General features: G+C 64.5%; 404 protein-coding genes, 4 tRNA genes, 3 pseudogenes and 1 riboswitch (1 of these 412 only partly in view). Of the genes and pseudogenes, 202 read left to right on the top strand and 209 right to left on the bottom strand.

The genetic code is table 11. The annotated features are described in order from the left end of the window. On the bottom strand, window positions 1–2,524 hold the 5' portion of the coding sequence (locus AC0L2O_RS05125) for a ligase-associated DNA damage response DEXH box helicase (RefSeq protein WP_473368923.1). It extends 53 nt beyond the left edge of the window; the window shows 2,524 of its 2,577 coding nt (coding positions 1–2,524); the start codon lies at window positions 2,522–2,524; its stop codon lies beyond the left edge, outside the window. A gap of 489 nt (window positions 2,525–3,013) precedes the next feature. Here AC0L2O_RS05125 and AC0L2O_RS05120 point away from each other — a divergent pair. The 3 genes and pseudogenes from AC0L2O_RS05120 to AC0L2O_RS05110 form a co-directional block, all read left to right on the top strand. Beyond that, window positions 3,014–3,097, top strand: a pseudogene (locus AC0L2O_RS05120) (hypothetical protein); the annotation flags it as partial. A 58-nt stretch (window positions 3,098–3,155) separates the two neighbouring features. Beyond that, window positions 3,156–3,293 carry a hypothetical protein gene (locus tag AC0L2O_RS05115; RefSeq protein WP_473368922.1) on the top strand — a complete coding sequence of 46 codons (138 nt, stop codon included), beginning with the start codon at window positions 3,156–3,158 and terminating at the stop codon, window positions 3,291–3,293. Between the two features lie 22 nt (window positions 3,294–3,315). Then, window positions 3,316–3,735 (top strand): YfgM family protein, encoded by a 420-nt coding sequence (locus tag AC0L2O_RS05110; protein ID WP_473368921.1) that lies wholly within the window; start codon window positions 3,316–3,318, stop codon window positions 3,733–3,735. Window positions 3,736–3,766: 31 nt separating this feature from the next. On the opposite strand, the gene AC0L2O_RS05105 is transcribed toward AC0L2O_RS05110, so the two are convergent. Both AC0L2O_RS05105 and AC0L2O_RS05100 read right to left on the bottom strand, forming a co-directional pair. Continuing rightward, window positions 3,767–4,996 carry an ABC transporter substrate-binding protein gene (locus AC0L2O_RS05105; RefSeq protein ID WP_369720587.1) on the bottom strand — a complete coding sequence of 410 codons (1,230 nt, stop codon included), beginning with the start codon at window positions 4,994–4,996 and terminating at the stop codon, window positions 3,767–3,769. 115 nt (window positions 4,997–5,111) lie between these two features. Continuing rightward, window positions 5,112–6,038 carry a class I SAM-dependent DNA methyltransferase gene (locus AC0L2O_RS05100; RefSeq protein WP_473368920.1) on the bottom strand — a complete coding sequence of 309 codons (927 nt, stop codon included), beginning with the start codon at window positions 6,036–6,038 and terminating at the stop codon, window positions 5,112–5,114. A gap of 64 nt (window positions 6,039–6,102) precedes the next feature. Here AC0L2O_RS05100 and AC0L2O_RS05095 point away from each other — a divergent pair, with 64 nt between their 5' ends. From AC0L2O_RS05095 to AC0L2O_RS05080, 4 genes are all read left to right on the top strand, one after another. After that, window positions 6,103–7,137, top strand: a complete 1,035-nt coding sequence (locus AC0L2O_RS05095; protein ID WP_473368919.1) for a ligase-associated DNA damage response exonuclease — start codon at window positions 6,103–6,105, stop codon at window positions 7,135–7,137. Then, window positions 7,134–8,795: an ATP-dependent DNA ligase gene (locus AC0L2O_RS05090; RefSeq protein WP_473368918.1), complete on the top strand. Its 1,662-nt coding sequence runs from the start codon at window positions 7,134–7,136 to the stop codon at window positions 8,793–8,795. Before AC0L2O_RS05095 ends, AC0L2O_RS05090 begins: the two co-directional genes overlap by 4 nt. Before the next feature lie 413 nt (window positions 8,796–9,208). Beyond that, window positions 9,209–9,514, top strand: a complete 306-nt coding sequence (locus AC0L2O_RS05085) for a DUF6460 domain-containing protein (RefSeq protein WP_354227191.1) — start codon at window positions 9,209–9,211, stop codon at window positions 9,512–9,514. Window positions 9,515–9,595: 81 nt separating this feature from the next. Continuing rightward, window positions 9,596–10,921: an MATE family efflux transporter gene (locus AC0L2O_RS05080; protein WP_473368917.1), complete on the top strand. Its 1,326-nt coding sequence runs from the start codon at window positions 9,596–9,598 to the stop codon at window positions 10,919–10,921. A gap of 101 nt (window positions 10,922–11,022) precedes the next feature. On the opposite strand, the gene AC0L2O_RS05075 is transcribed toward AC0L2O_RS05080, so the two are convergent. Both AC0L2O_RS05075 and AC0L2O_RS05070 read right to left on the bottom strand, forming a co-directional pair. Beyond that, window positions 11,023–12,120, bottom strand: a complete 1,098-nt coding sequence (locus AC0L2O_RS05075) for a quinone-dependent dihydroorotate dehydrogenase (RefSeq protein WP_473368916.1) — start codon at window positions 12,118–12,120, stop codon at window positions 11,023–11,025. Beyond that, complete coding sequence (locus AC0L2O_RS05070; protein ID WP_369720582.1) at window positions 12,117–12,461, bottom strand: DUF952 domain-containing protein; 345 nt, start codon at window positions 12,459–12,461, stop codon at window positions 12,117–12,119. Before AC0L2O_RS05070 ends, AC0L2O_RS05075 begins: the two co-directional genes overlap by 4 nt. Window positions 12,462–12,664: 203 nt before the next feature. On the opposite strand from AC0L2O_RS05070, the gene AC0L2O_RS05065 reads away from it, so the two are divergent. Beyond that, complete coding sequence (locus tag AC0L2O_RS05065) at window positions 12,665–13,318, top strand: S24 family peptidase (protein WP_473368915.1); 654 nt, start codon at window positions 12,665–12,667, stop codon at window positions 13,316–13,318. Between the two features lie 281 nt (window positions 13,319–13,599). On the opposite strand, the gene AC0L2O_RS05060 is transcribed toward AC0L2O_RS05065, so the two are convergent. The 5 genes from AC0L2O_RS05060 to AC0L2O_RS05040 all read right to left on the bottom strand — a co-directional run bounded on the left by AC0L2O_RS05060 (window position 13,600) and on the right by AC0L2O_RS05040 (window position 18,029). After that, window positions 13,600–15,243: a lysine--tRNA ligase gene (locus AC0L2O_RS05060; RefSeq protein ID WP_473368914.1), complete on the bottom strand. Its 1,644-nt coding sequence runs from the start codon at window positions 15,241–15,243 to the stop codon at window positions 13,600–13,602. A gap of 151 nt (window positions 15,244–15,394) precedes the next feature. Further along, complete coding sequence (locus AC0L2O_RS05055; RefSeq protein WP_473368913.1) at window positions 15,395–16,339, bottom strand: transporter substrate-binding domain-containing protein; 945 nt, start codon at window positions 16,337–16,339, stop codon at window positions 15,395–15,397. Between the two features lie 245 nt (window positions 16,340–16,584). Then, a complete protein-coding gene (locus AC0L2O_RS05050; RefSeq protein ID WP_369720578.1) occupies window positions 16,585–17,175 on the bottom strand; it encodes an SCO family protein in 591 nt (196 codons plus the stop codon). Window positions 17,176–17,199: 24 nt separating this feature from the next. Beyond that, window positions 17,200–17,394 (bottom strand): hypothetical protein, encoded by a 195-nt coding sequence (locus AC0L2O_RS05045; protein ID WP_473368912.1) that lies wholly within the window; start codon window positions 17,392–17,394, stop codon window positions 17,200–17,202. Between the two features lie 113 nt (window positions 17,395–17,507). Then, entirely contained in the window at window positions 17,508–18,029 is a 522-nt protein-coding gene (locus AC0L2O_RS05040; RefSeq protein WP_473368911.1) for a hypothetical protein, read from the bottom strand. Between the two features lie 262 nt (window positions 18,030–18,291). Here AC0L2O_RS05040 and AC0L2O_RS05035 point away from each other — a divergent pair, with 262 nt between their 5' ends. The 3 genes from AC0L2O_RS05035 (at window position 18,292) to AC0L2O_RS05025 (ending at window position 20,949) form a co-directional block, all read left to right on the top strand. Beyond that, window positions 18,292–19,950: an FAD-binding dehydrogenase gene (locus AC0L2O_RS05035; protein ID WP_473368910.1), complete on the top strand. Its 1,659-nt coding sequence runs from the start codon at window positions 18,292–18,294 to the stop codon at window positions 19,948–19,950. Between the two features lie 169 nt (window positions 19,951–20,119). Beyond that, on the top strand, window positions 20,120–20,470 hold the full coding sequence (locus tag AC0L2O_RS05030; protein ID WP_473368909.1) for a RidA family protein: 351 nt from the start codon (window positions 20,120–20,122) through the stop codon (window positions 20,468–20,470). Window positions 20,471–20,571: 101 nt separating this feature from the next. Next, window positions 20,572–20,949 (top strand): nuclear transport factor 2 family protein, encoded by a 378-nt coding sequence (locus tag AC0L2O_RS05025; protein ID WP_409191542.1) that lies wholly within the window; start codon window positions 20,572–20,574, stop codon window positions 20,947–20,949. Between the two features lie 193 nt (window positions 20,950–21,142). Here AC0L2O_RS05025 and AC0L2O_RS05020 read toward each other — a convergent pair whose 3' ends face one another. The 11 genes and pseudogenes from AC0L2O_RS05020 to AC0L2O_RS04970 form a co-directional block, all read right to left on the bottom strand. Beyond that, window positions 21,143–21,991, bottom strand: coding sequence for an amidohydrolase family protein (locus AC0L2O_RS05020; RefSeq protein ID WP_473368908.1), 849 nt, complete (start codon window positions 21,989–21,991; stop codon window positions 21,143–21,145). Window positions 21,992–22,005: 14 nt separating this feature from the next. Then, window positions 22,006–22,137 (bottom strand): annotated as a pseudogene (locus tag AC0L2O_RS05015) (aldo/keto reductase); the annotation flags it as partial. 90 nt (window positions 22,138–22,227) lie between these two features. Then, complete coding sequence (locus AC0L2O_RS05010; RefSeq protein WP_369720568.1) at window positions 22,228–23,160, bottom strand: sugar-binding protein; 933 nt, start codon at window positions 23,158–23,160, stop codon at window positions 22,228–22,230. An 89-nt stretch (window positions 23,161–23,249) separates the two neighbouring features. Next, window positions 23,250–24,320 (bottom strand): ABC transporter permease, encoded by a 1,071-nt coding sequence (locus tag AC0L2O_RS05005; RefSeq protein WP_473368907.1) that lies wholly within the window; start codon window positions 24,318–24,320, stop codon window positions 23,250–23,252. Further along, window positions 24,321–25,079 (bottom strand): ATP-binding cassette domain-containing protein, encoded by a 759-nt coding sequence (locus tag AC0L2O_RS05000; RefSeq protein ID WP_409191539.1) that lies wholly within the window; start codon window positions 25,077–25,079, stop codon window positions 24,321–24,323. Between the two features lie 12 nt (window positions 25,080–25,091). Continuing rightward, window positions 25,092–26,414, bottom strand: coding sequence for a xylose isomerase (gene xylA, locus AC0L2O_RS04995; RefSeq protein ID WP_473368906.1), 1,323 nt, complete (start codon window positions 26,412–26,414; stop codon window positions 25,092–25,094). Then, window positions 26,415–27,869: a xylulokinase gene (xylB, locus tag AC0L2O_RS04990; protein WP_473368905.1), complete on the bottom strand. Its 1,455-nt coding sequence runs from the start codon at window positions 27,867–27,869 to the stop codon at window positions 26,415–26,417. It lies immediately after the preceding gene. Between the two features lie 107 nt (window positions 27,870–27,976). Continuing rightward, a complete protein-coding gene (locus AC0L2O_RS04985) occupies window positions 27,977–29,023 on the bottom strand; it encodes a LacI family DNA-binding transcriptional regulator (protein ID WP_369720563.1) in 1,047 nt (348 codons plus the stop codon). Between the two features lie 99 nt (window positions 29,024–29,122). Continuing rightward, entirely contained in the window at window positions 29,123–29,587 is a 465-nt protein-coding gene (locus tag AC0L2O_RS04980) for a GNAT family N-acetyltransferase (protein WP_473368904.1), read from the bottom strand. Between the two features lie 10 nt (window positions 29,588–29,597). After that, window positions 29,598–30,179: a helix-turn-helix domain-containing protein gene (locus tag AC0L2O_RS04975; protein ID WP_473368903.1), complete on the bottom strand. Its 582-nt coding sequence runs from the start codon at window positions 30,177–30,179 to the stop codon at window positions 29,598–29,600. 230 nt (window positions 30,180–30,409) lie between these two features. After that, window positions 30,410–30,483, bottom strand: a tRNA-Gly gene (locus AC0L2O_RS04970). Between the two features lie 178 nt (window positions 30,484–30,661). On the opposite strand from AC0L2O_RS04970, the gene AC0L2O_RS04965 reads away from it, so the two are divergent. From AC0L2O_RS04965 to AC0L2O_RS04945, 5 genes are all read left to right on the top strand, one after another. Further along, the gene (locus AC0L2O_RS04965) at window positions 30,662–31,240 is read left to right on the top strand and encodes a methylated-DNA--[protein]-cysteine S-methyltransferase (protein WP_369720560.1); all 579 of its coding nucleotides are present in this window, start codon (window positions 30,662–30,664) and stop codon (window positions 31,238–31,240) included. A gap of 9 nt (window positions 31,241–31,249) precedes the next feature. Further along, the gene (locus tag AC0L2O_RS04960) at window positions 31,250–32,089 is read left to right on the top strand and encodes a helix-turn-helix transcriptional regulator (RefSeq protein ID WP_473368902.1); all 840 of its coding nucleotides are present in this window, start codon (window positions 31,250–31,252) and stop codon (window positions 32,087–32,089) included. A 57-nt stretch (window positions 32,090–32,146) separates the two neighbouring features. Then, window positions 32,147–32,506 carry a VOC family protein gene (locus AC0L2O_RS04955; RefSeq protein WP_409191532.1) on the top strand — a complete coding sequence of 120 codons (360 nt, stop codon included), beginning with the start codon at window positions 32,147–32,149 and terminating at the stop codon, window positions 32,504–32,506. 139 nt (window positions 32,507–32,645) lie between these two features. Beyond that, window positions 32,646–33,047 carry an SRPBCC family protein gene (locus AC0L2O_RS04950; RefSeq protein ID WP_409191531.1) on the top strand — a complete coding sequence of 134 codons (402 nt, stop codon included), beginning with the start codon at window positions 32,646–32,648 and terminating at the stop codon, window positions 33,045–33,047. Between the two features lie 100 nt (window positions 33,048–33,147). Then, window positions 33,148–33,600: a hypothetical protein gene (locus tag AC0L2O_RS04945; RefSeq protein WP_473368901.1), complete on the top strand. Its 453-nt coding sequence runs from the start codon at window positions 33,148–33,150 to the stop codon at window positions 33,598–33,600. Here AC0L2O_RS04945 and AC0L2O_RS04940 read toward each other — a convergent pair. The 4 genes from AC0L2O_RS04940 to AC0L2O_RS04925 form a co-directional block, all read right to left on the bottom strand. Beyond that, entirely contained in the window at window positions 33,597–35,042 is a 1,446-nt protein-coding gene (locus AC0L2O_RS04940) for an MATE family efflux transporter (protein WP_473368900.1), read from the bottom strand. The two genes, AC0L2O_RS04945 and AC0L2O_RS04940, sit on opposite strands and share 4 nt — an antisense overlap. A gap of 167 nt (window positions 35,043–35,209) precedes the next feature. Then, window positions 35,210–36,262: a hypothetical protein gene (locus AC0L2O_RS04935; protein ID WP_473368899.1), complete on the bottom strand. Its 1,053-nt coding sequence runs from the start codon at window positions 36,260–36,262 to the stop codon at window positions 35,210–35,212. A gap of 122 nt (window positions 36,263–36,384) precedes the next feature. Continuing rightward, window positions 36,385–36,795 carry a PAS domain S-box protein gene (locus AC0L2O_RS04930; RefSeq protein WP_369720553.1) on the bottom strand — a complete coding sequence of 137 codons (411 nt, stop codon included), beginning with the start codon at window positions 36,793–36,795 and terminating at the stop codon, window positions 36,385–36,387. 107 nt (window positions 36,796–36,902) lie between these two features. Beyond that, window positions 36,903–38,039: a 2'-deoxycytidine 5'-triphosphate deaminase gene (locus AC0L2O_RS04925; RefSeq protein WP_473368898.1), complete on the bottom strand. Its 1,137-nt coding sequence runs from the start codon at window positions 38,037–38,039 to the stop codon at window positions 36,903–36,905. 77 nt (window positions 38,040–38,116) lie between these two features. Then, window positions 38,117–38,196, top strand: a riboswitch (SAM riboswitch). 73 nt (window positions 38,197–38,269) lie between these two features. Here AC0L2O_RS04925 and AC0L2O_RS04920 point away from each other — a divergent pair. Continuing rightward, the gene (locus tag AC0L2O_RS04920) at window positions 38,270–39,457 is read left to right on the top strand and encodes an O-succinylhomoserine sulfhydrylase (protein ID WP_369720551.1); all 1,188 of its coding nucleotides are present in this window, start codon (window positions 38,270–38,272) and stop codon (window positions 39,455–39,457) included. A gap of 124 nt (window positions 39,458–39,581) precedes the next feature. On the opposite strand, the gene AC0L2O_RS04915 is transcribed toward AC0L2O_RS04920, so the two are convergent. The 3 genes from AC0L2O_RS04915 to AC0L2O_RS04905 are packed head-to-tail and all read right to left on the bottom strand — an operon-like array spanning window position 39,582 to window position 42,649. After that, the gene (locus AC0L2O_RS04915) at window positions 39,582–40,583 is read right to left on the bottom strand and encodes an SGNH/GDSL hydrolase family protein (RefSeq protein WP_473368897.1); all 1,002 of its coding nucleotides are present in this window, start codon (window positions 40,581–40,583) and stop codon (window positions 39,582–39,584) included. 12 nt (window positions 40,584–40,595) lie between these two features. After that, on the bottom strand, window positions 40,596–41,378 hold the full coding sequence (locus tag AC0L2O_RS04910; protein ID WP_409192767.1) for an SGNH/GDSL hydrolase family protein: 783 nt from the start codon (window positions 41,376–41,378) through the stop codon (window positions 40,596–40,598). Next, entirely contained in the window at window positions 41,378–42,649 is a 1,272-nt protein-coding gene (locus AC0L2O_RS04905; RefSeq protein ID WP_473368896.1) for an OpgC domain-containing protein, read from the bottom strand. The genes AC0L2O_RS04910 and AC0L2O_RS04905 overlap by 1 nt, the downstream gene beginning before the upstream one ends. Before the next feature lie 195 nt (window positions 42,650–42,844). Between AC0L2O_RS04905 and apaG the strand changes: the two genes are divergently transcribed. After that, the gene (gene apaG, locus AC0L2O_RS04900) at window positions 42,845–43,237 is read left to right on the top strand and encodes a Co2+/Mg2+ efflux protein ApaG (RefSeq protein WP_473368966.1); all 393 of its coding nucleotides are present in this window, start codon (window positions 42,845–42,847) and stop codon (window positions 43,235–43,237) included. 145 nt (window positions 43,238–43,382) lie between these two features. On the opposite strand, the gene AC0L2O_RS04895 is transcribed toward apaG, so the two are convergent. The 3 genes from AC0L2O_RS04895 to AC0L2O_RS04885 form a co-directional block, all read right to left on the bottom strand. After that, complete coding sequence (locus tag AC0L2O_RS04895) at window positions 43,383–44,390, bottom strand: Hsp33 family molecular chaperone (RefSeq protein ID WP_369720546.1); 1,008 nt, start codon at window positions 44,388–44,390, stop codon at window positions 43,383–43,385. A gap of 249 nt (window positions 44,391–44,639) precedes the next feature. Next, window positions 44,640–45,563, bottom strand: a complete 924-nt coding sequence (gene argF / locus AC0L2O_RS04890) for an ornithine carbamoyltransferase (RefSeq protein WP_473368895.1) — start codon at window positions 45,561–45,563, stop codon at window positions 44,640–44,642. Then, window positions 45,563–46,771 carry an acetylornithine transaminase gene (locus AC0L2O_RS04885; RefSeq protein WP_473368894.1) on the bottom strand — a complete coding sequence of 403 codons (1,209 nt, stop codon included), beginning with the start codon at window positions 46,769–46,771 and terminating at the stop codon, window positions 45,563–45,565. Before AC0L2O_RS04885 ends, argF begins: the two co-directional genes overlap by 1 nt. Window positions 46,772–47,219: 448 nt before the next feature. Here AC0L2O_RS04885 and AC0L2O_RS04880 point away from each other — a divergent pair, with 448 nt between their 5' ends. Beyond that, a complete protein-coding gene (locus tag AC0L2O_RS04880; RefSeq protein WP_409191523.1) occupies window positions 47,220–47,729 on the top strand; it encodes a GcrA family cell cycle regulator in 510 nt (169 codons plus the stop codon). A gap of 234 nt (window positions 47,730–47,963) precedes the next feature. Here the strand turns inward: AC0L2O_RS04880 and phoB are convergent, their stop codons facing one another. The 10 genes from phoB to AC0L2O_RS04830 form a co-directional block, all read right to left on the bottom strand. Next, window positions 47,964–48,671 (bottom strand): phosphate regulon transcriptional regulator PhoB, encoded by a 708-nt coding sequence (phoB, locus tag AC0L2O_RS04875; protein ID WP_369720542.1) that lies wholly within the window; start codon window positions 48,669–48,671, stop codon window positions 47,964–47,966. Window positions 48,672–48,693: 22 nt separating this feature from the next. Then, a complete protein-coding gene (phoU, locus tag AC0L2O_RS04870) occupies window positions 48,694–49,410 on the bottom strand; it encodes a phosphate signaling complex protein PhoU (RefSeq protein WP_369720541.1) in 717 nt (238 codons plus the stop codon). A gap of 11 nt (window positions 49,411–49,421) precedes the next feature. Further along, complete coding sequence (pstB, locus tag AC0L2O_RS04865; protein ID WP_409191522.1) at window positions 49,422–50,243, bottom strand: phosphate ABC transporter ATP-binding protein PstB; 822 nt, start codon at window positions 50,241–50,243, stop codon at window positions 49,422–49,424. Continuing rightward, on the bottom strand, window positions 50,240–51,085 hold the full coding sequence (pstA, locus tag AC0L2O_RS04860; protein ID WP_473368893.1) for a phosphate ABC transporter permease PstA: 846 nt from the start codon (window positions 51,083–51,085) through the stop codon (window positions 50,240–50,242). The genes pstB and pstA overlap by 4 nt, the downstream gene beginning before the upstream one ends. Before the next feature lie 4 nt (window positions 51,086–51,089). Next, window positions 51,090–52,079: a phosphate ABC transporter permease subunit PstC gene (gene pstC / locus AC0L2O_RS04855; protein WP_473368965.1), complete on the bottom strand. Its 990-nt coding sequence runs from the start codon at window positions 52,077–52,079 to the stop codon at window positions 51,090–51,092. A 144-nt stretch (window positions 52,080–52,223) separates the two neighbouring features. Continuing rightward, window positions 52,224–53,234: a phosphate ABC transporter substrate-binding protein PstS gene (pstS, locus tag AC0L2O_RS04850; protein WP_409191521.1), complete on the bottom strand. Its 1,011-nt coding sequence runs from the start codon at window positions 53,232–53,234 to the stop codon at window positions 52,224–52,226. Between the two features lie 143 nt (window positions 53,235–53,377). After that, window positions 53,378–54,676, bottom strand: a complete 1,299-nt coding sequence (locus AC0L2O_RS04845; protein ID WP_473368892.1) for an ATP-binding protein — start codon at window positions 54,674–54,676, stop codon at window positions 53,378–53,380. Window positions 54,677–54,708: 32 nt separating this feature from the next. Next, window positions 54,709–55,764, bottom strand: a complete 1,056-nt coding sequence (locus tag AC0L2O_RS04840; protein WP_369720536.1) for a putative bifunctional lysylphosphatidylglycerol flippase/synthetase — start codon at window positions 55,762–55,764, stop codon at window positions 54,709–54,711. Window positions 55,765–56,238: 474 nt separating this feature from the next. After that, window positions 56,239–56,535 carry a hypothetical protein gene (locus tag AC0L2O_RS04835; RefSeq protein WP_369720535.1) on the bottom strand — a complete coding sequence of 99 codons (297 nt, stop codon included), beginning with the start codon at window positions 56,533–56,535 and terminating at the stop codon, window positions 56,239–56,241. 2 nt (window positions 56,536–56,537) lie between these two features. Next, on the bottom strand, window positions 56,538–57,932 hold the full coding sequence (locus tag AC0L2O_RS04830; protein ID WP_473368891.1) for an OmpA family protein: 1,395 nt from the start codon (window positions 57,930–57,932) through the stop codon (window positions 56,538–56,540). Window positions 57,933–58,096: 164 nt separating this feature from the next. On the opposite strand from AC0L2O_RS04830, the gene AC0L2O_RS04825 reads away from it, so the two are divergent. Both AC0L2O_RS04825 and AC0L2O_RS04820 read left to right on the top strand, forming a co-directional pair. Beyond that, window positions 58,097–59,155: a polysaccharide deacetylase family protein gene (locus tag AC0L2O_RS04825; RefSeq protein ID WP_473368890.1), complete on the top strand. Its 1,059-nt coding sequence runs from the start codon at window positions 58,097–58,099 to the stop codon at window positions 59,153–59,155. A gap of 225 nt (window positions 59,156–59,380) precedes the next feature. Further along, the gene (locus tag AC0L2O_RS04820) at window positions 59,381–60,181 is read left to right on the top strand and encodes an SDR family oxidoreductase (RefSeq protein ID WP_473368889.1); all 801 of its coding nucleotides are present in this window, start codon (window positions 59,381–59,383) and stop codon (window positions 60,179–60,181) included. 199 nt (window positions 60,182–60,380) lie between these two features. Here AC0L2O_RS04820 and boxB read toward each other — a convergent pair whose 3' ends face one another. The 4 genes from boxB to AC0L2O_RS04800 all read right to left on the bottom strand — a co-directional run bounded on the left by boxB (window position 60,381) and on the right by AC0L2O_RS04800 (window position 66,270). After that, complete coding sequence (gene boxB, locus AC0L2O_RS04815; RefSeq protein ID WP_473368964.1) at window positions 60,381–61,817, bottom strand: benzoyl-CoA 2,3-epoxidase subunit BoxB; 1,437 nt, start codon at window positions 61,815–61,817, stop codon at window positions 60,381–60,383. A 158-nt stretch (window positions 61,818–61,975) separates the two neighbouring features. Next, a complete protein-coding gene (gene boxC, locus AC0L2O_RS04810) occupies window positions 61,976–63,664 on the bottom strand; it encodes a 2,3-epoxybenzoyl-CoA dihydrolase (RefSeq protein ID WP_473368888.1) in 1,689 nt (562 codons plus the stop codon). 83 nt (window positions 63,665–63,747) lie between these two features. Next, complete coding sequence (locus AC0L2O_RS04805; protein ID WP_473368887.1) at window positions 63,748–64,599, bottom strand: alpha/beta fold hydrolase; 852 nt, start codon at window positions 64,597–64,599, stop codon at window positions 63,748–63,750. Between the two features lie 129 nt (window positions 64,600–64,728). Then, window positions 64,729–66,270, bottom strand: coding sequence for a benzoate-CoA ligase family protein (locus tag AC0L2O_RS04800; RefSeq protein WP_473368886.1), 1,542 nt, complete (start codon window positions 66,268–66,270; stop codon window positions 64,729–64,731). Window positions 66,271–66,408: 138 nt separating this feature from the next. Here AC0L2O_RS04800 and AC0L2O_RS04795 point away from each other — a divergent pair, with 138 nt between their 5' ends. Both AC0L2O_RS04795 and AC0L2O_RS04790 read left to right on the top strand, forming a co-directional pair. After that, the gene (locus AC0L2O_RS04795) at window positions 66,409–67,317 is read left to right on the top strand and encodes a helix-turn-helix transcriptional regulator (protein WP_473368885.1); all 909 of its coding nucleotides are present in this window, start codon (window positions 66,409–66,411) and stop codon (window positions 67,315–67,317) included. A 4-nt stretch (window positions 67,318–67,321) separates the two neighbouring features. Then, window positions 67,322–67,714 carry a group II truncated hemoglobin gene (locus tag AC0L2O_RS04790; protein WP_473368884.1) on the top strand — a complete coding sequence of 131 codons (393 nt, stop codon included), beginning with the start codon at window positions 67,322–67,324 and terminating at the stop codon, window positions 67,712–67,714. A 6-nt stretch (window positions 67,715–67,720) separates the two neighbouring features. Here AC0L2O_RS04790 and AC0L2O_RS04785 read toward each other — a convergent pair whose 3' ends face one another. Beyond that, complete coding sequence (locus AC0L2O_RS04785; protein ID WP_473368883.1) at window positions 67,721–68,506, bottom strand: IclR family transcriptional regulator domain-containing protein; 786 nt, start codon at window positions 68,504–68,506, stop codon at window positions 67,721–67,723. Between the two features lie 108 nt (window positions 68,507–68,614). Here AC0L2O_RS04785 and AC0L2O_RS04780 point away from each other — a divergent pair, with 108 nt between their 5' ends. From AC0L2O_RS04780 to AC0L2O_RS04770, 3 genes are all read left to right on the top strand, one after another. Further along, entirely contained in the window at window positions 68,615–69,973 is a 1,359-nt protein-coding gene (locus tag AC0L2O_RS04780; RefSeq protein ID WP_473368882.1) for an aromatic ring-hydroxylating dioxygenase subunit alpha, read from the top strand. Window positions 69,974–70,102: 129 nt separating this feature from the next. Next, the gene (locus tag AC0L2O_RS04775; protein WP_473368881.1) at window positions 70,103–71,539 is read left to right on the top strand and encodes a glutamine synthetase family protein; all 1,437 of its coding nucleotides are present in this window, start codon (window positions 70,103–70,105) and stop codon (window positions 71,537–71,539) included. Between the two features lie 289 nt (window positions 71,540–71,828). After that, a complete protein-coding gene (locus AC0L2O_RS04770; protein ID WP_473368880.1) occupies window positions 71,829–72,197 on the top strand; it encodes a hypothetical protein in 369 nt (122 codons plus the stop codon). A 171-nt stretch (window positions 72,198–72,368) separates the two neighbouring features. Here AC0L2O_RS04770 and AC0L2O_RS04765 read toward each other — a convergent pair whose 3' ends face one another. The 7 genes from AC0L2O_RS04765 to AC0L2O_RS04735 all read right to left on the bottom strand — a co-directional run bounded on the left by AC0L2O_RS04765 (window position 72,369) and on the right by AC0L2O_RS04735 (window position 77,759). Next, window positions 72,369–73,082 carry an ABC transporter ATP-binding protein gene (locus AC0L2O_RS04765; protein ID WP_369720523.1) on the bottom strand — a complete coding sequence of 238 codons (714 nt, stop codon included), beginning with the start codon at window positions 73,080–73,082 and terminating at the stop codon, window positions 72,369–72,371. Next, on the bottom strand, window positions 73,075–73,842 hold the full coding sequence (locus AC0L2O_RS04760; RefSeq protein WP_409191507.1) for an ABC transporter ATP-binding protein: 768 nt from the start codon (window positions 73,840–73,842) through the stop codon (window positions 73,075–73,077). The genes AC0L2O_RS04765 and AC0L2O_RS04760 overlap by 8 nt, the downstream gene beginning before the upstream one ends. Further along, window positions 73,835–74,779, bottom strand: coding sequence for a branched-chain amino acid ABC transporter permease (locus AC0L2O_RS04755; RefSeq protein ID WP_473368879.1), 945 nt, complete (start codon window positions 74,777–74,779; stop codon window positions 73,835–73,837). The genes AC0L2O_RS04760 and AC0L2O_RS04755 overlap by 8 nt, the downstream gene beginning before the upstream one ends. After that, window positions 74,776–75,693, bottom strand: coding sequence for a branched-chain amino acid ABC transporter permease (locus tag AC0L2O_RS04750; protein WP_473368878.1), 918 nt, complete (start codon window positions 75,691–75,693; stop codon window positions 74,776–74,778). The genes AC0L2O_RS04755 and AC0L2O_RS04750 overlap by 4 nt, the downstream gene beginning before the upstream one ends. A gap of 374 nt (window positions 75,694–76,067) precedes the next feature. Next, window positions 76,068–76,286, bottom strand: coding sequence for a hypothetical protein (locus AC0L2O_RS04745; protein WP_369720520.1), 219 nt, complete (start codon window positions 76,284–76,286; stop codon window positions 76,068–76,070). Between the two features lies 1 nt (window position 76,287). After that, the gene (locus tag AC0L2O_RS04740) at window positions 76,288–76,947 is read right to left on the bottom strand and encodes an acyl-homoserine-lactone synthase (RefSeq protein WP_473368877.1); all 660 of its coding nucleotides are present in this window, start codon (window positions 76,945–76,947) and stop codon (window positions 76,288–76,290) included. An 83-nt stretch (window positions 76,948–77,030) separates the two neighbouring features. Beyond that, a complete protein-coding gene (locus AC0L2O_RS04735; protein WP_369720518.1) occupies window positions 77,031–77,759 on the bottom strand; it encodes a helix-turn-helix transcriptional regulator in 729 nt (242 codons plus the stop codon). A gap of 164 nt (window positions 77,760–77,923) precedes the next feature. Between AC0L2O_RS04735 and AC0L2O_RS04730 the strand changes: the two genes are divergently transcribed. From AC0L2O_RS04730 to AC0L2O_RS04690, 9 genes are all read left to right on the top strand, one after another. Further along, window positions 77,924–78,100, top strand: coding sequence for a hypothetical protein (locus AC0L2O_RS04730; RefSeq protein ID WP_369720517.1), 177 nt, complete (start codon window positions 77,924–77,926; stop codon window positions 78,098–78,100). A 236-nt stretch (window positions 78,101–78,336) separates the two neighbouring features. After that, a complete protein-coding gene (locus AC0L2O_RS04725) occupies window positions 78,337–79,275 on the top strand; it encodes a LysR family transcriptional regulator (RefSeq protein WP_409191503.1) in 939 nt (312 codons plus the stop codon). 134 nt (window positions 79,276–79,409) lie between these two features. Continuing rightward, the gene (locus tag AC0L2O_RS04720) at window positions 79,410–80,288 is read left to right on the top strand and encodes a shikimate dehydrogenase (protein ID WP_473368876.1); all 879 of its coding nucleotides are present in this window, start codon (window positions 79,410–79,412) and stop codon (window positions 80,286–80,288) included. A 57-nt stretch (window positions 80,289–80,345) separates the two neighbouring features. Further along, window positions 80,346–81,476 carry an ABC transporter substrate-binding protein gene (locus AC0L2O_RS04715; RefSeq protein WP_409191501.1) on the top strand — a complete coding sequence of 377 codons (1,131 nt, stop codon included), beginning with the start codon at window positions 80,346–80,348 and terminating at the stop codon, window positions 81,474–81,476. A gap of 103 nt (window positions 81,477–81,579) precedes the next feature. Further along, the gene (locus AC0L2O_RS04710) at window positions 81,580–82,455 is read left to right on the top strand and encodes a branched-chain amino acid ABC transporter permease (RefSeq protein ID WP_409191500.1); all 876 of its coding nucleotides are present in this window, start codon (window positions 81,580–81,582) and stop codon (window positions 82,453–82,455) included. Beyond that, window positions 82,452–83,450, top strand: coding sequence for a branched-chain amino acid ABC transporter permease (locus AC0L2O_RS04705; RefSeq protein ID WP_369720512.1), 999 nt, complete (start codon window positions 82,452–82,454; stop codon window positions 83,448–83,450). The genes AC0L2O_RS04710 and AC0L2O_RS04705 overlap by 4 nt, the downstream gene beginning before the upstream one ends. Next, window positions 83,447–84,190, top strand: a complete 744-nt coding sequence (locus AC0L2O_RS04700) for an ABC transporter ATP-binding protein (protein ID WP_473368875.1) — start codon at window positions 83,447–83,449, stop codon at window positions 84,188–84,190. The genes AC0L2O_RS04705 and AC0L2O_RS04700 overlap by 4 nt, the downstream gene beginning before the upstream one ends. A 13-nt stretch (window positions 84,191–84,203) precedes the next feature. Next, a complete protein-coding gene (locus tag AC0L2O_RS04695; RefSeq protein WP_473368874.1) occupies window positions 84,204–84,941 on the top strand; it encodes an ABC transporter ATP-binding protein in 738 nt (245 codons plus the stop codon). Then, window positions 84,938–86,809, top strand: a complete 1,872-nt coding sequence (locus tag AC0L2O_RS04690; RefSeq protein WP_473368873.1) for a bifunctional sugar phosphate isomerase/epimerase/4-hydroxyphenylpyruvate dioxygenase family protein — start codon at window positions 84,938–84,940, stop codon at window positions 86,807–86,809. Before AC0L2O_RS04695 ends, AC0L2O_RS04690 begins: the two co-directional genes overlap by 4 nt. A gap of 185 nt (window positions 86,810–86,994) precedes the next feature. On the opposite strand, the gene AC0L2O_RS04685 is transcribed toward AC0L2O_RS04690, so the two are convergent. After that, complete coding sequence (locus AC0L2O_RS04685) at window positions 86,995–88,167, bottom strand: ABC transporter substrate-binding protein (protein WP_473368872.1); 1,173 nt, start codon at window positions 88,165–88,167, stop codon at window positions 86,995–86,997. A 385-nt stretch (window positions 88,168–88,552) separates the two neighbouring features. Between AC0L2O_RS04685 and AC0L2O_RS04680 the strand changes: the two genes are divergently transcribed. Continuing rightward, the gene (locus tag AC0L2O_RS04680; protein WP_473368871.1) at window positions 88,553–88,981 is read left to right on the top strand and encodes a hypothetical protein; all 429 of its coding nucleotides are present in this window, start codon (window positions 88,553–88,555) and stop codon (window positions 88,979–88,981) included. 397 nt (window positions 88,982–89,378) lie between these two features. Here AC0L2O_RS04680 and AC0L2O_RS04675 read toward each other — a convergent pair whose 3' ends face one another. Both AC0L2O_RS04675 and AC0L2O_RS04670 read right to left on the bottom strand, forming a co-directional pair. Continuing rightward, entirely contained in the window at window positions 89,379–89,591 is a 213-nt protein-coding gene (locus AC0L2O_RS04675) for a hypothetical protein (protein WP_473368870.1), read from the bottom strand. Then, window positions 89,588–90,499, bottom strand: a complete 912-nt coding sequence (locus AC0L2O_RS04670; RefSeq protein WP_473368869.1) for an IS1595 family transposase — start codon at window positions 90,497–90,499, stop codon at window positions 89,588–89,590. The genes AC0L2O_RS04675 and AC0L2O_RS04670 overlap by 4 nt, the downstream gene beginning before the upstream one ends. Before the next feature lie 226 nt (window positions 90,500–90,725). On the opposite strand from AC0L2O_RS04670, the gene AC0L2O_RS04665 reads away from it, so the two are divergent. Then, window positions 90,726–91,991, top strand: a complete 1,266-nt coding sequence (locus tag AC0L2O_RS04665) for an NAD(P)/FAD-dependent oxidoreductase (protein ID WP_369720508.1) — start codon at window positions 90,726–90,728, stop codon at window positions 91,989–91,991. A gap of 136 nt (window positions 91,992–92,127) precedes the next feature. Here AC0L2O_RS04665 and AC0L2O_RS04660 read toward each other — a convergent pair whose 3' ends face one another. Together AC0L2O_RS04660 and AC0L2O_RS04655 are read right to left on the bottom strand one after the other, a co-directional pair. Further along, complete coding sequence (locus AC0L2O_RS04660) at window positions 92,128–93,339, bottom strand: ABC transporter substrate-binding protein (protein WP_473368868.1); 1,212 nt, start codon at window positions 93,337–93,339, stop codon at window positions 92,128–92,130. A gap of 11 nt (window positions 93,340–93,350) precedes the next feature. Further along, window positions 93,351–94,571: a cytochrome P450 gene (locus tag AC0L2O_RS04655; protein ID WP_473368867.1), complete on the bottom strand. Its 1,221-nt coding sequence runs from the start codon at window positions 94,569–94,571 to the stop codon at window positions 93,351–93,353. A gap of 83 nt (window positions 94,572–94,654) precedes the next feature. On the opposite strand from AC0L2O_RS04655, the gene AC0L2O_RS04650 reads away from it, so the two are divergent. Beyond that, window positions 94,655–95,158 carry a MarR family winged helix-turn-helix transcriptional regulator gene (locus AC0L2O_RS04650; RefSeq protein WP_369720505.1) on the top strand — a complete coding sequence of 168 codons (504 nt, stop codon included), beginning with the start codon at window positions 94,655–94,657 and terminating at the stop codon, window positions 95,156–95,158. Window positions 95,159–95,524: 366 nt separating this feature from the next. Here AC0L2O_RS04650 and AC0L2O_RS04645 read toward each other — a convergent pair whose 3' ends face one another. Continuing rightward, entirely contained in the window at window positions 95,525–97,375 is a 1,851-nt protein-coding gene (locus tag AC0L2O_RS04645) for a feruloyl-CoA synthase (RefSeq protein WP_473368866.1), read from the bottom strand. Window positions 97,376–97,779: 404 nt separating this feature from the next. Between AC0L2O_RS04645 and atzF the strand changes: the two genes are divergently transcribed. After that, window positions 97,780–99,588, top strand: coding sequence for an allophanate hydrolase (atzF, locus tag AC0L2O_RS04640; RefSeq protein WP_473368865.1), 1,809 nt, complete (start codon window positions 97,780–97,782; stop codon window positions 99,586–99,588). Between the two features lie 113 nt (window positions 99,589–99,701). On the opposite strand, the gene AC0L2O_RS04635 is transcribed toward atzF, so the two are convergent. The 10 genes from AC0L2O_RS04635 to ugpB (AC0L2O_RS04590) all read right to left on the bottom strand — a co-directional run bounded on the left by AC0L2O_RS04635 (window position 99,702) and on the right by ugpB (AC0L2O_RS04590) (window position 111,073). Beyond that, the gene (locus tag AC0L2O_RS04635) at window positions 99,702–100,424 is read right to left on the bottom strand and encodes a GntR family transcriptional regulator (protein ID WP_473368864.1); all 723 of its coding nucleotides are present in this window, start codon (window positions 100,422–100,424) and stop codon (window positions 99,702–99,704) included. A gap of 4 nt (window positions 100,425–100,428) precedes the next feature. Then, the gene (hpxZ, locus tag AC0L2O_RS04630) at window positions 100,429–100,821 is read right to left on the bottom strand and encodes an oxalurate catabolism protein HpxZ (RefSeq protein ID WP_473368863.1); all 393 of its coding nucleotides are present in this window, start codon (window positions 100,819–100,821) and stop codon (window positions 100,429–100,431) included. Between the two features lies 1 nt (window position 100,822). Further along, window positions 100,823–102,217: an AtzE family amidohydrolase gene (locus tag AC0L2O_RS04625; RefSeq protein WP_473368862.1), complete on the bottom strand. Its 1,395-nt coding sequence runs from the start codon at window positions 102,215–102,217 to the stop codon at window positions 100,823–100,825. Next, a complete protein-coding gene (locus AC0L2O_RS04620) occupies window positions 102,214–102,396 on the bottom strand; it encodes a DUF4089 domain-containing protein (RefSeq protein WP_369720500.1) in 183 nt (60 codons plus the stop codon). The genes AC0L2O_RS04625 and AC0L2O_RS04620 overlap by 4 nt, the downstream gene beginning before the upstream one ends. A 19-nt stretch (window positions 102,397–102,415) precedes the next feature. After that, the gene (locus tag AC0L2O_RS04615) at window positions 102,416–104,146 is read right to left on the bottom strand and encodes a dipeptide ABC transporter ATP-binding protein (protein ID WP_473368861.1); all 1,731 of its coding nucleotides are present in this window, start codon (window positions 104,144–104,146) and stop codon (window positions 102,416–102,418) included. 103 nt (window positions 104,147–104,249) lie between these two features. Then, window positions 104,250–105,149 carry an ABC transporter permease gene (locus AC0L2O_RS04610; RefSeq protein WP_473368860.1) on the bottom strand — a complete coding sequence of 300 codons (900 nt, stop codon included), beginning with the start codon at window positions 105,147–105,149 and terminating at the stop codon, window positions 104,250–104,252. Between the two features lie 9 nt (window positions 105,150–105,158). Further along, window positions 105,159–106,172: an ABC transporter permease gene (locus AC0L2O_RS04605; protein ID WP_369720497.1), complete on the bottom strand. Its 1,014-nt coding sequence runs from the start codon at window positions 106,170–106,172 to the stop codon at window positions 105,159–105,161. A 257-nt stretch (window positions 106,173–106,429) separates the two neighbouring features. Then, entirely contained in the window at window positions 106,430–108,052 is a 1,623-nt protein-coding gene (locus AC0L2O_RS04600) for an ABC transporter substrate-binding protein (protein WP_473368859.1), read from the bottom strand. A gap of 393 nt (window positions 108,053–108,445) precedes the next feature. Then, the gene (locus AC0L2O_RS04595) at window positions 108,446–109,405 is read right to left on the bottom strand and encodes an aminoglycoside phosphotransferase family protein (RefSeq protein ID WP_473368858.1); all 960 of its coding nucleotides are present in this window, start codon (window positions 109,403–109,405) and stop codon (window positions 108,446–108,448) included. Between the two features lie 279 nt (window positions 109,406–109,684). Further along, the gene (gene ugpB / locus AC0L2O_RS04590; RefSeq protein WP_473368857.1) at window positions 109,685–111,073 is read right to left on the bottom strand and encodes a sn-glycerol-3-phosphate ABC transporter substrate-binding protein UgpB; all 1,389 of its coding nucleotides are present in this window, start codon (window positions 111,071–111,073) and stop codon (window positions 109,685–109,687) included. Between the two features lie 142 nt (window positions 111,074–111,215). On the opposite strand from ugpB (AC0L2O_RS04590), the gene AC0L2O_RS04585 reads away from it, so the two are divergent. From AC0L2O_RS04585 to AC0L2O_RS04540, 10 genes are all read left to right on the top strand, one after another. Next, window positions 111,216–112,226, top strand: a complete 1,011-nt coding sequence (locus AC0L2O_RS04585; protein ID WP_473368856.1) for a TRAP transporter substrate-binding protein — start codon at window positions 111,216–111,218, stop codon at window positions 112,224–112,226. 6 nt (window positions 112,227–112,232) lie between these two features. Beyond that, window positions 112,233–114,311 (top strand): sensor histidine kinase, encoded by a 2,079-nt coding sequence (locus tag AC0L2O_RS04580; protein WP_473368855.1) that lies wholly within the window; start codon window positions 112,233–112,235, stop codon window positions 114,309–114,311. Continuing rightward, a complete protein-coding gene (locus AC0L2O_RS04575) occupies window positions 114,281–116,026 on the top strand; it encodes an ATP-binding response regulator (RefSeq protein WP_473368854.1) in 1,746 nt (581 codons plus the stop codon). Before AC0L2O_RS04580 ends, AC0L2O_RS04575 begins: the two co-directional genes overlap by 31 nt. A 19-nt stretch (window positions 116,027–116,045) precedes the next feature. Then, entirely contained in the window at window positions 116,046–116,783 is a 738-nt protein-coding gene (locus AC0L2O_RS04570; protein ID WP_473368853.1) for a response regulator, read from the top strand. 440 nt (window positions 116,784–117,223) lie between these two features. After that, on the top strand, window positions 117,224–117,835 hold the full coding sequence (locus tag AC0L2O_RS04565; RefSeq protein WP_369720488.1) for a sigma-70 family RNA polymerase sigma factor: 612 nt from the start codon (window positions 117,224–117,226) through the stop codon (window positions 117,833–117,835). A gap of 487 nt (window positions 117,836–118,322) precedes the next feature. Further along, on the top strand, window positions 118,323–119,021 hold the full coding sequence (locus AC0L2O_RS04560; protein ID WP_473368852.1) for a cytochrome c biogenesis CcdA family protein: 699 nt from the start codon (window positions 118,323–118,325) through the stop codon (window positions 119,019–119,021). A gap of 29 nt (window positions 119,022–119,050) precedes the next feature. Beyond that, window positions 119,051–119,614, top strand: a complete 564-nt coding sequence (locus AC0L2O_RS04555; RefSeq protein ID WP_473368851.1) for a thioredoxin family protein — start codon at window positions 119,051–119,053, stop codon at window positions 119,612–119,614. Window positions 119,615–119,697: 83 nt separating this feature from the next. Further along, window positions 119,698–120,672: a hypothetical protein gene (locus tag AC0L2O_RS04550; protein ID WP_473368850.1), complete on the top strand. Its 975-nt coding sequence runs from the start codon at window positions 119,698–119,700 to the stop codon at window positions 120,670–120,672. Window positions 120,673–120,913: 241 nt separating this feature from the next. After that, the gene (locus AC0L2O_RS04545) at window positions 120,914–121,507 is read left to right on the top strand and encodes a L,D-transpeptidase (RefSeq protein ID WP_473368849.1); all 594 of its coding nucleotides are present in this window, start codon (window positions 120,914–120,916) and stop codon (window positions 121,505–121,507) included. A 110-nt stretch (window positions 121,508–121,617) separates the two neighbouring features. Then, window positions 121,618–122,655 (top strand): amino acid ABC transporter substrate-binding protein, encoded by a 1,038-nt coding sequence (locus AC0L2O_RS04540; protein ID WP_473368963.1) that lies wholly within the window; start codon window positions 121,618–121,620, stop codon window positions 122,653–122,655. A 262-nt stretch (window positions 122,656–122,917) separates the two neighbouring features. Here AC0L2O_RS04540 and AC0L2O_RS04535 read toward each other — a convergent pair whose 3' ends face one another. Both AC0L2O_RS04535 and AC0L2O_RS04530 read right to left on the bottom strand, forming a co-directional pair. Beyond that, complete coding sequence (locus tag AC0L2O_RS04535; RefSeq protein ID WP_473368848.1) at window positions 122,918–124,057, bottom strand: acyl-CoA dehydrogenase family protein; 1,140 nt, start codon at window positions 124,055–124,057, stop codon at window positions 122,918–122,920. A gap of 159 nt (window positions 124,058–124,216) precedes the next feature. Beyond that, window positions 124,217–125,431, bottom strand: a complete 1,215-nt coding sequence (locus AC0L2O_RS04530) for an acyl-CoA dehydrogenase family protein (RefSeq protein WP_473368847.1) — start codon at window positions 125,429–125,431, stop codon at window positions 124,217–124,219. A gap of 158 nt (window positions 125,432–125,589) precedes the next feature. Between AC0L2O_RS04530 and AC0L2O_RS04525 the strand changes: the two genes are divergently transcribed. Together AC0L2O_RS04525 and AC0L2O_RS04520 are read left to right on the top strand one after the other, a co-directional pair. Then, on the top strand, window positions 125,590–126,135 hold the full coding sequence (locus AC0L2O_RS04525) for a carboxymuconolactone decarboxylase family protein (RefSeq protein ID WP_473368846.1): 546 nt from the start codon (window positions 125,590–125,592) through the stop codon (window positions 126,133–126,135). Window positions 126,136–126,245: 110 nt separating this feature from the next. Continuing rightward, window positions 126,246–126,740, top strand: coding sequence for a VOC family protein (locus AC0L2O_RS04520; protein ID WP_369720479.1), 495 nt, complete (start codon window positions 126,246–126,248; stop codon window positions 126,738–126,740). Between the two features lie 132 nt (window positions 126,741–126,872). On the opposite strand, the gene AC0L2O_RS04515 is transcribed toward AC0L2O_RS04520, so the two are convergent. Together AC0L2O_RS04515 and AC0L2O_RS04510 are read right to left on the bottom strand one after the other, a co-directional pair. Next, window positions 126,873–128,108 carry an MFS transporter gene (locus AC0L2O_RS04515; protein ID WP_473368962.1) on the bottom strand — a complete coding sequence of 412 codons (1,236 nt, stop codon included), beginning with the start codon at window positions 128,106–128,108 and terminating at the stop codon, window positions 126,873–126,875. 223 nt (window positions 128,109–128,331) lie between these two features. Continuing rightward, complete coding sequence (locus tag AC0L2O_RS04510; RefSeq protein ID WP_473368845.1) at window positions 128,332–129,591, bottom strand: MFS transporter; 1,260 nt, start codon at window positions 129,589–129,591, stop codon at window positions 128,332–128,334. 197 nt (window positions 129,592–129,788) lie between these two features. Between AC0L2O_RS04510 and AC0L2O_RS04505 the strand changes: the two genes are divergently transcribed. Beyond that, entirely contained in the window at window positions 129,789–131,858 is a 2,070-nt protein-coding gene (locus AC0L2O_RS04505) for a prolyl oligopeptidase family serine peptidase (RefSeq protein ID WP_473368844.1), read from the top strand. A gap of 201 nt (window positions 131,859–132,059) precedes the next feature. Here AC0L2O_RS04505 and AC0L2O_RS04500 read toward each other — a convergent pair whose 3' ends face one another. Beyond that, window positions 132,060–132,731 (bottom strand): DUF938 domain-containing protein, encoded by a 672-nt coding sequence (locus AC0L2O_RS04500; protein ID WP_409191475.1) that lies wholly within the window; start codon window positions 132,729–132,731, stop codon window positions 132,060–132,062. A 232-nt stretch (window positions 132,732–132,963) separates the two neighbouring features. Here AC0L2O_RS04500 and soxX point away from each other — a divergent pair, with 232 nt between their 5' ends. The 10 genes from soxX (at window position 132,964) to AC0L2O_RS04450 (ending at window position 140,733) form a co-directional block, all read left to right on the top strand. After that, window positions 132,964–133,320: a sulfur oxidation c-type cytochrome SoxX gene (gene soxX, locus AC0L2O_RS04495; RefSeq protein ID WP_369720474.1), complete on the top strand. Its 357-nt coding sequence runs from the start codon at window positions 132,964–132,966 to the stop codon at window positions 133,318–133,320. Window positions 133,321–133,342: 22 nt separating this feature from the next. After that, entirely contained in the window at window positions 133,343–133,828 is a 486-nt protein-coding gene (soxY, locus tag AC0L2O_RS04490) for a thiosulfate oxidation carrier protein SoxY (protein ID WP_473368843.1), read from the top strand. 11 nt (window positions 133,829–133,839) lie between these two features. Next, a complete protein-coding gene (gene soxZ, locus AC0L2O_RS04485; RefSeq protein WP_369720472.1) occupies window positions 133,840–134,151 on the top strand; it encodes a thiosulfate oxidation carrier complex protein SoxZ in 312 nt (103 codons plus the stop codon). Then, the gene (gene soxA, locus AC0L2O_RS04480) at window positions 134,151–135,014 is read left to right on the top strand and encodes a sulfur oxidation c-type cytochrome SoxA (protein ID WP_369720471.1); all 864 of its coding nucleotides are present in this window, start codon (window positions 134,151–134,153) and stop codon (window positions 135,012–135,014) included. The genes soxZ and soxA overlap by 1 nt, the downstream gene beginning before the upstream one ends. Further along, a complete protein-coding gene (locus AC0L2O_RS04475) occupies window positions 135,011–135,316 on the top strand; it encodes a hypothetical protein (RefSeq protein ID WP_473368842.1) in 306 nt (101 codons plus the stop codon). Before soxA ends, AC0L2O_RS04475 begins: the two co-directional genes overlap by 4 nt. Before the next feature lie 54 nt (window positions 135,317–135,370). Then, window positions 135,371–137,122 carry a thiosulfohydrolase SoxB gene (gene soxB, locus AC0L2O_RS04470; protein ID WP_473368841.1) on the top strand — a complete coding sequence of 584 codons (1,752 nt, stop codon included), beginning with the start codon at window positions 135,371–135,373 and terminating at the stop codon, window positions 137,120–137,122. A gap of 53 nt (window positions 137,123–137,175) precedes the next feature. Beyond that, a complete protein-coding gene (locus AC0L2O_RS04465; protein WP_473368961.1) occupies window positions 137,176–137,607 on the top strand; it encodes a DsrE family protein in 432 nt (143 codons plus the stop codon). Between the two features lie 306 nt (window positions 137,608–137,913). Beyond that, entirely contained in the window at window positions 137,914–138,954 is a 1,041-nt protein-coding gene (locus AC0L2O_RS04460) for an MBL fold metallo-hydrolase (protein ID WP_473368840.1), read from the top strand. Window positions 138,955–139,040: 86 nt separating this feature from the next. Then, a complete protein-coding gene (locus tag AC0L2O_RS04455) occupies window positions 139,041–139,196 on the top strand; it encodes a hypothetical protein (protein ID WP_369720468.1) in 156 nt (51 codons plus the stop codon). A gap of 337 nt (window positions 139,197–139,533) precedes the next feature. Further along, window positions 139,534–140,733, top strand: coding sequence for an MFS transporter (locus tag AC0L2O_RS04450; protein WP_473368839.1), 1,200 nt, complete (start codon window positions 139,534–139,536; stop codon window positions 140,731–140,733). Between the two features lie 185 nt (window positions 140,734–140,918). Here AC0L2O_RS04450 and AC0L2O_RS04445 read toward each other — a convergent pair whose 3' ends face one another. Next, the gene (locus AC0L2O_RS04445; protein WP_369720466.1) at window positions 140,919–142,253 is read right to left on the bottom strand and encodes an MFS transporter; all 1,335 of its coding nucleotides are present in this window, start codon (window positions 142,251–142,253) and stop codon (window positions 140,919–140,921) included. 143 nt (window positions 142,254–142,396) lie between these two features. Between AC0L2O_RS04445 and AC0L2O_RS04440 the strand changes: the two genes are divergently transcribed. From AC0L2O_RS04440 to AC0L2O_RS04425, 4 genes are read left to right on the top strand one after another with little or no spacing between them, the layout of a single operon-like run. Further along, window positions 142,397–143,050, top strand: coding sequence for an ABC transporter ATP-binding protein (locus AC0L2O_RS04440; protein WP_409191467.1), 654 nt, complete (start codon window positions 142,397–142,399; stop codon window positions 143,048–143,050). Then, window positions 143,047–145,509 (top strand): ABC transporter permease, encoded by a 2,463-nt coding sequence (locus tag AC0L2O_RS04435; protein WP_473368838.1) that lies wholly within the window; start codon window positions 143,047–143,049, stop codon window positions 145,507–145,509. The genes AC0L2O_RS04440 and AC0L2O_RS04435 overlap by 4 nt, the downstream gene beginning before the upstream one ends. Continuing rightward, on the top strand, window positions 145,499–146,581 hold the full coding sequence (locus tag AC0L2O_RS04430; RefSeq protein ID WP_473368837.1) for a lipocalin-like domain-containing protein: 1,083 nt from the start codon (window positions 145,499–145,501) through the stop codon (window positions 146,579–146,581). The genes AC0L2O_RS04435 and AC0L2O_RS04430 overlap by 11 nt, the downstream gene beginning before the upstream one ends. Before the next feature lie 27 nt (window positions 146,582–146,608). Continuing rightward, window positions 146,609–146,995 carry an MAPEG family protein gene (locus tag AC0L2O_RS04425; RefSeq protein WP_369720462.1) on the top strand — a complete coding sequence of 129 codons (387 nt, stop codon included), beginning with the start codon at window positions 146,609–146,611 and terminating at the stop codon, window positions 146,993–146,995. Between the two features lie 159 nt (window positions 146,996–147,154). On the opposite strand, the gene AC0L2O_RS04420 is transcribed toward AC0L2O_RS04425, so the two are convergent. The 3 genes from AC0L2O_RS04420 to AC0L2O_RS04410 form a co-directional block, all read right to left on the bottom strand. Next, window positions 147,155–148,345 (bottom strand): ABC transporter substrate-binding protein, encoded by a 1,191-nt coding sequence (locus tag AC0L2O_RS04420; protein ID WP_473368836.1) that lies wholly within the window; start codon window positions 148,343–148,345, stop codon window positions 147,155–147,157. A gap of 273 nt (window positions 148,346–148,618) precedes the next feature. Beyond that, window positions 148,619–151,789: an efflux RND transporter permease subunit gene (locus AC0L2O_RS04415; protein WP_473368835.1), complete on the bottom strand. Its 3,171-nt coding sequence runs from the start codon at window positions 151,787–151,789 to the stop codon at window positions 148,619–148,621. Continuing rightward, window positions 151,786–153,003: an efflux RND transporter periplasmic adaptor subunit gene (locus AC0L2O_RS04410; RefSeq protein ID WP_473368834.1), complete on the bottom strand. Its 1,218-nt coding sequence runs from the start codon at window positions 153,001–153,003 to the stop codon at window positions 151,786–151,788. The genes AC0L2O_RS04415 and AC0L2O_RS04410 overlap by 4 nt, the downstream gene beginning before the upstream one ends. 395 nt (window positions 153,004–153,398) lie before the next feature. Here AC0L2O_RS04410 and AC0L2O_RS04405 point away from each other — a divergent pair, with 395 nt between their 5' ends. The 7 genes from AC0L2O_RS04405 (at window position 153,399) to AC0L2O_RS04375 (ending at window position 161,963) form a co-directional block, all read left to right on the top strand. Further along, window positions 153,399–154,553, top strand: coding sequence for an iron-containing alcohol dehydrogenase (locus AC0L2O_RS04405; protein ID WP_473368833.1), 1,155 nt, complete (start codon window positions 153,399–153,401; stop codon window positions 154,551–154,553). Window positions 154,554–154,571: 18 nt separating this feature from the next. Beyond that, on the top strand, window positions 154,572–156,122 hold the full coding sequence (locus AC0L2O_RS04400; protein WP_473368832.1) for an AMP-binding protein: 1,551 nt from the start codon (window positions 154,572–154,574) through the stop codon (window positions 156,120–156,122). A 358-nt stretch (window positions 156,123–156,480) separates the two neighbouring features. Next, window positions 156,481–158,079, top strand: a complete 1,599-nt coding sequence (locus AC0L2O_RS04395) for an ABC transporter substrate-binding protein (protein WP_369720456.1) — start codon at window positions 156,481–156,483, stop codon at window positions 158,077–158,079. A gap of 43 nt (window positions 158,080–158,122) precedes the next feature. After that, window positions 158,123–159,070 carry an ABC transporter permease gene (locus tag AC0L2O_RS04390; RefSeq protein ID WP_369720455.1) on the top strand — a complete coding sequence of 316 codons (948 nt, stop codon included), beginning with the start codon at window positions 158,123–158,125 and terminating at the stop codon, window positions 159,068–159,070. A 9-nt stretch (window positions 159,071–159,079) separates the two neighbouring features. After that, window positions 159,080–159,973 (top strand): ABC transporter permease, encoded by an 894-nt coding sequence (locus AC0L2O_RS04385; RefSeq protein WP_473368831.1) that lies wholly within the window; start codon window positions 159,080–159,082, stop codon window positions 159,971–159,973. Continuing rightward, window positions 159,973–160,980 carry an ABC transporter ATP-binding protein gene (locus AC0L2O_RS04380; protein ID WP_473368830.1) on the top strand — a complete coding sequence of 336 codons (1,008 nt, stop codon included), beginning with the start codon at window positions 159,973–159,975 and terminating at the stop codon, window positions 160,978–160,980. Before AC0L2O_RS04385 ends, AC0L2O_RS04380 begins: the two co-directional genes overlap by 1 nt. Continuing rightward, entirely contained in the window at window positions 160,977–161,963 is a 987-nt protein-coding gene (locus tag AC0L2O_RS04375; protein WP_473368829.1) for an ABC transporter ATP-binding protein, read from the top strand. The genes AC0L2O_RS04380 and AC0L2O_RS04375 overlap by 4 nt, the downstream gene beginning before the upstream one ends. A gap of 138 nt (window positions 161,964–162,101) precedes the next feature. Here the strand turns inward: AC0L2O_RS04375 and AC0L2O_RS04370 are convergent, their stop codons facing one another. From AC0L2O_RS04370 to AC0L2O_RS04340, 7 genes and pseudogenes are all read right to left on the bottom strand, one after another. Then, on the bottom strand, window positions 162,102–164,078 hold the full coding sequence (locus AC0L2O_RS04370) for an acetyl/propionyl/methylcrotonyl-CoA carboxylase subunit alpha (protein ID WP_473368828.1): 1,977 nt from the start codon (window positions 164,076–164,078) through the stop codon (window positions 162,102–162,104). Then, window positions 164,075–165,691, bottom strand: a complete 1,617-nt coding sequence (locus AC0L2O_RS04365) for an acyl-CoA carboxylase subunit beta (RefSeq protein WP_473368827.1) — start codon at window positions 165,689–165,691, stop codon at window positions 164,075–164,077. The genes AC0L2O_RS04370 and AC0L2O_RS04365 overlap by 4 nt, the downstream gene beginning before the upstream one ends. Window positions 165,692–165,783: 92 nt before the next feature. Beyond that, window positions 165,784–166,650 carry a beta-keto acid cleavage family enzyme gene (locus tag AC0L2O_RS04360; RefSeq protein WP_473368826.1) on the bottom strand — a complete coding sequence of 289 codons (867 nt, stop codon included), beginning with the start codon at window positions 166,648–166,650 and terminating at the stop codon, window positions 165,784–165,786. 199 nt (window positions 166,651–166,849) lie between these two features. After that, window positions 166,850–167,650: an AraC family transcriptional regulator gene (locus AC0L2O_RS04355; RefSeq protein WP_369720450.1), complete on the bottom strand. Its 801-nt coding sequence runs from the start codon at window positions 167,648–167,650 to the stop codon at window positions 166,850–166,852. Between the two features lie 299 nt (window positions 167,651–167,949). After that, window positions 167,950–168,606 (bottom strand): glutathione S-transferase family protein, encoded by a 657-nt coding sequence (locus tag AC0L2O_RS04350; protein ID WP_369726602.1) that lies wholly within the window; start codon window positions 168,604–168,606, stop codon window positions 167,950–167,952. Further along, window positions 168,606–168,773, bottom strand: a pseudogene (locus AC0L2O_RS04345) (acyl-CoA dehydrogenase family protein); the annotation flags it as partial. The pseudogene AC0L2O_RS04345 and the gene AC0L2O_RS04350, both read right to left, overlap by 1 nt. A gap of 169 nt (window positions 168,774–168,942) precedes the next feature. Beyond that, the gene (locus tag AC0L2O_RS04340; RefSeq protein ID WP_473368825.1) at window positions 168,943–170,079 is read right to left on the bottom strand and encodes an acyl-CoA dehydrogenase family protein; all 1,137 of its coding nucleotides are present in this window, start codon (window positions 170,077–170,079) and stop codon (window positions 168,943–168,945) included. A gap of 270 nt (window positions 170,080–170,349) precedes the next feature. On the opposite strand from AC0L2O_RS04340, the gene AC0L2O_RS04335 reads away from it, so the two are divergent. Beyond that, window positions 170,350–171,900 (top strand): acyl-CoA synthetase, encoded by a 1,551-nt coding sequence (locus AC0L2O_RS04335; protein WP_473368824.1) that lies wholly within the window; start codon window positions 170,350–170,352, stop codon window positions 171,898–171,900. Window positions 171,901–171,976: 76 nt separating this feature from the next. On the opposite strand, the gene AC0L2O_RS04330 is transcribed toward AC0L2O_RS04335, so the two are convergent. Further along, on the bottom strand, window positions 171,977–172,747 hold the full coding sequence (locus tag AC0L2O_RS04330) for a helix-turn-helix domain-containing protein (protein ID WP_369720447.1): 771 nt from the start codon (window positions 172,745–172,747) through the stop codon (window positions 171,977–171,979). A 186-nt stretch (window positions 172,748–172,933) separates the two neighbouring features. Between AC0L2O_RS04330 and AC0L2O_RS04325 the strand changes: the two genes are divergently transcribed. The 5 genes from AC0L2O_RS04325 to AC0L2O_RS04305 all read left to right on the top strand — a co-directional run bounded on the left by AC0L2O_RS04325 (window position 172,934) and on the right by AC0L2O_RS04305 (window position 180,101). Then, window positions 172,934–175,195: a marine proteobacterial sortase target protein gene (locus AC0L2O_RS04325; RefSeq protein ID WP_473368823.1), complete on the top strand. Its 2,262-nt coding sequence runs from the start codon at window positions 172,934–172,936 to the stop codon at window positions 175,193–175,195. A gap of 172 nt (window positions 175,196–175,367) precedes the next feature. Further along, on the top strand, window positions 175,368–175,937 hold the full coding sequence (locus tag AC0L2O_RS04320) for a class GN sortase (RefSeq protein WP_473368822.1): 570 nt from the start codon (window positions 175,368–175,370) through the stop codon (window positions 175,935–175,937). A 60-nt stretch (window positions 175,938–175,997) separates the two neighbouring features. Beyond that, on the top strand, window positions 175,998–176,714 hold the full coding sequence (locus tag AC0L2O_RS04315; RefSeq protein ID WP_369720445.1) for a DUF1614 domain-containing protein: 717 nt from the start codon (window positions 175,998–176,000) through the stop codon (window positions 176,712–176,714). Between the two features lie 236 nt (window positions 176,715–176,950). Further along, window positions 176,951–179,170 carry an acetate--CoA ligase family protein gene (locus AC0L2O_RS04310; protein ID WP_473368821.1) on the top strand — a complete coding sequence of 740 codons (2,220 nt, stop codon included), beginning with the start codon at window positions 176,951–176,953 and terminating at the stop codon, window positions 179,168–179,170. A gap of 100 nt (window positions 179,171–179,270) precedes the next feature. Then, the gene (locus AC0L2O_RS04305) at window positions 179,271–180,101 is read left to right on the top strand and encodes an MlaD family protein (RefSeq protein WP_473368820.1); all 831 of its coding nucleotides are present in this window, start codon (window positions 179,271–179,273) and stop codon (window positions 180,099–180,101) included. A 68-nt stretch (window positions 180,102–180,169) separates the two neighbouring features. Here the strand turns inward: AC0L2O_RS04305 and AC0L2O_RS04300 are convergent, their stop codons facing one another. The 8 genes from AC0L2O_RS04300 to urtA form a co-directional block, all read right to left on the bottom strand. Next, window positions 180,170–181,210, bottom strand: coding sequence for an aliphatic amidase (locus AC0L2O_RS04300; RefSeq protein ID WP_473368819.1), 1,041 nt, complete (start codon window positions 181,208–181,210; stop codon window positions 180,170–180,172). Between the two features lie 44 nt (window positions 181,211–181,254). Further along, complete coding sequence (locus AC0L2O_RS04295) at window positions 181,255–181,632, bottom strand: FmdB family zinc ribbon protein (protein ID WP_473368818.1); 378 nt, start codon at window positions 181,630–181,632, stop codon at window positions 181,255–181,257. A gap of 92 nt (window positions 181,633–181,724) precedes the next feature. Further along, the gene (gene fmdA / locus AC0L2O_RS04290; RefSeq protein WP_409191450.1) at window positions 181,725–182,954 is read right to left on the bottom strand and encodes a formamidase; all 1,230 of its coding nucleotides are present in this window, start codon (window positions 182,952–182,954) and stop codon (window positions 181,725–181,727) included. Between the two features lie 27 nt (window positions 182,955–182,981). Continuing rightward, window positions 182,982–183,671, bottom strand: a complete 690-nt coding sequence (gene urtE, locus AC0L2O_RS04285; protein WP_473368817.1) for an urea ABC transporter ATP-binding subunit UrtE — start codon at window positions 183,669–183,671, stop codon at window positions 182,982–182,984. Window positions 183,672–183,930: 259 nt separating this feature from the next. Continuing rightward, window positions 183,931–184,686, bottom strand: coding sequence for an urea ABC transporter ATP-binding protein UrtD (gene urtD, locus AC0L2O_RS04280; protein WP_369720439.1), 756 nt, complete (start codon window positions 184,684–184,686; stop codon window positions 183,931–183,933). 172 nt (window positions 184,687–184,858) lie between these two features. Beyond that, the gene (gene urtC / locus AC0L2O_RS04275) at window positions 184,859–186,001 is read right to left on the bottom strand and encodes an urea ABC transporter permease subunit UrtC (RefSeq protein ID WP_473368816.1); all 1,143 of its coding nucleotides are present in this window, start codon (window positions 185,999–186,001) and stop codon (window positions 184,859–184,861) included. 18 nt (window positions 186,002–186,019) lie between these two features. Beyond that, entirely contained in the window at window positions 186,020–186,946 is a 927-nt protein-coding gene (gene urtB / locus AC0L2O_RS04270; RefSeq protein ID WP_409191447.1) for an urea ABC transporter permease subunit UrtB, read from the bottom strand. Between the two features lie 149 nt (window positions 186,947–187,095). Continuing rightward, window positions 187,096–188,355 (bottom strand): urea ABC transporter substrate-binding protein, encoded by a 1,260-nt coding sequence (gene urtA, locus AC0L2O_RS04265; RefSeq protein WP_369720436.1) that lies wholly within the window; start codon window positions 188,353–188,355, stop codon window positions 187,096–187,098. Between the two features lie 166 nt (window positions 188,356–188,521). Between urtA and AC0L2O_RS04260 the strand changes: the two genes are divergently transcribed. Both AC0L2O_RS04260 and AC0L2O_RS04255 read left to right on the top strand, forming a co-directional pair. Beyond that, window positions 188,522–191,893, top strand: coding sequence for a hybrid sensor histidine kinase/response regulator (locus AC0L2O_RS04260; protein WP_473368815.1), 3,372 nt, complete (start codon window positions 188,522–188,524; stop codon window positions 191,891–191,893). Further along, complete coding sequence (locus AC0L2O_RS04255; RefSeq protein WP_369720434.1) at window positions 191,877–192,806, top strand: response regulator; 930 nt, start codon at window positions 191,877–191,879, stop codon at window positions 192,804–192,806. Before AC0L2O_RS04260 ends, AC0L2O_RS04255 begins: the two co-directional genes overlap by 17 nt. Before the next feature lie 225 nt (window positions 192,807–193,031). Here the strand turns inward: AC0L2O_RS04255 and AC0L2O_RS04250 are convergent, their stop codons facing one another. Both AC0L2O_RS04250 and AC0L2O_RS04245 read right to left on the bottom strand, forming a co-directional pair. Further along, window positions 193,032–194,534: a flavin-containing monooxygenase gene (locus AC0L2O_RS04250; RefSeq protein WP_473368814.1), complete on the bottom strand. Its 1,503-nt coding sequence runs from the start codon at window positions 194,532–194,534 to the stop codon at window positions 193,032–193,034. Window positions 194,535–194,657: 123 nt separating this feature from the next. Continuing rightward, entirely contained in the window at window positions 194,658–195,416 is a 759-nt protein-coding gene (locus AC0L2O_RS04245; protein ID WP_473368813.1) for a S1 family peptidase, read from the bottom strand. 109 nt (window positions 195,417–195,525) lie between these two features. On the opposite strand from AC0L2O_RS04245, the gene AC0L2O_RS04240 reads away from it, so the two are divergent. Beyond that, the gene (locus AC0L2O_RS04240; protein ID WP_369726601.1) at window positions 195,526–196,161 is read left to right on the top strand and encodes an HAD-IA family hydrolase; all 636 of its coding nucleotides are present in this window, start codon (window positions 195,526–195,528) and stop codon (window positions 196,159–196,161) included. Window positions 196,162–196,283: 122 nt separating this feature from the next. Here the strand turns inward: AC0L2O_RS04240 and mtnA are convergent, their stop codons facing one another. The 3 genes from mtnA to AC0L2O_RS04225 form a co-directional block, all read right to left on the bottom strand. Beyond that, window positions 196,284–197,393: an S-methyl-5-thioribose-1-phosphate isomerase gene (gene mtnA, locus AC0L2O_RS04235; RefSeq protein ID WP_369720431.1), complete on the bottom strand. Its 1,110-nt coding sequence runs from the start codon at window positions 197,391–197,393 to the stop codon at window positions 196,284–196,286. Window positions 197,394–197,411: 18 nt separating this feature from the next. Further along, window positions 197,412–198,287 (bottom strand): S-methyl-5'-thioadenosine phosphorylase, encoded by an 876-nt coding sequence (locus AC0L2O_RS04230; RefSeq protein ID WP_473368812.1) that lies wholly within the window; start codon window positions 198,285–198,287, stop codon window positions 197,412–197,414. Window positions 198,288–198,562: 275 nt separating this feature from the next. Next, complete coding sequence (locus tag AC0L2O_RS04225; RefSeq protein WP_473368811.1) at window positions 198,563–198,835, bottom strand: phosphopantetheine-binding protein; 273 nt, start codon at window positions 198,833–198,835, stop codon at window positions 198,563–198,565. Window positions 198,836–199,191: 356 nt separating this feature from the next. Between AC0L2O_RS04225 and AC0L2O_RS04220 the strand changes: the two genes are divergently transcribed. The 3 genes from AC0L2O_RS04220 (at window position 199,192) to AC0L2O_RS04210 (ending at window position 202,383) form a co-directional block, all read left to right on the top strand. Further along, complete coding sequence (locus AC0L2O_RS04220) at window positions 199,192–200,409, top strand: acyl-CoA dehydrogenase family protein (protein WP_473368810.1); 1,218 nt, start codon at window positions 199,192–199,194, stop codon at window positions 200,407–200,409. Window positions 200,410–200,490: 81 nt separating this feature from the next. Further along, complete coding sequence (locus AC0L2O_RS04215) at window positions 200,491–201,471, top strand: amino acid--[acyl-carrier-protein] ligase (RefSeq protein WP_473368809.1); 981 nt, start codon at window positions 200,491–200,493, stop codon at window positions 201,469–201,471. Between the two features lie 36 nt (window positions 201,472–201,507). After that, entirely contained in the window at window positions 201,508–202,383 is an 876-nt protein-coding gene (locus tag AC0L2O_RS04210) for an acyl-CoA acyltransferase (RefSeq protein ID WP_369720427.1), read from the top strand. A gap of 47 nt (window positions 202,384–202,430) precedes the next feature. Here AC0L2O_RS04210 and AC0L2O_RS04205 read toward each other — a convergent pair whose 3' ends face one another. Next, entirely contained in the window at window positions 202,431–204,125 is a 1,695-nt protein-coding gene (locus AC0L2O_RS04205; RefSeq protein WP_473368808.1) for an EAL domain-containing protein, read from the bottom strand. Window positions 204,126–204,347: 222 nt separating this feature from the next. On the opposite strand from AC0L2O_RS04205, the gene AC0L2O_RS04200 reads away from it, so the two are divergent. Beyond that, window positions 204,348–204,608, top strand: coding sequence for a hypothetical protein (locus AC0L2O_RS04200; protein WP_473368960.1), 261 nt, complete (start codon window positions 204,348–204,350; stop codon window positions 204,606–204,608). A 7-nt stretch (window positions 204,609–204,615) separates the two neighbouring features. Here the strand turns inward: AC0L2O_RS04200 and AC0L2O_RS04195 are convergent, their stop codons facing one another. The 3 genes from AC0L2O_RS04195 to mtgA all read right to left on the bottom strand — a co-directional run bounded on the left by AC0L2O_RS04195 (window position 204,616) and on the right by mtgA (window position 206,439). After that, on the bottom strand, window positions 204,616–205,254 hold the full coding sequence (locus tag AC0L2O_RS04195) for a hypothetical protein (protein ID WP_409191439.1): 639 nt from the start codon (window positions 205,252–205,254) through the stop codon (window positions 204,616–204,618). A gap of 163 nt (window positions 205,255–205,417) precedes the next feature. Beyond that, window positions 205,418–205,600 carry a 50S ribosomal protein L32 gene (gene rpmF, locus AC0L2O_RS04190; protein ID WP_007598106.1) on the bottom strand — a complete coding sequence of 61 codons (183 nt, stop codon included), beginning with the start codon at window positions 205,598–205,600 and terminating at the stop codon, window positions 205,418–205,420. A 158-nt stretch (window positions 205,601–205,758) separates the two neighbouring features. Beyond that, window positions 205,759–206,439, bottom strand: coding sequence for a monofunctional biosynthetic peptidoglycan transglycosylase (gene mtgA / locus AC0L2O_RS04185; RefSeq protein WP_369720424.1), 681 nt, complete (start codon window positions 206,437–206,439; stop codon window positions 205,759–205,761). A 161-nt stretch (window positions 206,440–206,600) separates the two neighbouring features. Between mtgA and AC0L2O_RS04180 the strand changes: the two genes are divergently transcribed. After that, a complete protein-coding gene (locus AC0L2O_RS04180) occupies window positions 206,601–207,524 on the top strand; it encodes a polyprenyl synthetase family protein (protein WP_473368807.1) in 924 nt (307 codons plus the stop codon). A 7-nt stretch (window positions 207,525–207,531) separates the two neighbouring features. Then, a complete protein-coding gene (locus tag AC0L2O_RS04175; protein ID WP_369720422.1) occupies window positions 207,532–208,218 on the top strand; it encodes a DUF1345 domain-containing protein in 687 nt (228 codons plus the stop codon). 53 nt (window positions 208,219–208,271) lie between these two features. Here AC0L2O_RS04175 and AC0L2O_RS04170 read toward each other — a convergent pair whose 3' ends face one another. Together AC0L2O_RS04170 and AC0L2O_RS04165 are read right to left on the bottom strand one after the other, a co-directional pair. Continuing rightward, on the bottom strand, window positions 208,272–210,101 hold the full coding sequence (locus AC0L2O_RS04170) for a caspase family protein (protein ID WP_473368806.1): 1,830 nt from the start codon (window positions 210,099–210,101) through the stop codon (window positions 208,272–208,274). Between the two features lie 176 nt (window positions 210,102–210,277). After that, window positions 210,278–210,706, bottom strand: coding sequence for a GFA family protein (locus AC0L2O_RS04165; RefSeq protein WP_473368805.1), 429 nt, complete (start codon window positions 210,704–210,706; stop codon window positions 210,278–210,280). Window positions 210,707–210,800: 94 nt separating this feature from the next. Between AC0L2O_RS04165 and AC0L2O_RS04160 the strand changes: the two genes are divergently transcribed. The 3 genes from AC0L2O_RS04160 to AC0L2O_RS04150 all read left to right on the top strand — a co-directional run bounded on the left by AC0L2O_RS04160 (window position 210,801) and on the right by AC0L2O_RS04150 (window position 213,866). Beyond that, window positions 210,801–211,175 (top strand): nuclear transport factor 2 family protein, encoded by a 375-nt coding sequence (locus AC0L2O_RS04160; protein WP_473368804.1) that lies wholly within the window; start codon window positions 210,801–210,803, stop codon window positions 211,173–211,175. A 185-nt stretch (window positions 211,176–211,360) separates the two neighbouring features. After that, on the top strand, window positions 211,361–212,218 hold the full coding sequence (gene bla, locus AC0L2O_RS04155) for a class A beta-lactamase (protein ID WP_473368803.1): 858 nt from the start codon (window positions 211,361–211,363) through the stop codon (window positions 212,216–212,218). Window positions 212,219–212,258: 40 nt separating this feature from the next. Continuing rightward, entirely contained in the window at window positions 212,259–213,866 is a 1,608-nt protein-coding gene (locus tag AC0L2O_RS04150) for a Na+/H+ antiporter (protein ID WP_473368959.1), read from the top strand. A gap of 170 nt (window positions 213,867–214,036) precedes the next feature. On the opposite strand, the gene AC0L2O_RS04145 is transcribed toward AC0L2O_RS04150, so the two are convergent. From AC0L2O_RS04145 to AC0L2O_RS04120, 6 genes are all read right to left on the bottom strand, one after another. Continuing rightward, the gene (locus tag AC0L2O_RS04145) at window positions 214,037–214,816 is read right to left on the bottom strand and encodes an N-acetylmuramoyl-L-alanine amidase (RefSeq protein WP_473368958.1); all 780 of its coding nucleotides are present in this window, start codon (window positions 214,814–214,816) and stop codon (window positions 214,037–214,039) included. A 36-nt stretch (window positions 214,817–214,852) separates the two neighbouring features. Then, on the bottom strand, window positions 214,853–216,190 hold the full coding sequence (locus AC0L2O_RS04140) for a Rieske 2Fe-2S domain-containing protein (protein ID WP_473368802.1): 1,338 nt from the start codon (window positions 216,188–216,190) through the stop codon (window positions 214,853–214,855). Between the two features lie 73 nt (window positions 216,191–216,263). Continuing rightward, window positions 216,264–217,160, bottom strand: coding sequence for a TauD/TfdA dioxygenase family protein (locus AC0L2O_RS04135; protein WP_473368801.1), 897 nt, complete (start codon window positions 217,158–217,160; stop codon window positions 216,264–216,266). Window positions 217,161–217,426: 266 nt separating this feature from the next. After that, on the bottom strand, window positions 217,427–218,710 hold the full coding sequence (gene ispG / locus AC0L2O_RS04130) for a flavodoxin-dependent (E)-4-hydroxy-3-methylbut-2-enyl-diphosphate synthase (protein ID WP_409191436.1): 1,284 nt from the start codon (window positions 218,708–218,710) through the stop codon (window positions 217,427–217,429). A gap of 12 nt (window positions 218,711–218,722) precedes the next feature. After that, a complete protein-coding gene (locus tag AC0L2O_RS04125) occupies window positions 218,723–219,676 on the bottom strand; it encodes a DMT family transporter (RefSeq protein ID WP_473368800.1) in 954 nt (317 codons plus the stop codon). A 35-nt stretch (window positions 219,677–219,711) separates the two neighbouring features. Then, window positions 219,712–220,206, bottom strand: a complete 495-nt coding sequence (locus AC0L2O_RS04120) for a Fur family transcriptional regulator (protein WP_369720414.1) — start codon at window positions 220,204–220,206, stop codon at window positions 219,712–219,714. A 155-nt stretch (window positions 220,207–220,361) separates the two neighbouring features. Here AC0L2O_RS04120 and AC0L2O_RS04115 point away from each other — a divergent pair, with 155 nt between their 5' ends. From AC0L2O_RS04115 to AC0L2O_RS04105, 3 genes are read left to right on the top strand one after another with little or no spacing between them, the layout of a single operon-like run. Continuing rightward, window positions 220,362–220,844, top strand: coding sequence for a MarR family winged helix-turn-helix transcriptional regulator (locus tag AC0L2O_RS04115; RefSeq protein ID WP_473368799.1), 483 nt, complete (start codon window positions 220,362–220,364; stop codon window positions 220,842–220,844). After that, entirely contained in the window at window positions 220,837–222,000 is a 1,164-nt protein-coding gene (locus tag AC0L2O_RS04110) for an HlyD family secretion protein (protein WP_369720412.1), read from the top strand. Before AC0L2O_RS04115 ends, AC0L2O_RS04110 begins: the two co-directional genes overlap by 8 nt. Window positions 222,001–222,004: 4 nt before the next feature. Beyond that, window positions 222,005–223,561, top strand: a complete 1,557-nt coding sequence (locus AC0L2O_RS04105; protein ID WP_369720411.1) for an MDR family MFS transporter — start codon at window positions 222,005–222,007, stop codon at window positions 223,559–223,561. A gap of 161 nt (window positions 223,562–223,722) precedes the next feature. Here AC0L2O_RS04105 and AC0L2O_RS04100 read toward each other — a convergent pair whose 3' ends face one another. From AC0L2O_RS04100 to pcaF, 6 genes are all read right to left on the bottom strand, one after another. Then, window positions 223,723–224,787 (bottom strand): phosphotransferase, encoded by a 1,065-nt coding sequence (locus AC0L2O_RS04100; RefSeq protein ID WP_473368798.1) that lies wholly within the window; start codon window positions 224,785–224,787, stop codon window positions 223,723–223,725. 73 nt (window positions 224,788–224,860) lie between these two features. Continuing rightward, window positions 224,861–226,552 carry a methyl-accepting chemotaxis protein gene (locus tag AC0L2O_RS04095; protein WP_369720409.1) on the bottom strand — a complete coding sequence of 564 codons (1,692 nt, stop codon included), beginning with the start codon at window positions 226,550–226,552 and terminating at the stop codon, window positions 224,861–224,863. A gap of 262 nt (window positions 226,553–226,814) precedes the next feature. Next, window positions 226,815–227,417 (bottom strand): protocatechuate 3,4-dioxygenase subunit alpha, encoded by a 603-nt coding sequence (gene pcaG, locus AC0L2O_RS04090; protein WP_473368957.1) that lies wholly within the window; start codon window positions 227,415–227,417, stop codon window positions 226,815–226,817. 13 nt (window positions 227,418–227,430) lie between these two features. Beyond that, a complete protein-coding gene (gene pcaH, locus AC0L2O_RS04085; RefSeq protein ID WP_369720408.1) occupies window positions 227,431–228,132 on the bottom strand; it encodes a protocatechuate 3,4-dioxygenase subunit beta in 702 nt (233 codons plus the stop codon). Between the two features lie 131 nt (window positions 228,133–228,263). After that, entirely contained in the window at window positions 228,264–229,157 is an 894-nt protein-coding gene (locus AC0L2O_RS04080; protein WP_369720407.1) for a dioxygenase family protein, read from the bottom strand. A gap of 116 nt (window positions 229,158–229,273) precedes the next feature. Beyond that, window positions 229,274–230,482 carry a 3-oxoadipyl-CoA thiolase gene (pcaF, locus tag AC0L2O_RS04075; protein ID WP_369720406.1) on the bottom strand — a complete coding sequence of 403 codons (1,209 nt, stop codon included), beginning with the start codon at window positions 230,480–230,482 and terminating at the stop codon, window positions 229,274–229,276. Between the two features lie 216 nt (window positions 230,483–230,698). Between pcaF and mutS the strand changes: the two genes are divergently transcribed. Continuing rightward, the gene (gene mutS, locus AC0L2O_RS04070; protein WP_473368797.1) at window positions 230,699–233,437 is read left to right on the top strand and encodes a DNA mismatch repair protein MutS; all 2,739 of its coding nucleotides are present in this window, start codon (window positions 230,699–230,701) and stop codon (window positions 233,435–233,437) included. 123 nt (window positions 233,438–233,560) lie between these two features. Here the strand turns inward: mutS and AC0L2O_RS04065 are convergent, their stop codons facing one another. From AC0L2O_RS04065 to AC0L2O_RS04040, 6 genes are all read right to left on the bottom strand, one after another. Further along, entirely contained in the window at window positions 233,561–235,237 is a 1,677-nt protein-coding gene (locus AC0L2O_RS04065) for a methyl-accepting chemotaxis protein (protein WP_473368796.1), read from the bottom strand. Window positions 235,238–235,604: 367 nt separating this feature from the next. Then, window positions 235,605–236,414, bottom strand: a complete 810-nt coding sequence (locus tag AC0L2O_RS04060) for a hypothetical protein (protein ID WP_369720404.1) — start codon at window positions 236,412–236,414, stop codon at window positions 235,605–235,607. A 180-nt stretch (window positions 236,415–236,594) separates the two neighbouring features. Next, complete coding sequence (locus AC0L2O_RS04055; RefSeq protein WP_369720403.1) at window positions 236,595–237,104, bottom strand: OsmC family protein; 510 nt, start codon at window positions 237,102–237,104, stop codon at window positions 236,595–236,597. A gap of 52 nt (window positions 237,105–237,156) precedes the next feature. Then, window positions 237,157–237,942, bottom strand: a complete 786-nt coding sequence (locus AC0L2O_RS04050; RefSeq protein ID WP_473368795.1) for an ABC transporter ATP-binding protein — start codon at window positions 237,940–237,942, stop codon at window positions 237,157–237,159. 3 nt (window positions 237,943–237,945) lie between these two features. Further along, entirely contained in the window at window positions 237,946–238,791 is an 846-nt protein-coding gene (locus tag AC0L2O_RS04045; protein WP_473368794.1) for an ABC transporter permease, read from the bottom strand. Window positions 238,792–239,017: 226 nt separating this feature from the next. Further along, window positions 239,018–239,989, bottom strand: coding sequence for an aliphatic sulfonate ABC transporter substrate-binding protein (locus tag AC0L2O_RS04040; protein WP_473368793.1), 972 nt, complete (start codon window positions 239,987–239,989; stop codon window positions 239,018–239,020). A 186-nt stretch (window positions 239,990–240,175) separates the two neighbouring features. Here AC0L2O_RS04040 and AC0L2O_RS04035 point away from each other — a divergent pair, with 186 nt between their 5' ends. After that, complete coding sequence (locus AC0L2O_RS04035; RefSeq protein ID WP_369726595.1) at window positions 240,176–242,965, top strand: [protein-PII] uridylyltransferase; 2,790 nt, start codon at window positions 240,176–240,178, stop codon at window positions 242,963–242,965. 23 nt (window positions 242,966–242,988) lie between these two features. On the opposite strand, the gene AC0L2O_RS04030 is transcribed toward AC0L2O_RS04035, so the two are convergent. Beyond that, entirely contained in the window at window positions 242,989–243,519 is a 531-nt protein-coding gene (locus tag AC0L2O_RS04030; RefSeq protein WP_473368792.1) for a methylated-DNA--[protein]-cysteine S-methyltransferase, read from the bottom strand. A gap of 38 nt (window positions 243,520–243,557) precedes the next feature. On the opposite strand from AC0L2O_RS04030, the gene AC0L2O_RS04025 reads away from it, so the two are divergent. Continuing rightward, window positions 243,558–243,974, top strand: coding sequence for a DUF1304 domain-containing protein (locus AC0L2O_RS04025; RefSeq protein WP_473368791.1), 417 nt, complete (start codon window positions 243,558–243,560; stop codon window positions 243,972–243,974). A 229-nt stretch (window positions 243,975–244,203) separates the two neighbouring features. Then, complete coding sequence (locus AC0L2O_RS04020) at window positions 244,204–245,430, top strand: ABC transporter substrate-binding protein (RefSeq protein WP_473368956.1); 1,227 nt, start codon at window positions 244,204–244,206, stop codon at window positions 245,428–245,430. A 137-nt stretch (window positions 245,431–245,567) separates the two neighbouring features. Here AC0L2O_RS04020 and AC0L2O_RS04015 read toward each other — a convergent pair whose 3' ends face one another. Next, window positions 245,568–245,993: a DUF1330 domain-containing protein gene (locus tag AC0L2O_RS04015; RefSeq protein WP_473368790.1), complete on the bottom strand. Its 426-nt coding sequence runs from the start codon at window positions 245,991–245,993 to the stop codon at window positions 245,568–245,570. A 167-nt stretch (window positions 245,994–246,160) separates the two neighbouring features. Between AC0L2O_RS04015 and AC0L2O_RS04010 the strand changes: the two genes are divergently transcribed. Beyond that, window positions 246,161–248,371: a transglycosylase domain-containing protein gene (locus AC0L2O_RS04010; RefSeq protein WP_473368789.1), complete on the top strand. Its 2,211-nt coding sequence runs from the start codon at window positions 246,161–246,163 to the stop codon at window positions 248,369–248,371. 347 nt (window positions 248,372–248,718) lie between these two features. Here the strand turns inward: AC0L2O_RS04010 and AC0L2O_RS04005 are convergent, their stop codons facing one another. The 4 genes from AC0L2O_RS04005 to AC0L2O_RS03990 all read right to left on the bottom strand — a co-directional run bounded on the left by AC0L2O_RS04005 (window position 248,719) and on the right by AC0L2O_RS03990 (window position 252,983). Further along, a complete protein-coding gene (locus tag AC0L2O_RS04005) occupies window positions 248,719–249,558 on the bottom strand; it encodes a M48 family metallopeptidase (protein WP_409191422.1) in 840 nt (279 codons plus the stop codon). A gap of 217 nt (window positions 249,559–249,775) precedes the next feature. Beyond that, window positions 249,776–251,104 carry a polyhydroxyalkanoate depolymerase gene (locus AC0L2O_RS04000; protein WP_369720393.1) on the bottom strand — a complete coding sequence of 443 codons (1,329 nt, stop codon included), beginning with the start codon at window positions 251,102–251,104 and terminating at the stop codon, window positions 249,776–249,778. Between the two features lie 121 nt (window positions 251,105–251,225). Then, window positions 251,226–252,044, bottom strand: a complete 819-nt coding sequence (locus tag AC0L2O_RS03995; protein WP_473368788.1) for an ABC transporter permease — start codon at window positions 252,042–252,044, stop codon at window positions 251,226–251,228. 135 nt (window positions 252,045–252,179) lie between these two features. Further along, window positions 252,180–252,983, bottom strand: coding sequence for an ABC transporter ATP-binding protein (locus AC0L2O_RS03990; RefSeq protein ID WP_473368787.1), 804 nt, complete (start codon window positions 252,981–252,983; stop codon window positions 252,180–252,182). 124 nt (window positions 252,984–253,107) lie between these two features. On the opposite strand from AC0L2O_RS03990, the gene AC0L2O_RS03985 reads away from it, so the two are divergent. Continuing rightward, window positions 253,108–254,418, top strand: coding sequence for an ActS/PrrB/RegB family redox-sensitive histidine kinase (locus AC0L2O_RS03985; RefSeq protein ID WP_473368786.1), 1,311 nt, complete (start codon window positions 253,108–253,110; stop codon window positions 254,416–254,418). A 117-nt stretch (window positions 254,419–254,535) separates the two neighbouring features. Then, window positions 254,536–255,090, top strand: a complete 555-nt coding sequence (locus AC0L2O_RS03980) for an ActR/PrrA/RegA family redox response regulator transcription factor (RefSeq protein ID WP_369720389.1) — start codon at window positions 254,536–254,538, stop codon at window positions 255,088–255,090. A gap of 153 nt (window positions 255,091–255,243) precedes the next feature. Here the strand turns inward: AC0L2O_RS03980 and AC0L2O_RS03975 are convergent, their stop codons facing one another. After that, complete coding sequence (locus tag AC0L2O_RS03975) at window positions 255,244–255,735, bottom strand: MmcB family DNA repair protein (RefSeq protein ID WP_473368785.1); 492 nt, start codon at window positions 255,733–255,735, stop codon at window positions 255,244–255,246. 237 nt (window positions 255,736–255,972) lie between these two features. Between AC0L2O_RS03975 and AC0L2O_RS03970 the strand changes: the two genes are divergently transcribed. Beyond that, window positions 255,973–257,646 carry an alpha-amylase family protein gene (locus AC0L2O_RS03970; RefSeq protein WP_473368784.1) on the top strand — a complete coding sequence of 558 codons (1,674 nt, stop codon included), beginning with the start codon at window positions 255,973–255,975 and terminating at the stop codon, window positions 257,644–257,646. A gap of 137 nt (window positions 257,647–257,783) precedes the next feature. On the opposite strand, the gene AC0L2O_RS03965 is transcribed toward AC0L2O_RS03970, so the two are convergent. Then, window positions 257,784–259,388: an alpha-amylase family glycosyl hydrolase gene (locus AC0L2O_RS03965; protein ID WP_473368783.1), complete on the bottom strand. Its 1,605-nt coding sequence runs from the start codon at window positions 259,386–259,388 to the stop codon at window positions 257,784–257,786. A 173-nt stretch (window positions 259,389–259,561) separates the two neighbouring features. Here AC0L2O_RS03965 and AC0L2O_RS03960 point away from each other — a divergent pair, with 173 nt between their 5' ends. Next, a complete protein-coding gene (locus AC0L2O_RS03960) occupies window positions 259,562–260,254 on the top strand; it encodes an MBL fold metallo-hydrolase (protein WP_473368782.1) in 693 nt (230 codons plus the stop codon). A gap of 153 nt (window positions 260,255–260,407) precedes the next feature. Here AC0L2O_RS03960 and AC0L2O_RS03955 read toward each other — a convergent pair whose 3' ends face one another. The 3 genes from AC0L2O_RS03955 to AC0L2O_RS03945 all read right to left on the bottom strand — a co-directional run bounded on the left by AC0L2O_RS03955 (window position 260,408) and on the right by AC0L2O_RS03945 (window position 262,438). Continuing rightward, a complete protein-coding gene (locus AC0L2O_RS03955; RefSeq protein WP_473368781.1) occupies window positions 260,408–261,586 on the bottom strand; it encodes an extracellular catalytic domain type 1 short-chain-length polyhydroxyalkanoate depolymerase in 1,179 nt (392 codons plus the stop codon). A gap of 95 nt (window positions 261,587–261,681) precedes the next feature. Next, window positions 261,682–261,864 carry a hypothetical protein gene (locus AC0L2O_RS03950; RefSeq protein WP_473368780.1) on the bottom strand — a complete coding sequence of 61 codons (183 nt, stop codon included), beginning with the start codon at window positions 261,862–261,864 and terminating at the stop codon, window positions 261,682–261,684. Between the two features lie 19 nt (window positions 261,865–261,883). Then, window positions 261,884–262,438 carry a hypothetical protein gene (locus AC0L2O_RS03945; RefSeq protein ID WP_473368779.1) on the bottom strand — a complete coding sequence of 185 codons (555 nt, stop codon included), beginning with the start codon at window positions 262,436–262,438 and terminating at the stop codon, window positions 261,884–261,886. Between the two features lie 164 nt (window positions 262,439–262,602). Between AC0L2O_RS03945 and AC0L2O_RS03940 the strand changes: the two genes are divergently transcribed. The 3 genes from AC0L2O_RS03940 (at window position 262,603) to AC0L2O_RS03930 (ending at window position 266,036) form a co-directional block, all read left to right on the top strand. Continuing rightward, window positions 262,603–263,157, top strand: coding sequence for a hypothetical protein (locus AC0L2O_RS03940; protein WP_473368778.1), 555 nt, complete (start codon window positions 262,603–262,605; stop codon window positions 263,155–263,157). A 124-nt stretch (window positions 263,158–263,281) separates the two neighbouring features. Further along, complete coding sequence (locus AC0L2O_RS03935) at window positions 263,282–264,517, top strand: LLM class flavin-dependent oxidoreductase (RefSeq protein WP_473368777.1); 1,236 nt, start codon at window positions 263,282–263,284, stop codon at window positions 264,515–264,517. Between the two features lie 142 nt (window positions 264,518–264,659). Next, entirely contained in the window at window positions 264,660–266,036 is a 1,377-nt protein-coding gene (locus tag AC0L2O_RS03930; protein WP_473368776.1) for a cytochrome P450, read from the top strand. A gap of 98 nt (window positions 266,037–266,134) precedes the next feature. On the opposite strand, the gene AC0L2O_RS03925 is transcribed toward AC0L2O_RS03930, so the two are convergent. Next, window positions 266,135–266,977, bottom strand: coding sequence for an SDR family NAD(P)-dependent oxidoreductase (locus AC0L2O_RS03925; RefSeq protein ID WP_369720379.1), 843 nt, complete (start codon window positions 266,975–266,977; stop codon window positions 266,135–266,137). A gap of 179 nt (window positions 266,978–267,156) precedes the next feature. Here AC0L2O_RS03925 and AC0L2O_RS03920 point away from each other — a divergent pair, with 179 nt between their 5' ends. The 5 genes from AC0L2O_RS03920 to AC0L2O_RS03900 all read left to right on the top strand — a co-directional run bounded on the left by AC0L2O_RS03920 (window position 267,157) and on the right by AC0L2O_RS03900 (window position 274,888). Then, a complete protein-coding gene (locus AC0L2O_RS03920) occupies window positions 267,157–268,122 on the top strand; it encodes a sensor histidine kinase (RefSeq protein WP_409192760.1) in 966 nt (321 codons plus the stop codon). 406 nt (window positions 268,123–268,528) lie between these two features. Beyond that, the gene (locus AC0L2O_RS03915; RefSeq protein WP_409191409.1) at window positions 268,529–270,259 is read left to right on the top strand and encodes a putative bifunctional diguanylate cyclase/phosphodiesterase; all 1,731 of its coding nucleotides are present in this window, start codon (window positions 268,529–268,531) and stop codon (window positions 270,257–270,259) included. A 302-nt stretch (window positions 270,260–270,561) separates the two neighbouring features. Beyond that, window positions 270,562–273,675 (top strand): bifunctional diguanylate cyclase/phosphodiesterase, encoded by a 3,114-nt coding sequence (locus tag AC0L2O_RS03910; protein ID WP_473368775.1) that lies wholly within the window; start codon window positions 270,562–270,564, stop codon window positions 273,673–273,675. 1 nt (window position 273,676) lies between these two features. Beyond that, a complete protein-coding gene (locus tag AC0L2O_RS03905) occupies window positions 273,677–274,720 on the top strand; it encodes a sensor domain-containing diguanylate cyclase (RefSeq protein ID WP_473368774.1) in 1,044 nt (347 codons plus the stop codon). A gap of 91 nt (window positions 274,721–274,811) precedes the next feature. Continuing rightward, window positions 274,812–274,888 (top strand) — tRNA-Arg (locus AC0L2O_RS03900). Here AC0L2O_RS03900 and AC0L2O_RS03895 read toward each other — a convergent pair. Together AC0L2O_RS03895 and AC0L2O_RS03890 are read right to left on the bottom strand one after the other, a co-directional pair. Continuing rightward, complete coding sequence (locus tag AC0L2O_RS03895) at window positions 274,859–275,218, bottom strand: hypothetical protein (RefSeq protein WP_473368773.1); 360 nt, start codon at window positions 275,216–275,218, stop codon at window positions 274,859–274,861. The two genes, AC0L2O_RS03900 and AC0L2O_RS03895, sit on opposite strands and share 30 nt — an antisense overlap. Window positions 275,219–275,606: 388 nt before the next feature. Next, window positions 275,607–277,094, bottom strand: a complete 1,488-nt coding sequence (locus AC0L2O_RS03890) for an amidase (RefSeq protein ID WP_473368955.1) — start codon at window positions 277,092–277,094, stop codon at window positions 275,607–275,609. 245 nt (window positions 277,095–277,339) lie between these two features. Between AC0L2O_RS03890 and AC0L2O_RS03885 the strand changes: the two genes are divergently transcribed. Further along, window positions 277,340–279,103, top strand: a complete 1,764-nt coding sequence (locus tag AC0L2O_RS03885; protein WP_473368772.1) for a winged helix-turn-helix domain-containing tetratricopeptide repeat protein — start codon at window positions 277,340–277,342, stop codon at window positions 279,101–279,103. Window positions 279,104–279,408: 305 nt separating this feature from the next. On the opposite strand, the gene AC0L2O_RS03880 is transcribed toward AC0L2O_RS03885, so the two are convergent. From AC0L2O_RS03880 to AC0L2O_RS03855, 6 genes are all read right to left on the bottom strand, one after another. Next, window positions 279,409–279,702, bottom strand: a complete 294-nt coding sequence (locus AC0L2O_RS03880; RefSeq protein WP_369720367.1) for a hypothetical protein — start codon at window positions 279,700–279,702, stop codon at window positions 279,409–279,411. Between the two features lie 216 nt (window positions 279,703–279,918). Next, window positions 279,919–280,647, bottom strand: a complete 729-nt coding sequence (locus tag AC0L2O_RS03875) for an SDR family oxidoreductase (RefSeq protein ID WP_369720366.1) — start codon at window positions 280,645–280,647, stop codon at window positions 279,919–279,921. A 42-nt stretch (window positions 280,648–280,689) separates the two neighbouring features. Beyond that, window positions 280,690–281,376: a DNA-3-methyladenine glycosylase I gene (locus AC0L2O_RS03870; protein ID WP_473368771.1), complete on the bottom strand. Its 687-nt coding sequence runs from the start codon at window positions 281,374–281,376 to the stop codon at window positions 280,690–280,692. Between the two features lie 99 nt (window positions 281,377–281,475). After that, window positions 281,476–282,216 carry a di-trans,poly-cis-decaprenylcistransferase gene (locus tag AC0L2O_RS03865; protein ID WP_473368770.1) on the bottom strand — a complete coding sequence of 247 codons (741 nt, stop codon included), beginning with the start codon at window positions 282,214–282,216 and terminating at the stop codon, window positions 281,476–281,478. A 29-nt stretch (window positions 282,217–282,245) separates the two neighbouring features. Next, a complete protein-coding gene (locus tag AC0L2O_RS03860; RefSeq protein WP_369720363.1) occupies window positions 282,246–282,620 on the bottom strand; it encodes a transcriptional regulator in 375 nt (124 codons plus the stop codon). Next, window positions 282,607–283,224, bottom strand: coding sequence for a hypothetical protein (locus tag AC0L2O_RS03855; RefSeq protein ID WP_369720362.1), 618 nt, complete (start codon window positions 283,222–283,224; stop codon window positions 282,607–282,609). The genes AC0L2O_RS03860 and AC0L2O_RS03855 overlap by 14 nt, the downstream gene beginning before the upstream one ends. Window positions 283,225–283,426: 202 nt before the next feature. Here AC0L2O_RS03855 and AC0L2O_RS03850 point away from each other — a divergent pair, with 202 nt between their 5' ends. Next, complete coding sequence (locus tag AC0L2O_RS03850) at window positions 283,427–284,668, top strand: S1C family serine protease (protein WP_473368769.1); 1,242 nt, start codon at window positions 283,427–283,429, stop codon at window positions 284,666–284,668. Window positions 284,669–284,835: 167 nt separating this feature from the next. On the opposite strand, the gene AC0L2O_RS03845 is transcribed toward AC0L2O_RS03850, so the two are convergent. From AC0L2O_RS03845 to AC0L2O_RS03830, 4 genes are all read right to left on the bottom strand, one after another. Next, window positions 284,836–285,573: a DUF899 domain-containing protein gene (locus AC0L2O_RS03845; RefSeq protein WP_473368768.1), complete on the bottom strand. Its 738-nt coding sequence runs from the start codon at window positions 285,571–285,573 to the stop codon at window positions 284,836–284,838. 22 nt (window positions 285,574–285,595) lie between these two features. Then, a complete protein-coding gene (locus tag AC0L2O_RS03840; RefSeq protein WP_369726593.1) occupies window positions 285,596–285,973 on the bottom strand; it encodes an SRPBCC family protein in 378 nt (125 codons plus the stop codon). Further along, a complete protein-coding gene (locus tag AC0L2O_RS03835; RefSeq protein ID WP_409191399.1) occupies window positions 285,940–286,335 on the bottom strand; it encodes an ArsR/SmtB family transcription factor in 396 nt (131 codons plus the stop codon). The genes AC0L2O_RS03840 and AC0L2O_RS03835 overlap by 34 nt, the downstream gene beginning before the upstream one ends. A 227-nt stretch (window positions 286,336–286,562) precedes the next feature. Further along, on the bottom strand, window positions 286,563–287,537 hold the full coding sequence (locus AC0L2O_RS03830) for a Bug family tripartite tricarboxylate transporter substrate binding protein (protein ID WP_409191398.1): 975 nt from the start codon (window positions 287,535–287,537) through the stop codon (window positions 286,563–286,565). A gap of 281 nt (window positions 287,538–287,818) precedes the next feature. Between AC0L2O_RS03830 and AC0L2O_RS03825 the strand changes: the two genes are divergently transcribed. Continuing rightward, a complete protein-coding gene (locus AC0L2O_RS03825; protein ID WP_473368767.1) occupies window positions 287,819–289,399 on the top strand; it encodes an AMP-binding protein in 1,581 nt (526 codons plus the stop codon). Window positions 289,400–289,493: 94 nt separating this feature from the next. On the opposite strand, the gene AC0L2O_RS03820 is transcribed toward AC0L2O_RS03825, so the two are convergent. From AC0L2O_RS03820 to AC0L2O_RS03810, 3 genes are all read right to left on the bottom strand, one after another. After that, window positions 289,494–290,588, bottom strand: a complete 1,095-nt coding sequence (locus AC0L2O_RS03820; protein WP_473368766.1) for an HD-GYP domain-containing protein — start codon at window positions 290,586–290,588, stop codon at window positions 289,494–289,496. A 416-nt stretch (window positions 290,589–291,004) separates the two neighbouring features. After that, a complete protein-coding gene (locus tag AC0L2O_RS03815; RefSeq protein WP_473368765.1) occupies window positions 291,005–293,299 on the bottom strand; it encodes a xanthine dehydrogenase family protein molybdopterin-binding subunit in 2,295 nt (764 codons plus the stop codon). Beyond that, window positions 293,296–293,787 carry a (2Fe-2S)-binding protein gene (locus tag AC0L2O_RS03810; RefSeq protein ID WP_369720354.1) on the bottom strand — a complete coding sequence of 164 codons (492 nt, stop codon included), beginning with the start codon at window positions 293,785–293,787 and terminating at the stop codon, window positions 293,296–293,298. The genes AC0L2O_RS03815 and AC0L2O_RS03810 overlap by 4 nt, the downstream gene beginning before the upstream one ends. 504 nt (window positions 293,788–294,291) lie before the next feature. On the opposite strand from AC0L2O_RS03810, the gene AC0L2O_RS03805 reads away from it, so the two are divergent. The 3 genes from AC0L2O_RS03805 to AC0L2O_RS03795 all read left to right on the top strand — a co-directional run bounded on the left by AC0L2O_RS03805 (window position 294,292) and on the right by AC0L2O_RS03795 (window position 296,285). After that, window positions 294,292–295,056 (top strand): alpha/beta fold hydrolase, encoded by a 765-nt coding sequence (locus tag AC0L2O_RS03805; protein ID WP_473368764.1) that lies wholly within the window; start codon window positions 294,292–294,294, stop codon window positions 295,054–295,056. A gap of 25 nt (window positions 295,057–295,081) precedes the next feature. Next, complete coding sequence (locus AC0L2O_RS03800) at window positions 295,082–295,429, top strand: hypothetical protein (protein ID WP_473368763.1); 348 nt, start codon at window positions 295,082–295,084, stop codon at window positions 295,427–295,429. 181 nt (window positions 295,430–295,610) lie between these two features. Continuing rightward, window positions 295,611–296,285, top strand: a complete 675-nt coding sequence (locus AC0L2O_RS03795) for a dienelactone hydrolase family protein (protein ID WP_473368762.1) — start codon at window positions 295,611–295,613, stop codon at window positions 296,283–296,285. Window positions 296,286–296,306: 21 nt separating this feature from the next. Here the strand turns inward: AC0L2O_RS03795 and AC0L2O_RS03790 are convergent, their stop codons facing one another. After that, entirely contained in the window at window positions 296,307–296,513 is a 207-nt protein-coding gene (locus tag AC0L2O_RS03790; RefSeq protein WP_473368761.1) for a hypothetical protein, read from the bottom strand. Here AC0L2O_RS03790 and AC0L2O_RS03785 point away from each other — a divergent pair. After that, entirely contained in the window at window positions 296,512–296,994 is a 483-nt protein-coding gene (locus tag AC0L2O_RS03785) for a hypothetical protein (protein WP_409191391.1), read from the top strand. The genes AC0L2O_RS03790 and AC0L2O_RS03785 overlap by 2 nt on opposite strands. 18 nt (window positions 296,995–297,012) lie before the next feature. Here the strand turns inward: AC0L2O_RS03785 and AC0L2O_RS03780 are convergent, their stop codons facing one another. The 3 genes from AC0L2O_RS03780 to AC0L2O_RS03770 form a co-directional block, all read right to left on the bottom strand. Beyond that, on the bottom strand, window positions 297,013–297,747 hold the full coding sequence (locus AC0L2O_RS03780; protein ID WP_409191390.1) for a polysaccharide biosynthesis/export family protein: 735 nt from the start codon (window positions 297,745–297,747) through the stop codon (window positions 297,013–297,015). 257 nt (window positions 297,748–298,004) lie between these two features. Further along, window positions 298,005–298,661: a peptide-methionine (S)-S-oxide reductase MsrA gene (gene msrA / locus AC0L2O_RS03775; RefSeq protein ID WP_369720326.1), complete on the bottom strand. Its 657-nt coding sequence runs from the start codon at window positions 298,659–298,661 to the stop codon at window positions 298,005–298,007. A 139-nt stretch (window positions 298,662–298,800) separates the two neighbouring features. Next, entirely contained in the window at window positions 298,801–299,118 is a 318-nt protein-coding gene (locus tag AC0L2O_RS03770) for a hypothetical protein (protein WP_045006011.1), read from the bottom strand. 435 nt (window positions 299,119–299,553) lie between these two features. On the opposite strand from AC0L2O_RS03770, the gene rpsT reads away from it, so the two are divergent. From rpsT to AC0L2O_RS03715, 11 genes are all read left to right on the top strand, one after another. Beyond that, window positions 299,554–299,820 carry a 30S ribosomal protein S20 gene (gene rpsT / locus AC0L2O_RS03765; protein ID WP_148737091.1) on the top strand — a complete coding sequence of 89 codons (267 nt, stop codon included), beginning with the start codon at window positions 299,554–299,556 and terminating at the stop codon, window positions 299,818–299,820. Between the two features lie 68 nt (window positions 299,821–299,888). Continuing rightward, window positions 299,889–300,332 (top strand): hypothetical protein, encoded by a 444-nt coding sequence (locus AC0L2O_RS03760; protein ID WP_473368760.1) that lies wholly within the window; start codon window positions 299,889–299,891, stop codon window positions 300,330–300,332. 765 nt (window positions 300,333–301,097) lie between these two features. After that, entirely contained in the window at window positions 301,098–302,510 is a 1,413-nt protein-coding gene (dnaA, locus tag AC0L2O_RS03755; RefSeq protein ID WP_369726592.1) for a chromosomal replication initiator protein DnaA, read from the top strand. A gap of 383 nt (window positions 302,511–302,893) precedes the next feature. Continuing rightward, complete coding sequence (gene dnaN, locus AC0L2O_RS03750; RefSeq protein ID WP_473368759.1) at window positions 302,894–304,012, top strand: DNA polymerase III subunit beta; 1,119 nt, start codon at window positions 302,894–302,896, stop codon at window positions 304,010–304,012. 128 nt (window positions 304,013–304,140) lie between these two features. Further along, entirely contained in the window at window positions 304,141–304,506 is a 366-nt protein-coding gene (locus tag AC0L2O_RS03745) for an endonuclease domain-containing protein (protein ID WP_473368758.1), read from the top strand. Between the two features lie 86 nt (window positions 304,507–304,592). Further along, complete coding sequence (recF, locus tag AC0L2O_RS03740; protein ID WP_473368757.1) at window positions 304,593–305,741, top strand: DNA replication/repair protein RecF; 1,149 nt, start codon at window positions 304,593–304,595, stop codon at window positions 305,739–305,741. A gap of 97 nt (window positions 305,742–305,838) precedes the next feature. After that, window positions 305,839–306,582 carry a hypothetical protein gene (locus tag AC0L2O_RS03735; protein ID WP_473368756.1) on the top strand — a complete coding sequence of 248 codons (744 nt, stop codon included), beginning with the start codon at window positions 305,839–305,841 and terminating at the stop codon, window positions 306,580–306,582. Between the two features lie 162 nt (window positions 306,583–306,744). Then, window positions 306,745–307,206, top strand: a complete 462-nt coding sequence (locus AC0L2O_RS03730) for a hypothetical protein (protein ID WP_473368755.1) — start codon at window positions 306,745–306,747, stop codon at window positions 307,204–307,206. 283 nt (window positions 307,207–307,489) lie between these two features. After that, window positions 307,490–309,925: a DNA topoisomerase (ATP-hydrolyzing) subunit B gene (gyrB, locus tag AC0L2O_RS03725; RefSeq protein WP_473368754.1), complete on the top strand. Its 2,436-nt coding sequence runs from the start codon at window positions 307,490–307,492 to the stop codon at window positions 309,923–309,925. 272 nt (window positions 309,926–310,197) lie between these two features. Continuing rightward, window positions 310,198–311,493 carry a UDP-N-acetylglucosamine 1-carboxyvinyltransferase gene (gene murA, locus AC0L2O_RS03720; RefSeq protein ID WP_473368753.1) on the top strand — a complete coding sequence of 432 codons (1,296 nt, stop codon included), beginning with the start codon at window positions 310,198–310,200 and terminating at the stop codon, window positions 311,491–311,493. 214 nt (window positions 311,494–311,707) lie between these two features. Next, window positions 311,708–313,102, top strand: a complete 1,395-nt coding sequence (locus AC0L2O_RS03715) for an MATE family efflux transporter (RefSeq protein WP_473368752.1) — start codon at window positions 311,708–311,710, stop codon at window positions 313,100–313,102. A gap of 58 nt (window positions 313,103–313,160) precedes the next feature. Here the strand turns inward: AC0L2O_RS03715 and AC0L2O_RS03710 are convergent, their stop codons facing one another. Continuing rightward, window positions 313,161–314,276, bottom strand: coding sequence for an FUSC family protein (locus AC0L2O_RS03710; protein WP_369720318.1), 1,116 nt, complete (start codon window positions 314,274–314,276; stop codon window positions 313,161–313,163). A gap of 122 nt (window positions 314,277–314,398) precedes the next feature. Between AC0L2O_RS03710 and AC0L2O_RS03705 the strand changes: the two genes are divergently transcribed. Continuing rightward, window positions 314,399–315,766: an MmgE/PrpD family protein gene (locus AC0L2O_RS03705; RefSeq protein WP_473368751.1), complete on the top strand. Its 1,368-nt coding sequence runs from the start codon at window positions 314,399–314,401 to the stop codon at window positions 315,764–315,766. A gap of 182 nt (window positions 315,767–315,948) precedes the next feature. Here the strand turns inward: AC0L2O_RS03705 and AC0L2O_RS03700 are convergent, their stop codons facing one another. Both AC0L2O_RS03700 and AC0L2O_RS03695 read right to left on the bottom strand, forming a co-directional pair. After that, window positions 315,949–317,376, bottom strand: a complete 1,428-nt coding sequence (locus AC0L2O_RS03700; RefSeq protein ID WP_473368750.1) for a serine hydrolase domain-containing protein — start codon at window positions 317,374–317,376, stop codon at window positions 315,949–315,951. A gap of 146 nt (window positions 317,377–317,522) precedes the next feature. Further along, a complete protein-coding gene (locus AC0L2O_RS03695; protein WP_473368749.1) occupies window positions 317,523–318,584 on the bottom strand; it encodes a helix-turn-helix domain-containing protein in 1,062 nt (353 codons plus the stop codon). 268 nt (window positions 318,585–318,852) lie between these two features. On the opposite strand from AC0L2O_RS03695, the gene AC0L2O_RS03690 reads away from it, so the two are divergent. The 3 genes from AC0L2O_RS03690 to AC0L2O_RS03680 all read left to right on the top strand — a co-directional run bounded on the left by AC0L2O_RS03690 (window position 318,853) and on the right by AC0L2O_RS03680 (window position 323,201). Next, window positions 318,853–319,770, top strand: a complete 918-nt coding sequence (locus AC0L2O_RS03690; protein ID WP_473368748.1) for a pirin family protein — start codon at window positions 318,853–318,855, stop codon at window positions 319,768–319,770. Window positions 319,771–319,833: 63 nt separating this feature from the next. Next, a complete protein-coding gene (locus AC0L2O_RS03685) occupies window positions 319,834–320,748 on the top strand; it encodes a phosphoribosylaminoimidazolesuccinocarboxamide synthase (RefSeq protein ID WP_473368747.1) in 915 nt (304 codons plus the stop codon). Window positions 320,749–320,990: 242 nt separating this feature from the next. Continuing rightward, the gene (locus tag AC0L2O_RS03680; RefSeq protein WP_473368746.1) at window positions 320,991–323,201 is read left to right on the top strand and encodes an SLC26A/SulP transporter family protein; all 2,211 of its coding nucleotides are present in this window, start codon (window positions 320,991–320,993) and stop codon (window positions 323,199–323,201) included. A 25-nt stretch (window positions 323,202–323,226) separates the two neighbouring features. Here the strand turns inward: AC0L2O_RS03680 and AC0L2O_RS03675 are convergent, their stop codons facing one another. From AC0L2O_RS03675 to AC0L2O_RS03660, 4 genes are all read right to left on the bottom strand, one after another. Next, window positions 323,227–325,170 carry a serine hydrolase gene (locus AC0L2O_RS03675; RefSeq protein WP_473368745.1) on the bottom strand — a complete coding sequence of 648 codons (1,944 nt, stop codon included), beginning with the start codon at window positions 325,168–325,170 and terminating at the stop codon, window positions 323,227–323,229. A gap of 133 nt (window positions 325,171–325,303) precedes the next feature. Further along, on the bottom strand, window positions 325,304–326,446 hold the full coding sequence (locus tag AC0L2O_RS03670; RefSeq protein ID WP_473368744.1) for a helix-turn-helix domain-containing protein: 1,143 nt from the start codon (window positions 326,444–326,446) through the stop codon (window positions 325,304–325,306). Between the two features lie 21 nt (window positions 326,447–326,467). Next, window positions 326,468–327,961, bottom strand: a complete 1,494-nt coding sequence (locus tag AC0L2O_RS03665) for an NAD-dependent succinate-semialdehyde dehydrogenase (RefSeq protein WP_473368743.1) — start codon at window positions 327,959–327,961, stop codon at window positions 326,468–326,470. A gap of 109 nt (window positions 327,962–328,070) precedes the next feature. Next, the gene (locus tag AC0L2O_RS03660) at window positions 328,071–328,391 is read right to left on the bottom strand and encodes a hypothetical protein (protein ID WP_369720312.1); all 321 of its coding nucleotides are present in this window, start codon (window positions 328,389–328,391) and stop codon (window positions 328,071–328,073) included. Window positions 328,392–328,724: 333 nt separating this feature from the next. On the opposite strand from AC0L2O_RS03660, the gene AC0L2O_RS03655 reads away from it, so the two are divergent. Both AC0L2O_RS03655 and AC0L2O_RS03650 read left to right on the top strand, forming a co-directional pair. Next, window positions 328,725–329,918, top strand: coding sequence for a serine hydrolase domain-containing protein (locus AC0L2O_RS03655; RefSeq protein ID WP_473368742.1), 1,194 nt, complete (start codon window positions 328,725–328,727; stop codon window positions 329,916–329,918). A gap of 9 nt (window positions 329,919–329,927) precedes the next feature. Next, window positions 329,928–331,751: an AMP-binding protein gene (locus tag AC0L2O_RS03650; RefSeq protein WP_369720310.1), complete on the top strand. Its 1,824-nt coding sequence runs from the start codon at window positions 329,928–329,930 to the stop codon at window positions 331,749–331,751. Window positions 331,752–331,902: 151 nt separating this feature from the next. Here the strand turns inward: AC0L2O_RS03650 and AC0L2O_RS03645 are convergent, their stop codons facing one another. Then, complete coding sequence (locus tag AC0L2O_RS03645) at window positions 331,903–332,904, bottom strand: adenosine kinase (RefSeq protein WP_473368741.1); 1,002 nt, start codon at window positions 332,902–332,904, stop codon at window positions 331,903–331,905. 124 nt (window positions 332,905–333,028) lie between these two features. Between AC0L2O_RS03645 and murJ the strand changes: the two genes are divergently transcribed. The 3 genes from murJ (at window position 333,029) to AC0L2O_RS03630 (ending at window position 336,501) form a co-directional block, all read left to right on the top strand. Next, window positions 333,029–334,585, top strand: coding sequence for a murein biosynthesis integral membrane protein MurJ (gene murJ / locus AC0L2O_RS03640; protein WP_473368954.1), 1,557 nt, complete (start codon window positions 333,029–333,031; stop codon window positions 334,583–334,585). Window positions 334,586–334,666: 81 nt separating this feature from the next. After that, window positions 334,667–335,719, top strand: a complete 1,053-nt coding sequence (gene trpS, locus AC0L2O_RS03635; RefSeq protein WP_473368740.1) for a tryptophan--tRNA ligase — start codon at window positions 334,667–334,669, stop codon at window positions 335,717–335,719. Between the two features lie 212 nt (window positions 335,720–335,931). Then, entirely contained in the window at window positions 335,932–336,501 is a 570-nt protein-coding gene (locus AC0L2O_RS03630; protein ID WP_473368739.1) for a NifU family protein, read from the top strand. 23 nt (window positions 336,502–336,524) lie between these two features. Here the strand turns inward: AC0L2O_RS03630 and AC0L2O_RS03625 are convergent, their stop codons facing one another. Then, a complete protein-coding gene (locus AC0L2O_RS03625) occupies window positions 336,525–336,809 on the bottom strand; it encodes a hypothetical protein (RefSeq protein WP_473368967.1) in 285 nt (94 codons plus the stop codon). Here AC0L2O_RS03625 and tsaB point away from each other — a divergent pair. The 12 genes from tsaB (at window position 336,699) to AC0L2O_RS03565 (ending at window position 347,664) form a co-directional block, all read left to right on the top strand. After that, entirely contained in the window at window positions 336,699–337,394 is a 696-nt protein-coding gene (gene tsaB, locus AC0L2O_RS03620; RefSeq protein WP_473368953.1) for a tRNA (adenosine(37)-N6)-threonylcarbamoyltransferase complex dimerization subunit type 1 TsaB, read from the top strand. The two genes, AC0L2O_RS03625 and tsaB, sit on opposite strands and share 111 nt — an antisense overlap. Continuing rightward, a complete protein-coding gene (gene rimI, locus AC0L2O_RS03615) occupies window positions 337,391–337,876 on the top strand; it encodes a ribosomal protein S18-alanine N-acetyltransferase (RefSeq protein WP_473368738.1) in 486 nt (161 codons plus the stop codon). The genes tsaB and rimI overlap by 4 nt, the downstream gene beginning before the upstream one ends. Window positions 337,877–337,913: 37 nt before the next feature. After that, entirely contained in the window at window positions 337,914–338,369 is a 456-nt protein-coding gene (locus tag AC0L2O_RS03610; protein WP_473368737.1) for a Fur family transcriptional regulator, read from the top strand. A 76-nt stretch (window positions 338,370–338,445) separates the two neighbouring features. Continuing rightward, window positions 338,446–339,126, top strand: a complete 681-nt coding sequence (locus AC0L2O_RS03605; protein ID WP_473368736.1) for an HAD family hydrolase — start codon at window positions 338,446–338,448, stop codon at window positions 339,124–339,126. Window positions 339,127–339,317: 191 nt separating this feature from the next. Continuing rightward, window positions 339,318–340,715, top strand: coding sequence for a tRNA (N6-isopentenyl adenosine(37)-C2)-methylthiotransferase MiaB (miaB, locus tag AC0L2O_RS03600; RefSeq protein ID WP_473368952.1), 1,398 nt, complete (start codon window positions 339,318–339,320; stop codon window positions 340,713–340,715). 64 nt (window positions 340,716–340,779) lie between these two features. Further along, window positions 340,780–341,778, top strand: a complete 999-nt coding sequence (locus tag AC0L2O_RS03595; RefSeq protein ID WP_369720303.1) for a PhoH family protein — start codon at window positions 340,780–340,782, stop codon at window positions 341,776–341,778. Between the two features lie 61 nt (window positions 341,779–341,839). Next, on the top strand, window positions 341,840–342,337 hold the full coding sequence (ybeY, locus tag AC0L2O_RS03590; RefSeq protein ID WP_409191372.1) for an rRNA maturation RNase YbeY: 498 nt from the start codon (window positions 341,840–341,842) through the stop codon (window positions 342,335–342,337). Window positions 342,338–342,350: 13 nt separating this feature from the next. Then, entirely contained in the window at window positions 342,351–343,469 is a 1,119-nt protein-coding gene (locus AC0L2O_RS03585) for a hemolysin family protein (RefSeq protein WP_473368735.1), read from the top strand. Beyond that, a complete protein-coding gene (gene lnt, locus AC0L2O_RS03580; protein WP_473368734.1) occupies window positions 343,466–345,115 on the top strand; it encodes an apolipoprotein N-acyltransferase in 1,650 nt (549 codons plus the stop codon). The genes AC0L2O_RS03585 and lnt overlap by 4 nt, the downstream gene beginning before the upstream one ends. 186 nt (window positions 345,116–345,301) lie before the next feature. Continuing rightward, the gene (locus tag AC0L2O_RS03575; protein WP_369720299.1) at window positions 345,302–345,715 is read left to right on the top strand and encodes a helix-turn-helix domain-containing protein; all 414 of its coding nucleotides are present in this window, start codon (window positions 345,302–345,304) and stop codon (window positions 345,713–345,715) included. A gap of 84 nt (window positions 345,716–345,799) precedes the next feature. Continuing rightward, on the top strand, window positions 345,800–346,957 hold the full coding sequence (locus AC0L2O_RS03570; RefSeq protein WP_473368733.1) for a M20 family metallopeptidase: 1,158 nt from the start codon (window positions 345,800–345,802) through the stop codon (window positions 346,955–346,957). Next, a complete protein-coding gene (locus AC0L2O_RS03565; RefSeq protein ID WP_473368732.1) occupies window positions 346,954–347,664 on the top strand; it encodes a tRNA (guanine(46)-N(7))-methyltransferase TrmB in 711 nt (236 codons plus the stop codon). Before AC0L2O_RS03570 ends, AC0L2O_RS03565 begins: the two co-directional genes overlap by 4 nt. On the opposite strand, the gene AC0L2O_RS03560 is transcribed toward AC0L2O_RS03565, so the two are convergent. Continuing rightward, complete coding sequence (locus AC0L2O_RS03560; RefSeq protein WP_409191367.1) at window positions 347,661–348,743, bottom strand: DUF2336 domain-containing protein; 1,083 nt, start codon at window positions 348,741–348,743, stop codon at window positions 347,661–347,663. The genes AC0L2O_RS03565 and AC0L2O_RS03560 overlap by 4 nt on opposite strands. Window positions 348,744–349,113: 370 nt before the next feature. On the opposite strand from AC0L2O_RS03560, the gene rimP reads away from it, so the two are divergent. The 4 genes from rimP to infB all read left to right on the top strand — a co-directional run bounded on the left by rimP (window position 349,114) and on the right by infB (window position 354,966). After that, the gene (gene rimP / locus AC0L2O_RS03555) at window positions 349,114–349,869 is read left to right on the top strand and encodes a ribosome maturation factor RimP (RefSeq protein ID WP_473368731.1); all 756 of its coding nucleotides are present in this window, start codon (window positions 349,114–349,116) and stop codon (window positions 349,867–349,869) included. A gap of 2 nt (window positions 349,870–349,871) precedes the next feature. Further along, window positions 349,872–351,482 (top strand): transcription termination factor NusA, encoded by a 1,611-nt coding sequence (gene nusA, locus AC0L2O_RS03550; RefSeq protein ID WP_409191365.1) that lies wholly within the window; start codon window positions 349,872–349,874, stop codon window positions 351,480–351,482. Window positions 351,483–351,505: 23 nt separating this feature from the next. Beyond that, window positions 351,506–352,189, top strand: a complete 684-nt coding sequence (locus tag AC0L2O_RS03545) for an RNA-binding protein (protein WP_409191364.1) — start codon at window positions 351,506–351,508, stop codon at window positions 352,187–352,189. A 71-nt stretch (window positions 352,190–352,260) separates the two neighbouring features. Then, the gene (infB, locus tag AC0L2O_RS03540) at window positions 352,261–354,966 is read left to right on the top strand and encodes a translation initiation factor IF-2 (protein WP_369720292.1); all 2,706 of its coding nucleotides are present in this window, start codon (window positions 352,261–352,263) and stop codon (window positions 354,964–354,966) included. On the opposite strand, the gene AC0L2O_RS03535 is transcribed toward infB, so the two are convergent. Beyond that, the gene (locus tag AC0L2O_RS03535; protein WP_369726802.1) at window positions 354,933–355,259 is read right to left on the bottom strand and encodes a hypothetical protein; all 327 of its coding nucleotides are present in this window, start codon (window positions 355,257–355,259) and stop codon (window positions 354,933–354,935) included. The genes infB and AC0L2O_RS03535 overlap by 34 nt on opposite strands. Here AC0L2O_RS03535 and rbfA point away from each other — a divergent pair. The 4 genes from rbfA to pnp all read left to right on the top strand — a co-directional run bounded on the left by rbfA (window position 355,176) and on the right by pnp (window position 359,473). After that, on the top strand, window positions 355,176–355,553 hold the full coding sequence (gene rbfA / locus AC0L2O_RS03530; RefSeq protein ID WP_473368951.1) for a 30S ribosome-binding factor RbfA: 378 nt from the start codon (window positions 355,176–355,178) through the stop codon (window positions 355,551–355,553). The two genes, AC0L2O_RS03535 and rbfA, sit on opposite strands and share 84 nt — an antisense overlap. Further along, the gene (truB, locus tag AC0L2O_RS03525) at window positions 355,550–356,671 is read left to right on the top strand and encodes a tRNA pseudouridine(55) synthase TruB (protein ID WP_473368730.1); all 1,122 of its coding nucleotides are present in this window, start codon (window positions 355,550–355,552) and stop codon (window positions 356,669–356,671) included. Before rbfA ends, truB begins: the two co-directional genes overlap by 4 nt. A 2-nt stretch (window positions 356,672–356,673) precedes the next feature. Further along, window positions 356,674–356,943, top strand: coding sequence for a 30S ribosomal protein S15 (gene rpsO, locus AC0L2O_RS03520; RefSeq protein WP_369720290.1), 270 nt, complete (start codon window positions 356,674–356,676; stop codon window positions 356,941–356,943). A 373-nt stretch (window positions 356,944–357,316) separates the two neighbouring features. Then, on the top strand, window positions 357,317–359,473 hold the full coding sequence (gene pnp, locus AC0L2O_RS03515; protein WP_473368729.1) for a polyribonucleotide nucleotidyltransferase: 2,157 nt from the start codon (window positions 357,317–357,319) through the stop codon (window positions 359,471–359,473). 221 nt (window positions 359,474–359,694) lie between these two features. Here pnp and katG read toward each other — a convergent pair whose 3' ends face one another. Further along, window positions 359,695–361,863: a catalase/peroxidase HPI gene (katG, locus tag AC0L2O_RS03510; RefSeq protein WP_473368728.1), complete on the bottom strand. Its 2,169-nt coding sequence runs from the start codon at window positions 361,861–361,863 to the stop codon at window positions 359,695–359,697. 114 nt (window positions 361,864–361,977) lie between these two features. Here katG and AC0L2O_RS03505 point away from each other — a divergent pair, with 114 nt between their 5' ends. The 4 genes from AC0L2O_RS03505 to AC0L2O_RS03490 all read left to right on the top strand — a co-directional run bounded on the left by AC0L2O_RS03505 (window position 361,978) and on the right by AC0L2O_RS03490 (window position 365,132). Continuing rightward, window positions 361,978–362,904 carry a hydrogen peroxide-inducible genes activator gene (locus tag AC0L2O_RS03505; protein ID WP_473368727.1) on the top strand — a complete coding sequence of 309 codons (927 nt, stop codon included), beginning with the start codon at window positions 361,978–361,980 and terminating at the stop codon, window positions 362,902–362,904. Between the two features lie 6 nt (window positions 362,905–362,910). Then, a complete protein-coding gene (locus tag AC0L2O_RS03500; RefSeq protein WP_473368726.1) occupies window positions 362,911–363,366 on the top strand; it encodes a GNAT family N-acetyltransferase in 456 nt (151 codons plus the stop codon). A 260-nt stretch (window positions 363,367–363,626) separates the two neighbouring features. Beyond that, on the top strand, window positions 363,627–364,421 hold the full coding sequence (locus AC0L2O_RS03495; RefSeq protein WP_473368725.1) for a hypothetical protein: 795 nt from the start codon (window positions 363,627–363,629) through the stop codon (window positions 364,419–364,421). Window positions 364,422–364,535: 114 nt separating this feature from the next. Next, entirely contained in the window at window positions 364,536–365,132 is a 597-nt protein-coding gene (locus AC0L2O_RS03490) for a glutathione S-transferase family protein (protein WP_473368724.1), read from the top strand. Window positions 365,133–365,276: 144 nt separating this feature from the next. Here AC0L2O_RS03490 and fabI read toward each other — a convergent pair whose 3' ends face one another. The 3 genes from fabI to fabA all read right to left on the bottom strand — a co-directional run bounded on the left by fabI (window position 365,277) and on the right by fabA (window position 367,977). Further along, window positions 365,277–366,074, bottom strand: coding sequence for an enoyl-ACP reductase FabI (gene fabI, locus AC0L2O_RS03485; protein ID WP_473368723.1), 798 nt, complete (start codon window positions 366,072–366,074; stop codon window positions 365,277–365,279). A 118-nt stretch (window positions 366,075–366,192) separates the two neighbouring features. Continuing rightward, entirely contained in the window at window positions 366,193–367,416 is a 1,224-nt protein-coding gene (gene fabB / locus AC0L2O_RS03480) for a beta-ketoacyl-ACP synthase I (RefSeq protein WP_473368722.1), read from the bottom strand. A gap of 39 nt (window positions 367,417–367,455) precedes the next feature. After that, window positions 367,456–367,977 carry a bifunctional 3-hydroxydecanoyl-ACP dehydratase/trans-2-decenoyl-ACP isomerase gene (gene fabA / locus AC0L2O_RS03475; protein WP_007603915.1) on the bottom strand — a complete coding sequence of 174 codons (522 nt, stop codon included), beginning with the start codon at window positions 367,975–367,977 and terminating at the stop codon, window positions 367,456–367,458. Between the two features lie 364 nt (window positions 367,978–368,341). On the opposite strand from fabA, the gene irrA reads away from it, so the two are divergent. Beyond that, window positions 368,342–368,833, top strand: a complete 492-nt coding sequence (irrA, locus tag AC0L2O_RS03470) for an iron response transcriptional regulator IrrA (protein ID WP_369720283.1) — start codon at window positions 368,342–368,344, stop codon at window positions 368,831–368,833. A gap of 178 nt (window positions 368,834–369,011) precedes the next feature. Here irrA and AC0L2O_RS03465 read toward each other — a convergent pair whose 3' ends face one another. After that, a complete protein-coding gene (locus tag AC0L2O_RS03465) occupies window positions 369,012–369,542 on the bottom strand; it encodes an SH3 domain-containing protein (protein WP_369720282.1) in 531 nt (176 codons plus the stop codon). A 322-nt stretch (window positions 369,543–369,864) separates the two neighbouring features. On the opposite strand from AC0L2O_RS03465, the gene AC0L2O_RS03460 reads away from it, so the two are divergent. Beyond that, complete coding sequence (locus AC0L2O_RS03460; protein WP_473368721.1) at window positions 369,865–370,866, top strand: 2-hydroxyacid dehydrogenase; 1,002 nt, start codon at window positions 369,865–369,867, stop codon at window positions 370,864–370,866. A gap of 82 nt (window positions 370,867–370,948) precedes the next feature. Here the strand turns inward: AC0L2O_RS03460 and AC0L2O_RS03455 are convergent, their stop codons facing one another. Further along, window positions 370,949–371,863 carry a LysR family transcriptional regulator gene (locus tag AC0L2O_RS03455; protein ID WP_473368720.1) on the bottom strand — a complete coding sequence of 305 codons (915 nt, stop codon included), beginning with the start codon at window positions 371,861–371,863 and terminating at the stop codon, window positions 370,949–370,951. A gap of 118 nt (window positions 371,864–371,981) precedes the next feature. On the opposite strand from AC0L2O_RS03455, the gene AC0L2O_RS03450 reads away from it, so the two are divergent. Further along, window positions 371,982–372,989 (top strand): aldo/keto reductase, encoded by a 1,008-nt coding sequence (locus tag AC0L2O_RS03450; RefSeq protein ID WP_473368719.1) that lies wholly within the window; start codon window positions 371,982–371,984, stop codon window positions 372,987–372,989. 11 nt (window positions 372,990–373,000) lie between these two features. Here the strand turns inward: AC0L2O_RS03450 and AC0L2O_RS03445 are convergent, their stop codons facing one another. Next, complete coding sequence (locus tag AC0L2O_RS03445; RefSeq protein WP_473368718.1) at window positions 373,001–373,804, bottom strand: HesA/MoeB/ThiF family protein; 804 nt, start codon at window positions 373,802–373,804, stop codon at window positions 373,001–373,003. A 217-nt stretch (window positions 373,805–374,021) separates the two neighbouring features. On the opposite strand from AC0L2O_RS03445, the gene AC0L2O_RS03440 reads away from it, so the two are divergent. Further along, window positions 374,022–375,383, top strand: a complete 1,362-nt coding sequence (locus AC0L2O_RS03440) for a peptidoglycan-binding protein (RefSeq protein WP_473368717.1) — start codon at window positions 374,022–374,024, stop codon at window positions 375,381–375,383. Between the two features lie 3 nt (window positions 375,384–375,386). Here AC0L2O_RS03440 and ggt read toward each other — a convergent pair whose 3' ends face one another. Further along, entirely contained in the window at window positions 375,387–377,066 is a 1,680-nt protein-coding gene (gene ggt, locus AC0L2O_RS03435) for a gamma-glutamyltransferase (RefSeq protein WP_473368716.1), read from the bottom strand. 236 nt (window positions 377,067–377,302) lie between these two features. Here ggt and AC0L2O_RS03430 point away from each other — a divergent pair, with 236 nt between their 5' ends. After that, complete coding sequence (locus tag AC0L2O_RS03430; RefSeq protein WP_473368715.1) at window positions 377,303–378,043, top strand: nucleotide-binding protein; 741 nt, start codon at window positions 377,303–377,305, stop codon at window positions 378,041–378,043. 232 nt (window positions 378,044–378,275) lie between these two features. Here AC0L2O_RS03430 and mutM read toward each other — a convergent pair whose 3' ends face one another. Beyond that, window positions 378,276–379,157: a bifunctional DNA-formamidopyrimidine glycosylase/DNA-(apurinic or apyrimidinic site) lyase gene (gene mutM, locus AC0L2O_RS03425; RefSeq protein WP_473368714.1), complete on the bottom strand. Its 882-nt coding sequence runs from the start codon at window positions 379,155–379,157 to the stop codon at window positions 378,276–378,278. 81 nt (window positions 379,158–379,238) lie between these two features. Here mutM and ubiE point away from each other — a divergent pair, with 81 nt between their 5' ends. From ubiE to AC0L2O_RS03365, 12 genes are all read left to right on the top strand, one after another. After that, complete coding sequence (ubiE, locus tag AC0L2O_RS03420; RefSeq protein ID WP_473368713.1) at window positions 379,239–380,000, top strand: bifunctional demethylmenaquinone methyltransferase/2-methoxy-6-polyprenyl-1,4-benzoquinol methylase UbiE; 762 nt, start codon at window positions 379,239–379,241, stop codon at window positions 379,998–380,000. Further along, complete coding sequence (gene ubiB, locus AC0L2O_RS03415; RefSeq protein WP_473368712.1) at window positions 379,997–381,571, top strand: 2-polyprenylphenol 6-hydroxylase; 1,575 nt, start codon at window positions 379,997–379,999, stop codon at window positions 381,569–381,571. The genes ubiE and ubiB overlap by 4 nt, the downstream gene beginning before the upstream one ends. 56 nt (window positions 381,572–381,627) lie before the next feature. Next, complete coding sequence (coaBC, locus tag AC0L2O_RS03410) at window positions 381,628–383,079, top strand: bifunctional phosphopantothenoylcysteine decarboxylase/phosphopantothenate--cysteine ligase CoaBC (protein ID WP_473368711.1); 1,452 nt, start codon at window positions 381,628–381,630, stop codon at window positions 383,077–383,079. Beyond that, complete coding sequence (gene dut, locus AC0L2O_RS03405; protein ID WP_473368710.1) at window positions 383,076–383,534, top strand: dUTP diphosphatase; 459 nt, start codon at window positions 383,076–383,078, stop codon at window positions 383,532–383,534. Before coaBC ends, dut begins: the two co-directional genes overlap by 4 nt. Window positions 383,535–383,909: 375 nt before the next feature. After that, window positions 383,910–386,426: a sensor histidine kinase gene (locus AC0L2O_RS03400; RefSeq protein WP_473368709.1), complete on the top strand. Its 2,517-nt coding sequence runs from the start codon at window positions 383,910–383,912 to the stop codon at window positions 386,424–386,426. Beyond that, entirely contained in the window at window positions 386,423–387,943 is a 1,521-nt protein-coding gene (gene tsaE, locus AC0L2O_RS03395) for a tRNA (adenosine(37)-N6)-threonylcarbamoyltransferase complex ATPase subunit type 1 TsaE (RefSeq protein ID WP_473368708.1), read from the top strand. The genes AC0L2O_RS03400 and tsaE overlap by 4 nt, the downstream gene beginning before the upstream one ends. An 87-nt stretch (window positions 387,944–388,030) precedes the next feature. Next, the gene (locus tag AC0L2O_RS03390; RefSeq protein WP_473368707.1) at window positions 388,031–388,348 is read left to right on the top strand and encodes a PilZ domain-containing protein; all 318 of its coding nucleotides are present in this window, start codon (window positions 388,031–388,033) and stop codon (window positions 388,346–388,348) included. A gap of 124 nt (window positions 388,349–388,472) precedes the next feature. Next, on the top strand, window positions 388,473–389,195 hold the full coding sequence (locus AC0L2O_RS03385; protein WP_473368706.1) for a nucleotidyltransferase family protein: 723 nt from the start codon (window positions 388,473–388,475) through the stop codon (window positions 389,193–389,195). A 220-nt stretch (window positions 389,196–389,415) separates the two neighbouring features. Next, window positions 389,416–392,562 (top strand): double-strand break repair protein AddB, encoded by a 3,147-nt coding sequence (gene addB, locus AC0L2O_RS03380; RefSeq protein WP_473368705.1) that lies wholly within the window; start codon window positions 389,416–389,418, stop codon window positions 392,560–392,562. Beyond that, window positions 392,556–396,065: a double-strand break repair helicase AddA gene (gene addA, locus AC0L2O_RS03375; RefSeq protein WP_473368704.1), complete on the top strand. Its 3,510-nt coding sequence runs from the start codon at window positions 392,556–392,558 to the stop codon at window positions 396,063–396,065. Before addB ends, addA begins: the two co-directional genes overlap by 7 nt. A 62-nt stretch (window positions 396,066–396,127) precedes the next feature. Beyond that, entirely contained in the window at window positions 396,128–396,448 is a 321-nt protein-coding gene (gene trxA, locus AC0L2O_RS03370) for a thioredoxin (RefSeq protein ID WP_007598398.1), read from the top strand. 145 nt (window positions 396,449–396,593) lie between these two features. Beyond that, complete coding sequence (locus tag AC0L2O_RS03365; protein ID WP_473368950.1) at window positions 396,594–397,607, top strand: ATP-dependent DNA ligase; 1,014 nt, start codon at window positions 396,594–396,596, stop codon at window positions 397,605–397,607. 81 nt (window positions 397,608–397,688) lie between these two features. Here AC0L2O_RS03365 and AC0L2O_RS03360 read toward each other — a convergent pair whose 3' ends face one another. From AC0L2O_RS03360 to aroA, 15 genes are all read right to left on the bottom strand, one after another. Further along, window positions 397,689–398,132: an SRPBCC family protein gene (locus tag AC0L2O_RS03360; protein WP_473368703.1), complete on the bottom strand. Its 444-nt coding sequence runs from the start codon at window positions 398,130–398,132 to the stop codon at window positions 397,689–397,691. A 76-nt stretch (window positions 398,133–398,208) separates the two neighbouring features. After that, complete coding sequence (locus tag AC0L2O_RS03355; protein WP_473368949.1) at window positions 398,209–398,949, bottom strand: metallophosphoesterase family protein; 741 nt, start codon at window positions 398,947–398,949, stop codon at window positions 398,209–398,211. 135 nt (window positions 398,950–399,084) lie between these two features. Beyond that, window positions 399,085–400,428: a bifunctional folylpolyglutamate synthase/dihydrofolate synthase gene (locus tag AC0L2O_RS03350; RefSeq protein WP_473368702.1), complete on the bottom strand. Its 1,344-nt coding sequence runs from the start codon at window positions 400,426–400,428 to the stop codon at window positions 399,085–399,087. Further along, a complete protein-coding gene (accD, locus tag AC0L2O_RS03345) occupies window positions 400,425–401,366 on the bottom strand; it encodes an acetyl-CoA carboxylase, carboxyltransferase subunit beta (protein WP_409191341.1) in 942 nt (313 codons plus the stop codon). Before accD ends, AC0L2O_RS03350 begins: the two co-directional genes overlap by 4 nt. 111 nt (window positions 401,367–401,477) lie before the next feature. Then, window positions 401,478–402,314 (bottom strand): tryptophan synthase subunit alpha, encoded by an 837-nt coding sequence (gene trpA / locus AC0L2O_RS03340; protein WP_473368701.1) that lies wholly within the window; start codon window positions 402,312–402,314, stop codon window positions 401,478–401,480. Beyond that, the gene (trpB, locus tag AC0L2O_RS03335) at window positions 402,311–403,528 is read right to left on the bottom strand and encodes a tryptophan synthase subunit beta (RefSeq protein ID WP_409191340.1); all 1,218 of its coding nucleotides are present in this window, start codon (window positions 403,526–403,528) and stop codon (window positions 402,311–402,313) included. Before trpB ends, trpA begins: the two co-directional genes overlap by 4 nt. After that, window positions 403,525–404,184: a phosphoribosylanthranilate isomerase gene (locus AC0L2O_RS03330; protein WP_473368700.1), complete on the bottom strand. Its 660-nt coding sequence runs from the start codon at window positions 404,182–404,184 to the stop codon at window positions 403,525–403,527. Before AC0L2O_RS03330 ends, trpB begins: the two co-directional genes overlap by 4 nt. Window positions 404,185–404,264: 80 nt before the next feature. Then, window positions 404,265–404,657 (bottom strand): DUF1049 domain-containing protein, encoded by a 393-nt coding sequence (locus AC0L2O_RS03325; protein WP_473368948.1) that lies wholly within the window; start codon window positions 404,655–404,657, stop codon window positions 404,265–404,267. Between the two features lie 70 nt (window positions 404,658–404,727). After that, a complete protein-coding gene (locus AC0L2O_RS03320; protein WP_007598410.1) occupies window positions 404,728–405,033 on the bottom strand; it encodes an integration host factor subunit beta in 306 nt (101 codons plus the stop codon). A 181-nt stretch (window positions 405,034–405,214) separates the two neighbouring features. After that, window positions 405,215–406,195 (bottom strand): signal peptide peptidase SppA, encoded by a 981-nt coding sequence (gene sppA / locus AC0L2O_RS03315; RefSeq protein ID WP_369720264.1) that lies wholly within the window; start codon window positions 406,193–406,195, stop codon window positions 405,215–405,217. Between the two features lie 248 nt (window positions 406,196–406,443). Further along, on the bottom strand, window positions 406,444–408,147 hold the full coding sequence (gene rpsA, locus AC0L2O_RS03310; RefSeq protein WP_369720263.1) for a 30S ribosomal protein S1: 1,704 nt from the start codon (window positions 408,145–408,147) through the stop codon (window positions 406,444–406,446). Window positions 408,148–408,413: 266 nt separating this feature from the next. Beyond that, window positions 408,414–409,052, bottom strand: coding sequence for a (d)CMP kinase (gene cmk, locus AC0L2O_RS03305; RefSeq protein ID WP_473368699.1), 639 nt, complete (start codon window positions 409,050–409,052; stop codon window positions 408,414–408,416). Window positions 409,053–409,057: 5 nt separating this feature from the next. Beyond that, window positions 409,058–409,465, bottom strand: a complete 408-nt coding sequence (locus AC0L2O_RS03300; RefSeq protein ID WP_473368698.1) for a hypothetical protein — start codon at window positions 409,463–409,465, stop codon at window positions 409,058–409,060. After that, window positions 409,443–409,934: a hypothetical protein gene (locus tag AC0L2O_RS03295; RefSeq protein ID WP_473368697.1), complete on the bottom strand. Its 492-nt coding sequence runs from the start codon at window positions 409,932–409,934 to the stop codon at window positions 409,443–409,445. Before AC0L2O_RS03295 ends, AC0L2O_RS03300 begins: the two co-directional genes overlap by 23 nt. 124 nt (window positions 409,935–410,058) lie before the next feature. Continuing rightward, window positions 410,059–411,396 (bottom strand): 3-phosphoshikimate 1-carboxyvinyltransferase, encoded by a 1,338-nt coding sequence (gene aroA / locus AC0L2O_RS03290; RefSeq protein WP_473368696.1) that lies wholly within the window; start codon window positions 411,394–411,396, stop codon window positions 410,059–410,061. Window positions 411,397–411,554: 158 nt separating this feature from the next. Here aroA and AC0L2O_RS03285 point away from each other — a divergent pair, with 158 nt between their 5' ends. Together AC0L2O_RS03285 and AC0L2O_RS03280 are read left to right on the top strand one after the other, a co-directional pair. Then, window positions 411,555–411,962, top strand: coding sequence for a TIGR02300 family protein (locus AC0L2O_RS03285; RefSeq protein ID WP_473368695.1), 408 nt, complete (start codon window positions 411,555–411,557; stop codon window positions 411,960–411,962). 66 nt (window positions 411,963–412,028) lie between these two features. Then, window positions 412,029–412,104: transfer RNA gene (locus AC0L2O_RS03280), tRNA-Ala, on the top strand. 91 nt (window positions 412,105–412,195) lie between these two features. Here the strand turns inward: AC0L2O_RS03280 and AC0L2O_RS03275 are convergent. Further along, window positions 412,196–412,654, bottom strand: a complete 459-nt coding sequence (locus tag AC0L2O_RS03275) for a MarR family winged helix-turn-helix transcriptional regulator (protein WP_409191337.1) — start codon at window positions 412,652–412,654, stop codon at window positions 412,196–412,198. Between the two features lie 154 nt (window positions 412,655–412,808). Between AC0L2O_RS03275 and AC0L2O_RS03270 the strand changes: the two genes are divergently transcribed. The 8 genes from AC0L2O_RS03270 to AC0L2O_RS03235 all read left to right on the top strand — a co-directional run bounded on the left by AC0L2O_RS03270 (window position 412,809) and on the right by AC0L2O_RS03235 (window position 420,214). After that, window positions 412,809–413,234 carry an organic hydroperoxide resistance protein gene (locus AC0L2O_RS03270; RefSeq protein ID WP_045004850.1) on the top strand — a complete coding sequence of 142 codons (426 nt, stop codon included), beginning with the start codon at window positions 412,809–412,811 and terminating at the stop codon, window positions 413,232–413,234. A gap of 206 nt (window positions 413,235–413,440) precedes the next feature. Continuing rightward, window positions 413,441–414,646 (top strand): CaiB/BaiF CoA transferase family protein, encoded by a 1,206-nt coding sequence (locus AC0L2O_RS03265; protein WP_473368694.1) that lies wholly within the window; start codon window positions 413,441–413,443, stop codon window positions 414,644–414,646. Between the two features lie 357 nt (window positions 414,647–415,003). Beyond that, on the top strand, window positions 415,004–416,320 hold the full coding sequence (gene ugpB / locus AC0L2O_RS03260) for a sn-glycerol-3-phosphate ABC transporter substrate-binding protein UgpB (RefSeq protein WP_409191335.1): 1,317 nt from the start codon (window positions 415,004–415,006) through the stop codon (window positions 416,318–416,320). Window positions 416,321–416,368: 48 nt separating this feature from the next. Continuing rightward, window positions 416,369–417,250, top strand: coding sequence for a sn-glycerol-3-phosphate ABC transporter permease UgpA (gene ugpA / locus AC0L2O_RS03255; RefSeq protein WP_473368693.1), 882 nt, complete (start codon window positions 416,369–416,371; stop codon window positions 417,248–417,250). Further along, complete coding sequence (gene ugpE / locus AC0L2O_RS03250) at window positions 417,250–418,098, top strand: sn-glycerol-3-phosphate ABC transporter permease UgpE (RefSeq protein ID WP_409191334.1); 849 nt, start codon at window positions 417,250–417,252, stop codon at window positions 418,096–418,098. The genes ugpA and ugpE overlap by 1 nt, the downstream gene beginning before the upstream one ends. Before the next feature lie 6 nt (window positions 418,099–418,104). Beyond that, window positions 418,105–419,184, top strand: a complete 1,080-nt coding sequence (locus tag AC0L2O_RS03245) for a sn-glycerol-3-phosphate import ATP-binding protein UgpC (protein WP_473368692.1) — start codon at window positions 418,105–418,107, stop codon at window positions 419,182–419,184. A gap of 280 nt (window positions 419,185–419,464) precedes the next feature. Beyond that, window positions 419,465–419,890, top strand: coding sequence for an Hsp20 family protein (locus tag AC0L2O_RS03240; protein ID WP_007598583.1), 426 nt, complete (start codon window positions 419,465–419,467; stop codon window positions 419,888–419,890). A gap of 51 nt (window positions 419,891–419,941) precedes the next feature. Further along, entirely contained in the window at window positions 419,942–420,214 is a 273-nt protein-coding gene (locus AC0L2O_RS03235; RefSeq protein WP_369720252.1) for a BQ00720 family protein, read from the top strand. Between the two features lie 96 nt (window positions 420,215–420,310). Here AC0L2O_RS03235 and AC0L2O_RS03230 read toward each other — a convergent pair whose 3' ends face one another. From AC0L2O_RS03230 to AC0L2O_RS03220, 3 genes are read right to left on the bottom strand one after another with little or no spacing between them, the layout of a single operon-like run. Beyond that, window positions 420,311–421,849: an AMP-binding protein gene (locus AC0L2O_RS03230; RefSeq protein ID WP_473368691.1), complete on the bottom strand. Its 1,539-nt coding sequence runs from the start codon at window positions 421,847–421,849 to the stop codon at window positions 420,311–420,313. Window positions 421,850–421,905: 56 nt separating this feature from the next. Beyond that, window positions 421,906–423,036, bottom strand: coding sequence for a DUF5938 domain-containing protein (locus AC0L2O_RS03225; RefSeq protein ID WP_473368690.1), 1,131 nt, complete (start codon window positions 423,034–423,036; stop codon window positions 421,906–421,908). 37 nt (window positions 423,037–423,073) lie between these two features. Next, the gene (locus AC0L2O_RS03220) at window positions 423,074–423,877 is read right to left on the bottom strand and encodes an SDR family NAD(P)-dependent oxidoreductase (protein WP_473368689.1); all 804 of its coding nucleotides are present in this window, start codon (window positions 423,875–423,877) and stop codon (window positions 423,074–423,076) included. Between the two features lie 280 nt (window positions 423,878–424,157). On the opposite strand from AC0L2O_RS03220, the gene AC0L2O_RS03215 reads away from it, so the two are divergent. After that, window positions 424,158–424,796 (top strand): TetR/AcrR family transcriptional regulator, encoded by a 639-nt coding sequence (locus AC0L2O_RS03215; RefSeq protein ID WP_369720248.1) that lies wholly within the window; start codon window positions 424,158–424,160, stop codon window positions 424,794–424,796. A gap of 373 nt (window positions 424,797–425,169) precedes the next feature. Here AC0L2O_RS03215 and ptsN read toward each other — a convergent pair whose 3' ends face one another. From ptsN to AC0L2O_RS03175, 8 genes are all read right to left on the bottom strand, one after another. After that, window positions 425,170–425,631: a PTS IIA-like nitrogen regulatory protein PtsN gene (gene ptsN / locus AC0L2O_RS03210; RefSeq protein ID WP_011083550.1), complete on the bottom strand. Its 462-nt coding sequence runs from the start codon at window positions 425,629–425,631 to the stop codon at window positions 425,170–425,172. 239 nt (window positions 425,632–425,870) lie between these two features. After that, window positions 425,871–426,482: a ribosome hibernation-promoting factor, HPF/YfiA family gene (hpf, locus tag AC0L2O_RS03205; protein WP_369720246.1), complete on the bottom strand. Its 612-nt coding sequence runs from the start codon at window positions 426,480–426,482 to the stop codon at window positions 425,871–425,873. A 133-nt stretch (window positions 426,483–426,615) separates the two neighbouring features. After that, a complete protein-coding gene (rpoN, locus tag AC0L2O_RS03200; RefSeq protein WP_409191330.1) occupies window positions 426,616–428,229 on the bottom strand; it encodes an RNA polymerase factor sigma-54 in 1,614 nt (537 codons plus the stop codon). A gap of 91 nt (window positions 428,230–428,320) precedes the next feature. Then, window positions 428,321–429,334 (bottom strand): LPS export ABC transporter ATP-binding protein, encoded by a 1,014-nt coding sequence (gene lptB, locus AC0L2O_RS03195; protein ID WP_409191329.1) that lies wholly within the window; start codon window positions 429,332–429,334, stop codon window positions 428,321–428,323. 219 nt (window positions 429,335–429,553) lie between these two features. After that, on the bottom strand, window positions 429,554–430,279 hold the full coding sequence (locus tag AC0L2O_RS03190) for an LptA/OstA family protein (RefSeq protein ID WP_473368688.1): 726 nt from the start codon (window positions 430,277–430,279) through the stop codon (window positions 429,554–429,556). Between the two features lie 5 nt (window positions 430,280–430,284). Further along, entirely contained in the window at window positions 430,285–431,007 is a 723-nt protein-coding gene (gene lptC / locus AC0L2O_RS03185; protein ID WP_473368687.1) for an LPS export ABC transporter periplasmic protein LptC, read from the bottom strand. A gap of 160 nt (window positions 431,008–431,167) precedes the next feature. Next, a complete protein-coding gene (locus AC0L2O_RS03180; protein WP_473368686.1) occupies window positions 431,168–431,782 on the bottom strand; it encodes a ribonuclease D in 615 nt (204 codons plus the stop codon). A gap of 110 nt (window positions 431,783–431,892) precedes the next feature. Beyond that, complete coding sequence (locus AC0L2O_RS03175) at window positions 431,893–433,218, bottom strand: UbiA family prenyltransferase (protein WP_473368685.1); 1,326 nt, start codon at window positions 433,216–433,218, stop codon at window positions 431,893–431,895. 287 nt (window positions 433,219–433,505) lie between these two features. Here AC0L2O_RS03175 and AC0L2O_RS03170 point away from each other — a divergent pair, with 287 nt between their 5' ends. Beyond that, window positions 433,506–434,777 (top strand): MFS transporter, encoded by a 1,272-nt coding sequence (locus tag AC0L2O_RS03170; RefSeq protein WP_473368684.1) that lies wholly within the window; start codon window positions 433,506–433,508, stop codon window positions 434,775–434,777. 112 nt (window positions 434,778–434,889) lie between these two features. On the opposite strand, the gene AC0L2O_RS03165 is transcribed toward AC0L2O_RS03170, so the two are convergent. After that, window positions 434,890–434,976, bottom strand: a tRNA-Leu gene (locus AC0L2O_RS03165). A 148-nt stretch (window positions 434,977–435,124) separates the two neighbouring features. Here AC0L2O_RS03165 and AC0L2O_RS03160 point away from each other — a divergent pair. Beyond that, entirely contained in the window at window positions 435,125–436,090 is a 966-nt protein-coding gene (locus AC0L2O_RS03160) for a complex I NDUFA9 subunit family protein (protein WP_473368683.1), read from the top strand. Window positions 436,091–436,284: 194 nt separating this feature from the next. Here AC0L2O_RS03160 and AC0L2O_RS03155 read toward each other — a convergent pair whose 3' ends face one another. The 3 genes from AC0L2O_RS03155 to AC0L2O_RS03145 all read right to left on the bottom strand — a co-directional run bounded on the left by AC0L2O_RS03155 (window position 436,285) and on the right by AC0L2O_RS03145 (window position 439,362). Then, complete coding sequence (locus tag AC0L2O_RS03155; protein ID WP_473368682.1) at window positions 436,285–437,025, bottom strand: SDR family oxidoreductase; 741 nt, start codon at window positions 437,023–437,025, stop codon at window positions 436,285–436,287. Further along, entirely contained in the window at window positions 437,022–438,353 is a 1,332-nt protein-coding gene (locus AC0L2O_RS03150) for an FAD-binding oxidoreductase (protein WP_473368681.1), read from the bottom strand. Before AC0L2O_RS03150 ends, AC0L2O_RS03155 begins: the two co-directional genes overlap by 4 nt. Before the next feature lie 202 nt (window positions 438,354–438,555). Further along, entirely contained in the window at window positions 438,556–439,362 is an 807-nt protein-coding gene (locus AC0L2O_RS03145) for an undecaprenyl-diphosphate phosphatase (RefSeq protein WP_473368680.1), read from the bottom strand. A gap of 169 nt (window positions 439,363–439,531) precedes the next feature. Between AC0L2O_RS03145 and AC0L2O_RS03140 the strand changes: the two genes are divergently transcribed. The 3 genes from AC0L2O_RS03140 to AC0L2O_RS03130 all read left to right on the top strand — a co-directional run bounded on the left by AC0L2O_RS03140 (window position 439,532) and on the right by AC0L2O_RS03130 (window position 442,332). Then, window positions 439,532–440,224 (top strand): glutathione S-transferase family protein, encoded by a 693-nt coding sequence (locus tag AC0L2O_RS03140; protein ID WP_369720235.1) that lies wholly within the window; start codon window positions 439,532–439,534, stop codon window positions 440,222–440,224. Next, entirely contained in the window at window positions 440,173–441,348 is a 1,176-nt protein-coding gene (queG, locus tag AC0L2O_RS03135) for a tRNA epoxyqueuosine(34) reductase QueG (RefSeq protein ID WP_473368679.1), read from the top strand. The genes AC0L2O_RS03140 and queG overlap by 52 nt, the downstream gene beginning before the upstream one ends. 186 nt (window positions 441,349–441,534) lie before the next feature. Then, window positions 441,535–442,332, top strand: a complete 798-nt coding sequence (locus AC0L2O_RS03130) for an acyl-CoA thioesterase domain-containing protein (RefSeq protein ID WP_473368678.1) — start codon at window positions 441,535–441,537, stop codon at window positions 442,330–442,332. 126 nt (window positions 442,333–442,458) lie between these two features. On the opposite strand, the gene AC0L2O_RS03125 is transcribed toward AC0L2O_RS03130, so the two are convergent. Continuing rightward, window positions 442,459–443,241: an alpha/beta hydrolase gene (locus AC0L2O_RS03125; protein WP_473368677.1), complete on the bottom strand. Its 783-nt coding sequence runs from the start codon at window positions 443,239–443,241 to the stop codon at window positions 442,459–442,461. Window positions 443,242–443,492: 251 nt separating this feature from the next. Here AC0L2O_RS03125 and infC point away from each other — a divergent pair, with 251 nt between their 5' ends. Then, window positions 443,493–444,032, top strand: a complete 540-nt coding sequence (infC, locus tag AC0L2O_RS03120) for a translation initiation factor IF-3 (protein ID WP_369726583.1) — start codon at window positions 443,493–443,495, stop codon at window positions 444,030–444,032. Between the two features lie 63 nt (window positions 444,033–444,095). Here infC and AC0L2O_RS03115 read toward each other — a convergent pair whose 3' ends face one another. Next, window positions 444,096–444,494: a hypothetical protein gene (locus AC0L2O_RS03115; RefSeq protein WP_473368676.1), complete on the bottom strand. Its 399-nt coding sequence runs from the start codon at window positions 444,492–444,494 to the stop codon at window positions 444,096–444,098. A gap of 274 nt (window positions 444,495–444,768) precedes the next feature. On the opposite strand from AC0L2O_RS03115, the gene rpmI reads away from it, so the two are divergent. Then, on the top strand, window positions 444,769–444,969 hold the full coding sequence (gene rpmI, locus AC0L2O_RS03110; RefSeq protein WP_008539890.1) for a 50S ribosomal protein L35: 201 nt from the start codon (window positions 444,769–444,771) through the stop codon (window positions 444,967–444,969). A gap of 81 nt (window positions 444,970–445,050) precedes the next feature. Continuing rightward, window positions 445,051–445,410 (top strand): 50S ribosomal protein L20, encoded by a 360-nt coding sequence (gene rplT / locus AC0L2O_RS03105; protein ID WP_369720230.1) that lies wholly within the window; start codon window positions 445,051–445,053, stop codon window positions 445,408–445,410. An 8-nt stretch (window positions 445,411–445,418) separates the two neighbouring features. On the opposite strand, the gene AC0L2O_RS03100 is transcribed toward rplT, so the two are convergent. Beyond that, complete coding sequence (locus AC0L2O_RS03100; protein WP_473368675.1) at window positions 445,419–445,847, bottom strand: hypothetical protein; 429 nt, start codon at window positions 445,845–445,847, stop codon at window positions 445,419–445,421. Window positions 445,848–445,999: 152 nt separating this feature from the next. On the opposite strand from AC0L2O_RS03100, the gene pheS reads away from it, so the two are divergent. The 3 genes from pheS to pheT all read left to right on the top strand — a co-directional run bounded on the left by pheS (window position 446,000) and on the right by pheT (window position 450,146). Beyond that, entirely contained in the window at window positions 446,000–447,082 is a 1,083-nt protein-coding gene (gene pheS, locus AC0L2O_RS03095) for a phenylalanine--tRNA ligase subunit alpha (RefSeq protein WP_473368674.1), read from the top strand. Window positions 447,083–447,294: 212 nt separating this feature from the next. Continuing rightward, window positions 447,295–447,741: an endonuclease domain-containing protein gene (locus AC0L2O_RS03090; protein WP_473368673.1), complete on the top strand. Its 447-nt coding sequence runs from the start codon at window positions 447,295–447,297 to the stop codon at window positions 447,739–447,741. Further along, window positions 447,738–450,146, top strand: coding sequence for a phenylalanine--tRNA ligase subunit beta (pheT, locus tag AC0L2O_RS03085; protein WP_473368672.1), 2,409 nt, complete (start codon window positions 447,738–447,740; stop codon window positions 450,144–450,146). Before AC0L2O_RS03090 ends, pheT begins: the two co-directional genes overlap by 4 nt. Window positions 450,147–450,287: 141 nt before the next feature. Here pheT and AC0L2O_RS03080 read toward each other — a convergent pair whose 3' ends face one another. Then, on the bottom strand, window positions 450,288–451,676 hold the full coding sequence (locus AC0L2O_RS03080; protein ID WP_473368671.1) for a flavin monoamine oxidase family protein: 1,389 nt from the start codon (window positions 451,674–451,676) through the stop codon (window positions 450,288–450,290). A gap of 189 nt (window positions 451,677–451,865) precedes the next feature. Between AC0L2O_RS03080 and AC0L2O_RS03075 the strand changes: the two genes are divergently transcribed. Next, the gene (locus tag AC0L2O_RS03075) at window positions 451,866–452,849 is read left to right on the top strand and encodes a YiiX/YebB-like N1pC/P60 family cysteine hydrolase (RefSeq protein ID WP_473368670.1); all 984 of its coding nucleotides are present in this window, start codon (window positions 451,866–451,868) and stop codon (window positions 452,847–452,849) included. The last annotated feature ends 160 nt before the right edge of the window (window positions 452,850–453,009 follow it).

The raw sequence follows: 453,009 nt of genomic DNA, 5'->3' as shown, positions 1-453,009 counted from the left end.
CTCCAGCTTCGCCATAAACTGACTCGCGGCCGATTTCCAGCATCACGGGGACGGCGAGCGGGGAGACGTGGTCGAGTTCCCGGTGGGTGATGCGGCCCTGGATGCGGGTGAGCATGTCGCCGAGGCGGCGCAAATCGAGCAGGCCGGTGGCGGCATCGGCGCGGGCGGCGCGCAGCAGCACGTGATCGGCCTGGTGCTTGCGCAGGACGTCGTAGACGAGATCGGTCGAGAACAGCACCTGGCGGCGGCTTTTCTCCTCGCCGGTGTGACGGCGCGCGATCAGCCCGGAGATGATCGCGCAATTGCGGAAGGTGCGCTTCATCAATGCGGATTCGGCGAGCCAGGCTTCGAGGTCGTCGCCGAGCATATCTGGATCAAACAGCGCGTTGAGGTCGATCCTGCCGTTGCGGATCATCGACGACATGTCGCCCAGCGCCCAGATCGCCACCGCATATTCGTTGGCGACGAAGCCGAGCGGACGGGCGCGGGCGCGCTCCAGCCGGCGCGTCAGGAGCATGCCGAGCGTCTGGTGCGCGAGGCGTCCTTCGAACGGGTAGAACACGATGTAGTGCTTGTTGGCACGCGGAAAGCTCTCGACCAGGAGCTCGCGCACCGCGGGGACGCGCGACACGTCCTTTTGCTGCGACAGCCAGTCGCGCACCTGCTCCGGCAAGCCATTCCACGCGCGACCATCATCGAGCAGGCGGCGCACGCGTTCGGCGAGATAGGTCGAGAGCGGAAACTTGCCGCCCATATAGGACGGCACCTTCGGATCCTTGTCGTTGGCGCGGGAGACGTAGACCTGATCCTCGACCAGGGTTTCGTAGCGCACGACTTCGCCCGAGAACACGAAAGTATCGCCAGGGCTGAGGCCCTCGATGAAGGCTTCCTCGATCTCGCCGAGCAATCGCCCGCCGCGCGCGATCACGCCGGTCGAGCCGGTGGCTTTTCCCGGGCCGCCGCCGCGCGAGCGCACCAGGCGCACCTTCAGCATGTCATCCTCGACGATGGTGCCGACATTCATGCGATAGCTCTGCCGCACTTTTGGATTGGCGACGCGCCAGCGCCCCTCCTTGTCCTGCTTGATACGGGCGAAGCGCTCATAGGTCTTGAGCGCATAGCCGCCGGTGGCGACGAAATCGACGACGTCGTCGAAATCCTGCCGCGTGAGTTCGGCGTAGGGCGCGGCGGTGCGGACCTCGTCATAGAGCTCGTCAGAGAGAAACGGTTCGCCGCAGGCGCAGCCGAGCACGTGCTGGGCCAGCACGTCCAGTGCACCAATCCGCAGCGGCGGCGTGTCCTGCGCGTTCTCGGCGATAGCATCGATCGCCACGCGGCATTCCAGCACTTCGAAGCGGTTGGCGGGCACCAGCACGGCGCGCGAGGCTTCGTCGAGACGGTGATTGGCGCGGCCGATCCGCTGCATCAGCCGCGACGATCCCTTCGGCGCGCCGATATTGACGACGAGATCGACGTCGCCCCAATCGACGCCGAGATCGAGCGAGGAGGTGCAGACCACGCCGCGCAGCTTTCCTGCCGACATCGCGTCCTCGACCTTGCGGCGCTGGGCGACATCGAGCGAGCCGTGATGCAAGGCGATGGCAAGGCTGTCGTCGTTCATGCGCCAGAGACTCTGGAACAGCATCTCGGCCTGGCTGCGGGTGTTGACGAACACCAGCGTGGTCTTGTTCGCCTTGATCAGCTCATAGATTTCGGGAAGCGCATGGCGCGCGCTGTGCCCGGCCCAGGGCAGCCGCTCGCGTGTGTCGAGCATCTCGACCAGCGGCGGCGCGGCGCCGCCGGCGATGACGATGTCGGCCGACTCGGGCCTGTCCTTTGGCTGCGGCACCAGGAAGCGCGCCAGCGATTCGGGCTCGGCCACCGTCGCCGACAGGCCGATCGCGCGCAGCTGCGGTGCCAGCCGCCACAGCCGCGCCAGCCCGAGCGACAACAGATCGCCGCGTTTGGAGGTGACCAGCGCATGCAGCTCGTCCAGCACGATGCGTTTCAAGGAGGCGAACAGGAACGGCGCGTCGTCCGAGGAGAGCAACAGCGCAAGCTGCTCCGGTGTCGTCAGCAGAATGTCCGGCGGGTAGCGCCGCTGCCGCTGCCGCCGCGACACCGGCGTATCACCGGTGCGGGTCTCGATCTTGATCGGCAGCCCCATCTCGGCGACCGGCCGCTCCAGATTGCGCGCGATGTCGACGGCCAGCGCCTTCAGCGGCGAGATGTAGAGCGTGTGCAGGCCGCCGCTGCGCTGCAGGCTTCGGCCGGTGGAGACTACGGATTTCGCGGAAGGGACAGGCGCAGCGCTCAGCTCCACCAGCGTCGGCAGAAATCCCGCCAGCGTCTTGCCGGCCCCCGTCGGTGCGATCAGCAGCGCGCTAGCGTCGTCGCGCGCCTTTTCCAGCAGCGCCAGTTGATGCGCGCGCGGCGCCCAGCCGCGGGCCGCGAACCATTGCTGGAAGCGCTCGGGCAGCAGCGCTGGCCTCTCGGCCGGGATTTTGAGGATGCGGGGCGGCACGGCATCACAGGTAAGCCGCGGGAGTGGCTTCGTCGAGGGGGACGGAGGCGTTGCCCGCCGCGGGAAGAAATTTTGGCGGGACCTGTCGAAAGCGGCTCTGCCCGGACGTCTTTCACGCAAGCGGGCCGTGGCGGTTCGCTACGCAAGACGGGATCGGGCCATGAGCAGGCGTCGGCGAGGCAAAGCTCTGTTGTGTTACTACGTCATTCGGGCCTGGCTTGCCTGCACCACGCCATGCGTCGCCGAGACCGCAGAAGATGCCGTATGGCGCGGCAGCCATTCCGTAGAGGCCAGCTCGGTTCGCGGCTCTGACGGCTCGGAAAAAAGTTTTGCCCGGTGTCGATTCGGCCTGCCGGCGGGCGTCTCCTCTGCGGAGTCGCACATTGCGGCCCATTGACCTAAATTTCGAGACGAGAGGAACCAGACATGAAATATGCACTGCTGATCTCATACCGGACGAACGACTGCGCCTGATCTTCATCTGCTGCCATCCGGCGGTCGCGCCGGATTCGCGCGGCGCTGACGCTGCGTCTGGTTTGCGGCCTGACCACGAACGAAATCGCGCGCGCCTTTCTGATCGAGGAGACGGCGCTGGCGCAGCGGCTGGTCCGGGCCAAGCGCAAGATCGCCGATGCGGCCGTGCCCGTTCGAATTGCCGGCGCCGGAACATTGGGACGAGCGTCTCGAGGCGGTGATGTCGACCGTCGAGGTCGCCTATTCCAAAGCCCATGAGGATGCCCTCGCAAGATCCGGCGCTTTGGCGCCGTGACCTCGTGGACAAGGCGGATGGCTTGCTGGCGGTGGCCGTCCGGCTGTCTCCGAACACGCCGCGAACGCTTCAGGCTAGACTGCAGGCCTGTTGGTGCTCGCGCACGGATCGCAGCGAGCCCGCGCCATGGGACCGCATCAAGCAGATTTATGACCTGCTTCTCGGCGTCCGCGACGATCCGATCGTGCGTCTGAACCGGATCGTTGCGGTTGCCGAGCTCGACGGCGCAGATGCGGCGCTGGCCGACCTCGATACCCTCGATGCGAGAGGCCTGCAGCAGTTCGGCCCGTACCATGCGGTCCGCGCCGACCTGCTGGCCCGCCTCGGACGCGTAGCGGAGGCGGGCGCGGCCTATCAAGCCGTCCTTGCGCTCGAGCCGCCGCCGGCGGAGCGGAAATGGCTCGCCGACAGACTTGCCGAGCTGTCGCGCACACTTCACTGATGCGCGACGCACGGCAGCTTGCGGCTGGCGTCTACTCCGTCACGGGCCTGTCGGAAACGTCCCAGTCCTTACCGTTGAAGGCCTGGATGAACAGCGTCTTCATCGGCGTGTAGTCGTCGGGCGTGTAGCTGTAGCTGACGCCGTCGAGGAAGAAGGGCGAGTGGAAACCGTCGAGGGTCGAGGCCTGCTTGAGCACGTTTTCGCGCGTGAGCTCGTCGCCGCAGCGGCGCAGGATCTCGCCCATGGTGACGGCCTGGCCGTAGCCGGCATAGGCGATGGTGTTGTCGGGAGCGACGTTCGGCAAATAATTCTTGCGCAGCTCCTCGAACGCCATCGGGCCGGGATCCTTTTCCCAACGGCCGGGCCCCGCATCCTTCGAATAGCTGATCGCAACGATGTCCTTGGCATTTTCGAAGCCGGCGGCATTGAGGATGGACTTTCCGGTCGAGCCGGCCGAGAGCAATTGCAGCGGCTTCCAGCCGAGCTCGGCCACCTTGCGGATCGACTGCGACGATGCCTTGCCGGTCGAGATGTTGTAGAAGACGTCGGCGCCCGACTTGGAGAGATTGATGAGCTGGGAATCCACCGTCGGATCGGTCAGATCATAGGTCTGCTCCATGATCACCTGCGCGGTGCCGCCGGCATCGGCCAGCACCTTCTTGAACGGACCCAAGAAGTCGCGGCCGAAATCGTCGTTCTGGTAGAGGATGCCGACCTTGGCGTTCGGCTTCACATTGACGACGTGCCGCCCCAGGATGCGCGCTTCGGTCGGATAGAGCGGCAGGCCCGCCATGGTCCATTTGAACTCCTTGGGATTATTCCACTTGGATGCGCCGGTGTTGAGCAGGAGCTGCGGCACGCCCTTGGAGTTGAGGTATTTGTGCACGGCGGTCTGCGGCGCGGTGCCGAGCGAACCGTAGAGCGCCAGCACCTCCTCCTGCTCGACCAGGCGCCGCGTCGCCTCGACGCATTTCGGCGCGCTGTAGGCGTCGTCCATGGTGAGGAATTTGACCTTGCGGCCGTTGATGCCACCCTTCTCGTTCAGCATCTGGAAATAGGCTTCGCCGACACGGCCGAGCACGCCATAGAGCGAGCCGGGACCGGAATGCGGCACGGTCTGCCCGATCTTGATCTCGGTGTCGCTGGCGCCCGGACCGTATTTCTTCTCGGCGGCCCAGACGTAAGGGGCGGGCAGGACGGATGCGGCGATGGCGGCGAGCGCGGCAGCGCTGACGTCGCGCCGCGATGGATTCTTGGTCATGTTGTTTCTCTCCCTGGTGCGCGCATTGTGCTGGTATCGCCGCACGGCTCGCAAGTGGGAAGTCGTCGCTTTGCGACGCAATGACGCTAAATTGGTAAAGCCGTAGCGCCTGGACTCAAGTTTTCTCGGCCACGATGACCAGGCCGCGCACCGGCTCGTTGTTCTCGATGCGCGGCGAGGCCGCTTCAAGTGTCAGGAGCTTGAGCCCGGCCCGGGCGATCGCGCCGCGCACATATTCCGCTGCATGGGCATAGCGCAGGCCCTCACCGAGAACGATGCCGCTGCCGCCATGCGTCTCCAGCGTGAAGGCGAGCACGCCGCCGGATGCCAGCACGCGTCTGGCTTCGCCCAGCACCGGCGCGAGATCGGAGAGGTAGACGAACGCATCCGCCGCGACGACGAGGTTCGCACTCGCGTCAGCCTTGCCGCGCAGGCCTTCGATCATGTCGGCGACCTCGAGCTCGGCATAGAGCTCCGTCGCACGCGCCTCCTTGATCATCCCCGGCGACAGATCGATGCCGGTGAAATGATCGACTTGCTTGGCGAAGGCGGCCGCCGCAAGCCCGGTGCCGCAGCCAAGATCGATGGCGCGCTTGAACAGAGCGGGCTTGTTCGCGGCGCCGCGCGCAGCCAACACCGCCTTGAAGATCAGCGACGGCGCGCGGTAGCCGAGATCGTTGATCAGGACAAGCTCGAACCGCGGCGCATATTGGTCGAACAACGCCTGCACATAGGCCTTGGGCATTTCGGAGAGTTGCGCGTCGCCGAGGCGTATCAGATGCAAATGGGCGCCATGCTGGTCGTCGGGATCGGACTCGCGCGATTTTCGAAAGGCCGCGATGGCTTTGTCGCGTTCGCCGAGCAGGCTGCGGATTTCGCCGAGCGTGAACCAGGCCGACGTGAAGTTCGGCGTAAGCTCGAGCGCCTGCTCGAGCAGGTCGGCGGCGGCGGGCAGATCGCCCTTGAGCTGGAGGTCGCGCGCGAACTCGAAGCGGCGGTCGGCCATGAGATCGCCGGAAGACTGGAACAGGCGGAGCGGCATTGGGAACCAGGGAGCAGAGCGGCGGGTGACTCGAACGCGCGTGGGTGCAACCTATATAACAGGCATGCGTCCGCAAGACATCCTGCTGCCAGTTACTGCCGGCCTGTGCTGCAAGCCCGGCGGCTTCCACATCGACCCTGTCCGCCCCGTGGAGCGGGCCGTGATCACCCACGGCCATTCCGACCACGCCCGCGCCGGCCATGGCGCGGTGCTGGCAACGCAGGAAACGCTGGACATGATGCGGCTGCGCTATGGCGACCACTTTGCGGGATCGACCCAAGCCGTTCGCTATGGCGAGGAGATCCGGCTAGGCGATGTCAGCGTGAAATTTCGCCCCGCAGGCCACGTGCTGGGCTCGGCGCAGATCGCGGTGACCTGCAAGGACACCTGCATCGTCGCCTCCGGCGACTACAAGGACGCGCCCGATCCGACCTGCGCGCCGTTCGAGCTCGTGCCCTGCGACGTCTTCATCACCGAGGCCACGTTCGGACTGCCGGTGTTTCGCCATGGCGATGCCGCCGACGAGGTGAAGAAGCTGCTCGCCTCGGTGGCGTTGTTTCCCGAACGCGCGCATCTCGTCGGCGCCTATTCGCTCGGCAAGGCCCAGCGCGTGATCGCACTGCTGCGGCAGGCCGGCTACGATTCGCCGATCTATCTGCATGGCGCGATGGAGAAGATCACGCATTACTATCAGAGCCGCGGGATCGCGCTCGGCGAGCTGCGAGCTGTGACGGGCATGAAGAAGGCCGCGCTCGCCGGCACCATCACGCTGGCGCCGCCGTCGGCGACGGCAGATCTCTGGACCCGGCGCTTTCCCGATCCCGTCACCGCGTTCGCCTCTGGCTGGATGCGCGTGCGCGCCCGCGCGCGGCAGCGCGGCATCGAGCTGCCGCTGGTGATTTCCGACCATGCCGATTGGGACGGCCTCACCGCCACGATCGCCGCGACCGGGGCCGGCGAGATCTGGGTCACCCACGGCCAGGAAGACGCACTGGTGCATTGGTGCCAAAGCAAGGGACTTCGCGCGCGGCCGCTCGATCTGGTCGGCTATGGCGAGGAGGAGAGCGAGGTGCAGCTCGTCGGCGAGGCCGAGGCATGAACCGCTTCGCCGAGCTGCTCGACCGCCTCGCCTACGAACCCGGCCGCAACAACAAGCTGCGGCTGATCACCAGCTATTTTCGCGAGGTCGGCGATCCCGATCGCGGCTATGCGCTGGCGGCGCTGACAGGGGCGCTTAGCTTCAAGCACGCCAAGCCCGCGCTGATCCGCGACCTGATCTCGTCGCGGACTGATCCGGTGCTGTTCGGGCTATCCTGGGACTATGTCGGCGATCTCTCTGAGACGGTGGCGCTGATGTGGCCGAAAACCGTGATGGCCGCCCACAACAACCCGCCGCCACCAAGTCTCACGGAAGTTGTCACTACACTCCGCACGCTCGGCAAGACCGAGATGCCGAAGCAACTCGAACGCTGGCTCGACGAGCTCGATGAAACCGGCCGCTGGGCACTGCTGAAGCTGGTCACGGGCGCGCTTCGCATCGGTGTGTCCGCGCGTCTGGCAAAAACCGCAGCCGCGGCGCTTGGCGACAAGGACCCGCATGAGATCGAGCTGATCTGGCCGGGGCTTAGCCCGCCCTATCTCGACCTGTTCGCCTGGCTGGAAGGCCGCGGCGAGAAGCCCGTCAACCGCGATCCGGCGCCGTTCCGCCCCGTCATGCTGGCGCATGCGATCGAGGAGACCGACTTCCAGAACCTCGATCCCGCCGACTACATCGCCGAATGGAAATGGGACGGCATCCGCGTGCAGGCGGTGGCAGGCCGCGATGCGCGCGGCCACATCACCGCCCGGCTCTATTCGCGCACCGGGGAGGACATCACGGGAAGCTTCCCGGATCTGGTGCCGTCGCTGCGCCTGCCCGGCGCGATCGACGGCGAGCTGCTGATCCTGCGCGAAGGTCGCGTGCAGAGTTTCAACGTTCTGCAACAGCGCCTCAACCGCAAGATCGTCTCGCCGAAGCTGATCAAGGAATTCCCGATCCATCTGCGCGCCTATGATCTGCTCGGCGACGATGAGAACGATCTGCGCGAATTGCCGTTCGCGGAACGGCGCGAACGGCTGGAAAACTTCATCGGCAAGCTCGACGATCCCCGCATCGACCTGTCGCCCACGGTACCATTTGCAAGCTGGGAGGCATTGACCGCGGCACGCGCCGATCCCGCAAGCGCGGGCGCCGGCGAGGATGCAGAGGCCGTCGAAGGCGTGATGCTGAAACGGCGCGACGCGCCCTACCTGCCCGGACGGCCGAAAGGCCAATGGTGGAAGTGGAAGCGCGATCCGCATATCATCGATGCCGTGCTGATGTATGCGCAGCGCGGCCACGGCAAGCGCTCGTCGTTTTATTCCGATTACACGTTCGGCGTCTGGACCCATAGCGAGAACGGCGACGAACTGGTGCCGGTGGGAAAGGCCTATTTCGGCTTCACCGACGAGGAACTGCTCCAGATCGACCGTTTCGTCCGCCGCAACACCACCGAAAAATTCGGCCCCGTCCGCCATGTCGTGCACGAGGCGGACAAGGGGCTGGTGCTGGAAGTCGCCTTCGAGGGCCTTCAGCGCTCGCCGCGGCACAAATCCGGTGTCGCGATGCGCTTTCCCCGGATCAGCCGCCTGCGCTGGGACAAACCGCCGCGGGAGGCGGATAGGCTGGAAACGCTGGAAAGGATGTTGAAGGCTGAGGCAGCGGAGGTCGAGGCGTGAAGCGTCTCGCGAGAGGGCATCAAATTGTCTCAGAGCGAAGGTGCGCCCCCTCGCCCGCGTGCGCAGGACGATCGCATTTGAGCGCGAGCTCCCTGCGGCCGATCCTTCGAGACGCGCGCAAGAGCGCGGTCCTCAGGATGAGGGCGGAGTGCGCGGTAGCAGTTTCCGCCGCCGATGCCGCTTAGCCTCATCCTGAGGAGACCGCGAAGCGGTCGTCTCGAAGGACGAGGCGCGCGCTCAGGCCGGCCAACAGCATATGCGCTCAGCCCTGCCCGCTTGCGGGGAAGGTCAGCGAGCCCGCGGCGTGCCCCACCGAATTAAAATCCCGTAAGCCGATTGACGCACCGTTGCGGGTTCCCCATGTGCGTCGCCGTGCCCTATAATGGGTCGAATCCAACGAGGAGTTTTTTGCGATGGCCCACGACGTCAGAGATTTGCCGGCCGGCCGCAGTGACGGCCTGAACCGGTTTCTCGGCGGCTCGCCGCTGGCGGTCGCATTTCGGCTGATCCTGCTCTCGATCCTGGTCGGCGTCGTGCTGGCCGCGATCGGATTCGATCCCTGGAATATCATCTACAGCATCCGCCTCTTGTTCCAGCGTCTGTGGGATCTCGGCTTCGACACCGTGAACTGGCTGTGGCGCTACTTCCTGCTCGGCGCGGTGATCGTGATCCCGATCTGGCTGTTGATGCGCGTTTTCGGCACACCGCGCGGCAGGTAGCTTAAGAGCGCGCGGGCGATGCAATTGCGCCATGTCGGCCGTGATGGTGCAATCGGGCGGCGGGTCGGGTAGACGCAAGCGATGCACGCGCCCGTTCATCCCAAAGTCGGCTCCCGCCAGGTGTTCGCCATCGCCGGACCCGCGATGGTCGCGAACCTGACCACGCCGCTGATCGGCGTGGTCTCGACCACCGCGATCGGCCGGCTCGACGATGCCACCCTGCTCGGCGGCGTCGCGATGGCCTCGGTGATCTTCGACTGCCTGTTCTGGCTGTTCGGTTTTCTGCGGATGAGCACGCTCGCCTTCACTGCGCAGGCGCTCGGCGCCGGCGAAACAGGCGAGCTGACTGCGATTCTGATGCGCGGCTTCATCGTCGCAGGTGTGATCGGCGCCGCGCTGATCGCGCTGCAATTGCCGCTGACCGCCGCATTGTTCGACCTGATGGGCGGCAGCGAAGGCGTGACGGGCGCGGCCAAAACCTACGTCATGATCCGGATCTGGTCGTCGCCGTTCGCCTTCGCCAACTATGTCATTCTCGGCTGGCTGGTGGGACAGGCCCGCGCCAATCCGGCGCTGCTGCTTCAGATCCTCGTCAACCTCATCAACATGATGGCGACGATCTTGCTGGTGCTGGTCTATGATTTCGGCATTGCCGGTGCGGCGATCGCCGCGCTGCTGTCGGAGACGACCGGCTTCGTGCTCGGCATGATCGTCTGCCGTCGCTATGCCCGGAGCGGCTTTGCCGTGCCGCGTGCGACATTGTTCGACCGGGCAAAGCTGATGCGGCTGCTGGCGGTGAACTCCGACATCATGATCCGCACCGCGGCCCTGATCGTCGTGTTCCTGTTCTTCACGGCCAAGGGCGCGCGCGCCGGCGACGTGACGCTCGCCGCCAACTCCGTGCTCAACAATTTCCTGCTGGTCAGCGCCTTCTTCCTTGACGGTCTTGCCAACGCGGCGCAGCAACTCTGCGGCCGCAGCTTTGGCGCGCGCGACGCCAAGGGATTTGCGGACTCGACCCGGCTTGTGCTGCTCTGGGGCCTCGGCTTCGCGATCGTGGTCGCGGTGCTGTTCGCGCTGTTCGGGCAGAACCTGATCAACTTCATGACCGCGAGCGAGGACGTCCGCCACAGCGCGCGCGACTTCCTGGTGTTCATCGTGCTCGCGCCGGTGCCCGGCGTATTCGCCTTCGGCTTCGACGGCATCTATGTCGGCGCGACCTGGGCGCGCGAGATGCGCAATCTGATGCTGGCTTCGCTCGCGATTTTCCTGGCGGCGTGGTGGGCGCTGCAATCGTTCGGCAATGCCGGACTGTGGTGGGCGCTGATCGCGTTCTACGTCGCGCGCGGCGGCTTGCAGGGCGCGCGCTATCCGGCGCTGTTTCGGGCGACGTTTTCGAAATCGTAGAAGAGCCGTAGTCCGGATGGAGCGCAGCGCAATCCGGGGCCGTCGCGTGCGCGCATCAACTCCCGGATTGCGCTGCGCTCCATCCGGGCTACGAGACCGCGCTACATCCCGGGCCAGTCTTCCGCCGTCAGCGTCGCCGCGTCGGCGCCGACGATCTCGGACAGGGAATCCCGGCCGGTGCGCAGCAGGGTCGAGCTCAAATCGCGCTTGATCTCGTCGACGAGGCCGAGGCCCTTGTAGACCAGCGAGGAATAAAGCTGGATCAGGCTCGCGCCGGCGCGGATTTTCGTCAGCGCTGCGCCTCCGGAATCGACGCCGCCGACGCCGATCAACGGGAATGCGCCCTCGACGCGCACATAGGTCTCGGCGACCATGCGGGTCGACAGGCGGAACAGCGGCCGGCCGGACAGGCCGCCCTGCTCCTTGGCGCGCATCTGCTCGCGCAGCGTGCCCGGCCGCGCGATGGTCGTGTTCGACACGATCATGCCGTCGACACGGCGCGAACGGGCGACCTGCACGACATCGTCGAGCTGGGCCAGGCTGAGATCCGGTGCGATCTTGAGCAGCACCGGCGTGTCGCCGGCCTTTTGCCGGACCCGCTCGCGCGCATCGATCACCTTGGCGAGGAGATCGTCGAGCAGCGCGCCTTCCTGCAGATTGCGCAAGCCGGGCGTGTTCGGCGAGGAGACGTTGACGGTGAAATAGCTCGCGACCGGCGCAAAGGTCTCGATCAGCTTGACGTAGTCGCCGACGCGGTCGGGCGAATCCTTGTTGGCGCCGACGTTGACGCCGACCAGGCCGCCATTCTGCGCGCGCGCGGCGAGCCTGCGCAACGCGACCTCCGCTCCGGCATTGTTGAACCCCATGCGGTTGACGACGGCCTCGTCGCGCTCGAGGCGAAACAACCGCGGCCGCGGATTGCCGGCTTGCGGTTTCGGCGTGACCGAGCCGATCTCGACGAAGCCGAAGCCGAGCCGGAGCAGCGCGTCGGGCACTTCCGCGCTCTTGTCGAAGCCCGCGGCCATGCCGACCGGATTGGGAAAATTGAGCCCGAACGCGCGCACCGCGAGCTTGGGATCGTCCGGCCGCGGCTTGCCCGGCGGCAGGAAGCGCAGGCCCTGGATCGCCAGGCGATGCGCATCCTCCGGATCGAGCCAGCGCAGCACCGGCAGCGAGAAGGCGTCAAACGCGCGGATCACGGCAGAAGCTCCGGAACGTCGTGGCTGCCGTCGGAGCGCATGTTGAGATTGATCACAGAGATCACCGCACCGAGATCGAGTTCGCCATAGAGATGCGGGAACAGCTCGTCATTGCGCGAGCGCTCCCAGCGCAATTCGCCGCCGAGCGCATCGCCATCGACCTCGACCAGGAACAGCGCGCGCTGCCCGAAGAAATGCTTGCGCAGGGTCTCCGGAACCTGGGAGGCGGTCGAGAAATGGATGAAGCCGTCGCGCGCGTCGTCGGCGCTGCCGCGATACACGCCCTGCCGCTCCGCCTCGCGCCAGGCCGAAGCCGGACAGATTTTGTAGATCTTGACCACCGGTTGCGGAGTCCTGTTTGCCCGTCGAGTCAGTTCGTTGAGTCTTCTGGGGTTTTTCGTCTCTAACGGGTCTTCAAATCCCGGGCGCGACCGTAAAGGCCGCATCTCGCGAACTCAAGACTTGGCCTCGCCTCTTGCGCGAAAAACGGAAAACCGGTTGATTTGAGGATAGTTTTCCTGAGTTGCGACGGGCTGGACCATCCATGGTCAGGCAGGCCAAAGCGCAGAGGATGCTGACCCACGACCAGATCTGGGGCGCGCTGGATCGGCTGGCGGCGCACGCCGGGCTGTCGCCGTCCGGCCTTGCCAAGCGCGCCGGGCTCGATCCCACCACGTTCAACAAGTCCAAGCGGGTCACCTCCGATGGCCGCGAGCGCTGGCCCTCGACCGAATCGATCGCGAAGGCGCTGGCGGCTGCCGATTCGTCCCTGGAGAGCTTCGTCAGGCTGATCGGCGACGGCGCCGGTGATGGCCGCGGCGTGCCGCTGCTCAGCCTCGCGCAGGCCGGCGCCAGCGGCGCCTTCGACGAATCCGGCTTTCCATCCGGCAAGGGCTGGAGCGAGATCGCGCTTCCCAGCGCGGAGGACAGCCACGTGTTTGCGCTCGAAATCTCAGGTGATGCGCTTCAACCCGCCTATCGCGATGGCGACGTCGTCCTGGTCTCGCCCGGCGCACCGATCCGCAAAGGCGACCGCGTGGTGGCGAAGATGCGGGCGGGCGAGGTGGTGATCGCGACGCTGAAGCGCCGCACCGCGAAGGCGCTGGAGCTGCAGCCGCTCGGTGCGACGCCGGCCGAGCGGACCGTCGCGGCGAGCGAGGTGGCGTGGATCGCGAGGATCGTGTGGGCGAGCCAGTGAGGAGGCGCAACACGCGGCAAAAACTCAGTGTCGTCCTGGCGAAAGCCAGGACCCATTACCCGAGGGAGATGTTGTCGCGCGAAGTAAGCAACTCCCATTCCCCGTAACCATATCCGACGGTGGCTATGGGTCCTGGCTTTCGCCAGGACGACGATAGGGAGATAGGTGCGCCTGCAACGGAGGTCCGTAGCCTGGATGGAGCGAAGCGCAATCCGGGACGGCTGATGCAAGTCGAGAAGAACCCGGATTTCGCTACGCTCCATCCGGGCTACACGTCCCTCTCACGCACTCCGCGCCAGCGCGCCGTCGATCATGTTGATCGCGTTCTGGATACCGTACACCGCTACGAACGAGCCGAAGCGCGGTCCTTTCTCCTGCCCCAACAGCACCTGGTAGAGCATATTGAACCAGTCGAGCGTCACGCCGGGGCGGCCGTCCTTGCCCTTCTTGACCTGGTCCAGGAAAGGCTCGCGGCGGCCGATCTCGTACACCACGTTCTGGATCTCCTCGGCTGAGGCGTCCTGCGGCAGCTGCGACAGCGCATCGCGCAGATCCTGCAACGCGGCGCGCTCGGTGTCGGTCGGTTCGCGGAACTGCTTGGTCGGCGCAACGAAGTCGCGATAATAATTGATGGCGTAGCCGACCATCGCATCGAGCTTCGGGTGCGTCTGCGGCGACACGCCGGGGCGGTAGCGGCCGATGAAGCCCCACAGCGTTTCGGCATTCTCCGCATTCGACGACGACACCAGCGTCAGCAGCAGCTGGAAGGTGACGGGCATGTCGCCCTTCGGCGGATGGCCGCTGTGGACGTGCCAGACGGGATTGCCGAACTGCTGCCTGGCGTCCTGCCTGGCAAAGCCGTCGATGAACTGCTGGTAGTCGTCGACGTTGCGCGGGATGACGTCGAAATACAGCCGCTTCGCCGCCTTCGGCTCGCGATACATGAACAGCGACAGCGATTCCGGCGAGGCGTAGCGCAGCCATTCGTCGATGGTGAGCCCGTTGCCCTTCGACTTCGAGATCTTCTGGCCCTTCTCGTCGAGGAACAGTTCGTAATTGAAGCCTTCCGGCGGCGTGGCGCCGAGCGCCCTGGCGATCGCGCCGGACAGCTTCACGGAGTCGATCAGGTCCTTGCCGGCCATCTCGTAGTCGACGCCGAGCGCAACCCAGCGCATCGCCCAGTCGGCCTTCCACTGGCACTTGACGTTGCCGCCGGTGACGGGCGTTTCGACCTCCTGGTTGGTGTCGGGATCGACATAGGTGATCGTGCCGGCGGCGACGTCGCGGCGGATCATCGGCACCTGGAGCACGACGCCGGTGGTCTTGCTGATGGGGAGGAACGGCGAATAGGTGGCGCGGCGGTCCGGCCCGAGCGTCGGCAGGATGATCGCCATCACCTGATCGTAGGCGGCGAGCATTTTCAACAGCGTCGCGTCGAAACGGCCTGATTTGTAGTAATCGGTCGAGCTCGCGAACTCGTAGTCGAAGCCGAAATGATCGAGGAAGGCGCGCAGGCGGGCGTTGTTGGCCGCGCCGAACGACGGATATTCGTTCGAGAACGGGTCGGGCACGGCGGTGAGCGGACGTCCCAGATACTGCGCCAGCAGATCCTTGTTCGGCACGTTGTCCGGCACCTTGCGGAAACCGTCCATGTCGTCGGAGAAGGCGAGCAGGCGCGTCTTGATCTTGTCCTCGGTGAGCACGCGGAAGGCGTGACGCACCATCGAGGTGCGCGCGACCTCGCCGAACGTGCCGATATGCGGCAGGCCGGACGGACCGTAGCCAGTCTCGAACAGCACCTCGTCCTTTGGCGATTTCTTCAGCCGCGCGACAATCGCCTTCGCCTGCTCGAACGGCCAGGCGTTGGATTGTTCGGCGAGCGCGCGCAGATCGCTGGGACTCATGTGGGGATCGATAACGGACATCAAGGGGCCTCCGGGCCGCGGAAAATAGCGATTTCCCGGCAGAATGCAAAAATGGACTTGATCGTCATTCCGGGGCGATGCGCCAGCATCGAACCCGGAATCTCGAGATTCCGGGCTCGCGCTTCGCACGCCCCGGAATGACAATCGATGGCTAAAACGGGCTCACCGAAAAATACCGCAGCCACAAATCGGTGTAGCGGCCTTTTTCCCAGACGCGGAACATCGCCCAGTTCAGCGCCTGGCGCAGCACGTCGTTGCCTTTGCGGACCGCGATGCCGATGCCCTCGCCGAAGAAGCGGCTCTCGACGAAGGGGCCGCCGGAGAAGGCGCAGCAATCGCCGGAATCGGTGCCGTTGATCCAGAACGCCAGCGAGATGGCGTCGCCGAAGATGAAATCGACCTCGCCCTTGCGCAACGCTGCGCGCATGGCCTCATCATTGGGATAAGGGTGCAACTCGGCGTCGGTGAACATCGCCTTGAGGTAGGCTTCGTGCGCGGAGCCCGCGATGACGCCGACCTTCTTGCCCTCGAGATATTCGGGCCGGATCTCCGGCATCACCGCGTCTTTGCGCGAGGCGAAGCGCGCCGGCACGCGGTAATAGGGATCGGTGAAATCGACGCGGGCGCGGAGCTGCGGGCTCACCGCCATCGAGGCGATCACGGCATCGCCCCGGTTGGAGGTGAGCGCATCGACCAGCGTCTCGAAGCGGCGCATCTGTACGGTGCAGGTGACCTTGATCTCCTCGCACAGCGCGCGGGCGAAATCGACGTTGAAGCCGGCCGGGTTGCCGTCTGCGCCGGTGTAGTTGAACGGCGGATAGTCAGTCTCGGTCAGGAAGCGGATCACGGTCAGGCGCGACAGGTCCGGCCGCTCCGGACGTCGCCGCGGGTCCCAAAAACCGGGCACCGCCTGCGGGGCGGCTTGCGGGCGCGGCTGAGGCGCGGCTTGCGGCGCCGCCGGGGGCTGCTTGGCCGGCGCCTGGGCGTTCGCGCCGGGCAATCCCGCCAGCAGGCAAGCGCCGGCCGCCAGCCCGAGCAGGACGCGGTGCATGATTTTGGGCGATGCGGCCATCGGCGGGAAATGAACGAATTTCATTGGGATCGGAGGGCCTTATAGACCATCCCGCCGGGAACGCGAACGGGGATTGCGGCCGGGGTGCGCTCCCTCCCCCGCTTGCGGGGGAGGGTCGGGGAGAGGGGTCTTGCCACAGAGGGATAATCCCCCAGAGGAGAGAACCCTCACCCGGCGCGCGGGACGATGCTTCGCATCGCCCGGAGGCGCCGACCTCTCCCGCAAGCGGGAGAGGTTACCGAGTACGCCGCGCGATCAGTCCGCCGAACCTACAAATACCGCTTCAGCTCGGTCGCCGCCTCTTCGGGGCTCCGCTTCAGATTGAAGGGCGAGACGAAGTGGCCGTCGCGGTCCATCAGATAGATCAGCGCGGTGTGGTCCATGGTGTAGTCGCCGTCCTTGGTCGGGACCTTCTTGGCGTAGACCCGGTAGGACGTGATCACCTTGGCGGTCTCTGCGGGATCGCCGCTCAGGCCCTCGAGATGCGGATCGAAGCTCGAGAGATAATCCTTCATCGTCGCCGGCGTATCGCGCTCGGGATCGACCGAGATGAAGACGGCGTTGACCTTGTCGGCATCCTTGCCCATCGCGCGCAGCACTTCCGAGAGTTCGAACAGCGAGGTCGGGCAAACGTCGGGGCAGTGGGTGTAGCCAAAGAAGATCAGCGTCGGCTTGCCCTTCAGGCTCGCGTCGGTGACGGCCTTGCCATTCTGGTCGGTGAGCTGGAACGGGCCGCCGATCGCGGCGGGCTGCGCCACCTTGCTGACCCCGCCCATCGCCCAGAACAGCACGAGCAGACCGACGACGAGGCTTGCGGCGAAGGCGGTCGCGATCACCAACGGACGGGCGGTGGAGCTCATGAGCGGAAAATTTCCTGTCGCGGGTCAGAAGCAGGCGGCAAAGCCGGTCCTGATCATTTCGAAGAACACCTGGCTGCCGTAGTGGAACCAGAGCGCCAGCGCTCCGAGCACGATCAGCCCACCGACGCCTGCGCCCGCGAACAGCAGCATGGACGCCGCCCGGCCGGCAGTGGACGAATTGTCCTGTAACGGATGCGCGGGGTGCAGTGGTTGAGCCATCAAGATGATCGGGACAATGATCGGCCGGAAGCGCCGGGTTCCTGCCCTTCAAATAGGCTTTGGCCCGCCGGCGGACAAGCGCCGCAGGCGGGTCAAGGATCACGTCGCGCTGATCAGTGCAGCAACTGCCCCCGGGCGGACTCCAGACCTTCCGCTGGCGGAGGAGATCCGCGCAAAGGCCTGGTGGCCGCGGCCTGTGCGTCGAGGTAGCAGGGCTTGTACATGGACTGGAGCTGCCTGCCCCTCAGGAACAGCATGTGCGGGGTGAGGCCGCCGCGCTGGCTGATCCAGCGCTTCACCTGCGAGGGGTACATCGCATAAAGCATCTGGGTCGCTTCGGCATTGGTCACGGCGCGGCCGTTGCTGCCGAAATCCCAGGCGGCGTGGAAGCCGAGCGTCGCATGCGAGGTGACGCAGATCCGGTCGCGGGGAATGGCGCCGAGGACGATGGTGCAGGCCGAGGCGCAAAGACCGTCGATGATGACGGTATCCCCGGACTGGCGCAGATCCTGATATTTGTCGACGTAGGTTCCGATCCGGCCGCCGCGGTCATCCGCGATCCGAACCACTGCGTGAGAAGCCCCCATACACGCGATCAGCAGAACCGTCGCGAGCAACCCCGTCAGAAACTTCATTATCCCCCGCCCCAGTCGAATTCGAATCTGTGTGTCAGGTGGTGATGCAGGCACAGCGTCTGTCGACTCTGCGGTTTTGTCTAGGCACGCTGGCTCGTTCAAAACAAATTCAAATCCAGTGTTGCGTCGGCGCTGCACTTGGCAGGTATTCGCCCCCAAGCCCGGTCCCAAACTGGAACAAGTTAACGATGTCTTACGCGACAAGCCCTTGATCTCAGCTGCAACCGCCGGCTTCAATCCGGATAACTACAGGGGGGAACTCATGAGCGAGCAGACGGACGTCGTCATCGTCGGCGCGGGATTATCGGGACTGGTGGCCGCGACCGAGCTCGCCGACGCGGGCAAGCGCGTCATCGTGGTCGATCAGGAGGGCGAGCAGTCGCTCGGCGGCCAGGCGTTCTGGTCGTTCGGCGGATTGTTCCTGGTCAATTCGCCGGAACAGCGCCGGCTCGGCATCAAGGACTCCTACGAGCTTGCGATGCAGGACTGGCTCGGCACCGCCGGCTTCGACCGCGACGAGGATCTCTGGCCACGCAAATGGGCGGAGGCGTATGTGGCGTTCGCGGCGGGCGAAAAGCGCGACTGGTTGCGCGCGATGGGCCATCGCAGCTTTCCCGTGGTCGGTTGGGCCGAGCGCGGCGGCTATGACGCGATGGGCCACGGCAATTCGGTGCCGCGCTTTCACGTCACCTGGGGCACCGGGCCGGGTATCGTCGAGCCGTTCGAGCGCCGGGCGCGCGAAGCCGCCAGGAGCGGCCGGCTGACGTTCAAGTTCCGCCATCGCGTCGATGCGCTCTCGATTACCAACGGCACGGTGGATGGCGTCAGCGGCGCCGTTCTCGCGACCGACGATTCAGAGCGCGGCAAGAGTTCGGCGCGCAATGTGGTCGGCGCGTTTGCGCTGAAGGCGCAGGCCGTGATCGTCGCCTCCGGCGGCATCGGCGGCAACCATGAGCTGGTGCGGGCGAACTGGCCGAAGCGGCTGGGCGAGCCGCCGAAATTCATGATCTCCGGCGTGCCGGAGCACGTCGACGGCCGCATGATCGGCATCACTGAAAAGGCCGGCGCGCGGCTGATCAACCGCGACCGCATGTGGCACTACGTCGAGGGCATCCAGAACTGGTCGCCGATCTGGCCGCGCCACGGCATCCGCATCCTGCCCGGCCCGTCCTCGATGTGGTTCGACGCCACCGGCACCCGGCTGCCGGCGCCGCTGTTTCCCGGCTCCGACACGCTCGGCCAGCTGCAATACATCATGTCGACCGGCTATGATTATTCCTGGTTCATCCTGACGCAGAGCATCATCAAGAAAGAATTCGCCTTGTCGGGATCGGAGCAGAATCCCGATCTCACGGGCAAGAGCTGGCGCATGACCTTACGCCGCGCCACCAACAAGGGCGCGCCGGCGCCGGTCGAGGCATTCAAGCGCCATGGCGTCGACTTCATCGTGCGCGACAAGATCGAGGATCTCGTCGCGGAGATGAACAAGCTCGCCGGCAACGATCTGCTCGAGATCGCACATGTGAGGACGCAGATCGAGGCGCGCGACCGCGAGATCGCCAACCCTTACGTCAAGGACGCGCAGGTGATGAACATCCATAATGCGCGGCGCTACATCGGCGACAGGCTGATCCGCACGGCGCCGCCGCACCGCATCCTCGATCCGGCACAGGGCCCGCTGATCGCGGTCAAGCTCAACATCCTCACCCGCAAGACGCTGGGCGGCTTCGAGACCGACCTCGACTCGCGGGTGTTCGGCGAGGACGGCCGGATCATCCCCGGACTCTACGCGGTCGGCGAAGCCTCGGGCTTCGGCGGCGGCGGCATGCATGGCTATCGCTCGCTGGAGGGCACGTTCCTCGGCGGCTGCCTGTTCTCGGGCCGCAACGCGGGCCGCGCCACGGCGAAGGCGATGGGATAGATCATGCGACGGTGGATGCGGGCGTCTCTTGCGGCGCTCGCCGCCGCCACGGCTGCATCCAAGGCCGCGCATAAAGGCCGCGCATGCATGGCACGCGACGCATGCGCCGCCGGGGTGGCACAGCGCAAGTCGCTGGGCTAGACAGGGCCGCCATTTACAGGAGATCCCAATGAGCATTCAGCGTTTTGAAACCGGCCCGCGCATGAGCCAGGTGGTCGTGCACGGCGACACCGTCTATCTCGCCGGTGTCGTCGCCAACAACGCCGCCGGCGAAAGCGTGACCAAGCAGACCCAGGACATCCTGGCGACCATCGACGGCCATCTCGCCAAGGCGGGCACCGACAAGTCGAAGCTGCTGTCGGCCACGATCTACATCACCGACATGAAGACGTTCCAGGAAATGAACGCGGTGTGGGACGGCTGGGTCTCCCCCGGCAACACCCCGGCGCGCGCCACCGTCGAAGCCAAGCTGGCGGCGCCGCAATACACCGTCGAGATCATGGTGACCGCGGCGAAGTAAAATATTCACGCGCGCTGATGACCTGCGAGGTAATCGATCAGCGCGCGTGAACCTTCGATAGTGACGGTCAGCCGAACACGGCGCCATCGAAGGAGAAGACCATGACCGACCCCATCACCGTCGCCCGCCGCTACATCGATGTCTGGAACGAGCGCGCCCACAATCGCCGGCGCGAACTGCTCGCCGAGAACTGGACCGCGGATGCGAGCTATGTCGATCCCCTGATGAAGGGCGACGGCCATGACGGCGTCGACGCGCTGATCGCCGGCGTGCAACAGCGCTTTCCCGACTTCAAGTTCAAGCTGATCGGCGAGCCCAGCGGCTACGGCGATCACGCGCGCTTTCACGTGCGTTTTTCCTGGGGCCTCGGCCCTGATGATGTGGACAGCCCGATCAAGGGCACCGATTTTGCCGTGCTGAAAGACGGCCGGATCAAGAGCATCACGGGATTCCTGGATCAGGTGCCCGCCGGCGCGTGAGGAAAGCGATGCGCGTTGCTGCGCCCTCTCCCCTTGTGGGAGAGGGCGGCTCTGCTGGGAGACACAGGCTCACTTGGGTGAGGGGTTCTCGCCGCGCATGATCATGCGAGTGAGACTTGCGGAGAGAGACCCCTCATCCGGCGCTTCGCGCCACCTTCTCCCACAAGGGGAGAAGGGAAACCGAGCACATGGCCTACACGATCGCCAACCGATACGCCGCCTTCGCATTCACCCCGAACGCCTTGTCCCGCGCCTGCGGCCCGAGCTTCGCCAGGCACGTCTCCAGCGCGCTCTTGATCTCGCCATAGCTCCCCGCCAGCAAGCACACCGGCCAATCGGAGCCGAAGATCAGGCGATCCTCGCCAAAACATTTCGCGGCGTGCTCGACGAACCGAAACAGCCGCTCGGCATCCCAATCGTTCCAGGCCGCTTCCGTGGCCAGCCCCGAGATCTTGCACCAGACGTTGCCGCAGGCAGCAAGTGCCGCGATGTGATCCGCCCATTCCGGGCTCCAGCCATCGGCGATCGGCGGCTTGGCGGCGTGATCGAGCACGAAGCGCGCGTGCGGAAACGCCTGCGCGGTCGCGATCGCGGCCGGCAGTTCGCGGGTCCGGACCAGGAAATCGTAGGCGAGATCATGGGCGAACACCGCGGTCAGTCCGCGCCGAACGTCCTCGCGCAACAGCCAATCCGGGTCTGGCTCGTCGTGCACCTGGTGGCGGATGCCGACCAGCTTGTCCCCGCCCCGCATGACGCGCAGACGATCGAGCGTTTCGCCAACCCAACCATCAGTCAGGTCGACCCAGCCGACGACACCAGCGACGAAAGGCGTGTCGCGCGCAATGCGCAGGAATTGCTCGGTCTCAGCGAGCGCGGAGCGGCACTGCACCAGGATGCTCGCGTCGATGCCGTTTGCTTTCAACAACGGGCCGAGATCGGCGGGAGCGAAGGCGCGGCGGATCGGCGCGAGTTCCGGCGCGTCCATCCAGGGATAGTCGGCGTGCGTCGGGTCCCAGAAGTGCTGGTGGGCGTCGATGATCATGGCTCACGCTCCGCCCCCAGCGACCAGGCACGCTCCAGCGTCGCCTCCGCATCGGCCGCGCTGACCGGCGTAAACAATCCGCCGAGCGGAGCGGAACCGAGGCCGATTGACGTAACGTCGACGGAGCCTAGCCGCGATCGTTTCATTCCCATTCGTTCGAACTTCCGATTGATCTCTCCCGCTTGCGGAAGCCGCAAGCGGGAGAGGCTCTCAGGAGCGAGGGGCTGGGGCCGCTCCTACTTCAGCATCTTCGCAACGTTGTCCTTGGTCACGAGATCGAGGCCGGTATAGATGATCTCCGGCACCTTCTGGCCCTTCTTGATCGCAAGCAGAGTGTCCATCGACTTCTCGCCCATCTCGAACGGGCGCTGCCCGGTCAACGCGTTGGAATAGCCGTCGCGCAGCAGTTCGAGCTGCATCTTCAGCGTATCGGCGACGACAAGGGTGAACTTGCCGGCGTCGATGTCCTTCTTGTTCTTGTTGACGAAGGCCTTGTAGCCTTCGGGCGCGAACATCGGCCAGCCGCCGACCGGCACGATCGCCGCGAGGTCGGGCGTCGCAGTACGCAGGTCGGCCATCTGCTGAACCGCAAGCGCGGAATCGTCGTTGCAGAAGGTCGGCGAACCCGAGACCTCAACCCATTTCGAACCCTTGAGCGCTTCGCGCACGCCGTCGACGCGCTCGGCGAGGTTCTTGGCGCCCGGACCGCCGGAGACCATGGCATATTTGCCGCCCTCGGGCCGGAGCTGGAGCAGCTGCTTGCCGAGTGCGAGACCGAAGTCCTTGTTGTTGGTGCCGATATAGGCGAGGCGCTTGGAGCCCGGCGCATCCGCGTCAAACGTGATGACGGGGATACCGGCTGCGGCTGCCGCGTCGATCGACTTGGTCATCGCCGCAACGTCGGCGACCGAGATCGCAAGCCCATCCACCTTCTGCGTGATGAAGTCCTGGATGATCTGCGCCTGTGTCGCCGGCTCGTGCTCGATCGGCCCCTTGTAGATACATTCGACGTTGCCGAGCTCCTTGGCGCGCTTGAGGCAGCCGTCGCGCGCCACGTCGAAGAACGGATTGTTCATCGCCTTGGGCACGACCGCGAACTTGTAGGTCTGCGCGAATGCCGGCGTTGCCATCATCGCGACGGCCATGCCAGCCAGAAGTAGTTTCCTCATAGTTTCCCTCCACACTGTGATGCCTATCCTTTGAAACTTTCCGGGAGGCGGATAGACGATAAATCGTTATTCTCCCGGAAAAGTCGTTCTCAAGTCATGCGCGACCGGATCCGATCGACCAGCACGGCCAGGATGATGATCACGCCCACCAGCGTCTGCTGCCAGTACGAGTTGACCTGCGCGAGCACGAGGCCGTTGCGGATCACCTCGAGCAGCACGCAGCCGACGATGGCGCCGAGCGGCCCGCCGACGCCGCCGGCAAGGTTGGCACCGCCGATGACGGCCGCGGCGATCACGTTCAGCTCGTACGAGGTCGCCATGTTCGCGGGCGCCGATCCGAGCCAGCCCGAGATGATGATGCCCTGCAGCCCCGCGGCCAGCGCGCAGACCACATAGACCTGGATCTTGACGCGCACGACCGGGATGCCGGTCAGCTCGGCCGCCTTCTCGTTGCCGCCGAGCGCGAAGACATGGCGGCCGAACGAGCTGTGATGCAGCACGACCGCCATGATCGCGGCGAGGATCAACAGGTAGATGAACGGCATCGGCACGCCGAGTATGTCGCCCGAGGTGAGCGCATAAAAATAGTCGGCATCGGGGCCGCCCGGGAAGCTGCCGCGACCGTTCGAGACGACATAGGCGAGCCCACGCACGATCGAGAGCATGCCGAGCGTGGTTACGAACGGCGACAGTCCCAGCACCGCGATGCAGAAGCCGTTGACGAACCCTACGAGCAGCGCGACCAAAAGCCCGGCCAGCACCGACAGCAGCAGGATCAGGCCCGGCACATTGGCGATCGCAGTCTTACCGTCGGCGGCTAGGTGGACGAGCGGCGATCCGGGCGCCGACAGCTCGACCATGACCATCGAGGTGATCATGGCGGAAAAGCACATCATCGAGCCGACCGAGAGGTCGATGCCGCCGGTGATGATGACGAAGGTGATGCCGAGGGTAGCGATGGCGATGAAGGAAAAGTTCTTCGCCACGTTCTGCATGTTGCCTTCGGTGAAGAAATAGGGGCTCGCAAAATGCATGACCACCAGCAGCACCGCCAGCGCGACCAGCACGTAGCCGGTCTGGGAGGCGAAGATGCCGCGCTGCCACCATCTGATCTTGCCGATGTTCGAGAAGGTGATCGGAGATTCCAAGGGCATCGCCATTTACGCAGCCTCCTTCGCGCCGGTGATGAGGGCGGTCACCTCCTCGGGGCTGGTGTCCCGGATCGGCTTGTCGGCGCGCTTCTCGCCGCGACGCATGACGATAACGCGGTCGCAGACCGCGAACACGTCGGGCATACGGTGTGAGATCAGCATCACTGCGACGCCCTGTTCCTTCAGGCGATGGATCAGGCCGAGCACCTGCTCGACCTGACGCACCGAGATCGCGGCCGTCGGCTCGTCCATCATCACGAGCTTGGCGTTGGAGAGCCGGGTGCGGGCGATCGCGACCGCCTGGCGCTGGCCGCCCGACATCAGCTTGACGAGATCATGCGGCCGCGTTTCGGAGCGCAACTCGCCGAATAGCTCGAGCGCGCGCGCCGCCATCGCCTTGTGGTCGAGCAGCGACAACGGGCCGATCTTGCGCTTGAGCTCGCGGCCGAGGAAGACATTGGCCGCGGCGGTCAGATTGTCGGCGATTGCGAGATCTTGATAGACCACTTCGATGCCGACGGTGCGGGCATCGATCGGACGAGAGAAATGCACCGGCGAGCCGGCGAAACGGATCTCGCCATGGCTGGGACGGAAATTGCCGGCGATGATCTTCACCAGCGTCGACTTGCCGGCGCCGTTATCGCCCATCAGGCCGACGACCTCGCCGGGCTCGACCCGCATGTCGACGTCGTGCAGCGCGCGGATCGCGCCGAACTCCTTGCCGATGCCCGTCAATTCCAGGACGGGGGTTGCGTCGGGCGTACTCATGATCGGCCTCGTTCAAACATAGCGGTTGACCAGCGATTCCAGATATTCCTGCCGTCCCGAGCGCGGCTGCGGATCGAAGCCGGAGCCTAGCGCGCGGTCGGCGAGATCGGCGAGCGTACGTTGGCCCCCAAGGATAGCGCGGCCTTCGGCTCCCGCCCACCCCGCATAACGTTCCGCGAGCGGCGCCGCGAGCGCGCCGGCATCGAGCATGTCGGCAGCGGCCAGCAACGCCCGCGCGCAGGCATCCATCGAACCGACATGGGCGTGGATCAGGTCGTCCGGACCGATCGATTGGCGCCTGATCTTGGCGTCGAAATTGAGGCCGCCGGTAGAGAAACCGCCGCGCTGCAGCAGCTCGTGGAACACCAGCGCCAGCTCCGGCACGTTCATGGCGAACTGGTCGGTATCCCAGCCGAGCAGATCGTCGCCACGATTGATGTCGAGCGAGCCAAAGACACCGAGCGCCTCGGCGAGCGCGACCTCGTGGTGGAACGAGTGGCCGGCAAGGATGGCGTGGTTCTGCTCGATGTTGAGCTTGACGTCCTGCAACAGATCGTAACGCTGGAGAAAGCCGTAACAGGTGGCGACATCGAAATCATATTGATGCTTGGTCGGCTCCTTCGGCTTAGGCTCGATCAGGAGCGGGCCCTTGAAGCCGATCTTGTGCTTGTGCTCGACGACCAGCGACACGAAACGACCGAGCTGGTCGAGCTCGCGCTTGAGATCGGTGTTGAGCAGCGTCTCGTAGCCCTCGCGCCCACCCCACAACACGTAGTTCTGGCCGCCGAGCCGGTGCGTCACCTCCAGCGCGGCGCGGACCTGGCCGGCGGCGTAGGTGAAGATTTCGGGGTCCGGATTGGTCGCCGCGCCGGCCATGTAGCGGCGGTGGGTGAACAGGTTCGCGGTGCCCCAGAGCAGGCGAACCTTGCTTGATGCCATCTTCTGTTCGAAAAGATCGGCGATGGCATTGAGGTTCGCGACCGACTCCGCAAGCGAGTTGCCTTCCGGCGCCGCATCGACGTCGTGAAAGGTGAAGAAGGGCACATCCAGCAGGCGGAACAGTTCGAACGCGATGTCGGCCTTGGCCCGCGCCATGGCCATCGGGTCGGTGCCGTGATGCCAGGGGCGCAAGAACGTCTCGCCGCCGAACGGATCGCCGCCGGGCCAGCAGAACGAATGCCAGTAGCAGACGGCGAAGCGCAGATGGTCTTCGAGCCGGCGGCCATGCACAAGCCGGTCCTTGTCGTACCAGCGGAAGGCAAGTGGGCTCTTGGCGTCCTTGCCTTCAAAGGCAATCGGCGCGCTTGCGTCGAAGAATTTGGCTGACACGTTCACTTAAGCACGCTCCTTCAAGGCGGGATAGAGATTACGCCAACGGCCATAGGCCTCGTCATAGGCGGGAACGACGGATGCGCGAGGGGCGAAGGTTGCGAGCCGCCGCGGGCGCGTGCAGACCTCCGCCGGGTCTTCGCCGGTGACAGCAAGCCGGCCAAGCCGCGCCGCACCGAGCGCCGCGCCCACCTCGCCTTCCTCGACCCGGTGAACGGGAATGCCGAGCACGTCGGCACAGATCTGCGCCCATAGCGGCGAGCGCGAGCCACCGCCGACGAGATCGACCTCGGCGATCGGCCCGCTCGCCGCACTCAGTGCCGCGAGATTGTCGCGCGCCGCGAAGGCGACACCCTCGAGCACGGCCTGAACCATCTGGGCGCGCCCGGTCGCACCCCGCAGGCCCACGAAGGCCCCGCTCGCGGCGGCGTCGTTGTGCGGTGTACGCTCACCGTCGAGATAGGGCAGGAATTTTATCGGGCTCGGCCCGTCGACGCGTTCGCCGAGCGGCGCCAGCAGCGCCGCGGCGGGCACGTCCATGACGCCGGAAAGCCAGGCGAGCGAGGCCGCGGCCGACAGCATCACGCCCATCTGGTGCCACAGGCCGGGCAGTGCGTGGCAAAAGGCGTGCACGGCCGAGGCCGGTGCCGGCGCAAAGCGATCGGTGACGCGGAACACCACGCCCGAGGTTCCCAGGGACAGAAACGCATCGCCCGGCGCGATCGCACCGAGCCCGATCGCGCTCGCCGCGCAATCTCCGGCGCCGCCGGCGACCACGACCTGGTTCGCCATGCCCCAGCGCTGGGCCAATTCCGGCGCGAGCACCGCGCTCGCCTCGCTGCCCTCGACGAGACGCGGCATGTGGTGGAGATCGAGACCGGTGGCATGCAGCAGCAGGGCCGACCAGCGGCGTCGGCCGACATCGAGCCACAGCGTGCCGGCGGCATCGGACATGTCCTCGACCATCTCGCCGGTGAGGCGGAATCGGACATAGGCCTTCGGCAGCAGCACCTTTGCGACACGTTCGAAGATTTTGGGCTCGTGCCGCGCGACCCAGAGCAGCTTTGGCGCCGTGAAGCCGGGCATCGCCAGATTGCCGGCAATGCCGTGAAGCGACGGACAGCGCCGCGTGAGTTCGCCGCATTCGGCCTGCGAGCGGCCATCGTTCCAGAGGATCGCTGGCCGCAGCGGGCGGCCGTCCTCACCGAGCAGCGTCGCGCCATGCATCTGGCCTGACAGGCCGATGCCGCGCACCTGCGCGACCTCACGCGGATGGTGGGCCGCGAGATCATCGACCGCGCCGATCGCCGCATCGACCCAGGCATCGGAATCCTGCTCGGACCACAACGGCGCGGGATGCGAGAGCGCAAGCTCGCGCGCGGCTGTCGCGACGATCGCGCCGGCTTCGCTCACGAGCACCGCCTTCACACCGGACGTGCCGATGTCCATTCCGAGATACACGCCGTCCTCCCTTTCGTTTCCGTTGCGGCGGGCGAGCTTGCGTCGCCTCTTCCCGCAACGGCGGTTTTGAAACTCGCGCCGTTCAGCCCATCGTTTGCTCCCTGGGCTTACGGCAGATTGTCCCTCATCACGATGTCGATCCTGATCTTCTCCTGTTCGCGCAAGATCGGCTCGCCGCGGGCGAGCGCGAGCAGCACGCGCACGGCGGCGCGCGCCTCGTGTCCCGGATTCTGCGAGATCGCGGCATCCATCACGCCCTGCAACAACAGCTTTCGCGTCAGCACCGTGACGTCGTGCCCGACGAACACCACCTGCTTGTCGCGCCCGGCATCGCCCAATGCGTTGGCGACACCCTGCGTGCCGGCGCCGACGTTATAAAGCCCGACAATGTCAGCATGCTTGCCCAACAGCCGCGCCAGAAGCTGCTCCGTACGCGCGTCCTCATCGCGCCCTTCCAGCACAGGCAGTACGCTGAGACCTGGAAATTCCGAGGCCATTACCTGGTTGAAGCCGAAAATGCGCTCGGCGTGGTCCCGCAGGCCCTGCGAGCCGGCGACGATCGCGACCTTGCCGGATCTTTGTCCGGCCAGTCGCCCAACCAGCGCGCCGGCGGTGCGGCCGGCGGCGATGTTGTCGATGCCGATATAATGATGGCGGCGCGACGAGGGCACGTCGGACACCAGCGTCACCACCTTGCTGCCGGCATCGACGAGATCGTTGATCGCGGCGCGGACGCGGGGATGGTCGAGCGCCACCACCGCAACGCCGTCGTAATCTCCCGACAACGCTTCCAGCGAGGCCGCAAGCACGGACGGATCGAACACATCGGTTGCGACCGTCTCGACATGGAGGCGGCGGGCCGAGAGCCACGCCGACATCTCGCCGAAATAGTCCTCGATCTGCTGCATGAACGGGTTCGGCCCCGACGGCATCACGAACGCAAAGCGGCGGGCGCGGCCGCGGGCCAGCTCGGCTGCGGCCACATGCGGCTGGAACGCGTTGCGCGCGATCGTCTCCTGGACGCGACGGACCGTGTCCGGCCGCACGCCCGGGCGGTTGTGCAGGACGCGATCGACCGTCGCGAGGCTGACGCCCGCCTGGCGGGCGATATCCTTCAGCGTCAGCGCGGTCGCCGTGAGCGTGTCCTGGGCCATGGCGGAACGCTAGCAGAGGTTTTCTGAGGTACGCAACTCATTTTGAGGGGGACGACGTCATTTTCGGACCGGTCTGTGCCGAAGGCGCAGCGTGCCGAGTCAGCCGCCGCTCAGATCGAGCGTCAAGAACAGGCTGTTGGGGTCCTCGGCATAGCCCTCGAATGGACCGCACGGGACAAAGCCGTGCGCCTGGTACAGCGCGTGCGCCGGCTTGAAATAGTCCCACGATCCGGTTTCGAGGCTGAGCCGATGCAAGCCGCGTGCGCGGGCCTCCGCAATGATATGGCGCAGCATCTCGCCGCCATAGCCGCGCCGCCGCGCGGTTTGCAGCGTATGCATCGACTTCACCTCGCCATACGCCGCCGACAGCGCCTTCAGCGCACCAGTGGCGACCAGCGTCTCGCCGTCCCAGCCGGTCCAGAACGCGACCTCTGGCGCACGAAGCCCGGCGAGATCAAGCGCATGGGCGCTGCCCGGCGCGGTCTGCGCCCGCGCGGCCGCAACGTGATGGTCGAGCAGCGCGACCACGCGCGGATCAAAGGTGTCACCGGTGCGTATCTGCATCGTCAGGGCCTCACATCTTTCCGTAAGAGGTGCCGCGCCGCGTGATGATGACGTAGCGCGCATCCTGTCTGGTTTCGTTCTCGAAGGTGACCGCGCGCATCACGTCGAAATCCAGACAATCGCCCTCGCGCAGGCGCACCGTCTTGGCATCGATATGCACGGCGATCGTGCCTTCCAGCATCAGGAGTTGCTGGGTAAAGGCGTTGCGGCCCCAGGGGCTGTAGGGCACCCGCGCGCCGGCCGGCATATCCACGACAATGACCTCGATGCCGCTCGCCGCATCGGTCGGCGAGGCGTGGCGCCGGCGATAACCGCTGTCGGGATCGCGCCAGAGCGGCTGGTCGGCAAGCCGCACCAGCCGCTCTGGCGATTTCTCGGCGAGCGCCACCACATCGCTCAAGGACACGTCGAGCGCTGCGCAGAGCTTGTTGAGCAGCGACGCCGTCGCACTGCTCTGCGCCCGCTCCACCCGCCCGATCATGGCCCGGCTCACGCCGGAGCGCGCCGCGAGCTCGTTCAGCGTCATGCCGGCTTGCGTCCGCACCGTCTTCAATCGGCGACCGATCGCGCGGTCGAGCTTTTGCTGATCCATGACCTCTGATCCGAACGTTGCCCGGCGCAAGGACCGCATCTGCCGGCGCATGAGGGAGCTTAGCGCGGGCAGCGGCGAACGCCGGGAGCGAGAGGCTAATATATTGGAATGTTGGCGCGGTGCGCGACGACAACATCCGTGCCCCTCTCCGCTGAAACTTCGAAGGGGCATCCTGTTCGCGCTGTCGAAAGATCAAAGTCCTGCGAAGCGCCCTGCCACAAGGCAGGGATTGGAGCGGGCGAAGGGAATCGAACCCTCGTATGCAGCTTGGGAAGCTGCCGTTCTACCATTGAACTACGCCCGCGGGATGCGCGGTGGCCGACGCTCGCTTTGATTACCCGAGACGGCGCCTTGCGCCAAGCGCTTTGGCGCGCCCGGCCGGACGGTTGTTAACGTCCTGGTAAGATTCCAGGTGCGCCGGATTGTGGCGGTGTTATGATCGCTGCCGGGTTGAGAAGACGTACAGCGTGTGGGGCGTGCGCATGGTGGGGCGTGCTTACGCAATATTCGACACGGCCATAGGCCGCTGCGGCATCGTCTGGAGCAATTCCGGCGTGGTGGCCGTGCAATTGCCGGAGGCGCGGGAGATCGACACCCGCCGCCGGATCTTCCAGGTCCATCCCGAGGCGCGCGAGCAGCCGGTTCCGCTCAATGCCGAGCTTGCGATCGAGGGCATCGCGGCGTTGCTGCAAGGCAGCGACCCCGATTTTTCCGACGTCAGCCTTGATTGCAGCGACGTGCCCGTCTTCAACCGGCGGGTCTACGAGTACGCCTGCACCATCCCGCGCGGCGAGACGCGCACCTATTACGAGATCGCCAAGGCGCTGGGCGCCTCCGGCGCCGCGCATTCGGTGGCGCAGGCGATCGCGAAAAACCCCTATATGCTGATCGTGCCCTGCCACCGCGTGCTGGAGACCGGCAACTACGCCGACCGGCAATCGCCTTACGGCGGAGTGATCTCCAAGCGGCGGCTGCTCGCGCTGGAGGGCGCCCATCCGGTCGCCAGCAAGACGCTGTTCGAAGTGCTGCTGCCGGTTGCCCCGCCGAGGTCTCCCACCTAGATAGCCTGGATGGATGCGACCACGCTGTTGACGTCACGATCGATGACGGTCTCCGAGTTCCGCTGCGATGCGGGACCGGGCGATGAGCCATTCGCCGAATGTCGCTCCGGTCATTCCATCGCCTATGTCCGCGCCGGCAGCTTTGGCTGCCATTGCCGCGCAGGGTTCTTCGAGCTGGTGGCGGGCTCGGTGCTGGTCGGCGCTCCCGGCGACGAATACACCTGCACGCACGAGCATGTCAGCGGCGACGTCTGCCTGTCGTTCTTCTTCGAAGAGGAACTGGTCGAGGCGCTGGGCGGGCGGCGCGAGGTCTGGCAGGTCGGCGCGACGCCGCCGCTGCCGGAACTGATGGTGCTGGGCGAATTGGCGCAGACGGCGGCGGATGGCAACAGCGACATCGGCCTCGACGAGGTCGGCCAGATCCTCGCCGGCCGTTTTGTCGATGTCGTCTCGGGCAAGCCGCGCAAAGCTGCGCGGCCTTCGGCGCGTGATCGCCGCCGTGCGGTGGAGGCGGCGCTGTGGATCGACGACAATTCACATGGCGAGATCGACCTCGAACAGGCCGCACGCCAAGCCGGCCTGAGCCCGTTTCATTTCCTGCGGCTGTTCTCGCACGTGCTTGGCGTCACTCCGCATCAATACCTGGTGCGCTCGCGGTTGCGGCACGCCGCGCGTCTGCTCGCCGACGACGCCATCGCGGTCACCGATATCGCCTATGACGTCGGCTTCGGCGACCTCTCCAACTTCGTCCGCACTTTCCATCGCGCGGCCGGCGTCTCGCCGACCAAGTTCCGGCAGGCCTCGAAGGGCGGACGCAAGATTCTCCAAGAGCAGCTCGCCCTGAACTGACTAGATTCGTCTCCAGCGCGCGCCATCACGCGGCGCGCTTGGCAAATGGAGACGATCATGTACGACCACATCGGATTGCGGGTTGCCGACCTCGATGCCGCCACCCGCTTCTACAGCGCGGTGCTGGCGCCGCTCGGCTACGTGCTGTGCTCGAGCGGCGACGGTTACGCCGGTTTTGGGCCGAAGGGCGAACCAGCGCTATGGCTGCATCTGAACAAAGGCCGCAAGGCCGACGGCGCCCACATCGCGTTTCGCGCCCGCAATCACGACGCGGTCAAGGCGTTCCACAGCGAGGGGCTGAAGAGCGGCGGCCGCGACAATGGCGGCGCCGGCCCGCGCAAGGATTACAGCCCGACATACTACGCGGCGTTTCTGATCGATCCGGACGGCAACAATGTCGAGGCGGTTTCTGTGTAGAAGCCGCGCGCACGAGCACTCGTAGGGTGGGCAAAGCGTAGCGTGCCCACCATCGCGTGCGACCGTGGCGATGGTGGGCACGGCGCGCGAAGAGCGCGCCTTTGCCCACCCTACGAACTTCTCAATCAAGGACACCTTCATGGCTTCCATCCACAACGACATTCCTCTCAACGCTTCCGCCCACGACGTCTGGGACGCGGTGCGCGATTTCGGCGCGCTGCATCGGCGGCTGGTGCCAGGCTTCGTCACCGCATGCTCGGTTGACGGCGATGCGCGCATCGTTACCTTCGCAAATGGCTCGGTGGCGCGCGAAGTGCTGGTCGATTGCGACGAGGCTCGGCAGCGGCTGGTTTATGCCATCAACAACGAGCGCCTGAAGCACTACAGCGCCTCGGTGCAGGTGATCGCGGAGAGCGAAGCGAGGTGCCGCCTGGTCTGGATCATCGACATGCTGCCGAACGAGCTTGCAGCTTACGTCCAGGAGCAGACCAAGGAGGCCGTGATCGCGATGCACAAGGCATTCCCAACCGCCGCTGCGTGATCTTTCTCACGGAGCCCTGCCCTCATCGACCGTAACCATGCCCGCGTGCGTCCGGTCGGCTCCGCTCTCCCGGCGGCGTCACGCACGCGAGGACCATGCCATGAGAGGTGCTGACAAGGTGATCTGCCAGGCAGCCGCCGTGCTGCTGTTGCTGTCCGTCACGGGCGCGCCGGCAAAGGCGCAATTCGCAGGGTTCGGCGGCACAGGCGCCGGCGGCGAGGACATGATGACGCAGATGGCGCCGATGCTGGAGATGATGAAGGCGAAGATGGGCAAGCGCCGCTTCGCCATGATGATGCATACCATGGGCCCGATGATGAGCCGCATGATGGAGAACGGCGGCGGCGGGATCGGCGGCATCATGGGTGGCGGCGGTATGGGCGGCGGCTTCAGTGCGCCCAGTTACGGCGGCTACGCGCCGATGGGCGGAGGCGGCGACATCATGGGCATGCTCGGCGGTTCCGGCGGTGGCGAGATGATGGCGATGATCCCGCAATTGATGCGGCTCGCCAATGTCGGTGGTGGCGGCCACCGCCGCCATAGAAATCGCTAGTCAATCGCTGCCGACAGCGCCGGGCGAACGGCGGGCTTCTTCTCCCGCGGTCCCCAGCGTGTCAGCACCACGCTCGAGCATGACAGCAGGCCGAGCACGACCATCGAGCTCGCGGCGAGCCAGAAGAAGTTTTGCGCGGTGGCGTCGTGCGTCGACAGCCACCAGCCGCAAGCGGCGATGTAGATGAGGCGCGCGGTCTGCGCCAGCACCGGCCCGATCACCTTGGCCGCGCCTTGCGACGAGAAATACATCGTCGAGGCAAGGCCGATGAAGGCATAGAACGGCGCCACCGTCGACAAATATTGATGGCTTGTGGCGCGCACCGTTGCGCTGTCGGTAAAAATATTGACCCAAACGTCCGGGAACAGCGCGACCAGGCACGCCGGCGCACCGACGGCGACGAACGCGGACGCACCTGCGATCCAGGCGATGCGCCGGGCGCGCGCGATGCGGCCGGCGCCGATCGCCATGCCGATCATCGGCACCGAGGCGATGCCGAACGAGAATGCGATCGACGTCAGCAGGAATTCGAGGCGCGCGCCGATGCCGTAGCCGGCGAGGATCGCGGTGCCGAATTTCGCCAGCATGTGGGTGAAGATCGAGATCGTCAGCACCGATTGCAGCGGCGAGAAGCAGGCGATCGCGCCCACTTTCAGGATATCGAAGAACATCGCCCACTGGATGCGAAGCCCGCGCAGCTTCGGCACGACGCGCGCGCGGCCGGAGAACAGGTACCAGCCCATCACGCAGATGTTCATGGAATAGGCGATCAGCGAGCCGGCCGCGACGCCGCGCATGCCGAACTGCGGCACCGGCCCAAGCCCGAGCCCCAGCGTCCCGCCAAGCACGACCTGCCAGACCGCTGAATTGAGGATCAGCAGCGACGGCAACTTCATGTTGCCGGTGCCGCGCAATACGCCCGCCATGGTGTTGAGCAGCCAGGGCAGCACCGCGCCGCCGAAGAACACCTGCGTGTAGGCGACCGCATGAGCCAGCACATTGCCGCGACCACCGAGCATCTCGAGTACCTCTGGTCCGAAGATCAGCATGCCCAGCATGAAGACGAGGCCGAAGGTGATGCCGATCAGCAGCGCATGCGCGGCGAGGGTGCCGGCGCGTTCGCGATCGCCGGCGCCGAGCGCACGCGCGATAGCGGAAGCCACCGCGCCGCCCATGGCGCCGCCGGACATGGTCATGGTCAAGATCACGGTCGGAAACACCAGCGCCATCGCAGCCAGCGCCTCGACACCGAGCCGTCCGATATAGGAAGTCTCCGCGATCACCACGCAGGTGCCGGCGGAGAGCGCGACCACGTTCGGCCAGGCGAGCCCGAGCAGCGTGCGCAGGATCGGACCGTCGGTCAGCGCGCTCCTCATCGGCCGCGGAGGCGGCGGCAACGGACGCTCTTGTTCATCGACCGGGATTTCGGCGATGTCGGACATTTCCTCTCCCGGGCACAAGCGCCATTTGCGGCGCGGCAATGACTAGGTGTGCCAATTGATTGGTTCGCGCAAAACGCGCAACGACGGGCTTGTTAGCACGGCACGCAGCGATTCCTCCTGCGTCAGGTGCAGGCGTGCCCTGCGGCAGCGCATTTCAAGTGGTGGAATTACTCGACGGTCCAGACCAGCGGCGGGCGACCACCCTTCGCCGGACGCAGGTGCACGCTGATATGGCGGCCGCAACCAGCAGCCAGGCCCTCGAACAAGCCCTCCAGCACCTTGGTGCAGGCGGGGTGATAGTCGGCGACATCCTCCATCAGCTTCCAGCTGTGCTGGCTGAGTTCGGACGTGCCTTCGGACTCCGCCATGTGGACCGCGTCGTCCTGAGCAGCGAACAGCGCACCGAGGAATGACGCGAACTCGCGCGCCCCGCCACGACCCATCGCGAGTGCCCCGGCAGTGTCGTCGAAGAATTGCATGCCGATGAGCTTGCCGGTCAGGCGCAGCAGGTAGCCGGCATCTTCCGGGCCGAACAGTTGCACCATCACCGGCGCGGCAGTGCGGACGTATTCCATCGCATAGTTGCGATAGGCTTTCTCCAGCCGCGGTTTCGGCCAGCTTGCGACCGGCAAAGCCGGAGCCGCGGCCACATCGAACAGCGGCGCTTCGAGATGCCGCGCATACACGAGCCGCTGGTCGAGTTCGAGCGGTTGGTCATGTTGATAATAATAGCCCTCGAGCCCGTCTTGCCCATCGACGCTCTGCTTGGTGCAGACGAAGCCGAGCCTGAGATCGCCGAGCGCGACGCCATTGTTGGCGTGCCAGCCGCGCAGCATCGCGCGGCTGACCTCGCCGGGCACGCCGCAGATCGCCGGCCCCTTCCAGATCCAGCGCGGCGGCGGATAGCGGATCCAGGCTTTGCGGTCGCTCTCATGCATGTATTCGACATGCACGCCGCCGATCCAGTTGGAGAGATAGTGATATTGCGCAGCCGCGACCGCCGGCGGCAGATGGCTGAGCCCGAGCTTTTCGAGTCCGGGCAGGAAGCGCTCCTGCTGCTGGCGGCGAAACACGCGAAAGACGAACTCCGCGGCATCCGCCGTGCCGCGCCGCGTGACGACGGTGAGGATCAGGCCGGTGAAGTAGGCGTGGTAGAGATCGGCGACCGCGCGCCAGCGTGTCCATTCGGCTTGCTGCGCGGAGTCTGCGGCGGCGGTCATGTTCGCTCCCGATCGTTGTTTTGATCGAGTGTGTCACTGCATTCGCCGACACACAACCTGAGCGGCACGCATGACACCCTGCACGCCGCCCGCCAATTCCGCATCACGAGTTGTGCGCAGCCTTAGTTTTGCGCAGCTTTGGCCGCGCGCTCGCGCTCGATGCGCTCGGTCACGTCGCGGGCCATGGCCACCGATCCCTGCACTGCTCCGCCGGCGTCGCGCACCAATGCGAAAGTCATCTCGATGTAGAGCTTGCGACCGCTCTTGTGCAGCGCGCGGGTCAGTGTAGGCCGCCCGGCCAGCCTCATCGCGCCGCTGGCAAGCGCGGCCTCAAAGCCTTTCCAGTGCGCGGCGCGCAGATGTTCGGGAATGATCAGGTCGAGATTTTGGCCTAGCGCTTCCTCGGCGGAGAAGCCGAACAGTGCGCACGATGCGCGATTCCAGCGCATGATCGTGCCGGAGCGATCCGAATAGATCAGCGCGTCCGCGACGTCGTCGAGGATCTTTGCATCGAGTTCAGGTTGATCTGTCATCTCGCCACCTCGGACGAAATGTAGCCCGGATGCAGCGCAGCGCAATCCGGGTTCTGCTTCCCGGCGAGGGTTCCCGGATTTCGCTGCGCTCCATCCGGGCTGCGGAATTAAACCCGGAAATGCTTGCTCAGCTTCAGGCCCTGCGCCTGGTAGTTCGAGCCGATGCGCTGGCCGTACATGGCATCGGGGCGCGCCAGCATTTTCTCATAGACGAGACGGCCCACGATCTGGCCGTGCTCGAGAATGAACGGCACTTCGCGCGAACGCACTTCAAGCACGGCACGCGATCCGCGCCCGCCGGCACCGGCATAGCCGAAGCCGGGATCGAAGAAGCCGGCATAATGCACGCGGAATTCGCCGACCAGCGGATCGAACGGCACCATCTCCGCGGCGTAGTCGGGCGGGACCTGCACGGCCTCTTTCGAGGCGAGGATGTAGAACTCGCCGGGATCGAGGATCAGACGACCATCGGGACGCGCCGCGATCGGCTCCCAGAAATCATCGACCGCATAGCCGGCGCGACGATCGACATCGACCACGCCGGTGTGGCGTTTGGCGCGATAGCCGACGAAGCCGCCGCTCTTCTCGCCGGAGAGATCGACCGACACGGCGACGCCACCGGTCAGATCGGCATCGTCGACGTCGACGAGACGCTCGGCCGCGTGCAGCGCCTCGAGTTCGTCGATGTTGAGGATGGCGTCTCCGGTTCGGAAGCGCACCTGGCTGAGGCGCGAGCCCTCGCTGACCAGGACCGGAAACGTCTTCGGGCTGATCTCGGCATAGAGCGGGCCGTGATAACCGGCGCCGATCATGTCGAAGCGGCGGGTGCCATCCGCGATCACGCGGGTGAAGACATCGAGCCGGCCGGTGGAGCTTTTCGGGTTTGCGGCCGCGACAATCTCCGGCGGCAGCGCAAGGCTTTCGAGCAGCGGCACGATGTAGACGCAGTTGGTCTCCAGCACCGCACCGTCAGCAAGGCTGAATTCGTGCAGCTTCAACTCGTCGATGCGCTCGGCCACCGTTGCGCCGGGGCCAGGCAGGAAGCTCGCACGGACACGGTAGACGATGTCGCCGAGACGAAGGTCGAGGCTCGCGGGCTGGATCTGGCTTTCGACGAAGTCGTACGAAGGCAGGATGAGCCCCGCTTCCGCCATCGCCGCGATCATGCGGTCGGGCAGGATACCATTGGCGTCGGCGGCAACCGTGAACGTCAACCGGGGGTCCTCATCAGGGGGTGCGTGCATCCAGACATGCAAGATACAGTTTTTTACGGCTAGCCGATGGATGTCTTGACGGAAAGGGTATTGCGGAATAAGAGCATGACTTATCCCGTGGTGATTTGAGCCGGCCGGCTTGCAGCCACGTTAAATAAATCGCTAAACAGGCCGGGGACCTCTGTGATCCCGGCCAGTGGAGATTTCCAGGCCGGTTTTTTTGTGACCATTTTCGACAAGATGGTCATGCGGAGGTACCTATGTCGAAGTCGCCTGCCAACTACCGTCCCGATACCCGCCTGGTCCATTCCGGCACGCTGCGCTCGCAATATGGCGAGACGTCCGAGGCGCTGTTCCTGACCCAGGGCTACGTCTACAACAGCGCCGAGGAATGCGAGGCGCGGTTCAAGGGCGAGGATCCCGGCTTCATCTATTCGCGCTACTCGAACCCGACCATCGCAATGTTCGAGCGCCGCATGATCGAGCTCGAAGGCGCGGAGGCCGCCCGCTCCGCCGCGACCGGGATGGCCGCGGTGACAACCGCGATCCTCGCGCCGCTGAAGTCCGGCGATCACGTGGTGGCTTCGCGCGCCCTGTTCGGCTCGTGCCTCTACGTCATTCAGGATCTGCTTCCCCGCTACGGCATCGAGACCACGCTGGTCGACGGCTTCGACCTCGACCAGTGGCAGCGCGCGCTCAAGCCGAACACCAAGACGTTCTTCCTGGAGAGCCCGACCAATCCGACGCTCGACGTGCTCGACATCCCCGCGATTGCCGAGATCGCGCACAGCGGCGGCGCGCGCCTCATCGTCGACAACGTGTTCGCAACGCCGATCTGGCAGAGTCCGCTCGCGCTCGGTGCCGACGTCGTGGTCTATTCCGCGACCAAGCACATTGACGGCCAGGGCCGCTGCCTCGGCGGCGTCATCCTGTCTTCGGAAGCCTTCATCGCCGAGCACATCCACAATTTCATGCGCCAGACCGGCCCGTCGATCTCGCCGTTCAACGCCTGGGTCCTGCTCAAGGGCCTGGAAACGCTGGCGGTGCGCGTGCGCGCGCAGACCGAGACGGCGGCACGCATCGCCGACGTGCTGGCGAGCCATCCGAAGATTTCGCGACTGGTCTATCCCGGCCGTGCCGATCATCCGCAGGCGGAGCTGGTGAAGAAGCAGATGCGCGGCGGCTCGACGCTGGTCGGCTTCGAGGTCAAGGGCGGCAAGCAGGGCGCGTTCCGCGTGCTCAACGAGCTCAAGCTCGCCAAGATTTCCAATAATCTCGGCGACGCCAAGAGCCTAGTGACGCATCCGGCCACTACGACCCATCAGCGGCTGAAGCCGGACGATCGCGCCGCGCTCGGCATCAGCGAGGGCTTCATCCGCTTCTCCGCGGGGCTCGAGCATCCGGACGATCTGATCGAGGATCTGACCGCGGCGCTGGAGAAGGCGTAAAGGGCGCCAAGGGCTCGGAATCGTGGCGTGGGCAAAGCGAAGCGTGCCCACCAAACACAATCACATTGACGATAGATGGTGGGCACGGCGCGCAAAGAGCGCGCCTTTGCCCACCCTACGACACCTACATCGGCCGGTAGGTCCGCACATCCGCCGGCACGTTTACGCCGAGCTTGATCTGGCCGACCGAGTGGATGATGTCGTCGCCGAGCAGCTGGGCGAAGCAGGCGTAGCCCCAATCGTTCATGTGCAAGCCGTCGGAGATCACGAAGCTCTCGACCGGAATCGCCTGCTTCTCGTGCCAGTCGCGCATCACTTCGAAACGCGGGAAGATGCCGACGTGGCGGAGCTCGGCGACCTTACCGAGCAGCTTCACCATTTTTCCGGCGCTCTCCGCGCGCTGCGTCACCTGCGGCGAATATTGCGGATCGACCAGCACCACGTCGGTGCCGCCGCCGGCCTGGATGCGGGAGATGCCGTCCCCGACCATCTTGGCGGTATCGCCGGGATCGAGGTTGCGCAGCACGGCATTGGTGCCGACCTGCCAGATCACGAGATCCGGATGTACGTCGATCACCTCCTTCTGGAGGCGCTTCATCATCTCGGGCGCGTCCTCGCCGCCGACGCCGGCATTGATGACGGAGATGTCGGCGGTCGGATACTGCCGGCGCAGCTGCGCGGCGAGACGGTTCGGATAGTTGAAGTCCGGTGAGCTCGCGCCGTAACCTGCGGTCGACGACGAGCCGAACGCGACGATCACGACCGGCTTTCCGGCGACGAGCTTGTTCGCGACATGCGGCAGCGAGCCCATCGCCTTCGCTGCGCCCTTCGGCGCCAGACAGGGTACGCGGCTGAAGATGTCGCCAGCGGATTTCGCGACCTGCTTCACTTTATCGATGGCGCGCGAGGTGAGGCCGCGCTGCTCGGCAGGCGGCTGGCTGGCCGCAGCGGCCGTGGTCTGGGCTGATGATGCAGGAGCGGGATCAGCCGTCTGTGCCGGGGCCGGCGTTGCTTGCGCGGCTTGTGCGTGAGCTGGTGCCAGCGAGACCGGCGCCAGCAACAGCAGCGCCGCCGCTGCGGCTGCAGCCAGCCATGTCGTCAGGCAAAAAGGGCGGAGAGAACTCATTAACGCTAGACCTCAATTTTGCTGCTGGGCCGGCTCCAGATGGGCAGCGTCGATCACGAACTGCGCCAACGCCCGGCCAAGGCAATCATGGACCTGCTTCGCCAGTTCAGGCCCGCGGGACGGGCTGAACAGGTCGAACTGGCCCTGATCATTCCACTGCCGCATGATCGCGAAACGGTCGAACAGCGGCACATCATGCTCCTGCGCCACCACCCGCAAATTGTCGAGATAGGGCGGCGCCGAGATCATGGTTTCGGTACGCGGGCTGTACTGCAAATTCATCAACACGACGTCAGCCCCCGCATTTTGCAACGCAGTAACCCCGTCGGTCACCGCGCTGCGAAAATCCTCGGGATCAATGGATCGGATAGCATCTACCGTCCCGGTCTGCCAGATGACCAAAGTAGGTGCTTTTGCTTCCATCAGCTTAACAAAGGTGGTCGCGGCCTCCTCCGCGGTTCTCTTGCTCTGTATTTCTACGGAGACGTGCACGGCTTCCGATGGCGGCAGCTTCTCCTTGAGGATCATCTCCATGCGCGCCGGATACGAGCTGCTCTCCGACGATGGAATCGTCGTTGAGCGACTGCCGATCACGAGAATTTCGAGCGGTTTGCCGGCCTTGATGGCCTCGGCCACCTTGGGAAGGCGGCTTTCGCTGGTGAGCAGATAGGACGGCAATTCGCAGGCTGCGGGCGCGGCAGGCTCGGCGGCTGGCGCAGCATCGTTCGCACGCGCCGGGGGCGCGGCGAGGCACCCGCATACCAGCATCAGGCTCAGGAGAACCTTCGCCTTCATCAGCCCCCTCCGGCCATATCGGCGCTGCCGACGGCGCTTTTGTTTTTCGACCCGCTCTTGTCGGCCACGCGCTTGTACCACGAAATGACCCATGCCATCGCCCACATGATCAGGATTCCGGAGAGACTAATCAGCGCGTGCATGGCCGGTGCCCCTGAGACCTCGGCCAGGATGAAATGGCCGGCAAAGGCCAGGAAGACGCCGAGGCAGAATATCTCAAGGGAATGCTGGCCGCACACGATCAGCGGGCGCAGCCACGGTGATTTCAGGCCCGGCCAGTCCCGCGGCAGGAAGCGCACGGTGAGCGCGGCCAGCGCCAGGAAATGCGTGAAGCGCAGCACGTCAAGGTCGGTCTTGTCGATCGGATACATCCACTGCTCGAGCCGCTTCGGCATGAACTGCGAGAGCTGCGGCACGTACCAGGTCAGCGTGACGTAGAACGCCGCGACCAGATAGGCGATCGAGATCCACATCGTGACCGGGGACACCAGAATGCGAGACATGCGGCGCGCGCCCCCGAGCGCGCACCATGCCCCGAACACGAACAGCAATTGCCAGGCCAGCGGATTGAACGCCCAGAAGCCGTTCGGATAGGCCGAGAAATAAAGGTCGTATTGCCAGGTCAGCGCGTAGAGCAGGACCGAGAAGCCGAGCGTGAGGTCGGGCTTCCATTTCATCGACCACAGGATCAAGGGCAGCGCCAGCATCAGCACGATGTAGAGCGGCAGCACGTCCATGTTGACGGGGCGAAAGCGCAACAGCAGCGCCTGCACGATCGTGACGTCGGGCTGCTTGAGAAAATCCATGATGCCCATCTCTTCGGTGTAGAGCGGGTTCTCGAAGCTGGTCGCGACGTAGGAGATTTCGGCGAGGAAGATCGTGAACAGGAAGACGTGGGCGACATAGATCTGCCAGACCCGGCGCAGGATGCGCGCAGTGGCGATGACGACGCCGGACTCCAGCATCGCACGGCCGTAGACGAAGGCGGCGGTGTAGCCGGAGATGAAGATGAAGATTTCGGTGGCGTCGCTGAAGCCGTAATTGCGGATCGTGAACCAGGTGAGCAGGTTGGTCGGCAAATGGTCGATGAAGATCAGCCACAGCGCCAGCCCACGGAACAGATCGAGCCGCAGCTCGCGCTCGCCGATGACGGGCAGCGTGATGGCCGGCGCGCCGGCGCGCAGCTTGGCTTCCACGGCTCTCGCTTCCACGGGCTTGGCACCCGCGGTTCCCGCGATCGTCGATCCCGTCACTTGATCGGCAATGGTCATCGGGGGCCCAAAACCCTTCTGCAAATCGCGACGTGGGAGGAGTGTACAGGTCCAGTCGCCGCCTCGCAAAGCGGCCGGATCACATAAGGTGCAATTCCCTAGGCGTGTACTTCCCTGCCAATTCTGGCGGCACGATGTCGCGAAAGGCGGTTGCGGCGTTTGGTTCCCGTCCAGGATTTCGTTATGATGGCAGCCATGTACCGCGCCATGACCCGCCAGATCGAAGTCACCGTCGAGCCGAACTTTGTTCCGGAGGAGTCGTCGGCCGACCTCTCGCGCTATTTCTGGTCCTACACCATCGTGATCACCAATGCCGGCAACGAGACCGTGCAGCTCAAGCGGCGGCACTGGATCATCACCGACGCCTCCGGCCGGCAGCAGGAGGTCAAGGGTGAAGGCGTGATCGGCGAACAGCCCACCCTGGCGCCCGGTGAGAGCTTCGAATACACCTCCGGCGTCCCGCTCACGACCGCCTCCGGCTTCATGACCGGCCGCTACCAGATGGTCAGCGAAAGCGGCGAGCGTTTCGAGATCGACGTGCCGACGTTCTCGCTGGACAGCCCGGACAACAAGAGGGTGTTAAACTAGCCTACCTGTCATTCCCCGCGAAGGCGGGGAATCCAGCACGCCGCGGCCTATCGGCTCGATCACTGACGTTTCGGAGTACTGGATCGCCCGATCAAGTCGGACGATGACACCGAATGCGTGCCTCGCAATGACGGAGAATGACCCCTTACGCGTCTTCCACGCCCGCATCATGCGGTGTGAATTCATACACCGAGCTACAGAACTCGCAGGTCACCACGACCTTGTCGTCCTTGACCATCGCGGCGCGATCGTCGGGCGAAAAGCTCTTCAGCATCGAAGCGACCGCATCACGCGAGCAGGAGCATTGCGCTTTCAGGCTCAGCGGCTTGAACACGCGGACGCCGCGCTCATGGAAGAGGCGATAGAGCAGCCGCTCACCGGAGAGATCCGGATCGATCAGCTCGACGTCCTCGACGGTCTCGATCAGCGAGCGCGCCTCGACCCAGGCATCGTCCTCGGCGACGCTGTGCACTTCGATGCCTTCGGGCGCATCGCCGGGATGCAGGTCGGCCTGCCGCGCGCGCTCCGGCGCCTTCGGCAAAAACTGCATCAGCATGCCACCGGCGCGCCAGCGATGCTTGCCGCCGTCGTTCGAGCGCCACTCCTCGCCGACCGCGAGGCGGACGCGCGTCGGGATCTGCTCGGAGCGCAGGAAATATTCGTGGGCGGCGTCCTCCAGGCTGCCGCCGTCGAGCGCGACGAGGCCCTGATAGCGGCTCATGTCTGGCCCCTGGTCGATGGTCATGGCGAGATGGCCGTGGCCGAGCAAGGCGCCGGAATCCTTTGCCCCGGTAAGGCGCGAGGCGTCATAGCGGGCATAGGCGCGCAAGCGATCCGGCGCGTTGTAGTCCACCACCAGGAACGACACCGGACCGTCGGTCTGGGCCTGGAGGATGAAACGGCCCTCGAATTTCAGCGCCGAGCCGAGCAGCGTCGTCAGCACGATGGCCTCGCCCAGCAGCTTGCCGACCGGCGCGGGATAATCGTGCCGGGTCAGGATCTCGTCGAGTGCCGGACCAAGCCGCACCAGCCGCCCGCGCACATCGAGCGCGTCAACCTCGTAAGGCAGCACTGCGTCATCGATCGGAACCGCGGATGGCGCGCGAACCGGGCCCTCGAGCCCGGTGTTCATGTCAGGGGATTGGGAAACCATGGCGCTTTATCTGGGGTCGGAGGAGGGAAATGGAAGGGGGGCGTGGAGCGCAGTGTTCCGGACAACGATTGGATCGCACGCAAGCACGGCAAACTCAGTGTCGTCCTGGCGAAAGCCAGGACCCATTACCCCAGGCAGGAGTTGCGGCATGGGATGGCAATTGCCGATCTTCGTCAAACGAAAGCCGGTGGTAATGGGTCCTGGCTTTCGCCAGGACGACGATCCAAACCTACTTCACCGCGGCCCGCGTTACTTCACCGCGTCGAAGCACCAGGCCAGGATACCCTTCTGCGCGTGCAGGCGGTTCTCGGCCTCGTCGAACACGACCGATTGCGGGCCGTCTATCACCTCGTCGGTGACCTCCTCGCCGCGATGCGCGGGCAGGCAGTGCATGAACAGCGCGTCGGGCTTGGCCAGCGACATCAGCTTCGCATTGACCTGGTAAGGCTTGAGCACGTTGTGGCGGTGCTGGCCTTCCTTGTCGCCCATCGACACCCAAGTGTCGGTGACGACGCAATCGGCGTCGCGCACGGCGGCTTCCGCATCGGTGCCGAGCACGATCGGCGCGCCGGTGGCCTTGATCCAGTCGCGCATCGGCTTCTTCGGCGCGAGCTCCGGAGGCGTTGCGACATTGAGCTGGAACTTGAAGCGCTCGGCCGCATGAGCCCAGGACGCCAGCACATTGTTGTCGTCGCCGGTCCAGGCCACGGTCTTGCCTTTGATCGGGCCGCGATGCTCCTGATAGGTCATGAGGTCGGCCATCACCTGGCAGGGATGCGATTGCCGGGTCAGGCCGTTGATGACGGGCACGGTCGCGTTCGCCGCGAGCTCCAAGAGCGCCTCGTGGTTGAGGATGCGGATCATGATGGCATCGACATAGCGCGACAGCACGCGCGCGGTGTCGGCGATGGTCTCGCCGCGGCCGAGCTGCATTTCCGCGCCGGTCAGCATGATGGGCTCACCGCCGAGCTGGCGCATGGCGACGTCGAACGACACCCGCGTCCGCGTCGAGGGGCGTTCGAAGATCATCGCCAGCGTCTTGCCTTCGAGCGGCTTGACCGGCTGATGCGCCTTCTGCTTCGCCTTCATGGCGGACGAGGCAGCGAGCATGCTCTCGAGCTCCGACAGCGGCAGCTCGTTGATGTCGAGGAAGTGCTTTGGTGTCTTGCTCATCAGCTTGCCGCCCGCTTGGTCTGGCCTGCCGAAATCGCGGTGCAGGCGCGCTCGAGCCGGGCGACGCCGTCCTCGATCTCCGCCTCGGTGACGACCAACGGCGGCAGGAAGCGCACGACATTGTCGCCGGCGCCGACGGTGAGCAGCTTTTCGTCGCGCAGCGCGGCGACGAGATCGGCGGAGGGCACCACGGCCTTGATGCCGATCAGAAGACCCTCGCCGCGGAGTTCGCTGACAACGTCGGGATGGCGATCGATCACGGAGGCGAGCTTCTGCTTGAGCAGCAGCGACATCTTCTGCACATGGTCGAAGAAGCCGGGCTTGAGCATGACGTCGAGCACCGCATTGGCCGCCGAGATTGCAAGCGGATTGCCGCCGAAGGTCGAACCGTGCGAACCGGGCGTCATGCCGGAGGCCGCTTCCGCGGTGGCAAGGCAGGCGCCGATCGGAAAGCCGCCGCCGAGCGCCTTGGCCAGCGACATCACGTCCGGCGTGATGCCGAAACGTCGATGCGCAAACAGGTCGCCGGTGCGGCCCATGCCGGTCTGCACCTCGTCGAACGCCAGCAACAGGCCGCGTTCGTCGCAAAGCTGGCGCAATGCGCGATAGAACGCCGGGGGCGCCGAACGCACGCCACCCTCGCCTTGAATTGGCTCGATCAGAATGCCCGCGGTCTGCGGCCCGATCGCCTTCTTCACTGCGTCGAGGTCGCCAAAAGCGACCTGGTCGAAACCGTCCATCGGCGGACCGAAACCTTCGAGATATTTTGCCGAGCCCGTCGCAGCCAGCGTTGCGAGCGTGCGGCCGTGAAAGGCGCCCTCGAACGTGATCATGCGATAGCGATCGGGGTGACCTTTCACGGCTTGATAGCGGCGCACGACCTTGATCACGCATTCCAGCGCTTCGGCGCCGGAATTGCAGAAGAACACGAAGTCCGCAAAGCTCTCACTGCAAAGGCGGGCCGCGAGCTTCTCGCCGTCCGGGCTCTGGAACAGGTTCGACATGTGCCAGAGCTTTGTGGCCTGCTCCTGCAATGCCTTCACCAGCGCGGGATGGGCATGGCCGAGCGCATTCACCGCCACGCCCGAGGTGAAATCGAGATAGCGATCACCGTTGGTGGCAATCAGCCAGCAGCCTTCGCCGCGCTCGAAGCCGATCTCGGCCCTGGCGAAAACGGGAAGCAAATGCGGCGCGGCGCTGTTGGTCATGATGGTCTCTTGGATGTTTCAGACGGCCTGAACGCGCCTTGCGCAGCGCATCATTGGTCCGGAAAACGAAACGTGCCGCCTTTTAAGGGCGGCACGTGTCACTATCTTATGCTTGGCATCACGGGTGTCAATGCCGCCGGAGAGCCTCGCGAAAGGCTGAATCCGTAGTCTTGCGGTGCCGAATTTGCGGGTTTTGGCCACGGAACATGTGGAAGCGAGTCGGCAGACTCTTGCGCGTGAGTCACGCCATATTGTAGCGTTTGGCTTGTCAGATACGACATCTCGTGCAGCGGTTCTGATCTCTAAGTCCTCATGTACCGGCGTAAGCGTTCGGGCGTTCTAGGCGCGCCCGACGAGCCTTAAGGGATTCTGACGGCACGGGTTTTTCGAGGCTTAGCATTCGCTGTGTGCCCCAGGATGGCTGGCGCGCGGCGAAGGAAAGGGTGCAATGACGGTTTTGACCTGGTCCGACGATCGCGTCGAACAGCTGAAAAAGCTCTGGGAGGCCGGACTTTCGGCCAGCCAGATCGCGGCCGAGCTCGGCAACGTGACCCGCAATGCCGTGATCGGCAAGGTGCACAGACTCGGCCTGTCCGGCCGCGCCAAGAGCCCGTCTTCAGCTGCTCCACGGCCGCGCAAGGCGCGTCCCGCGCAGCATATGATGCGGGTGACCCGCCCCGTCGCGCGCGGCAACACCGCGCTGGCGCAGGCCTTCGAGGTCGAGATGGAGGCCGAACCGGTCACCTACGACAACGTGGTGCCGATGAGCCAGCGGCTGTCGCTGCTTGAATTGAACGAGGCAACCTGCCACTGGCCGGTCGGCGATCCCTCGAGCGCGGATTTCTTCTTCTGCGGCGGCAGGGCGCTCTCGGGCCTGCCCTATTGCGCCCAGCACTCGCGCGTCGCCTACCAGCCAGCATCGGATCGCCGCCGTGCGCCGGTGAAGCCGTCGCGGTAAGGTCGTTCTGAGAGTCGTCACGCGACGGCGGCTCAACAAACTCGATGTCGTCCCGGACAAGTGCGCCTCAAGCGCGCGTAGATCCGGGACCCATAACCCACCGCAAGATGTGGTTACGGGGACTCGGAGTTAGCTTTTCGAGCAACAAGCACGCCCCTGTTGGTTATGGGGCCCGGATCTGCGCTTACGCTTGACCGGGACGACACTGAGTGTGTCGCCAAAACTTTGCAAACCCTACGCCTGCTCCGCCTTCGCAAAGCGATCATCCAGCGCATAGCCGGCGCCGCGCACGGTGCGGATCGGGTCCTGCTCGCGGCCGAGATTGAGCAGCTTGCGCAGGCGGCCGATATGGACGTCCACGGTGCGCTCGTCGATATAGATGTCGCGGCCCCAGACGCTGTCGAGCAGCTGCTCGCGCGAGAATACGCGGCCGGGATGCTCCAGGAAAAACTCCAACAGGCGATATTCGGTCGGGCCGAGATCGATCGGCCGGCCCGAGCGCGCCACACGCCGTTTGTCACGGTCGAGCTCGATGTCGCCAAAGGCGAGCACGGTGGCGAGCCGCTCGGGGCTTGCACGCCTGAGCAGGCCCTTCACGCGGGCCAACAGCTCGGGCACCGAAAACGGCTTGACGATGTAGTCGTCGGCGCCGGTCGCCAATCCCCGCACCCGCTCGCTCTCCTCGCCGCGCGCGGTGAGCATGATGATCGGCAACTGCTTGGTGTCGGATCGCGCCCGCAGCCGACGGCACAGTTCGATGCCGGAGAGGCCGGGCAGCATCCAGTCGAGCACGATCAGATCGGGAAGATGCTCCTTGAGACGGGTATCGGCGTCGTCGCCGCGCATCACCGTCTCGACGTCATAGCCGTCGCCTTCGAGGTTGTAGCGGAGAAGCTCGGTCAGAGCTTCCTCGTCCTCAACCACCATAATGCGTGCGCCCATGGTGCCGTCGCTCCTTGATGATTCAAATATTCGGGAGGGTCGTGGCGAAGGTTGTCATGTCGCCCTTCGGCCGCTTGTCGGTCATGGCCTGACCTTCGATCATGTAGAACACGGTCTCGGCGACGTTGGTGGCGTGATCGCCGATCCGCTCGATGTTCTTGGCGCAGAACATCAGGTGGATGCAGAACGAAATGTTGCGCGGATCTTCCATCATGTAGGTGAGGAGCTCGCGGAACAGCGAAGTGCAGATGGCGTCGACTTCCTCGTCACCCTTCCACACCGCCATGGCCGCCGGCAGATCGTGCGCGGCATAGGCGTCGAGCACCGACTTGACCTGTTGCTGCACGAGATCGGTCATGTGCTCGAGGCCGCGGAACAGCTTGAGCGGATGGAAATCGGTCTCCAGCGCCGCGACGCGCTTGCCCATGTTCTTGGCGAGGTCGCCGATGCGCTCGAGATCGGTCGCAACGCGCATGGCGCCGACGATCTCGCGCAGGTCGACCGCCATCGGCTGGCGGCGGGCGATCGTGAGCACCGCGCGCTCCTCGATGCGTCTCTGGAGCGTATCGAGCTCAGCGTCGGTGGTGACGACGCGCTGGCCGAGCGCGACGTCGCGGCGGATCAGGGCGTCGACGGAATCGACGATCATGCGCTCGGCGATCCCGCCCATTTCGGCGACCAGGCGCGTGAGCTCCTGGAGATCGGTGTCGAAAGCCTTTGCGGTATGTTCAGAACCCATGTCCCGTCTCCTCAGCCGAACCGGCCGGTGATATAATCCTGCGTGCGCCGATCGGTCGGCGACGTGAAGATCTTGCTGGTGTCGTCGAATTCGATCAGCTCGCCGAGATACATGAAGGCGGTCTTGTCGGAGACGCGGGCCGCCTGCTGCATGTTGTGGGTGACGATCGCAATCGTGTAGCTCTCGGCTAATTCCTGGATCAGCTCCTCGACCTTGGCGGTCGAGATCGGGTCGAGCGCCGAGCAGGGCTCGTCGAACAGGATCACCTCGGGTCGCACCGCGACCGTACGGGCGATGCAGAGGCGCTGCTGCTGGCCGCCGGAGAGCGAGAGGCCGGAGGCGTTGAGCTTGTCCTTGACCTCGTTCCACAACGCGCCGCCACGCAGCGCCTTCTCGACGCGGTCGTCCATCTCCGATTTCGATATCTTCTCGTAAAGGCGGATGCCGAAAGCGATGTTCTCGTAGATCGTCATCGGGAACGGCGTCGGCTTCTGGAACACCATGCCGACGCGGGCACGCAGCAGATTGAGGTCGAGCTTGGCATCGAGGATGTTGGTCTGGTCCAGCATGAGTTGACCGGTGGCGCGCTGGCCCGGATAGAGATCGTACATCCGGTTGAAGATGCGCAGCAGGGTCGACTTGCCGCAGCCCGACGGGCCGATGAACGCGGTGACGCGGTTGGCACCGAGCGTCAGGTTGATGTTCTTCAGCGCGTGGTGCTCGCCATAGTAGAAGTTCAGGTTGCGCACGGTCACCTTGGGGGGCGCCTCGGGCAGCACCGGCGCGTGCGGCAGTCCACCGGCCGCGCTCATCGATACGGACAGATCACTCATGTTGCGGTCCTCTCGGCGCCAAGAATGCGCGCGCCAATATTCAGGGCAAGAACGGTCAGGGTGATGAGCAGCGCGCCGCTCCAGGCCAGCTGCTTCCAGTAGGCATAGGGGCTCTGCACGAAGTTGTTGATGGTGACCGGCAGGTTCGCCATGGTCTTGTTCAGGCCCAGGCTGAAGAACTGGTTCGACAACGCGGTGAACAGCAGCGGCGCGGTTTCGCCGGCAACACGCGCGGTGGCGAGCAGCACGCCGGTGATGAGACCGGAACGGGCAGAACGATAGGCAATCCGCTTGATCACCAGCGAGCGCGGCAGGCCGAGCGCGGAGGCTGCCTCACGCAGCGCATTCGGCACCAGGAGCAGCATGTCCTCGGTCGTGCGCAGCACCACCGGGATCACGATCACGGCGAGCGCCAGCGCACCCGCGATTGCCGAGAAGCCGCGCATCGGCACCACCACTGCGCCGTAGATGAACAGGCCGATGATGATCGAGGGCGCCGAGAGCAGGATATCGTTGATGAAGCGGATGACCGAGGTCAGCCGGTCGTTGCGGCCGTACTCGGCGAGATAGGTGCCGGCGAACATGCCGAGCGGCGCGCCGATGCCGACGCCGATCACGGTCATGATCAGCGAGCCGACGATGGCGTTGAGCAGGCCGCCCTCGTTCGATCCGGGTGGCGGCGTATTCTCGGTGAAGAGCTGGAAATTGAGTCCGGCGAGGCCATTGTAGAGCAGCGTGATCAGGATCAGCGCAAGCCAAGTGACGCCGAACGCGGTTGCGGCGATGCAGAGCCCGCGGATGACGATGTCCTTGCGGCGGCGGCGGGAATAGATCGGGTTCATGGCTTCAGTTCCCCGCCCTCTTTTCCAGCCGCATCAGCATCAGCCGCGCCGCCGCGAGCACGAAGAACGTCAGCACGAATAGCAGCAGGCCGAGCAGGATCAGGCCGGACTGGTGCAGGCCGTCGCTCTCGGCGAATTCGGATGCGATCGCCGCCGAGATCGTGGTGCCCGGCGCGAAGATCGAGGGCGAGATGCGGAACGAGTTGCCGATGATGAAGGTCACCGCCATGGTCTCGCCGAGCGCGCGGCCGAGCGCCAGCATGACGCCGCCGATCACGCCGACCCGGGTGTAGGGGATCACCACGCTGCGGACGACTTCCCAGGTGGTGCAGCCGACGCCGTAGGCGGCCTCTTTCAGCACCGGCGGCACGGTCTTGAACACGTCGACCGAGATCGACGTGATGAAGGGCAGCACCATGATGGCGAGGATCAGCGCGGCGTTGAACAGGCTGAGATAGGACGGCGGGCCGGCGAAGATCGCGCCGAGCACGGGGACGCCGTCGAAGATCTTGATCATGAACGGCTGGAACGTGTTGGCCAGGAACGGGCCCAGCACGAAGAAACCCCACATGCCGTAGATGATCGAGGGAATGCCGGCGAGCAGCTCGATCGCCATGCCGATCGGGCGGCGCAGCCATTGCGGGCAGAGCTCGGTCAGGAAGATCGCAATGCCGAGGCCAACGGGAATGGCGATCAGCATCGCGATGAAGGAGGTGACCAGGGTACCGTACATCGGCCCGAGCGCGCCGAGCACGGGCGGATCGGCCGACGGCGCCCAGCGCTGCGTCCACAGGAACGCGAAGCCGTATTCCTTGATCGCCGGGAAGGCGCCGACAATCAGCGACAGGATGATGCCGCCGAGGATCAGAAGCACCGAGATCGCGCTCAGCCGCGTGATCCAGTAGAACGTGACATCGCCGAGCTTGAACGCGCTCAACGCCTTGGCGCGGTCATAAGGTCCGGCGTGGTCGACGATATCGCTCTGAACGGCCATCTCTGCCACGCCGATCCCCTGTACCAGATGATATACGCTTGTTGTCGCTCTTGCGCCCCGGATGCAGCGCGACGCTGATCCGGGGCCGAAGTCGTGTGGTCCGCAGTGCTACCTTCAGGTCGCACCGCGCTCGGAGAGAAGAGCTCAGCTCTTGATCTCGGCAGCCCAGGTCTTCTCGATCAGCTGGACGACGCTGTCGGGCATCGGGATGTAGTCGAGCTCCTCAGCCGCCTTGTCGCCGTTCTTGAAGGCCCAGCGGAAGAACTTGATGGCTTCCTGGGAGGCCGCCTTGTCGGTCGCGTCCTTGTGCATCAGGATGAAGGTCGCCGCCGTGATCGGCCAGGACTTGTCGCCGGGCTGGTCGGTGAGGATAACGTAGTAGCCCGGAGCCTTGGCCCAGTCGGCGTTGGAAGCGGCGGCCTGGAAGGCTTCGACCGTCGGCTGCACCGTCTTGCCGGCCTTGTTGACGAGGCCGGTATAGGTCAGCTTGTTCTGCTTGGCATAGGCGTACTCGACATAGCCGATCGAGTTCTTGGTCTGGCTGATGTTGCCGGAAACGCCTTCGTTGCCCTTGGCGCCGACGCCGACCGGCCACTCGACCGCCGTGCCTTCGCCGACCTTGCTCTTCCAGTCGGCGCTGGCCTTGGAGAGATAGTTGGTGAAGTTGAAGGTGGTGCCCGAACCGTCGGAGCGGCGGACCACGGTGATCGCGTCGGACGGCAGCTTGACGTTCGGATTGAGCTTCTTGATCGCCGGATCATCCCACTTGGTGATCTTGCCGAGATAGACGTTGGCAAGCGTCTCGCCGTCGAACACCAGCTCGCCGGGCTTGATGCCTTCGAGGTTGACGACGGGAACGATCGCGCCCATCACCATCGGCCACTGCGCGAGGCCGTCCTTCTCGAGCTGCTCGGGCTTGAGCGGCGCGTCGGTCGCGCCGAAGGTCACGGTCTTGGCCTGGATCTGCTTGATGCCGCCGCCAGAACCGATCGACTGGTAGTTCAGACCGTTGCCGGTCTCCTTTTTGTAGACGTCGGCCCATTTGGAATAGACCGGGAACGGGAACGTGGCGCCGGCGCCGGTGATGTCGGCCGCGAAGGCCGAAGTCGATGCGGCGACCATGCCGGCAACGACGATCGTCTTGAGGAAATTCATGCTGGTCTCCATACAGGGGAGCGAAGCGCATTCCGCGCCCGATCGCGCTCCCGTGCCGCCCCTTTAAGAGCGGTCGGCTGTGCTTTTACGAAGGTTTGGTGACAGTCCGATGACAGTCTTAACCCGCTGAAGCGGTTACGATTTCACGCGGAAGCCGCAGGCTTGGCCTGGGGAAAACAGGCGGTGAAAGTGGCGCCCTGTTTGGGCACGCTTTCGATCAAAAGCCGGCCGCGATGGCGGTTAAGAATATGTTTCACCAGCGATAATCCGAGCCCCGTCCCGCCCTGGGAGCGGCTGTCGCCGACGTCGACCCGGTAGAAGCGCTCGGTCAGCCGCGGCAGATGCTCGGGCGCGATGCCGGGGCCGAAATCGCGCACCATGACCCGGATTTCCTGAGTTCCATCAGTCGCCGGTGCCGCGGTCAGCGACACGATGATGCGGCCGCCGGAGGCGCCGTATTTGAGGGCGTTCTCGATCAGATTCTCGAACAGGCGCAGAAGCTCCTCGCGGTCACCGGCGATCATCACCGGCGCCTGCGGCAAATGGGTCTCGACATCGACCTGGCGCTCGCGCGCGAGCGGTTCGAGCCCGTCGGCGACCTGCAGGATGATCGGCAGCAGGTCGACCAGGGTGTCGGGCCGCACATGGGCCGACAGTTCCACCCGCGACAGCGACAGGAGGTCGTCGATCAGGCGCGCCATGCGGGTGGCCTGGTTGTGCATGATGCCGAGGAAGCGCTCGCGCGCCTTGGGATCGTCCTTGGCCTGACCCTGGAGCGTATCGATGAAGCCGGAGAGCGCGGCGAGCGGCGTGCGCAGTTCATGACTGGCATTGGCGACAAAGTCGGCGCGCATCTCCTCGACCCGGCGCAGCGGCGTCTGGTCGTGGAAGGTCATCAGCATGCATTTGTCGGCACCGCCGAAATTGGTCGGCACCGGCACCGGCGTGATAGTCAGCTCCATCCAGCGGTCGACCGGCACATGGTCGAGATAGGTCGTGCGCCGCGGCTCGCTGGTCGCGATCGACTCGCGCAGTGCCGTGATGATCTCCGGCGAGCGCAGCGCGAACTGGGCGAGTTCGTTCCGGCGCAGCGCCGGCGCAAGCTGGGCGGCGGCGGCATTGAGATGGATGACGCGGCCGGCGCGGTCGAGCAGCACCGCCGGATCCGGCATGCCGGCAACGACTGCGGCCACCGCCGCGCTCTCGACCGGATTGACGCGGCGGGTGTCCTCGCGCGAGGCAGCGGTATCATGCAGCCGCCAGGGAATGAGCGCCGCGGCCGCGATGCAGAGGAACACCGTCGCCGCCCGCATCACCGACAATTCGCCGAGCGAGACCACCACCGACAGCGCCAGCGCCGCGGCGATCAGGATGATGGTCGAGTGCCGCAGCCGGTCGGACCAGGGCTGGGCGGAGGGAGAAGATGGGGCGTCGATCGCCATCGGGGCGGGCTTCTCCTGGAGACTTGCGCCGGTCAGGCGCCGCTGTCGCGGCGCTCTCTCACATAGGCGGCTTTCGGCGCCGGACCTGGATCGAGCTTGAGCGCCGCCTGTTGCAGGCGTTTCGATCGAGCGCCGATGATAACTTCGCGAAACGTCAGCAAGATTACAGATATGACGAAGGGGGAAAGATAATAGAGGACCCGAAACAGCAGCATGCCGCCCAGCAGCTCCTCGCGGTCCATCTGCCAAAGCCCGACCAGCATGGCGGCGTCGAACACGCCGAGCCCGCCGGGCGAATGGCTGGCGAAGCCGAGCAGCGTCGCCGAGACGAAGATCACCGCGACCACGACGAAGCCGAGATTGGGCTCGTCGGGGACCAGCACGTACATGGCCAGCGCGCAGAAGCCGAGATCGATGATGCCGATGGCGATCTGCAGCAGCGTCAGGGGGCCGCCCGGCAGCACCACGGTCCAGGGGCCGCGTCCGACCACCCGCGGCTGGGTCCAGACCCAGACCACATAAGCGACCAGCCCCACGATGATCATCATCGCGAACGTCCGGTTCAGCCAGGGCGGAAGCTGATCGATCGCAGCCGCCGCCTCCGGATGATAGGAGATGCCGAGGCCCAGCACCGCGGCGTTCCCGAGCCAAAAGGTCAGGCCGGCGAGGAAGCAGATCTTGGCAACGTCGATCGCGTTCAGGCCGTGGGCCGAATAGATCCGGTAGCGCACCGCGCCGCCGGTGAAGACGCTGGCGCCGACATTGTGTCCGATCGAATAGCTGGTGAAGGCGGCAAGCGCATTGATGCGATAGCGCACGTGGGTATGGCCGATCGCGCGCGTGGCGAACATGTCGTAGAAGGTCAGGGTAAAATAGCCCGCCGCCACGAACAGCGCCGCCATCGCGATCTGGCGCGGCTCGGTGCTCTTGATCGCTTCGATCACCTCGTTGGTGTCGATGCCGCGCAGCATGTGGTAGAGCACATAGCAAGCGATGCCGATGACCGCGACGCTGATCGCAACTCCAAGCTTATGCAGGATTTGCTTCTGGCGCAGAAACGACATCGCTCTGCGTATGGCTACCAGCATCTAGACCTCGAACAACGCTTCAGCGGCCAGGGCGGCCGGCGGACAGGCGGACGACGCACAGGCACTCAACGAACCCTCGCCGCCGGCTCTGGCCTCGCGCATGCCCCTCGCCCCTCCACTAGCGCGTTTTCGGGCGGAGTGGAATTCGCCAATATGTACAAAAACACGTGCCTTCAATATTTTAGGCAGGTTTGCGGGCTTAGGGTGCACGGTTTGGCGCTTTCGGCGGCAAGGCTGACGCGAATCTCCATGGCGATCCTGCGCAGGGGCCATGAAATTTTGATGATTTCGGCCGCGCAATGTTCCGTCACGTTTTAAACTGACGTCAATCTATGGACCGCACCCGCCTGTTGAAAGAGGGGGCGATCCGACCGTTGGTCACTGACTTTCCGATCCGCCGAAATGTGAAGATGGGCTGGTGCTCCAAAACGGGGCCGGACAGCCGCCCGACAGCCCGCCCGCCGGTCCTCGGACTCAGGCCGGTGGCATGCTCCGCGAGACCACCCGGTCGCGCAGCAACGCACCGATCGTGCAGCCGACGAGATAGCAGGCGAACATCGTCAGCCCGAGGTCAAGCCAGTAGCCGAAGCGGCCCGGGACGACATGCGCGAAGGAGGCCGCGACCAGGCCGGCGGCGAGCACGGCCAGCCAGCGCGCGGTCACCTTCGAGGTGCCGTTGCCGCGCTGGACCACCGAAATCCAGCCCATTGCAAGGCCCAGCAGCAGCGAGCCGATCAACCAGCCCAAATGAAACGAGACCAGATACGGCATCCTCACCTCACCAGAAATTCAATGCGGCGGTTTTGCGCCTTGCCGTCGTCGGTCTCGTTGCCGGCAACGGGCTGGGTGCTGCCATAACCGACCGCGGTGAAGCGGTTGGCGGGCAGGCCGGCCTTGACGAGATAATCGATCACCGCCTGCGCGCGCTTTTCGGAGAGCGCCCGGTTGAAGCCATCTTCGCCATCGGAATCGGTGTGGCCGGCGACCTCGATATCGGTGGTGGGGCAACGCTGCGCCGTCTCGATCAGATGGTCGAGAATGCCGGTGGAATCGGGGTCGATGTCGGCGCGCTTGGGCTCGAAGCGGATCCTGCCCTTGGCCAGGAGCTCCGAGAACAATTGCTGGCAGACGCTGCCGTCGACCGGGCCTGCTGCGGGCTTCACCGTGATCTCGGGCTTGTACTGCCAGGCCTTGGGAAAGTCCTTGCCCAGGCCTGCGCGGATGTCGTTCGCGGCGCCTTCATACAGCGCGTCGCCCGACAGCTTCACCTCGCGGTCGGACACGACGAGCGTGCCGGTCGACAGCCGCGACAGCGCGCCAAGCGCCGCGACCACGGCGCTGTTGAAGGCACCGGGTGCACCGACGCTGGCCTTGAGATTGTCGACGACCTTCTCGTTGAAGAACTTTCGCGACGCGGCCGCCGCGATGGTGGCGTGGGCGTTGTTATCGGGCACGTAGCCGGTCAGCGTCAGCGTCGCTGCAACCGGGTCCTTGTAGGCCTGGAAGATGTAAGGCGGCGCCTTGATCTCATTGGCGGCGACCGAAAAACCTTCGGGCAGGTTTTTGAGCGCGGCCGCGATCGCCTCGCGCCCACCGATATCGCGCGCCATGCCGGACAGATTGACCTTGGTATCGGAGATCGTGATCTTGCCGTCCTTCAGCTTGCCGATCTGGTCGAGCAGGAGCATCGCGGCGGCCTCGAACCGCGGCGGCGCGCCGCGTGCCAGCCCCATCTGGTCAGCGACCTCGGCGCCACCGACATCCTTGCGCGCCGCCTCCGTCAGCCTGCCCTTCATCGACGGCAGCGGCGCGGAGCCGGACAGCGTCACCCGCACGACGTCGCGCTCGGCGTTCCAGACGAAAGGCTTGGCCTCGGCGACCAACCCGGTCGCGTCGTCGACGAGACGCACGCCGGGAACATTTTCGACCGCCGTGACCGCGTCCCGCCGCCCCTCCTCCGAGAAGGCGTCCGCGGCCAGTCTGACGTCCCGGCCGTCAACCGCGATCCGGGTCTTGTCCAGAACGGTGTCCTTGAGCGCGGCGGCGCTGCGTGCCGAGAGGTCCGCCTCGACCGGCAAGGTGTTGTTCCAGGCCGCAATTCCCCACATGAGGGCCAGCGGGATCAACCCCAGCCACCATTTGCTGGCCCACCTGAAAAGCTTTTGCATGCGACGACCCGAACTCTGGAACCGGAGACAAAACAAACCCTTGGCGGGCTGTCAAACCGGAAATGCCCCCCTCCGGGCGTCTTGCGCCGACAATTGGAATAACTTTTTCTTCAAGGGTGTCACCCTAAGTTGAGGGCGGAATGCCAGGGGGCGGCCATGCGGCCATGAAACAACTGCGTAACAACGTCATCCGCGCCGGCCTGGGGGCACTTTATTTCAGCGGGGCACACCATCTGTTGCGCCCGCTACTGTCGGGCGTCGGTGCCATTTTCATGCTCCACCGCGTGCGGCCGGCCCGTGAGGACGCGTTCCAGCCGAACCGGCACCTCGAAGTCGCTCCCGACTTCCTGCGCGCGACGCTGCGTCATCTGCGCTCGCGCGAGATCGACATCGTGGACATGGACGAGTTGCACGAACGGCTGGTGCAGGGCCGGTTCGACCGCCGCTTCGCCGCCTTCACCCTCGACGACGGCTATCGCGACAATCGCGACCATGCCCTGCCGGTACTGCGCGAATTTGATGCGCCCGCGACCGTCTATGTCGCCAGCGATTTCGCGGAGGGCACGGGACGGCTGTGGTGGGCCGCGCTGGAAGCCGTGATCGCCAGGACCGAGCAGATCGAGATCCAGATCGGCAATTCCGCGCTGCGGCTCGATGCAACCACGCCAGGTGCAAAGCAGGCGGCATTCGACCGCCTGCACGATTGGCTGCGCGCGCTGCCGGGCGAGCACGATCTCAAGCGCGAGATCGAGGCGCTTTGCGTCAAATACGGTGTCGACATGGCTGCGCTGTGCCGCGGCCTCTGCTTGTCGTGGGACGAGGTGAAACGGTTTGCCGCCGATCCGCTGGTGACGATCGGCGCCCATACCATCAGCCATTGCAATCTTGCCAGGCAGAGCGAGCAGGCTGCCGCAGAGGAGATGGCCGTGAGCCGCGCGCGGATCGAGCACGCGCTCGAGCGCCCCGTGCTGCACTTCGCCTATCCTTATGGCGACCGCGACTCCGCCGGGATCCGCGAATTCGCGCTGGCCGCATCGGCCGGCTTCAAGACTGCTGTGACGACACGGCCCGGCATGCTGTTCGCCGAGAATGCCGGCCACATGACCGCGCTGCCGCGCGTCTCGCTCAACGGCAACTACCAGGACACGCGGATACTGCCCGTGCTGACTTCGGGTGCCGCGACGGCAATGTGGAACGGCTTTCGGCGGTTTGCTGCGGCTTAACCGTCGTCCCGGCGAAGGCCGGGACCCATACCGCGTGATCCCTCGATTGCTTTTAATGCTAATCTCGAACGACCAGCCTTCGCCAAAGTTCTCCCTGGGGTTATGGGTCCCGGCCTTCGCCGGGACGACACCGAGTTGGTTGGACGGCTATCGCGTCTCGTGGTCGCGCCTTCCTTGACTCCCCTTCCCGCCCGCATCAAAACGTCCCCAACCAAGGGAGGCATCATGTTCAACGCTCTGTTCTCGCTCAAAGGCCGCGTCGCGCTCGTGACCGGCGGGTCGCGCGGCATCGGCAAGATGATCGCGGCGGGGTTTCTCAGTGCCGGCGCAGCGAAGGTCTACATCACCGCGCGGAAGGCCGGGCCGTGCGAGGCGACGGCGAAAGAGCTGTCAGCTCAATATGACGGGGAGTGCATCGCGCTGCCGATCGACATCTCGACGGTGGAAGGCTGCGACAGGCTCGCCTCCGAGATCATCAAGCTGGAGCCGAAGCTCGACATCCTCGTCAACAATGCGGGCGCTGCCTGGGGTGCGGAGTTCGACGAATTCCCGGAGAGCGGCTGGGACAAGGTGATGGACCTCAATGTCAAGTCGCTGTTCTTCCTGACCAAGGCGCTGGCGAAGCCGCTGCGCGCCGCGGCTTCGCGCGAGCGCCCCGCCAAGGTCATCAACATCGCCTCGGTCGACGGCATCTTCGTCAATCCGGGCGAGACCTATTCCTACGCCGCCAGCAAAGCCGCCGTGATCCATCTGACGCGACGGATGGCGACCAAACTGATCAAGGACAATATCAACGTCACCGCGATCGCGCCGGGCGCATTCAAATCCGACATGAACCGGGCCGCGCGCGACCATTCGGACGAAGTCGCAAAGCGCATTCCGGCGCGGCGCATCGGAACCGATGAGGACATGGCGGGGTTGGCGATCTATCTCGCCTCGCGTGCGGGCGACTACGTGGTCGGCAACACCATCGCGGTGGACGGCGGCGTGGTGTACGCGAACGCGGGGCTGGAGATCGCGGGGTAGAGGCGGCGCTCTCGCCGCACATTCAGCTGTCGTCCCGGCGAAGGCCGGGACCCATACCGCGTGATCTCGCGATGGCGGCTGGTAGGAGTACCGAACGACGAGTCTTCGCCAAACAACTCCCTGTGGTTATGGGTCCCGGCCTTCGCCGGGACGACAGATGAGTGTGACTCGCTGCCGTTGCGTCTCGCTAGCAGCCCCGCTACGACTCGATCTTCACGTACTCGAAATCGCCCGGCTTGTTGTCGATGCCGACTTTCGGCGGCGAGATCCAGGAGGCGAACTGGCCGGTCTCGGTGACGGGCTGCATCAGCGAGGTGATGAAGTCGCCGTCCGCGATCGAGGGCAGCCAATCGTCCTTGCGTTTCGCCCAGGTCGCATCGTCGATCAAAAGTCCATCCGGCGTGGCATGGATGTCCTTGAACTCGCCGATGTGACGGTGGAAGGCGACGTTGGGCAGCTTGAGCTGGAAGTCGTATCCCGCGGTCGAGATCACCTTGTTCCAGCGCAGCATGCCCTTGACGCAATCCTGGCTGTAATCGTCGCGCAGGCGCATGTTGAGCGCGGTCAGCGCCGGCTCATCCACCAGCTTGATCTCGCCGTCGATGAACTTGAGCACCGGATAGGTGGCGTTCTTGAGCTGGTGATCATCGTCGATCTGGGTTTCATGATAGCGGCCCTTGATACCGGTGTTGAAGGCGTTGGCCGCGTTGGTCGAGACTTCCGAGCCGAAGAGATCAAGTGACAGCGTATAGTGCAGGTTCAGCTTCTTCTGGATCGTCGGCAGATCGATCACACCGAGCGCGCGGACTTTCGCAATGTCGGTCGGATCGGAGATACCCGCTTCCTTCATCGCATCGCAGGTGCGCTGCACGACGCGGGTGATGCCGGTCTCGCCGACGAACATGTGGTGCGCTTCCTCAGTCAGCATGAAGCGACAGGTGCGCGACAGCGGGTCGAAGCCCGACTGCGCCAGCGAGTGCAGCTGCATCTTACCGTCACGGTCGGTGAAATAGGTGAACATGAAGAAGGACAGCCAGTCCGGCGTCGCCTCGTTGAAAGCGCCGAGCATCCGCGGCGAATCCGCGTCACCGGAACGGCGGCGCAACAAATCGTCGGCCTCCTCGCGGCCGTCGCGGCCGAAATATTTCTGGAGCAGGTAGACCATCGCCCAGAGATGGCGGCCTTCCTCGACATTGACCTGGAACAGGTTGCGCATGTCATAGAGCGAAGGCGCGGTCTTGCCGAGATGGCGCTGCTGCTCGACCGAGGCGGGCTCGGTGTCGCCCTGGATCACGATCAGGCGGCGCAGCATGGCGCGATACTCGCCTGGGACTTCCTGCCAGGCCGGCTCGCCAAAGTGCTCGCCGAACGGCACCACGCGGTTCTCTTCCTGCGGCGCAAGCAGAATGCCCCAGCGATAGTCGGGCATGCGCACGTAGTCGAACTTGGCCCAGCCGCGCGGATCGACCGAGTAGGCCGTGCGCAGATACACCAGCGATTCCTGAAAACCCTCCGGCCCCATGTCGCTCCACCAATCCATGTAGCCGGGATGCCAGCCTTCCAGCGCCTTCAAGACCTGGCGGTCTTCGGCGAGATTGACGTTGTTCGGAATCTTGGTCGAGTAGTCGACGTTCATGATGTTCATGGCCGTACTCCTTGCGATCTCTTCCGTCATGCCCGGCCTTGTACCGGGCATCCACGTTCTTGCTTTCTGAGCCAAGGACGTGGATGGCCGGGACATCTGTACGAAGACGCGCTTCGCGCTTTTGCCCGGCCATGACGCAGTGAATGTCGTTACACTCTCGTCATATCGAATTTCGGCTTCTGGCCGCTGCCGTAACGGCGCAGCGCGCCTTCTTCGCCGACCGCATTGGGGCGCTGGAAGATCCAGTTCTGCCAGGCGGTCAGGCGCGAGAAGATCTTCGATTCCATCGTCTCGGGGCCGACGAAGCGCAGGCTCGCTTCCATGCCGGTGAGGCTGTCCGGCGAGAAGCTGGCGCGCTCCTCCAGGAAAACGCGGACCTCGTCGTCCCAGTCGATGTCGTCGAGTGCGAAGGTGACGAGCCCGAGTTCTTCGGCGGCCTCGGCATCGAGAGTCGTGCCGATAGTGTCTTCCGCACGGTTCACATCGGATGGATCGGCCTGGAAGCGCGATTGCAGGCGCGTCAAGCCGTGGCTCATCGGATACGGGCCAAAGTTCATCGCGGAGAGCTCGATCGACGGCGGCGGGCGGTTGTCGCCCTGACGGGTGCCGATCAGCATATAGGAGCGGTCGGCGGCGAACACGAGCTCGGCGAGCGTACCGGCAAAGCACGAGCCGGGCTCGACCAGTGTGACCAGCGTACGCGAGGTGACGTCGATGCGCTTGAGCACGCGCTTCCAGTAATGGCGGATCTCGTTGACCAGCCAGTGGGTCTTATTGGTTTCGAGGAAGGCGTCGCAGGCGAGCACGTGGGCGCGGTCGCCGTGGCTCTTGAACAGCAGCATCGCGATCTCGAGCTCGTTGATGCGCAGGTGCAGGATGGCATCATCGAGCTCGCGTGCCACTTGCAACGGCCAGAACGCGGCGCCCTGCGCCATCATGCCGTCGATGTCGGCAGGCGGCGCGGTCTCCGGCGCCTTGATCGAGATGGTGGCGATGCGGGCAGCGCGGTCGATGTCGACCGTGACGAAGCCATAGCGCAGGCTGGTCGCGTCGATCACGCGCTTGAGCGGCGTCAGCGCAACGCCTTTGCCGCTGCCATTGCGCTTCGAGGCCGCCGCAAACTCGCGGGCGCGCTCGGTGATCTTGGCCTCCAGTTTCGAATTCGGCGCGATCTCGTCGACGAGACGCCATTGCACGGCGCGCTTGCCCTTCACGCCTTCCTCGATCGTGCAGAAGAAGTCCGCGTGGTCGCGGCGCACCTTGCGCTTGTCGACGACGCGGGTCAGTCCGCCGGTGCCCGGCAGCACCGCAAGCAACGGCACCTCGGGGAGCGCAACCGCCGACGCGCCATCGTCGGCGAGCATGATGTGGTCGGTGGCAAGCGCGAGCTCATAACCGCCGCCAGCGGCCGAGCCGTTCACAACCGTGATGAAGCGCTGGCCGGAATTCTCCGAGGAGTCTTCCATGCCATTGCGGGTCTCGTTGGTGAACTTGCAGAAATTGACCTTGTGGGCGTGGGTCGAGCCGGCGAGCATGCGGATATTGGCGCCGGCGCAGAACACACGGTTCTTGGCCGAGCGCATCACTACGACCTTCACCTCGGGGTGCTCGAAGCGCAGGCGCTGGACCGCGTCCGCGAGTTCGATGTCGACGCCGAGATCGTAGGAATTGAGCTTGAGCAGATAGCCCTCGAACAGGCCGCCATTCTCGTCGACGTCCATGGTCAGGGTCGCAACGTCACCCTCGACCGCGAGCTTCCAGTGCCGGTACCGCGACGGGTCGGTCTGGAAATCGATGAATGTCGCGCCGCCTGCGAGGCGCCGATCTTCCCCGGCCATGGGCCACCCTTGAGCTTGATTTTGATCTTCGGTTTAAACCGTTAGATGCACAATAGTGCATATTCGTGAGCGCGTCTACCCCGTTATCGAGACGTACATGCATTTTGTTTCATGTCTTGTTGTTTCATGTCTTGTTGTTTCATGTCTTGGCGCAGGGCCGCTGCTGCAAATTGCTCAATCGCGTCAAGCGTCTGCCCCGGAGCTTCGCGATGCGGAGAATGCGCAGCGCCTGAAAGGACTTTCAAATCGACCGGGCAATAGCATTCTTGCTGCGCGATCTCGGCCTGACGCAGCGTCCCGTACTGGTCGTCCACGCCTTGTAGGACCAGCACGGGAACGCGGATGTAGGCGAGATATTCCGAGATGTCCCAGGCGCGGAATGCCGGATCGAGCCAGGCGCCGTTCCAGCCATAGAAGGCGTTGTCGACATCCTTGTGCCAGCGCGCGAGTTTTGGCCTGAGGTCCGTGGTCTCATAGGCGGTCTTGATCGCCGCGATCGACAGCACCGAGATGTCCTCGACGATGAAATGCGGCGCCATCAGCACGAGGCCCCGGAGCCGGTGATCCTGATGCGCGCCCGCATAGATCGCCGCGATCGATGCGCCGTCGGAATGGCCGAGCAACAGGCCGCGCTTGAAGCCGATTGCGTCAAGGACCTTCGGCAGCACGTCGAGCGCCTCGCGCTCCATATAGTCGAGCGGCCGCGGCAGTATCACCGGGCTCGACTGGCCATAGCCCGCACGCGAGTAGGCGAAGATGCCGGCGCCGGTCGCCTCCCGAAGTTTTTCCGGGAATTCGCCCCACAGCCCGACCGAGCCGAGCCCTTCATGCAGCATGACGATGCTCGGCGCGTCCGCAGAATGCGGCGCCAGCCATTTGTATTCGAGACTGGTGTTGCCGATACTAAGGAAGCCGGTGGGGGTGAGGTCGGTCATGCTGAGTTTCCAATTCACTCCGTCATTCCGGACAACTCGCAAAGCGAGTTGATCCGGAATCTCGATATTGTCTTTGCGGCTCGAGATTCCGGGTTCGATGCTTCGCATCGCCCCGGAATGACGAGCTGACTAATTCGCCCCGTCGCGCAATTTGAACCGCTGGATCTTTCCCGTCGCCGTCTTCGGCAACGACTCCACCACGTCGATCCAGCGCGGATATTTCCAGGGGCCGATCTTCTGCTTGACGTGCTCCTTCAGCATCTCCTGCAACTCCGTCGTCTTTGCGCCGGGGCGCAGCACGACGAAGGCCTTGGGCTTGAACAGGCCCTCCCGATCGGCCTCCGGCACGACGGCGGCCTCCAGCACGGCCGGGTGCGTGATCAACGCGCTTTCGACCTCGAACGGGGAGACCCAGATGCCGGAGACCTTGAACATGTCGTCGGCGCGGCCGCAGAAGGTGTAGCGGCCCTCAGTGTCCCGGATGTATTTGTCACCGGTGCGGGTCCACGGTCCTTCAAAGGTGCGGCGGCTCTTGTGACGCTGATTCCAGTAACCCTCGCCGGCGGAGGGCGCGTCGACCAGCAGTTCGCCGACTTCGCCGTCAGCCACGTCCTGGCCCGCTTCATTGACGAGCCGGACCGCATAGCCCGGCACTGGCTTGCCGGACGAACCATATTTGATGTCGCCGGGCGCGTTCGACAGGAAGATATGCAACAGCTCGGTCGAGCCGACACCATCGAGGATGTCGACGCCGAAGCGGGCCTTCCAGCTGTTGCCGACGGATTCCGGCAGCGCCTCGCCGGCGGAGGTGCAGATGCGCAGCGATTTGCCGCCACGCTCGTTCTTCATCGCCTCGTCGTTCAGCATCGCCGCGAACAGCGTCGGTACACCGTAGAAGATCGATGGATTATAGCGATTCATCAGGTCGAACATCCGCGCCGGCGTCGGCCGCTCGCTGTTCAAAATCGTGGTGGCGCCGACCGACATCGGGAAGGTCAGCGCATTGCCGAGGCCATAGGCGAAGAACAGCTTTGCCGCGGAGAGGCCGATATCGGTCTCGCGGATGCCCAGCACCTGCTTGGCGTAGGTGTCGGCCGTCGCCTGCAGGTTGGAATGCAGATGGCGCACGCCCTTGGGCATGCCGGTTGAGCCCGACGAGTACAGCCAGAACGCCGGCTCGTCCGGATGCGTCGCGGCCGTCGCGAATCGATCGCTTTCGCGCGCGAGTTCTTCAGCGAGCTGCTTGTGGCCGTTCATCTTGGCGCCGGACACCACGACATGCTCAAGATCCGGCATCCGGCCGACCACATCCTTGATGACGGGATAGAGCGCTTCGGACACGAACAGCACGCGCGCGCGGCAGTCCGCGAGGATGTAGGCGTATTGATCCGCGGTCAGCAGCGTGTTGAGCGGCACCGGCAAAATGCCGGCGCGGATCGCGCCCAGAAACACGATCGGGAAATCGATCGTATCCAGCATGATCATCGCCACGCGCTCTTCGCGGCGGGCGCCGAGACGGCGCAGCATGTTGGCGGCGCGGCAGGTCTGCTGTTGGAGCTCGCCATAGGTGAGCCGCGAGACGGTGTCGTCGAACACGACCTTGTCGCCGCGGCCCTCCTCGACGTTACGGTCGAGCAGCCAGGTCACCGCGTTGTAGGATCCCTCGCTCACGGTCGTCTCCCCCGAATTTAGAATTATAATTCATAGAAAGACACTGCATTGGCTTGCTGTCAATGCTATCACGCATTATGTTTCATTAAAATGCGCCGCAGGACATCCTTTAAAGAAGGCACCCGTTAAAGAAGGCCCATGACCGACAGTCCCGACGCCGAATCCCGCTTCCTCGAACAACTCGGCCAGCGCGTGCGCACGATGCGCGCACTGCGCGGCATGTCGCGAAAAGTGCTCGCGAAGGTTTCGGGCATATCGGAGCGCTATATTGCTCAGCTCGAAAGCGGCAAGGGCAATGTCTCCATCGTGCTGCTGCGCCGGGTGTCGGATGCGATGGGCGCACATCTGGAAGACCTCCTGCCCTCGGCCGATCCGACACCGGACTGGCAGATGTTTCGCGACCTGCTGCGAAAGGCGACGCCTGCCCAGATCGCGCAAGCCAAGGATCTGCTCGCCGGCGGCAGCGCATCGACGCCGCGCCGCGCGCCGTTCTGCGGCATCGCGCTGATCGGCCTGCGCGGCGCCGGCAAATCGACGCTCGGCAAGATCTTGGCGAAGAAGATCGGCTGGAGCTTCGTCGAGCTCAACAAGGAGGTCGAGCAGCAAAACGGTCTCTCGGTCGCCGAGATCATCGCGCTCTACGGCCAGGAAGGCTTTCGCCGCATGGAGCAGGCCGCGCTCCAGCAGCTTCTCGCCCGCAACGAGCTGATGGTGCTGGCGACCGGCGGCGGCATCGTCTCGGAGCCCTTGACGTTCGACCAGATTCTCTCGTCGTTCTACACGATCTGGCTGAAAGCCGAGCCGGAAGAGCACATGGCTCGCGTGCGCCGCCAGGGCGATCTGCGGCCGATGGCGGATGACCGCTCCGCGATGGCGGAACTGCGCAACATCCTGCTCAGCCGCGAGCCGCTATATGCGCGCGCGACGGCGGTGGTGGATACGGCAGGGCTGTCGGTGGACGCCGCCGCCGCACGGCTGATCGACGCGGTGCGCCCGGTGCTGCAAAACGAAGCCCGCAGCTTCGGGCTGCGCAGCGTGGCGCTGTAGATATATGACCGACAGCGATGTCACGACTTCGATGTTCGAGCGGATCGGCGGCAGCGCCGCCATCGACCTTCTGGTCGATCGTTTCTACGACCGCATGGACACGCTGCCGGAAGCGAACATCATCCGCGCGATGCATGCGGACGACCTCGGCCTGATCCGGGACGTGCTCAAGCGCTATCTCACCGAATGGACCGGCGGCCCAAAACTGTACTCAGTCGAGAAGGGCCATCCGCGACTGCGTCAGCGCCACATCGGCTTTGCCATCGGCGACGCCGAGCGCGACGCCTGGCTGCTCTGCATGCGCGGGGCGCTGGAGGAGACGGTTCTCGATGCGGCAGCGCGACAAGACCTCGATCGCGCCCTGTCGGGCCTCGCCGACTGGATGCGCAACCGCTAGCCACGCTCACAATAGCTGCGAGCGCACCCATTCCGCGCCATCGCGCAGCAAGGGCAAAAACCGCTCGATCAACTCCTGCGCCGGCACGCGATCGACGTGGGCGCCCATGTTGATGGCGGCGACGATGACATTGTCATAGCGGCGCACGGGGACGGAGATCGAGCGAAAATGCGGCTCGGCTTCGCGGTCGACCAGCGCATAGCCTTGCACGCGGTCGGCGACAATGCGCGCGAGCAATGCCTTGGGCTCGGTCACCGTCTGCGGCGTCAGCGCCTCGCGCTTCATTCTCTTCAGGCGTTCGAGAAGTTCGATATCATCGAGTTGCCCGAGCATGGCGCGGCCGACCGAGGTGCAGAAGGCCGGCAACCGATAGCCGATCTCGAGTCCGCTCGAAAACACCCGCGCCGGGCCACCACGGGCGATGAACACAACGTCATCGCCATCGAGCACTGCGAGCGAGGAGATTTCGTTCGCCGCGGTCGCGACACGATCCAGCACCGGTTGCAGCACCGTGACAAGCTGGTTGGACCGCAGATACGACGCCGCGAGCGTCAGCACATGGGGCGTCAGCGAGAACAGTTTTCCATCGCCGCTGACAAAACCGCCGTACTGGAGCGTCAACAGCATGCGCCGCGCGGTTGCGCGCGGAAGACCGGCGGCGCGGGCCAGATCGCTGAGCGTCATCGGGCCCGCATTGGTGCCGAAGCACTGCAGCAGGCGTAGCCCGCGATCGAGACTCTCGACGAAATCCGCCGCGCGTTCGTCGCTCTCGCTCCGCTTCAGCTTGGGCATGTCGGGACATTCCTGCAAAATAGTGCTTGCTGCCGGATCAAGGCATGTCATAATTCGCCCATTCGTTCAATAGGCGAACAAACGTCACTCCACGAGGATGCACTCGCCATGATGAGCCAGGAGCAGAACGACCTAATCACCCGCACCGGGACGAAGGAGCCCTGCGGCAGACTGATGCGCAGCTATTGGCAGCCGGCGGCGCTGCTCGATGAGCTGGAGGGCGCGCGGCCGATCCGTCCCGTCAAGCTGCTCGGCGAGAACCTGGTCCTGTTCCGCGACGAGAGCGGACGCTACGGCCTGATCGACCGCCACTGCGCGCATCGCGGCGCCGACCTCGCCTTCGGACGGCTCGAGCATGGCGGCCTGCGCTGCGCCTTCCACGGCTGGCTGTTCGACGCGACCGGCCAGTGCATCGAGACCCCGGCCGAGCCGAACGACTCGAAGCTCTGCCAGAACGTCCAGCAGCGCTCATATCCGGTGGTGGAGAAGAGCGGCATCCTGTGGGCTTATCTCGGCGAGGGCGATCCGCCGGCCTTTCCAGAACTCGACTGCTTCATCGCACCCGGCACGCACACCTTCGCCTTCAAGGGCCACATGGCCTGCAACTGGCTGCAGGCGCTCGAGGTCGGCATCGATCCCGCGCATGCGTCCTATCTGCATCGTTTCTTCGAGGACGAGGACACCTCCACCGCCTACGGCAGGCAGTTCCGCGGCGCGTCCGCAGGTAGCGACCTGCCGATGACGAAGATCCTGCGTGAATTCGACCGCCCGATCATCAATGTCGAGCACACCGAATACGGACTGCGGCTGATTGCGCTGCGCGAGATCGACGAGGAGCGTACCCATGTACGCGTCACCAACCAGCTGTTCCCGCACGGCTTCGTCATTCCCATGAGCACGGAGATGACGATCACGCAGTGGCACGTCCCGATCGATGACGGGAACTGTTACTGGTACGCGATCTTCACCAGCTACGCGAACCCGGTCGACAAGCAGAAAATGCGCGAGCAGCGGCTCGAGCTCTACGAGCTGCCCGACTACAAATCGCGCAAGAACAGCGGCAACGATTACGGTTTCGATCCGCACGAGCAGCAGACCGCGACCTACACCGGCATGGGCAGCGACATCAACGTGCACGACCAGTGGGCGGTGGAGTCGATGGGCGCGATCCAGGACCGCACCAAGGAGCATCTCGGCACGAGCGACAAGGCGATCGTGCAATATCGCCGCCTGCTGCGGCAGGAAATCGAGAAGGTCGTGGGTGGCGAGAAGCCGATGCTGTTTCTCGACGCGGCCAACGCGCGCAGCATCCAGGGTCCGGCCACCATGGACGGCATCGGGCCGACGCGGGGCTGGGAAACCTACTGGATGGAAGTCGACGTCAAGCGCCGCCGCGGCGCCCCCTGGACCGCACCGGTGCCGAAGGAGATCGCGGAGAATGTGCATCGGCTGACGGCGGCCGAGTGACGATCGTGCTCGGCTCCCGTAGGGTGGGCAAAGGCGCAAAGCGCCGTGCCCACCATGCTTCCACGAAGGCGATAGACGTGGTGGGCACGCTTCGCTTTGCCCACCCTACGGCAGTTGGGGAGTGAAAAAGTGACTTTCGTCGCGCGACATGCGCTGTGGTCGGACGAGCAGAGGGACGCGGCAACTCGGATGCGTCGTATCGTCGAGGAGAAGAAACTCGAGGTCATCCGCCTCGCCTTCCCCGACCAGCACGGCATCTTGCGTGGCAAGACCATCATCGCCGCCGAGGCGCTCGCTTCGCTCGAGAGCGGCTGCTCCATCACCACGACGATGCTTGCGAAGGACACCTCGCACCGCACGGTATTTCCGGTGTTCACCGCCGGCGGCGGGTTCGGCATGAAAGAGATGGAAGGCGCGGCCGACGTGCTGATGGTCGCCGATCCCACAACTTTTCGCGTGCTGCCATGGGCGCCGGCAACCGGCTGGATGCTGTGCGATCTCTACTTCGCGAACGGCCGTCCCGTGCCGTTCGCGACGCGTGGGATTTATCGCAAGACGCTCGATGAGCTCGCGAGCCGCGGCTACGATTTCGTCGCAGGTCTCGAGGTCGAATTCCACATCTTCAAGCTCGACGATCCGCATATGCGGCCCGAGGACGCCGGCCAGCCCGGGACGCCCCCGTCGGTGAGCCTGCTCAGCCACGGCTATCAATATCTCACCGAGCAGCGCTTCGATCAGATGGAGCCGGCGTTGGAAATCCTGCGCCGCGACATCGTCGCGCTGGGGCTGCCCTTGCGCTCGGTCGAGGTCGAGTTCGGACCGAGCCAGTGCGAATTCACCTTCGCGCCGAAAAAGGGGCTGGAGCCCGCCGACAACATGGTGCTGTTCCGCAGTGCCGTGAAGCAGATCGCGCGCCGCCACGGCTATCACGCCACCTTCATGTGCCGTCCGAAACTGCCGAACACGTTGGCGAGCGGCTGGCACCTGCATCAATCGATCGTCTCGCGCACGAGCGGCGAGAACCAGTTCATGGCGAAAGAGGGTGGCGAGCCGCTCAGCGCCTTCGGCCATGGCTATCTCGCCGGCCTGCTCGACCACGCCCGCGCCTCGACCGTGTTCGCCACGCCGACCATCAACGGCTACAAGCGCTATCGCTCCTATTCGCTGGCGCCGGACCGCGCGATCTGGGGCCGCGACAATCGCGGCGTGATGATCCGCGTGCTCGGTGGCGCCGGCGACGCCGCCACGCGCCTCGAGAACCGCGTCGGCGAGCCGGCCGCCAATCCCTATCTCTACATGGCTTCGCAGATTCTAGCCGGCCTTGACGGAATCGACCGCAAGCTCGACCCCGGCCCCTCCGCCGATACGCCTTACGAGACTAAGGCACCGCTGCTGCCGAAGAGCCTGCGCGACGCGGTCAGCGCGCTGAAGGACGATCCGTTCTTCCGCGAAAAACTCGGCGCGGAGTTCGTGGACTATTACACCCACATCAAGAATGCGGAGATCGACCGCTTCCTGGCCGAGGTGACGGATTGGGAACATCGGGAGTATTTCGAGATGTTTTGAGCCGGGTGCGCCTCACCTCCTCGTGAGGCGACTTCGTCCGCTCTGTTCCGACGACATTTGACCGCTCCCGACGAAGCCATTTTCCCTGCTCCGCGAAAACCGGCGGAAAGACAGCGGATGTAGGGTGACCACCGTGATCAACAATGGAGTTCGGTCATGTTCGGTCAATTATTCAGCCTGATCTATCGCCTGTCCTGCCGCGCCACCCTCATTGACATCGGCACGCACCGTTTGGCGCGCTAACGGGCGGCTTAGGTAAGACGAGCTGACCAAATAACGGGGATTTTCCATGCGCAAGCTGATCCTGATCGCAATTGTGTCGCTGTTCGCAACGCAGGCGCATGCCGGCGGCCCGCGAAGCCTCAGCCTCGCGGCGACCAACGCAAGCCAGCAGGCGGCCGAACAACCGGCCTCACCGCCGGCGGCCGCACCGCAGGCAACACAGGTCCCGGCGACGACGCCAGCGGCAAATGTCCAGACTGCGACCACCACACCCGCTTCAGCTCCGCCGGCAACAACAGCTCCGGCCGCGGCGCCTGCTCAGTCGACCGCTGCGCCAATTGCCAGGACGACCGAAACAGCCAAGCCGAAACGCCGGCAGCCGTCCACCGAGGCGCGCGTGATCCGCGAACTGCACCGGCATGGGATTTATTGGTGAGAGCCCGGATGTCGTCCTGGCGAAGGCCAGGACCCATTACCCCAGGAAGGGGTTTGGCGAGGACCGTTCGGTACTGATACCGTCCACAATGGACAGACCTCGCGGTATGGGTCCTGGCCTTCGCCAGGACGACACCGAGTGAGCGGCACCAGCGTGGCGCTCCTCACCGTCTCAAATCCCCAGATACTTATGCTGCAAATCCGGCTCGGCCATCAGCTGGTCCGACGTGCCGCTCCACACTGTCTTGCCGCGCTCGATGATGGTGTGGCGATCGCAGATGCGGGCGAGATGGTCGACATTCTTGTCGACGACCAGGATCGACTGACCCCGGCTTTTGAGCATCGACAGGCAGTTCCAGATCTCTTCGCGGATCAGCGGCGCCAGGCCCTCGGTCGCTTCATCCAAGATCAGGAGTTTTGGGTTGGTCATCAGCGCGCGGCCGATCGCGAGCATCTGCTGCTCGCCGCCCGAGAGCTGGTTGCCCATGTTGGAGGCCCGCTCGGCAAGGCGCGGAAACAGCACGTAGATCGCGGCCAAGGTCCAGGGATTGGCACTGCCAAAGCGGTCGGCTGCGGCGGCGACGAGATTTTCGCGCACGGTGAGGTTCGGGAAAATCTGACGCCCTTCCGGCACGAGGCCGACGCCGAGCTGCGCGATCCTGTAGGACGGAAACTGCCGCACGTCGGTGCCCGCGAAGCGAATGCTACCCGCGCGCGCCGGCGTCAGGCCCATGATGGAGCGGATGGTGGTGGTCTTGCCCATGCCGTTGCGGCCCATCAGCGAGACCATCTCGCCGGCTTTGATCGAGAGCGACAGGCCGAACAGCACCTGGGACAGGCCGTAGCAGGTCTCGATGCCGTCGACCTCGAGCAGCGCGTCAGCCATGATGCGTCACCACATGCTGGTCGCCGAGATAGGCGCGCTTGACGTCCTCGTTGGCGCGGATCGAGGCGGGATCGCCCGACGCAATTAGGCGGCCATAGACCAGCACCGAGATGCGGTCGGCGAGCGCGAACACCGCGGGCATGTCGTGCTCGACCAGCACGATCGAGACCTCCTTGCGCAACTCCTGGAGCAGCTTCACCATGCGCTGCGACTCGGTGACGCCGAGACCGGCCATCGGCTCGTCGAGCAGCAGCAGCTTCGGCTTGCTCGCCAGCGCCACCGCAAGCTCCAGCTCGCGGCGCTCACCATGGCTCAGTCTCGCCACGACGACGTCGGCGCGATGCAGCAGCCCGACGCGGTCGAGCGCTTCATGCGCGGCGTCGCGCAGGCCCTTCTCCTTGCGCGCATTGGCGAAGAAGCGGAACGAGTGGCCTGCATGCGCCTGGGCCGCGAGCGCGACATTGTCGGCCGCGGTGAAGTCGGGCAGCAGCGACGTGATCTGGAACGAACGCGCCAAGCCCAGCGCGCAGCGGCGGTAGGCCGGCAAATAGGTGATGTCGCGACCGCCGAGCGAGACGCTGCCGGAATGCGGCTCGAGATGTCCGGTGAGCTGGCTGATCAGCGTGGTCTTGCCGGCGCCGTTCGGGCCGATGATGGCGTGCAGCTCTCCGGCCGCGACATCGAGCGAGACGTTGTCCGTCGCAAGGATGCCGCCGAAGCGGCGCACCAGCTTTTCGACGCGGAGCAGGGGTTCAGCCACGGTTGAGCCTCCCGAGCAGGCCCATGATGCCGCCGCGACCGAACAGCACGATCAGCAACAACAGCGGGCCCATGATCAGCGCCCAATATTCGGTGATCTGCGACAGGAACTCTTCCAGCAGCAGATAGACCACGGCGCCCATCACCGGGCCGAACAGCGTCCCCATGCCGCCGAGGATCACCATCACCATGAGGTCGCCCGAGCGGGTCCAGTACATTACGGCCGGGCTGATGAAATCGGTGTTGTTGGCGAGCAGCGCGCCGGCAAGGCCGCACATCATTCCAGAGATAACGAAGCAGACCAGCTGGTAGCGCTTGGCCGGAAAGCCGATCGCTTGCATGCGTTGCTCGTTTGAGCGCAGTCCCTGCACGACAAGACCGAAGCGCGAATTGACGATGCGCCAGATCAGGAAGATGACGCCGAACAGGCAAACGAGGCAAAGATAGTAGAACTGGGTGCGGTTCGACAGGTTGACCAGCCCGGAGAAATCGCTGCGCTTGTAGATGGTGAGGCCGTCATCGCCGCCGTATCGCGCCAGCCCCGAGGCGACGTAATAGGCCATCTGCGCGAAGGCGAGCGTGATCATGATGAAATAGACGCCGCGGGTGCGCAAACTCAGCGCGCCGATCACCAGCGCATAAAGCGCGGACGCCGCGAGCGCGACCGGGAACTGGATGAAGCCGCTTCCGACGCCTTCCTGCGCCAGCATGCCGACGGCGTAACCGCCGATGCCGAGATAGGCGGCATGGCCGAAGCTCATCATGCCGCCAAAACCCATAATGAGGTTGAGGCTCGCCGCCGCCAGCGCGAGGATGACGATGCGGGTGAACAGCGTCAGGATGAAGATGTTGCCCGATACTTGCGAATACAGCGGCAACAGCACGAGGCCCGCCAGCATCAGGGCCGTGACGGCCTTTCTCACGGTGAAAGCCTTCATCGACGGTTGGCCGGAAACAGCCCCTCCGGCCGCACCACCAGCACGATCGCCATCAACAGATAGATCAGCATCGACGACAGCGCGGGCGCGGCGGTGGAAGCCGCGGCGCCGCTCAGCACCTGCCGCAGCAAATTGGGTAGGAAGGCGCGGCCGAGCGTGTCGATCATGCCGACGAAGATCGCGGCCAGGAACGCGCCGCGGATCGAACCGATACCACCGATCACGATGATGACGAAGGCGAGGATCAGGATGTTCTCGCCCATGCCGATCTGCACGGTGAGGATCGGCGCCTGCATCAACCCGGCAAGGCCGGCGAGCGCGGCCCCCAAGCCGAACACCAGCGTGTACAGCAGCTTGATGTTGATGCCGAGCGCGCCGATCATCTCGCGGTTGGAGGCGCCGGCCCGGATCAGCATGCCGATGCGGGTGCGCATCACGCCGAGATAGAGCAGCAACGCCACCAGCAGCGCCACCACGATGATGGCGAGGCGATAAGCGGGATAGTGAATGCCGGGCAGGATCGGCACCGGCACCGTAAGCCAGACCGGCAGCGGCAGCGCGAGACCAGCCGGCCCCCAGATCAGCCGCACCGCTTCGTTGAAGAACAGGATCAGGCCGAAGGTCGCCAGCACGTGGTCGAGATGGTCTCGCCCGTAGAGATGCCGCAGCGCCGTCATTTCGAGCACGATGCCGAGCACCAGCGTCGCGCCGAGCGCCAGCAGCGCGCCGAGCAGGAAGCTGCCGGTCCAGGCCGCAAAGGTCGCGGCGAAATAAGCGCCCATCATGTAGAGCGAGCCATGCGCGAGGTTGACGAGATCCATGATCCCGAACACCAGCGTCAGGCCGGCGGCGAGCAGGAACAGCAGCAGACCGAACTGCAATCCGTTCAAGAACTGTTCGACGACGAGCAGCATCAAAACTCTTTCAGGCGCACGCGGACGCCCGCCGATGTTCGGACACAGTCGCCATCAGTGAAAGAGCTCCCCCGCCTCTTCAAGGCCAAAAAATGGGTAATGGCAGTATCGTTCCGAGGCAAGAGCGATTCGACTCCAGACATGCACTTTGTTGCATGCCGCTGCATGTGATCGCGTGTGCGCCGCAAGAATGTTGCCGCCCGGGTGGGTCAGCCTGTCACACCCGTAGGCGAGCGGAAGCGACGCCGTCCTTCGGACGGCTATGCCGGCCATGACGCTGTGGAAGCTTCATCGCCCCGAACTCTCACGTCATATGCGATAGCCCTCCCCGTCGCCGGGAGAGGGTGCGAACCAGTTCAGAATAATGGATGCCTCTAGTGCGACGTCAGCTGGTGGGGAAACTCATCCGGCTCGGCGAACTCGGTGTTTGCGGTCGAGGCCTCCAGCGCCGCCATCCGGAACAGATAGGCAAGGGTTGCCAATCCGCTGTCTTCCGCCATCTGCGCCAGCTCGAGCGCCATGTCCGACATATACCCGAGATTTTCGTCCTTGATCTGCGCCATGATCTGGCTGTCCCGCATCATGTTCGACATCTCAGGCGCTCTTTCGTTGCGCGGTGGCAAGACCGCAGAGGTTGGCACGGGCGACGGCGTCCAGATGCGGGCCGTCCTGACGCACGACCGACACCATGCCGACGCGATCGTGCAGCGCGTCGACTGTCTCGCTGCGGATGTCGATGGTCGCCGCCATGGTCCATGCGCCCTCCACCAGAGCCGGCAGGCCAAGCGGCGTCACGACGAAGCCGGCCTCGTGGAAGCGCGGCAACCACCAGGTCTCCATGATCGCACTGACCTGCGCGATTCCCTGGTCGAGGCAGAACTCCTGCACGGCCGCCATGAGCTGCAGGTTGAGCGCGCCATCGCGGCGATCACGGACCACGAAATAGCGCGACCATTCCCACACCAGCGGATCCGCGGGGCAGCCGCGCACGGCCGCCAGATGCGGGAACACCTCGCTCATCATCGAGGGCTTCGTCGTCGGATAGAGCCGGTGGCCGCCAACGACGCGGCGGCCCTCCAGCGCAAGCAGATAAACGGTGTCCTCGTTGTCGTAGGAGTCGATCTCGCGGCCGTCCGGCTTGCGCAACGTCTCCCAGTGGCGCTCCTCGACGAAGATGTCGTGACGCAACCGGAAATGCTGATCGAGCACGTCCTCGTAAAGGTGACGGTTGACCGCGGAAATTGCATGAATCATGAAAACCCCCATTCGTCCCTCAATGGGGGGAGCCTCTGCGAAAACAGACAGGCTCGGTATTGGGAAATTTCCCAGTACGTCGCTTAGGGATTGATGATCTTGTGGCGTATCGCCAGCGCGACCGCATGCGTACGGTTGACGGCGCCCAACTTGCGCGCGGCAGTTGCGAGATGCTCCTCTGCCGTGCGCTGCGTGATGTGGAGGATCTCGCCGATCTCCCAGGCCGACTTGCCTTGCGAGGCCCAGACGATCACCTCGCGCTCGCGAGGGGTCAGGCGCGCCATCTGCTGCGGTGCCCGATCGAGCAGACGGCGAATGTGATCGAAGCCATACATCGCCATCAGGTGCAGGGCCGGCTTGCTGCGGGCGTTGAGATCCAGATGGATGCCGCCGAGCGAGACGGCCGCCTCATATCCGGTAAGCCCGTGAATCGGGACGATGAAGCCGCGCGACATGCGGAAATCGGAGGCGCGATTCATCACCTCTGCCGCTCCCGGATCGAGCTCGGAATCATAGGGTGCTTCCGACCACTCAAACGGGTTGACCGATTGCCGGCACATCCGCACCACCGGGTCGACGCGGTCGTAATTCTTGTCGGTGTAGAGGCTGAACCATCCCGCCGGCCAACGCTTGGCGAGCACCATCTGCTCGAACCGCTGATCGGGATTCGGCAATCCCGTCACGATGATGGTTTCGAAGCCGAAGCGCCCGAAGGCCCCTTCGAGCGCATTCATTGCGTCCGGAACCATACGATAGGCCTGCAGCCCTTCGATGAAGTCCAGCGCTTCCCGGCCATAATCCACGGCGGACATCGGTGCGTTTCCTGACCCTCGCCGCTCCGTATAGCACGTCTTTGGGGGCTGCCTCAATTCGCGCGTCCGTAGTTTGCCGGTGTGTCGCCTGCGCCAGGGATTTAACTACTTGTGGAGGAAGTGACGTCAAGTTACACCTACGCGCCTGAAGCGGGAAAGCCACGATGGAAGACGAGAACATCGCCCTCAACAGCGTGCTCGGTCTGGAATTGAACCGCGTGTTTTTTGCCGTCCGCGATACGGCAAACAAGCAGAAGATCATCGAGTTCGCGCGCGAAGTGCTGCAAGGCGAGCGCGACGAGCGGCCGGGCAGCGCGTCGCCGGAAGGACCGGCGAGCTGAAGCTACTCACAGAAGCGAACGGTGCGAATGCATCACGCCGCTGCGACTTCCTTTGCATTCGAATTCCTGATCAAGCCAACAACAATCCAACCGCGAAGCCGATTTCAATTCTCCGCTTCCGGGACACGGATGAATCCCGTCCGCTCCGTCCACCTCGACGCACACTTACCGCTGGATGACATCGCTTCTCTCGTGACATGATCGCGACCACGATCGTCTTTCGGGAAGTCCAGGACATGATGACGCTACGCCAGGTTGAAGTGATCCGGGCCGTGATGGTGACGGGCACCATTGGCGGCGCGGCGAAGCTCCTGAACGTGTCGGCGCCCGGCATCAGCCGTCTGGTCAAATACACCGAACGCTCGCTCGGCATCCGCTTCTTCCAGCGCCAGAACGGACGTTACTTCCCGACGCCGGAAGCCGAGAACATTTTCGAGCAGATCAACGGCGTCTACAAGAAGGTCGACGACCTCTCCGAGATCATCTCCAAGATCGGCCGCGGCGGCCTCTCGGAGCTGCGCATCGGCTCGGTGCCGAGCATTTCGCAGGTGATGGTGCCGCGCGCGATCGAACGGGTGCGGCGCCGCTATCCCGATCTCGGCATCGACATCAACATCCTCAAGCTCGAGGAGGCCATCGACTATCTCATGCTCGGCCGCGGCGAGTGCGTGGCGATGAGCTACCGGCTCGAACATTCCGGGCTCGACTTCATGCCGCTCGCCTCGGGCGAGCTCTACTGCATCGTGCCGCCCGGCCACGAGCTTGCCGGCCGCAAGCAGGTCTCGGCCGCCGAGATCACCCGCTATCCCCTGATCGGCATCGATCCCACCGATCCCTACGGACGGATCATGGCGGAGATGTTCGCGCGCCACCGGCTCGCCTACAACATCACCATCCGCGCCCGCTTCGGCACCACGGTGTGCGCGCTGGTGAAGGCGGGGCTCGGCATCGCCATCATCGACCAGTTCACGGTGGCCCATGGCGGCTACCCCGGGATCGAGCTACTGAAGATCACCGAGCCGACGCGGTTCGACACCTATATTGCGGTGAAGCGCGGCGCGCCGCTGTCGCTCCATGTCGAGTATTTCATCGAATCCCTGCGCGCCGAAATGCGCGCGGTCGAACCGTCCCGTAGCAACGGCAAGAGCGCTTCAACACGCGGACGCAAGAAATAACATCAGGTTAGGTTTGCCAGACAAATGGGTAATTTGTGTTAGGCGGGGGAAAGTCTATCGTTCCCCTTGGAATTGCGCGAATTTGGCGGCTAATGGCCGGAAATCAACGCTCATCATCAAGCGATAGTGGATCAATGTCAAAGCGCGGACCTGCCGCATCCAAGAAACTCCTGACCGGCCTGATCGGCGCCCCGATCGCCCATTCCGCCTCTCCCGCCATGCACGAGCGCGCCGCCGAGGCGCTCGGGTTGCGCGGCCACTACCAGCTCATCGAGGTTGCCGGAGCTGACGCGGCCGGGCTCCGCATAATGCTCGAGGGCGTGCGGCGGCTCGGCTTTGCCGGCGTCAACGTCACCTTTCCTTACAAGGAAGCCGTGGTTCCGCTGCTCGACGAGCTGGCCGCGACCGCGGCCACCATGGCCGCAGTCAACACCGTCGTCGTCAAGAACGGCCGGCTGATCGGCCACAATACCGATACCACCGGCTTTGCGCGCGCCGTCAAGCCGCTGCTGGCTCCTTCCGGAAATGCGGTGGCCGTGATTGGTACCGGCGGCGTCGGCAAGGCGATCGCCTTTGCACTGGCGAGCCTGAATGTGTCTGACCTCCGCATCTTCGACAGCGAGCCGGCGCGGGCCGAGAAACTCGCCGCGCTGCTGACCCGGCATGGCGGCGCGCGGGTGGCCGGAAGCGTCGAGGACGCGCTCGACGGGGCAACCGGCCTCGTCAACGGCACGCCGGTCGGCATGCTGCCGAACCGGGACATCCCGGTCCCGCCGGCGCTTCTGCGCGAAAACCTGTGGGTTGCCGATGCCGTCTATTCGCCGCTGATCACGCCGCTGCTCGCCGCAGCGCAAGGGATGGGCGCGCGGATCATGACCGGGCGCGAGCTTGCGATCTACCAGGCCGCCGACGCCTTCGAGCTGTTCACCGGGCTTGCACCTTCCACGGAGGTCATGGGAGAGGCTTTTGACGGCGTCATGGCGCAGCGAAGCTCGACTTACAACGCAGCGTAATCTAAGCGGCCGGACACAAGGCCGTCGACAAAACAGAAGAAACCAAGGAGGAATGAGATGAAATCCACACTACTGGCAGGCGCCCTGCTTGCCTTCGCCGCCGCAACCAGCGCCCACGCCCAGGCCATCAAGCTCGCCGACGTCGCCGAGCTCTCGGGCGGCGGCGCCACCGTCGGCACCAACTGGAAGAACGGCATCGACCTCGCGATCGAGGAGATCAACGCCAAGGGCGGCGTGCTCGGCCGCAAGCTCGAGGTCACCCACGCCGACTCGCAATCCAACCCGGGCGTCGCTCGCGCCCAGGTGCAGAAGGCGCTCGATGCCGAGCCCTACGTGCTGCTCGGACCCGGCTATTCCGGCTCGGTGAAAGTGACCGCGCCGCTCGCGGCCGAAGCCGGCATCACGCAGATCATGGGCGGCGAAGCCGCCGAGCTGACGCAGGCCGGAAACAAATTCCTGTTCCGCACCTCGTTCGGCCAGCAATCCTCGATGCCGAAAGTCGCAAAATACATCCACGACGACATGAAGGCGAAGACGGTCGCGGTGGTCTGGGTCAACAATGATTTCGGCCGCGGCGGACGCGACGTCGTGATCAAGGAGCTCGACAGGCTCGGCTCCAAGGTGGTCGCCGATCTCTCGACCGAGGCAGGCCAGGCCGATTTCGCTGCCGACGTCGGCAAGATCAAGGCCGCCAATCCCGATGCCGTGTTCGTCTATCTCAACGAGGAAGAGAGCGCGCGCATCCTCAAGGAGCTGAAACGCCAGGGCGTCACCGCGCCGCTGATGGGCGAGACCACGCTGATCGGCCAGAAGGTGATCGAGCTTGCGGGCGACGCCGCCAACGGGGCGCGCGGCCATGTCGGCCTCACCACCGACGCGCCGGTCGACCTCATCAAGGCGTTCCGCGACAGGTTTGCGAAGAAGTACAATTACGTGCCCGACCATAACGGGCTGAAGGGCTACCTCGCCGTCTACATGGTCAAGGCCACCACCGAGAAGATGGGCAAGGTCGATTCCAAAGCCTTTGCCGACACGCTGCACGGCCTGACCATCAAGGCCGCGGACGAGCCGGGCATTCTGATGGACGTCACCTTCGACCAGAATGGCGACATCGATCGCCAGAGCTTTCTGGTCGAGGTGGTCGAAGGCAAGCAAGTGGTGAAGCAGGTGCTGCCGAAGGTGAAGTGAGGCTCTCTTCCTCCCTCGCCCCGCCCTTCGCGGGGAGAGGGAGCGATAGATCTGAATTCGTGTCGATCCAGTTCACTCGGGCGCTGACGATCAAAGAGAACCCATGTCCAATCTGTTCGATCTTCTGGTCGCGGGACTTGCCACTGGCGCGATCTATGCGCTGGTCGCGGTCGGCTTCACACTGTTGTGGCAGACCTCACAGACCATCAATTTCGCACAAGGCGAGTTCGTGATGCTGCCGGCGTTCCTGATGCTGGCAGCGATGCATGCCGGCGCGCCGTTCTGGCTCGCGATCATCCTCGGCATCCTGCTCTCGATGATCCTGCTCGGCCTCGCCTTCAAGATGCTGCTGGTCGATCCGATGATGCGCCACGGCGTGCTGCCGCTCGCGATCGCGACCATGGCGCTGGCGATCGGCATCAAGGAGGCCGTGAAGCAGTTCTTCAGCGCGGAGGCGTCGCCGTTCCCCTCGATCGTGCCGACCGGCGACATCTCGGTCCTCGGCCATATTGTTTCGCTGCAAAGCATCAGCGTGCTTGCGCTCGCCATCCTCGCCGTGCTCGGCCTGACCACGCTGCTGAACCGCACCTCGCTCGGCCACCAGATGCAGGCGGCGGCGCAAAACCCGACGGTGGCGCGCATCATCGGCGTCCCGGTCGAGCGTATGATTCTGCTGACCTTCCTGATCAACGCTGTCCTGGTCGCGCTGGCTTCGCTGCTGATCACGCCGATTTACCTGGCAAAGTTCTCCTCGGGCGAGGTGCTGGGCCAGGCCGCTTTCATCGCGGCGATCGTCGGCGGCTTCAACCAGGTGCGCGGCGCGATCGCCGGCGGCCTGCTGATCGGCGTGCTCGACAATCTCGCGGCGTCCTATGTCTCGACGCAGTATCGCGCGGCGGTGCCGTTGATCTTCCTGATCCTCGTCATCCTGTTCCGGCCGCAAGGCTTGCTCGGCCGCGCCGAGGAGCGCACGGTATGACCGGCTTTGCCAAGCCTCTCAAGGTCGCGCTCGGGCTCGCCGTCATTGCCGGCCTGATCATCGTGCCCATGAACTTCAACCGCTACGGCCTGTTCATCCTGAGCCAGTGGGCGGTGATGACGATCGCCGCGATGGGGCTCAACCTCACGCTCGGCTATGCCGGTCAGGTTTCGCTGGCGCAAGGCGCCTTCGTCGGCATCGGTGCCTATGCGGCGGCAATCATGACCACGCATGGCTGGCCGCTGCCGGCCGCGATTGTGGTCGCCATTGCCTTGAGCTTCGCAGTCGGCTGGGTCCTCGGCTACCCCGCGCTACGCGTGCAACACCATTACCTTGCCTTCGTCACGCTGGCCTTCTCGACGCTCGCCTTCCTGGTGTTCCGCAACGAGAGCTGGCTGACCGGCGGTATCTACGGCATCTCCAATATTCCGCGGCCGCACATCTTCGGGATCGCGACCAACAAGCCGCTGCCCTTCTACTATCTCTGCCTCGGCTCGCTCGCGATCGTGTCGCTGGCGGTGTGGTGGTTGATCCGCTCGCCGTGGGGCCGCGCCTTCCTGGCGCTGCGCGAAAATCCGCTGCGCGCGCAATCGCTCGGAATCGACACAAGGCGCTACACGCTGATGGCGTTCGCGATCGGCTCGGCGCTGGGCGGTATCGCCGGCGCACTCTACGCGCCGCTGACGCAATATATCGATCCGGTGCCGTTCAACCTGTCGCTCTCGCTCGACCTCCTGATGATGGTAATCGTCGGCGGCGCCGGCTTTTACTTCGGCCCGTTCCTCGGCGCGATGATCGCAGTGCTGCTGCCGGAATGGCTGCGCTTCACGGAGGGCTATTATTTGATGCTCTACGCGGTCGCGGTGATGCTGCTCCTGATCTGGTCGCCGACCGGCATCCTGGGAATCCTCGACCGCTATCTCGCCGAGCGCCGCACCAAGGCCGCATCCGCGTTGCGCGCCGTCGCAAAGTCCCGAATGGAGACGGTGCAATGACCGCGGTGCTCGAAGTCACCGACATCAAGAAGAGCTTTGGCGGCATCACCGCGGTCGACGGCGTCTCCTTCGACGTCCGCGAAGGCGAGATCCTCGGCCTGATCGGACCGAACGGCTGCGGCAAGTCCACCTTGTTCAACTGCATTCTCGGCCAGCTCACGCCGAGCGGCGGCGAGGTCAAGCTCGACGGCAAGGTGGTCACGGGCTTGCGCCCCGCCGAGCTCAACAAGCTCGGCGTCAGCCGCACCTTCCAGCTGTTGCAGGTCTTTCCAAAACTCTCGGTGCGCGAGAACCTGATCCTCGCCGGGCAGGAGCACCAGGGCAACATGGCTTCGCGCCTGGTCGGTCGCTCCGACGCCGGGCTGACCGATATCGCCAACCAGATGATCGGCTTCTTCAAGCTCGACCACCTCGCCGCCGAGCCGGCCGGCGCTCTTTCCTACGGCCAGCAAAAATTGCTCGACGCCGCCATGGCCTTCATGGGCGGGCCGCGCCTGGTGTTGCTCGACGAGCCCGCCGGCGGCGTCAATCCCGCGATGCTGACGGGCCTCAAGGAGCGCCTGGTCGCGATCAACCGCGAGAAGAACGCCACCTTCGTCGTGATCGAGCACAACATGGAGTTCGTGATGTCGCTGTGCTCGCGCGTCATGGTCATGGCCGAGGGCAAGGTGCTGGCGATGGGACGGCCGGACGAGGTCCGCAACAACCCCGCCGTGATCGAAGCCTATCTCGGACATTAGGGAGAGCGGGAGCATGAGCAACACGATCCTCTCGGTTCAAAACCTCGTCGGCGGCTACGGTAAGATGACGATCCTGAACGGCACGAGTTTCGCCGTGCCGCAGGCCACGATCACCACCATCATCGGCCCCAACGGCGCCGGCAAGTCGACGGTATTCAAGGCGATCTTCGGCCTGTTGAAGCTGCGCGAGGGCAACATCATTTTTGCAGGCCGCGACATTACGAACTTGAGCCAGCGCGCGCTGCTCAATGCCGGCATCTGCTACGTGCCGCAGGGCCGCAACATCTTTCCCGAGCTCTCGGTCCGCCACAATATCGAGCTCGGCGGCGTCGCCGCGGGCAAGGGTATCGACCTGCCGAGGCGGATCGAAGCCGCGCTCGACCTGTTTCCGGCGCTTCGCCGCAAGTCCACGCAGCAGGCCTCGACGCTGTCGGGCGGCGAGCAGAAGCAGCTCGAGATCGCGCGCTCGCTGCTGCTCGAACCGAAGCTCGTGCTGATCGACGAGCCCTCGATCGGCCTGTCGCCGCTGATGGTGCAGCAGACCTTTGACATCCTCAAACGCTTGCGCGATGGCGGCGTCACCATTTTGATGATCGAGCAGAACGCGCGCTCGGCGCTGGAGATCTCCGATTTCGGCATCGTGCTCGAACTCGGCCAGACCCGCATGTTCGACGGAGCCAAGCGCATCCTGAACGATCCACGCATCGGCCAATTATTCCTGGGTGGCGCCATGGAGGACAACGCAGCATGAACAAGCGCTCGATCGCGACCGTTTCACTCTCCGGCGCGCTGGACGAAAAGCTCCGCGCCGCCGCATCCGCCGGCTTCGAGGCCGTCGAGATCTTCGAGAACGACCTGCTGTCGTTCGGCGCTGGTCCGCGCGACATCGCAAAGCTCTGCCGCGATCTCAATCTGGAGATCTGCGCGTTCCAGCCGTTCCGGGATTTCGAAGGCATGCCGGAGCCGCAGCGGACGCGCAATTTTGCCCGCGCCGAGCGCAAGTTCGATTTGATGCAGGAGCTTGGCACCGATCTGCTGCTGATCTGCTCCAATGTCTCACCACAGTCGCTCGGCGGCATCGACCGCGCCGCGGACGATTTCCGCGAGCTCGGCGACAGCGCGGCCAAGCGTGGCTTGCGCGTCGGCTACGAGGCGCTGGCCTGGGGACGGCATGTCAACGACTACCGTGACGCCTGGGAGATCGTGCGGCGCGCCGATCATCCGGCGATCGGAATCATCCTCGACAGTTTTCATGCGCTGGCACCGGGTTTTCCCACCCGCGCGATGGCCTCGATCCCGGGTGACAAGATCTTTCTGGTCCAGCTTGCCGACGCCCCGAAACTGGAGCTCGATATCCTGTCGTGGAGCCGGCACTTCCGCTCCTTCCCCGGTCAGGGCGACCTGCCGATCGGCGAGTTCATGCGGGCGATCGCGGCGACCGGCTATGCCGGCCCGCTGTCGCTGGAAATCTTCAACGACCAGTTTCGCGCCGGCTCCACCGCGCAAACCGCGGTGGACGGCCTGCGCTCGCTGATCCTGCTGGAGGACCAGCTTGCACCGGATTGGCCGAAGCGCGTCGGCGAGCCGCTGGCGCCGAAGGCGAAGAGCCGTGGCACCGGCTTCATCGAATTTGCGGTGAACGAGGCCAAGGCCGGCGAGCTCGCCCGCCTGTTCTCACAGCTCGGTTTTCGCAAGACCGGCAAGCACCGCAGCAAGGCAGTGGAGCGCTGGTCGCAGGGCAAGGTCGAGCTCGTGATCAATTCCGAGACCGACGGCTTTGCACATTCGCATTACGTCACGCATGGCCCCGGCGTCTGCGCCATCGCGCTCGACGTCGACGATGCATCCCGCGCCATGCAGCGCGCCGAGACGCTGAAGGCGCGCACCTTCTACCAGCCGGTCGGGCCGGGCGAGCTGGAAATTCCGGCGATCCACGGCGTCGGCGGCAGTCTTCTCTATTTCCTGGACCATGCCGGCAGGAACTGGGACACGGATTTCGAGCCGGTCGCAAGCGACGCCGCGGCCGACGCCCTGCTCGCCGTCGATCACATCGCGCAGTCGATGCCGTATGACGAGATGCTGTCCTGGCTGTTGTTCTACACCGGCATTCTCGACCTGAGGCGGTTACCGCAGATGGAGATCGCCGATCCAAGGGGGCTGGTGCAGAGCCAGGCCGTGATCAACGGCGACCGGAGCCTGCGCTTCGTTCTCAACGGCTCCTCCGCCAACCGCACGCTGCCGGCGCGCTTCATCTCGGAGTTTTTCGGCTCGGGCGTCCAGCACATCGCGTTCACATGCGAGGACATCTTCGCGACGGTCGCCGCGATGCGCGGCCGCGGCGCGGATTTCCTGGATATTCCCGCCAATTATTACGACGACATCGAAGCCAAGTACGACTTGGCCCCGGAACTCATGGCGCAACTTCGCGCCAACCACATTCTCTACGACCGCGAGGGCGACGGCGAATTCTTCCAGGTCTACACCCACATCTTCGACGAACGGTTTTTCTTCGAGATCGTCGAGCGACGGAATTATCAGGGATTTGGCGCCGCGAATGCCGGGATTCGGCTCGCAGCGCAAGCCCGCGAGGTCCGGCCGGTGAGCATGCCGCGGGTGTAGGTGCTCTTACCCTCTCCCCTTGTGGGAGAGGGTGGCTCGCCGCGTGGCGGCGAGACGGGTGAGGGGTTTTCTCCGCGTACACCTCAACATCAGTCACGCCCGCCGATAGAACCCCTCATCCGGCGCTTCGCGCCACCTTCTCCCACAAGGGGAGAAGGGGCTACGTCACTGGTGGCTGACTCAGCTCACTTCATCGGGCACTTGTCGTGGAAGCGGTCCTGGTCGTCGGTGACGATGGTGGCGGCGGTCTTCAGCGAGAGCTCGCCGCCGGCGCCCTTTACCACGTCCTGCAGATAGAAGTTCTGGATCGGGATGTGGTTGTTGCCGTATTTGAACGCGCCGCGCAGCGACTTGAAGTTGGCCTTCTCCATCTCGGCCTTCATCGCATCCTTCTTGCTGGTGTCGCCGCCCACGGCGACCACCGCGCTGTTGATCAGCTGCGCCGCATCATAGGCCTGCGCGCCGTAATAGCTCGGCCTGGCGCCCGGATATTTCTTGCGGTAGTCGGCGACGAACTTCTTGTTCTGCTCGTTCGGGAGATCGTTCACCCACTCCTGCGCACCGGGCACCCCGAACGCATTCTCCTTCTGCAACGGCAACGTCGTCTCATCGACGGTGAAGGCGGTGTAGAGTGGCATGGTGGTCTTCATGCCGGCCTGGACATATTGATTGAGGAATTGTGCGCCGGCCGCACCGGGATAGAACACGAAGATCGATTCGGCGCCGGAGGCGCGGGCTTTCGCCAGCTCGGCCGAGAAGTCGAGCTGGCTCGGCCAGACCGTATATTCCTCGCCCTTGATCTCGCCCTTGAAAGTGCTCTTGACGCCCGAGAGCATGTCCTTGCCTGCGGCGTAGTTCGGGCCGATCAGGAACACGCTCTTGACGCCATTCGCGTTCATGTAGAGGCCCATCGCGGCCGGCGTCTGGTCGTTCTGCCAGGAGGTCGAGAACACGTAAGGGCTGCAGAGCTCGCCCGCGAGCTGCGACGGGCCGGCATTGGCCGAGATCATGAAGGTCTGCGAGTCCACCGCGGTCTTGAGCGAGGCGAGCAGCACGTTCGACCAGATGTAGCCGACGATGAAGTCGACCTTGTCGGACTGCACCAGCTTCTCGGTCTTCTGCTTGCCGACATCAGGCTTCTGCCCGTCGTCCTCGTAGATCACCTCGACCGGCTTGCCGTCCATCTTGCGCCCGAGATGGTCCAGCGCGAGCTCGAACGAGTTGCGCATGTCGTTGCCGATGACGGCGGTCGGGCCGCTGAAGGTCGATACGAAACCGATCTTGATGGTGTCGCCGGCGAAAGCCGGGCTTGCCAGCGCCAGCGCAGCTGCGCCCGCCAGCCAGAATGCTGTCCTCATAACCACTCCCCTCCTCAATTCTCTTTGTCCCGGAAGCGGGGTGATCGCCGCCCCGGACTGGTCTCTTTAGAGCGCAAAATCTGTCGAGCCGCCAATGGCCTCGGCCCCTGCCCTGCACCATAATTCGCCCTGATCGTTAATGGCAAGAACTATAGTGGGACCTATATACGTGTGGACACTTGATTGTAATCGGAACCTGCATTCCAACACGTAGCCTCACATAGGAACGAACGGCGAATCGCATCCGCCATCGCTGATGGTCTGTCTTGCCACGAGTCAAGGCAGGTTCCCATTCTTCACCCTTTTAATTCGCTGGCTGATCCCTTGTATCCGTGGCTAGCGCGCTTATTATTAAGCTCGCGAGAACCATAAAGGCATCAGAAGCATGAGCACTCCCACACCTCTTGATGGCGAAATAGCCCAGCTCCATGCCGAGTTGGCTAAAGATCTTCGCTTCATTCGATTGAAGCAACTGGAACGGCTCCGGAACGAATATTTGTCATTGCCCTCTCCGACACCATCATCGGCGACGCACAACTCGGCGCCAGCCAGCGCAGACAGCAACGCTGGTGATGTTGAAGGACGGTCAGCAGGTCGTCGCCGTTCACCCGAACGCGAGGAGGCCCTCAAAGAGGCGCGATCGCTTCTGAGCGGCAAGACCGAACCGACGCGGCTCTCCGAGATCGACGCGCATTTGGCGGACAAAGGAATCCGGTTGGGCGGCAATGACCCGCTGAACAATTTGAGCGCGCTGCTCTCCACGTCGGGCCTGTTCACCGCGCATGGTCGCGCGGGATGGACCGTGACTCAATAGGATAGCGCGTGGAACAGTTTACCCGACTTAATCGCGGTCAAGGTCGGGAAAAGTATGGCCGGGTCAAGCGTCTGATCACGCTTGCCCGGCCTGACCGCAAATTGAACCGACCCTGGTTGAGAGAAGGCACAAGATCGCGGCTCCATATCGAAAGATAGCGATTTAACTGCTCAATTTCAACCGGGGTCTCCCTTCACTGGAGACCACGATGAGAACTCAGTTCCCCTTAACGCCACTAAAAGCTTCCTTCGCGAAGTACCTCGTGAGTGTGAATGGCTGGAGTCAAACAAAGACAGCCATTTATCTCGAACTCAACCAAGGCAGCGTTTCCCGCGCTATAAATGGAGTGCGACACCCGAACGCACCTCCGATCGACCCCGCTACCTATAAGAGTAAATCAGCTACCGTACTTACGTTTCCCAGCGCGTAAGGGATCATCAACTTTTTCGCCGGGCGGTCTCTTGCCGCCCGGCTTTTTCTTTTTGGGCCTTTTGGCAATATCATCTACTTCATTCGGGTTGGTCCCGATGAAGCGTTTCAAAGCCTCGTCAAATGGCATGTCGAGGCCGAACGGCGGGTCAGGTGGGGTTGCCTTGATCTTCTTATTCACGAGATCAGAACCTTGTACGGCATCGCGCCGGCAACGCATTCGAACAGATCGTTCATGCGGTCGGCTGGCGTCATGCTACGCCGATTGAGGCGCCAAGTCATTTCCTGCACATACTTTTGCAGATGCTTCTCGGAAACCCAATGGTGGGTGCCGACGATCTGGCGCTTGAGTAGCGCCCACACAGACTCAATGCTGTTCGTGTGAGCCTCGCCGCGCTTGAACTCACCCTGTTGGTGATTGAGCATATGGTGTTGTGGATACCCTTCCAAACGCTGGTAGACCGGATGCGTATCGGTCGCGAGCATTTCGGCATCGGGGGACACAACTTCCCGCACAAATTCATGCATGGTTGACTTGTTAGCGACGGGCAGCACCTTGGCGATGACTTCGCCGCCTCGCTCCACGGCGCCGATCACTGGCGTCTTGTCCCCAGAACCGCCCTTGGTGCCACTACGCCCCTTGTGACGATTGAGGGCCTTGCCGCCGACGTAAGTCTCGTCAACCTCAACGACGCCAGTCAGCGGCTTATTGAATGAACGCGTCCGCGCCGCGTGACGCAGGCGATGAAGGACGAACCACGCCGACTTCTGCGTGATACCAAGGTCCCGCGCCAAGGTCGTCGAAGCAATGCCCTTCGGATGGTTGGTTATGAGCCAGATCGCGCCAAACCAAATACGTAGCGGTAGCTTGGTATCCTGAAAGATGGTGCCGACCGTCACCGAAAATTTGCGGCTACAGCTGGCGCACTTGTACTTATTCTTTTGGGTCAGACCGTAGCACTTGTCATGTTCGCAGTACGGGCAAACGACGCGGTCGCCCCAGCGAATGGTCGTGAAATGATCGATTGCAGTCTGCGGGTCCTGAAAGGCGATCATCAGATCGGTTAGAGTTTTGAACTGCGTCAACATCGACTTTCCCCTTGTGCTGAGAAATATAAGGGAATTTTAGTTCGGTGTCAACACGTATATAGGTCCCACTATAGTTCTACTCCCTTCGGCGGCGCCTGCGGCGCTTTTCCGCGGGCGTCGATACGCATCGCCTATTCCACCATTGATGACGGCTATTGGACCGCGGACCAGTTTCCGCACTTAAATGATGGGCGAGAATGTCTCGTCAGACCCGAGGGCAGCTTCCATGACCACGACACCCCATCGCGTCGTTATCGTCGGCGCCGGCTTCGGCGGGCTGGAGACGACCTACCGGCTCGCCGGCAGCCCGGTCGCGATCACGCTGATCGATCGCCGCAACCACCATTTGTTTCAACCGCTGCTCTATCAGGTGGCAACGGCCTCGCTTGCGACCAGCGAGATTGCCTGGCCGGTGCGCCATCTCATGCGCGACCGGCGCGACGTGACGACGCTGTTTGCGACAGTGAGCGGCGTCGATGCCGGCAGGCGCGCTGTGCTGCTCGATGACGGCAGCGAGGTGCCATACGACACGCTGGTGCTCGCGACCGGCGCGCACCATGCCTATTTCGGCCATGACGAATGGGAGCAGTTCGCGCCCGGGCTGAAGACGCTGGAGGATGCGACGACTTTGCGCCGTCACATCCTGGTGGCGTTCGAGCGCGCGGAGCGCGAGACCGATCCAGCGCGACGCGCGGCGCGGCTGACCTTCGTCATCGTCGGCGCAGGCCCGACTGGGGTTGAGCTCGCCGGCACCATCGCCGAGATGGCGCATCACACATTGCCCGACGATTTCCGCAACATCGACACGCGAAAAGCCCGTGTGGTGCTGATCGAGGCAGGCCCGCGCGTGCTCGCCGGCTTTGCCGACGAGCTCTCGGCCTATGCGCAGGCGTCACTGGAAAAGATCGGCGTCGAGGTCGTGCTGGGCCAGGCGGTCACCGAGATCGACCGCGACGGCGTGGTCTATGGCGGCCAGCGCCTGAACGCGAAGACCAAGATCTGGGCCGCCGGCGTTCGCGCCTCGCCCGCCGCCGAATGGCTCGGCGTGCCGGCCGATCGCGCCGGGCGCGTCGAGGTCGAGCCCGACCTGACCATCCCGGGCCATCCAGAGATCTTTGCGATCGGCGATACCGTGACCATCAACGCCTGGAACGGCAAGCCGGTGCCCGGCATCGCGCCGGCCGCCAAGCAGGAGGGCCGCCATGTCGCCGAGAGCATCAAGGCACGCCTGCGCGGAGAGAACGCAGGGCCATTCCGCTACAAGCACGCCGGCAGCCTCGCGCAGATCGGCAAGCGGCTTGCGGTGATCGACTTCGGCCGCATCAAGCTGCGCGGCACGATCGCATGGTGGATCTGGGGCATCGCCCACATCTACTTCCTGATCGGCCTGCGCCACCGGCTCAGCGTCGCGCTGAGCTGGCTCTGGATCTACGCCCGCGACCAGCGCGCCGCGCGGTTGATCACGCAGGGAAGCAGCAAGGTGGTGGGCTGACGCTTGTTCGCCCTCGCCCCGTTCTTACGGGGCCGTGACGAGCTTCGCTCGCGCTGAGACGGTCGGGGTAAGGAGCCGCCTCCGCAAACTCCGGCCTCTCCCCGCAGGCGGGAGAGGCAAACGGTGCTGGCCGCCACTACTTCACCAATTCACAGCCACCTGCCGCCATCGAACGAAACGCCTGATCGGCAGGAATCGTCGAGACCAGCTTGTAATAGTCGTACGGATATTTCGACTCCTCCGGCTTCTTCACTTCGAACAGATACATCGGATGCACGACGCGGCCGTCCTGGCGGATGGCGGTATCGCCGAACAGCTTGTCTTTGCCTTTGAACTTCTTCATCTCGGGCACGACGTTCTTGGCATTGTCGCTGCCGGTCGCGGCGACCGCGTTGAGGTACGCGAGCGTGGCGGCATAGACGCCCGCCTGGTTACCGCTCGGCATCTTGCCATTCATGCCGGGCCGCGCGGCGAAGCGTTTTGCAAACGCCCGGGTGTCGTCGTTCATGTCCCAGTAGAAGGCCTCCATGAGCTGGAGCCCTTGCGCGACCTTGATGCCCATGCCGTGGACGTCGTTGATGAAGAGCAGGAACGCCACCAGCTTTTGCCCGCCCTGCTGGATGCCGAACTCAGCCGCCTGCTTCACCGCATTGATGGTGTCGCCGCCGGCATTGGCGAGCCCGATCACCTGCGCCTTCGAACCCTGCGCCTGCAACAGGAACGAGGCGAAGTCGGAAGTGCCGAGCGGATGTTTCGAGGAGCCGATCACCTTGCCGCCGTGCGCCTCGATGTATTTCTGTGCTTCGGCCTCGATGCCCTTGCCCAGCGCGTAGTCGACTGTGAGGAAATACCAGTCCTTGCCGCCGCGCGACATCATCGCGGCTGCCGTGGTGTTGCCGGTCGCCCATGCGTCGTTGACCCATTGGATGGTGTTGGGCGAGCAGGCCTTGCCGGTGAGATCGGAGCTTGCCGTCGACGAGGCCAGGAAGGTCATGCGGCTGTCGCGCAGCAGCGTGTTGATCGAGAGACCGACGGCGGAGTTCGGCACGTCGACGATAGCGTCGATGCCGTCGGCATCGAGCCACTTTCGCGCAATGGCGTTGCCCACGTCAGCCTTGTTCTGGTGGTCAGCATAAACGATTTCGACCTTGATGCCTTTGCCGCCGCCGTTGAAGTCTTCCGCCGCCATGCGCGCGGCCTCGACCGAGCCCATGCCATTGGTGTCCTGGAAGATACCGGAAATATCGTTGAGCACGCCGACACGCACGACATTGTCGGATATCTCGGCACTTGCGGCGCCGCTCACAAGGCTTGCGGCCAGCGCAAGCGTCCACTTCAGATGCTTCATGATTTCCCTCTTTAAACCGGCGTGATGGCGACGGGCAGGCTATCGAGCCCACGCAACGTGTTGTTGAAGCGACGCTTCGGTTCGCCCGTGATCTCGATCTTCGCGACACGGCGCGCCAACGCTGTCAGCATTGTCTTGCCTTCGAGCCGCGCCACGAGCTGGCCGACGCACATGTGAATCCCCGAGCCATAGCCGACATGGCCCGAGGTGCGGCGCGTGATGTCGTAATTGTCGGGATTATCCCAGCGTCGCGGATCGCGATTGGCGGCGGCGAGGAACATCAGCACTTTCTCGCCCTCGCCGATGCTCGCGCCGGACAGCTCGACCTCACGCGTCGTGGTGCGGAAGAATGTCTGCACCGGGCTCTCGAATCGCACTGCCTCCTCGAAAGCATTGCGCGCGAGCGTGAGATCGCCACGCAAGCGCCGCCACTGCTCCGGGAAGCGCGCGAGGCAATAGACGGCAGCACCGATGCCGTTGACGGTGGTGTCGAGGCCGGCCGACAAAAGCGAGCGCACCAGCAACGGCGCCTCCGTCGCCGTGATCGCGCCCTCGTCGACTTGGGCATGGATGCAGGAACCGATGCCGCCCGGCGTGAGATTGTCACGCTGGCACTGTGCGGTGACATAGGCCTGGTGCGGCGCCGAGCGCGCGATTGCCTCCTGGCGCAGCTCGTTGGGCGGACCGAAGGCGTTGAACACGACGCTCGCATAGGGGATGAGATGCTCGCGGCCATCCGGCTTCAGCCCCAACGCGTCCGGGAAGATCGAGAGCGGATAGGCTTCCGCGAGATCCGTGACCGCATCGAAACTGCGCTTGTCGAGAAGCACGTCCACCCGCGCCTCGGCCGCTGCCGCAAAACGGTCGCGCAGCCCCTTCATCACGGTCGGCGACAGCACTTTTGACAGCACGGCGCGAGTCCGCGTGTGCGCGGGCGGATCGGCTTCTAGGATCAGGCTCGGCGGCCGCCACGGCGTTTCCTTCTTGAAATCGGAGAGGCCGACACCGCGGCTGGAACAGAAGGTCGCGGGATCGTTCAGCACGGCATGGACCTCGGCGAAGCGCGCTACGCCATAGACATTCCACTTGTCGAGATAGACGACCGGCCCCGCCTCCCGCAGCAGCTCGTGCGTGGGATAGGGATCAGCAAAAAAACTCGTCGCAAAGGGATCGACGTCGAGATGGGGGACGACCGACGGACCGCTTGATGCTGGGGAGCCGGATGCGCTCATTGAAGTTCTCCCTCATTTTGATCTTGTGAAAGCTCGCCGCATACCCTTAGGTCTGCGAACATCCCGCGAGTCAGAATCCCGACATGCCGCCGCCTTCCAGACCTCGCCAGAAGCCTGCGCCCGCCGAGCTGGGACCGACGCTCGATCTCGACCGCTACGTCCCGGCGATCATCACCTTCATCGCCAACAAGCTGTCCAATAGCGCGACCGCGTTCTATCAGCGGCAGTTCGGCGTCAACGTCACAGAGTGGCGGATCATGTCGCTGCTGGCGATCGAACCGGGCATTCCGGCCTCCCGCATCTGCCAAGTTATCGGCTTCGATAAAGGCCCGGTGAGCCGGACGCTTGCCGGTCTGGAAAAGCGCGGGCTGGTGTCGATCCGCACCGATCCGAACGACGGCCGCACCCATTCGATCGCGCTGACGGCGAAGGGCCGCGCCGCCCACGATAAAGTCATCGTCGCGGCGCTGGAGCGCGAACGGCGGCTGCTGTCCTGCCTCGGCGAGGACGAGCGCGAGGTCCTGATCGGCCTGTTGCGCCGGCTGCATGAAAATCTCGGCGCGGTGACCGACGGCAGCGGGGCCTGACCGGTCGCGCATCAAGCGCGGTCCCCTATCGTTTCCCGTTATGCGCCGGCGTTTGCCGACGGCACCGATCCGGCCGAGCATTGCTTCCTCCGAGATTCGACGCAGCGGTTCTCCCGCCGTCATCTTGTCCGGAACGATGCACACAAATTAGTTGCTTAGGCAACAAAAGAATCCTGCAGGATAATGCGGCAGGTTTGCTGGCGTATTGGCGCGCTGTTTTCGGCCCCGTCATTGCGAGCGCAAGCGAAGCAATCGAGAATCCCTCTGCGGAAAGACTCTGGATTGCTTCGCTGCGCTCGCAATGACAACAGGGAGAGAGGTGGCCTACGGCCGCCCACCTAACGCGAAGAGCTGCCGTTTCAACTGCTACAGGCCAATCCACTCCTCCGAGGCATCATCATTCAACCGCGCCACAGCATCGGCACGGCGCGTGAGCACCGCGCGCTGGTTGATGTAGCCCTTGTCGGTGATCTCGCCGCCATCGACCGACGGCGGCTCCGCCAGCAGCAACGCGCGGGTGGCGTGGCCGGAGGAGTTGGCGCCCTGCTGCTTCAGCTTCGCGAGACCCTGCGCGATCGCGGTCCTGACCTTGTCATGGCCAAGTACATCATTGATGGCCGCCGCCTCGGGCAGGCCGGCATGTGCACGGCAAGCGGCAATGTTCGGGAAAACGAGGAAGCGCACTTCGTCTCCCCCGTGACCGGCCATGACGATATCCTGTGCGAGCGGCGCCAGCGCGGCAATGCCGGCGACGCGTAGCGTGCCGACATTGACCCAAGTGCCGGAATTGAGCTTGAAGTCTTCCGCGACGCGGCCGTCGAAGAACAGCCCGCGCTCGGGCCGCGCGGGATCGGCGAATTTCACGGCATCGCCGATCAGATAGAAGCCCTCCGCGTCGAAAGCCTGCTGCGTCAATTCCGGCGCCTTCCAATAGCCGGGTGTGACGTTGGGGCCGCGCACGCGAACCTCCAGCTTGTCGCCGGAGGGAACGAGCTTCAGCTCCGTCCCTGGAATCGGCACGCCGATATTGCCGGAGCGCTCGGCGAGAAAATGGCAGTCGGTTGCAAGCGGCGAGGTCTCGGTCGAGCCCCAGGCCGACACCATCGGCAGCGTGCGGCCGATGGTCTCGACGGAAAGCTGTTCGAGCGCATCCCAGAGGTTCTGCGGCAGTGCCGCGCCCGCATAGAAGGCGAATTTCACCTCACCGAAGAAACGGCGGCGCAGCTCCTCGTCGCCGCGCAGCGCCGCGATCAGCATGTCGAAGCCGCGCGGCACGTTGAAATAGACGGTCGGCATGACGCTTTTGAGATTCGCGAGCGAGGTTGCGAACAGGCCGGGCACGGGCTTGCCGCCGTCGATATAGAGCGATCCGCCATTGCGCAGCACGAGATTGAAATTGTGGTTGGCGCCAAAGGTGTGACTCCAGGGCAGCCAGTCGAGAATGACAAGTTCGCCCGGGCTCTGCGCGAGAAAGGTCCAGGTCTGCGCCTTGGCCTGCTGGCTCGAGGTCAGCATGCGCTGGGTGTTGACGACGGCCTTCGGCGTGCCGGTCGAACCCGAGGTGAACAGGAATTTTGCGATCGTGTCCGGCGTCACCGCGGCGAACGCTGTTGCGACGCCGGAAGTTTCCGGCGTTGCCGCGATGGTCCGGAACGCAAGCGCGTCGGCATCATCGGCATTGCCGCTGATGATCTCGGCCCGATGCAGAGGCTTGATCGCGGCCAGCGCCGCCGCGTACGGCCTGGTCGCGAAAACGTATATCGCGCCGGGCTGCAGCAGCGTGATCATGCTCTTGAGCTTATCGAAGTCCTTTGACATCAGCGAATAGGCTGGCGAGATCGCGGCCGAGGGCACGCCGACATGCTGGGCGGCAAGCGCGAGCAGCGCATGGTCGATGCTGTTGTCGGAGAGGATGACGAGCGGGCGTTCAGCACCGAGACCCTGCGCCAAAATCCACGATGCTGCCCCGCGCACCCGCCGCAGCGCCTGCGCGTAGGTGACGGTGGTCCAGGGTGCTTCGGCGTTGCCGCGCTCGGCGAGGAAGATCGTATCGGGTGCCTGCCGCGCCCATTGCTCGAGCCAGTCGCCGATGCAGCGCGCGCTGTCGCGCAAGGGCTCGGACGATCGGAGCACGATGCTGCCGTCGGCGCGATGCTCGGCGACAGTCTTTGGCGTGGCGAACAGGCTTGCAGCGTCACCGCGAAGGGCGGTTGTCATCGGTTTCCTCCTCGCCCGGCGAGCCGGGAGCGGCCGCAGCCTCGTCCCGGGCTGCTTGGCCATGAAGTTGAGTATAGCAATTATTGTCGTCCACAGCGGGATCAGCGCCAGCGGGCTGGGGATCGAGCGCGCCCGGCTGGTACGTCTGTTCGCCAACCTCGAACGACGAACCAGCAGCGGCGGCTCGAAATGCACGCCTGCTTCACCTGATCCGGACTGCCCACGATTTGAGCATATGCCCGGAACAGGGCGTCGGCCCGATAGTGCATGGGACAATCGAAATATCCACCAAGTCACTGATCCTTCTATAATATCCGGAACGGCGGGCGTGCCCGGATTCTGTACACAATGGCACATCGCTTGCTTCAATCCAGGTGAGGACACGTTGCCGGAGTTTTGTCACCATGGGGGCTGAGCAGCCTGAAACGATCGCCGCGATTGTGGCCGCACATCGCGCAGGCACGGTCACGCCGGCGCAGACGGTCGCGCGAACCTACCAGCGCGTCCGCGACCACAACGATCCCGCCGTCTTCATCAGCCTGCGCGACGAGACGGACGCGATCGCGGAGGCCGAGAAGCTTGCTGCGCGGCCAGACGCAGCAAACCTGCCGCTCTACGGCATCCCGGTCGCAGTGAAGGACAATATCGACGCGCTGGGCTTTCCGACCACGGCGGCCTGCCCGGCCTTCTCCTACACGCCGGCGCATGATTCCACCGCGGTGCAGCGCCTGCGCGCTGCCGGCGCGATCATCATCGCCAAGACCAATCTCGACCAGTTCGCGACCGGTCTTGTCGGCGTCCGCTCGCCCTATGGCATTCCCAAAAACGCGATCCGCGACGATCTCATTCCCGGCGGCTCGAGCTCGGGCTCGGCGACCGCCGTCGGCGCAGGCCTCGTGCCGCTATCGTTGGGGACCGACACAGCGGGCAGCGGCCGCGTGCCGGCCATGCTCAACAACATCGTCGGGCTGAAGCCGAGCCTCGGCATGATCTCGACCGCGGGCCTCGTGCCGGCCTGCCGCACGCTCGACTGCATCTCGGTATTCGCACTCACGGTCGACGATGCCGCGCTTGCGCTGTCGGTCATGGCTGGGCCGGACCAGGCCGATCCCTTCTCGCGCGACCGGCCGCTTGGCGCCATCACGCCGTTCCCGGCCAGGATGCGCCTCGGCGTGCCGCGCAACGGGCAACTGATCTTCTTCGGCGACAAAAAAGCGGAAGCGGCTTACGGCGAGGCGCTGCAGCGCTGGACGGCACTTGGCGCAACGCTGGTCGAGTTCGACCTCGAGCCGTTCTACGAAACCGCGCGGCTGCTCTACGAGGGGCCGTGGGTCGCCGAACGCTATCTCGTGATCCGCAATCTGCTCGCCTCGGCACCGGACTCGATCCATCCCGTCACCCGCGAGATCACCGCTGCCGGCGCGCGGTTGACGGCAGCCGAAACCTTCTCCGCGCTCTACCGCTTGCAGGGATTGCGCAAGATCGCCGAGCGCACCTTCACCAATATCGACGCGCTGGTGCTGCCGACGGCACCGACGGCGTATACGACCGCACAGGTGCTTGCCAATCCCGTCGAGCTGAACAGCCGGCTCGGGACCTATACCAACTTCGTCAACCTGCTCGACCTCTGCGGCCTCGCGCTGCCGGCCGCGATGCGTGGCGACGGCATTCCATTTGGGATCACGCTGCTCGCCCCCTCGGGTCGTGACGCGCTTCTCGCCAGCATCGGCCGCGTCTTCCACGCCGACACCAGGCTGACCCTCGGCGCCAAGGGCGTGGCGCAAGCCCCGCTGGCGCCGCTTCCCGAACACGTCGCCGACGAGATTCCGATCGCGGTGGTGGGCGCGCATCTCTCCGGCATGGCGCTGAACGGCGAGCTGAAGGCCCTCAACGGAAAGCTGATCGAGGCGACCACGACTGCGCCCGACTACAAGCTCTATGCGCTGCAGACCACGCCGCCAAAGCCGGGCATGCTGCGCGTCAAGGCCGGCAAGGGCGCATCGATCGAGCTTGAGATCTGGTCGCTGTCGTCATCGGCCTTCGGCAAGTTCGTCAATGCGATTCCTGCGCCGATGGCGATCGGCACGATCCGACTTGCCGATGGCCGCAGCGTCAAGGGCTTTCTTGTCGAGCCGGAGGTGCTGGGCGAAGCCCGCGACATCACCGCGTATGGTGGGTGGCGGAAGTATATGGCGGAAGCCGCGACAGCGTAGCTCTCGTAGGGTGGGCAAAGCGCAGCGTGCCCACCTTTTACATCAGCGGTGCGGATGGATCGTGGGCACGGCGCTTTGCGCCTTTGCCCACCCTACGGCACCGAGCGCGCAGCCTAAACCGACACCGCGTAAATCTCATACTCCCCGCGCACCAATTCGATATGCGCGCGCATCGCGGCCGCGGCGCCTTGCTTGTCGCCGCGCATAATGGAAACGACGACGCGGTCGTGTTCGGCTTGCGATTTGGCGAGGCGGCCGAGATTGCGGAACTGGGCGCGGCGGAACGGTTGCACGCGCACGCGCGTAGCGAGCGTGATCTCGGCGATGTAGCCGTTCTGCGAGCCGGCATAGATCGCATTGTGAAAGCGCTCGTTGACCTCGTGGAAGCGATCGGGATTGCCGGCGTAGCTCAACACGCGCAGCTCTTCATGGATGGCTTCGAGGCCGTGGCGCTCGGTGACAGACATGCGCTCGGCGGCGAGGCCGGCGCAGAGCGCTTCGAGCTCTGCCATCGCCTCGAACATGCCCGTCAGCCGCTCGAACGAGGGCTGCGCGACGACCGCGCCGCGATGGGCGCGCGCTTCGACCAGGCCGCTCGCGACCAGTTGACGCAGCGCCTCGCGCACAGGCGTACGCGACACGCTGAAGCGACGTGCGATATCGGTCTCGTCCAGCGGCGCGCCGGGGGCGAGAGCGCCGCGCACGATCTCATCCGCGAGCTGAAGACGCAGTTCCTCGGCGCGCGTGACTTTCTGCACCGAAGGCGACGCCCGGTCGACGCGCGGCACCACCGACTCGGTCGGCAGCGTTCCGGGCGGAAGATCGTCAAGCGTCATACGGTCAAATCTCTTTCGGCTCGTCGATGATGCTGACATGGGCGGCGACAACGCGCCAGCCCTCCGGGAAGCGGACCCAGGTCTGCATCTGCCGGCCGACCTTGCCGGGCAAGGTGTCCCGATAAAACAGGGTGGAGGCCACGGCCGTGTCGCGGCCGTAGCTGGTGATCACGGTTTTCGCGGTGCGGCGGTTGAGGCCGATCGGCGAGCGTCCGGCGCGGAAGCCGGAGATCGCCTCGTAGCCGTAGAGATTTTCACCGACGCCGTAGCGCAGCGTGCGGGGATCATTGCGGAAGAGCTCACCGAGCACAGCCACGTCGTTGGTGACCAGCGCCTGCTCGTAGCGCTCGAACGCCGCCTTCACTTCCGCAAGCACATCCGGGAGATCGACCTCCATCTCAAAATCCTCTCGGCGCGGGCGCCGACGCAACGCCCATCTGTTCCAATGCGTATGCGACGCGCAACGCGATGTCCTCGCGCCAGGGCGCGGCAATGATCTGCACGCCGATCGGCAGCGGCTCGAGCGGCACGGGCACCGCCACCACGGGCAAGCCGATGAACGAGATCGGCTGGGTATGGATACCGATATTGGCGCGCACCGGCAATTCGACGCCACCGAGATTGAAATTGACCTGACCGAGCTTCGGCGCGGTGCAGGGCGTTGCCGGCGCGAGCAGCACGTCCACCGACTTGAATATCTCCGCGAGTTGCGCGCGATACCAGCGGCGGAATTTTTGTGCGCGGTCGACCATCGGCGCCGGCACCATGGCGCCCGCGATCAGCCGGTCGCGCACCGCCGGATCGAAATCGTTCGGGCGCTTGCGCAGGCGATCGAGATGCAGCGAGGCGCCTTCAGTGGTGGTGATGACATAGGCCGCGGCGCGGGCGCGCGCGGCTTCGGGGATCTCGACGATTTGCGTCGCGCCGAGCGCCTTGGCGACCCGGCCCACGGCTTCTACGGCTTCCGGAAACAAATTGTTCTGGAAGTACCCGCCGGCGATCGCGATGCGCAGGTCGGAAACCGGATTGGCGAGCAGCGGCGTCGTCGGTTCGAGACCACGATTGGTGCAGGCCGCATCGTCGGCATCCGGCCCCTGCATCGCATCATACGCGAGCGCGAGGTCGGTGACGTTGCGCGCAAACGGACCGAGATGATCGAGGCTCGCGACGAACGGAAACGAGCGCGCGCGCGACAGCCGGCCATAGGTCGGCTTCAGGCCAAAGATGCCGCAGAACGACGACGGCACGCGAATCGAACCGTTGGTGTCCGATCCCAGCGCGATCGGCACCAGCGCGCCGCCGACGGCGCTCCCCGAACCGCCGGAGGAGCCACCGCTCATTCGCGTCGTGTCGTGCGGATTGCGCGAGGGGCCGTCATGCACGTTCTCGCCGGTGAAATCATAGGCGTATTCGCCCATGTTGAGCGCGCCGACCAGCACGGCGCCGGCGGCTTCCATGCGTTCAATCAAAGTGGCGTCGCGCTTGGCCGGTGCGAGATCGCGGTTGATCTTCGAGCCGGCGCGGGTCGAAAGGCCAGCAACGTCGAACAGGTTCTTCACCGCAAAGGGAACGCCGGCGAGCGGGCCGACCGTTTTGCCGGCGGCGATATCGGCATCGATCGCGCACGCCTTGGTGCGGGCGCGATCGGCCGTGACGGCGGTGAAGGAATTGAGGACGCCGTCGTGCTGCTCGATCCGCGCCAGCGCGGCATCGATCGAATCGAGCGCGGACAATTTGCCGCCGGCCACCGCCTTGGCGATCTCGGCAGCCGTTGCATCGGGCTTGGTGGTCATGGCAGCGCGAACACGGGCGCCGGCTCGGTCTCGTCCGGCAGCGCGAAATCGTCGACCATGCGGGCGAGCCGCAACGAGACATCGAGATTGGCGCGAATGGCAGGCCTCCAGGCCTCCTCGACCGGCAACGCCAATGCTTTCGCGACAGCGTCGATATAATCGTCCAGCGGTTCGGCCATCACGCTCCCAAACAGGCTCTCAGTGGACTTGCAACGGCGGATGCGGGATCGCCGTCAGCAGCTCCTTGGTGTAGTCGTCCTGCGGATCGCTCAACACCCTCTCGGAAGAGCCTTCCTCGACGATTCGACCCGACCGCATGACAATGACACGATCGCACAACAAGCGCACTACGTTCAAATCATGCGAGACGAACAGATAGCTCATACCTAGCCGCGCCTTGAGGTCCTGCAGCAGGTTCAGCACGACCGCCTGGACCGAGACGTCCAGCGCCGCCGTCGGCTCGTCCAGGATGACGAGCTTGGGATGCAGGGCGATGGCCCGCGCGATGCCGACGCGGGCCTTCTGGCCGCCGGACAATTGATGCGGGAAGCGATCCAGCAGGTTGAGCGGCAGGCCGACCATGGTGGCCAGCTCCTCGCAGCGGGCGCGGAGCGCGTCGCGGCCCCTGACGTCGCCGAGCTGCATGATCGGGTCGGCGATGGCGCGCACGGCGGTGAAGCGCGGGTTGAGGCTGTCGGTCGGGTCCTGGAACACCATCTGGATCCGGCTGCGCTGCGGCAGCCGGGCGAAGGAGGCGGGCTGAATGGCGCCGATGTCTTCGCCGTCGAACTGAACCAGGCCGGAGGTCTGGTCGAGCAACCGCATCACCATCATCGAGGTCGTCGATTTGCCGCAGCCGGATTCGCCGACCAGGCCGACGCTCTCGCCATGACCGATCGAGAAGCTAATGCCGTCGACGGCGCGGAAGACATCCGGCTCGACCGGCGGCTTGCGGCCGAACAATTTGCCGAGCGTCGCGGTGGCGCCCTGGCGGGGATATTCCTTGATGAGCTTTTCGATGAGGAGGAGGGGCGTCTGGCCGGCTGCGGCGGTCGGAGCGGATTCCGCGGGCGCAACGCTCGCGACAGCGGGCGTAGCGCCTTCCTCCTCCGGCAACAGATCCCGCAAGCTGACGCCCAGCCGTGGCGTCGCGCGCATCAATTTCTTCGTATAGGGATGCTGCGGGTTGGCGAAGATGTCGGCGGCTTTCGCAGTCTCGACCACGCGGCCCTTTTCCATCACCACCACGCGGTCGCAATAGGCGGCGGCGAGCCCGAGATCATGCGTGATCAGGATGGTCGACATCGACTTGCGCTTGGTCAGCTCGACGATCAGGTCCATCACCGCCTTCTGCGTGGTGACGTCGAGGCCGGTGGTCGGCTCGTCCGCGATCAGCAACTGCGGATTGCAGGCGAGCGCGAGCGCGATGACGACGCGCTGGCACATGCCGCCCGAAAGCTCGAACGGATAGGCGTGGTAGCGCTCGCGCGGCCGGGCGATCTTGACCTGCTCCAGCGCCTCGATCGCCTTCTCACCGCGATCGGCGACCATGGCCTGCTGCACATGGGTGCGCAGCACGTCCTCGATCTGGTCGCCCACTTTGCGGATCGGATTGAGCGCGGCGCGCGGGTTCTGGAAGATCATCGAGACTTCGCGGCCGCGCAGATCGCGCATCTGGTCTTCGGACGCGGCCTTGACGTCGATGCCGGAGAACATCACCGAGCCCTGGGCGATGCGGCCCGCGCGGTCGAGGATCCGCATCACGGCGTAGGACGTCACCGACTTGCCCGAGCCGGACTCGCCGACGATGGCCAGCGTCTCGCCCTTCGCGACCGAGATGTTGACGTGCTGCACGGCTTTGACGATGCCGCGGCGGGTGGTGAATTCGACGGTGAGGTCCTGAACGTCGAGCAGGGGCTGGGCGGTCATGGGTGCCTCCCCAATAAAAAGGTCGAAAACAACCCCATGCACAGTAGAATTGGATTGATTTTATTGGAGAATTTTGAGCGGAAATTTCCGCGTAACCCAGCCATCACGTCCTCCGCTGCGGGTCGACGATGTCGCGCAGGCCGTCGCCGAGGAGGTTGAAGCAGAACACGGCGATCATCAGCGCAAGCCCCGGAAACAGCGCGATCCACCATTCGCCGGAGACCATGAAGCCCGCGCCTTCGGCGACCATGATGCCCCATTCCGCGGTCGGCGGGCGAACGCCGAGGCCGATGAAGGAGAGGCCGGCGGCGTTGAGGATGGCGTAGCCCATGGTCAGCGACATCTGCACGATCATGATCGGCATGATGTTCGGCAAAATGTGCACCAGCAGGATGCGAAACTCGCCGTTGCCGGAGAGGCGCGCGGCCTGCACGAAACCGGCGTTGCGGCGGACGTTGGCCTCGGCGCGCGCGACGCGGGCATAGAGCGGGAAGTTCACGATGGCTGTGGCCAGAATGATGTTCTGCACGGTGTTGCCGAGCGCTGCGACGATGCCCATCGCCAGCACGAACAGCGGAAAGGCCATGATGGTGTCGGCGACGCGGCCGACGATGCGGTCGGTCCAGCCGCCGAAATAGCCGGCGGCGATGCCGGCGAGCCCGCCCATCAGGAACACCAGCACGACGGAGGCGACCGCAATGAACGTATCGAGCCGCGTCGCCACGACGACGCGGCTGAAGATATCGCGGCCCAATTGGTCGGTCCCGAACCAGTGCGCGGCGGACGGCGGCTTCAGCGACGCCGCGGTATCGGACGCCAGCGGATCATAGGGCACCACATAAGGCCCGAAGATCGCGGCGATGAGGATCACGATCAACAGCGCGAAGGCAAAGCCCGTGACCTTGTTCTCACCGAGGACGTAGCGGGTCTGCTCGATGAGCGCGACGAGTCCCGAGGTCCGCGCGGGGCCGACAGGTTCAACAGCAGGCGCAACGGAGCTCATTGTGTCCCCCTACCCTTCCAGCCGCACGCGTGGATCGATCACGCCATAGAGAATGTCGATCACGAGATTGAGCAGCACGTACATCACCGCCATGGTCAGCACGAAGCCCTGCACCGGCGCGAAGTCCGACGAGATCAATGCTTCCACCGCGTAGGAGCCGATGCCGGGCCAGGCAAACACTTTCTCCACCAGCACGTTGGCGCCCAGCAGGAACGAGAACACCATGCTGAGCGTGGTGATGACGGGCAGCATCGCGTTGCGGAAGGCGTAGGTGACGATGACGGTTGCCGGCGACAGGCCGCTGGCGCGCGCGGTCCGCACGAATTCCGACGATAGCACCGCCAGCATCGAGGCACGCGTCATGCGCGCGATCGGCGCCAGCGAGAAGATCGCCAGCGTCGTCGCCGGCAAGATGAGCTGGCTCAGCGCCGAGCGGAACGCCTCGAAGTCGCGGGCGATCAGCGTGTCGATCAGGTAGAAGCCGGTCAGCGTCGGCGGCGCGCTGTAGAACACGTCGAGACGGCCGAGCGGCGCGGGCGACCAGCCAAGCTGGAAATAGAAGACATAGACCAGCACTAGGCCGGTGAAGAACACCGGCAGCGAGACGCCGGCCGTCGTCGTCACCCGACAGAGATGATCGACCCATGATCCCGGCCGCGTCGCCGCAAGAACCCCGAGCGGGATCGCGATCACGATCGAGACGATCAGGCCGATCAGCGTGAGTTCAGCGGAAGCCGGCAGGCGATTGCGGATTTCCGCCGCGACCGGCTGGCCCGTGGTGAGCGAATTGCCGAAATCGCCATGGGCGAGATCGTTGGTGTAGCGAAAGAACTGCTCGATCAGCGGCTTGTCGAGGCCGAGCTTCTTGCGGATCTGCTCGACGGCTTCCTTCGTGGCGGCGGGGCCGGCGAAATACGCGGCGGGATCACCCGGCAGCGCGCGGGTCAGCAGGAAGGTGACGATGATGACCCCGATCAGCGACGGAATCGCGAACATCAGCCGCTTGCCGATCATGGTCAGCATGGGGCTGCACTCCTGATGTGGAAATGAGATAGCGCCGCACACTCCGCTGCGCCCCCTCTCCCCTTGTGGGAGAGGGTTGGGGTGAGGGGTAGCCCCAAGCGAGATCGGAGTTCGTGGCTACCCCTCACCCACCTCGCCGCTGCGCGGCGAGCCACCCTCTCCCACAAGGGGAGAGGGAATGAGAGAGTGGCGCCCACCTCACTCGATACCCGGAAGCCGGAAGATGCCGACGCGTCGCCGACGATCAGCATGCCCCCTCACCCCTTCGCCATCGCGCGATAATCCAGGCGGCGGTGGAACCAGTATTCGTATCCGCTGATGTTCTTCTGCATCGCGACGTTGACGAAGGGCTGGTACAGCGGGATGCGAGGGATGTCGCTGTAGGCGAGATCGACGAAGCCCTTCACGTCGGTGTCGTAGGTCGCCATGTCGCCGGTCGCGGCGGCGGTGCGCGCGCCATCGATCAGCTTGTCCATCGCCGCCGACTTGTAGCTCATGGTATTGAAGACGGAATTGTTGCCGTGATAGCACCAGTAGAAGAAGTATTCGGGGTAATCGAGCCAGCCCGAGAACACGTTGGTGAAGAGCGGCATCTCCTTCTTGTTCAACTCGGTGCGCCAGTTGGCGCCGGGCACCTTGTTGATGGTGGTCTTGATGCCGAGCTGCGCGAGTGATTCCTGCACCAGCACGCAGAGCGGCTCGTTGACGCCGGCAAAATTGAGGTCGAACGAAATCGTCGTCTCAAAGCCGTTGGCGTAACCGGCCTCGGCGAGCAGCGCCTTCGCCTTCGCCATGTCGGTGTTGTACTTGTGCGGCTGCGGCCAGGCGACCTCGGTCGGCTTGTCCGCAGCTGCGCCGAACATCGGATTGGCTAGACCGAACAGCACCGCGTCCATGATCTTCTGGTAGGGCAGCGCATAGGCGATGGCCTGCCGCACCTTCAGATTGTCGAACGGCGGCTTGGTCACGTTCATGCCGATATACTGGATGCCGTTGGAGAACGGCAGCGACACCACGTTAATCTTGCCGCTCGCCTTCATCTCCTGAAAATCCTTGAACGGCAGTTCGTAGGAGATGTCGGCGTCGCCGCGCTCCAGCAGCGCGCGGCGGTTGCCGGCCTGCGGCACCATGCGCCAGATCACGCGCTTGATCTTCGGCAGGGGGCCACCAACCCAATCCTCGTTGCGCTCCATCACGACTTCGGTGCCCGCGGTCCACTTCGTCACCTTGTAGGCGCCGGAGCCGGCGGTCTGCTGCTTGGTGTATTCGAGGCCCCAGGGATCCTTCTCGCTGGCGTTCTTCTTCACGAGCTCGGAATTGATGACGCAGGGCACGATCACGGCGAGATCGGGAATCGTCAGCCGATCTTTCTTCGCGAAATCGACCCGCACGGTGTTGTCGTCGATCACGACGAACTGCTCGGGCTTGGTCAGCGAGCCCGCGCTCATCTGGAAGGTCGGGAAGCCGCCGACGGTGACGGCGCGGTCGAGCGACCACTTCACGTCCTTGGCGGTGACCGGCGCGCCGTCGTGGAACTTGGCGTTCTTCTTCAGCTTGAAGGTGACCGACATGTCGTCGATCTTCATGTCGTCGGCGAGCTCACCCTTGAACTTGTCGCGGTCGTAATAGGGTACGCCGCCGGGGCCGCTCTTCATCTCGTGGCTGATCAGCCGGTCGTAGCAATTCCAGGACACCTCATAGCCGGGCACGTTGGTGCCGACACCGTGGATGTCGAGATTGTTGGGGCCGCCCTCGGACACGATCAGCAGCGTCTCCGAGCGTGCATCGGCCTTGGCCGAAGAGATCACGGCGGGCATCGCCGGAAGCGCCGCGCCAGCGGCCAATCCGGTGGCGGATTTCAGAAAATCGCGGCGCTTCATGAAAATGCTCCAACGCAAAAGTTTCTGGTTGGAACTGGATTCGCAAGGTTCATGCCAAGGCATAATGAGGGTTTGAACCAGCATAAGCCGCTGATATATTTACATGAAACAGCTATTGATCGGACCGTCGATCAAAGGCCAAGCTTTGGGGCGTTGCATACAAAGATGCGCATTTGCTTATAAAATAAGCTGAATTGAGCTTCGCTTGTTTGGCAGGCGGCTTATTGAACCGCCTTCGTCCTGGCGAAAGCCAGGACCCATTACCCCAGGAAGAAGTTGCGGCGCCAAGCTGGCAACCACGAGTCTTCGCAAAACCCCTCCGGGGGTAATGGGTCCTGGATCTGCGCTTCGCTTGTCCAGGACGACGGCGTTGATGAGGTCGGCAGCGGTGAATTACTCCGCCCAGATCAGCTCCTGGAGCTCGACCAGATCATTCGCCATCTGCTGCCAGCCCTCGATGCAGATATGGCTGTTGAGGTCGCTGGCCTGGTGCAGCAGCATCAGGGCCATTAGCCGCCGCTTGAGTGCGTAGTCCGGCGTCGCATAGCCGAAGCCTTCGAGCAGGCTGCGCACGCGGCCGGGCCGTCCCGCCGCCATGAAGGCGCTGGGGCCAAGCAGATCGTAGTCGCGCCATCCCGCCTTGACGTCGCCGAAGTCGAACAGGCCGGCGAGCGACCAGTCGCCGTCGTCGCAGGCCAGCAAAAAATTTTCTGGAATGTATTCGCCGATCAGAATCACCGGCGGCGCGTCCATGGGAATGAGCTCAGCGGCATCGCGCAGGAGATCGTCGAGGCCGGCGAGGAATTTCGGCGCAAGACCGAGCCGTTCGTGCCTGTCGCGGCAGCCCTGCATCTGCGCGCGCGTGAACGCATCCCAGCGCGGCTCGAGCTGCGCCAGCGGGCCGAGCGGTGCGCGCTGCACGGCGGCGATGGTCGCGCCGATCTGGCGCAGCACGCGCTCCTTCTGTGCTTCCGCGAGCTGCGGCCAGATCTCCGAGCCGAGCGTGCCGGCGAGGCGCGTGATGATCAGATAAGGCCAGCCGTCGCGCTCGCCTTCGGCAACGATCTCGGGAATCGGCAGGTGGAGGCGACCGGCAAGCTGTGTCAGCGAGCCGCGCTCGGAGACGAACTGGGCGCGCAACAACGGCGGGAAGAGTTTCACGATCAGCTTATCATCGAGGCCTGCGACGACGTTGGTGCCGGTCGAAAACACCTGCGGCGAACCGGCGTCGAGGCCGTGGCTGCGGGCGATGTCGAGCGCGATCGGCAGCCATCGCGCCGGATCGGAGCGAAAGGCGCGGAAGGTTTTTGAGTCGGTGAATGTCGGCAGTTGTTGCGACATAACATTGGTCATCGTTGCCCGCTCACCCCGGAGCGTTTTCGTTGATCTCGATGCGAGCCCAGGACGCGCTGCACCTCTCCCGCTTGCGGGAGAGGTCGACGCGTAGCGTCGGGTGAGGGTTTTCTCCTCTGGGGGAGTGTCCCATTGCGGAGACAACCCTCTCCCATAGCCGATGCTTCGCATCGGCGTCCTTTTTAAGAACGGCGGCCGTAGGCCGCCTATGCCTCCCCCGCAGGCGGGGGAGGGAGCGCACCTCGTCGGCGGCAATAGCGGAATCCAATGGCAAAATCGCTACCGCTCCGGGCTGGCGCGCTCGAATTGGCGCAGGAGCTTGTTGCCGCGTTCGACGGCGGACTCCAGCGCGGCTTGCGCGCCCTTCTGGCCGGCAAAGGCTTGCTCCAGCTCGTCCTCGATCACGCCGCGGATCAAGATGAAGGAGCCGAGCCGGATGCCCTTGGAATTCTCCGTCGGCGGATGCAGCGTGATCTCCTCGAACGAGATCGCGGAGCCCGGGTTGCGCTCGTAAAAGCCCTGCGCCCGCGTCAGCTCGAAAGCGGCGCGGGTGACCGGCAGGTAGCCGGTGTTCTGGTGCCAGGCGGCCTGCACGCCGGGCTGCGACAGATAGGCGAAGAACCGGGCCACGCCCTTGTATTCCTCACGGGGCCGGTCGCGCAGCACCCACAGCGTGGCGCCGCCGATGATCGAGTTCTGCGGCGCGTCCTTCACGTCCGGCCAGTACGGCATCATGCCGTAGCCGATCTCGAATTTCGAATTCGCCTTGATGTCGGCACGCGTCGCCGACGAGCCGATGAAGATGCCGCATTCGCCGTTCTGGAAGCGCGGCTCGGCCGCCTGGCCGCGGCCGCTATAGTCGAACAGTTTCGTCTTTTGCCATTCGGCGAGCTGGGCGACGTGCTTGACCACGACCGGATTGTTGATGGTCAGTTGTGCATCGAGGCCGGCAAAGCCATTCGCGCGCGTGGCCAGCGGCAGATTGTGAAACGCCGAAAAATTCTCGACATGGATCCAGGACGGCCACGAGGTGGTGAAGCCGCAGACCGCACCGTGATCGCGCAGGCGCTTTGCGGCGGCGCCGAGCTCGGGCCAGGTCTTCGGCGGCGTCTCCGGATCGAGGCCCGCGTCGCGGAACATGGTCTTGTTGTAATACAGGATCGGTGTCGACGAATTGAACGGGAACGACAACAGATTGCCGGCTGCGTCGGTGTAGTAGCCGGAGACGGCGGGAAGATAATCGCTGAGCGAGAACGGCTCGCCCATGTCGCGCATCATGCTGTAGACGGGATAGATCGCGCCCTTGGCCGCGGTCATGGTGGCGGTGGCGACCTCGTTGACCTGGACGATCGCGGGCTGGCTGCGCGAGCGGAAAGCGAAGATCGCCGCCGTCACCGTCTCGGTGTAGCTGCCCTTGTAAGTTGGTACGATACGGTAATCCGGCTGCGAGGCGTTGAAGTCGGAGGTGAGATTTTCAAGCTGCTTGCCAAGTTCGCCGGACATGGCGTGCCACAGCGCGATGTCGGTAGCGCGCGCCGGCGCGAGCGGCGCCAAGGAGAGGGCCAAGAAAGAGAGGGCGGCGATCTGCAAAAGGCGCAATGCTGAAATCAATTTGGCTCTTCCCTCTCGCGCGGCAAAAGGCGACCGATCCTGCTTAAGGCGCGGCATTCGCGGTTTCAACCGGGAATGAGCCGTGGCCGCGCCGCACAATCGCGCTGCCGGCGGACCGGGATGGCCTTCCCTTTACCATCTGCTAGATTGGATTGAACCTTTTCCTTCCGCCCTAGACTCCATCACCAAGGGGTTGAGTGTGCCAGTGTTGAACCGTGCCGAATTCTCGCGGACCGGGATGGTGTTCGTCGCGCTTTTGTTCGCAGCAGTCTCGATGGGCATGTGCGCGACGGGCGCGATTGCGCGCGAGTTCCGCGCTGCCGACACCCAGACCGAGGATTACCCCACCGTGCAGGCGCTGCGCTACATGGGCGCCGTGATCGCCGAGCGCACCGCCGGCCGCCACGAGATCAAGGTGTTTCACTCCCGCCAGCTCGGCGAGGAGAAGGAGACGATCGAGCAGACCCGGGCCGGCGCCATCGACCTCAACCGGACCAACGTGGCGCTGATCGGCAATTTCGTTCCGGCCATGAACGTGCTGGCCATGCCGTTCCTGTTCCGGTCCATCGAGCACATGCAGAAGGTGCTGGACGGGCCGATCGGCAGCGAGATCCTGAACAGCTTCGAGCCCTACGGCTTCGTCGGGCTCGCCTTCTACGATTCCGGGGCGCGCTCGATCTATAACGGGGTCCGCCCGGTGAAGAGCATCGCCGACCTCAAGGGTCTGCGGATCCGGGTGCAGCAATCGGAGCTGATGAGCGAGATGATCCGCTCGCTCGGCGCCGAGCCGGTCGAGCTGCCCTACGGCCAGGTGCTCACGGGCCTTGCGACCCATCTGATCGACGGCGCGGAGAACAACTGGCCCTCCTTCGTGACCACGGACCATTACAAATATGCCGGCTACCTGACGCTGACTGAGCACACGATGAGCCCGGAGGTGCTGGTGATCTCGCTCAAGGCCTGGCGCAGCCTGTCGGCTGAGGACCAGCAGATCTTCAGGGAGGCCGCGGCGCGCTCCGGCAATTTCATGCGCGAGAAATGGCGCGACCTCGAGGAGCAGTCGCAGCGCAAGGCGCAGGCCGCAGGCGTCACCATCGTCAGGGATATCGACCGCAAGCCGTTCGAGGACGCGATGGCGTCAATCTACGCCAAGGCCGGGCGCGATCCCGCCGCGGCCGCGCTGATCGAACGCATTCGCAAGGTGGAGTGAGGTTTTTTGGCTGCGCCCGGACACAGCGAGCTCGCAGACAGGCCGCCCGGCCCGATCGGGCGGCTGCGCGCGCGTCTGGTCGGCCTGCTGCGGGCAGTGCCGATCCGCTGGCGCATCCTGTCGATCGCGGCGCTGAACTCCGCCGTGGTGATCGTGCTGGTGGCGATGATCTGGAACGGCGCGCAGGTGCTGGGCTCGGCCTGGGACGACGTGCGCCAGGTGCGCGAATCCGACCGGATCCTGGCGCTGCTCGAAAGCGAGACCGGGCGCCTCCAGAACCTGATCCACCGTTATATCAACCAGCCGAGTCCGGACCTGTTCGCCGAAATCCTGTTGCTGCGCGAGGCGGTGCTGGGCACGCTGACCGATCGCGCCGCCAAGGACCCGATGCTGGCGGGCTCGGTCGAGGAGCTGGAGCGCACCACCGACCGCTTCCTCAACGGTTTTGGCGAGCTGCGCGCCGTGCAGGCGACCATCGCCAAGACCTATGAGGAGCAGGTGCAGGGCCCGGCCAGGGACATGGCGGGGCTCTACTCCATCATCGAGGGCGCCACCGGCCATCGCGACGCCTTGATCTGGCCCTCGCTCGGCAAGTCCCGCGAGGCCTTCACGGCGATGCTGGTCGCGGCCAATTCCTACTATCTGTCGCTGTCGCCGGGTGCCGCCGACGACGCGCGCCGCAACACCGAGACCATCGAGAAAACCATCCCGGTGATGATCGATCTCGCCGACAACGACCTCCAGCGCATGGCGCTGCAAAAGCTCGCGACCCGCACCACGGCGCTGCGCGAGGGCTTTGCAAAACTCTCCGAGCAATTGACCAGCCGCACCGACTTGCTGCGCAACACCATCGACGCCAGTCAGGCCGAGGCGATCGGCGCCATCGACGACCTCTCGACCAAGATGCGCCAGCGCGAGCAAAAGGCGCAGGCAACCTTCGACCGCACGCTGGCGGACATTTCGCGGCGGGTGCTGTCGATCGCCGTGATCTTCCTCGGCATCATCCTGTCCGCCGGCGTGCTGATCGCGCTGTCGATCCGGCTGCCGCTGCAGCAGATCATGGCGGCGATGCGCGCGATCACGCTCGGCGATCTCGGCCGCGCGGTGCAGGGCACCGGCGCCCGCGACGAGGTCGGCGCCATGGCCCGCGCGGTCGAGGTGTTCCGCGAGAACGCCATCGCCAAGCGCCAGACCGAGGACGAGCTGCGCGAATCCAAGGAGAAGGCCGAGAGCGCGCTGCTTGAGCTCAATGCCGCGCAGCAGAATCTGATCGACGCCGAACGGCTGGCGGCGCTGGGCGGCCTCGTTGCCGGCGTCGCCCACGAGGTCAACAACCCCATCGGCATCAGCCTGACCGTGGCCTCGAGTTTGGCCCGGCGCAGCGAAATGTTCGAGGCCCAGCTCAAGGGCGATGGCGGGCTGCGCCGCTCGCAGCTGGAGGAATTCGTGCAGTCGTCGCGCGACGCCTCGCAGCAGCTCGTCGCCAATCTCACGCGCGCCGGCGAGTTGATCCAGTCGTTCAAGCAGGTCGCGGTCGACCGCTCCCATGCCGAGCGCCGGCAATTCTCGTTGAGCGAAGCCACCGACCAGATCATCGCGAGCCTCAGGCCCGTGCTGAAGCGCTCGCCGACCACGCTCCAGGTCGACGTGCCCGAGGGGCTGCTGCTGGACGGCTATCCCGGCTCCTATGGCCAGATCCTGACCAATCTGTTCCTCAATGCCGCCAACCACGCCTTTGCCGACGGGCGGGCCGGCACCATCACGATCTCGGCGCGACCGCGCGGGACCGACGACATCGAGATCATCTTCGCCGACGACGGCGCCGGCATGACCCCCGACGTGCAGCGCCAGGCCTTTGACCCCTTCTTTACCACCCGGCGCAATGAAGGCGGCACGGGACTCGGCCTGCATATCGTCTATAACCTCGTCACCCAGCAGCTCGGCGGCCGGATGATGCTGGAATCCAAGCTGGGACAAGGCACTACTTTTCGCATTATCATGCCCCGGGTCGCCAAGGGCGCCACGCAAAGCACAGAGACTGACGGGACTTCTCAATGGCCGAACAGGACGATGTCCTCCACCTGATCGACGATACCGGGACCGCGCCGGAGGATACGGAGACGAGGAAGTGGAAGATCGCCGTCATCGACGACGATCCCGCCGTGCATGACGGCACGCGTTTTGCGCTCTCGGACTATTCCCTCAACGGCCAGGGCCTGGAAATCCTCTCGGCGCATTCCGCGGCCGAAGGTCGCAAGCTGATGGCCGCACACGGCGACATCGCCGCGGTGCTGCTCGACGTCATCATGGAGACGGATGTCGCGGGGCTCGAGCTGGTCGAGTTCATCCGCAACGAGCTCAAGAACGAGACCGTGCGCATCATCCTGCGCACCGGACAGCCCGGCCAGGCGCCCGAGCGCCGCGTCATCGTGCAGTACGACATCAACGACTACAAGGCCAAGACCGAGCTCACCGCCGACAAGCTGTTCACCTCGCTCACCGCGGCGCTGCGCTCCTACCAGCAGCTCGAACGCATGGTGCAGACCCGGCGCGGGCTCGAGATCATCATCGACGCCGCCTCGACGCTGTACGACTTCAAGTCGATGCAGCGGCTCGCCGAGGGCGTGCTGACCCAGCTCGCCTCGCTGCTCAATGTCGACTGCGCCGGCATCCTGGTTCTGCGCGACAATGGCGGGGTCGATCCCGAGCTGTCGGTGCTTGCGGGCAGCGGCTGCTACAGCCGCTTCATCGGCACGACGTCGTCGAAGGCGCTCGACCCCGATCTGCGCGCGATGGTGGAAGCGGCGTTCCAGGGCCGCAAGAATGAATTCGCCGACCACCGCAGCGTGATCTATTTGCGCACCGGTAGCGGCCGCGAGGTCGTGGTGCTGCTCCAGGCCGAACGCGAGCTGTCCGGGACCGACCGTTCGCTGGTCGAGATCTTCTCCAGCCGGCTCTCGATCGCATTCGACAACGTCATCCTCTATCAGCAGCTCCAGGACGCCAATACGCAGCTGGAAGACCGCGTCGCCCAACGCACCCGCGCGCTGATGCAGGCCAACCGCCGCCTCTCGGCGCAATGGCTGCGGCTGCAGCGCGCCAATGGCTTCAAGAACGAGATCTTGGGCACGGTCGCCCACGACCTCAAGAACCCGCTCGGCGTCATCCTCGGCCGCACCGAGATGCTGAAGGAGCTGATCTCGACCGGCGCGTCCGCGAGCGGCGTGAGCGCCCAGGTCGATCACATCCGCGATGCGACCAAGCGCCTGACCACCATGGTCGATCACCTGATCTCGGACGCGATGGCGGATGCCTTCGACATCACCATTCGCCGCGAGCCGGTCGACGTCGCGGCCCTGGTAAAGGAGGTCGCCGAGGCCAACCAGCCGCTCGCCGTCAACAAGCAGCAGACGATCAGCGTCACCGCGCCGTCCAACATCGTCACCATGTGCGACACCGACCGCATCCGCGAGGCGATCGACAACCTCATCAGCAACGCCATCAAATACTCACCAATGGCCGGCAAGATCATTGTCGCGGTGACCCATGAGGCCAACGACACCGTCATCCGCGTCACCGACGAAGGCGCCGGGCTGTCGCCGGAGGATCTCGGCCGCCTGTTCGGCCGATTCCAGCGATTGTCGGCAAAACCGACCGCCGGCGAGAGCTCGACGGGGCTTGGGTTGTCCATCGTCAAGCGTATTATCGACATGCATGGCGGCGAGGTGACCGCCGAGAGCGGCGGACCCGGCAAGGGATCGACCTTCACCATCACGCTTCCCGCGACTGAAATGCACTGAGCCGAAATGCTATGACCCCATGACCCAAAGCCAGCACATCATGATCGTCGACGACGAGGCCCCGGCCCGGGAGATGGTCGGCGATTACCTCAAGATGCACGGCTTCACCGTGACGCTGTGCGACGGCGGAAAGAGCTTGCGCGCCGCGATCGACGGCCGCATGCCAGATCTCGTCGTGCTCGACCTCAACATGCCCGAGGAAGACGGCCTCTCGATCATCCGCGACCTCAAGAGCCGCATCAACGTCCCCGTGATCATGCTCACGGCCACCGCAAGCCCGATCGACCGCGTGGTCGGGCTCGAGCTCGGCGCCGACGACTACGTGGCAAAGCCGTGCGAGCTGCGCGAACTGATGGCGCGCATTCGCTCGGTGCTGCGACGGAGCACGCCGCTCAAGCTCGCCGCATCCGAAGCGGCGCCTGCGAAATCCGACAAGGATCAATTGGTACGCTTTGGGACAAAATGGCTCGATCTCGAAGCGCAAGCGCTGCGCGACGACGAAGGCAACGAGCATCCGCTGACCGCGTCCGAGTTCGGGCTGTTGAAAGTGTTCGCGGCCAATCCGAAGCGCGTGCTATCGCGCGAGCGCCTGCTGGAATTGGCCAATGCGCGCGACGCCGAAGCCTTCGACCGCGCCGTCGACCTGCGCATCATGCGCATCCGCCGCAAGATCGAGCCCGACCCGACCAAACCCGCCGTGATCCGCACCATCCGCGGCGGCGGCTACCTGTTCTCGCCGGCCGGTGAGAAGGCGTAGGGGAGAGAGAGGACGTAGGGCGCGCGCGGCAAATTCCGCCGTCGTCCCGGCGAAGGCCGGGATCCATATCGCGTGATCTATCGGTGAATTGCACATGGTAGTACCGGGGAAAGCCTCTTCACGACCGGTCTTCGCAAAACGTCTCGCTGTGGTTATGGGTCCCGGCCTTCGCCGGGACGACGTCGGGATTAGTGCGGCGGCGAACACAAACACCCCAACTTCGTTCCTCACCCGCAAAACCGCCCGCCCCGTATTTCCCGTACGTTGAAATTCCACGCTTTTTTACCCCGGATGTTTCGTCGGCCCGTCTCCGACGAAACAATTTGACGGCGCACGAAACCATTTTCCGCTTTTGGTGCAGACGTCCCGAAACGTTGGCTCATTAACACTTTGGTCCAAGGAAACGCCGCTCGGTTGCGGCGCTACGGGGAGCCAAGTCAATGCCGAACGTCATCGCCATCAACGCCCAAGCCAGCCAGAGCATCATTGCCGCTCAGGCGACCTCGGACGACATGCTTCTCGAAAGCATTGCCGACGGCAACCGGACGTCGATGCACATTCTTTATTGCCGTCACAATGTGCGCGTCTACCGCTTCATCCTGCGCATCGTGCGTGACGCGACCGCGGCCGAAGACCTGGTTAGCCAGGTGTTTCTCGACGTGTGGCGGACCGCCGGCCAATTCCAGGGCCGCTCGCAGGTCTCGACCTGGCTGCTGTCGATTGCCCGCTTCAAGGCGCTCACCGCAATGCGCCAGCGCCGCTTCGAGGACATCGACCAGGAAGACGTGCGCCAGATTCCCGATGGCGCGGAGACGCCGGAGACCTCGCTCGACCGCAGCGACACCAGCGCCATCCTGCGCGCCTGCGTGGCAAAACTGTCGCCCGCGCATCGCGAGATCATCACCCTCGTCTACTATCATGAGAAGTCGGTGGAGGAGGTCGGGCAGATCATCGGCATCCCCCAGAGCACGGTGAAGACCCGGATGTTCTACGCCCGCAAGCAACTGGCCGAGTTGCTTAAGAGCTGTGGCGTCGAACGCTTCGCCGCCTGAAACACAAAGATTTCAAGGAGATAGGACCGGATTTCGGGCCCCATCAGCGGACACAAAAGAGTTACCGCCGACGAAACAATTGAAACAAAACACAACATCAGGCGGAAAAACTTCATCCCTATAAAGCTCACATACGGTTTCGCTTAAACCTCCCAAGACCTCCAACGACCCGGACGGGATGCCCCCCTCCGGGTCGTTTTGTATTTGGGGGCAAAGACGTAGCGGCAGGCTCCCGCCTCTCCCGCTTGCGGGAGAGGCCGACGCGCCCCGGGCGATGCGAAGCATCGTCCCGCGCGCGGCGGGTGAGGGCTGTTTCCTCTTGGGAAGTGTCCCATTGCGGAGGCACCCTCTCCCCTGCCCTCCCCCGCCAGCGGGGGAGGGAGCGCACCGAGGTCGCGGCACGACCGCCGTCACGAAGGCGTGACGCTCGTAACAATCCGCGCACCCACCCCGAACAACCCTCGTGACCCCCTTCACGAGTGGCCCGATGCTTGACCTGATCTTCGCTGTCCTTGCCGGCATCCTCACCATTGCCGCGCCATGCACGCTGCCGATGCTGCCGATCCTGCTCGGCGCCTCGATCGGCCACGCCGGCCGGCTGCGGCCCGCGATGATCGCGCTCGGTTTCGTGCTCTCGTTCTCCGCAACGGCGCTGCTGCTCGGCGCGCTCACACGGCTGTTCGATTTCGATCCGAACGTGCTGCGCGAAGCCGCCTCGATCCTGCTGCTCGGCTTCGGCCTGCTGATGCTGTGGCCGGCGCCGTTCGAATGGCTGTCGATCCGGCTCAATGGCTGGCTCGATCTCGGCAATTCCAGCGCCACGCAACGCGAGGGCGCGCTCGGCGGCCTCGTGCTCGGCACCACGCTCGGTCTGGTCTGGACGCCCTGCGCCGGCCCGGTGCTCGGCTCGATCCTGACGCTGGTGGCGACCTCGAACAACGCCGGCTGGGCGAGCACGCTCTTGATCGCCTACGCAATCGGCGCCGCAATTCCGATGCTGGCGATCGCCTACGGCGGGCAGGCCGCGACCACGCGCGTGCGCAGCCTCGCGCGCATCTCGCCCAGGCTTCAACAGGGCTTTGGCGTCATCGTGATCGCCTTCGCGGCCGCCGCCTACTTCCAGTACGACACGCTGATCGTGGCGTGGCTCACCGGATTCTATCCCACCGGTCAGATCGGCCTGTGATCATCCCAAACCCACCGGAGGAATGTTCCATGACGCCCAAGCTACTCGCCGTCTCCGCCGCGCTGCTGGCCTTTGCCGTGACCGGCGCCGTCATTCCCGGCATCTGCGACGAGGTCGCCAGCGCGGCGCCGATCACCGTCGCTGCCGCAAGCCAGCAGACCGCGCCCGACTTCACCGGCATCAATAACTGGTTCAACTCGAAACCGCTGAACCTCGCCGAGCTGCGCGGCAAGGTCGTGCTGGTGGACTTCTGGACCTATGGCTGCGTCAACTGCGTCAACACGCTGCCGCACGTCACCGACCTCTACGCCAAGTACAAGGACAAGGGCCTAATCGTGGTCGGCGTGCACACGCCGGAATTCCCGTTCGAGCGTTCGGCGTCCAATGTGCAGGCCGCGCTGAAGCGCCACGGCATCACCTATCCGGTGGCGCAGGACAACGATTCGAAGACCTGGAATGCCTACAGCAACCAGTATTGGCCGGCACAGTACATCATCGACCAGAACGGCAAGATCGTGTTCCAGCACGCAGGCGAAGGCCGCTATGACGAGATCGACCGTACGGTGGCGCGGCTCTTGAACGCCAACAGCTGACGTCGCATGCGGCGGCCGCCGATGTTGCTTGACTCCACGGACCGGTCCGTGGAGGTTCGCAACCGAAAAATCAGCCGCCCGCAATGGACGACACGACCGCCAGCAACGACATCCGCCTTCGTGAAGGCGCCTCGATCGCGCAGCGGCTGGTCATAGCCGGCTCTGCGGCGGCCGTTGCGCTGTGCTTCACGCCGGGACTATTCACGCACGATGCCCTGGAAGTTGTCATCTCCGCGGCGGCGCTGCTGCTCGGCGCGGCGTTTGTCGGCGGGATCATGCTGGCGCCCGCGGTGGTGTGGATCATCACGCCGGATGAAATCCTGATCGGGCAGCAACGTCCCTTCGGCAAGCTCCGCACCAGGATCGTCGCAAGAGACGACATCCGGGGATTGAAGGTTGCCGGCAGCAAGGCGGCCAAGGCCCGCTTCCAATTGGCCTTCACGCTGGCCTCGGGGGAGCGCCTGACCTCGCCGCCGATTTCCGACGTCACGCATGTCTGCGATACAGTGGCGCGGATCGCCGCGCAATTCGACGTTCCCGACGTCGAGGCGCCGGCCAATCCGCTCGACGCCAGCAATCCCGAGATGCATCTCGGCGACCCCGTCGAGCCGTTTTCCGCAAGGGACATCCGGATCGTTGCGCTGATCGTCGCCACATTGTCTGCCGTTCCCTACGCCTACCGGCTCTGGCGTGGCCTGTCACCGGGCCCGATCGACCTCATGCTGCTGCCGCTCGGCGCGATTGCCGCGTTCGCGGTTTACAGGTTTGCCAATCTCGCGACCGGCGCCTTCTGGATCATCCGGCGACGCGATATTCGCGTTGAACGCCTGTCGGGAGACGGCAAGCCGCGCGCCGACCATATCGAGGGACACGACGTGAAGACGATCACGGTCGAGCGGCGCGGCCGGTCCGAGGACGAGCACTGCATCGTCGTGATCCGATTGCGGTCGGGGCAAAGGTTTCGCAGCCCCCGCATCGGCTCGCGCAACGAGGCGCGCGCGGTGGCGGCCGAAATCGTCCGGCGACTCGGCATCGCGCCGGAGAGCAACCGGATTTAGCTGGCACACAGTAGCCTATGGTGAACGTTGATCTCACCGCGGGGGAGGGAGCGCACCGATTTCGCGGCGGCAATCTACGCTTTTCGCGCCATCCCCTGTTTGTGGCATTGCCCGGCTCCGTCAAAAAACCAAAGCATTCTCGTGACATAACGATTTGGCGCGCCATCAACTTGCCACGAAGCTGCCCCTGAGTTCAGATGGATCCTAACGATTTGCGCTGTGGCAGCGGGGAGAGCTTGAAATGACGGATTTTCGTCGCCTGACCGGGGCGTTGTTGGCTGCGATGGGCCTGATCCTGTCCGCGCCGCAAGCCTTCGCCCAGCAGCCCGACCGCGGCGACGAGCCGGGCCTGGTCGCCGACGATGCTTACGAGCTCGATCCGGAATGGCAGAAGCAGGTCGTGTACTACCGCACGACCGAAGCGCCGGGCACCATCATCATCTCGACCGCGGAGCGCCACCTCTATCTGGTGCAGCCGGGCGGGCGTGCGATCCGCTACGGCATCGGCGTCGGCCGCGATGGCTTCCAGTGGCAGGGGCTGGTGAGCATCAGCAACAAGAAGGAGTGGCCGGACTGGACACCGCCGCCGGAGATGATCCAGCGCCAGCCTTATTTGCCGCGCTTCATGGCCGGAGGCCCCGGCAACCCGCTCGGCGCCCGCGCCATGTATCTCGGCGCCACTGTTTATCGCATCCACGGCACCAACCGCCCCGATACGATCGGCACCAAGGTCTCCTCGGGCTGTTTCCGGCTGGTCAACCACGATGTCGCCGATCTCTACGATCGCGTCCCGGTCGGGACCAAGGTGGTCATCCGGCAGAAGCCTGAACTCTAAAGCCACTCGTTCGCGCATGATCGTTCCGGAAAGCCGCTTCGCACTTTCCGGATCATGCGTCCCACCTTCGCCAAAACTCCTTTTCCCGATTATTTCGAGAGAGCAACATGATGCGCACATTTCGAGGCGGCCTGCTGATCGGGCTCGCGGTCGCCGTGCTGGTCGCCGCCTTCGCCATCACCTACGAGTTCTATGACACCCGCACCTTGAAGCGCACCGTCCGCCGCGGCGAGGTGCTGTGCGGCGTCAACAAGGGCCTGCCCGGTTTCTCGATCCCCGACGACAAGGGCAACTGGACCGGTTTTGACGTCGATTTCTGCCGCGCGGTCGCCTCCGCGATCTTCGACGATCCGGGCAAGGCCAAGTTCGTGCCGCTCGACGCCAGCGAGCGCTTCAAGGAATTGCAGAGCCGTAAGGTCGACATCCTCTCCCGCAACTCGACCTGGAGCATGTCGCGTGAGCTTGAATACGATCTCTATTTCCCCGCCGTCGCTTATTATGACGGCGAAGGTTTCATGGTGCCGCGCTCCCGCAACAAGGAGACGTCGCTGGACCTCGCCGACAGCAAGGTCTGCGTGCAGTCGGGCACCACGACGGCGCTCAACCTCGCCGACTATTTTCGCGCCAACAACATGAAGTATGATGAGTTGAAGTTCGACAAGCTGGAAGACGTCGTGAAGGCCTACGACACCGGCAAGTGCGACACGCTCACCGCCGATGTTTCGCAGCTCTATGCGCTGCGGCTCAACCTCGGCAAGCCCGGCGACCACATGATCCTGCCGGACGTGATCTCGAAGGAGCCGCTCGCTCCCGTGGTGCGCCAGCGCGACGACGACTGGATGATGATCGTGAAGTGGACGCTCTACGCGATGATCAACGCGGAAGAGCTCGGCGTCACCTCGCAGAACATCGACGAGGCCCTGAAGTCGAAGAAGCCCGAGGTGATGCGGCTGGTCGGCACCGAGGGTAATTACGGCGAGCAGCTCGGCCTCACCAAGGACTGGGCCGTCCGCGTCATCCGCCACGTCGGCAATTACGGCGAGATGTACGAGCGCAACATCGGCGAGAAGTCGAAGCTGAAGATCCCGCGCGGCATGAACCAGCTGTGGAATGCCGGCGGCGTGCAGTACGCACCGCCGATGCGGTAGGAGTCCCCTCCGCCGTCATTGCGAGCGAAGCGAAGCAATCCAGAGTCTTTCCGCGGACAAAGTCTGGATTGCTTCGTCGCAAGTGCTCCTCGTAATGACGAGCTTGGGGCAGGCGCTTTCCCCCCTCTCAACTGTCATCGCCCGGCTTGACCGGGCGATCCGGTATTCCAGACCCGGCTGTGATCAATCGAGGGGCCGCAGCGTACTGGGTCGCCCGGTCAAGCCGGGCGACGACACCGCGTGTTAAACGACGCTCCGCGCCTCAATACCCCCGCGCGCGCGCCAGCTGCTCGGTGTGGTAATTGGCATCGCCAAACAGCTCCTCGCACACCCGCGCGCGCTTCATGAAGAAGCCGATGTCGAACTGGTCGGTCATGCCCATGCCGCCATGCATCTGCACGCCTTCCTGCACCGCGCGCGTGGCGGTGGTGCCGGCGCGGGCTTTTGCCACTGCGACGCTTGATGCGGCCTTGGCGACATCCGTATCGAGCGCTTGCAGCGCCTTCATCACGGCGGCGCGGGTGATTTCGATGTCGACATAGAGCTCGGCGGCGCGGTGCTGGAGCGCCTGGAATTCGCCGATCAGCTTGCCGAACTGCTTGCGGCTTTTGAGGTACTCGACGGTGCGGTTGAACACCTCTTCGCTCAAGCCCACCATTTCGGAGGCGACCGCGCCGCGGCCGATGTCGAGCACGCCGTCGAGCAAGGCAGCGCCCTGGTCGACCTCGCCGAGCACGCTGTCGGCATTGACCTCGACATTGGCGAGCTCGATGCGCGCCGCGTTGTGCGCGTCGACCATGATGGTGCGCTCGATCGCAACGCCTTTGGCCTTGGGATTGACCAGGAACAGCGTCAAGCCGTCGCGCTCGCCGGCAGAGCCTGCGGTGCGCGCGGCGACGATGAAGAGGTCCGCGACATGACCGTCGACCACCAGCGCCTTGGCGCCGGACAGCTTGAAACCGTTGCCGGCGCGCACGGCCTGCAAACTGGTCTGCAGCGGACGATGCTTTGCACCCTCGTCGATCGCCAAGGTCGCGAGCAGCGAGCCATTGGAGATCTTTGGCAGGTACTCCGACTTCTGCGCGGCGTTGCCGCCGCGGTTCAGCGCCGAGGCCGCGACCACGCCGGTGGCGAGGAACGGCGACGGCATCAAGGTGCGGCCGATCTCCTCCATCACGACGCCGGCCTCGACAAAGCCGAGGCCGCTGCCGCCGAACTCCTCCGGCACCAGCAGGCCGGCAAAGCCCATCTCGGCGAAGGAATGCCAAAGCTCCCTGGAGAAGCCGGTCGGATCCTTCGAGTCGCGCAGATGCCGCAGATGCGACACCGGCGCCTTGTCGCTGATCAGCCCGCGCGCGCTGTCGCGGAGCATCGATTGTTCTTCGGTGAGGACGAGGGCCATGGTGATGTTTCCGGTTCCGAAAATTATTTTGTCTCGGTCATTCCGGGCTGCGCCGTAGGCGGAGGCCCGGAATCCATCAAGCAGCAGAGTTGGTGGACGAATGGATTCCGGGTTCGCGACTCCGTCGCGCCCCGGAATGACGTGTGGTGAGAGTGTGCCTCACGCCCCCGGCAGATCGAGAATGCGCTTGGCGACGATGCCGAGCATGACCTCGGTGGTGCCGCCCTCGATCGAGTTGGCCTTGGTGCGCAGCCAGGCGCGCGGACGGGCGCCTTGCCTGGAACGCTCGCTCTCCCATTCCAGCGCATCAACGCCGCCGGCCGACATCAAAATCTCGTAGCGGCGCTTGTTGAGCTCGGTGCCGTAATATTTCATCGCCGATGAAAACGCCGGATGCGCCTGTCCTGCCTTGGCGAGATCGACCGCGCGCTCGGCGCAGGCCGCGAGTGCGGCTTCGTCGACGTCGAAGCTGGCGATCCGGCCGCGCAGCATCGCATCGTCGAGCTTGCCTTGCGCATCGGTGCCGATGGAGTCCGCGGCGATCTGGCCGAGCGGGCGGCCGACACCGCGCTCGCCCATGCCCGAGATCATCGCGCGCTCGTGCTGCAGCAGATATTTCGCGACGTCCCAGCCGCGATTGATCGTGCCGACCACGTGCGATTTCGGCACGCGGACATTGTCGAAGAAGGTTTCGCAGAACGGCGAGTACCCCGAGATCAGCAGGATCGGCTTGGTCGTCACGCGCTTCGAGGTCATGTCGAACAGGATGAAGCTGATGCCGTCATGCTTCTTCGCGGTTGGATCGGTACGCACTAGACAGAAGATCCAGTCGGCGTAGTTGGCGTAGGACGTCCAGATCTTCGACCCCGTGATGACGAAATCGTCGCCGTCGCTCTCGGCGCGGGTCTGGAGCGAAGCGAGATCGGAGCCGGCATTGGGCTCGGAATAGCCTTGGCACCAGCGGATCAGGCCCGCTGCAATCTTCGGCAGATGCTCCTGCTTCTGCGCCTCGTTGCCATATTTGAGCAGCGCCGGCCCGAGCATCCAGATGCCGAAGCTCGACAGCGGCGGGCGCGCGCCGATCTTTGCCATCTCCGCACGCAGCACCTTGTGCTCGGCCGCGCTCAGGCCGCCGCCGCCATATTGCTTCGGCCAGTCCGGCACGGTCCAGCCCTTGTCGCGCATGCGTTCGAACCAGATGCGCTGCGGCTCGGAGGCGAATTTCGCGTTGCGCCCGCCCCAGAACACGTCGGCATCCGATGTCGCGGGCTTGCGCATCTCCGGCGGGCAATTGGCCTCGAGCCAGGCACGTGTTTGCTTGCGGAATTCTTCGAGATCGGCGGTCTCGGAATCGCTGGTGTTTAGGTCAGTCATGGGTCGTTTCCATCCATCACAATCGACTTGTTGCGCACGACTCTGAGCCATCGCACTGCGGAATTCAACCTCTTCGATGCCGTACGGCGGCGCACGCCCGACGGCATTCGGCTATACTCTCCGCCGCGGCGACGCTTGAAAACAAAGAGGAAACAACGATGCGCCTGAAGCTTCTTTCGCCTGGCGAAATGAACGAGAGCCAGCGGCAGACCTATGACGAATCGATTGCCGGCAAGCGCGGCAAGCCGCCGCCGCCGATGATGGCGTGGCTCAACAGCCCGGAGATGGCCCGTCACGCCACGCGGCTCGGCGAAGTCTTGCGCTTCGACACAATGTTTCCCGCCAAGCTCTCGGAGATTGCGATCCTGGTGACGGCACGGCACTGGACCGCGCATTACGAATGGTACGCGCACAAGCGCCTCGCCCTTGCGGGCGGCCTGAAGCCGGACATCATCGACGCGATCCGCGACCGCCGCACGCCGGAGTTCGACGATCCCGTGGCCAGGATGATCTACGATGTGGCGAAGTCGCTGCATGAGGGCCACGGCGTCGAGAAAGGACTATATGACAAGGCCGTAAAGCTGCTCGGCGAGCGCGGCGTCGTCGAGGTGATCGGGCTGTGCGGCTACTACACGCTGGTGTCGATGACGCTGAACACGTTCGAGTTCGGGCTGCCGGATGGTGAGGTCTCGGAGCTCGCTTGATGGCCTGACCCGATGCGCAGTTTCGCATCAGGAAACGCTGGGTTTCGGGATTGGCCCGTAGCGCCACCCCGGGGTTCGCCCTATCTGGAGTTGGTCAATGGAGCAGCCACATGTCCCAGAATCCACCCGTGAATCCCGGCACCAGGATCGGTCACGTCCATCTCAAGGTCGCCGATCTCGATCGTGCGCTCGGCTTCTATTGCGGCGTGCTCGGCTTCGAGCTGATGCAGCGGATGGGCTCCGGCGCGGCCTTCATCTCCGCCGGCGGCTATCATCACCACATCGGGCTCAACACCTGGGAAAGCAAGGGCGGCTCGCCGCCGCCGCCGGGCACGACCGGGCTCTATCATACCGCGATCCTCTATCCGACCCGCCCTGCGCTCGCGGACGCGCTGCATCGCGTGCTCTCCGCCGGCATTGCGCTGGACGGCGCCAGCGACCATGGCGTGTCCGAAGCGCTGTATCTGCGCGATCCGGACCAGAACGGCGTGGAGCTGTATCGGGACCGGCCGAAGGAGCAGTGGCCGTTCGGGCCGGACGGCAAGCTTGCGATGATCACCAAGCGGCTGGACGTGGAGGAGCTGCTGCGACAGCGGGAAGTGTGAGGCTCCGCTGTCTCCCCGCGTCATTGCGAGCGCAGCGAAGCAATCCAGAATCGTGTCCGCGGAGACAGCCTGGATTGCTTCGTCGCGAGGGCTCCTCGCAATGGCGGAGTGTGTTGGGGCGCCGTCGCGGCTCTACGACGTCCTCGCGCTGCGCTCCCGCACCATGATCAATCCCGCCGCCACCACTTCCAGCGCAATGCAGAGATAGAATGGCAGCGCGTAGCCGCCGGAGATGTCGCGCAGGAAGCCGACGACGCCCGGGCCGAACGCATAGGTCACCTGGTTGATCGCCGTGTTGAGGCTGATCAGCACACCGAACGACGCAGAATCGAACTCACGCTGCACAATCAGCGACGGCAGCGTGATGAGGTTGCCGACCGAGAAGCCGAACACTGCGCAGGCCGCGATCAGCACGTAGTCATTGTGCAAATTGATGACGACGAGCAGCGCCGCGGCCTGGCTGAGGAACGACAACGCCGAGGCCAGGCGCTGGTTGAGGCGGTCGATCACCAGCGAGAACAGCACCCGGCCGATCACTGCCATCGCCGTCAGCACGGCGACCGCGACGGCGGCACGCTCGCGCCCGATGATGGGATCGAGGAACGAGATCAGGTGCACAATGAAGCCGACCTGGGCGAACAGCACCAAGGCAAAGGCGATCGTCACCGTGAGAAAGCCGACGTCGCGCAGTGCAGCTTTACGGATCTCCGCCGATGATTGCGGCTTCAGCTTCGTCGCCGCCTGCCAGCGATGGAGTTCGGGCGGACGGCCGACCGCCAACAGGATCACCGGCACGAGCAGCACCAGCATGGCGCCGGCAACGATCAACATCGCGTTCTCGAAGCCGATATGGCCAATCAAGCTCACCAGCAGCGGCACGCCGACGATGCCGCCGAAGCTGGCGCCGTTCAGTGCCAGGCTGATCGCCATGCCGCGCTTCTGGTCGAACCACAGGCTGATGGTGTTGGTGATCATGGCCAGGCTCGTGCCGGCCCAGCCGAAGGCGAGCACCGCGTTGGCGAGATAGAGCTGCCAGGGCTCGCGCACCGCGCCGATCGCGACCGCGGCGGCCGCCATCGCCAGCGTGCCGGCGATCAGGCAGAGCCGCGGGCCATATGTCCTGACGGTCTCGCCGACGAAGACGACGAGCAGCGCACCGAACAGATAGAAGAACGTCGTGCCCGAGGAGATCAGCGACGCCGGCCACCCCCGCGCGCGCTGAAGCTCGGCCACATAGACGCTCTGGCCGTAGAACCCGAGCCCCCAGCCGAAGGTCGCGAGCAGGAAGCAGACCGCAACGATGCGCCAGCCTTCGTAGCGGAGCGAGGATTCGTCGATTGGTGTGCCGTGACGGGGATTGTCGAGCATTGCGTACTCCGTCATGCCCGGCCTTGTGCCGGGCATCCACGTTCTGTCTTCGACGCCAAAGACGTGGATGGCCGGGACGAGCCCGGCCATGACGACATCTAATTAGTCGATCAAGAAAATCACTTCGACGGCGATCGAACTATCAACCCTGCTGACAGCCTCCTGCCAACCTATTGAGCATGATCTTTTCGGAAAACCCCTACGCACTTTTCCGGATCATGCGCTAGATCGCATCCGGGAACTCACCCATGGACGAACCCATGGCCGCGTTCAGCCGGGCCCTGCGGCGGCGGGCAAAGGAGGCGAACGAGAGCACCGCAAGGCCGAGCGCCGCCGGCGGGAACACCACCATGTTCACGGCCGACCAGCCGTAATTTGCGAGCAGCTGCCCCGACGAGAACGAGCCGATCGCCATCATCCCGAACACCAGGAAATCGTTGAAGGCCTGCACCTTGTTGCGCTCCTGCGGCCGGTGCGTCTCCAGCACCAGCGCGGAGGCGCCGATGAAGGCGAAGTTCCAGCCCACACCGAGCACGATCAGCGTCGCCCAGAAATGCATCGCGGTGATGCCGGAAAGACCGATCGTGGCAGCGCTTGCTTCGAGCAGCAGGCCCGCGGCGACGATCCTCTGTGCGCCGAAACGGGCGATCAGCGCGCCCGTGAAGAAGCTCGGGCCGTACATCGCGACGATGTGCCATTGAATGCCGAAGTTGGAATCGCTGACGCTGAGGCCGCACATCTTCATGGCGAGCGGCGCCGACGTCATCACCAGATTCATCATGGGATAGGCAATGACGCCGCACAGCGCGGCCGCGATGAAGCGCGGCTGGCGGACGATCGTCAGCAGAGGCCTCCCGCCGTGGAGATCCGCGGGCGCAGGCTTCGGCATGTCGACGCCCGCGACGATGCCCATCGCCACCAGCGCGACCGCGGCCTGAACCAGGAAGCTGAAGGCGAACAGATAAGGCGACCAGACATCCATGGTCCACTGCACGAGCTGCGGACCGAGCACGCCGGCGAACACGCCGCCCGCCATCACCCACGACACCGCCTTCGGCCGGTAGGCGGCGCTGGCGCCGTCGGCGGCGGCAAAGCGATAGGACTGCGCGACGGCGCCGTAGAGGCCGCCGAGGAAGGTCGCGACACAAAACAGCGCGAACGAGGCATGCAGGATCGCGAACGAGCCGAGCACGCCGGTGAGGACGCCGCAGCCGGTGCCGACGATAAAAGCCACGCGGCGGCCGAACCGGCGCGAGATCGCACCGGTCGGCAGCGTGCCGGCGGCCAACCCCACCACATACATCGAGATCGGCACGGTCGCGAACGACATGTCGGGCGCGAGCGTGGCGCCGACGATCGAGCCGGTGGCAAAGATCACCGCCGAATTGGCGCCGGTCAGCGCCTGGGCCGCGGCAAGGCGCACCACATTGGTGCGCACGCGGGCGTCGTCGGCGATTTCGTCGGCTGAGGTCAGGTCGATCATCGGCATTTCCGCCCCAAAGGGCCTTCAAGGGGCTCGTTGATTCCCGGCACTATGGAGAGGCGTGGGAGGGTGAGCAACCGGCGCAAATGGGCGCAGGCCATGCCTCTGACGCAATCGGACCGATGATACCGGGCCGCGGTCTTGACGGCTTGCGCTCGATCAAATCCTATCCGCCGCGACGTTTCGGAGTTTCGATCATGTCCATCGACGACAAGCCTACGCTTGACAAGCCCGACGACGATCCCTGGCTCTGGCTTGAGGAGATCGAAGGCGCACCGGCGCTGGATTTCGTCGAGCGGCAGAATCGTCTGACACTGCAAGCGTTCGGTGGCGCAGCATTCGAGCGCGACCGCGATACGCTCGCCGCGATCTACGATCGGCCGGACAACATTCCCTATGTGCGGCGTCGCGGCGGCTGGCTCTATAACCTCTGGAAGGACGCCGGCCATCCACGCGGCCTGTGGCGGCGCACCACGCTTGCGGAGTTTCGCAAGCCTGAACCGTCCTGGGAGATCCTGCTCGACATCGACCAACTCGCCGCGAGCGAGGGCGAGGACTGGCTCTTTGGCGGCGTGGCCGCGCGACCCCGAAGCCCGCGAGTCATTTTGAGCCTGTCGCGCGGCGGGAGCGATGCCGTCACGTTGCGCGAATTCGAGGTCGAGACGAAGAGCTTCGTGACTGATGGCTTCTTTCTGGCGGAAGCCAAGAGCAGCGTCGATTGGGTCGATGCCGACACGTTGCTGCTCTCCAGCGCACTTGGCGAGGGCATGGCGACGACATCGGGCTACGCGAGGACCGTGCGGCTGTGGCGGCGCGGGAGCAGCGTCGACCAGGCGCCAGTGGTGTTCGAGACGGCGCCCGACCATATGCGGGTTTATAGCTACGTCGACGACACCGTGCCGGCACAGCGTATCTGGTTCATCGACCAATCCGACTTCTTCAATTTTCGCTCCTCGATTGGCACCACAGCCGGCGCAATCGCAAAACTCGACCTGCCCAGCAACATCTGGATGCAAACGCACCAGGACTGGCTGTCGATCAAGCCGCGCGAGACCTGGTCGGTCGCGGGACACACTTACGCCGCCGACGCGATGCTCGGCATTTCGCTCTCCGCGTTTCTGGCCGGCAGCCGCGACTTCACCGTGTTGTTCGAGCCGGGATCGCGGCGGGCGTTACAGGGGTTTTCCTGGAGCGGCGGCAGGCTTGTGCTGTCCATCCTCGACGAGTTGCGGCCGGTGTTCGAGATCTGCACGCCGTCGGCAGCAGGCTGGAGCCGGCAGCGGCTGCAAGGACTGCCCGACATTGGCGTGGTCGACGTCTGGAGCCTCGATCACCACGAATCCGAGAGCAATGGCGATCTGCTTGCCAATGTGCAGGACCCGCTGACGCCGGCGTCGCTGCTGCTGATCGAGCGCGGCGTCGAAAGCCCGACCGTGCTGAAACAGGCGCCGAAGACGTTCAATCCCGATGGCCTCGTGGTGACGCAGCACGAGGCCATTTCGACCGACGGCGAGCGCATTCCCTATGTGCAGACCGGTCCCGCTGAGGAGACCGGCGATGCGCCGGTTTATATGACCGCCTATGGCGGCTTCGGACTCGCGGTGAAGCCCTATTACAACTCCGCTCTCGGCAAGCTGTGGCTGGAGCGCGGCGGCACCGTCGTGCAGGCGAATTTGCGCGGCGGCGGCGAGTTCGGCACGCGCTGGCACGATGCCGGCCGGCTCGCCGGCAAGACATTGTCGCACGATGATTTCGCGGCGGTCGCCGCCGATCTCGTGCGCCGCGGCGTCACCAAAGCGAAACGCATCGCGGCGCAGGGCGGATCGAACGGCGGCATTCTCATCACCAACATGCTGGTGCGCTACCCCGAGCGCTTCGGCGCGCTGTTCTGCACGATCCCGCTGATCGACATGCGCCGCTACACCAGGCTGCTCGCCGGCGCGAGCTGGATCGCGGAATATGGCGATCCCGACAAGCCCGAGCAGTGGGACTGGCTGAAGACCTACTCCGCCTATCACAATGCAAAGCCCGGACAGCCCTATCCGCCGATCCTGATCGCCACCACGCGGCGCGACGACCGTGTCCATCCCGGCCACGCGCGCAAGATGGCGGCAAAGCTCCAGGCGATGGGCTACGAGGCTTATTTCTACGAGCCGGAAGCAGGCGGCCACGGCTACGGCAAGGACAACAAGGAACGCGCCGGCTTCGAGGTGCTTGGATTTCAGTTTTTGAAGGACAAGATCGGGTGGCGCGATGGCGAGGCGTGACGGCGTCTCGAAAAGTGCAGGCCGCGGGCGCCGCTTACCTCTCCCGCTTGCGGGAGAGGTCGACGCGCCCCGGGCGATGCGAAGCATCGTCCCGCGCGCGGCGGGTGAGGGTTTTCTCCTCTAGGGGATGTCCCGTTGTTGAGACACCCTCTCCCCAGCCCTCCCCCGCAGGCGGGGGAGGGAGATCACTGCCTTCGTGGCTTAGCGCCCGAACACCAGCGTCAGATTGTTCGCGGGCATGTCTGTCGCTTCGATCAGGTTGAGGCCGACGCCTCGCGCCAGCTTCTCGACGTCGCTGAGATCGCGCACGCCCCAATCGGGATTGCCGTCGCGCAAAGAGGTGTCGAACACCGCGTTGCTGAGCGCGGTGTGCTTGCCGTCGCGCTTGAACGGGCCGTAAAGAAACAGCTTGCCGTCGGGGCGCAAGTAACGGCCGGCGCCGGCGAACAGGCCCTCGGCCACGGCCCAGGGCGCGATGTGGATGACGTTGGCGCAGAACACGGCCGCGAGGCTCTTCGGTCCCTGCCCGCTGTTCATCTCCGGGCACCAGTCGGGATCGGACAGATCAATCCGCAGCGGCGTGCGGATGTTTTGCAGGCCGGAATGCACCCGCCACGCCTCGATGCTCTTGACGTGCCGCTGGTTGAGGTCGCTGGGCCACCAGACGAGATCGGGCGTATGGCGGGCGAAATAGACCACGTGCTGGCCGGTTCCGCTGCCGACTTCGACTGCGTCGCCGGCGCTCCCGGCAAGGTGCTTGTCAAGCACCGCCCAGAGCGGCTCGTGATTGCGGTGAAAGGCCGGCGCATCGAGCCGGCCGTCGGATTCGACCCGACCGCCGTCCCTGCCAAATTCGACGACATAATCAGCCAATTGAGGTCCCCTGAAAACTGGAGAACGAAGATGAAAACAGAACGAGCGCCCAAACGCTCCAAAATCACCGGTCCGCGCCCACGGACCGAATCCCGAGCAAAATAATCCCTTCAGTTGCAATGCGGAAGATATTAACTCCATTTTGCAGCCCGCATAGTCTCGATTGTCAGGACATGCCGGGTGTGCTTTTGAGCACTATGTTTCCGTACCCGTAACGCTTCAGGACGACGCCTTGACCGCCTTTCCTTGCAAGCCGGCCCTGCTGCTCACGCTGGTCGCCCTCGCCAACTTGGCCGCCGCACCGGCATGGGCCCAGTCCGCTGTGGCCGAGGGCCAGAAACTCGCGTTCGACCGCGGCAAGGGCAATTGCCTGACCTGCCATGTCATCAAGGGCGGCGACCTGCCGGGAACGATCGGGCCGGAGCTGAAGGGCCTCAAGGCGAAATACCCCGATCGCAACGAGCTGGTCGCGATCCTGTTCGACGAGACCAAGCGCAATCCGCAGACCATGATGCCGCCGTTCGGCCGCAACCGCATTCTGACCGAACAGGAGATCAACGCGATCGTTGATTTCCTGCAAACGCTGTGACGGCCGGCCCAGGAGACCTGAGATGACCACATCCACCGAACCTCATCCGACGCGACGCCTGATCCTTCAGGGCGCGGCCTCGGTCGCGCTGATCGGGCTCGGCAATCTGCCGTTCGCGCCCGCGCGCGCCGCAGCCAACGACAAATATCCGGAAGAGGCGTTCAAGCTCAAGAACGAGGCCGACGCGATCAAGGCGCTCTACGGCAAGACCGCCGAGCCCTCCGACAAGGTCAAGCTCGATGCGCCCGAGATCGCCGAGAATGGCGCTGTGGTGCCGATCTCGGTGACGACGACGCTCGACAAGGTGACCTCGATCTCGTTCTTCGTCGCCGAGAACCCGAACGCACTCGCCGCAAGCTACAAGATTCCGGACGGCACGATCCCGGGCATCGCCAACCGGCTGAAGATGGCCAAGACCAGCAACGTGGTCGCAATCGTGGAAGCCGACGGCAAGCTCTACAGCGCGACCAAAGAGGTCAAGGTCACCGTCGGCGGCTGCGGCGGCTAAGGAGAACCGAGATGGCATCTACCATTCGCGTCCGTGCAACGTCCAACGGCGACATCACCGAGGTGCAGACGCTGATCCAGCACCCCATGGATACCGGCTTGGTCAAGGATTCCAAGGGCGAGCTGATCCCCGCGCACTACATCCAGGAGCTGAAATTCGAATGTAACGGCAAGGACGTTTTCGTCGCCAATTGGGGCACCGCCGTCTCCAAGGACCCTTACGTCAAGTTCAGCTTCAAGGGCGCCAAGAAGGGCGACGACCTCAAGATCTCCTGGACCGACAACAAGGGTGGCTCGGACACGACCACCGCGAAGATTTCGTGATGAAGGCCCGCTTCACTCTCCTATTTGGCTCCTTGAGCGCCGCCCTTGTCGCGGTCGCGCTCGCCTCTGCGGGCGTGAGCGCCGCCGACAAGGTCGACCCTGCCGCCGACGCAAAGGCGTTCCAGAACTTCTTCTTCCGGAAATTTCCAAATGTGAAGCACGAGGATTTCGTCAACGGTCCTTATTCCATGAACGAGGACATGAAGCGGCAGTGGCAGGAGAAGGAAGAGTTTCCGCCCTACGAGTTCGCGCTCGATGCCGGCAAGGAGATGTTTTCGACACCGTTCAAGAACGGCAAAACCTACGCCGATTGCTTCCCGAATGGCGGCATCGGCATTCGCCAGAACTATCCCTATTTCGACACGAAAGAAGGCAAGGTCGTCACGCTGGAGCTCGCGCTCAACCGTTGCCGCGAGGCCAATGGCGAGGCGCCCTACTCCTATGTGAAGGACGAGATGGCCTCGCTGACCGCCTACATGGCCTTCACCTCGCGCGGCAAGCCGATGGACATCAGGATTCCCGATGATCCCCGCGCGCTCGAGGCCTTCGAGAACGGCAAGCGCTATTTCTACACAAGGCGCGGCCAGCTGAATTTCTCCTGCGCGAGCTGTCATGTGCAGAGCCCGGGTGAGCGCATCCGCGCCGAGGTGCTGGCACCGGCTCTCGGCATTCTCAACGCAATGCCGATCTACCGCTCCGAATGGAGCGGCATGGGCACGACCAGCCGCCGCTTCATCACCTGCAACAGCCAGACCCGCGCGGTCCCGCTGGAGCCGCAGGCGGATGAATATCGGGACGTCGAATATTTCCTCTCTTACGTCGCCAATGGCCTGCCGATTTCGGGGCCGGGAGCACGGCCATGAAGCGGTCACTTGCTCTCGCCATGCTGCTTGCGCTGACCGTCGCGCCGCCCGTGCGCGCCGCAACCGAGGCGGACTACAAGGCGGCCTATGCCGCCGCAGAAGCCGCATTCAAGGAGGCCGCAGACCTGCGCAACCAGTGGACCACCACCGTCTCGACGCTGGCTGCCGCGAAGAAGGCCGCCGACAGCAGCGATTTCGACCGCGCCGTGGCGGCCGCCAAGGAGGCCGAAGCTCTGGCGAAAGCCTCGATCTTCCAGGCCAGGTCTGAAAAAGAGGCCTGGAAGGCCATGGAAATCCGCTAGACTAAATCGCAATGGAACCGTCGAACTGCCGAGAATAGGCGCGGAGAAACTTGGATGGCGATCCGCCGCCGCGATTTCCTGAAGAGCACAGCCGCTGCCGCCGCAACGCTCGGCGTGCCGCGGCTTGCGCGTGCCGCCGAGGCCGCGAGCATTTACGACATCGAGCGCTTCGGCAATGCGCGCATCCTGCACCTCACCGACACTCATGCGCAGCTCAATCCGGTCTATTTCCGCGAGCCCAGCGTCAATATCGGTATCGGCGAGATGGCAGGACGGCCTCCGCATCTGGTCGGCCGCGCGTTCCTGGAGCGATTCGGAATCCGGCCCGACAGTGCGGATGCGCATGCGTTCACCTGCGTGGAGTTCGAGAAGTCCGCAACCCGCTTCGGCAAGCTCGGCGGTTTCGCGCATCTGAAGACCCTGATCGATCGTCTCCGCGGCGATGCCGGCGAGAAGCACTCCGTGCTGGTTGACGGCGGAGATCTCTGGCAGGGCACGGGGCTTGCCAACATCATGCAGGGCCGCGACATGGTCGAGGCCGCCAACCTGCTCGGCGTCGAGGCGATGACGGGGCATTGGGAATTCACCTATGGCGAGCAGACGCTGCGCAACAATCTCGAGCGCTTCAAGGGCGAGTTTCTGGCGCAGAATGTGTTCCTGACCGAGGAGGCCGCGTTCAACGACGCCCCCGCCTTCGACAGAGCGAGCGGCCGCGTGTTCAAACCCTCGACGATCAAGGAGCTCGGCGGCTACCGCGTCGCGATCATAGGCCAGGCTTTTCCTTACGTGCCGATCGCGCATCCCAAGCGGTTCACGCCGGACTGGACCTTCGGCATTCGCGAGGAGGAGTTGCAGAAGCACGTCGATGCGTTGCGTGGCGCCGACAAGGTCGATGCCGTCATCCTGCTCTCGCACAACGGCATGGATGTCGACCTCAAGCTCGCGAGCCGCGTGACCGGCATCGACGTCATCTTGGGCGGCCATACCCATGACGCCGTTCCGCAGCCTGTTGCGGTGAAGAACCCGAGCGGCATGACGCTGGTCACCAATGCCGGCTCCAACGGAAAATTCCTGGCCGTGCTCGATCTCGCGCTCGACAAGGGCAAGGTCCGCGACGTCAAATATCATCTGCTGCCGGTCTATTCCGAGCTGCTGAAGCCCGATCCGGCGATGGCCGAGCTGATCGGCCGGGTGCGCGCGCCGTTCGCGACGGACTGGTCGGAGAAGATCGCAACACCCGACCGCCTGCTCTATCGCCGCGACAATTTCGCCGGCCCGGTGGACGATCTGATCTGCACGGCGTTGCGCACCGAGCTCGACGCCGAGATCGCGCTGTCGCCGGGCTTCCGCTGGGGCGTCACCGCACTGCCCGGCCAGCCGCTGACGATGGAGGATTTGCTCGCGGAAACTGCAATCACCTATTCCGAGACCTATGTGCAGGAGATGACGGGCGCAGAGATCAAAAGCGTGCTGGAGGACGTCTGCGACAATCTCTTCAACACCGATCCGTACTACCAGCAGGGCGGCGACATGGTCCGCGCCGGCGGTCTCAGCTACACCTGCACGCCGACCAATGCGATCGGCAGCCGCATCTCGGACCTGAAGCTCGACAGCGGCAAGACATTGCTCGCCGCCCATCGCTACAAGGTCGCGGGCTGGGCTTCCGTCAACGCGCAACAAGGCGCGCCGGCTTGGGATGTGGTGAGTAAATATCTGCGCTCCGGCCGGATGATGCCGGAGCGGCTCGGATCCGGCGTCACTCTGAAGGGCGTCGAGGGCAATCCGGGAATTGTGGGACAGGGGTGACGCGCTTGCAACTCTTTCGCGCGATCATGCTGGCGCTGTTGTCCTTGAGCGCGATGCCGCTGGCCGTGAGCCAGCAAGCGTTGGCGCAGCAGAGCTTGGCGCAACAGGTGCCGCTCCAGGACAAGCCGTTCGCAGAGCACAAGATCGTGCTGCAACTGTCCGACAATGACGCGAAGAAGCAGGCGCTGGTGCTGAGCGTCGCCAACAACCTCCTGAAGTTCTACGACCCGGACAAGGTCGCGATCGAAGTGGTGACGTTCGGTCCCGGCATCGACCTTCTGCTCGCCGGCAGCGACCGCCGCAAGCAGGTCGAAAGCCTGATCGCCCAGGGCGTCCGTTTCGACATCTGCCTCAACACCGTCGACACCATCGAACGGGAGACCGGAAAGCGGCCGGAGTTCATTCCCGCTGCCACGCCGGTGCAGGTCGGCGTCGGGCAGATCCTGTTTCTGGCGGAGAATGGCTACACGGTGGTGAGGCCGTAGCGGCCTTCCCGCGTCATACTCTCCCCGTCGTCCCGGCGAAGGCCGGGACCCATACAGCGTGATCTCTCGGTTGGGGCAGCAGGAGTACCGAACGACTGATCTTCGCCACACTACTGCCTCGGAGTATGGGTCCCGGCCTACGCCGGGACGACACCGAGTTTGTAGCTCCAGCTGCCTGCAGGCCTCGCCAAGCCCACCGCCCGCAATAAAACTCTTCTAAATGCTCCTGTTTCAACAGCACATTACTTCTCTTTCTGGCCCGCCCCGTAGTAGAATTTCAAAAATCAGTTCACGCCGGGCCTTGCCATGATCTTCCGCCAGCTCTTTGACAGCGTTTCGGGCACCTACAGCTACGTTCTGGCCAGCCGCGCTGGCGGCGAGGCGCTGATCCTCGATCCTGTGCTGGAGAAGGTCGACCGCTATTGCCAGCTGCTGCGCGAGCTCGACCTCAAGCTGGTCAAGGCGGTCGACACCCATTTGCATGCCGACCACGTCACCGGGCTCGGCGAGCTGCGCGACCGCACCCATTGCATGACCGTGATGGGCGATCAGACCAAGGCCGACGTGGTGGCCATGAGAGTTGCCGACGGCGACAAGGTGACCATCGAGGGCCTGTCGCTCGACGTGATGTACACGCCCGGCCACACCGACGATTCCTATTCCTATTTGATGGGCGACCGCGTCTTCACCGGCGACACGCTGCTGATCCGCGGCACTGGGCGCACCGATTTCCAGAACGGCTCCTCACGCGCCCAATATGAATCGATCTTCAACCGTCTGCTCAAGCTTCCGGACGAGACGATGGTGTTCCCGGCGCATGACTACAAGGGCGACACCGTCTCCACCATCGGCGAGGAGAAGCGCTACAATCCGCGGCTGCAAGTGCGCTCGGTCGACGATTATATCGAGCTGATGGCCAATCTGAAGCTGCCCAATCCGAAGATGATGGACGTGGCGGTGCCGGCCAACATGCATGTCGGGCTGCATCAGGAGGAACTGGAGAAAGAGGGGCGCGCGCTCAGCGCGGCGGAGGCGATTCGCATCCTCGGCCGGCCGGACCTGCTGCTGGTCGATCTGCGCGAGAGCAACGAGCGCGCCAAGCACGGCACGCTCGAGGGCGCGCTGCACACGCCCTATCCCTCCGTCGAGGAGAGCCTCAAGCCCGGCGGCATGCTGCGCGAGGTCGCGGCCGCGACCGGTCGCCGCATCGTGTTCTTCTGCGCGTTCGGCGAGCGTTCGGCGATGGCCGTCGCTGCGGCCAAGGACGCCGGCCTCACCAATACTGCCCACATCGCCGGCGGCATCGACGCCTGGAAGAAGGCGGGTGGGCCGGTGCTGTGCACCTGACCGCTGTGATCGCGGCTTGAGATAAGTCAGCAACCGCCTATGTTTTGCGGGTAGCATCGGATGCAGCATCACCGTCCGGAACAGCCATGGCCAAGACCGCCAAACCAGCCGAACCGCCCAAGAGGCCGGACGACAAGGCGAAGAAGCCTCCGCCGCCGCGCGACAACGACGACGAGTACGAGGACGGCGACATCGCCACGCCGAAGCGCGATCGATACGGGCCGGATGACGAGCCGTTGTGAGGCTAGCGGCGACGCGCGTTTTGACAACGCGCTCGCGCGACATCTTCCGTGTCGTCCCGGCGAAGGCCGGGATCCATACCGCGTGATCCTTCGATTGAGGTCGGTCGCAGTACCGAACGACGAGTCTTCGCCAAACCGCTCCCTGGGGTTATGGGTCCCGGCCTTCGCCGGGACGACATTGAGGATGGAGCTCGCGCTTCGCCGGGAGGGCGATGTGGAGGCGACCTGTCGACCCTCACGCCCCCACCCGCACTACCTGCCATGCGCCTGCGTTCATGGACAAATAACGGCTGTCCCCGATAGTTTGCGCTCCCCTCGGGAGTGAAACGGAACTGCAATGGTCGACGTTCTCGCCGCACCGCAACAGGGCAAGGCGGACAGCGCGCTGACCGGGATCTCGATCGCGCATTGGGTCAGCCATTTCCATCTGCTGGTCCTGCCGATGCTGTTTCCGTTCCTCAAGAGCCAGCTTGGGGTCGGCTATGTCGAGCTCGGCTTCGCGCTGACCGTGTCTGCGGTCGTATCCGGGCTGACGCAGGCGCCGACCGGCTATCTGGTCGATCATTTCGGTGCGCGCAGGATTTTGCTGGGTGGACTGACGCTTGGCGGGCTCGCGCTGATGCTGCTCGGTGTGCACCTGAGCTATGCCTCGCTGATCGCCTGCGCCGTGCTGCTTGGGCTCGCCAACAGCGTCTATCATCCCGCCGATTACGCAATCCTGGCCGAGCACATGGATGAGGCGCGGATGGGCCGCGCCTTCTCGATCCATACTTTTGCCGGCTATCTCGGCGGCGCGGTTGCGCCCGCGATCGTCGCTGCGCTGGTCACGGTGTCCGGCGGCGTCGGCGCGCTGATCGCGTCGGGTGTCATCGGCGTGCTGGTCGCCCTGCTGCTGGTCACCATGAACATTCCCGATGCCGGCGCGCACAAGAACAAGCCGGCCAGCGCGAACGCGCCGAAGCAGGCCGTGATCACCCCGGCGCTGATCACGCTGACCGCGCTGTTCATGCTGCTGAGCCTGTCGGTTGCCGGCATCAACAATTTCGGCGTGGTGGCGCTGATGAGCGGCTATGGCGCGTCCTACTCCGCCGCCAATGTCGCGCTGACCGCCTTTCTCGCAGCCAGCGCCGCCGGCGTGCTTGCGGGCGGCTTCCTCGCCGATCATACCGAGCGCCACGGCTATGTCGCAGCCGCCTGCTTTGCCGCGAATGCGGCCATCGTGCTCTTGATCGCGCTTGTGGCGCTGCCCGGCTGGGCGCTCACCGCGACTATGACCGCCGCGGGCTTCCTCTCCGGCGTGATCGCCCCCTCGCGCGACATGCTGGTGCGCAATGCCGCGCCTCCCGGTGCTGCGGGGCGCGCCTTCGGCATCGTCTCCACCGGCTTCAATCTCGGCGGCATCGTCAGCCCGCTGCTGTTCGGCTGGATCATGGACCAGAGTGCGCCGCACTGGGTGTTCGGCGCCTCGGTGATCTTCATGGTGGCAACGGTGGTGCTGTCGCCGTTCACGGAGCGGCGGGCGCAGGGCAAGGCGTAGCTACAAATTCAGTGGTCGTCCTGGCGAAAGCCCGGACCCATTACCCCAAGGAGCAGTTGTGGCGCGAGACTGGCAACTCTGAGTCTTCGCCAAACACCCCCCTGTGGTTATGGGTCCCGGATCTGCGCTCCGCTTCGCTGCGCTTGTCCGGGACGACAGGAGGTCTGAGGCGGCGCCAAGCCTTCTTACGTCGGCGACACCACACCCTTCAGCGCTGCGGCCTGCGGAACCGCACCGCGCGTCAGCCTGGCCTTCTCTGTGTTGGGCCAGAGCAGGAGCAGCCCGAGCAGGCCGGAGCCGACCATGATCACGGCATTGATGGTGAATCCGGTCATGTAGCCGTCGACCATGTTGCCGGCGCGCTGGATCACGGTGCCCATCACGCTGGGTGCAATGATGCCCGAGAGCGTATAGAGCGCGCCGTAGATCGCGAGGATCGCACCGCGCTGCGACGTCGGCGTGAATTCACCGAGCATCGCCGGGCACACGACATAGATCGCGCCGCAGAGCCCGGGGCCCACCACGAGCAACACGATCTTCAGGCCCACGCCGGGGACATACGGCATTGCCGCCAGGATCAGGCCGCCGATGATCAGCGGCACCGAGCCGAGCACGCCGCGCGAGACACGCGTCGTGTAGCCGCGCGCCGTCATCACCTGCGATATCCAGCCGGTCAGGATCACGATGGTCGCGCCGAACACCCAGGGCAGGATCGAGATCCAGCCGGCGTTCGATTGCGAGAAGCCGAGTCCCTTGATGATGAAGGACGTGAACCAGGTGAGGCCCAGCGACAGCGCCCAATAGGCGCCAAAGGTCGCGGCCACGCAGCCGATGAAGGTGCGCGAGGTCAGGAGCTGCACATAGGAGATCTTGGGCTCGGCAACCGCGGATTCATCGGTGTCCAGTGGACCTTCCTTGCCGAGCGCGAGCCAGGCCGCGACCCAGATCAGGCCGGCAACGCCGAGCGCACCGAAAGCATAGTGCCAGGAATGATTGACGATCACCCAGTTCAACGCCGGCACCGCCAGGATGACACCGAAGGCCGACCCCTGCGACAGGATCGCGGTCGGCAGCGTGCGCTTCTCGTTGGGAAACCATTTGTAGACGGCGTGCATCGCCACCGCAGCCGCCGGGCCTTCGCCGGCACCCAGCACGATGCGGCAGATCAGAAGCGTGGTGAAGCTGACGGTGCCGACCATCGGAAACTGTGCCAGCGCCCAGATCACCGCCAAGGTCAGCAGCACCCAGCGCGTCGCCACCTTGTTGACGATAAAGCCGACCACGATGGCCGAGATCGAGAACAGGAAGAAGAACGAGGAGCCGAGCAGGCCGAACTGCTCCGGATCGAGCTTCAAATCGGTCATGATCGGAACACCGGCGAGGCCGACGACGATCTTGTCGGCGAAGTTCACCAGCATGAACAGAAACAGGAGAAAGGTAACGGTCCAAGCGTGCTTCGGAGTCGCCGCAGCTGCCCCCGCCGTCTTGCCCGCCACCATGGGCGTTCCCTGAGCGCTCATCATTCTCCCCGTCTGTCTTTGGTACTTTTTTGATTTGGCCGTTGTTGAAGCTAACAACGGCTTGAACGGCAACGCAACCCCGGCATTTCCGCATCAACTGTGCTACGCAGCATTTCCGTTAATTCCGTCCGGCGCCATTCATCTTGCTGAGCATCAAAAACCTCTCAAAAACCTTCGCATCGGCCGGCGAGCCGGTGCACGTGTTGCGCGGCGTCGATCTCGAGCTCAAGGCCGGTGAGCGCGTTGCACTGACCGGCGAATCCGGCAGCGGCAAGAGCACGCTGTTGCACCTGATCGCGGGGCTGGATGCCGCTGATGACGGCACGATCCGGCTAGAGGACATTGAGGTGAGCAAGCTGTCGGACGCGGGCCGCGCCGCAGTGCGGCGCGACCGGATCGGCCTGGTTTTTCAGCAGTTCAACCTGATCCCGAGCCTCTCGGTCGCGGACAATCTCGCCTTCCAGGCCCGGATCGCCGGACGGCATGATGCGAGCTGGCACACGGAACTGGTCGAGCGCCTCGGGCTCGGCGGCCTGTTGAAGCGTTACCCCGAGCAACTGTCCGGTGGCCAGCAGCAGCGGGTCGCGATCGGCCGGGCGCTGGCGACAAAGCCGTCGCTGCTGCTCGCGGACGAGCCGACCGGCAATCTCGACGAAGCCACCGCCGATGACGTGCTGGCGCTGACGCGCGACCTCGTCGCGCGCACCGGCTGCGGCTTCCTGATGGTGACGCACAGCCTGCATCTCGCCGGCACGCTCGACCGCCACGTCATCCTGCATGCGGGACGGATCGCATGAAGCGCGCGCTGTGGGTGCTCGCCGTGCTGCTCAGCCATTGGCGGCGCCACAAGATGCAGTTCGCGACGCTGCTGATCGGGCTGATCGCGGCGACTGCGTTGTGGAGCGGAGTGCAGGCGATCAATCAGCAGGCCCGCAACGCCTATGATCGCGCGGCGGCGACATTTGGCGGCGTGCGCACTGCGATGCTGGTCGCGCCGAATGCGGCGACCTTCCCGCAAGAGTTTTTCGTCAAGCTCCGGCGCGCGGGCTGGCCGGTCTCGCCGGTGCTGGAAGGCCGCGTCCAGATCAACGGCCGCTCCGTGCGGCTGCTCGGCATCGAGCCGGTGACGCTGCCGAGCGACGTCGGCAATGCGCCGCGCCTTGGGGCCGCGGATTTGAGCAGCTTCGTCAACGCGCCTGGCCAGACGCTGGTGGCGCGTGAGACGCTGACGGACTTGCAGGAAACGAAAGGCGCAACACCCTCCATCAGCAATGGCGCAAAACTGCCGCCGCTGCACGTGCAGCCACAGCTCGTGCCTGAGGTGCTGGTCGTCGATATCGGCGTGGCGCAGCGGCTGCTCAACAAGCCGGACCAGGTGTCGCGGCTTTTGATCGGCAAGCCAAAGGGCAAGCCCGCGCCGCTCGCAAGCGTCGTCGGTGACCAGCTGCAGCTGGTCGAGCCGAACGCCGAGACCGAGCTGGAACGCCTCACCGACAGCTTCCATCTCAACCTCACCGCCTTCGGACTGCTGTCGTTCTTCGTCGGCCTCTTCATCGTCAATTCGGCCGTCGGCCTCGCCTTCGAGCAGCGGCTGCCGATGCTGCGCACATTGCGGGCCTGCGGCGCCTCGGCGCGGCTGGTCAACACGGTGCTCGTGGTCGAGCTGGTGGCGCTGGCACTGGTCGCCGGCCTGATCGGATTGGTCTGCGGCTATTTCATCGCGGCGGCGCTGTTGCCTGACGTCGCGGCGTCGCTGCGCGGGCTCTATGGCGCCCAGATTCCGGGGCAGCTCACGCTCCGACCTGAATGGTGGCTCGCCGGCATCGGCATCAGCATTGCGGGCGCGCTTGTTGCGGCGGCAACCAGCCTGATCAAGGCGATCCGGATGCCGGTGCTGGCGACGGCGCAGCGGTATGCCTGGCAGCAACGGCAGCGCCGCTGGCTGATCCTGCAAAGCGTCGCTGCTTGCGCCGTGTTCGCGGTGGCGCTGCTGTTGCTGCGCTATGGCTCCTCGCTGATCGCAGGCTTCGGGGTGCTGGCGGCACTGATGCTGGGGGCAGCGCTGATCCTGCCGGCTTTGCTCGAGATCATGCTGCGCGTGGGCCAACGCACCGCGCGAGGGCCGCTCGCGCTGTGGTTCTGGGCGGATAGCCGGCAACAGCTTTCGGGACTATCGCTGGCGCTGATGGCGCTGCTGCTCGCGCTTTCCGTCAATGTCGGCGTCTCCACCATGGTGGAAACCTTCAGCCGCACCTTTGTCGGCTGGCTCAACGGGCGGCTTGCCGCTGATGTCTACATCAGCGCCTCCGACAACGCCCAAGCCGTTGCGATCCGGAACTGGCTGAAGGACCGCAACGACGTGCAAGCCATTCTGTCGGGCGGCCGCGCGGAGACTCAAGTTCAGGGCCAGCCGGTGGAATTGCTCGGCCTGCCCGATCACGCGCTCTATCGCGAGCGCTGGCCGCTGCTGGAGACCGCGCCGCGCGCCTGGACGCAGCTCATCCCGGGCAATGCCGCCTTCATCAGCGAGCAATTGAGCCGGCGGCTGAATGTCCGGGTCGGCGATGTCATCGACGTGCCGGCGCCGGGCGGAACATGGGAGCTCGACATCGTCGGCGTCTATGCCGATTACGGCAATCCCAAGGGGCAGCTTGCCGTCAATGTCGCGGCGCTGATCCGGCAGTTTCCGCAGACGCCGCAGACGCGGATTGGCCTTATTGTTCCGCGCGACAAGATTGCCGGATTGATCGCAGCATTGCAGGCGCAATTTTCGCTCGACGATCGCAGCGTCGCCGACCAGGCGACGGTGAAGGCGGAGTCGATCCGGATCTTCAACCGCACCTTTGCGGTCACCTCGGCGCTGAACACCTTCACGCTTGGCGTTGCCGGCATCGCGCTGCTGACCAGCCTGCTGACGCTGGCGAATTCGCGCCTGCCGCAGCTCGCGCCGCTCTGGGCGATCGGCATCACGCGGCCGCGGCTCGCCGCGATCGAATTGACCAAGACGCTGTCGGTTGCGCTGTTCACGTCGCTGCTGGCTGTGCCGCTCGGACTCCTGGTGGCGTGGTGCCTGATTGCGATCGTGAACGTGAAGGCGTTCGGCTGGCGGCTGCCGTTCCACGTGTTTCCGCTGCAACTGGTCGAGCTGGTCGCGGTCGCACTGGTCGCGTCGCTGCTTGCCGCGCTGCTGCCGATGGTCCGGCTGGCGCGGATGCAGCCGGCGGCGCTCGTCAAGGTGTTCGCCAATGAGCGCTGACGGCATCTCGCGACGCGCCCTTGTCGGCGGCATGGCGGCGCTCGCGCTTGCGCGCCGCGCAAGCGCACAAGGCTATGCCGGTCTCGGCGAGAAGGCGGACGGCTTTGCGCAGGTGACGCCGGGAAAGCTGTTTTCCTTTCCGGCCGATCACGGGCCGCACCCGGAGTTTCGCATCGAATGGTGGTATCTCACCGCGAACCTCGTCGACAGCAGCGGTGCGGCCTGTGGCCTGCAATGGACGTTGTTCCGCCAGGCGACGCAGCCGGGGCCGCAGGGCGAGGGCTGGGCCAATCAACAGATCTGGATGGCGCATGCCGCGGTGACGCGGGCCGATACCCATCGTTTCAACGAGCGGCTCTCGCGCGGCGGCATCGGCCAGGCCGGCGTCGCGGCAAAGCCATTCGCAGCCTGGATCGACGATTGGGAGATGAAAGCAACTGACGGCACCGACGATCGCACCTTGTCGCCGCTGACCCTGAAAGCCGCGGGCCCCGATTTCAGCTATGCGCTGACGCTCGAAGCGGATCGTCCGGTGGTGTTGCAAGGTGATGGCGGCTACAGCCGCAAGTCGGAGCGCGGCCAGGCGTCCTATTATTACAGCCAACCGTTTTTTCACGCGCGCGGCAGCATCACGATTGACGACAAGCCGGTCGATGTCTCGGGCCAGGCCTGGATGGATCGCGAATGGAGCAGCCAGCCGCTCGACCCCGACCAGACCGGCTGGGACTGGCTGTCGCTGCATCTCGCCTCCGGCGACAAGCTGATGCTGTACCGGCTCCGTCAAAAGGATGGCAAGGACTATCCGTTCGGCAACTGGATTTTCGCCGACGGCCGAACGCAGATGATTGCGGGCAACGACATTCAGATGACACCAAAGGCAACGGCGGATGTCGCGGGACGCAGGCTGCCGGTGCAATGGCAGATCACGATCCCGTCGCGATCATTCTCGATTGTTTGCAAACCGCTGAACCCAAAGGCCTGGATGGGGACCGGCTTCTCCTATTGGGAAGGACCGATCAGCTTCGCCGGCACGCATAATGGCGTTGGCTATCTCGAGCTGACCGGCTATTGAACCGCAGTCTGCTCAAAAGGATGTGCCATGTACCACCTCACTGCGCTCGTCACGCTGCTGGCGATCCTGTTTTTCTTCTTCACATCCATGAACGTGTCGCGCTCGCGCACCAGGACCGGCGTCAAGGCGCCGGCGATGTCGGGCCACCCGGATTTCGAGCGGGCCTTCCGCATCCAGATGAACACGCTGGAGTGGATGCCGATCTTCCTGCCGTCGTTGTGGCTGTTCGCGGTCTATATCGGCGACGCCGCCGCCGGCGGGATCGGCGCGGTGTGGATCATCGGCCGTATCGTCTACTTCATCGGCTATTCGAAGGCGGCCGCGAAGCGCGGCCCGGGATTCTTCATCCAGGGCATCGCGGCCATCGTGTTGTGGGCGGGAGCTCTGGGGGCGGTGGTGTTAAGGTTGGTGTGAGGGGCACTGCGACCACACCCACGGCCGTCGTCCTGGCGAACGCCAGGACCCATAACCACAGGGCGTGGTTATGGGGAGCATGGTGGCCACAGCTTGTTTCGACAACTGCCAATCGAGGTAATGGGTCCTGGCTTTCGCCAGGACGACATAAAGATCCTCTTATTTCGTCAGCGGGCAGCCGCTCTCCTTGGCGGTGAAGAAGGCCTGGTCGCCGGGGACCACCGCGAGCTGTTTGTAATAATCCCACGGCTTCTTCGACTCCGAGGGCTTCTTGACCTCGAACAGATACATGTCGTGGACCATACGGCCGTTCTCGAGCACCTTGCCCTTGGCGAAAGCGTCGTCGACCGGCAACTCCTTCAGCTTCCTGGCGACCGCGTCGCTGTCCTTGGTGCCGGCGGCCTTCACCGCCTTCAGATAGCTCAGCGTCGCCGAATAGGTGCCGGCGTGGATCATGCTCGGCATCCGGCCGGTGCGCTTGAAGAACCGCTCGGAGAACGCGCGCGTGGTGTCGTCATGGTCCCAGTAGAAGCCTTCCGTCAGCACCAGGCCTTGCGCGGCCTGCAAGCCGAGCCCGTTCACCTCGGCAAGCGTCATCAACAGGCCTGCAAGCTTCTGGCCGCCGGAGACGATGCCGAACTCGGCCGCCTGCTTGATCGAATTGGTGGTGTCCTGGCCGGCATTGGCGAGGCCGACGATCTTCGCCTTCGAGCTCTGCGCTTGCAGCAGGAACGAGGAGAAGTCCGACGAGTTGAGCGGCACACGAACCGAGCCCAGCACCTTGCCGCCATTGTGGGTCACGATCTCGCTGGTGTCTTTCTCCAGCGCATAGCCGAAGGCGTAGTCGGCGGTGAGGAAGAACCAGGTGTCGCCGCCCGCTTTGGTCAGCGCGCCACCGGTACCGACCGCGAGCGCATGGGTGTCGAACGCCCAGTGGAAGCCGTAGGGCGAGCAAGCGCTGCCGGTGATGCTCGACGTGGCCGCGCCGACCACAATGTCGATCTTCTTCTTTTCCTTCGACAGGTCCTGCACGGCGAGCGCCACCGACGACGTCGTCAGCTCCGTGATCATGTCGACATTGTCAGCGTCATACCAGCGCCGCGCGATGGAGGTGGCCAGATCAGGCTTGTTCTGGTGATCGGCGGTGACCATCTCGATCTTCTGGCCGAGCACTTCGCCGCCGAAATCCTCGATCGCCATCCTGGCCGCTTCGACCGAGTACTTTCCGCCGTAATCGGCATAGACGCCGGACTGATCGTTGAGGATGCCGATCTTGACGCCTTGCGCGGAAGCCGGCGCGGCCAGCAACAGCGCCGACGTTGCGACAGCGGCCAAAAGTGCTGATTTCATCTGTTGTCTCCCAGCATTGTTCTGTTTTGAAATCGCGCGAATAGTAGTGAAGAACGCCGTCGCTGCCCATCCATTTCAGATAGGCGGTTAGTATGGGCGGATGCCATACAAAACGTGTCGTCCCGGCGAAGGCCGGGACCCATAGCCACAGGATTGGATTTGGCGAAGACTCGTTGTGACCAGATTCGCGTCACAACTGCTCCCTGGGGTTATGGGTCCCGGCCTTCGCCGGGACGACACCGTGGGTGTTGAAGCGCCTGCAACCAACGGCAATCAGGCAGCGACCTCAGGTTTCGGCTTCCCCTCGTTCCGCCCCTCCGCCAGGTTCCGCACCACGACATAGAAGATCGGGGTGAACACCAGGCCGAACAAAGTGACGCCGATCATGCCGAAGAAGACGGCGACGCCGACGGCTTGCCGCATCTCCGAGCCGGAGCCGGACGAGATCACCAGCGGCAGCACGCCGAGGATGAAGGCAAAGGATGTCATCAGGATCGGCCGCAGACGCAATCGGCAGGCCTCGATCACGGACTCCAGCCGCGGTTTTCCCTCGGTCTCGATGTCACGCGCGAACTCGACGATCAGGATCGCGTTCTTTGCCGCCAGCCCCACCAGCACGACGAAGCCGATCTGCGTGAGGATGTTGACGTCCTGGCCCATGATGCGCACGCCGATGGTGGCCGCCAGCAGGCACATCGGCACGATCAGGATCACCGCGAACGGCAAGGTCCAGCTGCCATATTGCGCGGCGAGTACGAGATAGACGAACAGTACGCAGATTGGAAAAACGTAAAGACCGGCATTGCCGCCGGTGATCTGCTGATAGGACAGGTCGGTCCATTCGAAGCTGAAGCCGCTCGGCAAGGTCTCGTCGGCGAGCTTCTTGATGGCGTTAAGCGCAGTGGTCGAGCTGGTACCCGGCGCCGGCTCGCCTTGCAATTCGGACGCCGCGTAGAGATTGTAGCGTGCGACGCGGTCGGGACCCGAGACATCCTTGAAGTCGACCACGCTGCCCAGCATCACCATGTCGCCGGAGGCATTGCGCGTGCGCAAGCGTGCGAGGTCGGCCGGTTCTTTGCGGAACGGGAAATCGGCCTGGGCGGTGACGTGATAGGTGCGGCCGAACAGGTTGAAGTCGTTGACATAGGTCGATCCGAAATAGGTCTGGATCGTGTCGTTGATATTGGCGATGGGCACCCCTAACTTCTGCGCCTTGGTGCGGTCGATATCGACGAAGAGCTGCGGCGTGTTGGCCGAGAACGGCGAGAACACCGAGGGGGCGAAGAGCGAGGGCGATTTGCGCGCGGCGGCGACGAGTTCGTCGGTCGCCGCTGCCAGCAGCTCCGGACCGCGGCCCTGGCGATCCTGGATGCGGATGGTGAAGCCGCCGCCGGTGCCGATGCCGGGCACCGCCGGCGGCGGAATGACGATGATGAAGGCGCCCTGGATCGCGGCGAGGCGCTTGCGCAACTCGGCGGTGATGGCGTTGGCGGATAGTCCTTTCTTGATCCGCGCCTCGGGTTCGTCGAACACCGGAAACAGCGCCGCCGCGTTGCCGGCCTGCGTGCGGGTCGCGCCCGAGAAGCCGGCGAAAGCGGCGACGCGGACGATGCCCGGCGTATCCAGCGCGATCCGCTCGATCTCGCGCACGACCTCCGTGGTGCGCGCCAGCGACGCCGCGCCCGGCAATTGCACGGAGATGATGACGTAGCCGCGATCCTGCGCCGGAATGAAGCCCTGCGATGTGGTCCCGATCAGCCAGCCGGCGCTGCCGATCAGCACAACATAGACCAGGATCATCACCACCGAGTGCCGGATCACGAAATTGGCCACACCGGCATAGCCATGCGCCAGCCGCTCGAACACACGGTTGAAGGCGCCGGTGAACGCGCCCCAGCCGCGCGCGAGGACGTTCCAGCGCGCTGGCGGCCGCTTCTCCTCGTGCGGGACGAGGAGAAGCGAGGCCAAGGCCGGCGACAGCGTCAGTGAGCAGAAGCAGGAGATCGCGGTCGCGACCGCAATGGTGACGGCGAATTGCTGGAAGAATTGCCCGGATATGCCGCCCAGGAACGCCGTCGGGACGAACACGGCGCACAACACCAGCGCGATCGACACCAGCGCACCGCCAACCTCCTCCATGGTTTTCAGCGCAGCGTCGCGCCGGCTCATGCCGTGCTCGAGATGCCGCTCGACATTCTCGACCACGACGATGGCGTCGTCGACCACGATGCCGACCGCGAGCACCAGCCCGAACAGCGTGAGATTGTTGATGGAGAAGCCGAGTGCCGCCATCACCGCAAACGTGCCGACCAGCGAGACCGGTATCGCGATGATCGGGATGATCGCGGGCCGCCATCCTTGCAGGAACACCAGCACCACGACGACCACGAGCAGCATGGCCTCGTAGATGGTCTTGATCAGCTCGTGGACGGATTGCGCGATGAACTCGGTCGGGTTGTAGCCGATATTGTAGTCGAGACCTTTCGGGAAACTCTCCTTGAGCTTCGTCATCGTGTCCGAGATATGCTTGGCGGTCGCGAGCGCGTTGGATCCCGGCCGCTGGGTCACCAGCATGGCGACCGCCGATTTGCGCAACAGGAAACTGTTGGTGGAGTAGGCCAGCGCGCCGAGCTCGATGCGGGCGACGTCGCGCAGCCGCACCGTCCGGCCGTCGGAGCCGGCCTTGATCAGAATGTCCTCAAACTGTTTCTTGTCCTTCAAGCGTCCGGTGAAGGTGAGGTTCGGCTGGAAGGCGCGGTCGGCGATCGGCGGTTCGGCGAGCTGGCCGCCCGCGATCTGCACGTTCTGCGCCCGGATCGCCGCGAGCACTTCGTCCGAGGTCAGGCCGAGATTGGCGATCCGGTCGGGATCGAGCCAGAGCCGCATCGAATAATCGCGCGCACCAAAGATCTGGATGTCGCCGACGCCGTCGATCCGCAGCAGCTGGTCGCGAACCTGGAGCAGCGCGTAGTTTGAGATGTAGAGCTGGTCGAAGGTGTCGTCGGGCGACAGCATGAACACGACCATGAGGATGTCGGGCGAGTTCTTGCGGGTGACGACGCCGTTGCGCTGCACCTCGTCCGGCAGTTGCGGCTGCGCGATCGCGACGCGATTCTGCACCAGCACCTGCGCCTTGTCGAGATCGGTCCCCAGCTTGAAGGTGACGGTGATGGTGAGCTGGCCGTTCGAGGTCGCCTGGCTGTAGAGATACAGCATGTCCTCGACGCCGTTGATCTGTTGCTCGATCGGGGCGGCGACGGTGTCGGACACGGTTTGTGCCGAGGCGCCGGGATATTGCGTGGTGACGACGACGGTCGGCGGCACCACTTGCGGATATTCCGAGACCGGCAGCGTGGTGTAGGCGAGCGCGCCGACGATCAGCAGCACGATCGACAGCACCATCGCGAGAATGGGCTGGTTGATGGAGAGACGGCCAAGATTCATGATTTGTCACCGGGCTTGCCAGCAGCCGGTGCCTGGGCGGGAGACGCGGCGACCTTGGCGCCGACACGGGCACGCTGGATGCCGTTGACGATGACGCGATCCTCCGCCTTCAATCCTTCACGGATCACGCGCAGGCCATCATCCAGTGGCCCGAGCGTCACGGGACGCGCCTCGACAGTGTCGTCCGGCTTGACCACGAACACGATCTTGCGCGACTGGTCGGTTGCGACCGCGACGTCCGGAATCAGCAGCGCCTCATAGGGCGCGCTGCCGATCAGGCGGACGCGGCCGAACTGGCCGGGCAGGATCGAGAGATCGGTGTTCTTGATGACGGCGCGGCTGCGCAGCGTGCCGGTCGAGACATCAAGGCGGTTGTCGAGGAAGTTGATGGTGCCGTCATGCGAGGGCTTCGTCTCGCCGGCGAGCGTCACTTGCACCGGATTTGCGGTATCGCGCGAGCTTGGACGCTTACCCTCGAACCACAGCTTGCTGTATTTCATGAAAGTCGTCTCATCCATGTCGAAATAGACGTAGATCGGATCGAGCGTCACGATCGAGGTCAGCAGCGTCGAAGTCCCGCTATCGCTGCCCTGCACGAGATTGCCGGCGCTGACGAGATGGCGGCTGACGCGCCCGGTGATCGGCGCGGTGACATGGGTGAACTCGATATTGAGCTTGGCCGCCTTCAGCGCACCTTCGGCCTGCGTCTCGGCGGCATGCGCGGCCTGCAAGGCCTGGCGGCGCTGATCGACCACCTGCTCCGAGACGGCGCTGGTCTGCACCAGGTTGAGACCGCGGTCGAGCTCGCGCTTGGCGAGCTCCACCTTGGCGCGGGCGTCCGAGAGCTGGCCGTCGGCCTGCTCCGCCACCGCCTCGAACGGACGCGGGTCGATCACATAGAGCAGGTCGCCGGCGTGCACGATCGCGCCGTCCTGGAACTCGACGGAGTTGACATAGCCGCCGACCCGCGGGCGGACCTGCACCTCCTCGACCGCCTCGAAGCGGCCGGTGAACTCGTCCCAATCGGTGACCGTGCGCTTGACCGGTTGGGCAATTGTCACCGCCGGAGGCGGCGGGGCGGCCGCCTGCGAGGCGGGCTGTCCACAGCCGGCGAGGGCGAATGCCGCGGCCAGAAGCCCGGCGATTGCGCGGGGCCGCGGCTGAACGAAATCGTGCGTTTTGACAAATTGCTCGCTTCCGTCCGGTCCGCCCATCCCAGGTCCTCGCATGAAAGCCGCAGAAACATCAGGGTACGCGCGTACCTGCGGGCGACACAAGATGGGTCAGCATGATGAAATCTTCAAGGCAACGCCGAGCGCAATGCTTGGGGAAATGCCCTAGCCGGATGATGGGTTGACAGGGACGTCTTCTTCGCCTCTCCCCACCTACGGGGAGAGGCCTGAGCGCGACAGCGATCCGGGTGAGGGGGAGCCTCCGCGAATCCGGCTGACCGTGATTGCGGAGGCAGCCCCTCACCCCGACCCTCTCCCCGTAAGAACGGGGAGAGGGAGAGAGCGCGCGTGAGCCAGCGCCTTCGCACATGACGAAGGCGGGCCGCTCGGCTAGATTAGTCCCACAAAACAAGAGCAATTGTCCCGGGAGGACAGGCGTGTATCAGGGACGTGTCGTTTACGGCGCGATCGAAGAGGTTGTTTTCGGCCATCCCGCGGCCGAGGCCATTGTCGCGCAGATGGACCGGCTGGGGACGCGCCGGGCCTTCCTGATGGTTTCCGGCACGCTGAACCGGCAGACCAGCGAAATCGAGAAGATCAGACACGCCCTGGGCTCCCGCTGCGCTGGGGTCTTCGACGCGATGCCGGCACATACGCCGCGCGAGGCGGTGATCGCGGCGACCAATGCGGCGCGCGAGGCAGCCGCGGACCTCATCGTCACCGTCGGCGGCGGCTCAATCACTGACGGCGCCAAGGCGGTGCAGCTTTGTCTTGCCAACGACATCGACGATATCGCGGGCATCGAGCGCATCCGCGTGCACAAGGGTATCGCTCCCGAGATGAAGGCGCCGGCCGTGCGCCAGATCAGCGTGCCGACCACGATTGCCGGCGGTGAGTTCAGCTCGATTGCGGGGGTGACCGACCGCGCCACCCACGTCAAGCAGATGCTGCGGCACCCGCTCACGGTGCCGCGCGCGACCATCCTCGATCCCGCCATGACCGTGCATACGCCGGAATGGCTGTTTCTTTCGACCGGTATCCGTGCGGTCGACCATTGCGTCGAGGCCATCTGCTCGCGCGAGACCCACCCTTACGCCGACGCGCAATCGGTGAAGGGTCTGGCCATGCTCGCCGACGCGCTCCCGCGGGTGAAGGCCGACGCTGCCGATCTCGACGCGCGGATGGATGCGCAGATCGGCACGTGGCTGTCGATGGGCGCGCTTTCGGCCGGCGTGCCGATGGGAGCAAGCCACGGCATCGGCTACGTGCTCGGCGCGGCCTTCGACGTGCCGCATGGCTACACCTCCTGCGTCATGCTGCCCGCGGTGATGCGCTGGAATGCGCGCGACAACGCCGAGCAGCAGATGGTGGTCGCCGCAGCGATGGGATTTCCCGGCCGCGATGCCGCCGACGTGCTCGATGCCTTCATCCGCTCGCTCGGCATGCCGCGCAGCCTGTCGGACGTGCGCGTCTCGCCCGAGCATTTCGACACCATCGCCGAACAGGCGATGCGCACGCCGTGGGTGCCGCGCAATCCACGCAAGATCGACAGCCCTGCGCAGCTGCGCGAAATCCTGCTTCTCGCCGCATAATTTCTAGCCGGAGGATTGATGTACCCAGGTCAGCATGCCCGCCTGCGCCCGTTGCAACCGGCGTTCATCATGGCGGCGACGGGCGAGACCGTCACCTATCGCGAGCTCGATGCGCGCAGCAACCGGCTGGCACATCTGTTCCGCAAGCTGGGCTTGAAGCGGCTCGATCACTACTCGATCTTCATGGAGAACAATTCCCGCTACCTCGAAGCCTGCGGCGCGGGCGAACGGTCCGGGCTGTATTACACCTGCATCAACTCCTTCCTGACCGCGGGCGAGCTCGCCTATCTCCTCGTCAACAGCCAGTCCAAGGTCCTGATCACCTCGGTGGCAAAGCTCGAGATCGCCCGCCAGGCGATCCAGGCGTGTCCTGAGGTCAAGCTCTGCATCGTCGCCGACGGTCCGGGCGAGAGCGACCGCATCGTCGGGCTTGCAGAGGTGACGGCCGACATGCCGAAGACGCCGATCGCAGATGAGTGGCTGGGCACGGCGATGCTCTATTCGTCCGGGACCACCGGACGGCCGAAGGGAATCTTGCGGCCGCTGCCGGAGGAGCCGCCGAAGCACAATCTGCCGCTGTTCGATTTCCTGACCAAGCTTTGGCAGTACCGCGAGGGCATGGTCTATCTGTCACCCGCGCCGCTCTACCACTCGGCGCCGCAGGCGGCGGTGAATCTCACGATCCGCATGGGCGGCACCGTGATCATCATGGAGAATTTCGATCCCGAGCGGTATCTCCAGCTGGTGCAGCAATGGGGCATCACCCACACCCAGCTGGTGCCGACAATGTTCTCGCGCATGCTGAAGCTGCCGGAGCAAGTGCGCGGCCGCTACGATTTGTCGTCGCTCGAGATCGCGATCCACGCCGCCGCGCCCTGCCCGGCGCTGGTCAAGGACGATATGATCAAATGGTGGGGGCCGATCATCCATGAATATTACGGCGCGACCGAAGGCCTCGGCTTCACGGCCTGCAACAGCGCGGAATGGCTCGCCCATCGCGGCACGGTCGGCAAGGTGCTGCTCGGCGATCTCCATATTCTCGACGAGAACATGAGGCCGTGCCCGACCGGCACGCCGGGCCAGGTGTGGTTCAAGACGGCAACCCCATTCGAATATTTCAACGATCCCGAGAAGACGCGAGAGGCGCGCTCGATCGATGGCAGCATGAGCACGGTCGGCGATGTCGGCTATGTCGACGAGGATCGCTTCCTCTATCTGACCGACCGCGCCACCTTCATGATCATCTCGGGAGGGGTGAACATCTACCCGCAGGAATGCGAGAATTTGCTGATCACCCATCCCAAGGTTGCCGATGCGGCCGTGTTCGGCGTGCCCAATCCCGATCTCGGCGAAGAGGTGAAGGCGGTGGTGCAGCCGATGCCGGGCGTGGCGCCGGGTGATGCGCTCGCCGAAGAGCTGATCGGCTTCTGCAGCCAATCCCTGTCGCGGCAGAAGGTGCCGCGCTCGGTCGATTTCGAGAAGGAGTTGCCGCGACTGCCGACCGGCAAGCTGTACAAACGGCTGCTGCGGGATCGGTACTGGGGGAACAAGACGTCCAGGATCGTGTGAGGTCGTAACCAAACAATCAATGTCGTCCCGGCGAAGGCCGGGACCCATAATCTCAGGGAGTGGTTTGGCGAAGATTCGTGGTTCGGTACTTGGACCTACCGCAACCGATAGATCACGCGGTATGGGTCCCGGCCTTCGCCGGGACGACGGCGAGGCTTGTTGAGACAATTGGAGACCCACACCGGCGCAGGAACTCGCCGACGCCCCGCACCCTCACATTGTCAGAGGAAACCTCTGCGGCCCTTCGTCATCCGAATTGCCAAGAGAGTGAGCGGCCTTGCCGGTTGCCTCGCCGCGCGTGCGTGGCTATCGTTCTGACAAACAGGCCAAAAAGGCAGATGTCCAGGGAGGACCGAGGATGCGGAGCGTATGGGCGCTCGCCGCGACGGCGGCGCTATCTTTGCTGGCGTTTTCGACCAACACATATGCCGGCGAGCCCAAGCAGGGTGGAATCCTGCGGATCTACCACCGTGACAGCCCGGCGAACGCCTCCATTCTCGAGGGCGCGACCTACTCGGTCAACGTGCCGTTCATGGGCGTGTTCAACAACCTTGTCATCTACGACCAGCATATGGCGCAGAACAGCCCTGACACGATCAGGCCCGAGCTGGCCGAGAGCTGGTCATGGAGCAGCGACAACAAGAAGCTGACGTTCAAGCTGCGCCAGGGCGTCAAGTGGCATGACGGCAAGCCGTTCACGTCAGCCGACGTCAAGTGCAGCTTCGATCTGCTCATGGGCAAATCGCAGCAGAAGCTTCGGCAGAATCCACGCAAATCCTGGTACAACGAAGTCAACGACGTCACGCCCAACGGCGATTTCGAGGTGTCGTTCGAGCTGAAGCGGCCGCAACCCTCGCTGCTGGCGATGCTCGCCTCCGGCTATACGCCGGTGTATCCCTGCCATGTCTCGCCGGCGGAGATGCGCACCCATCCGATCGGGACCGGACCGTTCAAGTTCGTCGAGTTCAAAGCCAATGAATCGATCAAGCTGACGCGAAACCCGGACTACTGGAAGAAGGGCCTGCCGTATCTCGACGGCATCGAGTACACGATCATCCCCAACCGCTCGACCGCCATTCTCGCCTTCGTCGCCGGCAAGTTCGACATGACCTTCCCGACGCACATCACGATTCCGCTGCTCAAGGACATCAAATCGCAGGCGCCGAACGCGGTCTGCGTCGTCGAGCCGGACAACGTTTCGACCAATATCATCGTCAATTCGAGCTCGCCGCCGTTCGACAACATCGATATCCGCCGGGCGATGGCGCTCGCACTCGACCGCAAGGCCTTCGTCGACATCCTGTTCGAAGGTCAGGCCGACATCGGCGGCACCATGCAGCCGCCGCCGCAAGGCATCTGGGGCATGCCCAAGAACATGCTCGAAACCATTCCGGGCTACGGTCCGGACGTGAAGGCGAACCGCGAGGAAGCAAAGAAGCTGATGCAAAAGGCGGGCTACGGCCCCGACAAGCACCTTGCGGTCAAGGTCTCCACCCGCAACCTCGCGGAATATCGCGATCCCGCGGTGATCCTGATCGACCAGCTCAAGAGCATCTATATCGACGGCGAGCTCGACGTCGTGGAGACCGCGAACTGGTTCCCGAAAGTTGCACGCAAGGACTACATGCTCGGCCTCAATCTGACCGGCAATGCCGTCGACGATCCCGACCAGTCCTTCTACGAGAACTATTCCTGCGGCTCGGAGCGCAACTACACCAACTACTGCAACAAGGACATCGAAAAACTGTTCGACCTCCAATCGCAGGAGACCGACCTCGGCAAGCGCAAGCAACTGGTCTGGGAGATCGACAAGAAACTGCAGGAGGACGTCGCCCGCCCCATCATCTTCCACGCGCGGGCCGGCACCTGCTGGCAGCCCTACGTCAAGGGAGTCACAATCATGTCGAACAGCTCGTATAACGGCTTTCGCTTTGAGGATTTGTGGCTCGACAAGTAGCACAAGCCGGATGGACGGCTAGCAGGCTCGGCGGAGGCGAATGATGTTTGCCTATCTGGTGCGGCGCCTGTTCCTGATGCTCGTGACCCTGTTCGGGATCTCGATCGTGATCTTTTTCCTGCTGCGCGTTGTCCCCGGCAACATCGTCGACATCCTGTTCGCCGCGGCCGGCTATGTCGATCCGGCCGACAAGGCCAATCTGGAGAAAGAGCTCGGCATCGACCAGCCGCTGATCCTACAATATTGGCACTGGATCAGCGGTTTTCTCCGCGGCGATTTCGGCTACTCCTACGTCTCGGAAAAGCCGGCGCTTCAGGAGATATTACCGCGGATTCCGATCACGGCGCGGCTCGCCGGGCTGGCGCTGCTGTTCTCCGCATCCATCGGCATTCCGCTTGGCGTGATCAGCGCGGTGAAGCAGGGCACGCGCCTGGATTATGCGCTGCGCGTGGTGAGCCTCTCCGGCCTGTCGCTGCCGTCATTCTGGCTTGGGCTGCTGGTCCTCACCGTCTCGGTGGCGATGTTCGGTCAGATGCCTCTCTTCAACCCCAACCCGCAGAGTTTTGGCGAGCTGTTTGCGACCTATTGCATCCCGGCGATGGTGGTCGGGTTCCGCAGTTCGGCGCTGACCATGCGCATCACCCGTTCCTCGATGCTGGAGGTGCTGCGGCAGGACTATATCCGCACGGCGCGCGCCAAGGGCGCGTCGGAAGCCGCCGTGAACTATCAGCACGCGCTCAAGAACGCGATTCTGCCCGTCATCACCGTGATCGGCATCGAGGCGGCATTCTTGATCGGCGGGCTGATCGTCACCGAGACCGTGTTCAACATCCCCGGCGTCGCGCGCTTCCTGGTGGAAGCGATCCGCTGGCGCGATTATCCGATCGTGCAGAACCTCGTGATGCTGATTGCCGTCGTGGTGGTGAGCGCGAATTTCATCGTCGACATGCTGTACGCGGTGTTCGACCCGCGGATCAGGTACACGGACTAGGAGATATGCTTGGCGACGATCGACTATGATCTCGAACTGAGGCGCGCCGGGGCGCATGCGACCGGTGGATGGCGGCGCGTGCTGTTTCTGGCGCAGCGGCATGTGCTGGGCGCGGCCGGGCTCGTCATCATGATCGCGTTCGTGCTCACCGCGATCTTTGCGGACTTTATCGCGCGCTACGATCCGCTGACGATCGATTCCGCGCGTGCGCTGGCTCGCCCAAGCCTGGCGCACTGGATGGGCACGGATTCTTTCGGCCGCGACGTGTTCAGCCGCATCATCCACGGCGCGCGGATTTCGCTGGCGGTCGGAATCGGCTCGACCGCGCTCGGCGGCTCGATCGGCGTCATCGTCGGCCTCACCTCCGGCTATCTCTCCGGCTGGGTTGATCTCGTGTTCCAGCGCGTCTCCGACGTTCTCCAGGCGCTGCCGCTGCTGGTGCTGGCGCTGGTGATGACGGCCGCGCTCGGACCATCGCTGCCAAACGTCATCATCGCCATTGCCATCCCGCTGATCCCGACAGTTGCTCGCGTCACCCGCGCCAATACGCTGGCGCTGCGCGAGCAGCCGTTTGTCGAAGCCGCCAAGTCGATCGGCATGAGCGAGGTGCGCATCGCGCTTCGCCATGTGCTGCCGAACACGCTGGCGCCGCTGATCGTGCTGGCTACCGCTCAGCTCGGCTCGACCATCCTCACCGAAGCGTCGCTGTCGTTCCTCGGCCTCGGTATCCCCGAGCCCTACCCATCCTGGGGCCGCATGCTCTCGGAATCCGCTGCCGAATACGTCCGCACCGCGCCCTGGCTCGTCATCTTTCCGGGCATCGCGATCAGCCTCGCGGTGTTCGGCGCAAACCTGTTCGGTGACGCCTTGCGCGACATCCTCGATCCCCGGCAGCGCGGCTGATGGCTGATACATCCGATCTCGTGCTCGAGGTGAAGAACCTCAGAACGGTGTTCTTCACCAATTCGGGGCTGTTCAAGGCCGTCGACAACATCTCGTTCACTGTCAGGCGCGGCGAGACGCTGGCAATTGTCGGCGAATCCGGCTGTGGCAAGAGCGTCACCGCGCTGTCCTTGATGCGGCTGGTGCCCGACCCGCCCGGGCGCATCGTCGGCGGCTCGGTTTCGCTCGAAGGCGCTGATCTGCTGGCGCTGGACGAGACGGCAATGCGCGCGATCCGGGGCAACCGCATCTCCATGATCTTCCAGGAGCCGATGACCTCGCTCAATCCGGTGATGCGGATCGGCGACCAGATCGTCGAGGCCGTGCGGCTGCATCGGGCGATGCCGACCAGAGAAGCCCGCGACATCGCGGTCGAGATGCTGCGGCTGGTGCGGATTCCCGAGCCGGCGCGGCGCGCGCGGGAATATCCGCATCAGCTCTCCGGCGGCATGCGGCAGCGCGCGATGATCGCGATGGCGCTGGCCTGCCGGCCGGCGCTGCTGATCGCGGACGAGCCGACCACCGCGCTCGACGTCACCATCCAGGCGCAGATCCTGGCGCTGATCCTCGACCTCCAGAAGGAGCTCGGCACCGGCCTCGTGCTGATCACGCACGATCTCGGCGTGGTCGCGCAGACCGCGCAGCGCGTCATCGTGATGTATGCGGGCCGGAAGGTCGAGGAAGCCAGCGTCGAGGCGCTGTTCGCCGCGCCAAAGCATCCCTATACGCGCGGGCTGATGGCCTCGATCCCGGCGGTACCGGCAACCGGCGTCGCGGCGCAGGCGCGGCTCAACGAAATTCCCGGCACCGTGCCGTCGCTGGTCCGGCTGCCGCCGGGCTGCGCCTTCGCGCCGCGCTGCAAGCTCGCGATCAAGCGCTGCGAGGCCGAATATCCGCCGCTGACGGATTGGGGCGGTGGCCACCTCGCCGCCTGCTGGCGCGCGGCTGAAGTGGCGGAGGTGGCATGACGGAGGCGTTGCTCGAAATCACCGATCTCAAAAAGCACTATCCGGTGCGCGCCGGCGTGCTGCGCCGACAGGTCGGCACCGTCCATGCGGTCGACGGTGTCTCGTTCTCGGTTGGCGTCGGGGAAACATTGGGGCTGGTCGGAGAATCCGGCTGCGGCAAGTCGACAGTGGCGCGCAGCGTGTTGCGGCTGGTCGAGCCGACCTCGGGCCAAATCCGGCTCGAGGGCGAGGACATCACGCATCTTTCCAAGTCCGCGCTGCGCCCGCATCGCCGCTCGATGCAGATCGTGTTTCAGGATCCGTTCGCCTCGCTCAATCCGCGCATGACCGCCGGCGACATCGTCGGCGAGCCGCTGGCTGTGCACGGCCTCGCGACCGGCAAGGCGCTTGAGGCGCGCACCGCGAAACTATTCGAGCAGGTTGGCCTCCGGCCCGACCAGATGCGCAATTTCCCGCATCAATTCTCCGGCGGCCAGCGCCAACGCATCTGCATCGCACGGGCGCTTGCACTGGAGCCACGCCTGATCGTGTGCGACGAGCCGGTCTCCGCGCTCGACGTCTCGATCCAGGCGCAGGTGATCAATTTGTTGATCGACCTGCAACGGCAGCACGGCTTCTCCTACCTTTTCATCGCGCACGACCTCGCCGTGGTCGCCCATATCAGCCACCGCGTCGCCGTCATGTATCTCGGCCGCATCGTCGAGATCGCCGGCAAGGACGAGCTGTTCCGCAACCCGCGCCATCCCTATACGCAGGCGCTGCTGGCCTCCGTGCCGGTTGCCAATCCGCTTGCGAAAAAGCTCGCACCACTAGTGGACGGCGATGTCCCGAGCCCGGTCAATCCGCCGCCGGGCTGCGCGTTTCACACGCGCTGCCGGTTTGCAATGGAGCGATGCAAGACGGAGCGGCCCGCGCTCGTGGCAGCGGATGATGGGCACCAGGTGGCGTGTTTGTTGAATGAGGGGACGGGGCGGGGGCAATAAGACCGCCGCCGTCCGGACGAGTTGGGTTTGAGGCAACACCGTCCCCACATCGTCATTGCGAGCGCAGCGAAGCAATCCAGAATCCCTCCGCGGAAAGACTCTGGATTGCTTCGCTGCGCTCGCAATGACTGAGCCGCCCTACCCCGCCCCGATCTCCGCCACGATCTTACCGGTCGTCACCTGCTCGCCCTCCGCGACGTCGATCGCGGCGACGACGCCGTCGATGCCGGCCTTGTGGACGTGCTCCATCTTCATCGCTTCCAGCGTCAAGACCGGCTGCCCGGCGGTGACGCGATCGCCGGGCTTGACCAGCACGGCGATGACGCGACCATTCAGCACGGCGCGGACTCTTCCGTCGCCGCCGTTCGCGGTGACAGCCTTTGGTGCGGCGAGAGTGAGATCGTTAGCCGCGAGCGGAATGCCGCGGTGCTGAAGGTAGAGTTGGTCCCCGTCGCGCAGGAATCTTGCGCTGTCCATCACGCCATCGTGGCGGAAGCGGACAACGTCGTGATTGAGCTGGTCGATCTCGAACCTGTCCTGGCGCTCGCCGACGGCGACGATGTACCCGCCATCGCGCTCGCGGGTGACTTCGAGTTCAACTGTGTGGCCGGCGATTTCGAATTTCACAGGCAGTGCGAACGTTGCCGACAAACTCCGGCCGCTGCGCCATATGGGCGCCTTTGGATTGGTGACGTAGAGCAGGAGACCCGCGAGCGCGGCGGTGAAGGCAGCGTCCCCGCGCGGCGCAAGCAGTTCGTCGCGATGCGCTCCGATGAACGCGGTGGTCGCCTCACCCCTGACAAAGCCGGGATGGCGCAGGCACGACATCAGGAACGCCTGGTTGGTGGTCACGCCGAACGCGGTGATCTGCTCCAGGCCGAGGATCAGCCGCCCCCTCGCCTCTTCGCGTGTCGCGCCATGGCTGATCACCTTGGCGATCATGGAATCGTAGAACGGCGGGATCTCCGAGCCGGATTGCAGCGCGTGCTCGACCCGGATGCCCTCCGGCACCTGCCACCGCGCCATGCGACCGGACTGCGGCATGAAATCATGCGCGGCATCTTCCGAGCACAGCCGCACCTCGATGGCGTGGCCGGAAAAGCGGATGTCCTGCTGCTTGACGGCAAGCGGCTCGCCGCGCGCGACGCGCAATTGCAGCTCGACGAGATCGAGGCCGGTGATCGCTTCCGTGACGGGGTGCTCGACCTGCAGCCGCGTGTTCATCTCCATGAAGTAGAATTCGCCAGCTTCGTCGAGCAGAAATTCCAGCGTGCCGGCGCCCTCGTAGCGTAGCGCCCTGACGGCGGCGACCGCGACCTCGCCCATTTTCGCGCGCAGCACCGGCGTCACCGCCGGCGACGGCGCTTCCTCGATCAGTTTCTGATGCCGCCGCTGCACCGAGCAATCGCGTTCACCGAGATGGATGGCGTTGCCGTGGCTGTCACCGAACACCTGGATCTCGATGTGACGCGGATTCTGGATGGCGCGTTCGAGGATCACGGTCGCATCGCCAAAAGCGGCTTTGGCCTCGGAACGTGCGCTACGCAAAGCATCTGCGAAAGACCCGGCGCCGGTGACGAGCCGCATGCCGCGTCCGCCACCGCCCGCCACCGCCTTGATCATTACGGGAAAGCCAACCTTTTTGGCCTCCGCGAGCATGACCTCGTCGCTTTGGTCCGCCCCCTGATAACCGGGCACGCAGGGCACGCCGGCTTTCTTCATGATCTCCTTGGCGCCGGCCTTGTTGCCCATCGCCTCGATCGCCTGCGGCGACGGGCCGATGAAGACGAGGCCCGCATCCTTGCAGGCCTGCGCAAAATCTTCGTTCTCGGCGAGGAAGCCATAGCCGGGATGCACGGCATCCGCGCCGCTGGCTTTCGCCGCGGCAATGATCGCGGGGATGTTGAGATAAGACTGCGCCGGCAGGGCCTCGCCGATGCGCACGGCCTGATCGGCCTGCCGCACGTGGAGCGCATCGCGATCCGCATCCGAATAGACCGCGACCACTCCGAGGCCAAGCTGTCGCGCGCTGCGCATCACGCGGAGCGCGATCTCGCCGCGGTTGGCGATCAGGACCTTGAAGAACGGCCGGTGCTGCACTGATCCGTTTCTCATGGGCGGGTCACCGAGAATTGCATCCGCTGCGGCGTCCGCGCATCGCCCTCGTGGCAGATCGCGAGCACCTCGGACAGCACCGCACGGGTATCGCGCGGATCGATCACGCCGTCGTCGAGCACGCGCGCGCTGGTCGAGAACACGTCCATCTGACCGTCGAACACGCCCACGATCTGCGCCTTCATGGCGTCGAGCTTGTCTTTCTCGACCGGCTTGCCGCGCCGCGCGGCGGCGGCTTCGGTGACGATCGCCATGGTCTCGGCGGCCTGCTCGCCGCCCATCACGGCGGTCTTGGCATTGGGCCAGGAGAAGCAGAAGCGAGGATGGAAGCCGCGCCCGCACATGCCGTAATTGCCGGCGCCGAACGAGGCGCCGCAATAGATGGTGATCTGCGGCACGGTTGCCGAGGTCACCGCCTGGATCATCTTCGATCCGTGCTTGATCATGCCGGCTTCCTCATAGGCCTTTCCGACCATGTAGCCGGTGGTGTTGTTCAGATACAGCAGCGGCGTGCGGGTCTGGCAGCAGGCCTGAATGAAATGCGTGGCCTTGTTGGCGCCGGCCGGGTCCAGCGGACCGTTGTTGGTGATGATGCCGATCGCCTGGCCTTCGATGCGGGCATGGCCGCAGACGGTGGCCGGGCCGTAATTCGGCGCCATCTCGGTGAAATCGGAATCGTCCACGATCCGCGCGATGACCTGCTTCATGTCCACGGAGCGCTTGTGGTCCATCGGCATGATGCCGAGCAGTTCGTCCTGATCATAGCGTGGTGGCTTATATTGCGCGGCCGCCCGCTCCGGCCGCTGCCATTCGAGCGCAGCCATGATCTCGCGGGCGATGCGCAGTGCGTCGCGGTCGTCCTCGGCAAGATAGTCGCCCAGGCCGGACACCTGCGTGTGCATCTCGGCGCCGCCGAGCTCTTCCTCGGTCGCGACCTCACCGGTCGCAGCCTTCAGCAGCGGGGGACCTGCGAGGAACGCACGGGTGCGACCGCGAATCATGACGATGTAGTCGGACAGGCCGGTCTGATAGGCGCCGCCGGCAGTGGACGAGCCATGCGTCACGGTGACGACCGGCAATCCAGCCGCGGAGAGCCGGGCGAGATTGCGGAAGATGTTGCCGCCACGAACGAAGTCTTCGACACGGTAGCGCAACAGATTGGCACCGGCGCTTTCGACCAGCTGGACGTAAGGAAGCTTGTTCTCCAGCGCGAGCTCCTGCACCCGCAGCGTCTTGTCGAGACCGTAAGGCTGGAGCGCGCCGGCATCGATGCCGGAATCGCTGGCGCTGATCATGCAACGGATACCCGATACAAAACCTATGCCGGCGATGACGCCGCCACCGGGTACGCTCTTGCCGGCGTCGGGCACGTCGAACATGTAGCCGGCGAGCGTGGACAGCTCGATGAAGGGCGCGCCGGGGTCGAGCACCAGCGCAACGCGTTCGCGCGGCAGCAGCTGGCCGCGCTTGTGGAAGCGATCTTTCGCTGCGGCAGATGCGGCGCGCGTGCGCTCCTCCAGTGCGCGCATGCGGTCGATCAGGCCGAGCATGCCGTCGCGGTTGGCGTGGTAGGCGGCGCTGCCGGGGGAGATGGTGTTTTCGATGGTGGACACAGTGTTACTCCGTCGTTCCGGGGCGATGCGAAGCATCGAACCCGGAACCTCGAGGTTCCGGGTTCGCGCTTTCGCGCGCCCCGGAACGACATTCAGAGATTCGTCCCAAAGATCTTCCGCGCCTCCGCCGGGCTTGCGATCTCGCGTCCCATCCGACGCGCGCACGCGGCGGCGGCCTCGATCAGCTGGCCGTTCGACGTGACCTTCTTGCCGTCGGCGAGATAGAAGGTGTCCTCCAGCCCGGTGCGCAAATGGCCGCCGAGCTCGGCGCAGCGCTGATGCAGCGGCCAGATCTCCTCGCGGCCGATCGCAGTGACCTGCCAATGTGCCCCGGGAAGCTTCAGCTTGAGCAGGATCGGCAGCAGATCGGGATCTGACGGCATGCCGGAGGCGACGCCCATCACAAAATTATACTCAAGCGGGCCTTTGTACATGCCGACCTGGTTGTACATGCCGACGCAGCGGACGATGCCGACATCAAAACACTCGAACTCGGGGATGGTGCCGACCGCGTTCATGACGTCGAGATAGTCCTTCACCTTCTCGACCGAATTGTCGAACATCATCGGCGGCCAGGCCCAATTGCTGTCGGCCTTGACCTTCAGGTAATTCAGCGAGCCGGCGTTGCAGGCCGCGATCTCCGGCCTGGTCTCGCGGATGCAGTCGAGCGCGCCCGAGTAGTTCGGTCCTGATACGCCAGAGGTGTGATTGATGATCACGCCGGGGCAGGCCTCCCGGATCGCCTGCTGGATCTCCTTGCTGACGGCGACCTCCCAGGACGGCAGATGCCCCTTGTCCGGCGCCTGCTGGCGCAGATGGATGTGCATGATGCTGGCGCCGGCATCGAACGCAGCTTTGGCCTCGCGCGCCATCTGCTCGGGCGTGACCGGCACGTTGTGCTGCTTGGGGTCGGTGAGCACGCCGTTCAGCGCGCAGGTGATGACGGCCTTGTCGCTCATGCCCCAAATGTCTCGCAGGTTGAGGATTCAACGCTTGCGATCATGTGACGCGCGGGCTGCGGCTTCTTGCGCGGAGAAGCTAGCGGAAAACGAGGAATCGTAGGGTGGGCAAAGGCGCTCTTGCGCCGTGCCCGCCATGTCTCCAAGCCTGACGAAAGTGGTGGGCACGCTACGCTTTACCCACCCTACGAGAGCGTTGCTAGCTCGCCTCCGCTAGCCTCACCGTCTCGCTGCTGCGATAAATCGCGAGATCGCGCGAGCCGACGAAGATCGCGCGAGGCTTCAATCCATAGAAGCGACGGATCGAATGGCTGAAATGAGTCGAGTCGGGATAGCCGATATCCTGCGCGAGATGGGCGAGGTTGAGGTCCTGGTTGGCGAAGTGCAGCAGATGCCTTGCCCGTTTCCAGGCGCGGAAGGAGCGGAACGAGATGCCGGTTTCCTCCTTGAACAGGTGCAGGAAGCGCGAGGCGGACAGGCCGGCTTCCGTGGCGCATGTATCCGCCGTCACCGGCTCGCCCGTGAAGCGTCCGATGCGGGCGACAGCGCGCATCACGCGGGGGTCGAGCGCGCGGCGCGGCAGCGCCTCGCCAAAACACATCTCGTCGAATTCGGCGGTGGTGATATCGCCGTAGCGGCGCTGCCGCAGCAGCGCGTAAGCGGCCAGGATCTTGCGGACATATATAGCCTTGTCCGGTCCGGAGAGCCGCTCCGCAAGCGCCTCGATCACGCCGTTCGGCATGCTTTCCGGCTCGAGCGTGACGCTGATCGCAGTGCGATAGTCGCTGGCGATGGAGTGCCGCTGGTTCGGCAGGGTTACCAGCAATTCGCCGGTGGCGTGGACGTCGTCGATCGTCAGATGCAAATTGCCTTTGACCGCGACATAGACATGGCAGCAACCGGGGGTCCGCTTGCGGGGGCGGCCGAGCAGACCGGCGTAAAACACCCGCTCCGGCGTGATCAGCATCAGATGGTCGGATTCGCGACCCGGATCTTCCATTGGCGGTCCTCCTCGCGACGGCTCTCTGGCCGCTGCGGACGAGGCACCTTAGCGGAAATTTGGGCACTGTCACGGCGCGGTAGCGCTGTCATGGAGCGCAAAAGATCGGCGTTCCGGGATGGGGCGCGGACGACCCGGAACTCTTGATAATATCGTCGTCCTGGACAAGCGCAGCAAAGCGGAGCGCTGATCCAGGACCCATTACCCCGAAAAGGTATTGCGGCACGAAGGTAGCAACGACGCGTGTTCGCCAAACTGCTCCCCGGGGTAATGGGTCCTGGCTTTCGCCAGGACGACCATTAAGCCCTCACCCTCGGCGCGATGTTCTGCTCGATTCCGGCCTTCTGCTCCGCCGCGACGGCGCGTTTGAAGCCTTCGCGCTGTTGCAGGCGCATCCAGTACGCCGCGACATTCGGCCCAAAATCCTTGGCGAGCCCGATATTGTCGGCCAGCCGCAGCGCGTAGCCGATCACGATGTCGGCGGCGGTGAAGCGGCCGGGGCACAGGGTTTCGCTATTCGCGGTCGCGGCTTCGACCGCGCGCAGCCGCCCCAGAAACCATTTGGCGTAGTCGCCGGCGACCTGCGGATTGCGGCGCTCCTCCGGCTCGAGCTGGGTGTAGCGGAGCACCAGCGTCTGCGGGAAGGTTAACGTCGCATCGCTGAAATACATCCAGTTCAGGAACGCGCCATAGGCGGCATCCTCGGGATCCACCATCAGCGGCGTCGGGCCGTGTTTGATGCCGAGATAGTGGCAGATGCCGGAGGATTCCGTCATCTTCGTCTCCCCATCGACCAGGAAGGGAATCGTGCCCAGCGGATTGAGCGCAAGATACTCCTTGGCGAACACCCGAGGGGGGAACGGCAGCATCTTCAGCTCATACGGCAGCCCCATCTCCTCCAGCATCCAGAGCGGACGGAACGAGCGCGCGGCGTCGCAATGATAGAGCGTGATCATCAAGCATTCCCTCTGCTGCCGGGCAGCGTTCCCATCATCTTGCACAAGACCATCAGCATGACCTCGTCGGCGCCGCCGCCGATTGAGGTCAGACGGCTGTCGCGACAGGCACGGCTGACCGGCGTCTCGTTGGTAAAGCCCATTCCGCCCCAATATTGCAAGCAGGCGTGGTCGGCGGTGAAAAGCATTGTCTCTCCATCGTCATTCCGGGGCATCGCGAAGCGATGAGCCCGGAATTCATTTCTCTGCGGTACATGAGGCCCGATGGATTCCCAGGTGCGCAATTGCGCACCATAGCTCGCTCCGCTTCGCTGCGCGCCCCGGAATGACGGAAGTTCACAACCCCATCTGCCTGCTCGCCAGATCCTTCATGATCTCCTCGGTGCCGCCGCCGATGGCGTTGACCTTGACTTCGCGGTAGATGCGCTCGGCCTTGATGCCGCGCATGAAGCCGGCGCCGCCGAAAATCTGCACGGCTTCCGAGGCGCAGAACGCCATGGTCTGCGTCGCCTGGTTCTTCATCATGCAGATGTCGGCGACCGGGCTGTCGCCCTGCTCCAGCCGCCAGGCCAGCAGCTCCAGCATCGCCTGGCTTGCAGCGACCTTCTGCGCCATGTCGACGATCTTGTGCCGGATCACCTGGTGCTGCGCGAGCGGCTTGCCGAACGTCTTGCGCTCCTTGGCGTAGGCAATCGCCTCGTCGAGGCAGACGCGGGCGAAGGCGGTGCAGCTCGCCGCCATGCCGATGCGCTCGCTGTTGAAGTTGTGCATGATGATCTTGAAGCCGTGGCCCTCCTCGCCGATCAGGTTCTCGGCCGGCACGCGGCAGTCGTCGAAATGCAAGGTCGCGGTATCGGACGCCCACCAGCCCATCTTCTTCAGCTTGGTGCGCGACAGGCCGGACGTGTCGCCCTCGATCAGGAGCAGGCTGACGCCGCCTGCGCCCTCGCCGCCGGTGCGCACGGCAACGGTCAGATAATCGGCGCGCATCCCGGAGGTGATGAACGTCTTCTCGCCGCTCACGACGTAGTGATCCCCGTCGCGCCGCGCGTTGGTGCGGAGGTTCGCGACATCGGAGCCGCCGCCCGGCTCGGTGATCGCAAGCGCGGAGATCTTCTCGCCCGATAACACTTGCGGCAGCACCCGCGCCTTGACCTCGGGACGCGCGGCGCGCGCGATCGGCGGCGCGCCGATGGTGTGGCTCATTAGGCTGGCGCTGACGCCGCCGGCACCCGCACGTGCCAGCTCCTGGCTCGCCACGATCTTCATGAACTGATCGGCGCCGATCCCGCCATATTCCTCGGGAAATCCGAGCCCCAGTAGTCCAATCCCGGCGGCCTTGCGATAGAGGGTACGCGGGAATTCGCCGGCTTCGTCCCATTCATGGGCGAACGGCTCGATCTCCTTCTCGACGAAACGGCGCATCACGTCGCGGAAGGCGTCGTGCTCGGCGGTATAGAACGGGCTTGTCATTGCGCTTTCGCCTCGCTGACGGCGATTCCTTGCGTTCACCATGACCGGAACGTCGGCGGCTCACTTGCGCGGAGTGGCTGATCCGGGATGCCGTTTCGCACGGGCGATGGGCTAGCAACTCAACGCAAGACGATTTTCGTCCCTCGCAGGCCAACTCCAAATCAAAAAAGACGCGGCACATAAAACTCCGGCTGGCCTCTCAGGGCCACGCCGGGCATGGTGCACGGCAATAAGAACGCAGGTGGCGCCAGGCCGCCAAGGGAGGGAATTTTGGCCGTTCGTTACTACGACTGGATCGTCCATCACGGCCGCCGCACGCCAAACAAGGTCGCGGTTATCGATCTCGCAAGCGATCGCCGCTTCACCTATTCGCAGCTCGACGCACGTGTCTCGCATCTCGCCTCCTTCCTGCGCGACACGCTGAAGGTCTCGCGCGGCGACCGTGTCGCCGTCCTGGCGCTGAACACGACCGATACGCTCGAGGTACAGTTCGCCTGCGGCCGGCTCGGGGCTGTCTTCGTGCCGCTGAACACCCGCCTCACCGTTCCCGAACTCCAGTTCATCACCGCCGATTGCGCGCCGAAGGTGATGATCCACGACACAGATCTGGCCGAGACCGCATTGACCGTGGCCAAGCTCTGCGGCGTTGCCGCCAGCCTGCTACTCGGCCCCGGCGGCGCGTACGAGGCCGGCATCGCGGATGCAAAGCCGCTCGACCGCATCGAAGAGGTCACGCTCGATGACGTCTCGACCATCATGTACACGTCGGGCACCACGGGACATCCGAAGGGCGCCACCATCACCCACGGCATGACCTTCTGGAATTGCGTCAACCTCGGCGGCCCCGCCTGCATTGGGCCGTCTTCGGTGCTGCTCACGGTGCTGCCGCTGTTCCACACCGGCGGGCTGAATTGCTACACCAATCCGGTGCTGCATGCCGGCGGCACCGTGATGATCATGCGCGCGTTCGATCCCGGCACGGCGCTCGGCCTGATCGACGATCCCGCGCAGGGCATCAACGTGTTCTTCGGCGTGCCCGCGATCTATCAGTTCATGGCGCAGCATCCGGCGTTCGCGACGACCGATCTCGGGCGGCTGAATGTCGGCGGCGTTGGCGGCGCGCCCATGCCGGTGCCGCTGCTGAAGGTCTGGGAAGCCCGTGGCGTCGCGCTCCAGCAAGGCTACGGCATGACCGAGACTTCTCCGGCCGTGCTTGTGCTCGACCGCGAGGATGCGGCACGCAAGGCAGGCTCGGCGGGCAAGCCGGTGCTGCACACCGAGGTGCGCATCGTGCGGCCCGACGGCAGCGACGCCGAGATCGGCGAACTTGGCGAGCTCTGGGTCAAGGGGCCGAACATCACGCCCGGCTACTGGAACAGGCCGGAGGCGAACAAAGCTTCCTTTACGGATGGCTGGCTGCACACGGGCGATGCCACGCGCGTCGACGAAGAAGGCTTTTACTACATCGTGGACCGCTGGAAGGACATGTACATCTCCGGCGGCGAGAACGTCTATCCCGCCGAGGTCGAAAACGTGCTGCATCAGATCGCCGCAATCGCGGAGGCCGCCGTGATCGGCATCGGCGATCCGCAATGGGGCGAGGTTGGCCTTGCCATCGTCGCGCTCAAGCCCGGGCAAAGGCTGACCGAGGCCGACGTGTTCGCACACTGCGCGGCCAATCTCGCGCGCTTCAAATGCCCGCGCCAGGTTCGTTTCGTCGATGCGCTGCCGCGCAACGCCACCGGCAAGATCCACAAGCCGACCTTGCGCAAGGAATTTTCGGTGACCTCGGAAACCGACAAGAAAGTCATCAGCGCCTGACCAAAGCGCCGTTCTTTCGGGCGCTTGTTCTTCTGTCACGGGCATGCTCGCGCGGGGCGGCAATTCGGGCGCCAGTCTAGGCGGGCAAGAACAGCGCAAAGGATTCGTCGATCGTCCGCCGCAGGTGATCTCGATACAGCTTGTAGTTCGCATGGTCGGAGGCGATACGGCCCACAGCCGGATCGCCGATGTTTGCAGCCGGCACATAGGCGATCGGCGCTGCGATCGGCGTCAGCTGCGAGCCGGAGCCGGCGCGCAGCGTCGAGATGATACCGTACATCTCGCCGGCCACCGTCGGCCGCGACACCGTGATCACACGGTGCTGGCCGTGCTTGTTGATGACGAGGTAGATGAAGCCGGACTGGTGCGGGACCGCAACTTCGCCGGTGTGCTCATAGGCCGTATCGGTCCGCTCGCCCTCGCGGAAGACCAGCGACGACACCTTTGGCTCCCAGACGATCTCGGTGCGATAGGCGAAGATCGCATCCTTGTCGCCGAACGACGGCCGCAGCGTGATGTAGACGTCTTCGAGCCAGGTCACCGCGCGATGCGAATAGGAGCCGAGGCTGTCGGGCGCGACATCGTTGCCGGCCGGAGACGCCACCACGACCGCGCTTTTGCGTAACGAGACGCCCAGCGCCTGCTCCAGCCGTACCGTGGTCGCCAACGTGAACGGCCGGCGACCGCCGAGCGCCTTCTCCAGCGTCGACAGGCTGAGCTTGGCCTGCTCGGCCAGCGCCTGTCGCGAGATCCGGCGCCTGGCGATTTCCTCGCGAATTGTCTCGGCGACCTCGCGGCTTTGCTCGTCCGAAAGCTGCCTGTCGGAGAGTTTGTCCTGCGTCTGCATCGTTAACCCTGCTCCACGAGTAACACTCTAGCAGGACGGACAAGTCAGCACAAAACCGCACGGGACCGCCGGGGCGAGGCGGGCTCGCGGCCGGCCGCGGCGGAACATTGCCGATCATTCTGCTCGCGGAATCCAGCCCTCCCGGCGGATGCTCGGCGCCGTCAACACCCTTCGGGAGCAGGACAAATGGACAATTACGACGCGGTCGACAGCAGCGAGCACCCCCTCCTGGGCAAGCTGATCAGGCTCGGATTGTTTCTTCTGGTGCAGGGCGTTGCCGTGCTTCTGGTCAGCTTCGTGGCCCTGCTGGTCAGCTTCGAGCCGGGCTGGTCGGCGACGACGGAGCAGGCGAGCTTGCTTCAGCCCGGCGATGCCCGCTCCGGCACCCTCCTCCTGAAAGAGGACGGCGCCACGACGGAAGCCATCCGCCTCGGCATCGACGTCGATATCACGGTATCCGGCCCGACGTTGCGCGCCCGCATCACGCAGGTCTTCCGCAACCCGACCCAGGACTGGGTCGAGGCGACCTATGTCTATCCGCTCGCCGCCGACGGTGCGGTCGACACGCTGAAGATGGTGATCGGCGACCGCGTCATCGTTGGCGACATCAAGGAGCGTCAGCAGGCGCGAATCATCTACGAGCAGGCGCGCCGCGCCGGACAGACCGCCGCGCTGACCGAACAGGAGCGGCCTAACATCTTCACCAACTCGGTCGCCAATATCGGCCCCGGCGAAACCGTGCTGGTTCAGATCGAATATCAGGAGCCGGTGCATCAATCCGGAAGTGAATATTCCCTGCGGGTGCCGCTGGTGGTCGGACCGCGCTATAATCCGGCGCCGATCGTGCAGAGCGTCGACTTCCGCAACGACGGCTCCGGCTGGGGCGCGAGCACGTCAGACCCGGTGCCGGACCGCGACCGCATCTCGCCACCCGTGCTCGATCCCGCAAAGAACGCGCCAGTTAATCCGACCAGCATCACGGTGCGCCTGAAGGCCGGCTTTGCGCTCGGCGAGGTGAAGAGCCACCACCACAACGTCAAGATCGAGAGCCCCGACAGTGCCACGCGCGTCGTCACACTCGCCGACGGCACTGTCCCCGCCGATCGCGATTTCGAGCTGACCTGGAAGCCGGCGGCAGAGAAGGCGCCGTCGGTCGGCCTGTTCCGCGAGCATGTCGGCGATGCCGACTATTTGCTCGCTTTCGTCACGCCTCCAACCGCTGAGCAGACCACTCAAAAGCCGCTGCCGCGGGAGGTCGTGTTCGTGATCGACAATTCGGGCTCGATGGGCGGCACCTCGATCGTCCAGGCCAAGGCGAGCCTGCTCTACGCACTCGGCCGGCTTCAGCCGACCGACCACTTCAACGTCATTCGTTTCGACGACACCATGGACGTGCTGTTTCCGGCCTCGGTGCCGGCCGACGCCGCGCATGTCGGCCAGGCGACCGCGTTCGTCGGCGCGCTGCAGGCACGCGGCGGCACGGAGATGGTACCGGCCATGCGCGCGGCGCTGACCGACAGTCTGGGCGAGACCAGGATGGTCCGCCAGGTCGTGTTCCTGACCGACGGCGCGATCGGCAATGAGCAGCAATTGTTCGAAACCATCACGGCGATGCGCGGCCGCTCGCGCGTCTTCATGGTCGGCATCGGGTCCGCGCCCAACACCTATCTGATGACGCGCGCTGCCGAGCTTGGTCGCGGCGCCTTCACCCATATCGGCTCCGTCGAGCAGGTCGAGGAGCGCATGCGCGGCCTGTTCGCCAAGCTGGAGAATCCCGCCGTGACCGGTCTCACCGTAAAATTCTCCGAGGCCAACGCCGACGTCACGCCGGCGATCATTCCCGACGTCTACCGCGACGAGCCGCTGGTGCTGGCAGCGAAGCTCGACAAGCTCGCAGGTTCGCTGGAGATCAAGGGACGGGTCGGCGACCGCCCGTGGTCGGTGACGCTGCCGCTGCAAAATGCCGCCGAAGGCAAGGGCCTGTCAAAGCTCTGGGCCAAGCGCAAGATCGCCGATGCGGAAGTGGCGCGCACGCTGCGCGAGATGACGCCGGAAGATGCCGACAAGGCCATCCTGGCGCTGGCACTCGACCACCAGATCGTCACGCGGCTGACCAGCCTGGTTGCCGTCGACAAGACGCCGCGCCGCCCCGAAGGAGAGCCGCTCAAGCTCAGCGAGCTGCCGATCAACCTGCCTGCCGGCTGGGATTTCGCAAAGGTCTTTGGCGAACGGCCGCAGCAGGCGCCGACGCAACTGCACGAGCGGCGCGCCGATGCAGGCCAAGCCTCGGCCAGGCGGGCGGCACCCGTCGCGCCTGATGCGATCCGGCTGCCCAAGACCGCGACCTCGGCCGAGCTGAAGATGATCGCAGGCCTGGTCCTGATCGTGCTCGCCCTGATCCTGTTCGTATTCAACCGGCGTCAGCCCTTGCTCACTGACGCCGCTTGAGAGAGGAGCCCCCGAACTCCTCTCCTTGCGCGCGCGGCTGCCCGTCCCCGTCTCAACGGCCGCGCGCGCCTTTTTCTCCTGGTCTTTGCGAGCGCAGCGAAGCAATCCAGGCTGCGTCCGCGGAAAGACTCTGGATTGCTTCGCTGCGCTCGCAATGACGACGGTGGACACAATGCCCCGCTTCATCTCTCCTCTCGCTCTTGCCATTGTCGGTATCATCCTGTTCGGCGATGGCGCCTATATCCATGCCAAGGCCTGGCTCGCGCAGATGTTGCTGGAGCGCGCGTTCGACAGCAGCATCGCGACCGGTCAGCCGGTGAAGCCATGGTCCTGGGCCGATACCTGGCCGGTGGCACGGATCGAGGTGAAGCGGATCGGCGCCAGCGCCATCGTGCTCGCCGGCACGAGCGGCCAGGCGCTTGCCTTCGGCCCCGGCCATCTCGACCAAACGGTTGACGCCGGCGAACGCGGCGTTGCCGTCTATGCCGCACATCGCGATACGCATTTCCGCTTCCTCCGCAATGTCGCGATCGGCGACGTGATCGAGATCACGCGCGCCGACAGCAAGCACTTTCGCTATCGCGCGGACGCCTCCAGCGTCGTCCGTTTCGACGCATCGGGCATTGATCCTGCGACGCAGAATTACGAACTCGTACTCACGACCTGCTGGCCATTCGATGCCGTCACGCCCGGCCCGGAGCGCTACGTCCTTCATGCCAGCTTGATCGGAACCGGCGGATAGGTTTGTCATTGCCAGTATCTCGTGGGATGCTGCAGTGGAATTCTCTGCCCGAGTTTGACCATGCACAGCCAGGCCCAGTACCTGCCGATCACGCCCGGATTGTTCTCCGTCCTGGTGCTGCTGTTTGCCGGGCTGATCATCCTGGTCCAGCTCCGCATCCTGCGCTACGCCTATATGCGGCTCGGGGTCGGTCCAGGTGTTGCGCTGTTCCTGCTGTTCGGTTCGTTGATCGGCAGCTACTTCAACATCCCGATCACGGTGCTGCCGTCAAAAGTGGTGCGTTCCGGCGAGATCGTCGATTTCTTCGGCATGCGGTACGTGGTGCCCTTGGTGACGCAATGGCCGGGCACCGTGCTCGCGGTCAATGTCGGCGGTGCCGTCATTCCGACGATGATGTCGACCTATCTGGTGCTCCGCTATCAGCTCTGGCTGAAAGCGACGATCGCGGTCGTCGCCATCGCTCTCATCATGCACATGTCGGCAACGCCCGTGCCGGGTGTCGGAATCGCGGTCCCCGTCTTTGCGCCCGTGGTCGCGACAGCGATCCTTGCTTTTCTGCTGTCGCGTGAACACGCAGCACCACTGGCCTATATCGGCGGCTCGATCGGAACGTTGATCGGAGCCGACCTCCTCAATCTCGACAAGATCGGTAGCCTCGGCGCTCCCGTCGCTTCGATCGGCGGTGCCGGGACGTTCGACGGCATTTTCCTCACCGGCATTCTCGCCGTGCTGCTCGCAGGCATCGCATCGCCGTCACGGCCGCGTGAGACCTGGTGAGCTCATCGCGCGCTATTGGATGGGTGGACCCTTCACCGGCGCGAGGATGCTGCCGAATGTTCGTCAGCGCGCCACAAGAATTGTCCGCACTTTCGCCAAAACTCCGGCGATGTTAGCGTTCTCGCGTGACGCCCCGCCATTCCGTCACGTGGCATTACGCTTCGCAAATGCCCTCGGCAGACATCGCACAAAACAGAACCACCGCCAGCAACAATAACAAAAGATGAGGATGCGTCATGGAAGCTCAAGCGCCCGCGGTTTCTCCGTCTCCCCGTTCATGGGCCCCGCGGCCGGACGCCAGCGACATCGTCAGGGGCATCCATGCCATGCTGCATCCGCGCAACATCGTGCTGGTGGGCGCGACCGACAAGCCGGGCAATTATGCCGAGCGCATCTGGAACAATCTGGTCAAATACGGCTTCGAGGGCGGGCTCTATCCGGTCAACGCCAAGCGCGACGCCATCTGGGGAGTGCCCTGCTACAAGGACTTTGCGAGCCTCCCGGAGAAGCCGGATCACGTCCTGGTGCTGGTGCCGGCGCGCTTTGCCGTGCAGGTGATCCGCGACGCCGCCGCCGCCGGCGCGCGATCCGCCACCATTGTCACCTCCGGCTTCAGCGAATTGCAGGATGAGGAGAGCCAGAAGCTCGCCGCGGAATTGCAAGCCGCGGTGCGCGAGACGGGCCTCGCGGTCACCGGTCCGAACTGCCTCGGCAATTTGAGCGCCGGTGAAAAGCTCTTCACCAACATCGACGACCGGATCGTCACCATGGAACAGGGCCCGGTGGCGATCGCCGGGCAGTCCGGCGCCATCGTCATGGCGATCCGCCAGGCGCTGGAAGATCGCGGCGTCGGTGTCGGCTACATGGTCACGACCGGCAACGAGGCCGGGCTCGAGACGCCGGACCTGATGCGCTATTTCGCAGAAGATCCGAGCATCAAGGTGATCGTGGTCTATCTCGAAGGCGTACGCAACACCAAGGCATTCCGCGATGCCTGCAAGGCCGCGCGCGCCGCCAGCAAGCCGGTGATCGCGCTCAAGCTCGGATCGTCCGAGGGCGGCCGCGCCGCCGCGATGGCGCACACTGGAGCGCTCGCCGGCTCGATCGAGACGTTCGATGCGATCGCGACGCGCGAGGGCGTGATTCGCGTGGGCGGGCTGGACGAGCTGATCGAGACCACGGAATGCTTCGTCCACGCCGCGGTGCCCAAAGGCGACCGGCTTGCCGCGGTGACGTTGTCCGGCGGCAAGCGCGGCATGCTGATCGACGCCTTCTATGCGGCGGGCCTGAACTTCGCGCCGCTGAGCCCGCATGTCAGCTCGGAACTTGCAAAAATGCTCGGGCCGGGCTCGATCGTCGGCAACCCGCTCGACGCCGGCTTTGCCGCGGTGGTCGATCCCTCCGTCTACATGAGATCGATCAAGCTGATGATCGACGATCCCGACATCGACATCGTGATCGTCGATGCCGAGCTGCCAAAGGCCCCCCATGAATTGCGCGAGCGCAATTTGCGCATCGTCGACGAGATGGCGAGCCGGGCTTCGAAGCCCGTGATCTATATCAGCGCGATGTCGATCGGCTTCACCGAGTTCACCAAGGGTTTGCGCAAATCCTTGCCGCACCTTGCCGTCATGCAGGGCATGGACCGCGCAGTCACTGCGATCAAATCGCTGCTCGACTATGCCAGGCTGCGCAAGGAAGTGCCTGATATCGTCTCCAGCTCGAAGCCTGCCGCGCGTGCCGTGCTGGAGAAGGCGCTGAGATCGGCGACCGGCGCCGCGCTCGACGAAGTCGCCTCGAAGAAGCTGCTGAAGGCTTACGGCATCCCGGTGTCGAAGGAGGGTATCGCGCAGACGGCGGCGGAGGCGGTGAAGATCGCCAAGCAGATCGGCTATCCGGTCGTGGCAAAAGTCGTCAGCGCCGAGATCCTGCACAAATCCGACATCGGCGGCGTGGTGCTGAACCTCAACAGTGCGGCCGAGGTGAAAAAGGCGTTTACGGACATCACGGCGCGGGTGAAGAAGCTGAAGGGCAAGCCGAAGCTCGATGGCATCCTGATCGCGCAGCAGGTCAAGGCCGATCTCGAGCTGGTGGTCGGCGCCTCGCTCGACGCCGAGATGGGGCCAGTCGTGCTGTTCGGCACCGGCGGCATCGACATCGAGCTGATGAAGGACGTGGCGCTTGCCGGCGCACCGCTGGACGAGACCGAGGCGCGGCTGCTGATCGGCCGCACCAAGGCCGGCGTCAAGCTGCGCGGCTATCGCGGCAAGCCGGCGTTGCATGAGGCCTCCGCGGTAAAGGCGCTGGTCGGCCTGTCCAACCTGATCGCGGATGCCGGCGACCGGATCGCCTCGATCGACGTCAATCCGTTCCTGATCAACCCCAGGACCGGCGTTGCGGTCGATGCGCTCATCGTGCTGAACAACGCTGCGGCCAAGCGCGCCGCCGGGCATTGAAGCCGTAGGGCGGATTTTAGAGCCAACCCGCCCTACTTAACATCACGACCGAAGCATCATCCTTCCAAACTCCCCGCTTTGGCCGTAGAATCACCCCTGTATGGCACGCGCGAGCAATCTGGTGATCGGGACGGCGACGCTGGCGGTGATCGCCGTGGCGTTCGGCGGCCTGCTGGGCGTGCAGAAATGGCGGTCCATCCAGAGCCGCAGCCAGCTGCGCGTGGTGTTCGAAGGCGGTTCCGCCAGCGGCCTCCGCCGCGGTGGGCCGGTCAATTTCGATGGCGTGCCGGCTGGCCAGATCCTCTCGATCAAGCTGGACAATCCGCGCAAGGTGGTGGCGCTGGTGATGCTCGACAATGCTGCGCCGATCCGCAAGGACACCGTGGCTGGCATCGAGTTCCAGGGCCTCACGGGCGTTGCCGCGGTCTCGCTGATCGGCGGCGCCCCGTCCGCGCCACCGGTGCCGCTGGACGAGGACGGCATCCCGGTACTGACCGCCGATCTCAGTGACGCCGAAACCATTGTCGACACCCTGCACAGCGTCGACCGCACCATCGTCAGCAACGCGCCCGCGATCAAGGAGGGCCTGCGCACGTTCGAGGACTACACGGCCGATCTCAGAGGCAAGGGCGACGAGATCGACGCGGTCATGCTCAAGGTCGACAATGCGTTCGCGGGCTTCGACAAGGCGGTCACGAAGATCGAGAGCGTGGTGCCGGGCTTCGCCGACGGCAAGGCCGACGAGATGTTCGAGAAGATCAAGGAAATGCACGAGCTCGCCGACACCATGCGAAAGAAGTCGGCGAGCTACCTCGAGGACGGTCGCAAGACCCTGCTCGACATCAGCGAGGCCGCCAACAAGATGAGCGGGACACCCTCACCGCCCGTTGCCCCGCGCCCGCCGCGCAAGCCCACACAGCAGAAGCATTAAGAACATTGCGAGCCGGTTCTCCGAAAAGGGCGCACCATGCCTCTTGCCGGCGCAGCAGCAACAACAACCTAATAGTTGCTCGGCGCGGCCTCGTTCGGAATGCCGTCGATCGGACACTCGTCGGTCCCCGGCGTCGAGCGGGTCATCGCCTCGACCATGTCGCGGGTGCCTTCGGGATCGGCGATCCAGTTCTTGTAGAAATCGTACGGGCACGCCGCGACACCGCGCGGGCTCTCGCCGGAATTGATCATCCCGGTGTAGCCGCGATGGACCAGCTTGTAGAGATGGTTCTGCGACTGGCCATTGCGGCGCGCATCGCGGATCAGATGTTTCGAGAGCTGGGCGTACTGGATGCCGTAATCCTCCTCGCCGCATTCGCCGAGGGTGCGGCCGTCGAAGCCGATGATCGCGGAGTGACCGAAATAGGAATAGACGCCGTCGAATCCGGCGGCGTTGGCCACGGCGACATAGACGTTGTTGGCCCACGCCATCGCCTTGGAAATCAGAATCTGCTGCTCCTTGGCGGGGTACATGTAGCCCTGGCAGCGCACGATCAGCTCGGCACCCTTCATGGCGCAGTCGCGCCAGATCTCCGGAAAATTGCCGTCGTCGCAGATGATCAGGCTGACCTTCATCCCTTTCGGACCGTCGGAGACATAGGTGCAATTGCCGGGATACCAGCCCTCGATCGGCACCCACGGCATGATCTTGCGGTACTTCTGCACGATCTCACCCTTGTCGTTCATCAGGATCAGGGTGTTGTAGGGCGCCTTGTTCGGATGCTCCTCGTGGCGCTCGCCGGTCAGCGAGAACACGCCCCACACCTTGGCCTTGCGACAGGCCTCGGCGAAGATCGCGGTCTCTTCACCGGGCACCGCCGAGGCGGTCTCGTACATCTCCTTGGAATCGTACATGATGCCCTGGGTGGAATATTCCGGGAAAATCACCAGGTCCATGCCGGGCAGACCGGCCTTCATGCCGACCAGCATGTCGGCGATCTTGCGGGCGTTGTCGAGCACCTCGGCCTTGCTGTGCAGGCGCGGCATCTTGTAGTTGACCACCGCGACACCGACGGTGTCGTTGCTGCTGGAAATGTCACCGTGAAGCATGTTGCGCGCTCCTGTCTTTTATTCGTCTGAGATTGCTGCGGGCGTTAGTGGCTGATCATCCAGGGCCGCGCGGTGGGAAAGCCCTTGGCGCCGCTCCTGGTCTTGGTCACCAGCCGGCTCGGCTTGGTCTTGTCCGCCGAGCCCTTGTCTTTCACGGTCTTGCCCGACGAGCAGCAGCCGCAACCGGGCCCATGCGAGGCCCTGTATTGCGCTGATGTCTGCGGCGCGTGCGTGCTGCGCTCATTGACCGCATGCGCCTTGCGTTTCTCCGACGGCATGCAGAAGAAATTTGGTGCGGTCAGGATCACGCGCGGCGCCATCGTCTCGCAATGCGGACAGTTTTGCGGATCGTCGCATTCCGCCATCGGGCGCAAATCCTTGAACGGACCGCAATTGTCACAGAGATATTCATAGACCGGCATCGCTTCATCCCTACGCTAGTGCTTGTTCAACATGCTCCGCCGCGGATGCGGGGCGGCAAATCCGTGCCGTCCCACATCCCGTCGCGCAGGGACTATTTGTCCGGCGAGATCGGCATCTGGATATCGCCGGTGATATGCTTGATCGGGCCTGCCGACGACGGCATCACGTCGAAGTCGAAGATCTCGGTCGGCAGCCACAGCGTGGCGCAGGCGTTGGGCACGTCGACGACCCCGGAGATGTGGCCCTGGCACGGCGCGGTGCCGAGGATCGAATAGGCCTGGGCGCCGGAGTAGCCGAACTTCTTCAGATACTCGATGGCATTCAAGCAGGCCTGACGATAGGCGATGTGAACGTCGAGATAGTGCTGCTTGCCTTGTTCGTCGACCGAGATGCCCTCGAAGATCAGATAATCCTTGTAGTTCGGCGTGATCGGCGAGGGCTTGAAGATCGGGTTCTTGATGCCGTACTTCGCCATGCCGTCCTTGATCACCTCGACCTTCAGATGCAGCCAACCGGCCATTTCGATGGCGCCGCAGAAGGTGATCTCGCCGTCGCCCTGGCTGAAGTGCAGATCGCCCATCGAGAGGCCGGCGCCGGGCACGTAGACCGGGAAGTAGATCTTCGAGCCGCGCGACAGATCCTTGATGTCGCAATTGCCCCCATGCTCGCGCGGCGGCACGGTGCGCGCACCTTCTGCACCGATCTTGGCTTTCACATCGCCCTTGGCGCGGCCGCCATGCGCGGTCGCCGCAAATGGAGGATTGGCAAGTCCGGGCACGCGGGTCGGATCGGTCGAGATCAGCTCGGCCTCGCGCTTGTTCCAGGTCTCCAGCATCTTCGGATCGGGCAAACAACCGATCAGGCCGGGATGGATCAGCCCGGCAAAGTTGACGCCGGGGACGTGACGCGACGAGGTGTAGAGACCCTTGATGTCCCAGATCGACTTCTGCGCCAGCGGGAAGTGGTCGGTCAGGAAGCCGCCGCCGTTCTGCTTGGAGAAGAAGCCGTTGAAGCCCCAGAGACTCTCCTTCATCGGCCCGACGTCGAGCAGGTCGACCACCAGGAGATCACCGGGTTCGGCGCCCTTGACGCCAATCGGGCCCGAGAGGAAATGCACGATCGACAGATCGATGTCGCGCACGTCATCAGCGGAATCGTTGTTCTTGATGAAGCCGCCGGTCCAATCATAGGTCTCGATGATGAAATCGTCGCCGGGATTGACCCACGCCACGATCGGGATGTCGGGGTGCCAGCGGTTATGCACCATGTCATTATCGTAAGCCGACTTGGTGAGATCGACCTTGATCAGTGTCTCTGGCATCGAGATGCTCCCCTTTTACACGGTTGGTTAGACGGACAGATATTTCGAGACCTGCGCGGCATCGACGGCGTCGCGCGGGTCGTCGCGCACGATCTCGCCGTTCTCGATCACCAGCACGCGGTCGGCGATATCGAGCGCGAAGCTCAGGACTTGCTCGGATACGACGATCGACAGCCCCTTCTCGTCGCGGATGCGCTTCAGCGTGCGCGCCATGTCCTTGATGATCGAGGGCTGAATGCCTTCGGTCGGCTCGTCCAGCAGCAGCACCTTGGGCTTGGTCGCGAGAGCGCGCGCGATCGCGAGCTGCTGTTGCTGGCCGCCGGAGAGATTGCCGCCACGACGGCCCTTCATCTCCAGCAGCACCGGGAATAGTTCGTAGATGTCCGCGGGGACTTCGGTGCCGCCGGAGACGACCAGACCGGTCTCGATGTTTTCCTTCACCGTCATGGTCGAGAAGATCATGCGGCCCTGCGGTACATAGGCGAGGCCCTTGGCGACGCGCTCATAGCTCGGCAGGCTGCCGAGCTCGGCGCCGTCCATGCTGACCGAGCCGCTCTTCGCCGACAGGATTCCCATCAGCGATTTCATCAGCGTAGTCTTGCCCATGCCATTGCGGCCCATGATCGCCACGATCTCGTTGGCGGCGACCTTGACATTGAGCCCGTGCAGCACCTCGCTCTGGCCGTAGGCGACGTGAAGATCGGAGATTGCCAGCATTGCCGCGCTCCTAGATTGAGTGTGAACCCTGGTGAAACAGCTCGGCCGCGAACTTCTTCCTTCTCCCCTTGTGGGAGAAGGCGACGCGGACGAAGTCCGCGCCGGATGAGGGGTCTGCATCTGCCGACGCGAAAGGCAGTGTGATGCGTGGAGAGATACCCCTCACCCGGATCGCATCTGACGATGCAATCCGACCTCTCCCACAAGGGGAGAGGTGGACCGTCATTGCCGCTGCGAACTCATCCAACTTCGCCATATCTCAGTGCCCCAGATAGACTTCGATGACCTTGGGGTCGTTCTTCACCCTCTCCATCGTCCCCTCCGACAGGATCTGGCCCTGGTGGAGCACGGTGACCTTGTGCGCGATGTCCTCGACGAACTTCATGTCGTGCTCGATCACCAGCACCGAGCGATTCTTGATGATGCGGTTGAGGAGTTCGGCGGTCTTGGCGCGCTCGGAAACGCTCATGCCGGCGACGGGCTCGTCCAGCATCAAAAGGTCCGGGTCCTGGATCAGCAGCATGCCGATCTCGAGCCACTGCTTCTGGCCGTGGCTGAGCAAATCGGCATTCACGTTCAGCCGGTCCTTCAGGAAGATCATTTCGGCGACTTCATGCACCCGGTCGCGCACGGCGGCGTCGCGGGTGAAGGTCAGCGCACCGAACACGGAGCGGCCGCGCGGATACGAGATCTCCAGATTCTCGAACACCGTGAGATCGTCGTAAATCGACGGGTTCTGGAATTTGCGGCCGACCCCGGTCTTGACGATCTCGTTTTCCTTCATCCGGGTCAGCTCCTTGCCGCGGAACTGTATCGAGCCGGACGTTGCTTTGGTCTTGCCGCAGATCAGGTCGAGCACGGTGGTTTTGCCGGCGCCGTTGGGACCGATGATGACGCGGATCTCGTTCTCGTCGACATAGAACGAGAGGTCGTTGACCGCCTTGAACCCGTCGAACGACACGGTCAGTGCCTCGACCGCGAGCAGGAATTCCTTGGGCTGATGACCAATGAGCATGATCTATCTCCTCACTGTCAGCGTGGCATCGGCATCGTGATGACCGATGAGCATGACCTATCTCCTCACTGTCAGCGTGGCATCGGCATCGTGATGACCGACGAGCATGACCTATCTCCTCACCGCCAGCGTGGTATCGGCATCGTGATGACCTATGAGCATGATGATCTCCTCACTCTGCCGGCGCGCCGTCGGCGACCGAGCTGTCGGTCCAGCCTTCGGGCTTGGGGTTGCGCGACGAGATCAGGCGGTCGATGCGCGGCTGCACATAATCGCCCCAGATCCCGGCAAGGCCGTTCGGGAACGCGAGGACCACGGCGATGAACAGCCCGCCCAGTCCGAACAGCCACAATTCTGGAAAGGTCTCCGACAGGCTGGTCTTGGCGAAATTGACCAGGAGCGTGCCGTAGACCGCGCCGAGGATCGACAACCGGCCACCGACCGCGGTGTAGATCACCATTTCAATCGACGGCACGATGCCGACAAAGGACGGCGACATGAATCCGACATTGAGCGCGAACATGGCGCCGCCGATCGCGGCGAACACCGCGGCGATGCAAAACGCGAAGATCTTGAAATTCGCAACGCTATAGCCGGAGAACCGCACCCGGTCCTCTTTCTCGCGCATCGCCACCAGGATGCGCCCGAGCTTGGAGTGCCGGATGAATTGCGCAATCATGATGCAGACGAGCAGGCATCCGACCTCGAAGAAATACAGCATGATCTTGGCGTGGTCGGGCCGAATGTCCCACCCCTTCAGCGTGCGCAGATCGGTCATGCCGTTGATGCCGCCGGTGTAGCCCTGCTGTCCGACGATCAGGATGGTCAGGATGGCCGCAACCGCCTGGGTGATGATGGCGAAGTAGGTGCCGCCGACCCGGCGCTTGAACATCGCGGTGCCGATGATCAGGGCGAAGATGCCGGGCACCAGGATGATGGCGGCGATGGTGAAGGTGAGGCTGTGAAAGGGCTTCCAGAACAGCGGCAGCGAGGTGATCTGATTCCAGTCCATGAAGTCGGGAATGCCGGGGGTAGATTGGATCTTCGTGTTCTCCACGCTCGATGCCTCGAGCTTGAGGAACATCGCCATACAGTAGCCGCCGAGCCCGAAGAACACGCCCTGGCCGAGGCTGAGAATGCCGCCATATCCCCAGCAGACCACCAATCCGAGCGCGACGAAGGCATAGGTCAGATATTTGGCGACCAGATTGAGCCTGAAGACATCGAGCGTGAGCGGCAGAACCAGGACCAGGAACACCGCAAGCAACAGAATTCCGATCAGCTCCGATCGATTGAAGAAGCGATTGTCGGTCATTGCATCAGCCTCGATTTCTCACTTGCGAACCTTGAGGGCGAACAGCCCTTGCGGCCGCAGCATCAGGATTCCGACGACGGCGAGCAGCGTCAGCACCTTGGCCATCGAACCCGACATGAAGAACTCGAGGGTGGATTGCGTCTGCGAGATCGAGAAGGCCGAAGCGATGGTGCCGACCAGGCTCGCGGCGCCGCCGAACACCACCACCAGGAACGTGTCGACGATGTAGAGCTGTCCGGAGGTCGGCCCGGTCGAGCCGATCATGGTGAAGGCGCTGCCGGCTACTCCCGCGATGCCGCAACCGAGGCCATAGGTATAGCGATCGACTTTTTCCGTATTGATGCCGACCGCGCCGGCCATGATGCGGTTCTGGACCACCGCGCGCACCTGGCGGCCCCAGCGCGATTTGTACATCACGTAGGCGACGGAGATGGTGATGAGAACGGTGAGGCACATCACGAAGACGCCGTTGATCGGCACTTCGATGCTGTCGGTCACATGCAGCGAGCCCAGCATCCACTGCGGCAGCTCGACTCCGACCTCACGCGCCCCGAACACCGAGCGATAGGCCTGCTGCAAAATCAGGCTGAGCCCCCAGGTGGCAAGCAAGGTGTCGAGCGGACGCTTGTAGAGATGCCGTATCAGCACCCATTCGACCAGCATTCCCAGCGCACCGGATGCGATGAAGGCCAGGATCATGGCGAGGAAGAAGTAGCCGCTGAACAGGCTCGGCAAATAGGACTGAAAGACATTCGAGGTCATCCAGGTGACGTAGGCGCCGAGGATCATGAACTCGCCATGGGCCATGTTGATGACGCCCATCTGGCCGAAGATGATGGCGAGACCCAGCGCCATCAGGACGTAGACCGAGAACAGGATCAGCCCTGCAAAACCCTGCATGACGAAGATGGAGCCAAGGTCACCAAGCGAGTAGTCGCCGAACATCGATGTCCTCCGTCGGGGATGAAGGTCCCGCGTCGCGAGCAGATTCGCGACGCGGGGGTCTTGGGCGTGGATTTGCTGTCCACGCCAGGGAGAGGCTTTGCGCTGAGGAAAGCGGCGACGAACGCCGCGTCTCGTACTGATAGCCGGTCTTACTGGTACCCCTTGGGGAACGGATCCGGCTCGACGAGATCGGCGGTCTCGTAGATCAGCTCGAACTGGCCATCGAGCTTGGCGCGTCCCACCCGGGTCTTCGACCAGAGGTGATGATTCTCGTGGATGCGCACATAGCCTTCCGGAGCGCCCTTGAACTCCACGCCGGGTGAAGCCGCGGCGATCTTGTCGACGTCGAACGAACCGGCCTTTTCCACCGTCAACTTCCACAGCCACGGGCCGAGATAGGCAGCCTGGGTGACGTCTCCGATCACCGTCTTCTCGCCCCACATCTTCTTGAATGCGGGCACGAAGGCCTTGTTGTTCGGATTGTCGAGCGACTGGAAGTACTTCATGCAGGCATAGGCGCCTGCGATGTTCTCGCCGCCGATGCCGTCGATTTCGTCCTCGGTCACCGAGATCGTCAGCAGCGCCTGCTTGGAAAGGTCGATGCCGGCGGCCTTGAGCTGCTTGTAGAACGCGACGTTGGAGCCGCCGACGACGTCGGTGAAGATCACGTCGGGCTTGGTCAGCTTGATCTTGTTGATGACCGAATTGAACTGGGTGTTGCCGAGCGGATAATACTCCTCGCCGACCACCTTGCCCTTCAGCACGTTCTCGACGTGCTTGCGCGCGATCTTGTTCGAGGTGCGCGGCCAGATGTAGTCGGAGCCGACGAAGAAGAACGACTTCGCGCCCTTTTCCTTGGCGATCCAGTTCAGACCGGCGAGAATTTGCTGGGTCGCCTCCTGTCCCGTGTAGATCACGTTCTTGGACTGCTCGAGACCTTCGTAGAAGGTCGGGTAGTAGAGCATGCCGTTGTACTGCTCCATGACCGGCAGCACCGCCTTGCGCGAGGCCGAGGTCCAGCAGCCCATGATCGCCGCGACCTTGTCGTTGACCAGCAGCTTCTTGGCTTTTTCCGCAAAGGTCGGCCAGTCGCTGGCGCCGTCTTCCTGGATGAACTTGATCTTGCGCCCGAGCACGCCGCCCATGGCGTTGATCTGCTCGATCGCAAGCTTTTCCGCCTCGATCGAACCGGTTTCGGAGATGGCCATCGTGCCGGTAGCGGAGTGTAGGATACCGACGGTCACCTCGGTGTCGGTGACCGCAAGGCCGGTGGTGTTGACGGCCGAGGTCGCGGGAGCCTGTGCGAAAGACGCCCGCGGCAGCATCGTGATGGCCGGGATGGCCGCCATTCCCATCAATAGTTTGCGCCGCAGCGGCGACATTAGGCCCTTGTTGGCTTCGTCTGACATGAGCACCCCACTTTTGTTCGAGGACACGCGATTGGTCCGATGAGGATGGCTCGAATTTGTGCACCGCAAGGATACGCAAGATCGCGTATATTGCACCGCAAAATGCCGACGTAGGCTTTTGGTACGGGAATTGCGAGGGCTCGGGTCGGTATCGGGGGTGGGTTCAGTGGCAGGGCGGCAGCGAATAGACCGCGTTAGGCGCCAGTACAACCAATGGGTCGCCAACCAGACGCTGGAAGACTACGCGCTGCGCTTCACCGCCAAGAGCGCGCGTCGTTGGTCTGCCGCCCGCGTTGCCAACACCGCAATCGGTGCAATCTCGTTCCTGGTGCTGGAGGCGATCGGCGGCACCATCACGCTCAATTACGGCGTCACCAACGCAGCCGCCGCGATCCTCGTCGTCTCTACCATCATCTTCTTCTGCGGCGTTCCGATTGCCTATTATGCAGCCAAATGCGGCATCGACATTGACCTGCTCACGCGCGGTGCCGGCTTCGGCTATATCGGCTCGACCGTCACCTCGCTGATCTACGCCTCATTCACCTTCATCTTCTTCGCAATCGAGGCGGTGATCCTGGCGACCGCGCTGGAGATGTGCCTGGGTATCCCGCGCCCGATCGGCTACCTCATCAGCGCGATCGCGATCATCCCGCTCGTGACCTACGGCATTACGCTGATCAGCCGCTTCCAGCTCTGGACGCAGCCGCTCTGGGTTGTGCTGCACATCCTGCCCTTTGCCGCGATTGCATGGGCGAGCCCGCACTCCTTCACGGAATGGCACAAATTCGCCGGCGAGCACGGCGACGTCGCTGGCCATTTCGATCTGTTGCTGTTCGGCGTCGCCTCCTCGGTGGTGTTCTCACTGGTGGCGCAGATCGGCGAGCAGGTCGACTTCCTGCGATTCCTGCCGCGCGACCGCCGCACCTCCAAGGCGTCGTGGTGGATCGCGCTGATGAGCGCGGGGCCGGGCTGGATCGTGCTCGGCGCGCTGAAACTGCTGGCCGGTTCCTTTCTCGCGTTCTTCGCGCTGAGCCACGGCGTGCCGCCAGAAGAGGCCGCCGAGCCCGCCCATATGTATCTCGTGGCGTTTCGCTACGTGCTGTCGGATCCGGACCTCGCGCTGGCGTTGACCGGCTTTTTCGTCGTGCTGTCGCAGATCAAGATCAACGTCACCAATGCCTATGCCGGCTCGATTGCCTGGTCGAATTTCTTCTCGCGCCTGACGCACAGCCATCCCGGTCGCGTGGTCTGGCTGGTGTTCAACGTGATGGTGGCGCTGCTCCTGATGGAGATCGGCGTCTACAAGGCGCTGGAGCAAACCCTGGCGCTCTACTCAAACGTCGCGATTGCCTGGGTCGGTGCGCTGGTATCCGATCTCGTCATCAACAAGCCGCTTGGGCTCCGTCCGCCGCAGATGGAATTCAAGCGGGCGCATCTCTACGACATCAATCCGGTCGGCGTTGGTGCGATGACGCTCGCGATCATCGTCTCGATCGCAGCGTTCTACGGCCTGTTCGGCCCGACCATGAAGGCGCTCGCCGCCTTCGTCGCACTGACAGTGGCGTTCGTCACCGCGCCTGTTATTGCCTGGCTCACTGACGGCAAATACTACATCGCGCGCAAGCCGAAGCGGAGCTGGGCGAATGTCGAGGCGATCCAGTGCTGCATCTGCGAGCATACGTTCGAACCGGAGGACATGAGCGCCTGCCCCGCCTATGCGGGACCGATCTGCTCGCTGTGCTGCTCGCTCGACGCCCGCTGCCACGATCTGTGCAAGCCGCACGCGCGGATCCAGGTGCAATTCTCGGAAGCGCTCGGCAAGATTCTGCCGCAGCCCATCTATCAGCGCATCAACTCGCAGTTCGGCCACTATATCGGCGTGTTCGTCGTCTCCGCCGGGCTCGTCGCGCTCGTGCTCGGACTGATTTACCTGCAAACCTCGGCAAGCGTGCATGGCGAGAACTCGCTCGTCTCCAATGTGCTCTGGAAGGTGTTCTTCTCGCTGAGCATCATCATCGGCGTGGTCGCCTGGTTGTTCGTACTGGCGCAGCAGAGCCGCCGCGCCGCGGAGGCCGAGACGCGGCGGCAGACCACGCTACTGATCCAGGAGATCGACGCCCACAAGCGCACCGACGCCGCGCTCCAGCGCGCCAAGGAGGTCGCCGAGTCCGCCAACCTCGCCAAGAGCCGTTATGTGGTGGGGCTAAGCCACGAACTGCGCTCACCCCTGAACGCCATCAGCGGCTATGCCCAGCTGCTCGAACAGGATTCGACGCTGCCCGCCAAGCCGCGCGACCAGGTCCGCGTCGTGCGCCGCAGCGCCGATCATCTCTCCGGCCTGATCGACGGCATTCTGGACATCTCCAAGATCGAGGCGGGACGGCTGTATTTGTCGCGCGACGAGGTCCGGCTGAGCGAGTTCCTCGACCAGCTCGTCGGCATGTTCCGCCTCCAGGCCGGCGCCAAGGGCATCGACTTCGTCTTCAGGCGTCCTCCGACCTTGCCGACGGTCGTCTATGCCGACGAGAAGCGGCTGCGTCAGGTCCTGATCAACCTCCTGTCCAACGCGATCAAATTCACCCGGACCGGCAGCGTGCAATTTGTCGTGCACTATCGCAGTCCCGTCGCCGAGTTCGAGGTGACCGATACCGGACCCGGCATCCGGGGCGACGATCTCGAACGCATCTTCGCGCCGTTCGAGCGCGGCGCACTCGGGGTCTCGCAACCGCAGACCGGGACGGGCCTGGGCCTCACCATCAGCCGGCTGCTCGCCGGCGTGATGGGCGGCGACATCAAGGTCACCAGCACGGTTGGCCACGGCAGCACATTTAGAGTGAAGATGCTGCTGTCGGAGGTCACCAACCCCAGGCGCACTGCGCCCGTTGAGGCGCCGGTCGCCGGCTATCACGGCGCGCGCAAGACCATCCTCGTCACCGACGACGATCCCGTACATCGCGACCTCCTGCGCGAAGTCCTGGCCCCGCTGGGCTTCATCCTGCTCAGCGCCGCCGACGGACCGGGCTGCCTGGCGCTGGCGCAGCATTGCCGGCCCGATCTGTTCCTGCTCGATATCTCGATGCCGGGCATGGACGGCTGGACTGTGGCCGAATCATTGCGCGCAAGCGGACATCACCAGGCGCGCATCCTGATGGTCTCGGCGAGCGCGCTGGAGGCCCACGGCACGCCGCTGGCACAGCCTTTCCACGACGGCTACCTGATGAAGCCGATCGACATCCCGCGGCTTCTGGAAACGATCCGCCAGCTTCTCAGGATCGAATGGCAATACGGTTCCGACGAGATCCTCGTGCCGCTCTGGCAGCCGGAAAGCGGCTCCCGGCCGCCGGTCAGGCACATCGAGGCGCTGATCGGGCTCGGCCGGATCGGCTATGTCAAGGGCATCCAGTTGAAGCTGGACGAGATCGGCAGCGAACATCCGGAGCATGCCGACTTCGTCGCGCAAATGCGATCCCTGGTCGATCGCTTCGACCTCGACCAGTACATGAGCACATTGAAGACATTGCATGCGTATGAACACTGAGCCGAAAAAGCGCGACGTCGCGTTGGTCGTCGACGATTCTCCGGAGACGCTGCGGCTGCTCACCGACGCGCTCGATGGCGCGGGGATGACGGTGATGGTCGCGCTCGACGGCGCGGCCGCAATGCGCATCGTCGAACAGATCACGCCCGACATCGTGCTGCTCGACGCCGTGATGCCCGGCATTGACGGATTCGAGACCTGCCGGCGCCTGAAGCGCGATGCGGGGTTCGCCAATATTCCCGTGATCTTCATGACGGGCCTGGCCGAAACCGAGCATATCGTGCGCGGACTTGAAGCCGGCGGCGTCGACTACGTCGCCAAGCCAATCGTGATCGAGGAGATGCTGGCGCGCATTCGCGTCCATCTCGGCAATGCGCGGCTGACCCAGAGCGCGCGTGCGGCGCTCGATGTCTCCGGACGCTTCCTGTTCGCGGTCAACCGCAAGGGAAACCTGCTCTGGGCGACCCCGCAGGCGCAGAAGCTGCTTGCCGATCACCAAGGCGCGCAGGCCGATGACGACTTCGTGCTGCCGCCATCTCTGCTGCAATGGCTGGAGCAGGCGAAAAGCAAGGGCAGCTCGAAGTCGCAGCCGGCCTCCCTGCCCGACAATGCGCAACTCCGGCTCTACTACGTCGGCGAGACCGCGCCGAACGAGTTCCTGCTGCGGCTCTCCCGGGAGGCCGGCACTGCGCTGCCGCCCGAATACACCAGCGAACTCGGCCTCACCACCCGCGAGGGCGAGGTGCTGGCGTGGCTCAGCAAAGGCAAGACCAACCGGGACATCGCGCAGATCCTGGGATTGAGCCCGCGCACCGTCGACAAGCATCTGGAGCAGATTTACGCGAAGCTTGGCGTGGAAAACAGGACGGCGGCCGCGGCCATTGCCACGAACGCGATGCGCAGGAATTCGTAACCGCGTTGGGAATGAGTTGAGACGCAGCCCGCCCAGAAAGATGGTGTCATCCCGGCGAAGGCTGGGACCCATAGCCACAAGGCAAAGTTTGGCGACGACTAGTCGTTCGGTACGACGACCATCCGCGACCGATGGATTCCGCGGTATGGGTCCCGGCCTTCGCCGGGACGACACGAGAGTTTGTGGCGGCCATTGGCCTGATTCAGCAACCCACCACAAGGCACCTCACCCATACACGAACGCCGCATCATCCAGATCCGTTTTCGGGATTTCGTCCTTCTCGGTCCAGTAATCCTGACTGTGCTGCCATTCCGGCTTGTCGCCGCGCTTGGGCAACAGGTCCATGTTGCGCATCATGTAACCGGGGTTGAAGTTTTCCGGATCGATCCAGGGCAGGATCGGCATGTTGTGGTCTTCAGGCCGCAAGCTCACCTCGACCTTCTTGCTGCCCTTCGCCTTCATATGCCTGAGCAGGCGACAGACGAAATCGGCGACGAGGTCGACGCGCAACGTCCAGCTGGCGCGGAAATAACCAAACACCCAGACCATGTTCGGCACGCCCGTGAACATCATGCCGCGATAAGTCACGGTGTCGCCGAAGGCGAGCGGCTCGCCATCGATCTCGAAGGCGATGTCGCCGAGCGCGGCGAGATTGAAGCCGGTGGCGGTGACGATGATGTCGGCTTCGAGCAGCTTGCCTGATTTGAGCTGGATGCCGTTCTCGACGAAGCATTCGATCTCGTCGGTGACGACGGAGGCCTTGCCGCTGGCAATCCCCTTGAACAGATCCGCGTCCGGCACGAACGCAATGCGCTGCCGCCACGGCCGGTAGCTCGGGGTGAAGTGCGTTTCGACGTCGTAGTCCGGCCCGAGGACCGCGCTGATCTGTCCTATCAATTCCTTTTTCACTTGCTCGGGCTTGCTCAGGCAGAGCTTCGTGAACGCATCCTGCTCGAACAGTATCTTGCGCCGCACGATCTCGTGGATCCAGGCCTCGTCGACCTGGAGCCTGCGCAGCTCCTCGGCGATCTCGATCGCATTGCGGCCGAGTCGGAAATAGGTCGGCGAACGCTGCAGCATGGTGACATGCCCACATTTGTCCGCGATGTTCGGCACCAGCGTCGCCGCGGTTGCGCCCGAGCCGATCACGACAACCTTCTTGCCCGCAAGGTCGATGTCATCCGGCCATGTCTGAGGATGGACGACGCGGCCCTTGAAGCGGTCGGCGCCCTTCCATTGCGGCGTGTAGCCCTCGGAATGGCGATAGTAACCCTGGCACATCCAAAGGAAGTTCGCGGTGAAGGTCTTGGCTTCGCTCGTGTCGGTCGTCACCGCCTCAATGGTCCAGAGATTTTGCTCGCCCGACCAGCTCGCGGAGTTGATCTTGTGCTTGTAGCGGATATGTCTGGCGATATCGTTTTCGTCGATCACCTCGTTCATGTAGGCGAGGATTTCCTCGGCGGTCGCGATCGGCGGGCCAACCCAAGGCTTGAAGCTATAGCCGAAGGTGTGGAGGTCACTGTCCGAGCGAATGCCAGGATAGCGATGCGTGGTCCACGTGCCGCCGAACGTCGCCTGGGTCTCCAGGACGACGTAGCTCGTCCCCGGAAGCTGCTTTGCGACATGATAGGCGCTGCCGATACCGGAGATCCCGGCACCGACGATCAGCACGTCGAAATGTTCTGAAGCTTGCTTGGCCGTAGCGTGACTGCGAACAGCGACATTCATTGTTGCTTCTATGCCTCGTGGCTTTTAGGCCGTCCTTGACCGGACAGCGCGTTTCCTCCGCGAAGGGCATGGTCGCTCCTCGCGCTTCCGCTGCAAAATGACATAGATCAGGTCGCGGTCAAATCACAGCGCCGCACCCCAGCTCCGCGCGGTCTGCAAGATCCAGTCGCGATAGAGCGTGAGGGGTGTAACCCCGGTCAAGCCGCCGCAGCCGGCGGCGCCGTTCGGCCCGGTCGACCAGCTAATGACACCGACAAGCACGGCACCGTTCGGTCTGTCCTCGAACACGGGGCCGCCGGAATCGCCGGTGCAGGCGCCGATTCCGTCGCGAACACCGTTGGTTAGGGGATCGACCAGCCGGATCTGCAACGTGCCGGGCTGGCCGGCGGCGACGAGTGCGGCGACGCGAATCGTGCCGCCGCTTTTTCCCTCACCGCGCACGGTGACGCCAATGCCTGCGATGGTGAAACGGCTGCCGACCTGAATTGGGATATTCGGCGAGCCAACCGGCACCGTCGATTTTCCCTTCAGTGGAATATCGAGTTGCAGCAGCGCCACGTCGGCGGTAGCGCGATGCGCCTGCATCGCCTGCATGTTGAAACTGGGATGGATCGCGACGCTCCGCACGTTCAGCAGTTGCGGCTTACCATCGGCGCCATAGTCGACGATCTTGTAGTCGGCGCCGGGCTGTACGCAATGGGCGACGGTGAGCACCAGCTTCGGCGCAATCACGCTTCCGGTGCAGAAATTGCCGCGCGACCCGACGATGGTGACGACTGCGCGTGCAACGCCATCGGCCTGCGGCGTGCCACCGCCGACAATGGCGTGAGCGGGCGTCGTGAACAGCAGCGCGGCAGCGATCAGCGTTGCGACATTCTTCATGGGAACAGATCTCGGCACTCGAATCGGCCAGGACCCGGGATTGCTTCAGGCTGGCTCTCGCCGATACCCCATGCTAGCCGTCTTGGAAAGAATGAACGAGGGCAGGACATTGGCGATCGAGGCTGTGATCTTTGATTTTGGCGGCGTGTTGACGAGCTCGCCGTTCGAGGCGTTCGCGCGATTCGAGACCGAGCGCGACCTGCCCGTCGATATCATCCGGCGCACCAATGCTGCCAACCATCTGGAAAATGCCTGGGCGAAATTCGAGCGCGCCGAGGTCGACATCGACACCTTTGACACATTGTTTGCTGCGGAATCGCTTGCACTCGGCGCGGAAGTGCGTGGCCGCGAGGTGCTGCCGCTGCTTCAGGGCGATCTGCGCCCCGAAATGGTCGAAGCCTTGAAACGCATCAAGGCGCAATTCAAGACCGGCTGCATCACCAACAATCTTCCGGCCAACGCAATCGGCAGCCTGACCGGACGCACGCTTTACGTCGCCGAAGTGATGGCGTTGTTCGACTACGTCATCGAGTCCGCCAAGATCGGACTGCGCAAGCCCGACCCGCGCATTTATCGGACGATGGTCGAGGCGCTGAAGGTCGATCCGAAGAATTGCGTCTATCTCGACGATCTCGGCGTCAATCTGAAGCCCGCGCGCGACATGGGCATGACCACAATCAAGGTGGCCAGCGGCGCTCAGGCGATCGCCGAGCTTGAGGCCGCGACGGGGTTGAAGCTGAGCTAGCGCGTCATACTCCGTCATTGCGAGCGCAGCGAAGCAATCCAGACTGTTTCCGCAGAGGGAAGCTGGATTGCTTCGCTGCGCTCGCAATGACGAGATTGGGGCGACGGTTCTCGCCAGGTGCGCTACTCCGCCGCAATTGCAACCCGCTCCGGGAACGCCGCCGCGAGCGAGGCGCGGTCGGGCTTCAACACACCGCGTTCGGTGATGAGGCCTGTGACGAGACGCGCCGGAGTCACGTCGAAAGCGTAATTCGCGACCGGCGAGCCGTCCGGCACGATGCGCACCGTCTCAAGCCTTCCATCCGCGGTACGGCCCGTCATGTCGGTGACTTCAGTGCCGCTGCGCTGCTCGATCGGAATGTCGCGAACGCCGTCATTGACGGCAAAATCGATCGTTGGAGACGGCAGCGCGACATAGAACGGCACGTTATTGTCGTGCGCGGCGAGCGCTTTCAGGTACGTGCCGATCTTGTTGCAGACATCGCCATTGGCGGCGACGCGATCAGTGCCGACGATGGCGAGATCGACCATGCCGTGCTGCATCAGGTGTCCGCCGGTATTGTCGGGGATCACGGTGTGCGGCACGCCGTGATGGCCGAGCTCCCAGGCCGTGAGCGAGGCGCCCTGGTTGCGCGGCCGCGTCTCGTCGACCCAGACATGGACTTTGATCCCGCGCTCATGCGCGAGATAGATCGGCGCCGTCGCCGTGCCCCAATCGACGGTCGCGAGCCAGCCGGCGTTGCAATGGGTCAACACGTTGACCGTCTCGCCCGGCTTCTTCTTCGCTAAGATTGCCTCGATCAGCGCCAGACCATTGCCGGCAATGGCGCGGTTGATTTCGACGTCCTGCTCGACGATCTCGTCGGCGCGTGCGTAGGCGGCTTCCGCCCGTTCCACCGGATCGATCGGCGCGAGCGTCGCGCCCATCTCGTCCAGCGCCCATTTCAGATTGATCGCAGTCGGCCGCGCCACGACAAGCGTCTCGTAGGCGCGCTTAAGTCCGGCATCGGAAGCATCCTCACGCATGGCGAGCGCCATGCCGTAAGCTGCCGTCGCGCCGATCAGCGGCGCCCCACGCACCAGCATGTCGCGGATTGCCACCGCCGCGTCGTCACACGAGGTCAGGCGCGCGACGACAAACTCGTGCGGCAGCCTGCGCTGGTCGATCGCGCCGACCGACCAGCCGTCGCGCTCGCGCCAGATGCTGCGGAAATGTTTGCCGTCGACCTTCATGGCATTCTGCCTTTCGTATCACGCTCGCAGGATACGGCCCGCCACAGCGTCGAGCTTCTTCAACAGCTCCGGATCACGCGCCTCGGGCGCGGTGATCAGCGCTGTATCGAGCGCGCAGTCCGAGCCGATCGGACACGGCTCGTGCTCGCGCGGGAAATCCTTTGCCAACCGCGCCACCAGTGCTTTCGCCTTGTCGGCGTTGGAACTCAGCACGCGGATAATGTCCTGGACGGTGACGGCGTCGTGATCGGGATGCCAGCAATCGAAATCCGTCACCATCGCGACGCTGGCGTAACAGATCTCCGCCTCGCGCGCGAGCTTCGCTTCGGGCATGTTGGTCATGCCGATCACGGAATAGCCCAGCGTCTTGTAGGTCATGCTCTCCGCGTAAGTGGAGAATTGCGGCCCTTCCATGCAGACATAGGTGCCGCCGCGCGCAATCGCGATGCCTTCGGCCTCGGCCGCCGCGGCAAGATGGATACGAAGCCGCGGCGAGACCGGATGGGCCATCGAGACATGGGCGACGCAGCCTCTGCCGAAGAACGAGCTCTCGCGCTTGTGAGTGCGGTCGACGAACTGGTCGACAAGGACGAAGGTCCCCGGCGGCATCTCCTCCTTGAAGGAGCCGCAGGCCGAGAGCGAGATCAGATCGGTGACGCCGGCGCGCTTCAGCACGTCGATATTGGCGCGGTAGTTGATGTCGGAGGGCGACAGCCGATGGCCCTTGTCGTGCCGCGGCAGGAACACGATCGGCAACCCGGCGATGGTGCCGCGCCGCAAGGGCGCCGACGGCTCGCCCCAGGGGCTCTGGATCGCCTCTTCGTGCGCGCCCGCGAGTCCCGGCAAGTCGTAAATGCCGGAGCCGCCGATGATGCCCAATACCGCCTGCGTCATGCCTGCTCCACCGTTCGCCACGTGCGACATGGTTAAGCTATGCCAGTTTTGCGGCGGTTTTGGAACGGGGGTGGTGGGTATCGATGCCGTGAGGGGCGCAAAGCGCTCGCCACACATTCGGTGTCGTCTCGGCGAAGGCCGGGACCCATACCGCAGAATCTATCAATCGCGGATGGTGTCAGTCCCAAATGACCAGTCTTCGCCAAACCACTCCCTGGGAGTATGGGTCCCGGCTTTCGCCGGGACAACGCTGCGGAGAGATTGGTGCGTCTTAACTAAGCTGCGGTCGCCAGCTTCAACTGGGCCGCCACCATCCGCTCCAGCGTCTCGACGGACTGGAAATTCTCCGGCGTGATCTCCGACTGGGGAATCGTGAAATCGAACTCGGCTTCGACGCCGAGCATCAGATTGACCATGTCCATCGAGGTCAGGCCGACGTCGACAAGCTTGGCTTGCGGCGTGACGTCAGCGGCGAGCGAATTCTGATCGAGGATGCCCTTCACCAGCTTGATGATGCGATCGCGCAATTCGGTATCGAAGGCCTGCATCGGCTAATTTCCATCTTTCTATGACGTCGGACCGGATTGCGAGCTACGATGGGCAGGGACAGCCGATCCCGCAATGGGCGGCACCATTACTTCGCGTTTCTTAGTAAACGATGACTCAGATTGACTAAAGTTAATGCCTCTTCCAAATCGCTAACGCGATCGTGGAAATCCGGGTCATGCAAAAAACCGGGCCTTAACTGTTCGTTCGGAATTGCGGTTCGTTTACCCTCTATTTCATCGACGAATTTGAATTAAATCCGTAGCCTCACCTCATAAGCAAAGATGGTCGGAAGATCGCTACACGGCATCGCGAATGATGCCGGCGATCTCGAACGACAAACCGGAGGCGGATGAGCATGAACGTGCGTGAAGCGGTTCTTACTGTCGATGAAGCGCCGACGAGCCTGCTTGAGCAGGGCCCCTCATTGATCGAACGCGCGGCTCGCACCGCCGCCGTCGCTGCCGCCGAGGCCGACGACGTCGATCGCGACGCCCGCTTCCCCCACAAGGCTTTTCAAGCCGCACGCGAGCAAAAGCTGCTCGGCGTCATGATCCCCGTCGAGTATGGCGGCTTCGGCGCCTCGATCCACGACGTCACAGACATCTGCTACACACTCGGGCGCGAGTGCGCCTCGACAGCGATGATCTATGCAATGCACCAGACCAAGGTCGCCTGCATCGTCAGGCATGGCCACGGCATTCCCTGGATGGAAACCATGATGCGCCGGGTCGCCCGCGACCAGTGGCTGCTCGCCTCTTCTACGACCGAGGGCCAGAACGGCGGCAATATCCGCGCCAGCGCCGCCGCCGTTGACAACGCCGGCGACACCGTCTCGCTGGTGCGCGATGCCACCGTGATCTCCTACGGCGCCGAGGCGGACGGCCTCGTCACCATCGCCCGCCGCGCGACCGAAGCCGCCGCCTCAGACCAGGTGCTGCTGGCGCTCGCCAAGGACGATTATTCGCTGAAGCAGACGCAGGGTTGGGAAACGCTCGGCATGCGCGGCACCTGCTCGACCGGTTTCGAGCTGAAGGTCGACTGCCCTGCCGATCGCGTCTTCCCTGAAGCCTACGACAAGATCCACGCCCAGACCATGACGCCGTTCGCACATCTGTGCTGGTCGTCGGCCTGGGCGGGCATTGCCGCCGCAGCCGTCACCCGCGCGCAGGCTTTTGTCCGCAAGGCGGCCCGCGCCTCCGGCGGCCAGATGCCCCCGGCCGCCGCCCACTTCACCGCTGCGAAAATGTCGCTGGCAAAGCTGCGGGCGTTGATATCGGCCAATCTCGACGCCTTCGCCCGTGCCGAGCATGACGAACGCGCGCTGGGCTCGCTCGACTTCCAGTCCTCGATCACGCTTTTGAAGGTGCAGGCCTCCGAGCTCGCGGTCGAGACCGTGATGCATGCGATGCGCACCACCGGCCTCTCCGGCTACCGCAACGATGGCGAGTTCACCATGGGCCGTCATCTGCGCGACGTGCTGTCGTCGCCGATCATGATCAACAATGACCGCATTCTGGCCAACGCCGCGACTGCGACCCTGATGAGCGGCATTCCGGCAAGCCTTCGGGACTAACAAGCCTCGGGACTGACGTGCCTTCAAGACTGAGAACCTTGGCGACCAACAAGAACAATTTCAGATAGCAGGAAGTCGAACATGAACATTGCTGTTCTCCCCAACTCGCCTGAGACCGCGCCGCAGGCCGCCGATCCGCTCGATCATCTCGCCGGTGCGCTGTTTCATCCCATGGGATCGGACGGCGTCTATGCGCGCACCGCGCTCTATGAGGGCATCGTCGAGCAGCTCGCCGCGCTGATCACGCGCAATCGCGAGGCCGGCACCGAGGTGATGCGCTTCCCGCCGGTGATGAGCCGCTCCCAGCTCGAGAAGTCCGGTTACCTCAAGAGCTTCCCGAACCTGCTCGGCTGCGTCTGCGGCCTGCACGGCACCGAGCGCGACATCAACGCCGCGGTGAGCCGCTTCGATGCCGGCGGCGACTGGACCAGTTCGCTGTCGCCCGCCGATCTCGTGCTGTCGCCGGCCGCCTGCTATCCCGTCTACCCGATCGCGGCGAGCCGCGGCCCGCTGCCCAAGGGCGGCTTGCGCTTCGACGTCGCCGCCGACTGCTTCCGCCGCGAGCCGTCAAAGCATCTCGACCGGCTGCAATCGTTCCGGATGCGCGAATATGTCTGCATCGGCACCCCCGACGACGTCGCGGATTTTCGCGAGCGCTGGATGGTGCGTGCGCAGGCGATCGCGACCGATCTCGGCCTGAGCTTCCGCGTCGATTATGCCAGCGATCCCTTCTTCGGGCGCGTCGGCCAGATGAAGGCGGTGAGCCAGAAGCAGCAGCAGCTCAAGTTCGAGCTCCTGATCCCGCTGCGCTCGGAAGAGCAGCCGACCGCCTGCATGAGCTTCAACTATCATCGCGAACATTTCGGCACGACCTGGGGTATCCAGGACGCCAATGGCGAGCCCGCGCACACCGGCTGCGTCGCGTTCGGCATGGATCGCTTGGCTGTCGCAATGTTCCACACCCACGGCACTGATCTTTCCGCCTGGCCCGTCAAGGTGCGGGACCTTCTGGGCATGCAGCCGCTAGCTCCGGCCGATGCTCACGTCGAAGGCTGGCGCTAAGGCAAGGGGCCGATCATTTCCACGGGCAAGACGAGCGTGATCCACACAAAAGTCCGATGCCGCGAGATCACCGAGTCCGATGTGGAAGCCATCGCGGACTTGCTGACGCGCGGCTTCGTCGGCCGCTCGCGCAATTACTGGATCCAGGGCCTGCGCCGGCAAGCCTTTCGGCCGGTGCCCGAGGGCTATCCGCGCTTCGGCTACATGCTCGACAATGACGGCACGCCGGTCGGCGTGCTGCTGCTGATCTACTCGACGCGGCAGGACGGCGAAGAGACCGCCATCCAGTGCAATTTGTCGAGCTGGTATGTCGATCCGGCTTACCGCAACTATGCGCCGCTGCTGACCAAGATCGCGCAGCGCCACAAGCACGTAACCTATCTCAACATCAGCCCGGCGGTATGGACCTGGCCGATCATCGAGATGCAGGGCTTTCGTGCCTATTGCCGCGGGCTGTTCGTCTCGGTGCCGGCGCTGTCGCGCGCACCGCGCTGGAGCAAGATCGAGGTCATCTCGCAGCACAGCAAGCAGATCGAGGGCCTCTCCGAAGCCGAGACCGAGCTATTGACGCGGCATGCGCGCTACAACTGCCTGAGTCTCGTCTGCCGCACGCCGAAGGGCACCTACCCCTTCATCCTGCAAGCGGTGCGCATCCGCCGCGGCTTCATCGCGCCGCCGGTGATGCAATTGATCTATTGCCGCAGCACAGCGGAATACGCCGCCTGCGCCGGCCGCATCGGCCGCCTGCTGCTGCGGCTCGGCAAGATCTCGGTGCTCGTCGATTCCAACGAACCAATCTCCGGCCTCGTCGGCTTTCATACCGAGCGCCGCGGCCGCAAATATTTCAAGGGCCCGCACCGCCCACGGCTGGCCGACCTCACGGATACGGAGCTGGTGCTGTACGGACCGTAGGTCAGACCGCGAGTCGGCGTCCGGACTATGTTGCGGTTGAGTTTGCCCTACCCCGCCGCAGGCAGCACCGTGTCCGGTGGCGCGCTCCACGGGCGCTCGGCGGACGCAAGCCCGATCAGGCGGCCCTGGATGTAGTCGCAGCCCCAGTCGCGCAGCATGCCGGCCGCTTCCTCGTCCTGGACCCATTCGGCAACCGTCTTGATCTCGAGCCGGCGCGCGAGATCGATCAGGGTCTGCACGAAGGCGCGATCGTCGGCCGAACGCGTGATGTTCTGCACGAAGGCGCCATCGATCTTCACCAGGTCGACGCCGAGCTTGCGCAGATTCCGGAACGAGGTGTAGCCGGCACCGAAATCATCGATGGCGATGCGACTGCCGAAATTCTTCAACCGCGTGACGAAACCGCGGACATCGTCGATATCCTGGATCGCGACGGTCTCGGTGATCTCGACGATGAGCCGCTCGGCGACACCCGGATGCGCGCGCATCAGCGATTCGATTCCCGCCCACCAGTCCGGATCCATGGTCGTGTCCGGCGAGATATTGAGGCTGAGGCGGATGTCGGGCGCAGCCGCAAGCTCGGCGACCACGAGCTCGAGCACGCGATGATCGACCAGGCGAATGAGGCCGAGCCGTTCGGCCACTGGCACGATGTCGGGCGCGAGCAGCACCTGGCCATTGCCCTGGTCCATCCGCACCAGGCATTCGTGGAACGCGCGCTCGCGCGAAGTAGCCGACACCACCGGCTCATAGGCGAGCTTGATGCGGCGCTCGTTCAGAGCGGTGACGATCTCGTCGGTGACACGAATGTTGACGCGGCGCTGCGCGTCGCGTGCGGCATCCGGACGCCATGCGGCGAACGAGCCGGCGCGCCGGCGCTTGGCGGCATCAAGCGTCTCATGGGCACGGTTGATCGCCTCGTCGGTGCTGCGGGCATATCGCGGCAGGCTGACGGCGCCGATCGAGACGGTGATGGAGACCGGGCCGGACTTGGTCGGCACCACCTCGTCGCGAATGCCGGCGAGGAAGCGCTCGGCCGCGATATTCATGTCGTCGACGGTGCAGTTCTTCAGGATCAGGCCGAACTTGTTGCCGGAGAAGCGCCCCAGCACGTCGCCGCCGCGCAGCCGTACGCGGATGCGTTTGGCAACGTCGAGGATCACGGCATCCGCGACGTCGAAGCCGAACGCGTCGTTGACGCGAGCGAGATGGTCGATACCGACCAGCATGAACGCCGCGGTCGAGCGGAAGCGGGTCGTCTCCTCGATCGCTTCGGCCAAGGCCGCGATCAGATGGGAGCGGTTGAGCTCGCCGGTCAGGGGATCGAGCCGGGCGAGCTTGGAAAGCTCCTCGTCCCGCGCATGGCGCTCGTTGTTGATGCGGACCGAGCCGATCGCGCGCACCGGGCGGCCGTCGGCGCCAGCGAACCAGCGGCCGGTCTCCTCGACCCAGACCACGGGATTGGACGCGCTCATGCGGACGCCGTACTCGACCCGGTAGGGCGTGCCGTCGGCGCCGTGCACGGCGGAGGTCTGCGCCAGCGCGGCGGTCCGCAGCGACTGCACGGGCTCGATCAGCTTGGCGAATTCGGCGCCGGTCGCAAGCCGCTCAGTGGGGATGCCCGGGAAGACGGCGCCGGCCTGCTCGCCCCAGACGATGGCGTCGCTGGCGATATCCCAGACGAACACGGCTTGGCCGAGGGCGGCCAGGATTTCGGAGGCTTGCGGCAATGCAGGGGTCAAAATCGCCTCGTTTCGGGACAGCGGGGAGTCCTGAGCCGGCACAGGATAGAGCCAGTTTAGCCCTTGACCCTAGGCAAAGTTCATAAACAATTTGGAAACCACGTTCACAGGCGGCCAGGGAACCAAACCGGGCCCGCCGGCATAGGCCTTGCGAGTACATGACACGCACCGGCGCCACCGTCCCGAAACGCGACAGGCTCCGCCGGATCAATGGTGATGGCGATGTTGAGTACTGATCGAACGGACAATTCCGAAAGCGGCACAGGCACGGCACTGGTGCCGCTGATGCCGACCTTGCAGTGGGTCCGCAAGGCCGCGCTGTCGCGCCCAGATCCGAGCTTCGTCACCCAGCTGATCGCCAATGCCGAACACCTGCCCCAGGCCGGCCGGCTGCGCCGCGCTTCTTCCCAAGATGCACAGATGGCCTATCGCGCCAAGCGCCCGCTGTCGAGCGTCACGGCGCGCACCCGGCAGGTGGCTTGAAGCTGAACTAGCGGGGCGGTTCAGGGGAGGACGGCGTGCCGTCGCCCGGCTGCAGATGCGGCGAGGGAATTTCCGGCGACGGCGCGACGCCTTGGACAGGCTTCGGCGCGGGGTGATCCATCAACACGGATTCGGCGACCGATTTCGCTGAGGACGCGGGTGCAGGCGGCACCGAGGCAGGGTCGAGCTTCGGTTCGAACATCGTATCTTCCGCGGGCGCCTCGGGCTGGCGCTTCGCCTTGCGCGGCACCGGCACAGTCTCAGCGGCGACGTAGGCGATGCGGCGGCGGGCGCGCTGGGCTATTCCGCCCAGGAAATCGGCCATCGCAAGCAGCACCAGCAGGAAATAGGTGGAGTTGCCGAATTTGGGCCACATCACGAATTCGGCGGCGGCCGCACCGAACACGATCAGCGACAGCAAGTGATCCATCAGGAATTTCGCGCCGGGCCGCGCGCCTTTGACCACTTCGAGCAGCAGCAATACCACGCCCAGCGCAAGCAGCAGATCGGCAAGCGTCACCGGCCATGTCTCGCCGGTGATCATCGGTACCTTGAACAGCACATCCGAGAAGGACACGCTGGGCATCAGGAAGGCGATGATGTTGTAGACCGCGAGCGGGATCAGAAGCAGCGGGAAACCGACCATCGGCGATGTGCCTTCTCGATCAAGATGTCCGGGCAGGACAATGCGACGGCGTAGCACCCGCTCCGCCGTCGTCACCGTCATATCTCATGGATTGGCCGAAATCAGGCAGATCCTGATCGAGGATAAGCCTGCCTGAGGAAGCCATCCTGGAAAGAGCCCTGTCTCAGGACTCTTTCTTCTTCAGGACCTGACGGCCCTTGTACATGCCGGTCTTGAGGTCGAGATGATGCGGACGACGGAGCTCGCCAGAGTCCTTGTCCTCGACATAGGTCGGCTTCTTGATGGCGTCTGCCGAGCGGCGCATGCCACGACGCGACGGCGAGGTTTTTCTTCTCGGAACGGCCATTTCAATATCCTCTAGGGATTGGTGTTGTCCGGGCATCGTCCGCGGGACGGCTCAGCACCCAAACGGGGCGAGCGAAATGCCGATCAAGGCCGGGCTTATAGAGGAAGGCTGACCGTAAAGCTAGGGTTCTGGACCGGAAAATACGCCCGAAAAGGGGCTCAAAACCCGCGATTTTCCCGCCAGCAGGTCGAAAGCCAGCTGGCCTGCGCCCTTGCCACATAGGTCCCTGCCAGCCGCCGCACGCCCGGCCCGGGAGCCCTGGCGCTCCGTTTGACCGGATTCGGCAGGATTGAGGCCAAAAGGGCCGCCTCCCGGGGAGAGAGGTTTGCGGCCGATTTGCCGAAGGCATAGGCGCTGCCCGCTTCCACCCCAAACTGGCCCTGCGGGCCGAGCTCGGCGATATTGAGGTAGATCTCCAGGATTCGCTGCTTGGGCAGCACAAGATCGAGCCACAGCGCCAGGGGGAATTCCAGCACCTTGCGGACGAAATCCCGCCCCTGCCAGAGGAACAGGTTTTTCGCGACCTGCTGGGTGATCGTGGAGGCGCCGCGGAACGGCGTTCCGTCCTCCTGCGCGTCGTCGATCGCCTCGCGCAGCGCGCCCCAGTCGATGCCGTGATGCTTGCAGAAATGAGCGTCCTCGGCCGCCACCACCGCGCGCGGCAAATAGGGCGACATCGCCGCGAGATCGATCCATTCCCGCTGCATCGGTGCACCGCGCAGGCTGCGCCAGGCCATCAGCGTCGAAACCGGGTGACCAGTGCGGTAGAACGGCGCGATCACATACGGCGCCAGGACTGCGACCGCGAGCATCAGCAGCAGGATTTTGACGATGCGCAAATCGACCTTTCCGGCGCAAAATGAAACGCGGCCACGAGCTTGGCCATTAAGTCTGTGATAATTCTGGCCTTTTCCAGCGCTTTTTAGGCCTTCCAAACGATTGACTGGGGCGGGCGCATAAAGGATTGTCCCGCCGAATTTTGGTTCTGGAGCCTTTCTTGATGACCGGCACGACCCCGTCCGATTTCGCCAAACGTCTGGACAAGACCGCCGATGACACCGAAGCCCTGCTCGGGCGACTCCTGGCGGACGACATTCTGCCCGATGAGATCGCACGGCCCAAGCGGCTGATGGACGCAATGCGCTATTCGAGCCTGAACGGCGGCAAGCGGCTGCGGCCGTTCCTCGTGGTCGAGAGCGCGGCCGTGTTCGGCGTGCCCCGCGAGGCCGCGCTGCTGGCCGGTGCCGCGCTCGAATGCATCCACTGCTATTCGTTGATCCATGACGATCTGCCGGCGATGGACAATTCCGACCTGCGCCGCGGCCGCCCCACGCTGCACAAGAAGACCGATGATGCGACCGCCATCCTCGCGGGCGACGGCCTGCTGACGCTCGCCTTCGACATCATCACCCGCGACGAGATCCATCGCGATGCCACTGTGCGGCTGCTCCTGACGCGCGCGCTGGCGCGTTGCGCCGGCATCGGCGGCATGGTCGGCGGCCAGATGCTCGATCTCGCGGGCGAAGGTCGCTTTGGCGGCAACGAACCGATCGATGTCGCCCGTATTCAGCAGATGAAGACCGGCGCGCTGCTGCGCTATGGCTGCATCGCCGGCGCAATCCTCGGCCAGGCGTCGCAAAAGGAATATCAGGCGCTCGACGATTACGGCCGCGCGCTCGGCGAGGCCTTCCAGATCGCCGACGATCTGCTCGACGTCGAGGGCGATGCGGAAGCGCTCGGCAAGCCCTCCGGCCAGGACGCCGCGATGGGCAAGACCACCTTCGTCACCCAGCTCGGTATCGAGGGCGCCAGGCAGCGCGTGCGCGACCTGCTCGCGCGGGCCGACAGCGCCGTGTCGATCTTCGGCGATCGTGCAGCCGTGCTGCAAGCCGCCGCGCGCTTCGTCGCCGAGCGGAAGAACTAATCGCACGATGGCGGGCGACAAGAAAGAAGACCCCGCCCTCGCCCGCTTCCGCCAGATGTCGCGCCCGATGCGGCTGATCTACGCGCGGCCGCGCACCTTCATCTCCCTCGCTGCCGGCATTCTGGTCTGCCTGCTCGTGCCGGGCTCGCACCGGCTGGTGACGCGGCTACTGTTCGGCTGGGATGCGCTGATCGCGGTCTATCTCGTGCTGGTCTACACGATGATGCTGTGCAACGACCACCAGCACATCCGCCGCGCGGCCGCGATGCAGGACGATGGCCGTTTCGTGATCCTGCTGGTGACGGCGATCGGCGCCTTCGCCAGCATTGCCGCGATCGTCTCGGAGCTCGGTGTCCATCGCGGCGCTGCGGAGCTGACCATCGCCATCACCACCATCGCGCTGTCCTGGGCCGCCGTGCACACAATCTTCGCGCTGCATTACGCCCATGACTATTACCGGCACCCGCCGGGCGGCTTGCAGTTCCCGAGCGGCGACAAGGAAGACCATGCCGATTATTGGGACTTCGTCTATTTCTCGTTCGTGATCGGCATGACCGCGCAGGTCTCCGACGTCGGCATCACTGACAAGACCATCCGCCGTACCGCCACCGCGCACGGCATCGTGTCCTTCATCTACAACACGGCGCTGCTGGCGCTGACGGTGAACATCGCGGCGAGCGCGATCGCGACATGATCCCAACGGCATTGTCCCGGCTTCACCAGGACAATGTCGCGGGAAGCAGCTCTTCAGTTGCAGACCTCGGCGTTGGCATCATTGTGAGGGCCGCCGCCGCCGCGATAGACGAGATGGCAGCCGGGCTTGACCGGACGGCAGATGAGATCGTTGCAAAAAATCTGACCACCGCCGCCCGAGGCGCGACCGGCGCCGGCGGCAGCGATGCCGCCCGCCGTTCCCGCGGCCGCGCCACCGGCCTGAGGACGCTGCCGTGCGGGACGGTCGTCGCTGTCGTCACGCTTGGCGGTCGCAGGCTTGGCGGATGCAGGCTTGGCCGGTTTGGCGGCACGCTGCTTCTCGCATGCATTGTCGTCATTCAGCACATAGCCGTCGCCGCAGACGATCTTGCTGCATTTGTCGCCATCGACCTTGAAGCCGTGATCGCACACCAGCGGACAGACGCGCGACGGCCGGGACTTGACCGTGTCGAGCGCATCCGTGCTCGCCACCTTCACGTCGAGCTTGGTGCCGGCATAGCGGTTGAACTGCGACAGCGACCGCTGCGAGGACGTATTCCAGTTGCCGTCAGCCTGACCTGAGAAACAGCCGACGCGGCCGAGCTCGGTCTGCACCGATCGGCTGAGATCGGCCGGCGTGGCGGCCGGCGTCAGTGAGGCGACATTGGTCCCGGCGGGGCTTGCCGTGCTGGCGGGCGTAGCGCTCGGCGCCGAGGCGGCGAGATTGACGCGCTGCTGCTCGGCGGCGGCAGCCTGCTGCTGCGCCTGCTCCTTGGCCTTCTGCGCGGCAAGCTGGGCCTGCTCGGCCGCCTTGGCGTCCGCCGCAGCTTTGGCCTGCGCGTCCTTCTGTGCGCCAACGGTAGCGAGACGATCGCGCTCGGCCTCCGCCTGCTTCGCCCTCTCGATCGCGGCCGCATGCGCCTGCTCGGCCTGGATCTTGTCGAGCTGCAATTTGGCGAGGTTCGCGTAGAAGCCATCCGGATGCTGGGCCAGGAAGGCTTCCCAGGCCGGCTTGTTGCCGACCTGGAGCGCGAGCTCATAGTCGCGGCGCATGTCGGCCTGCGGATTCGTCGCGGGCGTGGGCGCCGCCGCCGCCGCGGCCACGCCCTTGACCGGCACCAGCGGCACGTCTTCGCCGCCAAGCGAGCCATAGACGAACGGCTCCTGCTTGTTGCCGGTGGATTTGAGCACATCGTCTCGCACGAAGCCAAAGGCACGGCGGACGTCGAGGCCGGGCGTGGTCAAATGCTTCGACAGCGCGATCGTGAACGGGCTGTTGGCGCCGTCGCCGTCCTGCGCGGTAAAGCCGGCCTTGGCCGAATAGGCAATCAGCGTGTTGGAGCTGGTCGGCTCGATTTGGGCGAGACCGCGGCCGATGCCGCGCGAAGCAAGCGTGCGCTTCATGGTCCTGCCGAACGGATTGTCGCGACAGGCATCCAGGATCACCAGGCGAAGCTGCTTCGCCGGCTCGACCGCGACCAGAACGCGGTCGAGCGAGAGTGCTTCATCATAGACATCGGTGTCGCGCTCGAGCTTGGCATCGACCGGGATCAGATAGTTGGAGCCTTCGACCTCGATGCCATGGCCCGCGTAATAGACGACGGCGATATCGGCATCGCGGGTGGAATCGGCGAAGTCCCTCAGCGCGCGCCGCGTCTCGAGCGCGGATAAATCGTGACGGGAATCGACGACGTCGAAGCCGGCATCCTTCAGCGTTTTCGCCATCACCGCCCCGTCATTGACGGGATTGGTGAGTGAGGGCGCGTGCTGATAGGCCGAGTTGGCCAGCACCAGCGCGACGCGTTTTCCGGCAAAGGCGGGCGCGGCGCCGAACATCAGTGCGACGGCGAGAAGAAGCGGGCAAAGCCTGAACAAATTGCGCATGACACGACTTCCAAAAATCCGGGGCAGTTCACACCCTCAGGGATAGCCTTAGCAAGATCGAATGCTTGCGCTTGTGATGGAGGTCACGAACACAGCGCCGGCGACCTAGGAACCCTTTTTGTTAGTCACGCCAGAGCGTTGGCGGTTCGCCGCCAAATGCCCTCGGGCCAAGTTCCCTAGCCATCCGCGACCTGCCCCCGATATTGCGGCAGATTGTCCGTGATCTCGTGCCATGGCGCCTTGGAGCCGACGAAAATATGGGCGGTCGGGCGGATCGTGGGGGCGTCGACCAGGGTTCCCATGGCGACGTGGGCCCATTTTCCTTGGCGGACCCGGGAATAAAGCAGCGAGCCACAGCGGGCGCAGTGCGCGTCGTGGGTCGTGTCGTCCCCGAAAATCATCCGCTGGTCCTTGCCCCTGACGATGCGGAGCTTGCTGTGCTCGATGCCGGCGAACGGCTTGAAGGCGGAACCCGTGGTCCGGCGGCAGTTCGAGCAGTGACAATTCAGCGCGTAAGAGAACGCGTCCGCGACCTCATAGCGAACGGCGCGGCAGTAGCATTCGCCGGCAAGTATCCGAGCGTTCGAATGTTCTGATCCGGTCATCACCGTGCCCTCACGTCAGTCGGCGCAGACACCCATAGCGCAATTTGACGTGTACGACTAAGTTCGCGTCAAGCCACATTCAGAGGGATGATCCATGAGCCAGAACCGTTCGAGCGTCGAAGCCGTGGTGCAATCCTATTTTGACGGGCTGTACGAGGGTGACGCCGAAAAGCTCGGCGCCATCTTCCATCCCTCCGCCGATTTGCGTTGGGTCGATAAGGGCGAATTGCAGGTGCTGACCGTACCCGACTGGCTCGACCGCGTGCGCAAGCGGGCCTCGGCCAAGGCCGAAGGCAAGCCGCGCGAGGATTTCATCGTCACCATAGATCGTTCGGATGACAAGACCGCCTTCATCAAAGTCAAATGCCAGCTGCCGCCGCGTTTCTTCACTGACTATCTGGTCGCGATGAAGCTGGCAGATGGCTGGCAGATCGTGTCCAAATCGTATCGGTATGATCTAAAGGAGTGAGGGCGCGCGACCTTCGCTGCCCGAAATCGGGCGCACTCGCCCGCCATTCTCCGTCATTGCGAGCGTAGCGAAGCAATCCAGAATCTCTCCGTAGAGGCGGACTGGATTGCTTCGCTGCGCTCGCAATGACGACGCGGATAATGCGTAAGTTGCAACCCCACCTCCGTCACGCCCAAAAGGTCCCCATGCATCTTGACCGCCGTTCCCTGCTCGCCTCGCTTTGCTGGATGGCCGCCGGCCCCGTTCTCGCCGCCGACGCCTCACCGGAACTTGAAGCTTACGAACGCGACAGCGGCGGGCGGATCGGGGTCTATGCGGAGAATCTCGCCACGGGCGCCAAGCTCGCCTGGCGTGCCGACGAGCGGTTCGTCATGTGTTCGACATTCAAGGCCTCGCTTGCGGCCTGCGTGCTGGCGCGGGTCGACCGCGGCGAGGAACAGCTGGCGGAAATGATCCCCTACGGCCAGGCTGACCTGCTCGATTACGCGCCCGTCGCAAAGCAGAATCTCTCCGCCGGTGCGATGTCGGTCTTGGACATGTGCAAGGCGGCCGTCGAGCTCAGCGACAACAGCTGCGCCAATTTGCTCCTGGCGCGGATCGGCGGGCCCGCCACGCTGACCGCATTCTGGCGTACGCTCGGAGACACCACCTCGCGACTCGACCACAACGAGCCCGAGCTCAACCGCTCGCCGCCCGGCGATCCCCATGACACCACCACGCCGGCCGCGATGGCTGGCAATCTGCGCCGCCTGGTGCTTGGCGAGAGCCTGTCGCCGGCGTCGCGAGCCCAGCTCACCGACTGGATCGTCAATTGCAAGACCGGTGCCAACCGGCTCCGCGCAGGCCTGCCCGCAGGCTGGAAGATCGGCGACAAGACCGGCAACAACGGCAAGGACGCCTCCGGCGATATCGCGCTGGCGTGGCCCAGGCCGGACACGCCGATTGTGATCGCAGCCTATACCCAGGGCGGCTCGCCGAGTGCTGCGCAGATCGAAACCGTGTTCGCAAGCATCGGGCGCATGGTGAGCGAGCGGCTCGCCTGACATTGACCTGTCGGTCGCTTCCGGGCGAAGACAGGCCATGATCGAAGCGAAATTTCAGACCTTTCTCATCCTGCTTGCGGTGTTGGCAGGCACGGCGGTCGCGGCACGCCGCTTCAACGTCGCGCCGGCCATTCTCCTGATGCTGGCCGGCATTGGCCTCGCCTTCGTGCCGGGCATGCCGCCGGTCGAGTTGCCGCCGGAACTCGTGCTGCTGATGGTGCTGCCGCCGCTGATCTACTCCGCGAGCGTCGCGATGAGCTGGCGCGAATTCAAGAACAACCTTCGTCCGATCGTGCTGCTCGCGGTCGGCGCGGTGATCTTCACCGCGGCGATGGTGGCCACCGCCACCCACTATTTGATCGGCCTGCCCTGGACCATCGGCTTCCTGTTGGGGGCCATCGTCGCGCCGCCCGACGTGGTGGCGCCGCTCGCGATCGCACGACGGCTGCATATGCCGCGACGGATCCTGGTCGTGCTCGAGGGCGAGGGGCTGGCCAACGATGCCACTGCGCTGATTGTCTACCGCTTTGCCCTCGCCGCGACCATGGTCGGCCATTTCTCGCTGCCGATTGCGGCCGGCGAGTTCTCGCTCATCGTCGCCGGCGAGATTGCGTTCGGCATCGGCATCGGCTGGCTCTCCCTGCGCGCCCGCAAATGGGCTCACGATCCGCAGGTCGAGCTCACGCTGTCGCTGATCACCCCTTACATCTCCTACTGGCTGCCCGAACATTTCGGCGGCTCCGGCGTGATCGCTACCGTCGCCTGCGGCCTCTATGTGAGCTGGAACGGCCCGCTGTGGATATCCTCGTCGACGCGGCTGCAAGGCATCTTCTTCTGGGACCTCATCATCTACCTCATCGAGGGCCTGCTGTTCCTGCTCACCGGCTTCCAGATGCGGGCGCTCTACGAGAAGTCGAAGGCGTTTCCGCTTCACGACATCATGACCGCCACCGCCGTGGTCGTGGCGATCGTCGTCATCGCACGCTTTGCCTGGCTCTATCCCGCGACCTATCTGCCGCGGATGGCGAGCAGGTCACTGCGCGAGCGCGATCCGTCGCCGCCGTGGCAATGGGTGTTCGCGCTGGCCTTCACCGGCGTGCGCGGCGCGGTGTCGCTCGCAGCCGCACTGGCACTGCCATTCACCTTGCCGGGCGGCGACGCCTTTCCCTATCGCGACCTGATCCTGTTCGTCGCCTTTGGCGTCATCTTCATCACGCTGGTCGGCGTCGGCCTCACGCTGCCGCCGGTCGTGCGCTGGCTCGGCGTCGCAGACGCCGGCCGCAACGAGCATATTGCCGAGCACGAGGCGGAGATCGCAGCGCGCCGCCAGGCGCTCGACGCTGCGTTGAAATCGCTCGATGCATTGACCGAGAGGAAGGATGTCTCCGATGAGGTGGTGCGGCTGTTGCACGCGCGCCACGAAATCCGCGCCAACCAGCTTCCGGACTCGCTCGACCCGGGCCACCATGATGTTTCCGCCGCCGGCACCGCATTGACCCGCGAACTGATCGAAGCCGAACGCAAATTCATCCACGACCTCTTGCGCGACGGCAAGATCACTGACGAAACGCGGCGCCGGATCGAGCGCGATCTGGACCTGGAGGAAGCGGGTTTGGCGAACAGGGAATATCGGGCAGGGCCGCTGTAACCCTCCGTCGTCCCGGACAAGCGCGCGAGTCAGGGCGACAATGGTGGATAGAGGAGGCATTGCTGCCTCGTCATTGCGAGCGCAGCGAAGCAATCCAGACTGCCTCCACGGGAAAACTCTGGGTCGCTTCGCTGCGCTCGCGATGACGATTATTGAAGCGGCGGGGCAAACTACCGCCTGTCGCAAAAATTCTTCATCGCCGCGGTCACGGCTGTCGCGATCAGCTCCTGCCGCTCCGGCGAGTTCATCGCCATTTCCTCGTCGCGGTTGATGATGGAGCCGGCTTCCAGCAGCACCGCGGCGCTGTTGGTTTGCGACAGCACGACGAGCCCGTCATAGCGGTAGACGCCGACATCCTTGTCGAGCAGTTGGTGCCGGTAGCGGCCCATCATCGGCAGGGTGTATTGGCTGGCATATTGCAGGCCAAGGTCCTTCAGCTCCTTGCCGAGCAGCCGGGCGAAGGCGAGGCTCGTGCCGAAGTGCGGATTGCGCTCGGACACGAACAGCGAATGGCCGCGAAAGCGGTCGCTGAAGTAGCTCTTGGCACCCTCGAACTCCCATGCCTCGAGCATCTTGTCCGGCACGGAATCGTGGTGGATCGACAGGAAAAAATCGGCATGGGCAGCGTTGGCGGTGCCGACGCGCTTGAGCAGGCTCGCCCTCGCCTTGCCTTCAGTCACAAGCAGCCGCGTCGCGGCAAAGCCCGCCGACTTCAATGTCTCTCCGATGAGCCGGGCCAGGTGCAGGTTGAAGCCGAACTCGACATCGTTGCGCGCGCTCGTCGCTCCCTGCGATTCCGAGGTGTGACCGACATCGAGGATGATCCGGAACTTGCGCGGCTCGCACCTCTCCGGGGCGGACGGCTTTGGCCTGGCTTTCGCGACCTTGCGGGCCGGTGCGGCGCGGCGCGCATCGGTCGGTGCGAGCAGCAGCGTCATGAGCGATGCCATGAGAATTGCGACGAGGCCCCGCGCCCGCGACAAGCCCTACTCCGCCGCTGCAATTCGCGGGCGGCCGACAAAGCCCGAGACGTCGCCGAAGCGCTCCAGCATCACCGCCGGCAGGTCCTTGGCCTTGCTGGTGACGCAGGCGCCCGAGCGCACGGCGTAACGGTCCTGATGCGCGGCCTGCGGCGGCGGCTCGCCCTGCTGCAGCGCGCGCGCCAGATCCATCACGACTTTCCGGAAATGCATGATCCCGAGGTCGGTCGGACCGAGATGCTCGCGGCTGCGGTCGGCGATCGGGCCCTGGCTGTCCTGCACGGCGGCGTCCTGCTCGGAAACGCCCTTGATGCCGGTGTAGCTCCTGGTCTTCTGGAGCTTGCGGTCGATCAGATAGTCGTTGCCCTTGTGGCGCAGCGGCAGGTAATTGTCGTCCACTTCCGCGATCACGCCATTGCCGCGGTCATAGGCGTCGCGTTCTGCTTGCGTCAGCGGCCGTTCCGGATTCCAGGCATAGGTGTAGATCCAGGACTTGGTGTCGGTCACAGGCACGAAGGTCTGGCCAAAGATGCTCTCGCCCGGCATCGCGCTCGGCGCATAGGCGTGAAATGGCACCAGGAACTGCGCGATGCGCCAGTAGATGTTGTCGCTGCCGGTCAGGCGCCCGCCCGCGATGGTCAGCCCCGCGTCGTGCGCGGCGATCTTGATCACCGGACGCGGATCTTCGGCGATCCAGCGCATGTGGTCACTCGACATCCGAGCCATCGGATTCACAAAATGCTTCTTGATGTCCAGGATCTCGTTCTCCTCCTTGTCGAAGGAAAGGTGCGCAAAGGTGAAATGCGCAGTGTCGATCGAGCCCTCCAGCGCCTGCACCCAGTTGCAGTCCTGCCATTTCTTGCTGACGTAGCGGTGCGAGGCCGGCAGCAGCGCCATTTCAAGATCGGGCAGCTCGGGCATCGTCCCGGCCGGACCCATATAGGCCCAGATCATCTCGCCCCATTCGCGCACCGGATAGGATTTGATACGGATGAGGTCTTTTGCGTTGAGATCGGGATAGGAGGTCGGCATGTCGACACACCGACCGTCAGTGTCGAACTTCCAGCCGTGATAAACGCAGCGGATGCCGCATTCCTCATTGCGCCCGAGCCAGAGATTGGCGCCGCGATGCGGGCAGTATTGGTCGATCACACCGACCACGCCGCGGGAATCACGGAATGCGAGCAGCTCTTCGCCAAGCACGACGATCTTCTTGGGTTCGCCGTCGGGCTCCGGCAATTCTTCGGAGAGCAGAACGGGTATCCAGAAGCGGCGCAAAAATTCGCCCATGCCCGTTCCCGGGCCTGACTCGGTCAGGAACTTATTGTCCTCGGCGCGGAGCATGGCGGATCCTCCCGATTTGTTTTTCGGGAAGATTGGCGCGAGAGCGCGAGGACGTCAACGCAAGAAGCGGGGACTAAACCGGCCGTTCCCCCTTCACCGTCACCCGTGTCCCTGATCGCGTGTGCGGCCAGTAATCCCACATCGCGCGGTGCTGGGTGCAGCGATTGTCCCAGAACGCGATGGCGTTCTCGGTCCAGCGGAAACGGCACTGGAACAGCGGATTTTCCGCGTGCTGGTAGAGATAGGCCAGCATCGCGTCGCTCTCGTCGCGAGGGATGCCGTTGATGTGGCGGGTGAAACCGCGATTGACGTAGAGCGCCTTCTTGCCCGTGACCGGATGCGTGCGCACTACCGGATGCTCGGCATGCGGATAGGACGGACGGTCGGCGACGCCGTAGTTCGCATACAGCCCGCGATAGATCGGCTCGCCGTCATGCAGTGCGGTCAATCCATCGAGATAGGCCTTCATCCGATCCGACAGCGCTTCATAGGCCGCGTACATGTTGGCGAACAGCGTGTCGCCGCCGCGCGGCGGGCATTGCTTGATGTAGAGGATCGAGCCCATCGGCGGATCGAGGTCGCAGGAGACGTCGGAATGCCAGCCCTCGCCGTTGGCGCGCGGCGAGTTCGCATCCGCGTAGATCTTCATCAACGCCGGGTCTTCATCCTCATGCGGCGCGGCGGGATGGAAATGCAGCTCGCCGAACTTGCGGCCGAACGCCAGATGCTGCTGCGGCGTGATGTGCTGATCGCGGAAGAAGATCACAAGGTTTTCGGCGAGCGCGCGGTGGACCTCGTCCATCTGCCGGTTGGAGCGTGCATCGTCCGAGACGAGCCTGCCGATGTCGACGCCGGAGATCTCCGCGCCGATGATGGGCGTGAGCTTTTCGACCGCGATGGTTTCATACGGCGCACCGTCATCCGCCATGTGGCGATAGCGCGGGCCCTGCTTGCCACCGAGTGAGCTCATGGCGTGTCTCCCGATCGTTTTGATTGGGAGACATCGTAGCGCGCGGTGACAGATACGCAATCTGCGCCGCAAACTCAGCTCGTCGTCCCGGACAAGCGCAAGCGCAGATCCGGGACCCATAACCACAGGATTCGGTTTGGCGAAGACTCGGAGTGGCAGCCCTGGCGTAACCACACACTCCTGTGGTTATGGATCCCGGATCGGCGCGCGCTTTTTGGCGCGCTTGTCCGGGACGACGGCGGAGTGAGGGCGCGAGCGGAGTTAAATCACTCCGCAGCCGTCACCGACGCCTTGCTGCCCGCACCATACTTCTGGTCGATGTAGTCGATCACCAGCGCCTTGAAGTCGGCGGAGATGGTCGGACCACGCAGCGTGCGGAACTTCTTGCCATCGACGAAGACGGGCGCGGCCGGGGCTTCGCCAGTGCCGGGCAGAGAGATGCCGATATTGGCGTGCTTGGACTCGCCGGGGCCGTTGACGATGCAGCCCATCACCGCGACGTTGAGCTCTTCGACGCCCGGATATTTCGTCTTCCAATTCGGCATCTCGTCGCGGATGAAGCCCTGGATCGAGCTGGCCAGCTCCTGGAACGTGGTCGAGGTGGTGCGGCCACAGCCCGGGCAGGCCGCGACCAGCGGCACGAAGGTGCGGAAGCCCATAGTCTGCAGCAGCTCCTGGGCAACCTGCACCTCGCGGGTGCGGTCGCCGCCGGGTTCCGGCGTCAGCGAGATGCGGATGGTGTCGCCGATACCTTGCTGCAAGAGAATGCCGAGTGCTGCCGAAGAGGCCACGATGCCCTTGGTGCCCATGCCGGCTTCGGTGAGGCCGAGATGGATGGCGTAATCCGAGCGAGCCGCGAGATCCTGGTAGACCGCGATCAGATCCTGCACGGCCGAGACCTTGGCCGAAAGGATGATGCGGTCCTTGGGCATGCCGAGCTCCTCGGCACGCGCGGCCGAGAGCAATGCCGACTGCACCATGGCCTCGCGCGTCACCGCGCGCACGTCGCGCGGATCGGGCGACGCGGCGTTCTCGTCCATCAGCTTGGTGAGCAGCTCCTGGTCGAGCGAACCCCAATTGGCGCCGATGCGCACCGGCTTGTTGTTCTTGTTGGCGATCTCGATGATGTCGGCGAACTGGGTGTCGCGCTTGTCCTTGAAACCGACATTGCCGGGATTGATGCGATATTTGGCCAGCGCTTCGGCGCAGGCCGGATAGGCCGCGAGCAGCTTGTGGCCGATATAGTGGAAGTCGCCGATCAAGGGCGTCGTGATGCCGCGCTTGAGCAGGCCGTCACGGATGTGCGGGACGGCGGCGGCGGCCTCCTCACGGTCCACGGTGATGCGGACCATTTCGGAGCCGGCGCGCGCGAGCGCCGCGACCTGGGCGATGGTGCCGTCGATATCGGCGGTGTCGGTATTGGTCATCGACTGGACCACGATCGGCGCACCGCCGCCGACAAGGACGCCGCCGACCTTGACCTGGGTGGTGTGATGCCGCGGCGCCGGGCCCGCGATGTCGGAATCGATGGTGTTTTCGAGCTTGTTCATGGGGTCCAAATATCAGGTTTTGGTGACGTTCAGCAATGCATCGCGTGGTGCCGCAGCCGTTGAGCTCGGACGGTTAACCAGGAAAAGTCCAGCAATTACAAGGACCGCGGCAGCCCCGAACGCCAGGCTCAGGCTGTCGTGCATGATGAAATAGCTACCCACCACGCCAAACAAAGGGGTGATGAAGGTAAAAGCGGACAATTTGCTGGCCGAGTAGGTCTTCACCAACGCGAACCAAAGCGTGAACGTGGTTCCAACCACCCAGATCGCCTGGAAGGCCATCAGGCCGAACGATAGCGCCGACGGCGTGTGGGTGATGGATTCCCCGAACAGCCAGGCGGCCGTGCCCAGGATCGGGATCGAGGTCGCGACCTGATAGCCGAGCGCCTTCTCCGGCGCGGCGAAGCGCAGTCGTGTGCCCTTGGCGATAAGCGTGGTGCCCGCCCACAATGAAGCGCCAGCGACGATCAAGAGATCACCGAACAGGACATGCGAGTCCACATTGGCCTGCGGCACGCCGATGGCGAGGGCAACGCCGGCAAAGCTCACGGCCAGCCCCAGCCATTGCGTACCGCCGAGCCGCTCGCCCAGCACCTGATAGGAGCCGAGCGCGACGAAGAACGGTGCGGTGTAGAGAAACACCACCGCGCGCGAGGCGGAGGTGAGGCGCAGGCCCTGGAAGATCAGCACGAATTCGATCCCGAACATCAGGCCGGCGATCAGGCCTGGTTTCCAGGTCCCGTCGCGTTCGAAGAAATTGACGCCACGCAGCGTGCCGACGATGAAAAGCACCGGCAACGCACCCATCGACCGGATCATCGCCTGAAGCATCGGCGGGATGTCGGGCAGAACGAATTTCACCGCGATCTGATTGAAGCCCCAGGTCAGGCACAGCATGAGCATCAAGGCGATGGCGCCGGCACTCAGGGGACGCCCGGCGGATTGTGTGGCTTGAGGTGAGGACATGTCTTCCCGAAATCCGGCTTCGCGCCGTTGTTGCTTCAAGACGTCTTCTGACAATGGGTGCAGGTGCCCGTGATCTCGACCACGGACAATTTCGGCGCAAAGCCTGACGCGCGCGCCGCGAGGTTAAGGTCTTGCGCAAAGGACGCGGACGGGATCTCGCCGACGAGGCCGCAATGCTCGCAAATCAGAAACGCGACCGCGGAGGTCGCGTCGTGGTCATGGGCGGCGCAGGCGAGATAGGCGTTGCGGCTTTCGATGCGGTGCACGAGACCGTTCGTCATCAAGAAATCGAGCGCGCGATAGACCGTGATCGGCGCCGGCCGCGGCATCGATTTGGCCAATTCGTCGATCACTTCATAGGCCCCGAGCGGGCGATGGCTGGAGAGCAACGCCGCCAACACCTGGCGGCGAATTGGCGTGAATTTCTGCGCCCGCTGCTCGCAAACCGCCTCGGCATGCGACAGCGCGTCCGCGGTGCAGCGGCCGTGATCGTGGTCGGGGGTCGGAAATGCCGGCTTTGCGAGGGTCATCTGGCTCGCCTTCTAGCATTTCGGGTCGGGAACCCAAAGTCCCACCGGTGGCCGGCTGCCAGCCATGCTTTTGCGGCGGGACAGCCTCCCGTTAACCCGCCATGAAATAATCATAAGCTTGCTTATTATATTCAAGCTCATTGGAGACAAAGCACATGACCCGCGGGTCCGTCGACCAGAACTTCCTGTTCACGCTCGGTGAGCTCTACCGCCTCCTGCGGGTCTATGCCGACAAGGAGGCGTCGCGCTTCGGCATCACCCGCGCGCAGTGGGCCGTGCTCGCCAAGGTCGAGCGCAGCGAGGGCATGAAACAGTCGGAACTCGCCGAACTTCTCGAGATGCAGCCGATCACGCTGACGCGCCTGATTGACAAGCTCTGCGACAATGACTGGATCGAACGCCGCAGCGATGCCACGGACCGCCGCGTCAAGCGCCTCCATCTGAGGAAGGCCGGACGGCAGCTGCTTGGCAAGATGAGCGGATTGAAATCCGAACTCACGGCGAACGCGCTCGAAAGCATCAATCCGGCGGACGCCCATCGCCTTCTCACTCAACTCGAAACCATCAAGGAAAACGTGCGTAACGCGATCCAGACGTCGGGAGCGGAGCAAGCGCGTAAGGAGCAACGCTATGGCTGATCAGGTCCTCAAGTTCCAGCCCGAGCAGAAGATCGACAGCGGCAAGCCGGCCAAGAAGGCCGGCACCGACCCGCGCCGCCGCGTGGTTGCGGGCCTGCGGCGCTATCGCCGCTTCCTGCTGATGGTCGTGCTGCCGATCGTGGTCGCCATCGCCGGCTTCACCTTCTATCTCAATGGCGGCCGCTATGTCGGTACCGACGACGCCTATGTCGGCGCGCAGAAGGTGCTGGTGACACCTGACATCTCCGGCAAGATCGAGAAGGTCGTCGTCAAAGAGGGCCAGATCGTCAAGCAGGGCGATGAGCTGTTTGAGATCGATCCCGTGCCGTTCCGCCTCGCGGTCGACGAGGCCAAGGCCCAGCTCATGCAGGCGCAGTCCACCTATGACAATCTCCGCGCCAACATCAAGATCTACGGCCAGATGCTCGATCTCGCGCAGCAGGGCATGGACTTGAAGCAACGCGACGTCGAGCGCAAGCAGGCGCTGGTCAAGAACAACTTCGGCTCGCAGCTCGATCTCGACAACGCATCGAACGCGCTGGTCACCGCAGGCGCGCAGGCGCAGTTCATCAAGCAGCAGCTCTCCAATGCCAAGATGCAACTGCTCGGCGATCCCGAGCTGCCGCTCGAGCGGTTTCCACCCTACGCGCAAGCCAAGGCCAAGCTCGACGAGGCCCAGCGCAATCTCGACCACACCGTGCTTCGCGCGCCGATGGCCGGCGTCGCAACGCAAGTCGAGCAGATCCAGCTCGGCCGTTTCGTTGCGGCCGGCACGCCTGTGTTCTCCATCATCGACGTCGCCCATCCCTGGGTCGACGCCAATCCAAAGGAAAGCGATCTCACCTACGTCACCGCTGGCCAGCCCGTCACGCTCGAGGTCGATGCGTTCCCGAACCATGTCTTCAAGGGCAAGATCGGCTCGCTCTCACCCGGCACCGGCGCACAGTTCGCCATTCTGCCGCCGCAGAACGCCACCGGCAATTTCGTCAAGGTGGTGCAGCGCGTGCCGGTCCGGATCTATTTCGACGAGACCGACAATTACGTGAGGAAGCTGAAGGCCGGTATGAGCGTCTATGCCACGATCGACACCGGCCACCAGCGCTCGCTCGCCAGCCTGTTCGGATTGTCCGCGACCGCGAATCAAGACAAGGACTGATCGGATGTCCGGTCCCAATGCCAGCCTGATGGTCCCCGGCCTGCGCCGGAACATGGTGACGATCTGCGCCATGACCGCGACCATCATGCAGGCGCTGGACACCACGATCGCCAACGTCGCGCTACCCTACATGCAGGGCACGCTGTCGGCCTCGCAGGACCAGATCAACTGGGTGCTGACCTCCTACATCGTCGCTGCCGCGATCATGACGGCGCCGGTGGGCTGGATCTCCAACCGCTTCGGCCGCAAGCGCATCTTCATCATCTGCGCCGGCGGTTTCACCCTTACCTCCGTGCTGTGCGGCCTCGCGCAGGACATCAACCAGATGGTGCTGTTCCGGCTGCTGCAAGGCGTGTTCGGCGCGGCACTGGTACCGCTGTCGCAGTCGGTCATGCTCGACTATTACACGCTCCAGGAACGCGCCAAGGCGATGTCGATCTGGGGCATGGGCGTGATGATGGGGCCGATCATGGGCCCTTCGCTCGGCGCCTGGCTGACCGAGACCTATTCCTGGCATTGGGTGTTCTTCGTCAATTTGCCGTTCGGCGCGATCACCGTCCTTGGGCTCTCCATCTTCATGGACGAAACCAAGCAGGACACCAGCCTCAAATTCGACTGGTTCGGCTTCGGCGCGCTGGCGATCGGGATTGGCGCGCTGCAGCTCGCGCTCGACCGCGGCGAGCAGCTCGACTGGTTTGAATCGGCCGAGATCCTGACCGAGTTCGCCGTCGCGGCGGTCGCCTTCTATTATTTCTTCGCACACTCCTTCACGACCTCGCGGCCGTTCATCCAGTTCGCGCTGTTCCGCGATCGCAACTTTGTCACCGGCTGCATTTTCATGACGGTGATGGGGCTCGTGCTGTACTCCACCATGGCGCTGGCCTCGCCCTACCTTCAGAACGTCATTGGATATCCCATCATGACCGCGGGCGGGCTGCTCGCCAGTCGCGGCTTCGGGACTTTCTTCGCCATGATGATGGTCGGCCGTATCATGCGCTACATCGAGGCGCGCACGCTGATCATCTGCGGCCTGACGCTGACGGCGGCGTCGCTATTCCGGATGACCGGCTGGACCGACCAGACCCAGGTGCCGGAAATCGTGGTCGTCAGCGTCATCCAGGGCTTTGGCTTCGGCCTGGTCTTCGTGCCGCTCTCGACCGTGGCGTTCATGACGTTGCCGAACCATTTGCGCACCGACGGCACCTCGATGCTGACGCTGTTGCGCAACGTCGCGAGCTCGGTCGGCATCTCCATCGTCATCGCCCAGCTCACCCAGGGCACGCGCAGGACCTACGCCATCCTGTCCGAGCACATCAACCCGTTCAATCACGCGCTGCAGATGCCGGATGTAAGCGGCATGATCAATCTATCCACCGACGCCGGCCGCGCCATGGCCGACAGGCTCGTTGGCCTCCAGGCGCAAATCATCGCGTTCGCACGCGACTATCAGCTCGTAATGTTCTTCATCCTCTGCACCATCCCGCTGGCGCTGATGATCGGCTCGAGCAAGGCCATGCTGCGCAAGCAGTCGGCGGCGCCGGAACATGCGGTGATGGAGTAGACGCTTTCGTCGTCCCGGCGAAGGCCGGGACCCATACCGCGAGGTCTATCGGTCCCCCGCGGTGTCGGTCCGAACGGAGATCACTACGAGTCTTCGCCAAACCACTCCCTGTGGCTATGGGTCCCGGCCTTCGCCGGGACGACACTGAATTTCTAGAACCATCACCCCAAAATCTCCTCGCAGCCGAGATCCTCGACCGCCATCATCACCCGCTCCAGATTGTTCCACCAGATCACCGGTGGGATGTTGATGCTCCATTGCCAGATCGGCTTGGTGATGTGCCAGAGCACGGACCAGCGATAATCCTGATCGAGTGCGCCGCGCGTGTAGCCGCTGACACCATTCGCGATCAGCGTCGCATGGTAGTGGTTGAGCAGAAGGCGCTCGAGAGCCTGCCGGCGTTCCGGATACCATTGCATCGCCATCATGTAGGCGAGGTCGTTGGTGGGCACATCGATGCCCCACAGATCGAAATCGAAGATGCGCACGGTGTCGACGACACCGGCACGGGGCAGCATGAAATTCCAGGTGTGAGCGTCGCCATGGGCGATGCTGACGCGGCGGCGCGAATGATAACGTTGGGACAGTCGGGCCGACTGCTCGACGAGGCGGCGGTAGAGGATGCGCCGCTCCTCGCTGAGGCGATCGCCGAGCTGATCGGCGAAGCGGTCATAATGGCCGGCGAAGGTCTCCATTTGCCTTGCGCTGTCTTCGGTGCTCTCCCAGGTGCCGACGGTCTCGCCGAGGCTCGCATGGTCCCACCAGGCCGCGTGCCAGCGGGCGAGCGCGGTCACGATTGCCATCATCTGTTCGCGCGATGGCGGCAGCGGCCAAGCGGTCGCGATCTCATGGCTGTCGGTGAGGTCTTCAAGCAGGAGATGCCAGGCGAGGCTCTCCTCGTCGAAATTCCCGTCGAAGCAGCGCGGCACCAACTGCGCCGGCATTTTGGGTGCAAGCTGGGTGTAGTAGGCCACCTCGTGTCGGCCGGCGTTCGCCAGCGGCTTGGCGAAAGCCGCATGCGGCGTCTTGAGGATCAGAGATTGCGGCGCGCCGGCGGACTCCCCGACATAGCGTAGCCCGAGCCGGGTGATGTGCGACAGGACCGTGTCGCGCTCATGCAGCACCTTCACCTCGCGGACCGCGCCGCGATCCAGCACACCGGCTTTGCGCAGCGCAGCCGTCAGGGCTGCTGGCTCAGTGACCGCAGGCAGTTGTGGAGGTGTCATGCAGGGCGCCCCGATTCCCGCGCGCATTCTGCACGATCACGCAAGCAAGCGCCAGCGGCAGGCGCCTCGCCGGCTAAGCCGCAGCCGTGGAGTCGCGCACCGTCCGGACCACGACCGACCGCAGGGATTCAAGATTCGCGGCCATGCCGGCAATCGCTTGCCTGACTTCCGCGGCGCGCTCGTTCACCGCGGCAGCGTCGCGGCTGACGTTAGCGATCTTGGCCGAGACCTCCTCCGCGGCGGAGGCCGATTCGGAAATCGACCGCGCGATCTCCCGCGTCGCGGCGTCCTGCTCTTCCATTGCGGCGGCAACCGAGGTCGCCACGCCGTCGATCTCGACGATGTGGCCTCCCATCGTCTCGACGGAATCGACCGCGGCCTGCGTCGAGGCCTGGATCTCGGCGATCAGGCGCGCGATCTCCTCGGTGGATTTGGCAGTCTGGTCGGACAACGATTTCACTTCGGCTGCGACCACCGCAAAGCCGCGGCCGGCGTCGCCGGCGCGCGCCGCCTCGATCGTGGCGTTGAGCGCCAAAAGGTTGGTCTGGCCTGCGATACCGCCGATCAGGTCGGTGACCTCGGCGATCTTCTTGACCGATCCGGCCAGCGCCTGAATGGTCGATCGCGCCTGCTCACGACCGGCGACCGCCGATTTGGTGGCCGTGCTGGTCCGCGCGACCTGGGTTGCGATCTCGCGGATAGAAGCGCTCAACTCTTCGGCCGCCGCCGAGACGGTCTGCGAGCTGCCGAGAGCCTGGTTGGAGGCCGCGGCAACTGCCTGCGACTCCGCGGAGAGCGATCGGGCGATGTCGGACAGGCCAGAGGCGGCCCGCTCAACCCCTTGCGTCGCCGCACTCGCGGTGTCGACCGACCGGCCGGTCTCGCGCTCGACGGTCTCGGCCATCTGGTGCAGGGCACCGCGCTTGGCCAGCGCCGCTTCCTGCTCCTTGCGCAGCTGCTCCTCGCGAAGACGGGAATTCTCGAGCGCGGCCTGCTTGAACACCAGCAGCGCGCTCGCCATCGAGCCGACCTCGTCTCGGCGGTGCGCGAAAGGAATGTCGGTGGCGAGATCGCCGGTCGCGAGCGTTTGCATGCTACCCGTCATGCGCACGATCGGGCGCATCACGCCGAGGGCGACGCCGAGCAGGCCCGCCGCAATGAAGGCGAGGACGGCGGCGGAGACGCCGAGGAGGATATAAAGCATGGAGCTGTCGCGGTCCGCGGCGAGCTTCTCCATGTCGGCATTCTGCTTGTTGGCGCTCTCGACGATGGCGTCGATGACGGCGCGATGCGCCGTATAGGCATTCTTGAGCTGCGCATAGGCGCGCTCGGAAGCGCCGCTGTCCCTGGCCTTGAGAGCCGGCAGGAGCTGGTCGGAAAGCAGCTTCCAGAACTTCTGCACCTCGGCATCGGATTTCGACACCAGCGCAGCCTTGAGGTCGGCCGAGAGGCTCGAGCTCGTCCAGAACGCCTTGCGCTCGTCGTAATCCTTGCGGAGCTGGACCAGACGCTCGCTGTGTGCAGCGAGTTGGTCGGGCTCGCGCATCGCGAGCGTGGCTTCGAGATAGGCCTCGATCACATATTCCGGCGGCGGCAGGATGTCGGCGACGAGGTCGTTGCCGAGCTTGATGTCGGAATAGAGCGGACCGCCGACCTTGAGCTCTTTCAAGGCGTAGAGGCTGGTCGAGACCACGGCGGTAAAACCGATGGCGAGAACGATCCCAAACGCGACGATCGCGGAGGACAACGACAGGCGAATTTTCATGGACGATCCGGGCCCCGCGTCAGATTTCCCGGTGATGCTAGATCGTTGCGGTAAATACGGACTTGCCTCGCGACAACATTCGTCGCGTGGAAACACCGCTAAACTACGGGAATGAGACGTTGAGCGATCGGTTTTGAGTCAGCGAGACTGACGCATAGACGTGATGCAGGATCAGTTCAGGGCCGATGCAGGCGACAACGGGCGCCATTGCGCTGGATAAAGAACGCGTGCCGGCGACTCGATATCGCCGGCATGCGCTGCATCACACGTCGAAGAACACCGTCTCCTTGTCGCCCTGCAAGTGCAGGTCGAGGCGATAGACCGGCTTGCCGGCCTCGCGCGTCGCGATGATGGTGGCGCGGCGATCGGCGGGCACCAGCGCCAGCACGGGATCGGCGGCGTTGCCGGCCTCGTCGCTGAAATGGATGCGGGTATAGAGATGCCGCAGCATGCCGCGCCCGAACACCGCAAGGACGATGTGCGGCGCCTGCGGCTTGCCATCGGGATCCGGCACCGCGCCGGGCTTGATGGTCTCGAAGGCATAGTGGCCATCCTTGTCGGTGCCGCTGCGAGCGAAGCCGCGGAAGCTGGCGTTCGGTAGCGCGCGCTTGTCCTGCGGATCGGCGTAGCGGCCCTGGGCATCCGCCTGCCAGATCTCCAGCATGGCGTCCGGCACGGCGACGCCGTCGCCGTCGAACACGCGGCCTTCGATGCGAACGCGATCGCCGGAGACGTCAGGCGTCAGCGTCGAGTTGGTGAACGCGTCGTTCCAGGCGTACTCGCCGTTCGGCGTCAGGCCATATTTGAAGAACGGACCGACGGTCTGCGATGGTGTGATCCCGTTGTCCTTCACGTTGTCCTCCACGTTCTCCTGCACGTTACCTGGTCTCCATGGGGGTGGCGTTCTTGCCGCGCAGCACAACGTCGAAGCGATAGCACAGCGCCCATTCGGGCTTGGTGTTCTCGAGATCGAACGACGACACCATCCGCATCCGCGCCTTCTCGTCCGGCACCGAGTTGAAGATCGGATCGAACGGGAACAAGGGATCGCCCGGGAAATACATCTGCGTCACCAGCCGCGTGACGAAGGAATAGCCAAACACCGAAAGATGGATGTGGGCCGGCCGCCAAGCGTTGTGATGATTGCCCCAGGGGTAAGCGCCGGGTTTGATGGTGACGAAGCGGTAGTAACCCGAGGCATCGCTTTGCGTGCGGCCCGCCCCGGTGAAGTTCGGATCGAGCGGCGCCGGATGCTGGTCGCGGACATGGACGTAGCGACCGCAGGCATTGGCCTGCCAGATCTCGACCAGCGAGTTCGGCACGCCGCGGCCGTCCTCGTCGCGGACATGGCCGTGCACGATGATGCGCTCGCCGAGCGGCTCGCCGCTGTGCTGGGTGGTGAGGTCATTGTCGCCCTCGCGCACGGTCTCATGACCGTAGACCGGACCGGTCAGTTCCGACAGCGTGTGGCGCATCGGGATCAACGGCTTGTGCGGCGCGCGCTTGATTGAGCTCTTGTATTCGGGCGACAGCGGCAGCGGATGTGCTTTGTTGCTGTCGACGGGATAGATGAATGTCATTTGGCGAACTCCTCCCCGGCCATATTTTGGTCCAGCCGGTCAACACTTCCGCCAATCATTATAGAATATAACTAATCTAGGGAAGTGAGTTTAGCAGGCCTCTAGCGTGCCCGGCATCCCGCATGGACACCTTATTTGATGGGCGGCCTTGGCAGCACGGCCTCTCCGGCCTCGAGCCGATAGGTGTGGTCGAGCGAATACCAGGGCGTCGAAACGTCCGGCGCGGTTGGATGTGCCGTCGCATGGCGCACGAACTTGCCGATCAGCGCTTGTGTCACGCCGAACTGCACGTCGCTGTCGATATGGGGGTCATTGGGATCGTAGACCTGCGAGATCAGCACCTTGAATCCCGGCTTGAAGATCAGGGCGTGCAGATGCGCGGGGCGATAGGGGTGCCGACTTTGCGCCTTCAGCAGTCGGCCGACGGCACCGTCGGTTGGAATGGGGTAGCCGACCATCATCACCGAGCGAAAGGCGAAGCGCCCGTCGGCATCGGTCGTGAACTTGCCGCGCAGGTTCATGTCGGCCTGCTCGGGGTCCTGGTTCTCATAGAGCCCGACCGGCGAGGCGTGCCAGACATCGACCTCGGCACCGGCGACGGGGCGGCCGTCTTTGTCCATGACACGGCCGCTGACGAACAGCGGCGCGCCAGGCGTTTCGGAGCGGACGATCGATCCGCCATTCTCCACCCGCGGCGAGTTCAGCCGCCAGAAAGGTCCGAGCAGCGACTGATCTGTTTCGGTATTGCCTTGATCGCCGTTGTTGAGCAAGCAGACCAACGGCGAGACGCCGAGCGAACCCGCCATCAGCACAACTTCGTTATGGGTATCGGTGGTCAGCTTGCCGAGTTCGGCGATAACAGCGGTAGCGTCGCGGAATTCCTTCTCGGTCAGGCGTACGTCGCGGACGAAGCCGTGCAGATGCTTGACCAGCGAGATCATGATCTGCCGCATCCGCGGATCGGACGTCCGCTCCATCACGGCCAGAGCGGCGGCCGTGACGTCCTGCTCGCGCTCGATGATCATGGCGCTCTCTCCCCCTGTCGTTCCGGGGCAGCCCGACAGGGCTGAACCGGGAATCTCGAGATCCCGGATTCCGCGCTAACGAGCGGCTCCGGGATGACGAGACGCTGCGCGTCTCGTCAATTCAGCTTCTCGATCGCAACGGCCACACCCTGGCCGACGCCGACGCACATGGTGGCGAGCGCGAGCTTGCCACCGCGCTTTTCCATGCCGTGGACCGCGGTGAGCGCCAGGCGCGCGCCGCTCATGCCGAGCGGATGGCCCAGCGCGATGGCACCACCATGCGGATTGACGAAATCCGCATCATCGGCGACGCCGAGTTGGCGCATGCAGGCGATGCCCTGCGAGGCGAAGGCTTCATTGAGCTCGATCAGGTCGAAATCGCTGATCTTCTTGCCGAGACGCTCCATCAGCTTGCGGGTCGCCGGCACCGGGCCGATGCCCATGATGCGCGGCGGCACGCCGGCCGAGGCAAGCCCGAGGATGCGCGCGCGGGGCGTAAGACCATGCTTCTTCACCGCGGCTTCCGACGCCAGGATCATCGCGGCCGCGCCGTCATTGACGCCCGAGGCGTTGCCGGCGGTGACCGTGCCGGGATTGCGCACGATCGGCTTCAGTTTCGTGAGGGCTTCCAGCGTGGTCTCGGGGCGCGGATGCTCGTCCTTGTCCACAATGGTCGGACCGACCTTGCCGCCGGGAATGGTGATCGGAATGATCTCTTCGGCGAAATAACCAGCCGCGATCGCGGCGCCCGCGCGCTGCTGCGAGCGAATGGCGAAGGCATCCTGGTCGGCGCGAGAGACCTGGAATTCCTCGGCGACATTCTCGCCCGTCTCCGGCATGGCGTCGACGCCGTATTGCGCCTTCAGGAGCGGATTGATGAAACGCCAGCCGATGGTGGTGTCAAAGATCTCGGCCGAGCGTGAAAACGCTTCCTGCGCCTTGCCCATCACGAAGGGCGCGCGCGTCATGGATTCGACGCCGCCGGCAATCGCAAGCTCGATCTCGCCGGAGCGGATGGCACGGCCGGCCGCACCGACCGCGTCGAGACCGGAGGCGCAGAGCCGGTTCAGGGTCTGGCCGGGAACCGAATCCGGCAGCCCCGCGAGCAGCAGCGCCATGCGCGCGACGTTGCGATTGTCCTCGCCGGCCTGGTTGGCGCAGCCGAAGAAGACCTCGTCGACCTGCGCCCAGTCGAGGTTCGGGTGCTTGGCCATCAGCGCCTTGATCGGAGCAGCGGCGAGGTCGTCGGCGCGCACCTTGGCAAGGGAGCCGCCGAAACGGCCGATCGGGGTCCGCACGGCATCGCAGATAAAGACGTCACGCATGGCTGTTCTCCCAAAATGCCGCGGTCCGGCCAAAATTCTTCAATGTCGTCGGAGTTTTAGGAGGGCGCCCGCGGCAGGTCAATTGACGGTTTCGCGTGCGATTTGCACGGGCCCGCCGACTGCAGCGCATGCCGCGGTGCGGACAACGTGGAAAACCTCCCCTGCCCGGCCAAACCGATAGGAGCACCGGAGGAAATTTTGTAGGTTGCGCCGCCCATGACGATGCAACAGCCGATTTCCGTACCGCCGCCCGACGAAGCGCCCGCCCCGCAGGCCGAAGCCGCTGCGCGCGTCACGCCGATGATGGAACAATATCTGGAGATCAAGGCCGCGCATCCGGGCCTGCTGCTGTTCTATCGGATGGGCGATTTTTACGAGCTGTTCTTCGAGGACGCCGAGATCGCCTCCAAAACCTTGGGCATCGTGCTGACCAAGCGCGGCAAGCATCAGGGCGCGGATATCCCGATGTGCGGCGTGCCGGTCGAGCGCTCCGAGGATTATCTGCATCGCCTCATCAGCGCCGGCCACCGCGTGGCGGTGTGCGAGCAGACCGAGGATCCCGCCGCCGCCAAGGCGCGCGGCAACAAGAGCGTGGTGCGCCGCGGCGTGGTGCGGCTGGTGACGCCGGGCACGCTGACCGAGGACACGCTGCTCGATGCGCGCGCCAACAACTATCTGCTGGCGATCGCGCGCGCCCGTTCCTCCTCAGGCGGCGACCGCTTTGGCCTTGCCTGGATCGACATCTCGACCGCCGAATTCGTCGTGCTGGAATGCAACGGCGCCGAGCTCGCCGCGACGCTGGCACGCATCAACCCGAACGAGGCGATCGTCGCCGACGCGCTCTACAATGACAGCGAGCTCGGCCCGACGTTGCGCGAGCTACCGGCGCTGACGCCGCTGACCCGCGACGTCTTCGACGGCGCCACTGCCGAGAAGCGCCTCTGCGACTATTTCGCGGTCGCGACCATGGACGGGCTCGCGCAGTTGACCCGCCTCGAAGCAACCGCGGCCGCCGCGGCCGTCACTTATGTCGATCGCACCCAGGTCGGCAAGCATCCACCGCTGTCGCCGCCCGCGCGCGAGACCTCGGGCGCGACCATGGCGATCGACCCCGCCACGCGCGCCAATCTTGAACTGACGCGGACACTCGCAGGCGAACGCCGCGGCTCGCTGCTCGATGCGATCGACTGCACGGTGACATCGGCCGGCTCGCGCCTGCTGGCGCAACGTCTGGCGGCACCGTTGACCGACGCGGCGGCGATTGCGCGACGGCTCGACGCGGTCAGCGCCTTCGTTGCAGACTCGGCGGCGCGCGAGGACATTCGCAGCATCCTGCGCGGCGCGCCCGACCTGTCGCGCGCGCTGGCGCGGCTCTCGGTCGGCCGCGGCGGCCCGCGCGACCTTGCCGCTCTTCGCGACGGCATCCTCGCCGCCGACCAGGCGCTGGCACGGCTTGGCGAGCTGGATCAGCCGCCGCACGAAATCGCCGCGGTGACGGCGGCACTGCAGCGTCCCTCGCGGGAACTCGCGGTGGAATTTGCCAGTGCGCTCGACGAACAACTCCCGCTGATCAAGCGCGATGGCGGCTTCGTGCGCCAGGGCTACGAGCCCGCGCTCGACGAAACGCGCAACCTGCGCGACGCCTCGCGGCTGGTGGTCGCATCGATGCAGGCCCGCTACGCCGACAGCACGGGCGTGAAGGGCCTCAAGATCCGTCACAACAACGTGCTCGGCTATTTCGTCGAGGTCACCGCGCAACACGGCGACAAGCTGATGTCGCCGCCGCTGAACGCGACCTTCATCCATCGCCAGACGCTGGCGGGTCAGGTGCGGTTCACCACCTCCGAGCTTGGCGAGATCGAGGCCAAGATCGCCAATGCCGGCGACCGCGCGCTCGGACTCGAGCTCGAGATTTTTGAGCGGCTTGCCGTCAAGGCGCTGGCGGTCAGCGACGATTTGCGCGCTGCCGCGCATGCTTTCGCGCTGCTCGATGTCGCAACGGCACTGGCAAAACTCGCCGTCGACGAGAATTATGTAAGGCCCGAAGTCGACGACTCGCTCGGCTTTGCGATCGAGGCCGGCCGCCATCCCGTGGTCGAGCAGGCATTGAAGCGCAATGGCGAACCGTTCATTGCCAACGCCTCCGACCTCTCACCGGCGCCGGGGCAAAAGTCCGGCCAGCTTTGGTTGATTACCGGTCCGAACATGGCCGGTAAATCGACCTTCCTGCGCCAGAACGCGCTGATTGCGTTGCTGGCGCAGATCGGCTCTTTCGTGCCGGCCTCGCGCGCGCGGATCGGCGTCATCGACCGGCTGTTTTCGCGCGTCGGCGCCGCCGACGACCTCGCCCGCGGACGCTCGACCTTCATGGTGGAGATGGTCGAGACCGCTGCGATCCTCAATCAGGCCGGCGAGCGCGCGCTCGTGATCCTCGACGAGATCGGGCGCGGCACGGCCACCTTCGACGGCCTTTCGATCGCCTGGGCCGCAATCGAGCATCTGCACGAAAGCAACCGCTGCCGCACTCTGTTCGCCACGCATTACCATGAACTCACCGCGCTGTCCGCCAAGCTGCCACGCATGTTCAACGCCACGGTGCGGGTGAAGGAATGGCAGGGCAATGTCGTGTTCCTGCACGAGGTGCTGCCTGGCTCGGCCGACCGCTCCTACGGCATCCAGGTCGCCAAGCTTGCAGGCCTGCCGCCGGCCGTGATCGCACGCGCGAAATCCGTGCTGGCAAAATTAGAGGCGCAGGACCGCGGCCAGACCGCGCGCGCACTCGCCGACGATCTGCCGTTGTTCGCCGTGCCTTCGCGCGCCGCCGCGGAACGCGCGCCGCCGAGCGAGGCCGAACTGCTAATCGAGGCCGTGAAGGCGCTGCATCCGGACGAGATGTCGCCACGCGAGGCGCTCGATGCGCTGTATGCGTTGAAGGCAAAACTGCCGAAACAATGACGGTGCGCAGGGTGGGCAAAGCGCAGCGTGCCCACCACGCAATACGGCGTTCACGGAGAGATGGTGGGCACGGCGCGCAAAGTGCGCGCGCCTTTGCCCACCCCAGGGTTCTGCCGTTCTTGCCTACGCCCTCGCCGCAATCGCGGCCGCTTCGGCTGCCGCGCGCTGCATGCTGGTCGACATCTCGTTCGTCACCGTGCTCTGCTCCTCGATTGCGGCGGCGGTCGAGGTCACATATTCGCTGACATTGTTGATCGCCTGCTTGATCGAACCGAGCGCGCTGACGACGTCGCCGGAGATGCCGTTAAGGCTGCCGATCTCCGCGCCGATCTTGTCGGTGGCCTGCTTGGCCTGGTTGGCGAGGCTCTTCACCTCCGAGGCGACCACCGCGAAACCGCGACCGGCTTCCCCCGCGCGCGCCGATTCGATCGTGGCGTTGAGTGCCAGCAGGTTGATCTGTCCGGTGATGTTGTTGATCAGCTCGACGATGCCGCTCATCGCCTGCGCGGCTTCGGTAAGGCGCTGCGCCTGGGCGTCTGCGGTGGCGACCTGGTCCACCGCGCTCATCGCGGTCTCGCGCGATTTGGTCATCGCTTCGGAAATCTCCCGCACCGAGGCATTCAATTCCTCCGAACCGGCGGCGACCGATTCCATCATGCCGCGGACGCGTTCGTTGCCCATGCGGACCAGCACTTGCTTGGTGGTGTCGGTCGCATATTTCACGACCTTGAACGGCTTGCCATTGAGGTCGAGGATCGGGTTGTAGGAGGCCTGGATGTAGATCTCCTTGCCGCCCTTGCCGATGCGCTTGTATTCGGCCGCCTGATACTGACCGCGGTTGAGCGCGGCCCAGAACTCGCTATAGGCCGTCCCCTCGCGCTCCGACGGCTCGACGAACATGCTGTGATGCTTGCCCTGGACCTCGGCCAGCGAATAGCCGAGCGCGCCGAGGAAGTTCGGGTTCGCGGTGAGGATGGTGCCGTCCATGTTGAACTCGATCACGGCCTGGGCCTTGTCGATCGCCGCGATCTGGCCGGCGAGATCGGCGTTCTTCAGCTTCTCCGCCGTAACGTCGGTGGCGAACTTGAGGACGCCGAACGGCTTGCCGTTCTCGTCGAGCAGCGGATTGTAGGAGGCGAGAATCCAGACCTCGCGGCCGCGCTTGCCGATGCGTTTGAACTCGCCGGCCTGGTATTCGCCGCGGTTGAGCTTGGCCCAGAACTCGCGATAGGCCGCGCCGTCGCGCTCGGCCTGGGGCACGAACAGGCTGTGATGCTTACCCTGGATCTCGGTCAGCGAATAGCCGAGCGCGTTGCAGAAATTCTCGTTGGCGGTGACAACGGTGCCGTCGAGCTTGAACTCGATCACGGCCTGGGCCCGGCTGATGGCGGCGATCTTCGACGCGTCCGTCATGCTCCGGATCCTCTTCTCGGTGATGTCGGTTGCAATCTTTGCGACCATCACCGTCTTGCCGTCGCCGTCGAGCACCGGATTGTAGGATGCTTCGATCCAGACCTCACGGCCGCCCTTCGCGATCCGCTTGAACTCGCGCGCCTGATACTCGCCACGGTTCAATGCAGCCCAGAACGCCTTGTACTCGGCGCTGTCGCGCTGATCGGTCGGCATGAACATGGCATGCTTCTTTCCCTTGATCTCGTCGAGGGAGTAGCCGAGAGCGTTCAAGAAATTCTGGTTGGCGTTCAGGATCGTGCCATCAATGGCAAACTCGATCATGGCCTGCGAGCGGCCGATGGCTGCGAGCTTAGCATCCGCATCGTTGCGGGACTTGAGACCAAACATCAACGAATCTCCAAGTTTCAAATAGGCCGATAGCACATGCTCATCGGGAATCTGCGCGGCAACGCGTGCCGAATTCCAATCGACAACTCCCGCGGGCAAAATTCGCACTGATGAAACCCGAGACGGGTACGCAAGATAGTTCGGACCGGGAAAACTCGAATAAAGTTCTAACGGATTTTTAGGGATCGGCAGACACAAACGGGCAACTTAGCGCTGCACGAACGTCCGCTTGCACGCGGCCGCGGCGATCTCGTTATTTGAAATGAGATTTGTCATTCAACGTGTTGCCGCGATGCGCGCGCTGTTGGCGCGAGCAGGTTTCGCCGGAGATGCCGTTCGCGAGTCGGTATCGCGCATATCCGTAGTGTCACGGTGCTTGCCGCGCCTTGCGCATTGCAGGCAGCCCAAGCCCCCATAGCGTCAGATTCCAGACCACGCAGGTGCTGAGGGCCACAGACAAACCAATGGCAGAGCCGAACGACGCCGCCCCAACGTGCAGCACCGCGATTGCCATGCCGAATCCGAGCAGGCCCCAAGCGGAATTGGCGAGCACGGCGGCAGTCGGCGGACCGCCGATGCGCGGATGCAGGATCACCATGATACTGGTGAAGACGACCGGGTACAGCGCGATAATGCCGCTGATGCGGGGACCGACCCAGCCCGAGGTCGAAACGACGATGGCGACAAGCGTTGCGACCAGCGCGGCCCGCATCGGAATGTCATACCAGCGGCGGGTCACGGGCGGCATCTTCACGTGGCGATAGCGCGCGAGCAGCGGAATACAGATGCCGAACGCGACCAGATTGGCGGCGAGCCCTGCGGTGAGCGGCCAATCGAACTGGCGGATGATCGAGGCGAGCACGATCCAGACTGCGACAGCGCTTCCGCAACTCATGGCAAGGCTGCGCCGCTGGGCCAGCACGACATAGGTCAGGCACATGAAGATCGTCGCGGCATTGACCGGCAGGCTCGACAGCGCGCCTCGCGCGATGAAGGCAGCGTCATGGTCGAGCGCGAGAAAGACATAGGAGGGACCGGCCGAGACCGGGAGGGTCGCCACCAGCGCGCCGATCGCCGGGCCGGAGCGCTCCGTGATGATCGACGCCGACACCACGAAAGCCGCCGCGATGGCCATGCGCAGAAGGAGGAAAAGGATGAAGTGGAGCTCGAGGGACATTTTTTTCTTCGTCGTCCTGGACAAGCGAACGAAGTGAGCGCCGATCCAGGACCCATAACCACAGGCTTCGCTGTGTTGGAGGGTCGTAGTCGCCGGTCTCGCAACACAATCGGCGTTGGGGGGGTAATTGGTCCTGGCTTTCGCCAGGACGACACCGATTGTTGGACTGCGGTCCGCGCCTCACATCCGCTGCATCGACACCGAGACCTTCGGGCCGTTCTTGATGGTCTGGTAGACCACGCAATAGCGCTCCGTGAGCTTGAGCAGCAGATCGAGCTTGTCCTGCGGCGCATCGGTATCGACCTCGAAGCGCAGCCGGATCTCGGCGAAGCCAACCGGGGTCTCCTTGTCGACGCCGAGCGTGCCGCGGAAATCGAGATCGCCTTCGGCGTAGACATTGCCGGTCTTGAGCGGCACCTCGATCGCGGTCGCGACCGATTTCAGCGTGACACCGGCACAGGCAACCAGCGCCTCCAGCAGCATGTCGCCGGAACAAAGCTCGAGGCCGGAGCCGCCGGTCGCCGGATGCAGGCCAGCCATCGCGATGGCCCGTCCGGTCTCGACCTTGCAGGCGATGCCTTCGCTGTCGATCGAGCCCTTGGCCTTCAGCGTGATCATCGCGGTCTTGGGATCGGTCTTGTAACGCTCCTTGATCGGAGCCTGCATCTGGCGCAGTTCAGCGGCGTCCATCTTGTTCTCTCCCGGAAATTATCCCTCGATGTACCGGCTCAGAGAGACGTTGTCACCACCACATGGCCTGACCGGGACCCTGGGTTGCGTCACGGTCGGGCACGTTGCGGTCGAGCGAACGGTCGAGTGACGTCAGCACGCTGCGCTTGAAATTCTCGAACAGCGGCGAATTGCGATCGCGGGGCCGCCCCAGATTGATGTCGATCTGGTCGAACAACCGGCCCGGCCGAGGCCGCATCACCAGCACGCGATCGGCCAGCACCACCGCCTCGTCGACATCATGCGTGACCAGAACCAACGTCGGCCGCGTATCGGCCCAGAGGTCGAGCAGATGATCCTGGAGGTCGCGGCGGGTGAAGGCATCGAGCGCGGAGAACGGTTCGTCGAGCAGCAGCACCTCCGGCTGCGGCACCAGTGCGCGTGCGATCGCAACACGCTGGGCCTGCCCGCCGGAGAGTTCGCGCGGCCAGGCTTGCGCCTTGTCGGCGAGCCCGACGCGGGCCAGCGCGCGCGCCACTTTCTCGCGCCGTTCAGTCGAAGGCAGGTCGGCGAGGCCGAAGCCGATATTGTCGGCAACGCTGAGCCAGGGCAAAAGCCGCGGCTCCTGGAAAATGATACCGATCTTGGCGTGCGGCGCGGCGATCCTCTCGTTGTCGAGCGTCACCGTACCCGAACTTGCGCGATCGAGGCCGGCGACGGCGCGCAGCAGCGTGGACTTGCCGCACCCGGAGCCGCCGATGATGGCGACGATCTCACCTTGCCTGATCTGTGAGGAGAAGCGCGCCAGCGCCTGCACGCCGTTGGGATAGGTCTTGCTGACCCGGTCGAGCGCGAGCATCGCTCAGGTCCCCTTCGCGCGGCCGAAGGCATCCTGCCAACGGAGGAAGGGTGCTGCCGCAAGCTCGATCAGCCAGTCCGTGAGCTTGCCGAGGATCGCGAAGATCACGATCGCGGCGAGGATCTGCGCCGGCTTGCCGAGCTGCTGGCCGTCGAGCAGGAGATAGCCGAGGCCCTCGGAGGCACCGATCAATTCGGCCGCCACCACGAACATCCAGCCCAGTCCCAGGCCGACTCGCAGGGAGACAACATAGGCCGGCAGCACGGCGGGCAGCAGGATGCGGCGGATCATCGCGGGCCCGGACAGGCGAAACGTGCGGCCGACTTCGACGATTTTGCGATCGACGCTGAGGATCGCGCCCATCACGCCGAGATACACCGGGAAGAACACGCCGGCCGCAATCAGCGCGATCTTCGACGTCTCGAAGATGCCGAGCCACAGAATGAACAGCGGCACCCAGGCGAGCGAGGGGATCGCGCGCAGCGCCTGCACGGTCGGATCAAGCAGCCGTCGCGCCAGCGACCAATAGCCGGAGACGGCGCCGAGCACCGTGCCTGCCAGGACGCCGAACGCAAAGCCAAGACCGACGCGCCACAGCGTCGCGGCGATGTGGCGGATCAGCTCCCCAGAGCGGGCGAGATCGGCGATGGTGGCGAAGACGCGCGATGGCGGCGGCACCAGCCGGCCATTGGACCAGCCGAGCCGGACCACGAGTTCCCAGCCGAGCGCCAGCGTCAGCGGCAACAGCAGTCCCAGCATCGGTCGCGCATAGCGTGACAGCCGCGAGGGCGCGCCCGAGTTCTCGGCCGGTTCCGAGGATTGCTGCAGGACTGGCGCGTCGGAGCTCATGGCCGGTAGGAAGCGCGTCTTATCAGGGAATGCAAGGGCGCGCCGGCGATCTCCGCCGCCGTCCCGGACAAGCGCAGCGAAGCGGAGCGTCGATCCGGGACCCATAGCCACAGGGAGATGTGGATACGGGGACTCGGAGTGACCGCCTTTTCGCCAAACTACTCCCTGGGAGTATGGGTCCCGGCCTTCGCCGGGACGACACCTAATTTGCCGCGCGATTGCCGAACTAATTCGTCGGCAGCGGCACCTGGTCGTCGATCAAGGCATCCAGCGTCGCCTTCACATCGACCTTGGCGTCGACGACGCCGGCCTGCTGCAAGGCGAGGCCCGCGGCGAGGATCGACTCGCGCTGCGGCGCGCCGATGCGGCTGTGGGTGAGCTCGGTGCGCTCCTTGAGCTGCTTGTCGACGACGGCGTCGGGCAGCTTGGTCACGGCGATGAAGGTCTTCTTGAGATCATCGTAATTCGCCAGCGAATATTTTCGCGCGTCCTCGTAGGTCGCAAGCACGCGGCGGACGATATCCGGATAGTCCTTCAGGAACTGCTCGCGCACATTGAGGATGCCCCAGGTGTTGGCGTCGGCGTTGCGGTAGAACAGCTTTGCGCCCTCTTCGACCTCGGCCTGCGCCATCATCGGATCGAGACCGGCCCAGGCATCGACGTCGCCGCGGATCAGCGCGGTCTTGCCGTCGGCGTGCTGGAGCAGCACCGGCGTGATGTCCTTCTCGGTCAGGCCGGCGCCGAGCAGCGCGCGCACCAGGAAGATGTGCGGATCGGTGCCGCGCGTCACCGCGACGCGCTTGCCCTTAAGGTCTGCGACGCTTGCGATCTTGGAATCCCTGCCGGTAACCAGCGCGGTCCATTCGGGACGCGAATAGACATAGATCGACTTGATCGGGTTGCCGTTGATGCGCGCGACCAGCGCCGCCGAGCCTGCGGTCGAGCCGAAATCGATCGAACCGGCGTTGAGGAATTCGAGCGCCTTGTTGGAGCCGGCAGACTGCACCCAGGTGATGGTGATGCCGTCCTTGGCGAACTCCTTCTCCAGCAGCCCCTTCTGCTTCAGGACCAGCGACACCGGGTTGTAGGTCGCCCAGTCGATGCGGATCTCCTTCAGCGGCTCCGCCGCCCGTCCCGCAGGGGCCACAGCGAGCGCCACCGCTCCCGCCAGCAGAATGCGTCGTGAAATCTTGATCATGCCCAGACCCTCCAAAACTTCATTGTTTTTCAATGAGTTATGTCTAGAGGTCAACGAGAAAATCCCACCCTTGAAAGCGCACCGCCTGAGAACAACTTTGCCCAAAGCCGGGCTTTCGAGCATGGAACGACTATTGCCAGAGAATGGCGGGTGACAGCGCCTGTCGCCTCTTATATCCGGTGAGACATGGACAGCGTCACGACTGAGCACAAGCGAGAGGTGGATGATCGCTTCGACACGTCGCGGATCACCGCCGCGGTCGATGCGCTTGCCGGAAAGCATCAAGGGCGCGAGGACGCGTTCCGCACGGCCATGGCGCAACTGCTCAAGGCCGAACTGATGGCCTCGCGCGAGGCGGCGCAGGCGATCCTGCTCAAAGATCGTCACGGCCGGCGCTGCGCCGAGCGGCTGTGTCATGTGCAGGACGAGATCATCCGCATTCTATATTCGGCGGCGACCCGTCACCTCTATCGCTCACCGATCCCGAGCGGCGCCGAACGGATGGCGGTGGTCGCGACTGGCGGCTATGGCCGCGGCCTGATGGCACCGGAATCCGACATCGATCTCCTGTTCATCCTGCCCTACAAACAGACCGCCTGGGGCGAGCAGGTCGCTGAAGCGATCCTCTATTGCCTCTGGGATATGGGGCTGAAGGTCGGTCACGCCACGCGCTCGGTCGATGAATCGATCCGGCAGGCGCGCGGCGACATGACCATCCGCACCGCGATCCTGGAGACGCGCTTTCTCACCGGCGATCAACCGCTCTATGACGAGCTGGTCGCGCGTTTCGACAAGGAAGTGGTGCAGGGCACCGCGTCCGAGTTCGTCACCGCAAAGCTCGCCGAGCGCGAGGAGCGGCATCGCCGCGGCGGCCAGTCGCGCTATCTGGTCGAACCCAACGTCAAGGACGGCAAGGGCGCCTTGCGCGACCTGCACACGCTGTTCTGGATCGCGAAATACGTCTACCGCGTCCGCGACACCGACGAGCTGGCCGAGCGCGGCGTGTTCGACGCACAGGAATACCGCACCTTCCGCCGCTGCGCCGATTTCCTCTGGTCGGTGCGCTGCAATCTGCATTTCTATTCCGGCCGCGCCGAAGAACGCCTGTCATTCGACCTGCAGCGCGAGATCGCGGTCCGGCTCGGCTACACCTCGCATCCCGGCATGCAGGATGTCGAGCGCTTCATGAAACACTACTTCCTGGTCGCCAAGGAAGTCGGCAACCTCACCGCCATTCTCTGCGCCAAGCTCGAGGACCAGCAGGCCAAGCCCGCGCCGGTCTTGAGCCGGATGATGGCGCGGCTGCGTCCCACCGCCGCGAAGCGCCGCGTGCCCGATAGCGACGACTTCATCGTCGACAACAACCGCATCAACATCGGCGCGCCCGACGTGTTCAAGCACGATCCGGTCAATCTGATCCGCATCTTTCGTCTCGCGCAGAAGAACAACCTCGCCTTCCATCCGGATGCGATGCGCAGCGTGACGCGCTCGCTCGCCCTGATCAACGCCCAGCTTCGCGAGAACCCCGAGGCCAACCGGCTGTTCATGGAGATCCTGACCTCCGACAACGCCGAGATCGTGCTGCGGCGGATGAACGAGACCGGCGTGCTCGGCCATTTCATCCGCGCCTTCGGCAAGATCGTCTCGATGATGCAGTTCAACATGTATCATCACTACACCGTCGACGAGCATTTGATCCGCTGCGTCGGCTTCCTGCAGGACATCGAGCGCGGCGGCAACGAGGAGTTCACGCTTGCGAGCGATCTGATGCGCAAGATCCGACCCGAGCACCGTTCGGTGATCTACATCGTGACGCTGCTGCACGACATCGCCAAGGGCCGGCCTGAGGATCATTCGATCGCCGGCGCCAAGGTGGCGCGACGGCTCTGTCCGCGGCTCGGCTTCAGCGCGGCCGACACCGAGCTCGTGGCCTGGCTGATCGAGGAGCATCTGACGATGTCGACGGTCGCGCAGTCGCGCGACCTGTCCGATCGCAAGACCATCGAGAATTTCGCCGCCGTGGTGCAGTCGGTCGAGCAGATGAAGCTGCTGACGATTCTGACCACCGCCGATATTCGCGGCGTCGGCCCCGGCGTGTGGAACGGCTGGAAGGCGCAGCTCCTGCGCTCTCTGTATTACGAGACCGAGCCGGTCTTGACCGGCGGCTTCTCGGAAGTCGACCGGGGAAAACGCCTGGTGGCCGCGCACGCCGAATTCCGCATGGCCTTTGCCGAATGGCCGAGCGACGAACTCGATGCCTATATCGGCCGGCACTATCCAGCCTACTGGCTCAAGGTCGAATTGCCGCGAAAGATCCGCCACGCCCGCTTCGTGCGATCGAGCGAGCAGGCCGGCCATAAGCTCGCGATCAATGTCGGCTTCGACGAGGTGCGCGGCGTCACCGAGCTGACGATCTTCGCGGCCGACCATCCCTGGCTACTTTCGATCATTGCAGGCGCCTGCGCCTCGGCCGGCGCCAACATCGTCGATGCGCAGATCTACACCACGACCGACGGCCGCGCGCTCGACACGATCTCGATCTCCCGCGAGTACGACCGCGACGAGGACGAGGGCCGCCGCGCCACCCGCATCGGCGAGATGATCGAGGACGTACTCGAAGGCAAGCTGCGCCTCCCCGAGGTGGTGGCGCGACGTACCGTGCGCAGCAAGGCACGGCCCTTCGTGATCGAGCCGGAAGTGACCATCAACAACCAATGGTCCGATCGCTACACCGTGATCGAGATGTCCGGCCTCGACCGTCCCGGCCTGCTCTATGAGCTCACCACCGCGATCTCGAAGCTCAACCTCAACATTGCGTCGGCGCATGTCGCGACCTTCGGCGAACGCGCCCGCGACGTGTTTTACGTCACCGACCTGCTCGGCGCGCAGATCAACGCGCCGACGCGACAGGCCGCGATCAAGAGCGCGCTGACCCACGTGATGGCGGGTGAGAAGGTGGTTGCGCCGGCGGCGTGACGACCGCGTTGGGCACGACGCCTTCAAACCTCCACCCCCTCGTGCCGCAGCAGCCAGCGCTTGCGCTCCAGACCGCCGCCATATTTCACCAGCGAACCATTTGCACCGATCAGGCGATGGCAAGGCAGCACGACGCTGATCGGATTGGAGCCGTTGGCATGGCCGACGGCGCGAACCGCCTTGGGCATGTCGAGCCTCGCGGCGAGCGCGCCATAGCTCAGTGTGGTGCCGGCGGGGATTCGCGCAAGCGCGGTCCAGACCTTTTGCTGGAAGGGTGTCCCGGCGACACGCCATGGGATCGACGAGAGCTGCGCAAGGTCGCCCGCGAAGTAATCTGATAGCGCCGCCTTCATCGCGGCGGGCGCGGCTCGCTGGCGCAGATCCACCGGGCCGCACTGCAGCCGCAGCAACTCGCGCATCCGGTGCTCGTAGTCCTCCCAGTCAAGCGCGCGCAGCGCGCCGTCGGCATCGGTGACGAGCAACGCGGTCCCGATCGGCGTGGCCAGCCGATCAAGGCCAAAGCTCTCTGACGGACGCGCTGATCGATCGGCCATTGCCACACCATTGCGTTGAAACACACGTCGCACTTGCCATGGCGGCCGTGCTACCGTCCACCCGAAAGCTGATGCTTTTGGGGGAGCTCAACTTGAGTCTGATCGCCAATGTCCTGGTGGCGCTGGTCGCCGCACTGCACGCCTATTTCCTGGTCCTGGAGATGTTTCTCTGGGACAAGCCGCTGGGATTGAAGACATTCCGCAACACGCCGGAGAAGGCCGAGATCACGAAAGTGCTGGCCGGCAACCAGGGGCTCTATAATGGCTTCCTCGCCGCCGGCCTGGTCTGGGGCTTGTTGCATGGCAATCCGGCCTTCGCGTTCCAGATCAAGGCGTTCTTCCTGATCTGCGTGATCGTAGCCGGCGCTTATGGCGCGGCGACCGTCAGCACACGCATCCTGATCGTGCAGGCAGCGCCGGCCGCGATTGCGCTGCTTGCACTTCTCCTGACCTGAAACACTACCGGGCCGCGCAGCGATCCTAGCGCTGCGCCCACCCTTCCTCCACACGGCCCGGAAATTCCGTGAGGAGGAAACGGCACCGCGCCGTTCCCACCGTCCACGGTTAACCGCTACCAAAAGCCAGCATGCGCCGACCTTGCGTTGCACAAACGGTTCCTCCACTATCCGCAGCGAGCGATGGCGCAACAGGACCATCGACGAGACCAAAGGGAGATAAATGCAGATGAGGAACGGGCTTTTGCATCTGGTCACGGGGACCGCGCTCGCGTTGGCGCTGTCGGTTTCGTCAGCCAGTGCCCAGAAGAAATACGACCCCGGCGCCAGCGATACCGAGATCAAGATCGGCCAGACCAATCCGTTCAGCGGGCCCGCCTCTGCCTACGCCACCATCGGCAAGACGCAGGCCGCCTACATGAAGATGATCAACGATCAGGGCGGCGTGAATGGCCGCAAGATCAACCTGGTGCAGTATGACGACGCCTACAGCCCGCCTAAAGCGGTCGAGCAGGTCCGCAAGCTGGTCGAGAGCGATGAGGTGCTGCTGACCTTCCAGCTTCTCGGCACGCCGTCGAACGCGGCTGTGCAGAAATATCTGAACGCCAAGAAGGTGCCGCAGCTGTTCGCCGCCACGGGCGCCTCCAAATTCACCGATCCCAAGAACTTCCCGTGGACGATGGGGTTCAATCCCAACTACTTCGTCGAAGGCCGTATCTACGGCCAGTACATCATCAAGAACTACCCAGCCGCCAAGATCGGAATCCTTTATCAGAACGACGACCTCGGCAAAGACTATCTGAACGGCATCAAGGCCGGCCTCGGCGACAAGGCCTCCAGCATGATCGTGGCGGAGGCTTCCTACGAGGTGTCGGATCCAACCGTCGATTCTCAGGTTCTCAGGATCAAGGATGCCGGCGCGGACCTGTTCTTCAGCGCGACGACGCCGAAGCAGGCCGCGCAGGCGATCAAGAAGATCGCCGAGCTCGGCTGGCATCCGGTGCAGATCCTCGACATCAATGCTACGTCAGTCGGCGCTGTGATGAAGCCCGCGGGGCTCGAAGCTTCCAAGGGCGTGATCAGCGTCAACTATGGCAAGGATCCTCTCGACCCGACATGGAAGGACGATCCGGGCATGAAGAAGTATTTCGAGTTCATGGCGAAGTACTATCCTGAGGGCGACAAGGACTCGAGCTTCAACAGCTACGGCTATTCGACTTCGCAGTTGATGATCTACGTGCTCCAGAAGTGCGGCGACAATCTGACCCGCGAGAACGTCATGAATGTAGCGACCCACCTGAAGAATGTTGAGCTCGATTTGTCGCTGCCCGGCATTGTCGCCAACACCACGCCGGACGACTATCGCGTCAACAAGCAGCTTCAGATGATGAAGTTCAACGGCGAACGCTGGGAGCTGTTCGGCCCGATCCTGGAGGATGCGGGTCCGGCGGGTTAGTTATCGAACACAACTGCCTCAACGACGTCATGCCCGGGCTTGTCCCGGGCATCTACGTTCTTGGAGAGACAAAGCAAGGCGTGGATGGCCGGGTCAGGCCCGGCCATGACGGTGGCGAGAGAATCGCCACACACCATTCAACTTGGTACCTCGCCGAAGTTCTTGCCCACCGGTAGCACCGCGTGCCGGATCAGCCGCGAATCCTCCACCGCGGCCTGGCGATGCTTCACCGCTTCGCGATAGACGGGGTCGCGGATCATCTCGACGAAGGCGGCGACGCTTGGGTATTCGGCGATGAAGCAATGGTCCCAGCGCTCGGTTTCGGGGCCGATCAGCATCAGCTCGAATTTGCCCTGCCAGATAATGCGGCCGCCCAGCCGCTCGAACACCGGGCCGCTCTCGCGGCCATAGACGGCATAGGCTTCCGCGCCGCTGGCCTTGCGGCCGTCCGGATAGGCGGCCTGTTTGCGCAGCCGCACCAGATTGAGCATCTGGATCGGACCCGGGCGGTCGTTGTCCCGGAATTGCGCGAAAATCTCCTTGGTCGGATCGATGTGGCCCATGCGAGTTCCCTCTGCTTTTCTGCCGGAAATCCTAGCTCCGTCACCAGGCCAGCGAAACTGCGGCGGATGAATGCCGCACCTCCTAATCGCGCGTTAAGCTCTGGGTAACCGGGCCTTAAACAGCCCCCGCTAGCGTGCGGCGGGGCGGGCTGACCGGGCGTTTTCGTATGGGGTTGGGAAAGAAAAAGGGTAGCGGACGGAAGGAGCCGCTATTCGGCTTGCCCGCAGCGCTCGCCGATCTGCGCCTGACGGTGGCGGACCGTATCCCCAATGCCGACGACAAGCCGAAAAAGTCGGCGAAATCATCCGCCAAGCGCAACAACGAGAATTCCAGCGACGAGCCGCCGCGCGAGCGCAAGGCGCCGGCCAGCCGCAGCGGCGCCAGGCGCCGATCGAAGTCGCGCATCGGCGCCCGCCTTGGCCGCCTCGTCTACTGGGGCGCGGTGCTGAGTCTGTGGGGCGTGATCGCCGTGGTCGGCGTCGTGGTCTGGGTCGGCGCCCATCTGCCGCCGATCCAGTCGCTGGAAATCCCCCAGCGCCCGCCGACGATTCAGATCGTCGGCATGGACGGCAGCATGCTGGCGCAGCGCGGCGAGATGGCCGGCGCGAACGTGTCGCTGAAGGATCTGCCGCCGTACTTGCCGAAGGCGTTCATTGCGATCGAGGACCGCCGCTTCTATTCGCATTTCGGCATCGACCCGATCGGTATCTTGCGCGCGGCGGTGACGAACGTGCTGCATCACGGCGTTTCGCAGGGCGGCTCGACGCTGACGCAGCAGCTCGCGAAAAACCTGTTCCTGACGCAGGAGCGCACCATGGCGCGCAAGCTGCAGGAGGCCGAGCTCGCGATCTGGCTGGAGCGCAAGCATTCCAAGAACGAGATCCTGGAGCTCTATCTCAACCGCGTCTATTTCGGCTCCGGCGCCTATGGCGTCGAGGCCGCGGCACAACGCTATTTCGGCAAGTCGGCGAAGAACGTGACGATCGCCGAAGCCGCCATGCTGGCCGGCCTGGTCAAATCGCCCTCGCGGCTGGCGCCGAATCGCAATCCGGAAGGCGCGGAAGCGCGCGCGCAAATCGTGCTGGCGGCGATGGCGGACGCAAAGTTCATCACCGACGCGCAGGCGCAGGCCTCGATCGGCCATCCCTCCTACAATGTGAAACCGGTCGGCGCCGGCACCATCAACTACGTCGCCGACTGGATCGGCGAGGTGCTGGACGATCTGGTCGGCCAGATCGACCAGAGCATCACGGTCGAGACCACGATCGATCCAAAACTCCAAAGCGTGGCGGAAGCCGCCATCATCGACGAGCTTGCGGCAAAGAGCGTCAAGTTCAATGTCAGCCAGGGCGCGCTGGTGGCGATGACGCCCGACGGCGCCGTGCGCGCCATGGTGGGAGGGCGGAACTATGCCGAGAGCCAGTACAACCGCGCCGTGACCGCCAAGCGCCAGCCGGGCTCCTCGTTCAAGCCGTTCGTCTACCTGACCGCGCTCGAGCAGGGCCTGACGCCCGACACCGTCCGCCAGGATGCGCCGATCGAGGTCAAGGGCTGGAAGCCCGAGAACTACACGCACGAATATTTTGGCGCGGTGACGCTGACCCAGGCGCTGGCGATGTCGCTCAATACGGTTGCCATTCGCCTTGGGCTCGAGGTCGGACCGAAGAACGTGGTGCGCACCGCGCACCGGCTCGGCATCTCCTCGAAGCTCGAGCCCAATGCCTCGATCGCGCTCGGCACCTCGGAGGTCTCCGTCGTCGAGCTGGTCGGCGCCTATGCACCGTTCGCCAATGGCGGCTTCGCGGTGGTGCCGCATGTGGTGACGCGGATCAAGACGCTCGACGGCAAGCTGCTGTACATGCGCCAGGCGGACGAACGTAACCAGGTCATCGAGCCCCGCTACGTGGCAATGATGAACACGATGATGCGGGAGACGTTGATCTCCGGCACCGCCAAGAAGGCCGAGATCCCGGGCTGGCCGGCGGCCGGCAAGACCGGAACCAGCCAGGATTACCGCGACGCCTGGTTCATCGGCTACACCGCCAACCTCGTCACCGGCGTCTGGCTCGGCAACGACGACAACTCGCCGACCAAGAAGGCAACCGGCGGCGGCCTGCCGGTGGAAGTCTGGTCGCGCTTCATGAAGACCGCGCACGAGGGCGTGCCGGTGGCAGCATTACCGAACTCGCAAGCCGGCTGGGGCGTGTCGAACCTCGCGCAGGCCGCCTCGCAGGTGTCGCCGCCAACAGCGGCAGCGCCCGCACCGGCCAGCAACAGCGGCTATCGCCTTCCCCCCACGCGTGCCAATGCGCGGCCGGAAGCGGCGGCGGGGCTCGATGGCTGGCTGATGGACCGGCTGTTTGGCGGGAACAGATAGCTTCGGCCTGAGGTCTCCGTGACCCCCAAGTAGAAAAACTTGAAAACAACCCCATGCACAGTAGGCGGTGATTGCTGGAGCGATGCGCGGCGGGTTGCCTGAAACCTCTGATGCGACAGGGCAAATCGAGCGCGCCGCGCGATCGTCGCGGCGAGTGAGGTGACTCGCGCGAAACGGGAAAAACGTTGCCTCACCTTGCTGTCGTCCCGGCGAAGCCCGGGACCCATACCGCGTGATTTATCGGTCGCGGAAGCTGGGCGTACCGAACGCCTGGTCTTCGTCAAACGACGCCCTATGGCTATTGGGTCCCGGCCTTCGCCGGGACGACAAGAGAGTGAGAGCCCAGCCTAATCCTCGACCCCGTACCGGTGCAGGTCGTTGCCGTATGTATCGAGCCATTTCTTGGCGCGCTCCATCGACGGGCAGACTTTTCCGCACACCCGCCAGAACCGCGCCGAGTGGTTCATCTCGACGAGATGGGCGACTTCGTGCGCGGCGAGGTAGTCGAGCACGTAGGGCGGTGCGAGGATCAGGCGCCAGGAGAACGACAGCGAGCCCGCCGAGGTGCACGAGCCCCAGCGGCTGGACTGATCACGGATCGACAGCCGCTTGACCTTGACGCCGAGCTCGCCGGCATAGGCCTCGGCCGAGCGCTGAAGATCGTGACGCGCTTCGCGCTTGAGGAAGTCATGGACGCGGCGGTCGGCATGTTCGACGCCGCCGGCGACGCAGATGATGCGTTCGCCGCTATCGCGCACCTCGGTCCACACCGTGCCGCGCTGGCCCGCGCGATGCACGATGCGATGGGGAACGCCGCGAAGCGGTATCACTGTGCCAGGCTGGAACGGCGCGGCCTTCGGCAAACGGCCGAGACGTGCGGCGATCCACGCGCCATGACGCTGCGCGAAGTCCTTTGCCTCGGCGAGCGTGCCGCGCGGCGGCATGGTGAGGATGGCTTCGCGATCGCTCGGATGAATTCTGAGCGTGTAACGGCGCGCCCGACGATGGCGGCGCAATCTGATCGCGAAATATTGCGATCCGTGGGTGATCAGGAGGGTCTTCGGTTCGTGGGGCCGACGGTAGAGGAGCGCGCGAGTGGCCATGTCTGTCAGTCCGGGGGGCAGGAGTTCGCCCGGATTCTGCCATAACCACCGCCAGGGAAAGCGCTCGGCGCAAAAACAAATCATTTGCCCAATATACAGCGGTCTGGTGCCCGGGAGGCCCTACAGACTGGGGTTGGAACCCCGATTTTTCGCCCCCGCCGGACGCATGCGACACCCCCAAGTGCTGAGGCGCGACTCACTCCTATAAAGCTACCTAAATACCGCGAATCTGGCGGGAACCGGAGCCCTCTCAGCGGCTCCGGGACGTCGCAATTTGCAGCGGGAAAGCCGAAATACGTGGTTATTCGGCCGCGAGAGCCTGCGTTGCGTTCGGATTCGCGGCCGAGACCATGAAATCATGAATGCGCGGCACGATTTCCGACTTGAAACGCGATCCGTTGAACACGCCGTAATGTCCGACGCCCTTCTGGACGTAATGAACACGGCGATGATCCGGAATCGAACTGCACAAGGCGTGCGTCGCTTCGGTCTGGCCGAGGCCGGAGATGTCGTCGTTCTCGCCTTCGACCGTCATCAATGCGACGCGCGTGACCTTGGAGGGATCGACGCGTGTTCCACGATGGGTCATCTCGCCCTTCGGCAGCGAATGCTTCACGAACACGGTGTCGACGGTCTGCAGATAATACTCGGCCGAGAGATCCATCACCGCGAGATATTCGTCGTAGAAGTCGCGATGCTTGTCGACAAGGTCGCCATCGCCCTTCACCAGATTGGCGAACAGCTGCTTGTGGGCATCCATGTGCCGGTCGAGATTCATGCTGATGAAGCCGTTGAGCTGCAAGAAGCCCGGGTAGACGTCGCGCATCATGCCCGGATGCGGGAATGGCACCTTGGTGATGACGTGATTGCGGAACCAGTCGATGCCGCGCTCCTGGGCGAGGTTGTTCACCCCGGTCGGATTGCGGCGGGTGTCGATCGGGCCGCCCATCAGCGTCATCGAGGTCGGCACGAACGGATCGCGCCGCGCTTCCATGATCGACACCGCGGCGACGACGGGCACCGAGGGCTGGCACACCGCCATCACATGGGTGTTGCCGCCGAGGACATGCAGCATCTCGATGACGTAATCGATGTAGTCGTCGAGATCGAAGCGGCCTTCGCTGAGCGGCACCATGCGGGCGTCGGCCCAATCGGTGATGTAGACCTCGTGCGCCGGCAGGAACGCTTCAACGGTGCCGCGCAGCAGCGTCGCGTAATGGCCGGACATCGGAGCGACGATCAGCACGCGCGGTTGCGGGCTGCGCAGCGGACGCGCGAACTTGCGCTCGAAGTAGAGCAGCCGGCAGAACGGCTTTTCCCAGACCGGACGGACCTCGACCGGAACGCGGATGCCGTTGACCTCGGTGTCATCGAGACCCCATTCCGGCTTGCCATAGCGGCGCGTGGTGCGCTCGAACAATTCGCAGGCCGCGGCGACCGACTTGCCGATTTCAGTGCGCGCCCAGGGATTCAGCGGATTCTGAAACAACAGCTTGGTCGCGTCGGTGACGGCGCGCGCCGGATTGAGAGAGGCCTGCGCCATCTCGTACATCCAGTACATCGGCGTGGTCAGGACCGGACTGCCTTCGCTCGCCAAAGGCGGTGCGCCGCCAAACTCACCAATAGGCATGATCAAATTCCTCTTCGCATCGCAGCATACTGCCGAATGCGTAATATTGCGTCAATGCATGGTTCCGTACATCTACGTGTCGCAGACGGTTAAACCAGCCTGAATCCACGGGAAAGTGAAGCTATTCGCCGCCGGACAGCAGCGAGCCGTTTTTCTTGGCGCTGCGCAAAAGGGCAAGGAATGCCCCAAACGAAGCAACCAGCAGCACCGCGTTGATGGCCAACGCATCCAGCATCAGATCGGTCCTGAAGGTTTGCTCGATCAGCAGCGCTCTCATGCCCTCGAACACGTAAGTCGGCGGCAACGACCAGGCAACATATTGCAGCCAGTCCGGCAGGACGCTGGCGGGATAGTAGACGCAGGCAAGCGGCAGGATCGCGAACATCAAGGTCCAGACGATGCTCTCGGCTCCCAGGCCGTTTCGCAGCACCAGCCCCGAGACGAAGATGCCGACCGACCAGCTGGTGAAGATCAGGTTGCAGAAGAAGGCGATCATCGGCAGGCCGAGGCTGTAGACATTGAAGTGAAACAGGAACAGCGCCAGCAGCGTCATCGGGATGATTCCGATCGCAAGCCGGATCAGGCTCATAATCATGAGCGACAGCAGAAACTCGATCGGCCTCAACGGGCTCATCATGAGATTGCCGATGTTGCGCGCCCACATCTCCTCGAGGAACGAGATGGAGAAGCCGAGCTGCCCGCGGAACAGGATGTCCCACAGGATGACCGCGCCGATCAGCGTGCCGCCGGCGCGCGCGAAGAAATTGGCGTTCTGCGCGATGTAGAGCTGGAGGAATCCCCAGGTGATGACCTGGAGCGCCGGCCAGTACAGCAGCTCGAGCAGCCGCGGCCAGGACGACATCAAGAGATACCAGTACCGCAGGATCATCGCGCCGATGCGTTGCGTGGAGATGCCGGGGAGGAGGGACAGTTCACTCATGGCCGCGCCGCGTAGCCCGGATGGAGCGTGTAGCCCGGATGGAGCGCAGCGCAATCCGGGAATCGTGCCCCAAGCGACGAGGCCCCGGATTACGCTGCGCTCCATCCGGGCTACGGCCAAAACATAGGGGCCCGCTCATCTTGCCGCCTCCTGCGCGCCATTCACCCGGCCCCGCGCGACGTCCAGGAATACCTCCTCCAGTGTGGTGCGGTTGTAGCGGGCCATGATGGCCCCGGGCGTGTCGTCGTCCTCGACCCGGCCGCGCTTCATGATGATGACGCGGTCGCAGAGCCGCTCGACCTCGAGCATGTTGTGCGAGGCCAGCAGGATGGTGGCATTGTGCGCCTTGCGATAGGTCTCCAGATGCGCCCGCACCCAATCGGCCGTATCAGGATCGAGCGAGGCAGTCGGCTCGTCCAGCAGCAACAGCTCGGGCTGGTTGATCAGCGCCTTGGCGAGCGCGACGCGGGTCTTCTGCCCCGCGGACAGCTTGCCATTGGCGCGGTCGATGAACTCGGTGAGGTCGAGATCGTCGGCCAGTTTCGCGATGCGGTCGGCGAGGTGCTTCACCGCATACAGCTTGCCGAAGATGGTGAGGTTCTGCCGCACGGTGAGCCGCATCGGCATGTCGACATAGGGGCTCTCGAAGTTCATCCGCCCCAGCACGGCGGCGCTCTCCTCCGGCATCCGATGCCCGAGCACCCGCACGCGGCCGGAGGTCGGCAGCACCAGGCCCATGATCATCGCGATGGTGGTGGTCTTGCCGGCGCCGTTGCCGCCGAGGAGGCCGGTGATGCTGCCGCGGGGAAGCGAGAAAGAGATGCCGTCAACCGCGCGGGTCTGCTTGTAGACCTTGACGAGGCGGTCGACCTCTATTGCCGCAGACGAAATGCCATCCGCGACAGTCGGCCAACTTGAAGCGTTGTCGTTCCCGGTCATGCTAGGCGTTCTTCCGCCATTGCGCGACCGAGTGCAAGGCTTGAATGTAACAGGTTTGTAACCAGAGCGAATGCGCGCGCCAGCGTGTTTGTGAGCGGGCGCACGCACCGCTAGATTGGCTGAGATGACCGAGACTGCCGCTTCCGACTTCCGTCACACGCAGCGCCACATCCGCCTGGATACCATCCTGCGGCTGCGCTGGCTCGCGGTGCTGGGCCAGCTCGCCGCGATCTTCATCGTGGCGCAGGGGCTCGAGTTCAACGTCGAGATCGTCCCCTGCGTTAGCATCATCGGCCTGTCGGCGGCGCTCAATCTGGCGCTGCAGACCGTCGCCAACCCGATGGGGCGGCTGGAGCCGATCCAGGCGGCCGGACTGCTGGCGCTGAACATCGTGGAACTGGCCGGGCTGCTGTTCTTCACCGGCGGATTGCAGAACCCGTTCTCGTTCCTGTTCCTCGCACCCGTGCTGATCTCGGCGACCGTGCTGCCCGCTCGCCTCACCTTCGGCCTTGGTCTGCTGGCTGTCGCCTGTGCCTCCATCCTGTTCGTTTTCCATCTGCCGCTGCCGTGGGATTCCGATGATCCGCTGGTGCTGCCGCCGATCTATCTCGTCGGAGTCTGGCTCTCGATCGTGCTTGCGATCGGCGTCACCAGCCTCTACTCGTTCCAGGTGACCGAGGAGGCGCGCAAGCTTGCGGACGCGCTGGCCGCGACCGAGCTGGTGCTGACGCGCGAGCAGCATCTGACCCAGCTCGACGGGCTCGCCGCGGCCGCCGCGCACGAGCTCGGCACGCCGCTTGCGACCATCTTCTTGATCTCGCGCGAGCTGGAAAAGACGGTGAAGGAGCCCGTCTTTGCCGCCGATCTGAAGACCCTGCGCGAGCAGACGCAGCGCTGCCGCGACATCTTGAGCAAGATCACCCAGCTCTCCTCCAGCGGCGCGCCGTTCGACCGCATGAAATTGTCGGAACTCATCGAAGAAGTGGTGGCGCCACACCGCGATTTCGGCGTCGACATTAAGGTGCGGATCGCGATTGCCGCCGTGGCCGAGCCGGTCGGCTCGCGCAATCCGGCCATCCTCTACGGCGTCGGCAACATCGTCGAGAACGCGGTCGATTTCGCCCGCACCACTGTGGAAGTGAACGCGTGGTGGAACAACGACACGATCGAGATCGTGATCTCCGACGACGGCCCCGGCATTCCGCCCGATCTGATCAAACGGATTGGCGAGCCCTATCTGTCGCGGCGGCGGACCCAGGAGGCCGGCGGTGGCCTGGGACTCGGCGTGTTCATCGCGCGCACGCTGCTCGAACGCACCGGGGCCAAGGTCTCGTTTACCAACCGAACCTTCCCGGACCACGGTGCAGTGGTCCAGATCGCATGGCCGCGCCAGCGTTTTGAGGCTATCGAGACTTTCGACGAAACAATAGGATAGACCGCGACCTTGCGTCGCACCGAAGCGGCGATCGGCGATTGGCGGCCTTGTATTGAGGGCCTTGGCACCGCCGCTTTGCGAGGCCATATGTAGACGCGCTGGAGAGAGGACAAAATCTTGACCGCCATCGCCGAATTCAACGAACAGACCGACCGCTCGCTTCTCATCGTGGAGGACGACAAGCCGTTTCTGGAGCGCTTGTCGCGCGCCATGGAAACGCGCGGCTTCGCGGTGACGTCGTGTGACAGCGTCTCGGATGGTCTGGCTCAGATCGGCAAGTCCGCACCGGCCTTCGCAGTGGTCGATTTGCGGCTCGGCGACGGCAATGGCCTCGATGTCGTCTCGGCGCTGAAGAAGAAGCGCCCCGAAGCCCGCGCCATCGTGCTGACCGGCTATGGCAACATCGCCACCGCGGTGACCGCGGTGAAGATGGGGGCGATCGATTATCTCTCGAAGCCGGCGGACGCCGACGACGTCGTCGCCGCGCTGCTCTCGACCGGCGGAGACAAGTCCGAGCTGCCGGCGAATCCGATGTCGGCCGACCGCGTGCGCTGGGAGCACATCCAGCGCATCTACGAGATGTGCAACCGCAACGTCTCGGAAACAGCGCGCAGGCTGAACATGCACCGGCGCACGTTGCAGCGGATTCTCGCGAAGCGAGCACCGCGCTGATGCTCACGGCTACCGTGCCCCGGACGCTGCGCAGCACGAAGTGATGCGCTGCTGAGCCGGGGCCCATGCCTCAGCTCGAATCGCCGCGTGCTGGGTCCCGGCTCTGCGCAGCAACGCTGAAGCGTTGCAGCGCGTCCGGGACGCGAGACCGGGCTATTCCCAAAATTCCGCGTGTCCTTGCGGATCGACCAGCCGGTTGATGCGCAACGCCGCTGCCATCGCGAAGCGCACGGTCATCTGCTTGCGCGTCGCCGCAGCGAGCTTGTGCTCGGGTGCCTCGCAGTGCAGATGCGCGCCGTAGGCGTCCGCGACGATCAAGCCGGTGTCTTGCGGAAAGATCTCGCACGGCAAATCCTGCGTAAACGCAAAGAACAGCCGGTCGCAATGCGCGCGGTATTCCTGCCATTTCTGATCCGCGCGGAGATCCTCGACCGACGACTTGATCTCGACGATCCAGATCTCGCCGCGTTCGTTCAGCGCCACCAGATCGGCGCGCCGTCCCGACGGCAGCGGCAATTCGCTGATGCAGGAGAACCCGAGCGAACGCAGCAGCCGCGCCGTGCCACGCGCGATCGCCAGCGCCGTCTCGGACTGGCGGCGGTCCGGCGGCGGCACGAGCGTGATGTTGCGGGCGGGGTTGTCCATGCGGGGAGATTAGCCGATTCCTCCGTTGTCGTCCTGGCGAAAGCCACGACCCATTACCCCAAGAGGTCGCTGTCGCACGAGCTGATAACCACCAGTCCTCGTCAAACTGTGCCCTGTGGTAATGGGTCCTGGATCTGCGCTTCGCTTGTCCAGGACGACGGCGGACGGAACCTCCCCTTCCCAACGCACTTATCACGCAGCCGCCGCCCCGGGCGGACCCATCGAGGCCGCTCGCGCATGATCGACGATCTCTGGTACAAGAACGCCATCATCTATTGCCTCTCCGTCGGCACCTATATGGATGCCAACGGCGACGGCATCGGCGATTTCAAGGGCCTGTTGCGGCGTCTGGATTATCTGCACGGGCTCGGTATCACCACGATCTGGCTGATGCCGTTCCAGACCTCGCCGGGACGCGACGATGGCTACGACGTCGCCGATTATTACAGCGTCGATGCCCGCTACGGCACGCTCGGCGATTTCGTCGAATTCACCCATGGCTGCGAGCAGCGCGGCATTCGCGTCATCATCGATCTCGTCGTCAACCACACGTCGGACCAGCATCCCTGGTTCAAGGCGGCGCGGAGCGACAGGAATTCGCCCTATCGCGATTGGTATGTCTGGTCCGACAAGAAGCCGGCCAACGCCAACCAGGGCATGGTGTTTCCCGGCGTTCAGAAATCGACCTGGACGCGCGACAAGGAAGCCGGCGCCTGGTACTTCCACCGCTTCTACGATTTTCAGCCGGATCTCAACACGTCGAACCCGCGCGTCCAGGCCGAGATCCTCAAGATCATGGGATTCTGGATCCAGCTCGGCGTCTCCGGCTTTCGGATGGACGCCGTACCTTTCGTCATCGCGACCAAGGGCGCCAAGGTCAAGAAGCCGGCCGAGCAGTACGACATGCTGCGTACGTTTCGTGAATTCCTGCAATGGCGGCAGGGCGACGCCATCATCCTCGCCGAGGCCAACGTGCTGCCCAAGACGGACATGGAATATTTCGGACGCGATGCCGACCGCATGCACATGATGTTCAACTTCCAGGTCAACCAGCATCTGTTCTATGCGCTGGCCTCGTCCGATTCCCGTCCGCTGGCGCAGGCGCTGAAGGCGACCAAGCCGCGGCCGGCCTCGGCGCAATGGGGGCTGTTCCTGCGCAATCACGACGAGCTCGATCTCGGCCGGCTGACCGAGACGCAGCGCGACCGCGTGTTCCAATGCTTCGGCCCCGACAAGGACATGCAGCTCTATAACCGCGGCATCCGCCGCCGTCTGGCGCCGATGCTGGGTGGCGACCGCCGGCGGCTGGAGCTCGCCTATAGCCTGATGTGCACGCTGCCGGGGACGCCGGTGATCCGCTATGGCGACGAGATCGCGATGGGCGATGATCTTTCGCTGCCGGAGCGCAACTGCGCGCGCACGCCGATGCAATGGTCGACGGAGCCGAACGGCGGATTCACCATCAGCGACACGCCGGCCTTGCCCGTCATCAGCGAGGGGCCCTACGGCTTCGAGCACGTCAACGTCGCCAAGCAGCGCCGCGATCCGAACTCAATGCTGAACTGGACCGAGCGCATCATCCGCATGCGCAAGGAAGTGCCCGAGATCGGCTGGGGCGATTTCACGATCATCCGGACGCGAGACCCCGCGGTCTTGATCATCCGCTACGACTGGCGCAACAATTCGGTGCTGTTCGTGCACAATCTCGACGAGAAGCCGCGCGAGACCGCGTTTTCGGTGCAGCTGCCCGGCGATGTCGGCGAGCATCTCATCAACCTGCTCGCGGAAAACCACAGCCATGCCGACAAGCGCGGCCAGCATCGCGTGGTGCTGGAGCCCTATGGCTATCGCTGGTACCGCGTCGGCGGGCTGGATTATCTGCTGAAGCGGAGTGAGATCGAGACACGGTAGTTTTGCTCCGCCGTTTCCACAATCGTCATTGCGAGCGCAGCGAAGCAATCCGGAGTCTTTCCGGGGAGGTAGTCTGGATTGCTTCGCTGCGCTCGCAATGACGGGGAGATGGTGTCGGCCATCCTCCTCTGCCGTCGCTATGGATCTGGCGGCGCAACCACCACGCCCTCATTGCCGCGCAGATCCAGCACACCCTCGACCTTCTCGCCCTCGCGATCCAGAAACGTCGACAGCAAGATCTCGCTGCCGAAGCGGATCGAGCTGGTGGTGACGGCGATCGGTTCGGGGCCGAGATTGAGCACTACGATCACCGCTTTGCCTTCGGCTTCTCGGCGGTAGATCAGCAAATCGCCTTGCGCCGCGATTGGATGATAGTCGCCCGCCACCAGCGGCGGACAGGCCTTCCGGAACGCGATCAGGCGCTTGTACAGAGTGAGGATCGAACGCGCGTCGGCGTCGAGATTGACGACGTTTTCATGGACATGATCCCCCGGCAGCGGCAGCCACGGCTTGACCTCCGAGAAGCCGGCGAAGCGCGACGAGTCCCATTGCATCGGCGTGCGGCAACCGTCGCGGCCGACGCCGATGCCGGGGACGTTCTTCTCGAAGGGGTCGCGGACGTCCTCGGGCGCGATCGCCAGCTGATGCATGCCGATCTCATCGCCGTAATAGAGCGTCGGCGTGCCGCGCAGCGTCAGCAGCAGCATCGCGGCAATGCGGGCCTGCTCCGGCCCGACGCGGCTCGCCACCCGCGGACGGTCGTGGTTGCCGAGCACCCAGTTCGGCCAGGCACCTTTCGGCAGCGCCTGCTCGTAATCTTCGATGATCTTCTCGATCGCGCGCGCGCTCCAGAACGTCGACAGCAGCGCGAAATTGAACGGCATCTGCGCGCCGGTGAGATCGTTGCCGTAATAGGCCATCAGCCGGTGCAGCGGCAGATAGATCTCGCCGATCAGCACGCGCGCACCGTAGGAATCGACGACGCGCCGCATCTCGGCGATGACGTCATGCACCTCCGGCTGGTCAGTGGAATATTGCGTCAGGATTTTTTCGTTGGGCGGCCGGCCCTCGACATAATGCGGGTTTGGCGGATTGTCGCGGAATTCGGCGTCCTTGATCAGGTGCCAGATCACGTCGACGCGAAACCCGTCAACGCCCTTCTCGAGCCAGAACCGCATCACGTCGTAGATCGCCGCGCGCACGTCCGGATTTCGCCAGTTGAGATCCGGCTGCTGGGCCAAGAATGCGTGGTAGTAATATTGCCCCGTGGTGTCGTCGAATTGCCACGCGCTGCCGCCGAACTCGGACAGCCAGTTGTTCGGAGCGCCGCCGTCGGGCTTGGGATCGCGCCAGATATACCAATCACGTTTCGGATTGTCGCGCGATGAGCGGCTCTCGACGAACCAGGGATGCTGGTCGGAGGTGTGGTTGGGCACGAGATCGAGGATCAGCTTCAACCCGTTGTCATGCGCGGCCGCAAGCAGCATGTCGAAATCCGCCATCGTGCCGAACAGAGGCTCGATACCGCTATAGTCCGAGATGTCGTAGCCGAAATCGGCCATCGGCGAGGGGAAGATCGGCGACAGCCAGATCGCGTCGACGCCGAGTGATTTCACATAAGGCAGCCGCCGCAAAATGCCGGCGAGATCGCCGACGCCGTCACTATTTGAGTCCTGAAACGAGCGCGGATAGATCTGATAGAAGATGCCGTCGCGCCACCAGTTCTCGCCGCGTTGAGCCATGCCGGAAAACCCATCCAAGAAACTGCCCCTCGCGCGGGAGAACGCGACAGCAACGCCCCAGTTCAAATCAGCAGGCGAAATGGGACGGTCGTGTGACGGCCAGCACCGCTGTTCCCGCGCCACGGCACGAATCTTTTGCTTGGCCATAGGCCAAAAATCGGCATTGTGGCGCCATGACCGAGCAAAATGACACCCAAGATAATACTCAGGACTCCTCGCAGGCCAAAGCCGGCGCGATCATCGTTCCCGTGACGCTGTTCGAGCAGAACTGCACCATCATCTGGGACGAGCCCGGCAAGAAGGCCGTGGTGATAGATCCCGGCGGGGACGTGCCGAAGATCCTGGAGGCGATCAAGCAGACCGGCGTCACCGTGGAAAAAATCTGGCTGACTCATGGCCATATCGACCATGTCGGCGGCGCCGCCGAATTGCGTGATGCGCTGAAGGTGCCGATCGAGGGGCCGCATATCGCGGACAAGTTCCTGCTCGACAATGTCGTGGAGAGCGGCTCGCGCTTCGGCATGACCGGCGTGCGCAACTTTGCGCCGGACCGCTGGCTCGAAGAGGGCGACACCGTCTCGATCGGCGGCCTGCAGTTCGATATCTTGCATTGCCCCGGCCACTCGCCCGGCAGCGTGGTGTTCTACAACAAGGACATGCGTTTCGCCCATGTCGGCGACGTCCTGTTCGCAGGCTCCGTCGGGCGCACCGACCTGCCCGGCGGCAGTCATGCGACGCTGATCAATTCGATCAAGGCCAAGCTGCTGCCGCTTGGCGACGATGTCGGCTTCATCTGCGGCCATGGCGCGGGCTCGAGCATCGGCCAGGAACGGATGACCAATCCGTTCATCACCGGCGAGATGTGAGCGCCTATTCCGCCGCATCCGCGAACGCCGCGGGTCCGCCCAAATTGCGTTCGCCCCATTCGCGGATCGCGGCGAGACGCCGGTTGATACAGCGCCACAAACTCAACTGTCGTCCCGGACAAAGCGTAAGCGCAGATCCGGAACGACGAAGAGCTACTTCATCAACCCCGCGGCGGTCAGCGCCCGCGTGATGACTGCGCCGAGATCGAAGCCGCGCGATTGCTCCGGCTTCGGCCCGGCCGGCTTGTCGGCGACGGCCGTGCGGATCGAGCGGGCGAGATGCGGGGCGGGCGACATTTTCGGCGCCGGCGCGGCGGCAGGCCTTGGCTCCGGCTTGGTCTTCGCGTCCGGAATCCAGCCGGTCAGGCCGAAGAATTTCGCGATGTGATAGGACGAGGAGATGCCCGCCTCGATCAGAAACGCACCCTCCACACCGTAGCGCTGATCGTTGTCGGCGATGCCGAGCGGCGTGCCGTGTGCCATGTCGGCAATGTTGTAGAACTCGACCAGCGTCTCGCCGTCCTTGTTCCACCAGGCCTGGCGCGGATAGCCGTCGACATTGGTCTCGGCCATTGGCACGGCGGGCAGGTCGTGCAGGTCGAGCCATTGTTTGACGATCTCGTTGGCGTTGCCGGGATTGACGGTGCGGTCGGCGCTGCCATGCCACACCGACATTTTCGGCCAGGGCCCGCGATGGGGCGAGGCGTTGCGCACGAGATCGCCGAGCTCGTGCGCCGGCCGCACCGGCGAATGAAACATGCCATCCAGTGCCTCGCGCAGGTTCGAGGCGATGCCGTAGGGCAGCCCCGCGATCACAGCGCCGGCCGCAAACACGTCCGGATAGGTCGCAAGCATCACCGACGTCATGGCGCCGCCGGCCGAGAGACCGGTGACGAAGACGCGCCGCGGGTCGATGCGGTGGGCTTCGGCCATGTGCGCGACCATCTCGCGGATCGAGCGCGCCTCGCCGCTGTCGCGCGCGATGTCCTCGGCGTTGAACCAGTTGAAACAGGTGTTGGCGTTATTGGAACGCTGCTGCTCGGGCATCAACAGCGCAAAGCCGTAATGCCGCGCCAGCGTCGACCATCCCGCGCCGAGGTCGTAGCCCGCCGCGGTCTGGCCGCAGCCATGCAAGACAACGACGAGCGCGCGCGGCTTCTGCAATTGTGTCGGCACGAATGCGAGCATGCGCAGGTTGCCGGGGTTTTCGCCGAAGTCCGTGACTTCTTGCAGCGGACTGGATGATGCAGCGCTCAGTCCGAACTCGGGAAAGCGCAGACCGTCCAGCTTCGGCAGACGTCTCAACAGTTCGACATTTCTGGTTAACGACAACGAAAGCTCCTGGCAGGCGACTTCAACGTCACCCAGACCAGATAGTTGCTGCAGCGCAAAATAAAAAGTGTGTGTGCTGTCAATCAGCGGAATATTCACGGGAAATCCGCCCGCGTTAACCGCAATGCCTCAACTTCGTGCAGCGGCGCGACACATCCACGCCGGAAATGCGCGCAGATCATGATTAATGTCACAAACGGCGCGAGCGAGACGACGATGCCTGCGCGCGATGATTGCAAGGCTTCGACCGCAAAGAACACCGTGCCGATTGCGGCCACTCCGGCCGCATTGCCGATTCTATGCCAGATTGTCACGTGACTTTGGGGCGCGCAGATGAGTCCGGGACAGCCGAAAATCCTGCTGAGCGAGGGATCGAGCCTGTCCGCGCGCGAAGCCATCACGGCGCTGGGACTTGCCGGCCACCGGGTCGCGCTGATGTCGAGCGATCCGCTCTGCCTCGGGCGCTTCTCCCGCTTCGTGACGCGCGTCCACGCGGCGCCTGCCGCAGGTGCCGATCCCGATCGCTATCTCGCGGCGGTGCTCGATGTCATCAAGACCAACGCGATCGACGCCGTGCTTCCGGTCCATGAGCAGGCCTATCTGTTCGCGGCGGCGCGGAAGCAATTCCCGACCAATGTCGGCCTGGCTCTCGCGGACTTTGCAGCCTTCGAGCAGGTCCAGAGCAAGGCCGCGTTTGCGAGCCTGCTGACGCGGCTCGGCGTGCCGCAACCTCGAACCGAACTCATCCGTTCCGCCGACGACCTTGCCGGAGCGAGCGGCTATCCGTTCTTCGTCAAGGCCGCGTTCGGAACGGCGAGCGTAGGCGTCTGGCACGTAAAGGACGAGCGGCAACGCGACATGCTCGTGCAACGTCTTGAACAGGACAACGCCATCGGCAGCGGCCTCCTGATGCAGCAGGCAATCGCCGGCGCACTGGAGCGAACGCAGGCGATCTTCGACCGCGGACGTCTCGTCGTATCTATCGCCAGGTTCTGGAAGGGCCGGGCGGCGGGGACGTGCTCAAACAGAGCGTGGTCGACGGCGACGTGCGCGCGATCGTCGAGACGATCGGCCGCGCGCTCGATTGGCACGGCGCGCTGTCGTTCGACTACATCCGCGAAGCTGCGTCCGGCACGCCCTATTTCATCGATGCGAATCCGCGGCTCGTCGAGCCGATGAACGCCTGGCTCTCCGGCGTCGACCTGCCCGGCGCATTGTTGCAGGTCTCGCTCGGCCAGAACCCACCGGCACAGGCGCCCGGAAAGGCCGGAATCGTGACCCGGCTAGGCATCATGGGGCTGCTCGACGCCGCCCAGCGGCGGAAGCGCCGTCGGGATGTCCTCAGCGAACTTGCGCAACTCGCGACCGGTTCAGGCCGCTATCGCGGCGCGCGGGAGGAGCTGGTTCCGATACGGTCGGATCCCTGGGTCGCCGTGCCGCTGGCCGTCGTCACCGGCCGACTGTTGTGGGATCCTGCGAATGCCGCACGTGTGTCCGCGTCGACAGTGGCGGCGTACAGCCTGACGCCGGAATCCGTGCGCCGACTGCATGCGTGGCAACAATCGCCATAAGCCTGTCACACACCATCGCGCATGCCTGCATTCCGCTACGCGGGACATCGTGCGATTGCGTTCGCGGGCCTCAGCACGTAGCCTCGCGGCTCCAACAAACAAAAAATCCAAGCGGAGAAACGCCATGGCGCGCCTGAAGTTCGGAGCTTTCCTTGCCCCGCATCACCCCATCGGGGAGCATCCGATGCTTCAGTTCCGGCGCGATCTCGACCTGGTCGAGCAGCTCGATGCGCTTGGTTACGACGAGTTCTGGTGCGGCGAGCATCATTCCTCCGGCTGGGAGACGATCGCGTCGCCCGAGATGTTCTTGGCCGCCGCCGGCGAGCGCACCAAGCGCATCAAGCTCGGCACCGGCGTGGTGTCGCTGCCCTATCACCATCCCTACAACGTTGCCCAGCGCATGGTGCAGCTCGATCACATGACCGGCGGCCGCGCCATCTTCGGCTCCGGACCCGGCGCGCTTGCCTCCGACGCGCACACGCTCGGCATCGACCCGATGACGCAGCGCGACCGCCAGGACGAGGCGATCGGCATCATCCGCCGCCTCTTCAACGGCGAGCGCGTCACCGCCAGGAGCGACTGGTTCACCATGAACGACGCCGCGCTCCAGATCCTGCCGTTGCAGGAGGAAATGCCGTTCGTCGTGGCCTCGCAAATCTCGCCATCCGGCATGACGCTCGCCGGCAAATACGGCATCGGCATCATCTCGCTGGGCTCGATGACGACGCAGGGCCTGATGTCGCTGCAGCAGCAATGGCAATTCGCCGAGGACGCGGCCAAGAAGCACGGCACCAGGGTCGATCGCGCGAACTGGCGCGTGCTGCTGACCTGGCATGTCGCCGAAACCCGCGAGCAGGCCCGCCGCGAGGCCGGCGCCGGCCTGATGCGCTGGCACAATGAATATAACGTCGGCACGCTGCAACGGCCGGGCCTCACCGCGTTCGCATCGCCCGATGAGGCCGTCGACAAGACCGCTTTCGTCGACGGTGCGGCCTCCGTCATCGGCACGCCGGACGATCTCGTCAAGATGATCAAGAAAGTCATGCAGGTGTCGGGCGGCGTCGGCGCTGTCATCGGCTTCGTGCACGACTGGGCCAATCCGGAGAACACGCGCCGGAGCTGGGACATGGTCGCACGCTATGTCGTGCCGGAGATCAACGGCTACATCGACGCACTTCGCAAGTCGCAAAAATTCGTGATCGAGAACCGCGCGATCTTCGAACGCGCGGGACAGGCCGTGATGGCCAAGATCATGGAGAACGAGAAGGCGGCCGAGGCGCTGAAGGTGACCGGTCCCGGCCGCGTTGCGATTCCGGCGGTCAACGCGCCTGATCTGCAGAAGGAAGCGGCGAAGCGGTAAGCCCTATCACCGCCACGCTTGTAACGAGGATCATAAGCAGGGGGTATCGGCCTGTGCTATGCTGACCTGGTCAGCCCGGCTGAGGCCGCAATGATGCCGAGGCGCGAGATTTCTGTTCGGACGTCCAACCGGAGCAATCGTCATGTCGATGCAGAATGTGGCCTCGCCTGCGCTCAGCTTCACGCCGCCCAAGCGCAACGAGCTGACGCACATCCCCGGCGACGAGGGCTGGCCGATCATCGGCAAGACTTTTCAAGTGCTGGCCGACCCAAAGGGGCACATTGAAAAGAGCGGCGCCAAATACGGCCCGGTCTACCGCACCCATCTGTTCGGCGAGACCAATGTCGTGCTGCTCGGGCCCGAAGCCAACGAGCTCGTGCTGTTCGACCAGCAGAAGCTGTTTTCCTCGACCCATGGCTGGAACAAGGTGCTCGGTCTGCTGTTTCCGCGCGGGTTGATGCTGCTCGATTTCGACGAGCACCGGCTGCACCGCAAGGCGCTCTCGGTCGCGTTCAAGTCCGGGCCGATGAAGTCCTATCTCAGCGACCTCGACCGCGGCATCGCCGCGAGGGTGGTCCAATGGAAAACGGCTCCCGGCAAGATGCAGCTTTATCCGGCGATGAAGCAGCTCACGCTCGACCTCGCCGCGAAGTCGTTCCTCGGTGCCGATATCGGGCCTGAGGTCGACGAGATCAACCGCGCCTTTATCGACATGGTCGCTGCCGCCGTCACCCCGATCCGCCGTCCGCTGCCGGGCACGCAGATGGCGCGCGGCGTGAATGGGCGCAAGCGCATCGTCGCCTATTTCCGCGAGCAGATCCCGCTCCGCCGCGCCAGGGAAGGCGGTGAGGACCTGTTTTCGCAGCTCTGCCATGCCACCCATGAGGACGGCGCGCTGCTCTCCGAGCAAGACATCATCGACCACATGAGTTTCCTGATGATGGCGGCGCACGACACGCTGACCTCGTCGCTGACGTCCTTTGTCGGCGAGCTCGCCGCCAATCCGGACTGGCAGAACAAGCTGCGCGCGGAGGTTCTTGCACTCGGGCTGGCCGCGGATGCACCGACCAGTTTTGACGATCTCGACAAGATGCCGCTGTCGGAGATGGCGTTCAAGGAGGCGCTGCGGATCAAGCCGCCGGTGCCGTCGATGCCGCGCCGCGCGATGCGTGACTTCAGCTTCAAGGGCTTCACGATTCCCGCCGGCACCGCGATCGGCGTCAATCCGCTCTATACGCATCACATGAAGGATATCTGGCCGGAGCCGGATCGCTTCGATCCCTCGCGCTTCACCGAGGACGCCCAGCGCAACCGCCACCGCTTCGCCTGGGTGCCGTTCGGCGGCGGCGCGCATATGTGCCTCGGCCTGCACTTCGCCTACATGCAGGCAAAGTGCTTCGCGCGGCACTTCCTGCAGAATATCGAGGTGTCGCTCGAGCCGGGTTACAAGCCGGACTGGCAGATGTGGCCGATCCCGAAGCCGCGAGATGGTTTGTGGGTGACGGTGAAGGCGGTGTAACCCCAGTCGTCATTGCGAGCGAAGCGAAGCAATCAAGACTGCCTCTGCGGAAACAGCCTGGATTGCTTCGTCGCAAGGGCTCCTCGCAATGACGAAAACTACCCGGCCCCCTGATCGAACGCCTTGCGCAGCGCGACATAGCCCTGTTGCTGCTGGCTCCAGTTGCGGCCGCCCGTCATGGCGCCGTCGATGACGAGATCGTGGCCGTTGATGAAGCTCGATTCGTCGCTCGCCAGGAACAATGCGGCCTGCGCGATGTCGTCGGGAAGACCTGCACGCGGAATCGGCTGCGCGCTCTTGTAGACTTCGCGCATGACGGCCGGGGTCTTTTCGGCGGCTTCGGTCGACAGTCCCAGCGCCTTGCCGAAAATGCCGGTGGCGATCGCGCCGGGCGAGATCGAGTTGACGCGGACGTTGGACTCGCCAAGCTCCATCGCCACGCATTTGGTCAAATGAATCACCGCGGCCTTGGCCGCGCCGTAGACCATCGAGGAGGAGAACCCGGCGAGGCGGCCGGCGATGCTGCCATTGTTGATGATGCTGCCTGACCCCTGCTTCTTCATGATGGGCGCGGCGTGCTTCATGCCGAGCATGACGCTGCGCACCAGCGTTGCCATCGCGACGTCGAAGCGTTCGACCTCGAGGCCTTCGATGCCGCCGGTCTGGGCCGGGCCGCCGGCATTGTTGAACAGGCAATCGATCCTGCCGAATTTCTCCACCGCGAGCGCGATCAGCGCCTGCATCTGCCCTTCGACGGTCACATCCGTCTGGCGGAAGACACAGGAGGCGCCGAGCTGCTTCGCCAGCGCCTCGCCTTCTGGTATACGCCGCCCCGCGATCACAATTTTGGCACCTTCGGCAACGAAGACTTCTGCGGTGCGCAATCCGATCCCGCTCGTCGCACCCGTGATCACCGCAACCTTGCCGTCCAGCCTGCCCATGGAATGTTCCTGTTTTCGAACGATTTGATGCCAAAAGGCCGACGCCGATCAATGACGGAGCCGCGGCAGTCACTATCCCTGCCGGCTCGCGACAAGGCAAGCTTTGCTTGTGCGGGCGGCATGCGTAACATCTTCACCTGCCACTCGAGTTTCGAACGCACATGGCAACCGGGCTGCGCATGGGGAAGCTGATCGAGGAATTCCGCAAGAGCTGGCAAGGCCTGGCTACGCCGTCGCTCGGCCTGAGCATGGTCTTTGCGTTAGCCTGCGTGCTGCTCGCGACGCTGGCGCGCTGGGGCCTCGCGCATGTGCGCCCCGACGTCTACTTCACGCCGTATTTTCCGGCCGTGTTCTTCGCCGCCGCGTTCGGGGGCTTGCGGATCGGCGTCATCACGGCGCTGGTCGGCGGCGTGCTCGGCGTGGCCCTGAATTTCGGTGACGCCTTTGCCGATCGCGCGCGGTTCGCGCTGCTGGCGCTCTATTGGGGCGTTTGTGCGCTGACGATCTGGGGCGTCGAGCACTATCGCACGATGCTGGCGGAGCAGCGCCGGATCTCCAGGCGCCTGATCGAGGAAGAGGACTATCGCAAGCTGCTGGTCGACGAACTCCAGCACCGGCTGAAGAACAAGCTGTCGACCGTGCACGCCGTGCTGCACCAGGTGCTGCACGATCAGCCGCAGGTCTGGGCCCGAATCGACCCGCGGCTGCGCTCGCTGGCGGCCACCGACGATTTGATCTCGCGGATCGACAAGGCCGGCTGCGATATCCGCGATCTCCTGATCTCGGAGCTCGGCCCTTACGGCCACGTCCGCTTTACTCTCAACGGCGACCGGCTGTTCCTGCCGCCGAAGCTCGCGGTGACGCTGTCACTGATGTTCCACGAGCTCGCGACCAACGCCGGCAAGTACGGCGCGTTCTCAGCGCCGCGGGGGCTGTTGCAGGTCTCATGGACCGTCAGCGACGACCGTCTGGCCATCACCTGGGACGAAACCGAAGGGCCGAGCATCGATCAGGTGTCTGCGCCGGGCTTCGGCACCAAGCTGCTGAAGTCGGCGCTATCCGCCTTCGACGGCAAGGCCGAGATCTCCTACCTGAAGACCGGGCTGCATTGCATCATGCAATGCCGCATCCCCAGGAGCGAATAAAGGTGATGACAATCGGTCGCTCGGTTCACCTCTCCCCAGCGGGGAGCGGTCGGATTGCTCCTGGCGATGCGAAGCATCGTCCAGAGCAATCCGGGTGAGGGGCCGCAGCGTTCGGTGAGACTGTAACCCCTCACCCGGATCGCATCTTTCGATGCGATCCGACCTCTCCCTACGGGAGAGGTGTCGACTACGGCTCGCATCGATTCAACCAAAAGAGAACCGCGCGCCTCGCTTACGCTTTCCCAGGCGCCGTTGACCCTCTGTTAATGACGATCGGTGGCGCGCCTCGCATTGCGGCACAACACCCCCGTATTTCTTCGGACCCCTTAACCAAAGCTAAGAGGGAACCGCGCAACATCGCGTCCATTGCAAAAAGCGCGCTGAAACAACAAGATTCATGAATTCTATGAACGACAGCAAATATTCCGGCGCGAGCGAGGCTGAACTCGCATTCCTCAAGGACATCGTTAAATTGCTGCCGACCGGCCTGACCGTGCAGGACGCGCAGGGCGAGCTTCTTCTGATCAACGACACCGCGGCGAGCCAGCTCGGCATGGACGGCCGCTGTCCGTCGCCCGATCTCGCGCAGCGACGCGATGCCTGTCAGCGGGCGCTCAAGGCGGGCCAGGCTGTCGTCACCGAGGAGGCGCTCCACGACGGCCCCACGCGCCAGGTGCTGCTCACCACCCACCGTCCGGTCCGCCTCGCCGGCCGCGATCTGCTGATCTCGACCTCCGCAGACATCACCGAGCAGAAGAATTTCGAGGACCAGCTGTTCCGCTCCGCCTATTTCGACGAGCTGACCGGGCTGCCATCGCGGCGCGTGATCGAACATCGCGCCAGCGGCCTGCTGGCACGCGACGGCGAGCGGTTCGCACTGGCCTTCCTCGACGTCGACAATTTCAAGCACATCAACGACTATTACGGCCATACGGTCGGCGATGCGCTGCTGGTCGAGCTCTCCAAGCGCTTGGCGCGGGATCTGCGCGAATCCGACATGCTGTCGCGCATCTCCGGCGACGAATTCCTGCTGCTGATCTCGCCGATCCAGAGCCAGGAGCAAGTTGCCGAATTCATGCAATCGACGCTGGAACGCCTGACCGCGCCGTTCTTCATCGACAATTCGGAGGTCTTCGCCTCCACCTCCGTCGGCGTCAGCCTTTATCCCGACCATGGCCGCAGCTTCGAGACGCTGCGCCAGAACGCCGACATCGCGATGTACCGCATCAAGAACAACGGCAAGGGTTCGGCGGCCTTCTTCGATTCCGGCATGGAGCGCGAGGCGCTGGCGCGGATGAAGATCGAACAGTCGCTGCGGCTCGCCATTCTCGAAAAACGCTTCTGTTGCGCGTTCCAGTCCAAGGTCGACATCAGGACCCAGGCCGTGAAGGGCGTCGAGGCGCTGGTGCGCCTGCGCGACGACGAAGGCGTCATCCAGGCTCCCGGCTCTTTCATCAATCTTGCGGTCGAGCTCGGGCTAATCGACGAGCTCACCCACCTCGTGCTCGCCGAGATCGTCAAGTCGATCGACCCAATCAACGACACCTTTGGTGTCGAAGCGACCATCAGCATCAACGTCGCCGCCAAGCAGGCCGGCAACCCGGAATTCATGCGTACGTTTGCACAGGCGCTCGAAGACACCGGCTTTCCCCAGCGTTTCATGATCGAGGTGACCGAGGACGCCTTCGTCGCCAAGAACCACTTCCAGGCGGAAATCCTGCCGATGTTCCGCAAGCTCGGGGTCGGCATCTCCATTGACGATTTCGGCACCGGCTATTCCTCGCTCTCGGCGCTCGCCGACATCACCGCCGACGAAATCAAGATCGACCGCTCCTTCATCTGCGATATCCATAAGCGCCCGCGCAACCAGGGCATCTTGCGCGCGATCGAGTCGCTGAGCGAGGCGCTCGGCATGACCGTGATCGCCGAGGGCATCGAATCCTACGAGGAGCTCGCCTACCTCCAGGCCGCAACCAAGATCCGTTATGCGCAGGGCTATTATTTCGCCCGGCCGATTTTCCTGGAAGAGCTGAAGCTCGCCGCGCCCGTTTCCAGCGAGGCGCGGGTCAGCGTCGCCAGCCGCCCGATACAGCAGAACCGGCAGGGCTATTCGCGCGCACACGGCTACCGGCGGTAACCGCCCTCCTCGCTCGGGTCACCTCGGGCGCGTGCTGAAGGCGATCCGCGAGAACCGTCTATTTCTTCCCGACCGGCGTGGTCGGGCGGCTGCGCAACGGCGGCGGCGACAAGCGCGCCTCGCATTAGGCGGCTATTCATGATGCGGCGCAGCGTTCGTCACGAACGCTGTGCAGGCGCGACGTATTTCAGGCGTCGCTGCACAGGGGCCCCACAGCGTGCGGGATTAATGCTTAGGTAACTGGCTTTCCTAAGCTTTGCGCCATTTGTGCGGTGTATTCCTGTCGCTCCAGGGAGGGGGGAATGCGCCAGGTCTTTGCAGGGATTACAGCCAGAATGTCCCTAGCCGCCAAGAACGGCTGGGACGCAGCCGCGCGGCGTGGCCCCGTGCTGTGGCTGACCTTGAGCGGCGCCTTGCTGGTCGCCGGTATCTTTGCCGCGACCGTCGTGACCGTCGGTGAGTTTCGCGAGCACGCGCTCGTCAATAGCGAGCGCGAGCTGGAAAACACAGTCCTGCTGCTGACCCGGCATTTCGACCAGCAATTCGAAGATTCCGAGGCCGTCGCCGCCGATGTGATCGCGCAAATGAACCTGCCGGAGATCACCTCGCCCGAGATGTTCCACGAGCGCATGTCGAGCGCAGAAGCGCGTCGCATGCTCACGAACAAGATCAGCGCCGTGAATTATCTCGGGGACATCGCGATCTACGACGCCAACGGCGACATCATCAACTGGTCGCGAAACGAACCGCTGCCGAAGATCAATATCTCGTCCCGCGCTTATTTTCAAACCTTCAGGTCCGACCCCCAGTCCGGGCCGGTGCTGCTGGAGACCGTGCGCAGCTTTCTGATCGGCAAATGGACCACCGTGGTCGCACACCGGCTGACGAACCCGGCGGGCGAACTGCTCGGCATCATGGTGCGCCGGATCGATCCCGAAAGTTACCAGAAGTTCTTCTCGTCCGTCGCGCTCGGAAAGGGCGCGGCGATCTCGCTGCTCGATCGCGACGGCACCATGCTGGCGCGTCACCCGCGGGCGGACGCGTTGATCGGCAGGAGCTACGCCAACGGACCGTTGCTGCAAGCGATCGTTGCCAAAGGTGGCCGGCAGACAGTGCGGATCGAGAACAGCCCGATCGATGGCGTAGGGCGGCTCGGCGCAGGGGCCCAGCTGGCGCATTTTCCAATTCTGATCATGGCGACCAACACCATTGATATGGCGCTGGCGGACTGGCGCGAGCAGACCAGGCTCATGGTGACCGCCGCCACGGTCTCGGCCACGATCATCGCGCTCATTCTCTGGCTGATCATCCGCCAGATCAGCCGGCAGAACCGGGATACGCAAGCGCGGATCGAATCGGAGCGGCAGCGGCTCGATACGGCCCTGAACAACATGTCGCAGGGGCTGATCCTGTACGACGCCGCCGGATACATCGTCACCTGCAACCGCCGCTATGCCGACATGTTCGGCCTGTCCAGCGACGTCATCAAGCCCGGCTGCCACATTCTTGAGGCGATGCATCACCGCAAGGAGCGCGGGGCATTCGCTGGCGACGTCAAGGCGTTTTGCGCCGACGTCATGAGGGTCGTGGCCGAAGGCACGGTCTCCACAAGGCTGCACGAGCTGCCGAACGGCCGCGCCTTCCAGGTCATCAACACCCCGCTCGCGCAGGGCGGATGGGTTGCCACCATCGAAGAGATCACCGAACGGCGTAACCTGGAGCAGGAGCGCGACCGCAACTACACGTTCCTGCGGGAGATCATCGACCACATCCCCTCGCAGATCACCGTGAAGGACGCCCGCACGCGGCAATATCTCCTGGTCAATCGGATTGCCGAGGACGCCTTGGGGAATTCGAACGAAACGATGGTAGGAAAGACGGCCGACGATATCCTGTCCAAACCGGATGCCGAGATCGTCGCTCGCGATGATGACGCCCTGTTGCAATCGCCCGATCGACTGACGCTCAAGGAGCAAACCTGGAAGACCAGGACCGAAGGTCAGCGCTATACCATCTCGAAGCGCATCGGCATCCGCGATCAGGCCGGCGAGCCGCGCTACATCATCAATGTCATCGAGGATGTCACGGAACGGCGAAAGGCCGACGAGAAGATCGCGCATATGGCGCACTATGATGCGCTGACCGACTTGCCGAACCGTACGCTATTCCGCGAACAGATCGAACGGGAGCTGGCAAAAGTCGCCGGCGGCGAGGAGTTCGCGCTGCTCTATATCGACGTCGACGAGTTCAAGGGCATCAACGATTCGCTCGGCCACCATGTCGGCGACGAGCTCTTGAAGGCGATCGCGGGCCGCATCCGCGCCTGCCTCAAGCCGGGCGACCTAATCGCGCGACTCGGCGGCGATGAATTCGCGGTCATCCAGACCAAAGTCGAATCCTCTACCGAGGTGCTGTCATTCGTGACCCGGATCCACGAGGCGATCCGCCGGCCCTATCACTGTCTCGGTCACCAGCTCTCGACCGACGTCAGCATCGGGATCGCGCTGGCGCCACAGGACGGCACCGATCTCGATCAGCTCATCAAGAACGCCGACCTTGCGATGTATGGCGCCAAGGCGGGCGGACGCCGCACCTATCGCTTCTTCGTGCCCGCGATGGACGCGAGCGCGAAGGCGCGCCTGACCATGGAGCAGGATCTGCGTCAGGCCATGGTGGATGGAGGCTTCGAGATCCACTACCAGCCGCTGGTCGATCTGCGCACCAACACCGTCTCCGGCTGCGAGGCGCTGCTGCGCTGGCGCCATCCCGAACGCGGCATGATCTCGCCGGCCGAATTCATTCCGGTCGCCGAGGACACCGGCCTGATCAACGAGCTCGGCGACTGGGTGCTGCGCACCGCCTGCAACGAGGCCGCGACCTGGCCGGCGCAGGTGCGGCTCGCGGTCAACGTCTCGCCGGTCCAGCTCAAATGCGACACGCTGGCGCTGAAGATCGCAGGCGCGCTCGCCAGTTCGGGCCTGGACCCGCGGCGGCTGGAGCTCGAGATCACCGAGGCCGTATTGATCCGCGACGACGAGGCGGCGCTCTCGATCCTGCACCAGCTCCGCGCCATCGGCGTGCGCATCGCGCTCGACGATTTCGGTACCGGCTATTCCTCGCTGAGCTATCTCAAGCGCTTCCCGTTCGACAAGATCAAGATCGACCGCTGCTTCGTCGCCGACATCGCGGACGCCGGCGGCGCGCCCGTCATCGTGCAAGCAGTGGTGAACATCGCCGCGGCCAGCAACATGACCACGGTTGCCGAAGGCGTCGAGACCGAAGCGCAACGCGAGATGCTGCGCGCGCTCGGCTGCACGGAGATGCAGGGCTACCTGTTCAGCGCCGCAAAACCGGCCGCCGAGGTGCGGAAGCTGTTCGGCCCGGGCGATGGCATCCCCGTAGCGGCGGTGGCCTGACATGCCGAAGCTGGACAAGACCATCGACGTCGCGGACTCCTACGCGGTGCGGCTGATGCAGCACCTGGTGGTGCCGACCTTCGTGATCGACCCGAAACGCCGCGTCGTGATCTGGAACAGAGCCTGCGAGCGGCTGACCGGCGTTGCCGCCTCCGAGGTGCTCGGCACCACGAAGCATTGGCAGGCCTTCTACGAGACCAAGCGCCCCTGCCTCGCCGACCTCGTCGCGCTCGATCGCCCCGAGCAGCTGCCGGAGTTCTATTCGGAATATGCCGCACGCGGCCACAACGGGCTCGGCTTCAGCGCGGAGAACTGGTGCGTGATGCCGAAGCTCGGCAGCCAGCTCTACCTCGCGATCGACGCCGGCCCGATCCATGACGAGGCCGGCAATCTGATCGCGGTGGTCGAGACGCTGCGCGACCTCACCGACCAGAAGCGCGCCGAGATGGCGCTGAAGGAGCTCGCCACCAAGGACGGACTGACCGGGCTGTCGAACCGCCGCGCGTTCGACCAGATGCTGATGACCGAATGGGCCCGCGCCCAGCGGACGCAAAAGCCCATGGCTCTGCTGTTCGTCGATGTCGATCATTTCAAGCTGTTCAACGACCAGCACGGTCACCAGCCCGGCGACGAGTGCCTGCGGGCGGTTGCCGCCGTCGTCAGCAGGCATGCCGCGCGTCCCCTCGACCTTGCCAGCCGCTATGGCGGCGAGGAATTTGCGCTGATCCTGCCCGAGATGAGTTGCGACGAGGCCTGCGCCATCGCCGAGGAGATCCGCTGCGCCGTCATGGCCTTGAGGATCACCCATGGCGCCATCGGGGCCGGCGACCACGTCACCCTCAGTGTCGGCGTCGCCTGCCACATCCCCGGCGAAGCCGACGGCGGCCCCGACCACCTGCTCGGTTCAGCCGATCAGGCGCTCTATGCGGCCAAACGGCTCGGCCGCAACCGCGTCATCTGCGCCGAGCGGATGCTGGCCGAATTCACCGGTCTTGGCCGGGACAGCGAGCAGGTTCCGGGTCCGGCCGCGCGCAAATCGGCCTAAAGCGCGACAATATCGCGCTTTGGCTTATTGTTCGCGCATCCGGCCAGACCGGTTGCCCGCCCCGCGCCGATCGGCTAAATGAACCCTCGTTGCACCCGTAGCTCAGCTGGATAGAGCGTTGCCCTCCGAAGGCAAAGGTCACACGTTCGAATCGTGTCGGGTGCGCCAGTTCGGTACAAAACTGGGCACTCCAAACCTGCCGTTTTTGCGCTCGCAAGCTGCGACAAGCGCACGCAGGAGCACGCTTTTCGTCCCCATGATGCGAACTTCTTTCGCGTCCACCTCGACGCGTTGTGCCAGCGCGCGGAGATGGTCGCGGCGGTAGCCGCCCGACTCGGTCCGCATACGCTTGCGCGCGTCCTGACGAATGATTTCAGCGCCTGCGGTGTGATGCTTGGCCCGATCGAGCGCGCCTTTGGCCCGCTCTGCGTGGGCGCGGGCCTGGTCGCGGATGGCCTTCAGCTCGGTCACACGCTCCTTGAACATCGGATCGGACACATCAGCGATTCCGTTTTCGATCGCGTCCTAGAGCCGCTTGAGTTTGGCGTCCGCTTCGGTTGCTCGCTTGCGCAGTTCGGCGATGTGAGTTGCGCGGTCCTTGGATCGCTCCTCACGGCGGTCGAGCACACGCGACAGACTCCGCCGCAAGCGGCGCAAAGCAGATGCCGGTAAGGAGCGTCGGTCCACTGACGACCCGCGGCGCTTGTTGCCGGGCCGCGCGTCTTGAGCATCGTCTGCACGGCCTCGAACTCCGCCGCCTCGATGATGGTCGGTACGGCTATCTCGATCACCTCGGCCTCGGGCGCGTGCCAGCCGGAGGATCAGCCGCGCGGTCTCGGCGGCGGCGCGCCATTCCAGAAAGCTCGGCGCGCGTTCTCCTTCGTCGCTAAAGCGAGATTTCGGGTGGCCTCACAAATCCCCCGTACGCGCTTTCGAGCAGTTGGGCGAAGGCAAGCGGGGTGCGGTCCTCGAACAAAGGGCCGATGATCTGCGCGCCAATGGGAAGCCCTGCCTTCGAACGGCCTACCGGCATCACCGTCGCGGGCAGGCCCGGAGGGGTTGCGACCGTCGCCCAGACAATCAGCGATGGATAGGGGTGAGTCTCGCCGTCGATATCGATCGTTCGATCCTCCATATCCGGCGTTTGGTCGTGCGGGAACGCGGTCACGGAAAACGGCGGACAGAGAACCACGTCGAATTCCCGGAACAGACCGGCCCATTGCTGGCGCAGGCGGGCCCGCGCGATTTCCGCGGCCATCCACTGGTGGTGACTAAGCAGTGGCCCGCGTGTTCGCCAAGCCTTCAGGCTGTCGTCATCCGGCTTCAGCGCCGCGACGCTCTCTCGGACCTTCGCGAAGAATTCGGGAGGCTGGCCGAACGCGGCAAAATTGCGCACCATTCGGGTATGCAGGCGAGCAGACTCTGCGAGATCCGGGACGAGCGGACTGGACCGCGCGACCTTCGCGCCGGTCGCGGCCAGCCGTCCGGCGAGTTGATCGAGTGCGGCCCGTATCTCACTTGCAACCGGCAACAGAGGATGACTATCCAGCACAAGAACGCGGAAGTCCCGTAGCGCTTCGTGCCGCGGCGCGGGAAGCGCGAGATGGTAAGCGCGCGCCTCGTATTCGTCTGGACTGGCGATCACGTCGAGCATGGTCGAAAGATCGGCGGCGGTGCGGGCCATCGGTCCGCAAACGCCAAGGCCGCTGGTCAGGTCGGTTGCCAGTGCAGGTGAACGGGGCGGCGCGTGACCGCGCTGCGGCACGAGGTTGGACGTCGGCTTGTGGCCGAAGACGCCACACAAATGCGCCGGCACCCGCAGCGAACCGCTGAAATCTGAGCCGAGCTCCAACGGCACATATCCGGCAGCCAGCGCGGCCGCCGCGCCGCCGGATGAGCCGCCAGGCGTGCGCGTGAGATCCCAGGGATTGTTGGTCGTGCCGTAAATCGGATTGAAGCTTTGCCAGTCCGCGATTGCGATGGCAAGATTGGTCTTGCCCAGGATCACTGCTCCTGCTGCCTTGAGGCGGGCGACTGCAACCGCGTCTTCAGTGGCCCGCCAGCCGCGGCCCATCGGCAAGCCCCAAGTGGTCGGCAAGCCTCCGACATTGAAGGCTTCCTTGACCGTCATCGGTATTCCGAGCAATGGCCGGCGTTCGCCGCGGGCGAGCGCGGCATCGGCTTCGCGCGCAGCCGCCTTCGCGCGGTCGAAGTCTCGCACGACCACCGCATTGATGCGGGAATCGAGGGCCTCGATCCGGCCAATCGCGTGCTCGAACAGCTCGGTTGCGGATATCCTGCGTGCGTCAAGCAGGGCCCGCAACTCGCTTACATTGGCATAGTCCAGACCTGGCTCGGAAGCGGACGAGCGCATGGCCTTTTGGCTGAAAGCCGGGGTGAGCGGGGTCACGGTCATGGTCGCGACTGTGCTGGCGGCTGCCCCCAGAAGGAAACGTCGGTTCATTGTCATGGTGGCACCTCCGAGCTGATGCGGCACGCCATTCCCGCGACCCTCGATTTGGACTAGCATCGGGGTTAGTTGATCTCGGCCGCGCCGCCGTTCTGCGTCGATGGCTGAGCCTAGGCGCGTTGACGCGACGACACCCGAAAGAGTGCCGAATGAACGCCGAAATTGGCACGAAAACCGAGCCGAGCGTCGCTGGTAGCGACGAGCCGGCCCCGATTCCCCGCGGCGCTCTTCACTTTGCCGATTTCGACATCGACCTGGAGCGCGGCGAATTGCGTGTCAGAGGCACCGTGGTTACCTTGCGGCCAAAGAGCTTTGCGCTGCTGGTATATCTCGGCCGGCGTCCCGGCCGGCTGTTGACCAAGGATGAGCTCATTGAAGCGGTTTGGCCCGATGTGGCGGTAACCGACGATTCCCTGGTTCAGTGCATTAGCGAACTGCGAGCCGCGCTTGGAGACGGCGATCAACGCCGGATCAAGACCGTGCCTCGCCGTGGCTATTTGCTGAATGAGCCGCCTGTCGACACGCCGCATGCCGATGGAACGGTCGAACGTGGTGCGGGCCCCGGCGACTCGCACGGGTCTTCGATCCGGGTGCCGTCCCCCCGCAAATCATTGTCGTGGCTGCCGGCATTCGCGATCTTATGTACTGCCTCGCTTGCCGGCGCGCTCTGGTTCGGGTTTCCGCATCGCGGACAAAACGGCGCCCTCGTCAGCAAGAACACGATCACGGTTTTGCCGCTTGTCGGTGTTGGCGGTGAGAACGCCGCGGACCTCGCCGATGCCGTGACCGAAGATCTCACGATCGAAGTGTCGCGCCTGCCCGACACCCTCGTGATCGGATATCCCGTGGGGAATTCGCTGGCCGATCCCGATAGCGATGCACTGAGCGTTGGCCGCCGGTTGAACGTCACCTACGTCTTGGGTGGCAGCCTGCAGCGCCAAGGCGAAGCCGTCTCGATCGCCCTGAAACTGCAGGCGAGTGCCACCGGCGCGTTGTTGTGGTCGGGCCGGTTCGACTATGCTGAACAAGGCGGCTGGAATTGGCGCCGAGACATCACGGCGCGCATCGCCAACGAGCTGAAGGTCCGCATTGACGAGGCCGAGACACCCTTCGACAGGCCGTATGCCGGGCGTACGCTTGCCGGTATCGATCCAACGCTTCGGGGCTGGCGGCTGCTGAAGCGGATCCATACGCGAGAAGAACCGCAGCGGGCGCGCGCCCTGTTCGAGCAGGCGTTACAGATAGACCCCGGCTCCGCCTCTGCGCTGGCGGGACTTGCCCTGAGTCACATCACCGAGGTGCTGACGCGCTGGAGCAATGCGCCGGACACCCAGACGGCGCTCGCCGCGCAAGCGATCGAGCGTTCGTTGGCGCTGCAACCCACCGATCCCCGCGCAAACTACGTGCGAAGCCTGGTGTTATCCGCGCAAGGTCGGATCGACGAAGCAGACCAGGCCATCCAACGCGTGCTGTCACTCTATCCGAACCAGCCGCGGGCGCTGCAGCGGCTGGGTTTTCTGAGGCTGCAACAGGGCCGCCCGGAAGAGGTAGCCGCGCCGGTCATGCTATCGCTCCGTCTTGATCCACTCGATGCCGAACAGGTGAGCCTTGGCCACTTCACGCTGGGAATGGCCGAATTCCACCTGCATCATGACGAGGCAGCTTACGCGCACATGCGCCAGGCGACGATCAGTAGTCCGCAAAATGGCTTTGCCTGGCAATGGCTGGCGGCGATCGATGCCCTGCACGGTCGCAGTGAGCAAGCCAGGAACAATCTGATCGAGTACCAGAAGCGCATTCCCGCCCACACGGTCAGCAGCCTGAAAGCATCGGAACCCTCGCGTAACGCCGCGTTCTGGCAGGAGCGCAATCGCTTCTATGAAGGTCTGAGGATGGCGGGACTGCCGGAGTAGTGGTCCCAAGCCCCTGCCTTGGCTGCGATGGCCTGTTTCTGGCACATCTCGTCGACCGCGCGGATTGATCGAGGGGGCCGCGACGGAAGTTACCGGACCGCCCTGCGAAATCGGGAAGGCGGCCGGCCGTGAGGCGAAGCGCAAGATCGCAGGCTGTCGCAGATTGGCCAACTGGAGCGCTAGGTCGGCCGCTGCATCATAGCGTCACGGCGAGGCAGTAGTGCCCATCTTCATCGGCCGTGGTGCGCCACTTTGTGGCGTGATCTTCCCAATCAGCTCCCTGACGTCCCCATGACCGCCAATCGTCAATGCTTCATCTGCTCGAACACCACGATCACGCCGGTTGGCTCGGGCTCGTGCGCCATCAGGCGGGTCAGCTCTGTGTCGCTCCAGTCGGCGAGACTGACGACCTCGCCGGTCTCGCGTTCGGCGCCGAGCGACGGGGTCGGCTCGAGCACCTTGAGCCCGCTCTCGTCGACGAAGAACGTGTGCTCGCCGAACATGCTGTTGAGCTGGGGCATGGCGGGATGCTCGTCGGGGAGCACCTGGGCGCCGAGTTGATTGACGGTCTGCTTCACCTGCGCGGATGTCAGCTTCATGGGCTTGCTCCGTTGTGTTCGTGTCGGGCTTGATCGGTCGAGCCCAAGGCGGCAGTTCCCTGCGCCTGTGAGCGTCTGGCTCAAGCTTCCGAACGGGCGCTGGGCGCAAATGTTCCTGCGGAATGTATTTCGTGATCGTGAGTTGCATCGGCCGTACTCACGGCACGCGAGCGCCACATCTCGCACATTATTGGCGTTGGCGCCGCCAGCAAGGCCCTAGAGATCGAAGTTGGTCGGCAGCATGACGACGTCGCGAATCGTCATGCCGCGCGGCCGCGTCAGCATGAACATCACGACCTCGGCCACCTCGCGGGCCTCCAGCAGGCTTCCGGAGTCCCTCGCCTCCTTCAGCTTCTCGGCCGGCCAGTCCGCGAGCAACGCAGTGACGACCGGGCCGGGCGAGATCGATCCGACACGGATGCCGTGCTTGAAGACCTGGCGCCGCACCGTCTGCACGAAGCAGTCGATCGCCCATTTGGACGATGCGTAGACGGGCTCCCAAGGCGTCGGGAAATGGGCGGCGAGCGAGCTCGTGACAATGACGTCGCCGCTCCGTCGTTCGATCATGTGAGCAAGCGCGTCGCGCACGTTCTTCATCACGACGTTGACGTTCAGGTTCAGCATCCTGTCGATCGCGCCATGATCGGCATCGACGAGGTCGCCGCCGACATAGGCGCCGGCATTGGCGTGCAGGATGTCGAGCCGGCCGGCTCGCTCGAGGACCCGCGGCAGCAGCGTGGCGCAATCAGCCGGGTCGAGCAGATCGATCACGAGCGGGATCAAGGCATCGCCGTGCTTGTCGCGAAGCGCCGCCAATGCAGCAGCGTCGCGGTCGACCGTCACCACGCGCGCGCCTGCGGCCAGCATCGCTTCGGTGCTGGCCAACCCGATGCCCGACGCGGCCCCCGTCACGACGGCAATTTTGCCTTCCAGTTCGCCTGCCATAGCTTCCTCCCGATCGCGTGATATCAACCCCGCCGCACACCCTTACTCGCGCCTGACCTCGCCGACGGACAGCGCGCAGATGCGCGACAGATGGCTGTAGGGCAGGCCGGTCTCCCTGGCCCAGGCGTTGAACTGCGCCTGCACCTTGGCGAGATCCCCCTTGGACTTCACCTCTTCGGCGATATCGAGGCCGGCATCGCGCAGGCACGCGACGACGTCCCTGGAGGTGACGAAACCGTCCCAGCCGAGGAAGCGCAGCAGCATCTGACCGGTGTTGCCGCCCAACCGGCTGCCACGCTTGACCAGGAGATCGAGCAACCCGATCTCGTCGGACGACGGCCACTTCGCCAGGAACTTGCCGAAGCTGCCGTGCTCCTTGGCGATCGCCTGCACGAAGGCGGCATTGTCGCGCACCGACATGATCTTGGCGGCGTTGCGCACGATGCGCGTGTCCCGCAGCAGCCCTTCCCAATAATCTTCCGGTTGGAAGCTGAGCTTGGCAGGTGCGAAGCCCAGGAACGCCTCTTCAAAGCCGTCCCATTTCGTATCGATTACGCTCCAGGCAAAGCCCGCGCAAAATACCCGCCTGGTCATCTCGGCGAGGATGCGATCCTCGCCGAGCTTCGCCAGCCGCTTCGGATCGGGCTTGTCAGGCATCAGCCTGTCCAGCGCCTTGGGCCCGCCCTTGCGCTTCTCGGCGCGGGCACGAATGGTCTTGAACGAGGTCATGCGGTCACTGCGTTGAGAGGCGACACGACATCAGAATTCGACGATCCGGTCCAGCCCTGCGACGCACCGTCACTTGCGGTCGCTTGTTCGCACCGCGCGTCACGCCCGCGAGAGAGCAGGCACCTCCTCGGGCATGATCGCCTGAAGACCGCCGAAGCGCCGCTCGCGGCCGTGGAAGCATGCCAGGGCTTCGGCAAGGTCGGCCGTCTCGAATTCGGGCCACATCCGCTCGGTGAAATGCAGCTCGGCATAAGCGCCTTCCCAGAGCAGGAAGTCCGACAGCCGCTTCTCGCCGCTGGTGCGGATGATCAGATCGGCATCGCGCAAACCAGGCTCGCCGGTGACGAGCTGCGAGAACGCCTCGCGGGTGAGGCTCGTGAGCGCGGCCGCCTTGGCCGCGGCGTTGAGAATGGCATCGCGCGCTGAATAGTCGACGGCGATGCGCAGGTGCAGCGTGGTGCCGTGCGCGGTTGAGTGCTCCGCACGCGCGATGGCATTGGCGATGCCGTCCGGCAGGCGGTCACGGCGGCCGATCACGGAGAGCCGCACGCCGTTCTTGACCAGGCTTTGCACCTCGTTGGCGAGGTAGAAGCGCAACAGCGTCATCAGGGCTGCGACTTCGGCCTTGGGCCTGCGCCAATTGTCGGTCGAGAACGCGTACAGCGTCAGCGTGCCGATACCCTGCTTGGGTGCGGCCTCGACGATGCGACGGATCGCCTCGACGCCGGCCTCGTGGCCACGCACGCGCGACAGGCCGCGCCGCGTTGCCCAGCGGCCATTGCCGTCCATGATGATGCCGACGTGAAGCTTCTCGTTAGGGGGCGTGATTTCACTTTGCATTGCAAAGCCTCCAGTCAAAATGGGGGAGATCAGGTTGAAACGATGCCGAGCCGTCCGGGCGACGGCGCCTCGCGGCCGGCGGCCTTGGCGGCGTCGCGCACCAGCCGCTCGAGCACCGCGAGATAGTCGAGGAAGCGGCGGCGGCCGCTCTTGGTCAGGCGGCAGCTGGTGTGCGGGCGGTTGCCCTCGTAGCCCTTGGTCAGCTCGACGAGGCCGGCCTCCTGGAGCACGGCCAGATGCCGGCTGAGATTGCCGTCGGTCAGGCCGCAGAGCTGCTTGAGATCGGCGAACGCCAATCCCTTGGGATGGGCCATCAGCGAAGTCAGCAGCCCAAGCCTCGCCTTCTCGTGGATCACGCGGTCGAGCCCTTCGTAAGAGAAAGGCGCGCTGTCAGTCTTCGACATCATTGTCTCCGGACGCGAAATACAAAATGGCCGTCATTATCGACTGGCCGATCACGAAGGGCAGCCCCATGGTCCACGGCGACAGCGTGTGGGTTCCGCTCGCCAGCACAACCACCGCAAAGCCCGAGACGAAGTACCAAGCCCCGGCAAACGCCACGCTGCGCGGCAACGAGCGCACGGACGCAAAAATGCCGAGCGACACCAGGATCTGCCACAGTCCCGGCAGGAGCCACAGCGTCTCGGCCGCGAACTTCCACATCACCACCGCAAGCAGCACGCCGGCCACGCCCGCAGGCAGAAATTGCTCGACAGCCTGGTGGATCATGGCGTCGGCAAGGCCCGAATGATGCCGGCGCGAGCGCGCGCGCATCTCGACCCAGATCATCAGGCCGGACAACGCAGCGGCGATGAGCCAGCCGAGAAAGAAGCCGAGCGGCGCGCCTGTGGGATCGTCGAGCAGCCAGAATTGCAGGATCGCGGTAACAAGCGCAACGCCGCCGGTCGCAGCCATGGTCGCCGGGCCGTAACCGCGGAACGCCGTACCGGCGGCAATCTGGCTGCGGATCGCCACGATGTCGGCCAGCGCTTTGTCGAGATCACGCATCGGCAACGCCAAACCTCGCTCCACCCAAACTCTCGGACCGGCTCGTCCAGTCACTTTGTATCGCAAAGTATACCGTCTTACAAAGTAAAGGCAAGCCGGAATGTCGGCACGTGGACGTAGGCTCCAGCCCGGACAACTGCCGGTTGCGCGATGCCCGCTTGCGCAGATAAGATGGCGCCGAAGGCGTTCCCGGGGGAAAGTTATGTGGCTTAGGTCGTTTGTCATTGCGTTTCTTTTGCAGCTCGGTCTGGTCGGAGCGGCAAATGCGGCCGGACCGTTCGGCACCGTCAATGTCGGGAACTGGATCGGCGGAGCCTTTAGCAACGATCAGACCGGCGCCTTTTCCCATTGCGCCGCGACGACGCCCTACGCGAACGGCGTCATCCTCGTCGTGAGCCAAAATTCCGCCGGCACATGGTCGCTTGCCTTTGCGAGTCCCAGCTACCGCTTCAACAAGGGCGAGAACGCCGCGATCGACGTGACCTTTGACGGGCAGGAGCAAGCCAGGCTGTTCGCCACGGCGTACCAATCCAACATGCTCACGGCCATCATGCCGCTCAATGTTGTGCGTACCTTCCAGAAGGCGAGCCTGATGGTGGCGACCGCCGGCCGCGCGGTTCTGAATTTCGATCTGACCTCGACCGGGCCGGTGATCGCCGCATTGGCAAATTGCGTGACCAAGGTGAAAGCCGACGGGCTCGACAAGGCCGGCGATTTTACCAAAGGCGCGGCGAAGCCGGTAGCCAATGCGGACAAGCCGGCCACGCCGCCGGCGAGCAAGCCCGCCAAGTCCAAGAGCGGCACCGGTTTCGTGATCAGCGCCAACGGGCACATCGTCACCAACAACCATGTGATCGACGGCTGCAGCGAACTCAAGGGCAACCTCACCGGCGAGGCCGCGATGGTGTTGCGCGTGGTGTCGAGCGACGCAAACAACGATCTCGCTTTGTTGCAGGCGCCGTCGACGGCGACATTCAAGGAGTTTGCCCGGATCCGCGATCGCTCGATCCGTTCCGGTGATTCGGTCGTGGCGATCGGTTTTCCCTACCACGGGATGCTGACGTCGGACTTCACCGTGACGACCGGAATCGTGAGCTCGCTCAGCGGCACGCGCAACGATTCGCGCTTCCTGCAGATCAGCGCGCCGGTACAGCCTGGCAACAGCGGAGGCCCGCTGTTCGACACCACCGGGCAGATCGTGGGCGTGGTTACGGGAAAGCTGGACGGGCTCCGGATCGCCGCGGCAACCGGCAACATCCCCGAAAACATCAACTTCGCGATCAAGACCGGCGCGCTGCGCGACTTCCTCGACAATTCCGTGGTGCCCTATCAGACCTCCGAGCCGAAAGGCGAGCTCAAGACCACCGACATCGCCGGCAACGCCCGCGCCTATACGATGCTGATCTCGTGCAACGGAACGGAGCAGGCCGACGCCAAGCGGTAGTTGAAGCGGATTGAGGCACGCTGCCGCGCGTCCCCGTCATTCCCCGCGAAGGCGGGGAATCCAGTACGCCGCGGCTTCTCGATTCCATCACTGCTTTCCAGAGTACTGGATCGCCCGATCAAGTCGGGCGATGACAGCGTGCGTATAGACCCAGCGTACCCAACAGCTCACCCGTGGCAGCACGCCCCCTTCGCTGCCTGCGGCTGGTACTCGTCGCGCAGGCGGACCCAGTCCATCGGATAGGGCAAACCGTCCTCGTGACGACCGAGCGGCGTGAGGTCGAGATATTGATAGGCGGCGTTCATCATGTCGATGCCCCGGGCAAAGCAGGAATAGGTGTGAAAGATTTCGCCGGCCTCAGTGCGATAGAACACGCTGATGCCCGGCAGCTCGGGGCCATAGAAGGGCGTGGCGCCGAAATTGTATCTCGGCACGCCCTTGTCGATCTGCGCCTGCGTGAACGAGACTTCGTAGTCGTAGTTGAAGCCGTTGTGGCCTGAGGAGACCCAGTCGAAGCTCCAGCCCATTCGCGCCTTGAAAGCTTCGAGCTTCGTGACCGGCGCCAGCGAGATGGCGACCATGCTGGTGTCGCGCGCGGCCAGATGCGGCACCATACGGTCGAAGCCGTCGACCCAGAACGAGCAGCTCTTGCAGGCCGCCTCCCAGTCGGGCGTGAACATCACATGCTGGACCACCAGCTGCGGGCGGCCCTTGAAGAGATCGCCGAGCGTAACCTTGCCGTTCGGCCCGTCGAACACATAATTCTTGTCGACCTTCACCCAAGGCAACGCGCGGCGCTCCGCGACGAGGCGCTCGCGCGCCTGGGAGAGCTCCTTCTCGTGCGCCAGATGCGCTTTGCGGGCTATGAGCCATTGCTCGCGCGAGACGATCTGATGTTGCAGCATCGTGTCCTCCTGTTGGCAGGGATCAGGCGACGAAGGCCTCGAGCTTGTCGAAGAACGAGCTCCAGCCGCGCTGATGATTGTCGCGCGCGGTCTCGTCGAAGAACTGGGCGTGATGGAAGATCATCAAGGTGCCGGCACTGTCCGGCTTCAGCGTGATCGTCACCAGCGATTCCCGTTCCGGCGTCGAGTGCCAGGCCCAGGTGAAGACGAGCCGCTCGTTCGGCACGACCTCGCGGTAGCTCCCGCCGGCCTGGAAATATTCGCCGTCGTCACGGGTGAAGCTGATGCGGTAGCGGCCGCCCGTGCGCACATCGAGCTCGGCCTCAAGCGATGCCGGCTTCATGTTCGGTGGGCCGAACCACTGCGCTAGATGCTCGGCTTGCGTCCAGGCGGCGTAGATTTTTTCCGGCCGCGCGCGGAGCCGGCGCGTGAGCGTGAGGCTTGGACGTTCGGCTGGGCGTTCGGCGCTGCGCGGATCGGTGTTGAGGGCTGCGTTGGCCATGGGTCTTTCTCCACAAAAGCGGCGAGGCGGTCGAAATTGTCGGACCAAAATTGCGCATAGCGATTGAGCCAGTTCATTGCCTGCTCCATCGGTCGCGCGGTGAGCCGGCAGGCGACCGTGCGCCCGGTCTTCTCCCGCACGATCAGGCCGGCATCCGTGAGCACATCGAGATGCTTCATGATCGCGGGCAGCGAGATCGGGAACGGCGCTGCCAGCTCGCTCACCGAGAGGCTTTCCTGCTCGCCGAGCCGTGCAAGCATTGCACGCCTCGTCGCGTCAGACAGCGCCGCGAAAGTCCGGTCCAGCGTCTCGTCTTTATACTTAACCATAAGGTTTAGTATAAGCTCGAAGGCGGGAACGTCAAGCAGAAAACCGCAGGCGCAGGTTTGCACGACCGCGTGATCAGCCGACGATCAGTGTGGAGCGGGGGCGCAAGAAAAAAGCCCTGCCATGCGGCAGGGCTTCGTTCCCGGTCATCACACCATCGCTACTCGACCTTGAGGCCGGCGAACTCCACGACCTTCTTCCACTTCTCGGTCTCGGCCTTGATGTCCTCGCCGAACGCCTCCGGTGTCTGCACCAGCGGATCGCCGCCGAGCTCGACCAGGCGCTTGGTCATGTCGGGGTCCTTCATGAGCGTGTTGATCTCGTTGTTGAGCCTGGCGATCATGTCCTTGGGCATGTTCTTCGGCGCACCCATGCCGAACAATGCGCTCGCCTCATAGTCCTTTACGGTCTCACCGATGGCAGGCACGTCGGGCAGTTGCGGCGAGCGTTGCGCCGTGGTGACGCCGAGCGCGCGCAGCGAGCCGGAACGGATGTGCTGGATGATCGAGGGCATGTTGTCGAAGATGACCTGCACCTGGCCGCCGAGCATGTCGGTGATCGCGGGCGCCGCACCGCGATAGGGCACGTGCTGCATCTTGCAGCCGGTCATTGCCATGAACATCTCGCCGGACAGATGCACCGAGGTGCCGTTGCCGGACGAGGCCATGTTCACCTTGCCGGGATTGGCCTTCACGTAGTCGATGAACTCGGCGACGGTCTTCGCCGGCACGTCGTTATTGACGGTCATCACGTTCGGCACGCGCTGGAACGAGGCGATCGGCGCGATGTCGCGGACGAAGTTGAATTTGAGGTTGGTGTAGAGCGTGGCGTTGATGTAATTGGCCGGATTGACCAGCAACACCGTGTAGCCGTCGGGCTCGGCGTTGACGACGGATTCGGTGCCGATATTGTTGCCGGCGCCCGGCTTGTTCTCGATCACGAATTGCTGGCCGAGCCGTTCCGACAGCCGCTGGCCGATCAGCCGCGCCAGAATATCGGTGGCACCGCCCGGCGGATAGCCGACGACGAACTTCACCGGCCGGGTCGGATAATCCGCGGCAAAGGCCTTCGACAGCGGCGAGGCTGCGAGCGGAGTGGCGGCGAGCAGGCTCAGCGCGGTACGGCGGTTGATCATCTCAAGGGTTCTCCCGAATTGTTGTTCTTGAAAGCCGGATAGCCGGAAGGTGGCGTCCGCGGCTTGTAACAAGGCGGACCGCACGCGGAAAGTCCGCAACGAACATGGCGACGAAAGGATAAAGCATGACGGTCAGCCGGACCCGTACGGCAGCCCGATCGAGATTTCGTCGTACCAGGACTGAGGCGCGGTGAGAGCATTTGCTCCCCGCGCCGTCCGGTGGCAGAAAGACTCCCGATAACGAAAGCGGCCCCCGCGAAACAGGCTGCACGGGAGGACAGATGCCGAATTCGCAAACCCCGACCGGAATCGTAGGCCCGTTCGCAGGGCTCGACGTGCCCTGGCTGCTCAAGATGCGCGCCGAAATGCGCAGCTCACATCCGTTCCTGGTCTGGGCGCCGTTCGACGCACCGGCGCGACGCTGGAGCTATGGCGAGTTTCACGACCGGGTCGGCGCTCTGGCAGCAGGGCTCGCCAGACGCGGCGTCAAGCCCGGCGAGTACGTGCTCATTCATCTGGACAATTGCATCGAGGCGATGCTGGCCTGGTTTGCCTGCGTCGAACTCGGCGCCGTCGCGGTGACCACCAACACGCGCTCGGCGCCCGCCGAGATGGCGTATTTTGCGGATCATTGTGGTGCGGTCGCCGCGATCACCCAGCCGGCCTATGCCGAGATCGTCGCAACACACTGCCGCAATTTGCGCTGGATGGCGGTGACCGCGCATGACGCGGGCGCAGCGCCTGCGCAAACGGTCGCGCACGGCGACAGCTTCGACGCTCTGTTTGCCGACAGCGCCGACCGGCCGCGGCGCGCCACCGACCCGCTCGCGCCATGCAGCGTGCAATACACCTCGGGCACGACATCGCGGCCGAAAGCAGTGCTCTGGACCCACGCCAACGCGTTGTGGGGCGCCAAGGTCAACGCCGCGCACGAGGATCTGCACGCGGGCGATGTGCACCAGACCTATCTGCCGCTGTTCCACACCAATGCGCTGGCCTATTCCATGCTGGCGACGCTGTGGGTCGGCGCCACTTGCGTGATCCAGCCGCGCTTCTCCGCAAGCCGGTTCTGGCGCGTGGCGCGCGAGCACGGCGCGACCTGGACCTCGACCATTCCGTTCTGCATGAAGGCGCTGCTCGAGCAGGAGATCCCGACGGACCACAAATTCCGCCTGTGGGGCACGGCCGTCAACGAGCCGCCGGGGTTCGCTGCCTTCGGCGTCAAGATCATCGGCTGGTGGGGCATGACCGAGACCATCACACACGGCATCATCGGCGAGGTCGACCAGCCCAACATCCCGATGTCGATCGGCCGCGCCGCGCCGGAATATCAAATCCGCATCACCGATGATGACGGCCGGCCGACCGCAATCGGCGACACCGGAAATCTCGCGATCAAGGGCATTCCCGGCCTGTCGCTGTTCGCCGAGTATCTGCACAACGAAACGGCGACGCGCGAGAGCTTTGACGAGCACGGCTTCTTTGTCACCGGCGACCGCGTCACGCTGCTGGAGAACGGCTTCATCAGGTTCGGTGACCGCGCCAAGGACATGCTGAAGGTCGGCGGCGAGAACGTCGCGGCCTCAGAGATCGAGCAGGTCATCGCGGTCGTTCCCGGCGTGCGCGAGGCCGCCGTGGTGGCGAAGAAGCATCCGATGCTGGACGAGGTCCCGGTCGTCTTCATCATCCCGCACGACGGCGTCGCGGGCGCAGCGCCCGATCTGCATGATCGCGTGATGGCGGCCTGCCGCAAAGGCCTCGCCGACTTCAAGGTGCCGCGCGAGATCAGGTTGGTCGACGATATGCCGCGATCCACGCTGGAGAAGGTGGCGAAGGCGGAGCTGCGAAAGATGCTGGGGTGAGTATTCTGTCGTTCCGGGGCGGCGCGAAGCACCGAACGCGGAACCTCGAGATTCCGGGTTCTCGCTTTCCGCGCGCCCCGGAATGACTCCTACATCAAAACGATCCCAGCGCCACGGGGCGGAACGCCTGCAACAGCTGCTGGTCGAGCTTGGCGCCCATGCCTTCCATCATCGTGAAGGCGCGGGAGTGGGTGAAGGGCATGCGATAGGCGCGCTTCTCCACCAGCGCGGCGTAGATGTCGACGATGGTGGTGACCCGCACGATATCGCTGATCTGGTTCGACGAGAGCCCGTTGGGATAGCCGGAGCCGTCGAGAAATTCGTGGTGGTGCAGAACCACGTCCAGCATCTCCGGTGGGAAGCCGCCCTGGGCTGCGAGCGCGTCATAGCCGCGGCGCGGATGCTGGCGGACCTCGTCCATCTCCTCGTCGCTGAGCTTGCCCGGCTTGTCGAGCAGCGCGGAGGGGACAAAGGCCTTGCCGACGTCGTGCAACAGCGCGGCGCGGGTCAGCCGGCGCTGGTCGTCCTCGCGCATGCCGAGATGCTGAGCGAAGGAGACCGCAAAGCCGGTGACGAACAGGCAGTGACGATAGCTGCCGACATGGTGGCAGCCGACGGCGGTGAGCCATTCGCGCAGCGACGAATGCTTGATCGCCTTCAAGATCTTGCTCTCGGCGGCGATCACGTCATCGAAAGTCAGAGGCACGCCGAGCGGCAGCTTCTCGAACATCTTCTTGAGCACCGCATGCGCCGCTTCGACGCCGCGGTTGAGCGTCTTGCCGCGATCGGTCGCGTCATAGGTCGCCGTGTCGGGAAACGCAGCACGGATACGCTGCAGAATCGCCTCGGCCTGGAGCGGCCGCGAGATGGTGTCGGTGGCGCCCAGCGCCCAGGCCTGCATGGTGCCGTGATGAAGCGCGTCGGCGAGCACGAACAGCCGCGGCATCGAACGATAGGCATCGCCGCGCAGCTTGTTGCGCACCCGCTGCACGCTCTCGGGCGAGCGCAGGTTGATGTCGACCACGAGGCCGGAGAGCTCTCGCGAGGGCTGATCGGGAATGGCGTCAGTCGTGACCGTCGCGACATCGCCGACCGTCTTCAGGATGCTGGCAAGCTCAGTGCTCTCGTCGCTCCGGTCGGAGGCGAGCAGCAGCCGGCGTTTGGCGGCGGGTTTGGCTGAGGCGTTCATGGCTTCCCCAAAAGCACGGGACTGTATTGGGCGTCAGCCTATGCCGGATCAGGTTCTCCGGCCCTTAAGAGGCGTGCTCAAGGAAACCCTGACGACTTGCGCTCAATTCTACGGATCTACTCCCGCAGCGGGTCCCATCAAAAAAACTCGAAAACAACCCCATGCACAGTAGAATGGTCGTTGATAACAAAGGGGAATTTAGGTGCTCCGTGCGTTCCACCCACACCGTCGTCGCCCGGCTTGACCGGGCGATCCAGTACTCCGGGACGGCACGGCTAGAACCGAGAAGCCGCGGCGTACTGGATGCCCCGCTTTCGCGGGGCATGACAGCGAGACCGCAGAGACGCCGAACCAAAACGAAATCCGCCGGAGGTGGCCCTCCGGCGGATCATCACACGTCACAATCGCAGCCGGCCTTACGCCTTCATGGCGCCCTTCACGGCTTCGGCCGTGATCGGCAGCGCGCGGACGCGGGCGCCGGAGGCGTTGAAGATGGCGTTGCCGATCGCCGGGGCGATCACCGTCACCGCAGGTTCGCCGACGCCGGTGGCCTTTTCGCCATTGGCGATCACGGCAATCGCGACCTCGGGCACCTGGCTCATGCGCAAGGGCGTGTAGCTGTCGAAGTTGGTCTGCTCGATGCCACCGTCCTTCAACGTCGCCTTCTCGTACAGCGCCAGCGACAGCCCCCACATCGCCGCGCCCTCGACCTGGGCGCGGATGTTGTCGGGATGCACTTGCGTGCCGACGTCGGTTGCGACCGTGAGCTTCTTCACGGTCACCTCGCCCGACGGCGCGACGGCAACGTGCGCGACGCAGGCGGTCCAGCTTGCCGTCGCACGTTCCTGCGACGAGACGCAGGCAACGCCCATGCCCTCGCCTTTCGGCAGTTGCTTGGTGCCGTAGCCGGCAAGCCCCATCGCGGCCAGCAGCGTGTTGCGCAACCGCTGCGCGCCGCCATCGTTCTTGCCGGCGCCGTCGAGCAGCGAGATGCGGAACTGCGCCGGGTCCTTGCCGGTCGCAACCGCGATCTCGTCGATCATGCTTTCGACCGCCCAGAACGTCCAGCCCGGCGCCACCGAACGGAGCTGACCGGACGGGGTGGCGTTGTGCGCCATCTCGTTCTTGATCGCCCGCACAGTATGGTTGGGCACGGTGTAGAAGAAGTCCGACCCGTTCACCGTGAAGGCATCGAGCGGGCCCTTCTTGTCGACCGACGGCGACAGGAAGTCCGGGATGCCCCAGCGTTGCGTCGGCCAGGCCGAGACCACGTCGTGGCTGAGCGCGACGAGCTTGCCGTCGCCGTCCACGCCGGCCTTGACCTTTTGATAGGTGAGCGGACGCGAGAAATCCATCGTCATGTCGTTCTCGCGCGTATAGATCACCTTCACCGGCTTGCCGACCGCCTTCGCCGCCTGCACCGCCGGCACCATCATGTCGGCATCGAGCCTGCGGCCGAAGCCGCCGCCGAGCCACATCTGGTGCATCACCACGAACTTCGGATCGATCCCGGCGGCACCGGCCGCGATCGCACCCGAGCGCGTCGCAAACTGGTTGCCGGAATAGATGTGGAGGATGTCGCCCTTGAACTCCGCGGTGGCGTTCATCGGCTCCATCGGCGCGTGGATGTTGATGCTGGTGGTGTACTCCGCTTCCAGCACCTTTGCGGCCGAACCGAACGCTGCCGCGGGATCGCCGTCCTTGACGAAGAACTGACCGGAATCGTCCAGCTTCTGAAGCCGCTTGGCCTCGTCCAGCAGCGACTGGCTCGAGGCCTTTGCGTTCGGACCGCCGTCATAGCTGATCTTGAGCGCCGCAGCCGCCTTCTTGGCATTGGCGTAGGTGCCAGCCACCGCAACGACCCAGCCGGAGGTCGTCTGGGTCTTGTCGTCGAGGATGACGGCCTTGATGAAGCCCGGCACGTTCTTCGCCGCGCTGTCGTCGACCGATTTCACCGTGGCGCCAAAGCGCACCGGCGGCGTCACCAGCGCGCCATAGGCCATGCCCGGCAACATCACGTCGATGCCGTATTTGGCCGTGCCGTTGGTCTTGGAGGGGATGTCGAGCTGCGGCACCGACACACCGATCATGGTGTATTGATCCGGCGTCTTCAGCTTGATCGCCTTGAGCTCGTCCGGCGTAAAGCTCTTGGTCGCCTTGCCGCTCTTGACGATGTCGGCGAACGACATCGACTTCTTCGATTTCGGATGCGTGACCATGGACTCACGCACGACCAGCTGATCCTTGAAGTAAGGCGGCAAGCCCATAGCGGCTGCGGCCGCTTCCGTCAGCGCCATGCGCCCGGCCGCACCGGCCCGGCTCATCGCGTCGAAATTCATCATGGTCGACCAGCTTCCGCCGGTGATCTGCGCTCCCAGCACGGGGTCGTTGAATTTCGGATCGTTGGAGGCAAGCGACACGCGCATGTCGCTCCATTTCGCACCCAGCTCTTCGCAGACGATCTGCGCCATGGTGGAGGCGATGTGCTGGCCCATGTCGGCCTTGCCACAGGTCACGGTGACGAGGCCGTCCGGCCCGATCGCATACCAGACGCTCGGCTCGAAATTGGCGGGCGCGGCGGCGAGCGCTTCACCGACGCCGGGGACGCCGGCATAGCCGAGCACAAGGCCGGTGGCGGCGGTGCCGACCAGGAAGGAGCGGCGGCTGAGATCGGTCGCCTCAGGCGTGATGTTGTTCACGTGCTTGTTCATGTGGGCCTCCGCTCGTTGCCGGCGGCGGATGCAGTGCGCATCTCGGTTGCGGCGCGCATGATTGCCTTCTGGATCCGCGAATAGGTCATGCAACGGCAGAGATTGCCGTCCATATGGGCCACGACTTCTTCCTTGGTCGGATTGGCGTTCTTCGCCAGCAGCGAGGCCGCCTGCATGATCTGCCCGGACTGGCAGTAGCCGCATTGCGGCACCTGCTCGGCGATCCACGCCTTCTGGAGCGGGTGATCACCCTTGGCGGAGAGGCCTTCGATGGTGGTGATCTTCTTGCCGGCGACATCGCCGATCATGGTCTGACACGAGCGCACGGCTTCGCCGTTGACGTGCACGGTGCAGGCACCGCACAGGCCGGCGCCGCAGCCGAACTTCGTGCCGGTCATCTGCAATTGTTCGCGGATAGCCCAAAGGAGCGGCGTGTCGTTTGCCGCATCTACGGACAGACTCCGCCCGTTGATGGTGAGCGTTGGCATAGGCGTCTTCCCCTGCCGGTGCATGAAGCCGCTTACGGCGGCAACTTGAGTGACCGACGCCCACCGGGCCGGCGTCGGACTTGCGCGCAAGAATGATCGCGTTCTCGCGCGGAGGCAAATGCAATTTGGAACCGATCGAAACAAAACACGTCGCGTACTTGTTGTGCGTTGCGACAACAGCGCTGACCTTAGCCACTGAACGCAACAGCAAGCACGTTGTGCATGCATATCATCGCTGTAAGGCGGTTTCTTGTAGGTAACTTAGCGGACTGAATTATGATGAGTGAGGTGAAGGTAACCGCCGACGCGAACGCCCCTTCTCCCCTTGTGGGAGAAGGTGGCGCGAAGCGCCGGATGAGGGGTATCTATCCGCGAATTCAACAGCAGCCGGACTCGCGGAGAGAGACCCCTCACCCGGCTCGCCGCCGCGCGGCGATCCACCCTCTCCCACAAGGGGAGAGGGTGCACTGATTTCGCGGCGAGAAAAAAGGAAGGGCGGATGCAATGCCATGGGTCGATCGGGACGGCGTCGGGATCTATTACGAAGTTCACGGCGATGGTCCGCCATTGCTGCTCACCCACGGCTATTCCTCGACCTCGGCGATGTGGCATGGGCAGGTCGAGGCGCTTGCGAAGGATCACCAGCTGATCCTGTGGGACATGCGCGGTCACGGCCAATCCGATTACCCCGATGATCCCAAGGCCTATAGCGAAGCGCATACAGTTGCTGATATGGCGGCGATCCTCGATGCGGCCGGCGCCGAGCGCGCCGTCATCGCCGGGCTGTCGCTCGGCGGTTACATGTCGCTCGCCTTCTACCGCGCGCAGCCGCAAGCCACCCGCGCGCTGCTGATCATCGACACCGGCCCAGGCTTCAAGAAAAACGACGCGCGCGAGGCCTGGAACGCGCGGGCGCTTGCCACCGCCGACAAGTTCGATCGCGAAGGCCTCGATGTGCTGAAGGCGGCGACGCGCGAGCGCGCCACCGCCAGCCACCGCAATGCCAGCGGATTGGCGCTCGCCGCGCGCGGCATGCTGACTCAGCGCGATGCGCGCGTGATCGAGCTGTTGCCCTATATCAAAGTGCCGTCGCTGATCGTGGTCGGCGCCGACGACACCCCGTTCCTTGCGGCCTCCGACTACATGGCGACTAAAATCCCCGGTGCACAAAAAATCGTGATTCCCGCCGCCGGACACGCCGTCAACATCGATCAGCCGCAGGCTTTTGTTGACGCCGTGGTGCCTTTCCTGAAGAACTTGCCGGGATAGGATGCTGGGACGAGGACGAACGCGGATGAAGCAAGCGATGTTGGCCATTGGCGCGATGGCGGCACTTCTTTCGACGTCAGCCGCGACGCAAGCGGAGCCGTTCGGCGGCACGCCGCCGCGCCTACCTTTCGTCGCGACCTTGTCGAACAACACGCCGCTCGCTTTCGGCATGGATGCCGAGCAGACCGCGCGCGCTTTGGGACAGCCCTTGCAATATGTGCGGGGACGACCCGGCAACGAGATCTACCTCGCTCTTCGCAACCTCGGCGGCAGCAGACTGATCCCCTACCGCCACCGCCTGTTCCTGCAATTCCGTCACGGACGGCTGGCAGGATGGAAAGAGGATTACGGCGAGAACTGGATGTGGGAGTGAGCGCGGCCGCACAAGGCCTCTCCTCATCCTGAGGAGCTTGCAAAGCAAGCGTCTCGAAGGATGAAGGCCGTGCTGTCGGCATCACGGGCCTCTATCCTTCGAGACGCGCGCGAAGAGCGCGCTCCTCAGGATGAGGAGATGGAGCTGGATATTCAGTTCGACAACAAAAGGGACAACCGGCGTGGGACAAGACATCAAGCTGACGGCTTCCGACCAATTCCAGCTCGGCGCCTATCGCGCCGATCCTGCCGGTGCTCCGAAGGGCGCGGTGGTGGTGATCCAGGAAATTTTTGGCGTCAATCACCACATCCGCTCGGTCTGCGATCGCCTCGCCGGCGAAGGCTATGTCGCGATCGCGCCGTCGATCTTCGACCGCACCGCCCCCGGCTTCCAGTCGGGCTATTCAGCCGATGAAATCGCGGAGGCACGAAAGTTCGTCGCCAATCCGGATTGGGCCGCGATGTTGCGCGACACCCAGGCGGCGATCGATGCGGTGAAGGATGTCGGTCCCGTCGGCATCATCGGCTTTTGCCTGGGCGGCAGCATCGCCTTCGTCGCGGCGACGCGGCTGTCGGGCCTGAAGGCGGCGATCGGCTATTATGGCGGCGCAGTCGTGCGCTTTGCCGACGAAACGCCGAAGGTTCCGACGCAACTGCATTTCGGCGAAAAGGATGCCGGCATTCCCCTGAGCGACGTCGAGACCGTCAAGGCGAAGCGGCCGGACGTGGAGATCTTCACCTATCCGGGTGCCCAGCACGGCTTCCATTGCGACGAGCGCGCGAGCTACGACAAGACCAGCGCCGACGTCGCCTGGCCGCGCAGCATGGCGTTTTTCAAGAAGCATTTGACGAAGTAAAGCGCGCGACTAGTCACCCCGTCATTCCGGGATGCGCCGACAGGCGCAGACCCGGAATCCATCAGGCTGCAGAGTTGGTGGCGCGATGGATTCTCTGATGCGCAATTGCGCATCATAGTTCGCGACTTCGTCGCGCCCCGGAATGACGAGCAGAAATCGGGTGGCGGCACCATGACGCACGGCGATAGAGCTGGCCGATGAAGCCAGTTCACGCCGGGAGAGCGTCATGCAGCAGGCCAATACCAACATCGTCATTCGCAACCCGTTCGGCACCATGGATGTGCCGGCGCCGAGCGATTGCGAAGTCATGCACTATGCCATAACCGCCACGCTGGCCGGCGATGCCGCCGATGCCAATGCGGCGCATTGGGCAAACATTCCGGTGCTGTCCGATCCGCTCGAAGGCGCCTGGGCCAGCCGCTGGAACGGCGGCGCCGATCCGACCATGGCCGGCGATACAGCGGATCAATGGAAGCCAGGCCGCGCGGAAATCCGCGTCGTCGGCGAGCGGATCTATCTGCGGTTCGATTGGAACGACGGCCGAAGGCACGGACTGATCGATGCCGCGCGAGAGAGCGGCAATGGCCTGATCGGGAAATATATCAACCTGACCAATCCCGCGATCATGCGGCCATGGATCGGCCTCGTGGTCGACAGCACGCGCATCGACGGATGCTTTCCGAACGGGAGGCTTGATTTCAGGCGGTGAAGCAACGCGAGGAGAGCGTTAAAACCAGCGCTCGCCGACGAACACGGTGTCGCCGGGGCTGACGGGCGTGCCGAGCGGAACGACGGCGCGCATGGAGCCGCCGGCTTCGGCGTGGGTGACGGTGACGACGTCGCGCTTGGCGCGCGGCGAAAAGCCGCCGGCGATCGCGACTGCGCTTTCGACCGTCATGTTGGGCACATAAGGATATTGGCCGGGGGCTGCGACTTCGCCGAGGATGAAGAACGGCCGATAGGATTCGATCTCCACCGCCACCGAAGGCTCGCGGATATAGCCGTTGCGCAGTCGCGCCGCGATTTCGCCGGCAAGACCCGCAGGGGTGCGGCCGCGCGCCGGCACCCCGCCGATCAGCGGCATGGTGATGGAGCCACCGGCATCGATGGCGTAGCTGTTGGTGAGACCTTCCTGGCCGTAGACCACGACGCGCAGCTTGTCGCCGGCATCGAGGTGATAGGAGGCGTCATAACGAACCGGCCCGCCCATCGGCGCGGCATAGGCGACCGGCATGGGCTCCGGACCCGAGGCAAAGGAATTGCGCAGCGCGCTGATGGCACCGCCACCGTCGGCGACGACGACCGGCCGCGGCGCGCTGTAGGGCTGGCCATAGGCGATGGAATCAAGATCGGGGCGCGGCTGCACCATGGCGACGGGGCCGGCGGTCTGCATGCAGCCGCCAAGGGTCAGCGCGGCGGACGCTGCCAGGATCGACCATCGAAACGCGCGCGCAACCGGCACCGGAGCCATCCCTCGAAACGAGACAGCTTCAGTGATGCACCCGGTATGGTTAACAAAGGGTTGAGGGGGGGGCGAGGTGCGACGATGCGGGCAACGCGCATGGTGCGCTCCCTCCCCCGCATGCGGGGGAGGGTTGGGGAGAGGGTGCTTCCGTAGAGAGACTCTCCCAGAGGAGAAAGCCCTCACCCGCATTGCATCTATCGATGCAATGCGACCTCTCCCGCAAGCGGGAGAGGTGCAGCGATTTCGTGGTTGGCTTACGCGCTCACGCCCACACCGATGGGACACGACACGCCGGTGCCGCCGAGGCCGCAATAGCCGGCGGGATTCTTCGCCAGATATTGCTGATGATAGTCCTCGGCGAAGTAGAACGGACCGGCTGGCGCGATCTCGGTGGTGATGGCGCCAAGGCCCTTTGCGGCGAGCGCCTTCTGATAGGCCGCCTTCGATGCGTCAGCCGCTTTCTTCTGCGCGTCGGAGTAAGTGTAGATCGCGCTTCGGTATTGCGTGCCGACGTCGTTGCCCTGACGCATGCCCTGGGTCGGGTTGTGGCTCTCCCAGAACGTCTTCAGGAGCGTCTCGTAGGAGATCTTCTTGGGATCGAACACGACCAGCACCACTTCGGTGTGGCCGGTGCGGCCCGAGCAGGTCTCCTCATAGGTCGGGTTCGGCGTGTGACCGCCGGCATAGCCGACAGCGGTGGCGTAAATGCCGTCGCCGAGCTCCCAGAATTTGCGCTCGGCGCCCCAGAAGCAACCGAGCCCGAACACGGCCTGCTCGAGGCCGGCGGGATAAGGCGGCTGCAGCTTCGCGCCATTGACGAAGTGAGTGGTCGCGGTCGGGATGGCTTGCGCACGGCCCGGCAGCGCTTCCGTGGCGCTCGGCAATGCGGTGGTCTTGCGCATGAACAGCATGGGTCGGATCTCCGAAACGAGCCGTCCGTCGCCCAAGTCGATATCCTAAAGCCAAGGGCTCAGGCGGCGTGCTCGCGATGAAGTGGGAATATAGGCATTTACGTTGGCAGGCGCAGCCCCGTTACGCCGCCGAGCGGGCCTAGTCGCGCGAATAGCCGATCAGAGGCTTGCGCGGGCGGAACAGGATCATCAACAGGATGCCCAGAATGCCGAGGACGGCGAAAACCGGCTGGTCCAGCACCAGGCGGATCACCGATGTCCAGAGCCAGGGCGCCTTGGCCTCGACCCAGGTCCGGAATGCGGACTGGCTGGCCTGATTGATGTCGTTCCAGAACTGGCCAAACCGGGTGAACCGGAGGCTCTGGTCAGCCACCCAGCGCGCACCGTCATAGACCATGAAGATGAACCCGCCGGCCAGCAGCAACAGCCCAATCAGTCGGAAAAAGCCGCGGATCATGCCCTACCCTCTATGGTCGTCCGGTCGGACGACCCGCAAAACGCCGCCAGCCAATAGCCGGGGGACGGCAGAAATTCAACCTCATCAGGGCGTTACGGCCGCCATTCGGAGCGCCAAGAGGCTGTTTTGGTGGCCCGGAAAGCGTTGACGGTGCCCCAGACCCCCTCTATAAGGGCGCCAACTGGCGGCGGGCGCAATCCTGCCGCCGCTGTTCTTTGAGCAGTCGGAGGCTCTTCGAGTCTCCAGGGGTGGCCGCAAGGCCGCCGCTGATGCTCCCGGAACGGCCTTGTACGTAACAAGCCTTGGTACGTAACAAGCCTTGGTACGTCACAAGCCTTGCACCGAACACCCTAATTCCGAGCGTCGATTTCGCGGTCAAGCAGCCGGCGCCACCCGATCAAGATGCGACCGGTACCCGCAGAGGACATTTAGACCATGGCCAACACCACTTCCGCCAAGAAAGCGACGCGCAAGATCGCCCGCCGCACCGCCGTCAACAAGTCGCGCCGCACCCAGATGCGCGGCGCCGTGCGCACTGTCGAGGAAGCCATCAAGACCGGCGATCGCGCCGCCGCCGTCACGGCGCTGGCGAATGCCGAGCCCGCTCTGATGCGCGCCGCACAGCGCAACATCATTCACAAGAACAATGCCAGCCGCAAAGTCTCGCGGCTCACCGCGCAGATCGCCAAGCTCGCCAAGTAACAAGCTGCCGAACCATTCGGCAGGCAAAGCTGGCGAAACCGTCGATCGACCGATCGATGATCGCAATCATGAAACAGCCCGGCATCTCGCCGGGCTTTTTTGTTGCCCGTCACAATCACGGACGCGGTATGATGAATTCAGCCCTTCGACGAACGGCTGGTGTTGATGATCCGTCGTTGCGCGTGAGTGCACTCCGTAATTTTACCGGTGCTGACTTTGCGCGACCGGAAACACCGCTGCGCTGCGCAAAAACTTTTGCGCGGCGCATTCAACTGCAATTTGCGCGTGCAAGTTTTGCACACCGTAGTTTACCGGAACGCGCATTGCAGTGGAGTTACCCTCCGAAACGAGACTCAAAAAACGGTGCTTCGATAATCACTTATCCACATAGTGACGAGAAGCATTTGGAAAATGAGCCGACGCGGCACCCGCGTGAAGGTTTTGTAAAATATTTTTGGCCGGCGTTCGAGATTTGTCACACAACGCGTTCGTTGTTCGATTCTGTGCGCTGATTCAAAACGTTGCTCTCAAGCCTGTGAACAACTCGTGCGCGGCGTTAACCCAGGTCAAGTTTTTTGACGCCTCAAGTGTGAATCAATTTCGTTGCGAGTCTTTGCGCATAGTGTATTCCTTAAGTCGTCAGCGGCGCCCACGATCTTGAGACCAGCGCGGTATCGGAAACGGGGCGAGCGTGCAAATCGGCGGCGGTGTGCACGTAGGCGGCGCTTCAACATGTGATCGTCGAACAGAACCCATAGCAATATGGGAAGGGTAGCTCTTTGTCTGAACGTCTCCAAGCGGGATCTCGTGCATCCCGCTCGCGCCAAGCGCAAACGAGAGACGTCGCGAAGCTATCCCGACGCGCATGGTGGACCAAGCCGAGCGGACGAGGAGTACACGGGCAGGCATTCGCGACACGAATACGCCGCGGTTGTCTTTTGGACACGCAGGACCTTGCCGTGCGCAAATCACGGCAGGACGGGGAGGTATCATGTTTTACGGACTCAACGCGGTAACGAAACAAGTTTCCCATTCCAACGATGCCGTTCTGACTCCGTCCGACCTCCAGCCTCCGGCACGTGACGGGGCGCCGAGTACGCGCTGACCTCGCGACCCTCCATCTCTGACATCGCTGATCTGACCACGGCATTCGCGCCGAACGGTCGAGCCATGCCCGCAGATGGAATCGCTCGAGGTCGCACCATCGCAGGGTCCTTGCGGGAACCCTGGATGGCGCTCACAACGCAACCTTATCTCTCAAGAAAAGTTCTCAAATGATGACAACACCGGAACAGGATCGCTGGTCACGCGTGAAGGGTCGGCTGCGCACGAGCGTTGGCGAAGACGTTTATACGAGCTGGTTTGCCCGCATGGATCTCGAAGGCGTGCAGGAAGAGAGCGTGCGTCTCTCGGTGCCGACGCGTTTCCTCAAGAGCTGGATCCAGGCCCACTATGCCGAGCGCGTGCTGACGTGCTGGCAGGCCGAGATGCCGGAAGTGCATCGCATCGATCTCACCGTCCGCTCTGCGGTGCGCCCGGTCGCGCAGCAGAAGGAAGTGCCCGCGCCGGTCGAGGTGCGCCGCGCCCCCGCGCCGGAGCTGCGCTCGACTGCGACCGCGCCGGTCTCCGCCAATCATGATGCGCTCGGCGGCTCGCCGCTCGATCCGCGCCTGACCTTTGCGAGCTTCGTCGTCGGCCGCTCCAACACGCTGGCCCATGCAGCGGCACGCCAGGTCGCGGAGGGCCGCCGCGGCGATGCCGTGATGTTCAACCCGCTCTATATCCATGCCGGCGTTGGCCTCGGCAAGACGCATCTGCTCCAGGCGGTGACATGGGCCGGCAATTCCGGCAACGAGCGCAAGGTGCTCTATCTCACCGCGGAAAAATTCATGTACGGCTTCGTCGCCGCGCTGAAAACGCAGACGGCGCTCGCCTTCAAGGAAGCGCTGCGCGGCATCGACGTGCTGGTGATCGACGATCTTCAGTTTCTCCAGGGCAAGTCGACGCAGGCGGAGTTCTGTCACACGCTGAACGCGCTGATCGACGCCGGCCGCCAGGTCGTGATCGCGGCCGACCGGCCGCCGTCCGATCTCGAAAGCCTCGACGATCGCGTCCGCTCGCGTCTTGCCGGCGGGCTGGTGGTCGAGATGGCCTCGCTCGGGGAAGAGCTGCGGCACGGAATCCTCAAGTCGCGCGTCGCGGCGGCTCGCGCCCATCACGCGACGTTCGAGGTGCCGGAGGAGGTGCTGACCTATCTGGCCCGCGCCATCACCCATAACGGCCGGGATCTCGAAGGCGCGATCAACCGTCTGCTCGCGCACTCGAAGCTCAACAACCGGCCGGTGACGCTGGAGATGGCAGAGCACGAGGTGCGCGACCTGATCCGGCCGCAGGAGCCGAAGCGGATCAAGATCGAGGACATCCAGCGCGTGGTGGCGCGGCAATATAATGTCAGCCGCTCCGACCTCTTGTCCTCGCGCCGCACCGCCAACGTGGTCCGTCCGCGCCAGGTGGCCATGTATCTCGCCAAGACGCTGACCTTGCGCTCGCTGCCCGAAATCGGCCGCCGCTTCGGCGGGCGTGACCACACCACGGTGCTGCACGCCGTGCGCAAGATCGAGGCCCTGGTCAGCAAGGACACCGCGCTGTCGGAAGAGGTCGAGTCGCTGAAGCGCCAGCTTCAGGAATAAACGCCTATTGTTTCGCGCGCGGGTGACCGCACCTCGATTGACATGGAAGATCGTCATGCCCGGGCTTGTCCCGGGCATCCACGTTCTGCGTACGGCGGCGCAAGGCGTGGATGGCCGGGACAAGCCCGGCCATGACGCGGAGAGGCGACTGTGCCTCCGACGAAGGCATCGAGATTGGGCACGAAAATAGCGGTAAATCGTGGGGAACCACCTCCCAATCCCTTGAATCCGGGGGCCATCCGCGCCACCTTGCGCGACCTTGGCGGCTTTGGTCATATCGGCTGGATGATCCGGTCTGTCGGGGTCTTCGGCGCCGTGGTGTGCATCCTGCCGCCCGGCCTTTCCAACGCTTTAGTTTTCTCGGGGATCGGGCGAGTAGTGCAATGAAGGTTACGGTCGAACGCGCGCAACTCCTGAAATCGCTGGGCCATGTTCACCGCGTGGTGGAGCGCCGCAACACGATCCCGATCCTGGGCAACGTGCTGGTCCGCGCCGAGAACGCGAAATTGTCGCTGAAGGCGACCGACCTCGACCTCGAGGTGACGGAGACGCTGCCGGCGGAGACCGCGACCGCGGGCTCCACCACCGTGCCGGCACACATGTTCTACGACATCGTGCGCAAATTGCCCGACGGCTCGCAGATCGTGCTGGAGGCCGACGGCGACCGCGCCGTGCTGGCAATCCGCGCCGGCCGCTCGCGCTTCACGCTGCAGACCCTGCCGGAAAATGATTTCCCGGATCTCGCCGCCGGCGACATGTCGCACTCCTTCTCGCTCGCCGCCAAGGACGTCAAGCGGCTGATCGACCGCACCCAGTTCGCGATCTCGACTGAAGAGACGCGCTATTATCTCAACGGCATCTATCTGCACGCCGCAGGCACGGCGAAGGCCGCGACGCTGCGCGGCGTCGCCACCGACGGCCATCGCCTCGCCCAGCTCGATCTGGTTCAGCCCAAGGGCGCCGAGGGCATGCCCGGCGTCATCGTGCCGCGCAAGACCGTCGGCGAGATGCAGCGCCTGATCGAGGACAACGAGGCCGAAGTCACCATCGAGCTGTCGCAGGCCAAGATCCGCTTCACCATCGGCAATGTGGTGCTGACCTCCAAACTGATCGACGGCACCTTCCCCGACTACGGCCGCGTCATCCCGCAGGGCAACGACAAGGAACTCGTGGTCGACAAGAAAGATTTCGAGAACGCGGTCGACCGCGTCTCCACCATCTCCAGCGAACGCGGCCGTGCGGTGAAACTGTCGCTGTCGCCGGGCAAGCTGGTGCTGTCGGTGACCAATCCGGATTCCGGCAGCGCCACCGAGGAGATCGAGGTCGAATACGCCTCCGACGCCCTCGATATCGGTTTCAACTCGCGCTATCTGCTCGACATCGCCTCCCAGATCGAAGGCGAGGTCGCAACGCTCAGGCTCGCCGACCCCGGCTCGCCGACCCTGGTGCAAGACCGCGACGACAAGAGCGCGCTGTACGTGCTGATGCCGATGCGGGTGTGAGGGGAGGTGCTCCCTCGCCAACATAGCCTGCTTATAGAAACAAGCGCGATGCGCATGACTGCGCCCTCTCCCCTTGTGGGAGAGGGCTGCTCCGCTGGCGGATACACATTCGGTTGGGTGAGGGGTTAGTGCCGCAGGAGCCATCCCATCGGTCGGTCCCAAAACGTCTCCGCCAGTTCGCGAAGAACATGCGGCACGAACCGATCGATGCGGAGGCCGCGATGTGGCGCCTGCTCAGGGATCGTCGGTTGTCCGCCTACAAGCTTCGCCGACAAGTTCCGTTCAAGAGTTACATTCTCGACTTCGTCTGCTTCGAGAAGCGCCTTGTGATCGAGATCGACGGCAGTCAGCACGCAGAATCACGAAGCGATACAGCGCGTGATGCTATGCTCGCGGCCGAAGGTTTCTCGATAGCGCGTTACTGGAACAATGACGTGCTACAGCAGCCCGCTTCTGTATTGGAGGATATCCTTGCAAAGCTTGCCAGGCGGTAAGATACCCCTCACCCGTCGCCTCACTTCGTGAGGCGCCACCCTCTCCCACAAGGGGAGAGGGGATCAGAGCGTGCCGCAGTTCCGATATGACCCCCTCCCGCATTCATCGCCTGACGCTGACGCATTTTCGCAATTATCGGGCGGCGGGGCTCGAGACGGCGGCTGACATGGTGGCGCTGGTCGGGCCGAACGGGGCGGGCAAGACCAATTGCATCGAGGCGATCTCGTTCCTGTCGCCGGGACGCGGCTTGCGACGCGCAACGCTGGAGGACGTCGCCGACAACCAGGGTGACGGCTCCTGGGCGGTGTCGGCCCAGGTCGAGGGCGCGCTGGGGCTCGCCACGCTCGGCACCGGCATCGACCCCCCGCGACCCGACAATGCGGTGAGCCGGCGCTGCCGCATCGACCGCGAGCCGGTGAACTCGGCAACGAGCTTCGGCGACCATATCCGCATGGTCTGGCTGACGCCGGCGATGGACGGGCTGTTCATGGGCGGCGCGTCGGAACGGCGGCGCTTCTTCGACCGCCTCGTGCTTGCGATCGACAGCGAGCATTCCAGCCGCATCTCCGCACTCGAGCGCTCCTTGCGCTCGCGCAACCGCCTGCTCGAGGTGCGCAATTACGACGACCATTGGTGTGATGCGATCGAGCGCGAGACGGCGGAGCTCGCCGTCGCCGTCGCCGCAACGCGCGGCCAGACCGCGGCGCGATTGACCGGCATGCTGAATGCGCGCGCGCAGGCCTCCGCGTTTCCGTCGGCGCAGATCGCGCTCGACGGCTGGATGGAGAACGCGCTGCTTGAGGAGACCGCGACCGCGGTCGAGGACCGCTACCGCCAGATCCTGCGCGACAACCGCCCGCGCGACGCCATCGCCGGCCGCACCACCGACGGCCCGCATCTCACCGACCTGCAGGTGATCTACGCGCCGAAGGGCATGCCGGCGCGCGATGCCTCGACCGGCGAGCAGAAGGCGCTGCTGATCGGGCTGGTGCTGGCGCATGCGACGCTGGTCGCCGAGATGACCGGCATCGTTCCGCTGCTGCTGCTCGACGAGGTCGTCGCCCATCTCGATCCGAACCGCCGCACGGCCCTGTTCGACGAGTTGCGCAAGCTCGGCGCGCAGGTCTGGCTGACCGGCGCGGATCCGGCCGCCTTCGCCGACATCGCCGCTGCTGGCGAGGTGTTTGACGTCGAGAGCGGACAAGTGTCGGCCCGGCGCCAACGCCGCCATTGAACCCGCGTTATTCTCCTCGCGACTAGCTGTCTGTGGCGGCCGACGCTGTCGCGGCAATTGCGCGATGACATGACGCGCGACATCCCTGGAGAGTGAGATGCGGACGGTAAGGACCGGGGCAGACGCCCCGGCACGCTGGCGGGTATTTGCGTGCGGCCTCTGCCTGCTCGCGAGCTGCATGGTCGCGGCAAGCGCCAGCGTCTGGCTGCCGTATCTGTCGCCGCTGTTTTCGTCCGCGCTCGCGCCGGATCCCGATGCCAAACTGCCGGCGCCGACCCGCTACAGCTTCAGGGCAATCCACACCACCATGATGCGGGGCATCGAGGCGCCGCTCCGCGTCAAGCTCGAGGCCACCGTGCCCGCAGAGCTCGGCGACGTCCTCGCCTTCTACCGCAATGAGCTCGGAAAGCTTGGCTGGCAGGAACAGACCGACGACGCGGTGGTCGCGGCCGATCACGTCCAGCTCGCCTTCCTCTCGCCGCTGGGTCCGGCAACGCTGCAGCTCGGCCGCAACGAGAGCGGCACCTCGGTCAATCTCGTGCAGCGCAATCAGGACGCCGCGACCAGAGCGAACGTGATGCCCGAGCCCGGTCAGGCGAAGCTGGTGTTCAGCAATATCGGCGACAGCGAAGCCGTGCTGACGATCAACCAGCGCACCGTCAGGCGCGCCGGCGGCGCCCAGGCCGTCGCGCTGGATCTGCCGCCCGGCAAGTATTCCTACGAAATGAGCGTGCCGGGCCATTCGACTGCCACGAACATGCTCAGCTTCGCCGCCGGCGATACCTGGGAGCTCACAGTGGGGCGCGACGGCGACGTCTGGTCGCCGCTCCAGCTGTATTGATCGCTGTGATCAGTCCGACGGTGCGGCAGCGCCATTGAACCTGCCCGGTTCCTGCCGCGACTAGCTGTCTGAGACCGCGCCGGCGGCGTCGCAGCTTGCAATTGCGCGCAGATTTTTGGCGCGCGACATCCTGGAGAGTGGCCATGTTGACGGTAGCGCGCTGTGCTCGCCTTCTACCGCACGGAGCTCGCCAAGCGCGGCTGGGAGGAAAGGCCGGACGGCACGGTGATCGCCGCCGATCAAGCTCAGCTCGCCTTCGTCTCCCCGAAGGGGCCGGCCATACTGAAGCTTGGCCGCGCGAGGGGCGAGACCACGCTCAGCTTGGTGCAGCGGAATACGGAGGCCGCGGCCAAGGCCAATTTCCTGCCGATGCCCGGACAGGCGCGGCTGATATTTGGCTATCTTGTGCCGAACGTGGCTTCGCTCGCGATCAACGATCAAACCATCACGATCGCGGGTGGCGCAAATCACCCACAGGCGGTCGATCTGCCGCCCGGCACCTATTCCTGCGAGCTGCTTGTGTCGGGCCATCTGGCGCGCACCGGCACCATCACCGTAGCCACAGGCGAGACCTGGGCCCTCGAGCTGGGTGACGACGATAAGAAGCCGGATCAGATCTACTGAGCCGAGCAGCCTGTTTCGGGGTGCGGCGGCGCTCCGGAACAGGCCTCTGCACCCCCGCAAAATCCACGCCCTGAAGAGCAAGAAACAGGGTCTCGAATCGCCCTTTTCGCGGGCCCCGGAATCGGCCTTCGCACGCCTTGAAAATCGGCTCAAAAACCCTATTTGCTCAAAGGGTTGCCAGGAGATACTTTGCGCTAGGCGCAAGCGGTCTTTCATGGCACAAATAGCCTGCAAATCAGCGCCTTTTGCGCGGCTGATTCGGGCGACATCTCGAAGGCCTCTCATGACAGAACCTGCTCGGCAGACGCCTGCCGAAAACGAGCCCTCCAATCCAAGCGATTACGGGGCGGAATCGATCCGCGTGCTCAAGGGACTCGATGCCGTCCGCAAGCGCCCGGGCATGTATATCGGCGACACCGATGACGGATCCGGCCTGCACCACATGGTGTACGAGGTCGTCGACAACGCGATCGACGAGGCGCTCGCGGGCCATGCCACGCGCGTCGACGTCGTCCTCAACGCCGACACGTCCGTCACCGTGCGCGACGACGGCCGCGGCATTCCCGTCGACATCCACAAAGGCGAAGGCATCTCGGCGGCCGAGGTCATCATGACCCAGCTCCACGCCGGCGGAAAGTTCGACCAGAACTCGTACAAGGTCTCCGGCGGTCTGCACGGCGTCGGCGTATCCGTCGTCAACGCGCTGTCGAGCAAGCTCACGCTTCGCATCTGGCGCGACAACAAGGAACACTGCATCGAATTCGCGCATGGCGATGCGATCGCACCGCTGAAGGTCGTCGGCGATGCGCCGGGCAAGCGCGGCACCGAGGTGACGTTCCTGGCCTCGCCCGACACCTTCAAGAACATCGAATACGATTTCGCGACGCTGGAGCATCGCCTGCGCGAGCTCGCGTTCCTCAATTCCGGCGTCAACATCGCCCTCTCCGATATGCGCCACGCAGTCGAGAAGCGCGAGGAGATGCACTATTCCGGCGGTGTCGAGGAATTCGTCAAATATCTCGACCGCAACAAGAAGGCGATCGTGCCGGCGCCGATCATGGTGCGCGCGGAGAGCAACGGCATCGGCGTCGAGGCGGCGCTGTGGTGGAACGACAGCTACCACGAGAACGTGCTGTGCTTCACCAACAACATCCCGCAGCGCGACGGCGGCACCCACCTTGCCGGTTTCCGCGGCGCGTTGACGCGCCAGGTCAACGGCTATGCCGAGGCCAATGCGAAGAAGGAAAAGATCGCGCTGACCGGCGACGACTGCCGCGAAGGCTTGACCGCCGTGCTATCGGTGAAGGTGCCGGATCCAAAATTCTCGTCGCAGACCAAGGACAAGCTGGTGTCCTCGGAAGTGCGCCCCGTGGTCGAGAATGTGCTCAACGAGGCGCTGCAGGCCTGGTTCGAGGAGCATCCGAGCGAAGCCAAGGTGATCGTCGGCAAGGTGATCCAGGCCGCGGCCGCGCGCGAAGCGGCGCGAAAGGCGCGCGAGCTGACCCGCAAGAGCCCGCTCTCGGTCTCCTCGCTGCCTGGCAAGCTCGCCGACTGCCAGGAGAAGGATCCGGAAAAATCCGAACTGTTCATCGTCGAGGGCGATTCGGCAGGCGGTAGCGCCAAGCAGGGTCGCAACCGCGAATTCCAGGCGGTGCTGCCGCTGCGTGGCAAGATCCTCAATGTCGAACGCGTGCGCCCCGACAAGATGCTGCACAGCGAGCAGATCGGCACGCTGATCACCGCGCTCGGCACCGGCATCAGCGACGAGTTCTCGATCGAGAAGCTGCGCTATCACAAGATCATCGTGATGACGGACGCCGATGTCGACGGCGCCCATATCCGCACGCTGCTGCTCACCTTCTTCTATCGCCAGATGCCCGCCATCATCGACGGCGGCTACCTCTATATCGCCCAGCCACCGCTCTATAAGGTCTCCAGAGGCAAGTCCGAGCAATATCTGAAGGACGAGCGCGCGCTGGAAGACTATCTGATCGACACCGGGCTCGACGACTGCGTCTACATTCCCGGCACCGGCGGCGATCGCACCGGCCGCGACCTGCGGTCGCTGGTCGACGATGCCCGCGCCGTTCGCGGCATCCTGCGCAGCCTGCACAGCCGCTACAGTCGCAAGGTGATCGAGCAGGCCGCCATCACCGGCGTGCTGAACAAGGCGATCTACGGCGACGCCGAGAAGGCCGCAGCAGCCGCGCAATATATAGCCGGCCGGCTCGATACTCTCGCCGACGAGGTCGAGCGCGGCTGGATCGGTCAGTACGTGGAAGGCCAGGGATTCCAGTTCGAGCGCACGGTGCGCGGCGTCAAGGAAGCCGCCCTCATCGACGACGCTTTCTTAGGATCGGTCGAAGCCCGCAAGCTCGACGAGTACACGGTGAAGCTCCAGGACGTTTATGCGCGCCCCGGCAAGCTGCGGCGCAAGGACGTCGAGCACATGGTTTATGGCCCGGTCGACCTGTTCGAAGCGGTCACCGACGCCGGCCGCAAGGGCGTCACCCTGCAGCGCTACAAAGGTCTGGGCGAGATGAACCCGGAGCAGCTCTGGGAAACGACGCTCGACATCAACGCGCGCTCGCTGCTCCAGGTGAAGGTCAAGGAGGTCGACGAGGCCGACGACATCTTCACCAAGCTGATGGGCGACGTGGTCGAACCGCGCCGCGACTTCATCCAGGAACATTCGCTCAGCGCGACGATCGATATTTGAGGCCACGAGGCGCAGGCTTGCTCAACCTCTCCCGCTTGCGGGAGAGGTCGGCGCGAAGCGCCGGGTGAGGGTTCTCTCCTCTTGGGGATTGTCCCGTTGCGGCGACACCCTCTCCCCAGCCCTCCCCCGCAGGCGAGGGAGGGAGCGCACCTCCATCGCGGCTGCGAAGCAGCCCCACGCCACGACAAGTGCAGAATTGCTCCCCCGCTCAATTGTCGGTAGTTTCCGCCTCCGTAACCCGCCGCCCACCCAACAGACAGCGAGAGACTCCCGTGGCGCCCATTCAGTACATCGTCGAGGGCGGTCACCGGCTCTCGGGCTCGATCGAGCCGTCCGGCAACAAGAATTCGGCACTGCCGATCATCGCGGCCGCGCTGCTCACCGAGCACCCGGTCACGCTGCTGAACGTGCCGCGGATCCGCGACACCGAGACGCTGGTGGAGCTGATCCGCTCGGTTGGCGCGGCGGCCGAATGGAGCGCCCGCAACACGCTGCATATTCACGCCAAGAGCATCCGCGCCGCCGATCTCGATCCCGAGCTCTGCGTCCGTATCCGCGCCTCGATCCTGCTCGCGGGCCCGCTGCTCGCCCGCTGCGGCGAAGTGATGCTGCCGCCGCCGGGCGGCGATGTCATCGGCCGGCGCCGGCTCGACACGCATATGCTGGCGCTGGAGCAGCTCGGCGCCAAGGTCACGGCGACCGACCGGCTGGAATTCCGCGCGTCGAAGCTCACCGGCGCCGATGTGTTCCTGGACGAGCCGAGCGTCACGGCGACCGAGAACGCGCTGGTCGCGGCGGTCGCCGCCGACGGCACGACCTATTTGCGCAACGCGGCCTCCGAACCGCATGTGCAGGACCTCGCCAATTTCCTGGTCGCGCTCGGTGCGAAAATCGAGGGCATCGGCACCAATACCATGATCATCCACGGCCCGGCGACGCTGGGTGCCGCGACCTATTCGATTCAGCCCGACCACATCGAGGTCGGCTCGCTGATCGGGCTTGCCGCCGTGACGCGTTCCCCGCTGCGCATCGTGCGTGCCGGCGTCGAGCATCTGCGCTCCATCCGCATGGGCTTCGAGCGGCTTGGCATCGTCTGCCGCGTCGAGGGCGATGATCTCATCGTGCCCTCGAACCAGACGCTGAAGATCCAGGACGATTTCGGCGGCCACGTGCCGAAGCTGGAGGACCAGCCCTGGCCCGCTTTCCCGGCCGATCTGATGTCGATCGCGATCGTCACCGCCACGCAATGCGAGGGCGTGATCCTGATGTTCGAGAAGATGTTCGAATCGCGGATGTTCTTCGTCGACAAGCTGATCGCGATGGGCGCCCGCATCGTGCTGTGCGATCCTCATCGCGCCATCATCGCCGGCCCGAGCCGCTTGCGCGGCGCATCGATGATCTCACCCGATATCCGCGCCGGCATGGCGATGCTGCTTGCGGCGGTCTGCGCCGAGGGCACCTCCACCATCAACAACGCCGACCAGATCGAGCGCGGCTACGAGCGCATCGACGAACGGCTCAACGCCCTGGGCGCGAAGATCAAGCGGGTGCCGGAGCGGAAGGGCTGAGGTGCTTCCGTTGCGGGAGAACTCTCCGCGACGACAGTATCGTAGGGTGGGCAAAGCGAAGCGTGCCCACCATTTCTCTCGAAATCCTTGATGGTGGGCACGGCGCAAGTGCGCCTTTGCCCACCCTACGATACCGAGCTAGCAGATAGAGCCACTCACCCGTCTTGCTCTCGGAGCCATGTTTTCGACGTGCGGCTGTGCTATTGACGCCGCCATGCTCGACACTGTCCAACATCCTCCGCAGCCGCCGCAAGCCGGCGCGCAAAACCATCTCGCCGATGAATTCGTCGAGACGCTGCGGCTGGCCGTGCCGATGATGCTGACGCAGCTCGGGCAGATGGCGATGATGACGACCGATCTCGCGCTGATCGGCCGACTTGGCGAGGACGCGGTCGCGGCTGCGGCACTTGCGCACACGGTGTATTTCGTCAGCTTCACCTTCGGACTCGGTCTCGTCGTCGCGGTGTCGCCGCTGGCTGCGCAGGCGTTTGGCGCCGGCGACGTCAGGCGGATGCGGCGCGCCTTGCGCGTCGGCCTGTGGGTGGCATTGCTGATATCGCTGCCGATGATGGCCTCGCCGCTCTATGGCGAGCACATCCTGCTGGCGCTCGGGCAGGCGCCACATTCGGCCGCGCTGGCCCAGCACTATCTGAACGGGCTGGCCTGGGGCATCGCACCCGCACTCGGCTTCGTCGCCCTGCGCGGCCTGATGAGCGCGATGAACAGGCCGCAGGCGCCGCTGTGGATCACGCTCGCGGCGATCCCCGCCAACGGCGCCCTGGTCTACGTGCTGATCCACGGCCTGTTCGGCCTGCCGGAACTCGGCCTGCTTGGCGCAGGCCTCGCGACCAGTTTGGTCAATCTCGGGACCTTTGTCGCAGCTCTCGCAATCGTCGCCTGGCGAAAGCCGTTCGCCTCGTATCGGCCGCTCGCCGATCTCTGGCGGATCGACTGGCCGCTGCTGCGCGAGCTCGTCGCGCTCGGGGCGCCGATCTCGTTTTCGATGCTGATGGAATATGGCTTGTTCTCCTCGGCGGCGCTGTTGATGGGCCTGATCTCGACCACCGCGCTTGCCGCGCACCAGATCGCGCTTCAGGTCACGGCCGTGCTGTTCATGGTGCCGCTCGGCATCGGCATGGCCGCGACCGTCCGGGTCGGCCACGCCGTCGGCCGCAACGAGCCTGCGGCCGTGCGGCGCGCGGGTCTCGTCGCGGCGGTGCTCGGAATCGCGTTCGTCGCGGCCCTGACCATCGCGATCGTCCTCGGCCGTTATGCGCTGGGGCGGCTGTTCTTCGGCAGCGGCGAGGCCAGCGCGGCCACCGTCGAGCTGACCGCGACGCTGCTCCTGGTCGGCGCCACCTTCTTCATCGCCGACGGCCTCCAGACCATCATCGGCGGCGCGCTGCGCGGCCTCAACGACACCAGGATGACGCTGGTGTTCGCGGCGATCGGCTATTGGTGCGTTGCCTTCCCGATCGCCTGGATATTGGCATTTCACGCCCATCTCGGCGCGGTCGGTGTCTGGATTGGGCTGTCGATCGGCTCGTTCGTCTATGCCGGGCTGTTGATCCTGCGCTTCCAGCGGCTGGCGCGCAGATTGGCGGGATGATCGGCACAGTCCGCCAGTTCGTGGCCGGATTGATCAGCTTAAGCCCATTCCGTTTCACTCACTCCGTCACCCGCGCGGGCTTGTCCGCCGCGGCTTCCGACCATTCGCCGACGACGCGGTCGAGATCGCAGAGGTTCTGGTGCATCTGCTCCAGCGAGAAGCCGAGGGCGAAGAAGCGCTCCGCGGTGTCGGCGGGCTGGCCGCGGATCAGGCCTTCCTGGCGCACGGCGGCGACGGCGTCGGAATAATGCTGGAGCGCGACGTGCACGGGGTGGATCGGCGGCGCGCCGGCGCCCTCGCGCAAGGCTTCAGCCGCCGATTTCAGGAAGCGCACGATCGCCGCGCTGACTTCCGCCAGCGGGGCGGCGAGCATGACCTGCACCTCGACCGGCAACGGCACCACGGTGGAGCGGCCGATCATCACGACATCGTGGCGTAGCCGCAGAATGGTTCGCAGCAGCGGGCCGGTATCCGGACCACCCGACAGGCGCGCCGCGCGCTCACGCTCGGCCTCCGAGCCGATGGCGTTGAGGCCTACCATCGCGGTGCCGATGCCATCCTGGATCCGGTGCAGCGCGTCGTTGTCGCGGCCGCGGGTCAGTCCGGCGAGCAGCTCCGTGAACGCCTCCGCGATCAGCTCGAGCAGTTTCGCCGCGCTGGCGCGAATCTGCTGCACCGCGCGCGACGGCAGCACCAGGAAGGAGACCAGCAGCCCGGTGATGGCGCCGACCGAGACCTCGCTGACGCGATCGATCGCCGAGGCCATGGGATCGGCATGGTGCATGGTGGGAAGCACGAGCACGATCACGGCCGTCACCGTTGCAGAGCTCAAGTTCGGATAGATCGCCGCGACAAAGGCCAGCGGCGCCACCGCCAGCACCAGCAAGCCGAGAAGACCGAGTTCGCCGGAATAAGGGATCAGGATTGCGATGGCGCCACCATAGACCGCGCCGCCGATCGTGCCGAGCATGTAGTCGCGCGTCGCCTTCAGCGAGCGTCCTACGCTCATCTGGGTCACGATGATGGAGGTGAGGACCGCCCACAGCGGCAACAGCAGGTGCAGGGCCGTGGCAACTGCATAGGCGGCCGTTGCGGCCACCGTGACCCGGACCGCCAAGCCTAGTTGCGTTTTTCGCGACCAGACCCGGTCGAACAGCTGTGTTGCGAGTGCCATGGTCAAACGCCTCGGTCGCCGATCCCGTCCATGCCGGCAGCATAGCTGATGCCCACGGCCGCGAGGCCGCTTGAAAGCCCAAATCAGCCCGCCTAACTTGCCCGCCAAATCGAGGAAACACGATGGCTCACGAAACCGCAACGCTCGCTGCCTATGTCTTCAATCTGAAATACGGGGATATTCCGGCGGAGGTGCTGGAGCGCGCCAAGATGTTGACGCTGGATTTCCTCGGCAGCGCCATCCGCGCCCGCAGCGAGGCGGAATCGACCCCGTCGCTGCTGAAAATGCTGGAAGCGCTGGCGCTCGACACCAAGGGTGACTCGACCGTGTTCGGCGACAGCAAGACCTGGACCCCCGCGGTGGCGGCGCTCCTCAACGGAGCGCTCGGCCATTCCCTCGACTTCGACGACACGCACGCGGATTCCTCGCTGCATCCGAGCGCGCCGGTGGTTCCGGCCGCGTTGGCAACCGGCGAGATGGTCGGCGCCTCCGGGCGCGACGTGCTGACCGCGATCGTCGCGGGCTACGAGGTCTGTTGCCGGCTCGGCAACGCGCTCGACCCGACCTCGCATTATGCGCGCGGCTTCCATCCGACCGCGACCGCCGGCACCTATGGCGCGGCGGCGGCAGCCGGCAAGCTGTACGGCCTCAGCGAGCAGCAGATCATCGCGGCGTTCGGCGTCTCCGGCAGCCAGGCCGCGGGCTCGCTGCAATTTCTGGTCAACGGTGGCTGGAACAAGCGCTACCAGGTCGGCGCCGCCGCCATGAACGGCGTGATCGCCGCGACGCTGGCGCGCAACGATTTCGTCGGCGCGACGGAATCGGTCGAAGGCAAGCACGGCCTGCTCGCCGGCTACACCGACGATGCGCATCCCGACAAGGCGGTGGCCGGGCTCGGCAAGACCTACGAGACCATGAAGATCGGCGTCAAACCCTATCCGAGCTGCCGTTATACGCATGCCGCGATCGACGCGCTGATCGCGATGCGGCGCGAGCACAATCTGACACCCGACCAGGTCAAGCGCGTCGAGATCGGGCTGCATCGCAACGGCATCACGCTGACCGGCGATGCCGCCACCAAGCGGCATCCGACCTCGATCGTCGGCGGCCAGTTCTCGATGTTCTTCACCGGCGCGCTCGCGCTCGACCAGGGCTCATTTGGCTGGGACGATTACGGCCGCCTCGGCGATGCCGCGATCGACGCGCTCGCCGACAAGTTCGACGTGGTGCAGGACGACCGCCTCGAGGTTGGCCGCACCCATCCGTTCGGTGCCCGGGTCAGCATCACCACCGACGATGGCGTGCACGAGCGGCTCTACGCCGATCCCTCCGGCGAGCCGAACTCGTTCCCCGATACGCAGGCGATGCAGCAGAAGTTTCTGACGTTGGCACGGCCGGTGCTGAATGCACGGGCGGAGACATTCGCCGATGCGATCATGACGCTGGAGCGGTTCGATCGTGTGGCGAAGGCCACGGAGCTGGGGCGGTAGAATTCGCGCCGGCGGTGCACCCTCGCCCCTTGTGGGAGAGGGTGGTTCGCCGCATAGCGGCGAGCCGGGTGAGGGGTTCTCTCGGCGAGCACATCTGTTGCAGTAGAAATCGCGGAGACAGACCCCTCATCCGGCGCTTCGCGCCACCTTCTCCCACAAGGGAGAAGGAAGAGAGCAGCGCGCTAATTCGCTCTCGTCATCTTTTCCCTCTCGCGCGTCGCCGCCACCACATCCCGGACCAGATCGAACACACCATCCACTTGCGGCGGCCAGTTCAGCGAGCGGCCCATCCGTACGATCACAAGTTTTTCCGAGGGGATCACGATCGTGTACTGTCCGATCGTGCCCTTGGCGAAGAAGGCATCGCGCGGCCAGCCGTGCTCCACGCGAAACTTCGCGCCAAAGCTGTCGCCCTGATTGGTCCAGAAGCCGGCGCCGATGCCGACCCAGGCATGCGGCGTCGCCGTCGCGGAATAATTCACCCAGCCTTCCGGGAGGATGCGCTTGCCGCCGACGACGCCGTCATTGAGATAGAGCTGGCCGAAACGCGCCCAGTCGCGCGCGGATGCCAGCATCTCGCCGGAGCCCTCGATCGTGCCGGCTCCGTCGAGCTGGAGCGTGACGTCGCGCATGCCGAGCGGCGCAAACAATTCGCGGCGCGCGAAGGCCAGCGCGTCCCCGGCCTTGCCACCGGCGGCATTGCGGATCAGCTGCGCGAGAATGAGGAAGTTGCCGTCATGATAATTCCACGCCGCGCCCGGTGCGGTCGCAAGCGGCGCGCGCTCGGCAAAGCTCGCCATATCGTCCTCGGCGTATTTCATGGCATTGACCGGTTCGAGGACGGAGCCGAGCGAGGCCTCCAACGAGCTTCCGAGCGCAAGCCCAGCGGTGTGACGCAGCAATTGATCGACGGTGATGACATGGCGCGGATCATCCGGATTTTGCCAGGCGGCGACCGGCGCCGGCCCGTCGAGTTTCAACTTGCCCTGGCGCACGAGAATGCCTGTCAGCGCCGAGGTCACCGACTTCGTCATGGAGAAGCCGAGCAGCTGCGTCTGCGGCCCGACACCATCCGCATAGCGCTCGGCGACGATGCGCCCCGCCTTCATGACGACGATCGCGCGGGTGCGGCGATAGGGCGGTTGCGCGGGCTCGGCGAAAGCGCGGTCGAGCGCGGCCGACAGCCCCTCGCTTTGCGGCGGCACGATCCCCGGGCCGGCGATCTCGGGGAGCAAGGCGGGCCGCTCGTCATCGGCTGGTAACGCCACGTCGGTGAGCGCGGTGCCGTGCTCGAGCGTGCAGCCGAGCCCCTCGCGATAGACGGCATGGCTGCGACCAATGCCGAACAGGGACACGGTGACATCCTTACGGGCGCGATCGACCCGAAAATCCATCGCCCAGGTCAAAAGACCCGCACCGGGCATCGCGTCCGTGGTCTCGGCGAGGTCGCGGCTGGGATCGAGGCCGGAGACGAACGTCTCCGAACAGAGCGTATGGGCGATGAAGCCGGTGGCAACCTTGGGCACGTTGCGGGCCCGCGCCGCGCCCAGAGCGAGGCCGGCACAGGCGATGGCGGTGGTGGCGAGGATGATCTTGCGGCGGCGGGTCACGGGCTTTCTCCGGCTTCGGGACGGGTGGCGGAGAAGGAGCCGGACGCGGGCGAGGTGTGCTCGCCGGATTCGAAATACGACCTCGTCGAAACTGACCGAGGCTAGCCGAGTTTGAAATTCTGATGTGATTTCAGTGGGCTGGTAATTCAGGCCGCATCAGCCTTCAGCCGGCGATATTCCGTCGGCGTCACGCCCGTTACTGCCTTGAAGGCGCGATTGAATGGACCGAGCGACTGGAAGCCTGAGTCCATCGCGATGGTGATGACGGGAACCTCGACCTGGGCGGGATCGGCGAGCGCGGCCTTCGCCTCCTCGATCCGGTGATTGTTCAAAAACACATTGAAGTTGCGATAGCCGAGCCGCTGGTTGATCAGCCGGCGCAGCCGGTATTCCGGAATTTTGAGCCGGCCCGCCAGCACGCCGATGGTGATGTTCTCCTGACGATAGATCCGCTCGTCCGCCATCAGCCGCATCAAGGCGTCGACGAGCTTTTGGTCGGCGGCGTCATCGACCGCGGGCCGACTGAAAACGATCGGCGGTGCTGGCTCCGCAGCGGCCGGAAACAGGTCCGCCCCGTCAACGCGCATCATGGCATGGACGATCGCCGCGACGGTGCAGGCAAGCACGCCGGCATTGATGGTTTCGGCGACATCGCCGACGTGGTGGCCGGCGACGGCGATCTGGAGCAGCGCGTTCAGCCCGCCATAGAGCGCGGTTGCGCAGACGACGAAGACGCGAGCGCTGCGGCGGCGCTCGACCAGGTCGGCCGGCCACGAGGCGATCGTCTGCCCGATCGCAAGCGCAATGAAGCCGAGCACGATCAGATTGATCACCGTGACCGAGAACCGCACATGGCCGCTGGGTGCAATCCAGACGCAGCCCGCGAAGCTGAAGGCCGTCACCAGCGCCCAGATCGCTCCGTGCCACCAGCGCAGGCGAAACTCGTCGTCGAACAGGGAGCGCGTGAACAGCCAGAACACCACCATGGTCCCGGTCGACAATGCGATCAGCGGTGCATGCCAGAGCGGGACCCGCGACGTGACATCCACGGAATAGCTCGCCGCATGCGCGGCCGAGCCCAGCGCGAAAGCCGCGCCGAGCCGCCCGGCCGGCACATTGCGAAAACCCGCGAGCAATGACGTCGCCAGCATCAGCAACAGCGCCACGCTGGCAGCACGGAAGGCGAGTTCGAGGGCGGCTGTTGTCATCGAAGGCTGCGGTCGATCACGGTTGCGGTCGGCCGAACATCGTTCGTCGGGTTGATTTTTTCAAGCACCATCCGCACCCCAGCTGTCATCGTCCGGCTTGACCGGACGATCCAGTACGCCGAGACGGCAGTGATCGAGCCGAGAGGCCGCGGCGTACTGGATGGCCGCCTTCGCGGGCATGACAGCGGAGTATGTGGTCCGCTATGCCGCGACGGCCGCACGAAATCCTGTTACGATTTAGCTCGAAAAAGGCCAAAAGGAGTCCACCATGAGCTGGCAACCCTCCAACGATCCCGTGCTCGGCGATCCCATGTCCTGCGATGCGCTCGATCTCGTCATCGTGCCGCGCACCCGCGATCTCGGCGACGGGTTCGTGGTGCGGCGCGCGCTGCCGCATGGCAAGCGGCAGATGGTCGGTCCCTTCATTTTCTTCGACCATTTCGGCCCGGTTCAGTTCATGTCGGGCAAGGGCATGGACGTACGGCCGCATCCGCATATCGGGCTCGCCACCGTGACCTATCTCTTTGACGGCTCGATCATGCATCGCGACAGCGAGGGCAACATCCGCGAGATCCAGCCCGGCGCGATGAATTTGATGACGGCCGGTCGCGGCATCGCCCATTCCGAGCGCACGCCGGATGCGCAGCGCGCGTCAGGCCAGCAGATGCTCGGCCTGCAAAGCTGGATCGCCCTTCCGGCCGGATCCGAAGAGATCGCGCCGTCATTCCAGCATTATGGCGCGGGCGATTTGCCGATGATCTCCGAGCGCGATTTCACCGCGCGCGTGATCGCGGGCTCCGCTTTCGGCATTACCTCGCCGGTCTCGATGGTCTCACCCTGGTTCTACACCGAGGTCACGGCTGTCGCGGGCGCCAGCGTGCCGCTCGATCCCGATCACGAGGAGCGCGCGATCTATGTCGTCGACGGCGAGGTCGAGATCGCGAACGAACGCTACGAGGGGCCGCGGCTGCTGATCTTCCGGCCCGGCGACCGCATCACGGTGAAGACGTTGAAACCGACGCGGATGATGTTTCTCGGCGGCGATGCGCTGGAAGGGCCGCGCCACATCTGGTGGAATTTCGTGTCCTCCAGCAAGGAGCGGATCGAGCAGGCCAAGCAGGACTGGAAAACCGGCCGGTTCGCGGCGGTTCCGCAGGAACATGAGTTCATTCCGCTGCCGGAATAGGCTAATCCGGTGTCCGGTCGCGCGCTCCGGTGCGGCTCGATTTCTGCCCTGAAAGTCCCGCTGATGACCACCATGCTCTCCAGCGACCTGCCTTTGCCCAAGATCGGGCGCGGCAAGGTGCGCGACATCTACGCCGTCGACGACGACCGCCTGTTGCTCGTCACCACCGACCGCATCAGCGCCTTCGACGTCGTGATGGGCGAGACAATCCCGATGAAGGGCGCGGTGCTGACCCAGATCAGTGCGTTCTGGTTTGGCGAGCTCGAAGGCGTGGTGCCGCATCACATGATCAGCGCCGATACCGACGAGATCATCGCAGCCCTGCCGGTCTTGAAGCCGCATCGCGCCGAGATTCTCGGCCGCGCCATGCTGTGCAAGCGGACGACGGTATTCCCGATCGAATGCGTGATCCGCGGCTATCTCTCAGGCTCCGCCTGGAAGGAATATGCCGGCTCCGGCACGCTCGCGGGTGAGAAGCTGAAAGCCGGTCTGGTCGAAAGCGAAAAGCTCGAGCCCGCGATCTTCAGCCCGGCCACCAAGGCCGAGACCGGCCATGACGAGAACATCACGATCGTGCGGATGCGCGAGGTCGTCGGCGACGAGACGGCCTACACGCTCGAGAGCATGACGCGCGCGATCTACACGCTCGGCGAGGAGCTCGCCCGCGAGCAGGGCATCATCATCGCCGACACCAAGTTCGAGTTCGGCCGCGACAAGGACGGCCGCATCATCCTGATCGACGAGGTGATGACGCCGGACTCCTCGCGGTTCTGGGCGGTCGACGCCTACAAGCCCGGCCAGCCGCAGGCGAGCTTCGACAAGCAGCCGCTGCGCGACTATCTCGACGTCGAACGTCACGCCGGCCGCTGGAACGGCGACGCCCCACCGCCGCCTCTGCCGGCGAGCGTGGTGGAGGCGACCAGCAAAAGGTACCTGGAAGCGTATCGGCGGGTGACGGGGGCGGAGCTGAAGATTTAGGGCGGCCCCGCTCAATCCGTCATTGCGAGCGAAGCGGCGAAGCGAAGCAATCCAGCCTGTCTCAACGGCGGGATTCTGGATTGCTTCGCTGCGCTCGCAACGACGGGGAGAGCCTCGGCCAGCTAAATCCCTGCCGTCGTCGCCCAAAATGTCGACAATTTCACACTTGAAAGAATCCTGTTGCGCTAGGCTCGCTGTCGTCTACCTCTCGGACGGCAATCCTCATGAGCGAGTGTCAGGACGTGACAGATCCAGCAATTGGCTTCGGTCCGGTCGCCGGGGTCAATCCGTCGCTCAAACGTGCGCTGAATGATGTCTTGGGCGGAGCAGCCGCCAGCGTCCTGGCCGTCACCTTCGGGCTGTCCTATGCGCTGCTGATCTTCGCCGGCCCGCTGTCGCCCTATCTCGCCTACGGTATTGCAGCAACCTTCATCAGCACCGCGGTGCTTGCGGCGACGATCGGGTTGGGCAGCTCCCTACCCTTTGCTGTCGGCGGCCCCGACAGCTCGACCGTCGCGGTAACGGGCATTTTGGCCGCCTCGGTGGTCGAACGCATCGAGGCGGCTCAGTTACCCCTGCTCTCGCCGGTCCTGATCACGCTTGGCCTGTCGACCGTGCTGACCGGGGTAGCGCTGTGCGGATTGGGCCTGACGCGGATGGGCCGCGCCATCCGCTACGTGCCTTATCCCGTCATCGGCGGCTTTCTTGGCGCCACAGGGCTTTTGATCGTGATGGGTGCGATCCGGGTGATCACCGATCATCCCGTGCAGTTCGCAACAATGCTGCGCTTCACCAACGCCGTCACGCTTTCGGAACTGGGCGCCGCCTGCGTGATTGCACTGGTGCTGTACCTGACCTGGCACCGGTCGCGCAGCCCGTTCGGGTTGCCGATCATCCTGGTCGGCGGCATGCTCGCGGCACATCTGGCGTTCTGGATCGCCGGGATTTCACCGGACGAGGCCCGCGCCATGGGCTGGACCTTCCGGCCGCCGCCACCGGCGGCCTTCATGCTGCCCTGGCACACCGAGGATCTCGCCAGCTACCCCTGGTCGGCTGTCCCGGACCTGCTCGGCAATGTGGTCGCCGTCATCTTCGTTGCGGCCTCCAGCACGCTGTTCAACACCACCGGGATCGAGGTCGCCGTGCATCGCGAGGCCAATCTGGAGCGCGAGCTGAACATCACCGGCGTCGCCAACATCCTGACCGGCGCCCTCGCCGGCTATGCCGGCTGCATCTCGGTCAGCCGCTCGATCCTCAATTTCTCCAGCGGCGGCCGCGGGCGCCTGTCCGCCCTCACCGTTGCAGCGATATCGCTGCTGATGCTCGCCGTTGCACCGGAGCTGCTCGGCTTCATGCCGAAATTCGTGCTCGGCGGCCTGCTGCTCTATCTCGGCGCCGACCAGCTGCACAAATGGCTCATCGAATCGCGCAGGCGGCTTTCAAATCTCGAATATCTGTCGCTGATCGCCATCATCGCGATCATCGTCGTCTGGGGCTTCGTGCCAGGCATCCTGATCGGCGTGATCTTCGGCTGCGCGACTTTCGCGTTCAGCGCGGCGCGGGTCGAATCGATCAAATACAGTTTTGACGGCTCCGAATATCGCTCCTCGCTTGACCGCTCGCGCGACGACCAGAAGGTGCTGCTGGCGCATGGCGGCAAGATCCAGGGCCTCAACCTCCAGAGCTATCTGTTCTTCGGCTCCGCCAACCGGCTCTACCAGCACGTCAAGCAGCTGCTTCAGGAGCGCCCGGAGTGCCGTTATCTGCTATTCGACTTCAAGCTCGTCACCGGAATCGACTCATCGGCCGCCTATAGTTTTGCGCAGATCAAGCGCAGTGCGGGTGATGTCGGGGTCGAGCTGATCCTGGTGCACCTGTCGGCGGCGGCCGAGAAGGTGCTGCGCTCCAGCGATTTCATCAGCGACGGCGTCATCATCATTCCCGAGCTCGATCGTGCACTGGAGTGGTGCGAGAACGAGCTCATCGCGCAGCATCAGGGGCTGGCGCAGGAACAGGCCAGCTTGCGCGACTGGTTCACAGGCATTCTCGACAGCGAGGGCGACGCCGACGCGTTGATCCGCCGCTGCCAGCGCCTGGAGGTCGAGGCCGGCGACATCATCGTGCAGGCCGGCGACCCGGCCGATTCCATGCACTTCATCCTCGACGGCCGCGTCGGCATCATGATTCCGGCCGAGGACGACCGCACCACCCGCGTGCGCAGCCTCGGCCGCTACACCACGATCGGCGAGATGGGCCTTGTGTCACAGACCCCGCGCAGCGCCACCATCCAGGCCGAGGTCGACAGCGTGCTCTATGTACTGAACACGCACCAGTTCGACGCGATCAAGCGCGAGGATCCCGCGCTCAGCCACAAGCTGCTGACCTATTTCGTGTCGGTGATGGCGGAGCGGCTGACATTCGCGAACCGGACGATCGCGGTGCTGCGGCGGTAGAAGCTGCCAATCCCCGTATCCCTCGCTATTGAGCGAGCGCGCCGCGTTGCTCCCATGGTCCTGGATTGAGAACCGCCCCGTTAACTTTGCCAACCGCGTCGCGAGTAAAGGCGATCCGCGTATGATCGCCGCTCTGGACGAAGAATTCATCTTTCGAAAGAAACGCCAGGCGCGTCGGTTGGCCCTTGTCAAAATCAAGGATCGACCAACCGCCCGATGCTTCAACGACCAGCTTGCCATCCGAGACACCGACCCGAAGCTGAACGCTGTGCGAAGGGACCGCCTCCCGGGCAAATGTGAGAACGCGCGCATCGCTTTGGTTTTGGCGGAAGATTTTGAGCTTGATCGCGGCGTTGACCGGACCTGAAATCTTGCGAAAGGCCGCTTCTAGCGTGAGGCCTTTGATCGAAGCGCCATCGATAGCTGTGATGAGGTCTCCTGCGAGGACGCCCGCCTTCGCGGCGGGGCCTTCTTGGGCCGGTTTGATCACCCTCAGACCATCCGACTCCGCGACAACGGACTCAAGACCAGTCCAGCTATTGCCATCGGCGACCATAACCTGTCTGTCCAGCGAACTTGTAGACCCGCCGAAATCGTAGCGTCCGACATATTCGGTGAGCGTATCGGTATTTCCCAGCTCCAATGCGACGGGAGCGGGGGCTTCGGGAACCTTCAACGCAGTATACGGCAGACGCCGGATGGCATTGAAGTAGAAACCGTTTTCACTGTACTGGCTCCGCTGCATCATCATCACCAGAATCAGCTTCTGCACCGGATCAACCGAGAAAAACGTGCCCCAGCTACCTTGCCAATTGAAGCTGCCGACAGAGCCCGGAATCAGGCTGTAATCTGGATCGGTGCGAATGGCGAAGCCGAGCCCCCAGCCCGTGCCAAAAGCTGGACCGACTTCGTGTCCTGCGATGTGCATGTCGGGCGGCAGCGAATTCGTCGTCATCAGCCGGACGGTTTCAGGCTTCAGGATGCGTACGCCGTCAAGCTCGCCGCCGTTGAGCAGCATCTGGCAGAAGCGCAGAAAATCAGGAACCGTCGAAACGATGCCTCCACCGCCGGAGAAGAACGTCTGCGGCTTGCCGACGTCGCCATCCGAAAGGAGCTGGGGCTGCGCGCCGGGCACGGCGACGAGACGGGCAAGCTTGTCCTGCGGTACCGAGAAGCCGCTATCGACCATGTGCAGCGGCGCGAAGAGGCGGCTTTGCAGAAACTGATCGAATGTCTGGCCCGACGCGATTTCGATGACGCGGCCGAGCACGTCGTAGCCGATGGCATATTCCCAGACTTCGCCCGGCTGGTGCAGAAGCGGGAGTTTGCCGAGATCAGCGACGAAAGAGGCGATCGGCTTGTCGCGTCGAAATGGGGCCTTGAAGCCGTAAAGCAAATGCACCGCCGCATTCTCAAATCCGGGATCGCCGTAATCCCCCGTGGCATAAACCAGCCCGGACGTATTGCGCAGCAGGTCACGGATAGTCATCGCGCGCTTCGCCGGTTCAAAATTTCTCTGCGCAAGATCCGAGAGGATCGGATTGCCGGTAGCCGGATCCTTCTTGACGACCTGCATATCCCCGAGCTCCGGCAGATACTGCGCCACGGGAGCATCGAGATCGAGCTTGCCGTCATCGACCAGCATCATGGTGGCGACGCTGGTTATCTGCTTGGACATCGATCCGATGCGAAAGATCGAATCCGGGCGCATCGGAGTTTTCTTGTCCTGGTCCTCGAAGCCGGTGGCTTGCAAATAGGCGAGCTTGCCGTCCCGGGCGATCCCCACGACAAAACCGGAGGGATCGCCCTTTTCGCTCGCCGCCTTAAACCAGGAGGTCATCCGCTCCAGCCGCCGCGCCGAAAAGCCCGTGATGTCCGGATCCCGGACGGTCTGCAAATCGTCAGCCAACGCCACACCCGACAGACAGAGCCAGAGCGCCACCATGCTGGATGCCTGGATGATCTTCATGGGGAGTCCCTCAGACGAGGCCAAACCGGGATTCATGTGGCGGTTTCCGCGCCGCGTTCACGTATCGCCGCGGAATCTGTCCGATATTTCCGGTTTCCTCTCGCCAAATCCTGAAATTCGGTTGGCCGATTCCTCAGTCCGGCTTGCCGATTCCCGAATCGATCTTGGCCTTCGACGTCGAGGCGTTCTCAGCCAAGGCCAGCCGCCGGAATTCGGTGGGGGTGAGGTCGGTGGCGGATTTGAACGCGCGGTTGAACGGGCCGATCGACTGGAATCCGGTGTCCATGGCGATCGTCAATACCGGCACCTCGAACTGTTCGAGATCGGCCAAAGCCGCCTTGGCCTCCTCGATACGGTAGCTATTGAGGAACGCATTGAAGTTACGGTGGCCGAGACCTTCATTGATGAGTTGGCGCAGCCGGTATTCCGGCACACCGAGCTGGGCGGACAGTACCCCGATCGTCAGCCCCGCGCGCCGATAGGCGCGGTCTACGACCATTAACCGCTCCAGCCGATGCAGCAAGGCCGGTTCTATGACGGGCTTGTCCGTCGTTTGCGATGGGGCGGCCGGTGCTTGGCCGAAGATACCGGCTGCCGCGGGGAGAGTCCTCGCGCCCTCCGGCGCTCCGGGCGCCTGGAGAAGATTCCATGCAGCCAAGCTTAACAGGACATACAGGCCCAAAGCGCTGGCAACACTCGCGACCGATGAACCGGATGTCAAAGGGGGCGGAGCAAAACTCTGGACCGATACAACGGCGATATAGGCCGAGGTCCCGATCAGAACGGCCACTCGCAACCGCCGCCGTCCTTCCACCAGATCCGCCCGCCACGTCGCAAGCGTCTGCGCCACAGCCAATAAGGCCAGGCCAAGAGATGCAGCCTGCACCGCACGGTCGAGCGCCTGTCCGGGGGTCGGCCATTCGACCGCGCCCCCAGCGACCAGCAATTCAGTTCCGCCCATCGCTGCCCATAGGACGCCGTGCCAGGGACGCAGCACGAAGTCATCATCGAACGCCGCGCGTGCCCACAACCAGAACACGACTGGGCCGCCGGAGGCCAACGTCAGCAGAAGCAGGTTCCACCATTCCCACCGCCGCGGGAAATTCGGCGCTGAACAGATTACGGAAGCAGCGGCGCTGAGGGTGAGCGCCGCTGCCAGCAGCGCAACTGTGCTGTCACGACGGTCGCGCAGCGCCACGCAAGCCAGCAGCAAAGACAGGCCGACCGCCGCGCCGCGAAGGCCGAGATCGATCGAGAGGAGACCGCTGCTGCCCATGATCGGCGATCGGTGACGAGGCTACACCCCCGCCATCATCACGTATTTGATCTCGACATATTCTTCGATGCCGTGATGCGAGCCTTCGCGGCCGAGGCCGCTCTCCTTGACGCCGCCAAACGGCGCGACTTCGGTGGTGATCAGGCCGGTGTTGACGCCGACCATACCCGACTCCAGCGCTTCGGCCACGCGCCAGACGCGGCCGAGATCGCGGGAGTAGAAGTAGGAGGCGAGACCGAACGGCGAGGCGTTGCACATCGCGATGACGTCGGCTTCGTCCTTGAAGCGGATCACCGGCGCGAGCGGGCCAAAGGTCTCTTCCTGCGCCACCAGCGAGTCCGGCTTGACGTCGGACAGCACGGTCGGTTCGAAGAAGGAGCGTCCGAGCCCGCTGCGCTTGCCGCCGGTGACGACCTTGGCGCCCCGCTTCACGGCATCCGCAATGTGGCGCTCGACCTTGTCGACGGCTTTCAGGTTGATCAGGGGCCCTTGAGTGACGCCACTCTCGGTGCCGTCGCCGATCTTCATCGCCGCGACCTTCTTCGACAGCTTTTGCACGAACTCGTCGTAGATCTTGTCCTGGGCATAGATGCGGTTGGCGCAGACGCAGGTCTGGCCCATGTTGCGGTATTTCGAGACGATCGCGCCTTCGACCGCCGCGTCGATATCGGCATCGTCGAACACCACGAACGGCGCATTGCCGCCGAGCTCGAGCCCCAGCCGTTTCACACCGACGGAGGCCTGCTGGTAGAGGATCTTGCCGACGGCGGTCGAACCGGTAAAGCCGACAAAGCGCACCGCCGGATGCTCGCACAACACCTTGCCAATGGGTGCCGCATCGCCGGTGATGATGTTGAACACGCCCTTGGGCACGCCGGCTTTTTCCGCAAGAGCTGCGAGCGCGAGCGCCGACAGCGGCGTTTCGTTGGCGGGCTTGAGCACCACGGTGCAGCCGGCCGCAAGCGCCGGCGAGACTTTTCGCGTGATCATCGAGTTCGGGAAATTCCACGGCGTGATCGCGCCGCAGACGCCGATCGGCTGCTTGATCGCGAGCAGCCGCGCATCAGGCCGCTGGGTCGGGATGGTCTCGCCGTAGACGCGGCGGGCTTCTTCGGCAAAGAACTCGACATAGGCGCCGCCGATGTCGACCTCACCGAGGGCTTCGGAGAGCGGCTTGCCCTGCTCGGAAGTGAGGATCAGCGCGAGGTCGTCGCGGTTGGCGACGATCAGTTCGAACCATTTGCGCAAGATGTTGGAGCGCTGCTTGGCGGTGTGCTTGGCCCAGCTAGGAAAGGCGCGCTCGGCGGCTTCGACCGCCCTGGTGGCGTCAGCGGCCGAAAGCTGCGGCACCTTCGCGAGTTCGATGCCGGTCGCGGGATTGTTGACGGCAAAACTCGGCGAACCGACCCAGGCGCCGTCAATATAGCAGGCCTCCTTGAGGAGCGAGGGATCCTTCAACCGGTCGCGCAAGGCGGCGGTGGTTTGCTGAGCGCGTGCGGCGGCGGTCGGGGTCATGGCGTTGCTCCTTCGGGCGATCGGATCGGCCCGGAATATAGGCACAGGCGGCGCGCAATGCACCGCCCCGCAACGCGCATCTGGTGGGAGTTAGATAGGAACCGCGAGGCTAAGCCGCGCCGCTCATATAGGTCTCGCGTCGGCCGATCATGCGCTCCGCAGCCGCCTTGGCGTCGGCCTTCGACGACGTCGCACAGGTCCGGTATTCGAGATCGGGCGCGTCGGACGCGTCGCGACGCCCGAACCAGGATTTCGCGCCAACCGGCAGCAGTGCCAGCGCCTGCGCCAGATTGTCGACAGCGCCAAACGAATAGAGCGCGCCGGTGCTGGCGATGCGAACTTCATAGATGCCGGGCGCGATCGGCGCCTCGAGGTTGTCGCCCCGTCCGGGACGGGGATACCGCTTCCACTCACTCCACGTCGAAATCATCAAAGGTCCCCTCGCGGCCGATCGACCGCCAAATTCGCATCAAATTTTAACGCCGGCCATGCGATTGGGCCGGGTCCAGAACGTCGCAACGCACAAAATGTTTCAAGTGCTCGAAAAAACTCCTGAAGCATATCGTCTGGACCCATCATTGGTCACCGCGAAGCGCGACTATCCACCGCAGATTGCAGTTCAGCCGCCTTGTCCTCCTGCGTCAGCTACGCACCGTCAAGTCACGACATCGCGACCGGGGCGGCTAGGTGGATGTGCTTGCCGCGAGAAGGAAGCGGGAGGACAATCGATCGCTTCCAACAATAATCAAACCGGAGGAAACGCATGCAAAACCAGGCAGAGATCGACGAACTCCTGCGCAAGACAAGCGACGCCAAGGAGATCCCCGGCGTTGTCGCGATCGCCGCGACCGGTCACGACGTGCTGTATCAAGGCGCGTTCGGCAGGCGCGATTTGTCCAAGCCGGATGCGATGACGACCGACAGCGTGTTCTGGATCGCATCGATGACAAAGGCGGTGACAGCAGCAGGCGCGATGCAACTGGTTGAACAAGGCAAGCTCGCGCTGGACGCACCGATCGGATCGGTGCTCCCTGATCTGACCAAGCCGCAGGTGCTCGAAGGTTTTGATGCCAATGGCGAGCCGAAGCTGCGGCCGGCGAAGCGGCCGATCACGCTGCGCCAGCTCATGACCCACACCGCCGGCTTCGCCTATAACATGTGGAACGGCGATCTCGCGATCCATCTCGACAAGTCCGGCACCCCGGCCATCACCACCTGCCAGAACGCCGCGTTGAAGACACCGATCATGACCGATCCCGGCACGCGCTGGGAATATGGCACCAATATCGATTTCGTCGGCAAGGCCGTGGAAGCGGTCAGCGGCAAGCGGCTCGACGCGTATCTGCGCGACAATCTTTTTGTCCCGCTCGGAATGTCCGACACGGCCTTCAAGATCACCGACAGCATGCGCAAGCGCCTGGTCGGCATGCATGCGCGCGGCGAGGACGGCCAGCTCGCCGCGATCCCGTTCGAACTCGAGCAAGAGCCGGAATTCCACATGGGTGGGGGCGGCCTCTATTCGACCGCGGGCGACTACATCAAGTTCACCCAGATGATCTTGAACAAAGGCCGCGGCAACGGCAACCAGGTGCTCAAGGCGGAGACGGTCGCGACGATGGGACAGAACCACATCGGCGATCTCGCCATGACCAAGATGACCACGGCGGCGCCGATCTACACCAACGACGTCGACCTCTATCCGGACCAGGTCAAGAAGTGGGGCCTCAGCTTCATGATCAACACCGCCAGGACGCCGGAAGGCCGCAGCGCGGGCAGCCTCGCCTGGGCGGGGCTCGCCAATACCTATTACTGGATCGATCCTGCGCGCGACGTCACCGGCGTGATCCTGATGCAGGTACTGCCGTTTGCGGACGGCAGGTGCCTGGAGGCATTCGCGGGCTTCGAGCGCGGGGTTTATGCCGGGCTCGACGCCGGGAGTGGGCAGAAGGCGGCCTAACCCCTTAGTATGAGGCGCGCGGTGTCGCGCGCCTTCGGGGCAACGGATAACCTCGTGCCCGAAAGCCATCGACTTCAGGCAGGCCGTCGGCTTCAGGCACGAGGCAACACATTCGAGGAGACGAACTTGGTGGACGCTCTCGCAGGCAAAGCCGACAGCTACGTTTGCGGCATATCGGACACGCCGCTGCTCGGCGACACGATCGGCCGCAGCCTCGACCATGCGGTGCGGCGCTGGGGCCAACGCGAGGCGCTGGTCTCGCCGAGCCACGGCGTGCGATGGACCTGGACGGAGTTCGCAGAGCGGGTCGACGCGCTCGCCGCAGGCTTCCTCGCGCTCGGCCTGGAGCGAGGGCAGCGGATCGGCATCTGGTCGCTGAACCGGCCGGAATGGACGCTGACCCAGTTCGCCGCCGCCAAGGCCGGCCTGATCCTGGTGACGATCAATCCCGCCTATCGGCTCAGCGAGCTTGAGTTCGCGCTGAAAAAGGTCGGCTGCGCGGCGATCGTGACGGCGACTTCATTCAAGACCAGCCACTACATGGAGATGCTCAACACGCTGCTGCCGGAGCTCGCCAGCGCCAGGCCCGGCCAGCTCCAAGCGGCGCGGCTGCCGGCATTGCGGACCGTGATCCAGATCGGCGGCCCGTCAGCGCCTGGCACGATCCCCTTCGAGGAGGTCGCGGGCATGGCCCGACCCGAAGATCGGGAGCGACTCGTCGCACTCGGTGCCGCGCTTCAGTTCGACGATCCCGTCAACATCCAGTTCACCAGCGGCACCACGGGATCACCGAAGGGCGTGACGCTGACCCACCACAATATCCTCAACAACGGCTATTTCACCGGCCGTGCGATGCGCCTGACCGAGCAGGACCGCATCTGCATTCCCGTGCCGCTCTACCATTGTTTCGGCATGGTGATGGGCAACCTCGCCTCCGTCACGCTCGGCACGACCATGGTCTATCCCGGCGAGGGCTTTGATCCGCTCGCGACACTGCGCGCAGTCGAGCAGGAGAAATGCACCGCGCTATACGGCGTGCCGACCATGTTCATCGCCGAGCTCGATCATCCCGAATTCGCGACGTTCAACCTGAAATCGCTGCGCACCGGCATCATGGCGGGCGCGCCCTGCCCGATCGAGGTGATGAAGCGCGTCAACACCGAGATGAACATGCGCGAGGTCACGATCGCCTATGGCATGACCGAAACCAGCCCGGTCAGTTTCCAGAGCGCGACTGACGACCCGCTCGAACGGCGCGTCTCCACCGTCGGGCGGATTCATCCGCATGTCGAGGTGAAGGTCGTCGATCTCGAGGGGCGGATCGTCAAGCGCGGCGAACGCGGCGAGCTCTGCACCCGCGGCTACAGCGTCATGCTGGGCTATTGGGAGGAGAAGGAAAAGACCGCGGATGTGCTCGATGCCAACGGCTGGATGCACACCGGCGATCTCGCCACCATCGACGACGAGGGCTATTGCAACATCGTCGGCCGCATCAAGGATCTGGTGATCCGCGGCGGTGAAAATCTCTATCCGCGCGAAATCGAGGAATTCTTGTATCGTCACCCCAAGATCCAGGACGTGCAGATTTTTGGCGTGGCCGACAACCGCTACGGCGAGGAGCTTTGCGCCTGGATCCGTGTCAGGCCGGGCGAGACGCTGCAGGCCGAGGAGGTGCGCGCCTTCTGCGAGGGCCAGATCGCCCACAACAAGATTCCGCGTTATGTGGAGTTCGTCGACGAATTCCCGATGACCGTGACCGGAAAGATTCAGAAATTCGTGATGCGCGAGGCTGTGGAGCAGCGGCTGGGGTTGAAGGCGGCGAAGACGGCGTGAGCCGCATCTGTCATTCCCCGCGAAGGCGGGGAATCCAGTAGGCCGCGGCTTCTCCGTATCCCGCTAACGGCTCTGGAATACTGGCTCGCCCGGTCGAGCCGGGCGACGACAGCGGAGAGTGCCGCGCGCATGACCGGGTGAAAACTCCGCCCTATCCCGTCAGCCCGCGTTGCTGCGCCAACTCCTTCAGCGACACCTGCGGCCTTGCGCCGATGTGCTGGATCACTTCGGCCGCTGCCAGCGCACCGAGCTGACCGCACTGCTTGTACGGCAACTCACGCGCCAGCCCGAACAGGAAGCCGGCGGCGAAGAGGTCGCCGGCGCCTGTGGTGTCGACCAGCTGGGCAATCGGGAATGCCGGCGCGGCAACGGTGTCTTCGGCCGACACCACCATGCAGCCCTTTTCGCTGCGGGTGACCACACCAAGATTGACGTCGTTGCGCAGCTGCTTCAGCGCGGTGTCGAAATCCGAGGTCATGTAGAGCGAATGCAGCTCGGATTCGTTGGCGAACACGATGTCGACGGTGCCGTTGCGCATCAGCGCGAGAAACTCGTCGCGGTAGCGATCGACGCAGAACGAATCCGACAATGTCAGCGCCACCTTGCGTTTGGCGTCATGGGCGATCTTGGCGGCCTTGAGGAAGGCGTCCTTGGCGTTCTTGGGATCCCAGAGATAGCCCTCGAGATAGACAATGCCGGCGCCGGCGATCTCGGCCGGATCGATATCCGCGGGCGAGAGATCCTGCGCCGCGCCGAGATAGGTGTTCATGGTCCGCTCGCCGTCATCAGTCACCAGGATGTAGGAGCAGCCGGTGGCGGGGCCGTCTTTGGCAGCGGGCGTATTGAAGGCGACGCCGGCCGCGCGGATGTCGTGGACGTAGAGCTTGCCGATCTGGTCGTCCTTGACCTTGCCGACATAGGCGGCCCGCGCACCCAGGCTGCCGATGCCGACGATGGTGTTGGCAGCCGAGCCACCCGAGACCTCCGTCGCCGGGCCCATGTCCTGGTAGATGGCGGCGGCGCGGGCCTCGTCGATCAGGGACATGCTGCCCTTGGTCATGCCGTGCTTGGCCAGAAAAGCCTCGTCGGTCCTGACCAGCACGTCGAACAGCGCGTTGCCGATACCCAAGACGTCATATTTCGCGTCAGCCATTCACCTTGATCCTGTTGCCGGATTGCGATTACCGGAGAAATCCGCTTCCTGTCGGTCTGAAATCTTGCTCGCGGCCTATCACGACCGGCCCTACACGGGCAAGCAAGGGTATTATGTCAGCGCAATGATCCGCTCCTTCCTGACCGTCTCCACGGGAACACTGACCTCGCGGCTGCTGGGTTTTGCGCGCGATTCGATGATCGCGGCATTGCTCGGCACCGGCGCCGTGGCGGATGCGTTTCTGGCGGCGTTTCAGCTCGTCAACGTGGTGCGCCGGCTGCTCAGCGAAGGGGCACTCAACGCGGCGCTGATCCCGGCCTGGCTGCGCGTCCGTGACCGCGATGGCGAGCAGGCAGCTTCGGCATTCGCGGGACGTGTGCTCGGCACGGTCAGCGTGGCGCTGCTAGCGATCTCGATCGTCGTTGCGCTGTCGATGCCGCTGATCGTCACGATCATCGCGCCCGGATTTCTCGGTAGCCACACGCGCGATCTCGCGATCGAGAACGCCCGGCTGATGCTGCCCTATCTCGCCTTCGCCGGTCCCGTCACCGTGCTGATGGGGCTGCTCAACGCGCAAGGGCGATTTGCGCTGACGGCGTTCTCGCCGCTGCTGTTCAACATCGCGCTGATCGCGGTCATCGCGATGCTGCTGGCCTGGCACGCCGATGCGACCTTCGCCGCATGGATGCTGGCGGCGACCGTCGGTGCCGCCGGCCTGCTGCAACTCATGATGCTGCTGTCGCGGCGAAGCGGACGCCTCGCGACACCGTTGCGTGTGAGTTTCGACAAGGAGATGCGCGGCTTCTTCGCCAAGGCCGTTCCCGGCATGATCGCAAGCTCGGGCCCGCAATGGCTGATGGTGGCCGGCGCGATCATCGCCTCCGCGATGCCGTCGGCCGTGTCCTGGCTCTATTTCGCCAACCGCCTGATCGAATTGCCGCTCGGCATCGTCGGCATCGCCATGGGCACCGTCCTGGTGCCGGAGCTGACGCGCGCCGTCACCCGCGGCGACCGCGACGCCGTGGCGCATGCGGAATCCCGCGCGCTGGAACTCGCGACGGGGCTGGCGCTGCCCGCCACGCTCGGCCTGATCGTGCTGGCCGAACCGATCGTGCGGCTGTTGTTCGAGCACGGTGCGTTCGGTGCCGATGACAGCGCGGCCACCGCCCATGCGCTGATGGGGCTGGCGCTGGGCCTGCCGGCCCATGTGCTGATCAAGGCGCTGTCGCCGGCCTTCTATGCCCGCAGCGACACCATGACGCCGCTGCTCGCAACGGCCAAAGGCTTTGTGGTCGCGGTCGCGCTTGCCGTCCTGCTTGGCCATTTCTACGGCACGGGCGGCATCGCCGCGAGCATAGCGGCCGGCGCCTGGAGCAGCGCGCTCGCCCTGCTCCGCAAAGGCACCAGCGAATTCGGCTTCTCGGTGGACGCCGCCGCCCGCAAACGGCTGCCGCGGATCGTGCTTGCCGCCGCTGTCATGGGTGCCCTGCTGTGGCTGAGTACGGGCCTTTCACCTGCCGACAGCCACGGGCTGATCAGGTTCATTGCACTGGGTTTGCAGATCGCGGCGGGGATCGCCGTCTATAGTGGCCTGCTGCAAATCCTCGGGGTCACCTCCTTGCGCGAGGCGGTTGACGCCCTGAGGCGGCCGGCCACGCCCGAGCTGGGCGCGCAGGACTAGCGAATTACCCTTGACGAGGCAGCGCCGCTGTTGGAAACGACGGCCGATTATCTCTGGGAAGGCTTGCCAGGAACATTCACCATGCCATTCGTTGAACGGGTTTTTTCGGGCGTCCAGCCGACCGGCAATCTGCATCTCGGCAATTATCTCGGCGCGATAGTCAACTTCGTGAAGATGCAGGAGACCCACAACTGCATCTATTGCGTCGTCGACATGCACGCGATCACGCAAGGGTTGGACGTCTGGGGCGGACCGGCCGAGCTCGCGCGCAACACCCGCGAAGTGACCGCGGCGTTCATCGCGAGCGGCATCGATCCCAACAAGCACATCGTGTTCAACCAGAGCCAGGTCTCCGGCCATGCCGAGCTCACCTGGATCTTGAACTGCGTCGCTCGCATGGGCTGGCTGAACCGCATGACCCAGTTCAAGGAAAAGGCCGGCAAGGACCGCGAGAACGCCTCGGTCGGGCTCTACGACTATCCCGTGCTGATGGCCGCCGACATTCTGCTCTATCGCGCCACCCACGTGCCGGTCGGCGAGGACCAGAAGCAGCACCTCGAGCTCTCGCGTGACATCGCGCAGAAGTTCAACAACGACTTTGGCGATTCGATCCGCAGCCAGGGCGCCAATGACGGCCTGTTCTTCCCGCAGCCGGAGCCTTTCATCACCGGACCGGCGACGCGCGTGATGTCCCTGCGCGACGGCACCAAGAAGATGTCGAAATCGGACGCGTCGGACAATTCGCGCATCAATCTGACCGACGACGCCGACACCATCGCGCAGAAGGTGCGCAAGGCGAAGACCGATCCGGAGCCGTTGCCGACGGAAGAGAAGGGCCTGGAAGCACGTCCGGAGGCCGACAATCTGGTCGGCATTTTTGCCGCGCTCTCCAGCCGCTCCAAGGCCGACGTGCTGCGCGAATTCGGCGGCGGCCAGTTCTCCAGCTTCAAGAACGCGCTGGTGGAGCTGTGCGTGACAAAGCTCTCGCCGATCGCCGGCGAGATGAAGCGCCTCGTCGCCGACCCCGGCCATATCGATGCCATTCTGAACGACGGCGCCGACCGGGCGCGTGCGATCGCGGACGAGACTTTGAAGCTCACCAAGGACATCGTCGGCTTCATTCGCCGGCGATAGTGCGGGGAGGGGCGGGCCTCAATGAGGGCACCGGACTTCGAACAGGATGGCTGGTGCCTCGATGATGGCGACCGGACTGGCTGCAAGCAGGCTCCAACCTCTTGAAAGTCTAGCCGAATCTCGCGCGCCCTCTTGACGGTGCGTTTGCGCGCGCCACATGCTATGGGGTAGCTCACGCGCCGGCCTTGAACCGGCGACGTCCGGAGAAAACCATGTTCATTCAGACCGAAGCCACCCCCAATCCCGCCACACTCAAGTTCATCCCCGGTCGCGTCGTGGTCGACGGCGGCCCGATGGAGTTTTCGAGCCGCGAAGCCGCCACGCGCTCGCCGCTCGCCGAAAAGCTGTTCGAGGTGCCCGGCGTCACCGGCGTGTTCTACGGCTCCGACTTCATCACCGTGACCAAGGCGGGAGGTGAATGGCAGCAGCTCAAGCCGGCGATCCTCGGTGCCATCATGGAGCACTACATGTCCGGCGCGCCGCTGCTCGCCGACGGCGCCGCTCAAAGCGATGCCGATCTCGACGATGAGGACGAATTCTTCGACGAGGCCGACGCCGAGACGGTCGACATGATCAAGGATCTGATCGAGACCCGGGTGCGGCCCGCGGTCGCCAATGACGGCGGCGACATCACCTTCCGCGGCTTCAAGGACGGCATCGTCTATCTCAACATGAAGGGCGCCTGCTCCGGCTGTCCCTCGTCGACCGCGACGCTCCAGCACGGTATCCAGAACCTGTTGAAGCACTTCGTGCCTGACGTGGTCGAAGTCCGGCCGATGTAAATTGCACGACCGGCGCACGGGTTTCACTCCGTCATGCCCGGGCTTGTCCCGCCTGCGGGGGCCGAAGGCCCCTTCGGCGCGGCGAAGGCCCGGGCATCGACGTTTTGGGCGGCAAAGCCGTGGATGGCCGGGTCAAGCCCGGCCATGACGGCAAGAACATTGAGCATCATCCGATCGCCAATGATATGCTTGCCGTTATGCTGATCCTTGCCATCGATACCGCGCTGGAAGCGTGTGCGGCCGCGGTTCTCGACACCGAGGCTGGCAAACTCCTTGTGCAGGAGCAGCTTCTGATGAAGCGCGGCCATGCCGAGGCGCTAATGCCGATGATCGCGCGGGTCATGCGGGCGGCGGATCTGGCCTTCACGGCGCTCGATCGCATCGCGGTCACCGTCGGCCCCGGCAGTTTCACCGGCTTGCGGGTGGGCATTTCGGCGGCGCGCGGCCTAGCGCTCGCGGCCAAACGGCCGGCCGTCGGACTGACGACATTGTCGGCCTATGCCGCCGCCATCGTCGGCCAGAGCAAATCGGCGCCGGTGATCTCGGCGATCGATGCGCGGCACGATCACGTCTATTTCCAGATCGTCGCCGGCGACGGCAGCCAACTGGTGCGGCCGAAAGTCGCCAGCATCGATGAGGCGATCGCGGCGTCGCAATTCGGCGCGCCGCATCTGGTCGGCAATGCCGCGAACATCCTCGCCCAGCGCTGGCCAAAGCAGGGACCGCAGCCGCTAGCCGTCGACGCGCAGCCTGCGCCCGATATCGGCTGGGTTGCGTGGTTGGGCGCAGCCGCCGATCCCGACACCAATCCGGCGCGGCCGTTCTATCTGCGCGCACCCGATGCAAAGCCGGCGGCGCAGAAGCCGCTCGCGGCTCAAGCCGCAACCTCGTGATGAGATGGTTGTCGGAATGGTGGCGCGGCGGCACCGCGGCCGTCGAGCCGGCTTCGGTGCGCGATGCGGCGCGGCTGGCGCAGCTCCACGGCGCCTCGTTTGCCCGCGGCTGGGGCGAAGCCGAGTTCGAGGCCATGCTCAGCGAGCGCAATACGCTGGTCCATCGCTTGCGCCTGGGTCGCAACACGATCGGCTTTGCGGTATCGCGGATCGGTGCGGACGAAGCGGAGATCCTGTCGGTCGCGGTCGATCAGGCCCATCGCGGCCGCGGCCTCTCCCGCACGCTGCTGATGACCCATCTCGGCCACCTCGCAGGACGCGGCGTGCGCACGATATTTCTGGAGGTCGAAGAGAACAACCAGCCGGCACGGCGGCTCTACGAGAGAGCCGGATTCGTGGTGGTCGGACGCCGCGAACGCTACTATAAGCAGGCCAATGGGGAACAATTGAACGCGCTTCTGATGCGACGTGACTTGTCGTAACATTGATGGCAGTAAGCGCCCGTCAGGCAGACACCACATGACTGGACTTAAACCTTCCTCCGCATCCAAGGCGTCCGGCATCGAGGCGCGCTGTGCCGCCACTGGCATGCGCATGACCGAGCAGCGCCGCGTCATCGCCCGCGTGCTGGCGGAGGCGGTCGACCATCCCGACGTCGAGGAGCTGTACCGGCGCTGTGTCGCGGTCGATGACAAGATCTCGATCTCGACCGTCTATCGCACCGTAAAACTGTTCGAGGATGCCGGCATCATCGAGCGCCACGATTTCCGCGAGGGCCGCGCCCGCTACGAGACGATGCGCGACAGCCATCACGACCATCTCATCAATCTGCGCGACGGCAAGGTGATCGAGTTCACCTCGGAGGAGATCGAGAAGCTCCAGGCGGAGATCGCCCGCAAGCTCGGCTACAAGCTGGTCGATCACCGGCTCGAGCTCTATTGCGTCCCGCTCGACGACGACAAGCCCTCAAATTGATGGATAGATCCTTCGGCGAGCTCTCTTCACCCCTCCCCGTTGGGGAGAGGTGACACCACCCGGACCGCGAGCTGAAGTGCCCATCGACCTCATCATCTTCGATTGCGACGGCGTGCTGGTGGACAGCGAGGTCATCTCCTGTCGCGCGCATGCGGATGTGCTGACGCGGCACGGCTATCCGATCACGTCGGAGCAGGTGCTGGTCCACTTCCTTGGCGTTTCCGAGAAGGACGCCCGGCGGATGGTCGAACAGGAAATCGGCCGCAGTCTGCCCGATGATCTCGAGCAGCAGGTCAATGCGGCCACTCTGCAATTCTACGCCAGCGATTTGCAGCCGATCACCCACGTGGCGGCAGCGATCGCGGCGATCGAGTTGCCCAAATGCGTCGCGTCGAGCGGCACGCCGGACAAGATTCACCACGGCCTGACTTGCGCCGGGCTCTACGATCAGCTCGCCCCCAATATCTTTTCCGCGAGCCAAGTCGCACGCGGCAAGCCGGCGCCCGATCTGTTCCTGTTCGCTGCCGCGCAGATGAAGGTCTCGCCGGAACGGTGCCTGGTGATCGAGGACAGCGTTCCCGGAGTGACCGGCGCGCACGCTGCCGGGATGACCGTGCTGGGATTTCACGGCGGCAGCCACTGCCCGCCGGGTCACGCCGAAAGGTTGCGGGCTGCCGGCGCCGGACTGACTTTCGACGACATGCGACAACTGCCGGAGCTGATCCAGCGGCTCGAGGCTGACGCCCTGACCGGCTGAATCGCCCCTCTCGGCGTCATTCCGGGGCGATGCGCCAGCATCGAACGCGGAATCTCGTGCCAAAACCTCTGGATTCCGGGTTCGCGGCTGCGTCGCGCCCTGGAATGACGACCGAAAAGACCCCCATTCGCTGGATTTTCGCCGCCCCAGCCTATATCTGGGGGCAGTCCTCCACCTCATTCCCAGGTTCCATGAAGCCGCCGCGCAAGCTGCACATCAAATCATTTGGCTGCCAGATGAACGTCTACGATGCCCAGCGCATGGTGGACACACTGGCTCCGGAAGGATTCGTGGAGACCGCGAGCGCCGAGGATGCCGACCTCGTCATCCTCAACACCTGCCATATCCGCGAGAAGGCCTCCGAAAAGGTCTATTCCGAGCTCGGCCGCCTGCGCCTCGCCAAGGACGAGGCCGCGCGCACCGGCCGTGCGATGCAGATCGCAGTCGCAGGCTGCGTGGCGCAGGCCGAAGGCGAGGAAATCGTGCGCCGTGCGCCGACGGTCGATGTCGTCGTCGGCCCGCAGAGCTATCATCATCTGCCGGAGTTGCTGAAGCGCGCCGGCAGCGAAGGCCGCGCGATCGAGACCCAGTTTCCGGCCGCCGACAAGTTCGGCTTCCTGGCCCAGCCAAAGCCCGCAGCGATCCGCGCGCGCGGCATTTCCGCTTTCGTCACCGTGCAGGAAGGCTGCGACAAGTTCTGCACCTTCTGCGTCGTGCCCTATACGCGCGGGGCGGAAGTCTCGCGGCCCGTGGCGAGGATCGTCGACGACGTGAAGCGGCTCACCGAGAACGGCGTCCGCGAGCTCACGCTGATCGGACAGAACGTCAACGCCTATCACGGCGACGGACCGGACGGGAAAAGCTGGCCGCTCGGCAAACTGCTCGAACATCTGGCGCGGATTCCGGGCGTCGCCCGGCTGCGCTACTCGACCAGCCATCCCCGCGACGTCGATGACAGTCTGATCGCTGCCCATCGCGATCTCGGCGAGTTGATGCCGTTCGTGCACCTGCCGGTGCAGTCGGGCTCGGACCGGATATTGGCGGCCATGAACCGGAAACATACCGCCGATGATTATCGGCGAGTCGTCGACCGTTTCCGGGCCGCGCGCCAAGATATTGCTTTTTCATCAGATTTTATCGTGGGCTTCCCCGGCGAGAGCGAGCAAGATTTTCTCGCCACCCTCGCGCTTGTCACGCAAATCGGCTACGCTGCGGCTTATTCGTTCAAATACTCCGCCCGGCCGGGTACGCCGGCGGCGGATATGCAGGAGACGGTGTCCCCCGTCGAGATGGACCAGCGGTTGGAGCGGCTCCAGGAACTGATCGACAGCCAGCAATCGGCCTTCAACAAGGCTGCGATTGGCTCAACCGTCGACGTGCTGTTCGAACGCCCGGCACGCAAGGACGGCCAGATCGTCGGCCGCACCGCTTTCCTCCAGCCCGCGCATGTGATGGCCTCGCCCGACATCATCGGACAAATCCTGCCCGTCCGGATCGACAGCCTCGAACGCTACAGCTTCCTCGGTGAGCTCGTGACGCCGCGTACGGCGCGCGAGACCGCTTTATCACCCATTGCCACTGGAGCCTGAACCCTTGCCCAAAAGCGCATCGGATTCGCCTTCCCTCGCTTCCAGCCGCAAATTTGACCGCGACATGCAAGTTCCGCCCGAGACTCACGTCGTCATCGACTTCGACGACAACCGCGCCGCATCCGCGCTGGTGGGGCCCTATGGCCAGAACCTGGCGCAGATCGAGCGGCGGCTCGGCGTTGTCGTGGATTCCAAGGGCAACCACATCACCATCGGCGGCACGCGCGACGGCTGCGACGCGGCGCGCCGGGTGCTGGAGGCGCTCTACGCCCAGGCGGTGAAGGGGCAGGATCTCGACCAAGGCGAGGTCGAAGGCGCGATCCGCGCCGTGATCGCCCAAGGCTCCCTGTTCGAGTTCGACGCCAAATCGGCCAAATCGACTTTCGACAGCATCAATTTGCGCAAGCGACCGGTACGCGCGCGCACGGCGGCACAGGATTCCTATATCCGCGCATTGAAGCGGCACGAGCTGGTGTTCGGCATCGGCCCGGCCGGCACCGGCAAGACCTGGCTCGCGGTCGCGCATGCCGCGCAACTGTTCGAGCGCAAGGAGGTCGACAAGATCATCCTGTCGCGCCCGGCAGTGGAAGCCGGCGAGCGGCTCGGCTTCCTGCCCGGCGATCTGCGCGAAAAGGTCGATCCTTATCTGCGCCCGATCTACGACGCGCTCTACGACCTCATGGACGCCCGCATCGTCGAGCGCGCGCTGCAGACCGGCGAGATCGAGATCGCGCCGCTCGCTTTCATGCGCGGCCGCACGCTGACCAACGCCGCCATCATCCTCGACGAGGCGCAGAACACCACATCAATGCAGATGAAGATGTTCCTGACCCGGCTCGGCGAGAACAGCCGCATGATCGTGACCGGCGATCCCTCGCAGATCGACCTGCCGAACGGCCAGACCTCGGGGCTGGCCGAAGCGACTCGTCTGCTGAACGGCGTCGAAGGCATTGCGCAAGTTCATTTCACCGCCGAAGACGTGATCCGCCACGAGCTCGTGGCGCGGATCGTCTCGGCCTACGAAGGTCTGCCGCAGCGGCCGGCCGCCGGCAATAAATCCTGACGAGACAACAGCCGGACCATGCAGGCGCGGACACAGCGCCGTTTTCGTTCCGAACAAAGCCATGTCGCATCCCAACCTTCCCATGACCGAGGTCCTCGTCGTCGCCGATTGCTGGCAGAGCGAACCCGACGCCGACGCCGTGATCCAGCGCGCGGTTGCTGCCGCGGCGGCGTCGGTCGATGAGGATGTTGCGGAAGCGGAAGTGGCGGTGATGCTGACCGATGATGCCGGCATCCGCACGCTCAACGGCAATTGGCGCGGCATCGACAAGCCGACCAACGTGCTGTCGTTTCCCGCGCTCCAGCCGGAAGGCGAGTGGAAGCCGGGCGACGCGCCGCGCATGCTCGGGGACATCGCAATCGCCTACGAGACCATGCGGCGCGAGGCGGACGAGGAGCAGAAGCCGTTCGACCATCATCTGAGCCACCTCGCCGTGCATGGTTTCCTGCATCTGGTCGGCTTCGACCACGAGAACGACGACGACGCGGAGGAGATGGAAGCGCTCGAAACGCAGATCCTGGCGCATCTCGGCATCCCCGACCCCTATGCCGACCGCTGACGGATGGATTGAAATGCCGGATTCCGACCCGATCCACGACAATCCGCGCAACACGCCCAATTTGCCGGCGGTGGTGACGCCCGGGGAGGTGATGCGCCCGAGCGCGGACGGCTGGCTGTTGCGCGCCATCCGCACGCTGTTCGGCTGGAAGGCGGGATCGGTGCGCGACGACCTCCAGGTCGTGCTCGATGCCTCGACGCCCGACGATACCGGGTTCTCGACCGTCGAGCGCACCATGCTGCGCAACATTCTCGCCCTGCATGAGCGCCGCATCGCCGATGTCATGGTTCACCGCGCCGACATCATCGCGGTGAAGCGCGACATCCCGCTCGGCGAATTGATGAGCCGCTTCGAAAGCGCCGGCCACTCGCGCCTCGTGGTCTATGACGAGACGCTCGACGATCCCGTCGGCATTGTGCACATCCGCGACCTGCTCGCCTTCATGACCGCTCGCGCCCGCATCCCGGACGCGACCAAGGCCAAGCGCAAGAAACCGTTGCCGGCCGGACTCGACCTGCGCGCGGTCGATCTCGCGATGCCGCTTCAGGATGCGCGCATCATCCGCAAGCTGCTCTACGTGCCGCCGTCGATGCGGGCGATCGACCTGCTCGCGCAGATGCAGGCCACGCGCATTCACCTTGCACTGGTCGTCGACGAATATGGCGGCAGCGACGGGCTGGTTTCGCTCGAGGACATCGTCGAGCAGATCGTCGGCGAGATCGACGACGAGCATGACAGCGACGAGCCGCCCTCGATCGTGCGCCTGCCCGACAACGCCTTCATCGCCGATGCCCGCGCCAGCCTCGAGGACGTCCGCACGGTGATCGGCGCGGATTTCGTCACCGGCGAAGCCGGCGAGGAAGTGGAGACGCTGGGCGGCTATCTCGTCAGCTTCGTCGGCCGCCTGCCGGTGCGCGGCGAGGTGATCTCGGGGCCCGGCCATTACGAAGTCGAGGTGCTCGATGCCGATCCGCGCCGCGTCAAGCGGCTGCGTATCTCGACACGGAAGGAACGCCCGGCGCCGCGTACCCAGCGCGAGAGCCGCCGCCGCGAAGCGACGCCGGACAGCGGTCAGCCGCAAGCCGGCGACACGCCCACGCCGCCGCCCGCCGACGGGACCGGCTCACAGTGAGCTCATTCCAGCGCCTGCGGCAGGTTGCCCTCGCCGTCATCCTGACCTGGGGATGGAAACGCGCCGTCATTGCCATGGCGGCCGGCGCGCTATCGGTTCTGGCACTGGCGCCGTTCAATGCCTGGCCGGTGCTGTTTGTCACCTTCCCGGTGCTGGTCTGGCTGATCGACGGCACCGGCGCCGGTCGGCTCGGCGGCGTCCCCGCCGCAGCGCTGACCGGCTATTGGTTCGGGCTCGGCTATTTCGTCCCCGGCCTCTACTGGATCGGCTACGCCTTCTTCGTCGACGCCGACGTCTTCGCCTGGCTGACGCCCTTCGCCGTGCTGGGCCTGCCGGCCTATCTCTCCATCTTCACGGCGATCGGATTTGCGCTGGCCCGGCTGCTCTGGACCAAGGATGCCACGCGCATTCTCGCGCTCGCCGCAAGCCTCACCATCGCCGAATGGTTGCGCGGCCACGCGCTGACCGGCTTTCCCTGGAACGCCTTCGGCTATGCGCTGTCGGAGCCGTTGCCGCTGGCGCAGACGGCATCCCTGATCGGCCAGTGGGGCATGACATTCCTCACCGTCGCGATCTTCGCGAGCCCCGCGGTGCTGATCGACCGCACGCCCGATGGCCGCATGGCATGGCGTGTGCCGGCCGCGGCCGTCGCACTGCTGATGGTGATGGGCATCTTCGGCGCGATCCGCCTGTCGTTGCATCCGACCACGATGGTCGCGGGCGCCAAGCTGCGCCTGATGCAGCCGAACCTCCAGCAAGACGCCAGGTTCAACTACTCCGCCAAGGCGGAGGTGATGAAGAAATATCTCGCGCTGTCGGACCGCGCCTCCGGACCGCAATCGACCGGCGTGCGCGATGCCACCATCCTGATCTGGCCGGAATCCGCCTTTCCGTTCTTCCTGACCCGCGAGGCCGACGCGATGGCGGAGATCGCCGAGCTGCTGCCGAAGGGAACGGTGCTGATCACCGGATCCATCCGTGCCCCTGACCTGCCGCCCGGCAAGCCGGTCACGCGCGCCTATAATTCGATCTACGTGATCGACCATGACGGCAGCGTGCTCGCCGTCTACGACAAGCTGCATCTGGTGCCGTTCGGAGAATATCTTCCGTTCCAAGACACGATGGAGAAGCTCGGCTTCGAGCAACTGACGCGGATGCGCGGCGGCTTCATTCCGGGCACGGTGCGGCACGTGCTGCCGGTGCCGGGTGCACCGCCTGCGCTGCCGCTGATCTGCTACGAGGCGATTTTTCCCGGCGAGGTCGGCGGGCGCGACGAGCGCCCGGGCTGGATCGTGAACCTCACCAATGACGGCTGGTTCGGCATCTCGACCGGTCCGTACCAGCACATGGAGCAGGCGCGGATGCGCGCTGTCGAACTCGGACTGCCGCTGGTCCGCTCCGCGAACACCGGCGTTTCGGCAGTGATCGATCCCGTCGGACGAACGGTGGCCAGCCTCGGCCTGGGGATCGAGGGCATTTTGGACGCGAACCTGCCCACCGCAATCCCGCCCACTCTCTATGCGAGAGTCGGCGACATCCCCGCAGCCATGCTCGTCGCGTTGGCTGTGCTTCTGGCGGTACGACGACGTATTGCCAATCGGCCGCCCCGATCACGCCGTCCTGTCGAAACGGCCGGAATCCTTTGACAACCGTAGTCCCACGGTTGACAGACTGCACACGGGCTCTCCATTCTGCACCCGCTGCATAAGACAGCGGTGCATTGCTAAATTTCTCCGCAATGTTTCCCCAATCAGGGTGAACTTTGGGCGTCGCTGTCACCTGAGGCAATACTTTCTATTGCGCCGACGGGTGGTCTTTGGAGGGCTGAGGAAATGTCGAAAGCGCCCAACCCTGTTGACAAATATGTCGGCAGTCGCGTGCGCATGCGCCGCATCATGTTGGGCATGAGCCAGGAGAAGCTCGGCGAAGCTTTGGGCCTGACATTCCAGCAGGTTCAGAAATACGAGAAGGGCACCAACCGGGTCGGCGCGAGCCGGATTCAGCAAATCGCTGAAATCCTCCAGGTGCCGGTATCGTTCCTGTTCGAAGGCGGGCCGAGTGGCATGGCCGGCCCCAACGGCTTCGCAGAAGGCGCCTCGCCGTCCTATGTCTCCGACTTCCTCGCGACCTCCGAAGGGCTGGCGCTGACCCGGGCGTTCACCCGAATCATCGATTCAAAGCTGCGCCGCTCGATCGTCGATCTCGTCGAACAGATCGCCGCCCGCGAAGGCCCTGACAAGCGCTGACCCGCCACTCATTCCGATTTGAGACTGCGCCAAATCTGGCCTATGTCGTCCCTTGCGGGCGCGCTTTCAGCGCGTTCCGCTCCGATGATCCGGTTTAAAGGCACAGATAATTCCATGGCGAGCACCAGTTCGTTCGATTCCCAAACCATTCTCGAGGGTATCCGCCGCTGGGTGGAGATCGAGACGCCGACGGAAGTGCCTGAACAAGTCAACAAGCTGACCTCGATGGTTGCCGGGCAATATCGCGATCTGCCCGTCACGCTCGAACGCGTTGCCGGTGTCGACGGCTGCGGCGATCATCTCGTGGTGCGTTCGAGCTGGGGCCAGGACCGGCCTGGCATCCTGGTGCTCAGTCATCTCGATACTGTTCACCCCATGGGATTCATCGCGCGCCTGCCGTTCAAGGTCGAGGGCGATAGCGCGTTCGGTCCGGGCATTTACGACATGAAGGGCGGCGCCTACATTGCCTATCACGCCTTTCGGGAGCTCTGCGCCACGGCGGATCGTTCGCCGCTCGGCATCACCCACATGTTCACCTCCGACGAAGAGATCGGCAGCCCGACTTCTCGTGCGCTCATTGAGAAGGAAGGACGCAAGGCCAAATACGTCCTGGTGACGGAGCCCGCGCGCGACGGCGGCAAGATCGTCACCGGCCGCAAGGGCGTCGGACGATTCGAGGTGTTCATCAAGGGCGTGCCCGCCCATGCCGGGACACGGCCCGAGGACGGCCGCAGCGCTATCCGCGAACTCGCCAACGTCATCCAGACGCTGGAGGGCATGAACGACCTGAAACGCGGCGTCACCGTCAATGTCGGCGTGGTGCGCGGCGGCTCACGCCCCAACGTGACGCCCGAAGAGGCCTATGCCGAGGTCGATCTGCGCGTGCCGAGCTTCGCTGACGCAGAGGAGTTCGTCGGCAAGATCCTCGGACTGACATCGAAGACCGAAGGCGTCACCGTCAAGGTCGCGGGCGAACTCAATCGTCCTCCCTACGAGAAGGGCAATGCGGGCGCCTCGCTCTACGAGCACGCCAAGACCATCGCCGCGGAGATCGGCTTCGAGCTGATCGACACGCACACCGGCGGCGGCTCCGACGGCAACTTCACCGCCCCGTACACCGGCACGCTCGACGGCCTCGGCGTCGACGGCAAGGGCGCCCATACCCATTACGAGCAGATCTACGTCTCCTCGATCGTGCCGCGCGCCCGACTGCTGTACCGGCTGTATCAGACGCTGCGATGAGCGAGCGCAAATCAGATCCGGAGCGCGAGGATAGCGAGCGCACCTTCTTCGGACGCCGCAAGGGCCACAAGCTCAGGCAGCACCAGGCCGAGTTGGTCGATCATCTGTTGCCGCATCTCGCGCTCGATATCGCATCGGCGGCGCCGGCGAATGCCTGCGAGATCTTCGATCCCGCTGCCGAGGACGTGCGGCTCGAGATCGGCTTCGGCGGCGGCGAGCATCTGGCCGCGGAGGCGAAGTGCTTTCCCGCAACCAGCTTCATCGGCTGCGAGCCCTATGTCAACGGCATGGCAAAAATCCTCGCGCAGATCGAGGCCGGCAACATCGCCAATATCCGCCTGTTCGCCGGCGATGCCGCCGAGCTGCTCGCCTGGCTGCCGAAGGCCTCGCTGGCGCGGATCGACCTGATCCATCCCGATCCCTGGCCGAAGCGGCGGCACTGGAAGCGACGCTTCGTTCAGGACAGGACGATTGCCGCGATGGCGCGCGTGCTGAAACCCGGCGGCGAATTCCGCTTCGTCTGCGACATCGACGATTACTGCGCCTGGACGTTGTCGCATCTCGGGCGCGCGCCGGATTTTCAGTGGCTCGCCGAACGCGCCGATGATTTCCGGCTGCCCTGGGCCGGCTACACCATGACGCGCTACGGCCGGAAGGCCGCGCGCGAGGGGCGCAAGGCGGCTTACTTGCGATTTCGCAGGCTCTAGATCGTCTGGCGGTTGCGCCAGAAACTCACGACGCGCTCCGCCGTCGTCGGCATCAGCCGCGTGAAGTTCACGCGCGCCTGTTCGAGATCGGCATCGGCCGGCGCGCGATTCGGGCCGTACCACATCAGGATGAGCGCGCGCACTGTGGGCCAGCCCAGGTTCAGCAAGCGTCCGATGATCAAGATCGGATCGTAGCGATCGCCCGCCATCAGGCGGTCGAGGATCGTGAGCCTGACGCCGGACATCGCCGAGAGCGAGGCGATCGACTCCTCGTATTTGTGCGCCCTGGCGAAGCTCAGCAGCGCGCTCTCGCCGAGATGGCCGCCGCGATGCAGGCCGAGCACCGTGCGCTGCGCCGCCGAGAAGTCCCGCCGCGGGCCGGGCGGCAGCGTGGCTTCCTCGATCGCGGCCATCGCGCGCTTGATCTCGATTTGGCGGTCGGGCTTGACCATGCTGGAGAGGCGGCGGCGAATGACATCGAGCGTGCCGTTGAGAAGCTCTTTGAGACTCTCGCCCGAAAGATCCTCGCGCTGGCCGATCTTGAGCGTCAGCACGCCGTCCTGGCTCGCGCGCTTGATCAATTCCGAATAGCCGCCGGCTGAGAACGTCGCGCCGGCATTGCCCGCGGCGCGGCGCACCACGTCACGATCGCCGCGCTCGACCAGCACGTCGGTGATGTCGGCCGACAATATCGGCCGCTCCGTCATCGCCAGCAGATGACCCTGGCCCTTCAGCCGGGCGATCTCGACAAGCGCAGCGTCATCGAGCACGGGCGAGCGGCGCAGCACGGGAGCCGCCACCATGATTTCGTTTTCGCGGGCGAGCTGGCCGACCAGATGGGGCGGTGCATTGTCCAGCCACGAGAAGCGCTCCGCGAGGTCGGCACGCGAAGCAAGCTCGGCATGAGGGACCAGATCGACCAGGAGATTGTCGAAGAGCTCGACGAGCTCGGGACCAAGCTTTGCGGCATCCTGGAAGAACAGCGCGGCGATGGCGCCCGCGATCTCGCCACGGCGCTTCGGATCGCCGCGTCTGACGATCTCGTCCAGTCCGGGAATCAGCGAAGTGGCAACGGTCATGAAACGCAACTCGATTCTGGCACGCTGTGGGCGCGCCATAGGCTCAAGCCGCCCCACGAGCCGGAAATTTAGGCCCCGTTGATGAAAGAAGCGTTGCTCCGGAGACACCTGAGGGCGCAAAAAGCCCGCTCTCGGCTGCGTTGGGCCTTGTCCGGGAGGATGGAAGGCGCTATATCAGCGTCAATTCATCTTCTCATACGATCCGCGTAGTGAGAGTGGGCCCGAAAGGACCCGCTCTTTTTTGTTACCTGAACGCGGCTTGGCGAAAGATGCGCGATCCGACGACATGTCGGAACCAAGAGTTTCGAAGCAGGCTCTGCAAATCTAAGTCTTAACGTAGCGTTAACCATCGAGCGCCCCGACCCTGGATATGACCGAACCGAATACTGGTTCCACCGATGCCGAGTTGCTGGCCGAGCCGCGGCTTGTGGTCGAGCCGGGCGCGGCTGCGCGCGTGTCGGCGATCGCCGGTCCGGTGCTCGAAGGCATGGGCTACCGGCTGGTGCGGATCCGCATTTCCGGAGAGGCCGGCTGCACCGTGCAGATCATGGCCGAGCGTCCGGACGGCTCGATGCAGATCGAGGATTGCGAGACGATCTCGCGGGCGCTGTCGCCGGTGCTCGACGTCGCCGACCCGATCGAGCGCGCCTACAGGCTGGAAATTTCCTCGCCCGGGATCGACCGGCCGCTGGTGCGGCGCTCGGATTTCGAACGGTATACCGGTCATCTCGTCAAGATCGACATGGCGGTCGCGCACGAGGGACGGAAGCGGTTCCGCGGCAAGATCGCGGGCGTCGAAGGCGACTGCGTCCGGCTGCTGCGCGAGGACGTCAAGGGCAGCGACGACGCCGAGGTTCTCCTGGTGATGGAGGATATCGGCGAGGCGCGCCTGGTGTTGACCGACGAGCTGATCGCGCAATCGATGCGGCGCGGCAAGGCCGCGGCGCGCGAGATGCGCCGCAATCTCGGCCTGGAGCCGCCGGCGGCGCCGCATGCCAGTATCAGCGAGAAAACCACCAAGAACACCAAGCCGCAAAAGAAGCCGGCACCGACCAATACAAAGAAACATCGCCTTGCCGCCGAACGTGCGCGGCGCGGCGAGATCGAGCCTGACGAAGGAGACTAGCCATGGCAGTCAGCGCCAATCGACTTGAACTGCTCCAGATCGCCGACGCCGTTGCGCGCGAGAAATCGATCGACCGCGGCATCGTCATCGCCGCGATGGAGGACGCCATCGCCAAGGCGGCGCGCGCCCGTTATGGCAGCGAAACTGACGTTCACGCCGAGATCGACCCGAAGAAAGGGGAGCTGCGGCTGTCGCGCCACATGCTCGTCGTCGACAATGTCGAAAACCACTCCAACCAGATCTCGCTGGTGGATGCGCAGCGCGCCAATCCGGGCGCCCAGGTCGGCGACACCATCGCCGACACCCTGCCGCCGCTGGAATACGGCCGCATCGCCGCGCAATCGGCCAAGCAGGTCATCGTCCAGAAGGTGCGCGAGGCCGAGCGCGACCGGCAATATCAGGAATTCAAGGACCGCATCGGCGACATCGTCAACGGCGTTGTCAAGCGCGTCGAATATGGCAGCGTGATCGTCGATCTCGGCCGTGGCGAAGCCATCATCCGCCGCGACGAGATGCTGCCGCGCGAGGTGTTCCGCAACGGCGACCGCGTCCGCGCCTACATCTTCGACGTCCGCCGCGAAACCCGCGGGCCCCAGATCTTCCTCTCCCGCACCCACCCGCAGTTCATGGCGAAGCTGTTCGCGCAGGAAGTGCCGGAAATCTACGACGGCATCGTCGAGATCAAGGCCGTCGCCCGCGATCCGGGTTCGCGCGCGAAAATCGGCGTGATTTCCCGCGATTCCTCGGTCGATCCGGTCGGCGCCTGCGTCGGCATGCGCGGCTCGCGCGTGCAGGCGGTGGTGAACGAATTGCAGGGCGAGAAGATCGACATCATTCCGTGGTCGCCCGACATCGCGACCTTCGTGGTCAACGCGCTGGCGCCGGCCGAAGTGTCCAAGGTGGTCATCGACGAGGACCGCGAGCGCATCGAGGTCGTGGTGCCCGACACCAACAACCAGCTCTCGCTGGCGATCGGCCGCCGCGGCCAGAACGTGCGCCTCGCCTCCCAGCTCACCGGCTGGGACATCGACATCCTGACCGAGCAGGAGGAATCGGAGCGCCGCCAGGCCGACTTCGAGAACTCCACCCGCGTCTTCATGGAATCGCTCAATGTCGACGAGGTGGTCGGTCAGTTGCTCGCTTCCGAAGGCTTCACCTCGGTCGAGGAACTCGCGATGGTGGACATCAAGGAACTCGCCGACATCGAGGGCTTCGACGAGGAGACCGCGCAGGAGCTCCAGAACCGCGCCCGCGAATATCTCGATCAGCAGGAAGCCGAGCTCGAGGCCCGGCGCAAGGAACTCGGCGTCGAGGACGCGGTCAAGGACGTCCCCGGCGTGACCTCGAAGATGCTGGTGAAATTCGGCGAAAACGACATCAAGTCGGTCGACGACCTCGCCGGCTGCGCCACCGATGATCTGGTCGGCTGGACCGAGCGCAAGGAAGGCGGCGAGCAGACCAAATATCCCGGCGCGCTCGAGGGTCTCGGCGTCTCCCGCGACGATGCGGAAGCCATGATCATGCAGGCGCGCGTCAAGGCGGGCTGGATCACCGAAGCTGACCTGGCCAAGCCGGCCGAAGTGGCCGAGGCGACCGAAGACCAGTCGGCTTAAGGGCCAAGGAGAATGTCGCCCGGATGCTTTCCAGCACTGACCCCGAACTCGACCATGGACCGCGGACCGAAAGGTCCGCGACCATGCGGATGTGCGTGGTCAGCCGCGAGGTCCGGCCGATCGACGAGCTGATCCGGTTCGTCGTATCGCCGGATGGGCATATAGTTCCCGATCTCAAGCGCAAGCTGCCCGGGCGCGGGATGTGGGTTACGGCATCGCGCCAGGTGGTTGCGGAAGCCGTCCGTCGTCACCAATTTACCAAAGCCTTCAAGCGCGACCTGCGCATTCCTCCGACGCTTCCCGCCGACATCGAAGCGCTTCTGGTTCGGAGCGCGACCGAAGCTCTTGGGATTGCCGCCAAGGCGCGGCAGATCGTTGCCGGTTTTGGCAAGGTCGAAAGCGCCCTGCGGGAAGGCACGGTCGAGGTCCTGATCCATGCCAGCGACGGGGCCGCGGACGGAATCCGCAAATTGGACATGCTGGCGCGGCAAAATGACGAAAATCGCGGCGCCAAGCCGCCGATTCCCGTCGTTACCGCACTGAAATCGATAGAATTGGATTTGGCACTTACCCGGTCAAATGTGATACATGCTGCCCTGCTCGCGGGCCCGGCGAGCAAGACATTCCTGTCACGTAGCCAGATGCTGGTCCGATACCGGCTGGCGGACGATGACAAGACTGCCGAAAAGCACGGCCAGGATTTCTGAGAGACAACGACGACCCATAGGACGGTGCGGCAACGCATAACGTTAACTAAAATCAGGATTAGGACTGCTGAATGGTTGATACCAAGACCCCTGGCGACAAGAAGCTGAGCGTTCCGAGCAAGACGCTATCGCTCAAGCCGCGCGTCGAAACGGGTACCGTGCGCCAGAGCTTCAGCCACGGCCGCAGCAAGCAGGTCGTGGTCGAGAAGCGGGGCAAGCGCCGCATCGACGGCAGCCCTGAGCCGCAGGCACCCGAGGTTACTGCAAAGCCGGCGCCCGCCGCACCTGCGCCCGCTCCGGCGCGCTCGGCGCCGCCACGCAATGCCGGCTCCGGCGTCGTGCTGCGCACCCTGACCGAGGACGAGCGTTCCGCCCGCGCCAGCGCGCTGGCCGATGCCAAGGTGCGCGAAGTCGAAGAGCGTCGCCAAGCCGAAGACGAAGCCCAGCGCCGCGCCATCCGCGAAAGCGCCGAGCGTGTCGAGCGCGAAGCCGCCGAAGCCCGCCGCAAGGCCGAGGAGGAGCGGCATCGCCACGAAGAGGAAGCCAAGCGGAAGGCCGAGACCGAGGCCAAGAAGCGCTTTGGCGAAGGCGAGCAGTCGCAATCAGCGGCACGCGGTGCGACGTCCGCACCGGCGGCCGGCGCGGCGCGGTCCGCGCCGACCACGGCACGACCTGCGACGACGACCACAGGGCGCCCCGGAACGACGACCGCGCGACCTGCGGCCACGACCGCCCAGCGGCCCGGTGGCCCGGCAGCTCGCGCCCCGGGCGTTGCGGCCGGACCGGACGAGGATGATGGTCCGCGCCAGATCCGTCGCGGTCCCGGCGGCGCCATGCGCCCCGTGGCAGCCCCCAAGACCACCCACAAGCCCGGTCCGCAGAAGGAACGCGGCCGCCTGACGCTCGTCACGGCGCTCAATGCCGACGACGTGCGCGAGCGCTCGATCGCCTCGTTCCGCCGCCGGACCCAGCGCCTGAAGGGTCACGTCTCGAACGAGCCGAAGGAAAAGCTGATCCGCGAGGTGATCATTCCGGAAGCGATCACGATCCAGGAGCTCGCCAACCGCATGGCCGAGCGCGCGGTGGAAATCATCCGCATGCTGATGAAGCAGGGCGCGATCCACAAGATCACCGACGTGATCGACGCCGATACCGCGCAGCTAATCGCCGAAGAGCTTGGTCACACCGTCAAGCGCGTGGCGGCGTCCGACGTCGAAGAGGGCCTGTTCGACGCCACCGACGATTCCACCGATACCGAGACGCGCTCGCCGGTCGTGACCGTGATGGGTCACGTCGACCACGGCAAGACCTCGCTGCTCGACGCGCTCCGTCATGCCAACGTTGTTTCCGGCGAAGCCGGCGGCATCACGCAGCATATCGGCGCCTATCAGGTGTTATCGCCCGAAAGCGGCAAGAAGATCACCTTCATCGACACGCCCGGCCACGCCGCGTTCACCGCGATGCGCGCCCGCGGCGCCAAGGTCACCGACATCGTCGTGCTGGTGGTTGCGGCCGATGACGGCGTGATGCCGCAGACGATCGAAGCCATCAATCATGCCAAGGCGGCGCGCGTGCCGATCATTGTTGCCATCAACAAGATCGACAAGCCCGATGCGAAGCCCGAGCGCGTGCGCACCGAGCTGCTTCAGCACGAGGTACAGGTCGAGTCGTTCGGCGGTGAAGTCGTCGACGTCGAAGTGTCCGCCAAGAACAAGACCAATCTCGACAAGCTGCTCGAGATGATCGCGCTCCAGGCCGACATCCTCGACCTGAAGACCAATTCGGAGCGCCCGGCCGAGGGTACCGTGATCGAAGCCAAGCTCGATCGCGGCCGTGGTCCGGTCGCGACCGTGCTGGTGCAGCGCGGCACGCTTCGTGTCGGCGACATCATCGTCGCCGGCGCCGAGATGGGCCGTGTCCGCGCGCTGATCTCCGACCAGGGTGAGACGGTTCAGGAAGCTGGTCCGTCGGTGCCGGTCGAGGTGCTCGGCTTCAACGGACCGCCGGAGGCCGGCGATCGCCTCGCCGTCGTCGAGAACGAGGCTCGCGCCCGCCAGGTCACCAGCTACCGCGCGCACCAGAAGCGCGAGAACGCGGCTGCCTCGATCTCCGGCATGCGCGGCTCGCTCGAGCAGATGATGTCGCAGTTGAAGACCGCGGGCCGCAAGGAATTCCCGCTGATCATCAAGGCCGACGTGCAGGGCTCGCTGGAAGCGATCCTCGGCTCGCTGGAGAAGCTCGGTACCGACGAAGTCGCAGCCCGCATCCTGCATGCCGGCGTCGGCGGCATCTCGGAATCCGACGTGACGCTCGCGGAAGGCTTCAACGCCGCGATCATCGGCTTCAGCGTTCGTGCCAACAAGGAAGCCGCTGCCGCCGCGAAGCGCAACGGCATCGAGATCCGCTATTACAACATCATCTACGACCTCGTGGACGACGTGAAGAAGGCAATGAGCGGTCTGCTCGCGCCGACCTTGCGCGAAACCATGCTCGGCAACGCCTCGATCCTGGAGATCTTCAACATCTCCAAGGTCGGCAAGGTGGCCGGTTGCCGCGTCACCGACGGCACCGTGGAACGCGGCGCCAATGTGCGCCTGATCCGCGACAACGTCGTGGTGCACGAAGGCAAGCTGTCGACACTGAAGCGCTTCAAGGACGAAGTGAAGGAAGTCCAGGCCGGCCAGGAATGCGGCATGGCCTTCGAGAACTATCACGACATGCGTGCAGGTGACGTGATCGAGTGTTACCGCGTGGAGACGATCCAGCGCTCCCTGTAAGTCCAAATCTTACCGAAGCGCCCGGATCTTTTTGAACTGAAATTGCGAGAGTGCGGTGGCCGGATTTTTCCGGCCACCCACCTCTCATTCGTTTCAGCAGGACAAATGACAATGCTCGTGTCCCAAATTTGGGCACGATGAGGTGATTTCGAAATATGCCCCGCCATCATCAGAAGAAGAGTTCCAGCCCCGGCGGCTCGCAGCGTCAGCTGCGTGTCGGCGAGCAGGTTCGCCACGCGATAGCCGAGATTCTGGCGCAAGGCAGCGTGCATGATGCGGACCTTGAGGGCCACATCATCACCGTGCCGGAGGTGCGGATGTCGCCCGACCTGAAGCTCGCGACAATCTACGTCATGCCGCTCGGTGGCCGCGACACTGAGGTGGTTCTCGCTGCGCTCGAGCGCAACAAGAAATTCCTGCGCGGCGACGTCGCGCGGCGCGTTAACCTGAAATTTGCGCCTGACCTTCGCTTCCGCGTCGACGAACGATTCGACGAAGCGGAACGGATCGAGAAGCTTTTGCGAACACCTGCGGTGCAGAAGGACCTGGAACAGGATCCGGACACGGATCGGGAAGAAGAACAGTGATGATGGACCCGGCTCACGGCATAATCGGCAGCGAAGAGCCCGAGACCCGCGACGTGCAGAAAAATAATTTTGCGGATGTCGCCGGCGATATTCTGCCCCGGCAGGAGGCGCGCCGCGTCAACAACGATCCGCGCGCCAACAAGCAGCACAAGGGCCAGCAGCCGCGCCGCGACCGCCGCGACGTCCACGGCTGGGTGGTGCTCGACAAGCCGATCGGCATGACCTCGACACAGGCCGTGGCCGTGCTCAAGCGCCTGTTCCAGGCCAAGCGCGCGGGACACGCTGGCACGCTCGATCCGCTCGCCTCCGGCGGCCTGCCGATCGCGCTCGGCGAAGCCACCAAGACGGTTCCCTTCGTCATGGACGGCCGCAAGCGCTACCGCTTCACCGTGTGCTGGGGCGAGGAACGCGACACCGACGACGTCGAGGGCCGGGTGACCGCGACCTCCGACCAGCGCCCCACGCGCGAGGCCATCGAGGCCCTGCTGCCTCGCTTTACCGGGGTGATCGAGCAAGTCCCGCCGCGCTATTCCGCGATCAAGGTCCAGGGCGAGCGTGCCTACGACCTCGCCCGCGACGGCGAGATCGTGGAACTGGCGCCCCGCCCGGTCGAGATTCACCATTTATCTCTTGTAGATCAACCGGATAGTGACCGTTCAACGTTCGAGGCCGAGTGTGGCAAGGGCACCTATGTCCGCGCGCTGGCCCGCGATATGGGCCGGATTCTCGGGACCTACGGCCATATCTGCGCGCTGCGCCGGACCCTGGTCGGCCCATTCGGCGAGAACGACATGATTCCGCTGGATCAGTTGGAGGCTTTGTGCGATAGAGCCGCGTCCGGCGAGGGCAGCCTCGCCGACGCGCTTATGCCTGTTGAGACCGCGCTGGACGACATCCCGGCACTGGCCGTCACTCGGGCTGATGCGGCAAGGCTCCATCGGGGCCAGGCCGTTTTATTGCGCGGACGGGATGCGCCCATTAGTAGCGGCACAGTCTATGTCACGGTGGCAGGGCGTCTTCTGGCGCTTGCTGAAGTTGGCAATGGCGAAATCATCCCCAAGCGTGTGTTCAACCTGACCGGCCTGACTGCCAGCTCCGGTCGCAACGAGAGAAATTGACGATGTCGATTGCCGCAGAACGCAAAGCGGAAGTCATCAAGACGAATGCCAACAAACCCGGCGACACCGGTTCGCCCGAGGTGCAGGTCGCGATCCTTTCGGAACGCATCAACAACCTCACGAGCCATTTCAAGACCCACGTGAAGGACAACCATTCGCGTCGCGGCCTCCTGAAGCTGGTGTCGACCCGCCGCTCGCTCCTCGACTATGTGAAGAAGCGGGACGAGGCGCGCTACAAGGCGCTGCTCGAGAAGCACAATATTCGTCGTTAAGTGTTCCTGCGCGCGCCAACGGCGCGCGTTTTCGCGCATGGTTTCGAACGAAAGCGTTTGTTTTAATGTTTTTGATCGAGGCTGCGTGCAGGTCGGGTGCGGGCTAATAACGAATCGCACCCGGGCATGACGAGCGAAGGCCGATCCGGTGTTCGCATTCGTGCCGACTGACAGTCCAGCAGCAATCCGGCGGCTGGGCGCAACGGGCAAGGCGCCCGTATGACCCGAAAGGATGGACGCCATCCGACATCCGAAAACCATGGCAGGATCGCAGGACGCTGATCGCCCGCTCAGATCAGCGTCCTGCAATCTTGACATGGTTTTTGTTTTTCGAGCCGTCCCTTCTTTCGAGAACCCATGAAAGAAGACCTCTATGTTCAACAAGCATTCAGTCGAGATCGACTGGGGCGGACGCCCTCTCAAGCTCGAAACCGGCAAGATCGCACGCCAGGCCGACGGCGCCGTCGTCGCCACCTATGGCGAGACCGTGGTGCTCGCCACCGTCGTCGCTGCGAAGTCGCCGCGTGAAGGCGTCGACTTCCTGCCGCTGACCGTCGACTACCAGGAAAAGACCTACGCTGCGGGGCGCATTCCCGGCGGCTATTTCAAGCGCGAGGGCCGTCCGACCGAGAAGGAGACGCTGGTCTCCCGCCTGATCGACCGTCCGATCCGTCCGCTGTTCGTGGACGGCTGGCGCAACGAGACGCAGGTGATCGTCACCGTGCTGTCGCACGACATGGAAAACGATCCGGATATCGTCGCGCTGGTGGCCTCGTCCGCCGCACTGACCCTGTCCGGCGCGCCCTTCAAGGGCCCGATCGGCGCAGCGCGCGTCGGCTTCGCCAACGACGAGTTCATCCTCAACCCGACGCTCGACGAGATGGTCGACACCCAGCTCGACCTCGTCGTCGCCGGCACCGCCGACGCCGTGCTGATGGTGGAATCGGAAGCCAAGGAGCTGAACGAAGACATCATGCTCGGCGCGGTGATGTTCGGTCACCGTCACTTCCAGCCGGTGATCAACGCGATCATCGAGCTCGCCGAGAAGGCCGCCAAGGAGCCGCGCGAGGTCACCACGATCGACAATTCGGCGCTCGAGAAGGAAATGCTCGGCCTGGTCGAGCAGGAACTGCGCGCCGCCTACGCCATTCCGGTCAAGCAGGATCGCTACGCCGCGGTCGGCAAGGTCAAGGAAAAGGTGATTGCCCATTATTTCCCCGAAGGGCAGGAGCCGAAATACGACAAGCTGCGCATCAGCGGTGTGTTCAAGGAGCTCGAGGCCAAGATCGTTCGCTGGAACATTCTCGACACCGGCAAGCGCATCGATGGCCGTGACAGCAAGACCGTGCGCAACATCATCGCCGAAGTCGGCGTGCTGCCCCGCGCCCATGGCTCGGCGCTGTTCACCCGCGGCGAGACCCAGGCGGTGGTCGTGACCACGCTCGGCACCGGTGAGGACGAGCAGTACATCGACGCGCTGTCGGGAACGTACAAAGAGACGTTCCTGCTGCACTACAACTTCCCTCCCTACTCGGTCGGTGAGACCGGTCGCCTCGGCGGCACCAAGCGCCGCGAGATCGGCCACGGCAAGCTTGCCTGGCGCGCGATCCACCCGGTGCTGCCGCCGCATCACGAGTTCCCGTACACGATCCGCGTGGTCTCGGAGATCACCGAGTCCAACGGCTCCTCGTCGATGGCATCAGTGTGCGGCGCCTCGCTCGCGCTGATGGATGCCGGCGTGCCGTTGAAGCGGCCGACCGCGGGTATCGCGATGGGCCTCATCCTCGAAGACAAGCGCTTCGCGGTTCTCTCGGACATCCTCGGCGACGAGGACCATCTCGGTGACATGGACTTCAAGGTCGCCGGTACGGAGCAAGGCATCACCTCGCTCCAGATGGACATCAAGATCGAGGGCATCACCGAGGAGATCATGAAGGTCGCACTCGGCCAGGCCAAGGATGGACGCATCCACATCCTCGGCGAAATGTCGAAGGCGCTCACCAATGCCCGCGCCGAGCTCGGCGAATACGCGCCGCGCATCGAGACCTTCAAGATCGCCACCGACAAGATCCGTGAAGTGATCGGCACCGGCGGCAAGGTGATCCGCGAGATCGTCGAGAAGACCGGCGCCAAGGTCAACATCGAGGACGACGGCACCGTGAAGGTCGCCTCCTCCGACGGCGAGGCGATGAAGGCCGCGATCAAGTGGATCAAGTCGATCGCCTCCGATCCGGAGGTCGGCCAGATCTATGACGGCACCGTCGTCAAGGTGATGGAGTTCGGCGCCTTCGTGAACTTCTTCGGCTCCAAGGACGGCCTCGTTCACATCAGCCAGCTCGCTTCGGCGCGCGTGCAGAAGACCTCCGACGTCGTCAAGGAAGGCGACAAGGTCAAGGTCAAGCTGCTCGGCTTCGACGACCGCGGCAAGACCAGGCTCTCGATGAAGGTCGTCGACCAGGAGACCGGCGAGGACCTCGAGGCCAAGGGTGCCGACGGCCAGCAGCCTCCGCGCGAAGCAGCCGGCGAGTAAATCTCGCCTCTCTGCAGGAAACACGAAGGGCGGCCTCGCGGCCGCCCTTTTTGTTTGTGTTGGTTTGTGCCTGCTCCGGCCGATCTGCGCTCCCTCGCCCGCTTGCTTGCGGGAGATGGTCGGGGAGAGGGTATCTCCGCGTCGGGATCGCCCCGTGCGGAGAAAGCCTTCACCCGCGTCTTCGGCGTGACCTCTCCCGCAAGCGGGAGAGGTGCAACAACTCACGCGGCGAGATCGAAGCGGTCGAGGTTCATCACCTTGGTCCAGGCCTTGGCGAAGTCCTTGACGAACTGCTCCTTGGAATCGGACGTGGCATAGACCTCGGCATAGGCGCGCAGCTGCGAGTGTGCGCCGAAGATCAGATCGACACGCGTGCCGGTCCACTTCACCGCGTTGGTCTTGCGATCGCGCCCTTCGTAGGTGCCGTCCGTGCCGGCCGGGGTCCATTGCGTGCTCATGTCGAGCAGGTTGACGAAGAAGTCGTTGGTCAGCGTTCCCACCTTCGAGGTGAGGACGCCGTTCTTCGAACCGGCCGCATTGGCGCCGAGCACGCGCAGGCCGCCGAGCAGCACCGTCATTTCCGGGCCGGTAAGCCGCAGCAGCTGCGCGCGATCGACGAGTGCTTCCTCGGGCATCAAGAACTGCTGCCGCTTGCCGATGAAGTTACGGAAACCATCGGCCCGCGGCTCCAACGGCGCGAACGAGGCCGCATCCGTCTGCTCCTGCGAAGCATCCATGCGGCCCGGCGTGAAGCCGACCTTGACGTCGACGCCGGCGTCCTTCGCGGCCTTCTCGACCGCGGCGGTGCCACCGAGGACAATCAGATCGGCAAGCGAGACCTTCTTCGCGCCGGCCGACGCGTTGAACTCCTTCTGGATGGCTTCGAGCCTGCCCAGAACCTTCGCGAGCTGAGCCGGCTGGTTCACCTCCCAGTCCTTCTGCGGCGCAAGCCGGATGCGCGCGCCATTGGCACCGCCCCGCTTGTCGGAGCCGCGGAACGTCGACGCCGACGCCCAGGCCGTCGCGACCAGCTCCGGCACCGACAGACCCGCGGCCAGGATCTTCGCCTTCAACGAGGCGATGTCCTGATCGCTGGCGAGCTCGTGATTCACGGCCGGGATCGGATCCTGCCAGATCAGCGTCTCCTTCGGCACCAGCGGGCCGAGATAGCGTGCGACCGGTCCCATGTCGCGATGGGTGAGCTTGAACCAGGCGCGGGCGAAGGCGTCCGCGAACTGATCAGGATGCTCGAGGAAGCGCCGCGAGATCTTCTCATAGGCCGGATCGAAGCGCAGCGAGAGATCGGTCGTCAGCATCGTCGGCCGATGCTTTTTGGACTTGTCGAACGGATCCGGAATGATGGCGTCGGCACCCTTGGCCGTCCACTGGTTCGCGCCGCCCGGGCTCTTGGTCAGCTCCCATTCGTATTTGAACAGGTTCTCGAAGAAGTTATTGCTCCACTTCGTCGGCGTCGTGGTCCAGGTCACCTCGAGGCCGCTGGTGATGGCATCGCCGCCCAAGCCCGAAGCGTGCTTGCTCTTCCAGCCGAGCCCCTGATCCTCGAGCGCGCCCGCTTCCGGCTCCGGTCCGACCAGCGACGGATCGCCCGCGCCATGGGTCTTGCCGAAGGTATGGCCGCCGGCGATCAGGGCTACGGTTTCCTCGTCGTTCATCGCCATGCGGAAGAAGGTCTCGCGGATGTCCTTCGCGGCCGCGATCGGATCCGGCTTGCCGTTCGGACCTTCCGGGTTGACGTAGATGAGGCCCATCTGCACCGCGCCGAGCGGCTCGGCGAGCTGGCGTTCGCCGCTGTAGCGCTCATCGCCCAGCCAGGTGCCTTCGGGACCCCAATAGAGCTCTTCCGGCTCCCACACGTCGGCGCGACCGCCGGCGAAACCAAAGGTCTTGAAGCCCATCGATTCCAGCGCGACGTTGCCCGCGAGGACCATCAAATCGGCCCAGGACAGCTTGCGGCCATATTTCTGCTTGATCGGCCACAGCAGCCGGCGCGCCTTGTCGAGGTTGGCGTTGTCGGGCCAGCTGTTCAGCGGAGCGAAGCGCTGCTGACCGGCACCGGCGCCGCCGCGGCCGTCGGTGATGCGGTAGGTGCCCGCGCTGTGCCAGGCCATGCGGATCATCAGGCCACCGTAATGGCCGAAATCCGCCGGCCACCACTCCTGCGACTCCGTCATCAGCGCGGTCAGGTCCTTGATGACAGCGTTCAGGTCCAGCGTCTTGAATTCCTTGGCATAGTCGAATTCCTTGCCCATCGGATCGGACAGGGCGGAATTCTTATGCAGCATCTCGATGCTGAGCTGGGTCGGCCACCAATCGCGGTTCGCCGGTACGCGTTTTCCACCCGAAAACGGGCACTTCGAAGTGTCGTCCATGAATACCTCCTCTGGTGGCGTCGAACTCGCGCCTTTGACCAGGTCGCACCACTCTAGGCCTCACATTCCATCAGGGGAAGTTGACTTTAGTGATCGCTGCGATAGGATTTTCTGATGGTCAACCTCACAATGCGCCAGCTGCGATATTTCGACGCGCTGGCGCGTCACGGCCATTTCGGACGCGCCGCGGAGGCCTGCTCGATTTCGCAGCCCGCCCTGTCGATGCAGATCAAGGAACTGGAAGACGCGCTGGGCGGCCTGCTGCTGGAGCGCAGCGCCCGGCAGGTCGCGCTGACGCGGTTTGGCGAGGAGCTCGCACCACGCGTCCGCGACATCCTGCGCTCGGTCGATGAGCTCGGCGATTTCGCCCGTGCCTCGCAGGACCGTTTCGCGGGCCGCCTGCGCATCGGGATGATCCCGACCATCGCGCCCTATCTGCTGCCCAAGATCACCAAGAATCTCACCCGCATGCATCCGGAGCTCGACATCCGCGTGCGTGAGACGATGACGCCGCGGCTGATCCAGGAACTGGTGGAAGGCCGGCTCGACACCGCCATCGTCGCGTTGCCGGTGTCAGAGCCCTCGCTCACCGAGGTTGCCCTGTTCGAGGAGAAATTCCTGCTGGTGCGGCCGGGCACCGATGCGGGAACGCCGGTGCCGTCGCGCGAGATGATGCGGGAGATGCGGCTGTTGCTGCTCGAGGAGGGGCACTGTTTCCGCGACCAGGCGCTGTCGTTCTGCAACATGCAATCGGCGCCGCCGCGCGAGATGCTGGATGCGAATTCGCTGTCGACGCTGGTTCAGATGGTCAGCGCCGGCATCGGCGTCACCCTGATTCCGGAGATGGCGGTGTCGGTGGAGACCCGATCGGCCTCCGTCGCGCTTTCGCGCTTCCGCGACCCGGAGCCGTCGCGCACCATCGGCATGGTCTGGCGCAAGACCAGCCCGCTGGCGCGGCAACTTCTGCAAATCTCCGAAGTGGTGTGCCTGTCAGCCGGCAAGGTGCGCGCACCGAAATCCGTGCGCGGCCAGCAGGCCTAGGCTCCGATGGCGCATCCGGTGATCCGCCCCGCCCGCGCCGACGAATACGACGAGATCGGCCGTGTCTGGATGGAGAGCTGGGTCTCGACCGGGCTTGCCGAGGCGAGCAATTTCCTGCTGGCGAATTTGCGCGCGCGAATCCGGCGCGAAATCGAGGACGGCTGGAGCCTGTTCGTGGCCGACGACAACGGCACGATCGCGGCGATGCTGGCGCTGCATTTGCCGAAGCTCTATCTCGACATGCTCTTCGTCGGGCCCGCCTATCAAGGGCAATCGCTCGGCCGGCAATTGCTCGCCTTCACCCGCACACAAATGCCCGACGAGATCTCCCTGCGCTGCGTGCGCGAGAACGAAAAGGCCTGGCGCTGGTACGAGCGCGAAGGTTTTGTGTTCGAGAAGGAAGAGGTCGAGCCGTCGAACGGGTTTGTGATGAAGTATTACCGGTGGAAGAGAGCGGCCTGAAGCCGAACGCCGCGCTTGCAGGCACCCCTTACACGTTCTAGTTTTGCGGCTCCCGTATCACCAGCTGCTCATTTCCCGGATCCATGTTCCCACGCTTCATCGTCGCCGCCGTCCTCGCGTTACCCTTTGCCGCAGCGGGATGGGCGAAGTCTCCTCCGACACAAATAGCCCCGCGCCAGCCGCCCCCGCCAAGCCTGCGGCAAAGAAACCGGTGCCGAAGGCAAACGCTGGCGCGCCGTAGGGCGCGTTGAAGTGAGCCGATGAACGTCCTTGCTGCCGCATTGGTCTCATATGCCCTGCTGTCGCCGACAGGTGGGCAAGTGCAATCGACGCCGAAAATGGAAGTCGTCAGGCCTTCGGCCAGAAGGCCGGCAACCGTCACGCCGGCCAAGCCTGTAGAGAGCGGCCCGTGCCAGATCGGCGTGATCTCATTGGCCGGCGACCTCTTCTCGGTCGAGAAATATGGGGCACTCAAATTTCTAGATACGTACGCGCACACATCCGTCGCTGCTTGGGGGCTCGATGAACTTGTCGTCTCGCGCGTCCGCGCTGCCGCCCCAGGCAGCTCCGTCAGGGGAATTCCGTACACGCGTCAGGAGCTCACCGAAGCCCGCCGGCAGCGATCGTTTTTTCGCGATTACGACGGAAACCTCCTGCGATTTGTTCAATACCTTGCCAGCCGCACTCGCTGCGAACGCTACATCGCTGTGCTCAGGCGCGGCGGCACTCAGCGTGAATTTGGCATCGGTATCTCGTACCATCTCGATGCACGCGTATTTCTCTTCGCGATGATGTCTGCGCGCGTCTATGACGGCCGAACATTCGAAATCATCGGTGATGCACCGGCGCGCGAAGACGATTACTCTGCGCTACAGCGTGCTCTCCACGACGAGCTGGGTGGCCCCTATCGCATACTGGATGCTGCGATGTTTCCGGCGAAGCCGGCGGACGCGGTCAAAAATCTGGTGTTGCGCGATGGCGTACGCGCGATGCTGACGAAGAGTCTCGACAAGACGCTGCCGGCCCTGCTGCAAGGTCCGTCTCCGTCGCGTTGACCAAGATGTCGCTCGCGGAGCGGCGCTTCCGTCTAGGCGTAGTGCGTTGCCTATCCGGCGCAAACACGCAATGAATGCGCCTCGTCGCCTCTTGCTGATGGAAGGGTCCGCGCCATGATCAAGCTCTACTATTCGCCCCGCTCGCGTTCGTTCTCGGCGCTCTGGCTGATGGAGGAAAGCGGCCTGCCCTATGAGCGCGTGCTGACGGACATTTCGACCGGCGCGCAGAAGGCGCCGGATTTTCTGAAGATCAATCCGATGGGCAAGGTGCCGGCGCTGACTGACGGCGACGCTGCGCTCGGCGAATCCGCCGCGATCTGCGCCTACATTGCCGACCGCTATCCCGAGACGAAGCTGGCGCCTCACGTAACCGATCCGCGCCGCGCGCGCTATCTGCAGTGGCTGTTCTTCTCGCCGAGCTGCATCGAGCCCGCCATCATCCAGATTTTCACCAAGATCGAGGTGCCGACCTCGACCGCAGCCTGGGGCAGCGCGACGCAGGTCTTCGACGTGCTGGAGACTGCACTCGCGAAGGGGCCGTGGATTCTCGGCGAGGAGTTTTCGGCCGCCGACGTCACGGTCGGCTCGGGGCTGAATTTCGCGGTGCGCCTGTTCAAGATGGTGCCGTCGCGGCCGGCCTTCGACGCCTATCTCGCGCGCTGCATGGCGCGACCAGCGTTCCAGCGCGCGGAGAAGATCGCGGCGGGTTGAGGCGAGCTCGGAATTTGTAGGGTGGGCGAAGCGACTTGTCCGCCGTAGCACGAAGAGCGAAGGCGGAAGCGTGCCCACCACTGATGTCGCGATCGTCGAGACATGGTGGGCACGGCGCAAGTGCGCCTTTGCCCAGCTACGAAATCACTCTGATTTCAGATCATCCGGTTTCGGCATCAGGACGATGTTGTAGCCGGAATCGACATAGTGGATCTCGCCGGTCACGCCGCCGGAGAGATCCGACAGCAGATACAGCGCCGAGCCGCCAAGCTCGTCGAGCGTGACGCCGCGGCGGAGCGGCGAATGCTTTTGCATGAACGCAAACATCGCGCGCGCCTCGCCGATGCCGGAGCCGGCGAGCGTGCGGATCGGCCCGGCGGAGATCGCGTTGACGCGGATACCGCGCGGTCCGAAATCCGCGGCGAGATAACGTACCGAGGCTTCCAGCGCCGCCTTGGCGACGCCCATCACGTTGTAGTTGGGCATCGCGCGCTGAGAGGCGCCGAACGTCAGCGTGATCATGCTGCCGCCCTGCGGCATCAGCTCGGCGGCGCGTTTTGCGACCTCCGTGAACGAAAAGCAGGAGATCACCATGGTGCGCGAAAAGTTGTCGCGGCTGGTGTCGGCGTAGCGGCCCTTCAGCTCGTTCTTGTCGGCGAAACCGATCGCATGGATCACGAAGTCGAGCTGGCCCCATTTTTCGCGCAGCGCAGCGAAGGTGGCATCGACGCTGGCGATGTCCTCGACGTCGCAGGGCAGCACCAGTTCCACGCCAAGAGATTCCGCCAGCGGCTTGACGCGCTTGCCCAGGGCCTCGCCCTGGAAGGTGAAGGCGAGCTCGGCGCCGTGGGCCTGCAGCGTCTTCGCCATGCCCCAGGCGATCGAGTGATCATTGGCAATGCCCATGATCAGACCGCGCTTGCCCTTCATTAAACCTTCCATAGCCCACTAGTCTCCGCTCTTCGTCACGCCCGGGCTTGTCCCGCCTGCGCGGCCGAAGCCGCTTCGGCGAGGCGAAGGCCGGCCATGACGAAATAATCACCGGTCTCAGATAGCAGCGTCACACATCCAGCCGGCTGAACACCAGCGTGGCGTTGGTGCCGCCGAAGCCGAACGAGTTCGACAGCACGGTGCCGATCTTGACGTTGTCGATGCGCTTGCGCACGATCGGCATGTCGGCGAACACAGGATCGAGCTCCTGGATGTGCGCGCTCTCGCAGATGAAGCCGTTATTCATCATCAGCAGCGAATAGATCGCTTCCTGAACGCCGGTCGCGCCCAGCGAATGCCCGGTCAGCGCCTTGGTCGCCGAGATCGGCGGGCACTTCTCGCCGACGCCGAACACCTTGCGGAGCGCCTCGATCTCCGGCGGATCGCCGGCCGGCGTCGAGGTGGCGTGCGGATTGATGTAGTCGACCTTGGTCTTCACCGTCGACATCGCCATGCGCATGCAGCGCTCGGCGCCCTCGCCTGACGGCGCCACCATGTCGTAACCGTCCGACGTCGCACCATAGCCGACGATCTCGCCGTAGATGCGCGCGCCGCGCGCCTTGGCATGCTCGAGCTCTTCCAGCACGAGCACGCCGGCGCCGCCGGCGATGACGAAGCCGTCGCGATTGATGTCGTAGGGCCGCGAGGCGGTGGCGGGCGTGTCGTTGTATTTCGAGGACATTGCGCCCATGGCGTCGAACAGCACCGACAGCGACCAGTCAAGCTCCTCGCAGCCGCCGGCGAAGATGACGTCCTGCTTGCCGATCTGGATGGTCTCGTAGGCATTGCCGACGCAGTGGTTGGACGTGGCGCAGGCCGACGAGATCGAGTAGTTGACGCCCTTGATCTTGAACCAGGTCGCAAGCGTTGCGGACGCGGTTGACGACATCGCCTTCGGCACTGCAAACGGTCCGACGCGCTTCGGTCCCTTGGTGCGGGTGATGTCGGCGGCTTCGACGATGGTGCGGGCGGACGGGCCGCCCGAGCCCATGATGATGCCGGTACGTATGTTGGAGACTTCGTCAGGTCCCAGACCGGAATCCTGGATCGCCTGCTCCATCGCGATGTGATTCCACCCCGCGCCCTGGCCGAGGAAGCGCATCGCACGCCGGTCGACAACCGTCGCGGGATCGATCGTCGGCGCCCCCTGCACCTGCGAACGGAAGCCGAGCTCGGCATATTTCTCAGCCCGCGAAATGCCTGACTTCGCCTCGTGAAGGCTCGCAAGCACTTCCTGGGTGTTGTTTCCGATCGACGAGACGATGCCCATCCCGGTGACCACAACCCGCCTCATGACAGCCTCGCCTCAATCGTTGTCTTCGTGGTGATGCGCTCAGCCTAGGCTGGTACCCTGCTTGAACAGGCCGACCTTCAGATCCTTTGCGCGATAAATAATCTGGTCATCGACCGAAAGCCATCCGTCGGCGATGCCGAGCACCAGCTTTGAACGCATCACGCGTTTGATATCGATGTTGTACACAACCTTGCGGGCCTCGGGCAGCACCTGGCCGCTGAACTTCAGCTCGTTCAGGCCAAGCGCGCGGCCGCGCCCTTCGCCGCCGCTCCAGCCCAAATAAAACCCGACCATCTGCCATAGCGCATCCAGACCAAGGCAGCCGGGCATCACGGGATCGTTCTTGAAGTGGCAGCCGAAGAACCAGAGGTCGGGCTTGACGTCGAGCTCGGCGCGCACCACCCCCTTGCCAAATTCGCCGCCGGTCTCGCTGATGTCTGTAATGCGGTCGAACATGAGCATCGGCGGCAACGGCAATTGCGCATTGCCCGGGCCGAACATCTCGCCGCGGGCACATGCCAGAAGATCTTCATATTCGTAACCGTTGCGCCTGTTCAGCATGCGGAAGCCTCTGTTCTAACCCCGATTGAGCGGCGTTTCTGGCAGAAATGGGCCCCATTCGTCCGGTAGGCAGCGCCAATTGCTATCGATCAGACGCAAATGCCGAGAGCCCGGCTGGACTGCCGACCAGACCTCAATGCCTGGCAGCGCCAAAATCGGTAAGCGGAACCGCGCGCTCTCTAACACAGGGCATTTCGGGTGGCAAAGCGGTCTCATGAAGGTAAAATGACGGGAGCCGGCCGGGTTCCTTGCCGGCCGGGTTCCTCGATCGATTAGAACCGCTCTAGTTGCGAGAAACTTGCATCTGCATCTATCTCTCCATATATTGCAGACAGATAGTGTTCACGCGTGCCCGAATTTGGAAATGAACGAAAACAACGCGCCCCATCGCGACGAAGACGCCCATGCGGCGGCCCTTCTGTCCGGCCGCCAGCCGGCCCTGACCGGCTGCCCGTGGCACGACGTCAATGAAATGCTCCAGTCCGCCGGCCTTCGCCCGACCCGGCAGCGGATGGCGCTGGGCTGGCTGTTGTTCGGCAAGGGGGCACGCCACCTCACGGCTGAAATGCTCTACGAGGAAGCGACACTGGCCAAGGTCCCGGTCTCGCTCGCGACCGTCTACAACACGCTGAATCAGCTGACCGATGCCGGCCTGCTGCGCCAGGTCAGCGTCGACGGCACCAAGACCTATTTCGATACCAACGTCACCACGCACCACCATTATTACCTCGAGAACAGCCATGAGCTGGTCGACATCGAGGACCCACATCTGGCGCTGTCCAAGATGCCGGAGGTGCCCGCGGGATACGAGATCGCGCGCATCGACATGGTCGTGCGGCTGCGCAAGAAGCGCTGAGCTCTAATCGTAAATTGCTTGATTTAGTCGCAATGGCCGGGCTTGTCCCGGCCATTGCCATTTACACTGTCATTCCGGGATGGTCCGAAGGACCAGACCTCAGGTGCGCAATTGCGCACCGGGGAATCTCGATATCCCGGGTTCGATGCTGTGCATCGCCGCGGGATGACGCTTCGCGTCAGTTCACCTGCTCGTCCGAGTACACACCCCAGAGGCGCTCCTGCTGGATCCAGCCGTCAAAACCGTTGCCGGTGACGTGGCACCAGTTTGTGGTGCACTTTTTCACCTGCGTGACGACGCCGGCCTGAAGCTTTGCGGCCACAGCGCTGTCGGGATCGGCACGGTCATAGATCGGCGCGAGATCGTCCTTGTGCTTCATCGTGACCACCGCGGTGCGGCGGCCCGACAGCAGCGAGTGATAGACCCAGCCTTCGGCGCCCTCGGAGTCGCGGACCCGGCGCCAGTTCTCGAACTCGGCAGTGATTTCAACCGGCAGGCCGGAGCGGGTGTAGACCCAGGCGACGTCATTGTCCTTGGTCGGGCCGGCGCGGACGTTCACGTGGTCCGATTTGAGGCTGACATAGCGCGGCACCGGCAGCCCGCTCGCGGTCTGGGGTGTGCTGTCCTTTGCCGAATGCCCGGGGCTGACCGAGGCGCTCAGCCAGGTGCAAACGAGCGCCATCACCGAACAAAAACGCCCCAACGCCATCAACCCGTCTCCTGTCGAAGACCCGGCCCTGCCTGGTCCTCACTCATTCCAAACCCCTGCCGCGTTAGCCCCTGACCCGCCCCACGCGGGTGTTCCCGAGCCCTATGCCCGTGGTTCTTGTCTTGGCCCGGCCTTCTGATAGAGAGGACGGACATCTGAACAACCAGTTTGCCCCGATTTTCCGGCCGGAAACATCGGGAGAGCTTGAAGGAAACGCCGGGGACGACGCGGCAAGGGCAGTGTCGAACAACCGGGTTAATGAGGCCTCAACGGCCGGCCTTTGGCGACAGAGGCGGCTTGCAATGCCTCATGAGAGCAGGACATGTCGGTGAAAAAAAAGCCCCTCGTCGTCGTGACGCGCAAGCTGCCGGATTCGATCGAAACGCGGATGCGCGAGCTGTTCGACGCACGGATCAATCTCGATGACACCCCGATGTCGGCCGAGCAGATCGCGGAAGCCGCGCGCACGGCCGACATCCTGGTTCCGACGGTCACCGATCACATCGGTGCAGACATCGTCAACCAGCCCGACTGCAAGCTGCGCCTGATCGCCAATTTCGGCAACGGCGTCGACAATATCGACGTCGAGGCCGCCCATGCGCGCGGCATCACCGTCACCAACACGCCAAAAGTTTTGACCGAAGACACCGCCGACATGACCATGGCGCTGATCCTGGCGGTGCCGCGCCGGATGATCGAAGGCGCCTCGGTACTGACGGAAGGAAAACCCTGGGCCGGCTGGTCGCCGACCTGGATGCTCGGCCACCGCATCGGCGGCAAGCGTCTCGGCATCATCGGCATGGGCCGCATCGGCCAGGCGGTCGCACGCCGTGCCCGCGCGTTCGGCCTCCAGATCCACTATCACAATCGCCGTCCCGTCGCGCCGAAGATCGCCGAAGAGCTTGGCGCGACCTACTGGGAAAGCCTCGACCAGATGCTGGCGCGGATGGACATCATCTCGGTGAACTGTCCGCACACGCCGGCCACCTACCATCTGCTCTCGGCGCGGCGGCTGAAGCTGATCCGCAAGGACGCCTATATCGTCAACACCGCGCGCGGCGGCGTCACCGACGAGGACACCCTGGTCAAGCTGATCGAAGGTGGCGAGATCGGCGGCGCCGGCCTCGACGTCTACGAGCACGAGCCGGCGGTCAATCCGAAGCTGGTGCGGCTTGCGAAGGCCGGCAAGGTGACGCTGCTGCCCCATATGGGCTCGGCCACGATCGAAGGCCGCGTCGAGATGGGCGAAAAAGTGATCATCAACATCCGCACCTTCCTCGACGCGCACAAGCCGCCCGATCGCGTGCTGCCGAGCATGCTCTAGGATCTATTTGTCTCTCGCTTGCGCGAATCCGCGACGAAGCTTGTAGGGTGGGCAAGCGCTTCGCGCCTTTTCCCCACCCTTGCTACGCAGGTCGCGACGCGTTGCGCTTGCGCCAGTCTGTGACGAAGTCGATGAAAGCGCGCAGCGCCGGTGGCACCTGCCGTCTGCTGGGATAATACAGAAAAGGCCCCGGGAACGGCTCGCACCAATCCTGGAGCAAGCTGACCAGCGCGTCGGATTTCACGGCTTCCTGGACATAACCATCGAGCGTTGCCCAGATGCCGACACCGTCGAGCGCAGCGCGCATGGCAAGGCCCATATTGGTCGAGATCAGCTTGGCAGGCGGATCGACCTTCACGAGCTGGCCATCTTTCTCGAACTCCCAATGATGCATGACGCCGCTCGAGTAGCGGGCGCGAATGCAATCATGCTCGAGCAGGTCCTTTGGATGACCGGGCTTGCCGCGGCGAGCGAGGTAGGCAGGCGATGCGACGATGGCATAGCTCTGCGGGCCGCTCAGCGGGATCGCCACCATGTCCTGCGCGAGATGCTCGCCATAGCGTACGCCTGCATCGAAGCCCGCGCTGACGATGTCGACAAAGCCGCTTTCGGCAATGATTTCGAGATCGACTTGCGGGTGCGCCGCGATGAACGGGCCGATCATTGGCGTCAGGACGAGATCCACGGCAGGCGGCGGCGCGTTGATGCGCAGGCGCCCCGAGGCGACCTCGCGCAGGCCTCGGACCTGATTCAGGGCGTCGCCGACATCGCGCAGAGCCGGCGCCACGCGCGACAGCAGCAGCTCGCCCGCCTCGGTCAGGGCGACGCTGCGCGTGGTGCGGTTCATCAGGCGCACCCCGAGGCGCTCCTCCAGGTCTCGTAAGCGCTGGCTAAGGCTCGACACCGACACGCGAGTCTCCACCGCCGCTCGGCGGAAATTGCGGGTGCGGGCGACAGCCACGAAGACATCGAGGTCGCGCAGGTCGGGATCGGCCATTGTTCGTTATATTGAACAAGCTATTCGGCATTGTCCAGCTTATCAGCGTAATGGAGCGGAGGCATATCTGCCCTCGTCATGCGGCGCAACCCGCGCCGCCCTTCAAGGGAGAGCCACCATGGAACAGCGCAAACTCGGTGCAACCGGCCCCAATGTCTCGAGCCTAGGCCTCGGCTGCATGGCCATGTCGGACGCCTATGGGCCAGCCGATCGCGGCGAGAGCATCGCCACCATCCATGCGGCGCTCGATGCCGGCATCACGCTGCTCGACACCGGCGATTTCTACGGCATGGGCCACAATGAATTGCTGATCCGCGAGGCGCTGAAGGATCGCCCGCGCGACAAGGTTCAGCTCAGCGTCAAGTTCGGCGCGCTGCGCGGCCCCGCCGGCGAATTCGTCGGACTCGATTCGCGGCCGGCTGCGACGAGGAACTTCCTTGCCTATTCGCTGCAGCGTCTCGGCACCGACTACATCGACGTCTACCGGCCGGCACGGCTTGATCCCAGCATTCCCATCGAGGAGACGATCGGCGGCATCGCCGAGATGGTGAAGGCCGGTTATATCAGGCATATCGGCCTGTCCGAGGTCGGCTCCGACACCATCCGCCGCGCGCATGCCGTGCATCCAATCGTCGATCTCCAGATCGAATATTCGCTGATCGAGCGCGGGATCGAACGCGACATCCTGAAGACCTGCCGTGAGCTTGGCATCGGCATCACCGCTTATGGCGTGCTGGCGCGCGGCCTGATCAGCGGCCATTGGTCCAAAGGCTCCGGGAAGATCGGCAAGGACTACCGGCTGATGAGCCCGCGTTTCCAAGGCACGAACCTGGATGCCAATCTCGCGCTGGCGGAGCAGTTGCGGGCGATCGCCACCGAGATCGGCGCAACACCGGCGGAGGTCGCAATTGCCTGGGCGGCGGCGCAGGGCAAGGAGATCGTGCCGCTGGTCGGCGCCAAGACCCGCACCCGTCTTGCTGAAGCGCTCAGCGCGACCAAGGTGACGCTGATGCCGGCGCATCTTGCGGCGCTGGCAAAGGCGTTTCCACCCAACATCGCCTCAGGCACGCGTTATGCGGCCGAGCAGATGGCGCATCTCGACAGCGAGAAGCCGGTCGCGGCCTAAAGGCGCGGCAATCAGTTGCGATGGGCGCGCAGGTCGGTCATGACCGGCCCATCGCCATTGAGCGGATTGGTGGGATCGCGCCCGTATCGCAGCGTCTCGAAGCGCATCGCGCGCGCATCGATCATCAGGAGGCGGCCGACCAGGCCGTCGCCAAAGCCGACGATCTCCCGGATCGCCTCCAGAGCCATCATCGAGCCCATCACGCCGGCGAGCGCGCCCATCACGCCGGCCTCGGCGCAGGCCGGCACGGTGCCGGGCGGCGGCGCTTCCGGAAACAGGCAGCGATAGGTCGGATTGAACACGCCCTCGGCATTCGTCTCATGCGCACGGATCGTGGTGAGCGAGCCGTCGAAGGTGCCGAGCGCCGCCGTGATCAGCGGCTTCTTCGCAAAGAAGCAGGCGTCGGAAGCCAGATAGCGCGTCGAGAAATTGTCGGAGCCGTCGAGCACGAGGTCGTAGTCGCCGATCAGCGAGAGCGCATTGTCGGCATTGAGCCAGGTGGCATGTCCGACAAAGCGCACATGCGGATTGAGCGCCGCGATCCGCTCCGCCGCGCTCTCGACCTTGTGCCGACCGATATCCGGTGTCGTATGGATGACCTGCCGTTGAAGATTTGACAACGACACGACGTCGTCATCGACCACGCCGAGCGTGCCGACACCGGCCGCGGCCAGATACATCAGGGCGGGTGCGCCGAGGCCGCCGGCGCCGATCACCAGCACCGACGCCCGCTTCAGCGCAGCCTGGCCGGGACCACCGACATCCCGCAGCACGATATGGCGGGCATAGCGTTCGAGTTCGTCCGGGCTCAGCATCGTCGTCCTTCTGGGTCCCTCCCCTCATGGTGAGGAGGCGCGAAGCGCCGTCTCGAATCATGAAGGCCCGTTTGCAGCATCTCGGCCTTCGTCCTTCGAGACGCCGCTTGCGCGGCTCCTCAGGATGAGGCTCACCACCTGAACCACCCCAACATTGTTCGCGACCAACGAGATGTGCTTCAATGGCACGGCGTTCAATGGGCGGGCTGGATTTGTCATGAGATCGATGCTTGCGGCAACACTGATGTTGGCGTCTGCCACGGGCGCCAGCGCCCAAATGACGACGCCACGGCTCCCCGGCACCAAGCCGAAGGTGGTCCAGACCGTTCCGATCCGTCCTCCCGCTTTGCAGACGCCATCGGAGACGGCCGACACCATGGCGCAGGCGGAGCGGCTGTCGCTGCAATCCGACCTCGCCTGGGTCGGCGACTATAACGGGGCCATCACCGGCGATGTCAGCGCGCGCATGGTCGATGCGATCAAGGAGTATCAGAAGACCAAGGGCGGCAAGCCGACCGGGGTGCTCAATCCGCAGGAGCGCGCCGCGCTGGCCGAAACCGCGCGGCGCAAGCAGGACAGCGTCGGCTGGAAAATCGTGACGGAGATGACCAGCGGCGCGCGCCTCGGCATTCCCGGCAAGCTGGTACCGCAGCAGGCAACCGACGCCAACGGCTCGAGATGGACCTCGCCGACCGGAACGGTGCAGGTGCTGCTCAGCCGGCGCAAGGAGGCGAACCCGACCACGGCAAAGCTCGCCGAAGCGGAGAAAAAGGAGCCGGCGGGGCGCAAGGTCGACTACACCGTGGTGAAGCCCGACTTCTTCGTGCTGTCGGGACTGCAGGGCCTGAAGAAGTTTTACGTGCGCGGCACCTTCAAAGGCGACGAGGTCCGCATCATGACGATCCTCTACGATCAAGCCACCGAGAACACGGTCGAGCCGGTTGTGATCGCGATGTCGAGCGCGTTCAATGCTTTCCCGTCGGGCCAGCAAGCCGGACCGGCGCCGCGCAAGACGGTCGAATACGGCACTGGCATCGTCGTCAGTGACGACGGTGCGATCGTCACGGACCGGCTCGTCACCGACGGCTGCCTCGCGCTCACGATCGCTGGCTATGGCCACGCCGATCGTCTCGCCGAGGACAAGGAGCACGATCTGGCGCTGCTGCACATCTACGGCGCGCACGGGTTGAAGCCGCTCAACCTCGCCAGCGGCACGGCGAAGAGCAATGTCGATGTCATCGGCATCGCGGATCCGCAGAGCCAGGGCGGCTCGGCGACCATATCGAGCCTCAAGGCTGCCTTGGCATCCGCCGGCGGCGGGGATGCCGCGCTGTCGCCGCCGCCGGCCGTTGGATTCTCCGGCGGCCCTGCGATCGACGGCGACGGCAAGTTCTCCGGCGTCGTACTTTTGAAGCCGGCAATGCTTGCAGGACCTGCAACAGCGCTACCGGCATCACAGGCCGTGATGGTCTCCGCGGACACCGTGCGCGATTTCCTGAAGGCGAACGCCGTCACGGCGAACGGCACGTCGACAGATGCGAAAGCCAGCGTCGTGCGCGTGATCTGCGTGCGGAAGTAGCGATCAACTCAGCCTGAACCTGATCCCGCTCTTCGCGAGGCCGCCCGAAATCCCGGCCGGCGTGCCGTCCGCGCGCCAGCAGGCGGCGCCCGTCATGCTCCCGTCGTCATGGAACGCGATCGCGTTCATGCCGCCCGCAACCGTCGCAACCGGCTGGACCTTGTGGCCGAGGCTTGCGAGTTTCGTGCGCACGCTCTCCGGCACCGTCTGCTCGACCTCGAGCGCGTTGCCTTCGGTCCAGACCCGCGGCGCCTCGACGGCCTCTTGCAAGCTCATGCCATGGTCGATCAGATTGATCAGCGCCTGCATTGCGCTCGGGAAGATGCGCTTGCCACCGGGCAGCCCCAGCGCATAGCGTAGCTTGCCGTCGCGCAGCGCCATCATCGGCGACATCGAGGTAGTGACGCGCTTGCCCGGCGCCAGCGAAAGCGCGTGGCCGGGACGTGGATCGAACAGGTTCATGTAGTTGTTGGCAATCGCGCCGAGGCCCGGGATCATGATCTTCGCGCCGAACAAATTGTTGATGGTCTGCGTGGTCGCAACCACATTTCCAAACGAATCCGCCGCTGTCATGTGCGTGGTGTGCGCGCCTTCGAGCTGCGACACGCCGGCGCCCCAGGCTTGCGCCCGCGCCGGATCGATCGCGCGGCGGCGCTCTTCGGCGTAAACCTTCGACGTCAACCGCTCCACGGGCACGCCAACGTAATCGGGATCGCCGCTGGCCGCGGCACGATCGGCAAAGGCGACCTTCAGGACTTCGGCGAGATAGTGAATAGTCTCGGGCGTGCCGAAGCCGAGGCCGCCGATGTCGTACGCCTCCAGAATGTTCAACATCTGCGCGATATGCACGCCCGAAGCCGCGGGCGGCGGCGGGCCAAGGATGGTCCAGCCGCGATAATCGGCGCGGATCGGCTGCCGCTCGACAGTCTTGTAGCTGGTGAGATCGTTGCGGCGGATGAAGCCGCCGGTCTTCTCCATATAGTCGACGAGGATGTCGCCCAGCGGCCCTTCGTAAAGCGCGTTGTCGCCGTGCTCGGCAATATAGCGGAGCGTCTCGGCGTATTCGGCCTGTACCACCCGCTCGCCAATCTTCAGCGGCTCGCCGTTCGGCAGGTAGATCGCCGCGATCGGCTTGTCCTTGCGCATCTCGGCGGCGCTCTCGCTGATGCATTCATGCAAATAGGGCGTGGCGGCGTAGCCGCGCGTGGCATGCTTGATCGCGGGCTGCATCACGTCGCCGAGGCTCATGGTGCCGAACCGGCGCAGCGTCTCGCACCAGGCTTTCAGCGAGCCCGGGGTAGCAACCGCCTTCGCGCCGTTGAGGTTCTCATTGCCGACTGTGTCGAACACGTCATGCACCGCGCCTGGCTTGGAGGTGTAGGTGTTGTCGCGCACCGCCGAGGGCACGGTGCTCTGACCGTCGATGAAGCGATGGCTGCCGTCGGCCAACCTGACATGGGCCATGCCACCACCGATGATGCCGACCATCATTGGCTCGACCACCGTGAGCGTGAACAGGGTCGCGATCGCGGCGTCGATGGCATTGCCGCCGGCCGCCAGCATCTCGGCACCCGCGCTGGAAGCCAGCGGATGGTTGCTGACCACCATGCCGCGGCTGGAAACCGCCGGCATTTTCTGGCACTCAAACGTCGTTGCTGTCCGGTCGCGCCAATTTCCGCTCATCCCGCTGTCCCTCTTTCATGCGCGGCGAGCACATCACACGTACGACTACGGGTCCAGTAATGGTACGGATTCGCTGGCAATCCCGGTTCCACCATCATTGTCACTGCTGATTCGGACCTCCGCGATCCCCTTTGGATCGGGCCGGCACGTCCTGAGCGAGAAGAGCTCAGCATCCCCATCGATGCACGTTCGCGTGGCGTTTTCCTGACCCAGGCACTCCAAAGGATTTATCTTCCATGCACACGATCGTACTGGCCACCCAAAAGGGTGGCAGTGGCAAAAGCACGCTCGCCATCGGCCTCGCGCTGGCAGCCAAGCAGGCCGGCTTCACCGTCCGCCTGATCGAGACCGATCCGCAGGGCACCCTGTCCAGCTGGCAGCGCCGCCGCAGCACCGAGAACCTCGTGGTCGAGCCGATCTATCACGCTGCCGATGTCGAGCCGCGGCTGAAGATGCTGGCCGAGAGTGGCCTCCAGCTCGCGATCGTCGATACCGCGGCCGGCCTCAGCGCCACGACCACGGCAGCGATCCGCCATTCCGACCTCTGCCTGATCCCGGCCCGCCCGAGCGTCGCCGACATCGAGGCGACGACGTCGACGCTCAGCGTCGCGCGTGCCTGGAAGCGGCCCTACTGCTTCGTGCTGAACCAGACGCCGATCCGCGGCCAGCGCATCGACAACGCGGCCAACACGCTCGCCGAGGAAGCCGCGCTCGATCTCACCGAGGTGCTCGCGCGCCCGCTGATCGTGATGCGCAACGATCATCAGGATTCGCTCGCCAGCGGTCTCGCGGTGAGCGAATTCGCGCCGAACGGCAAATCGACCGAGGAAATCCGCGGCCTCTGGCACTGGATCGAAACCCGGCTGAACATCTCGGCGACCGATGTGTTGATCGACCAGGTGATCTCGGCCGCCGACGGCATGTTGCACCACGCCGCCGAGCGCGGCGCGGACGAGACCACGACTCTGGTGTCCTGAGCGGGGCGATCGCCCGGACGCCAAGTGGCTCTTCGCCCTCCGGTTGAAGAGCCTCAGCGACGAAGCAATCCGGCCACCAGCCCGGCCGGATTGCTTTGCTTATCCAGACGCGCCATCTTCCCGTCATTGCGAGCGTAGCGAAGCAATCCAGAGCGTCACCGCAGAAAGATTCTGGATTGCTTCGCTGCGCTCGCAATGACCCTCGTGGTGACCCGGCTACGAACCTGACCCATCACTTCTGACATTTCGCACACCAGAAGGTCGACCGGCCGTTCTGGGTGAAGCGTTTCACGATGCCGCCGCAGCGCGGCGTCTTGCAGGTCTCGCCTTCGCGATCGTAGACCTTGAACGAGTGCTGGAAATAGCCGAGTTCGCCGGAGGTCTGGCGATGGTCGCGCAGTGAGGAGCCGCCGGCCTTGATGGCGTCGTTCAGCACGGTGTGAATGGCGCCGACGAGCCGCTTGGCATGATCGGTCGGCTCGCCCTTTTTTGTCGACAGTGTCGCGGCGATCCGGCGCGGTGACAGGTGCGAGCGGTGCAGGGCTTCGCAGACATAGATGTTGCCGAGCCCGGCGACCACGCGTTGATCGAGCAGCGCGGCCTTCAGGCTCGTGGTCTTGCCGGCGCAGGAGCGCGCCAGCATGGCCGCATCGAATTCGTTGCCGAGCGGCTCGGGGCCGAGCCCGCGCAACAACGGCTCCTCATCGAGCGCGCTGCGCGCGATCACTTTCATGTAACCGAAGCGGCGCGGATCGTTGAAGACGATGTCGGCGCCCGATGACATCCGAAACAGCACGTGGTCATGCGTGGAGTCTTTGGCCCGCGGATAATGAAACTCGCCGGGCGCGGCGTCGTTGTCCGGCTTGATGACGCGAAACGAGCCCGACATGCCGAGATGCATCAAGAGCACGTCGCCGGAGGCGAGATCGGCCATGAGATATTTTGCACGGCGACCGAGCCCGGTGACGACCTGTCCCTGGAGCCGGGCCACGAAGTCCGGCTGGAACGGAAAGCGCAGATCGGGTCTGCGCGCCTCCGCGGCAAGGATTTTTGCACCCTCCATGACGGGCTGAAGGCCGCGGCGAACGGTCTCGACTTCGGGCAATTCAGGCATGGTCAGGCATTCACCTTATGAGGGCGGTGTGATAGCGCCATTGCGGCGGCCGCGCTATGGTCCGCCTCGTGGAGTAGAGTAATGGATCGGCCGGGCGAAACCACGCATTTTGGCTTCAGGGACGTTCCCCTGGGGGACAAGCAGACGCTGGTGAACGATGTGTTTCACAGCGTGGCGTCGCGCTATGATTTGATGAACGACCTGATGTCCGGTGGCCTGCACCGGGTCTGGAAGGACATCATGATCAACGCGCTCGATCCGCCGAGAAGCGACCGGCCGTTCGCGCTGCTCGACGTCGCCGGCGGCACCGGTGACATTTCGTTCCGGGCCGCCAAGGCGGCAGGCCCCGGCTTCCACGCTACGGTCTGCGACATCAATTCCGGGATGCTGGCGGTCGGCCGCGAGCGCGCCGCGAAGCGGCATCTCGAAACCCAGGTCGATTTCGTCGAAGGCAATGCCGAAGCGCTCGCCTTCGCCGACCGCAGCTTTGACGCATATACGATCGCTTTTGGCATTCGCAACGTGCCGCAGATCGATCTGGCGCTGCGCGAGGCCTATCGCGTGCTGAAGCCCGGCAGCCGCTTCCTGTGCCTGGAGTTCTCCACGGTCGAGATGCCCGGCCTCGACAGGCTCTATGACCTGTTCTCGTTCAAGGTGATCCCGCCGCTCGGCCGCATGGTCACGGGCGACGCCGAATCCTACCAATATCTGGTCGAATCGATCCGCAAGTTTCCCAAGCCAACCGTGTTCGCCGACATGATCCGTGAGGCCGGCTTCTCGCGTGTCAGTTTTCAGACGCTGACCGGCGGCATCGTCGCACTGCATTCGGGCTGGCGTTTGTGATTTCTGCCATCACCCACATTTCGCGCCTGATCCGCGCCGCGTTCGTGTTCGCGCGCGAGGGCGTGTTCGGCTCGGTCGATCCGAGCCTGGTGCCACCGCCCGGGCAGGTTGCGCTGAAACTTGCGCGCCTGATCGAACGCCGCGGCGTCAAGCAGGGACCACGGATCGCGCGCGCGCTGACGCGAATGGGTCCGGCCTATCTCAAGCTCGGACAATTTCTGGCGACGCGCCCCGACGTGGTCGGGTTCATCATGGCGCGCGACCTCGAAAGCCTTCAGGACCGGCTGCCGCCGTTTCCGCAAGCGGAAGCTGAAGCTGCCATCGCGATCTCACTGGAACGGCCGCTCAAGAACGTCTTCGCGAGCTTCGGCCCAGCGGTCGCGGCCGCCTCCATCGCGCAGGTGCACCGCGCCGAGGTCGAGCACGACGGCATCCGCAAGGCGGTCGCGGTCAAGGTGCTGCGGCCGAACGTGGCCTCGCGCTTCCGTCGCGACCTCTCCGATTTCTTCTTTGTCGCGCACAAGGCCGAGGCCTATTCGGCCGAGGCGCGCCGTTTGCGCCTCGTTGAAGTCATCAACACGATGTCGCGATCAGTCGCAATGGAGATGGACCTTCGTTTGGAAGCCGCCGCGCTGTCGGAAATGGCGGAGAACACGCGCGACGATCCGGATTTTCGCGTGCCGGCGGTCGACTGGGACCGCACCACGCACAACGTGCTGACGATGGAGTGGATCGACGGCATCGCGCTGAATGATCACAAGCGCCTTGCAGACGCGCAGGTCGACCTGCCTGATCTCGGCCGCAAGATCATCCAGAGCTTTTTGCGCCACGCGCTACGCGACGGTTTCTTCCACGCCGACATGCATCCGGGCAATCTGTTCCTCGATGATACGGCCCGTCTCGTCGCGGTCGATTTCGGCATCATGGGCCGGCTCGGCATGAAGGAGCGGCGCTTCCTCGCCGAAATCCTGCTCGGCTTCATCACCCGGGACTATCGTCGCGTGGCGGAAGTGCATTTCGAGGCGGGCTATGTGCCCGCGCATCATTCGGTGGAGAATTTTGCGCAAGCCATTCGCGCCATCGGCGAGCCGATCCACAACCGCACCGCCGAGGAGATCTCGATGGCGCGGCTGCTGACGCTGCTGCTCGAGGTCACCGGCCTGTTCGACATGACGACACGGCCCGAGCTGATCCTGCTGCAAAAGACCATGGTGGTGGTCGAGGGCGTGGCGCGTGCCTTCGATCCCAGGCTCGACATCTGGAAGGTCGCCGACCCCGTGGTGCGCGAATGGATCGAGCGCAATCTCGGACCCGTAGGCCGGATACAGGGTGCGCTGTCCGGCGGCGGCGATCTCGCGCGTGTGCTGATGCGCCTGCCCGACATTGCGCAGCGTTCGGTCGCAGTGCTCGAGCAGCTGGAGACCATGACGCGGGAGGGCCTGCGGCTGTCGCCGGAGACCATCGCGGCAATGGACCGCAGCGAGGGCCGCAAGACCCGCGCGCGCACCGTGGCGCTCTGGATCATCGCCGCGACCTTCATTGCAATCCTGTTCGCCGTCCGGAATCTGTGATTGCACTGCAATCACGCCTTTGATAGCATCGCCATCATTTCGTGCTGGAGGGCGTCATGGCGAGCCTGACCATCCGCAAGCTCGACGAACACGTCAAAACCTATCTGCGGCTGCGTTCGGCCAAGAACGGCCGGTCGGTCGAGGAGGAGGTCCGGGTCATCCTGCGGGAGCTGATCGAGGGCCGCGAGGAGCCGTTGACGCCGTTTGCGGTGCCCCCCGAGCCATCTGCTGCGCCTGCGCCGCAGCGCACCGGTGCCCTCCCCGAGGCCAGCGTTACCCTGATCATCGGCGGCGGCATCGCGGCCTACAAATCGCTCGATCTGATCCGGAGGTTGAAGGAACGCCGCATCGAGGTCCGCTGCGTGCTGACCAAGGCCGCGCAGCAATTCGTCACGCCACTGGCCGTGAGCGCGCTATCGCATGAGCGCGTCCACACCGACCTGTTCGACCCACAGAGCGAGTTCGATGCCGGCCATATCCGCCTCGCCCGCGACTGCGACCTGATTGTGGTGGCGCCCGCGACCGCGGACCTGATGGCCAAGATGGCGAACGGCCACGCCGACGATCTCGCCAGCGCGATCCTGCTCGCCACCAATCGCAAGATCCTGCTGGCGCCGGCGATGAACCCGCTGATGTGGAACAACGCGGCGACACGGCGCAATGTCAGCTTGCTTCAGCGCGATGGCGCGGTGCTCGTCGGACCGAATTCCGGCGAGATGGCGGAGGCGGGCGAAGCCGGCATCGGCCGCATGTCGGAGGCGATCGAGATCGCGGCGGCCGCCGAGCGCCTGCTGCGGCCGCCGGTGCCGCGGCCGCTCGCCGGCAAACGCGTGCTGATCACCGCGGGCCCGACCCATGAGCCGATCGACCCGGTGCGCTACATCGCCAACCGCTCCTCCGGCAAGCAGGGCTTTGCCATTGCCGCCGCCGCGCAAGCCGCGGGCGCCGAGGTGATCTTGGTGAGCGGCCCGGTCGATCTCGACGTTCCCGCTGGCGTCACGGTCAAGCACGTCGAATCGGCGCGCCAGATGCTGGAGCAGGTGCAGGCCGCGCTTCCGGCCGACATCGCGATCTTCGCCGCCGCGGTGGCCGACTGGCGCGTGGTCAACGAAGGCGAACAGAAGCTGAAGAAGACCGCGGCCGGCATGCCGCCGCTTCAGCTGGTCGAAAATCCTGACATCCTCGCCACGGTCTCGAAGCTGACCGACAAGCGCCCGCCGCTGGTAATCGGCTTTGCCGCCGAGACCGAGCACCTCATCGACAACGCCAAGACAAAGCTCGCCCGCAAGGGCTGCGATTGGATCGTCGCCAACGACGTCTCGCCGGCCACCGGCGTGATGGGCGGCGACCGCAACACCGTGCATCTCATCAGGCGCGAAAATGCTGCGAAGAACGGCGAGATCGCGGTTGATTCCTGGCCCGTGATGACCAAGGAACAAGTCGCCACCGAGCTGATCGCCCATGTCGTCAAAAGCGTGGCCGGCACATTCCTGGAGCCCGCATCTTGAGCACGAAGGTCACCGTCGAACTGCAACGCTTTGCGCATTCCGAAGGCCTGCCGCCGCCGGCCTACCAAACGGTCGAGGCCGCCGGCCTCGACCTGATGGCAGCGGTTCCGGACGGCGAGCCGGTGACGCTCGCACCCGGCCAATATTCCCTGGTGCCGACGGGCCTAGCGATCGCCTTGCCGGCCGGCCACGAGGCCCAGGTGCGACCGCGCTCGGGGCTCGCGGCCAAGCACGGCGTCACCGTGTTGAACTCGCCGGGCACGATCGACGCGGACTACCGCGGCGAGATCAAGATCATCCTGATCAATCATGGCGCTGTGCCGTTCGTGATCAAGCGCGGCGAGCGCATTGCGCAGCTGGTGATCGCGCCCGTGGTGCAGGCCGCACTGGTTCCCGTGGCCGAATTGTCGGCGACCGATCGCGGCGCCGGCGGCTTCGGCTCGACCGGGCGCTAACACCGCGGCGAGTTGGCTTCACCTCTCCCGCTTGCGGGAGAGGTCGACGCGCTCGCGGAGCGCGGCGGGTGAGGGCTTTCCCCCACACACGGAGTGCCCCATTGCGGAGACACCCTCTCCCCGGCCCTCCACGCAAGCGAAGGAGGGAGCGGACTGGCTTCGTGGCAGGCAATCCAACGCGCCGCCGCGCAGCAATCCCGACCGAATCACCCGCAGAATTGCGTGGACTGGAACCCCGCGCCCCGCATTTTTTTGGGGCCACCTTTGCGTTCACGATCTGGACTCTTACCGGTGGAGTCACGGTGAGGGTATTGTCGTTTGATTCGCGCGCGACGGGGGTCGCCGCGTGCAGATTCGTGCGGTCTTGGGGCAACTATGTCAGACGTGATCGTGTCGATGCGTCGGACGTTGCTGTCGTGCACATTCTTGGTGCGCGACGGCCTGATCGGAAGCGCTCTCGCAGCGCTGTTGCCGGCTGCGCCGGCCAAAGCAAGCGAGAAGGCCGCCGACCTCGTCGACACACTCTCGATATTGCTGGATTTCAACCGGCAGGAGCTCGCGGTGCTGGCCACCGCGCTGGCCCTGCTCGGCTTTACGGTCGTGGCCGCGATCCTGTTGATGCGCACGCGCGTGCGCACCGCAAAGAACGAGGCGGCGCTGCGCGCGCGGATCAGGGAACTGCAGTTGCAGGCCGATCGCTTCGGCGCGCTGCTGTTCGCCGAGCCGCAGGTCCTGATCTCCTGGCCGGCCGGCGACAATCGCGCGCAGATTTCGGGCGATGTCTCGATGGTGCTGCCGCGCGATTCCTCGCCCCAGCGGGTGCTTGCGTTCGGAACCTGGTTGCCGCCGGAACCGGCGCTCCAAATGGATCATGCGGTCGATGCCCTGCGCGAACGCGGTGACGGGTTCCAGCTGACGCTGACCACCGCCAACGGCCACACGCTGGAAGCGCTCGGACGTGCCATCGGCGGCCAAGCCATTGTCAGGATCCGCGAGCTCTCCGGCCTGCGCCGCGAATTGGCGGAAACCAATCTGCGCCACAAAGCGCTCTCCGACGAGACCGAGATGCTGCGTGGCTTCGCCGCCGCGGCGCCCTGGCCGATCTGGGCCAAGGGCGAGAACGGCGCGCTGACTTTCGCCAACCCGGCTTATGTGCGCGCCACCGAAGCGACCAGCGTCGGCGACGCCCAGGATCGCAAGCTCGAGCTGCTCGACAGCGCCGACCGCGCGGCGATGGAGCGGGGCCTGAAAGACGCCGCCAACTTCAACGCGCGGCTGCCGATCGTGACCGGCGGCGAGCGACGCATCTACGACGTGCGTGCGGTCAATGTGGGCAGCGGCAGCGTGGGCGTCGCGATCGACGCCAGCGAAGCGGATGCACTGAGCGCGGCGCTGGTGCGGATGGCCGAGGCGCATCGGCGCACGCTCGACCAGCTCTCATCCGGCGTTGCCGTGTTCGACGGCCAGCGCCGGCTCGCCTTCTACAACGATTCCTACCGGCGGCTGTGGGACCTTGACCGCGGCTTCCTGGATGCCAATCCCGACGATTCCAGCGTGCTCGACAAGCTCCGCGCCGCACGAAAACTGCCGGAGCAGCCGGATTTCCGCGCCTGGAAGGCCAAGCTGCACGAAGCCTATCGCGCGGTCGAGGCCGCGAAAGACACCTGGTACCTGCCCGACGGCCGCGCGCTCTCCGTCGTCACCACGCCGAATCCGGAAGGCGGCGTCACTTATCTGTTCGACGACGTTACCGAGAGCCTCGAGCTCGCCCGCCGCTTCGACGGCATGATCCGGGTTCAGCGCGAGACCCTGGACAGCCTTGCCGAAGGCGTCGCGGTGTTCGGCAGCAATGGCAAGGCGCAGCTGTTCAATCCCGCCTTCGTCCGCATGTGGAAGCTGTCGAACGATGCCATGCGCGAGGAACCGCATATCCAGACCGTCGAGGGCTGGTGCCAGCAGCTGGTCGACGATCCCGTCGTCTGGCGCCAGATCCGCGAGGCCATCACCTCGATCGAGAACCGCGCCGACGTGCCGCTGAAGCTGGAGCGCAAGGACGGCAGCGTGCTCGACGGCATGATCCGTCCGCTGCATGACGGCGCGACCATGCTGACCTTCCTGGACATCACCGACACCGAAAATGTCGAGCGCGCGCTGCGCGAGCGCAACGAAGCGCTGGAGACCGCAGACCAGATGAAGGTGGATTTCGTCCACCACGTCTCCTACGAGCTGCGCTCGCCGCTCACCACCATCATCGGCTTCGCGCATTTCCTCAGCGACCCCTCGACCGGTCCGCTGACGCCGAAGCAGGCCGAGTATCTCGACTACGTCACCAAATCGACCAACGCGCTGCTGGCCCTCACCAACAACATTCTCGATCTCGCCACCATCGACGCCGGCGCCATGAAGCTGGAACTGGGCCCCGTCGATGTCAGCAAGGCCATCGAGCTGGCCGCCGAGGGCATCCAGGACCGGCTCGCCACCGACCGCATCCGTCTCAAGATCGAAATCGCGCCCGACGTCGGCAGCTTCGTCGGCGACGAGAAGCGCGTGGTACAGGTGCTCTATAACCTGCTGGCCAACGCCGTCGGGTTTTCGCCACATGATTCGAGCATCGGCATCAGCGCCCGCCGCACCGAGCGGAGCGTGGTCTTCACTGTGACAGATTCCGGGCCTGGAATACCTGCCGACATGAAGGACAAGGTGTTCAACTGGTTCGAAAGCCGCTCGCAGGGCTCGCGTCACCGCGGCGCCGGGCTCGGGCTGTCGCTGGTGCGTTCCTTCGTCGAGCTGCATGGCGGCAAGGTGCGGGTGGATTCGATCGTGGACAGGGGCACGGTCGTGATCTGCGACTTCCCGACCGACCAGGCGGCGCAACGCGACGCCGCCGAATGACGGCGCCGGCCACATTCTCCGTCGCGCTCCACAACGAGACAGCCACCGCGCAGCTGATGGCCGATCTGGCGCTGCTAGTGGGACCGGGTGACGTCATCACGCTCACCGGCGATCTCGGCGCCGGCAAGACGGCCGCCGCGCGCGCCATGATCCGCTATCTCGCCGGCGACGACGCGCTGGAAGTGCCGAGCCCGACTTTCACGCTGGTGCAGGGCTATGAGTTGCCGCCATTCCCTGTGATGCATGCCGATCTCTATCGGGTGGAAGACGAGAGCGAGCTCGAGGAGATCGGGCTGGCGCCGCTTCCGGACGCCACGCTTGTCCTGATCGAATGGCCGGAGCGCGCGCCGTCAGCGATGCCCGGGGACCGCATCGACATTGCGCTGACGCATCGCCCGGCGCTGGGCTCGAATGCACGCGCCGCCGACATCACGGGTCACGGCAAGAGCGCAGCTCAGGTCGCGCGGCTGAAGGCGCTGCGAGAGTTCCTCGATGCCTCCGGCTACAGCAACGCGACGCGCAAGCGCATGGCGGGCGACGCCTCGACACGCTCCTATGCGCGGCTGTTGCGCGACGAGGATGTCGTCATCCTCATGAACTTTCCGCAGCGCCCCGATGGCGCGGCGCTGTACAATGGAAAATCCTACAGCGCGGCGGTACATCTCGCCGAGAACGTCAAGCCCTTCGTCGCGATCGACCAAGGCCTGCGTGCGCAGGGCATCTCAGCGCCCGCGATCCATCATTCCGATCTCGACCATGGCTTCCTGATCACGGAGGATTTCGGCAGCGAAGGCGTGATCGAAGGCGATCCGCCGCGCCCGATCACCGCGCGTTACGAAGCCGCCACCGATGTATTGGCCGCGCTGCACGGCAAGACGCTTCCGGACACGCTGCCGCTGGATGGGCAGACCTACGCCATTCCGGTCTTCGACACCGAGGCGCTGTTGACCGAAATCGGTTTGATGCCGGAGTGGTATTTGCCCGATCGCAACGCGCCGCTGAGTGATGCAAAGCGCGCGGAATTCTTCGCGATGTGGCGCGAGCTGCTCAAAAAGCCGCTGGCAGCGCCGAGAACGTGGATCATCCGCGACTATCACTCGCCGAATCTGATCTGGCTTGCCGATCGCACCGGCATCGAACGCCTCGGCGTGATCGACTTCCAGGACACCGTGCTCGGACCGCAATCCTACGACGTCGTGTCGCTGCTGCAGGATGCCCGCATCGATGTCCCCGAGACCATCGAACTGACGCTGCTGTCGCGCTACATCAAGACGCGCCGTGCGGCAGATGCGAGCTTCGATCCGGCGGCCTTCGCCGAGCTCTATGCGATCATGTCGGCACAGCGGAACACGCGCCTGCTCGGCACTTTTGCACGATTGAACCGCCGCGACGGCAAGCCGCATTATCTGCGCCACCAGCCGCGGATCTGGACCTACCTTCAGCGCTCGCTGGCGCACCCTGTGCTTGCCCATCTGCGCGACTGGTATCTCGCCAACGTCCCGCCGCCCCAATCCTGATTCGGGGCCGATTTACCGACTGTTAGCCAAGGCGCCGGTATTCTGGCGGGGAGGCAGCCGGGCAAGTACGGGGCTGGAGCGGGGCAGATGGCGGTCAAGACGGACCAGCGCGGCAGCAGCCGGGTTATTTTCGAGCGCGGGATTGCGGCCCAGATGATGGGCATCGACGGCACCTGGCGCCGCGAATGCACCATGGAGGACGTTTCCGAGACCGGCGCCAAGCTGACCATCGACGGCTCGGTCGAAGGCCTGCATCTGAAGGAATTCTTTCTGCTGCTGTCGTCCACCGGACTTGCCTACCGGCGCTGCGAACTTGCCTGGGTCAATGGCGACCAGATCGGCGTCAATTTCCTCAAGCTCGGCGACAAGAAGAAAAAGACGCGTTCCACATCCATCGGGGCGTAACGGCAACACCCGTCGTACAACCGTCACGCCAGGCCGCTAAGGCCCTTGGGATGCGGTGCGGCTGAGCGGGGCTCGTGCTAGGATTGCTGCGAACACGAAGTTCAGAGGTTCGAGAAAGCGAAGGATGTCCGTCACACCGACCAAAGCCATGGTGCTCGCCGCAGGATTCGGCCTGCGCATGCGTCCGCTGACGGACAAGATGCCCAAGCCCCTGGTGCCGGTGGCCGGACAACCGCTTCTCGACCACGTCCTCGACAAGCTCGGCCACGCCGGCGTAACCGAAGCCGTCGTCAACGTGCATTACTTGCCGGACCAGATCATCGACCACGTCGCGGGCCGCCAGCATCCGCGCGTGACTATCTCGGACGAGCGCCACCAGGTGCTCGGCACCGGCGGCGGCGTGGTCAAGGCCCTGCCGCTGCTCGGCGACGCGCCGTTCTTCCACGTTAATTCCGACACGCTGTGGATCGACGGCGTGCGCTCCAACCTGGCGCGGCTTGCGGAGAATTTCGATCCGGCGCGGATGGACATCCTGCTGCTGATGGCGCCGACCGCAACCAGCATCGGCTATACCGGCCGGGGCGATTACGGCATGCTGGCCGACGGCGCGCTGCGCAAGCGCAAGGAAAAAGAGATCGTCCCGTTCGTCTATGCCGGCGCAGCGATCCTGTCGCCGTCGATCTTCACGGACGCGCCGACCGGCGAGTTCTCGCTCACCAAGATGTTCGACCGCGCCAACGAGCAGGAGCGCCTGTTCGGCCTGCGACTGGACGGCGTCTGGATGCATGTCGGCACCCCCGACGCCGTGCACGCCGCGGAAGAGGCGTTTCTGGAGAGCGTGGCGTAGGGCTGTCCGCGTCCGGCACCGATGCCGTAGGGTGGGCAAAGCGCAGCGTGCCCACCAAGTTGATCCTCGGTGGAGAATGGTGGGCACGGCGCAAGCGCCTTTGCCCCACCCTACGCCACCTGTACCGGCCCGGCGAACAGCGGGGACGACCTCACCTTCACTCATGACCATTTGAGTCCGCCTCCCTATATTGTCGCCTGATCCCCGAATCAGGCAGCCGATGCGCGTTTTCACTGTTCCCATCTCAGTTCCGTTCCTGCGCACAGTCGTGACGGCTCTGCTCGACGGCCGGCTGGTTGATGGATTCGAGGCGCGCAAGGAGCCGGCGCGGCTTGCGGATGCCACGCTGTACCTGCCGACGCGCCGCGCCATGCGCGTGGTCCGTGAGATCTTCCTCGACGAGATGCAGGCGGATGCGGTGGTGCTGCCGCGCATCGTCGCGCTCGGCGACATCGACGAGGACGAGCTCGCTTTCGCGGACGAGGGCGAACAATTTTCCGGTGCAACGCCGCTCGATATTCCACCGCGGCTCGGCGAACTGGAGCGGCGGCTGACGCTGGCGCATTTGGTCGCGGCGTGGGCCAAGCGTCCCGTGCTGGCGCCGCTGGTGGTCGGCGGTCCCGCTTCGACGTTTGCTTTGGCCTCGGACCTCGCACGCCTGATCGACGACATGATGACACGTGGCGTCGATTGGAGCGCGCTCGATGGCCTGGTGCCGGATCAGCTCGATCAATATTGGCAGCACTCGCTCCAGTTCCTGCATATTGCGCGCGAAGCCTGGCCTCATCACCTCGCCGAGATCAACCGGATCGAGCCCGCGGCGCGGCGCGATCTCCTGATCGCGGCGGAAGCCAGGCGCCTGACCGCACATGCCCATGGTCCCGTGATCGCAGCCGGGTCAACCGGCTCGATGCCGGCCACCGCGAAATTCCTCCACGCTGTCGCTTCACTGTCGCACGGCGCAGTGGTGCTGCCGGGTCTCGACACCGATCTCGACGAGGACGCCTGGCGGACCATCGGCGGCGTGCGCGATGCGCTCGGCAAGTTCGCGGAGCATCCGGCGTCGAATCATCCGCAATATGCCTTGCACGCATTGTTGGAGCGCTTTGGCATCAAACGCAGCGATGTCGAACTTCTGCAGCCGCCGGCGGACGGCGGCCGCGATCTGCTGGCATCCGAATCGATGCGGCCCTCCGCCACGACGGAGATCTGGCACGACCGGCTGAAGCAGCCGCTCGTCGCCGCAAAGATTGCCGCCGGCATGAAAAATCTCGCGGTGGTCGAGGCGCCCAATCCCGAGATGGAAGCACTCGCGATTGCGATCGCGATGCGAGAGGCGCGCCATCTGGACAAGTCGGCTGCCCTCGTCACCCCCGACCGCGCGCTGGCACGACGGGTGATGGCGGCGCTGACCCGATGGGATCTCGCCTTCGATGATTCCGGCGGCGACGTGCTGATGGAGACCTCCGCCGGCGTGTTTGCGCGCCTCGCGGCGGAGGCGGCGACGAAGGGATTGGAGCCGCCGACGCTGCTGGCGATGCTGAAACATCCGTTGTGCCGGCTCGGCCGGCTGCCTGGCGCATGGAAGGCGGCGGTCGAACGCCTGGAGCTTGCGGTGCTACGCGGCACGCGCCCGCCCGCGGGCACCGCCGGCCTGCTGCGCGAGTTCAACCGTTTTCGCGACGAGCTTGCAAAGCTGGGGCGGAAGGAGGTTTCCGCACTACATCATGCCGAGCCGCGTGCGCGTCTCAAGGCGGAAGATCTCGATCGCATCCAGGCGCTGATCGATGCGTTGCGACAAGCCTTGGCCCCGATCGAGAGCCTGTCGCCCTCGACGCCCTACGACTTCGCCGAGCTCGCACATCGACATCGCGAGATCCTGATCGAACTGTCGCGCGACGAGCAGGGCATTCCGCTGGCTTTCGAGGAGCGCGAGGGTCTCGCACTCGCGAGCGCCTTCGACGATCTCCTGCGCGGCGGCACGACCAGCGGATTGATGATGCCGCTGCCCGACTATTCCGACGTGTTCCACACCGCGTTCGGCGATCGCGCGGTGCGACGGCGCGACAGACCGGGCGCGCGGCTGCAGATCTACGGCCCGCTGGAATCGCGGCTGATGCAGGCGGATCGAATCATTGTCGGCGGCTTGATCGAAGGCGTCTGGCCGCCGGCGCCGCGCATCGATCCCTGGCTGAGCCGGCCGATGCGGCATGAGCTCGGCCTCGATCTGCCGGAGCGGCGCATCGGCCTCTCCGGCCATGATTTCGCACAACTGCTCGGCGGCGATGAAGTCATCCTGACCCATTCGGCCAAGGCGGGCGGCGCCCCGGCGGTGGCGTCACGCTTCCTGCACCGGCTGGAAGCAGTCGCAGGCGAGGAGCATTGGAAGGCGGCCATCAGCGCCGGCGAGAGATACGTGCAGTTCGCAGGCGCGCTGGACCAGCCCCACGAGGTCAAGCCGATCAAGCAGCCCGAACCGCGGCCGCCGCGCGCGACGCGGCCGCTGAAAATGTCCGTGACCGAAATCGAAGACTGGTTGCGCGATCCCTACACGATCTATGCCAAACGCATCCTGCGGCTGGACGCGCTCGATCCCGTCGACATGCCGCTGTCGGCGGCCGACCGCGGCTCGGCGATCCACGATGCACTGGGCGAGTTCACTGAAACCTATGCTTCGCGTCTGCCAGACGATCCCGCCCGCGTGCTGCGCGCGATCGGCGAAAAATGTTTCGCGCCGCTGATGGAGCGGCCCGAGGCTCGGGCGCTGTGGTGGCCGCGCTTCCAGCGCATCGCGCGCTGGTTTGGCGAATGGGAAACGGCACGGCGCGATGCGATCGAGGCGATCACCGCGGAGACCCGCGGCGAAATCTCGATCCCACTCGATCACGGGCGCAGCTTCCGCCTCTCCGCCCGCGCCGATCGCATCGAACGGCGCCAGGGCGGCGGCTATGCCATCCTCGACTACAAGACCGGCCAGCCGCCGACCGGCAAGCAGGTCCGTATGGGCCTTTCGCCGCAGCTCACGCTGGAGGCCGCGATCCTGCGCGAAGGCGGTTTCCCCGATATCGACGCCGGCGCGTCAGTGAGCCAGCTCGTCTATGTCCGCCTGAGCGGCAACAATCCGCCGGGCGAGGAGCGCATCCTCGAACTCAAGGTCAAGCAAGGCGACCAGCCACAGCCGCCGGACACCGCGGCCGCCGAGGCAAGAGCCAAGCTGGAAGCGCTGATCCGGGCGTTCGACGAGGTGAACCAGCCCTACACATCCCTGAACCTGCCGATGTGGACCAATCGCTACGGCGCCTATGACGATCTCGCCCGCATCAAGGAATGGTCGGCAGCCGGTGGACTGGGGATCGAGGAATGGTGAAGGCTCCGCGCCCCATCCCGGATGCCGTGCGCGACACACAGAGGCGCGCCTCGGATCCGACCGCATCGGCCTTCGTCTCGGCCAACGCCGGTTCGGGCAAGACCCACGTGCTGGTGCAGCGCGTGATCCGGCTGCTGCTGGCAGGCGTGCCGCCGGAAAAAATCCTCTGCATCACTTTTACAAAGGCTGCCGCCGCCAACATGGCCGAACGGGTGTTCACCACGCTCGGCCATTGGGTGACGCTGGACGATACGGCTCTTGATGCAGCGATCCGCGACGTCGGAATCCCTCACCCCAATACCAAGTTGCGGCGCGATGCACGAAAGCTGTTCGCCTGCGCGCTGGAGACGCCGGGCGGGTTGAAGGTGCAGACCATCCACGCGCTGTGCACGCGCCTGCTCCAGCAATTTCCATTCGAGGCCAATGTGCCGGCGCGCTTCGCCGTGATGGACGAGCGCGACCAGGCCGACATGATGGAGCGCGCCAATCTGAAGGTGCTGCTGGACGCCGCGCGCGATCCGGAGAGCGTCACCGGCCGCGCGCTTTTGACCGCGATGGCGAGCGCCGCCGATGTCACCTTCAAGGAGGTCGTGCGCGAGGCTTGTCTGAGCCGTGACCATTTCATGGCCTGGACCGACGAGGCCGGCAACGCTGAAGCCGCTGTCGCGCAGATGACGGCGGTGCTGGGCGTCGATGCGATCGATCGCATCGAAGGCGTCGAGAACGAGATCGTCGACGGCCCGTTCCTGCCACGGTCGCGTTGGGACGACATCGCCTTTGCGCTGGGCGACGGCAGCAAATCCGACAACGACCAGGCGGGTCGTCTGCGCGAGGCAATGGTCTTTTCAGGCAGCGCGCAGGTCGATGCCTATCTCGGCGTCTTCTTCACCGACGAAAAGCTGCCGCGCAAGGCGGTGCTGACCAGGAAATTTTGCGATCACAATCCGTCCGTGGCCCGCCTGTTCGAGAACGAGGCGCAGCGTCTTGACGCTTTGATCGAGAAGCGCCGCGCCGTGATCGTGCGCGACCGGACCGCCGCCCTCCTGCACATCGCCACCGCCGCCGCCGCGAACTACCGGCGCGAGAAGCAGGAGCGCGGGCTGCTCGATTACGACGACCTGATCGACAAGACACTGGCGATGCTCGACCGCGTCGCCTCGGGCTGGGTGCACTACAAGCTCGATCGTGGCGTCGACCATGTCCTGATCGACGAGGCGCAGGACACCAGCCCGCGGCAATGGGACATCGTCGCGCACATCATCTCGGAATTCACGGCCGGCGCAGGCGCCCGCGAAGGCCTCAACCGAACCGTCTTCGCCGTCGGCGACGAGAAGCAGTCGATCTTCTCGTTTCAGGGCGCTCAGCCCCGGGAGTTCGATGCGCGGCGGCGCGAGCTGCACCGCAAGTTCACCGCGGCCGGGCTGAAATTCGATCCTGTCGCCTTCACCTATTCGTTCCGTTCGGGCGCGGCGATCCTGCACTCGGTCGACCACGTGTTCCGCGAGCCCGCGATCTACAAGAGCATCCATTCGGTCGACATCGGCCATCCCCTGCACAATGCGCTCAGCGACGCAGGTCCAAGCGTGATCGAGTTGTGGGACCTTGCGGAAGCCGACGATCGCCAGGACATCGAGGGCTGGCGGGCGCCGTTCGACGGCGTCGCCGTCACCAGTCCGGAAGTCAAACTCTCCCGCCGCATCCAGGCCGAGATCAAGCGGCTGGTCGAGAGCGGCACGCTGACCGGCCATGAAGGCAAACGCCGGCCGCTGCGCTATGGCGACATGCTGATCCTGGTGCGCCGCCGCGGCAATGCGTTCGATGCCGTGATCCAGGCCTTGAAACATGCCAACATTCCTGTCGCCGGCGCCGACCGGCTCAAGCTCACGGAGCATATCGCGATCATCGATCTGATGAACCTCGCGGATGCGCTGCTGCTGCCGCAGGATGACCTTGCGCTCGCGGTCGCGCTGAAAAGCCCGCTGTTCGGGCTCGACGAGGATGACCTGTTCCAGCTTGCCTGGGACCGCAAGGGATCGCTGCGCCGCGCGCTCGGCGAACAGGCGAGGGGCAACGAAAAGTTCGCGGCCGCACTGCGCCGGCTCGAAGCCTGCGAGGCGCGTGCGCGCGAGGAGACCCCGTTCGCATTCTATGCCTGGCTGCTGGGCGGCGACGGGGGCCGTGCGCGCATCCTGCGCCGGCTCGGCCACGAGGCCAATGACGCGCTCGACGAATTTTTGGAGCTTGCAGTGAACTACGAGCGCAAGGCGCCGGCCTCGCTGCAAGGTTTCATGGCCTGGCTGCGCGCGGCCGACACCGAGGTGAAGCGCGACATGGAGATCTCGCGCGACGAGGTGCGGGTGATGACCGTGCACGGCGCCAAGGGCCTGGAGGCCTCGGTCGTGTTCATGGTCGATACCACCTCTTCGCCCTCCGATAGCCAGCGGCTGCAGCTGATCCAGGTGCCGCGCGGCAATGGCGGCGAGGTCGTGGTCTGGGCCGGCCGCAAGGCCGACGATCCGAAGCCGGTCGCCGAGGCCCGCAACGCGATGCTCGAGGAGACCGAGGACGAGTACCGTCGTCTGCTCTACGTCGCAATGACGCGCGCGGCCGACCGTTTGATCGTCGGTGGCTGCCTGCCGGGCAACCGGAAGGCGGTGCGCAAGCTCAGCTGGTACGACCTGATCGACACCGGGCTCGCCGGCTCCGGCCTCGACAAGCAGACGATCGAGACCCCGCTTGGCAAGGTGACGCGATTCGCCCGGCCGGAGGATGTCGCAGCCCAGGGAACGCCGGCGGCGTCGGTGGACCGGAGGGTCGCGCTGCCGGACTGGCTGCGGACGCCGGGGCCACGCGAGAGCCTCGAGGATGATGCGGTGCGCCCGTCCGGGCAGTCGGCCGAGGAAGGCCGCGCGGTCCGGAGCGGCGAATCAGTCCAGTCGCGCGCGCTGGCGCTGCAACGCGGCACGCTGGTGCACCGGCTGCTGCAATCCCTGCCCGACATCGCCAGCGAGCGCCGGCGCGAGGCCGCGCTCGGCTTCATGGCGCGCAACGCCGCCGACTGGACCGAGGCTGACCGCGCCGCGCTCGCCGACAAGGTGCTCGCGCTGATCGCCGAGCCGCGATTCGCAGCCGTCTTTGCCGCCGGCAGCCGGGCGGAGGTCGCCATTGTCGGCCGGCTGGAGCGGCCGGGCCGGCCGCCGGCGCTGGTGTCGGGCCAGATCGACCGTCTGGTGGTGACGTCGGACGAGGTCCTGATCGTCGATTTCAAGACCAACCAGAGCCCGCCCAAGACCGCCGCCGAGGCGCCCGCGGCGTATGTCCGGCAGCTTGCGTTGTACCGGGCGGTGCTGGCCCGGCTCTATCCCCAGAAGCCGGTGCGCGCCGTCCTGCTCTGGACCGAGGCCCTTGAATATATGGAGATTTCCGCGCCCGCGCTGGACGCGGCGCTGGCATCCCTTCATCTCGATGTGAGCGTCCTTGACCCGGCAAGGAGCCGTTCATAGGTTGACGCCATGATCTTGGCGCGATTCCCGTCGCGCCTTTCTCTCAGGTACGAGGTATCTCCATGGCCGTTGGTAAGGTTTCCGACACTGATTTCGAAGCCGAAGTGCTCAAGGCGAACGGCCCGGTGGTCGTGGATTTCTGGGCCGAATGGTGCGGCCCCTGCCGCATGATCGCACCCGCGCTGGACGAGATCGCCGGCGCGATGGGCGACAAGGTCAAGATCGTCAAGCTCAACGTCGACGAGAGCCCGAAGACCGCGTCGAAATACGGCGTGATGTCGATTCCGACCCTGATGATCTTCAAGGGCGGCGAGATGGCTTCCCGCCAGGTCGGCGCGGCGCCGAAGGCGAAGCTGCAGCAGTGGATCACCTCCGCCGTCTGATCGGCTCCGCCGACACAATTATTTTCGACACGGCCGGCGAAATGCCGGCCGTTTGCGTTGAAGGGGCATGTCCTGCGTATCATGAGCCCTGTCCTTGCCCGCCCCTCCCCGAAAGCGCCCGCGTAAATCCGGCTCGCTCGTTGCGATGGAGGCGCGCTCGGTCGATGCGATCCCGCGCGGCGCCGAATGGCAGTACGAACCAAAATGGGATGGCTTTCGCTGTCTGCTGTCGCGCGATGGCGACCGGGTCGATCTGCGCTCCAAGTCCGGCGAGGATCTCGCGCGCTATTTTCCTGAAATCGTTGCTGCGGCCCTGAAGCTGAAAGCCGATCGCTTCGCGCTCGACGGCGAGATTGTCGTGCCGCAGGGCAAGGGCTTCTCCTTCGACGCGCTGTTGCAGCGGATTCATCCCGCCGCAAGCCGTGTGAAGAAGCTGTCCCAGGAAACGCCGGCGCTCTATCTCGTTTTCGACCTGCTCGCGACCGTGAAGGAGAAAAAGCTCGCCGAGAAGCCGCTCAGCGAGCGACGGCCGGCCTTGGAAGCGTTTGCGAAAGCCAATCTGAAGGGCAGCATCTTCCGTCTCTCACCGTCCGCTGCGAGCTACGCCATTGCGACGAAATGGCTGGCGCAATCAGGCGGTGGTTCGGACGGCGTGATCGCCAAGCGCATCGACCTGCCCTATCAGGCGGGCACGCGCGACGGCATGCAGAAGATCAAGAAATTCCGCAGCGCCGATTGCGTGATCGGCGGCTTTCGCTATGCGACCAACAAGATCGCCGGTCGCAAGGTGGTCGGCTCGCTGCTGCTCGGCCTCTACGACGACAAGGGCTTGCTGCACCATGTCGGCTTCACCTCGGCGATCAAGGCGGACGAGAAGCCTGACCTGACCGAGCGGCTCGAGGCGCTGATCGGCGAACCCGGCTTCACCGGCAACGCACCGGGCGGCCCGAGCCGATGGTCGACCGAACGCTCGGCGAAGTGGTGCCCCCTCAAGCCGAAGCTCGTCATCGAAGTCTGCTACGACCATTTCAGCGGCGAGCGCTTTCGCCATGGCACTTCGATCCTGCGCTGGCGTCCCGACAAGGCGCCGCGCCAGTGCACCTTCGAGCAGCTGAAGCAGAAGGTCGCCGATCCCATGAAGATGCTGCAGCAGCTGTAGGCCGGATCGAACTGGCGGACGTTGCCCGGAAGACCACCGCAGGGCTGCCGCACGCTCGGACAAACCACGGCGCCCGTGCCGTCATGCCGACCTTGTTTCAGCAAGCTTGGCGAGGGCTGCAAGGACCTCCGGAAAATCGGACGCAACGGCGGGGCCGATCTCGGCAGCGCCGGGCCCGTTCGCTTGGGCCGCATAAACGATGCGGGTGCGCCCGACACCAAGCGATTCGATGCGATGCGCGACCGTGATGGTAAGCGGTCCGACACTGGTCTCGTCCACGAAACATTGGTTCTCGCGAACTTCGATCAGTCGTGATCGAAGCGTCTCCTGTCCGGGCGGCTTCATCGTGAACCACGTTCCGGGCGCGAACGGCCCGTCGATCTCGATGTGCTCGATGCCTGTGTTCCAGGTCTTCCATCCACGCACATCCTGGAAGATGCTCCAGACGACGTTCGGGTTCGCCGATGTTTCGATCCCGTATTCTGCGCGCCAGGTCTCTTCGTGGTTCACTGCGATGACCCCCATGCCTGACGCGCATTCTACATGCGCGCCTGTCATAGGTGTCAATCGGCAGGGTGCGTACGGCTTGCAGCAAAAAAGCTTACCCAATCCAGCCCGTGGCCAATGCCGCCGCGAGCATGGGCTGGCCGTTTTTACGCGCCAGCTCTGCCATCGCCTCATGATCGTAGGGCACCTGGCGGAACGTCACGCACCAGCCTTCGCGGGCCAGCTCCAGGATCGCATAGCGCGCGTGCGGCGTGCCGGCTTCGACGACATGCGGAAACGGATGCTTGTCGCGATAGCCGGGGCTGCCGACGCTGCCGGGATTGACGATCAGACGGCCGCCGCGCAATCGCACGCTGCGGGCGAGATGGGTGTGGGCGCAGAGGATGAGGGACTGCGTGACGCCTTGTGCGAGCTGCTCGATACGATCCAGCGGCGACATCGCGACCGTGCCGTCGGGGTGCACCGTGTCGAGCCAGTAGACCTCGTCATTGTCCGGCGTCGCGTGGCAAAGCAAGACCTGGTCGCGAAACACGCGCGTCGCCGGCTGGGCGCGCAGCCAGTCGAGATGCGCGGCATCGAGCTGCGCATGCGCAGGACGGTCCCACGACCCCATCTTCTCCGGGGAACGGTCGAGCAGATAGCGGTCGTGATTGCCCAGCACGTGCACGGCCTCGAGCTGCATCAGGATCTCGATGGTCCGCCGTGCGTCGAGCGGTCCGCTCAGCATGTCGCCGAGATCGACGATGTCGGCAATGCCGTGTGCGTGGATGTCGGCGAGCACCGCCTCCAGCGCGAGGTAGTTTCCGTGGATGTCGGCAATCGCGGCAAAACGCATTGTCATTTCCTGTCTCGTGCCCCGGACGCAGCGCAGCGCTTCTTCAGCGGTGCGCTGCAGAGCCGGGGCCTATGCGACTTACTGGGTCCCGGATCTGCGCTCCGCTTCGCTGCGCTTGTCCGGGACACGAAAGGCTTACGCAGGAGGCGTGCCGTTGATGGCGAGCACATGGCCGGCCAAATACAGAGAGCCGGTGATCAGGATCCGCGGCGGCACCTCATAGGCGAACTTGGCCAATGCACGCAGCGCGGCCTCGATCCCGGGCGCGGTCTCGACGCGCATGCCGAGGCCGCGCGCGGCATCTGCGAGGCGATCGACCGGCATCGCATTCTCCGTGTCGGGGATCGGCACCGCAATGATGTGACGGGTGAGGCCGGCGAAATTGGCGAGAAACGCCCGCGCGTCCTTGTTGGCCATCATGCCCGCGATCACCACCAGCGGCCGCGACACGCGCTCTTCTAGGTCGCCGAGCGCAGCCGCGGCGACGCGGCCGCCTTCGGCATTGTGGCCGCCATCGAGCCAGATCTCCGACCCCTGCGGTCCCCATCCAAGCAGCTCGCCTGCGGTGATGCGCTGCATCCGCGCCGGCCATTCCGCGCCGACGATGCCGGCCTCGAACGCTGCTTGACTGACCTTGAAGGCGCTGATCGCGCGCAGCGTCGCGATTGCCAGGCCCGCATTGTCGAACTGGTGGCGGCCGAACAGCCGAGGCGCTGTGAGATCCATCAGGCCGCGATCGTCGGAATAGACCAGACGCCCGCGCTCGACATTGACGTGCCAGCTTTCGCCCGCCGCAAACAGCGGCGCCCGCATGCGCTTGGCCTCCGCCTCGATCACCGCCATCGCCTCCGGCGCCTGCTCGGCCGAGATCACGGGCACGCCGCGCTTGATGATCGCAGCCTTCTCGCCGGCAATCGACGTCAGCGTGGGCCCAAGGAAATCCATGTGATCCATGCTGACCGGCGTGATCACGCAGGCCGCCGGGGTATCGACCACATTGGTCGAATCGAGCCGGCCGCCGAGCCCGACTTCGAGCAGCACCGCGTCTGCGGGGTTCTGTGCAAACAGATGGAACGCAGCCGCGGTCTTGAGCTCGAACAATGTCGCGGGTTCGCCGGCATTGACGCGCTCGACCTGTTCCAGCGCCGCGTGCAATTCGTCGTCGCCGACGAGCACCCCGCCACCGGCGCGGCCGAGCCGAAAACATTCGTTGATGCGGACCAGATAGGGCGAGGTGTAAGCGTGGACGCGCAAGCCGGCGGCCTCCAGCGTCGCGCGCAAATAGGCGAGCGTCGAGCCTTTGCCATTGGTGCCGGCGATGTGAATCACCGGCGGCAGCTTGCGTTCGGGATGCCCGAGCCGTTCGAGCAGGCGGTGCATCCGCTCGAGCCCGAGATCGATGCGCTTCTGATGCAGGGCCGATAGCCGCCCGATCAATGCGTCGAGCGACGACTTTGCATTGTCAGCGGAGCCGTTCACGCGTGCGGCGCGGCCGGCGCCACTTCCGCCGGCACGGCGATCTGTGCCGGGTTCGTCACCGGCTGCGCCGATTTCGCCGCGCTCTCCGGCGCCGGCGCCTTGGTCAGCAGACGGCAGAGCCGCGCCAGAGTCGGCCGCAAATCATGGCGATGCACGACCATGTCGACCATGCCGTGATCCTTCAGGTACTCGGCGCGCTGGAAACCCTCCGGCAATTTTTCGCGGATGGTCTGTTCGATCACGCGCGCACCGGCAAAGCCGATCAGCGCGCCGGGCTCGGCGATCTGGATGTCACCGAGCATCGCATAGGACGCCGTGACGCCGCCGGTGGTCGGGTTGGTCAGCACGACGATGTAGGGCTGCTTTGCCTCGCGCAGCATCTGCACGGCGACGGTGGTGCGCGGCATCTGCATCAGCGACAGGATGCCTTCCTGCATGCGTGCGCCGCCGGACGCTGCGAACACGATGAAAGGCGACTTCTTTTCGACGGCGAGCTCGAGCCCGCGCACCAGGGCTTCGCCGGCGGCCATGCCGAGCGAACCGCCCATGAAATCGAAATCCTGTACGGCGATGACGACGGCGGCACCTTCGAGCTTGCCGTAACCGACCTTGACGGCGTCGTTCAGGTTGGTCCGCGCGCGCGCATCCTTGATACGATCGACGTATTTCTTCTCATCGCGGAACTTGAGTGGGTCGGGCGTGACATCGGGCAGCGCGACGTCGAACCAGGTCTCGTTGTCGAAGACTGACTTCAGCCGCGCCACCGCGCCCATGCGCATGTGGTAGTTCGAGCCGGGAATGACGAACTGGTTGGCCTCGACGTCCTTGTAGAACACCAGCTGCCCGGAATCCGGGCACTTGATCCACAGATTCTCCGGCGTCTCCCGCCGCAGCATGTTGCGGATCTTCGGCCGGACCACATTGGTAAGCCAGTTCATGGTTTGCTCCGATGTGCGAATCCCGCTCGGGGACCGCCTGAAGGATATATGGCCGCCGGACCTTGCCCCGGCAAGCCGCCCTTTCGCCCGCCCTCAAAGCGGAATTATGGCCTATCCCGCCGCGGCTCGCGCGCCCTTGACGCCCTCGGCCAGGGACGCCGTCAATTCGGCGACGGCGTTGACGGTTTTGGCGGTCGCCCGGCCTTCCGCATCGAGGCTGTTCTTGAGGGCATCGACCAGCGCGGTGCCGACCACCGCACCATTGGCGTGCGAGGCGATGGCGCGGGCGGTCTCCGGCGTGCGGATGCCGAAGCCGACGCAGACCGGCAGTGTTGTGTGCCGCTTGATGCGAGCAACCGCCTCGCTGACAGCCGCGGAGTCCGCGGACGCAGCACCGGTGATGCCGGTGATCGAGACGTAGTAGACGAAGCCCGAGGTGTTCGCGAGCACGGCCGGCAGACGCTTGTCGTCGGTGGTCGGCGTTGCCAGCCGAATGAAGTTGAGGCCGGCCTTCATCGCGGGCAGGCAGAGCTCGTCGTCTTCCTCAGGCGGCAGGTCGACGATGATGAGACCATCGATGCCGGCGCTCTTGGCGTCGACGAGAAACTTGTCGACGCCATAGATGTAGATCGGATTGTAGTAGCCCATCAGCACGATCGGCGTCGCGTTGTCGTCCTTACGAAAGCCGCGCACGAGATCGAGTGTCTTCTTCAGCGTCATGCCGGCCTTGAGCGCGCGCAGGCCCGCGGCCTGGATCGACGGACCGTCGGCCATCGGATCGGTGAAAGGCATTCCGATCTCGATCAAATCGGCGCCCGCCTTCGGCAGCGCCTTGATGATATCGAGCGACGTCGCCGGATCGGGATCGCCCGCCATCAGGAAGGTGACGAAAGCCGAGCGGCCCGCTGTCTTCAGCTCGGCAAAACGGGTGTCGATACGCGTGGTCACTTGGTCTTGCCCCTCAGGATGTCGCCGACCTGGGGGACGTCCTTGTCGCCGCGGCCGGAGAGATTGACGACCATCAGATGGTCCTGCGGCCGCTTCGGCGCGAGCTCCATCACCTTGGCGATGGCGTGCGCGGGCTCGAGCGCCGGGATGATGCCTTCAAGCTTCGACAGCAGCTGGAACGCGGCGAGCGCCTCGTCATCGGTCGCGGAGAGATAGTTGACGCGGCCGATCTCGTGCAGCCAGGAATGCTCGGGCCCGATGCCGGGATAGTCGAGGCCGGCCGAGATCGAATGCGCGTCCTGGATCTGCCCGTCCGCGTCCATCAGCAAATAGGTGCGGTTGCCGTGCAGCACGCCGGGGCGGCCGCCCGCGATCGAGGCCGCGTGCAGTTGCGTCAGCCCGTGACCGGCGGCTTCGACGCCGAAAATCTCGACGGTGGAATCGTCGAGGAAGGGGTGAAACAGGCCCATCGCATTGGAGCCGCCGCCGATGCAGGCGACCAGCGAATCCGGCAGGCGGCCTTCGACCTCCTGCATCTGCGCTTTGGTCTCGTTGCCGATGATCGACTGGAAATCACGCACCAGCGTCGGATAAGGATGTGGACCCGCCACGGTGCCGATGCAATAGAACGTGTCGTGCACGTTGGTGACCCAATCGCGCAGCGCCTCGTTCATCGCGTCTTTCAGCGTGCGCGTGCCCGACTGCACCGGATTCACTTTTGCGCCCAGCATCTCCATCCGGATGACATTGGGCTGCTGCCGCTCGACGTCGACGGCGCCCATATAGACCACGCATTCGAGACCGAAGCGCGCGCACAGCGTCGCGGTGGCAACGCCGTGCTGTCCGGCGCCGGTCTCGGCAATGATGCGCTTCTTGCCCATGCGCCGCGCCAGCATGATCTGGCCGAGCACGTTGTTCACCTTGTGCGAACCGGTGTGGTTGAGCTCTTCGCGCTTGAGGTAGATCTTGGCGCCGCCGAGATGCTCGGTCAGGCGCTCGGCGAAATAGAGCGGCGAGGGCCGGCCGACATAGTTCTTGAGATAGCCGTTCATCTCGGCTTGGAAGGCCGGATCGGCCTTGGCCTCGGTGTAGGCCTTCTCCAGATCGAGGATCAGCGGCATCAAAGTTTCGGCGACGAAACGGCCGCCGAAGATGCCGAAATGGCCGCGCTCGTCGGGCCCGCTGCGATAGGAATTTGGTTTGGCGATGTTCATCGGACGCTCAACTCTTGCGTGGCGCGGCTCGCGCGAATGAAGGACTTGATCATCTCCGGATCCTTCACGCCGGGGGCGCTCTCGACACCGGAGGACACGTCGACGCCGCCGGCGCCGGTGAGGCGAACGGCTTCGGCGACGTTGCCTGCATGCAGGCCGCCCGAGACCATATACGGCAAGTTCAGCTCGAGGTTCTCGAGCAGGCGCCAATCGAACGGCGCGCCCAGCCCGCCCGGCCGGGTCGCGTCTTTTGGCGCGCGGGCGTCGAACAGGATGCGGTCGGCGACCGCGGCGTAGCCGGGCAGCACGGCGAGATCGGCGGTGGCTGCGACCGAGACGACCTTCATCGCGGGGCGGCCGAACCTCTGCTTGATGTCACGCACGCGCGCGACGCTCTCGTGGCCGTGGAGCTGAAACATGTCGGGCGACAGCGCGTCCATGATGTTGTCGAGCGTTGCGTCATCGGCATCGACCGTGAGCGCCACCTTGAGCGCGCGCCGCTCCACCTGCCGGCCGAGATCGCGCCCGGCCTCGAGCGTCAGATGCCGCGGCGACGGCGGAAAGAACACGAATCCCACCATGTCGGCGCCCGCGTCGAGCGCTACCTTGAGCGTCTCGCGCGTGGACAGGCCGCAGATTTTGACAAGCAGGGACATGATCTCGGGAATATGGGCTCAAAGCAGGTGAAGGCCACGGGCTCGCGGCCGGAAAACCGGGCTTTCGGTTGCGGCCGCTTCTACAACGTCGCGCGCTGCTTGTCTCGCCCGACGGGCCCGTAAAGGCCCACCCCGGAGGGGGCTGGAAGGCGCTGCTGATCCGGCCGGGCCGGGGCCGTTGAGGCTCGCAGACCGGCCAGTTCGCCCCGTGCAGCCCGTGCATCCGCCTCGTGCCGGCGGGCCGCGCGCCGCCAATGTCGCTGGCCGAACCAAACGGCCCAACCGCCGGCGATGACGCCAACAGCCGCCACCAGGATCAGCAGCAGGAACAGCGGCAACGCGACCGAGAGTGCAGGATCGTTCGACATGAAAGGATCGAACGAGACCGTGACGAAATGCCGGTTGGCCACGGCGAAGATCACCAGAAGCAGACCCAGCGGAATCACGATCAGCGCGGTCAGGAACTTTCGCATCTCGCTTCGCTCGCCTTGAATCAAGCTGCCGGCCGCATCGCTGGCGGCCGCAGGAATCCTGATGTCGATCTCAGTCCGGGGCGCCCGGATCCGGATGGTCGCGATTGAGCCGCTCACGCATTTCCTTGCCGGTCTTGAAGAACGGAACGCTCTTCTGGTCGACAGGAACATGGGCGCCGGTGCGTGGATTGCGACCGGCGCGTGCGGGGCGGTGCTTCACCGAGAAAGCTCCGAAGCCGCGCAGCTCGACGCGGTCTCCGCGCGCGAGTGCCGCAACGATCTCCTCGAGAATCGCATTCACAATGTTCTCGACATCCCGCTGGTAAAGATGCGGGTTGTGCTCGGCGATACGCTGAACAAGTTCGGATTTGATCATCGAGAGATAGGACCCGGAAGCGTGCGGATGACCATTTCCGTGAAAATGCCTTGATCTGTCAAGACGCTAAATGAAGGTTGAGCGTCGTGAAAATGCGTGACAAATGCCGAAAAAGCAGGCTGACGCACCACCCGTTAAACGGGAAAGCCGTCGCAAGCTCGCTCGGTTCCATTGAGTTCGGTCAATTTGACGCAGCCGGCTGCCACAGGGCCAGCATTCCATCCATGCCGAAGCGATCGACCGCCTGCACGACGCCGGCTTTTTCGATCTGGTGCGCAATCGAGCCTAAACCAAGCGCTTCCAGCGTCACCGAGGCGGCCGTCTTGAGGAACGTCAGGTCGCTGAACCGGGGCTCCAGCTTGTAATCGCGCACGGTGAGGCCTTTCTTAACGCCCTTCTGCTCCTCGAGCCAGGTCACGGCCGTCTTCTCGTCACCGAGCTGGTCGATCAGCTTGAGGTCGATCGCCTGGCGCCCGGTGAAGACGCGGCCGTCGGCAACTTTTTCGAGCTGCGTGTCATCCATGCCACGGCGTTGCTTCACTAGATCCTTGAACCAGGCATAGGAATCCTTCACCAGCGCGTCGAGCGCGGCACGGGCTTCAGGGCTGGTCGGCTCAAAACCGTTGGGCGCGGCCTTCAGTGGCGAGGACTTCACTTCCTCGACCTTGACGCCGATGGTCTTGAGCAGCTCGGCGACGTTGGGGTACTGGAACAGCACGCCGATCGACCCGACCAGTGAGCTCTGCTGGGCGATGATGTGGTCGCTCGCAATCGCGGTGATGTAGCCGCCCGACGCGGCAAGCCCCTCGACCACGACGACGACCGGCTTCTTCGCCTTCAGCCGCGTCAGCGAGTCATAGAGCTGTTCGGAGCCCGCGGTGGTGCCGCCCGGCGAGTTGACGTGGACGATGACGGCCGCGGCCTGCGAGTTCGCGAGCCGCTCCAGTGCCCGCGTGCGGTCGGAATCGCTGCGGATCAGGCCGTCGATCTCCACGCGCGCGATCGAGCCGGCGGAGGCGAAGCTGCCGCGCGCGCCGGGCGTCGCGATCAGCGCAAAAGCCGCGATCGCCGCGATCGCGATCACCGCGGCCACGACGCGCCAGAAGGTCAGCTTGCGGCGGATCCTGCGGCGATCGACGATGATGTCCGAATCGAGCGACATCGGAATATCTCCAGGTGGGAAGCCAACCGCGTTGTGCCGTCACAGCGTGACCATTGGCTTATCTGGATACATCAATTGCGGCGCAATTTGAAGAAAACAAGGCTCTGCCGCGTAACCCGGATGGAGCGCAGCGCAATCCGGGGTTCTCGCCTCTCCCGGATTGCGCTGCGCTCCATCCGGGCTACAGGCACAACAAAAAAGCCCCGGCTCGCGCCGGGGCTTTGATGGTTGCGAAACAGGCGTTTCGCTTACTTGTCGCGGTTCTTGAGCGCGGTGCCGAGGATGTCGCCGAGCGTCGCTCCCGAATCGGAGGAGCCGTACTGCGCGATGGCTTCCTTCTCTTCGGCGACTTCGAGCGCCTTGATCGACACCTGGACCTTGCGGGCCTTCTTGTCGAACTGGATCACCCTTGCATCGACCTTCTCGCCGACGGCGAAGCGTTCGGCGCGCTGGTCGTTGCGGTCACGGGCGAGCTCCGAGCGCTTGATGAAGGTCGAGAAGTCGGTACCGGTGATCTTCACCTCGATGCCGCTTTCCTTCACTTCGAGCACTTCGCAGGTCACGACAGCGCCCTTCTTGACATCGCCCGGCTCGGCGAAGGGGTCTCCTTCGAGCTGCTTGATGCCGAGCGAGATACGCTCCTTCTCGACGTCCACATCGAGCACCACGGCTTTCACCACGTCGCCCTTCTTGTAGTTGTCGATCACCTGCTCGCCCGGAAGCTTCCAGTCGAGGTCGGAGAGATGGACCATGCCGTCGACGTCGCCCTCGAGACCCAGGAACAGGCCGAACTCGGTCTTATTCTTGACCTCGCCCTCGACCGTCGAACCGGTCGGATGACCTTCGACGAAGACCTCCCAGGGATTGCGCATGGTCTGCTTGAGGCCGAGCGAGATGCGGCGCTTGACGGAATCGACTTCCAGCACCTGCACTTCGACTTCCTGCGAGGTCGACACGATCTTGCCGGGGTGCATGTTCTTCTTGGTCCACGACATTTCGGAGACGTGGATCAAGCCTTCGATGCCCGGCTCGAGCTCGACGAACGCGCCGTAGTCGGTGATGTTGGTGACACGGCCGGTGAAGCGCGCACCCAGCGGGTACTTGGCTTCGATGCCCTGCCACGGATCATCCAGCAGCTGCTTCATGCCCAGCGAGATGCGGTGCGTCTCGTGGTTGATCTTGATGATCTTGACCTTCACGGTCTGACCGATCGAGAGCACCTCGGTCGGGTGGTTGACGCGGCGCCACGCGATGTCGGTGACGTGCAGCAGGCCGTCGATGCCGCCGAGATCAACGAACGCACCGTAATCGGTGATGTTCTTGACCACGCCGTCGATGACCTGACCCTCTTCGAGGTTCTGCACCAGCTCCTGACGCTGCTCGGCGCGGGTCTCTTCCAGCACCGTGCGGCGGGACACGACGATGTTGCCGCGGCGGCGGTCCATCTTGAGGATCTGGAACGGCTGCGCGTTGTTCATCAGCGGCGCGACGTCGCGGATCGGACGGATGTCGACCTGCGAGCGCGGCAAGAAGGCAACGGCGCCGTCGAGGTCGACGGTGAAGCCGCCCTTGACCTGGTTGAAGATGACGCCCGTGACCTTTTCGTTGTTCTGGAACGCCTTTTCGAGCTTGCCCCAGCTCTCTTCCCGGCGCGCCTTGTCGCGCGACAGCACGGCTTCGCCAAGGGCGTTTTCGATGCGATCGAGGAATACTTCCACCTCGTCGCCGACCTTGAGCTCGCTGTCACGGCCGGGGCCGGAGAATTCGCGCAACGCAACGCGGCCCTCGGTCTTCAGGCCGACGTCGATGACGGCCATGTCCTTTTCAATTGCAACAACCCTGCCCTTGATGACGGAGCTCTCCTGCAGGTTGCCACCTGCGAAGGACTCATCGAGCATCGCGGCGAAATCATCGCGCGAGGGGCTGTAGGTATCAGCGGAAGTCGAAACCATTTGTTCTCCAGTTGCGGACGTCTTGCCGGCCGTTGGGTTCAAGGACATATCGCGCGTGCAGTGTCGGAAGGTCCGCAAAACCTTCGAGCGACCGCTCGCTGCCGCGGCTTGGCGCCGGAACAGCGGAAGCGGGCCGGCTGAGGCCCGCACGTCCGATACGTGGAAATCTTTGTCCGGAGCCTGGATCGCACCGGTCCCAACCGAGGGACCTGATGTATCGACCTCAAAGAGCGGGAGCGGGCGCTTCCTCCAATGACGACCGCGGCTTAACCCCGCGGACGGCCCGCTCGGACGGCCTCGATAATGTCGATGGCGGCCCGGACGCCGCCTTCTATATCCAGTTGGGAGTTCTCTAGCAAGTAAGCATCGGGGGCGGGTTTTAAAGGCGCAATCGGCCGGTTCTTGTCCCGCTCGTCGCGCTGGATGATGTCGGCGAGCACGGCCGCCTCGTCCGCCTCCTCGCCCCGCGCTCTGGCCTCCATGGTGCGGCGGCGGGCGCGGACCTTGGGGTCGGCGACGACGAAAATCTTCACGTCGGCATGGGGGCAGATCACGGTTCCAATGTCCCGGCCGTCAAGCACGGCGCCCGGAGGATCGGCGGCGAATTGCCGCTGGAAGCTGACCAGGGCCTCGCGGACCCTGGGGATCGCCGAGACAATCGAGGCGCCTTCGCCCACCTTCTGGGTCTTCAAGGCGGGGTTACCGAACCTCTCGGGATCGAGTTCCATAGCCGCCGCGACTGCTGCCGCTTCGTCCCGAAGATCGTGGCCCGACTGCATCAGGGCATAGGCCACGGCGCGATAGATCACGCCGGTATCGAGGTGACGATAGCCGTAATGATGGGCAAGGCGCTTGCCGAGCGTCCCCTTGCCCGAGGCCGCGGGTCCGTCGATGGCGATGATCATGTCACTCAAACCTTGGCTGTGTGGGGCCCGCGGGCGCGCCGCAATGGCCGCTCTTCGGTAAAGATGTTGCGAGAAGCAAATTCAGCGGGACTCGCATAGGTGAGATATTCGCGCATCGCATCCGACGGAGACGATACGGTGAACCACGGCTCGGCAAGGCGACGGGCCGGATCGCAGACCCACGCCGGCACCTGCCCGAGGCGGCGCTGCTTTGCCAGATATTCGGCGATCGCGCCGACCAGGGCATCGAGCCGATCGTTGCGCGTCAGTACCGGCTCGTCCTCGATCGTCTCGTATTGAGCGCGGCTCGTTCCAGCCAGATCGAACGTGTCGAGGAATTCAGCCAGCGTAGTGTCCTGAGCCGCACCGGCACAGATGCGGTCGACGGCTTCAGCGAGGGTATTCGGGCGCATCTGCTCCTCCCCCGAGATCCATGTTCTTCAGCAGGAAGCGCTGCTTTTCCGGGGACGCTGCGCTCACTGGAAAATACCGGCCCAGCAACGCGATGGCTTCCTCAGCTCCCGAGATTCCAACCACTTTCATCAAATTCAAGATATCCAGCCGCTCAGTCTCGCCGCGAACGGGATCAGCGACGCGAAATGCCTTCAACTTCAACGCCAGAAGATATGCGGCGGAGGGCACCGAGACTTCAAGTCCCGGGGTCGTTCCGTCGCGCGGGAAGGTCCCAAATTCCAGATGGTCGGCCGCATGGTCAGCCAGCGGGCTGAGGTGAAAGGCGACCTGATCGTTGAACCAGTTAGGATCCCAACCATTCCTTGCAGCGATTTCTGCTGTCGCGCTCCCGAGCCAATCCGGCAGCGGATGTTCGAGTTTCGAGACGTCGACATCCTCGGTCGCAAAGCGGAAATTGCTGGCGAGCATAAGGGCGGAGCCGCCATAGACTGCGATCTGAAGCTTGGCTCCGGCGCCGGCCGCTGCGCGGCCGATAGAATCGAAGGCATCCAGCAAAGCGTCGCGGTCCAAGGCAGCACTCATGGCCGCGGCCTCATGAAAGCTCGGCCCCAAGCGAACGCATCATTGGAATGAAATCCGGGAAGCTGGTGGCGATGAAGGCGGTGTCGTCGACTGTCACTGGCTGGTCGGACGCGCAACCCATCACCAGCGCGGACATCGCGATGCGATGGTCCATGTGCGTGGCGACGAGGCCGCCGCCGGGGACATGACCGCGGCCTTCGACGATCAAATCATCGCCGGAGATTTCGACCTTCACGCCGTTGACACGCAGCATGGCTGCGGTGGCCTCCAGGCGGTCGGATTCCTTGACGCGCAGCTCTTGCAGGCCGCGCATGACGGTCGTGCCCTCGGCAAACGAGGCCGCGACCGCCAGCACGAGATATTCGTCGATCATCGAGGGCGCGCGCTCCGGCGGCACCTCGACGCCGCGCAGTTTCGAGGCACGCACGCGCAATTGCGCCATCGGCTCGCCGGCATCGCAGCGCACTTCGCTTTCCTCAATCGAGGCGCCCATCTCGCGGAGTGTCGTAAACAGCCCGGTGCGCAGCGGATTGGTCATGACATCGGACAGAACGATATCGGAGCCTTCGACGATCAGCGCCGCAACGAGCGGAAACGCCGCGGAGGAGGGATCGGCGGGAACAATCACGGTGGCGCCGTGCAATTCAGGTTGACCCACGAGCGTGATGCGGCGGCCGTGCGCCCCTTCGGGCGTCGAGACGATGTCGGCACCGAAATGCTTCAGCATCAGCTCGGTGTGGTCGCGGCTGGCCTCAGACTCGATGACCGTCGTGCTGCCCGGCGCGGCGAGACCTGCCAGCAGCACGGCCGATTTGATCTGGGCCGAGGCGACCGGGGTTTTGTAGGTGATCGGCAGCGGATCGCGCGCGCCCTGGACGGTCAGCGGCAGACGGCCGCCCTCGCCGCCCGCAACGATCCTGGCGCCCATCTTTTCAAGCGGATCCAGGATTCGGCGCATCGGCCGAGTGCGGAGCGAGGCGTCGCCGTCAAAAACCGCCGAGATCGGACAACCCGCGACGGCGCCCATCACCAGTCTGCAGCCGGTGCCGGAGTTACCAAAATCCAGCGGCGCCTTCGGCTGGGCGAAGCCCGCGACGCCGACGCCGTGCACGGTCCAGGCAAAGTCTCCGGTGCGTTCGACCTTGGCCCCGAGCGCCTGCATGGACTTTGCGGTGTTCAGGACGTCCTCGCCCTCCAGCAGGCCCGAAATCCGGGTCTCGCCGACCGCAAGCACGCCCAGGATGAGGGCGCGGTGGGAAATCGACTTGTCCCCCGGCACCCGTACTTTCCCGGTCAGGGGGCCGCTGGAGCGAGACTTGAGCGGCCTCGGTTGGTCGGAATGGGTCAAGATTGTGTCCTTGGATGTCCCCTTGCGGGTGCAGCGCAGGTATCACATGGTCCGCGCTCCGTCACGGCATGTCGTTCTCCCGTAATGCGCTATTGACAGCGGGCCGCCAACTAGCCAAGTGAAACACCGCTTTTCAGACATTCCAGGATTCCTCTGCCGTGGCCAAGTCCGAACTCGGAACCAAACGTATTTGCCCAACTACGGGCAAGAAATTCTATGACCTCAACAAGAATCCGGTGATCTCGCCCTATACCGGCGAAGTGGTGCCGATTGCCCCGGTGGCGCCGGCTCGCGCGACCCGCGCGGAAGCCCGGCATGCGCCGGCTGCCGACACGACGCCGGAGCCGGTCGAGGCCGAAGAGACGGTGTCTCTCGAGGAGGCCGATGCCGAGGAGAACACCGGCAAGGTCAAGGCCGTCGTGCCCGAATCCGAAGACGACATCGAGGTCGACGAGACCATCGAGGACGATGACGACGATGATTCGACCTTCATCGCCGACGACGAAGAGGGCGACGAGGACGTGACCGACATCATTGGTGACGTCGTAGGTGATGAAGAGACTTGAGATAATCCCAGAACTGTGGTTCTGGGTCTCATCCGACGCGTCGCCCAAGGCGCGCCGGACGGTTAAGGGGCCATAGCTCAGCTGGGAGAGCGCTTGCATGGCATGCAAGAGGTCGGCGGTTCGATCCCGCCTGGCTCCACCACGCTTCGCCCTTCGGGCTACGCGTGGCGCAGCCGCGCACAGCCCGAAGGGCGAAGCGTGGTGTCCGGCGAAGACGGACTGACGGACTCCCCCTACTCTCCGATCACCGCATTGAGCCGGTCGCGTAGCGCGACGATCTCGTCTTTCATCGCCACCAGCTCCGACACCGAGCAATCCGATGCAGCCAGGATCGACTGCGGCACGGCGCGCGCTTTCTCCTTCAACGCGTGCCCCTGGGGCGTCAGCGCGATCAGCACCTGGCGCTCGTCCTCGCTCGAGCGCGTGCGCTTGACCAGATGGGCGGCCTCGAGCCGCTTCAACAGCGGCGTCAGGGTGCCCGAATCCAGAAACAGCTTTTCGCCGATGTCCCTCACGGGCACGTCGTCGCGCTCCCACAGCACCAGCATCACCAGATATTGCGGATAGGTGAGGCCGAGCCGGTCGAGCAGCGGCTTGTAGACGCGGTTGAAGGCATGCGCGGCGGAATAGACCGCGAAGCAGATTTGATTGTCGAGCCGCAGCGGGTCCACCGCGGAGTGTTTCCGGGCCATGTTCGATCTCACGAGATTCGTCCTGTCATTCTGGGACCTGGCGGGCGCGCATTCAATTGCGAACAATTAAATGTGAGGCGGCCTGATTTAAATTGCGCACAATCTAATTGTCTGCCATATAAGCCGCACCCAACAGGAAAACAGGGAGACGAAAATGTCGGTGAATGTCCTCTACAAGACCAGTGCAAAAGCCACCGGCGGCCGCGACGGCCATGCCGCGACCCTCGATGGCGCGTTGGACGTCAAGCTGACCACGCCGAAGGAACTCGGCGGCGGCGGTGGTGCCGGCAACAACCCCGAACAGCTGTTTGCGGCCGGCTATGCCGCCTGCTTCATCGGCGCGATGAAGTTCGTGGCCTCGCAGGGCGGCCCGAAGGTCCCCGCTGACGCCTCCGTCACCTCGACCGTCGGCATCGGCCCACGCGCGGCCGGCGGATTCGGCCTCGACATCGATCTCGCCGTGTCGCTACCGGGCCTTGCCCGTGCGGAAGCCGAGGCGCTGGTCGAGAAGGCGCACCAGGTCTGCCCGTACTCCAACGCGACGCGCGGCAATGTCGACGTCCGCCTGACGGTGGTCTGATCGAAGATGCGGATCGGCTGGCCCGGGATCTCCCTCGGGCCGGCCATTTCCGTTGATTTGCCAGATTCTCGAGTTGCCAGCTCTGATTTGCCAGGTCGCGGGACTGTGGCGCGTGCGCCGCATAACGCCCTACGCAACAAGCCATTGCTGGCTTCCCGGAACCTCGCTAGGCCTGTGGTCAATATCGACACAGGGGAAGCGAAGGCATGAGTTCTGAAGCTGCTTCGGGCGCAATGAGCGGACTGCGCGTCATCGATCTCACGCGCGTGCTCGGCGGCCCCTACTGCACGCAGATTCTCGCCGACCATGGCGCCGACGTGATCAAGGTCGAGCCGCCGGCGGGCGACGAGGTCCGCGACTGGGGCCCTCCCTTCCACGAGGAAGACGCGGCCTATTTCGTCGGCATCAACCGCAACAAGCGCTCGATCGGCCTCGACCTCGCCTCCGAAGGCGGCCGCGCCGTGCTGCTCAAGATGCTCGAGACGGCCGACGTCCTGATCGAGAATTTCAAGCCGGGCACGCTGGAGAAATGGGGCATCGGCAATGAGAACTTGCGCGAAAAATTCCCGCGCCTCGTGCATTGCCGGATCTGCGGCTTCGGCGCCGACGGCCCGCGCGGCGGCAATCCCGGCTATGACGCCATCATCCAGGCGATGACCGGCATGATCGCGGCGACCGGCTCGCCGGAGAGCGGGCCGATGCGGATCGGCGTGCCCTTGGTCGACATCACCACGGGACTCTACGCGGCGATCGGCATTTTGATGGCTCTGTCGGAGCGGCAGCGCTCGGGCCAGGGTCAGTTCCTGGAGACGACGCTGTACGAGACCGGCCTTGCCATCATGCATCCGCACACCGCGAATTATTTCATGCACGGCAAGCCGCCGTCGCTCACCGGCAACGAGCATCCCAACCTCGTTCCTTATGCGATCTTCCCGACCAGGACCGACGACATCTTCATCGGCGTGGGCAATGACGGCACCTTCCGCAAGCTCGCGAAGGAGATCGGCAAGCCCGAGCTCGGCACCGATCCGCGCTTTGCCCGCAACAAGGACCGCATCGCAAATCGCGAGGCCCTGCGCGCCGAGCTTGCCGCGGTGTTCAGCCAGCACGAGGCCGAGCCGCTGTGCAATCGCCTGCTTGCTGCGGGCCTGCCCGCCGGCCCCGTGCAGAAGATCGACCATGCGTTGACCAATCCGCACACGATCGCCCGCGGCGATGTCATCGAAAAGGATTGGTACAAGGGCGTGGCGTCGCCGATCCGGCTCGATCGCAGCAAGCCGAGCCTGCGCCGCCTGCCGCCGAAATTCAGCCAGCACGCCGCCGAGGTGCTGGGCGAGTTCGGCTATTCCAGGGCCGAGATCGACGCGATGGTCGAGACCGGCACGGTCTGCGGGCCCGAGCGCAAGCGCTGACGCTGCGCTCCCTCTCCCGCCTGCGGGAGAGGGCTGGGGAGAGGGTATCTCCGCAACGGGACAATCCCCGGGAGGAGAGAGCCCTCACCCGCGCCTTCGGCGCGACCTCTCCCGCAAGCGGGAGAGGCAAGGGAGGCCGCGGTGCGATGGTCGACCTCACACATCCAATACCGCACTGCGGCGCGGGCGCGTGTGTGCACCGCGAATGGATGAGACAGCGCGCGGCATTCGCCTATTTGACGGCTTTCCTTTTGCCGCGCTTGCCGCTTTCGTTTCGCCCGCTTACACAGTCATGTGAACGTCATGTGGCGCTGCTAGCGCAAGCGATCTTTTTGACGGCCAAGGGAGGTTTACTTGATGGCTCTTCGACATTTTGGGGCAGCCGCAGCATTTGCGGTGACGGTTGGCATGAGCGTTTCGCCGGCGCTGGCCGTGACTGAAATCCAGTGGTGGCACGCCATGACCGGCGCGAACAACGATGTCATCGTCAAGCTCGCCACCGACTTCAACGCGTCGCAGAGCGACTACAAGGTGATCCCGACCTACAAGGGCAACTACGCCGATACGATGAATGCCGGCATCGCCGCGTTCCGCGCCGGCAACGCCCCGCATATCATGCAGGTGTTCGAAGTCGGCACCGCCACCATGATGGCCGCGACCGGCGCCGTGAAGCCCGTCTACAAGCTGATGGCTGAGGCCGGCGAGAAGTTCGATCCCAAGATCTACCTGCCCGCCATCACCGGCTATTATTCGACCTCGAAGGGCGAAATGCTGTCCTTCCCCTTCAACTCGTCATCGACGGTGATGTGGGTCAACCTGGACGAGCTGAAGAAGGCGAATGTCGAGATCCCGAAGACCTGGCCGGAAACGTTCGCGGCCGCCAAGAAGCTGCACGACAACGGCCACCCGACTTGCGGTTTCTCCGGCTCCTGGGTCACCTGGGTCAATCTCGAGCAGCTCTCCGCCTGGCACAACGTGCCGCTCGCCAGCAAGGCGAACGGCCTCGACGGCTTCGACACCGTGCTGGAGTTCAACGGCCCGCTGCAGGTCAAGCATCTCGAGAAACTGGTCGAGCTCCAGAAGGACAAGACCTACGACTATGCCGGCCGTACCAACACCGGCGAAGGCCGCTTCACCTCGGGTGAGTGCGCGATTTACCTGACCTCGTCCGCCTTCTTCGGCAACGTCAAGGCGCAGGCCAAGTTCAACTTCAACGCCGTGCCGATGCCGTACTATCCCGACGTCAAGGGCGCGCCGCAGAACTCGATCATCGGCGGTGCCTCGCTCTGGGTCATGGGCGGCAAGTCGGCCGAGGAATACAAGGGCGTCGCAAAATTCCTGACCTTCCTCTCCGACACCGATCGCCAGGTCTACATCCACAAGGCCTCCGGCTATCTGCCGATCACCAAGGCGGCGTATGAGAAGGCGAAGGCGGAGGGCTTCTACAAGGACCAGCCCTATCTCGAAACGCCCCTGCTCGAGCTGACCAACAAGGAGCCGACCGAGAATTCGCGCGGCCTGCGGCTCGGCAACATGGTGCAGCTGCGCGACGTCTGGTCGGAAGAGATCGAGCAGGCGCTCGCGGGCAAGAAGACCGCCAAGCAGGCGCTGGATTCCGCGGTCGAGCGCGGCAACGTGATGCTGCGGCAGTTCGAAAAGACCGCCGTGAAGTGAGGCCCATGAGCGGCAGGCCGCGACCCGGCCTGCCGCTCTGCTGACACCATGCAAAAGCAAGCCATTTTCCAGTCAAAGCTGTTGCCCTACGCGCTGGTTGCCCCGCAACTCGCGGTGGTCCTGATATTTTTCTACTGGCCGGCTGCCCAAGCCGTGATCCAGTCCTTCCTGCTCCAGGACGCCTTCGGTCTGTCGACGAGCTTCGTCTGGTTCGACAACTACGTCGAACTGTTCAAAGACCCCGCCTATTTCGAGACGATCGTCCGCACCTTCTTCTTCTCGTTCGCGATCGCCGTGTCCTCGCTGTCGTTCGCGCTCCTGCTCGCGGTGATGGCGGACAAGCCGCTGCGCGGCTCGATGTTCTATCGCACGCTGCTGATCTGGCCCTATGCCGTCGCGCCGCCCGTCGTCGGCGTGCTCTGGATTTTCATGCTGCATCCTTCGCTCGGCGTGCTCGCGCGATATCTGCGCGCCGCCGGCGTCGACTGGAATCCGCTGCTCGACGGCAATCAGGCGGCTGCGCTGATCATCGTGGCCGCCGCGTGGAAGCAGATCTCCTATAATTTCCTGTTCTTCCTCGCCGGGCTGCAAGCCATCCCGAAGAGCGTGTTCGAGGCCGCTGCGATCGACGGCGCGCGCCCGATGCGTCGGTTCTGGACTGTCACCTTCCCGCTGCTGTCGCCGACCATCTTCTTCCTGCTGGTCGTCAACATCGTCTACGCCTTCTTCGACACCTTCGGCATCATCGACACCATGACCCGCGGCGGTCCCGGCACGTCGACGGTGACGCTGGTCTACAAGGTCTATTCCGACGGCCTGCTCGGCGGCAATCTCGGCAGCTCGGCGGCGCAATCGGTGATCCTGATGGTCATGGTCATCGTGCTCACCGGAATCCAGTTCCGATTCGTCGAGCGCAAGGTGACCTACTGATGGTCGAGCAAGAGGGCTTTCGGCGCTACGTCGCCCATTTCATTCTCTGGATCGGGATCGCGATCGTCGCGTTTCCCGTCTATATCGCCATCGTCGCCTCGACCCAGGACAACGCGTTGATCGCCAACGGGCAGATGTCGCTGTTGCCGGGCGGCCATTTCTTCGAGGTTTATTACCAGACCATCTTCGTCGGCACGAGCGGCTCGACCCGCGAGCCGGTCGGCAACATGATGCTGAACTCGCTGGTGATGGCGCTGTTGATCGCGGTCGGCAAGATCGCGATCTCGATCATCTCGGCCTATGCGATCGTCTATTTCCGCTTTCCGTTCCGGATGCCGATCTTCTGGATCATCTTCATCACGCTGATGCTGCCGGTCGAGGTGCGCATCTATCCGACCTACAAGATCGTCGCCGATCTGCACATGCTCGACAGCTACGCGGGGCTCGCGCTGCCGCTGATCGCGTCGGCGACCGCGACGCTGCTGTTCCGGCAGTTCTTCATGACCGTCCCGGACGAGCTGCTGGAGGCGTCACGCATCGACGGCGCCGGCCCCTTGCGCTTCTTCTGGGATACGCTGTTGCCATTGTCGCGCACCAACATGGCGGCGCTGTTCGTGATCCTCTTCATCCTCGGCTGGAATCAATATCTCTGGCCGCTGCTGATCACCACGCGCGACGACATGCAGACGATCCAGGTCGGCATCCGCAAGATGATCACCACGACCGACGCGCTGACCGAGTGGCCGGTCGTGATGGCGACCGCCGTGCTGGCAATGCTGCCGCCGGTGTTCGTCGTCGTCGCCATGCAGAAATTGTTCGTGCGCGGGCTGGTCGAGACGGAGAAGTGATTTTTTATGGCTAACGTCACCCTGCGCAACGTCCGCAAGACCTATCCCGGCGGCTTCGAGGCCATCAAGGGCGTCAACGTCGATGTCGCCGACGGCCAGTTCTGCGTGCTGGTCGGCCCGTCCGGCTGCGGCAAGTCCACGCTGCTGCGCATGGTCGCAGGCCTCGAGACCGTCAGCGGCGGCGAGATCGACATCGGCGGCCGCGTGGTCAACCAGATCGAGCCCGCCGACCGCGACATCGCGATGGTGTTCCAGAATTACGCGCTCTATCCGCATATGAGCGTCTTCAACAACATGGCCTACGGCCTGCGCAACCGCGGCATGAAAGAGGACGAGGTCAGGACCCGCGTCGACGAAGCCGCGCGCGTGCTCGAGCTCACGCCGATGCTGGAGCGCAAGCCGCGCCAGCTCTCCGGCGGCCAGCGCCAGCGCGTTGCCATGGGCCGCGCCATCGTGCGCCAGCCGAAGGTGTTTTTGTTTGACGAGCCGCTCTCCAACCTCGACGCCAAGCTGCGCATCGCGATGCGGGTCGAGATCCGCAAATTGCAGCGCCGGCTCAGCACGACCTCGATCTATGTCACCCACGACCAGCTGGAGGCGATGACGCTGGCTGATGTTCTCGTCGTCATGAATGGCGGAGAGGTCGAGCAGGTCGGCAATCCGCTGGCGATCTACGAGAAGCCGGCAACGACCTTCGTCGCGTCCTTCATCGGCGCGCCGCCGATGAATTTGATGTCGATCCGCCAGGACGAGATCAAATCGCAGCTCGGCAACATCGAAGCCGGCATCATCGGCATCCGCCCGGAAGATTTCGCCATCACCGACCAGACGCCAGCCGGCGGCATCGCGCTGCCGCTGACGGTCGAAGCGATCGAGCGCGTCGGCGCCGAGACCTTCATCTACGGCTCGCGCGCACAGGACGAGCAGCGCATCGCCGCCAATCCCGGCGAGCTGCCGCCCGGCGAGGTCATCGTCCGCATTCCCGGCTCCGAGGCGCCGCCGATCGGTCAGAAAATCCGCGTCGCCGCGGTGCGGGCGAAGCTGCATCTGTTCAGCGGCGACGGGCGGACGCGGATCGAAATCTGACCGGTTCCACTGGCGCTCAACAAAACCTGCGAAAACAACCCCATGCACAGTAGCCGAGGGTCTGTTTTCATTGGCATAAATCGCTCGTGAGTCGTCATACCCGGGCTTGTCCCGCCATGACGAAGCGGAAGCATCTGTGTAGCAAAGACGGGCAACCGCGCATCCACAGCCTCCGGCCTACGTCCTTGAACCCACACGGGGATATGACCATATTGCTGACCAAGGGGTGCCTTGACGGGCCCTGAAACACCAAAGTCGCTTCGAGAGGACTTTGTAAACTATGTCTCGTGTTCCCACGCTTTCCAGTCCGTTCCTTCTGGGCTTCGACGAGATTGAGCGCGTGCTCGATCGCGTCGTCAAAGGCGCCGACGGTTACCCTCCCTATAATATCGAGAGGTGCGACCGATCCGAGGGCCAGCCCGAGCGGTTGCGCATCACGCTGGCGGTCGCCGGATTCACCCGTGACCAACTCGATGTAACCATTGAGGAAAACCAGCTCGTGATTCGCGGGCGGCAGCAGGACGACAAGACCCGGCAATACATTCATCGCGGCATCGCCGCGCGCCACTTCCAGCGCACCTTCGTGCTGGCGGAGGGAATGCTGGTGCTGGGTGCGGATCTGAAGAACGGATTGCTGGCGATCGATCTTGCCCGGCCGGAACCGGAGAGGATCGTTAAGACAATCGCTATCAATGAGCACGAATAATGGAACGAGTAGCGGACTCGACCGCTTAGTTTCTGTGAAGGAGTCGAGACCATGAGTGAAGGTCACGTTGCGTTCGAATACGAAGCCCAGAATGTCTCCCCGGAGACGCTGGCGACCCTCGGCGAAGGCCATATCGCCTATGTGAAGCAGATCCGCTCCGAAGATGTGCCGGGCCTGTTTCCGGAAGCGCCGAAAATCGCGCCGGGCCTCAAGCTGTTCGCGCTCCATGCCGCCGACGGCACGCCGATCATGCTGACCGACAGCCGCGAAGCCGCAGTCGCCAATGCCTGGAGCAACGAGCTGCAAGCGGTGAGCGTGCACTGAGCGCGCGCACTGACGCGCGACTGACGAATTCAAATGCGCGGGCATGCCTCGATCGAGGCGGCCCGCGTTTTCTTTGGGCGCTTGGGCCAACATTTGTCAGACGCCTGAGCGACCCGCCAGCCGCGCACGGATATCCGGCTTCAGCACCTTGCCGACCCTGGAGCGCGGCAGATCGTCCCAGACTTCGATCTGTTTCGGCGTCTTGACGCTGCCGATTCGCTGCTTGACGAAGGCCGCCAGCGCGGTCGTATCGACGCTCCGGCCGGCGCGAGGCTGCACCACCGCGACGATCCGCTCACCCCATTTCTCGTCCGAAAGGCCAATCACGGCGCAGTCCTGCACCGCCTCGTGCGCCCGCAGCGCGTTCTCGACCTCGATCGAGTAGACGTTGAACCCGCCGGTGATGATCATGTCCTTGGCGCGATCGACGATATAGAGATAGCCGTCGCCGTCGATGTAGCCGATGTCTCCGGTGTGATGCCAGCCATGCGCGGAGGCCTCCGCCGTGGCCTCGGGATTTTTGTAGTAGCCCTCCATCAGCAGCGAGCCGCGGACCACGATCTCGCCGCGCGCGCCTGATGGCAGCAAATTGCCCTCGCCATCCATGATGCCAGCCTGCACCAGCGGGCTGATCCGCCCGGCTGAGGTGAGGCGCTCTATCGCAATCGTGCCATCGGCATTGTAATGCTCGCCAGGTGCCATCATCGAGATCATCATCGGTGCTTCGGTCTGGCCGAACAACTGCGCCATCGGCCCGATACGCCGGAGCGCCTCCGCAAGCCGCGCGGCCGAGATCGGCGCCGCGCCGTACCAGAAGCATTGCAGCGATTCGAGCCTTGCGGAGTCGAGCTTGGGATGATCGAGCAGCATGTAGATCACGGTCGGCGGCAGGAAGGTATGCGTGACGCGGTAGCGCTCGATCAGATCGAGGAATTCGGCGATGTCGGGGTGATGCATGATGACGATGCGACCGCCGAGCGCCATGATCGGGAAACATAGCACGCCGGCCGCGTGGGTCAGCGGCGCGAGCGCGAGATAAACCGGACGGCCCTTGAACGGATACCCCATCAGCGTCAGTGCCGTCATGGCCTCGATGTTGCGGCCCGACAGCATGACCCCCTTCGGCTTGCCGGTGGTGCCCCCGGTGCCGGGAATCATCGCGAGATCGTCGACAGTCTCGCGTTGATAATGGCCGTCGGTCAGGTCAGCGAGCCAGCTGTCGAAGGAGGGGGCGAAGGAGAGCTGAGCATCGAGGCAGACGAGGGCGCGCAGCTTCGGCAGTTCGGCACGTACGGCCTCGACCATCGGCGCAAAGCTTGAATGAAACAGCAGCAGGCTACAATCGAATTGGTCGAGGATGATCCGGTTTTCGGCCGCCTCGTTGCGCTGATTGATCGGGCACCAGACCGCGCCGGCGCGCGAGATGCCGAACACACAGGCGAAGGCGACCGGATCGTTGCCGGAAAGGATTGCAATCTTCTCGCCGGCGGCAATACCCGATCGCACGAGCCCGCGCGCCACGTGATAGCTCAGCAACTGCACCTCGCGATAACTGAGATCGCGCCCATCCATGGTCAGGCATGGCGCGTCAGCGCCGAGCGAAGCGCCTTTGTCCAGGTAATCGACGAATCGCATGATCAACACCCGAATGGCAGTGGGTGACGCGGTGCACCGCGCCACCCACGATTTACTTAATCGTGCACACTCAGGATCGGTTTGCTGACGAGCCCAAAACTGCGCAATTGGCCGAGCAACTCGTGATGGCCGAACGCCTGGCAGCCGGAGGCGAAGCCCACGCGCTTGGGCGGCTGCTGCAGCAGGTGCGCCGCTGCATAGGCCTGCAGCAAGCCAGTCTGCTTGTAGTTGCTGTTGCCGTTGATGACGCAGTGCGCGCGCCCCAACGGGCCGGAGGCATGCACCGAATCCAAGGACTTGTTGACGCGCGGGTTCTCGCGCGGCGGCATGGTGTTCATCACACCTGCTGCGGTCTGCGCCAACGCGACGTAGCGGTCGTCGGGGTTCATATTCTTGGTCGCCTCCAGCGCGGCGGCGACGATCTGCGGCACGGCCAGCATCAGTCCACGATTGAACACGCCGCCCAGCACTTTCACATTGGCCACGCGCGGATCGCGCTTGAACCACACCGGATGCGAGGTGCCGCCCCAGGGCAGCGCCAGCGCCAATTCATGCTGGCCGGGGATGGCGACGTTATAGAGACCGGCATCGGGCTGATGCTCGACGTATTTGTTTTGCTCCAGATAGTAGGCCTTTGCCATCGCGGCGTTGACCAGGATGGTCTGTGTCGAGGCGATGGTCGGGCTGCCGCCCCAGAACACGGCGATATCAAGCGTATCGAGGCCTGGCGTCTCCAGGCACAGCTGGGCTGCGATCTCGCCGGTGGTGTACATCTGTGCCATGCCCGGCGCCAAAAGCAGGCCGGCATTGGCGAACTTCGTGCCCCACTCCTGCTCGAGCGTAGTCAGCCAGTCCTGCTCGCCGGTGGTGTCGGTGTAGTGGCATCGGGACGCCCAACACGCCTGCACCACCTCGCCGCCGAACCTGGCGAAGGGGCCCACCGTGTTGAGCACCACCGAAGCGCCGTTGAACAACTCCGTCAGTGCGCTCACGGTGTGCGGCACTTCCACCACCTCGTAGTCGGCGGTCTCGATGCCGGCCACGTTCGCCTTCATCGCGGCGTTGAGCTTCTCGGCGCTGCGGCCGGCGGCAATGAAGGGGATATTGTACTCGCGTAGATATTCACAGACCAGCCGGCCGGTGTAGCCGGACGCGCCATAGACGATGACGGGCTTCTTCGCGCTCATTGGGTTCCTCCGAAATGTTGGTTGTCAGGTTCTCAGCTCACATGCCCATGCCGCCATCGACCGGCAGGCCGATGCCGGTGATGAAGCGCGCCTCGTTCGAGCACAGGAACACCGCGGCGTCGGCGATGTCGCCGACCTCCGCGAGCTTGCCGAGGGGCGTCTGCTCGACCACCGAGCCGACCGCGGCGTTGACGTCGGGCGCGAGGCCGATCTTGACGATGTCATTGGCCAGCTGCAGGCCCATGTCGGTCGGGATCAAGCCGGGATAGATGCAGTTGACGCGCACGCCATACCCGAGTTTGCCGGCTTCCATAGCTCCAACCCGCGTCATGCGGTCGACCGCGGATTTCGTGCCGGAATAGACCGCGATGCTCGGGAACGCGATCGTCGCTGCGACGGAGGCGATGTTGACCACAGCGCCGCCCTTGCCGGCGGGGCCGCCTGGCCGCATCGCGCGGAAGGCGTGCTTCATGCCGAGCACGGTGCCGACGATATTGACGTCGCACATCCGCCGCGCGTCCTCGGCCTTGACCTCTGATATCAGCGACGTGATCTCGATCCCGGCATTGTTGATGAGGATGTCGTAGCCGCCGAGGGTGGCGACGGTCTTGGCCACCGCCCGCTCCCATTGCGCATCGTCGGTGACCTCGAGCTGGACGAAGCCCGTCACGACATCTTCCTTCGCGATCGCCGCTGCGCTGGCGCGGCCGGTCTCCTCCAGGATGTCGGCGATCATGATCGAGGCGCCGGCTCGCCCCAATGCGTGCGCTATGGCTGCGCCGATTCCTCGCGCACCGCCGGTGACCAAGGCTTTCCTGCCTGCAAGGCTCTTCCCACTCATGACGCACTCCTCCGTTGCTGGTGATTGACTCGTGCTGCGCCGACAGGCGCGCACCAGGTCGATGGGCGCAGGCCTTTCGGCAGCACCCAGCGAAGCGTTCCTCCATGGCCGGACATCTTGACAACTGTCCAAATTGTTGGCGCGAGCCTCCGCCAGAATCTTGACACTTGTCAAGGACGAATTTGACAGTTGTCAAAGGAAGTGGTTGTGAGGGGGTGGAGCTATTCCGCGGTCGACGCGGTATAAGTCTTTGAAAGAGCAGGACTGAGGAAAGGACGACATGGCGCGGCAGGTGACAGGGGCGGCCCGGCGCGTGGCCGATGCGGCCGAGGTGCTTCGCGACGAGAAGTTCAACGCGCGACGCATCGAGCTTGCCGAGGCCGCGCTCGAAACGCTTGGAGAACTTGGCTTCGCCCGCACCAGCCTGCGCGAGATCGCGCAGAACTCGGCGTTCACGCACGGCGTGTTTCACTATTATTTCAGCGACAAGCTCGACCTGATCTGCTGCTGCGTCCGTCACTACAAGGCGAAATGCGTGACGCGATATGACGAGGTCGTCGCAACAGCAACGAGCCGCGACGAATTGACGGAGGGCTTCCTCGCCAAGCTCGCAGCAACACTGCAGAACGAAGCCCGTATGCACCGGCTGTGGTACGATTTGCGCTCGCAGGCGATGTTCGAGGCGGCGTTTCGCAAAGATGTCCTCGAGATCGACAAGAGCCTGGAAGCGATGATCTGGCGCATTGCCTCCCGCTATGCCGAGTTCGGCGGCCGGCGGCCGGCCTCGTCGCCCGCCGCGCTTTATGCGCTGTTCGACGGTCTTTTCCAGAGCGCGCTGCTCAAGCACCTCGCGGGCGACAAGACGGCGATTCCCGAACTGCTCGACGAAGTCCGTCGCCTGCTGCCGACGGTCTGCTGAAGCGCACGAGCGGCGCCGGCGAAGGTCGCTCCACATCGTCATTGCGAGCGTAGCGAAGCAATCCAGACTCTCTCCGCGGAGGGATTCTGGATTGCTTCGTCGCAAGGGCTCCTCGCAATGACGGGGTCGAGAGACCGGCGCTCGCAATGACGGAGTGCGGGGCTGCAGCCCCTACTCTCGCATCACTTCACAAAGCCAAGTCCTTCGCGCGCCGTGTCGACGGCCCATTGGTCGTTCGGCGGCAGCGCGAGCACGCTGTTGAAATCCGCGCGTGCGGCGCAACCGATCCGGACGCGTGCAAAATCCGACGGAGAGCGCCCCGCTGCGACGTAAGTCGCAGACGGCCCGGCCTGGTTCGAACAAGCGAGAGTTGTTATGCCGCGGTGGCCGGCGGCAGCGCCAGCACCGAATAGATCGCCTGGGCGTCGCGCGAGGCGCGGAGCTTCTTGGCGATGTCCTGGTCGCGCAGCAGGCGGGCGATACGGGCCAGTGCCTTGAGGTGGTCGGCGCCGGCGCCTTCGGGGGCGAGCAGCAGGAAGACGAGATCGACCGGCTGGCCGTCCATCGATTCGAAATCAATCGGGCGATCGAGCCGCGCGAACAGGCCGAAGATCTTTTCCAGCTTGGGCAGCTTGCCGTGGGGAATGGCGACGCCGTAGCCGACCGCGGTGGTGCCGAGCTTCTCCCGCTGCAGCAGCACCTCGAACACCGCGCGCTCGTTTTGTCCGGTCAGCTCGGCGGCCTTGGCCGCGAGTTCCTGGAGCGCCTGCTTCTTGCTGTTGACCTTCAATGCCGGGAGAATCGCCTCGGGCGCGACCAGATCGGTAATCGGCATGGAAGTCTTCCGAGGTGAATGAAAACGTCAGGTTCCGAATTGGCCAGCCTGGACAAAGTATCGAGGCGGGCCGGCGTCAAGAAGATGAAGCAGGAGGCGGACTTAGCTCCTCGCTGATGTGGGGGGCTTCTACTCCAACGCAATCCCGGTGCCAACTCCCGCGTGAAGCTTTGCCCCGGTCATTGTTAAGGCCGCAAGGGGCTGGCCGGAACCGGCCCAAAGCTCGCCCAGAGGGCCTCTCAGGCCTTACCGTCCGGCTTGCTGTCCGCCTTGGCCCCCGGCGGATCGATCCAGCCGACATTGCCGTCCGCCCGGCGGTAAATGATGTTCACCCGGCCGCTCGAGCCGTGCTGGAACACCATGCAGGGGGCGCCGCTGAGGTCGAGTTCCATGACGGCTTCGCTCACCGACAGCGGTTTCAGCGAGGTGGTCGCCTCCGCGATGATTACGGGGCTGTAGCCGGTGACCTCGTCATCGCCCTCAGACGGCGCCTCCAGGACGTAGCTGGTGGCGTCCATGGCGGCGAGCGCTTCCGAGGCGGCGTGGGTCTTGCGGGCGGAACGGTCCTTGAGCCGGCTCTTGTAGCGGCGCAGCCGCTTCTCGATCATCAGCAGCGCCTGGTCGGCGCTGGCATAGGCGTCCGGCGCATTGCAATCGGCCTCCAGCGTGATTCCCGAATCCAGATGCAGCGAGCAATCGGTGCGGAAGCCGAAGCCGTCCTTGCTCAGCGTGATATGGCCGGAATAATTGCCGTCGAAATATTTGCGCAGCACCTCCTCGGTGCGGTCCGCCACGCGGCCGCGCAGGGCCTCGCCGACGCTGACGCTCTTGCCCGAAATGCGGAGAGTCATGTGAACCTCGCTTGGTTAGGTTCTTGCCTGCGCATGATCTGTTCGGAGGCGGTTGCAGAAAATTCCGGATCATGCGCGCGCATGGATCGATCTCGATGGGAGATGACAGTAGCGCGATTTGGCGCCAGCGCAATCAGGCCGGCTCGGTGTTGCGGGAGCGATCGGACATTGCAGTGGAGAGGACGTTACCAAGAGCGCTCTGCTTGTCGCGACGGCGTTGCACCGAAGAAGGAATACGCATGGCTTCGCGGTACTTCGCGACCGTGCGGCGGGCAATATCAATGCCCGAAGCGCGCAACCGTTCCACGATGGTGTCGTCGGACAGGATCGCGGCAGGTGCTTCCGAATCGATCAATTGCTTGATGTGGTGGCGCACGGCTTCGGCGGAATGCGCCTCGCCGCCGTCGGCGGAGGCGATCGACGCCGTGAAGAAATATTTCAGCTCGAACGTGCCGCGATTGGTCGCCATGTATTTGTTGGCGGTGACGCGCGACACCGTGGATTCATGCATCTGGATGGCGTCGGCGACGGCCTTCAGATTGAGCGGCCGCAGATGCGCCACGCCATGGGTGAAGAAGCCGTCCTGCTGGCGCACGATCTCGGTTGCGACCTTCAGGATGGTGCGGGCGCGCTGGTCAAGCGCGCGCACCAGCCAGGTCGCGTTCTGGAGTGCGTCGGTGAAATACGATTTGTCCCCGTCCTTGCCGATCTTCTTCGACAGTTGCGAATAATAGGTCTGGTTGACCAGCACGCGCGGCAAGGTGTCGCTGTTGAGCTCGACATGCCAGCCGCCGTCCGGACCCGGGCGGACATAGACGTCCGGCACCATGGTCTGAACGCGCGCCGAGCCGAACTTGATGCCGGGCTTGGGATTGAGCCGGCGGATCTCGCCGATCATGTCGGCGATGTCCTCGTCGTCGACGCCGCAGACCTTGCGCAGGCCCGCGATGTCGCGCTTGGCGAGGAGATCGAGATGTTCGATCAGCGCCTGCATCGCCGGATCGTAACGATCGAGTTCGCGGAGCTGGATCGCCAGGCATTCGCTTAAGTTGCGCGCGCAAACGCCGGGCGGATCGAATTTTTGCAGGACGGCAAGAACGTCCTCGACGTCCGCTTGCGATGCACCAAGCCGCTCAGCGGCCTGGCCGAGATCCGGCGGCAGATAGCCGGCCTCGTCGACGAGATCGATCAGATACTGCCCGATCATGCGCTGCGCCGGCCCGCTGAAGGCGACCGAGAGCTGCTCGGCCAGATGGTCGCCCAGCGTGATTTCGGCCGCGACGAAGGCCTCGAGATTGTAGTCCTCGTCGCCGGAGGCACCGCCGCCCCATTCCGTATAGGTGGTCGGCGCCGCATCCTGGGCGTTGCGCGCGGCGGCCTCGGCCGGCTCCTCGGAGAAGACGTTGTCCAGGCCGGTGTCGAGGGTTTGCTCGATCTCGGCGCGGGTGCCGAGATCCTTGCTCATCCACTCTTCCTGGCCGGGCTCGAAAGCCTCGCCCGGACCACCGCCCGGTTCGTCGTTGTGGCCGCCGTCGGAATCGTTGAACTGGCTGGCCTCGGCAGTAGCTTCCCCGGGCGGGACCTCGTCACTGGCCCGCTCCAGCAGCGGATTACGCTCGAGTTCCTCTTCCACGAAGGTGGTGAGATCGAGGTTGGACAATTGCAGCAGCTTGATCGCCTGCATCAGCTGCGGCGTCATGACCAGCGACTGCGATTGCCGGAACTCTAATCTCTGCGTAAGCGCCATGAAGCAAGAACCGATCCCGAAAAGTTGGTCCGATTTTTGCTTATCTTAGTCCAGGCCCGATGTACACGCCTTGACGAACTCGAAAAAAGGGCTAGAGGCGGAATTCCTCGCCAAGGTAAAGGCGGCGAACGTCCGGATCATTGACAATCTCATCCGGGCTGCCCTCGGTCAGGATCTCACCGGCATAGACGATATAGGCACGATCGGTGAGGCCGAGCGTCTCTCGCACATTGTGGTCGGTGATGAGCACGCCGATGCCGCGATTGGTGAGATGACGGACGAGGTCCTGGATGTCGCCGACGGCGATCGGATCGATGCCGGCGAAGGGTTCGTCGAGCAGCATGTAGTTAGGACGCGTCGCCAGCGCGCGCGCGATTTCGACGCGGCGGCGTTCACCGCCCGACAGCGCGATCGAAGGTGATTTACGCAGGCGGGTGATGTTGAATTCGTCGAGCAGCGAATCGAGCTGCTGCTCGCGCTTCTTGCGCGAGGGCTCGACCACTTCGAGCACGGCGCGGATGTTCTGCTCGACGGTGAGGCCGCGGAAGATCGAGGCTTCCTGCGGCAGATAGCCGATGCCGAGCCGCGCCCGCTGATACATCGGCAGCTTGGTGACGTCATGGCCGTCGAGCTCGATCGCGCCGCGATCGGGCTTGATCAGGCCGGTGATCATGTAGAACACGGTGGTCTTGCCGGCGCCGTTCGGGCCGAGCAGGCCGACCGCTTCGCCGCGGCGCACATAGATGCTGACGCCGCGCACGACCTGCCGGCTGCCAAAGCTCTTTTCCACGCTATGCACAGCCAGGAAGCCCGGCCGCTTCAGGAGCTGCGGGCCGCCTGAGCCGTTGGACCTGGCAACGGGCTTGGCACCGGACCTGCCTGCGACAGGCTGGGCCGCCGGCTGGCGCTGCCGCGGCGGGGCCTCGACGCCGTACGGGTCCGGCGCGTGCGTGGGCTGGTCACGGGCGATCGGGGGCGCATCCCGCACCGGGCTGGTGAGGAGGCCGCCGACGCTTTGGGTGAGTTCGGTGATGTCCTGACGCGCAAATCCGGGACGGCCACGCTTGGCGGGGCGCCGACGGAACATGCTGAATAAATCGACCATCCCCGCCTGTCTCAAGCCTTCACGGCGATCCTGCACGGTGGATCCCGCGATCTGCCGTATCACAGCGATTCGCCGACACAGCATGAGTGAAAGGATGTCTCATGCCCAGTGAAACACCCGCGATAAGCGGATCCCGCTTTCGAAGCCCGTTGCGCTAGATACAGTCTTGTCGGGCAGGCTTCAACCTCGCGACCGCAAGATAGTATCTAAGCCATTGTTTTACTTGGGCTTGCCTGGAATGAGCGAGGGCACCGCCGGGCCGCCACCGGGGCCGGCGGGCGTTCCGCATTTGCCGCTCGAGCCGCCCTGGGACTGGATGAACAGGCCCTGCACTCGGCCGCTCTCGGATTCAACCCGCGACACGCCGGTGGTCATGTCGACCAACAGACGATCGCCGCGCAGCACGTTCTGGCATTGGGTCAGGACCACCTGGCCGCCGGAGCCGCCGAGCATGGTGATGAGGTTGGTCTTGGTGTCGAACACGGCGGTCTCGCCGGTCACCACCTGGTCTTTCTGGGTGACGACGACATTGCCGCGCGCCTCAAGCCGCTTGATCGACGACGCGCCGCCGGGGCCCGGCGTCGCCGACTGGATCGGCGCGGCCTTCGCGCCCTTTGCCGATGCCGGCTGCGGCGTCGCGGCCTTGTCGCCGCTCGATTCGTAGAACACGACCAGCGTCTTCGAGGTCATGGTGGTGTCGCCCTGCACGACCTTCACATTGCCGGAGAAGGTCGCTTCCTTCTTCTTGTCGCGCATCTCGAGGGTTGCGGCGTCGATCTGGATCGGCTGATCGCGGTTCTGCGAAAAGCCCTGCATGGCATTGGGAACGCCCTGCATCGTGCTCTGCGCGACCGCGGCATGCGTTGCGACCAGCGCAGCGCAGACGACCAGCGCACTGACGATGGCGAACCGCTTGACCTTGCTGCGCGGAAAACACTTCGCCATGGCAATCATCTTGAATTCGCAGACTTGTTCTTGGACTTCGGCGGCGGCGCGGGCTGCTCGACGGGCGCCGGCGTCGCGTCATCCACGCTGATCTTGTCCAGATGCATCACGACATTGCCCTCGAAGCGGATGACGTCACCGCCTTCGGTGATGCGCAGCCGGTCGGCGGTGAGCGTGCCGTTGGTCAGCTTGACGTCGACATGGTCGTCCGACGAGACCGTGCCCTTGCCCATGTCGACGAAGGCCGAGTTCAGCCGCGCCTCATAGCCGGTCGAGGTGCGCACGAAGACGTCCTTGTGCAGCTCGAGCTGCTGCTGCTTGTTGTCGAACCTGCCGGTGCGGGCATCGAGGAACACGGTCGACTGGTCTTCCATCAGGACTTTCGAGCGCAAATCCGCGAGATCGACATGATCGGGATCGGTGATGTCCTGCGTCGCGGTTTTGGCCCAGAGCTCGTAGGGCCGCTGGTCCGTGCTGAAGCCCGACATGTGCGGCGATTCCATCGTGATCTTGGTGCCTGTGACCACCATGTTTCCGGAATCGATCTTCATGGGGATCATGCTGAACGGGTTGAGGAAGGTCGAGACGGCGACGATCGAGGCCATGGCCACGACCACGGTCGCCGGCACCGCGATGCGCAGAATCCGCACCAGGCGGCTGTGGCGGGCCGCAGTGGCAAACCGCGCCGCGAGTGCGGCGTCATAGGTTGAAAACTGGGCCGAGTTCACAATTGCTCCCGAGGCCTCGCTCACCGAACCTTCTTAGTCAAAGGCTCCGATCGAGGTGCCCCATTGTACCCGGCAATGCCGGAAGATGCAGCCTCCGACACGCCGTCAGGAAAGTGTCCGAAACGGGGCGGCAGCCTTGACCTGATGGCTGCCGAAAGGCTCAGGAATGCGCGAAAATGTCCTCTTCGGCCCAGCCCTGGAGGTCGAGCAAAGCACGGGTCGGCAGGAAGTCGAAACAGGCCTTGGCCAGCGCGGTGCGGCCCTCGCGCAGCAGCATCGCATCCAGCCGCTCGCGCAAGGCATGCAGATGCAGCACGTCGGAGGCGGCGTAAGCCAGCTGCGGCTCGGTCAGGCTGTCGGAACCCCAATCGCTGGATTGCTGCTGCTTGGAGAGGTCGACATTGAGCACCTCGCGCACGAGGTCCTTGAGGCCATGGCGGTCGGTATAAGTCCGGGTCAGGCGGGAGGCGATCTTGGTGCAGTAGATCGGCCCGGTCATCACTCCGAAGCTCTGGTACAGCACCGCGACGTCGAACCGGGCGAAATGGAAGATCTTGGTGATAGCGGGATCGGCCAGCAGCGCCTTCAGGTTCGGCGCGTCGGTGTGGCCCTTGGGGATCTGCACCACGTCGGCGCTGCCGTCGCCGGGCGACAGCTGCACCACGCAGAGCCGGTCGCGGTGCGGGTTCAACCCCATGGTCTCGGTGTCGATCGCCACGGCGCCGCTGTAGCGGGTGAGGTCGGGCAGGTCGCCGCGATGCAGGCGTACGGTCATGGCGTGTCAAACCTCAATCGAATCGGTGGCGTCGGCATCATAGGCTAATCGGGATTGCCCGCGATGTATCCACTGCGGACGCCGCGCGCAAGCGCCGGTTGCGGCTCCGGTCAGATCGCTGCCAGCATGATGCAGATCATCGCGGCCACCGTGGTGCGGCTGGCGCCGTCGCGGAAGGCGTAGATGATGGGGTCGTCCGGCATCTCGCGGCGATGCGCAATCATCAGCGCGCGGCCGAACCAATAAAGCAGCAAAGGCGCGAGCAGCCACAGCAGCCAGGGGCGGCTGTAGAGCGGCGTCACCGCGGAGGACGACAGATAGAGCGCAAACACCGTCACCGCGTTCATGGCGCTCGCGGCGGCCATGGCAGCGATGATGTGCAGATCGGTGATCCTGTAGTCGCGGTTGGAGGGATCGGACAGCCCGGCGCCCTCGCGCATGCCGAGTTCGCTGAAGCGCTTGATCAGTGCCAGCGAGGTGAACACGAACAGCGAGAAGATCATCAGCCATTCCGACAGCATCACGCCGGCGGCGACCGCGCCGGCGCCGATGCGCAGAGAGTAGAGGCCGGCGAGCGTCACGACATCAACCAGCATCTTGCGCTTGAGCACCAGCGAATAGGCGATGGTGGTGGCGAGATAGACGGCGAGCACGCCGAGGAAGGCTGCGGAAATGCAGAGGCTGGCGCCGACCGCGAAAGCCCACAGCGCCGGGATCGCCGCGAGCGCGGACGAGATCGGCAGCTCGCCTGCCGCAAGCGGGCGATGACGCTTGGTCGGATGCTGCCGGTCGGCGGCGAGATCCAGCAGATCGTTCATCAGATACGCGCCCGACGCACAGGCCGAGAACGCGAGGGCCGCCAGCAGCGCGGAGCCGAGCGTCGCAAAGTTCATCTGATGCGCGGTGAGCGCCGGCACGAACACCAGCGTGTTCTTGGCGTATTGATAGACCCGCAGCGCCTTCGCCCAGATCTTAAAGCTGACGCGGCCGCGGCTGCGCTCACCGATGCGCTCGATCGAGGCGCGATCGAACGGCAGATTGGCACCCGCGGCGAGATCGGCCGGCGCAACGACGCCGTCGAAGCCGAGATGTGCGGCGATCGCAGAGGCATGCCCGGCGAAGCGCTCCGCGACCAGAAAAATCTTCTCGCCCCGCGCCCGCGCCGCCAGCGCCCGGTTCAGCACCTCGCCATCATAGGGCAGATGGGCGTAGTCGATCTCGGCCCGCGCCAAAATCTCGGTCAGGGCCGCCATGCCCGGGCGTCCGCCCGCGCCGAAGCGGGCCAGCATGCGGCCGGGGCTAGAGAACAGCGCTTCCATCAGCAGTTCCGAGCGCAGCAGCGCGCCTTCGAGATCGATCACGAGGGTGCGGGCAAGCGCCGATCCGGCCTGCGACGCGGCCTCGCTCCGATCGTACTGCCTGACGGGCTGCTCCATCCGAAAACGCTCTACCCATCGCGACCTGACCCGCCCAAAGGCTGGGGAGGCCGGGGAGCAGGAAAATGGACGCCCGCGAGCCTAGGGCGCATTCGCTAAGGCGGGCTTAATCGGCTCGGAGAAGCGCGATGGTCGCACAGGGCCGAGATTCGGGCTGTTGCAGGGATCCCACAATCGCGCGCGAGCGCGATCGTCGGGCGGAACTTGGGCCATGCGGCCGTGGAAATCGTCCCGGTCGACCCTATGTGTTGCGGGCTTCCCCCGCCCCCCACCACGAATCGAGTGCCATGACCGAACAGACGCTCGCCGCGCCGATCAACGATCAACTACAACGCAAACGCGGCTTCACGCGCTACCAATCGCTCCTGGTCGCGCTGCTCGCATTCGCGCAGTTCACGATCATTCTCGATTTCATCATCATGTCGCCGCTCGGCGCCATCCTGATGCCCGCGCTTAACATCACGGCCGGGCAATTCGGCGTCGCGGTGTCGGCCTACGCGTTCAGCGCGGGATTGTCGGGCATCCTGGCGGCGGGCTTTGCCGATCGCTTCGATCGCAAGCGCCTGCTGCTGTTCTTCTATGTCGGCTTCACGCTCGGCACCCTGCTCTGCGCCGCGGCGCAGACATACCACGTGCTGCTGCTCGGCAGGATCGTGACCGGATTGTTCGGCGGCGTGATCGGGTCGGTCGTGCTTGCGATCGTCACCGATTTGTTCCCGCTGCATCTGCGCGGCCGCGTGATGGGATTCGTCCAGACCGCGTTCGCCGCGAGCCAGGTGCTCGGCATTCCGGCGGGGCTGTTTCTCGCCAACCGCTGGGACTGGCACGTCTGCTTCGCCGCGATCGTCGGCCTCTCGATCCTGGCGATCGCCGTGATCGCCTTCGCGATGGAGCCGGTCGACAAGCATCTGAAGCTGAAGCAGGACCGAAACCCGTTCCGCCATCTGATCGCGACCGTGGGCGAGCCGCGCTACACGCTGGCCTTCTGTGTCACGACATTGCTGGCGACGGGCGGCTACATGCTGATGCCGTTCTCGAGCGCCTTCACCGTGAACAATATCGGCATCGACATCGTGCACCTGCCGACGATCTATCTGGTCTCCGGCCTGTTCAGCATTATCACGGGACCACTGGTCGGCAGGGCGAGCGATACGTTCGGCAAATATCCGACGTTTGTGTTCGGCAGCGTGGTGTCGGTGATCATGGTGCTGATCTACACCCATCTCGGCCACGTCTCGCTCGCGACCGCGATCCTGGTCAACGTGCTGATGTTCGTCGGCATCTTTTCACGCATGATCCCGTCGCAGGCCCTGATGTCGGCGATCCCCGACCCCAGCCAGCGCGGCTCCTTCAGCGCAGTCAGCGCGTCGTTGCAGCAGCTCTCCGGCGGCCTCGGTTCGGTGCTCGCCGGCGCCATCATCGCGCAGAACCCGGACGGCTCGCTGCTCCATTTCGACCGGATCGGCTACGTCGTCGTGGCCTCTGCCATCGTCTCGCTGGTCGCGATGTATTTTGTGCAGAAGGCGGTGGCGGAGCGGGCGGGGAAGCGGGTGGTGTGAGGGGGGCGGGCTGCGGCTTGAGTGGCACAGGTCACGACGGCGCTGCGTGGATCGCCGGCCTGCTCCTTCCGCTGATCGGGAAAGCAGCTCGTTTGCGGACAATCCTGCAAAATGGTGCCCAGGAAAGGACTCGAACCTTCACGGCCGTTAAGCCACTGGCACCTGAAGCCAGCGCGTCTACCAATTCCACCACCTGGGCATGCCGTTTGGGGCACGGAGGCGGTTACTACGGATCAGTGACGCGGTTGTCAATTCATGCTTGAACCGTGCTTGCGGTCGCGGATTGCGCATCGCAAAACGGCCCGATACAAGCTCGTAACACGCTCTCTCCATCAGGAATCGACCCCATGGCATCGAATCTGGACACGCTCGTCACGGTTTTCGGCGGATCGGGGTTTTTGGGCCGCAATGTCGTCCGCGCGCTGTGCCGGCGCGACTACCGGGTCCGGGTCGCGGTGCGGCGGCCGGAACTGGCCGGATTCCTGCAGCCGTCCGGCAAGGTCGGCCAGGTCCACACCGTGCAGGCCAATCTGCGCTACCCGGCCTCGGTCGAGGCGGCCGTGCGTGATTCGCACGTTGTTATTAATCTGGTCGGCATCCTCACCGAGGGCGGCGCGCAGAGCTTTGACGCCGTCCAGGCCAAGGGCGCCGAGACCGTCGCCAAGGCGGCGGCCGCAGCCGGCGCCCAGCTGGTGCATGTTTCGGCGATCGGCGCCGATGCGGAATCGCCGTCGCGCTATGCCAAGGCCAAGGCAGCGGGCGAGGCCGCGGTGATGGCGGCGGTGCCGTCAGCGACGATCTTCCGGCCCTCGGTGATGTTCGGGCCCGAGGACCAGTTCACCAACCGCTTCGCCGCGCTGGCGCGGATGTCGCCGGTGCTGCCGCTGATCGGCGGCGAAACGAAGATGCAGCCGGTCTATGTCGGCGACGTCGCCACCGCGATCGCGGATGCGGTCGACGGCAAGGCCAAGCCGGGCGCCACCTACGAGCTCGGCGGGCCGGAAGTGCTGACCATGCGCGAGATCATCGAGGCGATTTTGGCGATTGCCGACCGCAAGCGGGCGTTGGTGTCGCTGCCGTTCGGGCTTGCCCGCCTCAAGGCCCAGTTCCTGCAATTCGCGCCCGGCGCGCTGAAGCTGACGCCGGACCAGGTCACGCTGCTCGAGCGCGACAACATCGTGTCGGAGGCGGCCAAGGCCGCGGGCCTGACGCTGGAAGGGCTCGGCATCGCTCCCGATTCACTGGAAGCGATCGCCCCGCAATATCTCTGGCGTTTCCGCGCGGCCGGGCAATTCCAGCGCAAGAGCGCGTGAGGCTTCTTTCTTCACCTCGCCCCGCGATCCCTCTAAACCTCTCCCGCTTGCGGGAGAGGTCGCCGCGTAGCGGCGGGTGAGGGCTTTCTCCTCATCGGGAGTCTCTCCGCGGAAGCACCCTCTCCCCAACCCTCTCCCGCAAGCGGGCGAGGGAGCACACTGCCGCTACGGGGCCAGTGCAATTCCTTCAAGCCTCAAAACTTCAGCTTCTTGAACACCCCTTCCGGCAGCGTCTTGATGATCAGCATCACGAGACGCCATTTGCCGCCGACGTAAACAACATCGCTCTTCTTCTCCACCGCCTGTAGGATCGCGTCGCCCACCACCGGCGCTTCGACGGTGAGCGGGCCGATCAGCTTCATGCCTTCCGTCATCCTGGTGCGAACGAAGCCGGGCTTCACCGTGACGACGTGCACGCCGCCGCGGCTGGCGCGGGCACGCAGGCCGGACAGGAATGCCGAGAAGCCTGCTTTCGCCGAGCCGTAGACATAGTTCGACGCCCGACCGCGATCGCCCGCAACCGATGACACGCCGACGATGGTGCCATTGCCGCGCGCCAGAAACTTTTCCGCGAACAGGCCGAGGATCAGCGACGGCCCCTCGTAGTTCGAGCGCATGATCGTGGTGGCGTGCGCGAGATCGCTCTCGGCGTTCTGCTGCACGCCCAGGAGACCGACGGTCGAGACGACGACATCGGGCAATACGGGGAGAGCGCTGACGAAGCTCTCGAACGACGCCGTGTCCAGCACGTCGAACGTCCACGCGCTCGCCTCGATGCTGTAGCGCGCGTGGAGATCGGCCGCGTCGGGCTCGAGCGCAGCGACGTCGCGCCCGGCGAGGGCGACATCGTATCCCGCTTTGGCAAAGGCGCGCGCGGCGGCGCGGCCGATATCGGAGGAGCCACCCAGCACCAGAACAGTCTTGCGCGACGTCATGGCTGCACCTCATCGAATAAACGCTGTGAAAGCTTTGATCGGATATTTCCGGCGGGATCGAGCGCTTTCCGGATCGCGTTGAAGCGCTGCAGGGCGGGATAGCCGGCCTCGAAGGTCGCGCGCGACTGACGCGCGTCCTTGGCGAGATAGAGCCTCCCGCCGGCGGCGACGACCAGGCGGTCGATCTCGTCGAGGAAATTCAGGATGTCGCCCTTCATCGGGAAGTCCAGCGCCAGCGTGTAGCCGGGCAGCGGAAACGACAAAATGCCGTCGCCCTGGCCGAGCTTCTTCAGCACCGCCAGGAACGAGGCATCGCCGCGCTTGGAGACGCGGTCGAGGATGTCGGCGAGCACGTCGCGCGCGCCCTGCTCCGGGATCACGCATTGATGCTGGAGGAAGCCGCGCCGGCCGTAAATGCGATTCCAGGCGCCGATGCTGTCGAGCGGAAAGAAATAGGGGAAGAGCGATACCAGATGGCTGCCGCCGGCGCGCCGCGCGCCCATGCGGTAGTAGAGCTCGTTGAACGCGCGGATGCTGGTACGGTTCAGCGTGATCGACGGCAGGTCGACCGGCACCGCAAGGCCGGGATTGCGGCCGACCGGAAATCGATCGCCGCCATCGGAAAGCTCGTCTGCGCTTGCGTGCTCCCCGAGATAGATCAGCGAGCGGCCGAGCTGGTGGCCGCGCGCGACGCAATCGATCCAGGCCACCGAATAGGTCGCGGATTCATTCGCCTCGAGCGCGCGCATGGCCGCTTCGAGATCCGACGCGGAGATCACGCGCTCGCGAATCCAGCCGGTCTCGACCGGCCGCAACCGGATGGTGGCTTCGAGAATGATTCCGGTCAGGCCCATGCCGCCGATCGTCGCGAAGAAGGCGTCCGAATTCTGTTCGTGCGAGGCCTCGATCGTCTCGCCCTGCCCGGTGCGCAGCAGGATGCTGTCGACATAGCGGCCGAAGCCGCCCTCGCTATGATGGTTCTTGCCATGCACGTCGGCGGCGATGGCGCCGCCGATTGTCACGAACCGCGTGCCCGGCACGACGAACGGCAGGAAGCCGCGTGGGCCAAACGTGTCGATCAGGTCCGACAGCAGCACGCCGGCCTCGAGGCGGATGCGGCCGGTTGCCGGATCGAACGACCGCACCCGGTCGAATGCAGTCATCGCGACGGTCCGGCTGGCGCCTATCGCGGCGTCTCCATAGGCGCGGCCATTGCCGCGGGCCACGGCGCCTGAGATCATGGCTTCGCCAACGGCTTCGAACGACCGCGGCCGCAGCAGTTCGCTATCGACGACCGGGAAGCGCCCCCAGCCGCTGACGAGGGTCATGGCTCAGCTCCATTGCAGGGGTGCGCGCGGCGCCCCGCCAAGGAAACTGCCTACCGGTCAAAAGCTTATATTGCGTTGAAGGTGTGGTGGAGGCGTAGCCCGGATGGAGCGGAGCGCAATCCGGGGCCGGCGTCGCTTGCGGCACGATCCCGGATTGCGCTGCGCCCCATCCGGGCTACGGGCTCAACGTGTTTCCGAAAGGTTAATGGCCGAGCGCCAGGGCGATCAGGCCGAGCGTGCCGACAATGACGCGCCACCAGGCGAATACCACGAAACCGTGGCGCGTGACGTATTCCAGGAAGCTCTTCACCACGATGATCGCGGTGATGAACGAGACCACGAAGCCGATCGCGACGATGCCCATGTGGTCCATCGTCATCTCGGAGCGGTTCTTGTAGAAATCGTAGGCGAACGCACCGATCATGGTGGGAATGGCGAGGAAGAACGAGAACTCCGCGGCTGCGCGCTTGTCGGCGCCCAGGAACATCGCCGCGACGATGCTGGCGCCGGAGCGCGACACGCCGGGGATCATCGCCACGCACTGCGCGATGCCGATATAGAGATACATCAGCAGCGGAAATTTGGTGGCGTCATGCTCGCGCGCCTTAAGGTCAAGCCGGTCGACCCAGAGCAGGATGGCGCCGCCGACGATCAGCGAAAAGCAGACCACCCACGGATTGAACAGCATGCTCTTGATGTATTTGCCGGCGACCAGACCGACGACGACCGCGGGCAGGAACGCCACGAGCACGCCGATCACGAAGCGGCGCGCATAGACGTCGCCCGTGAACATGCCGATCGCGACGTCCCACAATTTCCTGAAGTACAACACGACGATCGCAAGGATCGCGCCGAGCTGGATCAAGACCGTAAACGAATCCCAGAAGGCGCCCTCGCCAAGCCCGAAGAAGCGCTCCGCAAGCAGCAGGTGGCCGGTCGAGGACACGGGAAGGAACTCGGTCACACCCTCGATGATGCCGAGGATCACTGCCCGTATTGCATCTGACATATTTACGGTCCATTTCGGCTGGAAAAGCGGGGCTCTTCTCGCCTATTCGCCCCCTTGCTGCAATCGCAAAATGCGACGCCACGCCCTTGCCTCGCGGTTTCGAAAGACTAGTGTGGCGCCGCACAAACATTGATGGATTCTTAAGCACCATCAAATAGTCAAAGGGTTCATGTTTACGCTGTTTCATCATCCGTTCTGTCCGCATTCGCGTTTCATTCGCCTGATCGCGGGGGAGTATGGGCTCGACCTGAAACTGGTCGAAGAGCGCAGCTGGGAACGGCGCGAGGCATTTCTGCTGCTCAATGCGGCCGGCACCACACCGGTTCTGGTGGATGGCGACCAGTCCCCGATTCCGGGCGCCGCGATCATCGCGGAGTATCTCGACGAAGCCTATGGCGTCGAGCTGGGTCCCAAGCGGATGATGCCGGTGACCATCGCCGAGCGCGTCGAGGTGCGCCGGCTGATGGCCTGGTTCAACGAGAAATTCTTCGAGGAAGTGTCCCATCCGCTCGTGACCGAGCGCATCTACAAACGCTTCATGAGCGAGGAGAACGGCGGCGGCCCGCCCTCGGCCGACGTGATGCGCGCGGCGAAAGCCAATGTGCGCTATCATCTGGCCTATATCGGCTGGCTGGCGCAGACGCGTAACTTCCTCGCCGGCGACAGGCTCACTTACGCGGATCTCGCCGCCGCGGCGCATCTCTCGGCGATCGATTATCTGGGCGACGTGCCATGGAGCGAGGACGACGCGGCAAAGGCGTGGTACGCACGGGTGAAGTCCCGCCCGTCGTTCCGTCCGCTGCTGAGCGAATGGCTGGCCGGCGTGCCGGCGTCGCGCACCTATGTGGACCTCGATTTCTGAACTCCGATCCGACTGAACTGAAGACGGCACTCGCGCGCGAGGCGCGCGCGCTCGGCTTCGACTGCATCGGGATTACCGAGCCCGGCACGATCGAGAGCGCCGGAAAGCATTTCCTCGAATTCATCGCCACGGGCGGTCATGGCGACATGGACTGGCTCGCGAGCCAGCCGGAGCGCCGGGTCGATCCGCGCGGGCTGTGGGCTGACGTACGATCGGTGATCATGCTCGGCGTCAATTACGGCCCTGACCAGGATCCGCTCGCGATCTTGCAACAGCGCACGCGCGCAGCGATCTCGGTCTATGCGCAAGGCGAAGATTATCACGACCTCATCAAGAAGCGGTTGAAGGCGCTGGCGCGTTGGCTGGTTGCGGCCGCGCCGTCGGAGGTGAAGGTGTTCGTCGACACCGCGGCGGTGATGGAGAAGCCGCTCGCACAGGCCGCGCATCTGGGCTGGCAGGGCAAGCACACCAACCTCGTCTCGCGCGAGTTCGGCTCTTGGCTTTTTCTCGGCGCGATCTACACGACGCTGGAGCTGCCACGCGACAGCGCCGAGATCGATCATTGCGGCTCGTGCCAAGCCTGTCTCGACATCTGCCCGACCGCGGCGTTTCCCGCTCCCTACAGACTCGATGCGCGGCGCTGCATCTCGTACCTGACCATCGAGAACAAGGGCCCGATCCCGCGCGAGTTTCGCAAAGCCATCGGCAACCGCATCTATGGTTGCGACGATTGCCTCGCCGCGTGTCCCTGGAACAAGTTCGCGCAACAGGGGCGCGAAGCAAAGCTCGCCGCGCGCGACGAGTTACGCGCGCCTCCGCTGGTTGAACTGGTGCGGCTCGACGATGCCGCGTTTCGGGCGCTGTTCACGAAGTCGCCGGTCAAGCGCATCGGCCGCGACCGGTTTTTGCGCAACGTGCTGATCGCGATCGGCAACTCCGGCGACGCGAAGCTTGCGGAAGAGGCGCGGCGATTGCTCGACGACGCAAGCCCGCTGGTGCGCGGGGCTGCCGTGTGGGCGCTGGGGCAGTTGATGCCGCGGAATGAGTTTGTGCGGCTCAGGGCGAATGCGATCGCCAGCGAGCACGACGAGAGCGTTCGTCAGGAGTGGCAAGCCGCTTCCTAATTCTCCGCTGTCATGCCCCGGCTTGACCGGGGCATCCAGTACGCCGCGGACCAACGGTTCAATCACTGCTGCCTCTGGAATACTGGATCGCCCGGTCAAGCCGGGCGATGACACTTGTTGTTGTGGCTATTGCGCGCGCTCTCTCCACCCTTGATTTCGCCGCAGCTTCCTTCAAGGTCGCGCGTCATGACAGACATGCCTTTCTTCACCCGCGACGGCGACACATTCCATGCGACGGAAGTCGCCAACGGTCCGTGGGATCCGACATCGCTGCACGGACGCGTCATCGTCGGCCTGCTCGGCTTCGCGATCGAGGAGCGCCATTCCGGTCCCGAGTTCGTGCCGGCGCGATTGACGGTCGACATGTTTCGGCTGCCGACCATCGACAAGCCGATTGAGGTGACGACGCGGCTGGTGCGCGACGGAATGCGGATCCGCGTGATCGAGGCGGAGTTTATCTCCGGCGGCGTCAGCATGGCGCGGGCCTCCTGCCAGCTGTTGCGGCGGACGCAAAACGCCGACGGCAATGTCTGGTCGCCACCGAATTGGGAGGTGCCGAAGCCTGCGGACATTCCAAAGCCGACCGATCCCAGGCTCGGCATGCACGGCAAATGGACGACGCGGCCGATCGTCGGCCATATGGGATCGCTGGGCCCGCGAAAACTCTGGATGAGCGAGGTGCGCGAGCTGGTTGCGGGCGTGCCGATGACACCGTTTGTGCATGTCGCCACCGGCGCCGATTTCGCCAGTCCGTTTGCGAACGCCGGCGACAAAGGGCTCGGCTACATCAACAGCGACGTGACCATCTATCTGCACCGGCTGCCGGTGACGAACTGGATCGGCTTCGAAGTGGTGAACCACCACGCCACCGACGGCATCGCGATCGGCGAATGCTGGCTCTACGACGAACAGGGCCCGATCGGCACCGCGACGGTGGCAGCACTTGCGCAGCGCAAGCCGATGGCGAAGGCACCGGCGCCGTAGCCCCCGCCGTCATTCCGGGGCGTGCGAAGCACGAGCCCGAATCCATCGGGCCGCAGGGCCTGCGGGTAAATGGATTCCGGGCTCGCGCCAAGTGGCGCGCCCCGGAATGACGAGTGGCGCGACACTTCACCCGATCTCCGCCACCGCGGCGAGAATGCGCGCGATGTCTTGCGGGCGTGACAGGCGGTGATCGCCGTCCTGAATCATGGTGAGCACGACGTCGTCGGCTGGCAGCCGATGCGTCAGCGCGAAGGCGTGCTGCCAGGGCACATCGGGATCCTGCGCGCCCTGGAGAATCCGAACGGGACAGCCGAGATCGATGGCGCTGCCGAGCACGAGGTGATTGCGCCCCTCCTCGATCAGGTTTCCCGTGATCGGATAGGGCGAGCCGTCGCCATATTCCGACGGCCGCAGCCACTTGCCCGTGGTCTCGATCTCAAGCTTCACCTCGGGCGAAAATGTCTTCCACATCAGTTCCTCGGTGAAGTCGGGCGCCGGCGCGATCAGCACCAGCCCCGCCAGCGAGGCGCCACGCTTCCTGATCTCGCGCGCCAGCAGCAGCGCCATCCAGCCGCCCATGGACGAGCCGATCAGAATCTGCGGGCCGGCGCAGAACCGCTCGAACACGGCCACGCTTTCTTCGAGCCAGCGCCCAATGGTCCCGTCAGCGAAATCACCGCCGGATTCACCATGACCGGAATAGTCGAACCGGACGGAGGCGCGGCCGTGTTCGTGGGCCCAATTGTCCAGCGCCACGGCCTTGGTGCCCTGCATGTCGGATTTGAAGCCGCCGAGCCAGACCAGCCCAGGGCCCGCTCCGGGGCGGCTGCGCACCGCGATCTTGCGGGCCGACGGGCCTTCGCCGATTTCGATGAAGTCGAGCATGGGTTCGGGAATAGCATTGGTCATGGAACATTTACCCTGGCTGGGCGGTTCGAGCTGTCCGGGCCGGCCCGGCGGCGCGATCGGGTATCAACCCTGTCCTTTTGGGACGCTTGCGGAATGTGAACAAGGTGTCTATGTCGAGCACCGTGCCGACAGGCGTGGCCAAAATGCCTCGCATTTGAGGGTTCTCGCTTCGCGTCCGCGCGACTTGCTTGCCGGCAAATGCTTCTTCCTTCAAAATAGCCGCTTCCTTTCACAACTTTGGAGAACCACCCATTCGCCGTCCCAACAGAGCCCCGGCCCCAGCCGCCAAAGACGGGCCGCGCATCAATGATGATATCCGCAATGCGCAAATCCAGCTGATCGACCAAACCGGCGACAACAAGGGTACGGTCGAGACCGTTCTCGCCATTCGCATGGCCCAGGAAGCTGGCATGGATCTGGTCGAGATTTCGCCGAATGTCAGCCCTCCCGTCTGCAAGATCATGGACTACGGGAAGTATAAGTATTCCGCCCAGAAGAAAGCCGCCGAAGCCCGCAAACGCCAGAAGACCGTCGAGATCAAGGAGATCAAGCTCCGGCCGATGATCGACGATCACGATTACGAGGTGAAGATGCGTGCGATGCAGCGGTTCTTCGAAGAGGGCGACAAGGTCAAGATCACCCTGCGCTATCGCGGCCGCGAAATGGCGCACCAGGAGATCGGTACCAAGCTGCTGGACAAGATCAAGAGCGACGTCGCCGAGCTCGCCAAGGTTGAGCAGGACGCCCGGTTCGAGGGCCGACAGGTCGTCATGGTGCTGGCGCCGCGCTGACGCCAGCGTTTCCGGATGTGAGAATGAACGGCCCGTCCGGACATCCGGCGGGCCGTTTTTGTTTCAGCTTCGCGTCGCCTGCCAGGTGCCGCTACAGCGGTCGCCGGAGATGATGCCGTTCCAGGAGCCGGTCCCGGCCAATCCGGCGAGCCGGCCGCCGCCGGTAGCATGGGACGCACCGACCGAGACCTGGACCGCGACGGCGCCGCCGCGATTGACCGACCCCGAGACCCGGCCGCCGCCGGCGGACGAGACCCGGTTTCCCGCCACGCTGAAGGGAACGCTGTAGCCCGAGCTGCAACTGCCGCGCGTGGTGGCGAAAGTGACATTCCAGACGCCGTCATAGCCGCCGATACGGGCGTCGGCGGCCGAAGGCACGGCGGCTGCGGCAAGCGTGGCGAAGAGCACAATGCGGCACGGACGACTGAAAACTGACAAAAGCGTTTGGGAAAAACGGGCCATTTTGGTCCTGCTCCGGGGCGAGACGGGTTAAATATTGGGTGGCAACCCCCAATAGTCGGCGTCCCCGTTGCGGCGGTTCACCGTTGCCATTTCGCTCCCGCTCTGCCATAAGCCCAGCCTTCATCGCCCGGCTGATTTAAGGGCTGCCGCGGCGGTGTCCGTGCGGGTTTTGCGCCAGTTCGCAAAACCTGAGCACAATCAACGCTCTAACGAGCATTTTAGACGGCCGGCCGCCTTCACGGGCGGCGTTCTGTTATGGCCATAGGAGAGCAAAATGCCCAAGCTGAAGACCAAATCGGGCGCTAAAAAGCGCTTCAAGGTGACTGCCACCGGCAAAGTGATGCACGCCCAGCGCGGCAAGCGTCACGGCATGATCAAGCGGACGAAGAAGCAGATCCGTCAGCTCCGCGGCACCCGCGTGCTGTTCAAGACCGACGGCGACAACGTCAAGAAGTACTTCTTGCCGAACGCCTGATCGCGTCGACGATCATTGCCAACCGTGCCGCGCATCCCGCGGCAAATCCGAAAACCAAGTCATCTCTGAAGGATTTTTGTCATGTCTCGCGTCAAACGCGGTGTGACCGCCCACGCCAAGCACAAGAAAGTCTACAAGGCCGCCAAGGGTTTCCGCGGCCGCCGCAAGAACACGATCCGCACCGCCAAGCCGGCGGTCGACAAGGCCCTGCAGTACGCGTTCCGTGACCGCAAGCGCAAGAAGCGGACATTCCGCGCGCTCTGGATCCAGCGCATCAACGCCGCCGTCCGTCCGTTCGGCATGACCTACAGCCGATTTATCGACGGGCTGGCCAAGTCGGGCATCAGCGTGGACCGCAAGGTGCTGTCGGATCTCGCGATCAACGAGCCCGTGTCGTTCCAGGCGATCGCCGAGAAAGCCAAAGCTGCGCTCGCGGCCTGAGGCTTGCGTTAGCGGGCCTTCTGGCCCGCAGCCTTCAGCGCGCGCTGCGAGTAACGCTGGGCGACCTCCGCCCGACAGAATGCCGTGAACGAGAGATACATGGTGCCGGACTTGTTCCGGTACTTGCTGTCGCATACGCGCATCTCGCGTCGGTAGGACTGTGCCTGCGCGGCATCCAGGCCTGGCTTATTAAGGCCTGGCTTGAAATCCGCCTCGCATTTCCGTTCGACGGCGGCACCGAGCTGGACGTCGCCACTCGCGGTCAGTTCGCAATCCCTGAACACCTTCATCGCGCTCTCGCAGCCCTTTTGGGCGCTGATGGTGTCGACGACCTCGTCCAGCGTCATGGATTTCTCCATGCACGCCATGGCCCGCGCCGGAGTGCCTGCAAGCGACAGAACGACGGCCAAAGCGGCGAGCTGGCATTTCGACGGCATCGCGGACCTTTCCTCTTGATCCTCCCTTGGTGCCGGGTCCCGTTGCGAGGTTCAAGCCAGCCGGTCAGGCGCCGAAATGACCGGCTTTTTGCTTGACGTTACCGCCTTGGTACGGCGACAACCCAGCCGAATTTAGTAGCAGGGATTTGACAGTGTCCGACCTCGCATCGCTCGAAACATCCATCCTCGACCAGATCGCCGCCGCCGGCGACGAGGCCGCGCTCGAAGCGGTGCGTGTCGCCTCGCTCGGCAAAAAAGGCTCGATCTCGGCGCTGCTCGCGACGCTGGGCAAGATGTCGCCGGACGAGCGCAAGACGCAAGGCGCCGCGATCAATCTCGCCAAGGACAAGGTCACGCAGGCGCTGGCGGCGCGGCGCGACGTTTTGAAATCGGCCGCGCTCGATGCGCGGCTCGCTTCCGAGACCATCGACGTGACGCTGCCGCTGCGCGATACGCCGGCGGAAGCCGGCCGCATCCATCCGCTGAGCCAGGTCTGGGACGAGCTGACCACGATCTTCGCCGACATGGGTTTCTCGGTCGCCGAAGGTCCCGACATCGAGACCGACGATTACAATTTCACCAAGCTGAACTTCCCGGAAGGCCATCCCGCGCGCGAGATGCACGACACCTTCTTCTTCCATCCGAAGGAGGACGGCTCGCGCACGCTGCTGCGGACCCACACTTCTCCGGTGCAGGTGCGCACCATGCTGAGCCACAAGCCGCCGATCCGCGTGATCTGCCCGGGCCGCACCTACCGCATCGATTCGGACGCGACCCACACGCCGCAATTCCACCAGGTCGAAGGCCTCGTCATCGACAAGCACTCGCATCTCGGTCACCTCAAATGGATCCTGCACGAGTTCTGCAAGGCGTTCTTCGAGGTCGACCACATCAACATGCGCTTCCGGCCGTCGTTCTTCCCGTTCACCGAGCCGTCGATGGAAGTTGATATCCAGTGCCGTCGCGACAAGGGCGAGATCCGCTTCGGCGAGGGTGAGGACTGGCTCGAGATCCTGGGCTGCGGCATGGTGCACCCCAACGTGCTGCGCGCGTGCGGCATCGATCCCGACGAGTACCAGGGCTTTGCCTGGGGCATGGGCATCGACCGCATCGCGATGCTGAAATACGGCATGAGCGACCTCCGCCAGCTGTTCGACAGCGACGTCCGCTGGCTCTCCCACTACGGCTTCAAGCCGCTCGAAGTGCCGACCTTGGCCGGAGGGCTGAGCTCGTGAGGGCGACGCTCGGACATGCGAAGACTCTCTCCGTTCCCGCCGCGGAGGGAGCCCTCTCCCTGCCCCTCCCCCGCAAGCGGGGGAGGGAATGGATGGAGCGAGTGCGAGGCCTTCGCATGGGTACGTATTCTCTTTCCGCTCGACAGGTCGAACTCCCTCCCCCGCCTGCGGGGGAGGGCTGGGGTGAGGGTTTCTCCGCAATGGGGCTGCCAATGGTCGATCCCAAGCATCCAGACTGGAATGTATCGGCCAAGCTACGCGCCAATGCGCGGGCGCTCAGGCGCGACTCGACCAATGCAGAGCGAGTCTTGTGGTCAGAGCTGCGGGCTGGCCGATTGAACGGCGTGATCTTCCGGCGCCAGGTCCCGATCGAGAGCTACGTCGCCGACTTCATTTGCCATGCGGCAAAGCTCGTCATCGAGCTCGATGGCGGCCAACACTTCTCGAATGAAGGTGAGCGCGCCGATGCGCGTCGTTCTGCCGTGATCGAAGCCACAGGCTTCAAGGTGCTCCGCTTCAGCAATCTCGATGTCATGACCAATCGTGCCGGCGTTCTCGAAACAATCGCGACGATCGTTGCGGAGAGAGCCCCCACCCCGGCCCTCCCCCGCAAGCGGGAGAGGGAGCAGACCGTCTCCGTGGAGAAAAAGCAGCCATGAAATTCACGCTCTCCTGGCTGAAGGATCATCTCGAGACCGACGAGCCGCTGGACAGGCTGGCCGACAAGCTCACCATGATCGGGCTCGAGGTCGAGAACATCGAGGACAAGGCGAAGGCGCTGAAGCCGTTCACGATTGCGAAGGTGATCTCGGCCGAGCAGCATCCGAATGCGGATCGGCTGCGCGTCTGCATGGTGGAGACCGGCGGCGGTGCCGCGCCCGTGCAGGTCGTCTGTGGCGCGCCAAATGCGCGTGCCGGCCTCGTCAGCGTGTTCTCAGCCCCCGGCACCTACATTCCCGGCAAGGACATCACGCTCGGGATCGGCACTATCCGCGGCGTCGAGAGTCGCGGCATGCTGTGCTCGGCGGCTGAATTACAGATTTCCAACGACCATGACGGCATCATGGAGCTGCCGGCCGATGCGCCGATCGGCGCCGGTTACGCCGAATGGGCCGGCCTCGGCGATCCCGTGGTCGAGATCAACCTGACGCCGAACCGGCAGGACTGCACCGGCGTGCACGGCATCGCGCGTGACCTCGCCGCCGCCGACATGGGCAAGTTCAAGGATCCGTCCATCAAGCCCATCAAGGGCGAATTCCCCTGCCCGGTGAAGGTTACGGTGGAGGACGCCGCGCTGTGCCCGGGTTTTGCGCTACGGCTGGTGCGCGGCGTGAAGAACGGCCCGTCGCCGGAATGGCTGCAGAAGCGGCTGACCGCGATCGGGCTGCGTCCGATCAACGCGCTGGTCGATATCACCAACTTCATGACCTACGACCGCGCGCGGCCGCTGCACGTGTTCGACGCCAAGAAAGTGAATGGCAATCTCGTGGTGCGCCACGCCCGCGAGGGCGAGACGCTGCTCGCGCTCGACGGCCGCACCTACAATCTCGATCCCGCGATCTGCGTGATCGCAGACGAGCACGGCGTCGAATCGCTCGCCGGCATCATGGGCGGCGAGGCCTCCGGCTGCGACGAGAATACCACCGACGTGCTGATCGAATCGGCGCTGTGGAACGAGATCAACATCGCCCAGACCGGCCGCAAGCTCGGCATCAACTCGGACGCGCGCTACCGCTTCGAGCGCGGCGTCGATCCGGCCTTCATGGTGCCGGGGCTGGAGCTCGCCACCAAACTCGTGATGGAACTGTGTGGCGGCACCCCGTCGGAGAACGTCGTCGTCGGCAAGGCTTTCGGCGACGACCGCGTGATCGATTTCCCGGTCACCGAGGTCAAGCGGCTGTCCGGCATCGAGGTGCCGCAGCCCGAGATGAAGCGCATCCTGTCGCATCTCGGTTTCATGATGGCGGGCGTGGGGCCGGTGGTGAAGGTCGCGGTGCCTTCGTGGCGCTCGGACGTGCACGGCAAGGCCGACCTCGTCGAGGAAGTCGTCCGCATCTACGGTATCGACAAGGTGCCGGAGACGCCGTTCGAGCGCGGCGAGGACGCGCGCAAATCCGTGCTGACGCCGATCCAGCTGCGCACCCGTCGCGCCAGGCGCGCGCTCGCGACCCGCGGCATGATCGAGGCCGTGACCTGGTCGTTCATCACGAAGCCTGCGGCCGAACTGTTCGGCGGCGGGCAGCGCGAACTCGAAGTGGCCAATCCGATCGCCGCGGACCTCTCCGACATGCGCCCGAGCCTGATGCCCGGACTTGTCGCAGCGGCACAGGCCAATGCCGATCGCGGCTTTGGCGATGTCGCGCTGTTCGAGGTCGGCCAGATCTTCAAGGGCGACCGCCCGCAGGATCAGTTCACGGCCGCGAGCGGCGTCCGTCGCGGCTTTGGCTCGGCGGAAGGTCTGGGACGACACTGGTCGGGCTCGGCGCAGGCTGATGTGTTCGACGCCAAGGCCGATGCGCTCGCGGTGCTGGCTGCGGCCGGTGCGCCGATGCAGGCGCTGCAGATCGTCGCCGGCGGACCGGCATGGTTGCATCCCGGCCGCTCCGGCACCATCCAGATCGGCCCGCAAAACGTGCTCGGTCATTTCGGCGAGATGCATCCGCGCGCGCTCGAGGCGCTCGGCGCCGGTGGTCCGCTGATGGTATTCGAGGTGATCCTCGACCGTATCCCCGAGGCCAAGAAGAAGCCGACTCGCGCAAAGCCCGTGATCGAGCTGTCGGCGTTCCAGCCGGTGTCGCGCGACTTTGCCTTCATCGTCGATCGCGCCGTGAAGGCGGCCGACATCGTGCGCGCCGCCCAAGGCGTCGACAAGAAACTGATCACCGCCGTCAACGTCTTCGACGTCTATGAAGGCAAGGGCATCGACGACGGCAAGAAATCGATCGCGATCGCGGTGACGATCCAGCCGCGCGAGAAGACGTTGACCGACCAGGAGATCGAGGCTGTGGCGGCAAAGATCGTGGCGGAGGTGACGAAGAAGACCGGCGGCACTTTGAGGGCATGAGTCTTGCCGACTTCCCGGTCAGCGTTTTTCGCGCGAGCCGGCAACTCCGAGTCTTCGTCAAACCACTCCCTGTGGTTATGGGTCCCGGATCTGCGCTGCGCTTGTCCGGGACGACGAGCTAGGATTGTTGCAGCTCAACTCCTATGGCCGCGTCGTCCGGCGCTTCTTCATCGAGTGCGTCGGCACATCGGCAGGCTCGTCCCTGAGTGCCCCGACCTTGCGCAGGGCCGCATCTGCGGCGCGCTCGCCGCTTTCCCAGGCGCCGTCGACGGTGCCCCACAGCGTTTCATGGGTCGCTTCGCCGGCGAGGAACATGTTGCCGATCGGCTCGGCCAGCACTCTGCGGGAGAGCTGGCCGCCCGGGGAGGCCGCCGACATCGCGCCCATGACGTAGGGCGAGGCATTCCAGCGGGTCGCGCTGGACTTCTGCACGGCAGCGGCAGCTTCGCTGCCGAACAGCTTTGAGATCCATTCTCTCGCGAAGGCCGTCATCGCCTTCTCGCCCTGCCCCGAGAGATCACGGCCGAACGAGCCGCCGATATCGATCGAGCACAGCGAGGAGCCGCCGATGTTGGCGAACATGAGCGCGGTGCGCGTCGAATTGCTCTGCTCGATCAGGATGTCGTCGCGCGACAGTCCCAACGGATTGCCCGGCAGTTGCAGCACAATGTGATCATAGCTGCCGAGGCCGAGTTTCGCGGCGGCATCGAGCGTGCGCTTGGGAATGTCGGGGGCGAACTTGATCGCGCCCGACATGAGCACGTTGGTCGAGACCGTGATGATGGCGGCGCGCGCGGCGATCCTGCCAGCCTGGGTTTCGACACTGACGTCGCGATTGCTCCAGACGATCCGGCTCGCCGGCGTCGAGAGCACGACCGGCGCCTGCTCGCCGAGCTTCGCGATCAACGTGCCCAGGCCCTGGCGGCAGGCGATCGCGGCATTGCGGTCCTGCGCCCGCGCCTTGTCGATCGCGGAAAGCTCCTTCAGATCCTTGCCTGCAAAACTCGCGCCCAGCACGAACTCGGCCGCGCCGGCCCAGTCGCCGAGATCCTTCGGCAAGACCGACGCGCAGGACGTATCGAGCTTGCCGCGGGAGGCTTCGTCGATGGCGCGGTTGGCGCGCACCAGCGCCGCCAGGAACTCCTCGGTCTCCCCGGCGCGGGCATTGCGTCGGCCAATGCGCATCTTTTGGCCCGACGGCGCCGGCAGGACATCGAGCCCGACGCTGCGCCCCAGCCGGATCATCGGGTTGGTATCGGGATTGTGCATCCAGCGTGCGCCACGATCGAACGGCACATCGAAGGTCGTGCTGTCGGTGATACAGCGCCCACCGATCTGCGAGGCCGCTTCCACCACCACGACCTTGCGATTGGCCGCCATCACGCGCCGCGCTGCGGCAATACCGGCGGCACCTGCGCCGATCACGACAATGTCAGCCTCGCGCGGCAGGGTCGCGGCGGTTGCGCGCAGAACCGGCATTGCGGCAAAGGCCGCCGACGCCGATAGGAAACTGCGGCGCGTGATTGTCATGTCATGGTTTCCGGAGACTTGCGGCAAACGGGAACAGCTCGCGAACCTTGCCGTATCTGATGTTGCGCGGCAACCATCATGGTGAATCAATCATGCTTGAGCTCACAGAGCCATGAACCGAATTGCAACACGTTCCGACCATGATAGAGAAAGAGAAAAGACGGTCGGAAAAGGCCGTGGGGGGAGTTCATGGGAACGGTCCTAGATTCGGTCGGAAAGCTGATAGCCGCGTACCTCTCGAAGGAGGTGCCGGGCTACGAGCCGTTCACACCGAGCGACCCGGAGCACCTGCGCGGCGTGATCCAGCCCGGCGACGTGATGCTGGTCGAAGGCAACAACCGCATCTCCGGCATCATCAAGTACCTGACGCAGTCGACCTGGTCGCATGCCGCGCTCTATGTCGGCCCGATTGAAGGCGCGGAAGAGCCCGACGGCGAGCCGCATGTGCTGATCGAGGCCAATATCGGCGAAGGCGTCACCTCCGCGCCGCTATCGAAATATTTCCCCTACCACACCCGCCTGTGCCGTCCGGTGGGGCTGTCCTATGAGGACCGCACCACGGTCTGCCGCTATGCCATCAACCGCATCGGGTTCGGCTACGACACCAAGAACATCGTCGACCTGATGCGCTTCCTGTTCCCGCTGCCGATACCGCAACGCTGGCGGCGCCGCATGATCGCGATCGGCTCGGGCGATCCGACCAAGATCATCTGCTCGGCGCTGATCGCACAGGCGTTCGATGCGGTGCGCTATCCGATCCTGCCCAAGATCACCAAGGCCGGCAGCCGCGCCGCGCGCCGGGAGATCCTGCATATCCGCGATTCCTCGCTCTACATGCCCCGCGACTTCGACATCTCGCCCTATTTCGAAGTCGTCAAACCCACCATCGTGCACGGCTTCGACTACACCGCCCTGCACTGGGCCGACAAGCAAAAGCCGCTCGAGGAGGTAGCGGGCTCATTCGGGGTGTTTCCAGAAACGATCGGTGCGCCGACGCTCGTTCCTGAAGCGATTGACGAAGAAGCGCCGGGTGAAGTTTCGGCTGAGCAAGTAGGCGTGCAGGCCGCCGAGATGGCCGGACCCGTCATGGTCTCGAAGCATTTTCTGCTGTTGAAGAAGATCGCGACGTATCGGCCGAGGCGGCGGATACGGACGCGCGAGCGAGCGGCGTAGTCCACTCCACCGTCATTGCGAGTTGGGACCGGCCTTGAGGGCCGACGCGCGCTGAATGAAACTTTTCGCGGGTTGGCAAAAGCGGTAAATTGAGGCGCCGTCGGCAAAGAGGTCGATTTCTCTCTGGTGCGCGAGAGCCCGGTTGCGAGTTGGACCTGGG

Source organism: Bradyrhizobium sp. Kon10 (genome assembly GCF_055807395.1).
The sequence above is the reverse complement of the archived record's forward strand: the minus strand, read 5'-3'. Positions and strand labels throughout refer to the sequence as shown.

Excerpts from the sequence above, each read along its gene's own strand:
- AC0L2O_RS04005 (WP_409191422.1), bottom strand. The coding sequence starts at position 249,558 with ATGATTTGTTTTTGCGCCGAGCGCTTTCCCTGGCGGTGGTTATGGCAG.
- AC0L2O_RS05040 (WP_473368911.1), bottom strand. The coding sequence starts at position 18,029 with ATGAAGTTTCTGACGGGGTTGCTCGCGACGGTTCTGCTGATCGCGTGT.
- AC0L2O_RS03270 (WP_045004850.1), top strand. The coding sequence starts at position 412,809 with ATGTCGGTGAATGTCCTCTACAAGACCAGTGCAAAAGCCACCGGCGGC.
- AC0L2O_RS04040 (WP_473368793.1), bottom strand. The coding sequence starts at position 239,989 with ATGATCAAGATTTCACGACGCATTCTGCTGGCGGGAGCGGTGGCGCTC.
- gyrB (WP_473368754.1), top strand. The coding sequence starts at position 307,490 with ATGACAGAACCTGCTCGGCAGACGCCTGCCGAAAACGAGCCCTCCAAT.
- AC0L2O_RS04035 (WP_369726595.1), top strand. The coding sequence starts at position 240,176 with ATGGACAGCGTCACGACTGAGCACAAGCGAGAGGTGGATGATCGCTTC.
- AC0L2O_RS04375 (WP_473368829.1), top strand. The coding sequence starts at position 160,977 with ATGACGGAGGCGTTGCTCGAAATCACCGATCTCAAAAAGCACTATCCG.
- AC0L2O_RS03320 (WP_007598410.1), bottom strand. The coding sequence starts at position 405,033 with ATGATCAAATCCGAACTTGTTCAGCGTATCGCCGAGCACAACCCGCAT.
- AC0L2O_RS03925 (WP_369720379.1), bottom strand. The coding sequence starts at position 266,977 with ATGGGCAGGCTGGACGGCAAGGTTGCGGTGATCACGGGTGCGACGAGC.
- AC0L2O_RS04145 (WP_473368958.1), bottom strand. The coding sequence starts at position 214,816 with ATGGCATCGCTCATGACGCTGCTGCTCGCACCGACCGATGCGCGCCGC.
- AC0L2O_RS04320 (WP_473368822.1), top strand. The coding sequence starts at position 175,368 with ATGCCCCGCTTCATCTCTCCTCTCGCTCTTGCCATTGTCGGTATCATC.
- AC0L2O_RS04195 (WP_409191439.1), bottom strand. The coding sequence starts at position 205,254 with ATGGTCGGTTTCCCGCTGCTTCTGATCCCGCTCGCGGTCTACAACATC.
- AC0L2O_RS03865 (WP_473368770.1), bottom strand. The coding sequence starts at position 282,216 with ATGCAAAGTGAAATCACGCCCCCTAACGAGAAGCTTCACGTCGGCATC.
- AC0L2O_RS03230 (WP_473368691.1), bottom strand. The coding sequence starts at position 421,849 with ATGCGATTCGTCGATTACCTGGACAAAGGCGCTTCGCTCGGCGCTGAC.
- AC0L2O_RS03450 (WP_473368719.1), top strand. The coding sequence starts at position 371,982 with ATGGAACAGCGCAAACTCGGTGCAACCGGCCCCAATGTCTCGAGCCTA.
- AC0L2O_RS03385 (WP_473368706.1), top strand. The coding sequence starts at position 388,473 with ATGTCCGTCACACCGACCAAAGCCATGGTGCTCGCCGCAGGATTCGGC.
- AC0L2O_RS05025 (WP_409191542.1), top strand. The coding sequence starts at position 20,572 with ATGACCGACCCCATCACCGTCGCCCGCCGCTACATCGATGTCTGGAAC.
- AC0L2O_RS04725 (WP_409191503.1), top strand. The coding sequence starts at position 78,337 with ATGATGACGCTACGCCAGGTTGAAGTGATCCGGGCCGTGATGGTGACG.
- fabB (WP_473368722.1), bottom strand. The coding sequence starts at position 367,416 with ATGAGGCGGGTTGTGGTCACCGGGATGGGCATCGTCTCGTCGATCGGA.
- AC0L2O_RS04920 (WP_369720551.1), top strand. The coding sequence starts at position 38,270 with ATGTCGAAGTCGCCTGCCAACTACCGTCCCGATACCCGCCTGGTCCAT.
- AC0L2O_RS04475 (WP_473368842.1), top strand. The coding sequence starts at position 135,011 with ATGAAGCGGTCACTTGCTCTCGCCATGCTGCTTGCGCTGACCGTCGCG.
- AC0L2O_RS03685 (WP_473368747.1), top strand. The coding sequence starts at position 319,834 with ATGACCACCATGCTCTCCAGCGACCTGCCTTTGCCCAAGATCGGGCGC.
- AC0L2O_RS03985 (WP_473368786.1), top strand. The coding sequence starts at position 253,108 with ATGACCGAGACTGCCGCTTCCGACTTCCGTCACACGCAGCGCCACATC.
- AC0L2O_RS04025 (WP_473368791.1), top strand. The coding sequence starts at position 243,558 with ATGGCGGCCGTGCTACCGTCCACCCGAAAGCTGATGCTTTTGGGGGAG.
- AC0L2O_RS04255 (WP_369720434.1), top strand. The coding sequence starts at position 191,877 with ATGCGTATGAACACTGAGCCGAAAAAGCGCGACGTCGCGTTGGTCGTC.
- AC0L2O_RS03935 (WP_473368777.1), top strand. The coding sequence starts at position 263,282 with ATGGCGCGCCTGAAGTTCGGAGCTTTCCTTGCCCCGCATCACCCCATC.
- AC0L2O_RS04135 (WP_473368801.1), bottom strand. The coding sequence starts at position 217,160 with ATGAGCTCACTCGGTGGCAAGCAGGGCCCGCGCTATCGCCACATGGCG.
- AC0L2O_RS03325 (WP_473368948.1), bottom strand. The coding sequence starts at position 404,657 with ATGCGAAAGTTCCTGACCGCGCTGATCGTGATTCCGCTGGGTCTGCTT.
- AC0L2O_RS04820 (WP_473368889.1), top strand. The coding sequence starts at position 59,381 with ATGTTCAACGCTCTGTTCTCGCTCAAAGGCCGCGTCGCGCTCGTGACC.
- AC0L2O_RS04325 (WP_473368823.1), top strand. The coding sequence starts at position 172,934 with ATGGACAATTACGACGCGGTCGACAGCAGCGAGCACCCCCTCCTGGGC.
- AC0L2O_RS05035 (WP_473368910.1), top strand. The coding sequence starts at position 18,292 with ATGAGCGAGCAGACGGACGTCGTCATCGTCGGCGCGGGATTATCGGGA.
- hpxZ (WP_473368863.1), bottom strand. The coding sequence starts at position 100,821 with ATGGAGGTCGATCTCCCGGATGTGCTTGCGGAAGTGAAGGCGGCGTTC.
- AC0L2O_RS04690 (WP_473368873.1), top strand. The coding sequence starts at position 84,938 with ATGAACAAGCGCTCGATCGCGACCGTTTCACTCTCCGGCGCGCTGGAC.
- AC0L2O_RS04425 (WP_369720462.1), top strand. The coding sequence starts at position 146,609 with ATGTACCACCTCACTGCGCTCGTCACGCTGCTGGCGATCCTGTTTTTC.
- queG (WP_473368679.1), top strand. The coding sequence starts at position 440,173 with ATGGCTGGCCGGCGTGCCGGCGTCGCGCACCTATGTGGACCTCGATTT.
- AC0L2O_RS04245 (WP_473368813.1), bottom strand. The coding sequence starts at position 195,416 with ATGAAGAATGTCGCAACGCTGATCGCTGCCGCGCTGCTGTTCACGACG.
- AC0L2O_RS04220 (WP_473368810.1), top strand. The coding sequence starts at position 199,192 with ATGAACGTGCGTGAAGCGGTTCTTACTGTCGATGAAGCGCCGACGAGC.
- mutM (WP_473368714.1), bottom strand. The coding sequence starts at position 379,157 with ATGCCTGAATTGCCCGAAGTCGAGACCGTTCGCCGCGGCCTTCAGCCC.
- AC0L2O_RS04505 (WP_473368844.1), top strand. The coding sequence starts at position 129,789 with ATGTCCATCGACGACAAGCCTACGCTTGACAAGCCCGACGACGATCCC.
- AC0L2O_RS04930 (WP_369720553.1), bottom strand. The coding sequence starts at position 36,795 with ATGACAGATCAACCTGAACTCGATGCAAAGATCCTCGACGACGTCGCG.
- AC0L2O_RS04455 (WP_369720468.1), top strand. The coding sequence starts at position 139,041 with ATGGCCAAGACCGCCAAACCAGCCGAACCGCCCAAGAGGCCGGACGAC.
- AC0L2O_RS03665 (WP_473368743.1), bottom strand. The coding sequence starts at position 327,961 with ATGACCCCGACCGCCGCCGCACGCGCTCAGCAAACCACCGCCGCCTTG.
- AC0L2O_RS04545 (WP_473368849.1), top strand. The coding sequence starts at position 120,914 with ATGACGGATTTTCGTCGCCTGACCGGGGCGTTGTTGGCTGCGATGGGC.
- AC0L2O_RS04465 (WP_473368961.1), top strand. The coding sequence starts at position 137,176 with ATGCCGCTGGCCGTGAGCCAGCAAGCGTTGGCGCAGCAGAGCTTGGCG.
- AC0L2O_RS03125 (WP_473368677.1), bottom strand. The coding sequence starts at position 443,241 with ATGACCAATGCTATTCCCGAACCCATGCTCGACTTCATCGAAATCGGC.
- AC0L2O_RS04655 (WP_473368867.1), bottom strand. The coding sequence starts at position 94,571 with ATGAGCGCATCCGGCTCCCCAGCATCAAGCGGTCCGTCGGTCGTCCCC.
- AC0L2O_RS03575 (WP_369720299.1), top strand. The coding sequence starts at position 345,302 with ATGTCGAAAGCGCCCAACCCTGTTGACAAATATGTCGGCAGTCGCGTG.
- AC0L2O_RS04170 (WP_473368806.1), bottom strand. The coding sequence starts at position 210,101 with ATGCGCAATTTGTTCAGGCTTTGCCCGCTTCTTCTCGCCGTCGCACTG.
- AC0L2O_RS04685 (WP_473368872.1), bottom strand. The coding sequence starts at position 88,167 with ATGAGGACAGCATTCTGGCTGGCGGGCGCAGCTGCGCTGGCGCTGGCA.
- rpsA (WP_369720263.1), bottom strand. The coding sequence starts at position 408,147 with ATGGTTTCGACTTCCGCTGATACCTACAGCCCCTCGCGCGATGATTTC.
- rpsO (WP_369720290.1), top strand. The coding sequence starts at position 356,674 with ATGTCGATTGCCGCAGAACGCAAAGCGGAAGTCATCAAGACGAATGCC.
- AC0L2O_RS05060 (WP_473368914.1), bottom strand. The coding sequence starts at position 15,243 with ATGTCCGTTATCGATCCCCACATGAGTCCCAGCGATCTGCGCGCGCTC.
- murJ (WP_473368954.1), top strand. The coding sequence starts at position 333,029 with ATGATCCGCTCCTTCCTGACCGTCTCCACGGGAACACTGACCTCGCGG.
- ugpB (WP_473368857.1), bottom strand. The coding sequence starts at position 111,073 with ATGCCGCGCCTTAAGCAGGATCGGTCGCCTTTTGCCGCGCGAGAGGGA.
- AC0L2O_RS03570 (WP_473368733.1), top strand. The coding sequence starts at position 345,800 with ATGATCCGGTTTAAAGGCACAGATAATTCCATGGCGAGCACCAGTTCG.
- AC0L2O_RS03180 (WP_473368686.1), bottom strand. The coding sequence starts at position 431,782 with ATGACCGTACGCCTGCATCGCGGCGACCTGCCCGACCTCACCCGCTAC.
- AC0L2O_RS04215 (WP_473368809.1), top strand. The coding sequence starts at position 200,491 with ATGAACATTGCTGTTCTCCCCAACTCGCCTGAGACCGCGCCGCAGGCC.
- AC0L2O_RS03565 (WP_473368732.1), top strand. The coding sequence starts at position 346,954 with ATGAGCGAGCGCAAATCAGATCCGGAGCGCGAGGATAGCGAGCGCACC.
- AC0L2O_RS04965 (WP_369720560.1), top strand. The coding sequence starts at position 30,662 with ATGGTGGGGCGTGCTTACGCAATATTCGACACGGCCATAGGCCGCTGC.
- AC0L2O_RS03835 (WP_409191399.1), bottom strand. The coding sequence starts at position 286,335 with ATGCTTGCACGGCTCGGCGAGCAGGAAAGCCTCTCGGTGAGCGAGCTG.
- AC0L2O_RS04140 (WP_473368802.1), bottom strand. The coding sequence starts at position 216,190 with ATGCTCCGCGCCGAGGACAATAAGTTCCTGACCGAGTCAGGCCCGGGA.
- trpS (WP_473368740.1), top strand. The coding sequence starts at position 334,667 with ATGCCATTCGTTGAACGGGTTTTTTCGGGCGTCCAGCCGACCGGCAAT.
- AC0L2O_RS04605 (WP_369720497.1), bottom strand. The coding sequence starts at position 106,172 with ATGCTGACCATGATCGGCAAGCGGCTGATGTTCGCGATTCCGTCGCTG.
- AC0L2O_RS03240 (WP_007598583.1), top strand. The coding sequence starts at position 419,465 with ATGTCTCGTGTTCCCACGCTTTCCAGTCCGTTCCTTCTGGGCTTCGAC.
- AC0L2O_RS04985 (WP_369720563.1), bottom strand. The coding sequence starts at position 29,023 with ATGGCCCAGGACACGCTCACGGCGACCGCGCTGACGCTGAAGGATATC.
- urtB (WP_409191447.1), bottom strand. The coding sequence starts at position 186,946 with ATGTTCGGCGACTACTCGCTTGGTGACCTTGGCTCCATCTTCGTCATG.
- AC0L2O_RS05000 (WP_409191539.1), bottom strand. The coding sequence starts at position 25,079 with ATGAGTACGCCCGACGCAACCCCCGTCCTGGAATTGACGGGCATCGGC.
- AC0L2O_RS04705 (WP_369720512.1), top strand. The coding sequence starts at position 82,452 with ATGACCGGCTTTGCCAAGCCTCTCAAGGTCGCGCTCGGGCTCGCCGTC.
- AC0L2O_RS04645 (WP_473368866.1), bottom strand. The coding sequence starts at position 97,375 with ATGACAACCGCCCTTCGCGGTGACGCTGCAAGCCTGTTCGCCACGCCA.
- urtD (WP_369720439.1), bottom strand. The coding sequence starts at position 184,686 with ATGCTCATTGGTCATCAGCCCAAGGAATTCCTGCTCGCGGTCGAGGCA.
- fabA (WP_007603915.1), bottom strand. The coding sequence starts at position 367,977 with ATGCTGAACAGGCGCAACGGTTACGAATATGAAGATCTTCTGGCATGT.
- AC0L2O_RS03855 (WP_369720362.1), bottom strand. The coding sequence starts at position 283,224 with ATGCGTGATCTCGACAAAGCGCTGGCCGACATCGTGGCGATCCGCAGC.
- AC0L2O_RS04450 (WP_473368839.1), top strand. The coding sequence starts at position 139,534 with ATGGTCGACGTTCTCGCCGCACCGCAACAGGGCAAGGCGGACAGCGCG.
- AC0L2O_RS04060 (WP_369720404.1), bottom strand. The coding sequence starts at position 236,414 with ATGTCCCTCGAGCTCCACTTCATCCTTTTCCTCCTTCTGCGCATGGCC.
- AC0L2O_RS04565 (WP_369720488.1), top strand. The coding sequence starts at position 117,224 with ATGCCGAACGTCATCGCCATCAACGCCCAAGCCAGCCAGAGCATCATT.
- pheT (WP_473368672.1), top strand. The coding sequence starts at position 447,738 with ATGAAATTCACGCTCTCCTGGCTGAAGGATCATCTCGAGACCGACGAG.
- msrA (WP_369720326.1), bottom strand. The coding sequence starts at position 298,661 with ATGCTGTTCATGCGCAAGACCACCGCATTGCCGAGCGCCACGGAAGCG.
- trxA (WP_007598398.1), top strand. The coding sequence starts at position 396,128 with ATGGCCGTTGGTAAGGTTTCCGACACTGATTTCGAAGCCGAAGTGCTC.
- AC0L2O_RS04755 (WP_473368879.1), bottom strand. The coding sequence starts at position 74,779 with ATGAAGGCTTTCACCGTGAGAAAGGCCGTCACGGCCCTGATGCTGGCG.
- AC0L2O_RS05095 (WP_473368919.1), top strand. The coding sequence starts at position 6,103 with ATGCGTCCGCAAGACATCCTGCTGCCAGTTACTGCCGGCCTGTGCTGC.
- trpB (WP_409191340.1), bottom strand. The coding sequence starts at position 403,528 with ATGAACATCGCCAAACCAAATTCCTATCGCAGCGGGCCCGACGAGCGC.
- AC0L2O_RS03560 (WP_409191367.1), bottom strand. The coding sequence starts at position 348,743 with ATGACCGTTGCCACTTCGCTGATTCCCGGACTGGACGAGATCGTCAGA.
- katG (WP_473368728.1), bottom strand. The coding sequence starts at position 361,863 with ATGGACGACACTTCGAAGTGCCCGTTTTCGGGTGGAAAACGCGTACCG.
- AC0L2O_RS04770 (WP_473368880.1), top strand. The coding sequence starts at position 71,829 with ATGCGCAAGCTGATCCTGATCGCAATTGTGTCGCTGTTCGCAACGCAG.
- AC0L2O_RS04835 (WP_369720535.1), bottom strand. The coding sequence starts at position 56,535 with ATGCCGTATCTGGTCTCGTTTCATTTGGGCTGGTTGATCGGCTCGCTG.
- AC0L2O_RS04420 (WP_473368836.1), bottom strand. The coding sequence starts at position 148,345 with ATGAAATCAGCACTTTTGGCCGCTGTCGCAACGTCGGCGCTGTTGCTG.
- lptB (WP_409191329.1), bottom strand. The coding sequence starts at position 429,334 with ATGGTCGATTTATTCAGCATGTTCCGTCGGCGCCCCGCCAAGCGTGGC.
- AC0L2O_RS03445 (WP_473368718.1), bottom strand. The coding sequence starts at position 373,804 with ATGCTGAGCCCGGACGAACTCGAACGCTATGCCCGCCATATCGTGCTG.
- pstS (WP_409191521.1), bottom strand. The coding sequence starts at position 53,234 with ATGAATTTCCTCAAGACGATCGTCGTTGCCGGCATGGTCGCCGCATCG.
- pstB (WP_409191522.1), bottom strand. The coding sequence starts at position 50,243 with ATGAGTGATCTGTCCGTATCGATGAGCGCGGCCGGTGGACTGCCGCAC.
- AC0L2O_RS04740 (WP_473368877.1), bottom strand. The coding sequence starts at position 76,947 with ATGATTCATGCAATTTCCGCGGTCAACCGTCACCTTTACGAGGACGTG.
- irrA (WP_369720283.1), top strand. The coding sequence starts at position 368,342 with ATGAACGAAAACAACGCGCCCCATCGCGACGAAGACGCCCATGCGGCG.
- AC0L2O_RS04805 (WP_473368887.1), bottom strand. The coding sequence starts at position 64,599 with ATGACCGACCTCACCCCCACCGGCTTCCTTAGTATCGGCAACACCAGT.
- AC0L2O_RS05085 (WP_354227191.1), top strand. The coding sequence starts at position 9,209 with ATGGCCCACGACGTCAGAGATTTGCCGGCCGGCCGCAGTGACGGCCTG.
- AC0L2O_RS04735 (WP_369720518.1), bottom strand. The coding sequence starts at position 77,759 with ATGTCCGCCGTGGATTATGGCCGGGAAGCGCTGGACTTCATCGAAGGG.
- AC0L2O_RS04300 (WP_473368819.1), bottom strand. The coding sequence starts at position 181,210 with ATGCTTCACGGTGACATTTCCAGCAGCAACGACACCGTCGGTGTCGCG.
- AC0L2O_RS03850 (WP_473368769.1), top strand. The coding sequence starts at position 283,427 with ATGTGGCTTAGGTCGTTTGTCATTGCGTTTCTTTTGCAGCTCGGTCTG.
- AC0L2O_RS04430 (WP_473368837.1), top strand. The coding sequence starts at position 145,499 with ATGAGCGCTGACGGCATCTCGCGACGCGCCCTTGTCGGCGGCATGGCG.
- AC0L2O_RS04400 (WP_473368832.1), top strand. The coding sequence starts at position 154,572 with ATGTACCCAGGTCAGCATGCCCGCCTGCGCCCGTTGCAACCGGCGTTC.
- AC0L2O_RS03430 (WP_473368715.1), top strand. The coding sequence starts at position 377,303 with ATGCACACGATCGTACTGGCCACCCAAAAGGGTGGCAGTGGCAAAAGC.
- soxA (WP_369720471.1), top strand. The coding sequence starts at position 134,151 with ATGAAGGCCCGCTTCACTCTCCTATTTGGCTCCTTGAGCGCCGCCCTT.
- AC0L2O_RS04845 (WP_473368892.1), bottom strand. The coding sequence starts at position 54,676 with ATGGCGATCGACGCCCCATCTTCTCCCTCCGCCCAGCCCTGGTCCGAC.
- AC0L2O_RS03155 (WP_473368682.1), bottom strand. The coding sequence starts at position 437,025 with ATGACGTCGCGCAAGACTGTTCTGGTGCTGGGTGGCTCCTCCGATATC.
- pstC (WP_473368965.1), bottom strand. The coding sequence starts at position 52,079 with ATGGCCGTTCAGAGCGATATCGTCGACCACGCCGGACCTTATGACCGC.
- AC0L2O_RS05005 (WP_473368907.1), bottom strand. The coding sequence starts at position 24,320 with ATGGCGATGCCCTTGGAATCTCCGATCACCTTCTCGAACATCGGCAAG.
- AC0L2O_RS04225 (WP_473368811.1), bottom strand. The coding sequence starts at position 198,835 with ATGCAGGCCTTCGATACCGAATTGCGCGATCGCATCATCAAGCTGGTG.
- AC0L2O_RS04665 (WP_369720508.1), top strand. The coding sequence starts at position 90,726 with ATGACCACGACACCCCATCGCGTCGTTATCGTCGGCGCCGGCTTCGGC.
- AC0L2O_RS03890 (WP_473368955.1), bottom strand. The coding sequence starts at position 277,094 with ATGCGCTCGTCCGCTTCCGAGCCAGGTCTGGACTATGCCAATGTAAGC.
- AC0L2O_RS04650 (WP_369720505.1), top strand. The coding sequence starts at position 94,655 with ATGCCGCCGCCTTCCAGACCTCGCCAGAAGCCTGCGCCCGCCGAGCTG.
- AC0L2O_RS03440 (WP_473368717.1), top strand. The coding sequence starts at position 374,022 with ATGAGATCGATGCTTGCGGCAACACTGATGTTGGCGTCTGCCACGGGC.
- AC0L2O_RS04895 (WP_369720546.1), bottom strand. The coding sequence starts at position 44,390 with ATGGTTTCCCAATCCCCTGACATGAACACCGGGCTCGAGGGCCCGGTT.
- AC0L2O_RS04115 (WP_473368799.1), top strand. The coding sequence starts at position 220,362 with ATGACCCGCGGGTCCGTCGACCAGAACTTCCTGTTCACGCTCGGTGAG.
- fmdA (WP_409191450.1), bottom strand. The coding sequence starts at position 182,954 with ATGCCAGAGACACTGATCAAGGTCGATCTCACCAAGTCGGCTTACGAT.
- soxZ (WP_369720472.1), top strand. The coding sequence starts at position 133,840 with ATGGCATCTACCATTCGCGTCCGTGCAACGTCCAACGGCGACATCACC.
- AC0L2O_RS03710 (WP_369720318.1), bottom strand. The coding sequence starts at position 314,276 with ATGGCACTCGCAACACAGCTGTTCGACCGGGTCTGGTCGCGAAAAACG.
- AC0L2O_RS03390 (WP_473368707.1), top strand. The coding sequence starts at position 388,031 with ATGGCGGTCAAGACGGACCAGCGCGGCAGCAGCCGGGTTATTTTCGAG.
- AC0L2O_RS04750 (WP_473368878.1), bottom strand. The coding sequence starts at position 75,693 with ATGCTGCTCGTCGTCGAACAGTTCTTGAACGGATTGCAGTTCGGTCTG.
- AC0L2O_RS04015 (WP_473368790.1), bottom strand. The coding sequence starts at position 245,993 with ATGGGCCACATCGATCCGACCAAGGAGATTTTCGCGCAATTCCGGGAC.
- AC0L2O_RS03365 (WP_473368950.1), top strand. The coding sequence starts at position 396,594 with ATGGAGGCGCGCTCGGTCGATGCGATCCCGCGCGGCGCCGAATGGCAG.
- AC0L2O_RS04730 (WP_369720517.1), top strand. The coding sequence starts at position 77,924 with ATGGAAGACGAGAACATCGCCCTCAACAGCGTGCTCGGTCTGGAATTG.
- AC0L2O_RS04350 (WP_369726602.1), bottom strand. The coding sequence starts at position 168,606 with ATGATCACGCTCTATCATTGCGACGCCGCGCGCTCGTTCCGTCCGCTC.
- dnaN (WP_473368759.1), top strand. The coding sequence starts at position 302,894 with ATGAAGGTTACGGTCGAACGCGCGCAACTCCTGAAATCGCTGGGCCAT.
- AC0L2O_RS03715 (WP_473368752.1), top strand. The coding sequence starts at position 311,708 with ATGCTCGACACTGTCCAACATCCTCCGCAGCCGCCGCAAGCCGGCGCG.
- AC0L2O_RS04120 (WP_369720414.1), bottom strand. The coding sequence starts at position 220,206 with ATGACCCTCGCAAAGCCGGCATTTCCGACCCCCGACCACGATCACGGC.
- AC0L2O_RS03595 (WP_369720303.1), top strand. The coding sequence starts at position 340,780 with ATGCAAGTTCCGCCCGAGACTCACGTCGTCATCGACTTCGACGACAAC.
- AC0L2O_RS04250 (WP_473368814.1), bottom strand. The coding sequence starts at position 194,534 with ATGAATGTCGCTGTTCGCAGTCACGCTACGGCCAAGCAAGCTTCAGAA.
- AC0L2O_RS04925 (WP_473368898.1), bottom strand. The coding sequence starts at position 38,039 with ATGCACGCACCCCCTGATGAGGACCCCCGGTTGACGTTCACGGTTGCC.
- AC0L2O_RS04230 (WP_473368812.1), bottom strand. The coding sequence starts at position 198,287 with ATGACGCAGGCGGTATTGGGCATCATCGGCGGCTCCGGCATTTACGAC.
- AC0L2O_RS04570 (WP_473368853.1), top strand. The coding sequence starts at position 116,046 with ATGACCCAAAGCCAGCACATCATGATCGTCGACGACGAGGCCCCGGCC.
- AC0L2O_RS03465 (WP_369720282.1), bottom strand. The coding sequence starts at position 369,542 with ATGGCGTTGGGGCGTTTTTGTTCGGTGATGGCGCTCGTTTGCACCTGG.
- AC0L2O_RS04305 (WP_473368820.1), top strand. The coding sequence starts at position 179,271 with ATGGCACGCGCGAGCAATCTGGTGATCGGGACGGCGACGCTGGCGGTG.
- AC0L2O_RS04905 (WP_473368896.1), bottom strand. The coding sequence starts at position 42,649 with ATGACCATTGCCGATCAAGTGACGGGATCGACGATCGCGGGAACCGCG.
- AC0L2O_RS03965 (WP_473368783.1), bottom strand. The coding sequence starts at position 259,388 with ATGGCTCAACGCGGCGAGAACTGGTGGCGCGACGGCATCTTCTATCAG.
- AC0L2O_RS04055 (WP_369720403.1), bottom strand. The coding sequence starts at position 237,104 with ATGGACGCCGCTGAACTGCGCCAGATGCAGGCTCCGATCAAGGAGCGT.
- AC0L2O_RS04955 (WP_409191532.1), top strand. The coding sequence starts at position 32,147 with ATGTACGACCACATCGGATTGCGGGTTGCCGACCTCGATGCCGCCACC.
- AC0L2O_RS03490 (WP_473368724.1), top strand. The coding sequence starts at position 364,536 with ATGATCAAGCTCTACTATTCGCCCCGCTCGCGTTCGTTCTCGGCGCTC.
- AC0L2O_RS04030 (WP_473368792.1), bottom strand. The coding sequence starts at position 243,519 with ATGGCCGATCGATCAGCGCGTCCGTCAGAGAGCTTTGGCCTTGATCGG.
- AC0L2O_RS04795 (WP_473368885.1), top strand. The coding sequence starts at position 66,409 with ATGACCGACAGTCCCGACGCCGAATCCCGCTTCCTCGAACAACTCGGC.
- AC0L2O_RS05045 (WP_473368912.1), bottom strand. The coding sequence starts at position 17,394 with ATGGCTCAACCACTGCACCCCGCGCATCCGTTACAGGACAATTCGTCC.
- AC0L2O_RS04950 (WP_409191531.1), top strand. The coding sequence starts at position 32,646 with ATGGCTTCCATCCACAACGACATTCCTCTCAACGCTTCCGCCCACGAC.
- atzF (WP_473368865.1), top strand. The coding sequence starts at position 97,780 with ATGGGGGCTGAGCAGCCTGAAACGATCGCCGCGATTGTGGCCGCACAT.
- AC0L2O_RS04065 (WP_473368796.1), bottom strand. The coding sequence starts at position 235,237 with ATGTTTGGTCTCAAGTCCCGCAACGATGCGGATGCTAAGCTCGCAGCC.
- urtE (WP_473368817.1), bottom strand. The coding sequence starts at position 183,671 with ATGCTGGCAATCTCCGATCTTCACGTCGCCTACGGCCAGAGCGAGGTG.
- AC0L2O_RS04785 (WP_473368883.1), bottom strand. The coding sequence starts at position 68,506 with ATGCCCAAGCTGAAGCGGAGCGAGAGCGACGAACGCGCGGCGGATTTC.
- hpf (WP_369720246.1), bottom strand. The coding sequence starts at position 426,482 with ATGACTCTCCGCATTTCGGGCAAGAGCGTCAGCGTCGGCGAGGCCCTG.
- AC0L2O_RS03880 (WP_369720367.1), bottom strand. The coding sequence starts at position 279,702 with ATGAAGCTGACATCCGCGCAGGTGAAGCAGACCGTCAATCAACTCGGC.
- AC0L2O_RS05115 (WP_473368922.1), top strand. The coding sequence starts at position 3,156 with ATGCGGCCGTGCCCGTTCGAATTGCCGGCGCCGGAACATTGGGACGAG.
- AC0L2O_RS04535 (WP_473368848.1), bottom strand. The coding sequence starts at position 124,057 with ATGGCCCTCGTCCTCACCGAAGAACAATCGATGCTCCGCGACAGCGCG.
- AC0L2O_RS04315 (WP_369720445.1), top strand. The coding sequence starts at position 175,998 with ATGCACAGCCAGGCCCAGTACCTGCCGATCACGCCCGGATTGTTCTCC.
- AC0L2O_RS03815 (WP_473368765.1), bottom strand. The coding sequence starts at position 293,299 with ATGAACAAGCACGTGAACAACATCACGCCTGAGGCGACCGATCTCAGC.
- argF (WP_473368895.1), bottom strand. The coding sequence starts at position 45,563 with ATGAGCAAGACACCAAAGCACTTCCTCGACATCAACGAGCTGCCGCTG.
- AC0L2O_RS03160 (WP_473368683.1), top strand. The coding sequence starts at position 435,125 with ATGGCATCGAATCTGGACACGCTCGTCACGGTTTTCGGCGGATCGGGG.
- AC0L2O_RS04600 (WP_473368859.1), bottom strand. The coding sequence starts at position 108,052 with ATGAAGCGCCGCGATTTTCTGAAATCCGCCACCGGATTGGCCGCTGGC.
- AC0L2O_RS04340 (WP_473368825.1), bottom strand. The coding sequence starts at position 170,079 with ATGACAAGCCCGTTCTATACCGCCGAGCACGACGCCTTCCGCGACGTG.
- AC0L2O_RS04830 (WP_473368891.1), bottom strand. The coding sequence starts at position 57,932 with ATGCAAAAGCTTTTCAGGTGGGCCAGCAAATGGTGGCTGGGGTTGATC.
- AC0L2O_RS03670 (WP_473368744.1), bottom strand. The coding sequence starts at position 326,446 with ATGGGCAGCAGCGGTCTCCTCTCGATCGATCTCGGCCTTCGCGGCGCG.
- tsaB (WP_473368953.1), top strand. The coding sequence starts at position 336,699 with ATGCTGATCCTTGCCATCGATACCGCGCTGGAAGCGTGTGCGGCCGCG.
- AC0L2O_RS03885 (WP_473368772.1), top strand. The coding sequence starts at position 277,340 with ATGAACGCCGAAATTGGCACGAAAACCGAGCCGAGCGTCGCTGGTAGC.
- AC0L2O_RS04945 (WP_473368901.1), top strand. The coding sequence starts at position 33,148 with ATGAGAGGTGCTGACAAGGTGATCTGCCAGGCAGCCGCCGTGCTGCTG.
- boxB (WP_473368964.1), bottom strand. The coding sequence starts at position 61,817 with ATGAACGTCGACTACTCGACCAAGATTCCGAACAACGTCAATCTCGCC.
- AC0L2O_RS04370 (WP_473368828.1), bottom strand. The coding sequence starts at position 164,078 with ATGAGAAACGGATCAGTGCAGCACCGGCCGTTCTTCAAGGTCCTGATC.
- AC0L2O_RS03910 (WP_473368775.1), top strand. The coding sequence starts at position 270,562 with ATGCGCCAGGTCTTTGCAGGGATTACAGCCAGAATGTCCCTAGCCGCC.
- recF (WP_473368757.1), top strand. The coding sequence starts at position 304,593 with ATGACCCCCTCCCGCATTCATCGCCTGACGCTGACGCATTTTCGCAAT.
- AC0L2O_RS03220 (WP_473368689.1), bottom strand. The coding sequence starts at position 423,877 with ATGAGTGGGAAGAGCCTTGCAGGCAGGAAAGCCTTGGTCACCGGCGGT.
- AC0L2O_RS04695 (WP_473368874.1), top strand. The coding sequence starts at position 84,204 with ATGAGCAACACGATCCTCTCGGTTCAAAACCTCGTCGGCGGCTACGGT.
- AC0L2O_RS03090 (WP_473368673.1), top strand. The coding sequence starts at position 447,295 with ATGGTCGATCCCAAGCATCCAGACTGGAATGTATCGGCCAAGCTACGC.
- miaB (WP_473368952.1), top strand. The coding sequence starts at position 339,318 with ATGAAGCCGCCGCGCAAGCTGCACATCAAATCATTTGGCTGCCAGATG.
- AC0L2O_RS03505 (WP_473368727.1), top strand. The coding sequence starts at position 361,978 with ATGGTCAACCTCACAATGCGCCAGCTGCGATATTTCGACGCGCTGGCG.
- AC0L2O_RS04625 (WP_473368862.1), bottom strand. The coding sequence starts at position 102,217 with ATGACCACCAAGCCCGATGCAACGGCTGCCGAGATCGCCAAGGCGGTG.
- AC0L2O_RS03915 (WP_409191409.1), top strand. The coding sequence starts at position 268,529 with ATGAACGACAGCAAATATTCCGGCGCGAGCGAGGCTGAACTCGCATTC.
- AC0L2O_RS04095 (WP_369720409.1), bottom strand. The coding sequence starts at position 226,552 with ATGAAAATTCGCCTGTCGTTGTCCTCCGCGATCGTCGCGTTTGGGATC.
- AC0L2O_RS04635 (WP_473368864.1), bottom strand. The coding sequence starts at position 100,424 with ATGACGCTTGACGATCTTCCGCCCGGAACGCTGCCGACCGAGTCGGTG.
- AC0L2O_RS03100 (WP_473368675.1), bottom strand. The coding sequence starts at position 445,847 with ATGCCGTCGAAATGCCAGCTCGCCGCTTTGGCCGTCGTTCTGTCGCTT.
- AC0L2O_RS04540 (WP_473368963.1), top strand. The coding sequence starts at position 121,618 with ATGCGCACATTTCGAGGCGGCCTGCTGATCGGGCTCGCGGTCGCCGTG.
- AC0L2O_RS03170 (WP_473368684.1), top strand. The coding sequence starts at position 433,506 with ATGACCGAACAGACGCTCGCCGCGCCGATCAACGATCAACTACAACGC.
- urtC (WP_473368816.1), bottom strand. The coding sequence starts at position 186,001 with ATGACCGACAATCGCTTCTTCAATCGATCGGAGCTGATCGGAATTCTG.
- AC0L2O_RS03905 (WP_473368774.1), top strand. The coding sequence starts at position 273,677 with ATGCCGAAGCTGGACAAGACCATCGACGTCGCGGACTCCTACGCGGTG.
- AC0L2O_RS03800 (WP_473368763.1), top strand. The coding sequence starts at position 295,082 with ATGAAGCAAGCGATGTTGGCCATTGGCGCGATGGCGGCACTTCTTTCG.
- AC0L2O_RS03455 (WP_473368720.1), bottom strand. The coding sequence starts at position 371,863 with ATGGCCGATCCCGACCTGCGCGACCTCGATGTCTTCGTGGCTGTCGCC.
- AC0L2O_RS03790 (WP_473368761.1), bottom strand. The coding sequence starts at position 296,513 with ATGACGCTCTCCCGGCGTGAACTGGCTTCATCGGCCAGCTCTATCGCC.
- AC0L2O_RS04660 (WP_473368868.1), bottom strand. The coding sequence starts at position 93,339 with ATGAAGCATCTGAAGTGGACGCTTGCGCTGGCCGCAAGCCTTGTGAGC.
- AC0L2O_RS04390 (WP_369720455.1), top strand. The coding sequence starts at position 158,123 with ATGTTTGCCTATCTGGTGCGGCGCCTGTTCCTGATGCTCGTGACCCTG.
- AC0L2O_RS04515 (WP_473368962.1), bottom strand. The coding sequence starts at position 128,108 with ATGCTCGACAATCCCCGTCACGGCACACCAATCGACGAATCCTCGCTC.
- AC0L2O_RS05100 (WP_473368920.1), bottom strand. The coding sequence starts at position 6,038 with ATGCCGCTCCGCCTGTTCCAGTCTTCCGGCGATCTCATGGCCGACCGC.
- AC0L2O_RS03115 (WP_473368676.1), bottom strand. The coding sequence starts at position 444,494 with ATGGCCCGTTTTTCCCAAACGCTTTTGTCAGTTTTCAGTCGTCCGTGC.
- soxB (WP_473368841.1), top strand. The coding sequence starts at position 135,371 with ATGGCGATCCGCCGCCGCGATTTCCTGAAGAGCACAGCCGCTGCCGCC.
- AC0L2O_RS04295 (WP_473368818.1), bottom strand. The coding sequence starts at position 181,632 with ATGCCGGTCTATGAATATCTCTGTGACAATTGCGGTCCGTTCAAGGAT.
- rimP (WP_473368731.1), top strand. The coding sequence starts at position 349,114 with ATGACCGAACCGAATACTGGTTCCACCGATGCCGAGTTGCTGGCCGAG.
- AC0L2O_RS04575 (WP_473368854.1), top strand. The coding sequence starts at position 114,281 with ATGGCCGAACAGGACGATGTCCTCCACCTGATCGACGATACCGGGACC.
- AC0L2O_RS04975 (WP_473368903.1), bottom strand. The coding sequence starts at position 30,179 with ATGGATCAGCAAAAGCTCGACCGCGCGATCGGTCGCCGATTGAAGACG.
- AC0L2O_RS04825 (WP_473368890.1), top strand. The coding sequence starts at position 58,097 with ATGAAACAACTGCGTAACAACGTCATCCGCGCCGGCCTGGGGGCACTT.
- boxC (WP_473368888.1), bottom strand. The coding sequence starts at position 63,664 with ATGGCCGGGGAAGATCGGCGCCTCGCAGGCGGCGCGACATTCATCGAT.
- AC0L2O_RS04395 (WP_369720456.1), top strand. The coding sequence starts at position 156,481 with ATGCGGAGCGTATGGGCGCTCGCCGCGACGGCGGCGCTATCTTTGCTG.
- AC0L2O_RS03675 (WP_473368745.1), bottom strand. The coding sequence starts at position 325,170 with ATGAAGATCATCCAGGCATCCAGCATGGTGGCGCTCTGGCTCTGTCTG.
- AC0L2O_RS03830 (WP_409191398.1), bottom strand. The coding sequence starts at position 287,537 with ATGATCAACCGCCGTACCGCGCTGAGCCTGCTCGCCGCCACTCCGCTC.
- fabI (WP_473368723.1), bottom strand. The coding sequence starts at position 366,074 with ATGGAAGGTTTAATGAAGGGCAAGCGCGGTCTGATCATGGGCATTGCC.
- AC0L2O_RS03990 (WP_473368787.1), bottom strand. The coding sequence starts at position 252,983 with ATGACCGGGAACGACAACGCTTCAAGTTGGCCGACTGTCGCGGATGGC.
- AC0L2O_RS03920 (WP_409192760.1), top strand. The coding sequence starts at position 267,157 with ATGGGGAAGCTGATCGAGGAATTCCGCAAGAGCTGGCAAGGCCTGGCT.
- AC0L2O_RS03630 (WP_473368739.1), top strand. The coding sequence starts at position 335,932 with ATGTTCATTCAGACCGAAGCCACCCCCAATCCCGCCACACTCAAGTTC.
- AC0L2O_RS05055 (WP_473368913.1), bottom strand. The coding sequence starts at position 16,339 with ATGAAATTCGTTCATTTCCCGCCGATGGCCGCATCGCCCAAAATCATG.
- AC0L2O_RS03705 (WP_473368751.1), top strand. The coding sequence starts at position 314,399 with ATGGCTCACGAAACCGCAACGCTCGCTGCCTATGTCTTCAATCTGAAA.
- AC0L2O_RS03175 (WP_473368685.1), bottom strand. The coding sequence starts at position 433,218 with ATGGAGCAGCCCGTCAGGCAGTACGATCGGAGCGAGGCCGCGTCGCAG.
- AC0L2O_RS03275 (WP_409191337.1), bottom strand. The coding sequence starts at position 412,654 with ATGGCCCGGAAACACTCCGCGGTGGACCCGCTGCGGCTCGACAATCAA.
- AC0L2O_RS04010 (WP_473368789.1), top strand. The coding sequence starts at position 246,161 with ATGGGGTTGGGAAAGAAAAAGGGTAGCGGACGGAAGGAGCCGCTATTC.
- AC0L2O_RS03245 (WP_473368692.1), top strand. The coding sequence starts at position 418,105 with ATGGCTAACGTCACCCTGCGCAACGTCCGCAAGACCTATCCCGGCGGC.
- AC0L2O_RS04360 (WP_473368826.1), bottom strand. The coding sequence starts at position 166,650 with ATGAGCGACAAGGCCGTCATCACCTGCGCGCTGAACGGCGTGCTCACC.
- coaBC (WP_473368711.1), top strand. The coding sequence starts at position 381,628 with ATGGCGAGCCTGACCATCCGCAAGCTCGACGAACACGTCAAAACCTAT.
- AC0L2O_RS04165 (WP_473368805.1), bottom strand. The coding sequence starts at position 210,706 with ATGACCGGATCAGAACATTCGAACGCTCGGATACTTGCCGGCGAATGC.
- AC0L2O_RS04840 (WP_369720536.1), bottom strand. The coding sequence starts at position 55,764 with ATGCTGGTAGCCATACGCAGAGCGATGTCGTTTCTGCGCCAGAAGCAA.
- AC0L2O_RS03075 (WP_473368670.1), top strand. The coding sequence starts at position 451,866 with ATGGGAACGGTCCTAGATTCGGTCGGAAAGCTGATAGCCGCGTACCTC.
- rpmF (WP_007598106.1), bottom strand. The coding sequence starts at position 205,600 with ATGGCCGTTCCGAGAAGAAAAACCTCGCCGTCGCGTCGTGGCATGCGC.
- AC0L2O_RS03585 (WP_473368735.1), top strand. The coding sequence starts at position 342,351 with ATGCCGGATTCCGACCCGATCCACGACAATCCGCGCAACACGCCCAAT.
- rpoN (WP_409191330.1), bottom strand. The coding sequence starts at position 428,229 with ATGGCGCTTACGCAGAGATTAGAGTTCCGGCAATCGCAGTCGCTGGTC.
- AC0L2O_RS04615 (WP_473368861.1), bottom strand. The coding sequence starts at position 104,146 with ATGACCGCCCAGCCCCTGCTCGACGTTCAGGACCTCACCGTCGAATTC.
- ptsN (WP_011083550.1), bottom strand. The coding sequence starts at position 425,631 with ATGCCGATTACCGATCTGGTCGCGCCCGAGGCGATTCTCCCGGCATTG.
- AC0L2O_RS03655 (WP_473368742.1), top strand. The coding sequence starts at position 328,725 with ATGCAAAACCAGGCAGAGATCGACGAACTCCTGCGCAAGACAAGCGAC.
- AC0L2O_RS03190 (WP_473368688.1), bottom strand. The coding sequence starts at position 430,279 with ATGGCGAAGTGTTTTCCGCGCAGCAAGGTCAAGCGGTTCGCCATCGTC.
- urtA (WP_369720436.1), bottom strand. The coding sequence starts at position 188,355 with ATGTCAGACGAAGCCAACAAGGGCCTAATGTCGCCGCTGCGGCGCAAA.
- AC0L2O_RS04980 (WP_473368904.1), bottom strand. The coding sequence starts at position 29,587 with ATGCAGATACGCACCGGTGACACCTTTGATCCGCGCGTGGTCGCGCTG.
- AC0L2O_RS04885 (WP_473368894.1), bottom strand. The coding sequence starts at position 46,771 with ATGACCAACAGCGCCGCGCCGCATTTGCTTCCCGTTTTCGCCAGGGCC.
- rpsT (WP_148737091.1), top strand. The coding sequence starts at position 299,554 with ATGGCCAACACCACTTCCGCCAAGAAAGCGACGCGCAAGATCGCCCGC.
- AC0L2O_RS04445 (WP_369720466.1), bottom strand. The coding sequence starts at position 142,253 with ATGAGCGCTCAGGGAACGCCCATGGTGGCGGGCAAGACGGCGGGGGCA.
- AC0L2O_RS05050 (WP_369720578.1), bottom strand. The coding sequence starts at position 17,175 with ATGAGCTCCACCGCCCGTCCGTTGGTGATCGCGACCGCCTTCGCCGCA.
- AC0L2O_RS03995 (WP_473368788.1), bottom strand. The coding sequence starts at position 252,044 with ATGAGTGAACTGTCCCTCCTCCCCGGCATCTCCACGCAACGCATCGGC.
- nusA (WP_409191365.1), top strand. The coding sequence starts at position 349,872 with ATGGCAGTCAGCGCCAATCGACTTGAACTGCTCCAGATCGCCGACGCC.
- AC0L2O_RS04125 (WP_473368800.1), bottom strand. The coding sequence starts at position 219,676 with ATGTCCTCACCTCAAGCCACACAATCCGCCGGGCGTCCCCTGAGTGCC.
- AC0L2O_RS04550 (WP_473368850.1), top strand. The coding sequence starts at position 119,698 with ATGGACGACACGACCGCCAGCAACGACATCCGCCTTCGTGAAGGCGCC.
- pstA (WP_473368893.1), bottom strand. The coding sequence starts at position 51,085 with ATGAACCCGATCTATTCCCGCCGCCGCCGCAAGGACATCGTCATCCGC.
- AC0L2O_RS05030 (WP_473368909.1), top strand. The coding sequence starts at position 20,120 with ATGAGCATTCAGCGTTTTGAAACCGGCCCGCGCATGAGCCAGGTGGTC.
- AC0L2O_RS04935 (WP_473368899.1), bottom strand. The coding sequence starts at position 36,262 with ATGACCGCCGCCGCAGACTCCGCGCAGCAAGCCGAATGGACACGCTGG.
- AC0L2O_RS04410 (WP_473368834.1), bottom strand. The coding sequence starts at position 153,003 with ATGGGCGGACCGGACGGAAGCGAGCAATTTGTCAAAACGCACGATTTC.
- AC0L2O_RS04045 (WP_473368794.1), bottom strand. The coding sequence starts at position 238,791 with ATGAGCTCCGACGCGCCAGTCCTGCAGCAATCCTCGGAACCGGCCGAG.
- phoU (WP_369720541.1), bottom strand. The coding sequence starts at position 49,410 with ATGGGTTCTGAACATACCGCAAAGGCTTTCGACACCGATCTCCAGGAG.
- AC0L2O_RS03735 (WP_473368756.1), top strand. The coding sequence starts at position 305,839 with ATGCGGACGGTAAGGACCGGGGCAGACGCCCCGGCACGCTGGCGGGTA.
- addB (WP_473368705.1), top strand. The coding sequence starts at position 389,416 with ATGCGCGTTTTCACTGTTCCCATCTCAGTTCCGTTCCTGCGCACAGTC.
- cmk (WP_473368699.1), bottom strand. The coding sequence starts at position 409,052 with ATGATCATCGCCATCGACGGACCCGCGGCCTCGGGCAAGGGGACGCTC.
- AC0L2O_RS04595 (WP_473368858.1), bottom strand. The coding sequence starts at position 109,405 with ATGACCAATGTTATGTCGCAACAACTGCCGACATTCACCGACTCAAAA.
- AC0L2O_RS04960 (WP_473368902.1), top strand. The coding sequence starts at position 31,250 with ATGGATGCGACCACGCTGTTGACGTCACGATCGATGACGGTCTCCGAG.
- AC0L2O_RS04680 (WP_473368871.1), top strand. The coding sequence starts at position 88,553 with ATGAGCACTCCCACACCTCTTGATGGCGAAATAGCCCAGCTCCATGCC.
- AC0L2O_RS03660 (WP_369720312.1), bottom strand. The coding sequence starts at position 328,391 with ATGATTTCGACGTGGAGTGAGTGGAAGCGGTATCCCCGTCCCGGACGG.
- AC0L2O_RS03355 (WP_473368949.1), bottom strand. The coding sequence starts at position 398,949 with ATGCGTTTTGCCGCGATTGCCGACATCCACGGAAACTACCTCGCGCTG.
- AC0L2O_RS03970 (WP_473368784.1), top strand. The coding sequence starts at position 255,973 with ATGATCGACGATCTCTGGTACAAGAACGCCATCATCTATTGCCTCTCC.
- infB (WP_369720292.1), top strand. The coding sequence starts at position 352,261 with ATGGTTGATACCAAGACCCCTGGCGACAAGAAGCTGAGCGTTCCGAGC.
- AC0L2O_RS03400 (WP_473368709.1), top strand. The coding sequence starts at position 383,910 with ATGTCAGACGTGATCGTGTCGATGCGTCGGACGTTGCTGTCGTGCACA.
- AC0L2O_RS03500 (WP_473368726.1), top strand. The coding sequence starts at position 362,911 with ATGGCGCATCCGGTGATCCGCCCCGCCCGCGCCGACGAATACGACGAG.
- AC0L2O_RS03295 (WP_473368697.1), bottom strand. The coding sequence starts at position 409,934 with ATGCTCGCCAGCAATTTCCGCTTTGCGACCGAGGATGTCGACGTCTCG.
- AC0L2O_RS04715 (WP_409191501.1), top strand. The coding sequence starts at position 80,346 with ATGAAATCCACACTACTGGCAGGCGCCCTGCTTGCCTTCGCCGCCGCA.
- AC0L2O_RS04910 (WP_409192767.1), bottom strand. The coding sequence starts at position 41,378 with ATGAAGGCGAAGGTTCTCCTGAGCCTGATGCTGGTATGCGGGTGCCTC.
- AC0L2O_RS03215 (WP_369720248.1), top strand. The coding sequence starts at position 424,158 with ATGGCGCGGCAGGTGACAGGGGCGGCCCGGCGCGTGGCCGATGCGGCC.
- soxY (WP_473368843.1), top strand. The coding sequence starts at position 133,343 with ATGACCACATCCACCGAACCTCATCCGACGCGACGCCTGATCCTTCAG.
- AC0L2O_RS03770 (WP_045006011.1), bottom strand. The coding sequence starts at position 299,118 with ATGATCCGCGGCTTTTTCCGACTGATTGGGCTGTTGCTGCTGGCCGGC.
- AC0L2O_RS03930 (WP_473368776.1), top strand. The coding sequence starts at position 264,660 with ATGTCGATGCAGAATGTGGCCTCGCCTGCGCTCAGCTTCACGCCGCCC.
- AC0L2O_RS04560 (WP_473368852.1), top strand. The coding sequence starts at position 118,323 with ATGCTTGACCTGATCTTCGCTGTCCTTGCCGGCATCCTCACCATTGCC.
- AC0L2O_RS04175 (WP_369720422.1), top strand. The coding sequence starts at position 207,532 with ATGGCGGGCGACAAGAAAGAAGACCCCGCCCTCGCCCGCTTCCGCCAG.
- ubiE (WP_473368713.1), top strand. The coding sequence starts at position 379,239 with ATGGATCGGCCGGGCGAAACCACGCATTTTGGCTTCAGGGACGTTCCC.
- AC0L2O_RS03235 (WP_369720252.1), top strand. The coding sequence starts at position 419,942 with ATGAGTGAAGGTCACGTTGCGTTCGAATACGAAGCCCAGAATGTCTCC.
- AC0L2O_RS04330 (WP_369720447.1), bottom strand. The coding sequence starts at position 172,747 with ATGCAGACGCAGGACAAACTCTCCGACAGGCAGCTTTCGGACGAGCAA.
- AC0L2O_RS03610 (WP_473368737.1), top strand. The coding sequence starts at position 337,914 with ATGACTGGACTTAAACCTTCCTCCGCATCCAAGGCGTCCGGCATCGAG.
- ugpE (WP_409191334.1), top strand. The coding sequence starts at position 417,250 with ATGGTCGAGCAAGAGGGCTTTCGGCGCTACGTCGCCCATTTCATTCTC.
- AC0L2O_RS03825 (WP_473368767.1), top strand. The coding sequence starts at position 287,819 with ATGCCGAATTCGCAAACCCCGACCGGAATCGTAGGCCCGTTCGCAGGG.
- AC0L2O_RS04180 (WP_473368807.1), top strand. The coding sequence starts at position 206,601 with ATGACCGGCACGACCCCGTCCGATTTCGCCAAACGTCTGGACAAGACC.
- accD (WP_409191341.1), bottom strand. The coding sequence starts at position 401,366 with ATGAACTGGCTTACCAATGTGGTCCGGCCGAAGATCCGCAACATGCTG.
- AC0L2O_RS04710 (WP_409191500.1), top strand. The coding sequence starts at position 81,580 with ATGTCCAATCTGTTCGATCTTCTGGTCGCGGGACTTGCCACTGGCGCG.
- AC0L2O_RS04525 (WP_473368846.1), top strand. The coding sequence starts at position 125,590 with ATGCGCCTGAAGCTTCTTTCGCCTGGCGAAATGAACGAGAGCCAGCGG.
- AC0L2O_RS04200 (WP_473368960.1), top strand. The coding sequence starts at position 204,348 with ATGTTGAGTACTGATCGAACGGACAATTCCGAAAGCGGCACAGGCACG.
- AC0L2O_RS04160 (WP_473368804.1), top strand. The coding sequence starts at position 210,801 with ATGAGCCAGAACCGTTCGAGCGTCGAAGCCGTGGTGCAATCCTATTTT.
- ugpB (WP_409191335.1), top strand. The coding sequence starts at position 415,004 with ATGGCTCTTCGACATTTTGGGGCAGCCGCAGCATTTGCGGTGACGGTT.
- AC0L2O_RS04915 (WP_473368897.1), bottom strand. The coding sequence starts at position 40,583 with ATGAGTTCTCTCCGCCCTTTTTGCCTGACGACATGGCTGGCTGCAGCC.
- bla (WP_473368803.1), top strand. The coding sequence starts at position 211,361 with ATGCATCTTGACCGCCGTTCCCTGCTCGCCTCGCTTTGCTGGATGGCC.
- AC0L2O_RS03760 (WP_473368760.1), top strand. The coding sequence starts at position 299,889 with ATGAAACAGCCCGGCATCTCGCCGGGCTTTTTTGTTGCCCGTCACAAT.
- apaG (WP_473368966.1), top strand. The coding sequence starts at position 42,845 with ATGTACCGCGCCATGACCCGCCAGATCGAAGTCACCGTCGAGCCGAAC.
- AC0L2O_RS04780 (WP_473368882.1), top strand. The coding sequence starts at position 68,615 with ATGATGAGCCAGGAGCAGAACGACCTAATCACCCGCACCGGGACGAAG.
- AC0L2O_RS03625 (WP_473368967.1), bottom strand. The coding sequence starts at position 336,809 with ATGGCCGCGCTTCATCAGAAGCTGCTCCTGCACAAGGAGTTTGCCAGC.
- AC0L2O_RS03265 (WP_473368694.1), top strand. The coding sequence starts at position 413,441 with ATGAGTTCTGAAGCTGCTTCGGGCGCAATGAGCGGACTGCGCGTCATC.
- AC0L2O_RS03495 (WP_473368725.1), top strand. The coding sequence starts at position 363,627 with ATGAACGTCCTTGCTGCCGCATTGGTCTCATATGCCCTGCTGTCGCCG.
- dnaA (WP_369726592.1), top strand. The coding sequence starts at position 301,098 with ATGACAACACCGGAACAGGATCGCTGGTCACGCGTGAAGGGTCGGCTG.
- AC0L2O_RS04310 (WP_473368821.1), top strand. The coding sequence starts at position 176,951 with ATGGAAGCTCAAGCGCCCGCGGTTTCTCCGTCTCCCCGTTCATGGGCC.
- AC0L2O_RS03975 (WP_473368785.1), bottom strand. The coding sequence starts at position 255,735 with ATGGACAACCCCGCCCGCAACATCACGCTCGTGCCGCCGCCGGACCGC.
- pcaF (WP_369720406.1), bottom strand. The coding sequence starts at position 230,482 with ATGCGTGACGTCTTTATCTGCGATGCCGTGCGGACCCCGATCGGCCGT.
- AC0L2O_RS04765 (WP_369720523.1), bottom strand. The coding sequence starts at position 73,082 with ATGGCTGACGCGCTGCTCGAGGTCGACGGCATCGAGACCTGCTACGGC.
- AC0L2O_RS05080 (WP_473368917.1), top strand. The coding sequence starts at position 9,596 with ATGCACGCGCCCGTTCATCCCAAAGTCGGCTCCCGCCAGGTGTTCGCC.
- mtnA (WP_369720431.1), bottom strand. The coding sequence starts at position 197,393 with ATGAAGGTCGACGGCAAACATTTCCGCAGCATCTGGCGCGAGCGCGAC.
- rplT (WP_369720230.1), top strand. The coding sequence starts at position 445,051 with ATGTCTCGCGTCAAACGCGGTGTGACCGCCCACGCCAAGCACAAGAAA.
- AC0L2O_RS03300 (WP_473368698.1), bottom strand. The coding sequence starts at position 409,465 with ATGCGCCCGAATACCCTCGCTGAAGCCGTCGACCGCATCTGTGCCGGT.
- AC0L2O_RS03875 (WP_369720366.1), bottom strand. The coding sequence starts at position 280,647 with ATGGCAGGCGAACTGGAAGGCAAAATTGCCGTCGTGACGGGGGCCGCG.
- AC0L2O_RS04700 (WP_473368875.1), top strand. The coding sequence starts at position 83,447 with ATGACCGCGGTGCTCGAAGTCACCGACATCAAGAAGAGCTTTGGCGGC.
- AC0L2O_RS04050 (WP_473368795.1), bottom strand. The coding sequence starts at position 237,942 with ATGCTCGCGCTCGACCGGGTCAGCAAGACCTATCCCAACGGCGTGCAG.
- pcaH (WP_369720408.1), bottom strand. The coding sequence starts at position 228,132 with ATGACATTCATCTATCCCGTCGACAGCAACAAAGCACATCCGCTGCCG.
- AC0L2O_RS03820 (WP_473368766.1), bottom strand. The coding sequence starts at position 290,588 with ATGAACGCCTCAGCCAAACCCGCCGCCAAACGCCGGCTGCTGCTCGCC.
- AC0L2O_RS04555 (WP_473368851.1), top strand. The coding sequence starts at position 119,051 with ATGACGCCCAAGCTACTCGCCGTCTCCGCCGCGCTGCTGGCCTTTGCC.
- AC0L2O_RS04510 (WP_473368845.1), bottom strand. The coding sequence starts at position 129,591 with ATGATCGACCTGACCTCAGCCGACGAAATCGCCGACGACGCCCGCGTG.
- AC0L2O_RS03650 (WP_369720310.1), top strand. The coding sequence starts at position 329,928 with ATGAGGCGCGCGGTGTCGCGCGCCTTCGGGGCAACGGATAACCTCGTG.
- AC0L2O_RS03870 (WP_473368771.1), bottom strand. The coding sequence starts at position 281,376 with ATGACCTCGTTCAAGACCATTCGTGCCCGCGCCGAGAAGCGCAAGGGC.
- AC0L2O_RS03080 (WP_473368671.1), bottom strand. The coding sequence starts at position 451,676 with ATGACAATCACGCGCCGCAGTTTCCTATCGGCGTCGGCGGCCTTTGCC.
- AC0L2O_RS03810 (WP_369720354.1), bottom strand. The coding sequence starts at position 293,787 with ATGCCAACGCTCACCATCAACGGGCGGAGTCTGTCCGTAGATGCGGCA.
- rpmI (WP_008539890.1), top strand. The coding sequence starts at position 444,769 with ATGCCCAAGCTGAAGACCAAATCGGGCGCTAAAAAGCGCTTCAAGGTG.
- phoB (WP_369720542.1), bottom strand. The coding sequence starts at position 48,671 with ATGGGCGCACGCATTATGGTGGTTGAGGACGAGGAAGCTCTGACCGAG.
- AC0L2O_RS05010 (WP_369720568.1), bottom strand. The coding sequence starts at position 23,160 with ATGAGGAAACTACTTCTGGCTGGCATGGCCGTCGCGATGATGGCAACG.
- AC0L2O_RS03805 (WP_473368764.1), top strand. The coding sequence starts at position 294,292 with ATGCCATGGGTCGATCGGGACGGCGTCGGGATCTATTACGAAGTTCAC.
- pnp (WP_473368729.1), top strand. The coding sequence starts at position 357,317 with ATGTTCAACAAGCATTCAGTCGAGATCGACTGGGGCGGACGCCCTCTC.
- addA (WP_473368704.1), top strand. The coding sequence starts at position 392,556 with ATGGTGAAGGCTCCGCGCCCCATCCCGGATGCCGTGCGCGACACACAG.
- AC0L2O_RS03130 (WP_473368678.1), top strand. The coding sequence starts at position 441,535 with ATGACAGACATGCCTTTCTTCACCCGCGACGGCGACACATTCCATGCG.
- ugpA (WP_473368693.1), top strand. The coding sequence starts at position 416,369 with ATGCAAAAGCAAGCCATTTTCCAGTCAAAGCTGTTGCCCTACGCGCTG.
- tsaE (WP_473368708.1), top strand. The coding sequence starts at position 386,423 with ATGACGGCGCCGGCCACATTCTCCGTCGCGCTCCACAACGAGACAGCC.
- AC0L2O_RS03845 (WP_473368768.1), bottom strand. The coding sequence starts at position 285,573 with ATGCTGCAACATCAGATCGTCTCGCGCGAGCAATGGCTCATAGCCCGC.
- AC0L2O_RS04610 (WP_473368860.1), bottom strand. The coding sequence starts at position 105,149 with ATGAGCTCCGTTGCGCCTGCTGTTGAACCTGTCGGCCCCGCGCGGACC.
- AC0L2O_RS04530 (WP_473368847.1), bottom strand. The coding sequence starts at position 125,431 with ATGACTGACCTAAACACCAGCGATTCCGAGACCGCCGATCTCGAAGAA.
- AC0L2O_RS04100 (WP_473368798.1), bottom strand. The coding sequence starts at position 224,787 with ATGACACCTCCACAACTGCCTGCGGTCACTGAGCCAGCAGCCCTGACG.
- AC0L2O_RS03460 (WP_473368721.1), top strand. The coding sequence starts at position 369,865 with ATGTCGGTGAAAAAAAAGCCCCTCGTCGTCGTGACGCGCAAGCTGCCG.
- AC0L2O_RS04460 (WP_473368840.1), top strand. The coding sequence starts at position 137,914 with ATGATCTTCCGCCAGCTCTTTGACAGCGTTTCGGGCACCTACAGCTAC.
- ggt (WP_473368716.1), bottom strand. The coding sequence starts at position 377,066 with ATGAGCGGAAATTGGCGCGACCGGACAGCAACGACGTTTGAGTGCCAG.
- AC0L2O_RS03330 (WP_473368700.1), bottom strand. The coding sequence starts at position 404,184 with ATGTCCCTGCTTGTCAAAATCTGCGGCCTGTCCACGCGCGAGACGCTC.
- AC0L2O_RS03140 (WP_369720235.1), top strand. The coding sequence starts at position 439,532 with ATGTTTACGCTGTTTCATCATCCGTTCTGTCCGCATTCGCGTTTCATT.
- AC0L2O_RS04110 (WP_369720412.1), top strand. The coding sequence starts at position 220,837 with ATGGCTGATCAGGTCCTCAAGTTCCAGCCCGAGCAGAAGATCGACAGC.
- AC0L2O_RS04620 (WP_369720500.1), bottom strand. The coding sequence starts at position 102,396 with ATGGCCGAACCGCTGGACGATTATATCGACGCTGTCGCGAAAGCATTG.
- AC0L2O_RS03150 (WP_473368681.1), bottom strand. The coding sequence starts at position 438,353 with ATGACCCTCGTCAGCGGCTGGGGGCGCTTCCCGGTCGTCGATAGCGAA.
- AC0L2O_RS03860 (WP_369720363.1), bottom strand. The coding sequence starts at position 282,620 with ATGTCGAAGACTGACAGCGCGCCTTTCTCTTACGAAGGGCTCGACCGC.
- AC0L2O_RS04790 (WP_473368884.1), top strand. The coding sequence starts at position 67,322 with ATGACCGACAGCGATGTCACGACTTCGATGTTCGAGCGGATCGGCGGC.
- AC0L2O_RS04080 (WP_369720407.1), bottom strand. The coding sequence starts at position 229,157 with ATGATCATCGAGCGCGAGCAGGACGTCACGGCCGCCGCTCTGGCCGTG.
- AC0L2O_RS05065 (WP_473368915.1), top strand. The coding sequence starts at position 12,665 with ATGGTCAGGCAGGCCAAAGCGCAGAGGATGCTGACCCACGACCAGATC.
- AC0L2O_RS03225 (WP_473368690.1), bottom strand. The coding sequence starts at position 423,036 with ATGAGCGCGAAGAAGCCCGTCATCGTCTATGGCGCGTCCGGCTACACC.
- AC0L2O_RS04720 (WP_473368876.1), top strand. The coding sequence starts at position 79,410 with ATGTCAAAGCGCGGACCTGCCGCATCCAAGAAACTCCTGACCGGCCTG.
- ybeY (WP_409191372.1), top strand. The coding sequence starts at position 341,840 with ATGTCGCATCCCAACCTTCCCATGACCGAGGTCCTCGTCGTCGCCGAT.
- AC0L2O_RS04745 (WP_369720520.1), bottom strand. The coding sequence starts at position 76,286 with ATGTCGAACATGATGCGGGACAGCCAGATCATGGCGCAGATCAAGGAC.
- AC0L2O_RS04880 (WP_409191523.1), top strand. The coding sequence starts at position 47,220 with ATGACGGTTTTGACCTGGTCCGACGATCGCGTCGAACAGCTGAAAAAG.
- AC0L2O_RS05090 (WP_473368918.1), top strand. The coding sequence starts at position 7,134 with ATGAACCGCTTCGCCGAGCTGCTCGACCGCCTCGCCTACGAACCCGGC.
- AC0L2O_RS04940 (WP_473368900.1), bottom strand. The coding sequence starts at position 35,042 with ATGTCCGACATCGCCGAAATCCCGGTCGATGAACAAGAGCGTCCGTTG.
- AC0L2O_RS03960 (WP_473368782.1), top strand. The coding sequence starts at position 259,562 with ATGACCGAGCAAAATGACACCCAAGATAATACTCAGGACTCCTCGCAG.
- AC0L2O_RS05105 (WP_369720587.1), bottom strand. The coding sequence starts at position 4,996 with ATGACCAAGAATCCATCGCGGCGCGACGTCAGCGCTGCCGCGCTCGCC.
- AC0L2O_RS03785 (WP_409191391.1), top strand. The coding sequence starts at position 296,512 with ATGCAGCAGGCCAATACCAACATCGTCATTCGCAACCCGTTCGGCACC.
- AC0L2O_RS04435 (WP_473368838.1), top strand. The coding sequence starts at position 143,047 with ATGAAGCGCGCGCTGTGGGTGCTCGCCGTGCTGCTCAGCCATTGGCGG.
- AC0L2O_RS04355 (WP_369720450.1), bottom strand. The coding sequence starts at position 167,650 with ATGGAAGATCCGGGTCGCGAATCCGACCATCTGATGCTGATCACGCCG.
- AC0L2O_RS04670 (WP_473368869.1), bottom strand. The coding sequence starts at position 90,499 with ATGTTGACGCAGTTCAAAACTCTAACCGATCTGATGATCGCCTTTCAG.
- AC0L2O_RS03360 (WP_473368703.1), bottom strand. The coding sequence starts at position 398,132 with ATGGGGGTCATCGCAGTGAACCACGAAGAGACCTGGCGCGCAGAATAC.
- mutS (WP_473368797.1), top strand. The coding sequence starts at position 230,699 with ATGACGATGCAACAGCCGATTTCCGTACCGCCGCCCGACGAAGCGCCC.
- AC0L2O_RS04415 (WP_473368835.1), bottom strand. The coding sequence starts at position 151,789 with ATGAATCTTGGCCGTCTCTCCATCAACCAGCCCATTCTCGCGATGGTG.
- AC0L2O_RS04380 (WP_473368830.1), top strand. The coding sequence starts at position 159,973 with ATGGCTGATACATCCGATCTCGTGCTCGAGGTGAAGAACCTCAGAACG.
- AC0L2O_RS03690 (WP_473368748.1), top strand. The coding sequence starts at position 318,853 with ATGAGCTGGCAACCCTCCAACGATCCCGTGCTCGGCGATCCCATGTCC.
- AC0L2O_RS04520 (WP_369720479.1), top strand. The coding sequence starts at position 126,246 with ATGTCCCAGAATCCACCCGTGAATCCCGGCACCAGGATCGGTCACGTC.
- AC0L2O_RS05020 (WP_473368908.1), bottom strand. The coding sequence starts at position 21,991 with ATGATCATCGACGCCCACCAGCACTTCTGGGACCCGACGCACGCCGAC.
- AC0L2O_RS03695 (WP_473368749.1), bottom strand. The coding sequence starts at position 318,584 with ATGACAACAGCCGCCCTCGAACTCGCCTTCCGTGCTGCCAGCGTGGCG.
- AC0L2O_RS04000 (WP_369720393.1), bottom strand. The coding sequence starts at position 251,104 with ATGCCTATTGGTGAGTTTGGCGGCGCACCGCCTTTGGCGAGCGAAGGC.
- AC0L2O_RS04020 (WP_473368956.1), top strand. The coding sequence starts at position 244,204 with ATGAGGAACGGGCTTTTGCATCTGGTCACGGGGACCGCGCTCGCGTTG.
- AC0L2O_RS03545 (WP_409191364.1), top strand. The coding sequence starts at position 351,506 with ATGCTTTCCAGCACTGACCCCGAACTCGACCATGGACCGCGGACCGAA.
- sppA (WP_369720264.1), bottom strand. The coding sequence starts at position 406,195 with ATGTCGCTCGATTCGGACATCATCGTCGATCGCCGCAGGATCCGCCGC.
- AC0L2O_RS03145 (WP_473368680.1), bottom strand. The coding sequence starts at position 439,362 with ATGTCAGATGCAATACGGGCAGTGATCCTCGGCATCATCGAGGGTGTG.
- AC0L2O_RS03645 (WP_473368741.1), bottom strand. The coding sequence starts at position 332,904 with ATGGCTGACGCGAAATATGACGTCTTGGGTATCGGCAACGCGCTGTTC.
- ispG (WP_409191436.1), bottom strand. The coding sequence starts at position 218,710 with ATGAACAAGCTCGAAAACACCATCGATTCCGACATCGCGGGCCCGGCG.
- AC0L2O_RS04105 (WP_369720411.1), top strand. The coding sequence starts at position 222,005 with ATGTCCGGTCCCAATGCCAGCCTGATGGTCCCCGGCCTGCGCCGGAAC.